The sequence below is a fragment of the Haloarcula sp. CBA1127 genome, from assembly GCF_001485575.1.
Classification (GTDB): domain Archaea; phylum Halobacteriota; class Halobacteria; order Halobacteriales; family Haloarculaceae; genus Haloarcula.
The window spans coordinates 1,449,137-1,896,503 of the sequence record NZ_BCNB01000006.1 but is presented as its reverse complement, the minus strand read 5'-3'; the positions used below and the strand labels follow the sequence as shown (position 1 = coordinate 1,896,503).

The window sequence follows — 447,367 nt, the reverse complement described above, 5'->3', positions numbered from 1 at the left end:
ATCGCCGCCCAGACGTTCGTCGCGTCGCCGTTCTTCGTCGTCACTGCCAAAGCTGCCTTCGATGGCATTGACGACCGACTCGAAGAAGCCTCACGGTCACTCGGACGCGACTGGGTCGGGACGATGCGCTCGGTGACGATTCCGCTCGCAAAGCCCGGGTTGCTCGCCGGACTTGTGTTGACGTTCGCACGCGCGATGGGCGAGTTCGGCGCGACGATGATGCTGGCGTACTACCCGCGGACGCTCCCCGTGCAGATCTGGGCCTCCTTTATCTCTGACGGGCTGGATGCGGCGCTACCCGTGGCAGTAGTGCTGCTGGGCGTCGCACTCGGGACGCTGCTGGTGGTCCATGCACTGCGGGCGACGCCGTGGCGGTAGCGGTCACCGCGGGAAAAGTCGCATCGCCGGCCTATCGCTCGTGTGCCCAGAACTCCTCGTCGACGGTGACCTCCTTCTTGAACAGCGGCACTTCCTCTTTCAGCCGGTTGATACCGTCTTCGACGGCGCGGAACGCCTCAGTTCGGTGGCCAGCCAGGATGACGACGAAAACGATGTCCTCGCCAGCATCAACCACGCCGGTTTTGTGGTGTAGTCGAACCGCGTAGATACCGTCCCGCGCTTCGAGGTCCCGGCGAAGCGTGGCCATCTTCTCGGCGGCGACCTCGTCGTAGCGCTCGAACTCCAGCAACTCCGTCGGCGGGTCCTCCGGCCCCTCTTGTGCGCGGACCCGCCCAGTAAACGTCGCTATTGCGCCCGAGTACACCTCGTCCGGGTCCCGCTTTACGTCCGCAACGAGTGTTTCCAGCGTGATGTAGGGGTCTCGCTCCTCCATCGCGGTGACGATGTCGTCAAGGTCAGCGTCCGCGCCATGGGGCGCGCGATGCACGACGGGATCAGCGACCGCACGGTCGCCGAGAACGACTTTCGGGATGCTCGCGTCCGAATATCCCTCTACGAGTGCATAGTCGTAGTCAGGCGCAAGGGCATCCAGCGCCTCATCAAGCGTCCGCGACTGCCCCGTTGCGTACCACTCGCCATCGTCGGTGAGCGCGACGGTCTCAGCCGCCCCAGCATCGCGATGGCGAGCCGTATCCTTCCCATCCGTGTCGACATCCGGCGCGTGCGTGCAGTGTTTCACCGTCGCGACACGGCCGGTCCCGGAGAGCCGCTGTGTCAACCGCTCGACCAGCGTGGTCTTCCCCGAGTCGGAGTGGCCGACGATACCGAGGACTTGCATACGCGCCAGTAGCAGGGCGACGTAGATAGACCTTTTTCATAGCGGCGTCGCGGCTGTCGTCAGTAGCCCTTCCTTAGCGGTCGACAGTTTTCTCGACCACGCGGACATCCTCGATAGCCGTCGTGGGATACTCGCCGTCATCGTCTTTCTCGTTTGCTTTCACCATATCCCAGACGACGTTGAGGCCGGTCGTCACGCCCTCTAGCGCCTCCATCTCGCAGCCGGTCTTGCCGACCGTCTCGACGGCGACGACGATTTCGACGGCCGCGTCGCCAACGGTGAACTCGATGTCGACGTTCGTGATGGGAATCTGATGGCACATCGGCACCGTCTCCCAGGTGTGTTTTACCGCCTGAATCGCACCGATACGGGCTGTCGCCAGCACATCGCCTTTCTCCACCTCGTCGGCGTCGATGGCCGCCAGCGTGGACTCGGTGAGCCGAATCTGTCCGCGCGCGACTGCGCGGCGCTGGCTCTCGGCTTTGTCGCCCACATCGACCATCTGTGCGTCGCCCTCCTCGTCGACGTGCGTGAATTCCTCGGACATAGCTATCCGTAGCCGATGCCGGCCCAAAACCGTGCGGGTCCAGGTTACCGTCGGACGAGCCCTAGCAGGTGGCCCACGGTTGGCGCGACGAGTTTCTCGGCGCCCGTCCGGGCGGCGTTCTCGCTGCCGGGAAGACAGAACACTAGGCGGTCGTCGACGACGCCGGCGGTGGCGCGCGAGGCCATCGCCATCGGCCCGACTTCCTCGTAAGAGAGCCAGCGGAACAGTTCGCCGAAGCCGGGAACCGGGCGGTCGAACAGCGGTTCGATAGCATCGACGGTCACGTCGTCGGGCGTGAGGCCGGTCCCGCCTGTCGTCAGAACCACGTCGACGCCGTCATCTAGCAGGGCAGCGACAGCGTCCTCGATAGCGTCCACCTCGTCCGCGACGAGGCGGCGCTCGGCGATTTCGTGGCCCGCGTCTTCGCAGGCCGCGGCGATGATGTCGCCCGCCGGGTCATCATCGAGTGTTCTGGAGGTAGAAACTGTGAGAACCCCTATGTCAACCCCTTCAGCGTCGTGGGCGTGATGGTCGTCATGGGTGTGTTCCTCGTGGCTATGGTCGTGGTCACTATCGTGGTCGTGCTCTCCGTGGTCGTGGCTATGCTCTCCGTGTTCATGCTCGCTGTGGCTGTGACCCGTCTCGTCGTGGCCAGTCGTTTCGTCGTGGTCGTGCCCCATACCGGAGATGATAGGCGGCGGCGAAATATACCCTCGGCTGCGTGGCCGGCCGGTGAGCCACTGCCCGTAGCGTCCGAAAGCAGGGCCAGTCGACAGCAGCGGTGGCTTACTCGTAGTAGGGGAGCCGTTCGACGATCTCCGCGAAGGCGACGTTCTCGCGGACCTGGTCCATCTCGACGCGGAGACGCTCGCCGACATCTGCGTCGGAGACGATGACGACGTACCCGCCGTCGATACGCGCGACGCCGTCGCCTTTGTCGCCGATGTTTTCGATCTCGACCACGCGCGTTTCACCCTCGGCAACTGGCGGGGACGACGGTCCAAACTCCGGTTCCCTGCTCCGCCCGTCGGACCGGGAATCGGACTGGGTCTCAGACTTGGATTGTGAATTGGACCGAGGCTCGGGCTCCGAGTGGGAATTGGACTGTGGCTCAGGCCTGGATTGGGAACTTGACTGTGGCTGGGACGTGGGTGCCGCAGCCGCCGACCGGAACAGTGCGATCCGGTACAGCGTCTCAGGAGCCAGCGTCCCCAGTTCGACCTCTTGTTTCGGAATTTCGATCACGTACGAGTCGTGCTGCTCCTCAACGGATGCGGTAAAGAGACAGTGAAGATCTGAATCGGTCGCCATTAGTATAATTGGTTCGGCTAGGAGCGGAACTGCATTGATTCTGGTGTTTTCGATCCGCCGGGTCGAGCGCTGCTGGAAGGGTGACAAACAGACTGTGCACGCCCGCTATCGAGTGATCCGTCGGACAGAACTCGGGGATTACTCGAACTCGAACAGCCGACGGAGTTCGCGCTCGATGGCGTCAGTGAACGCCGACAGCACTGTGTCGAACGTCGCTTCGTCGCCCGGCAGAGACTGTGCACGCGCCGCAGTGTCGTCGGGCAGCCGGATGCTAAACGTTCCGTCGCCCTCGTACACCGGCTCGCTCTCGCTGAGAATCTGCCGGTCGATCCCACGAAGGACCTCGGAGTCGTATTGCCCGTGTAACTCTTGATACGCGTTCGAGTATGCCGTTTCGAGCTCCTCGAAGTAGTGGACGTACTTCTCGTCGAACTTCTCGGCGTCGAACTCGGTCATGGATGCAGTGTCGCCGGGGCGAGGCTAAAGGGTTCTGTGACTCCGTGGACGCCACCTACCACTCCCCCGTAACCCCGATTTCACCGGCGAACTGAGTGAAAAACTCGTCCATGAATTCCCGACGCGTCCGACCGAGACGCCGGCCGGGTTGGGTGTACAGCGTATCTAAGCGTTCCTCCGCCCAGTCCCGAAGCAGTTCGATATCCGGAGACGCCGACGTTTCGAGATCTGCATCTGACGTGTCATCGATGACGGCATACTTTTCGCCGGTCCGTCCGGACCGTTCGCCGACGATACAGGCCAGTCGGACGAGGCCGCGCGCCCCGGCAGCGTCCAGTTTGTCCGCATCGAAGAGGAGTTTCGCCTCCAGCGTTCTCGGTTCCGGAGAACTTGCGCGGATGCTGTGTGCTCGGATACAGTGTTTGATACGGTCGATTCGGTCGGGCTCCACACCCTCGGCCGCGAGTAACTGCGCGGCTTCCGCCGTGGCCCATTCGTCGTGGTCATCGATCTCACCGGCCCGCTCCCGGGGCCGACCGATATCGTGGAGCCACGCCGACGCGACGAGGATATCTCGGTCGACCGAGCCGTCGCAGTCGTTCGCGAGCCGAAGCGCGACGTCTCGCACTCGCTTGGCGTGAAACTGGTCGTGTGCTGGGAGGGCGTCTTCGTAGTACGGCAGCGACAGTGTTCGAGCAAGAGGGCCTAGTTCCTGTGTCATTGACGGCAGTGGCACCTCACGTTCTGGCTGGAATAACTGCTATGAAATATATCAGATTCAATGACACATGAGTGCGTCGCGCAATAGTCCGTGTCAACGGAAGTCAAGCAGGTCGTCGAGGAGTTTTCGCTGAGCCGCAGCGAGATGTTCGGTAAACGTCGAGGTGGAGATATCTAGTGCGTCGGCCACGTCACCGGCGGTCGCATCGCGCGGATGTTCGAAATAGCCCATCTTGTGGGCACGAGTCAGTACCTCGCGCTGGCGGCCTGTCAGTTTCGCGCGGTCGAGCACGACCGGTCGGTCCGTCTCTGTAGACGTGTCTTCCAGTAGCCGCCGGAGTTTGACAGTATCACCTTCCGACTGGAGGTCGTCGACGATCTCTCGGAGGGTCGGAACATCGTCGACGAGGAATGTGACGACAAGAGAGTCGGTGTCCGCCGAGAACTCATGAACAACGCAACCGGCTGCTTCGATACGTTCACACACGCAGCCCTGACCGGCCGCTCTGGACAGTTGGAAAACGTGTCGCTGCTCGTAGGCGAACACGTGATCAACGTTCAAATCATCATTCTGTAGCACTGACGGCGGCTCGTCGCCGCCTTTGAGGGTGAACTCTTCGATGACGGGGTCAGCATCAACACTCGTTACGCTCCGGGAGACCGACGACACTGACCACTCCTCGTCAGCGTGTGGCTGTACGTGGCAGGACCGAGGACCGAACACTTCGACCTCGGCGAGCATTCGGCCCGACATGTCCTATAGATGACTTGGCTCACATAAGAAAGGTCAGGCGAACATGTTCGTATAAAAAGCCGCCATATAATGGGCCTAAGATGTCGGGCTGGCAGTTCATCCGGGTTCTGGGACAAACCCCGAACACAGCGACACAGCGTAGCCGTTCGAATCGCTGGCGAACCGAGATACCACAAGATTATGAGACGCAACACGATACTCATCGGTCTGTTGATAACGGCGGTGTTGCTGCCGATGTGGTACGTCGCCTTGCACGGCGAACCACCGTCGGAAGAAATCGCTATCGACGAGAGCGTCAGCGACATCCGGCCGCTCGAAAGCCCAGTAGAGACGCCGAACAAGCTGTCACCGAGCCAGGTCGGTGTCGTTGTCTGGGTCGCCCTGTTCGGCCTCGTGGGCGTGCTGACGGCCGCTCACCAGTTCATGAACAGGGCGGTCCGGCCGCCCGACGAGGCCGAGCCTGTCACTGACGGCGGGACCGTCTCGCTACCGTGGCTCAACACGGAGCACCGCTGGGTCGTCGAGTACCACGACGCCTCAGACGCCATAGAAGGGCTTGTCGCCATGAGCGGTCTGACGGTCCTCTCTATCGTCTTCGCGGCGTTGTTCACCGGCGAGTACCTCACGCTCGCTCGCACCCAGTACTTCGGGCTGTACGCGACCGGGATGTTCCTCTCGCTCGCGCTCTCGACGGTCGCGTACTACGCCTGGTTCATGCCACACGTCGAAGTCGCCGAACTCAGGGGGCACGAATGATAGAGTATCCGAAACCCGATGACGACGACGAGGAACAGGGCGACGACTGCTCGTGTGACGGGGCCACCGGGACGTCTCCAACGCTGTACGGGGACGCCCGTGCGGAACTCCGCCGGCGTGACTTCGCGAAGTTCCTCGCGACCGTCGGCGGCCTGACTGCCGTCGCCAGCCTCACCGCGCCCCTCGCCAGCACCACGCAGGTGTTCGAGCGAGGCTACAAGGGACCTGTGTACTCCGACGGCATCCACCTCGTCGACGGCGAGGGCGAGCGCATCACGGAAACCCGGCTCTCCGAGGGCGAACACATGACTGTGTTCCCGGAGCCCCGACCCGGTATCGAGGACGCGCCGACGCTGCTGGTGCGCTACGCCGAGTCCGACTACGGCAGCGACATCTCAGAGGGGTTCACCGTCAGCGGCTACGCCGCCTTCTCGAAGGTGTGTACCCACGCCGGCTGTATGGTGTCGGACCGGGAGGAGGATCTAGTCGTCTGTCCCTGCCACTTCGGGAAATTCAACGTCTTGGAAGGGGCGGCGGTCAGCGGCGGCCCACCAGGGCGACCGCTCCCACAGCTGCCGATTACGGTGACCAGCGACGGATTCCTCGTCGCCACCGGTGACTTCGAGGGGCCAGTCGGCCCCGGAGGTGGATAATGTCCCGCGCCAAAGCTGTCTATGACTGGTTCGACACGCGCCTCGATCTTGAGAACGGCCAGAAGTTCCTCGGCAAGGCGTTCCCGGCCGAGGACTCGTTCCTGCTGGGCGAGGTGGCCCTGTTCTGTTTCCTTCTCCTGATTCTGTCGGGGATCTTCCTCGGGTTCTTCTTTGAACCCTCCACCTCCGACGTGGAGTACGACGGCAGCGTCCAGAAGTTCCAGGGCGAGGAGATGCCCGAAGCGTTCGTCTCGGTGTTGCACATCACCTACGACGTGCCCTTCGGGATGTTCATCCGCCGGCTCCACCACTGGGCGGCCCACCTCTTTGTCGCCTCGATAGGGTTGCACATGTTACGGGTGTTCTTCACCGGCGCGTACCGCAATCCGCGGGAGCCGAACTGGGTCGTCGGCACGGGCCTCGCGGCCCTGTCGATGGGCGCGGCCTACACCGGCTATGCCTTACCATTTGACGAGTTTGCTGCCACAGCCACGAGCATCGGCTACAACCTCACGATATCCATCCCCCTGTTAGGTGATTTCCTCGGCCAAGTGGTGTTCGGGGGTGAGTTCCCCTCCAGTGCCACTATCCCCCGGCTGTACTTCTTGCACGTCCTCGTGATACCGGCGGCCATCGCTGTGGGCCTAGCCGTCCACATGGCCATCCTCATCAGACAGAAACACACCGAGGCCCCGCGGGACGGCGACGTGACGGCCGGTCGCCAGACTGTCGACGAGGAGAACGACGACATCATCATCGGCCTGCCGGCGTTCCCGAATCAGGCCGCCGTCTCCGCGGTGGTGTTTTTCGTCACGGCGGCGACGCTATCGGCGCTTGCTGGCCTGCTGCCGGTCCACAACGTCGCTGAATACGGCCCGAACAACCCCGCGTCAACGCCGGAACTCATCATGCCGGACTGGTTCCTGATGTGGGTGTACGGCTTCCTGAAGCTCTTGCCACAGATTAGCTTCAATATCGGGCCAGCCCACATCAATGGGGAGTTTGTCGGCGGCATCGTCCTTCCGGGGCTGGTGTTTGCCGCGGTCGCCGTCTGGCCGTTCATCGACCGGACCGGGCCGACCCACTTCACTGCGGACCCGCTGGACCGGGCCTGGCAGACCGGTGTGGGCGTGGCCGCCGTTGCGTTCATCATGATCGCCTCCATCGCGGGGATGAACAACATCCTCGCGGATCAGGTGCTCGGAACGACGACGAACGTGGTCAACCCCATTCTGACGGCCGCGCTGCTGGTCGTCCCACCCGTCTTCGGCGGCATCACGTACCTGCTGTTGCGCGACGGCGAGGCCACGCCGTCACAGGAGAGCGATGTCGCCGCGGACGGCGGGTCCGTCGGCGACGAATCTGACAGCACCGAACCGGAGGAGGACAGATGACCGCGAGCATCAGACTGACTGAGCGACAGTATCGCCTGCTGGATACGACGAGCAAGCTGGTCGGCCTCGTGCTGGTCGCCGCCGGCCTCGAAGTCGGCGGCAGCACGCTCGCCGGCATCGCGCTGGCCGTGGCCGGCACTGCCTGCGCGACTGCGACAGTGTTCATCACCAATGAGTAGAAACGACCTGACCGACGACAAAACGGACAGTGCGGGAATCAGTCGCCGCGACTTCGTGCGCGGTCTCGGTGCCGCGTCGCTACTGGGTGCGACGGGGCTGTCCTTCGCCGACGACGGCATGGACGGCCTCGAAGCGGTCGACGACCCCATCGGGTCGTATCCGTATCGGGACTGGGAGGACCTGTACCGCGACGAGTGGGACTGGGACTCCGTCGCCCGGTCGACCCACAGCGTCAACTGCACCGGCTCCTGTTCGTGGAACGTCTACGTCAAGGACGGACAGGTCTGGCGGGAGGAACAGGCCGGCGACTACCCGACGTTCGACGAGAGCCTCCCGGACCCGAACCCGCGGGGCTGCCAGAAAGGGGCCTGTTACACGGACTACGTCAACGCAGACCAGCGCGTGCTCCACCCGCTCCGTCGCACGGGCGAACGCGGCGAGGGCCAGTGGGAGCGGATTAGCTGGGACGAGGCGCTGACCGAGATTGCCGACCACGTCATCGACGAAGTGCAGGCGGGCCGGTACGACGCGATCTCGGGATTCACGCCGATTCCGGCGATGAGTCCGGTGTCGTTCGCCTCCGGCTCCCGGCTCGTCAATCTGCTCGGCGGCGTCTCACACAGTTTCTACGACTGGTACTCGGACCTGCCGCCGGGCCAGCCGATTACGTGGGGCACCCAGACGGACAACGCCGAGTCCGCCGACTGGCACAACGCCGATTACATCATCGCCTGGGGGTCGAACATCAACGTCACGCGCATCCCCGACGCGAAGTACTTCCTCGACGCCGGCTACGAGGGTGCAAAGCGCGTCGGTATCTTCACAGACTACTCCCAGACGGCCATCCACACCGACGAGTGGCTCTCACCCCACGGCGGCAGCGACACCGCACTCGCGCTGGGTATGGCCCAGACAATCGTCGACGAGGGACTGCACGACGAGGACCATCTCAAAGAGCAGACCGACATGCCGCTGCTTGTCCGGGAGGACACCGGCAAGTTCCTCCGAGCAAGCGAGGTCGGCCTTGCCGAGGACGCCGACGACCCCGAGAAGGTGTTCGTCATGGTCGACGACGACGGGAACCTCCGCCGTGCGCCCGGCTCGCTGGGTGAGCGGGACGGCCAGCACGACCACTCGAAGAGCATCGAACTCGACTTCGACCCGCAGTTATCGGTCGAGCGAAGCGTCGACACCGACGAGGGCAGCGTCGCAGTCCGGTCCGTCTGGGAGAACCTCACCGACGAACTCAGCCAGTACACGCCGGATGTCGTTCACGAGGAGACCGGCGTCGGCGAGAACACCTACCAGCGGATCGCCCGCGAGTTCGCCGAAGCCGACGCCGCCAAAATCATCCATGGCAAGGGCGTCAACGACTGGTATCACAACGACCTGGGCAACCGCGCCATCCAGTTGCTCGTGACGCTGACGGGCAATCTCGGCGACCCCGGCACCGGGCTGGACCACTACGTGGGACAGGAGAAGATCTGGTCGTTCCACGGCTGGAAGGTCCTCTCGTTCCCGACCGGAAACGTCCGCGGCGTCCCGACGACGCTGTGGACCTACTTCCACGCGGGCATCCTCGACAACACGGACCCGGACACCGCCGAGAAGATACGCGAGTCCATCGACAAGGGGTGGATGCCGGTCTACCCCGAGGAACGGAACGACGGGAGCCGACCGGACCCATCGACGATGTTCATTTGGCGCGGGAACTACTTCAACCAGGCCAAGGGAAACGTCGCCCTCGAGGAACAGCTCTGGCCTAAACTCGATCTCGTCGTCGACATCAACTTCCGAATGGACTCGACGGCGATGTACTCCGACATCGTCCTGCCGGCGGCCAGCCACTACGAGAAGTACGACCTCTCAGAGACGGACATGCACACGTACGTGCACCCGTTCACGCCGGCCGTCGAGCCGCTCGGTGAGGCCAAGACCGACTGGGAGATATTCCGATTGATCGCCGAGAAGATACAGGAACAGGCTCAGGAGCGCGGCGTCGAACCCATCGAGGACCGCAAGTTCGACCGGACTATCGACCTGACGACCATCTACGACGACTACGTCCGAGACTGGGAGACTGGCGAGGAAGAAGGGCTCGTCGAGGACAAAGCTGCGGCGGAGTTCATCTTAGAACACTCCGAAGAGACCAACCCCGAGGGCAGTGACGAGCAGATAACCTTCGACGACATCGACGAGCAGCCACAGCGGTTCCTCGAAGCTGGCGACCACTGGAGTTCGGACATCAAAGACGGCGAGGCGTACGTTCCGTGGCAAGACTACGTCCACGACAAGAACCCTTGGCCGACCTTCACCGGCCGCCAGCAGTACTACATCGACCACGACTGGTACCTCGAACTCGGCGAGGAGCTTCCGACCCACAAGGAAGGGCCGGAGAACACCGGCGGCGACTACCCGCTGTCGTACAACACGCCCCACGGTCGCTGGTCCATCCACTCGACGTGGCGCGACGACACCAAGATGCTCAGACTCCAGCGCGGCGAGCCCGTGGTGTATCTGAACCCCGAGGACGCCAAGGAGCGGGGCATCGAGGACGGCGACACCGTGGAGGTGTACAACGACCTCGGGAGCGTCGAGGTGCAGGCGAAAATCTACCCCTCCAGCGAACCGGGGACCGTTCGGCACTTCTTCTCATGGGAGAAGTTCCAGTACCCCGACCGGGACAACTTCAATACGCTCGTCCCGATGTACATGAAGCCGACCCAGCTGGTCCAGTACCCGGAAGACACCGGGGAACACCTGCACTTCTTCCCGAACTACTGGGGGCCGACCGGGGTCAACAGCGACGTGCGTGTCGATGTCCGACCGAGCGGAGGTGACACCGAATGAGTACCGACCAACAGGACGAACAGGGCGAGGAGGACACGCTGGTCAACGTCGCCGACGGCGTCGACCACCAGGTCGCGATGGTGATGGACCTGAACAAGTGCATCGGCTGCCAGACGTGTACAATCGCCTGCAAGAACCTCTGGACGGAGGACGGCGGCAGCGAGTACATGTACTGGAACAATGTCGAAACCAAGCCCGGCGAGGGCTACCCCCGCGGCTGGGAGGACTCCGGCGGTGGCTGGGAATCGGGCGAACACTCGGACCGCTCGCCCGGTGAGATTCCCGACGAGGAAGACTACGGCCGCGCCTGGGAGTTCAACCACGAGGAAATCATGTACGAGGGCAGCGACGAACCGCTGCGGCCCCGCGACGGCGCGGAGTGGGGGCCGAACTGGGACGAGGACCAAGGGGCCGGCGAGTACCCCAACAGCTACTACTTCTACCTCCCGCGCATCTGCAACCACTGCACCCACCCGTCCTGTGTCGAGGCCTGCCCACGCTCGGCGCTGTACAAGCGCCAGGAGGACGGCATCGTCCTCGTCGATCAGGACCGTTGCCGGGGCTACCGCTACTGCGTCGAGGGGTGTCCGTACAAGAAGGTGTACTACAACACCGTCTCGAAGAAATCCGAGAAGTGCATCTTCTGCTACCCCCGCATCGAGGGGGAAGGCCCCGAGGGAGAGACGTTCGCCCCGGCCTGTGCCGAGGAGTGCCCGCCCCAGCTCCGGCTGGTCGGCTTCCTCGACGACGAGGAAGGACCCATCCACAAGCTCGTCAATGAGTACGAGGTGGCCCTGCCGCTCCATCCGGAGTTCCGCACGCAGCCCAACGTCTACTACATCCCACCCTTCGCCCCCGGCCAGCACACGGAGGACGGCGAGACGGTCGATATCGACCGGATTCCCCGCCAGTACCTCCGGAACCTGTTCGGCGATAGCGTCGACGAAGCGCTCGACACTATCGACGCCCACCGGCAGCGCGTTCGACAGGGTGGAGAGAGCGAACTGATGGAACTGCTTCAGGACAAGAACCCGGCTAAACAGTACCGACTGGAGGTGTTCGACGATGAGTGAGCACCGCGAACGAACGTCGAGCTCGGAAGACCTGCGGTCTTCCGGTGTTCGAACGAGCGAGCGTAGTGAGCGAGTTCGAATGCGCTGGCGAATAGGCCAGCGGTGTTCGACGATGAGTAGCGAGCCGCTACGCGGCTCGGAAACGCGAGCGGGCGATGCCCGCGAGCGGCCCCAGTTGACTGTGCCGGAGCGTGCTCAGGGGGTGGTCAACGATGGCTGACCACCGACGCACACTCACACTCACAGCGGTGCTTTCGGCGCTCATTGTCGTTTCGACGGTGGCCGCGCCGATGGTGAGCGCCCGGCCAGCACACGAAATCCCGGTTTCGGAGGTATCGACGGCCGACCTCGCCGAACCAAATGCGGACGGCTGGGCAGAGGTTCCGGCCTCGGACGTGCCGCTTTCGAGCGCCCCGAGTAGCGTCCCGAACGCCGACGACACGTCCGTCGAGGCGGTCGACGTGCAGGCGGCTCGGACTGACGAGCGCTTGTACGTCCGTCTGGAGTGGCACGACGCGACACGGGACAGGAACGCCAGCGCCACACGGGAGTTCGCCGACGCGGTCGCGGTCCAGTTCCCGGCGAACACGAGTTCCCGGCCGCCGATAGCGATGGGCGGCCCGGATAACCGGGTCAACGTCTGGTATTGGAGCGGATCGACCGGAACCCAGGAACTGCTGGCCGGCGGCGCAGGCTCAACCACGCCGTTCGAAAACCCGACCGTCCGGACGAACGCGAGTTACACCGGCACTGGCGGAAACGCCACCTGGGCGGTGGTCTACTCGCGCCAGCTTGACGCACCAAGCGAGAACCGGACCGACCTGCGAACCGACGGCGACCTCGACGTGGCCTTCGCCGTCTGGAACGGCTCTAACGGCGAGCGGTCCGGGCAGAAAGCAGTCAGCGAGTGGCACTACTACCCGTTCAGCGGCGGCCCGCAAGGTCCGCCCTACGAGACGCTACTGTGGACCCTCGCCGGCATCGCCATCGTCGCTGTCGTCGGCGTCACCAGCTTCGGCATCTACCGCACGCGGGGGGCCGAGTAATGGCGACCACGCCAACCGACCCGATGGACGACCTCGACGAGAACGCGGCCGCCCGCGGTGCGGTGTACGCGACGCTCGCCAAAGCGTTCGAGTACCCCGAGGAGTCGTTCCACAGCGCGGCGGCCGACGGGACGCTGGAAGCCGATTTGCGAGCGTGTCTCGACCAGTCAGGCCTTGATGTGGCCGCCCCGGCACTGACCACTGACGACGACTACGAGACGCTCGCGGCCCGCTACAACGACATCTTCGAACTCGGCTACAGCGAGTACACGGACCGGACCGACGGCTCGCTCGAAGCGGAGGGACCGCCGGTCCCGCTGTACGAGTCCAAGTACCGGCCGGACCATTCCTGGAACGACGTGAACCTCGACCTGTCGCGTGCCTACAGTCACTACGGCCTGGAGATCGACCAGGACGATCGGGACAACCACGACGCGCTGACCTACGAGCTGGAGTTCGCGGGCTATCTGGCCCGCCGTGAAGCCGCCGTCGGCGAGGACGCCGCGATCGCTCGGCTGGACTTCCACGACCGGCACCTCGGCCACGCAGCGGCCGGCGTCGCGGACCGACTGGCCGACGAGCCAGGGACCGACATCTACGGCGGCTTCGGCGAACTGCTGGAGGCGTTCGTCCGGGCCGACCGCAACGACCTCGCGGAACGGTTGGAGGGTGAGCGATGACGGCGGCGCTACAGCGACGGGTCAGACCGCTGCTACACGGCGGAAGCCATTCGGCCGCGGATCTGGCGGTCGGCGCTGCGGCCGTCGCGGTCGCCGCCCGGTACTTCGCCGTCCTGTTCGTCAACGCACCGGGGTACGGCGGCGTCCCGATTTCGCCCGGCCTGGCGACAGGGGTGTCAACGGTCGTCGTCGCCGCCGCGGCGATCGCCGTTGCCGTCACCGACGCCGACCCGCTCACCGGCATCGGTCTGCTGTTTGTCGGCGTGTTCGGCCTGCTGTCGCTGCTCAGTAACGCCGCGGCGCTGCCGGCGGCTGTCGCAATCGTCCTCGGGACGGCGACCGTCGCCGCCGTCGCGGGCCGACGGCTAGACCTCATCTCGGCCGCCGCTGTCGCCCTGCTCGTCGCGGCGCTGAGCATTGGGCTTGCAAGTGGCGTCGGCGGCTGGACGGGTCTCCGTCCGGTTGCCTCCACCGTGGCACTGCTCGGCATCGCGTCGACACCAGCGTTCGCCGCGACGGATTGGCGCTCGCTGTCGACGGCGGACTGGGGCGCAGTAATCGGCGGCCTCGCCGCCTTCGCCGTCGTCCTTGCCATCGGTCGCGCCGTCCCGTTCGTTACGGGCGCGGTCACACTCACGGGAACCGGCGTCGTCGGGACGAGCCTACCCGTCGTTGCATTGGCCGCTGCCGGTGCGGTGACGACGGCCAGCGCGGCCAGCCGAACGCGGCGGTGGCCGCTGCTCGCCGGTGTCGCGCTGGTCGCGTTTGCGGGCATTCCGGCGTCGCTTCCGCGCGCGCTCCCGTTCGCGCTCGGCATCGCCGTACTCACCGCACAGGAGGGAACACAATGACCGGCTGTCACGACGACGACGAGTTCGAGAAGCACCTCGAAGAGGACCCGGACCCGCAACTGGACCCCGAGCGCAGCCCGGGCCTGCACACCGATATCGAAGCGCTGGAAGACATTGAGGTGAGCCGCGAGGACGTGACCATCGGCGAGGCGACACCGGAAGAACTGGCCGCCAGCGACACCGAACCCGTCGAGGACGACGCGGTGGCGTCGCTGCTGTCGGATATCGAACACGGCGGGAAGACGGACCGTCGCCGCGCCGCTCTCGAACTCAAAGACCGGGCGTCCACCGACGAGATCGTGGCGGCGCTCGCCCGTGCTGCGACGACCGACGACGACAGCGACGTGCGCCAGTTCGCCGTCGAGGCGCTGACCGCCCACGGCGGCGAGCGGGCCGCGGCGGTAGCGGTGGAACTACTGGACGACCCCGACCCGTGGGTTAGGGCGGAAGCCGTCGTCACACTGGACAACGTCGACCGCGAGGCCCACGAGGACGATATCGCGGCCGCTATCGACGACGACCACCACGCAGTCCGGCGGAACGCGGCCATCTCGTTGTTCAAGCTTCGCGGTGAGGAAATGGCCGACCTGTTGTTAGAACAGAGCCGCGACGACAGCGAGCGGGTCCGTGAGTGGGCCGCTCACATGCTCGGCGGCGTCGACGAGGACCGCGCTCGCGAGCGACTGCGCGAACTCACCGACGACCCGGCCACCGTGGTCCGCCAGACCGCCGAACGGTCGCTCGACGTGGACCCCGGACGGTTCCGACGGCAGTTCGGCGGTGCGCTGGAGAACGACGCGCGACTACTGCCCGGCGAAGACAGACTCAATCGGATGCCCGACCTCTGACGATGACTGACGGAACGCCCACTACACTGACCGACCGTATCGAAGCCGCACTGCGAGACGTGCGCGACCCGAACGCCGACCTCTCCGTGTTCGACGCGGGCTTCGTCGAGAACATCGACGCGACCGACGGCGACGTGACCATCGAGGCCGACCTGACCGCGCTGGACGGCGGGACAAGTACGCAGGTCGTTCAGGCGATGCTCCACGCGGTCGACGACGTGGACGGCGTCGAGAGCGTCCACGTCGAGCGGACGACACCGACGAGTGAGGGGCAAAGCGGCGTCGAGTCCTTCGACCACGTCGTGGCCGTCGCCAGCGCGAAAGGCGGCGTCGGCAAGTCGACGGTCGCCACACATCTGGCCTGTGCGCTGGCCGCTGACAACGACGTGGCCCTGTTCGACGCCGACATCCACGGGCCGAACGTGCCCGAACTGCTGGAGGTGAGCGGGCCGGTCCACTCCAGCGAGGAAGGCGACCCGCTCCCGGTCCGAGCGGGCGACATGGACGTGATGAGCGTCGGCCTGATGGAAAGCGGCGCGCCGCTGGCCTGGCGCGGCGCGATGGCCCACGACGCGCTCGATGACCTGTTCGAGAACACCGCCTGGCGTAACGACGAAGTACTGGTGCTCGACCTGCCGCCAGGGACGGGCGACGTGGTACTGACGACGCTGCAGGAGGTCCCCGTCGATGGCGTCGTCGTCGTCACGACGCCGTTTCATGCAAGCGTCAGCGACACCAGCCGAACCGTCGAGCTGTTCCGCGACAACGACGTGCCGGTGCTGGGAACCGTCGTCAACATGGCCGAGTACGTCTGTGATTGCTGTGGCGAACCGAACGACCTGTTCACCGGCGACGCGCTAGGAGACCTCGATGCGGAGGTACTGGCCGAACTCCCGTTCTCGCACGACCTGCAGGGGACGCCAGCACCCGGCGACGTGCCAGAGACTGTCAGCGACCTCGGGGACGCCGTCGAGTCCGCCCTCGACACCGCAGGCGAGGTGGGCGTCGACCCGACCGCCGATATTCGGGACCTGCCGCCACAGGAACGCAAGGATCTGGTTCGAGACCAGTTCACCGCGCTGGACAGCGGCGAGCCGTTCGTCCTCGTCAGCGACCGCGACCCGACGCCGGTCGGACAATTCCTAGGCCAGCTCGCGGAGGCCCCACGCGAGGCCTTCGACCCGTTCGAGGTCCGCCGGGAAACGCCCGAGGCCTGGGTGCTGGAGACAGTCAAGCCGTAGGTGTGATCGCTGGCAGTAGGGCGTGGTAATAATTAACACGCCGCCAGAGCAGGTCTAAAGGCATAATGGTCCGCACCCGTAGTAGTACGGTAATGACCGCTATACTCGTGGCGGCGGGCCGACTCGCGCACGGTCGGGAACGTGTCAGGTTCGGGCGGACCGGAGGGATAGCGTGACCGATCCGTTTGCGGTGATGAACGCTATCGGGCTGGTCGGGTTCGCGTTCGTCGGCGCAGCGAAAGCCATCGAAGAGCGCTACGACGTGTTCGGCGTCACGGTCGTCGGCGTAATGACGGCGCTGGGTGGCGGGACGACGCGGGACCTGCTGTTGAACAGAGTGCCGAACTCCCTGCAGTCTCCCGGTGAGGTCGCCCTGTCACTCCTTGGTGTCACCGCCGCTGTGCTGTTCGTGCATTTCCTCGACGACGGCCACCAGCACCCGGTGGTCCTGACGGCCGACGCCATCGGGTTGGCCGCGTTCTCGACCACCGGGGCGCTGCTGGGCCAGCAGGCCAGCCTCCCGGTGTTCGCCGTCGTCGCGCTGGCGACGGTCAACGCGGCCGGCGGCGGCGCGATATCGGACCTGCTGTTGGGCCGAACGCCCTTTATTCTCCGCCAGGACTTCTACGCGTCCTGTGCTGTTATCGGCGGCCTCACCTTCTGGGCGCTGGCACAGATTGGCGTCAGCGTCAGCGTAGCATCGGCCGGGTGCGCACTCGCGGTGCTGTTGGCCCGAGGGCTGGGCATCGGTCGCGGGTGGTCGCTCCCGACGGTGCAGGCGTGGGAGCGACGCGACGCACAGTAGAACGACCCTATTTTTCGCTTGGCCACCATCTGAGTGTGAGCGCGACCGATTGGTCCAGACCGAACACGTCCGACGAACGGTCGACGGTCGCGGTTTCCGGGCAGTCGATTTCGGTACGCTCGTCGGCGATTTCGACGGTGATTGGCCCCTGTGCCTGCTGGAAACGGTCGGCAAGTGCCTCAAGTTCGGCCAGCAGCGCCTCGCGGGACATCGTCGTCTCCCGAGCAGTATGCTGCTGGCGGTGGTCGCCAACGACAGGGTCGATATCCACGTCCGCAGAGCGGTTCGAGAGAACGGCGTTGATGGCCGCCCCGAGCAGTATCACCAGCCCAATGATGTACAGCCAGCTCAGTAGGACGAGGATGCTGGCGATGATGTTCCCGCCCGTCGAGCCAGACTTAAACGCGGTAAAGAGGACCTGCGCGACAGTAAGCCCGATTGCGGCGAACGCGACACCGGGAACGACTTCAAGCGGTGAGACGTCCGTGTCTGGGAAAATATAGTACATCGGATAGAAGACGACGAACAAGCCGGCGGCCCGGACCAGCCCGCTGGCGACCGCCCACAGCGGGCCACTCCCGGCCTCGGGTAAGACGCTGCCGAGCGCGCTGGCGCTGAGTATCGCCACCGCGACGGTCACGAGTAGTAGCAGCCCGTCGCCGAGCTGGTCGAAGAAGGTGTTCGACGCGCCCGTCTCGTAGATGTCCGAGAAGGCTGTGTCCAGCCCCCGGAAAATTCGCAGCGAGCCCCAGAGAAGAAAGCCCACGCCCAGCGCCGACACGGACGCGTCGGCCTCGGTCAGTCCCTGCTGGATGATGCCGCTTGCCTGTGTGGTCAAAACGGTCTCCATGATGCCGACGATGGAGGCCCGTAGCGTGACGTTCTCCGTCCGCTGGACAAAGGTCAACACCAGCAATAACAGCGGAAGAATCGACAGGAACGCATGATAGGCTATCGAGCCAGCCATGAACGTGAGCCGTTCCGCCCTGATTTCGTGAACGAGAGCCCGCAGAACCTCCTCCGTACGGGCGCGACTGAAACGCATACGCAGGATTCGACGCCGGGAAGCAAATAGACGCCGCCGTGGCGGACGCCCCCCGACGCCGCCGGCGAGGTGGGCGTCGGTCCAACCGCCGAGAGGTGCGGTTCGTCACCGCTACAAATCCGGGGAGTGCCCCGGAGCGTCGCTACTGACGGATGACCGCTCGGGTCGTCGTTGCCAGCGACGCGTAGAAGGTTTCGCGTGTCTCCGCCTCGACTTGCTCGAGGAACTCGTCAGCCCAAACAGCGAGATGCTCCTCGAAGAACTGGTCGAGGTGTTCGTCGAAGCCCGCTTCCGCGAGGTAGGCGGCGAACTCCAGTTCCGTGGCGATGTGGTCCGGGAGGTCCGAATGGGTAGCTGCGGGCTGGACGCCGAACTCTCTGTACCAGCGCACGACAGCCATCGTGGCTGGTCCCTTGACCGGGCCGAGTGCATCCGGGTCCTCACCGTCACGATAGACGCTCTCGTAGGGCGGACACGGCGGTCCCGCTGGACCGACGAACAGTCGGGTGTACTCGGTCCTGAGACGATGGCGGTCGGCCGAGCCGATGTCACCGACCACCGGAGCCAACTCACCGGCCTCAATGGCTTCGATCAGCTGTTCGGTCGGCTCCCGCCAGCATTCGGCAAGGACGGCGTAGGTCGCCGCGGCGTCCGACCGAAACCCATCGCTCCCGATGTCGCGTTCGGGCGATCGCTCACGTGTGGTGGAGGTGTCAGTCTGTCCAGTCATTGTCGTTCCTGTGTGCCGCCATCAGTCGCGTACTGTTCGTCGACTCGCTGGATTGGGACGTACTTGAGGCCGAGCGTGACGATGAGCGCGCCGAAGGCGACGATACCGAGGGTGACAACCACCTCGACTAGCGTCGGGGTGTAGGCCCCCGCAGTCGCCCAGATGTCGGTCGTGATGCCGGCGTACTCGCCACCGAGCGAGATGCCCGGTGGGAGGTCGATGTTGGCGACCTCGTATCCTGTAAACACCAGCCGGATCCCTTCGAACATCGTGCCGAAGACCGCGAGGAGGCTCGCGGTGAAGATGACCGACACGCGTTTCCGGAGCGATGGGATCATCAGCATGACAAGCGGGACTGCGCCGCCGACAACAGTCCAGAGCCAGAAGTAGACGGACTCGCCGATGAGGAAGCCACTGGTGATGGCCCAGAACTCGAAGTGGTCCGCCCAGGCGTGGGGCAGTCGTTCGGCCGCAAGCAGGTACACCACGTGCAGCGCGAGGAAGATACCGAGTAGCTTGCCGAGACTCGCGAGTTCCTCGCGGTCGACCTCGTAGTTCGTGAGCCGGTCTGCGAGGACTGACACGACCAGCAACAATCCGAGGCCGGAGACGAGCGCCTTGGCGATGAACACCGGTGCAACGAGGGGGCTGAACCAGTCGCCACGTCCGATCTGCGTCGCGAAAATCCACCCAGTCACGGAGTGGAGGGCGACCGCAGTCGGGAGTGCGAGTGCTGCAGTCCAGAACATGAGCGTGCGGTCGCGCTCACGTCCGTCGGCGGTGTCATCGACACCCAGTGCGAGCGGCGACCCCCGCGCAGCAAGGTCACGGCGCGTCAGGAGCCACAGATACCAGAGGTTTAGCACGCCGTAGAGAATGACAATCCCGAAGTCCCACACCATCGGCGAGCGGAAGTCCGGCGAGGTGAAGAACTGGTAGAGCCGCTCGGGCCGCCCGATGTCTGGGAGGATGAGCAGGCCGGCAACGATGATACAGGCGAGGCTGACCAGTACGCCAAGCCGCGCGAACCCCTCGTAGCGGTGTGAGTGGAAGAACTTCGGTGCGCTCGAAATGATGAGCCCGCCGGCGGACAGCCCGACGAACAGGACGAACATCATGATGTACAGCCCCCACGAGAAGACGTTGCGCATCCCCGTGGCCACAAGTCCCGTGGTGAGTTGGTAGCCCCAGGCTACCAGTCCAGCGACCATGAGGCTCGCGAGCAGGCCGAGCCACAGCTTTCCTTTCGTTCCGAAGGCCGGAATCGCGATTCGGGATGAGTCAGCGGCCATCAGTCATCACCTCCGGACCCCACTGCTGGGACGTGTGGAGCGGCATCACCCTCGATGGAGTGGTGGCTTCCACCCGAGCCACTGCTGTCGCTTTCACCGGCCTCAGCTGGCACGTCCTCGGCCCCGTCGGACCACGGAGAGACATCGTCGAGTTCGCTCTCCATTTTATCCGACGTCTGTGGCCGACCGGGACTCATCTCGCCGCTGATGTAGTGTGTCTTCGGGTTCGTCCCGCGGTCTTCGAGGAGCTGGTCCGTCTCGTACTCGTTGATGTATTTCGAGACGGTGCTCCCCTCGTCGTCGAGGTCGCCGAAGATGCGCGCGTCGGCGGGACAGTTGACGACACAGGCCGGGTCGAGTCCCTCGTCGACGCGATGGCTACAGAACGTACACTTCTCGACGACGCCCTGTGGCCGGGCGGCAACGTCGCCCGTTCCCTCTTCGGGCATATGCTCGGGTTCGTCCCAGTTGAACACCCGCGCGTTGTACGGGCAGGCGGCCATGCAGTAGCGACAGCCGATGCACTTGTCGTAGTCTATTTCGACGATCCCGTCGTCGCGGGTGTACGTCGCGTTGACCGGACAGACCTTTACACAGGGCGCGTTTTCGCAGTGCTGGCACGCCGTCGGCTGGTACTGCATATCCAGCGACCCGCTGCCGCCGTCTTCGGGGTAGCCACCTGACGGGGTGTCCATCTTGTCGCCGCCCTTCGTCAGGACGCGGTTCCAGAACTGCCCCATTGGGACGTTGTTCTCCTGTTTACACGACACTGCGCATGCCTGACAGCCGATACACCGCTCCTGGTCGATTACGAGGCCATAGTTCGTCATCGTTAGTCACCTCCTGCACGTGATGTTTCAGCGCCAGTCCCACGCGGGTTGTCCGATTCGTACTTCTCCGTGCCGAGGTCGTCGGGGGCCGGCTCGACGGCGACGCGGACATCGTAGAACGACATTGTCTGGCCGACTTCACTGACCTCGTTGTGTGTGAGGTCGTTGTGGTGGCCCTTGAGGTAGTCACGCGACCACCATCCCTGGTCAGTGTTTACCAGCCCGGGCTGGAACGCCTCGTTGTACTTCGCCTTCACAATCATCTCGCCGCGGTCGTTGTACACGCGGACGTACTCGCCGTCCTCGATACCGCGAGCCTTCGCATCCGACGGATGGATGTCCAGCTGCGGTTCGGGGTTTACCTCGCGCACCCAGTTCAGCATCTCGTACTGTGAGTGGATGCGGAACCGACTGTGCTTCTGCATGAACATCAGCGGGTACTCGTCGGCCTTCTCGTAGTCGTCGGCTGTCCGGTCTTCGAGTGGCCGTGGGACATCGAACGTTACGCCCTCCTCGCTCGGGGCGTCATCGTCGTACATTTTGATGCGCCCCGTGTCAGTGGGGAATGCATCGGTGTACTTGACGATGGGAACGGTCTGTTTCTTCTGGGTCCCCTGTTCGAACAGCGTCTCGAAGTCGATGGCGTCGTCCCGGCTGGCGAGTTCCCGGAGCAGTTCGCGTTTTGTCTCCGGGAAGTAATCACCGAATCCGAGTCGCTTCGCAAGCCCGCGGATCGCGTAGTAGTCGTCTCTGGCCTCCCACATCGGTTCCTGGACCTTGTGTCGATAGCTGATGTGTGGGTGGGACCCCCAGCTGGACGTGATGTCCTCCTGTTCGAACCAGTGTGGGGCCGGGAGGATGATGTCCGCGTGCTGGACCGTGTCCGTGTGGTGCATGTCCGCGACGACGTACATCTCAAGGCTCTTGATAGCCTTTCTGAACCGCTGGCGGTCCGGGAACTGGTTCCCCATCATGTTCGACTCGATAGAGTAGACGGCCCTGACCTTGTGCGGGTCACCGTCGAGTATCGCGTCCGGATATTCGGGGAAGTACAGCGACGGTCCGGGGTCGGCGTCCTCGGGAGCGCTCCAGCCACCGGTACTGAGCGACGCACCGCCGGAATGGTGCGCGTGGATGTTCCCGTGCCGGCCGTAGTCACCGGTCAGCCCCAGCAGCATCGCGTAGGTCTGGCCGAAGACGTGCCCGTGTTTGTACCGCCCGATCGCGTAACTCGGGGCGATGCCACCGGGGCCGCGAGTCGCCAGCCATCGGACTGCAGTGCGGATGTTCTCCGCGTCGACACCAGTCTTCTCCGCGACTTTCGATGGGGCGTAGTCGGCCACGTGGTCACGGAGTCGGGTCAGTGCTGTCTCACATTCGATGCCGTCGACGGTGTACTCACCGAAGAGGGCGTACGGGCCGTCGGTCTCGGGTTCGAGTTCGACCGGCGTGTTACTGCCCCGTTCGACCGCGACGACCTGGTCGTCGCTGCCATCGTCGAAGACGGTGCTCGACTTGAGCAGGTCACCGGTGTCTTTCCGCACTAGCGCCGGACCGGTCGTTCGCTTCCGGAGGAACTGTTCGTCGTACGTCCCGTCCTCGAAGACGGTGTGCATCATCGCAAGCGCGAGATGCACGTCTTTCCCGGGCCTGACCGGGAGCCACAGGTCGGCTTTCGACGCAGTCGTCGTATATACCGGATCCACCACGACGAGTTTCGCCCCGCTCTCGACAGCATCGAGGACCTTCGAGGCATCCATCTGGAACTGACTGGAGAAGATGTCCGACCCCCAGACGATGATGGTGTTCGCGTTCTCCCAGTCCTCGGCTTCGTTCGTCGGTGGCAGGAAGAAGCCGGTCCCGGTGACTCGGTTGAATCCGCGTCCGACGTTGGTGTCGATGCCCCAGGCTGACTGGCTCGTGCCGAACAGGGAGCCCAGGCGACTAAACGCCTGTCCGGACTGGCCGTAATTCCCCGACCCTGCGTGGAGGAGAATGCTCTCTGCGCCGTGATCTGCTTTCAGCGACTGCATTTTGTCGGCGACGAGGTCGAGCGCCTCGTCCCAGGAGACGCGCTCGAACTCGGCGTCCGGACCGCGTCCGTCGGGATTAGGGGAGTCGGGCGACCAGTCGGTGCGCTTCATCGGGTATTTGAGTCTTGTCGGGTCGTACACGCGCTGGGTGTGTGAGAGGCCGAGCACGCAGGCCCGCTTGTACTGCTCGTCTTCCGGCGGGTGTGGCTCGACCTTCCTCACCTGTCCGTCACGGACGTGGACGTCGATGGGACACTTCCCACGACAGTTCGGCGAACAGACGGTCTGGATGACCTCGTTTTGCCCGACATAGTTCTCGATACCCGTGTCGTGTTTTGACGCCGCCGTTTCGTCTCCGCGTTCGGCCAGTCCCTGAAGGAACTCACCGCCGCCGAGGCCAAGTGCAGCAGCCGCTCCCCCGGCTTTCAGTACGTCACGTCGGTACAGGCCATCGTTGTCAGTCATCGTCGAATCCCTCGGGTTTGGTCGGCCGCTCGTCTTCACCGAACTCCGCCAGTACCGCCTCGTGGTACTTTTCGTGGAATTCGGCGTCGCTCAGTTCCCCGTTCGAGACACGAATCGCGTCACGAGCCATCCGTAGTCCCAAGTCAGTGTCGTAGTCGACGCCGTCAAGCATCGCTGTTGCTTCATCTTCCCACTCATCAATCGGCGTCAATCTCGGCTGCTGTGGGTTGTCCATGGCTCTAGTTATCGATTTCTCTCGGAACTCGGTAGGAGACGCGCTGTATTATGAAGGGGTTTAAATACAGGTGAGAACCGCGCCACTCAGCTTGAACCCACGGTGTAGCGATAGGCCGATGGCGTGTCGAGGAGCTAGACTGCCGGCCGAAACGCGGTTTCACCCATGGAACGGCCTGGTCGCGTTTGTCTCGGTCGCTACAACACCGGCGTCGATGCTACCGCCAGTCTTGACCGAAGAAATGAGGCTACGGGTCGAAGGCGGCCGTCGCGAGTTTCGATTCGACGGCGTTCAGGCGCTGAGAGAGCGCCGATTTCGAGATGTCCAGTGTCGATGCGAGTTCGTCGAGGGTCGTCTGTCGGGGCTGCCGGTAGTAGCCTTCGTCGACCGCGAGTATTGCCGCTTCCCGTTGTTTTGTCGTGAGACAGGAGAGGTCGACAGTCGCAGGCTCCGACTCCGTCTCGTCGTCCTGCCGGGATGTTAGCCGTCGCAGACGGACTCGTTCAGCCGCCGATTGCAACTGCTCGACTAGCTCACTGATGACGCTCCGGTCTGAGACGTACGTTTCGATGAAGAGGGTGTCACCGTCTGCGCGTCGGGTTCGTGGTACACACCCGACCTCGCCAAACGCGAGACAGAGGCAGCCGTCCCCGACCTGATTTGTCGAATGCAGGACCCGCGGAGTACCGGTTTCATCGGAGACAGTCATCTCTGCGTGGCAGATTCCGTCGTCGATCTGGTTGTGAACGCTCTCGATGTCTGCGTCCGGATCCGAGAGTGGACACGAACAGTTATCGGACAGCTCAATTTCGAACAGGATCTTGAGGGGCCGTTCGGTTGCGGTACCCGTTGTCGTCCCTGTACGCCCGCTCTCGGCTTGGTCCATCCTGTTTGCACCTCTCCGTCGTTTACTTAAATACGTTTTGTCAATTCTCACCGTAATCGGCAGACTGCGAGATGTTCGTCCCGAACGTTCATGTATAAATATCCCCCAGCAATCACGACGGTCCCAGATATAAACTGTGCCCCACCGTGACGGCGTCGTGGGCATGTCCACAAGTTGGTGTCACCAGATTCACAAGATAAATGCCGCCTCCGCCTGATACATCGATAATGGTCCTCTCGGACGTTTTGCTTGCCCCCCTGGGACTGGCCGCCCTCCTCCTTGCGGTGCCGATTGTGGTGCTGTATCTCATTCGACCGGACCCACAGGAACTCACGCTGCCGACGTTCCAGTTTCTCGTCGCCGGAGAACGCCAGCAGTCAGCGACGCCGTTTCTCGAACGGATCTCACGGAGCCTCCTGCTGCTGTTGCAGGTGCTCGTTGTACTGGTGCTTGCGGTCGGACTGGCGACACCGTACGTCACCGTCTCCGAGCGGGCGACGGTTGAGGAAACGGTCATCGTCGTCGACACGAGCGCGTCCATGCAGACAGACGCCGACGGGCAGACACGCTTCCAGCGGGCCGTCGCGGCCGCCCAGGAGGAGGTGACGGGGACGACCTCTATCGTCACCACGACCAACGGTGGCGAGGTAGTGCTCCAGCGCGGCACGCCGACAGCGGCACAGGGAACGCTGGACGGACTCAGCCCGACGGATGCGCCGGGAGCGCTCAGCGGTGCTATCTCGCAGGCAGCCTCGCTCGCCGGCGAGAACGCCAGAGTCGTCGTCCTCAGCGACTTCGCAGGTGAGGAGTGGACCACCGCGGTCACGACGGCGCGCGGGCGCGGCCTCTCCGTCGACCTCCAGCAGTTCGGTGGCGGCGGCGACGGGAACGTCGGCTTCATCGACCGGCGGTTCTCCGGCTCGGCGGTGACGCTGTCGGTGAAAAACTACGGCGACTCGACCGTGACCCGGACTGTCCGGCTGGGGAACACCCAGCAAGAGATCCAGCTTGGGCCCGACGACGTGGGTTCGGTGACGCTCCCGGTCCCGGCCGGCGGGAGCGAAGCCCAGCTTAGCCCGGGCGACAGTTTCACGACGGATGACAGCGTCTACGTCGCCGCACCGGCGGACGCGGCCGTTGACGTGCTGGTGCTGACAAACGACCGGAACCGGTACCTGACCACCGCGCTGTCGGTCGTCGACCGGGTGAACGTGACGGTCAGGCAGCCGCCGACAACGATTCAGGGCGACTACGACATCATCCTGTACAGCAACGTCGACAGGAGTTCGTTGCTCCCGGGGAACGTCGAAACCGGGCGCGAACTGGTCGAAGACGGTGGCGGCGTGGCGGTGCTGGCACAGGACAACCTCCCGCAGCGGTACCGAGACCTCCTCCTCATCGAACCCGGCGAGACCAAGGCGGGCGCAACGGTGGGCCAGACAGCACAGACACAGCTCACCCGCGGCATCGACTTCCAGCCTCCCGACGAGTACGTTTCGGGCTCGCTGCGCTCCGGGTCGGCCCAGGTCCAACTGAGCGACGGGACGCCGCTCATCGCGACCGAAGACCGGAGCGGTGGCCGCGTCATGTACTACGGCTACATCGAGGACCGGTCCAGCTTCAAGTTCAACTACCAGTACCCCGTGTTCTGGAAGCGGGCGGTGTACTATCTCGCGGACAGGGAACAGCTCCCGGCGCTGAACCACGAGACCGGCGAGACCGTCCGGTTCGGCAACACCACTGTCGAGGGGCCGGCTGGCCCTTTCTCCGGGAATTCGGTCCGGCTCCAGCGAGCCGGCCTCTACCGGAGCGAGAGCCGGCAGGTGAGCGCGTCGCTGCTGGACGAGAGCGAGTCAAACACCAACGTCGAAGCGCTCGACCAGCGCTCCGGAACGGCCGGGAACCTCACCCGGACCGAACGCCGGTCGGTGCCACAGCCGCTGACCGAATACTTCGCGCTGGCCGGGCTGGTACTCGCACTGGCCGAGATTGGATATCTCCGCCGGCGAGGTGATCTCTGATGAGCGTTTCATACACCCTCGCGGAGGGACTCACCGTCGGTGTCGAGCACCTGTGGCCGCTGGTGGTTCTGCCGGTCGCCGTCGGTCTCCTCGCGTATCTCATCCGGCGTGGCGAGGGCGGGCCGCGGTCGGCCTCGAACCGGAGCCGCCGACTCCTGCTTGCCAGCCGCGTGCTCATCGTCTGCCTGCTCGTCCTCGGCGCGATGGGACCGTACACCGTCCAGACCAGAGAGACGCCTGGCGAGCCGGGCGTGACACTGCTGACAGACGAATCCGCGAGCATGGGGATCTATCCGAACACGACCGACGAGATGGTACAGGACATCGAGGACGAGGGGGTTCCGGTGACGCGAGCGACGATCGGCAGCGGGTCGAACTCGCGGATCGGCGACGGTGTGGCGGCAAATCTTCAAGAGAATGGAACGGTCGTCGTCGTCTCCGACGGGCGCGTCACGGAGGGGCGAAGCCTGGCGACGGCCGCCGAGGACGCCGCCGGGCTCAACGCGACTGTCCATAGCGTCACTCCCCAGTCGCCACGCACCGAGCGGGCCGTGGCGATAGCAGGGCCGTCGACGGTGAGCCGCGGCGTCCAGTCGCAGTACACCGTCTCGATGGAGGGCGTGAGTGTCATCGAAGCGGTGCCAGTCGAGGTGACCATCGACGGCGAGACGGTCACTGAAGGCGAACTCCGACCGGACGGGACGCTCACCGTCGACCATACGTTCGAGGAAATCGGGTCACACCGCGTGACTGCGACGCTGTCCGGCGACGACGAGTACGCGCGAAACGACGTGTTCTACAAGAGCGTCCGCGTCGTCGAGCAGCCCGACGTGCTGTACGTCTCACAGGGCGAGTACCCGCTGCGAAACTATCTCGACTCGCTGTACAACGTCTCGACGGCCTCGTCGGTTCCGGCGGACCTCGACGACTACGCCGCCGTCGTCATGCAAGACACGCCGTCGGGCAATATCGGGAACGCCACCGCGTTGCAGGACTTCGTCATCAATGGTGGCGGGCTGGTCGTCGCGGGCGGCGACAACGCCTACGAGAACGGCGGCTACGAAACGTCGTCGGTGGGCTCGATGCTTCCGGTCCGTGTCGGGAACGCGTCCGGCGGCGAGTCGAACATCGTCATCCTCGTCGACGTGTCCGGTAGCGCCGAGAGCGGACTCTCGATACAGAAAGCTGTCGCGCTTGACGTGCTCGACCAGCTCGGCGACGAGAACCAGGTCGGCGTGGTCGCGTTCAACCACAACGCGTACCGCGTCTCGGAGATGCAGGCGCTCGGACAGAACCGGGCGGAAACCGAAGACAAGATCCGACGGCTGGAAAGTGGTGGCGCGACGGACATCGCCGTCGGGCTTCAGGGTGCTGACGAACTGCTGGGCGACCGCGAAGGGACGATCATCCTCCTCAGTGACGGTCAGGACCAGCTCGGCCCGCCAGCAGCCGTCGCCAACCAACTGGGCCGCGAAGGGACCCGCGTCGTCTCGGTCGGCGTCGGCAAGCGCGTTGGCGTCACAACGATGCGCCAGATCGCCAGCGAGTCCGGCGGCTCGTACTTCGCGGCCGACGAGACCGAGCGGCTGCGGCTCCTCTTTGGCGGCTCCTCGCGGCGCTACCAGGGGGAGAACCTCACCATCGTCACAGAGGACACGTTCATCACCTCCGGCGTCGAGCTGACAGCCAATCCCGGTCAGGCGAACAACGTTCAGGTCAAGCCCGGTGCCGACTACCAAGTCGCCACCGCGGACGGGAAGCCGGCCATCGCCTCCTGGCGGTTCGGGTTGGGCCGCGTGGTCTCTATCACCGCCTACGATTCGGACAACACGATGGGCGGCCTGCTCGACCGGCCGGACTCGCTGGTCGTCACGAAATCGGTCAATTACGCGGTCGGCGATCCCATGCGTTCCCAGACCGGCGTCACGGCGGTCGGTGACGCCCGTGTGGGGCGTCCGACAACGCTGACCTACCGGGGCGATAGCCGCCCGGAGGCGGCAAACATCTCCTTCCGCCAGATCGGCGACGGCCGGTATCGCGGCGAGTTTACGCCTCAGGAAGCAGGATATCAGACCGCACTCGACACCGAGTACGCGGCGAACTACCCCGTCGAGTACGCGACCTTCGGCCCGAGTGACAGCCTCGATGCGCTCGTCGAAACGACGGGTGGGCAGACCTTCAGCCCGAGCCAGGGCGAACAGATAGCCAGTGAGGCACGCCAGAAGTCCACCCGGGTCCGCACCGTTCGGGACACCTGGGACTGGGTCGCCCTGCTCGGCGCACTCCTGCTGTTCACCGGCGAGGTGGTCGCCCGGCGTGTTCAAGTGTACCGCGGTCGCACCTCTCTGGAGAGTGGTCTCCCGTGAGCGCAATCGGTCGCCGAATCAACCTCGGACTCGTGGTGTTCGTCGTCCTCTCGATGGTCGGAACCGGCGGAACGACGGTGCTGTACCAGGATTCCGCGAGCGAACTGCGATCGCAGAACCAGGATCTCAGACAGGAAAACGCCGAACTTCGAGGGAATCTGGACGACACCAGAAGTGAACTGGAATCTACCCGGACTCGCGTCGACGAACTCCAAGAGCAGTTGGAGACGCGGTCGGAGGACGTCGATCAGGTCGCGACCAATCTGAACCAGACAGAGGAGCAGTTGAACGCCACGCAGAGCCAGTTAGCAGAGACCCGGCGGTCGCTCCGCGATAGCGAGGACCGCGTCGAAGAACTGGAGGGGACAGTCGATGACCTACAGGATGAGCGCGACACGCTCGAGAACGAGGTCGATGACCTCGAATCAACAATCGGCGATCTGGAGAGCGAAAACGAGGATCTAGAGGACGAGCGTGCCAAACTGGAGGACCAAGTGTCAGACCTGCAGGACGAAATCGACAGTCTGGAATCACGGATAAGTACGCTCGAAGACGATATCGAGGACCTCGAAAACCAGAACCAAGAGCTGCGAGACGATATCGAGACGCTCTGTAGCCAGCCAGAGAACCAGGACAAAGCTACCTGCGAGGGCTACTGATGGACGAACCAGACACAGATACCGGAGAGAACGGCAACAAGGAACCGCCCGAGAAGGGACGGGCGCAAGCACGCGAACGGATGGCCGCCGCCATCGCCGAGGTGAGACGCGAGGGTAAGAAGGCGGCGTTCGTCTACGCCGTCGTCGACGCGGTGTTGCTCTTTCTTCTGGTGAACATCCTCCTGACTGTCCTTTCGCCGGCCGAACTCCCGACACAGGTGTCGGTTCCCACGGCGGTGACGGACCCGGTTGGGGCGGCTGTCGGCCGCTCGGTACCTGCGCTGTCGTTCCCCACGGGCGCAGTTGTCGGCATCGCCGTCGGAGTGAGCTGGCTCGTCGGCGAGTATCTGTACCGAGTCCGCCAGCCGCTCGTCGAGCAGTTCGAGGCGGCGAACGCGAACGTCACCGACGCGCTCCGAACGGCGCGGGATGCGGTGGAAGACGGGGCCGAGACACGGATGGCGGCCCGGCTCTACGAGGATGTCCTCGATGGGCTGAAACAGAGTTCGAGCGTCGCCCTTGTCGATAGTCGGCGACTGCTCGGGACGCTTATCGTCGTTATCCTGCTGAGCCTGGCGACAGTGCAGGTAGCTGTCGTCGACATCGGCTTGCTCGACCGCGACCCGGTCGAGACGGAGTCACCGAACGACCGGCCAAGCCAGTACGAGGGGCTCGAAGACGGCGACGCGATACTCGGCGATAGCGAGGACGTGCAGGCGGGCGGCGAGAACCTCACCGCCGAGATTGATTCGACGGGCGGCGACGAAGAAATCGACCGGAGCCAGTCGTTTCCGTCGTCGGACACCGGAGGACCGGGGAGCGGAAGCGGCACAGTCGACAGCCAGCAGGCCGGGTTCGCCGGCCAGGAAGACGTCGCGGACGCGGACCTCATCCGCGAGTACAATCTCAGGATTCGAGAGCAAGACACGGACGACGAGGACACCGACCCATGAGCTCAGAGCAAGACATCGACGAACTACAGCGGAAGATCGCGAACGCACGCGAACAGATCGGCACGCGGATCGTCGGTCAGGAGGAGGTACTGGAGCAACTGCTCATCTGTATCCTGGCCGACGGCAACGCCCTGCTCGAATCGAACCCGGGACTGGGGAAGACGACGATGGTCCGGACCGTCGCGGAGGTGACCGACCTCCAGTTCTCCCGCATTCAGAACACGCCCGACCTGATGCCGTCCGACATCACGGGGACCGAAATCATCCGTGAAACCGACAGCGGCCGCGATTTCGTCTTCGAGAAGGGACCGGTGTTCGCCAACGTCGTACTGGCCGATGAGATCAACCGGGCGACGCCGAAGACACAGGCTGCCCTGCTGGAAGCGATGCAGGAGAAACAGGTGACTGCCGCGGGCGAGACCTACGAGCTGCCGCGCCCGTTCTTTATTCTGGCCACCCAGAACCCCATCGACCAGTCGGGGACCTACGCGCTCCCGGAGGCCCAGACCGACCGCTTCATGCTGAAGCTGCTGGTCGACTACCCCGACTACGAGGAAGAGCGGACCATCGTCGATATGTACACCGCCGGCGCAGAGCAAGTCCCCGTCGAGCGCTCGTTGACCCGTCCGGAGATTCAGGAAATCCAGCAACTGGTCCGCGAGATGCCCATTGCCGACGACCTGCGCGACCGGGCGGTCCAGCTCGTCCGCCGGACGCGCGAGGCTGACGACATCGAGTTCGGGGCCAGCCCGCGGGCGAGCATGGCGCTCGTCCAGACGGCGAAGGCGCGGGCGTTCCTCCGCGGCCGATCGCACGTCACGGGCGAGGACATCGAGGCGCTGGCAGCCCCCGTGCTCCGCCACCGGATTATCGTTGACTTCCGGGCCGAGCGGGAGGGTCGAACGGCAGACGACCTCATCGCAGCCCTGCTGGAATGAGCGACGCAGTGACCGCAGTTCAGCGGGCGGCCCAGCAAGAGTGGGAGGGACAGCCGTGACTATCGAACCGGACTTTCTCGACGAACTCGGCCGGTTCACCGCCGCACTGAACCGCCAAACGACCTCGATTCGGCAGGGCGACCAGCAGTCCCCCCGGGTCGGCGAGGGGCTCACATTTAGCGATTACCGTCGCTACTCGCCGGGGGACGACACGCGACGGATCGACTGGAAGCTGTTCGCCCGCACAGAGGAGTACTTCATCAAGCAGTACGAGGAAGAGCGGAGCCTGACCGTCAACCTGCTCGTCGACACGAGCGCGTCGATGGACTACGGCGACGCGTCGAGTCACAAATTCGAGTACGCCGCCAAGCTCGGGCTCGGCTTCGCATACCTCACCGCGGAGGAGAACAACGACTTCCAGTTCTGTACGTTCCGCGACCGGGTGAACCGGATCGATACGGGCCAGTCGAACCGCGGCGAACTCCTCTCGCTCATCGACCAGTTGAACGAGATGACGCCCGACGGGACAGCCGACTTCGAATCCGCGTTGGAGAGCTACGCCGAGCGCATTCGGTCGCGCTCGCTCGTCGTCGTGTTCAGCGACTGCCTGACCGAGCCGGAGGCACTCGAATCCGGTATCGCCGCGCTTGCACGCAACGACGCCGACGTGTTGCTGGTCCGCGTGGTCGCCCCGGCGGAACGGGACCCCGGCGTCGTCGGTGACGTGCTGTTCGCCAACCCCGAGAGCGACGAGACGCGACGGTCGTATTTCAGCGGCTCACTGGCCGAGACGTACCAGTCGCGACTCGACGCCCATGTCGACTCGGTTTCCAATCGCGTTACAGCACTAGGCGCGGACCACGTACTGGTCGATACTGGCGAAGACTACTTCGACTCGTTTGCGAGCATCTGGTTGCAGTAGCCAGACGGCGACAGGGTCGGTTTACTCTGCGAGGATGTGTGCCGGCAGGTCATCGCGGATGATCGTATCGCAGTACTCACAGCGGACACCGTCGTCGCTGACGGCAAAGCGCGAGTCGACGGGTTCGTTCTCGGTCGTGATGCAGTTGTGGTTCGGGCATTCGAGGACGCCCTCGACGACCGACGGGCGCTCGACGCGGCCTTTTTCCACGACCTCGTAGTCGCGAATGATGTTGATCGTCGCTGCGGGGGCGATGAGCGAGAGCACGTCGACCTCGTCCTGAGAGAGTTCGCGGCCCTCGACTTTGACGACATCTTTGTGCCCCAGACGGTCGGATGGCATATTCATCGCGACGGAGACGGAGTCGCCGCTGGTGCCGTCAATGCCGAGAATTGCCAGGACGTTCAACGCCTGGCCGCCCGCAATGTGGTCGATGACGGTGCCGTTCTGGATCTTCGAGACGCGGAGTTGCTGGTCGTTGTCGCTCATTGGTCGCCTCCGAGAATCAGGTCGAGCAGGGCCATCCGTACCGGGACGCCGTTGTGGGCCTGCTGGAAGTACTGTGCGTGGGTGGTTTCGTCGACATCGTGGGCGATCTCGTCGACGCGCGGGAGCGGGTGCATCACGGTCAGGTCGTCCTTGGCCGCGTCCAGCGTGTCGGCGTCGATCTGGTACTGGCCGGCGACTTCGCGGTACTCGCTCTCGTCGGGGAACCGCTCGGCCTGGATGCGTGTCACGTAGAGCACGTCCAGATCGGGGAGAATCTCGTCGAGGTCGGTGTGCTCGCGGATGCCCGCACCGGCCTCGTGGAGGTCGTACCGGACCGAGCGCGGGAGCTGGAGCGATTCGGGGCTGATGAAGTGCTGCCTGGCGTCGACGGTCGTGAGTGCGTGGGCCAGCGAGTGGACGGTTCGTCCGTACTTCAGGTCGCCCATGATGCCGATAGTCAAGTCGTCGAAGCCGGCGTTCTCACGGATCGTGTAGAGGTCGAGCAGCGTCTGTGTCGGGTGCTGACCGGCCCCGTCGCCGGCGTTGACGAGCGGCACGTCGACGAACTCGCTCGCCATCTTCGCAGAGCCCTCCATTGGGTGCCGGAGCACGAGCGCGTCGGTGTACCCCTCGACGACGCGGACAGTGTCGGCCAGTGACTCGCCTTTTTTCACGCTGGAGGACTCGACGGAGCCCATGTCGACGATGTCGCCGCCGAGGCGTTTCATCGCCGTTGTGAAGCTCATCTTCGTCCGGGTGCTCGGCTCGAAAAAGAGGAGGCCAAGCAGCGTGTCGCTGTGCCGGTCCGCGAACGCTCCCGGGTCAGCCGCGATGTCAGCCGCGTGGTCGAGCACCGTCTCGATGTCGCCCCGCGAGAGTTGTTTCGCGCTGATGATGTGGTCGTGCCGCATTTCACTCGATACCGCGCTCCGGACGCTCTTGAATCCCCCGACACGGGAATTGAACGGTCACGTACATCGTCAGGTTCGGCTTCGAGAGCATCGGTACTGGGTTCGAAAGCGAGGCCAGAGGGCGCGTAGCGGCCAAAATATCAGGACGAGGCGACTCGTCAGGGGTTGCTCTGCCAGACATCGACGCGGGGCTCGGTGTACGCCTTGCCGACGATGTCTGGGATGCCGTCACCGTCAAGGTCGACGACCTTCGCCTCGTGGGTGGGGATGCCGGTGTTCAGTTCTTTCTGCTCGAAATTCCCCGCGCCGTCGTTGTGGAACACGAGCTGTCGCGGTTCGTGTCCGTCCTCTAAACCCATTTCTGCGACGAAGATATCGGGATTACCGTCACCGTCGAAGTCCGCCACGTCGAGGCTGTGCGGGTTCGAAAGGTCGTCGTGCAGCAGGGTCAGGTCCCACTCGGGTGGGTCGAACACGCCCAGCCTGGCCGGGCGGTCGTCGAGATACGGTTCGTCACCCTCGACGAGGATTATCTCTAGGTCGCCGTCGCCGTCAACGTCCTTGATAGCGACGCGAGTACACTGCCAGTCCTCGGCGATTGGCTCCCGGTCCCACCCGTCGGCCGTCCGGTGGAAGACGTTGGGGCCGGCGACGATTTCGACCGCACCGTCCCCGTCAATGTCCTCGACAGCGACACCCTCAACATCGAGGTCCTCGGCGACGACGTGTCGGTTGGCCACCGGCCACGGTTCTCGCGTCGGGTCCGCAGGAATATCGTAGTAGAACACTGTCTTTGACTCCTGGGACAGCCCAACGACCTCGTTCTGTCCATCGCCGTCCACGTCCGCCACAGCGGTGTCGTGATATTTCTCGAAATCGTCGGTGATGAGCCGGCGCGTCCACTGCTTCCGCGGGTTGTCCGGTATCTCGAACCACCACAGTTTGTGCTGGTGGATGTTCTGGCCGGCCACCATGTCCGGTCGGCTGTTCCCCGTGATGTCGCCGAGCGAGCCACCGACAGAGAGTTCCGGTGCGCTGGCGACGTCGTGGCGCTCCCAGCCGGGGTTTTCGTACCAGAACACGTTCGTCTGAAGCCAGCGGGCCAGCGGCCCCATGCCGAACACGGACAGCAAGTCGACCGACTTATCGACCAGCGGGAACTGGACCTCGTGCTCGTCGCCGAGCGCCCCGACGATGACGTCCGGTCGACCATTTCCCGTGAGGTCGGTTGTGAGACAGAAGCTCATCGTGCTCGCCGGCGGCGAGGCTTCGATGCGCTCGTGATGTAGGTTCATGTCCCAGCCGTTCGGGTGTATCGCTATTGTTATGGCCGGGCTAACACCGACCGACAGCGGTCACAGTCTCGAACTTTGCCCGGCAACGGAACCCAGCGTGTAAGAGTAGGCAACAGCCAACCGACGTAAGTCAGACCTTCCGGCCCAGTTTTGCGGTCACTGTTTGTGATTCATAGTACGAGGATTCAAAACCGATAGGCAGTCCACCCTCACTATGCTCGCAATCGCTGGCGGCAAGGGTGGCTGTGGCAAAACGACCATCGCCCTCGGGCTCGGCCAGGCACTGGGAACGCCCACCCGGCGGTCGCTAGTCGTGGACACCGACCGCGACATGCCGAACCTCCACCGTCGCGCTGGCGTCGCTCCGACACCCGGAATCGCTGATATCACAGCCTCGGCTGAGCCGACCGCAGTTGCCCAGCCCGCCACGACCGTCGAGAACGTCGACGTACTTCCCTGTCAGACCGCACCCGGAGCCGCTATCGACAATGCTATCGGCAGTCTGTCCCGGTGTGATGGCCCTGTAGTACTCGACTGTCCAGCCGGCGCTGGCCCGGACGCCGCGCGGCCGCTACGGGCGGCTGACAGGACAGTGCTCGTGAGCGCACCAACCCGCCAGAGCCTCACCGACACAGCCAAAACCGCGGCGATTGCCCGTGCGCTTGACGCACCGCCTGCCCTCACAGTCCTCGTCGGCAGTGACGGGTCCGTAGACCCATCGCCACTGCTGTCCTGCCCAGAGACAGTACACGTTCCGTCGGTGTCGAAGCCGCTGGAATCGGACCGGGCGGCGGCAAAATACGTCGAGATAGCGAACGTTCTCGCCAAGCGGAATACTTAATCTCGTGGGAAAATAAGTCCTCAGTGGTATGGCCAACCGGTTGCGAACGGGGATCGACGTCCTCGACAGAAAGCTCGATGGTGGCATCCCTGCCGGGAGTATCGTCGTGCTCTCTGCCCAGCCGGCTAGCCAGGCGGAGCTGTTCCTCTACGAACTCACCGCCACACGCGGGACCCTGTGGCTGTCGCTTGACCGGACCGCCGAGTCGGTCATCGCGAGCATCGAGCAGACGCCGGCCAACACCGGCGACCCAACGGTGCGACACATCTCCGGCGAAGCGCCCCTCGACAACGCTGGTAAGCTCGTCTCGGCGCTGCCAGAGACCTCGAACCTCATCGTCGACCCGCTCGACGTGCTGGAAGCTCAGGAGCCACACTCGCGCTTTCGCGCGTTCATGAACGACTTGCAGAACCATATCGTCAACACCGGGAGCCTCGCTATCGTCCACTGTCTCGATGGCCGTGACGTGCCACCGCTCCGGGATACGACCGAGCACTTCGCTGACGTGGTGTTCCAGCTTAACACCACAACGAACGGTGACGAGGTCGAAAACCGCCTCGCGATTCCGAAGTTCCGCGGCGGGCGCGCTCCCACGGATATCATCAAGCTCAATCTCGTCGAAGAGGTCAGCATCGATACGAGCCGCGACATCGCCTGATTCTATTCGCCGCCGGGCTGTGGCTCTCTGTCCGTCGAGCCGAACTCAGTTCCGACGAGTATCAACAAGAATAGTCCGAGACCAACACTGATGCCCGCTGCAAGTCCGGTTCCGGTGCTTCCAGTCAACACGACCGTTCCGACGCCGAAGGCGATTCCCGGTGGGAGCGCGAGCAGTAACGGGTACACCAGCGACACTCGCATGGGTAGTGATGACGTGTTGTGCGTATAACCGTTCGCCCGTATGGGTCGTCAGAAAATGGCAGTCGCTATCGCTCGGAACTGGAAAACCGCTCGCCGGCACTCGTCAGTGCAGAGCCACTCGGCGTGCTCGCGGCGCAGTTACTCTTCGGCGCCTTCGATCTCTTCGACGATCTCTTCGGCGTCAACGTCGGCATCTTCCAGCGCATCTTCGATGTCAGCGCCGCCGGCACCGCCCATGCCGCCCATCATGCCGGGCATACCCATGCCGCCGCCACCGATCTCTTCCTGCACGATGATGCGGTCAATATCGAGTAGCTGCGTGAGCTGCTGGGCGATCTGCTGCTTGCCCATCATCCACTGCTGGTTCATCGTCAGCTGCGGCGTCGCCTCGATGTAGAGCGTCTCTTTCTCGACTTCGACGGTTTCGTACTCGGGCTCGGACTCTTCGTCTTCGTCCTCGTCGTCCTCGCTTTCGACGAGCTGTTCTTCCTCGACGGTGTCAGTCTCGAACCACACGTCGAGCTCCATGTCGAGCATCATCTGGATGATGCCCTGTGCCTTCTCCTCGCGGTCCGTGACCTCTTCGAGGACTTCATAGTCGTACTCGACGTCTTCACCGGCCAGCGGGTGGTTGAAGTCCACTCGCGCGCGGCCGCCGATGATGGTCTCGACGTGGCCGTGTTCACCCTCGAGGTCAACGTGGGCACCTGGGTAGCGGTCGTCTTCAGGGATCTTGTCCTTCGAAACCGTCCGGACCTCTTCCTCGTCGTACTCGCCGAAGGCGTCAGCGGCCGCGACGGTCACGTCACCCTCGTCGCCGACTTCCTTGCCGTAGATGTCCTGCTCGACATCCGGGAAAATGTGGTTCTCGCCCAGCACGATGGTTCGCGGGCCGAACTCCTGCTGTTCGGTATCGATACCGTCGTCTTCAGCGACTTCTTCGTCGGTCGTGTCGACAAGCTGGCCGCCGTCGACGGTGCGGGCGGTGTAGGCGAGCTTGACGACATCGCCTTTCTGGAGTCCCTCAGCCTGTTCTTCTTCGTCTGCGGTCTCCTCGTCTACGTCAGTCTCAGACTCGTTGCTCATACCCTGTTCGTCAGTCGTGGCACTCTTAAGGACAACGTTTCCCGGTCAGCAGCGGTCGAGGAACTTCGGAAGTGGTCGGCTAGTACTCGCTTTCGGCCAGCAGTCGGTCGAACTTCTCTCGGTCGATGTTCCGCCCCGAAATGGGGAGAACGACCGTCTCGCCCCGTAATTCGTCACCAGCCTGAATTGCTGCGGCGACAGCCGTCGCGCAGGCACCCTCCATGACGATGCGGTCCGTCTCGAACAGGCGCGCCACGGCATCGGTAATGGCGTCTTCGGACACGAGCCGGAAATCGGCGAGTCCCGCCTGCAGGATTTCGGTCGGGAGCGCGAACGGAACCCGGGTTGCGACACCCTCGGCGATAGTGTCGACGCTGTCGAGGGCGTCCAGCGTCTCGTCCTGCCAAGCGCGGTACACCGCGGGCGCGCCCGCAGCCTGCACGCCGACGACATCGGCGTCGGTCATCGCCCCGAGCGTGACGCAGTACCCGGCCGCGGCGGTGCCGCCGCCGACGGGACAGAACACGCGGTCAACGTCGGGTCGTTCGTCGAGGATTTCGAGGCCTGCTGTGCCGACGCCAGCGAGCAGCTTCGGTTCGTTGCCCGAGTGAACGTAGCGTGCCGCACGCTGGGTCGCCAAGTCCTCGATGTGTTCGCGGGCCTCGTCGTAGTCCTCGCCGTACTGGATGACCTCTGCCCCGAGTTGCTCCAGCGCGTCGACCTTTCCCGCGTTGGCTTCTTCGGGGACACCGATAGTGACTGGCACGTCGAACTCACGGCCGGCCCAGGCAATAGACTGGCCGTGGTTTCCCGTGCTCGCGGCGAGCAGTCCGGCATCGTGGAACTCCTCGTCGAGGGACGCGACGAGGTTCACGCCGCCGCGGACTTTGAACGCGCCGGTCGGGAGCGTGTCCTCGCGCTTGAGCAGAACATCCGCGTTGAGAGCTTCGGAGAGGGCTTCGCTGCGGACAAGGGGCGTCTCTGGGAGGTGCTGTCGGATGCGTTGCCGGGCGCGCGCGACCGTTGGAACTGTCGGCGGCGTCAGGTCGTGGTACGGAAAGAGGGTCGTCTCGTCCGGGGAGTCGATCGGTTCGTAGCGACCGGCCATACTACTACCCGGGAGAGCGGACACAGTAAAGGGCGCGGTCGACGGGAGTGTTTTTCAGCGGCCCGGCCCAGCCACACAGTATGTACGAAGTCGAGGTGAAAGTGCCAGCGGATATCGAGGCTGTCGCGGAGAGACTAGACGAACTCGGGGCCGAACAGGTCGACACGGTGATCCAGACAGACACGTACTACGACGCCCCCCATCGGGATTTCGCCGAGACAGACGAGGCGTTCCGGGTCCGCCGTGAAACCAGAAAGGGGGAAACGAACGCGAAAGTCACATACAAAGGGCCGCTGCTCGAAGCAGAATCGAAAAGCCGTGAGGAGTTCGAAACGGGCGTCGAGGACGGCGACGACATCGACGCTATCGTCCAGCACCTCGGCTTCGAGCCCGCGGCGACCGTCCGGAAGAACCGCCGGGTCTACGAGGTCCGGGAGTACGATGTCACCCTCGACGCTGTCGACGACGTCGGCGAGTTTGTCGAAGTCGAACGAGAGACCGACGGCGACATCGAACCCGTTCGAGAGGGGGCCTACGAGGTGCTTCAGGACCTCGGTCTGAACCCCAACGACCAGCAGCGGACCTCCTATCTCGGCATGCTACTTAGCGATGCGAACGAGTAATCATTCCGCTATTATCTGTTCCCGTAAGTTATAGAACCCGGCCAGACGAAGTCGAGGCAATGACCGAGCGGAACATCCACGTCCAACCTGCGAGCGGGCTCGCCGTCGAAGATCAGGATATCGAAGTCGTAGAGCGCAAGGGTATCGGCCATCCGGACTCTATCTGTGACGGCATCGCGGAGACAGTGTCGCGTGCGCTGGCACAGACGTACATCGACCGGTTCGGCACAGTCTTGCACTACAACACCGACGAGACACAGCTCGTCGCCGGCACTGCCGCCCCGGCGTACGGCGGCGGCGAAGTGCTTGAGCCGATCTACATTCTGGTCGTCGGTCGAGCGACGAAGAAGTTCGACGGCGAACGCATCCCAGCCGAAAGTATTGCCCTCCGGGCCGCACGCGACTACCTCGACGAGCAGTTCCCCCACCTCGACCTCGGCTCCGACGTCATCGTTGACGTTCAGTTCGGTGAAGGGTCAGGTGACCTCCAGACCGTGTTCGGCGAGGAAGCAGCAATTCCGATGGCGAACGATACCAGCTACGGCGTCGGCCACGCCCCGCTAACGGAAACCGAACAGATCGTCCGCAACACCGAGCAGAAATTGACCGGCGAGTACGCCGAGTCCAACCCAGTCGTCGGCCAAGACGTGAAGGTGATGGGCAAGCGCGAGGGAGACCACATCGACGTGACGGTGGCCGTTGCGATGGTTGACGAACACGTTCCGGACCTCGGCGCGTACAAAACCGCTGTTTCGGATGTCCAATCGTTCGTCACCGACCTCGCCGAGGAGTACACCGACCGGGACGTGACGGTCCACGTCAACACGGCCGACGACTACGACGCCGAATCCATCTATCTCACCACCACGGGAACCAGCGCCGAGCAGGGCGATGACGGCTCTGTCGGGCGCGGGAACCGCGCGAATGGCCTCATCACGCCGAACCGCCCGATGAGCATGGAAGCGACATCGGGGAAGAACCCCGTCAACCACATCGGGAAGATATACAATCTCCTCTCGACAGCTATCGCACAGTCCGTCGCAAATGAGGTCGATGGCATCCGGCAGGTCCAGATGCGCCTGCTCTCACAGATCGGGTCACCGATCGACGAGCCCCACGTCGCCGACGCGACGGTCGTCACCGAAGACGGCGTCGCGGTCGGCGACGTCGAAGCGGACATCCAGGCCACAATCGACGACGAACTGGCCGACGTGACCGACATCACGCGGCAGGTCATTGAGGGCGATCTCTCGACGTTCTAAGACACCGAGGCGACACCCCTTTACTCACCGATAGTCAACTCGCGGGTATGCATCCGCCAGACGCCGACAGCGTGCTCGTTCGCCACGGAGAACTCGGCGTCAAGAGCGACCAAGTCCGTCGAAAGATGGAGGGGCAACTGGCGGACAACCTCCGCGCAATGTTCGACGCGCGCGGCTTGTCAGGAGACATCGAACAGCGCCGGAACCGGCTGTTCGTCCACACTTCCCAGCCCGAGGGCGTGACCGCGGCCGCGGCCGACACGTTCGGCGTCACCTCCGCCTCGGCGGTCACGACCGTCGAACCGACGCTGTCTGCAATCGAAGCGGCACTGGCCGCAACCACGCGAGAACAGTACGATGGTGGCGCTTTCGCTGTCAACGCTCGCCGGGCGGGGCCGGCGGACGCACATCCCTTTTCGAGTACAGACATCGAATCCGACGGCGGGACCGCCGTCTGGGAGGCAATCGATGAACTGGGTGGCGATCCCGCTGTCGACCTCGACGACCCCGATTTCGAACTGTTCGTCGAGTGTCGCGCCGACGAGGCCTACGTCTTCTGTGAGAAACGTTCGGGACCCGGTGGCCTCCCGCTCGGGACCCAGCGACCCGTCGTCGCCCTCGTCAGCGGCGGCATCGACTCGCCTGTCGCTGCCTGGAAAGTGATGAAACGCGGCGCACCCGTGCTCCCCGTCTACGTTGACCTCGGTGACTACGGTGGCCCCGATCACCGGGCGCGAGCCGTTTCGACCGTCGAAACGCTCGCCACGTACGCACCCGGACACGACCTGTCGCTGTCCGTAATCGACGCCGGTGACATCGTCACCGACCTCTCTCAAAACCTCGGGTCCCTCCGAATGCTCGTTCTCCGCCGGTTCATGCTCGCAGCCGCCGAAGCTATCGCGAACGAGTGTGACGCCGTCGGCATCGTCACCGGCGAAGCAATCGGGCAGAAGTCCAGCCAGACGAGCGCGAACATTGCCGTCACCGATGCCGCAACTACGCTTCCAGTACACCGACCGAACCTCACCGTTGATAAGTCCAAGATTACCAATCACGCACGGTCTATCGGGACCTTCGAGGACTCGACAATCGACACCGGTTGCAACCGCGTCGCGCCATCACATCCGGAAACTAATGCCTCGCTCGAAGCAATTCGGGCGGCCGAGCCCGACGACCTGTTCGAGCGCGCCGAAGCCTGTGCCCGGGACCGCACTGTCGTCCCCATCGAAAGCTAAATTTCCGGGGCGGGCCAGGGTTGAGCCATGACGCAGGTCTGTCTCGTCGGGAGCGAGGACGTGAATCTCCGGTACGAACTCCTCTCTCGCGAGACCGCTCGGAACGCACTCGCCACCTACGACCTGCAGGAACCGTTCGAGAACACCGTCGCCGTCGACACCGTGAGCCTCGGCGCAGCTGTGGCGCTCCTGAACGATCTGAACTGGTATCTCGTCCGCTTTGCTGACGCCGCGTTCGTCCGTGACCCTTCGATCAGCGAGACGGAATGGCTCTCCCGGAACCTCGCCGCAGCGATCCGGGACGACGACGTTGCTCCCGAGGATACCGGTCGCTTTCTCAAGGTGTACGGTATCGTCGAGTCGGACGTACCCGACGAATCTACTGACGAAGCCTCGTCTGAAGGTGAACCGGAGCCAACGCCCGACACACAGGCGATGGAGACCGAGCGCCCACCCGAGCTTGTCGAGCCGATGCTCCTGACACGGACTGGAGACACGATTCCCGAGTACGACCTTCGAGACGTGGACGACACGCTCACCGTCAGGGTGACCGAATCGGAGTTCGGGGCCTGACTCAATCACGCCGCGCGCGCAGAACAGACTGTTCTCAGTCGAACATTCCGGTCGACATATACCGCTCGCCGCTGTCCCAGTAGACTGTGACCACGAGTGGGTCGTCGACGCCGTCCGCGACGAGTTGCTCGGCTACCTCGCGCGCGGCGAGGTTCGACGCACCCGAGGATTGGCCGACGAGGATACCCTCATCGTGGGCGAGTCGTCGGCACTCGTCTTCTGCATCCGGGAGTTCGACCGTCAGCACGTCGTCCAGCAGATCGGTGTCTAAGTTGTCGCTGACGAAGCCCGGTCCCATTCCCTGGAAGCTATCTTCACCAGTGCCCGGCTCCATCCCCGAGAGGACGGCGTTGTCCGCGGGTTCGACCGCGACGATATCCATCTCGGGGTACGCTTCCCGTAGCCGACGGCCGGTACCGGTGAGTGTGCCGCCGGTTCCGACGCCCGCAACCAGCGCATCGACAGTCCGGTCGCCCACCTGTTCGAGTATTTCCTCGCCCGTCGTCTCGTAGTGCGCCGTCGGATTCGCCGGGTTTTCGAACTGCCGTAACTGGACGTGGTCGTCGCGGTCGCACAGTTCGTCCGCACGCTCTTTCGCGTCGGAGATGTCGCCCTCGACCAGTTCGATCTCCGCGCCGTAGGCTTTCATTATCTGGCGGCGCTCCGGTGACTTCGAGGACGGCATCACCAGCACCACGTCGTAGCCTTTGGTCGCGCCAACCATCGCCATCCCGATGCCGGTGTTGCCACTCGTCGGTTCGACCAGCGTATCACCCGGTTCGAGTGTGCCGTTTCGCTCGGCGTCGCCGATCATGTACTTCGCCGGCCGGTCCTTCGCGGACCCGCCTGGGTTGAACGACTCGATCTTCGCTGCAACGGTTGCACCCTCCGGTGCGTGAACCGAGACCAGCGGGGACCCGATTGTATCGAGAATAGAGTCTTCCATCGCCGCCGGCTACGCGGCCCCGACTTAAACGCCTACTGAAGGTCTCAAACGGTTCGTGGACTTCCAAGACACGGCAGCGCTTTCCGGCGTCGACACCCCCTTCACCTGAACAGGTTTATGTCGTCGACCGGCAGCACCGAGTAATCGACTGACAGCGTGTCTTTCGTAGCTCGGACTTTGCCCACGAACGCGGAAATGTCATCTAGCTGTCCCTCCAGCACGAATAGTTCCATACAGTACCGGTCGCCGACGTGACTGTGGAAGTTCGACGCAACAATGGACTCGTGGTCGTGACGGAGATGCATCATTTTCTCCTCGACGGTTGTCGTCTCGTAGTCGAACAACACAGTGACGATCGCCATCAGTTCGCGGTCCTCCAGCCGCTTGTCCTCGAACTCCCCCATCAGATTCCTGACCGCTTCCCGAACAACCTCGCTGCGACCCGTGTACCCGTGTTCGTCGGCGAACGTGTCGATTCGCTCCTCCAGTTCGTCCGGCATCGAGATACTAACAACGCCCATGTATTAACTCGGCTCCGTTGGAGTATTAATAGTTCATATCCGCTCGCACAGACTGGAATCACTCCGGATAGCGCTGCCGCTAGCTCGTATCTTGTAAACGACTGGCTTGCTGTGCTGATAGCCCTCACTTTGTATAAATACGGAAAGCCCACTCGGGAGAGATGATTCTCCTGAGTGGGCTATGAAAGGTATGAATGGTGGCGGCGAACCGGATTTCCCAGAGGCTCGCGCACTCCAGTACTCCCCGGAACGCTGGTGGGCTTATCTTCCGTGTTCGGGATGGGTACGGGAGGCAACCCCACCGCTGTGGCCGCCTAACGTCGAGTCACGGAATCGAACCGCGAGGGTACCAGTCTCGATCGATCTCCACCGTGTGATTACGTGCGATCCAGTTTGCGCCTGGACTCGTTCAGCGACGAGTTAAATCGTCGGTGAATGAGTCACAGTGCGTATGAATGATGGCTTTGGTCTGTTAGTGCTCGTGGGCTTAACGTCTCGTTACCTCGACGCGCACACCCCGAGTCTATCGACCGCGTCTTATACGCGGGACCTCAGCGGTGTCTCTTTTCCAAGTGGGTTTCGAGCTTAGATGCGTTCAGCTCTTACCCCGTGTGGCGTGGCTACCCGGCACGTGCTCTCTCGAACAACCGGTACACCAGTGGCCACCAACCGTAGTTCCTCTCGTACTATACGGTCGTTCTTGTCAGACACCATAACACACCCAGTAGATAGCAGCCGACCTGTCTCACGACGGTCTAAACCCAGCTCACGACCTCCTTTAATAGGCGAACAACCTCACCCTTGCCCGCTTCTGCACGGGCAGGATGGAGGGAACCGACATCGAGGTAGCAAGCCACTCGGTCGATATGTGCTCTTGCGAGTGACGACTCTGTTATCCCTAGGGTAGCTTTTCTGTCATCAATTGCCCGCATCAAGCAGGCTAATTGGTTCGCTAGACCACGCTTTCGCGTCAGCGTTCCTCGTTGGGAAGAACACTGTCAAGCTATCTTTTGCTCTTGCACTCTTCGCCGGGTCTCTGTCCCGGCTGAGATAGCCATAGGGCGCGCTCGATATCTTTTCGAGCGCGTACCGCCCCAGTCAAACTGCCCGGCTATCGGTGTCCTCCTCCCGGAGTGAGAGTCGCAGTCACCGACGGGTAGTATTTCACTGTTGACTCGGTGGCCCGCTAGCGCGGGTACCTGTGTAATGTCTCCTACCTATGCTGCACATCGGCGACCACGTCTCAGCGACAGCCTGCAGTAAAGCTCCATAGGGTCTTCGCTTCCCCCTGGGTGTCTCCAGACTCCGCACTGGAATGTACAGTTCACCGGGCCCAACGTTGGGACAGTGAAGCTCTGGTTAATCCATTCATGCAAGCCGCTACTGATGCGGCAAGGTACTACGCTACCTTAAGAGGGTCATAGTTACCCCCGCCGTTGACAGGTCCTTCGTCCTCTTGTACGAGGTGTTCAGATACCTGCACTGGGCAGGATTCAGTGACCGTACGAGTCCTTGCGGATTTGCGGTCACCTATGTTGTTACTAGACAGTCCGAGCTTCCGAGTCACTGCGACCTGCTCCGTTCCGGAGCAGGCATCCCTTCTTCCGAAGGTACGGGACTAACTTGCCGAATTCCCTAACGTTGGTTGCTCCCGACAGGCCTTGGCTTTCGCCGCCATGGACACCTGTGTCGGTTCTCGGTACGGACACTATGCTCGTCTTTTCATGGGCCCCAGGTTGAATCACGTTTCCCTATACCGCCGTTCGTCCGCTTCTTGCCATTACGGCTTCCACGGAGTTGGACGGTTCGACCGGGCGAATGCCCGGTGTGATCGACCCCAGGGCGTCAACTTTCACTGCATAGTGGCACGGGAATATTAACCCGTTTCCCATTTCGTCATAGTCGAGTTGCGGTATGACTTAGGACCGGCTAACCCTCAGCTGATCAGCAGTGCTGAGGAACCCTTATCCATTAGGCCGTCGGGGTTCTCACCCGACTATCGCTGCTACTATGGCCAGGATTTTCGTCACTAATCGGTCCACAGGAGCTCTCGCCCCTGCTTCCATCCAATTAGAGCGCCAATCTACTCGATTACCAGTATGAGTGGTACGGACAGGTCTCGGTGGTGGATTTGAGTCCCGATCATTTTGGGCGCCTCAAACCTCGGCCGGTAAGCTGTTACGCTTTTCTTAGAGGGTAGCTGCTTCTAAGCTCACCTCCCGGCTGTCTAGGGCTCGAGACCACCTTCAGAGGATTACACTTAATCCACACTTGGGGACCTTAACCTATCTCTGGGTTGTTCCCCTCCTGGTACACAGGCTTACCCCGCGCACCGGAATCCCCGCGTCAAACAGCGTCTGTAGGTTTGGAGTTTGACAGGTGTGCCGACTCCTCTCGGAGGCGGACACACCAATCGGTCGCTCTACCCCACAGACTACCTCGGCGGAGGTCATGCTTCGACATGTTTCGATTGGAACCAGCTGTTGCCGGACTCGATGGGCCTTTCACCCCTACACATAGATCACGAGAGGGTATTGTAGGACACCAACTCTAACAGACTTCCACGTGCCTTTCGGCACGCTTCATCTTGTCCATGCGTAGATCGTCCGGATTCGGGTCGTGTCCGTGTGGCTCCCCGCCCTTGAAGACGGCGGCCCTCGGGCAAAGCCCTGCGGCCATGTCGGTTTCCCTGTGCCTCCCCGGATGCTCCGGTTAGACTTGCCATACAGACACACTCCCTGGCTCGTTTTTCAAAACGTACGACAGAACATCGGCTTCCCGTGAGTCTTACTGGAGACTCGCGTCTCGGTCATTCGTCATGGGACCTTGTATGCCCTGTCGCTCGATCGCCAACTGATTTCATGCTCTATTTCGCCTCCCTTCTGAGGGTACTTTGCAGCGTTCGTTCACACTACTTGTTCACTATCGGTCTCAGGTTGTGTTTAGCCTTCGCAGTCGATGCCTGCGTTATTCGCGAGGGATATCCAACCCCCGCTACTCTGGCACTACCGCACGTCGTACTGGTCTCGAGTACGGGGCTGTCACCCTGTATCACGCTCTATTCCAAGAGACTTCGTCGAGATGGTCGGACGATGAGAGGTAGCCCTGACACCACATTGCCCGTGAGGGCTTCGGTTTGGGCTGTATCGCGTTCACTCGCGGTTACTGACGACATCACATTGCGTTTTCTGTTCCTCCCGATACTGAGATGTTTCAGTTCTCGGGGTTCCTCATTGCGCGAAGCAATTGTTAGAGAGATTCTCATTCGGAAATCTGTGGTTCTTCGCCTCCGTGCGGCTCCCCACAGCTTATCGCAGCTTGGCACGTCCTTCATCAGCGCCTGAGCCGAGCAATCCACCAGCTGGCATAGTAGCCAACGTCGTTGTGACTCGTTCAACTGAACGAGTCCAGTGGACGCCTGGATCGCACGTACACACGGTTTCATATTCGCCCCCAAGGTGGAGATGGTGGGCGAATCGACCCTTCCCAGGCTCGGTTTCACCCGGCCTGGTGCATCTGTCGTCGTATCACATCCGAGCGCCGTCCCACACTTAAGGGGCACGGTTCGGAGCGATACGAAGTACGGACCCGTCGGGAGTTGCACCCGACATCCCCGTGAAGGGATATCCGCCTCGGATAGGTCTTTGTGAGCCCAGCGGGCCCATGCAGTAGTCGGCGCTTACCGACTCGTGGTGACTTGTGGTCACCAGTCAATGTAGGTGGGTCAGGGCAGAGCCCTGATCCCGGTCAGTAGGAGGTGATCCAGCCGCAGATTCCTCTACGGCTACCTTGTTACGACTTAAGCCCCCTTGCGGAGCCCAGATTCGACCGTCGCATGACGGCCTCATCCGGACCCCACTCGGGTGCTTTGACGGGCGGTGTGTGCAAGGAGCAGGGACGTATTCACCGCGCGCTTCTGACACGCGATTACTACCGAATCCAGCTTCATGCGGGCGGGTTTCAGCCCGCAATCCGAACTACGACTCCGTTTGGAGATTAGCTTCGCCTCTCGGCGTTGCATCCCACTGTCAGAGCCATTGTAGCCCGCGTGTTGCCCGGTCCATTCGGGGCATACTGACCTACCGTTGCCCATTCCTTCCTCCATTTTAGCAATGGCAGTCCTCCTAGTGTACCCAACCACCGCAGGGGTGTTGCTGGCAACTAGAAGTGTGGGTCTCGCTCGTTGCCTGACTTAACAGGACGCCTCACGGTACGAGCTGACGGCGGCCATGCACCTCCTCTCAGTAGCGTCGAGTAAAGTCGTCAACCTGACTGTCATTACTACTGTCGGGACCGGTGAGATGTCCGGCGTTGAGTCCAATTAAACCGCAGGCTCCTCCGGTTGTGGTGCTCCCCCGCCAATTCCTTTAAGTTTCATCCTTGCGGACGTACTTCCCAGGCGGCTCGCTTATCGTCTTCACTACGGCACATCACGTGCTCATGGCGCGTGACATACCTAGCGAGCATTGTTTACAGCCAGGACTACCCGGGTATCTAATCCGGTTCGAGACCCTGGCTTTCGTCCCTCACTGTCGGGTCCGGTCTCTCAACGTGGTTTCCCCATTGGTGGTCCGTCCAGGATTACAGGATTTCACTCCTACCCCGGACGTACCCGTTGAGTCTCTCGGCCCCAAGCTGTGTAGTTTCCACCGGACGCCGACCAGTTGAGCTGGTCGATTTCCCAATGGACTTACACAGCAAGCTACGGACGCTTTAGGCCCAATAATATCGGCCATCACTTGGACTGCCGGTATTACCGCGGCGGCTGGCACCGGTCTTGCCCAGTCCTTGTTCCTGTACCACCTTACGGTACAGAAAAGCGAGGGCTATATGCCCTCACACTCGGAGTCCCCCTATCGCACTGTCGTGCAGTGTAAAGGTTTCGCGCCTGCTGCGCCCCGTAGGGCCCGGTATCTTGTCTCAGATACCGTCTCCAGGCTCTTGCTCTCACAACCTGTACCGATTATCGGCATGGTGGGCCGTTACCCCACCATCTACCTAATCGGCCGCAGCCACATCCTACAGCGCCGGAACGTTTCCAACTCTCGGCACTCCAGCATGAGAGTTGTATCCGCTATTGGCCTCAGTTTCCCGAGGTTATTGCGGTCTGTAGGGTAGTTTGGCCACGTGTTACTGAGCTATATGCTACGAGTCTAAACTCGTGCAACTAGCATGGCTAAATCGGACTCCGATAGCAATGGCCTCCGGCAGGATCAACCGGAATGTGCTGATATACATCAGCGGCGGAAGTGGTTGCACTCCGTCGGAAGCTAACACATTGGTTCCTACGCCAATGTTGACTACTGCATGGGTCCGTGGGCTCACATCAGATTCCATCTTAACGGCGGACCGCAGGGGTGGAATCCTCATGGGATGAGACCTCGCCGACCCCAGAAGGGAAGGCGAGAGTCTCTCGTGGCTCGGGCCGACCCAGGTGGCCGGCCGAGCATGTCGACCCGGGCTCGCTGCCCGGTGCGACCTTCGCATTAGTTCAGAAGACGGGGGAACATATAAATGAATCGTCTCACGCCCGCCCTGTGTAGAACACACACGACGCATACGTAACGTGATGGCGTGACACGCATAACCGCAAGACTGCATCCGGGTGTCGGTGGTCCAACGTGTATTCGTTCTCTGATTCTGACATGGGATGCAGTGACCGAGTTCCAGCCAGCCATTATATATCAATTGGGAGTGGTAGGTACTCGACGGTAGACAACCGTAGTGCACCGGGAGCTAAGACGGAGCAAGGGTCAAGACACTCAATAAGCAAGCAGTCAGCCCAGGGACAATCGCTGGTTACAGCAGAGAAATATCTCACCGTCGTCGTGAACCAGGACGCGGTACAGTGGTAAAATTAGGCGGTCAGCGAGTCGATGTGGCCTTCGGCACGGAGCTGGTCAGCGTCTTGCCCCTTGTAGCGCCATTCGATGTTGGCCTTCTCGTCTTGCCAGTCCCACGGTTCGGCGAGAACGATGTCGTCCTCGTTAATCCAGGTTCGGAACTTCATCCGGCCCGGGATCCGGCCGAGTCGGGTTTCGCCGTCCTCACAGCGAATGCGGACGTGGTTCCCGCCAAGGTGCTCTGTTACCACTGCAAACATCTCGTCGTTTGTAGGCATGCGGAGATTCCGCCGCCCTGAATCGTCGCTCACAGTATAAATACGATGGCCTCCCGTATAAGTCGTTTGAGAGGCGAGATAGCGTGTACCATGCGGCCGACATAGTGGCCGTGCCACGGTAGGAACTGGCCGATAGCTACTGAGAATAGTGAAACGGTGAGAACGAACTGACGACAGTACGTCGATTCAGTCGGCAGTCAGCGCCTGTGGTTCGTCGGCTTCCTCGGCCATTGCATCCGTCAGTCCGGAAGCGAGCGCAAACACTGCTTCCTTGTGGTCTGTCTTCGATTTGTGGATCGATGTCGGTTTGACACCGAGGTCGGCGTACAGATCGTGCTCAACGCTCGTGTCCGCTTCGTGCTCGTAGTGGTGTTGTACCTGCGCGAGAAGACTGTGAAGGTGAATGAGTTCTTGCTTCTTCATTAGTATCCAATCTTATGGAGTGGAGGGTAATAGTACTACCTTGCCAACGACTCACATGTGGGTGTCGTTCGGATGCAGCTCTTAGCAATCTTAGATGTAAATAGAGAGCCGCTTACCGCCGTATAACCGATTGTACTACGATTATCGCCTGCGGATCATAATATTCTGTTTTCCACCCCGAATATCGAACGAAACGGAGAATTACCACTATGTGAAAGCTCTGTCATTAACGGCTAAAGAGAACTGGGTGGCTACTGACCTGCGAAGCGCTCTCAATCATGAAAAACCACAACAATATATTAGTTATCGAACACTTCATGACTGCTGAGCACGTACCGATGGTCGTAATGAACTGGAAGCACCCACGAGACAAGACTGCGGCTATGGCGAAACAAGAAGAAGCAAACAGCGGGACGGAGTGGTCATTCATCGCAGCGCTGATGACTGCTGCATAACGGTTTTCTCACCGTCCAGAACGGAGTCCTACAGCGACGGGTCTATGCACCGCAGACAGAGGCCGTTAGGTGACAGTACGGATATCGACCGTCGTATTGTGGACGACAGCGCGGCTGATACCAGTACACTGGTACGTGTGTGGTTCCGAGTGGCCGGACCAGTTCGACAGTTCCTGCTCGAACAGACGGTGCCATGCATCCGGGTACGCAGTCTCCGAGACGTTGATCGAGACGGTTGTAGCAGATGGCTGCTTACCGGCCTGTGGCGAAACAAGCGTTTTGTTCTGGACGGTCGTCTCGATTGTGACACGACTCGACGCGGAGAAATCGGTCTGTCCGTCAAGCGAAAGGACGGAGAGGTATGCACTGCCGCTATCAGGGGTACACCGGAAACTAGGTTTCCGTGAGACGACCAGGCCCTCCTGCTGGACCCGATACACTGCACCGCTGGTGTAGACGATATCAGTCCCCGAGTCAGTCTCTCGGATGAACGCTCCGGTCGAGATATCTGTTGACCGTCCATCGACAGTTACGTTCAGCGTTGACGACCGAATGGAGAGGCCGTGACCCTGGAGCTTCATACTCGTGGTCCGTCGTGGGGCGCCGCCCTCGATGTGGTCGTCCGTAGTCTCTGCGAACCCGATCATCGACGTTTCGGCGACATCAGTTGTCGCCCCCTGTTGAATAGCGTCGAACGCCCCTAGTCCACCGAGCGTCACCAGCGCGATGCCAGTGATGATGATGCTGAACGTGAGCGTAAACGCGAGCAGATCGGACACACCACGGTTGTGACCGCCTTGTCCTGACGGTGGCGAGATCATCCGCGTGTCACCTCCATACAGTCGGCCGTCGCATTGTACGAGACAGCTAGCGGTCCACTGGAGACGACAGATGGGCAGACATTCGTTTCATTTTCGAATCGGACGACAGCGTACCGGTTCAGTCCTGATGCATTCACGTACACGCTCGTGCGTGAGGTATCCGGAGAGACCTCGACATTGTACGACTGGTCAGCGATCCGCTCGGGATACGTCGCACGAAACGACACTGTCGAATTGAGTGACTCAGTGTCGAACGCATCCAAGCGAATCAGGTCGCGCGCGATACCATCGCCGACGTTCTCCAGCGCTTCCTCTGTCACGCGCTCACGCTGTGAATCGACCATCTGGCTCCCACCGATGAGAAGGCCGGTCACCAGCAGCGACGTGATGCCGATAGTGAGCGCCTGCGTGACCGCGGGCGAGACGCCGCGGCTGTCAGACAGGAGACGGTCGAGGCTCATCCGTCGTCCACCTCCACCAGAACTGTTCGGTTGTAGCTCGCAGATGGTGTGTCGTAGGTCACGTCTATGGCAGGGACGACGGGATACGGCGCGGTATCTCCGGAACCATAGTTCGTGCTCGGGAAGGTGCCGATGGCCGCGAATCGATACCTGACATCTGATTTGGCGCCGTGTTTGATTGTGACGTTGTAGGGTCCCTCAAGTTCGCTGGTGAAAGTTGGGTACGTTCCAGTTGTACCGTTAATCACACATGTTCCGGCCAGCAAATCGACGTAGGCGGTGCCCTTATTTGAGCACTGTGAGACACCGTTAACTAGTATCTCTTTCTGTTTTCCCGGCGGTGTTCCGTCAAGTGTCATTGTCCATCGATCCGTCGTATTTTCGACGACGATGGTAGTCGGATTCCCAACGCCATTGAGGTCAGCATAGGTAACATTGAACACCGCTACACGAGTACTATCGTTTACTAAGTCCCACTTGCTTCCACCACCACCACTCGGCTTCTTGAACTTCTCTGCGGGGGTAGCAGTCTGATTTACCTCGGTGCCGAGCGACGCAGTTTCGTTCAGCTTTGCGTTCAGATAGACCCCACCGCTGCCTCCAACGACACGGTTGTGTGTCCGCGTGTAGTTCTGAAGCGCGTCCTCGTATCGTGCCTCGAATCCGTCGAGGTCATCGCCCCGCGTTTGGGCCGCGAGTCGTCCAAAATCCCGCTCAACGGAGGCTTCTCGGTCAGCTGACCGCTCGATAGTGTTTGCACTTCCAGTGGTCGTGATACCGTCAGTGACAGCGAGACTGTGGGCAAACAGTATTGTACTGAACACGACGATAGCGATGGCAATGCCACCAACCAACAGCAGTTGTCCGCGCTCGTTGGCTACCATACGACCAGACGCACCTCCACGACGTTGTAGACGATAGAGTCGGGCTCTGCATCGGGAGCGAAATACCCGCTGACGGTCGAGAGAGACGGGCCGGTGCCGCTGCAGTCGCCGATTCGGGTGGGCATATCGTCAGTCAGCGTCACCGTTTCGGTTGCGACAGCTGCATCAGCCGGCCGCTTAGCGACGTTCTCGTCTGATTCCTGCGAGGCGAGGATTGTCTGGCGCGCGCCTGAGTCCGAGTAACTGAAGTAGAGATTGTACTGTTCTCCCTGCCGGTCGAAAGTCCGGTTCAACATCAGCTCGAACTCGGTTGAGCTGCCCGTCTGGTTGCCGTTGAGTGTCGGTGTTCCGACGCTGTAACACGCCGTTGCGTTGTGCAGCGCCCCGGTTTCTGCCGCCAGTGATAGCGTGTCGCTCGCGCGGGTTTCCAGTGCCGCGGTCCGCTGCTGGGCGCCGGTCTGGAACGGACCGGTGTCGACTGCCGACAGGCCGTAGACGGTCGCTGTCACAACGACGATAGCCGCGAGAACACCTTCTAGCGTGTAGGCTTGGCCACGCATCGTTACCACACCCTCACGATGAGCCAGCAGACTGGATCGCACTGGCCGGTTGCGTTGGTCAGTTTCACCACGCGGGAGGTCGTTGCGATGTTGTTTCTATCGGCGGCATCAGGCCCCCATGCGAGCCGCTGGCCGTGATCATCAACTGCTGGGTCCCGTGTGCCTGCTTCGAGCGATGACGCGTTGACGACGGTTACATTGAGTGATGCGTTTGTCCGGCGTTGGGTTGCGGTGTTGAGGCCGGCGTTCGATTTTAAGCCATCAAGCACAAGCGTGCCGGGGGGATTGGCTTCGTCCTTGTTGAGGGACTCGCTGATCCCACCGCTCGTGTTGTAGCGAATGAGGTTCCGCGTCCCCTCAACCGAGTGGTTTTCCACAAGGTACGTTGCTGCCCTGTCCGCAATTGGTTGGTTACGCTGTACATCTGGGGATTCGTACACGCCGATCGCACTACCTTGTACGAAGGCCAATACCCCGATTATCGTCACGAGCAGGACGCTCACCCCTACGGCGAAGTCCTGCGGTGTTTGTGCTCTTGTATCCATATCCCACACACCCTGTTTGTTATCTGATACGTCCGCCATCGAGCCGCCAAAGGGGCAGCTATCCCACGGCGATCCACACCACCAGTGCAATCGTCGACAGGACGACTGCGAATTTTACGCCTGCGACAAGTTTCACTTCCCGAATATAGCCGGCGATAAACGACGACAGCAGGGCCTGTAGCGTCACTGCATGGAAGAACAGCATCGACAGTAGTTCCGTGTCGACGCTGCCACCGAAGCCGCCGCCGGGCGCGCTCGAACTACTTGACCCGGAGGCCTGCGTCGCCAGTCCCGACATCACATCGAGGAACTGTGTCTTCAGCAACGCCATCACGCCGAGCAACGTCAGGTACGTCATCAGGATGATGACCGTCTGCATCCGCGTCCGGGATTTTCGTTCGCGTTCGATGTCGTCTTGATTCTCCGAGGCCTGGGCAGCCGTCGAGAGCACGTCCTGAATCTGGCTGGAGGCTTCCTGTGCCTCTGCGATGAGCTTGACTGTCCGTGCCAGTCGTGGGACGTTGTACTTGTTGTTGAATTCTCGGAGCGCGTCTTTCAGGCTCGTGCCGTAGTTGACCTTTGCGTGGATGGTCTCGAACTCCTCAGAGAGCTTTCCGGAGGACGTCTCGGAGACCACCTTGACCGACTCTAGCAACGTCATCCCGGTGTCGTTGGCTGATGCGAGCTTCCGGAGGTTTTCGGAAAGTTTACCGATGATTGCCTTCCGAGAGCGCTGGTTCCACTCGTAGAAGATCATCAGCGGGATGAAGTTGAGGTACATCGGGACGTACACCCAGAAGAACGTCGAGCGAACCGGGACAGCGATCATCCCGTCCAGCGATAACGGGGCCCAGCCGATGACGATAGCTGCGACGACGGCAAGGATTGACAGCGGCACCGTCAGCCACAGCACCAACAGCGGATGGTCACGGAAGAACAGGTCAGGCCGCGTGAGGATAGCGAGGAGTTCGTGGGTCCCCTCCCGACTCTTGATCCGGTCGAAGACGCTGTAGGTCCCTGTGTAGCTCTCGATGAGCCCGAGGTTGAACACGCCGACACCTTCGTCGACGACGAGTTCCTTCTCGCCAGGGCTCGAACGCAAATAGCCGTCCCCGATAGAGTCCTGCGTGACAGTCGAGACGAGGACCAGAAAGCCCAGACCTGTCAGGGGAATTAGCCCGTACACGGTCCCGTAAATGAGGGATTTCTGGGCGTTGCCCATCATCGACATGATGACCAGAATGATGATGAGAAGCAGTGGGAACAGCGAGAGCGTCATGTACATCTCGCCGAACAGTTCCAGCGTCTCCAGCATCTTCTCCTGTTCCTGCCGGGCGGTTCGCATGTGCTTTTCCTTCTGGTCTTCGAGGAAAGAGGTCATGTCCCCGCCGGAGTTAATGATAGAGAGCATATCCGTCAGGAACTGGGACAGTTCGTCCGACGGGGTTTGCAGCGCCTGGTTCCGGACAGCGGTCCGGTAATCAGTATCGAAATACTCCGTCTCCAGCACGATGGACTGGAACTCCTTTGCGACCTCACCGTACGTGTCTTCGGCCTTTCCCATCGACTGCAGGATTTCGAGTTGGTTGAGCCCGCCCACGGATAGCGCGTACATGAACGAGATTGAATCGGACAATAGGACGTTGATTTCGCGCTCGCGCGCGCTCGCGCGGAAGTACGGAATCGATACCAGCGACCCGAACCCGATACCGAACCCGATGGCGCCGAAGACGAAGCCGGTCACGATGACGAGGAAGGGGAGCTTCAGCACAGCTAGAATCTCTGAGACGCTCTCGGACACTGGAATCCCGATGAGTGTCGGCGCTTCCCCACCGGCAAACAGCAACTGGACCAGTAGATAGCCGAGGAACGTGCCGACGAGCCACAGCGCAAGTCCCGCGATGACACCGACTGCGAGTGCGCGTGCGAGGAACATCTCGACGTTGTCGGCCATCCGGGCCTCCGCGAGTTTGTTCTCGACGCTGTTGACGAAGTCTCCCTCGTCGTCGAACACCATCTGGTACGCCGGGTAGAACGTGTCACCGAGCGCACCGCCGCTGCCCACCTGTTGCTGACTCGGTGTGTCGAGGCTCATTCGCTATCTGCCTCCGCTCCGGCCTTCGGAACGAACTGGCCGAAGTCGATGCTGTCTTCGTCAGCGGTCTCCTCGGAATCGTCCATCAGCGCTGAGACGATATCCGGCGTTTCGCGGCTCTTGTAGGTGTTGAACAGCGGCTGTGCGTTGTCAAGCACCTGCTTGGTCTCCTCGACCATTTCCGGCGGCGCGTCCGGCCGGGGCACCATCTCCTCTTTCTCCGGGTCGATATCGATCTTGACAGATTCCATCTCCCGGAGGTCCTCAAGTGACAGTTCGAGTTGATCGTTGGCGATGAGCGTGAGAATGGTGTCGGGGTCGTTGATGAACGCCTGAATGGTCGCCGCGACCTGCGTGTAGGTGTTCAGCCCCTTCTCGATGAGGTACGCGAGGACGACCTTGCGCTTGAACAGTTCCTCGTCGAGTTTATCCTGGGTCCACCCACGGTCGAACTTGATCTCTTCGAGCGTGTTCGAGTTCCCCATCTGGATGTACTCGTCCGTCTCGGCGCGCCACTCGTACACGTCCCGGACGTTGATCTCGTCGTTCTCGGCGGAGTACTCGTTGATTTCGGTCAGGGACTTGTTCCGGCGGACCTTGTTGCCGTCGACCCGGGTCTGGGTCTGAATCGACACGAGGTCCAGCGCCGTAAACAGCGTCTTCGAGACGTTGATGGGTTCGGTCGTGAACCGCTTGATGACCTCGCCGACGGAGTCGGCGTGGAACGTGGTGTAGGTGGTGTGGCCGGTCGACATGACCTGGAACAGCGTCCGCCCTTCCTCACCACGGATCTCACCCATGACGATGTAGTCCGGGCGCTGACGGAGTGCGGCCTCCAGCAGGTCGAACTCGTCGACGTCGCCCTTGTCGTCCTCGCCGAAGGAGGGGCGCGTGACGCTTGCCACCCAGTTCCGCTGTGGCAGTTCGACCTCACGCGTGTCCTCGATAGAGACGATCTTGGAGTTCGACGGGATGAACAGCGAGACGGCGTTCAGGCTCGTCGTCTTCCCGGAGGCAGTACCGCCGGCGAAGATGAGGCTCTTGTTGTTCTCGATACAGAGCCAGAGGAACGCCATCTCGTCCAGCGAGAAGGTGTTCCAGTTGATGAGGTCGATCGGCGTAAAGGGGACATCCTTGAACTGCCGGATGGTGTAGTTTGTCCCGTGGTCAGACACCTCCCGGCCCAGGGTCAACTGGGCACGTGACCCGTCCGGCAGCGTCGCATCGACCTGTGGCTGGCGCTTCGAGATACCCTTTCCGGACCGCTGGGCAAGTTTCACGACGAAGTCGTCGAGTTCCCCCTCGCCGTGTTCGACGTTCGAGATAATCTGCTCGTAGTCGGTGTGATAGACGAACACCCGGGAGTTGTACCCATCACAGGAGATATCCTCTACGTTGATGTCGTGTTTGACGCCGTCGATGCGGGCGTAGCCAACGAAGTCCCGCTTGAGCATATACAGCAGCTTCTCGACCTGATACTCGTTTAGCTTCGGGTCGTCATCTTGGAGGATAGCCGGTTCGGGACGTGTTGAAATGCCTGAGAGTTGTCCCGCCGTTTCACTTTGTGTTTCCTCGTCCAGCCCGAACAGTTCCTTGACCTGTCCGAGAACGCTCTCTTCACCGCTACTGGAGACCGAGCCGTTGTAGAGGTCGTACCGCGAGAGGAGTTGTTCGGCCTCCCGCTGGATGACCTGTGCTCGGTCGGCGTCGGTCCCCTGAACGATCACATCGTCCTCTGAATACTTGATCGCGGTCTTGAGCTTGCCCGAGAGGAACTCCCGGAGGTCGATCTCGATATCGGTGAGATACGGCTCGATGACGTAGTACTTCTTCTCGTTCTCTTTCCGTGAGTGGAAGATGATGACGCAGGCGTAGGGTTTGTTGACCCAGTACCGTTCCAGTTCGTTGAAATGAGATTTCTTCGACTGGGGAACGGCTTTTTCGAGGTCGTAGCGGTTGACGACGGTCGTGTGGCCGTCCCGTGTCGAGAAGAACTCGTCTTCGTCCAGTTCCGGATTCACGTCGACGGTGTTTTCGTCGACGTACTCGTGCAGTTCACTGGCGATGTCTTCGGCGGCGGACAGCTTGTTTTCCGTGTGTTCGGGGTCGAAGTTCAGATACTCACTTTCGTCGAAAGGGATGACTTCGCCGTCACTGTCACGGGGGAGACTGCCGTCCTTGTAATAGTACTCTTGTTTGAAATGCTCCCACGTGTAGATGTCTTTCGCGACTGGTGTCGTGGTTGGGTCGAGGTACTCTTCGAACGGCGCTTGCAGTGTCTTACCGGCGCTTGCCGCGTCTTCGAGTCGCTGACTGAGTTCTCTCGGCTCGAAGCCGAGGTACACGCTCCGGTCGAACCGCCCCCCATCGTGTACCTCCCGCCGAAGATCGTCCCACGTGTATTCGCCGACTCGTACAGGCTCGTCAGTCAGGTTCCCCCCACCGTTGACCTGATCTGACTCACCTCCCCCAGTATCATCGATAGCCATTGTTATTCATCTCCAGTTAGGCAGGAAAAAACTTTATCCCCACCAAATGTCGATGAAAAAGAAGTTCCGGTTGTTCGTATCACGGTCTCCTTACCGTAGTAAGTCGACCATACTGAATGTTTCGCCGGGAGTAATTGTCAATTAAGGAACGACTCGATCCGGACCATCGCTTCTTTGAGATCGTCAAGACCGGTTGCGTACGACACTCGCAGGTGGCCCGACCCGCCCTCACCAAAGGCGGTTCCGGGTACGACTGCGACCTGCTTTTCTTGCAGCAGACTCTCGGCGAACTCGCCGGCATCGTCCCATGGACATTCCGGGAACGCGTAGAAGGCCCCAGCCGCCGGGAAGCAGTCCAGTCCCATCTCTTCGAAGCGTGTGAGGACGTACTTCCGTCGGCGGTCGTACTGGGCGGCCATGTCTGTGACCTCGTCGCGACAGTTGTCCAGCGCCTCGATAGCAGCGTGCTGGGCCGTCGTTGGGGCCGACAGCATCGAGTACTGATGGATGCGGTTCATGGCCTCGATGGCCTCCGGTGGGGCCATTGCGTACCCAAGTCTGAACCCCGTCATAGCGAACGCCTTCGAGAACCCGTTGAAAACGACGGTCCGCTCGCGCATCCCGGGGAGGGTAGCGATAGACGTGTGGTCGTGTTCGTACGTAAGGTCGGCGTAGATCTCGTCGGCGAACACGAGGAGATCGTTTTCGCGGCAAAAAGCCGCCACATCCGCCATCTCCTCGGCCGTCATCGTCGCTCCGGTCGGGTTGTTCGGGTAACAGTACACGAGCGCGTCAGCCTCGGCCGCACCGGACGATTCCAGCACCTCTCGGGTGAGCTTGAACTCGTCTGCCGCGCGTGTCGGAACGTCGACAACGTCGATACCGGCGAACGTCGCACCGGGGACGTACGAGACGTAGCAGGGCTGGGCGATAGCGATCGAATCGCCGGGGTTTAGCAGTGCCCGAAACGCGAGATCCAGCCCTTCGCTCGCCCCTGCTGTGACGAGGATTTCCTCATCGGGATCGTACTGCAGGTTGTGTGCCGCCGCTTCGTAGTCCGCGATGCGTTCCCGGAGCTCCCGTTTCCCTCGATTGGCGGTGTAGGACGTCTGGCCGCGTTCGAGTGACGCAATAGCGGCTTCACGGGCCGCCCACGGGGCCGAGAAATCCGGTTCACCGACCCCAAGCGAGATGATGTCGTCCATCTCCTCGGCCAGTTCGAAGAACCGACGGATGCCCGAGGGTGGCACGCTGTCGACCCTGTCCGCTGCTTCGAATGTCATGGTGAGACGGACAGGCGGTCGTCGTCATCGTGGTCGTCGAACTCCATCCCCTGCTCCTTGTACGACTCCATGATGTAGTGAGTCACCGTCTGCGTGATCTCGGGAATCGGCGCGATTTTGTCGCTGATGAAGTGCGACACTTCGCGCATCGAATCGCCCTCGACCTCCAGGTCGAAGTCGTAGTCACCGCTGACGAGGCGAAGCGAGGTCACTTCCGGAAACTTCGCGATCCGGTCGGAGATGTCGTCGTAGCTGGTCTCACGGTCCAGCGTGACGTTGAGTTCGACGGTGGCGCGAACGCGCTCCTCGTCAGTCTCGACGGCGTTCCAGTCGACGACTGCCCCGTAGCCGCGGATAACACCTGCCTCCTCGAACTCCTCGATAGCCTCGGCTACCTCGCTCTCGGAGTAATCAGTCAACCGAGCGATGTCCTCGGTCGTGTAACGAGCGTTCTCCCGCAGCAGGTCGAGTATCTCGCGGCGACTGCTCATACAGTGCCAGCGGAGTGACGCGGACAAAAGCCTTGCTCAATAGTGAGAGAGCGTCACATCATTCGGGTGGAAATGCACCAGACAGTTTTAGTATCTCTGCCGGTTAGGTGTCGACTAATGTTTGAAGAGGGTGGCCAACGGGCTGGTTCTGACACGGGATGGGCACACGTCGCAAACCACGACAAGGCGGCAACAGTTATCGACACGATACTCCGCCTCGACGCGGACGAAACGTATACGAAAACGGCCCTGAGTGAGGAAGCTGGCGTGCCGCTGAAGACGCTGTACCTCGACGGGACGCTCGAAGAGCTGGTGACGGTCGGATTGCTGGAAAAGCACGAAGCGGAGGGGAAAGAGACGCTGTTCTCAGTCGATGACGGGAGCGCCGCGTTCGAGGCAGCGAAAGCCTTCGATACTGCGGCAGCGACGTCGGAAGAAGCGGACAGTTGAACAAAAAGCGGTCGCCTCAGAAGTCAGTGTAGCGCGTCCGTGGACTTTTAGCGGCGACAGTCGTAGCGGAAGGCGATGGTTTCACTCGATTCGGAGTCCGACGTGCTCGGGCGTGGGGACGAAGCACTGCCGTTCGAACTCCCGGGGGCGGACGGGGCAACATACTCACTGTCGGATTTCGTGGACACGGACGCACTACTGGTCGTGTTTACGTGCAACCACTGTCCATACGCGAAAGCGAAGGTTGATGAACTGAACCGTCTCGCGACGGAATACGATGACCTCGCTGTCGTCGGGATCAATGCCAACGACCCCGAGGAGTACCCCGACGACTCCTTCGAGCGGATGCAGGAGCTCGTCGAGCGCGGCGAGATACAGTACGACGCGTATCTATTCGACGAGTCTCAGGACGTGGCAGCCGCGTACGGCGCCCGCTGTACCCCTGATCCGTTCCTGTTTCGCAACGACGGCGGGACGTTCAAGTTGGCGTACCACGGCCGCCTCGACGACGCACCGAACCCGGATGACGAACCCAGCGAGCGAGAGATGGCCATACACGTCGAAACGTTGCTCGATGGCGATCAGATTACGGCAGTCGAGAAACCATCCAGAGGGTGCTCGATAAAGTGGAAGCCCGGTAACGAACCGGCGTACTGGGATGTCTGATCGGGACGGCCCAGCGGGAGCAGGGTCTTCGGGACGAGTGTGTCGCCCGGAGTGAATCGGTGGCCCAGAAGACGTGTTTCGATCAGGACATTCCTAGCTACGGTCACTTTTATGCAGTGATGCGACAGCCGTCAGCATACACCGTGAAAAAGCTCACCGAGGACGCGGAAACGGTCGTCGACGAGATACTCGACGAGCAGTCGACCGAGGCTGACTTCTGGCAACCAAGCCGTAAAGCCCGTCGTTAGATTTCGTCCAGCGACTCGAACCCGCTCCAGCACTCACAGTCGAGGTCGTCGATGGACGTGACCTCGTCCGGAAGCGAACTTATCGGCATCCCGTCGTCAAACTCATCACACTCCTCGATGTGGATAGAAAAGTCGCTACTCGACATGATTGGCATAGTAAGTAATACGCCGTAGTACTGCAAAAATCCTCGGAATCGAGACGGTCCGGGACACGCACTGAGAACCGGTAACACAGAGGGGACCGATCCGGACAGTGTCTCATTTCGAGCGGTTCCTGATTGAATATTACCCTATATCAAGGGAACGCTTATTTGTTGATGGCTTTATGGTTCCTGATACGATACAGTACGCAATGAACTCCGGGAGTGGGACAGTGGACCAGCCTCTGAGCGAGGCCGCGTCCGTATTAGTGCTGGCACGCGGTTCGAGCGACGCCGAACGAGAGGGGTGTGCCGGGTTCCTGACTGAACAGGGAGTCAGTGACTCGAAGGCCATCTGTGTCACAGTGTCTGAGTCCCCCGATTCCCGCCTCTCGCTGTGGCAGCAGCACCTCGACGACGAGATGCCCGAAGAGGCGATTATCGTCGACGCCGGCAGCGAGTTACCGGCTAACTCGCAGGCAGCGGCGTCTGGCGCATTTCCTTCATTGACGCTTGATACCCTTCCCTCGACAGTTGAGCCGATAGATATCGGCGCGACCGTCTCTCGCCATCTCGGTCGACTTGAACAGGCAGATGCACCGCTGCTTCTGTGCCTGCATTCGCTTACTGGCCTGCTTGAGTCCTGGGAACGTGACCGCGTCATCGCGCTGGTGACCGCGTTGAACCGACAATGTGCCGAGATGGACGTCTCCGGCCACCACCACATGGACCCGGAGGCCCATACTGAAGAGACAGTCGAGATGTTTCGGCCCCTGTACGACGTCGTGTACGAGTATCTCCCGGACCACGGCTGGACCGTCACGGCGTCGCAAGACGCGGAGGAGACGCCGACGTTTCGGGACACCGTCACCCCACCCGGCGGCGTCAAGAAGGGGGACCCAGAGGAGCCGGAAACGATTCCGATACCGTACTCATTTGATCAAGTACTGGAACTGATCTCCGCTCCGCGGCGACGCAGTCTCCTGTATCACCTGAAAGACCGGTCAGACGCCGAGGTCCCGCTGGACGACCTCGTCGACCGCGTCTACGAGCGTGAGAAGGCTATCCCAGCCAGAACGACACCGAAGTCACGTGACGAAGTGGGGGTGTCGCTGGCACACAATCACCTTCCGCGGCTGGACGATCTGGGGATTCTATCATACGAGACAGCGGACAATACTGTGGAGTACTACGCTAACCCCGCGCTGGAGTCCGTGATTCAGTACGTCGAACGCCTCGAACTCGGCTAGTTCCGGTCCGGACCCACTCGTTTATGTCGCCGCTACCGGCATAACTCGGTATGGACGAAACCCCGCTCCCGAGGGTGACAGAGCAGTTCGCCCGGACACTGGCGACAGCCAGCGATGCAATCATCGAAGAGATGGACGCGAAAGCCGACCGGGAAGGGTTCCCGACGGTCGGCCCCGCAGTCGGTGGCTGGCTTCGCCTCGTCGCCCGGATGGTCGACGCCGACCGGGTCTTCGAGTTCGGCTCCGGCTTCGGCTACTCGGCGTACTGGATGGCACCCGCGGTATCCGCCGACGGGCAGATTATCCTGACGGAGATCGACGCCGACGAACTAGACGAGGCCCGCGAGTTCCTCGACCGCGGCGGGTTCGCCGCACGGGCCACATTCGAGCACGGTGACGCAATCGAAACCGTCGAGAACTACGACGGCCCGTTCGACGTGGTGCTCATCGACAACGAGAAACACCGTTACGTGGAGGCCTTCGAGGCTGTCCGGGGGAAAGTCCCGGTCGGTGGGGCCGTAGTCGCCGATAACATGATCGAAGCCGGGCCGCTGGAGTTCAAGGAGGTACGGGCGTTGCTGGACGGCGACGATATCGACGCCAACGAAACGAGTCGCGGTATCGCTGCGTATCTGGAACGCGTCGGCGACGACCCGGCGTTCGAAACCGGGCTGCTACCGCTCGGTGAGGCCGTCGCTGTGAGCGTCCGGGTGGAGTGAGCAAGCGGCAGCAACACGCTCCGATTCTCGCCGACGAAAATGCGGGTGCATAGCTTATGTATGAGGGCACACAACTCAGCGGCAACGCTGGTCCTAACGAATGAGTCTGATGATAGATATTCGGAAGCTCGGGTTGTTCAATCAGATGGCTAAAGAGGGCGGTAACACCGTTGCGAACCACCTTAGCCAGATGACTGGGATGGAGACAGAGATGGAGATCACGAAGATCAACTTCATCGATATCCCAGATATCAAAACACACGTCGGCGACGAGAAACAGATCGGTATCAGTATCGAAATGGTCGAAAAGCCCCACGGACACATCCTGTTCCTGTTCAACGCCGCCAGTGCAAAGGACCTCGCCACCGGGATGATCGGCGATATGGGCGAGACGGACCCCAACGCCGACGGCTTCACCGACATGGAGCGCTCGGCGATTCAGGAAATCGGGAACATCATGACCAGCGGCTTCATCGACGGCTGGGCGAACGTCCTCGATACGACCATCGACATCTCCACACCGAACTTCACGTTCGGCCCCGGGAGTGGGATGGTGGACCAGCTCGTTGGTGACCGGGACAACGAGATGGCGCTGATGTTCGATTCCCGCGTCCACGCGCTGGAGTCCAATATCAACGTAAAAGTGTACACGTTTCCGGAACTGGAAGAGCTGGTCGACCTGATGCAGGAAATCGAAGTGTAAGCAGACGCGTACGAACGGGGCGGCGAGCACTGCGGATGAACTCCTTTTCCCTCATGAAAGATTTAGCAGTGTTTCTTGTATCGTGAGTCCCTGCATCATGATATGCCAGGAGGTAGCCCGCAAACTCTACGACCGTTCCTGTGGCGTGCAGAAACACTGTATCCGGACACGGAAGTCGTTTCTCGTACCCACGAGGGCATCGTCCGTCACGACTACGCCGAATACGCCGAGCGGACGGCGCAGTTAGCGAACGCGATCGAGGAAGCCGGCTACGGTGACGGCGAACGCCTCGGGACGTTCTGCTGGAACCACAGCCGCCACTTCGAGACGTACTTCGGGGTACCGGGAACCGGTGCGCAGCTACACACTATCAACCCGCTCCTGCCCGACGAACACATCCAGTATATCGTCAGCGACGCGCAGGACGAACTCATTTTCGTCGACGAATCGCTCCTGCCGAAACTCGAGGGTGCGGCCGCCGAGGATCCCGAGTCCTTCGAAACGGTCGAGCAGTTCATCGTGATGAGCGACTCCGTCCCGGAGACGGAGCTTGATGCCGTTGCCTACGAATCGTTCATCGCCGACCAGCCGACGGAGTACGACTGGCCCGAACTGGAGGAGGACCGACCTGCCGGCCTCTGTTACACGTCCGGCACGACTGGACGACCGAAAGGCGTCGAGTACACCCAGCAGATGCTGTGGAGCCACACGATGGCGATTCAGTCGCCACAGGGGATTCCACTCGACGACGACGACGTCATGATGCCGGTCGTCCCGATGTTCCACGTCAACGCGTGGGGACTCCCGTTCTCAGCAACTTCGGGCGGGGCCAAACACGTTTACCCCGGCCCACAGCCGGAGCCGGCGGACCTCGCGAAGCTCATCGAAGAAGAGGGCGTCACCGTCACCGCCGGCGTCCCGACCGTCTGGCTGGGGCTGATGGAGTACATCAAGGAGAACGATGTCGACCTTTCATCGCTTGAGCGCCTCATCGTTGGCGGGAGCGCCGCGCCGGAAGCGATGATCCGGTTCTTCGACGACCGCGACGTGGAGCTCGTCCACGCATGGGGGATGACCGAGACGGCCCCGGTGGGTGCAGTGGCGTCCCTGCGGAGCGACCTGGAGGACGCCGACTACCAGACGCAACTGGACAAGCGGGCGAAGCAGGGACTCATCACGCCCGGGCTGGAGTTCCGTGTCATCGACGACAACGGCAACGAGGTCCCGCACAACGGCGAGGACTTCGGCGAGCTCCACATCCGCGGGCCGTGGGTGACGACGGAGTACTTCAAGCGGCCGGAAGCGAACGAACAGGAGTTCGAGGACGGCTATCTGAAGACTGGCGACGTGGTGTCCGTCGACGAGGACGGCTACATCAAGATCGTCGACCGGGCGAAAGACGTTATCAAGAGCGGCGGGGAGTGGATCTCCTCACTCGAACTGGAAAACGAACTGATTGCCCACGACGACGTGAACGAAGCGGCAGTCATCGGTGTCCCCCACGAGCGCTGGCAGGAGCGCCCGCTCGCGATGATCGTTCCGACGGCCGACGCCGACGAGGAGACGCTTGGCGATGAACTCCGTGAGTACATCCTCGAGTCCTACCCCAAGTGGTGGGTTCCGGACAACTTCGTCACCATCGATGAGGTTCCGAAGACGGCAACTGGGAAGTTCGACAAAAAGTCGCTCCGTGACGAGTACGCCAACGAATCGCTCGTCGAGGGTCGCGTCCCCGACGACGCCGCGCCGGAATAGGGGAGTGGGCGCGTTTTCAGCAGCTCAGTAGCGGTTACTGGACGCCAGTGACGAGATTCCGGACTTCGGTCCGATAGGTGTCGGGATTAAGTCCGAGATCAACATCGACAGTGACTGTGATTCCGTCACTCAGGTCGTTTTCGACGACCTGCTCGAAGTTCTGTGCCGGGTACGCGCCCCCAGATATGATGACGAAATCGCCGTGGTGCCAGACGGCGAACATCGCCGAGATGTCGATATCGCTGGCCGGTATCTCGACGGCCTCGTCCTCGGTCACGTCGAAGGAAATCCCCTCGAATGGGTACACGGCGGACAGTTCCACCGTCTCAGCTGTTTCCCCGGTGTCGATATCGATTGTCCCCTCACCGGATTTCTCGATGTCGGTCAGCCCCTGCGCTTCCATCTGCTGTTCGAAGCTATCACGGGCGTTCGTTCTGACTTCCGCCAGCAGTTCCTCGCGACCCACGCCAGCCGGGAGATTATCCAGATTGGGGCTGAAATCGACGCGGGTGGCGAAAAACACGGAGAGCGCAGTCTGGACCTGGTCGAGGGTTCGGCTGGCGACACGCTCCTGTAGCTGTTCGTCGGCGTACTGGACCGTACTGGAGACGGCCTCGACCGAAACCGGGCCGTAGCTCCGGTCGAACACTGTCTCCGAGGACTGGTCCGTTCGCGTCCAGCCGCCGTCTTCGAGACGCTGTTTCGGAACGTCCGGTGGTGGTGCCTCGGCTGCAGCCAGAAACGAACATCCCGCAAGCCCGGCGGTTCCGAGGGTGGCTCCGGCGAGCAGGTAGTCTCGACGATTCATGTTCGAGGAAGGCCACAGCCGTGGAAAAGCGTGCTGGCCGATTATCAGGATTTTCCGAAAAACAACTACGACGGTGTTTGGCAGAGTTCCACGGAGTATATGAGTACACAAACCATGATAATTCCCATGGATCTGCTATCCGAGAAACTCGTTCCGGAACACGCACACGAGGTCAAGGAGGAGGCTCGGGAGTTCGCTGCGGAGCATATCGAACCAGTCGCAGGTGAGTACTACGCGTCCGGGGAGTATCCCTGGGACGTGCTCGAAGCGGCCAGGGAGGCCGGCCTCGTCGCACAGGATATCAGCGAAGAGTGGGGCGGGAGCGGCTACGACCTCCAGCAGATGCTTGCGATGGCGGAGGAGCTGTACAAAGCCGACGCAGGGATCGCGCTGACAATCCAACTCGCCAGCTTCGGGGCGGAGATCGTCGAGGACCACGGCGCAGACTGGCAGAAAGAGGAGTTCCTTGAGCCCGTCGCCGCCGGCGATCAGCTTACCGGTCTCGCTGTCTCCGAACCGGAGACGGGGAGCGACCTCGCCGGGATGACGACGGCCGCCGAGAAGGACGGCGACGAGTGGGTGATTAACGGCGAAAAGTACTGGATCGGCAACGGCGTCGAGGCGGACTGGGTGACGCTGTACGCCAAGACCGGTGACGACCCGAACGACCGCTACGGGAACTACTCGATGTTTATCGTCCCGACGGACGCCGACGGCTACCACGCCGAGCACATCCCCGAAAAGATGGGCTTCCGAGCGTCCAAGCAGGCCCACATCGTGCTTGACGACTGCCGGATTCCGGAGGAGAATCTGGTCGGCGTCGAAGGGGCCGGCTTCTATATGCTCGCCGAGTTCTTCAATCACGGCCGCGTCGTCGTCGGCGGACACGGTCTCGGGCTGGCCGCCGCAGCCATCGAAGAAGCCTGGGAGTTCGTCCACGACCGCGAGGCCTTCGGCAAGACTGTCGATGAGTTCCAGGCTGTCCAGCACAAACTGGCCGATATGCAACTCGGTCTCCAGTCCGCCAGAGCGCTCACCTGGCACGCGGCGGAGCGCGTCGCAAACCAGGAGAACGCCGGCTACTGGGCCGCACTGGCAAAGACCAACGCGACCGAAGCCGCGATGGACTGTGCCGAGAAAGGGATGCAGCTCCACGGAGGACGGTCGGTGCTGACGGAGAACCGTATCTCCCGCGTGTACCGTGACGTCCGGATTCCGGTCATCTACGAGGGGGCCAACGATATCCAGCGGAACCTCATCTACAACCAGGCCCCGATGTAATGGGGAGGGCTCAGTCGATCACCGTCGCTTGATTGATTGCGTCGCAAACAACGTGTTTTTCGCGGGAACACCACCCTTCGAGTGTTCTCTGACGAAGCCTCGCTGCCTTTATCATTGTATGACAGGTCATTATCGAATGACCTGAACGGCACAGGTACGCCGAACGGGACGGTTGCTGTAGGGATCAGCCCGGTGATAATGGGCCAGCACACCACCCTACAAGTGTTCTGACAACCCTACACAAGCAATCCGACACCACCATACGAGTGTTCTATCACCACCCTGCAAGTGTTTCCAGTTCGACTACAGCCAGACCAGAATAGTGAACACGTGTTCACACACCACCCTGCAAGTGTTCGCACGGAGGGTATGCGAGCGTCTGAAATCTACGAAAACACCACGCTGCAAGTGTTTTTGTGGCGTTGTTCGGAGTTCCGATTTGCCCTTGCACACCACCGTGCAAGTGTTTCACGTACTGCTTGAGGTGGGTGAGAGTATGCTGGGACACCACCCTGCAAGTGTTCCAAAAGGCCGTTTTGGGCGTGATTTGCGCCGAATCCGGGTTGACACCACCCTGCAAGTGTTTTCGAAACGGAATACCGTGGTGCGGCGACAGGACGGGGTGACACACCGGTCTGCAAGTGTTCTACACACTGCAGCGGAGACAAATACCACATAATCACTCGTTAGCACTCCGGGGTCGCGGTCTATCGTGGGCATACACACACCACCCTGCAACTGTTCTGGACTGCACAGTAGAGAGACTGCCGCTGAACACACACACACCACCGTGCAAGTGTTCTGCCGTGTGAGCCGGAGGGGGGCGTGCAAAGACGCTGGCTACGTGAACTGCCAGAGGTTCTGTTGCTCGTCGTCAGTAGTGTCCGGTGCCTCAAACTCAGTCGCCTCGTCTTCCAGATAATGTTCGAGAATCCCGTTGACGTTACTCGGCACGGCATCGCTGTAGGAGGATTGGAGTGCAGCGTTGATGATATCGGTCGGATCGTCAGTGACCTCGTAAATGTATTTGCGCCCACCCTTGCGACCGAGATTGCGTTCGGCCGAGCGGACCAGCCCCTGCATCGAAAGCTGGTCGAGGAACTCGTAGATTTTCCGCTCGGATTTCACTCGGCGGCCGCTCGACTCCGCGATAGAGGAGTAGAGGTTGTAGATCCGTTTCGTCGACGCCTCGTGTTTCGGTTCGATGAGCGCAAGCGTCGTCGCGAGATACGTCAGTGCCTGCTGTGAACTCAGGTCATGCTCGAAGTAATCAAGGAGTTCGTCAGTCTCAATAGTATCTGTCGCGCGACGAGTGTGCGCTTCTGTCACACCATCCGCACCCTCCATCCGCGCGTACTCCCCGGCCTTTTCGAGGATTCGGAGTCCCTGCCGAACGTCGCCGCGTTCCTGTGCCGAGAAGGCGGCCGCCAGCGGGACGACATCTTCGCCGAGCACGTCCTCCCGAAACGCGATGTCGGCGTAGTAACCCAGAATGTCTCGGAGTTCGGTCGCGTCGTACGGGCCGAACTTGATCTCTCGCTCCCCCAGTGTCGATTTTACCTTGGGTTCCAACACGTCGACGAACTTGAGGTCGTTCGATATCCCGATGAGCCCGACCTTTGCATCGGTGATCGGCGTGTTCTCGTTCGCTTCAGCCCGCGGCAGTTCATACAGGAAGTCGTTCCGCGCGTCCGCTGGAATGTTGTCGATCTCGTCCAGAATGATGAGGACGTTCCCACCGACAGCCTCGATCTCCTCGTAGAGGAACTCAAAGACGCTGTCAGTGCTGTAGCCGCTCTCTGGCAGTTGGTTCTCGGGCTCCCGGAACTCGTTAACGAGTGTGTTGACTAGCGCGTACGCTGATCGGTAGTTCCGGCAGTTTATCGGACCGACAACAGTGAGCGGGATGTCCTCAGCCTCGGCTTTCTCTTCGAGTTTGTCCCGGACCCACTTCGTAACAGCAGTCTTTCCGACTCCCGTTGGGCCGTAAACGAAGACGTTGTTGGGGTCGTGGCCGACGATGACGTCCTGAAGCGCGTTAATGTAGAATTCGATCTCCTCATCGCGGTGAAAGATCGTATCCGGCGTGAACGTGTCTTTTTTCAGCGGTTGCTTTCGTTCGAAGATCGCGTCAGTCCCATCGAACGGGTTCTCGTTCACGTCGACCATCGTATGCCACCTTTTGAGTGACTCTATATAAAACCAGTGACCACCGTACAAGTGTTTCAAGTGTTTTCACGCCGAACAGTCACACACCACCCTGCAAGTGTTCCTTCGATCTCTCTCGAAAACAGCCACGAGCAGTCTGCTGCACCGATCCCTCGTCTAGTACACTTGAGTCCTGCGGTTCTCGACTATCTCGTTCTAGACTATACCTAGAACTAGTAATGTATTTATATATTTTACGGTATATGCAATTATCTCATATTTATGATCGAACGGCCTATTTCATAGAAACCCATCTATAGGGCCCTAGAACACTCATATCCGTATGTACGGATGGTATTCTGATCATGCACTCTCAGTAGAATCGAACAACCCGACTTTCTTTTAAGTATGTAGAAGAACCCTCCCCCTCCCCATCCCCATCCCTGCAAACACCGAGAACACTTGCAGGGTGGTGTGTGTGGGTCCCGCTTTTCCCGGATATTTCGCTATAAAAGTACCTCGGCGTCGATACAGCATGACACCCCTTCCACAGCGAACGGCTGGTTATATAGCGAGCTAGCCCATCACCCGCGGCGCACGGCACCGCTCTTTACTTTGTGACAGCCCGTATACACTGTATGGACGACCTCGCAGTGACATTCGTCGACCGGGGCCGCGTACAGGCTGACCGAAATTTCGTCGTCGACGGCCACAGCGTCGCAACGGCCTCGGACCGCGACCCGGAACACGAGTACGAAACGTACGTCGTGTGGAACCTCGTCATCGAGACGCCCGAGCTAACCGTCCTCTGGGACACCGGCTCTCATCCAGAGGCCGGCGACGGGTACTGGCCGACGCCGCTGTACGAGGCGTTCGCACACGTCGATGCTGCCGAGCACACCCTGCCAGCAGATCTCGAAGATGTGGGTTACAGCATCGGTGACATCGATGCCGTCGTGATGAGCCACCTGCATCTGGACCACGCCGGCGGCCTGCACAACTTCGCAGGAACGGACGTGCCGATCTACGTCCACCGCGAGGAACTCCCGTACGCGTACTACAGCGCCAATACGGACGACGGTTCTATCGCCTATCTCGCCAGCGACTTCGACCGCGACCTGAACTGGGAGATCGTCCACGGCGACAGCTATCATCTTACCGATGGTATCGAACTGCTCCACCTCCCCGGCCACACGCCCGGGCTCATGGGGGGCTTCATCGACCGCCCGGGCCAGTCGCTCCTCGTCGTCGGCGACGAAGCATACGTCGAGGCGAACTACGCAGGACAGTCCATGGCGACGAGCCTCCTGTGGAACAACGGCGCGTGGAAGGAGAGTCTGGAACGATGCCGCGACCGCCAGCGTGCCACGGGGGCCGAAGTGCTGCTCGGCCACGACCTCGCGGTGTTTGAGGACGTAGCCGGGACGACGGACTGAGACGCGGTCTGCGTCAGGTCAGTCCCAGACGGCGACGAGCGTCCGGCGCTCGCCGTCTTCAGTCGCCACGACCAACCGGTCTTCGTGGCGCTCGACGACGGCCCACACGCCGAAAAACAGGTGCAAATCCAGTTCGAGACCGTTGACGCGTTCGCCGGTCTCTTCGATACGGAACTCTCGGGACGCAGCAACGTCCGTCATGTCACAGATGAGGTGGCACCCAACGGCGAGCCGTGATAATAGCCGCGTTGGCCCGTTTGCGCGCGACTTTCACTGTTCGAGATAGCCGTACGTCTCCTCCAGGTAGTCGATAATCCAGTCGACCGTCGACTCGTCGTAGGTCCAGAAGCCGTAGAACTCGCGCGGTTCGCGCTCCTCGGCCAGTAAAGCGCATTTCTGGGTCGGGTCACCGCCGCCGTCGAACACAACGAACCACGAGTCGGCAATCTCGTTCGACCGTTCCAGATGCAGCGAGAACGTACTGTACTCGGGCGGTTCGACGTCAGGGACGGCATAGGCGTGAACGTCCACGTCGGTCTCCCCCAGTCGTTCGTAAAGGTCGAGTTCGCCCTGAAGAGTCGAGAGTGTCTGGAAGCCAGCGTGTAGAGTCCCCTGTCCCACTCGCCATGCGCGGTCCTCTATTTCACGCGACGCGGCGGTCATCCGCTGGATGGACCACGAGGTGAACATCGTCTCGTCGAGGTGGTCGAGAATCGATGCGTACGGGCTGTTGTCCCGCGTGATGTACTGACGGCCTTCGTCAAGCGAGTCGGTGAACGAAGTGAGGCTCGCGGCCGCGATGACCTCTTCGTCCTCGCTGAGCGTGATAAACTCGCCCGGGCGCCCGCTCTCAGTCTGCTCGGTCTGAACGTGGACATTACGGTCCGCGAAGCGCTCGCGCAGGTCTTCGGCCGCTGTCGGCCCAGCGTTAAAGATAGTCAGCGTCTTCTGATGGTCCTCGACGCCGGTGATGAGTTCCGTTAACGACATCCTCGACTGTACATCGGTATTCACCGTGTTAGTCGTTGCGGGAGGGAGTTACGCTACTTACTAGTAGTGGCTGACACGTGCGGCTCAGGCGGAGATATTGACCCTGTGAATATGTCCCAACAGTGACGAACCCCCATTTCGAAAACGGCAATCTGAGGTGCCTGAGACGAAAGATAACGATTAATGAGTGGTTACATAGTGGAAAATCTTTAGTCATGGCCCCCCAACGGAATGGTACGGCACCAGAGCTGGGGCCGAGGATTTCACAATGACAGACAACGAACTAATCTGGCGAATCGCCGGTGGTTCCGGTGACGGAATCGACTCGACAAGCCAGAACTTCGCGAAGGCCTTGATGTGGTCGGGGCTGAACGTGTTCACACATCGTCATTACCCGTCGCGTATCCGCGGCGGCCACACGTACGTAGAGGTACGTGCGAAGGACGAACCGGTACAGTCTCGCGGGGACGGCTACAACTTCCTGCTCGCACTGGGTGACTCGTTCGCCCGGAACCCGCAGGAAGAGGCCTACTACGGCAAAGAAGAGCTCAAACCGCTGTACGAGAACTTCGACGACCTCCGAGAAGGTGGCGTCTTGCTGTACGACGAGGGCCTGCTCGACGACGAGGACGTCGACGAGATCGGTCTCGAAGAGGCCGCCGAGGAGAACAACTGGCACGTCGTCCCGATGGACCTCCGCGGCATCGCCAAGGAGCACGGCCGCGAGATCATGCGGAACACGGCCGGTATCGGCGCGACCGCGGCCATTCTCGACATCAGCACCGACGAGTTCGAGAAGCTCATCAAACAGAACATGAGCGGCGATATGCAGGAGGCGAATCTTAACGTCCTGCACGACGCCTACGAAGCCGCCAGCGAACTCGATGTCGACCACGACATTGAGGTTCCTGAGGACTCCCACGACGAGGAGCAGGTCATTCTCTCGGGCTCGAACGCCATCTCCTACGGCGCAATCGACGAGGGCTGTCGCTTCATTTCGGGCTACCCCATGACCCCGTGGACCGACGTGTTCACGATCATGTCACAGCACCTGCCCTCGTTCGGCGGGATCTCCGAACAGGTCGAAGACGAGATCGCGGCCGCCGCGCTGGCGCTCGGTGCGTCCCACGCTGGCGTGAAAGCCATGTCCGGGTCCTCCGGCGGCGGCTTCGCGCTGATGTCCGAACCGCTCGGACTGGCAGAGATGACCGAGACGCCGATCGTGCTGGTCGAAGCGATGCGAGCCGGCCCCTCGACGGGAATGCCGACCAAGCCCGAGCAGGCTGACCTCGAACACGTCCTGTACACGTCACAGGGCGACTCCGCCCGCGTCGTGTTCGCACCGGCGAACATCCGCGAGTGTTACACGCAGACCCGCTCGGCGTTCCGCATCGCCTACGAGTACCAGATCCCGGTCATCGTCATCTACGACCAGAAGATCCAGGGCGAACTCCGAAACCTCCCGGCCAGCCACTTCGATGAGGAGCCAAACGCCGATCCCGGCTCGGTCCTCACCGAAGAGGAGATTCAGGACGCAGCACACCACTCCTCCGGGAAGTTCCAGCGGTTCCTCCACGAACCCGAGGACGGCTCGAACGTCAGCCCGCGCTCCGTGCCGGGCCAGAAGGACGGCCGCTTCCTCGCAACGGGCAACGAGCACAATCCGTCGGGCCACATCAGCGAGGACCCCGAGAACCGCATCGCCCAGATGAACCGTCGGCTCAACAAGCTCGACGACATCCGTGCTGATCTGGACGAGAACACGTCCCACCAGACCTACCACGGACCCGACGAAGCCGACTACGGCATCCTCGTGTGGGGCAGCCAGCAGGGGACCGTCTTCGAGGCCGTCGATCGACTCAACGAGAACGGCCATTCCGTGAAGGCGCTTGGCGTCTCCGACATGGCTCCGTACCCGAAGGAGGAAGTCTCCGAGTGGCTCGAATCAGTCGACGAGGCGCTCGTCGTCGAGATGAACGCCACGGCCCAGTTCCGCGGTCTGACCCAGAAGGAACTCGGCAAGTACGGCGACAAGATGTCGAGCCTCCTGAAGTACAACGGCAACCCGTTCGAGCCCGCCGAGATCGTCGACGGGTTCGAATCCAGCATCGACGGCGAGGAACTCGCCGCGAGCAACATGAAGTACGTACCCGCGGCAGGTGACTAACCTATGAGTGCATTCTCAGCAATCAACGAAGAACGCGAAATCGAGCGCGACGAGTTTACACCCGGCATCGAACCCCAGGCGACCTGGTGTCCGGGCTGTGGCGACTTCGGCGTCCTCAAGGCGCTCAAGCAGGCCATGCCGGAAGTCGGCAAGAACCCTGACGAAGTCGCGCTGTTCACCGGTATCGGCTGTTCGGGGAAGCTCAACAGCTACTTCAACAGCTACGGCTTCCACACCATCCACGGCCGCTCGCTGCCCGTCGCCCGGGCCGCGAAGCTCGCCAACCCTAACCTCGAAGTCATCGCAGCCGGTGGGGACGGCGACGGCTACGGTATCGGTGGGAACCACACCATCCACACGGCCCGTGAGAACCACGATATGACGTATATCGTGTTCAACAACGAGATCTTCGGGCTGACAAAGGGTCAGACATCCCCGACATCGCCGAAGGGCCACAAGTCCAAGACACAACCACACGGCTCGGCGAAGTCGCCGATTCGCCCCCTGTCCCAGCAGCTCAACGCCGGTGCGACCTACATCGCCCGGACCGCGGCTGTCAACCCGAACCAGGCGAAGGAAATCATCGCCGAAGCCATCGAGCACGACGGCTTCGCGCACATCGACTTCCTGACCCAGTGTCCGACCTGGAACAAGGACGCGAAACACTACGTCCCGTACACGGACGTTCAGCAGTCCGACGAGTTCGACTTCGACGTCTCGGACCGCGCGGAAGCAGCCGAGATGATGCGAAAGACCGAGGAACGACTGTACGAGGGCGAAGTGCTCACCGGTCGGATGTACATCGAAGACGAGCGCCCCTCCTACGGCGAGGAGAAGCGCCAGATCGGTGAGATGCCAGAGGAACCGCTCGCAGAGCGGTACTTCGACGAGGACGCGGAGTGGGAGCGGACCTACGACAACCTCCTCGAACATCACAAATAAGCCCCGTTACTGGACTGCAGACACCACCTCGAACGTGGGTTTCTGGTTCGGAAGATATTTTTTCATGCACCGAAAAGATTAGTCCATGAGTGCCGAGTCTACGGAGCGTCGAATCCTGTCGGTCCTTGAAGAGGACGCACAGGCCTCGTACGCAGAAATCGCGGAGCGAGCCGACGTATCGAAGCCGACAGTCCGGAAATACATCCAGAAACTCGAAGAGGAGGGCGTCATCGTCGGCTACTCCGCCGATGTCGACCCGAAGAAGCTGGCGGGCCAGTCGATTGCCCTGGTCGGCATCGACATCGCGAGCGACTGTTACGTCGAAGCCACGCGGAACCTCAAGGAGATCCCGGAAATGGAGGAACTGTACACGTCAAGTGGCGACCACATGCTGATGGCGGAGGTCCGAGCGATGGACGGTGACTCGCTGGCGGACGTCATCGAAGACAAGATTCTCGCGCTCGACGGTGTTACCGCCGCGCATCCGTCGTTTCTCCAGGAACGGCTGAAGTAACGGGTTTTTAGACGCTCCAGCGCTGACTGCACGGTATGCTTTCTCGGCTGGTGCTCGGACTCGGGCCGACGGCCGCGGACCTTCTCGACGCGATTAGCGACGACCGCGGCGAGCTGGCAGTCGTGACCCAGGACGAGCACCGTGCTGAAACGCTCCGGGCGGACGGGATCAACGTACTCGAAGCCGACCAGACTGACCCATCTGTTCTCGCCAATCTCGATTTTCACCCCGAGAGCGTCATCGTCGCCAGTGAAGACTCGGAACGGAACGCCGACGCGGCGACGGCCGCCCGTGACTGCTTTCCCGACGTGTTCCTTCTCGCCTACGCCGGCCGCGGCGCGACGGCAGACCAGCGTGACCGACTCGATACCGTGTCGGACCGGCTCGTCACGCCGGAGTCTGTCGTTACCGACTACGTCACCCAGTCGGTCGGCGACGAGGGAACACGGGCCAGACAGCTCCATCAGGTTCTCCGGGACATTGACGACCATCTCGCCGTCGTCACGCACGATAATCCCGACCCTGACGCGATTGCCAGCGCTGTCGCCCTCGGCGCGCTCGCTGAACGAGCTGACTGCGAGGTGACGATCTGTTACTACGGGGAGATTTCCCATCAGGAGAACCGGGCGTTTGTCAACCTCCTCGAATTCGACCTCCGGAACCTCGATGCCGATTCACCGGACGAACTAGAAGCGTTCGACGCGTTCGCGCTCGTCGACCACTCCAGAGCCGGTGTCAACGACCAGCTCCCGCCAGAGACCCCCATCGATATCGTCATCGACCATCATCCGCCACGCGTTCCGATAGAGGCCCGCTTCGTCGACCTCCGGAGCGGCGTCGGGGCGACGAGCACGCTGCTGGTCGACTACCTCCAGCGGTTCAACGTCGACATTCCGACCCCCATCGCAACGGGCCTGTTGTTCGGCATTCAGGTCGACACGAAGGACTTCCGCCGGGAGGTCGCTGCCGCGGACTTCGAGGCTGCCGCGCACCTCGTAACGAACGCCGACATGGCGACGCTCCAGCGCATCGAAGACCCGAGCGTGAGCCCGGAGACACTGTCGGTCATCGGCCGCGCGATTGCAAACCGCGATCAGGAGGGCTCAGTGCTCCTGACTGGTGTCGGTGAGATCAGTGACCGGGACGCGCTCGCACAGGCGGCTGACAGGCTACTCGACCTCGAAGGCGTCCAGACGACGATGGTGTACGGCGTCGTCGACGGGACGATATACGTCTCTGCTCGGGCACGTGGAGCAGATATCGACCTCGGCGAGGCGCTGCGGGACGCCTTCGGACAGATCGGGTCCGCGGGCGGTCACGCCGATATGGCGGGCGCACAGATCGACGTAGGGATGATTACCGTCGACGACCGCGAGGAATCGCTGGAGGAGATTGTCCGCGCTATCGTTTCGAATCGGTTTCTCGACGCTGTCCAGTCGCGGTCCCACCGGCTGCTCGGGCGCGTCTACGCCCGCGCTGACTACGATGTGGCCGCGTTCACGGAGTCGACGGCGCTTAGTCAGGACAGCGACGACACCCCAGCGACGGGCGAAGGCGCATCTGGAGAGTCTGGTGACGACGGCACAGCGGACTGGAACAGCGATGTGATGTTTCTGGAGAACGGCGACGAAGACGGTGGTGACGAGACAGACCAGGCAGCCGACGCGGCTGAACCGACAGACGACGAGGCAGAACAGGGAGAGGACAGCCCGGAAACGCTCGTCGAACCCGACGACGGCGAACCACTATAGGCGAGCCTTTTTTGCTGTCGGTCGAGAACCCAGTGCCGATGGAGGATTCGAATCGCCCGACGGTCGGGGACTATATGACACGCGAGGTTGCCACCGTCGAACTCGATGATACCGTCGGGGAAGTCGCCCGACGAATCGCCGACAATGACCACTTCAGCGGGTTTCCGGTGACTGACGGCCGCCGGGTCGAAGGATTCGTCAGTGCGCGCGACCTGCTGCTCGCGGAGGACCACGAGCCGATGTTCCGCGTGATGACCGACGATATCCTCGTGGCACATCCCGACATGGCCGTGCAGGACGCAGCGCGCGTTATCCTGCGGTCGGGCATCCAGAAACTCCCGGTTGTCGACGACGCCGGCCACCTCGTCGGTATCATCTCGAACGCCGACGTGATCCGCTCCCAGATCGAACGGGCGACACCGGGCAAGGTAGACAAACTCGGCCGGACACTCGAGAACATCCACGGGATCACGACACACGAAGGCCGCCGTGAGGTGGACCTCGACGACCTGACGCCAACACAGACAACGGTGTACGCCGACGAACTCGAAGGCCGGGTGTACGAACTCGAACGGGGACTGGCGGAACCACTCGTCGTCATCGACAACGGCGGGGACCTCCTGCTGGCGGATGGTCACCACCGGGTGAAAGCCGCCGCACGGCTCGATATCGACGAGATGGACGCCTACGTCATCGTCCTCGATGAGACGGTCGAACTGGGGATGGCCGAGACGGCCGCAGATTCCGATCTAGAGTCAATCGACGATATCGAGGTCGTCGACTACGCACACCACCCGCTCGTACAGACGACGGAACGACTCCAAGACTAGTCCCTAGCGGTGTGATCGACGGTCGCATCTCGTTTCCCCCGAACCTTCTTACTAAATCATGACATACACCGCAGTATGTTCGACGAGTCAGACCTCCAACGAATCCGCGAGCAGAAAGACGAGTGGGAAGCCGAGACACTGGACCCCGTACTGGACGCCTACGGTGAACGCAAAGAACAGTTTGCGACGGTCTCAAACCTGGATGTAGACCGGCTGTACACGCCACGCGACGTGGATGACATCGATTATGAGGAGGACATCGGCTTCCCGGGCGAGGAGCCGTTCACACGCGGCGTCTATCCGACGATGTATCGCGGCCGACAGTGGACCATGCGGCAGTTCGCGGGCTTCGGGACCGCTGACGAGACAAACGAGCGGTTCCACTACCTCATCGACGAGGGCCAGACCGGGCTCTCGACGGCCTTCGATATGCCGACGCTGATGGGGATCGACTCCGACGACGTGATGGCCGACGGCGAGGTGGGCAAGGAGGGTGTCGCCGTCGACACCCTGGCGGACATGGAGCGGCTGTTCGACGGCATCAACCTCGGCGAGGTGTCGACCTCCTTCACAATCAACCCCAGTGCTCCCGTCATCTACGCGATGTACATCGCGCTGGCCGACCAGCAAGGGGTCCCACGCGAGGAGATCCGCGGAACTCTCCAGAACGATATGTTCAAGGAGTTCATCGCACAGAAGGAGTGGGTCATCCCGCCGGAGCCGTCGCTGAAACTCGTCACCGACACCATCGAGTTCGCCAGTCAGGAGACGCCGAAGTTCAAGCCCATCTCGGTGTCGGGGTATCACATCCGGGAGGCTGGCTCGACAGCAGTACAGGAACTCGCGTTCACCCTCGCGGACGGCTTCGCCTACGTCGAGGACTGCCTGAATCGCGGGCTTGAGGTCGACGAGTTCGCCCCACAGCTCTCCTTTTTCTTCAATTCGCACAACTCCATGTTCGAGGAAATCGCGAAGTTCCGCGCGGCCCGGCGCATCTACGCCCGCGTGATGGACGACTGGTACGACGCGGAGGCCGACGCGAGCAAGCAACTGAAGTTCCACACCCAGACCGCTGGCCAGTCACTAACCGCCCAGCAACCGCTGAACAACATCGTCCGCGTGACGATTCAGGCCCTCGCGGGTGTGCTGGGCGGGACCCAGAGCTTGCACACCAACAGCTTCGACGAGGCGCTGGCGCTCCCGTCCGAACAGGCGGTTCGGGTCGCCCTTCGGACACAGCAGATCATCGCGGAGGAGTCAGGGGCCGCCGACATCGTCGACCCGATGGGCGGCAGTTTCGCAATCGAGTCGCTGACCGACGAGGTCGAAGAAAAGGCGATGGCCTACATCAACCACATCAGAGACGAACTCGGCGACGGATCGGTCCGCGACGGCGTCATTCAGGGGATTCAGGACGGCTACTTCCAGCGTGAGATTCAGGACGCCGCCTACGAGTACCAGCAGCGCGTCGAGAGCGAGGAAGAAGTCATGGTCGGCGTCAACAAGTACACCGTCGAGGAAGACACCGAACCCGAGATTCTCACCGTCGACGAGGACGTACAGGAACGCCAGCGGGACAAGCTTGCGACGGTCAAGGCAGAGCGCGACGACGCGGCCGTGGAAGCGACGCTCGACGAACTGCAGCAAGTGATTACCGACGGCGAGAACGTCATGCCCGTCATCATCGACGCGGTGAAAGCCTACGCGACGATGGGCGAGATCATGGCCGTCTTCGAGGCAGAGTACGGAAGCTATCAGGAGACGGCAAGCGTTGCGTGACCGGTTCAGGAACTTGCCGCGTCGTCGATTCGCTCGGAGACGTATATGACGAGGCCAAGCAACACGCCGAGGACGATACCGATAGTGACGAATCCGTAGATTGCGACGCCAAACGGCGTCGGCGGCAGCGCAATCACACCGAACAGTTCCGGTTCGAGGTCCTCTGGTCGGATACTGCCAAGGACGAACCCCATGACACCGGCAAGAACAACAATAGCAACGTACAGGCGAAGGACGATTTGCTGCCCGGATCTGGCCTCGGCTGGCTCGCTCATGTGAGAACAACGGCGTGGAGACGATTAGCCTTTTTCACTTCCACGCCGTAGCTATCCTATGTCACAGAAGGAGCTACTGTTTCTCGTCCTGACCGGAATCGCACTCATGATGTTCGTGACGGCTATGGTACTTGTCTCCGGCGCAAGCTAACAGGCACTGTCAGTTCGAACGGGGCTGCGAACGAAGCAAGGCAGACGAAAACAGAGTTCGGGACGCTTACGAGTCGTCTTGTTCTTCCTGGCCGCCGTCAGCGAGCAGCGACGGGTCCTTCTCCGGACTGTCGGCTTCGAGTTGCTCCTCGAACCACTGGAACTCACGGTCCAGCATACCGTTGCGTTCGAGGTTCCACGGGTCGCCGTCCTCGACCTTCGGGCCTTCGAGCCAGGACTGGACGATGTTCCAGACGAAGAACAGCTGGCCGATAAACAGGATGAGCGCACCGACGGTCGCCGCCTGGTGGAACGTCGACACCTGCGTCAGCGGCGCGATAGCACCATCGAACTGGTAGGTGGCGTAGCGCCGCGGCATCCCCAGGTAGCCGAGCGCAAGCATCGCGAAGAACGTGATGTTGGTTCCCACCATCGAGAACCAGAAGTGTGCCTTCCCGAGAGTGCGCTGATACATCCGCCCAGTGAAGATGGGGAACCAGTAGTAGATGCCCGCGAAGGCCGCGAAGCCGATGGCTCCCATCACGATGTAGTGGAAGTGTCCGACGACGTAGTAGGTGTCGTGCAGGATCAGGTCGACGGGGATGGAGGCGAGGAACACGCCCGTGACGCCGCCGATGATGAAGTTCGAGACGAAGCCGATACAGAACAGCATCGGCGTCGTCAGCCGCAGGCGACCGTTCCACATCGTCGTGATCCAGTTGAACGTCTTGACCGCGCTCGGTATTGCGATAGCCAACGAGACGGCCATGAACGACGCCCGGAGCCGCGGGTCCATGCCCGTCGAGAACATATGGTGGGCCCAGACGCCGAACGAGAGGACGCCGATGGCGAGCGTCGAGTAGACGACGAACTTGAAGCCGAACAGCTTCCGGCCCGAGAACTTCGGCAGGATGAGGCTGACCAGTCCCATCGGCGGCAGGACAAGGATATACACCTCAGGGTGGCCGAAGAACCAGAACAGGTGCTGCCACAGCAGCGGGCCACCACCCTCGACCGCGAAGAACGTCGTCTGGAGGTTCCGGTCCAGCAGCAGCATCACGATGGCGCTCCCCAGCAGCGGGAACGCGAACAGGATCAGCGCAGACTGGGTGAGCATCGTCCACGAGAAGATGTCGAGGTTTGCCCAGTTGACCTCCTCGTTGCGCTCCGTGAAGATGGTCGCGATGAAGTTGATCGCCCCCATCGTCGCTGCGACGCCGGAGAGATGCAGCCCGAGCAACATCAGATCGACGCCGGGGTTCGCCTGCTCAACCGACAGTGGCGTGTACATCGTCCAGGCCGTTCGGGCCGGTTCGATCATGTTGTCGGTCACCGGTGCGAGGAAGAACCCCGCCCAGATCAGCAGTGCTGCCGGCGGGAGCAGCCAGAACGCGATGGCGTTGATACGCGGAAACGCCATGTCGTCAGCCCCGATGAGGAGGGGGATGAAGTAGTTCGCGAACGCCGCGATGATCGGCGTCCCGAACAGGAACAGCATCGTAATCCCGTGACTCGTCAGGATGGAGTTGTAGGCGTTGTTGCTGAGGATGGCTCCAGCGGGCGTGACGAGCTGGAGGCGGATGAGCATCGCCATGATACCGCCCACGGCGAATGCGATGACAGCGTACACCCCGTACAACAGACCGATGTCCTTGTGGTCGACGGTTGTTAGCCAGCGAATGATACCTGCGGGTTTCTCACGGTTGATGACTGCCGCCTCGTCACCCGTGACGGCCCCGCCACCCGCGAGCGGCGTATACGAACGCCAGTTCTCGACACGGGTGAGAAGCGCGGCGACGCCGACGAGGAGGACGGCCATCAGCCCCGTCAGCACAATATCTCCTGCTACCATAGTCGTCCTTCAGGACTGGGACATTATCAAAGGGTCGATTCCTGCAGCAACGACCATAAAATACGGCTTCCATCCGGCATTGTAGCTTCAGAAATAAGGGACCACCTCACACAGTCGTCCGGTGCCAAGCGCCGTTGTCTTCAAAACGGTCTGTCTGCAACTGGCCGCTCAGCCTTCGTGGCCCAGTTCGTCGTTCTCTTTCTCAGCGTTCTCGACGGCCTTCCCCGCGTAGTAGGTCAGGACAGCGAGCAACAGAAACATCGAGATAATCAGTGCGAACTGTAGCCCGGAGAAAACGGGGTCCGTTCCGAACGCCGGGAACACGGCAAATGCGACTATGAAGAAAAAGAGGATCCCAAGCGGAATGATGTTCACGGTGAGGTCGAGCAGGGTGTCTTTTTCGAACCCGAACAGTGCCATGTCTGCCCGTTTGCACAGGCCAGTAAATAGATTGTTGGTTTCCGTATCGGACAGGTTCCCGTCTCAGACAGTGGTCTGTTCCATAACCGAGGCGACGCCGCCCATCGCGATCATCACTGCACCCGCCGAGGCGACAGCCACCAGCCGAGTGAACAGCGGCCCGGTCCCGACATTCGAGAGCGCGATGTCAGCGGCCGGAACCTGCCAGAGCGTGAACGCAACAGCAAGGGCAATGAGGATGACGCCCACACCCAGCATGGTCGGCCACGGCCGCCCCACGTACCCGGACTCCGTGAGGATGCCGGCGATGCTCCCGCCAAACAGTATCAGCCCGAAGACAGCCACTGGAAAGAGTCCGACGAACACGCCGATCTCTGACAGTGCTAATCCCAGTGCAACGAACAGCGGCCACGGACTCGCAGTCGGATACTGGTCGCTTAGTCCCGGCTCCTCTGCCATACCAACACTTCGGTTCGAATCATCATATGTCCATCGGACCGCGCCCGTGGGCACAAACTATTTGTTCGCCATCCGGCTTGGTGGGAGTAATGAGTACACGCACGGTCGAGCGGGTCGACGGGTGGGAGTCGGTTCCGTTCGACGGCGGGTTCGCGGGCCTGCAAGACCTCGCCGGGCAGGAGTTCTCCGGCGCGGTCATCACGGGTCCGACGCGCCTGTTCATGTTGAACGGGACCGTCGTCGGCGTCCTCGACGGCACTATCGAGGATTTCGAGGACGCGTCGGGAACAGCCAAGCGGTCACCGCACGAGGCGTTGCCACTGCTTGCAGTGATGCAGGAGCGCGCCGACGAGGTGAAAGCACAGTACTACACCGAAGACACGGCGCTTGCAGAAGTCGACCAGACCCTGTCGAGCGGTAACTTTACCGGCTTTATTGAACTCTCCGAGAACGTCCTCTCGGGCGACTACTACACCGTCTACCACCAGGGCCGCTCGATGAGCGTCGCGTGGGTCGGAAACTCCGACAACCTCATCACCGACGACGAGGCGTTCGAGACGGCCAACGACGAGGTCGGCATCTACGAGGTCATGCCGGTCGACATTGAGCCCATCGAGATTCCGGAACCGCCGGAAGACGAGACGGGCGAGCAGTCAGCGGACCCGGCGGCTGCCGGCGTCGACCCGCTCGAGGCTGGTGACGAGACAGCCGCTACCGACGAAGGTACGATAGACAGCACGCCGACAGATACGGCGGTACCAGACGAACCGACACCACAGGACGACGCCAGCGATGAACCGGTAGACCCGTCTCCGGACCCCGTCGGAGATACCGAAGCCGATGGAACCGACGACGCCGGACAGGCCCAGACCGCAGCAGAGTCGACGCGGGACCGCGGCCCTGCAAGCAGCGGCCCGCCGGGATCGAAAGCCGCCGGTGCGACTCCTGGCCGGTCCCGCCGCAGTTCCGAGTCTGACGAGCAATCGAGCGTGGACGAAAAGCCGAATGCGGACAGCCGGCCAGACAGCAAAGCGACAGAGCGGGCGACGACAGACACCGATACCGCGACACAGACGGAACCTGATTACGAGGCCACTGAACAGGAGGCCGGAGTGAGGGAGACTGCCGGGGAGACCGAGCCGAAACCATCGGCGACTGAGCCATCACAGACACAGGAACCCCAGCACGCCAGCGCTCGAAGCACCCCGGCACAGAGCGATCAGGCGGCTTCGGCAGACCGTCGCGCCGAACCGGAAGACCCGAAACCGACACAGAGCCCCGAGCCACAGCCGTCCCAGACACAGTCCGGGACTGGAGCGACAACGCCGACGCCGGAGGCCGGTTCTGGCGGGTCAAGTGCGGATCTGGAGACGCGCTCGGTCCCGTCGCTGGACCCGAACAAGTCCGGCGGTGCGCAGGAAAGTACAGCTACCAGCGTGTCTCCCACGCAGACGCCGCCAACAGGTGGGCAACAGGCATCGACACCGCGACGCGACCAGCCGGCCCAGAACGACCCGACGCCGTCGACCGAATCCAGTGTGCAGGGACCAGCACCGGCTCAGGAAAGCCGTGGCACAACTGCAAACGACCCGGAGCCGGCGCAGCCGGCCGATACGCCGCAATCCAAGCCGTCGACAGGGGACCAGAGACAGTCGCCTGCCGACGAAGAGCCGACACCGCGCGACCCGGAGCGTGTGGCAGAGCTCGAATCCGAGCTCGAACAGCGAGCCGAGACGGTGTCGGAACTCGAATCCGAACTCACGGATCTGGAGGCAACGAACCAAGAGCTTCGGGACGAGCGCGACCGCCTTGAGTCGGAGCTAGCCGACGCACGGGCCGAAATCGACCGGCTGGAGGAGCAACTCGACGAGCAGAACGACGCCGCCGCAGGGGGCACCCGGCTCAGTGCCGGCGAGGCGATAAACGGGACGAACCTCTTCGTCAGGTACGATTCGAAGGGTAAGGCGACGCTGGAGGAAGCCAAGGACGGCGAAGCGAGCCGCGAGGAGGTCGAGGCGAATCTCAGGCTGGAGTATCACACGCAGTTCGAGGCAGCGGGTGCCACGGTCAACGGGACGCCCTTCGAGGAGTACCTCGAAGACAGCATCCAGTACCGCTTCGTCAACTGGCTCATCCGGAACCTCCTCTACGAGATTCGGGACACCGGACACGCGGGAGCGATGAAAGACCTCTACGAAGGGCTTCCGGCCATCGACCGCGCCGAACTGAACGGCAACGTCACGGTGACATACACCGAGGATGGACAGGAGAACCGCTCGCAGGAACGGTTCGACGTGGTCGTTCGGGACCGGATGGGGAACCCGCTGGTCGTCGCAAACATCAACGACTCGCGCGAGCCGGCCTCCGAGGGCCAGATGTCGGACCTCATCCGGAATGCCGAGCGGGTCGGCAACGCCTCCGGGTCACTCGCGTCGGCGTTTCTCGTCACGAGCAGTTTCTTCGAGCCGGGCGCACTCGAAACCGCCGAAGAAGCCACCTCTAGTGGACTGTTCAACCGCGATAAGCGCAAGAGCTTCGTGAACATTTCGCGCAAAAAGGGCTTTCACCTCTGTCTGCTAGAAGCGAGAAACCAGGAGTTCCACCTGGCGGTCCCGGAACTCTGAGAAAGAAGCTTAGCCTTCGATTTCGGCCGCGTCTTCGATCTTCATACCTTCGAGCTTGTCGATGATTTCGTCGACCTTCTCGTCGAGGTCGTCGACGAACTCACCGGTCTGTTCGGTCGTGATCGCACCCTGGCTGGAGGGCTCGATGAGGTTCTCCTCTTCGAGAACGCGCAGGGAGTACCGGACCTTGTGGTGCGGGTAGCCGGTTTCGTTGGACATCTTCACGATACCGATAGGCTCGTTCTCGATAACCATGCGAAGCACCTGCAAGTGGCGCTCCAGCATGTCAACTTCCTTTTCAAGCCTGTCTATCATGGCAATTGTTAACTTGTGTTTGCGGTATTTAAAGGTTCTCCCTCGGATAATCGCTACAACGTTGATACGTTTGAACAGGGGTGTCTTAAAACCGTCGTAACGATTCACATGGGTACTGCTCACGAGCGTGAGTTCCGGACCGTAATCTGTTTATCACGGTGGATGGAAGGTGCGTGCGATGACCGTAACCATCGTCGGCTCACAGCTCGGCGACGAAGGGAAGGGCGGCATCGTCGACCTGTACGGCGACGACGTAGACGTCGTCGCGCGCTATCAGGGCGGCGACAACGCCGGCCACACCGTCGTCCACGAGGGCGAGGAGTACAAGCTCTCGCTGGTTCCGAGCGGAGCCATCCGCGGCAAGGTCGGCGTACTCGGCAACGGGTGTGTCGTCAATCCGCGAACGCTGTTCGACGAGATAGACACGCTCCAGGAGCGGGGCCTCGACCCGGACGTTCGCATCGCCGAACGAGCACACGTCATTCTCCCGTTCCACCGCGTGCTCGACGGTATCGAGGAGGAACTAAAAAGCGAAACGGATGACGAAGTCGGGACGACGGGCCGTGGTATCGGCCCGACCTACGAGGACAAGGCCGGTCGGCGTGGTGTCCGCGTCGGCGACCTGCTCGACCCGGACGTGCTCCGGGAGCGCCTCGAATACGTCGTCCCACAGAAGCAAGCCGTCGTCGAGGACGTGTACGACCTCGACGTCGACGAGCTTGACGACCCGGATGCCTTCGACGTGGACGCCATCTTCGAGGAGTTCCGCGAGTTCGGCCGCCGTTTCGAGGCCGAGGACATGACCGTCAACGCCGGGGCCTTCCTCAGCGCGACCATCGACGAGGGCCAGAACGTCATGCTGGAGGGCGCACAGGGGACCATCATCGACATCGACCACGGGAACTACCCCTACGTCACGTCATCGAACCCGACGGCCGGCGGCGCGGCGACCGGGACCGGACTCAGCCCCGGCGTCGTCGGCGACGGCGAAGTCATCGGGATCGTGAAGGCGTACCTCACTCGCGTCGGCAGTGGCCCGCTACCGACCGAACTCGGCGGCGTCGTCGGCGATACGCCCGGCTACGACGAGCAGGGCGAGGGCGAAAACGAGGAGCTGGCGAACTACATCCGCGAGGAAGGCGGCGAGTACGGCACTGTTACCGGCCGTCCGCGACGCGTCGGCTGGCTCGACCTGCCGATGTTGCGTCACTCTGCGCGCGTGTCCGGCTTTACCGGCATCGCCATCAACCACCTCGACGTCCTCGCCGGCCTTGACGAAGTGAAGGTCGGCCACACCTACACGCTCGACGGCGAGGAGCTGGCATCGATGCCTGCGACCACCGAGCAGTGGGCCAAGTGCGAGGCGAACTTCCGGTCGTTCGACGGCTGGCCCGAGGTTGACTGGGCGGACGCCGCCGAAGAGGGGTACGACGCACTCCCCGAGAATGCGAAGACCTACGTCGAATACATCGAATCCGAACTCGACACGCCGGCCTACGCCATCGGCGTCGGTCCCGGCCGCGGCGAAACTATTGTCCGCGAACAGCCGTTCTGAGCGGCCTTTCTCTCGGCTTCGGCGTTTGAGTGCCCACTTACCTTCGCCCAGCGGTGGGCCGATACCACTGAGAGAGCGGCAGACTTTTGCGACCGCCGGTCTTGGTCGAATGTATGAAAGAGGACCTGATGGAAATTATTTGCTGCCCTCTGGACAAGCACGACCTCGACCTCGAAGTGACGGAGCGCGACGACGGCGAGATTCTGTCGGGCGAACTCACCTGTACCGAGTGTAGCGAGACGTTCCCCATCGAGGACGGCATTCCGAACCTGCTCCCACCGGACATGCGCGACGAGGCACCGGCCTGAACCTTTTTTTTCCTCGCCACGCGGAGTTACATCCGTGCCTGACTCCCTGCCCGTGCACCTCAATCGGACGGACATCCACAGTCTGGAGGTTCCAAACGAGTTCGACGCGACAGGGAGTTTCGACGTGCGATTAGTCAATCACGGCGAGGCCCTGCACGTCCATCTCCACCTCGACGACTCGCTCTCTTCGGTCGCGTCGCTCGACGCCACAAATCACCACGTCCGGGCCGAGACTGACAGATTGGTCAGAGTGACCGTCGACGGTGATGGACCGGTCCGTGGCAAGCTAAAGGTCGTGACTGGATACGGCGCTGAAACCCGATATATCGACATTTACATCCCAGAGGGCGGGACCGAGAACGAACCGGTCATCGTCGACGAGGAACTGTCGAAGCCACAGCCGAAACCGACGGCGGACTCGGAACCCAGCCTCGAAGACCTGTCCGCGGGGCCGATACTGGCGGCTGGCGGTTTCACCGTCCTGATTGCGGGGCTCATTACGCTGGTACTCACAGAAAGCGTGCTGTTGACCGTTGCTGCCGTATTTGCGGTCGCAATCGTGCTGGGACTCCTGTCCGTGACTCTTCGCTCGTCCTGAAACCGGGTTACTGCTCCGTCTCGACGCCGCCGAGGTTCTCCTCGTCGTCGAACAGCTTCGCCCGCAGGAACCGTGCGCGGTACCGGTTGGCTCCCTCGTAGATGTCCGCCTCACGGATGTCGTCTGCCTCGCCGTCGGCAACGGCATCGATAATGGCTTCCAACTGTTCTTTCTCGTTAGGTGTGAGTTCGAACTCGTAGGTCTGGCTCGTCTCGCCCTCGAGTTTCGTCCACTGGCGTGCGCCGGCGATGACGAGCGAGCAGGGTTCGCGGCAGGGGAATTCTCCTGACCCACCGTCGACATCGAGGTCCGTCTCCTCGTCGTACTGCCACTCCCGACGCTTCAGACACTGGGAATCGTCACAGCAAGCCTCGGCGACCCAGTTGACGTGTTCGTAGCCGTCGCCGCGGTCCCAGGTCTTGACGACGCCGTAAATCCCGGTCTGTCGGTTGACGGTGTCGCGCCAGTGGCTCACGTCCAACTCGCCCTCGCGCTCACGATGCCAGTTCGAAATCGTGGCCGGATAGAAGAAGTCCACTGTCTGGACTAGTTCCGTCGGCCCGAGTTCGGGAAACACCCAGCCTGACTGGAGAGTGGGGGCTGTTTTCAGCGGGCGGTAGCGGTCACGGTCGTCGTGTTTGGCGAGGGAACGGGCGTCCAATGGGTCGTCGTGCGCGTCCAGCGAATCGGCGTCTGTCCCCATGTCGTCGACGTGACGGAGGTCGTACACCCGCTCGTCGTCCTCGTCCAGTGCCACGGTAATCGAGAGCTCACCCCACGTCGTCGTCAGCCCCTCTTGTAACTGGTCGTATCGGTCCGGAATCGGCGTCGACTCAGCGTTTTCGAGCCACCGGAGATACGCCCAGCGAGGCTCCGCCTGGGGCGCTTTTGCGTGCCAGAAGTACCAGTTCGAAATGTACTCGGGGTACGACGCGGCCAGGCCATCGAGGTCCGCGATACTCGTAGTCTCTGCTTCCGCTGTCGTCTCGACGGCGTAGCGTCCACCCTCGACCGCTGCCTCGATACCGTCGAACGCGATACCGTCCGACGCTGCCTCGGCGAACGCCTCGACATGGGTGTCGTCCATACCGCCGCCGTAGGTGTCGCACCGGGAAAAGTCGCCTGTTCCGGCAATCGGAGTGAAGATAGTTCCAGATTCGGTAGGATTATATTTTACCAGTATGGTACATGATTTATGATGTCTTGGTGGGGGCGGCCCGTGTCCGGAGGTGGACGCTATGGACTGGCCAACTGACCGAGGGTTACAGGTCCGAATGGCGACTGCTGTCGTCCTTGTGGCTCTCCTCCCAGTAGGGTTCGTCTACGCAGGCCTTGCAGTCGTGAACACGGCCGGAATATGGCTGGCGAAGCTAGCCACCGATTGGGTGCTGGCCGGCGAGTTCTACATCAAGCCGTGGCTGGTCGTTGGCGCTGTTGTGCTTGGGTTCGCCACGCAGTTGGCCGTTGGCGACACCATTGCCCTGCGGGCGCTGGACGCTCGCCCCGTGGGCCCCGACGACGAACCTAGTCTGATTGAAAACGTGACACGCTTGGCGCAGTCAGTGGACCTTCCGGCACCGGCAGTCGCCATTGCAGACAGCGACGCGCCGAACGCATTCACTGTCGGCCGGAGTCCCGACAGCGCCACGCTGGTGCTCACGACTGGACTGCTTGACGCACTCGACGCCGACGAGCGCGACGCCGTTATCGCTCACGAACTCGCTCACATCAAGAACCGCGACGCGACTGTGATGTCGCTTTCCTACGTGCTCCCGACGCTGACCTACAGCCTCGCAGCCAGCACTCTGGGGCTCCTCCAGGCCATCCCCGGTGCCTTCACTGGCTTCCGACATACCGACAGCGACAGCGCTCGGGGCCTCTTACTCGGTATCTTTATCCTGACAGTCAGTGCCGTACTGACACTCGCTGTCTCAGCCGTGTTCTGGCTCGCCAGTTTTACGCTGTTTCGCGTGCTCTCGCGGTACCGTGAGTACGCAGCAGACCGCGGGGCCGTCGCTATCACCGGCGACCCTGCGGCGCTCGCCAGTGCGTTGGCGACCATCGATGACGAGATGGCGGCGGCCCCGGACCACGACCTCAGGGCGCAAGACGGTGGTCTCGACGCGCTCTACATCGCGCCCATCGACGATACACAGTTCGCAGACGCGCCTGATTTCGTTGCCAACGACGTGTTCCCGGAGACCCATCCGCCGACCGAGGCGCGCATCGAACGACTGGAGGCGATGGCCACGGAGGGATCGACGTGACGGAGTACAGCCGCCGGACGGTTCTTACGGGCTTGACCGGTGTCGTCGGGTCGCTCGCCGGGTGTGGCTACCGCCCCGGCCCGGGCGACAAGAAGTGGGAGACGGCCGACGACGGCGGCCGGCTGGTCACGCTGGTGGATGAGACGCTGTTCGAAGTGACGTTCGATGCGACGCGCTTCCTTGACGACTACCCGGTAGGTGCTGTTGCTCGATACACTCTCGCTGATGGGGCCAGATTGGGTCGCTTCGAGTTCAAGGGCGTAGCTACGGACTGGGCCAGCGACGGAGCCCACCTATACGTGGGAACGGAAGCCAGCCGCGTCGTCGCGGTGGCCGGCGACGGACGAGTCTGGACGGAAACCGTCGACCACCCAGTAGCCAGTGTCGCCGCCACTGACGGCCGCGTATACGTCGGGACCGACGGCGGCGACCTCATTGCCTTCGACGGCGAGAGCGGGGACGAGCGGTGGTCGAAGTCGCTTCCTGTCCCCACCGACCCATCCAAGAGCGACCTGCCGACAGTCGGTGCGGGACTCGGCGGACTCGCCGTCGACTGGGGAACCGGCGAGGAGTACCGACTCGACGTGTACGCCCCGGACGGTTCGGTTCTGTGGGACCAGCCCCTACAGCGGAGCCTCAACGGCCGGCCGTACGTGCGCGGCGACACGGTGTACGTCCGCTCGGAATACCTACGCGCGTTCGACCGCGACTCGGGGACGCGCCGCTGGGTCACCGAAGACATTACGACCCCGGGTGGGCCGTTGCGGTTCAGCCGGGACGACGAGGTCGTCTACATTCCGGAGCGTCACGCCCTGATTGCGATTGCTACCGCCGATGGCGAAGAACTGTGGCGGTTCAATGATGAGCGGTTGGCGGCCATGGAACGAGGGCGAAGCGAATTCGAGATAGATCTCGGGGCAACGGGCGCGGTCCCGGCCCCGGACGGCGGGTCAATGTTTCTCAACACGAAGCGCCACGGGCTGTTTCAGTTTGGGGCCGATGGCACTCTCCGCTGGCACGAACCCCGTCTCGACTTCAGTTTTCTCTACGCAGTTACCGAGGACACCATAGTCCACTCTGGGACCGAAGCAATCGTCGCTCGCTATCGGTAGTGCCCCTTCGGCGACAGGTCCGCTAGTCCCCAGCGGCCGTGGTGCCCCCGCCGGTCTCCTCACGAACCTGCTCGATGGCGCTACTCACATCGGCGCCCGCGTCGGCGGCCCGTTCGAGCACCACGTCAGCCATTAGCGGCTCCGTCCCGACCGCGCCGGCGTACCAGATATCGTGGCCCTCGACAGTGGTCGGCACGTCGTAGCCCGTTCGGTAGTCGTCGGTCAGGCCCATGTCCTCGGGGATGTCCTCCTGCGTGTGGAAGCCGTCGGCGATGAACAGCGGGACGACGACGATGTCGTCGCTCTCGAAGTAATCCGCGACGTCGTCAACTTCGGGGTCCTCGTCCATGAACAGCGACTGCACCTCGTCGAAGCGGCCCCGCTCGCGGATGCGGTCAGCGTGGTACTGGATGGCCTTCGCAGAGTTCTCGTTTCGCTCGGTGCCGTGGCCGACGACCGCGAGGCCGAACCCGTCGCCGACATCGGGGTCACCGGTGACGGACTCGGCCCGCTGGACGATGACATCGCTCATCGAATCGTGCGTTCCGACCGGCCCGCAGTAGTGGACCGTCTGGTCCGTGTCCTCGGCGGCTAGCGTCGCGTTGGTCGCGCTCGTCCCGTCGGAGTCCCACAGCTCGGGGTCCCAGTCCTCCAGTCGGAACTCTCGAGGGATGACCTGCTCTGTGAAGTAACCCTCCGAGATGAACAGCGGGACCAGATACACCTCGTCGGCGTCGACAGTCCGCAGCGCCTCCCGGAACGACGGTTCCTCCTTCCAGAACGACTCACGGACCTCGGCGAACGCGCCGGTCGCCCGAATGGTGTCCGCGTGGTCGTAGGTGGGCGTACTCGACTCGGCGTTCAGATGGGAGCCGTGGGCCGCGATAACGAGTGCTTCGTCCATATTCATCGGTTGGGGCGAGCCGTCCTTAGGGCCTTCGTTGGCCTGTTCTGGTAGCCGGCGGGCTGTGCAACGTTGAGCGCCGAAAGTGTGTGGTTGCCGACCGACTCCGCCCGGTCACAGCCCGAACAGGAGGACGTAGAACAACAGTCCGGCTGCTGCCAGCAGCGCGGCGTGTCCCAGCGCGCCAGCAGCGATAACAATGCCACCGATGACTCGTTCCGCCGGTTCCAGGGGCTGTCCGAACACTTGCCGTTCGCGTTGTGCAATAGCCATTGTCCTTTCCTCATGTAGAGAGACGGCCTCCTGAGGCACAATCCCCTATGACTGTTCTCACTTGCTGGGAGGAGGCCGCAATTCTGCGGGTCCACCACGCCGTATAGCGATCACGACAGGTCGGCGCGCCCCCTCACTGGCTATTCAGTGAAACAGCGCTCGCTCGCGTCGATGGAACCGCTTTTGTCTGCGCCGTTCGTGCCCGACGCCAATGTCACTCGCAGCCGCGACCAGGGACGCCGTCCGCGAGCGCCCGTTCCTCTACGACGCACTTCGGGCGGGCGTGGTCAACTACACGGCCGCCGCACGCACGCTCGACATCGACGGCGAAGAGGAAGCTATCGCGACTGCGCTCCGTCGGTTCGCCGAGGAATTGCCTGCCGACTCGCCACACGACAGCGATGCCAGAGTCTCGATGCAGAGCGGGCTTGGCCGGGCCGAGTCGTCCGACGCGGAGTCGACTGTCGTCCTCGAAGTCGCGGACACCGCCTTCGCCGAGGACGCTGGCTCGCTGACGGGCATCATCGCCAGCGGTACTCTTTCTCCAGAAGCCCTCGGCGAGGTACTAGGACGCCTGCGAGCGGCGGACGTCTCCGTCGACGCTGCCGGTGTCACCGACGAGGCGCTCATCGTGATGGTGAGCCGCCGTGCGGGACCGGACGCACTCCGGGTGGTCGAAGCGACAGTACAGGGATGAGTCGCCTTCCGACGGCTTAAAGCGGGCGGACACAGTTCTCCCGGGTAATGACGCTTCGCGTGACGAACACGTTGACCGGTGAGAAAGAGCCCTTCGAGCCGCGCGACCCCGACTCCGTGCTGCTGTACTACTGTGGGCTGACGACCTCCGACCCGCCCCATCTCGGCCACGCGCGCGGCTGGGTCCACGTCGACGTGATGGCTCGCTGGCTCGACTATCTGGGCTATGACGTCCACCACGTCGAGAACCTCACCGATGTCAACGAGAAGATCGTCGCTCGGGTCGGCGAGGACGGCGACAGCGAGTCCGACGTGGCCCGCCACTACGTCCAGCAGGCCATCGACGATATGCGCTCGCTCAACCTCGGCCGCGCGGAGGTGTACCCCCGCGTCTCGGAGCACGTCCCGGAGATCATCGACCTCGTCAAGCGACTCGTCGAGCAGGGCCACGCCTACGAGCAGAACGGCTCCGTCTACTTCGACGTGACCAGTTTCGAGGACTACGGAAAGCTCTCGAACCAGTCCGTCGACGACATCGAATCACAGGGCGCGGACACCGAGGGGGAGAAGCGACACCCGGCCGACTTCGCGCTCTGGAAGGCCGGCGGCGTCGACCCGGCAGACATCGCCGAGCACCAGCACCCCGAGGCCGCACCCGCCGAAGAAGCCTGCCAGACCGCTCAGACGTGGGATTCCCCGTGGGGTGAAGGCCGACCCGGCTGGCACATCGAATGCTCGGCGATGTCGATGACCCACCTCGATGAGTCCATCGACATCCACGTCGGCGGGCAGGACCTCGTCTTTCCCCACCACGAAAACGAGGTGGCCCAGAGCGAGGCCGCGACCGGAAAGCAGTTCGCGAACTACTGGCTCCACGTCCGCCTGCTGGAGACCGAGGAAGAGAAGATGTCTTCCTCGCTTGGAAACTACTTCGCCGTCGCCGACGCCGTCGATGAGTTCGGTCCCGACGTGCTCCGGACCTTCCTGCTGTCGACGGCCTACACCTCACGGGCAACATACAGCGATGAGACCATCGCGGAGGCCGAGGAGCGCTGGGATCGCCTCTCCCGTGGCTATGAGCGCGCGGTCGAGGCCTGCGACGACGTGGATGCCTACGCAAAGGTGACCGACGAGGCGCTCCGCGACGCTGTTGAGGATGCCCGCTCGGCGTTCGAGGCGGCAATGAACGACGACTTCAACACGCGGGAAGCGATGACCGCGCTGCTTGACCTGACGGCCGCAGTGAACTCTCACCTCGACGCACACGAGCAACGAGACTATCAGGGACTCCACCGCGCCGTCGAGACGTTCGAGGAATTCGGCGGCGGCATCCTCGGACTGGCCTTCGGCGACGACGACAGCGGTGACGTGTCGCTGGCCGGTGAGGTCGTCGACTTAGTGCTGGACATCCGGGAGCAGGAACGGGACGCCGGTAACTACGAGCGCGCCGACGAACTCCGGGACGAACTCGAAGCGCTCGGTGTCGAGGTGCAGGACACCGACGACGGGCCGACCTATCGCCTCTGAAGGGACGATAGACCGGCTCTAAACGCGTATCGATGAGTTCTATAGTCCGATTAATATCTTGAACGGCCATGTATTTTATATACTGGACACAGTGTAAGGACAACAATGCGAAAGGGGATACTCACGCTTCTTGTCGGGGTACTCGTCGTCTCGTCGGGCTGTGCCGGCCTGATAACCGGGGAGACGGTAGCGTTCGACTCCGCACCGGCGACAGTCAGCGACAGTGCGCTCGATGAAACCGGCTACGAGCAGTCGATGGCGGACGAACAAACAATCGAGCGGACGGTCACCGTCGCTGGGCAGGAGCGGACCATCCGCGTCACGAACCACGTCCGACAGTACCAGCGTGGCATCGACCTCGGGCCGGTCGGTGAGGTCAACGCCGGCCGATTCATTGTCTTCTCGACGCCCAGCGCCAGTGTAGCGGGACAGACGTTGAACCCCGCTGCGAGTTGGTCCAACGAACGCCTCGTCGAGGAAGTCGCCAGCCGAAACGACCAGATCAACGACGTCCAGTTCGAACGCAACCGTACGGTAGACGCACTGGGCGAGTCCCGTGAGGTGGCTGTGTTCTCCGGGACGACGGCTATCGAGGGCCAGGAAATCGACGTCCTGATTCACCTCACGAGCTTCGAGCACGAGGGCGACGTGGTCGTCGCCGTCGCCGTCTACCCTGAGCGGCTTGACGACAGCGAAGGGCCGCGCGTCGATACGCTGCTTGGCGGCCTCTCGCACTCGGGCAACTGATCGCGGGGACACTGTTTTCTTTCGGGCCAGTGATAACGGAGGCATGAATCGGCTGTCTGTCGTCGGTGTGGTGCTCACGCTTGTCGGCATCGCCGGCTACGCCGTCGGGACGAGCGTCGCCTATCCCGGCCGGTCTGTGTCAGTAACGGCGGTGATGGTCGGGCTGACTGTGGCGGCCGTTGGTCACGCCACGCCGACGGAGGACACGCCGTGATTTCCGCAGTGGTGTACGCTGACGGGCAGGCGATAGAGTACGAGGATCTGACGACCGCCCGAACGGCTGCCGGAACGACGTGGGTTCACGTCACCGACGTGACAGCCGATGAGGTCGACGCCGTCAGTTCCGCCTTCGACCTCCATTCGCTGGCTATCGATGACATCAAGAACGACGTCCGGGCGAACGTCCAGGAGTTCAACGCCTACACGTTCGTGCTCGTCAAATCTGCGTCGCTTACGCCCGGCGATACGACATTCGACAAGGAGGTGAAAACGACGCCGCTCGGCCTGTTTATCGGCCCCGACTGGGTCGTCACGCTGTCGACGGGCGCCGTCCCGTCCGTCCAGCGCGTGATGGACGCTGTCGGCCGTGGGGACGAGCGACTCCTTCACCGCGGCCCGGATTTTACTGCCTACCGGGTCATCGACGTCATCGTCGACGCGTACTTCGACCTGCTGGACGAGATCGAGACCGATATCGAACAGATCGAAGAGGAGGTGACCACTTCCACCGATATCGAGACGCTCGAACGGATCAACGACGTTCGGCGGGACCTGTTGTCCTTCCGCAAACAGGTCTGGCCGGCGCGGGAGGCAATTGGCGTGCTTGCCCGTGGCGACCCCAAACAGATCCAGCCACAGACGGAGAAATACTTCCGGGACGTCTACGACCACCTCGTCCAGATCGTGGACCTGACCGAGACCTACCGCGACCTCGTCTCGGGTGCGCGGGACATCTACCTGAATACGGTGTCCCAGTCGACAAACGAGGTGATGAAGATGCTGACCGTCGTTGCGACTATCTTCATCCCGCTGACCTTCGTGGTCGGCGTCTACGGGATGAACTTCACCGACAGCCCGTACAACATGCCGGAACTGGGCTGGGCGTTCGGGTATCCCGCGGTGATGATCGGGATGGTGATCGTCGTCGGAGTCTTGCTCGCTCATTTCCGCCAGCGGGGCTACCTATAGCGCCAGCGGGACGAGTAACACCCCCATCAGGGTCGCCCGGCGGGACCCGAACCGCGGCGGGAGATGTCCGACCAGTGCGGCGGCTCCGAACGCTCCGATACCGACGAGACCGGCGAAGAGCGCGGAGAGACAGACGAGGACTGCAATCACAGACAACGAGAGGTATGTCGGGTCCAGTCGGCCAACAATTCGGAGGTACCGGTCGCCCAGTGTCGGGACGAGTATCGCGCCGGCGACGGCGGCGATAGCGACTGCCGCGAGCAGCGCTGGAAGCACCAGTGGGACCTTGGCCCGGGCGAGCGCGACAAGGACACCGGTTCGGGGCGTCCCGAGCGAGATGAGAGCGAACAGTGCAAAGACTGCCGTCGCCGTGTTGACGCCACTCGTCGTCACAATAAACGCCCGCGGTCCCTGGTCGGAGACCAGCCCCAGTGCCAGGGTCGCCGCGATGGCGCTGGAGATTCCCGGGATGTAGCCGACTGCACCCCCACAGAGCGTGCCGATGCCTGCTAAGACGCCGACCGTTCGCCGCGGCGTCGTCACCGTCGCGTCGGCCTGTGGCGGGACGCCATCCCCCTCGATAGCGGCCAAGAGCACCGGTGCGCCGAACAGCCCCGAAAACAGCGGGACCAGCACGTCCGACACGGGCAACGCGCCGGTCACTGGCGCATCGAGCAGCCCGATTCCGAGCAGCCCGCTGGCGGCGAGCGAACACGCAGCGCCGACCTGCTGGCGGCGGCCGTGCTCCGTGACCACGAGCAGGACGGCGACCCCGACGAGTAGCACCGACAGCCACGGCCGGACCAGCGGATACGCTCGCTCCATCAGCAGGGTAAGCGGAACCGCGAGCGGGACGGCAAACACCACGGCGAGCCCGCTCCCCAGCGCCGATAGGCGAAGCGCCTCCCGACCGCGGCCCTCTATCACCAGCTGGTGGCTCGGGAGCGCGCTGGCCGCCATCGCCGGGTCCGGCACGCCCAGTGCCAGCGCCGGAATCACATCGAGAAAGGTGTGTGTCACCCCGGCCGAAAGCATCGCGACGCCGACGTAGAGCCGCGGCCCGGGCAAACTGCTCGCCGCAGCAGCGAGCAAGAGCGCGAACGTATTGGCGTGAAGCCCCGGGACGAGCCCACTGAGCGTGCCCAGTCCGACCCCTGCCCCGATCGCTGTGAGGAGCGCGAGCGTCGCTGTCGGGTCGGCGGCAGGAAGCCCCGGAAGCACACTGAGGCGTGGCCCCGTTCCCGTACTTGAACCTCCGCGACGCGCAGCCCGGCTAGTCCTCCACAGCGTGATGCGGGCCGACCGGACCGTGTTCGGGACAGGTCCCGGCGATAGGGGTGGCGTTGAGACAGCAGTGCCGGCTGTCGGTTGCGACCAGTCCTTTCGAGAGCTCGTTCCCACAGAGCCGACAGCGAAGGTCCGACTCAGCCATACGTTCTTGTTTGCCCGAAGCCCCCTGAATCTGGCGAGCTTTTTGGTGTGCCGGCCATTCGTACACGTATGAGCAACGAGTCCCGGAAGTCAGCCGGGTTCAAGGACCGAACGCCGGTGACGACGGCTAGGGAGACGCTGCTGGACGCAGTGTCCCCACACGAGCGGACGGAGCGCGTCCCGCTGCGTGACGCCGACGAACGCGTCGTCGCGGGTGAAATCACCGCCGAGCGAGCGGTGCCCCACTACCGCCGCGCGGCGATGGATGGCTTCGCAGTCAGAGCCGAGGACACGTTTAGCGCGAGCCAGCGGTCGCCGGCATCGCTCCGGGTCGATGAGACGGTGACAACGGGAACAGCGGCTCGCGTGCACACGGGGAGCGAACTCCCCGAGGGCGCGGACGCCGTCGTGATGGTCGAGGAGACCGAGGTGACCGGCGACAGCGTCACCGTGTTCGATGCGGTCGCCGGCGGAGAGAACGTCGCCCCTGTCGGCGAGGACGTGGCGGAAGGGCAGACGCTATACGAGGACGGCCACAGGCTCCGCCCGTCGGACCTCGGGCTGTTGAAATCGGTCGGGAACGACGCGGTCGATGTGTACGAGCGACCCACCGTCAGCGTGATTCCGACCGGCGAGGAGCTGGTCCAAGATGACCCGGAACCGGGGCAGGTAATCGAGACGAATGGCCAGACTGTCACGCAGTACGTCGAGCGCTGGGGCGGCAACGCGACCTACCGCGACATCGTCACCGACGACGTGGACGCACTCCGGGCGGCCATCAGCGACGATCTTGACCACGACCTCGTCGTGACGACCGGTGGGTCCTCCGTCGGCGAGCGCGACCTACTCCCGGAGGTTGTCAACGAGATTGGCGAGGTGCTGGTCCACGGGGTCGCACTGAAGCCAGGCCACCCGGTCGCGCTGGGCGTGGCCGAGGGGACGCCGATTCTCATGCTTCCGGGGTATCCGGTCGCTTGCATCGTCAACGCCGTCCAGTTCCTCCGGCCAGCGATCCGGCAGGCCGGCCACCTCTCACCGACCGACCCGCCGACGACCGAGGCCGAACTCACGCGGAAGATCGCCAGCGAACCGGGGACCCGAACCTACGCGCGGGTGGAACTGCACGACGAGGACGCAGACGAGCAAACGACCGCGACGCCGACGCGGGCCAGCGGGTCGGGCGTCCTCTCAAGCGTCGCGCTCGCCGACGGCTGGGTCGTCGTGCCGGAGTCCGTGGAGGGGTACGACGCCGGTGACACTGTGACCGTCGAGGACTGGGAGTGGTCACAGTGAGCGACCGCCGCGAGTTCCGCGACCTAGCATCGCCCGAAGAAGCCCACGAAGTCGTCGCCGGCCTCGACATCGACCCCGACCCGGAGACCGTTCCGCTGGACGAGGCTCGCGACCGCGTTCTCACAGAGCGGGTCGACGCTGACATCGACGTGCCGGGGTTCGACCGCGCGAGCATGGACGGCTACGCCGTACATGCCAGAGACACATTCGGCGCTGACGAGGCCGACCCGGTGACGCTGTCGGTCGCCGGGGAAGTCCACGCGGGCGAGGAGCCCGACGTAACCGTCGAGCCGGGTTCACTCGCCGAAATCTCGACTGGCGCGGTGATGCCGGCCGGCGCGGACGCCGTTGTGATGGTCGAACGGACGACTGAGACTGACGACGGCGTCGAGATACGCACGTCCGTCGCACCCGGTGATAACGTGATGCTCGCCGGCGCGGACATCGCGGCCGGTGCACGCGCGCTCGGTCCTGGAACGCGCATTACGCCCCGGGAAATTGGCCTCCTGTCGGCGCTGGGCGTCGACGAGGTCCCGGTGCGTGGCCGGCCGCAGGTCGGTATTCTCTCGACCGGCGACGAACTCGTCCGACCCGGGAACCCCCTCGACAGCGCCGCCGGCCAGATCTACGACGTGAACAGCTACACGCTGGCCGGCGCAGTCGCGGAGGCCGGCGGCGACCCGGTGATGTATCCGCACGCTGGCGACGACTACGAGGAGATGGAGCGGTTGCTCCACGAGGCGGCCGACGAGTGCGACCTCGTCCTCTCGTCAGGGTCGACCAGCGCGAGCGCGGTGGACGTCATCTACCGCGTCATTGAGGAGCGCGGCGAACTCAGGCTCCACGGCGTCGCCGTCAAACCCGGTAAGCCGATGCTCGTCGGAACCATCGGCGACTCGGCGTACGTCGGTCTCCCGGGATATCCGGTGTCGGCGCTGACAATTTTCCAGACCTTCGTCGCGCCGGCGGTCCGGGACGCCGCCGGTCGGGACCCGCCACAGACAGCAACGGTCTCTGGCACGATGGCAGTCCAGGAACGCTACGGCGAGGGGCGCAGACGCCTCATGCCGGCGGGTCTGGTCAAGGACGAAACGGGGTCGCTGCTGGTCTACCCCGTCGACAAGGGCAGCGGCGCGACGACGAGCCTCGTCGACGCTGATGGGTTCGTCGATGTACCGCCGGGGACGGACTATCTGGCAGAGGGGGAGACAGTCGACGTGACGTTGTTCTCCCCGGCAGTCAGGCCGCCGACGCTACTGGGGATGGGTGAGGACGACCCGCTTCTCTCGCGCCTACTGGATACCGTCTCTCGCCCGCGGTATCTCCCGCTCGGGTCGACAGAGGGACTCCGCCGCCTCGGCAACGGCGTCCCGGACATCGCGGTCGCCGCGGGACCGGCCGCCGATGACCACGACGCGACCGACATTGGCGGCTGGCAGCGTGAGTGGGGGCTGGTCGCCGGCCCTGATACCGACGTATCCGGCTTGGGCGACCTCGTCGACGGCGATTACCGCTTTGTCAACCGCGACACCGCCTCCGGACTGCGACGGAGCTTCGATGACGCGCTCGACGCCCTCGGCGAGGACCGGGGCGTTGGCCGCGCGGAAGTCGTCGATGCCATCGAAGGCTACGAACTCACGACGAAGGCACACGAGAGTCCCGCCCGGAAAGTCATTGCAGGCGAGGCGCATGTGGGCCTCGGGCTTCGAGCCACAGCGGCGAAACTCAACCTCGGGTTCGTCTCACTGGGAACACAGCAGGTCCGGGTGCTCGCAAACCCCGAGCGACGGGAGAAACACAGCGTCGGTGCGCTCGCCGAGTCGCTCGACGACCTCGACTCGCTGGCCGATGAGATAGCTGGTATGGAACCGCAGTAGGTAGCGCCGGCATGAATGCGCGGACTTCCGCTGAAAAGGCACTCCAGTTTTAACAGGGACGTACGGCATCATCGCGCCTGCAGATGCCATCAGAATCTCAATTACCCTCGAACGACGGCTCTGGTGACCTGAAGGCCTAAACAGGAGCGGGGCCGAATGAGTCACAGCGATGGCCGACACACCGGTTGCCGGCGACCTTGAGGCCCCGTTTCGGTTCGAGTATGCCCCCGCGACGCTCCGATACGCCCCTGACGCCGTGCGGTCGCTGGGTACGGAGTTAGACGAGCAGGGCTACGACAGTGCACTGGTCGTCTGTGGCACCACCGTCGGTGAGACGCCGGCCGTGATGGACCCTGTTCGGGACGGACTCGGTGACCGACTTGCCGGCGTCTTCGCGGAAACGACACCAGCCAAGCGACTCGGCACTGCGTACGACGGGCTCGAACGCTTCCGCGAGGCTGATGCCGATTGTCTCGTGGCCGTTGGCGGCGGAAGCAGCCTCGACGTGGCAAAAATCATCAGTATCCTTGCGGCGACCGACCGCGACCCAGCCGCTGTCGGCACGGCATTCGTCGATTCCGGAACGATAGCTGTCCCCGAAGCAGGGCTGCCACCGATTATCGCCGCCCCAACGACGCTGGCCGGCGCTGACCTCTCTATCGTCGCTGGCGTCACAGCCACACCAGGCACCTGTCCTGTGGCTGAACCGGCCAGTGGCGGTGTCAGTGACCCGAAACTGATGCCCGCGGCCGCCTGTTACGACCCCGAGCTGATTGCGACGACGCCCCGGTCAGTCCTCGCGGCGTCGGCGATGAACGGCTTCGACAAAGGTATCGAGACGCTGTACGCGGCCAACGCGACCCCGATAACCGACGCCACAGCGTCGCGCGGCCTCGGCCTTCTCACAGAAGGCCTACTCGCGTTCGGTACCGGTGACGACAACCCGTGGGTGTACCAGTCGATTACGCAGGGACTCATGCTCGTCCAGTACGGCATCTCGCGGGCCGACGGGACGACGCTCTCGCTGGTCCACGCCCTCGGCCACGGACTAACCCGGACCGACGACGTCCAGCAGGGCGCAGCCCACGGAGCCATTGCTCCGCACGCGCTCTCGTACCTCTTCGAACAGGTCGACGGTCGGCGGTCACTTCTGGCCGACGCACTTGGGGTCGGCGACGCTGACAACCCCGGTACGGCGGTCGTTGACCGAGTCAATGAGGTAGTGACGACGCTGGGACTGCCAACACAACTCCGGGACGTAGCCGGCCCCGACCGGGCGGAGTTTCCCGAAGTCGCCGACGCCGTCCTTGAAGACGCCTTCATGACGAACGTCCCGTCGGGGCTGGAGCCAACCAGAGAGGATATTGTCCGTATGTTAGAGTCTGCTTGGTAGGACTTTCACCGAAAATGCCTCAACCATTAGTTGGCTGTAGGACAGCCGACCGACGTAGCATACCGCGCGAGCGGAGCAAGCGCGGTTTCCCCGGACTCGCCGCCTCACGGCGAGTCCGGCCTTTTTCGCCCACGTTTTTCAAGGAGCGGTTCGCGCGGTCAGCGCGAACCCGACGCAGAAAAAGGTGGTCTCACATGTCAGGCCAAGCCTTGGCGGCCCGACCGACACCGGTCATGTCGTTGATCCAGCGGGCGGCAATCGCTTTCTTCAGCAGTTTCGCTGGCATCCCGCCAAACGTCTCGATAGGCATATTCACCACGTCGTGGGCGACGGCTTTCTCGCCGACCGAAACAACCGTGCCCTTGTCCTTGTGGGTCCAGGTCTTCAGCGGCTGGCCGCGAACCGCGCGAGCGAGGTTCTCGCCCGCGACTTCGGCGGCTTGCCAGGCGGCCTGAGCGGTTGGCGGGGCGGGCTGGTCGCCCGGCTGGTCGATCAGCGCCGAGTCTCCGATCGCGAAGACGTGCTCGTCCTCGGTCTGGAAGTTCCCTTCGGCGTGGACGCGGTGGTTGCGCTCGTCTTTGTCCAGATCGACGTCTTGCATGCAATCGCGGCCGGTGATGCCGCCCGTCCAGACTAGCACGTCGTAGTCCAGCTCGTCCTCGTCACCGATGTAGACAGTCTCCTCGTCGACTTCGCCGATGAACTCGCCGCATTTGATGTTCACGTCGGCGGCTTCCAGACGCTTGCGCAGGGCACCCTGGAGTTCGGGGTCGCTGTTGGGCAGAACCTGGTCGAGACCTTCGACGAGATGGATGTCGATAGGTGCGTTGTGTTCGTCGCAGAACTCGGCGACCTCGCCGGCGGTCTGAATGCCGGAGAGGCCAGCGCCACCGATGACGACCTGTGCTGGGTCGTTTGTGGAGGCTTCGCGGGCCGCTTGCTGAATCTTGTCGTGGATTTCAAGCGCGTCGTCGAGGCTCTTGAGCGTCAGCGCGTGCTCTTTGAGGCCGTCGATGCCGAAGAAGGCCGTCTGGGAGCCCAGCCCCACGAGCAGGTAGTCGTACTCGACGGTGTCGGAGTCCGCGAGGTCCACCTCTTGGGCGTCGGTGTCGATACCAACAACCTCGTCCTGAATGAAGTTGGTCGAGGGCTGCTTGATTTCGTGAACAGGGATGGCGATGTTCTCCTGCACGCTCGGGTCCCGGATGCAACGGTGGGACTCGTGTAGGACCAGATGATAGTCCGTCTCAGAAATCCAGGTGACATCAACGTCCGTTTGACCGTCTAACTCGTCCTCGAAACTCTTTATTGCCCCCGCGCCAGCGTACCCCGAACCGAGCACCACTACGTTCTCTGTCATAGGCCACTCTCCGAAGTCATTAGATACAAACCCTTTGGAATCGGTCTACGGCTCCGATGTTGTCCTCGCATGCTGGCTCACGGTCGTGACCCGGCCCCCTAAGTTTGCAGTCGCCTTCGGTCACCCTCTCGCGGTAAAACAGCACCTACCGTTCCTAAAGACGCCTCCTAATCGCCTATTTACAGAGACAGTCTGTCCTTTCCGGCCGGTCAATCGAACGGAGGGAAGGTCAATCTGGAGCCAACAGACAGCACAACGGTTGTCCTGACCGTCAGGACTGTCCAGCACAGTGGTGGTTGGTCTCATTCGGCGCAGCCCACGTAACAGCGTTGTGCAGGAGCTTCTGGACGACCGGCCGGTGGTACACTGGAAACGTCTCGTGGCCGGGCTGGAAGTAGAATATCCGTCCCGCATCACGATAGTAACAACACCCGCTGGGAAACACTGTGCCGTCGCCACACCAACTTACGGTCACTAGAGTGTCCGGTATCGGCAGGTCGAACCCTTTTCCGTAGATCTCGGCACGTTCGAGTTCGAACTCCTCCGGAAGCCCGTCGGTAATTGGATGGCTCGCTTCGACGACCCAGACGTGCTCGCGTTCGCCTTCCTCGCGCCAGCGCAGGGTGCCAGTCGCTCCCATGAGTGCCTCGAACGGCTTCGATTCGTGACTGGAGTGGAGCGGGATGAACCCCATCCCGTCACGGACGGCCTGCTCGACGCGGCTCGCAGTCGCATCGCTGACAGCATCGTGTGCGACATCGCCCCACCACAGTAACACGTCAGTTTCGGCGAGTACCTCCGCGGTTAGTCCGTGGGCAGGGTCATCGAGTGTCGCTGTCTGAACAGTGTGGCCGTAGGAAGTAAGCATCTCAGCCAACGTCGTGTGGATCCCGTCGGGGTACATCGCATTGGCCGGGCCTGTCGCCCGTTCGTGCCGGTTTTCGTTCCACACGGTGACTGCAACCATACAAGAATACACTGAATAACCGGAGAAAAATATAATTACTCTCTCATGGCCGAGAAACTGACGCTCGCCATGGTTTTGGGCGGGCACACGCTGTGCGAGGATCTACTGTGTATCCCAAGTAAGTCCACGAACAGTAGAGTCCGGCTACCTGCACAGGGGTAGTTATTAGCCGGCCGCGGCCGAAATCCCGACAAGATATGAGCGATTCACCGGAGAAGCTCTCCGTCTGGTGTGCTGGCGAAGAGTGGTGTCCGATAACGACGACGGCGTCCCTTATCGGGAAGAAGTGGCACCCCGTTATCATCCATCGACTGCTTGATAACGGCCCCTCAGGATTCAACGAACTCAAAGAGAACGTCGATGGGATTTCGTCCAAAGTGCTCTCCGATAGCCTCGAAGACCTGCAGGAGAAAGGGCTCGTCGACCGGGAAGTAATCAACGAACAACCGTTCCGCGTCAATTACTCGCTCACCGAACACGGGGAGTCGCTTGAGTCAGTAATCACTGAAATGGCAGCCTGGGGCCAGACATACCTGCAGGAACCGACAGAGGCCGACGAGCCTATGGAGTAGGTCCCGCAGGCAATCGCTTTTGTTGCTGCCCGGCGAACATCCGTGTATGCCTGTTGATTCGGACGACGAACTCCGAGAGATTCTCGAACTGGACCGCGTCGCCGTCGTCGGGTGTTCGACCAGCCCCGGCAAGGACGCTCACGAGATTCCGAAGTACCTCAACGAACAGGGGTACGAAGTGATTCCGGTCAATCCGTTCGCTGACGAGATATTCGGGCAGAAGACCTACGACTCACTGGCAGAGATCCCCGGCGAAATAGACATCGTTGACGTGTTCAGGCCGAGTGACGAGGTCAGCGACATCGTCGACGCGGCGCTGGAACGCGACGACGACGCCGTTATCTGGCTTCAGCTCGGTATCCACGACGACGATGCCGTTGAACGCGCCGAGGCGGCCGGCCGCCGTGTCGTCCAAGACCGCTGTATGAAACCAACCCACCAGCAACTGATGGGGTGAGTGGACGGGCGACTGTCTCGGACTACCGCTGACCAGTGTGTGAACGGCGTCCGGCAGTTTTCGGAATGTGGCGTCAGTCCGAGCTATCCCTGCGCGCTGGCGGCGTCTTCGACATGACCTTCCCCCACTTCGAACGGTTGTCGGCGACCCGCCGATAGGCCCGCTCGCGGACCCGCTCGTAGTCCTCGAATTGTCTGAGGAACGAAACCAGCGGCTGTGCTGGCTTGCCGAGTTCCGTGTGTGTAAGTGCGGTTTCGATTGATTCCCCGCAGGAATACACGTCCTCCTCGGTCACCAGATGCGAACAGGACTCGTAGTCGTCCGGCAGGCGTGCAAGCAAGTCGGCATCGAGCTCGGAGAACCCGATGATTTCGATATCGGACCGCTCGTCGATGAAGTCCGCCCACCACGTACAGAAGCCGCAGTCGTCGTCGTAGACGAGCGTTGGGTCGCTCATAATCGAGTTAGGTACCCGGGGCACAAACACCTGTGGTTCAGCCGGCAGGGAGTGATAGCCGGTCTCCGCACGGACAGACACGGGACGGGCCGTGAACTGGTCGCAGCGATGGGTTTGTAGCTCGGGGCTGGCCGCTTTCGGTCGGTGGCTATCGCTCAGCCGGTGGCCGCGACGCCAACTGTTTTGCCTGCCGCTCTCTTCAGAGCGCGTATGGACGAGGATGCGGTCGCCGAACTCATCGAGGAAACGCTTCCGGAAGCACAGGCGACGGTCACCACACCGCGGGACCCCGACGACGACAAACACTACGCCGTACGCGTGGTCTCGCCGGCATTCGAGGGCGAGTCGCTGGTCGACCAGCATCAGCTTGTTCACGACGCGCTGGGGGACCATCTCACTCGCGACATTCACGCCATCGAACTGACGACGCTGACGCCCGAGGAAGCCGAGTAGCCGTGCGCCCCGGCGGTGCGGTTCCGCTTGACCCGTCGGTACGCCTTTATTGCCGACGCCGTTAGTGAGGGTATGGCATTCGAGCCCGAAGAACTCTCGCCGGAAGAGGTCACGGACCAGGTAGACAGCGTCATCGAGGACAACGAGGTCGTGCTGTTCATGAAAGGCAACGAGCTGATGCCACAGTGTGGCTACTCGAAGAAGGCCCTCGGACTGCTGCAACAGCACCGCGACGACATCGAAACGGTAGACGTGCTCAAGGCGACCGACGCCTATCGGGAGGCCCTGGAGCGCCACAGCGACCGCGAGACTATCCCCCAAACGTTCGTCGACGGGGAATTCATCGGCGGCAGCGACATCCTCGAACAACTGGACGAGCGCGGCGAGCTCGCGGAAAAAGTCGGTCAGTAAGCGCGGTCGGGAGTAGCGGCGTTACTCCTCGTCTTCGTCTTTCATATCGCCGAGCTTGTCGACGAGGTCGCTCGTGGTCGCCTCCGTCTCGAAGGAGACCGATCCGTCGTGGTCGTTCTCGTGGACCGCAACGCCCTCGCTGTCGTCTGCGTCTACGTCGTTGTCCTTCTGTTCGGATTCATCGTAGCTACCAAAGCCCATACAACTACAACTCGCAGTCCCACACTAAAATTCGCCGGTTCCTGCCGAGACACGACCATACGATGACATAACGAGACAAGCAAAGGTTCTTTACCGTGCTTGCACTCCCGCTAGATAACGGCAGTCGAGAGCCGTGGTTTTACCGACGGCTATCGGGCCTCCATCTCCAAACTTATGAGTTCCGCAGACGAGACACTTGATCGAATCAAAGCACAGGTTGAAGAAGAGACACCGGACGACATCGAAATCGAATCCGTCGCGTTCGAGGGACCGGAACTAGTTATTTACACGCCGGACGCGCAGACGGTCGCCAACCGCGACGGGATCGTCAGAAACCTCGCACAGACGCTGCGTAAACGAATCAACGTCCGCCCTACGCAGGAAGCCCTCGTCCCGCCAAACGAAGCCCGGGCACGAATCACGCAGACGATTCCCGAGGACGCCGGTGTCCAGAACCTTGATTTCGACCGCCAGACTGGTGAAGTATTCATCGAGGCCGAAAAGCCCGGGCGCGTCATCGGCCGCCACGGGGCGACGCTGGACGAGATTTCTGCGTCCGTCGGCTGGACCCCCGAAGTCGTCCGGACACCGCCGATGGAGTCTTCGACGGTCTCGAACGTTCGGAACTACCTCAAGCAGGAACGCGAAGAACGGCGGGACATCCTCCAGCGCGTCGGTCGACAGATCAACCGTCCCACCACGAGCGACGAGGACTGGGTTCGACTCACCACGCTCGGCTGCTGTCGTGAGGTCGGGCGCGCCGCCTTCATCCTCTCGACGCCGGAGTCCCGCATCCTCATCGACTGTGGCGACAAGCCTGGTGCCGAGGGCGAGGTTCCGTATCTCCAGGCGCCCGAAGCGCTTGCTGCGGGGCCGAACTCCCTCGATGCCGTCGTCCTGACACACGCCCACTTGGATCACTCCGCGCTCATCCCCATCCTATTCAAGTACGGCTACGACGGGCCGATTTACACGACCGCACCGACGCGGGATCTGATGGGCCTGCTCCAACTGGACTACCTCGACGTGGCCTCCAAGGAGGGCCGCACCCCACCCTACGAGAGCCAGCAGGTCCGTGACGCGCTGAAACACACGATTCCACTGGAGTTCGGCAACGTCACCGACATCGCACCCGATATCAAGCTCACGATGCACAACGCCGGCCACATCCTCGGGTCGGCTGTGTGCCACTTCCATATCGGCGAGGGCCGCTACAACGTCGCCTTCTCCGGGGATATCCACTACAAGGACACCCGCCTGCTTGACGGAGCTGTCAACGACTTCCCCCGTGTCGAGACGCTCGTGCTGGAGTCGACCTACGGCGGCAAGAACGACTACCAGACCGACCAGTCCGACTCCGAACGAGTTCTTAGAGACGTTATCAACGAGACCTACGAGAACGACGGCAAGGTACTCATTCCAGCCTTCGCCGTGGGCCGGTCCCAGGAACTCATGCTTGTCCTCGAAGAAGCGATGCGGAAGGGCGACATCCCGACAATGCCGGTGTACCTCGATGGGATGATTCGGGAGGCGACGGCTATCCACACCGCGTACCCGGAATACCTCCGGGACGACCTCCGCCAGCGCATCCTCTATGAGGACGAAAACCCGTTCCTCGCCGAGCAGTTCGAGCAGGTCGACGGCGGCGACGAGATGCGACAGGACATCGCCGACGACGAACCGGCCATCGTCCTGACCACCTCCGGGATGGTCACCGGCGGTCCCGTGATGTCCTGGCTCCGGCTGCTGGGCAGCGAGCCGGACAACACCATGGCGTTCGTCGGCTACCAGGCCGAAGGGACGCTCGGTCGCCAGATCCAGCGCGGGCAGGACGAAATCACCATGGGCGATACGAGCGGGCCACGCGCCGAGCGGGTGAGCCTCCGGCTCAATGTAGAGACGGTCGACGGCTTCTCCGGCCACGCCGACCGGCAGGGACTTGAGTCGTTCGTCGAGACGATGCACCCGCGACCGGAGAAGATCCTCTGTGTCCACGGCGACGCGTCCACGACGAACCAGCTCTCCTCGGCGCTGTACCAGAAGTTCAACATGCGGACCCACAACCCGAAGAACCTCGAAACGTTCCGGCTGTCCTGAACGGCGGACGGCAGTTTAGCTCTCTTCCGAGAGGTTCAATCCAGCAAACAGCCGTGCCGAGATCACTTGCTCAACGATGTCGACGAGGACAGCGTCGTCGCTCGTGTAGTCGGCGAAGATACCGAGCGGCACCTCGCCGCCAGCCATCTCGCGGTGGCCCCCTGCGCTCCCGACATCGCCCAGGGACTCGCTCAGAACATCACCGATGTTGACCCGAGAGTCCGTCGAGCGGGCGCTGAGCTGGATGGTGTCCTCGACGATACCGAAGACGATGGCCGTCTCGACGCCCTCAAGCGTCGCCAGGTAGTCGGCCGCTTGCGGGAGCGCGTCCCGCTCCCCCGTCCTGCCGACGTGCGATATCAATACTGAGCCCCTGACCGTCCGGTTCTCGATTGCGTCCGCGATGGCGTCGACGGTCGCGCCGCTGACAGACGGCGAGGAAAGCTGTCGCAACAGATCCGAATCGGCCGTTCCGGTCAGAAAACCGGCCGCGCCGTACTCGTCCGGCGTCACGCCGCGGAGGAACCCGAGCGTCTCCCGCCGGATGGCAAACAGCAACGCAGTTGCCAGCCGGTCGTCGAGTTCGATTTCGAGGTCCCGCAGGTATTCGGTCAGTATCGTCGCCGTCGCGCCGATCTCCACGCGGTGGTCGACGAACCGGGCGCTGATATCCTCGGCGGGATGGTGGTCGATGACGATGTCGACCGAGACGTCTTCGGGAACCCGGTTGTTTGACCCCGGAACCGAGTGGTCGACGAAGGCGAGCAGTTCCGAGGAGTCGCGGTCGGTCACGTCGGCCGCGTCGAACTCCCGGAGGTCCATCTCCAGCAGATTGACGAACGACCGGTTCTGCTGGTGTGATATCTCGCCGCTGTAGAGGATGCGCCGCTCGTCGATGCCGACAGCGGCCGCAATGCGACCGAGCGCGAGCGCGCTGGCCAGACAGTCTGGGTCAGGGTTGTTGTGACAGACAATGGTGAGTGACTCCGCCTCTCCGAGTAGATTTTCAAGTTCCGTTGCGGGGCGCATTTATCGGTCGACCCTTCGGGCTCCTGCTACAAGCGTGTGGGGGCCAGCCGCTGAGTCACAGTCGGGCACGCAGTTGCTGGGCGAGGACGCCGAGGACGAGCGCGAGGGCGAGGTTGATGAGCACGCCGACGACACCGATTGCCGCGACGACCGCCAGGTCGTCCGTTCTGGAAACGCCGGTCCAGCCCAACTGGAGCGCTATCAGTACCAGAATGACCCCGAGCAACGCCGTCGGATAGGCCGCGATGACGCCGATGGCGAGGAACGCGGTCAGCACGTAGCCCGCGCCGAGTATCAGATTCGCGCCGGGCGTTCTGGCCCCGAAGGCGTACTTCCCGGCGACGCCGCCGCTCCCGTGACACATCGGGAACGCACCGAAAGGGACCGCGGCGAGGTTCATCAGCCCCATACTGTTCGAGAGCTGGTCCGCCGACACGTCCCGGTCGAAGTAGTCCGCGAGCAGGACCGACGTGGCGAGGGCGGCGTTGCCGACCGTGACCGCGATCTGGGCGAGGACTGCCTCCGCCGTCTGTGCCGACAGCGTCATGCTTGGGAGCATGAACATGGCGTCAACCGCTGGAACGGCCGGCGTCGGGATCCCGGTTTCCGCGAGGGCAATGCCAGCACCCAGGACGAAGACGGCGAAGGCGCTCTGGCCGCTGTAGCCCAGGAGTACAAGGACGGCCACCACGCCGACGGCGACGGCCACGAGTCTCGGATCACTAACCCCGAGGTCGACACCCGTCTCCAGCAGGACCAGCGCGACGCCGAGTTGTACCCCACGAACGACGGTGTCATCGACGTACTGATTGACTGTTTCGAGCGACCGCGTGGTTCCGAGCGCGAGCAGTATGCCGGCCAGCAAAAGCCCCGCGACGACGAGTTCGCCGGTGGAGATGGTCCCGGCGATGACCAGCGCAGCGAAAGCCTTCATCGGCTCGACCGATATCGGAACACCGTAGTACAGCCCCCAGACGACCTGAAACACGCCGAACCAGACGAGCATGACCGGGAGCGACAGCTCCGTCAGCACGGCGACAGCCACGACGACCGGAAGCACCGTCGCCGAGTCCCCGATTGCGCCGGTCAGTTCATTCCACGACAGCGAAACCGTCGTCTGGTCGCGGAACGGGAAACTCATGACGGTCTAGATCGACGGCGAAACAGTGAGCGTGCCCGTCGGCGGCCGCTACTCCGAGTACTCGTAGGGCGCACGGTCCCCGTCGGTGTCGATGTACTCCTCGTTTATCTCCCACTCGCCGTCCTCGGTTTCGACCATGTACTCGCCGTAGTAGGGGACGCGGGTGTCGACCGTCTCGCGGAACGCGGCGCGCATCGACTCCTTGGTCGTGCCGATGTCACGCAGGTCATCGTTGCGGTTCAGACAGCCCTTGAGGTAGCCGTCGTGGGTGAGCCGCACGCGGTGGCAGTTCGCACAGAAGTTCTCGTTGCCGACGGGGTCGACGATTTCGACCATCCCGCTGTTGTGGTTGTTGACCGGCTCCGTTCGTATTCCGCCGTCGGACGCGGCCAACGAGGTGGAGGCACTATCACCTTCGACCGCCGCCTCGCCGCTGTGCATCCAGTAGCGCTTGCGGTCGTGCATCTCGCGGTGTTCGACCTTGTCGGCGCGGTCTTCGAGCCAGTCGTGGACGCGGTCGATGTCGATAGCCCACTCCGGATGGCCCGCCAGTTCCGGCATGTACTCGATAAGCTGGAGCTGGAGACCGGGGTTCTCGGCGACGTGGTCGACCATCTTCGGGACGTAGCCCGCGGTCGGCTCGAAGACGACCATGTTGAGCTTTACCGGCTCGAGGCCAGCGTCCAGCGCCGCTTCGACGCCCTCGAGGACGCGGTCGTAGGCCCCACTCTGCGTTAGTTCGGCGAAGGCCTCGCTGTCGAGAGCGTCCTGTGAGACGTTGACCCGCTCAAGACCCGCGTCGACGAGGTCCGGGGCGCGGCCGGGGAGGAAGGTGCCGTTGGTCGTCATCGACACCTCCATCTCGTCGGGGGCGCGCCGGACGATTTCCTCCAGGTCCTCCCGGAGCATCGGCTCCCCACCGGTGAACTTCACCGAGTCGACGCCGAACTCGGCGGCGACTTCGAGGAAGGCCACGATGGTGTCAGCAGTGAGTTCATCGTCCTGTGCCTCCATCGGGCCCCGTGTGTCGCCCAGCCCCTCGTTGTGGCAGTAGACGCAGTCGAAGTTACACCGGTCGGTGAGGGAGACGCGGACACCGGAGACCTCGCGACCGAAGTCGTCTTCGAGCATATCCTTGCTAACTGTTCACAGCACAGCCTATTAAATGGCGTGACTGGTCCGGTTCTGTCATCGCACACACGGGGTAACGATTAATCAGGCGACCGCCGTGCACTGCGTATGGATATCGTCGACGCGCTAGACGCACGACATGGGACCATCTGCTTTGTCGGCGCTGGGGGCAAAAAAACGACGATGGCGACGCTCGCAGCGCGACTAGAACACGCCGTCGTCACCGCGACGGTCAGGATTCCGATTTTCGACGGGTGGGTCGAGGACGTTGTCGTGACGGAAACCCCACGGATAGCCATTGACGAGGCGTCTGCGTGGCCGCTAGGCGTCGTCCCGTCACAGGAGCGACCGGACCGCTACCGCGGCTACGACCCGGCGACCGTCGCCGACCTGGCTGACATCGAGCACCCGATTCTGGTGAAAGCCGACGGCGCGCGGATGCGGGAGTTCAAAGCGCCGAGCGACCGCGAGCCACAGCTACCGTCGACGGCATCGACGGTCGTCCCCATTGCGAGCGCCCACGTCGTCGGCGAACCGCTGACGGACGACATCGTTCACCGAGTCGACGAGGTCGCCGCGATTACAGGGCTCGACCCCGGCGACGAGATTCGACCGCGGGACGTCGCCGCGGTACTCGCGAGCGACCAGGGTGGACTGAAAGACGTGCCAGCCAACGCGACCGCGGTTCCGCTGCTCAACATGGTCGACGACGAGGGACTCGAAGCGAGCGCGCGGGCCGTCGCCGAGACGATTCACGACCGAGTCGACGTCCCGCGCGTCGTCCTCGCTGAGATGCGGAGCGACGACCCGCTGGTGGCAGTCGTCTAAGTGCGAGCCGACGGCCCCCGCTCGTTCAGAACCGTTTGGCCGCGGCTTCGAACTCCTCGCGGGTGTTGAGGTTCTCGAACGTCTCTAGCGTGGTGTGTTCGAGCACGGCCTCGCGCTCGACGACGACGTAATCGAGGTCGAACAGCGGTTCGACGACCTTGTGCTCACCGCGTTCCAGCGCTTGCCGGCAGGCCACCCGCATCGCCTCGGCGTGGTACACCGCCTGTGTCGTCTGGAACCACTCGTCCGGGCGCGGAACTGCGGCCTCGTGGGACGCCGCTCGCTCGAACAGATAGTCGACGAATGTCGGGTCGGCAAAAGGCATATCGCAGGCCACCACGGCGGCGTACTCGCTGTCGACGGCCCCCAGCCCGGTTGCGATGCCAGCCATCGGTCCCTGGTCAGGGTCCTCATCGAGCGCGAACGTCGGGTCAAGCGCGTGGTCCGACAGCGCCGCGTCGATGGCCTCGACCTGGTCCTCCCGGCAGTTCACGACGAGTTCGTCGACGGCTTCGCCGAGGCGGTCGGCGACGCGTCGAATCATCGGCGTCCCAGCGAGGTCGGCGACGGCTTTGTCGCTGTCGCCGAACCGCGTCGACCGGCCGCCTGCGACAATGACTCCAGCGCGCATATCCCGACTTCTCGGGGCTGGCGGAAAGGCGCTTCGTGCATGATTGGTGGGGATAATCCTTTAGTCGACAGACGGAAGAGTGAGGTATGATGACAGTAGCCAATCGGGACCGGATGCTCCACGTCGACCTGTCGTCGGCATCGGTCGAGAGCTGTCCGGTTCCGGAGGTCTGGCGTCGCCAGTTTGTGGGCGGCAAGGGACTCGGGGCCCGATACCTGTACGACAAACTCGACGCCGGCATCGACCCGCTAGGCCCTGAGAACGTCCTGTTGTTCATGCTCGGGCCGGTCTCCGGGCTGCTCCCCGGCGAGACACGCTACGCGGCGGTCACGAAGTCGCCCCTGACTGGCGGCTTCCTCGACTCCTATGCGGGCGGGACATTCCCGGATACGCTGGCCGGCGCGCTGCAGGACCACATCGGGATTCTGGTTACCGGACGTGCCCAAGAGCCGGTCAAACTCGTCGTGGAGGACGACGGCGCGACGGTTGAACCTGCCGAGACGTGGGGGCAGGATACGGCCGAAACCGACGCAGCGTTCCCCGAGGCTGCGGTGGCGTGTATCGGCCCGGCGGGCGAGCAGGGCGTCGCGTTCGCGACTATCGCTTCTGACGGCGGCGAACACCACGCGGGGCGGGGCGGTGCCGGAACAGTGATGGGCGCAAAACGGCTGAAAGCCGTCGTCGTCCGCGGTGAGCCGCCGACGGACCTCGCGGAGCTACGGGAGCAGTACGCCAAGCGGTACCGCGAGGGCGACACCGGACAGTGGCTCAACGCCAGCGGGACCGTCGAGACGGTCGATTTCGCCAACGAGGTCGGCGCACTCTCGACGCACGGCTGGGAGGACGGCCAGTTCGAGGGGGCCGACAGCGTCGGTATCGAGGCCGTGCAGGAACTCGCCGCGGGACGGGAGTATGACGACGAGAGCAGCCCCGGCGGCTTCCGCGTCCAGACTGAAGACGGCGAGACCATTCCACGCGGGGCGACGGCCATGAGTCTTGGGGCTGGGCTCGGAATCGACGACTTCGACGCCGTGGCGGCGCTGGGCGAGACGTGCAACCGGCTGGGGCTTGACCTCATCAGCGCCGGAAGCGCCGTCGCGTGGGCTATCAAAGCCGGCGACGCCGGCCTGCTTGCGGAATCGATCGATTACGGGAGTCCCGATGACGCGCGAGCGCTCCTCGAAGAAATCGTCGCGCGGGAGTCGACGCTCGGCGACGCCCTGGCCGACGGCGTTGACGCGGCCTCGGCTCGTCTTGGCGGGGACGACCTCCTGCCGACGATCAAGTCCATGGAACTGCCCGCGTACGACCCCCGCGGCGCACGGAGCATGGCGCTGGCGTACGCGACCAGCGACCGCGGGGCCTGTCATCGGCGGGCGCTCCCCATCGAGCGGGAAGCCTTCGACGGTGACTGGAGTCCCGAGCGGGCGGCCGCAGCCGTCATCCGCGAACAGGACCAGCGCTCGGCGCTGTGGTGTCTCGTCGTCGACGACTTCGTCGGCGACGCCTTCGACGACCTCGGCGCGGAATGGCTCGACGCCGTCGGACTGGACACGGATGGCGACCTCGCGACGGTTGGCGAGCGGGTCTGGACGCTCACGCGCCTGTTCAACGTCCGTGAGGGCGTTTCCCGAGCCGACGACGAACTGCCGGCGAAACTGCAGGAACCGCTCGACTCAGGCCCGAACGCGGGCGCGGCAATCGACACCGAATCCTTCGATGCGATGCTCGACGAGTACTACAGGCAGCGCGGCTGGGACACCGACGGCTGCCCCACTTCCGAGACAATCGAGCGACTCGGCCTCACGGACGCCGTCGACCAGTCGACATTGCGAGCGGAGACGACACTGGGAGAATGACAGACGAAATCGACCTCGACGAACTCGACGTACAGGACGACGAAGAGACGCCGAACCGGGGCGACTGGTTCTGGAGCGGCGAGGGCGACCCCGAGGACGAACCCGACCCCGGAGCGACTGGGACTGAATCGGTGCGGCCCGACAGCGACGCTGAGGGAGAGGGTCCCGACGCGGCCACACGGACGAGTACCGACGCAGACACTGGTGACGGCGGGAACGGCGGCGATGCCGCCAGCGCGGACCTCGGAGGCCAGGCGGTCCCCCACGTCCCGCGGGAGAACAAGAACAAGCCGGTCGGCATCCCGACGGACAGCGGCGGCGCGGGCGGCGCGGCCGCGGCCGACACTGACCCGGCCTCGAACGTCGCCAAGGACCCCGCTGCTGACGAGTCGGCTGTCGAAGCGAGCGGTCCGCACGGCGGCGGTATCGACGACATGACGATGGCCGTGACCTACGACGCGGCCCGGCAGTTTGCGAACCCACAGCGGGTCTTTCAGGAAGCGCGGGCCTGGGCCGACTGGGTCGGCATTGTTGGCGACGTGGATGCGTTCGTCATCAACAAGTTCCAGCGCGACCACGGCATCGACGCCGACTTCTTCAGCGGCGCGGGGCAGGAACCGGCCGAGCGGCTCGCCGATATCGACGAGCACTCGATGTTCTACGCCGAACGGATGGTCCTCGTGGGCCGTCCGGACGACGAGCCGATTGCAGAGCGGACTGGCTGGGAGTTCGTCCCGCTCGCCGACGCCGCCGAGAAGGCGGAGTGGGACCTCGTCGACGGGTGACGCCGTATACTTATAACGCTTGCTGGTCATTGTCATACACGAACGACAATGACACTCCGAACCGCGATCCAACAGTCGAAGATACTCACATTCGTGGTACTGGGTGCGTTCGTCTGGCTGTTACTGACACTGTTCGAAGTCGCGTCGACCATCGACTTCGCGACCGGCACAGCGGCGTTTGTCGGCCAGAACGCGCTGGGAGGCATCGCTGGGGTGTTGGTGCTGACCATCGTGCTCGGAGCGCTCGTGGTCCTGTACTCCGAGATGACCGAGTCGGACCCGGCCCCACAGTCGTGGCCCCCATCCGAAGAATGACGTACTACAGCTGTGAGGAATGCGGGCAGATGATAGACCTCTCGGCGTTCGAGGGACAACCGCGCCGACAGAACTGTCCAGTGTGTGAGGAGACGACGCTGTGGACGCCCGAGTTCGAGGGCGAGGGGGTGTCGTTTTGACGCTCGCCTTTGAGGTGAGTGACCGCCTGTACGAGGCGGCCCAGGAGTGGGCCGACCGGCGATTAGAGGACATCGACGAGGCGATGGAGACCAAAGTCGAGCAGGCGTTACTGGAGATCGAACATCTCGTCTCCCAGTCCCACGACGTTGCGTTCGAGGTCGACGGCCGCGAGATACGGTACGAACCGACCGAGGAACTGGCCGCGTTGCTCCGTCGACAGGCCGAAGAGAGCGGCATCGACGAGAGCATGGTTCTGAAGATGCACGTCGACCTCTACGCCAACGCGTTCCTCGATGAGGTCACGGACGAGCAGAAACCGCCGGGAACGCCGTCTGAGTGACGGCACCAAAACTTAAGCCCGGACACTGTGACAGTTGATGTACAATGGCACACGAACAAACCGAGTGGAAACCCCAAGGTGCGACAGAGACGTTCAACGGTTTCGAGGTCTGGGACCACGGCGTCTGGCCGGGCGACGTGAACCAGAACGACACGACGACGGACGACGACGAAGAGTGAACCGCTATCGGCGTCAGGTCTTGTCCTATTTTCGTGGCCCACCCTGCGCGTGAGCGACAGCTACGGGGCCGGGAAGGCCCGTTTGTCACGCGGCGGGACGTAGAAGTTCGAGCGTGACGCGACTTCGATAAATTCCAGCAGGCCGTTGTTCTGTCGGTCCCGGAGTTCCTCGTGTTCTTCCCGGAGCCACCAGCCGTTCATCGCGTCCCGGACTTCCTCGAAATCACGCGGGCGTGCTTGGAGCGAGAGGAAGTGAATCCCGGCCTGACCGCCGTCGATTGTGTTGAAGTCGCGCCGGAGGAGCAGCGGCTCCCCGTCCTTGCGGGCGCGGGCCACTTTCTCGAAGTGGCCGACCGCTCCCTCGCTGCTCGCGTGTTCGCGAACCATGTCGGCGAAGGAGAGGTCACCTCTGTCGATGTCCTCCGGGGAGAACTCCGCCGAGAACAGTCGCTTGACGCGGTCGGACTGGGCGAGTTCCCACCAGTTGTCGAAGGCCTCGTTGATTCGCGAGAGGTGTATCGTCGTCCCGCCGGCGTAGGGGCCGTCGCCGATGGTGACGCGGTCCTCGCTGGCCTGCGTGCCGGACCGACCGGCGAAAAAGCCCGAGAACATATAGGACTCCTCGGGGATATCGGCGGGGACGCCTTCCGCGCCGGCGTGGGCCGCTGGAAGTCCCTCGCCGACGAACCCGCCGCGGCGGTCTACGACAGAGAACACGTCGCCGAGTCGACCCTGAATCTCCGCAGCCGCAAGCCTGGGCCGCGTGTTGAACATCGCCGACTCGGCGGCGGCGAGGTTTGAGGGAACGTCGCTCGCAAGGACGAGCATCGCGTCGAAAGACTGCAGGTCGGGGTCGTCGGTCCGGGAGAGGACCCGCGGGCTGCGTATCGGAGACGAATCGAGCGAGCCATAGGTGTCGAAATAGCTCGTCCCCCAGGCGAGCATATGCAGGAGCCCTGCACTGTTGAACTCGTAGGCGTCTTCCAGCGACCGCATCGCTAGCTCGACGGTCTCCGCGGCAGAATCCGACGGGGCGGCATCAAGGTCGAGCATGAACAGTCGGAAATGACGTGGCAACAGGTCGTTGCCAGCGCCGTCGCTCCGAAGGCGCTCGTTCCAGGCGTGTTGCCGTATCGGGAGTTCGTCGGCTCGCGGGTTCGGGTCGAGGTCACCCGTCGGCGACTCCGCTTGCCTGGCCAGCAGGGACGAACAGCCGTTGAGGCCGGCTGCTCCGGTGAGTGCGGAGAGTCGAAGCAGCAGCCCTCGGCGCGAATTCATGGTATGATATCACAAGGGTAGGGCTACGCGGAGAAAAACGTTGTCTCAAGGGAACAGGTCGCAATGGTTTTTGTTTGGCAGTCCGTATCACACTCCATGTTAATCACTTTCATGCATTCCAAATCGGGGCTGGATCTCCCGTTTCCACCCGACATGGGAGCGGCGGTCCTCGGTGTCGGGCTGGTCGTCCTCGCCGTCATCACGTACGATATCTATCAGCAGCACTGGACCGGAGAGGGTACCTGATGGCCACCGAGCAATCGAACTCCCGGCTGACCGCCGCCTCACTCCTCGGATATCTTCGGATTCTGGTCTACACCCTCGCTACGCTGCTGGCGCTGTCACTGCTTGTCGTCGGCACGATCGGTCTCATCGCCGAGCTCAAGGGGAGCTGGCACTGGCAGATTCACCTCGAATCGACTATCAGTTACATCGGGCTGTTCGTCAGCCGTTTGCTGGTCGTCCTCGTCCCGCTGTTCGTGGTCCTCGTCGTCGGTCGGCGGGTGGTCCCCGATGCGTGAGCGATTGCGTGCGAACCCATTCGGGGTCGTCGCGGCCGCCTCGGTCACGCTTCTCTGCGTGCTGGTCGCGGGCGCGGGAGCGGTCGCGGTCATCGCACGGTCGGTCAACTCCTGGCGGTCGCTCTTTTTTATGGAACAGACGATGGCGTTCCTGCTGCCCGCGGTGAAGGTGCTGATGATCGTTGGGCTCGTCGCCAGTATGGGGCTCGTGCTCCGAATCCGGTAGCCACCCTGCTACCCGATCTGAGCGACGATCTCGTCCTCGAAGCGGATGAGCCCCTCGCAAATGAGCGCCGCTGCGAGGAACAGCCCCTCGTCAGCCTCTTCGCGCATCTCATCAGTGAAGTCGACGACCCACTCGCTGAGGTGTTGCTCGATGAACACCCGCTCGTAGCCGACGGTCTCCTCGTCACCCTCGCGCTGGCGCTCGATGAGATACCGCAGGAACGCCATTTCGACGGCGATAAAGTCGTCTTCCTCGGGGTAGTCCTCGGGCGGTGACCACCCCGCCGCGGCGTAGCTGGCATCGACCTCGGCGAGTCCCTCGCCGATGAACTCCGTGTCCTCGCGGTAGTTCGTCTCGTGGGGCAACACCGGCGGTCGCGGGCCGACAAGCAGGTCCGTGTACTCCCGTTCGAGGTCGTCCTGCACCGCCGAAACCGACCGGTCGGCGTTCCCGTCGATCCACGCCTCGAGCATCTCGAAGCCCTCGTCGAGTTGGTCGTTGATGGAGTCCTCCGGCAGCTGCACCTCGCTGCTCAACAGCCGCTCGACGAACGCTTCCTCGGGCACGTCCCAGAACACGTCGATGACGAAATCGACCAGTTCGAGGCGGGCCTCGTAGACGGCAGCGTCGTTCATCGTTTCTCCCCCTGATCGAACAGCAGACGGCTCCGACAATCGCTGCAGTACTCGAAGACGGAGTGGTCGGCGTCGGGAGCCAGACCCTCGACCTGATCGCCGACTTCATCCTCGATTTTGTCGGCGGAGGCGACGCTGGTGAAGGGCTTGCCACAGCGGACACATTCCAGCATATCGCCCTCGTGGGTGGTCACCCAAGCCTCGCCGCCCCTGTTTTCGGGGAGCAGGGAGAGGTCCAGCCCGTCGTGCATCGTAATCGCCGTCTCCGGACAGCCCTCCTCACAGAGGCCGCAGTTGACGCAGTCCGCGTGGTTGAACGCCAGTTCGCCCTCACCCGTCCGCTGGATGGCGTCGGTCGGACAGAGGTTCGTACAGGTCGGCGTCAGGGTACACGCGTCGTTGACATCCATAACGCCGAAGTCCTTCAGGCCGCGAATCACCCCGCGTTCGGGCTCGACGTGTTCGAGAATAGCTCGAACGCTCTCCAGCGTCCAGCCGTGGCTGTCGAAGTCGGGGTTGGGACGGGGTTCCTCGCGATCGGTGTCGCTGCGGCCCGTTGCCTCGTAGTCGCCGGCCGGTATCGGCGTCTCGTCGAGTCCGAACTCGACGAACCCGGACAGCGACTCGACAAACGCCTCGGGGTTGCCGGCCTCGGGCGCAAAGAAGCCGACCCGGTCACCGAGCCCAAGGTCAGCCGTCGCCTGATTGAGCCGGTCGACGAGGTCCTGCTTGGGGTCCGGACCGGAGTGGAGACAGGAGCCGCCACAGCCGACGATGGCGACGCCGTCCGCACCGGCCGCGAACGCGTGCATGACGTGTGCTTCCCCGACCGTGTCCGTACAGTTGACCGAAACCGGGAGGATTGGCGGGTAGTCAAGGTCGCCCGAACGGACAGCCTTGCGACCGTGCGCCCGGAGGCGTTCCATCGCGTACTCCGAACAGACGAACGCGATGACTTGGGTGTCGATACCTGCGCTGTCGCCACGTGAAAGCAAGCCCTCGTCGGAATCGTCTTCCAGCAACGCCTCGACTTCACGCGCGAGCCGTCGGTTCGAGGGCTCGCGGAGCTGTGTCGCGCCCGTCGGACAGGCGCTCGTACAGGCCCCGCAGCTCTCGCAGGCCACCTCGTCGAACTCGACGGAGTCGATAGTCGGCCGGTCGACCGCGCCGTGGGGGCAGGCGTCCACACAGGCCGTACATCCCTCCTGGCTAGATGCCCCGGCGGCACAGACATCCATATCGAGGTCGAGGAACTGCGGCTTCTCGATGCCGCCCAGTTGCGATTCGACTGCGGCGATGGTTCCGGCGTCGACCGGCCCGGTGTAGAAGCCCAATCGACCGCCGCGGGCGTCGTCGTGGCCGCCGGGGTAGATGACCTGGTCGACTTCAACGGTGCGGGTAACGCCCGTCAGGTCGATAGCGTCGGTCGGACAGATGTTCGTCCACTCGCCGTCGGGCGCGTCCGGATGGATGTCGACAGGGAACTCCGTCACCATCCCGCCTGGCCCCTCGCGCACACAGTCCATGCAGTCGATGCAGTCATCGGTGACGCGGGCTTCCAGTGTGAGTTCGTACTCGCCGTAGGAGCCATCGATGTCGACGACGCGCCCACGCTCCATCGTCACATTGCTCAGGCCTTCCACGTCGGCGAAGTCCCGCCCGTCCGCGATGAACGTCACGTCGGCGTCGTCGGTCAGCGACCGCGCCGCGCCGGGGTCACCCACGACAGCGACGCGGTTCCCGGCGTCTTTCGACACCGTTCGCGACGGTGCTTCCTCACGGAGGCCGGTCTGCTTTGCGTTGATGAGGCGAGCCGTCTTGTCGGTGGCCGCTGTCTCATCGTGGACCCAGGCGTTGGTTTCCCGGTGGTCGACGAACACCGACGCCTCGGGATGGAGGTCGTGTTCATCGGCAAGCCCGCGGATGCGGTCCTGACACGACGGTTCTGGCGTCGTCGCGATGACCTGATCGAGATCGTACTCCTCGATGACCTGTGACATCCCCGCCAAGCCGTCCTGACAGAGCAGTTCGGAACTGGCTACGACGTCGACGTCATCGACACCGTCCCGTACCGCTTCGAGGTCGATGTCACACGATCCCCCACAGGAACACACGAAGGCGCCTGTATTCATTAATCATGCAAAATCCTGTTGCAGTAATAGACCTTGCGGAGTGTTCACACATCTGTTCATGAATTCAACCCCAAATATTTGGACGGCCGGAAAATTACAGGAATTATGACACCTAACTATGTCACATTTTATCATGGATGACATCGAATTTGTGCCACGTCTAGACAGACAATGACAAACCAGATTTCGTGGCAAACACGGACAGCATCGGTAATGGGTGGGCACCATTCACCATGAGCACTCAACAGGAACCAGTCTCACTGGATCTCGACCGGCGCTCGTTTATGAAGGCGAGCGCCCTCGCGGGTGGGGTCGCCCTCGGCGTCAGCGGCGCTGGTCGGGCACTTCAGGAGGACGGTGAGGAAACGGACGGGACAGACACGGACACCGAACTGACCAAGACGATCTGCAACTACTGCTCGGTGGGCTGTGGCTTCCGTGGTGAGCGGGAGGGGAATTCCTTCGTCGGCATGGAGCCGTGGCATGAACACCCAATAAACGCCGGGTCGCTCTGCTCGAAAGGGGCCGGCATCTACGAGACCGAACACTCCGAGAAGCGTCTCAAACACCCGATGATACAGGAGGACGGGGAGTGGCGCAAACTCGGCTGGAACGAAACGTACGACCGTCTGGCGACGGATATCCGGGCGCTGTGGCCCGACGACGACACCGCCCCAGCAGAGGCCGTCGACGTCGACGCGGAGCACAGCCGCGAGAGCGTGATGTTGCTCGGTAGCGCCCATCACTCCAACGAGGAGGCCTACGCCATCAGGAAGCTGGCGGCGTTTATGGGTACAAACAACATCGACCACCAGGCCCGAATCTGCCACTCCACGACGGTCACGGGGCTGGCAAACACCTGGGGCTACGGCGCGATGACAAACACCGTTCAGGACTACCGGAACTTCGACCTGAACATCATCATCGGCCAGAACCCGGCTGAAGCACACCCCATCGCGATGCAGCACATCCTCGAAGGGCAGAAACGGGGCGGGACCATCCTCAATCTGGACCCGCGGTTCACGAAGACATCGGCTCACGCCGACGAGTTCATGCGGTTCCGTCCGGGCACCGACGTGGCCCTGATGATGGGGATCATCAAAGAGCTCCGCGACAAGCACGGGCTCGCGATGGACCCCGACGCGGACGAAAGTGGGCAGAATATGCTCACTGACCGCGTGCAGGGCTGGGAAGACGTCGACGCGGAACTCGACGAGTACGACAAGGAGACGGTCGAGGAGATCACGTGGGTGTCCGCTGAGGACATCGAGCGCATCGCTGACATGATCGACGAGGCCCGACCACACGTCCAGATCGAGTGGGCGATGGGCGGGACCCAGCACAACAACGGGACCCAGAACATCCGCTCGTACGCGATGGCAAGTCTCGCCTCCGGAAGTGCGGCCAGGAGCGGCGGCGGCCTGCAGGTCATGCGTGGACACGCAAACGTCCAGGGGGCGACCGACCTCGCGGTCGCCAGCCATATCCTGCCGGGATATTACGGTCTGTCTGCGGGGGGGTGGTCATGGTGGGCTGAAATCTGGGACCGAACCCCCGAGACCAGCGGCGACACGTCGTTTGCGGACATGTACAACCGGTTCGAGCTGATGCCGCCGGACAAGTACGTCCGACAGAGTCCGACGTATGAAGGGAGTGCGGACGCGGACTCGCTGCCGCCGAACGCCGACCACGGGCCGAGCAACCCGGCGGAGAACTCGATGATGTTCCAGAACGGGCTGACAGTGGCCCGCTGGTTCGAGTCTGCCCTCGACAAGGAAGACCGGTATCAGGAAACGCCGATCTACCAGCCCGACCAGACGAAGATCGCGGTCTTCTGGGGGCACTCAGCGAACTCCATCAGCGAAATGGAGCAGATGAAAGAGGGCATGGAGAACCTCGATCTGCTGGTCGTCGTTGACGTGTTCCCTTCGGTCGCGAGCGTGCTGCCGGATTACGAGGACGGCCCGCCGGTGCTGCTGTTACCGGCGTCCAGTCAGTACGAGCATTACCGCTCGCTGACCAACACGAACCGGTCGGTCCAGTGGTCCGAACCGGTCCGCTCGCCGGCGCACAACTCCAAGCCCGACCTCCAGATCATGCAGGAACTGGCTGGCTATCTGGGCTTTGGCGAGCACTTCGACTGGGGCGCGGGCTCGGAGCTATACAACGGGAAGTCCTCATACGAGGGCGTCGTCCGCGAGTTCAACCTCGGGACGAACACTATCGGTTACCGGCAGACACCCGAACGGCTCCAGCAACATCTGGAGTACGATTACGCGTTCTCCAACGAGGATCTCAAAGGTGCCGAGGGGACGCCGGTTGCAGGCGAGTACTGGATGCTCCCCTGGCCCTGCTGGGGCGAGGACCATCCGGGGACGCCGATTATCTGGAACGACGACCTGGACCCCAACAACGGGGGCCAGGACTTCCGGACCCGCTGGGGCGTCTCGGCACCCACGCCCGAAGACTGGGCCGATATGCCGACAGACGACGACTACCCGATGCAGGAGACGCTCAATGCCGTCGGCGACCGATACGAGAGTCAGGAGGAAGCGCTCGATCTGACCCGGGCACCGTACAACCCCCAATGGGCCGACGACGCCGACACGGCCGCGGACGGCATGATCCACGGCATTCCGGAGTACCCGGGCTGGAAGGTGACGCCACCACAGAGCCTCGTCGACCCGACCCAGGAGGTACAGCCGGACGAACTCACCATCCCACAGCAATACGCGCTCGACAATCAGGAGTCGGTGTACACCGCCGCGCAGGCGCTGAACAACCCCGACACCGGGAGCGCAGTGTTCGACGAGTATCTTGAAACGATGATCGGGGAAGGCGTCGAGCCCGAATTCTATGAGCAGTATGACTTCAAACAGCCTGACGCGCCGACCGGGCGCGGCCGGGCGCGGGCCGTCGTCTGGAGCTTCCTCGACAAGGTGCCGGTGCACCGCGAACCCATCGAGGGGCCGGACACGGAACTGCTGAACGAGTGGCCGGCCAACGGCCAGCAGCGGAACTTCTACCGGCTCGACCAGAACAACCTCAAAGAGCAGGAACGGGCCACGGACATCATCCACAATCAGGACGATGGGCCAGATCTGGACACGATCATGACCAGCGGCCGGCAGGTCGAACATCAGGGCGGTGGTGCGGAGACGCGGAACAACATCCACACCGCCGACCTCCAGCCGCATATGTACGCTGAGATAACGCCGAACAAAGCGGAAGAACTCGGCATTGACGGCGGCGACCTCGTCGTCATCTCCTCGACGGACCGCGGTTCCGTGCTGGTGAAAGCCCGCGTGACGGACCGGCCGAACGACCGGGAAGTGTTCCTGCCGTACCACTGGGGCGGCGTGTTCAAAGGCGAGAGTCTGGAGGACAAGTACCCTGATGGGCACGTTCCCTACGCTATCGGGGACTCAGCGAACGCCATCACGTCTCGCGGCTATGACGTTGAAACCCAGATGCAGGAGACGAAAGTATCGATGGTCGCGGTCAACCCGGCGACGCCGGAGGTACTGGACCGGTATAACATTGACGTGGACCTTGAGTTCGACTTCCCGCAGGACGTGAACGACGTCGGGACACAGAAGGACTTCGATGTCCGTGACAACTCGACGGTGCAATGAGGTGAGCTAGTATGTCAACAGGCAATGAAGTGATGCACGACGGCGTGATGAGTACCGGCGAGGATGCGCGCATCTTCCCGGATGTTGAGGCGTGTATCGACTGTGGTGGCTGTGTTGTCTCCTGTAAGCGTACGTGGGACGTCCCACGGGACGAACAGCGAATCAGTATTGCGACGATGCTCGAAGGCCAAGAAGCCGCATCGGGGCTCAACGCCAGCAGCGGCCAGGCGATGGGGCAGGGCGAGTCGCCCGGTGAAACCGCGGTGCCGATGCAGTGCTATCACTGTTCGAACGCGCCGTGCGTCTCGGTGTGCCCGACCGACTCGCTCATCTCGAAGGAGAATGGGTTTGTGCGGGTTCGTGACGACCTCTGTATCGGCTGCCAGTACTGCCTCTCGGCGTGTCCGTTCGGCGCGCCGCAGTTCCCCAGCGAGGACGAGGGAGTTGCCAATCTCGTCGGCAGCGGTGGCAACATGGACAAGTGTACCATGTGTGAGGAGCGTCAGGATGTCGGCAAAGGGCCGGCCTGCGCCGAGGAGTGTGCCACCGACGCCATCCTGGTCGGGACGCCAGCCCAGATATCGGACGAACTGGACAACAGGGACAGCGGCACGTTCTTCAACGACGTGGCTATGGACATCATCTTTGGCGAGGACGCCAGTGAGTTCCAATGACGAACACAGAAGACCTCCCGGAGGTGAACGGCTACAGCCGCGTCTCGGTGCTCATCAGCGCGGTCGCCGGCCTCGCTGTCGCGGCGCTGGCGCTGTTCTGGGCACAGGGATTCAGACTCGGCTATGAATCGCTGTACCGGGTCAACCCGAGCGTCGAGGGCGGCGGTATCGGCGCGGACTGGGTGTTCGGCAACACCATCCCCGCGCTCGATTTCCTCATCGCGCTCATCCACGCGGCCGATGTCATCCTCGGCGCGTTCATCCTCGTGATGGTGTTCATCCACTGGGCGGCGTTCCAGCGTCTGGCAGGCAAGATGCGGGAGCCGGGTGAGGAAACCAGCGAGGCCGTCGCGGCCGACGGTGGTTCGCCGGCCCGCGGCGATGGACAGGGAGGTGACGGCGCATGAGCAATCTCGACCACGGGAAGTTCACGCGCGTGACGACCCTGTTTCACTCACTGCTAGGGCTGGACGTGTTCCTGCTGTTTTTCACCGGCTACGCCATCATGTTCAACGACGAACTGTGGTGGATGCTGACGCTGATGGGTGGGGCTTCAGGCGTGACGGCGATCCACCGCATCACCGGCATCGGGCTGGTTGCACTCGTCATCTTCTGGATTACGCTCCAGCTTATCTCCTCGACCGGCCGGAGCAACTTCTCGAAAATCCTCCCGGCGAAAGACGACGTCGACGCGTTCATTCAGGATATCCAGTTCGTGCTCGGTCGAGCCGACGAACGACACCCGAGCGCGCGGCAGTTCGCCGGCTACAAGGCCGACGAGGTCCCGCTACTGTCCTACATCGGCAAAGGTGTCGTGGCGATTTTCTCCATCGAGCTGACCCTGCTTGCGATTTCGGGGCTGCTCATCTGGAGCAAAACCGGCCTCGCCGCGATGTTCCAGACCAAGGCGGCCGCGATGGCCTTCGTCACGTTCCACGGCCTGCTGGGCGTCATCATGCTGATGGGAGTCATGTTCCACATCTTCGAGCACGGGATGCACCCCGCCTTCTATCCCGTCGAGACGAAAGCGTTCATTCCCCGAAGCATGGTGCCTGAGCACCACGGCGACGACGATGAGGAGCCGGACACCACGGGAATCGAACGCCTCTCGCTGTCCCCGTCCTGGCGAACTGTCTCGACGATATTCGGCGCGATGACCGTCATCGGCATCGTCTCCGTGCTCATTGGGAGCATCTTCGACGAGGGCTATCCGGTGCCCCGCGAACTCGCCATCGGCGGCGGTCCGTCGAGCATCCTGTTGACTATCGGTATCAACGTCGGAATGGTCGTCCTCGGTGTCGGGCTCGTGCTGTCGATGTACGGAAACGTCCTGCGCATCCGCTGGGAACAGCAGCTCGAAGCAGAGCGAGAACCGCCGGCCGCGGCCGACGGGGGCGAGCCCCAGACCGACGGCGGCCAGCCTGAATCAGACGATAGCGAAAACTGAACCCACTGAGGGCCGTTTTTTCGCAGCTACGCGATGAGTGCCTGTCCTTCCGGCGACAGCTCAACGTCGACGTCCTGCCGGGTCTGTTCCTGAATCTGGTTCAGGTTCCGGGTCAGGACTTGGAGGATGTCCTTTGGCTCCGGGTAGACGAGCATATTACCGTCGCCGTCCTCCATGACCAGTTGTGTATCGGAGAGCGCGACCTGGTCGCCCTCGATGCTGGCGACGATGACATCCAGTGCTTCCGCGCCGCCGGGGTCACCTTCTGTCACCTTCGTAATATAGAGTGCATCGAGCCCAATGAGGTCCTTGTACTCGCGGACTTGTTCGGCACAGGCGACCATGTCCTGTGTCACCGCCGTCTTTTGGTCGTTCCCATGCTCTCCCTCGTAGCAGTGTTTACAGATTCGTAGTTCGAGACGCATGCCCCTGACTATGTGATTGGGTCTCATTACCGTTGTGGGGACGGACATTTGACCACCAGTGTTTACTGTACTGCTGTGGAATGGTATCACATGGCATCAGCGCTCAACGCAGTATATCTGGCACTGGTCGTCGTCGTCGGCATCATCGGAACGCTGTTCGTTGCAAGCATCAGGTCCGCCGACGTGCGGTCCCGGTGGCTCGAACTGTCATCCATTGGGGTCGTGGTACTGTTCCTGCTGGCTCTGGGCGTCCAGTTCCTCGCGTAACCGTGCACCCCTGATTTGTCGGGAGATACCGCCGGAACGATAGCTGCTGTTGCGTGGCTACCTGAGCAAAATATATGGGCGGATAGTTCATGCTCCCCGTTACTATTGACAAAATATAATCCCATCTACCCAAACCTATAGACGGATTTTGCACTATCGATTTTTCAGGGCCTGAATTAGGGCTATATTAGGCAGGACTGCATATAAAATCGATATTTGGAGACATTAGCTGTATGGCCGGGAGGTTTTGCTACTATTTCGAGCACAGCCAGTGATAGGAAACGCATAATCGATGTGTCTCGTCTGGAGTAACAGTAGTACATCCATTATTGAGATTGGGGTCGTGTCAGAGTCGTGGCCGTATCTCGTACCGAACGGTGTCAGATGGCGTTGGAAAGGCGTTCCCTCATCATGAACTGGACGTATGGACACCGTTCAGCAGCCAGAGCTAGGAACTGGCGGTTATCGAATGCAAGCAGGGACTTGTGCGCGTCGTGGAGCGAATACGTGCTGCAAACGCTTTCGATACGTACTTCCAATACCCTCTTGCCTGGTCTGCCTGTCCTGCAATCGCTGCCCGAGTACAGCGCTACTGTCGAAAATAGGCCGTTCAGGTATCGCGGCCACAAGACTGTAATACCGTTCACCGCTTCTGAACACTGCTGCTATGAATAGGTAACGTTCAGTTCGATAACGTTGGCGACCTCCAGTACTTTCTGTGGGAATTCTTCGCGGAACCGGTCGCCACGGAATCGATTTGTCGGCCCCGAAACGCTGATCGCACCGATAATTTCGTTATCGTGGTTGAGCACCGGGGCGGCGACACAGCGGAGCCCTTCGAGACGCTCCTCGTCGTCAAAGGCGACGCCGCGCTCTCGGACATCCGCTAGCTCTTGCTCCAGTTCCGCTCTGCCACTGATCGACTTGCTGGCCTCCCCACCGAGTCCGTGGCGGTCGACGATCGCATCAACCCGTTCGGTCGGCATGTGTGCGAGAATCGCTTTTCCCAGCGCTGTCGTATGAAGCGGAACGCGTGTTCCGACGTGGGCCTTCACCTGCACGGCTTTGTCTCCCCGAGCACGGTACAGGTACGACCCGCGGCCGTGTTCTTCGACGAGAATATTCGCGAGCTCGCCGGTTTCTTCCGCCAGCCGGTCGACCTCTGGCTTCGCAATCTCGAACAGCTTCTCCCGGTGGCGGGCGTACGCCCCCAGTTCTAGGAACCGAAGCCCGACCTCGTACACGCCGTCTCTGTTGACAACGTACTCTTCCTGTTCCAGCGTGCTCAGATAGTTGTGAACGGTACTCTTTGGGATGTCAAGGTGCTGGGCCAGTTCGGTGACACCGGCTCCGTCAAGATCTTTCAGTGCGTCAAGCACCTCGAACGTCGTCTCGGCGGATTTGACTGGGTTTTGAGCGGTTTTTGCCATACTCGGCCATGTCTCCCCTCGTACAAAACAGTTGTTCAAACATCTGGGACAGAGCGGCAGCCTCGACGGCACACTGGTTTTCTCACGGCATACCGATAGCAAATCACCGCACACTGAGGCACGTACGTCACAGCCGATTGTCGCAGGTAGGTATATCCGTGGAGCGTGCAGTCAGACGGAGGGCTGTGATAACTCCATCGGCGCAAACCTCCACCAGACCGACACACAGGCACGCAATCGGAACCAGTCGAGGGCCGAGTGGGGTATCACGCTGTGAAACCCTGTGCGCAGCGGTTACCAGACCGCCCGGTCCGATAGCCACTCAGACGACCGTAACTGAATTGTGTAGTGTTCCGATGGACTCGATGTCGATGGTGACTTCGTCCCCTTCTTGCAGCGTAAAATCGTCGTCGGGAACGAGCGAGGTCCCGGTAAGTAGCACTGACAGCTCGGGGACTGCGTTGTGCGCGGTGTAGTACGAAACGAGTTCCTCACAGGTGCGTTTCATCTCGCTGGTGTTGGTCTCCCCGTGGTAGACACGGTCTCCGTCGCGGTGAATCGACATCGAAAGTGCCAGCGAGTGCGGGTCTTCGATATCCGTGACGACGGCCGGGCCGACCGAACAACAGCGGTCGTACACCTTGGCCTGGGGGAGGTACAGCGGGTTTTCTCCCTCGATAGACCGACTGCTCATATCGTTGCCAACTGTGTAGCCGACGATGTCGCCCTCGTAGAGAACAATTGCAAGCTCGGGCTCGGGCACGTCCCAGTCTGAGTCGGCGCGGATGCCAACCGCTTCATCGGGGCCGACAGTCCGATTGGGCGTCGACTTGAAGAAAATTTCCGGCCGCTCCGCATCGTACACGTCAAGGTACATCTCCGGCGTGCCGCTTTCTTCTGTCCGCGCTTCTTCGCTGATCTGGTACGTGACGCCAGCGGCCCAGACTTCGTCGGCGGTGACGGGATCGGTAGTAGTGGCTTCGAGTCGTTGTTCGGACACTGCCTCAGCGGCATCGAGATGGCGGGCGCTGAGTTCGTCCGGTGCGGTATCCGCAATCGAGGCCGATTTGAGGAGGTCGCGGAACGTTCGAAGCTGCGGTTTGACGCTGGTCAAATCATACACACCGTCCCCAGTTTCGACCGCTAACCGCTGTGAGTTCCCGTCACGTAGCTGGTAGTACCTCATACAGAGTTGCAAACTGCAACAATACATGAATCTTGTGCTGGCAACGGTATGCTTCTTGCCTGTCGGGAAAGCACTACCGTCGGCTGGCAACCCATTCCCAATCGGGCGAGCTGCCGTTCAGCAATACGGAACACTACGAATGACAGACGTACAGACGTTATTCTGGTATCCCAGTGAGCGTGTCGTGAGACACATACTCACCGCTCCCAAGCCCACTTCTGCAACGGAGAGTGATGATACTGGGACGGTTCCGTGTAAGGCCGCCGTTCAGTAGTTCAGTTCCTATCCAATACACAATTATCGGACTAATATCAATATGATATCAACGAGACTCCGCTCTGTCACCATCCGTTCAATATGTATTTCTAACGAGCCACAAACACCTCTAAATTTGCACGTGAGCTCTCCAAGCGTCACCTGTGCGTTTACCACCATATTCAGATTTTTGCTACCCAATTTCGCGCATATATGTACTTATATCACCTTCTCATCTCAATAGCGCCCTATACAAACCTACTTTCACTACAGCCTACTCAGGTACCTGAAAGATGCGGACAGTATCTCGCTTTCCGTCTATTGAATCTACCTCGGTAAGTCCACAGTCTGTGAACACCGCATTCCAGTCCCGGTAATACAGCGGGACGTTGTCATCGACGTAGTTTACTTCACCCGGGTCGCCACCTTCGTTCTCAACGGTAATCAACAGGTCATCTACGATCCGTGCCAGTTCCTCGAACGCCCAGTCGACGTCTGGATGGAGGTGCTGCAGTGTTTCGACAGAGAAAATGACATCGTACGTGTCGTCCGCGACATCTGTGACGAACTCCTCGATAGCCATCGCGTGGAACGAGCCGGTGGCTGCGAGGTCGGGATACGTCTCAGCAAGGACATCTAACGCATCGGCGTTGATATCGACGCCGGTCAAATCCGAGTAGCCAGCGTCAGCCAGCGCAGCGAGGTGCCGCCCAGAGCTGCAGCCAACCTCCAGCACAGCCGCGTCCTGCTCGACATGCTCTGCGAGTATCGACTGCACTAGCTCACTCGTCTCGTCCGCTCCATAGTAGGCATAATACGCGGGAGAGTATTCGCCGGACCGCTCGGCCCATTCCTCCCGAATGTCGGTAGAGTCCACGGTAAAGTCGGGAGGGGAAGACGGAAAGTTCTGCCGGATCGGGTGTGTCGACGGTGACCGAAAGACGCAACAGCCACCCAGGCGACCGATATGCCATGGTCTGGACAGTGATGCCGGACTTCGAGGGGTACGACGAGGCCCACGATCAGTTCACCTGGGACCTACCGACGTCGTATAATCCGGCGGTCGATTTTCTGCAAAAACACGACGATCTCGACAGGGTGGCGCTCGAACAGGCGTACCCCGACGGGCGGCGCGAGCAGTACACGTTCCGCGAACTGGACGAGCTATCGGACAGACTCGCCGCGGGGCTGGCCGGACTCGGTGTCGAGGCCGGCGACCGCGTCGGCGTCGTCGTGCCACAGAACCCACAGAACCCGATCACGCACCTGGCGAACTGGAAGCTTGGGGCCGTCTCGGTCCCGCTGACGGTCCTGTTCGGGACGGACGCGCTCCAGTACCGGCTGGACGACGCCGGTGTGTCTGTGGCCGTTATCGACCCGGCCGTGCGCGACGATATCGACGCAATCCGGGACGACTGTCCAGCGTTGGAACACGTCGTCGAAATCGAAACCGACGCGCCGGCTGGTGATGTCCACGCCTTCGAGGACGTGCTCGCCGCGCCGGAAAACACCGACATCGAACCGTATGACTCCACGCCGGACACCGACACGGCGATACTGTACACGAGCGGGTCGACGGGGCCGCCGAAAGGCGTCCGGCACTCACACGCGCTCTGGCTCGGACGTGCCGCAGCCGCGTACAACTTCTTCGATCAAGGGCTGGGACCGGACGCGACGGTCTGGACGCCCGCGGACTGGGCCTGGGGCGCGGCGCTCGGCGGGACCCTCTTCGCGACGTGGCACCACGGCGGGACCATCGTCGGCTATCCCGCATCGGGGTTCGAGGCCGACGACGCGTTCGGCCTTCTCTCAGAGTTCGATGTCACTCAGTTGTTCATGCCGGCCACCGCCCTCCGAATGCTGATGGACGTCGAGGACCCGACAGCGGCGTACGACCTCGCCATCGAGACGTTTGCCGTCGGCGGCGAGTCGTTGACCCCGGAAATCGTCGACTGGGTGGCGGAGACGTTTGACTCGGTCACCATCAACGAGTTCTACGGTCAGACAGAACTGAATCTCGTCGTCGCCAACAACTCGAACTGGTTCGACACACAGCCCAGCAGCATGGGCAAGCCGTTACCGGGGTATGACCTGGCGATTCTGGACCCCGACGCCGCCGACAGCGGCGTTGCTGAGCCACTCTCAGCCGGTGAACTCGGCGAGATAGCGGTGCGGCCACACGATCGCTCGGTGTTTTTCGACGAGTACTGGAATATGCCGGAGAAGACGGCGGCCAAGGAGGTCGACGGCTGGTTCGTCACCGGCGACTTGGCACGACAGGACGACGACGGCTACGTCTGGTTCAAATCGCGCAAGGACGACGTTATCATCACCAGTGGCTACCGCGTCGGGCCGATGGAGGTCGAGAGCGCGATTCTCGAACACCCCGACGCAGTTCAGGCGGGCGTCATCGGTGTGCCAGACGACACCCGGGGCGAAATCATCAAGGCGTACGTGGAAGCATCGGCCGATGCGCCGGCCCACGAGACGCTCCGGTCGGAAATCCAGTCCGTCGTCAGAGAGCACCTTGCCGAGTACGAATACCCCCGCGAGATCGAGTTCGCTGATGCGTTGCCACAGACGACAAGCGGGAAAATCCGCCGGAAAGAGTTGCAGGCGTGGAATGCCGACGACAGCGCTGGCGAGTCGCCGTAGTCTCAAGTGTCGCCGCCGATAGCCGATAGATGGACGAAATCAGTTAATCACCACTAATATTGACGACGACAGGCTGAAAAGCAGTCCGTTTATACAAATATACGAATAGAAAGGCGAATTACTTTCCTATATTCTCATATCTGTCACTATATACCGGATATAGGATAAGATATGTCTGCCATTGGGAATTTCGTATAGATAGGGCACCACCATTTACATTCAACTATCGGCTTTTCTCGTAATATGTACTGAGAGGTCTCCGCAAAAACGCCTGCAGTACGACTGTTCACGGGTAGTGACTGTAGGTATGAATGGAACGGACAGCCAGGATGGCCCGGCGTTCGGACGCGGGTAATCCCGTTTGCCTCCTCCACCCCGCGACCCCACGAGCGACGGGTGTTCGATGGTCCGCTGCTCACTTCCGTGCCTGGCGGAGTGCCATCGTTTAACCACGTGGGCGCACCCCTGCAGGTGCGACCACGCGGACCGCCGTCCCCGTGGGACGAGGCTTCCACGTTAGCTCACGGGGTCCACGTCCGTCAGACCGGACGCCCCCGGTGTTCGGTCCCCGCTCAAGACCACAGTGCGGGCAAGGAGGGGGGCCTAGCCCCCCGACCTAGTCCATCTGAAAGTCCGCCGCCGCCCCATAAGGGCCTTTCGGATGCGCCCACAGACCGCTGGACGACGCGCCGGTGGACAGACCGGCCTACAGCAGGTCCAGCGCCCGCGCGAACCATGTCCCACCGAGCGGGATGAGGAGGCCCGCGATGACGACACCCCAGCGGTGGTGCTCCATCAGCGTCGACTCAGTCAGTCCCAGCACGAGGCTCTCGGGGACGGTGACCGCCCAGAGGACACTGAGGGCGACGATGAATACGCCCATGCCGATGCTCGCGCCCGCCGCGACGCTCGGGTCCGACCGCCCCTCGCGGCCGGCCGCCAGCACGATGATGCAAACAAGCGCGAATACCCCGGGTAGTAGCGGGGATAGCGCCCCCGAACTGTAGTACGCCCCGACGGCACTCGCTGTTTCGACGAGGCTGTATGGGACCGCGAGTACAAGGAGATACAGAACGCACCCGACGATGCCGACAGTCGGAGCGAGCCGCAAGTCGTCCATATCGTCGCTCGGTCCGGCGGCGTCTTAACAGCGACGTTCGAGCGAAACGAGGAAATGTCGGCTCGCCGTAGCCGAGGCCATGGGACTGGGTTCCACCGCGAAAAAGATACAGAAGGTTGCCGACATCGCCGAGGACCTCTACAAGAAGGTCAACGAGCTGAAGACGCAGCTTGAGGACTTGCGAAGCACTGTCGACGAGACAAACACCCGCGTCGACGGGATGGAGCAGGAACTGGCCGAACAGCGCGCGCTCATCGAGGCACTCGCCGAAGAACGGGGCGTCGACACAGAGGCGGTCGTGGCCGAGGTCGCCGCTGACACTGATTCTGACACAGCTGAAGCGGTCTCGGAGTAATCACGTGACCGCGGTCCCATGGCGCGGCGGAACCGGTTGGTTTAAACCATAACACCATCATACCATTGTACGTAGGGCGCTTAGCTCAGCTTGGACAGAGTGCTTGGCTTCGGACCAAACCGTCGGGGGTTCAAATCCCTCAGCGCCCGTGACTTTTGTGCGAACGACAGTGAGCACCGAGAAGCGTCGGCTGAGGGATTTGTATCCGGGAGGAGCCTGTTCCGACCGTGGCTCAAATCCCTCAGCTACCGTAGCATCTTGCTGCGAGCGGTTCGTCAGCAGCAAAAAGCCATCTGAGGAAGTCATGTCTACGCGAATGACAGTGAGGTGTCCGTCCTACTTTTCGGGAAGCGAATACGGAAAGAGCCGGCACGGAGATTCCAAACCACACGTAGCGTCGCACAGATCGTAAAACGTCGGTGTGTCGTGGTCTCTTATGACGATATCGCGTCAGTGGTGATCAGTCGTCGGCCGGTTCCACGACGCCGTCGAGCCCGGACATCTCCAGCCCGCCGCCGATGGTCCGGTTCGGGTACGGCATATTGATGTCCTCGGCGTCGAAGCGTTGCTTGACTGACTTGACGTATTCAGCGCGTGTCTTGACGAAGTCGGACCGACTCGGGTTCTTGATCCAGATACGGGACTGCAGTCCGACAGAGGAATCACCGAGTTCAACGAGGCGAACCGAGGGCTCGGGGTCGTCCATAATCTCCGGGTGTGCCCTAGCCTCGTCGAGAATGATTTCGGTCGCTTCGTCGATGTCGTCGTCGTAGTCGATGCCGAACACGAACTTCAAGCGGAGTTGGTCCTTGGCGACAGGGTTCTTAATAACGCCATCGGTTAGATTCGAGTTCGGCACGGTCAGCAGTTCGTTGTCGAAGGTCCGGACGCGGGTAACACGAAGGCTAATGTCCTCAACGACGCCGGAGTTGCCATCCCACTCGATCCAGTCGCCGATCCGGAACGGCTTGTCGGTGTAGATGAACACGCCGGCGACGAAGTTCTGGAGGACATCCTGCATCGCGAAGCCGATGGCCAGCGTCGCCGCCGCGGCGATAGTCGCCAGCGACTGCAGGAAGTTCCCGTACTCGGCCATCCCGAAGGCGACAGAGATGGCGACGAACACGATACCGATGCTGACGACCTTCTTCAGCGGTCGCCGCGCGTGGGTATCGAGGTCGCGCGACTTGAGCGAGCGGTCGACGATGGGCAGGACAATCGCCTTCCCCAGGATGTAGACGAGGACGAAGACGACGACGAAAACCACCGCTGAGGCGATGGAGCCGGCGGCTGGGACGCCAAACCCGTTGAGCAGGTCGGCGAGCGGTTGGACCTGCATCATTTCTCGAACACCGCGGTGTGGCCCCGGACCTGAATCACGTCAGCATTGACCATCTCAGCCAGGTCGTCGGCGAGTTCCTCGGCTGTTGTGCCGCCCCTGGACGACCGAAGGAACTTCACCTTCACGAGGTCTGTGTTCTCCAGTTGGTCGTCGAGTTCGTCTGCGACGGATTCGATGCCGTGTTTGCCGACGCGAAGCGTCGCGTCGAGGTCGTGTATCCGCGATTGTCGAGAAGAATCACTCATGTACACCGTTTAGCGAGGACAGCCCCTTAAAACCAGTAGTCGTAAAGAATCCTCAGTCGTACGGGTAGCGGGACTGTGACCCACAGTCACACGTGATGACGACATGGCCGGACTGAGTTCGAGACCGGGCGTTGTGGCCGTGCAGGAGGTACGTATCGCAGGCGTCACACGTCGACCGCTCAAACGACCGCGGCAGGCGCAGGCGGTGGCGTTCAGCGACACGCCGAGCACGTCGGACGTACGACCGGGCGCGCTCCTCGTTGCCGGCCTGCACGGCCTCGCGAGCGAGCGACTGGAGGCGCTCGATACGCTCGCGGGCGATGGTCGCCTCGTCCGTCATTGGCGGTACTGTGTCGGCGGCGGGAAAATGCCTTCCGAACGAGCTAGCAGATGTGAGGTCATAGTTTGGAAACTTTGTGAACAGCCAGAAAGTCCTACCCTGTAGTTGTTTGACCAGCCGAAAAGGGTCGGGAACCTCTCTGCGTATCAGGTCCGTTTTTTGGGTGAAGTCGATAGGATTTTCGGCCCCGGCGGAGTTGCCCGAGACGTGCGCGTCCTGAATTATCTCGAACTAGCCGACCGCCTCGACCGGTCGGGCATCGGCACCGCCGTGGACCACCAGCGGGCGGCGCTGTCCGAAACCGACATCGAGGTCGAAACGACGCCCTGGCAGGAGGGCCATCCGGCGTGGGCGCTGGGTGGCAATATCGCGTTCAACGACCCGATGTTCCGCGAGTTCGACATCGCTCACTGCAACATGATCGGACCCGGCTCCGTCGCCGTGGCCCGATACGCGGCGCAGGCAGACATCCCGCTCGTTCTCCACGCCCACGTCACCCGCGAGGATTTCCGGGATAGCTTCCGCGGGTCGAACCTGATCGCGCCGGCGCTGGGGCGCTACCTCCGGTGGTTTTACTCGCAGGCCGACCTCGTGCTCTGTCCCTCTGAGTACACGAAGGGTATCCTCGAATCGTATCCGGTTGATGTGCCGATACGGCCGATGACAAACGGCGTCGACATCGACGCGCTGGCGGGCCACGAGGACCTGCGCGAGGACTACCGACGGCGCTACGACCTGGACGGGATGGTCGTCTTCGCCGTCGGCAACGTCTTCGAGCGCAAGGGGCTGACGACGTTCTGTGAACTCGCCCAGGCGACGGAGCACGACTTCGCGTGGTTTGGCCCATACGACGCCGGGCCACAGGCCTCCAAGACTGTCTCCCGGTGGGTGAACGACCCGCCCGAGAACGTGACCTTTACCGGGTGGATCGAAGACATCCGCGGCGCGTTCGGGGCCGGCGACGTGTACCTGTTCCCGACGAAGGCCGAGAATCAGGGCATCGCTGTGCTGGAGGCGATGGCCTGCGGGAAGGCGGTCGTCCTCTCGGACATTCCTGTGTTCCGGGAGTACTACGAGGACGGTCACGACTGTCTTATTTGCGCGGACGAGGCCGAGTTCCGCGAAGCGCTGGAGCGCCTCGCCGAGAACCCCGACCTGCGGGAACGGCTTGGTGAGAACGCCAAAGAGACAGCCAGAGAACACAGCTTAGACCGGGTCGGTCGGCGGCTGGTCGAGACATACGAAGAGCTGGCCTGAGTGTCGTTCGAAGCGGACAGTTGTTATGTTGAGAGCGGTTCGCTGGTAACAGATATCGTTGATGAGCGCCGCCAGACGACCGCGACCAGCGCCGCGCCGACCAGCACCAGCGCGCCGGCGACGGCGAACGCCAGCAGGAAGTCGCCGCCGCCGAGCCAGCCGCCGAGTATCGACCCGACACCGCTCGCGAGCCCGGAGATAGCGGTGTACAGCCCGAGCGCCTCGCCGCGAATTGCCGGCGGTGCGAGCTGGGTGACGACGCTGGCCGCAGTAACGGCGATGACAGCCCAAGCAACGCCGATGAGGGCGAACACGACACCGTTGACCGCTGTGCCGACAAGCGTGGCCGGGAGGAGCAGTCCCACAGCGGCAACAGCCGGATGGAGCGCCGCGCGGGCGAGCAAGCCCCCGACCTGAAGCCCGCGCGGGTCGTACCGCTCGGCGAGCGAGCCAGCGCGGTCATACCATAGTGCCGAGCCGACGCTGGAGACGAGATACAGCGCGAAGACGAGTCCCGATTCGTAGCCGAGCGTCCGCGAGAGATACAGCGGCAACGGTCCCCAGAACACGCCGAAGCCGACGAAGAAGACGATGACAGCGCCAAAATAGATTGTCAGCGACGGGGAGAACCGGGCCGCGACCTCTCGGGGGTGTAGCGACCGCGTGAGCCAGTACAGTCGGCCCGGACCGCCAGGGAACGTCGCGCTCCGGACCGGCAGCCGACGTGACCGGGCGATAGCCCGCGCCATCCGACTGCCCCGCGGCCGGTCGAGTTCGTCGGGATCGGACGGCAGCCACTTCGCCGCGAGAAACGCTGACAGGCCGACGGCGGCCGCACACACCCACAGTAGCGACTGTTGAGCGACAATCTCTCCGAGTGGTCTAGAGAGCAACGCTGTCCACACGAGGCCGAGGACTAACCCACCGGCCCACCCCCAGCCCTGGTAGCGGTTCAGGATGGCGAACCGCGCCGGCCAGTCCCGCTCGACGGTCCCTGCGGTGACAAGCAGGGTCAGTACCGGCGCGACAGCGCCCGCTGCGAACCACAGCAGGCCGTTGCCGGCGATGACAAGCCACGGCTCCTCGGTAAGTGAGACGAGCACCAGCGCGAGGGTCGCCAACCCCAGTGCGAGCAGGACGAGCGACCGGCGCTTCCCCGTTTTGTCGGCGATGCGTCCGAAGATGAGTGCGCCCGGCGCACCCGCGGCGGCAGCCACCCCGGCGAGAACGCCCAGCATGAACGTCTCGCCGCCGATGGCAACGAAATACAGCGGAACAAGCAGTGAGCCCGCGCCCAGTGCAACCGACGCGAGTGCCCAGGCGTACAGCCAGCCGTCCCGGTCCATTACCCACAATCCACCGCGGTCTCTGAAAAGCACTCTGGCGGCTGTCGGACGGTGACAGCCGTCTGACGTGTGGCTTGCCAATGGCAACGGTTTAAGCCCTGGTCCTGCTACGCCGCGGCGATGGCACTGCCGCACGTCGCGACGTTTACCGACACGTACCTCCCGACCGTCAATGGGGTGACCTACACGGTCGAGACGTGGCGGGACCGCTGGCGCGACCGCGGCGGTCGCATGGGCGTGGTTTACCCGGAAAGCAATCACGACCCGTCCGAGAACGAGTACCCCGTCCGGAGCCTTCCATTCCCGTTCTACGAGGGGTTTCGGCTCGGGATGCCACAGATACCGAAGGGCGTCCGGGACGCCGAACTGGTCCACGCCCACACGCCGTTCAGCCTCGGGATGGCGGGCCAGCGACTCGCAGGAAAGCTCGATATCCCGTTCGTCGCGTCGTATCACACGCCCACGAGCGAGTACGCCGAGTACGTCTCCTTCAACGGCGCTGTCGAGTCAGCGGTCCGCTCCAGCGCCGAGAGCTACGAACGCTGGTTCCTTGGCCGCGCTGACACCGTTATCGCACCAAGCGAGCGCGCAGCGACCCATCTCCGGGAGTCTATCGACCTCGACACGACAGTGACTGTCGTTCCGAACGGCGTCGACACGACCGTGTTCGAACCGGCCGACACAACTGCGTTCCGTGAGCGCTACGACCTCCCCGACGGCCCTATCGTCGGCTACACCGGCCGCCACGGCTACGAGAAGTGCCTCGAAGACATCATCACCGCCTGCGAGGGGCTGGACGTGACTGTCGTGTTCGCCGGTGACGGCCCGGCACGTAAATCGCTCGAAGCGACGGCCGAGCACAGCGACGTCGACGTGCGCTTTCTCGGATTTCTCGACCGTGAGGAACTGCCCGAACTGTACTCGGCGCTCGACGTGTTCGCGTTCCCCAGCCCCGTGGAGACGCAGGGTCTGGTCGCGCTGGAGGCAAACTGCTGTGGGACGCCTGTTGCCGGCGTCGACGCCGGTGCACTCAGCGACACTATCGAGGACGGCGAAACCGGCTACACCTACGACGAAGGCGACATCGATGGCTTCCGCCGGGCTATCGAGCGCGTCCTCAACGAGCGGGAGCATCTTCGAGAGCGCTGTCTCGCCCGACGGGATGTGATCAGCGTCGAGCACGCTATCGACAAACTGGCCGACGTGTACGACAACGTGCTGTAGCCGTCATCCGCGCGGCGTCTGATTCGCACGACTCAGGCCCGCGAGTGCGACCAACCGATACCGAACGCGAGCCCGTTGAGCGTGCCAAGCAACATTCCGAGATAGAAATCCCCCAGTGACACGGCCAGTATCAGGCCGGCCCCGATGCCCAGCGCCAGTCCCTTCAGGACCGTCGGCCAGTGGAGCCAGCTCAATCGGCCGTCAGCAGCGTCGCTCATACGCTCTCTCGGGCTGCCGCCGAGTAAACTGTACCCCTTCGTCACGCCTGTTCGTGCTGGTCGAGGGTGGACTGTCGCTCCGCCAGCGCAGCGATGCGGTCGTCGACGGCTGGATGCGACCCGGGTAGCACACGGTCGGTGACTGTTCGCCAGCGATGAGCGAGGCGTTCGGCCCGTCCCTCTGGCGGAGTTTGCTCGTCGGGTTCAATGGCGTGCGGGACCACACAGAGCTCCCGAACGCCGGTCTCGGCGGTTCGGATGTCTGTGTCCGGACGCTGACTGTCTGTCAGCGTCTCCAGCGCGCTGGCGAGTGCCGCCGGGGAGCCACAGATGGCGACACCGCCTGCGTCGGCGGCGTACTCCCGAATCCGCGAGAGGAACCGGTAACAGGCCGTGCTGGCGAGATACAGCGTTGCCGTGACGGGTATCGCGATGACAGCAAAGAGCAGCATCACGATTTGAATGTTCCCGCCAGCGAACCACGTCCCGTCTCGGTCGTCGCCGCCAAGGAACCAGTGACAAAGCCCCGAGTACTGCACTGTCTTCCCGAGCGTGCGAGTAAACAGCGCGCTGACGGTTGGAAGAAACGCGGCCGCAGTCATGACGAACGCGTCGCCGTTCTTGAGATGGGCCAGTTCGTGGGCGATGACGGCGTCGAGTTCCCGGTCGTCGAGTCGGTCCACGAGCGCCGTGGTCACGAACAGCGTCTGCTCGCCGGGCCGACTGGCGACGTAGCTGTTGGGCGTCTCTGAGCCGATAACTGTCACGGCCGGTGTCGCCATGTCCGCCGTCTGTGCCAGCCGAGCCACTCGCTCTCGGAGGCGGTCGGCGGTTTCGCTGTGCCGTATCTCCGCCCGCATTTCATCGACGGAATCGGGGTCGGATGCCTCCGATTCCGTTGCAGTTGTCCCGGAACTCCGGAGCGTCATCCGGTAGCCGTAGATGGACTGGACGGCGAGGACGAGCGGCGTCCCAACGAGAAGGACCGGCCACAGTGGGACGATATCGAATCCCATCGTCCAGAACAGCGTCCCGGTATCGTAGCCGACCAGCGGCAGGAGACCGAACGCGACGTGGCTGAGCACGTACGCGACGGCGACAGCGACGGCGTCGAAGGCAACGAGCACCACTACGAGCGCGATGAGACGCGCGCGGAGGGGCCACGTCGTGGATTGGAGGGCTGCCATGACCGATTATTCGGTGGAACGAACAAAAAGCGTACGGGGGCTCCGGCCCGACCTCAGGCCAGCGCGCTGCCGGCCCGGATAATTTCCCGCTCGCCGAACGCCGGTCCGACCAACTGGAGCCCGACGGGCAGGCCGTCGTCGGTTTCGCCGGCCGGGACGGAGATCGCCGGGAGATTCGCGAGGTTCACCGGGGTCGTGTTGGCGTCAGCCAGATACATCGTGAGCGGGTCGTCGAGGCTCTCGCCGCGCTCCATCGGCGGCACTGGCATCGTTGGGGAGGCGAGTACGTCGGCGTCGTCAAGTGCTTCGTCGAAGTCCTGCTTGACCCAGGCGCGGGCGTCCTGTGCCTTCTTGTAGTACTTGTCGTGGTAGCCCGCCGAGAGGGCGTACGTGCCGAGGAGCACTCGTCGCTTGACCTCCTCGCCGAAGCCCTCCTCGCGGGCGTTCGCGAAGGACTCGTTCCAGTTGCCGTCGTAGCCGCCCGATTGCCCATAGCGGACGCCGTCGAACCGCGCGAGGTTCGAGGACGCCTCGGACATGGCGATGACGTAGTACGCCTCAACAGCGTGTTCGACCGAGGGAAGGTCGACCTCGTGGTAGCTCGCACCCTGTGCTTCGAGGTCGTCCATGGCATCCCAGAACGTCTCGACGACTTCCTCGTCAGCCCCGTCAAGCAGTTCCGTCGGAACGCCGATAGAGAGCCCGTCGACGTCGCCGTCGGCGGCCGCTGCGTAGGAGCCGTCGCTCTCTGGCGCTTCCTGCGTCGTCGCGTCGTGTTCGTCGGGCCCGGCGATGACATCCAGCAGTTCCGCAGCGCCCTCAACAGACGGCGCGATGGGACCGATCTGTTCGAGGCTGTTAGCGTAGGCGATGAGGCCGTACCGGGAAACCAGCCCGTAGGTCGGCTTGATGCCGACGACGCCACAGAAGGCGGCCGGACAGCGGATGGAACCGCCAGTATCGCTTCCGAGTGCGAGGTCAGCGTCGCCAGCGGCGACGACAGCAGCCGACCCGCCGGAGGAGCCGCCCGGCACGCGGCCTTCAGCGGCGGGGTTCTCGACGGGGCCGAACGCCGACGTTTCGGTGGTCGTCCCCATCCCGAACTCGTCCATGTTCGTCTTGCCGGGGATGGTCGCGCCGGCGTCTTTCAGCCGTTCGACGACCGTCGCGTCGTACGGCGGGACGTAGTCGGAAAGCATCGCCGAGCCACAGGTCGTCCGGACACCTTTGGTGGAGATGTTGTCCTTGACCGCGACGGTCTTCTCCGCCAGCGGGCCGTCTTCCGCGCCCTCGATGGTCTCGTCGGTGACGTAGCCGTTGTACGCCGTCATCTACGACACCTTCGGCCCTTTGAACTGCCCTTCTTCGGTGTCGCTGGCGTTCTGGAGCGCCTCCTCTTGCGAGAGGCTCTCTCGTGTCTCGTCGGGGCGCATCACGTTCGAGAGTTCGGCCTCCCGTTCTGTTTCAGGGACGTCATCGAGCGCTTCGAACGCGTCGAGGATGTCGCCAAACTGCTCAGTGAACCGCTCGATCTCGTCGTCTGCGAGGTCGACACGGGCGAGGTCGGCGACGTGCCGGACCTCCTCGGGATCGACGGCGGGGTCGCTCATGTCGGGCCGGAGTGCTGGATGCGCGGTAAGCGTTTCGAAACACCGGGCAAATATGTATTACAGTTAACAATTATAGAAGCGAATACACAAGAATTGCCAACTCTTGTTTCACGTTCCGAAAATTGGACTTCTGAAACAGACAAAAGTTTTAAGTCGCCGTAGATACAATAATTGGTTACAACACGTTTTTCGGGTACGATACCCGGTTGTCCCACCCCCCAACAAATGACCGATACCAGCATCCGCCGATACTCGAACGAGCGCGAAACGGAGACAGAGCAGACGGACAAAGAGGAATCGGAGACGCTCGTCTGTCCGGAGTGTAACGGATCGTTGCTTTCCGACAGCGAGCGCGGTGAAACGGTGTGTGAAGACTGTGGGCTGGTCGTCGAGGAGGACGAGATCGACCCCGGTCCGGAGTGGCGCGCGTTCGATTCGAAGGAGAAAGACGAGAAATCTCGCGTCGGTGCGCCGACGACGAACATGATGCACGACAAGGGCCTGTCGACCAACATCGGCTGGCAGGACAAGGACGCCTACGGCAACTCCCTGTCCTCGCGCCAGCGCGAGAAGATGCAGCGACTGCGCACCTGGAACGAGCGGTTCCGCACCCGCGACTCCAAGGAGCGCAACCTCAAGCAGGCCCTCGGTGAGATCGACCGGATGGCCTCCGCGCTTGGACTGCCAGAGAACGTTCGCGAGACGGCTAGTGTCATCTATCGTCGCGCACTTGACGAGGACCTCCTGCCCGGCCGCTCTATCGAGGGTGTCTCGACGGCGTCGCTGTACGCCGCCGCACGGCAGGCCGGGACGCCGCGGTCGCTCGACGAGATTGCGGGCGTCTCCCGCGTCGAGAAAGACGAAATCGCCCGGACCTACCGCTACGTCGTCCGCGAACTCAGCCTCGAAATCCAGCCGGCCGACCCCGAGAGCTACGTCCCGCGGTTCGCGTCGGACCTCGACCTCTCCGAGGAGGTCGAGCGCCGCGCCCGCCAGCTCCTCCAGAACGCAAAGCAGGAGGGTGTCCACTCCGGAAAGTCGCCGGTCGGCCTCGCTGCGGCCGCGGTGTACGCCGCCTCGCTGCTCACCAACGAGAAGGTGACTCAGAGCGAGGTCAGCGAGGTCGCCAACATCTCCGAGGTCACCATCCGCAACCGCTACCACGAACTGCTGGAAGCGGAAGACAACATCCACCCCTGATCGGTATCGTAACCTAGACCACCGACAATACCGTTCCGTCGGTATGGAGACCACTCGGCATTTTGTCGCAACTGTCTACGTTGTTAGTGACGGCTCCGTCGCGCTCCACGAGCACAGTAAGCTCGACATGTGGCTGCCAGCGGGCGGCCACATCGACCGCGACGAACTGCCCCACGAGGCCGCGCTGCGCGAGACGCGCGAGGAACTGGGCCTCGATGTTGACCTCATCGCGCCACAGCAGGACATCGAGAGCGAGACCGTTCAGTCGATGCCCCAGCCACAGCATTTCCTGCTCGAGGACATCAACGTCAACGCAGAGGGCGACGTCGGCCACCAGCACATCGATTTCATCTTCTACGGCCGGGCAGAGAGCCGCGACATCACGCCGGGACCGGGCGAACAGCCGGCTGCTGACTGGGAATGGTTCTCCGTTGACGACTTACGGGACCGGAGCGAGGAACTCCCGGCAGATGTCGTCGAGGTTGGTCAGCAGGCAATCGAATCAGTTCGCGGGGCGTAGCCGCGACTCACTCGACGAGCGATTCGACGTACTGGGTGACGTGGTCGTCCATCCGCCGCTTGTAGCCGGCCTGCCGGGCCAGTCGGTCCAGTTCTCGGGCGGCCAGCGAGCCGTACTGTGCGGCCTTCTTGTCCCGGTCCGCGATCTCGTCCGGGAGCGACTCCCGGGCTGCCGCCCGGAGTGCGACCTTCCGCGTCTCGCCGTCGACGAGCAGGTCGCCGTCCAGTCGGAGCGCAGCGCTGACAACGCGGTCGTGTAACAGCGGCGTTACCGGCTCGACGCCGGCGGCCCGCAGGGCGAGCACGTCCCGCTCCAGTTGGTCGGGGAGCGAGGCGATGACCTCCCGCTGTGCCCCACGGACGGTGCCGGCCTCGACACGCGGGTCCTCGGGAGCCTTGGCGACTTTCGCGTAGCCGCCGAACAGCTCGTCGGCTCCCTGGCCGAGGGCAAGTCGGTCGAAACCGTCTGCGGCGACCCGCTCGGCGACGAGGTACAGCGGGAGCGCTATCTGTACGTCCATGGCGTTCGTGCGTGCGGTGGCGCGGGCGATTTCGGGGACGGCCCGCTCGATGGCTTCATGAGTCAGTTCGATAACGCGGACCTCGGTTCCCAGCAGGTCGGCAGCCGACCGCGCCGCCTCGACATCGTGGCTGTCCGGGAACCCGGCAACGTACAGCGGCGCGTCGAGCCGTGCCGCGAGCAGCGCAGAGTCCACGCCGCCGGAAAACGCGATTGCGAGAGAGTCAGTGTCGACGGCGTCGATGCTCGTCTCGACAGCGGTGCGGACCTGCTCGATTGCCGTTTCACGGGTATCGAACGGGTCCAACGACGGGAGCGACCACCGCTGTTGGGTCCCGCTCTCGTTTCGAATATGGCCGGCGGGGAACGACCGCGGGTCGGCCAGCGCCGTCGGGTCATGGCTCCACTGTTCGGGGTCGACTCGCTCCGCGTCAGAAACGGCACGCTCCACGAACAGCGGGTACCGCCCGAGAACGTCGCGGACGAGTGTTCCGTCCAGTTCGCCAGCGAACCCGCCAGTTCCAGAGAGCGCGTCACCGCTTTCGATGGCGTCGGCAACGGCATCTGTGTCGGCTCCCTGCATCACTGCAGTAACTCCGCGATACCGTTCTTGACGCGTCGCTTCGCCCCGCCGGCGGCCTGCCGGAAGCTAATCCGCCACGGCGTCCGCTTGCCCTCGACGGTCGTCTTACCCTCGTGGATGGCGTCGAGAATCGCGTCGGCCGTTCGTTCGTCCGTGCCGACGTTGGTGACCGCCTGCCCGACCATCTCCGCGATGTGGGCGTCGCTGCCGGCGGTCATCGGGAGCCCTTCTCGACGGGCGAACCGCTCGGCCTGCCGATTCGACCGTCCGGTCAACAGCCGCGAATTGTACACTTCGATAGCGTCGGCTGTCGCGAGTTCGACCTTCGAGATGTGTTCTAGCACGCCGTGGCGGGACTCCTGAAACGGATGCGGGACGACCGCGAGTCCGCCCTGGGCGCGGATGCGGTCGAGCGTCTCCTCGAACGGGAGATGAGGCGGGATGGCTTCCTGAATACCCAGGGCAAGGACGTGTCCGGCGGCACACGTGACCTCCATCCCGGGAATCCCGACGAGACCGTACTCCGGGGCGAGTTCGGCCGCCCGGAGGCTGGCGTCGATTTCGTCGTGGTCAGTCACGGCCAGCGCGTCCAGTCCGACGGCGCTGGCTTGCTCTAAGAGGAGCTCGACCGGGTCCCGGCCGTCGTACGACAGCGACGAATGCGCGTGTAGCTCAACCGACTGCACAGGTGTCGATAACGGGGGGCAGGGCAAAAACGCCCCGGTCCGCCCCAGTGCTCACAGAGAACAAACCGGCCGCCGTGTCCATGGCGGCCGAATGCCCGAAGGAACGCCCATCTGTCCCACGAGACTGAGCGTGTGTTTCCCGACGATACGACCGTCAATCGACGGTCGCATATGATAGTTACCAGCACGCAGAAATGAGTCATGCCCCTCAGCTTGGCGGGGTTTAAAATGGGGTGGGACGCTGGCGGCTCAGTCGGCCGAACTCCCGCCCGCCACCGAGTTCTCACCGGTGTCAAACGGCACCGGCCCGTGGACCTCAGTGTCTTCTAGATAACACTGCGGGTCCGGGGCGAACAGGTCGTCTTCGACGGTGAGCGCCCGGAGTCGGGACGCCCCGCGACAGACCCCGGCGTAGCGGCAGTCGGCACATTTCCCCGTGAGATGCTCTTCGCGGTTCCGAAGCGCCGAAAGCAGCGGGTTCGACTCGTCCTCCCAGATAGCGCCGAACGAGCGGTCCCGAACGTTCCCCAGCGAGTAGCCCTGCCAGAACTGCGTGAGGTGGACGTTACCCTGATAGTCCACGTCGGCGACCCGTTCGCCAGTCGGGTCCCCGCCGTTGACCTGCAGGTACTCGTACACCCGCTTTGCCTGCGCGTCGCTCATGTGCTCGCGAGCGTACTCGACGAGGTAGGCCGCGTCGGCGTAGTTCCCGACCAGTAGCGTCTCGATTTCCTCCCCGCGGTCGTGGTACTCGCGGGTCATATCACAGACTCGTTTCACCGCCTGCCGGCGGTCCTCGGGTGTGAGGTCGGCGTCGACAATCTCGGTCCCGCGGCCGCCGTAATCCAGATGGTAGAAGCAGAAGCGGTCCACGCCCACGTCGGTCAGCAGGTCGACGACGCCCTCAAGATCCGCGGCGTTTCGCTCGGTGATGGTGTACCGGAGGCCGGTCTTCAGTCCTGCGTCGAGGCAGTTCTCGATTCCCTGAACTGCGCCCTCGAACGCGCCGTCAACCCCGCGGAAGTCGTCGTTTCGCTCCGGCAGGCCGTCGACGGAGACGCCAGCGTATTTCAGCCCGGCATCCTTGAGCGACTTGGCGCGTTCCTCGGTGATGAGCGTCCCGTTGGTCGAAAGCACCGGTCGGACGCCGACCTCGTTCGCGTAGGCGACCAGTTCTTCGAGGTCCTGCCGGACGAGCGGCTCGCCGCCGGAGAACAGTACCACCGGCGCGCCGTAGTCAGCTAAGTCTTCGAGCAGTGCCTTCCCCTCGGCCGTCGAGAGTTCGCCGTCGGCAATTTCGGTGTCGGCGGCGGCGTAGCAGTGGTCGCAGTAGAGGTTGCACTGTTTGGTGACGTTCCAGACGACGACGGGCCGGCGCTGCTTTTCGTCCCTGATCTGGCGTTTGGTCGACTCGTTTGCCGCGTCGTACCGGAGACCGTCCCCCTCAGCGTCGAGGTCACAGAGCAGTTTCGAGACCGAGATCATCGGTTCTCACCCCGGAGCGTCTCCGATTCCATCTCGTCGACGCTCATAGTGGCGTCGTCCCCCGCTTTCCCCGTTCCGAGTGTCGCAGCATCCGTCTGGTAGCGGTGCGTCTCGTCGGCGGGACACAACCACAGTGTGACGGCCGTACGAGCGAACAGCGACGCGGCCTGCTCTCTGGCGATGTCGGCGGACGGCGCGCTGACACTGCCGACGTGAGTGAGCGGGTCGGCCGTGTCCTCGCGGACGAACACCTCCCACTCGCGACTTGTCGCGCCGCGCGGGGCGTCTACCTCGTGGTCGAACTCTTCCATATTCCCCTGTTAGACTCCCCAAGAAAAACGGGACTAGCGTGTTCTCAGCTACTGGGAACTACCCGAACGGTGGCGTTTCAGGACGATCGGAAACACTACTATCGCCATCCGACCGGGGTCTGCGAGCCGGCGTATGAGACTGGACTGTTACGATCAGGCCGCCACTCGCTCGGAGGGCTTGCGGCACGGAGTCTAGGTGTCGATATCCTGCCGGACGCGTGTCGCACTCTCATCCGCTCGCTCGACGGTCGGGTCGTCCAAGACCGGCCAGTACGACAGGTGGAAAGTCTCCCGTTTTGCGGACTCCGCCGCACTCCGATAGACGGCTTCGACGGCAGTGAGGTCCGCAAACGCGTTGGGGCAAACGAAAGCGTGACCTGCATCCGCGCGGTGTCGGTGGCTACAGGAGCTTGCACCTGCCGAACACGGACATCCCTGTCCGGAAGTAGACACACGTGGTTTCAGTAACCCAGCCCGTTATCAGCTCTTGGGAACACACGCGGTTATTATGGCCCCGAACATATTCACTCACTCGTGACCGAGATGGTCGTGTGACGTGTTGAGCGGAACGCAACTGAATACCTATGACTAACACAGACGATCTTGACAGACGTCGGTTTATCGCGAGTATCGGCACAGTGGTTGCAGGGGCATCTATCGCTGGGTGTGCCGCACTTGGGACAACCTCAAGTGGGGGTGAGCAGTCACCGAGCGCCGAAACCGAGGCGGATGCCAGTACGGAGACGGCCGCGCCAACGGAGACGGCGACCGCTGCGGAAACGGAGGCTGCGGCGTCTGGGAGCGGGGACGTCCCATCGTCAGTGTCATCGTATCTCAGCGACACGAGTAACTTCGACGGCAGCGTGACCGACGCAACCGATCAAGACTTCGTCACGGTGGATGTCGGCGCATCAGGGAACAACGGAAACTTCGCGTACGCTCCGGCCGCAATCGAAATATCGACCGGGACGACGGTGCAGTGGGAGTGGACCGGAAAGGGTGCCGCACACAACGTCGTGGCGGAAGACGAAACGTTCAATTCCGGGTCGTCAGCCAGCGGAACGGGCGTCAAGTTCGAGTACACCTTCGAGGAAACTGGCGTGTACAACTACTACTGCACGCCCCACAAGGCACTCGGGATGAAAGGCAGCGTCATCGTCCGATAACGCCATCTCAGCTGTCGGGCTGAACGACACGCCCGTTCGACGTTTTCTTGAACGCAGCATCCTACTGCCGGAGCGATGGTGCCCGTGCCTTGCGAACACTCGCTCCCAACTCAGGGCAGGAGCTAAATTCCGACGACTGCCGGCGCGGCCGGGACACGAACGCTCACTCAGCCGCTTTACAACGGACCAGTATGACCAAACACCGGGGCAACAGGGTCTCATGAAAAAGTGTCCTATGGACCGCTGGGAGGCCGGACGTTAGTATCAACGTCTGGGGCCATTGTGGCCCGGTCAGGCCGTTTAGTATCAATGTGACCGGTCAAACAGTCGCGCAAAGAGTGTCTGCTGGGCGTTTCGTAGATGATACGAGAACGTCGATTGGGTCAGCGACAGTGCGCCGGCGATCTCGGTTGCCGTACTTCGTCGCGGCGACTCGAAGTACCCACCATACATCGCGGCTCGCAGGACCTGTTGCTGGCGATCTGTGAGCTCGTCTTCGAAGATATCTCCCAGCACCCGACCAACTGCGTGTGCATTCGGCTCCGTTGCGGGAGTGTACTCACGCTTCGACTTGAGCGTCGTTTCGGGGAACGAGTCTTGCAAACGTGTTACCAGCGCTCCAATATCATTACCCAGTGGCACCTCACAGACAACTTCCGCGCGACCATCAGTTACCACATCCCTTGTGACGACTGCACCCGCTACAACGAGTGTCTGTGCTAGGGACTGCCGTTGCAGTCCGATTTCGATTTCTCCGCCGGGTGGATCCTCAGTGTGGCGGATCTTTCGTAACGGGGCATCCCAGTCCGCAGTCTCCGCGATATCACTGAGGGCATCCAACGACGCCCCCGCAACGGACGCATAGTGGACCAGCATTTCATCTGCCACCGGAACCGTATCGATGATCTCGATTGTACAGTTCAGTTGTTCAGAAGCGGCGATGAAGAACGATGCTGAGTCAGTACTCTCGAACGTGAGCACAGCCACTTTGTCGGCATGGAGAATGCGCTCCGTCGCTAGTGAGTACAGGACTTGCCCAACCCTGTCACCGAACGTCGTCAGGAGCGTCTGCTCGCGGCCACCGAACGACTCTCCACGATCCGTATATAACACGAGCAGCCCATAAACGCGGCTCCTGTGTTTGAGCGGAACGATAGCGCCGCCCTGAAACCCTTTGTCCAGTGTGTATGCCCGCCACTGCTCGAACTGTGTGTCAGTTTGGTTCCTCGTAACTACCTGTATGTCACCTGTTTCAACAGCGGCCTCTGCTGGAGTGAACTCTCTCTGGGATTGGATTGGTAGCGTTACTGAGTTGCTGGCAGCGACATCTTTCGACCGCTCCTGAAGATCCGATTTGGTTAGCGCTGTGCCCGGGATGTGCTCACTGATCCGTGCGTACTGGTATTCCCGCGTTTCCGTCAATAGCTCACAAAGAGCCTGTTTGATTTCTTCGGCTGTTGATGCATTGTTGAGAACCTCGTCTGCTGGCCGTAGCGTCTTGATAAGTTGCTCAAGGCGTTTGGGAACGGTGATGTCTTCCAGTGCAACGATGATTTGTTCAATCGATCCGTCCACGCGCTTGACTGGCGCAACGTTGCTCGATAGCCACCGTTCGGAGCCGTCCTGAAGTGTGATCCCGTGAGTGAACCCCTGGATCGTCTCGCCGGTGCGGCGGACACGGGTGACCGGATGGTCCTCGTCTGGGATTGGATTGCCCGCTTCGTCCCAGATGTCCCAGTCGGGGTCGTCGTACCCCTTTCTATCCACCTTGCGTCTGGACACGCCAAGCAACTCTTCAGCCCGAGAGTTTACACGAGTGATAGTACCCTCAGCGTCCAGAAGGACGATCCCAACAGGGGTCGTCTCCAGTACGCGGTCGATTTTGTGTTCGGCTATTTTCGCGTCAGTAATGTCCCTGAATACGATGATGGTGTGGCTTTCGCTCGGGTAAACCTGTGCCTCGACCCACTGATCTTGCTGGGAGTGGTACTGTTCGAAAAATTTCGGTGACTGTGTCTCAATTGCGGTCTGAATTATCTCCTCGGCGACAGTCTCTGCTGCCTCGGGGAAGCCATCCCAGATGTATTCACCGCGTAGTTCTTCCATGTCCTGGCCGAGAAGCTGTTCAGCCTGTTGGTCCAGATATGTGTACCGGTGACCGCTGTCGAGTACAACAACGCCATCCGACACACGCTTCAGGCTGTCTACCTCCCACCGTTCGATTTCAGACCTGATGAGAGATAAGACAGTCTTAATGAGCTCTCGCTCGCTCTCGCGCCACGCCTGCTGGCCCGTATCGGACCGCCGGTCTGTGCGGACGACCGTTATCGAGATATCCGTTCCAGTACGCGTACGCGCCGCTGTCGTCAGCGAGTCAGTAGTCGGCTGGAAGCCGTCGGTTTCAAACACGTCGTCTCCAACCCGGATTTTGACCGCTGTGTTCGACGGATACTGGAACCACTGTGGCAGTTCAGTAACGTACGTCCGGATACTGTCGTCAACGGCAGTGGAGAGGTTCGTAAAAAGATCAATGGCCCGCTTGAGTGCCTCGAACGCTTTTATCCGCTCCTGAAGCGTTCTCTGGTCCCAGTTATTATCTTTGTCGCCGCTGTGCTTGTCGGCCATCTCACATTTGAATTAGTCACCCAGGTATAAATAATACATCGGCTATCGGAGCCGTAGTAAAATTTCGAAATGCGCGCTGTGGCCTGTCTCAGGCCTTGTAGCGGATATTGCGTGTCATCGAACTTCGGCCACGTCGGAGCGGCGAACGCCTCCGTTCCCGCCTTCGCAGGTCAGACCCAGAGTCGGATGACACAGGCCTGTGTTATCAATATTGATACTCATACTACTATCTAGAGTTAAAGATTATTATGAATGTCAATCGACATCGGCGTATGTTAGAAAATATTACACTCGACCGGTTTGACCTGCGGCCGAAACTCATCTTGGCGTTCGTGACTGTGGCGCTGTTAGTCGGCGTTACCGGGGCAGTAGGGTATCAGGCGGTCGGTGTTGTCGATGCTGAGGCCCACGTCATCTCTGCGGATGCTGATGACATCGATGCGTCCATGGAGATGTTGGTGGCTGTTGAGGAACAACAAATCGCGGTCCAGGCGGCTATGCTCGGTGAGGACGGTGCAAGAGCTGATTTTGAGAAAGCCAACTCGAACTTCGAGAAGTGGGCACAACAGATGGATGACAGTGAGCTGAGCGAGCAAGAACAGCAGGCTCTGACTGACCTGCAATCCAGAAATCAGGAGTACACGGCCATCGCCCAGGAGGTGTTTGATGCCAGAGAAGCCGGCGAAACAGAACTTGCTATGCAAAAAATGGCAGAACTGGACCCGCTGTTAACAGCTATGCGGGACGACGCGCATACCCTTGAAGAACTCGCCTTCGAAAATAAAGAGGCGGCAGTCGCATCGGCAGATAGCACTGCGGCGACAGTCCAGTGGTTACTTATCGGACTGACTATCGGGGCGTTCGCCCTTGCAATCGCTATCGGGCTCTTCGTCGCCGGACGGATCATTCCGCCGATCACTCAGTTGGCGGAGACCGCACAGGCTGTCAGTAACGGCACCCTTGACAACGACCTTGACGATCACGTCGAAGACGACGAACTCAGTCGGATGATCGACGCGTTCACCGAGATGCAGGCAAATCTCCAGGGTGTTTTCTCGCAGATTGGAACCGCAAGTAGCGGCCTACGACAGGGCGACCTGGGGTGGGAGTTCGAATCTAGCTATCCCGGGCGGTACGGCGAGACTGTCGCTGATCTCGAAGCGGGCGCCGACGAGCTAGCAGAGAGCTTTAACGAGATCCTGAGTGTGAGCGACGCCCTCCAGCGGGGGGTGCTTGATGGCGATGTTGATACGGATCGACCCGGGCAGTACGGTGAAGTGCTCACTGACTTAGCGACCGGGACGACCCAGTTGTCAGAGAGTTTCACGCAGATATCGGCTGCGAGCGAGGGTCTGAAAAGGGGGCGACTCAACCAGACTATCGACACGGACTATCCGGGACTATTCGGGGCCGCATTGGGTGATCTTGCGGATGGAATCGGGCAGTTGAACACGAGCGTCGGACGTGTGCAATGCATCGCAGACGACGTTGCGACCTCCAGTGAGGAAGTGGCGAGCAGCTCCGAAGAAATCAAGCAGGCCAGCGAACAGGTCGCGACGTCTGTCGAAGAGATCTCTGGTGGTGCGGATACCCAGAGCGAGAATCTTCAGGAGGTGGCCGACGAGATGAACGATATGTCCGCGACGGTTGAGGAAATCGCGTCCTCGTCCGAAGAGGTGGCTGCGACTGCCAACACAGCCGTCGAACGCGGTGAAACTGGTCGGGAGCACGCGGCGGCGGCGACCGAAGAGATCCAGTCGATAGAGTCCCAGGCCGACGAGGCCGTTACACAGGTCGAAACGCTCGACAGGAAAATGGACCAGATCGGCGAAGTAGTCGAGCTGATAACCGATATCGCCGAACAGACGAACATGCTGGCGCTGAACGCATCGATCGAGTCCGCCCGTGCCGGCGAAGCGGGCGAAGGCTTTGGCGTTGTTGCAAGCGAAATCAAGTCTCTAGCAGGGGAAGCCGCTGAGGCGACTGCCGAGATCGAACGGCGTATTGAAGAAGTGCAAGCGACGACGACGGATACCGTCGATGGAATGCAACAGATGAGCGACCGCGTCGAACGCGGGTCTAACACGATCGGGGACGCCATCAAGATGTTCGACGAGATCGCCAACGCCGTTCAGGAGGCCGAAAGCGGCATCCAAGAGATCAGCGCTGCCACCGACGACCAAGCGGCCTCTTCCGAAGAGGTCGTCTCGATGGTCGATGAAGTTTCCAGTGTCAGTCAGCAGACCGCGGCCGAGGCGAGCAACGTATCGGCCGCGACCGAAGAACAGACAGCGTCTCTGTCAGAGACCGCTGATACCGTCCAGCAAATGTCCGCGCTCGCTGACGAACTGCACGACCAAGTGTCGAATTTCAACACCGGCACAGGGGCCGGAACGCCGCCCGAGGCGACAACTGAGTCAGTGGCCGCAACCGATGGTGGGCACCACCCGTCTGCTACTGAGGGTCGGTCGTCGGGTCACGATACATAAGCTGCGTACATGGTAGCACACCAAATCTTCGAACCCACACTCGGAGAAACGGGACCGTACCGATATTGAATGTCACCGAAACCCTCAGCTGTTTGAGACACTGGGTTTCTCGTCTTCTCTGGATACTGGTTTTGATATAGCGCTATCTTGTTTACTACCGGCACTGTCCTCTGCTCCTCGACAGGAACGTAGTTCCACTTGTGGACTGGATGCCGACTAAAAGCCGCTCCGACGCGAATCGACACGCGGGGTCGCCGTCTTACGCTTCGTAGCCGGCGTAGTCCATCAGCTGTTTGAAGATGTCAGTGTCCATCGCCTCTTTGTAGACGACACCGGTGATCATCCCACCGGGGTACGCGGTCCCGTTCATCGCGTGGCTGACCTTGTGACAGTGCGCGAGGTAGATGCCGGGGTCGGCGTCGGCTTCGAACTCGATCGTGTGCCGTCCGGCGGGCGGGATACTGGTGATGTCCTGGTCGTGGCGGGCAGCTTCCGGAATCTTCCCGCCGTCCTTGTGGGTCACCTGGAAGCGGTGGTTGTGGATGTGCATCGGGTGGTCCATGTACCCGTTGTTACACATGTGGATACGCACCGTGTCGCCCTGCTCGACGATGATCGGCGAGCCGTCCTCGGGGTGCAGCGTCCGGGGTGCCGACTTGCCGTTGACGGTGAACGTATCGGGGCGGCGGTTGCGAACGTCGTAGTTGGCGTCCATGCCAGCCATCTGCTGGTTCAGCCGGGAGTCCCACTCCTTCAGCGTCATGAAGTACTCCTTGTCGGCCGGTTCGTACCCCTTCGGGTCGACGCGGAAGATACCATACATCCCCATGTCGATGTGACGATGGGTCTGGTAGTGGCAGTGGTAGAGATGCGTGCCCGTCACATTCGCGGGGATCGTGTAGGTGTGCTTCTCGCCGGGGTCGATGCGGATGCCCGTCGTCGTCGGGACACCGTCGTCTTCCCACTGCTTCTGGACGGCGTGGAAGTGGACCGTGTGCGGGCGCATGCCGTCCGTGTTGTCGAAGGTGACCTCCATGTCCTCGCCCTCCGTCGTCCGGAGAATCGGACCGGGGACGCTCGGTTCGCCGTCGTCGGCTTTGAACGCCCACACCTTCGGGAGTTCGACGGGGCCGCCCATCGATTTGCCGGGATGGGCCTCGTGTTTGGCGGGAACGGAGGACAGCGTCACTTCGCCACCCTGCTCGTCGACGTTGACGATTTCCGGGGGAGACGTGGTCGGGAGGTCCCCGTCAGATTGTGCTGGGGTCGTACTGGCGTCGACTGACTCTTCGGTTGGAACCTCACCCGGGGCGGTACAGCCCGCAAGCGCGACCGTGCCACCGAGGCCGGAGGCTTTCACGAAGTCACGACGGGAGATGCCCGATCCGGGTGCGCCGATCTGGTCTTCCATAAGCAACTGGGGGTAAGACACCACAGTATAAACCCCCAAAGCCAGTTCTCAGGCCGGCAGAACCGTTCTCAGTTACTGGGAACCAGGGCACGGTTACAGATAAGTCCCCCATATATTGCGTGCTGTGTGGCGGAAACGTCGGCTGTGTCGGGCGGTAAGCGCTCCCAAGTCGGTTACATTAAACGTCTTGGGCGGGCAGTGTCGGGCAAGGATGGTCCGGGACCCGTTCGCTGACGAGGAGACGCCGGAGTTACAGACGGTCCTCGACGCACTCGACGACGAGGATTGTCGCGCCATCGTCAGCGTACTGGAGGAACCGTTGACGGCGAGCGAGATATCCGATCGGAGCGGCGTACCGCTATCGACGACCTACCGAAAACTCGAATTGCTGACGGAGTCCTCGTTGCTGTACGAGGGCGTCGAGGTCCGGTCCGACGGCCAACACGCCAGCCGATACGCGATCGACTTCGAGGAGGTCGTCATCAGTCTCGACGAGGAACTGTCGCTCACCGTCGACATCTCACACCGCGCTCGGACGCCGGACCAACGACTCGAAAACCTCTGGTCCGAGGTGCGAAAGGAGACATAACCATGGTACACATCCCAAGTTCACAGGTCGGCATCGTCGTCTCGAAGACACTGATCCTCATTCTCGGCGGACTGATAACGTACTACTCGTATCAGGCGTACAGCCGGACGAAAAGCCCCCAGCACAAGTGGCTCACGTACGGGTTTGGGGTAGTGACCCTCGGTGCGTTTGCCGGCGGCGTCCTCGATATCGCCGTCGGCAGGTATCTCGGTCAAGACCTGCTTCCGGTGGGCGTCTTCACGTCGAGTTCGCTGACGGCCATCGGCCTGGGTATCATCCTGTACTCGCTGTACGTTCGGTAGTGACCACGCGACGTACCCGCACAGCAATCTCGTCGCCTCTTGTGTCTCGATTTTAGTCGGAGCGGGCAATCGGTCCGTATCGCGTCGTGACAGTGGTATTCTCACCGACTGGAAACGCTACGGACGGTATATTTATGCGGACGTGTCAATCAGAGCCATGCTTGGAGCGAACGCCGTGTTGTTAATCGGGATGAAGACAGTCACGTTGTTTTGCGGTGTGATACTGACGACGTTGACCTACCGCGCATACCGCCGCACTCGGGCACCAGCGATGCGAGCGCTCTGTCTCGGTATCGGGTTCGTCACACTGGGCGCAATACTCGGCGGCAGCCTCCACCAGCTCGTCGGCATGCCGGTCGCACAGAGCGTCACTGTCGAGGAACTGTTCACCGCTGTTGGGTTCTTTATTCTGACATACTCGCTGTACACTGACCAGCCGACTACGACGAACTGAGTTACGAGTCCTCGGCGGGCGTGTGTTCACGACCGGTCAGCAGTGTTGGCAGCGATTGCGGGCTGTGTTCGACGAGGACGGCAACGAGGTTGCCCGCGAACAGGACAGTCCCGAGAAACGCGAGCCCCCCGGCGACCAACGCCGTGCCGTCCGGTGTCTCAAGCCACTGATTACTCACGAGGAGGCCGTACGCGATAGTTAGTGCAACGCCATCTATTGCTGCGATTCGGTGGTCGTACAGGTCATCGACCATCGGCACGTCCTCGAAGCCGAGGCGGTCGCTGTACCGGTGGACCCAGACGATGAACGGGACGACGTGATACAGCGTCCCGAGGACGACGAAGCCGATGCCGCCGACGAGCAGCACCGTCGACGGCTGACCGAGCAGCCCAGCGTACGCCAGCGGGTCGTTCCACCATGCGAACACCGTCAGCCCTGCCCAGAGAAACAGCGACAGCGCTGTGACGCTGTAGCGGGTCAGCATCGGGGACCACTCGACTCGCGCCCCGACGAGCTGTCGCGCCAGGAGCACCGCCACCACGCCAAGGCCAGCAGCGACGATAACCGCGCCGAACCGGGCCAGAACTGGTGATCCAATCAGGCGACCGCCGGCGAGCGCAAGAACGCCGAACGGATAGACGGCCGTTTCAGCCCGCTGAACCGCCGCGTCGATTCTGCCGGTGTCGGCCTGTGTAAACATCGGGGCGAGCTGGGCCAGCGCGCCCGCGACAGTCGTCAGCACCGCACCGAACACGGCGAGTGTTCCATGGGCAAGCAAGAGTCCCTGCCGGCTGACTCCCAGTAGTGGGAGGACGCTGGCGGCGTGATCCAGCGCCAGCACTATCCCGGCGGCCGTCACGAGGGCGAAAAACACCAGCGCCCAGCCGAAATGAATCGCCGTGACGTCGGGCTCCGCAGCGAGTAGCGTCCGACCGATGTTGTAACAGAGAGTCCAGACGCCGATCAGCGCGAACGCTCCGGCGACCGGCAACAATGCGGGAGTCGCTGTCAGGAAGCCGGCCGCCAGACCTGCGAACCCGACCGCAGCGAGTGGTAACTGCGCAGCAGCGAGGCGACGCGAGTGGAGTTCGATTCCACACCAGACCGGGACGAACTGCGTCAGTGCGCCCATGATGGTGAGACAGACCCACCCCGCGAGCAGGAGGTGGACCTGTGCGAGGTGGCCGGCCCGTCCCTCGACGACGCCGACGGTGACACCGGCGACCAGAAACGCCAGCGCGACGACGAAATGACGCAGTGGAACCGTCATCGGCGGTGCGGCGTCTGCGTCCACGTCGGCAGGTATTCCGCTCATTGTTGTCTAGTACGATCCTGTCCCTGCTGGCACTGTGGCCGAATATGTTCGGGGAAAGGGTCGGCCCGCTCACAACCGAACGGGAACACATGACGTCGAACCACCAGCCAACAGCGCAAACCGCGGCCCTTATTTCGGAAACTGGTGCGCCCGATGACGCACCGGTGAAACGCCTCGACGTGCAGTCGCTGGGGCCGCCAAAGCCGCTCAAACAGACGCTGGAGTTGCTCGCGGACTTGGACGACGACACCGTCCTCGTCCAGTTCAACGACCGTGCACCACAGCACCTCTACCCGAAGCTCGAAGACAGAGGCTACGACTTCGAAAGTGTTGAGACCGAGGACGCGACAGTGACGGTCATCTGGCACAGATGAATCAGGACACGGAGCCGCCTGTCGATGTCGAAGAAGCGATTGCTCGTATCGACAGCCGTGGTGCGAAGATTCAGCGGGAGCAACTCGAACGGACGCTGTCACAGCTACAGCAGGACGACGAACTGACGGCTGATCAGCGACTGGCAGTTGAAGAACTGAGCGAACGGCTCGTCGACCGATTGCTCGCTGTCCCCCGGGCAAGTCTGCAGGACGCGGCGAGGAGTGCGGACGACGAGCGGATCGAAACGGCGATCTCCCTGTTCGAGTGATACTGTCGGCTGTACTCCCGTGACGGATATTGCGATCGGGATAGCGAATATCGTCATGAAGTTACAGCCAACAGTATGAGCCTACTCCGACGACGACGCCAGAACGAGCAGTGCCTCGCTGTCCGCCGTTGCGGCGGGCGAGATGTCCTGATCACCGTCGAACCGGACGACGTCGCCGGGAGAGAGCGACACCGTCTCGTCGCCGAGCATCAGGTCCACAGCGCCCGAACGGAGGAGGAACACGATGTCTCGGCCGGGATGCTTGTGTGCCGGAATCGACTCACCCGCATCGAGCGTCAACCGGATGGTCTTTGGCTCCCCGTCGAACAACCTCGTCCGGCCGTCTCCGTCGCCGTCGAGCGTTGCTTGCTCCGTTTCTGTGACAGTAGATTCGCTCATTGTTTCGGAAGGTCGGCGACGAACTTCTGTGGCCCATCCTGCTCGCACTGGTAATTCGCCGCGTCGAACGCCTCGACCTCGGCTTGCATCTCGTAGAACAGCGGCTTTGGCTCGTGGTCGTTGATAATCCGAAGCGTCTCCCCTGAGGACAGCGCCTCGAAGGAGTCGTGTATCTTCGAGTGTCGCTCCGGCGGCGGCGTCTCGCGCAGGTCGAGTGTGGTTGCTGGCATCACCTGACCGTTCGCCGGGCGTCGTGGAGGGGGTTCCCCCGAACACGTTCGGGAGTAAGTCCTGATGTACGCCGCCCGTTCGTTCCAGTATGAGCCTTCTCTCCGGCCTCCGTGGCGGCTCAGACGTCGGGTTCGATAGCTACGGGACGTTCGTTCCCGAACACAACCCGGACCCCGGCCCGTTCCTGTCTGAGACAGCAGTACTGACCGGCACCGACCACGCCGCGTTCCACCGACTCACGATGGACCTGTTCGACGAGCGTGGCGTGTACGACATGACGTTCGGGTACAACCTTGCACGGCTGAACCTTGACCATCGACACCCGAACGCGGGCTTCCGCTACGGCCGTGAAACGGACGATAATCGTGTTCTCAGGGCGGAGTTCACGCCGACGACCGAGTTCTGCCCCCAGAGCGACACGCTGACCGTCGGCGCGTTCCGCGCCTGGAACGGGCTGGCGGACCGTCACGAGTACGACCTCGTCCGCGTCCGCGTGAGCCCGGGCCACCACCAGAGTACGAGTATCAACGACAAACTCCAGCAACTCGAAACGCGATACCGGAAAACCGGCGAACTCCGGATAGACGATAAAGACGAATCGTCCGACGAGAGCGCGCCGTTCTGACGGCTGAGTACATGGAAAGCGTTATACGGTTTGCTGGGCGACATATCGTAAACTGGGCCAACTGGGTGTGATATCGGTGGCTTGGTGGGATAGTGGAGGTCTCCTCCACGACAAAAGCAATAAAGTATCAAAAAACGATGGTATCGGGTTACTTCCAGCGTGGTGTCGTGGCGGGCCGGAGGCAGAGCGGAGATGAGTAGCGGTATCTTCCGAGATGCGGACGGGACCTACAACAAGCGGCTTCTTGGACTGGTCCTTCTCGTTTTACTCGCCGTCATCGGTGCTGGCGTTGGGACCCTCGGTCTCACCGATAACAGCGACTCGGCACCCGACCAGCCCGCCACCGAGATGACGCCCAGCTCGACAGAGTCGACACCAACAGAGACACCGGACGGAACTGACTCAACGCCAACGGAAAGCGGCGGCAGTGGCTCGCCGCCGCCGAGTTCGCTCCTGACCGAAACCCCGACATCGGCTCCTACCCAGTCGGACGGAAACACTACAAGCAACACGACGGCTGAATAGTCCGGCAGCGACTGAGACTGCTTGCTTGCGTCTCCGCTTCGAAAGACCGTGCTCGTGGGGGCTTTTCAGGAGAACAGGAGCGTGAGATTAAACCCGGTCACGACGAGCCCCAGCACTGTCAGGAGCGCCGGCGGGCCGTAGTAGAGCAGCGGGTCCTCCTCCAGCACGCCGCCCCAGATGCTCAGGCCGAGACAGCAGTAAATAACGAGGAGTTTGAGTCCGAGGAAGCCGCCGCCGCCGAACGACTGGATCGCCCACCGAATCGCTGGATTCGCCTCGGTGAACGTCGGGACGAAATAGACGATGGCGATAGTGGTAACCACGTCGCCGACACCGTACGTCGCCAGCGCTACCGCCCACACGCTGGAAAAAGACCGGCCGGAGAAGGAACTCCCCTCCAGTGTCAGCCAGTCACCATCGGCAGCACCCATACTGCATTCTGGTATGGCTAGCGGCCATATATACTGCGAGGGCCAGTTATCTGATTTGAAAAGGGGAGGGGGATATGGTATCTCCAGAGATTTTGAGGTGAAATACGCGGTATGACAGTTCCAAATCCCAATACCGTAGCTCCTGAAAACGCATAGCCGATGCCAGTGACCGCTCGCATTCAGATATGAGCCTCAGCTCTGGGCGGTATGTCGAGTCGTTGTACAGGCGCTCGCCTCGACAGGTGCGAGTTGCGTGCTGGTGGACGTTCGCGTCCTGCCAGCGCGGGTGCATGGAAAGGGACTTATCTTGTGGGCGGCCACGAGGAGGTAATGAGCCTGTCCGACGCGGACCACGAACTCGTGGTCGAGGAGATCGGTCGGGAGCCGACACGGGCGGAGGCCGCTCTCTTCGAGAACCTCTGGAGCGAACACTGCGCGTATCGCTCCTCTCGCCCCCTGCTGTCGGCGTTCGACTCCGAAGGCGATCAGGTCGTCATCGGCCCCGGCGACGACGCGGCTGTCGTCTCCCTGCCGTCCCACGGCGACGGCGAGGAGATGTACATCACGATGGGTGTCGAGTCCCACAACCACCCGTCCTACGTCGACCCGTTCGACGGGGCAGCGACCGGCGTGGGCGGTATCGTCCGCGATACACTGTCGATGGGGGCCTACCCCATCGCGCTGGCCGACTGTCTGTACTTCGGTGACTTCGACCGGGAGCACTCCCGCTATCTCTTCGAGGGGGTCGTCGAGGGTATCTCTCACTACGGGAACTGCATCGGCGTCCCGACTGTCACCGGGAGCGTCGCCTTCCACGACGACTACGAGGGGAACCCACTCGTGAACGTGTCCTGTATCGGCCTGCTGGAGCCCGAGCGGACCATTACTGCCGAAGCCCAGGAGCCGGGCAACAAGCTGGTCCTCGTCGGCAACGCGACGGGCCGGGACGGTCTCGGCGGCGCGTCTTTCGCCAGCGAGGACCTCGCGGAGGACGCTGAAACGGAGGACCGGCCGGCCGTGCAGGTCGGCGACCCGTACTCGGAGAAGCTCCTCGTCGAGTGCAACGAGGCGCTGCTGGACGCGGAACTCGTCGAGTCGGCCCGCGACCTTGGGGCCGCTGGCCTCGGCGGCGCGTCGTCCGAACTGGTCGCCAAGGGCGGCCTCGGTGCACGTATCGAACTCGACCGCGTCCACGAGCGCGAGCCCAACATGAACGCCATGGAGTACCTGCTCGCCGAGAGCCAGGAGCGGATGGTGTACGAGGTTGCGCCCGAAAACGTCGACCGCGTGGCCGAACTCGCCGAGCGGTTCGACCTCGGCTGTTCGGTCATCGGCGAACTCACCGAGCCGGGCACGAACTACGTCTGCACGTTTGAAGACGAGACGGTCGTCGACGTGGACGCGGCGTTCCTCGGTGACGGCGCGCCGATGAATGACCTGCCCAGCGACGCGCCGCCGAGACAGGAGCGTGACCTGCCAACGGTCGCGCTGGAGGAAGCCTTCGAGGAAATCGTCAGTAGCCCGAACTGCGCCTCGAAACGGTGGGTGTACCGCCAGTACGACCACGAGGTGCTGGTCCGCACGAGCGTCCTGCCCGGCGACGACGCCGCACTGCTCGCCATCCGTGAGGCCGGGACCGGACTGGCGTTCTCTGCCGGCGCGGACCCCAACTGGACCGACGCCGCGCCGTACGAAGGCGCACGCGCCGTCGCGCTGGAAAACGCCACGAACGTCGCCGCGAAGGGCGCGACGCCCCATGCGGCTGTGGACTGTCTGAACGGCGGCAACCCCGAGAAGCCCGACGTGTACGGCGGCTTCAAAGGCATTGTCGACGGCCTTGCAGACATGTGCAGCGACCTTGACGTGCCAGTCGTTGGCGGCAACGTCTCGCTGTACAACGACTCCCAGGAGGGACCGATTCCCCCCACACCGACGCTCGCGCTGGTCGGCGTCAAGGAAGGCTACGACGCCCCGCCGCTGTCGCTGTCCGGCGAGGGAACGCTCGTCGTCGTCGGCGACACCGCACTGGAGGGTGAGACCGACCCGCGGCTCGGCGGCTCCGAGTACACCGCGCAGTTCGGCGGCACCGACCGCTTCCCCGCTCTCCCCGCGGACTCGACGGAGGCAATCGAGACGATTTCCGAGGTCGCCGACGCCGACCACGTGCTGGCGAGCCACGACGTGAGCCATGGTGGCCTCGCGGTGGCGCTGGCCGAAATGGTCCACGAGGACGCCGGTGCGTCGGTCGAAATCGGGACCACCGAGCACGGCACCCCGGCTCGACTCCTGTTCAACGAGCGGCCCGGCCGGGTCGTGTTCGAGACGACCGACCCGGCGGCGGTCCGGGAGGCCTTCGACGGCGTCGCCCCGGTGACGGAACTGGGCGAAGCCAACGGCTCGAACCGGCTCGATATCACGGTCAACGACGAGACGCTGGAGTACGACGCTGCAGACATCGCCGACCTGCGGTCGGTCATCGACGACGAGCTGGCCTAATCACCAGCGGACGTCGAACCGCGCACCGCCCATCTCGCTCTCTGCGACTTCGACCGACCAGCCGTGCGCTTCAGCGATGCTCTGAACGATTGACAGGCCGAACCCTGTCCCATCCGAGTTCGTTGAGTAGCCGTGTTCGAACACTAGCGCACGGTCGTCTGGTGGAATGCCAGGGCCGTCGTCCGCGATAGAGAACCCGTTCTGCTCGTGTGCCTCGGGCGCGGAAACGACAACGGTGCATTCCGCGCCGGCGTTCTCGATGGCATTCCGGTAAAGATTCTCGAATAGCTGCTGGAGGCGCTCTGAGTCCGCCTCGATGACCGATTCGGTTTCGACCGTGAGCGTTGCGTCCTCAGTTTCGACCTGTTGCCATGCGTCGGCTGCGACGGTTTCGATGGGGACGCTTGCGGTTTCTCCGACGACGCGTCCCTGCCGAGCGAGCGTCAGCGTGTCATCGAGGATCCGTGTCATCCGCTCGTGTGCCGCAGCGACCTCCTGTAGCCCCTCCCGAACAGCTGCATCCTCGATGTCATCGAGCAAGAGGTGGGTGCGGCCGGATGCGACGTTCAACGGGTTCCGAAGATCGTGGCTGACGATACTGACAAACTCGTCGAGGCGCTCGTTCTGGTGTTTTAGCTGTTGTTCGCGGCGCTTTCGTTCAGTGATATCGGTGTATATCCCGTACCCTTCCAGCTGGCTGCTGTCATGCGTGACAATAGTGCTCCGGAACAGGTAGGTCCGGACCTCCCCTGATGCAGTCATCCGTCTGACTTCTTGCTCTGACTGGCCGGTCTGTTCCCACCAGTCTGCCCTGATAACCTCGGCGTCGGCTCCGGGCGGCGCGAGGAGTGCCCGAAGCTCCGTTCCGACTGCATCCGTCCGGTCGTAGCCGAACGAGTCCGCGAACGCTTCGTTGATCGACTTGACGTATGGTTCTCGTTGTTTAAACTCGACGACGACAGCCGGGTTAGGGATGTTCCCAAGAAGCGCGTCAAACCGTTCTTGTGCCGCCAGCTGTACACGGAGTTCACTCGCGACGAGCGCGATATATCCCTCGTTGTCGTGTTGAATTATATCACAGATGTCCTGTGCATCCGTGCCGTCTATCTCCGTTTCGCCACTAATACCGAGGTCAGCCATTGCGTCGTCAACGATAGCCGACGCCTTTTCCATACCAACCGTTTCTGCGAACTTTGAAACGAGCCCTGTTCGATTCATCTGTTACTCCGGCAGTGCAAAGAGCACTGTTGTCGTGTTGTGAAAGCCGCTGAGTTGTCCAGCCTGCATACACAGCTCCCCGTACGTCTCGAATCCAGCGACTGGGGCCGACAGGGTCGATGTGATCCCATCGACAGCTGATGAAAACGCGTCGTCGAAAAGAATCTGACGGCACGCACAGTCGTAGACGAACGCGCCAGCGATATCACCGTCACACAGCGAAACAGCGTCTGCAGCAGCCTGCTCGGCGGACGCGATCTGGTCCGCTCTGTTGCCATGCATTATACGGAGGACAGTCCCCTCCGGAATATCGACGGCGAACTGCAGTGCGCCAGTCTCTTCAATCGCAGTCCGGGGCCAGCGGATCTTGTAGGTCTCGCCCTGGTCGATACCGAACAGGTATGCGACCATGAGCTTCCTGAGCTCCGCTGAACCGACTGGGACATCATCGACCGCTATTCCTGTTCTCTCCGCAACGTGGTCTCGAACAGCGTCTTTCCACACTTCGAACGCTGGTTCACCGTTGAGTTCGTGAACCTCATTTCCGGAGACGTCGGTTACCTCCCACGGCTCTGAGATGGGGGTGTGACCGTGATTGACGGTAATGACCGGACGCTTTTCCCCGGAGATGAGCACGAGAACGACTGCGTCCTCGACAACCGACTCATCGCAAAACACTGGCGTCGACTCCATTCGGAGACCGTCAGACGCCGCCCCACCTGCAAATTCGACGTATGGGCCAAGCCGTCGCTGGACCGACAGCGACAACTGTTCACCGACGCCTGCGAGCCCGTCGTGGAGGACGAGCGCTGACTGATATGGCTCCTCGATGTTTTCCGGCAGCGACCGGACGGCGTCTCTGACAGCCCCGCGGGTGTTCTCGCTGAGACCGGTGGCGAGGTCCGTATCGAACCGGAACGAGTCACTGGTAACGAGTGTGACTGCCACGCCGGCGTCCATCGCTCGCTCTTCGGTGAACGTACCGCCGGCCGTACAGCCGACAACGGCTGTCTCCTCGTCGACAAGCGCAGTTACGCCCGCCAGAACGGCTTCAGCATCGAACCCAGTGCTGGCAAATACCTGACAAAAATCCACTCGCTCGGCATCCAGTCGGTCGCGCGCAGTGCTGGTCGCCTCTCGGCCAGCGCGCCGACCAGTGGTCGCCACTGACGTTCCTGTTGCGACCACCGTACTCGCGTCCGACTGGGACGGCATAGTACAACAGTTGTTGGCGTGGAAACCTATATACTCTCCCCAGAAGTATCAGATCTGATATTCATGCTGGCCGCCGTGGTCATACCAACCTGATCAGGCAAGCGCCAGCGCGATGCCGAAGGTAAGCACCAGTCCGACCAGCAGGACGCCAAGCCCCGTGCCGACCTGAGACATCGTGAACGAGCTCTGTGGGGCCGTCGAGCGAAGCGGCGGTTCTCGCGCGGGCAGTTCGACGTGTTCGGGGTCGTAATCCGGCCGGTCCTCCTCGTGGTGGTCGTCTGCCATAGGCGGTGCTTCTGGAGCGTCGTACGTGTAGCTGTCGGATTGTCACTGCGTACTCGGCCAGACACTTGCACCAGTCGAAACGGTCAAACGGCGTTGCGTCGAACCCACAGGTATCGAATGACGCTTACGAAACGGATCATCCCCTGTATCGACGTGGACGTGGACGAGAACGGGGACGCGGCGGTGTACACGGGAGTCAACTTCGAGGATCTGGAGTACACCGGCGACCCGGTAGAGATGGCCAAGGCCTACAACGAGTCCGGCGCCGACGAGTTCGTCTTTCTGGACATCACCGCCTCCGCCGAGGGCCGCGAGACGATGCTCGATACAGTGTCGGCCGTGGCCGACGAGGTGTTCATTCCGCTCACCGTCGGCGGCGGCATCCGCACCCGTGCCGATATCAAAGAAACGCTCCGGGCCGGTGCGGACAAGGTATCCATCAACTCCGGGGCTATCGCCGAACCTGACCTCATCAACGAGGGCGCGGCAGCCTTTGGGAGCCAGTGTATCGTCATCTCCGTCGATGCCCGCCGTCGCTTCGACGAGGAGGGCGAGTACTACACCGAGGTCGACGGCGAGTCCTGCTGGTTCGAATGCACTGTCAAGGGGGGCCGCGAAGGAACCGGACTGGATGTCATCGAGTGGGCGACCGAGGCCGAAGAGCGCGGCGCCGGCGAACTGTTCGTCAACTCCATCGACGCCGACGGGACGAAAGACGGCTACGACATCCCGCTGATGCAGGCCGTCTGTGACACCGTCTCGACGCCGGTTATCGCCTCTTCGGGCTGTGGCGGCCCGGAGGACATGGAGGAAGTGTTCGTCGATGCCGGCGCGGACGCCGGCCTCGCTGCCTCCATCTTCCACTTCGGCGAGTACTCCATCGCCGAGACCAAGGAATACCTCGACAGCAAGGGAATTCCGGTCCGACTGTAACGCTATCTCCGGCTTAGGGTAGCAATATTAAATACCCATACCTATCATTATCTCTGTATGACGCAGTTCTTCTGTCGGTTCGGCTGCCTCGGTTTTCCCCGCGTCTCGGCGTTCGGTATCGGTTCTCGCTGTCGGCGGTCACACCTATCCCAGCCACTAGCAGCAGTTGTCAACGGGGTCGAACGACCTCGATGAATCAGCCTGTGACTGAGCGACCGTGGGGGACCGTCCCTCCGGAACCACAGCACTGCGGCTCGGTACCGGGCAGGTTTTATTCGCCCAACACGGAGACTCAACAATGAAATGGCGGTGTGAATGGTGTGGCAAACCCCACGAGGAGGACGACCCGCCGTGTGACAACTGCGGCCACGGTTCCTTCGAGGAGGCCGTGACGCAGGTCAACGAAGAGGTCGTCGAGGGCGGGCCCAGATGGGTCTGTCTGGACTGTGGTCGCCAGCACCAGAAGAACTCCCCACCCTGCAAACGCTGTGGTGGGAGTAACTTCGAGCGGCGGATGGGGCCACCGGAAGACGATCCGCTCGATGACATACAGACCGGCTGGCTGGACGTGCTTGAGACGAAGTACGTCATCGGCTACGCCGCCGTGGCACTGCTACTCGGCCTCATCGTGCTCGCTGCTGTGGGCGGTATCACGCTGCCGGGCTTCGCCGCCGAAACCCCCACCGGCCCACCGTCGATCGCGTCCCCTGCCGGAAGCGGCGACACCGTCGACTCGCTCTCGCTCGCCGAGGTTGAGGACACCTACGTCGATGTGTACAACGTCCGGCGGTCAGGCGTCGGCGGCGGAACCGTCTCGCGGAACGCAACCATCGACGACGCTGCAGCCTACTACAACAAGGGTCGTGTCGATGCGAGATACGACAACGCAGAGCGGCCCACGCGGGAGGGCGTGTCCCGATTCGACCTCTCCTGTGAGCGCCCAGTCGTGGTCAGCTATCAAGTGGCCTACGACCGAACGCCCCAGTCACTCGACCAGTTCGAGAATGAGACGGCGCTGGCGACCGCACTCGTCGACAGCTACCTCGAGCGGGGCAACAGAATCCAGCGAGCAGACACCGGACTGGTTGGCCTCGATATCCACGTCGGTCCGGACGAACGCGTGTTCGTCACGTACGTACTCTGTTAGAATTACGCGGCGGCTTCGAACGCGTCAGTAAAGTTATCCGCCTTCTCGATAACAGCGTCAGTCCCGTCTTCGAGGGCTTCGAGCGCGTCGACGCCCTCCTCGGTTTTGATGGTCAGTACCGGGTCCGTCTGGCCACCGGACTGCTCCGGGTTCACGTCGTAGGTCGCCGCCGTGACGCCCTCTGTCTCCAGCAGTGCCCCCTTGATGACGTTCATGAACGTGTGGTCCTCACCGGCGATCTCGATAGAGAGTTCCGTGTCGGATTTGTCGATAACGCGAAGGTCCATACCAATCCTTTGGTCACCTGCGACCCATCAACGCTTCGCTTCCCGTCCGCTGTGTCGGTGACGCGGTGAAACCCGGGAACTACACGAGTGCATACACCATCAGGAAGCCGAAGTAGATGAGTACGAGCGCGCCCAGTGCTTGGAGTCGGAAGGTCGAAAGCGACTCTTCCTCCTCGTCGTGGGCCGCCCGGAAGGCCTCGATTTCCTCGTCGTCGAGTTCGTTGGGGTGGGCCAGGCCGCGGTGGAGCGCGAGCCATGATTCGCGGGCGAACGGCCGACCGCAATACGAACACCGGTAGGCCGTGGCGTCGGCCGGGACATCGTAGACTGCTTCGTCGTCGGTACCTGCCGCTGCCGTATCGACCGCTGGTTGGGTTGCTGTGTCAGTCATAGATGCGGGAGTGCCACCTCCGGTTGGGAGACGACCCAGAGGCTCGTCATCGTGTAAAACACCATGACCGCGATGAAGGGGTACTGCGACCGAATCGCCTGCAGTCGTGCGGGAAACAGGTCGTACGCGGCGGCGTGGGCCACCCAGATGGCGACCAGGTGGCCAATGATGACCGACGCGAGCGCGACCGCACCGAACCACGCCGGCAGGTCGATGGTCGGCACTACTGCCGGGTCCGCGAACGGCGATGTGAGCGCGACGGCCAGCGAGGGGGCGAGTACGAGGAAGTACCCAAGGTAGTGCGCGAAGTGATAGCCGACGGCGATAGCGACGAGGGGTGGCGCGAACCGCTGTGCAAGAACCGTCGGGGCCAGATACGTCTCCGACATATCCCGAGAAAGTCGGACCGCAAGTCGATACACGCCGAGGAAGCCGGCGAAGCCGACGGCGAGTGCGACCGGATACAGGAGATGCGGCGGAACGCCGGCGTCGACGAGCGGCGTCGTCAGGTCGCGCCAGGCCGGCGTCGTGACCAGCCCGTCGTAGGTCGTGACCCACAGCAGGGCGACCACAAAGGCGACTTCGTCCGGGCCGTCGACCAGCCGCGGCGTCGAGAGGTCCATGCCGGGGAGCCGAAGTCGAAGGCCGTCCTCGCCGCGGCCGATGGGCGCAAAGCGACCGTAGTAGCGGAACACCCGCTCCACCGGGTCAGCGTGGGCGAACCAGTCGTCGGGTCCGAACACGAGTGCGCCTACAAGTGTCACCACGGTGTATCCGGCGACAACCGACGCGAGCAGGCGCGGCTGGTCGGCGAGCGGGCTGACGACCTCTACCCACACCAACACGAGCAACCCACCGACGGCGGGCCACGACCCGACGCGGGCCGGGTAACTGCGGTCGAGCGTCGGGAGGAGCCTGGCGAGCGTCTTGAACGGATTGAGCGTTGCCCAGCTGTTACCCACGAGGTATGTCGTCATCGCCAGCCCGGCCCACCAGCCGACCCAGACGAGCAGTATCGCGAGGTTCGTTCGGGCGTTCGTCGGTCCGAGGAAGCCAACGACGAACACCGCGGCGAGTCCGCCGAGCCCGACGAGTTGTCCAGCGAGCCGCAGGACGCCTTCGAAACCACCCGACAGCGGACGGCCCCAGTTGTGGATGCGCTCCACGAACGTCCGGTCGGTGACGAACGACGCCAGCAGGAACGACGCGCCGACGGCCGCACCACCGGTACTCAGAAAGAGCCACGTCGGTATCGTCAGCGACTCGCGGCCGCCACCGGCGAGACTGCCGCCGTGTGCGCTCGCTGTCCCCATCGCGGCCAGCCAGCCCAGCCCACACACCACCAGCGCGACCGTACGACGCCTCCCAGATGTCATCGTCGGCAGTTGGGTCTTCGCCCCCGTGTAGCTTCCGGGACGCCGGCGGGCCATGCAGAGACGGAACCGGGCCAATCCGCAGTGAATTGGATGGGCTTTTAGTATTCCGTTCGCAAGGGCTCTAGTATGAGTGTCTCCGATGAACACGCGGACGACGGGCACGGGGAGCATCACCTCCCGGCGACGGAGGACTGGCCCCACGGGTTCGGTGAGGCCAGCTGGTGGCCCTTTGTGACGGCAATCGGTGGTTCGGGCATCTACGTCAGCGCGGCCCTCCTCGTGCTCTCGATTGGCGAGAACGCACTTGTCAGCCAGACGGTCGGGGCGGGAGCGATGGCCGGGAGCGTCGGCCTCTTCCTCGTCGGCATCTACGGCTGGCTGTATCACGCCTTCGTCTCCGACTTCTGGGAACGCGGGACGGACTACCACTCGGACAAGACGCTGAAGTTCGCCATGCTCCTGTTCCTCGGGAGCGAAATCGCCACCTTCGGCGCTGGCTTCGTGTACTACTTCATCGTGCGCGGCGGCGAAGTCTGGGCGCAGGCGGCAGTGCCCGAGGTATTCGGCTCACTGGTCATTGTCAACACGCTGATTCTGATCGCCAGTTCGGTGACGCTGCACTACAGTCACGTCGCACTTCGTAACGGGAACCGGAGCCGGTTCCTGAAGCTGCTGGGCACGACGCTGCTGCTGGGCGTCATCTTCATCGGCGGACAGGTGTACGAGTACTACGAGTTCATCGTTCACAAAGGCTTCACCGTCGGTGGCGGTATCTACAGCTCCGCGTTCTACGGTCTGACGGGGCTCCACGGCCTGCACGTCACGATGGGCGCTGTGCTCCTCGGTATCGTCTTCGCCCGCGGGTACTACGGTCAGTACTCGGCTGAACGACACACCTCTGTCTCGACGGCGTCGATGTACTGGCACTTCGTCGACATCGTCTGGATCTTCCTCGTCGTCGTGCTCTACATGGGCGCGAACCTGGTGTAGGTCGCCGACGAGTTTTAGACAGCCGCCGCTCGTTTCACACGCATGGACCAGCTAGACGTCAGCGGGAGCTTCGACGTACACGAGTACCGACACGGGCTCAAGCTGCTGAAAGACGACCGCGGGACGATGACGCTGTCGAACCGGAAGGGGTTCGCCTGTCCGGCCTGTGGCAACGAGTTCGAGACGCTCTTTATCAGCGAAAAGCCGACAAACACCTTCGGAGACCCCGGATCGCCCTTCTGTCTGGTTCGGACTGATGACCAGCTACTGGTCCTGACACATTGAGCCGTATCTGCTCCGGTAACAAGGCTTATCCCACCTGACCCGATTCGGTGAGGTATGAATCGGATTGTCCCTGCGATCGGTCTCGCTGCCCTCGTCGTCCTCTCTGGCTGTGTGACGGCGACGGTTGACTCAACAGTGACCGCCGACGGCACAGTTTCGGAGTACGACCTGACTCTCGAAATGTCCCCGTCGGTGTACGACGGCCTTCAGAGCCAGGCCCAGCAGGAGGGCTATGACTCGGTCGAAGGGTACCTCCTGGCCGACGTGAACACCAGTCGGATGTCGAACCACACGTACGAGCAAGAGCTGGAGGGTGAGAACGTCACGCTCTCGATGACGTTCACGGACTGGAACCCCGGCCCGGAAAGCGACGTGTCAGTCAACTCCAGCGAGGGTAACGTCACGTACGAAGACCGGACGTTCGTCACTGCAAACGAGGATACTGACGTGGCCTTCGGCGATGGCGTCGCAGTCGAGTACCAGCTGACGATGCCCGCCGACGTCTCGTCCTCGAACGCTGATATCGTTCAAAACGAGACCGCTGTCTGGGAGTACGCGGCTGACGAACCGGTCGAGGAACCGATCCGCGCGACCAGCCCTGCACCGTCGTCGGCCTTCGGCCCCGGAATGGGAATTCCCGTCGCCGTCGTGGCACTGCTCGGGGCCGCACTGCTGGCCAGTCGGGACTGAGTAGCTGCAAGCGTCACCGCACGCACTCTTTGTACCCGGATTCGAAGTCTACAGCCGCTGGCCGAGTGGCTGATACTCCTCTCAGACAGTGGAGCGGGCGATACCGCCAATATCTCTAATATTTTATAATGTGTGTTTATTGCCGTTTCGTCCGGACACAGAACGATGCGCGCAGCCAGACTCCACGAGTACACGCACGACATGTCGAACGGGCTCTCGATAGATGACGTAGATGCGCCACAGGTCGCATCCGGAGATGATGTCATCGTCGAAGTCGAGGGGGCCGGCTGGTGCCAGACTGACAACCACATCATCGAGGGGATGTGGGAGCAGTACGTCCCGCAGGACCTCCCGATGACACTGGGCCACGAGAACGCCGGCACAGTCGTCGAGACCGGCGATGATGTCGACATAGTCTCGGAAGGCGACCAGGTCATCTGTCACCCGGTCCAGACCTGTGGCACCTGCCGACCGTGCCGACAGGGCGAGACAATGTACTGCGAGAACGACGCGTTCAATGGTCTGACGACCGACGGCGGCTTCGCCGACCAGCTCCTGACCAGCGACCGGTCGGTCATTCCCCTGCCCGAGGGCGTCGACCCGGCCGACATCGCCCCGCACGCCGACGCCGGCATCACGGCCTACCACGCGGCGAAGAAGGCGGTCGATGGGCTCAACCCTGGCGACACCGCTGTCGTCATCGGCATTGGCGGCCTCGGCCACATCGGCCTCCAGTGCCTCGACGCGATGTGTGCCGCTGACCTCGTCGCCGTCGACATCAAGCAGTCCGCCCGCGACCTCGCCGACGACCTCGGCGCACACTACACCATCGACCCCGAAAGCGAGGACGTCGCTCGCGAGGTCGAAGCCATCAGCGACGGTGTCGGCGCCGCACAAGTGCTTGACTTCGTCGGCGCGGACGAGACGACAGCGCTCGCGCCTGACATCTGTGCCGCCGGCGGCGACCACCATATCATCGGCTACGGCGGCCACATCCACGAACCCGCACAGGCGCTCGTCAACGGCGAATTTGCCTATCAGGGCAACATCGTCGGCCAGTACACCGAACTGCAGGAACTGGTCGCACTCGTCGACCGCGGCGCGGTCGACCTGCACACGACCCAGTACGACCTTGGCGAGGTGAACACCGTCGCACAGATGCTGGAAGACCGGGAGATTGAGGGCCGAGCAGTCATCACACCCTGAACCGCCCGTTCGCTTCTTGAACTGCCTGTGTTGCGGTGCCGTATCGCTGAATAGGGCACTCGCCTTTCGGATTACCGCCCGTCGGCGTGGGTCTGTTCTGTTTCGTCAGCCAGAACGTGATAACGTCTGAGAAACACGTCTCGGCGCACGGTCCCAGCACCGGCCGCTTCGAGTCGGTCTTCCAGCCCGGTTCGGCCAAAGTGACAGTGCTCCCGGTAGCAGGGCTTACACAGGTACTCGAAGGACTTGCCGTCGCGGTTCCAGCGGTCGCCGTACTTGTCGTATTCGCGGGCATTCGACCGGGCAACCGTGTCGCCGCAGGCGATGCAACAGACCTCTTCGTCGGTGTCGCGGTGCCAGGCGTTTCTGAAACCCATTAGAACCACACTCCTTCTGACTGCCCACACGTATGTCCGTCGTGCCAGTCTCGTGAACACACCGCAGTACCCCTCGGTAGTCCGTACTGTGTGACCATCGTTTACAACTGGACGTTTTGTCCAGCAGTCCGTCGCCGTATTGCATCACTGACGAGGGTCGTTTTTATACAGCTCGTGGGACATCGCTATGCCAGCAACAGAGGACCGACGGTTGCTGGCAGAGTGTCATGGGTATGAGAGATACTTGTCAAAACGGCATTGGAAAGAGGACGCCGGTGGAGGACTGTGAACCACGGTCGGAGCAAAGCTCTTGCCCAGCTCAAATCCCTCGATAGCCTTCGCTCGTCGCGTTCGTTCCTTGCAGAAAGCCGGTGGAGGGATTTGAACCCTCGGCCTAATCCTTACGAAGGATTCGCTCTGCCAGTCTGAGCTACACCGGCGCGTCGCTCGCGTACATCAGTTGTTGGACGCATAACCGCAATAAGGATTGCGAATCGGGGCCACCGAGAGGAACGTTCTCACTCCTCTCGGGACCCGACGACGGTGACCGGGTCGTCTGCCTCAAGCAGGACCTGCTGGGAAACGCTCCCGAACACGGCCTTGCCGGTCGGCGACCGCTTTCGCGACCCCATGACGATCTGGTCGGCATCGAACTCGTCAGCCAGCTCGATGATGCCGTCGGCCGGCGGCTGCTGCCCCTCTGCCAGTTGGACGTCGACGTCCTGGTCTTCAAGGTAATCGCGCACGAGCCTGACCGTCGAGATCCGCTCGACGTTGCGTATCTCCTCGGGCGCTTCCGCCTCTTCTTTGGTCAGGGCGTGCGTGATCACGGCCTCGATCTCGGTCTCAGCAGACGGTAGCTCCGCGACGAATGCGGCCTGGCCACGGGCGCGGTCCTCATCGGCATCGACTGGAACAAGTATTGTGTACATGTTTTACCCTCCTAGATACAAGCGTCCGACTTCCTCGTCGTTAAGCAGTTCGGTCCCCGTGCCGGTGAACTTGATTTCGCCGCTTGCGAGCACGAAGCCGCGGTCGGCAATAGAGAGCCCTTTTTCAGCGTTCTGTTCGACAAGCAACATAGTGGTTCCGAGGTCGTTGAGTTGTTCGATGCGCTCGAACACGTCGTCGATAAACCTCGGTTCGAGTCCGATCGACGGCTCGTCAAGCATCATCACGTCCGGTTCGACCATCAGCGCGCGGGCCAGTTCCAGCAGGCGACGCTGGCCACCCGAGAGGGTGCCAGCCGACTGGCTCCGGAGGTCGGCCAGTACCGGGAACTCCTCGTACAGTTCCTCGGCGCGGGCGGCGGCGCGGTCGTCGTCGTTGAACACGTAGCCGCCCATCAGCATATTCTCGTGAACACTCATCCCAGGGAAGACGCTGGCGTCCTGCAGGACGTAACTCATCCCGTTAGCGAGGTTCTGCTGGGGCGACCGGCCAGTAATGTCATCACTTCGAAACGACACCGTCCCGGTCTGGACATCCGCGAAGCCGTAAATGCTCTTCATCAGTGTGGACTTCCCGGAGCCGTTCGGGCCGATAAGACAGGCGACCTGTTCGTCCTCGACAGCGATACTCACGTCGTGCAACACGGTGGTGTTGCCGTACCCTGCTGTGACGTTCTCCATTCGAAGCACCGGGTCCCCGGTCGGTTCGTTCGTGGCGTCTGGTGTGGATGCCATATTCACTCCCTCCCGAGGTACGCGTCGAGCACGCGCTGGTCATTCTGTATCTCTTCTGGCGTTCCCTCGGCGATGCGTTCGCCGTGGGCCAGAACGTAGATGCGGTCGGCGATATCCATGACGAAGTCCATGTTGTGTTCAATGAGGAAGATGGTCGACTCCTGCTCCTCGTTGGCGTTGCGGATGTAGTCGATGAGATTCCCCAGCATGGAGGGATTGATGCCGCCGGCGGGTTCGTCCATCAGCAGAATTTCGGGTTCCGACATCAGTTCCATCGCGAACTCAAGCAGCTTCTGCTGGCCGAAACTCATTCGGCCGGCGCGGGTCTCCGCAAGCCCGCCCAGGTCGACATAGTCCAACAGTTCGTCTGTGCGGGCGAGCAGCGAACTGTCGGGGCGACGCATGAGACTGGACACGTCAGCGCCGCCCTCTTGGGCCGCAAGCAGCAAGTTTTTCCGGACAGTCATGTCTCCGAAGATACGGGTCTCTTGGAACATCCGGCCCAAGCCCGCCCGTGCGATCTTGTGTTCGGGCCAGTCCGTCACATCCTCGCCCTGAAGGTAGACCCGGCCCTCGTCGGGCGTCAGCGCCCCGGTGATACAGTTGAACAGCGTGGACTTGCCGGCACCGTTCGGCCCGATGAGGCCGACGATTTCACCGCTGTGGATTTCGAGGTCCACGTCGTCAACGGCGGTCAAGCCGCCGAAGCGCTTTGTGACGCCGTCCGTCCGCAGCACCGCACGGTCGCTGTCCGTGTCGAGTGCCGGGCCGCTCGTTGCCTTACTCATCGGCACTCACCTCCGATCCGTCGTCAGTGTCTGTGGCGGCCATGCCGCCGTGTTTGTAGTAGTCCATCTGGCTCGCGTATTCGCTGAGCGTTCCGACGACACCATTGGGGAAGCCAATGACCGTGATGATGACAGCTCCACCGAGCAGGACGAGTTGCCACCCAACTGCGTACGTCTCCACGAGTTCGATGATGGTGTGGAGACCGAAGGCACCGAGAACGGGGCCGGCGACAGTGCCGGACCCGCCCAGCAGCGCCATCGCGATGAGTTCCACGTTCCACGCGCCGTTGTAGGCCGTCTGGGGGTCGATGAACGTGTTGAACAGGCTGTACGCGGCGCCGGCAAAGCCTGTGAACAGGCCGGCCAGCATCCACGCGGCCGTCTTGTAGTAGGTGGTATTGAACCCCATCGCCGTGGCCTTCTCCTCGTCGTCGCGGATTGCGTTCAGGACGAAGCCAAAGCGCGTCCCCGAGAGGTAGTACACGAGCGCCATCTCGACGACGAGAACCCCCAGGAAGAGGTAGTAGAAGGTCTCGCCCGACGGCGTCTGGAGCAGGATTTTTCCGCTGGCCCCGCCGGTGATATCGAGGTTCCGGGAGATCTGCTGCGCGGCCAGCAAGACGCCGAGCGTAGCGATAGCGAAGTAGTGGCCGCGGAGCCTGAGGACGATGACGCCGATGACGGCCGCGAAGGTCACCGCCAGCAGGCCGGCTAAGAGGAACGCGACCGGGAACGAGAGCGCGAAGTCTTTTGTTAGAATTGCCGTCGCGTACGCCCCGATACCGAAAAACGCCATGTTCCCAAAGCTCGGATAGCCGGTCTGTCCGCCGACGAGGTCCCAGGACAGCGCCAAGATGGCAAATAAGAACATCTCGGTGAAGACGGTCATCCGATAGCCAGCCTCCAGCCCCAGTAGCGGCAACGCGGCCGCGGCGAGCGTGCTGACGGCCAGCAGTTGCCAGCCGTAGGCGTCACACGTACTGAGGAACCGGTCGACCTGTTCGGGCGGAAGGACCGACCGGAGGACGCCCCGAGACTCCTCATCGCTCGTGCTCATTGTTCAGCCCCCTGTCCGAACAGACCATTGGGTTTGACGACGAGCAACACGATGAGCGCAGTGAACGTCACGGCGAGTGTCCACTGCGAGGAGATGAACCCTGCGACCAGTTCCTCAACGGAACCCAGCAAGAGCCCGCCGATGAGCGCGCCGGGGATACTTCCGACACCGCCGAAGACGACGATGACGAAGCTCTTGAGCGTGTAGATGAGTCCCATCTGTGGCTGGATGTTCAAGATGACGGCGATGAACGCGCCGATACCGCCGGCGATAGCCGAGGAGACGCCGAAAGTCACCGCACGGGTGTGTTCGACGTCGATGCCGACCAGGGCCGCGGCCTCGGGATTCTGTGAGACAGCCCGTATCGCTCGTCCGGTCCGTGTCTTCTGGAGGAACACGTACAGGAGTGCAGTGAGGACGAGTGCGCCGGCGAAGGCAACGAGTTTCATCTTCGGGACGACAATGCCAGCGAGGTTCATCGACGGGTCCGCAAAGCTCACCTGAATCGACCGTGGGTTCGCCGACCACGCCTGTATCGCCAGCTGCTGGATGGCGATGCTCGCGCCGAAGGTCACCAGCAGCGTGAGGAAGATGTCAGTCCCGATGACTCGTGAAACCAGTGTCCGCTGGAGCGCGTACCCGATGCCGAACAGCACGGCGATGGCAACCGGGATGGTCGCCAGGAACAGGAGCGGCGACCCCTCCGCGTTCCCGGTGACCAGCGTCAGCACCCAGTAAGAGGTGTAGCCACCGAGCATCACCATTTCGCCATGGGCGAGGTTGATGATGTCGACGACCCCCCAGATGAGCGCGAATCCGACCGCCACGCCTGCGAACAGCGCACCGACCAGCAGGCCGTTGACGACGAATTGGGTGGCAGCCATCGCTCTCAGCGCTCGCTCCAGTCAGGCATCGGGTACACCGGAGCAGACTGCGCCACGTTGTCCGGGTACACTATCTGAAGGTCGGACTCAGGCTGCCACTGGTAGACCAGCATGTTCTTGTCGATGACGCCGCTGTCATCGAAGGTGACGGTGCCGTACACTGTCGAGAACTCGGTCTGGTGGATGTGGTCCCGGACCGCCGTCGGGTTGAGTTCGTCGACGTTCTGGAAGGCGTTCATGAAGGTGAGGATGACCGCCTCGCCAGCCGCACTGTGGTAGTCCGGCGTGTAGTCGTAGTTCTCCTCGATGCCGGAGACGAAGTCGCCGGTTTTGCCGAACACCGGGTCGTCGAAGTCCGCGTTGACTGCCCACGAGGATGGCCCGTACATGTAGTCGCCGTTCGCGCCGGCCTCATCCTTGAACGAGTCGTTGAGGCTCCCGACGGTTCCCATCGCCGCATCGACGTTGACGTCCTGACTCTCCATCTGGTTAGCCAGGATGATGTTGTGCTTCTGGTGGGCACACAACAGGAGGATATCTGCGCCACTGTCCCGGACCCTGCCGAGGTTCGTCGAGAGATCAGACGTATCGGACGGGAACGTCTGGTCGACAACCAGTTCCAGATCTGTGTTGCTGATTTTGTTACGTGCACCCTCCGCAGTCGACTGGCTGAACGTGCCGTCCTCGGCAAGAATCGCGATAGACTCGGGTGCTGAGTCCTGCGCGAGGCACATATCGATGTAGCTCTTGGCGTACTTGTTCGCCGTCGGCAGGAGGCCGAAAATCCACTCGTTACCCTGTGCGAAAATCTCCGGGCTCGCACCACCGCCCTCGACCATCGGTTTCTGGTTCTGTGCGGCCACGGCGCTCGCGGGCAGGGTGACCGTACTAGAGTACGGCCCGAGCAGGTAGTCGATCCCCTCGCGGTCGATGAGTTCCTGATAGATAGACTTCGACTGGGAAGCGTCGGTCCCGTCGTCACGGAGCACCATATCCAGTTCGTACGTGTTGCCGTCGCCAGCCTCGATGCCACCGGACTCGTTGATGCGCTGGATGGTCAGTTCGTAGGCGTCCTTGTACAACTGCCCGAGGTCGGCGTTGTCTCCCGTGAGACTCATCGACCCGCCAAGGGTGATGACGCTCGTTCCACTACCGCTTTCCCCGGTAGAGCCGCCGTCATCGCCACTACCTCCATCGCCCCCGTCGCCACCGTCACCGGAACAGCCAGCGAGCCCCGTCAGTCCGAGAACACCTGTGCTTCCTGCCACCTTCAGAAACGCGCGTCGGTCTTGTTTTCCAGTCATAGGTCGTTTTACGCCCGTGTATCAATGATACACGGCCTGTACGTCCCGTTGTGACATACCCTATTAAATGTTAAGGATACTGTGGCGGAGAGACGTGTCCGTACAACTACTCCGTCGGAACGAGCCACACCGAAAAGCGGCCTACCAGAGTATGTGCGGCCAGAAGACTGCGAAGGAAACGAGAACGAGCCCTGTCAACACGAGCGTCATCAGGATGTTCAGCACGACACCGGCCCGTATCATATCTCGTTGCTCTAGGTGGCCGCTCCCGAAGACGATGGCGTTCGGCGGAGTCGCGACTGGGAGTGCGAACGCGAAACTCGCCGCGATAGCCCCGGTAACCGTCAGCGTGATAGCGGCCTGTATCGGTTCGACGCCGAGCGTTCCAGCAAGCACACTTCCGAGGCCGATGAGGATCGGTGCGAGTATCGTCGTCGTCGCCGTGTTCGAGGACAGTTCCGTCACCAGCACGGTGAAGATGACGACAGCGAGCACGACGAGGGCCAACGGTGCGCCGACCAGTGTGTCGAAGACGGTCCGTGCCAGCCACGTCGTCGCCTCAGTTTCAGCCAGCGCGTCCGCCAGAGAGATGCCGCCACCGAACAGGATAATGGTCCCCCAGTCGATGTCGACCAGATTCTCCCAGTCGTCAGCCCCCGATAGGACGAGTGCTGGGATCGCGAGCAGTCCGACCACCACGAGGTACAGAACGCCGTGATGGCCCATCAGCCCAAACACAGTTTCGCCTGTGCCGCCGAACAGCGTCACAAACACCGGTTCGGGAAGGATTCCTTCGAACAGGAATCCGAGTCCACCGAGAATCCACAGTCCCGCGGTGGCCGCAAAGATATACGCCGCGCGCCGACCGCTTTCGGATAGTGGCCCTTCTTCCTCAAGGTACGCTTTCGCCTGTGTTTTCGCCCCGCTTACGTCCTCGACCTCCGGGGGGTACAGCCAGAACGTCAGGACGTACCACGTCAGCGGCAAGGTCAGTACGACGATGGGTAGCCCGATTGCCAGCCACTGCACGAACGATATCTCGACGCCGATGAGCCTGTCGAGAAACGCCACGGCGACGACGTTTGGCGGCGTCCCGATGAGGGTTCCAACCCCGCCGACGCTTGCCGCGTAGGCCGTTCCGAGCAAGGTCGCGATTCGCATGTTCGATGCCTCGTCATCGGGAACATCTCGACCAACGACCTCGGCAAGCACACCCAGCGCGACGGGCGTCATCATCGCCGTCGTTGCCGTGTTCGACACCCACATCGAGAGAAACGCCGTCGCGACCATGATTGCCAGAATGAGCAGTCGCGGTGAACGCCCCATCCAACTAATGAGGCGCAGGGCGATGCGGCGGTCGATGTTGTGGGTCTGGAGCGCCTTCGCGAGCATGAACCCCGCTACGAACAGGTAGATGAGCGGGTCGGCAAAGCCCGAGAGCGCGGCTTCCATCTCGGTGTAGATACCGAACACCGTCAGCAACACCGGTATCAGCAACGCCGTCACCGGGAGCGGCAGGGCGTCCGTCACCCAGAGAATCGCCGCAAAGGCCATCGTCGCCAGTGCGTACTGTGCGGCGATGTCAAGGCCAGCCGGCGTCGGGGCTGCGGCTATCGCGGCCGTTGAGACGAGGGCGACGGTAATCGCCGCTGCCGTCCGCCGCGGTTGCGTTCGACCCGACCAGGTCATGGCCGGCACCGCCGGTTAGCCGCCGCGTCTTGGCATCCGTGGAATGTCCGTTCGGTCATGGTTAGAACTTCGAAACCAGCACGCGAACCTGTTCGGTGGTCAGTTCCGACTGGTACAGTTCGAACAACACTTCAAGCCGTTGCTCCGAGAGACTCCGGTTGTTGTTCTCTAGCATTGAGATGTGAGCCTGCATGATATCGTCGATTTCCACCTCGACCTCCCGCTGGCCGAACCCCGCCGCAACGCGGAGAAGACGCCACGCTGTCGGCGAGATATTGTGGATGTCGATGTCGTCATCCTCGCTCACCTCCATCTGCTACTATTCCCCACCATCAGACGAATGGACATAATTGTTCGTTTCAGCGCGTCAGTCGAACGTCGAGAACGACGTTGTGTTCCTTCGGGGCATAGGATCGAACGGTGTGGCGCGTTTCGACCGTCACGTCGTAGGCCTGCTCCGCAGCCGCCCGGATCGCTCGCTCGCCGGGCCCGAACAGGTCATTCTCGTGCTGAATGTCGTAGTAATGCAGCACGCACTCGTCGGCCGCCAGGCGGACGGCGGTCTCCAGAAACTCGTCGGCGCTGTGGGGCAGGTTCATGACGACGCGGTCAGCCCAGCCCTCGTACTCGCCGGCGACCTCGCGTACATCGCCGCAGATGCCGGTCACGCGGTTGGAGACGCCGTTTTGCTCCGCATTTGCTCGGAGGTACTCAATCGCCGTCTCGTTGATGTCCGTTCCGACGCAGGTCGCCCCGCGTTTGGCGAACGGAATCGCGAACGGGCCGACACCGGCAAACATATCGAAGGCCTGCTCGCCCTCGCTGACCTGCTCGGTGACGCGGTGGCGTTCCGTCGCCAGCCGCGGCGAGAAGTACACTTCGGCGAGGTCAAGGTCGAACGTACAGCCGTACTCCCGGTGGGTGACTTCTGTTCCGTCGCCAGCGAGTACGTCCCAGTCCCGGACCCGCTGTTCGCCTTTGATCTTCGATGCGCGGTTCAACACCGCCCGCACAGGCAGGTCCGAATCCATGATGGCATCGGCGATCATTCGGGCTCGTTCGTCATCGTCTTCATCGACAATCGCGACATCACCGATGCGCTCGTAGCTCGGGTCGAATTCGAGGGCGTCCGCCGGCATCGTCTGGCCCTCGCGGACCGGCGGGTCTGCCTCGACAACGGTGAGGTCCGACGGCACCGCTGTGGGGTCAGTGACAGGAACGTACAGCTGCCCGTCGACGACCGTGATGTCATAGCCGTCGTCAACGAGGTTTGCCTTGGCGAGGCGCTGGCGCGTCTCTTCGCCGGCCTCGCGGGGAACGCGAACGCAGGGAACGCCCATACTCCCCCTCCCCGACCACGGGCGGTAAGCCTGACGCTTCGCGCCCTTTATCCCCGGCGACGACCCACTTCGGATATGCTCACATTCGTCGGGCTGGGCCTCTATGATGAGCGCTCGGTCACGGTCGCGGGCCGCGACGCCATCCGGGACGCTGACCGGGTGTTCGCTGAATTTTACACAAGCCGGCTGATCGGTACTGATATCGAAACGCTGGCGGACACACTGGAGACGAGTATCGAAGTCAGGGACCGAGCCGGCATCGAACAGGACCCTGAGCCGATTCTCGAAGCCGCCGAGAGCGAAAACGTCGTCTTCTGTACCGCCGGGGATACAATGGTCTCGACGACACACACTGACCTCCGGCTTCGGGCCGCGGACCGTGGTATCGAAACCCGAATCGTTCACGGGACAACCGCCCAGACTGCTGCCGGCTCGCTGACCGGCCTGCAGAACTACCGCTTCGGGAAGGCTACGACCCTTCCGTTCGAGGACGCACACGGCGGTGACGGCGTACCGGACAGCGTCGTCGCTACCATCAAGGACAATCGGGACCGGGACCTGCACACGCTGGTCTACCTCGACATCAAGGTCGACGACCCCCACTGGGACGAGAGCGACGACACGTACATGACCGCCAGCCAGGCCGCCGCTATGCTGTCGGAGCCGTTTCCGGACACGCTCGGGGTTGTCGTGGCCAGAGCTGGCAGTCCAGACCCATTAGTGGTCGCTGACACGCTCGACGAACTCGCTACGCAGACGTTCGGCGACCCACTCCATTTGCTTGTCATTCCCGGTTCGCTCCACCCACTTGAGGCGGATACACTGGAGTCACTTGCTGGCGCAGCGTTAGAATAGCGAGCGTCGGTTCTGCAACGCAGTTCAGTCGTCACCGGGCGTCGCAGGACCCGACTCCGACTGGTCCTTTTCGAATGTCGTTCCAAGGTCGTACTCGGTTCCGGTCACCAGAAACAGGAGGTCCTCGATGATAACAGTGAGCTCCGGTAGCTCCCGCATCAGCACCCACGTCAGCCCAACGAGGACGATGACTGAGCCGAACTGCGCCAGCATCCGGTCGACGATGTAGTAGGACACCAGCTGTGCGTCGCTGAGGCCGAACAGCGCCATGACCGTTCCCGGGAAGAACTGCGCTTTCTGGAGGCCAAATGCCAGCGCGATGCCGAGGTTCCGAATGAGATTCAGTACGTAGATGATGCCGACGGCCACGACCAGCACGCGAAGCTTCCGCCGCCACGGTGCCTTGACTGCCAGTATTCCGCCGGCGAAGATGGAGATGCTGCCGATACCCGTACAGGCCAGAATGATAGTGTACGTTATCGGCCGCTCGTTCCCGTCGAACCAGAACGTGTTCTCGTAGGGGTACTGTTTCGACGCGATATCGATGCCGTTGTGCGAGAGCCCGTCAACCACCATTGGGTCGTACCCGATGAGCGTCATCAGGAAGACGACCTGATCGGTGACGATTTCGATGATTGTCTGGCGGAGTGGTCCAATAGTGAGGAAGGGCACGTAGATGACGCCCATGATGCCGATGGCACGGGTCAACACCAGCAGCGACTCCCGGCCGTTCCAGAGTAAGTAGCCGGTGTACAGCGACAGTGGAACGGCGATGACGCTTCCCAGCCCCTCGACGACGCTTTTCTGTATCAAGATGAAGTGTGGTGCCAGAACGAGCCAGTACGCTGCGAACAGAACCCAGCCGCCCGTTCCAACTGGGCGAGCAAGTCCCTCGTCGTACTGGGCAATGGCTACGCTTCCCAGAAACGCCACAAGAACAAGCCACATCAGCGGTTCCGAGACCGTGACCGGGTCGAACGACAGTCCAGCGATGTCGACGCCCGTCTGCAGGACTGTCTCACTCATTGCTCGTACGTTAGCCAAACCGGCGTATATGTTTTGTCGTTGCGCTACTGTGCGGTGTCGTCGTCAGAACGAGTCAACGGCAGCGCCGCCGCTACCGGCGTAGCGCGCAAAAGAAAGAACGGTGTTCAGGGACTGGAGCGATTCCAGTTAGTTGTCGCGTCGGACAGCGAGGAGTGCAGCAGCGACGAGCGCGATGAGCGCGATGGCTGCCGTGAAGCCGGGACCGGACGCTTCCGTGGTCTCAGCTTCGTCGGTTCCGGAGTCCATGGTGGTGGTCTCCTCAGTCTGCTCCTCGGTTGCCGGCGGTTCCGTTTCGGTTTCCGTCGGCTCTTCCGTGGCCGTCGGCTCTTCCTCGGTGCCAACAGTCACGTTCGCACTGTCCGTAACGGCGGAGCCGTTAGCGGTGTACGGACCGTCAGCGCCAGGGAAGTCGTACGCTTCGTTGCCGTTGGTGTCGAGGTGCGGCATTGCGACCGCAGTGAAGTCCTCGTCCATCGGCTCGTCGAGCGTGATCGTGATGTCCTCGTGGCTGCCTGCCTCGAGGTACTCGGAGTTCCCGACGACGTCGCCGGATGCGTTACCGGCGTGGACTGCGATGAAGCCACCGGCGGACAGCTGTGCGCTGTCGACGACGACTTCGCTACCGTCGGATTCCTGGTCACTGATACTCACAGTGGCCGTGTCCGAATCGGTGAGCTGTCCGTCTTCCTCGTCACCGAGGTTGTCACCGTCGACGTCGAGCGTCTGAGCGGTGAAGTTCGTTCCTGCCGAGTAGGCGCTGAAGTCAACCGTAGCGGTGTACGTACCGTTCTGGCCGACAGTCGCTTCAGGTCGGTCAAGGAACGGGTTGGAGTCACTCTCGGACTCGACTTCAACCTCAAGCTCGGAGCCAGGCGCGACCGTGGTCGTTCCGGTAACCTGCTGGTCAGCGGCAGCCTGAGCCTGCACGAGGCCGTTAGCCGTGTCGAGAGTTGCATCGCGGTCAACGATGCTGTAACTGTCTTCGATGCCGTCGTTGTCTTCGGCCAGACCAGTGTCCTGCGACACGGTGAAGTTGGCCGTAAGGACGTCATCTTCGTCGTCGTCGCGGATCGGAACGCCGCTGGAGAAGTTCGCTTGCTCCGTCTTCACAGCGACGAAGTACGTGTTGTTGTCAGGGTCGTCGACAACAACGACGTTGGTGCTGTTGAGGTCAAGCGGATCCTCATCTGCGTTTGCACCGACATCAGTGCGGTTGACGGTGAGGTTGAACGCGTCGTTGTTACCAGGGCCACCAGCAGTCGACCGGAGGAACGCCTGGGTCGTGCTGGAGGAGCTGTTGACTTCCTCTTCGTAGGCGAGCGGGCCTTCGACACCAGAAGCAACGATCTGGTGGACAACGAGGTCACCGTCAGCGATGTTGTTCGATTGAGTCAGGTTCTGGCCGATACGATCACGAATGTCGATATCGTCATCGTCGAGCTCAGCGTCCTGTGGGGCCACCCAGCTACGCATGCTCTCAGTGGAACGCTCGCTCAGTCGGAGCGTTCCGACGGAGTCAGCGCTACTGTCCTGAGACGTGCCTGCAGTGACGTTCAGGTTGTAGCTGGAGGCTTCAATTGTCTCTTCGCTAAGGTTGGTGCGTTCGAAGGTGCCGTGCTCTTCGACACCAGTGATCTCGTCGTCACCCTCAACGTAGAGGATATCGCTAGCGGAAACACTGGCACTACTGAAGCCAGCTCCGACATCGCTGCTACCACCGGCGAGGTAGCTGTTGAACGAGACAGTGACTTCGCCGTCACCGTCGTCGTCCTCGATAGTTCCGGAGATTGCGTAGTTGTCGTCCTCGTCGTCGCCGACGAAGACAACAGCTTCGTCTTCGTTATCGAGCTGGTAGGTGATGTTCGCCACGTCACCACGCTCGTCCGTCACAACGCTGCTCTCGAAGCTGGCGTCGCCGTCTTCAGCTTCGGAGACGTTGATCTGGCTGGTGCTGGCTGTGACGCCAGTCTGGTTGTCCGTCACGTTGATCGTGTACGGACCATCATCAGCGTCGAAGCCGTCGTAGCTGCTGATGTTGCCGAAGATGAAGTCCGTCTCATCGTTACCGGAGAGACGTTTCTTGACAATCGTGTCGACTTTGTCGCCGTCATCGGCGAACAGAGTCGCGTTGGCCGGCTGGCCACCGCGAGTGATGGTGACGTTGGCGATGACATCGTCCTCGTCGGTGATGTCATTGTCGTCAGCTTCGACGTTCAGGTCGAGATCGCTGACCTTGAAGCCGGCTTCACCGACAGAGTCGTTCTGCGGCGAGACCGAGACGTTGTAGCGCTGACCAGTGTCGAGGTTTTCCGTGTCGACAGTGTAGACCTGACTGTTGGCCTCGTACGTGTCGTCGGAGACAATGCTACCCTGGTCTTCTTCGACGAAGACATTGCCACCGTTGGTGTCGTTCACCACGGCAACTGTTTCGCCACGGTAGACGTTGATGTTGTACGATCGAGCCGAGTCACTGCCGAAGGACGTGATCGACGTCGACGTGACGTCGATGTCTTCGGCAACGACCGAGTCACCGCCGAGATTGCTGACCTTGATGGTCAGGTTGCGGTTCGGCTGAACGTCGTCGTCAAGATCGATCTGAAGACGTCCGTCGCCATCATTGTCCGAAAGGGACGGGTTGCCGCTGACGAAGTTGCTCGGGTTTGAGTTGCCGTCAACGAAGACTGTGACGTCGCCGGGAGCGACACTCCCAGTGCCGCCATCAAATGCCAATTCAACTGTACCGTCGTTATATTCGACTGCCTGCTGAACGCTGACGTTCGCGGCGGCGGCTGCGCCACCGGAGAACGCGATGGTCCCGGCAAATACCGAGAAGACCATCAGCGCCGTCAGAAACAGGCTGCGGATTTTTTCGCTTGTATCTGTCATGTTTGTGTTTGCTATCGGGCGACCCCAGCAGTTTTCCACGTGGTCGGAACGTGACCACCGAGGCCACGCATAGACCGGACCGGCGTACTCACTTCTGGCGTCATGGGTAGGGGTATCGGTACATTGCCCGAAGTGTGGTAAATGCTTTGTGGAATAATGTTGGTAAGTATACTACAAGTAATAGTTATTCAATAATGTTTTTGGACATACATTTAGGCCTGATATGGAAGTCTATCTGACTTGTTCAAAAATTGGATAGAAAAACACCCCGGTTGAGATACGCCTCTGTCTCCTGATTCGAGCGACGTTCGTTCCACTGCCTGGCGATGAACGCGAGGTCCGATGTTGCTGTGGCCTGCAAGCGATATCTCGGTATCATGAAAACCGGAATCGGCTATCAGTGATTGGTGGGGAGTAATACAGCTGAAATGAAAACAGATAGCCAAGAGCTGGCGCAACTATATGAGGAGCACAAGGAACGCCACAGACCGGCGTGTATTGTTCGGAGAAGATCGGACACCAACAGAGACGGTCGCGGATGTGAATTCTGAACGCCCGGATAGGTTGACTTTGATGCTCGAAGCGTCCTCCAAACGAGCCTCTCACAAGAGCCATACGACTTGGTTCTCAACGCTGCAAGCGGCCGGGGACATCACGAAGTTCCCGGCCAGTGTCGTAAAGACACGGAGACCGGGTGCAGCGATTATCAACTGCAACCGCAACAAAACGTAGGTCGACCGGCAGTACATGATGAGCGCCACGGGTAGCGCTGTCCCGCTGAGAACGCCGTCCTATGCGATCTACGAACACAAGGTCGATTGCCGAAGCTACCCTCACAGTGACCCAATCACGACTGCGGACCAGCAATTAGCCGTTCAGAAGCGACCCGGATAACACTCTGGCTACAACAAGTATGGGCCGTTTTGTAGTCTGTTGGCACTGCTTGCGCACGCGCGAAAGAAAAACCGATGTTCAGGGACCGGAGTAGTTCCGGTTAGTTGTCGCGTCGGACGGCGAGGAGTGCAGCAGCGACGAGCGCGATGAGCGCGATGGCTGCCGTGAAGCCGGGACCGGACGCTTCCGTGGTCTCGGTTTCCTCGGTTGCCGGCTCATCGGTTGCCGGTGCGTCAGTTTCCTCGTCGGTTGCCGGCGGTTCCGTTTCGGTTTCCGTCGGCTCTTCCGTGTCCGTAGGCGTGTCCTCGGTGGCGATGGTCACGTTCGCACTGTCCGTAACGGCGGAGCCGTTGGCGGTGTACGGACCGTCAGCGTCCGGGAAGTCGTACGCTTCGTTACCGTTGGTGTCGAGGTGCGGCATTGCGACCGCCGTGAAGTCCTCGTCCATCGGTTCGTCGAGCGTGATCGTGATGTCCTCGTGGCTGCCTGCCTCGAGGTATTCGGAGTTCCCGACGACGTCGCCGGATGCGTTACCGGCATGGACAGCGATGAAGCCACCGGCGGACAGCTGCGCGCTGTCGACGACGACTTCGCTACCGTCGGATTCCTGGTCACTGATGCTCACAGTGGCCGTGTCTGCATCGGTGATCTGTCCGTCTTCTTCGTCACCGAGCTCGTCACCGTCGACATCGAGCGTCTGAGTGGTGAAGTTCGTTCCTGCCGAGTAGTCACTGAAGTCGGCCGTGGCAGTGAACGTACCGTCCGCGTCGACAGTCGCTTCAGGTCGGTCGAGGAACGGGTTGGACTCACTCTCGGATTCGATCTGGACCTCAAATTCGGAGCCAGGCGCGACCGTGGTCGTTCCAGTAATCTGCTGGTCAGCGGCAGCCTGCACCAGCACGAGACCGTTGGTCGTGTCGATGGTTGCGTCGCGGTCAACGATGCTGTACTCCACATCAGCGCTGTCGTTGTCGTCGCTCAGGCCAGTGTCCTGCGACACGGTGAAGTTGGCCGTGAGCTCGTCATCTTCGTCATCCTCGCGGATCGCCGTGCCGCTCTCGAATTCTGCGTTCTGGGTCTCCACAGCGACGAAGTACGTGTTGTTGTCAGGGTCGTCGACAACAACAACGTTGGAGCTGTTGAGGACGAGCGGGTCCTGATCTGCGTTTGCACCGACATCGCTACGGTTGACGGTGAGGTTGAATACGTCGTTGTTATTAGCGCCGCCAGCAGTCGACCGGAGGAACGCTTGGGTCGTGCTGGAGGAGCTGTTGACTTCCTCTTCGTAGGCGAGCGGGCCTTCGACACCAGAAGCAACGATCTGGTGGACAACGAGGTCACCGTCAGCGATGTCGTTCGACTGGGTCAGGTTCTGGTCGATACGATCACGAATGTCGATATCGTCATCGTCGAGATCAGCATCCTGTGGGGCCACCCAGGTACGGATGTTTTCAGTGGAGCGCTCGCTCAGTCGGAGCGTTCCGACGGAGTCAGCGCTGTCTTCCTGAGACGTGCCTGCAGTGACGTTCAGGTTGTAGCTGGAGGCTTCAATCGTCTCGTCGTCTAGGTTGCTGCGACTGAAGGAGCCACCCTCTTCGACACCAGTGATCTCGTCGTCACCCTCAACGTAGAGGATATCGCTGGCGGAGATGCCACTGATACCGCTCGTGCCGGCGAGGTAGCTGTTGAACGAGACAGTGACTTCGCCGTCACCGTCGTCGTCCTCGATAGTTCCGGAGATTGCGTAGTTGTCGTCCTCGTCGTCGCCGACGAAGACAACAGCCTCATCTTCGTTATCGAGCTGGTAGGTGATGTTGACCACATCACCACGATCGTCGTTGACAACACTGCTCTCGAAGCTGGCATCACCGTCGCCAGCTTCGGAGACGTTGATCTGGTCGGTGCTGGCTGTGACGCCAGTCTGGTTGTCCGTCACGTTGATCGTGTACGGACCATCATCAGCGTCGAAGCCGTCGTAGCTGCTGATGTTGTCGAAGATGAAGTCCGTCTCATCGTTACCGGAGAGACGGTCCTTGACAATCGTGTCGACTTTGTCGCCGTCATCGGCGAACAGAGTCGCGTTGGCCGGCTGGCCACCACGGGTGATGGTGACGTTAGCGATGACCTCGTCCTCGTCAGTGATGTCATTGTCGTCAGCTTCGACGTTCAGATCGAGGTCGCTGAGCTTGAAGCCAGCTTCACCAGCAGAGTCGTCCTGTGGTTTGACCGAGACGTTGTAGCGCTCACCGCTGTCGAGGTTTTCGGTATCAATGGTGTAGACCTGACTGTTGGTCTCGTACGTGTCGTCGGAGACAATGCTACCTTGGTCTTCTTCGACGAAGACATTGCCACCGTTGGTGTCGTTCACCACGGCAACTGTTTCGCCACGGTAGACGTTGACGTTGTACGATCGAGCCGAGTCACTGCCGAAGGAATCAATCGTTGTCGACGTGACATCGATGTCCTCGGCAACGACCGTGCCATCGCCACCAGTCAGACCGGTGACCTTGATGGTCAGGTTGCGGTTCGGCTGAACGTCGTCGTCAAGATCGATTTGAAGGCGGCCGTCGCCATCATTGTCCGAAAGGGACGGGTTGCCGCTGACGAAGTTGCTCGGGTTTGAGTTGCCGTCAACGAAGACTGTGACGTCACCGGAAGCGACGCTTCCAACGCCGCCATCAAATGCCAATTCAACTGTTCCGCTGTTATATTCGACTGCCTGGTCGACGGAGACGTTCGCGGCGGCAGCTGCGCCACCGGAGAACGCGACGGTCCCGGCGAATACCGAGAAGACCATCAGCGCCGTCAGAAACAGGCTGCGAATCTTATCTGAATTTCCTGTCATAGTTTGTGTTTGCTATCGGGCGACCCCAGCAGTTTTCCACGTGGTCGGAACGCAATCAGCGCGATCGCGTGTAGACCGGACCGGTGTACTCACTTCTGGCGCCATGGGTAGGGGTACAGTCTATACGATAGGTGTCTGTTGTAAATGTTTTGTGGTAAGAATATCTGATTGTCATGAATGGTCAGGTTAGAGAAGCACTGTCTATGTCGATTAGATGTGACATAAGAAGCCTGTAGATCTAGAACAGGACCGTCATTCGGGTGTCTGACGCCCCAGATCTACATATCGGAGATGGTCTCCTGTCCTGAGACCCAGGGCTTCACAGACCCTGACTGCTGGCTCAAAAACGACTCTGCAGGAGGCTCGTCTCCTGACAGCTACCGCGTGAGAATAGCTTAGGACAGACGGTTACTGCCGACCAGTACCGTCAGTTCGTCACGATTTCGATTTCGCGGCCGTCGGGGTCTTTGGTGAACGCATAGCGGTCGTCACAGCTCTCGGGGTCGCGGTAGTCCTCAGCGTGGCGCCCCATCAGCGTCTCCCACGCGTCGTGGAGGTCATCAGTCTGGACCGCGAGATGCCCCCACGCATCGCCGAGTTCGTAGGACCGACCGTCGTAGTTGTAGGTAAGTTCGACCGACATCGCTTCGTCGGGGGCGTCCTCTGGTTTGAGGAAGTACAGCGCGAAGTCATCGAACTCTTCGCGGCGGAACAGTTCGTAGTCGAGCTTCCGGACGTACCAGCCGATAGCCTGTTCAGCGTCTTCGACACGGATCATTGTGTGGTCGAGCGACCACTTCGCGCCGTGGTCTCGCTCGACGATCTCGATTTCGTGGCCATCAGGGTCTGTGACGAAGGCATAGGAGCCACCACAGGAGTCCGGGTCGCGGTAGTCCGCAACGCCAGCGTTCATCAGCTCGTCGTAGGCGTCGTACACGTCGTCACAGCGGACGGCGATGTGTCCCCACGCGTCGCCCATCGTGTACGAGCGCCCGTCGTGGTTGTACGTCAGTTCGAGCAATGCGCCCTCCTCGTGGACATCCTCCGGACCGAGGAAGACGTTCGTGAACGTGTCCGCCTCCCAGCGGCCCTTCTCCTCGTAATCGAGATGTGTCGTGTACCAGTCCAGCGAGGCGTCCAGATCCTCGACGCGCATCATCGTATGATCGAGTGACCACATACGCGGCATGTGGTCCGAGCGAGCGAAAAGGCTACCGCCAGAGGCGGTTCCGTCCGGATTCGATACCGCGGTCACTACGTCGATGTGTCGCCCCGGATGGCCGGTAGATAGTACCACCAGACCACGATAAGAAGGACAAGGGAGCCGACCGGAACAGCCACGTAGTTGAGCCGCCTGTTGAATCCCAGAAACACGGGAAACTGCGTCAGGCCCGCACCTGCGAGTGCGAGGGCGGTCATCCGAACGTCTTCACGCCAGACGACACCGGCAACGGCGCTGGCTAGAGCAAAGGCATACAATAGGACGCCCGAACCCCACGATTCGATAAACTGGGGGAGTGCGCTGGTAAAGCGGATGAAGTAGCTGTAGACCGAGAGCAGCTCCGGTGGGTTCGTGTTGAACAGTCCAAACGAGAAGACAAGCGTCAGTTCCTCTCCAATTAGCACCACTGTCCAGGGGACGAGGCCAGCAACAACGACAGCGATAAGGCGGCGTCTGGGACCGCGGTCCATAGTTGGTTGCAGGGTTCCACACCCATGAACGCATCTACTCCAGCGGATTCTGCAAGTCACGTGCGCGCGTGAGCCAGCGCGCGACACCTAGCGATTGGCGACGATTCGCAGGATATCTTCGTCCGCGAGTTCGTGGTCGCGCCCGACCTGCTGTTCGTCGTGCTTGGCGCTTGGACCGGTCACACGAGCGAATCGGAAGCGCTCATCGAAGCTGCCGCCGAGTTTCTCGCAGGCGTCGTCGACGGTGTCGCCTTCACGGAGTATCAGCGGTTCCTCGCGGTCGACACCGCGGCCCGGCTTGTCCATGTAGATCCGGATCAGGCCGAGTTCCTCCCAGATGCGTTCGGTGAGGCTCTCCAGCCCTTTCTCTTCCTCGGCGCTGATGAAGATTGCCTCCTCGGGGTCAATGTCCCGCTCTTGGAGTTCGTCTTCGACCTTCGGAAGGTAATCGGGTTCGATGAGGTCCGCCTTGTTGACGGCGACGAGAGACGGCAGGTAGACGCGATTGTCCATCACGCCGTCGATGAGCTGGTCGATATCGAGCTGCTCGCCGATGGTCACGTCGGCGTTGACGTAGCCGTGTTCGCGCAGGACGGCTTTGACCGTCTCGTCGTCGAGTTCGACACCGGTGGCCGTGTTAACCGAAATCCCGTCTTTGCCCTTTTTGCGGACGTTGACCCACGGTCGGTCCTGATCGAGCCGGATTTTGTTCTTGTACAACTCTTCGCTGAGTCGGTCGTATTGGTCAATCTCGAAGACGGAGATGAGGAAGACGATGAGGTCCGCGGTCCGGACGACGGACAACACTTCTTTCCCACCACCGCGGCCGCCAGCAGCCCCCTCGATAAGTCCGGGAACGTCGAGAATCTGGATGTTCGCGCCCTTGTGCTTGAGCATTCCCGGATAGACATCGAGTGTGGTAAACTCGTAGGCACCGGTTTCAGACTCGGCGTTAGTGAGGGCGTTCAGCAGCGTCGACTTCCCGACGCTGGGGAACCCGACGAGCGCGACGGTCGCATCGCCGTGTTTCTCAACACCGTAGCCACCGCCGCCGCCCGAAGAGGCCTGTTGTTCGAGCTTCTCCTTTTTCTCCGCGAGCTTGGACTTCAGCCGACCGATATGGGCCTCTGTAGACTTGTTGTAGGGAGTGCTGGCGATTTCGTCTTCGAGTTCCTGAATCTCCTCTTCGAGCCCCATTAGATGTATGTCGGCCCCTCGCACCGAATAAGGCTTTCCTCCCTCGCCGACGCTACCATAGTGGCACGCGTCATGGAGCCTCCTTACCGTTCAGAATGGTCAAACTCCCCTCATGTAATTCGACACACCTATAGGCTGCCCTCCGTCATATGTCGATAATGGGAGCGGCGAGTCGGTTTCGCGACAGCACGCAGATACTGCTGCCAGTCGGTGCGCTCGACGGCATTCGCGAGGAGTTGGAACAGCGGTTCACTGTGAGCGTTCATCAGGAAGGCGAGCAGATCCGGATAATTGGCTCCCCGGTCGAAATCAAAGACGCGAGCGATTTCCTTGCTCGGAACGGTGTGACGTTCGCCTGAACTAACGAGGGTTCTATTCTTTGTCGTGCTGACCGTCCGATGATGAGTCAACGGTGAGTGTTCGTGCGTGTGGGAGCCTCACGCAGGTATCCGTGAAACGCAATCCTTTAAACTGCCGCGAGGATTCCACTATGTATGGCTGGAACTATCGAAGTCCTCGTTCCCGGTGGGGAGGCCAACCCTGGCCCGCCACTCGGTCCGGAACTCGGCCCGACACCGGTGGACGTGCAGGCAGTCGTACAGGAGATCAACGACCAGACCGCAGCGTTCGACGGTACCGAAGTCCCCGTCACCGTCGAGTACGACGACGACGGCTCCTTCGAGATCGAAGTCGGTGTCCCACCGACAGCTGAACTCATCAAGGACGAGGCCGGCTTCGAGACCGGCAGCGGCGAGCCCCAAGAGGACTTCGTCGCTGACCTTTCCGTTGATCAGGTCAAACAGATCGCCGAACAGAAGCACCCTGACCTGCTGTCCTACGACCTCACGAACGCCGCAAAGGAAGTCGTTGGGACGTGCACCTCCCTCGGTGTCACTATCGAAGGCGAGAACCCACGCGAATTCAAGGAGCGCATCGACGCAGGCGAGTACGACGACGTGTTCGCGGCCGAAGCACAAGCGTAAGTCGGACTGGCGTTGCTGTGCGACTGCGTGTGTTTTCCCTTGTTTTTGACGCTTCTGAGCCACTGCACAGTCGATGGGACCCCCATTATTGACTGGTCCCTGCGAACCGGAAACACGCCTGTCAGCGGTCCTTGGGCTGGTTCGACGGGTTTAAGTGTCGCATTGGCGTCTACCCGCACGAGACAGGCATCCGCCTGTTTCACTGACCCGTAGAAGCCGATTGGCGTACTACGGAGGTGAACAATGGCAGATCAGGAAATAGAGAACGCAGTCTCGCGCGCACTCGAGGACGCACCTGAGCGGAATTTCCGCGAAACGGTCGACCTCGCTGTGAACCTGCGCGACTTAGATCTTAACGACCCGTCGAACCGCGTCGACGAGTCCGTCGTGCTTCCTGCTGGCACCGGCCAGGAGACCACTATTGTGGTCTTCGCCGAGGGCGAAACCGCCCTTCGTGCCGAGGAAGTTGCAGACGACGTACTCGACGAGGACGAACTCGAGGAACTCGGTGGCGACGACGACGCCGCCAAGGACCTTGCCGATGACACTGACTTCTTCATTGCGGAGAAGGGACTGATGCAGGACATCGGTCGCTACCTCGGGACCGTCCTCGGCCCGCGTGGGAAGATGCCGGAACCGCTCGACCCCGACGACGACGTCGTCGAGGTCATCGAACGCATGAAAAACACCGTGCAGCTCCGCAGCGGGGAACGGCGAACGTTCCACACGCGGGTCGGCGCGGAGGACATGTCCGCCGAGGATATCTCGGACAACATTGACGTTATCCTCCGCCGTCTGCACGCGGACCTCGAGAAGGGCCCGCTCAACATCGACACTGTCTACGTGAAGACGACGATGGGGCCTGCGATGGAGGTTGCCTGATATGAGCGCCGAATCCGAACGCAAGACCGAAACCATCCCCGAGTGGAAGCAGGAAGAGGTCGACGCCATCGTGGAGATGATCGAGTCCTACGAGAGCGTCGGCGTCGTCAACATCGCCGGGATTCCGTCCCGGCAGCTGCAGGACATGCGACGTGACCTGCACGGGACCGCCGAACTCCGCGTCTCCCGGAACACGCTGCTCGAGCGTGCGCTCGACGATGTCGATGACGGACTCGAAGACCTCAACAGCTGCATCACCGGGCAGGTCGGACTCATCGGGACCGACGATAACCCGTTCTCGCTGTTTCAGGAACTCGAGGCCTCCAAGACGCCTGCACCCATCGGTGCCGGCGAGGTGGCCCCGAACGACATCGTGATTCCGGAAGGCGACACGGGCGTCGACCCCGGTCCGTTCGTCGGCGAACTCCAGAGCGTGGGTGCCGACGCACGCATTCAGGAAGGCTCCATTCAGGTCCTTTCTGACTCGACGGTGCTTGACACCGGCGAGGAAGTCTCTCAGGAACTCGCAAACGTTCTGAACGAACTCGGTATCGAACCGAAGGAGGTCGGTCTCGACCTTCGCGCCGTCTTCGCCGACGGCGTGCTGTTCGAACCCGAGGAACTGGAACTCGACGTCGACGAGTACCGGAGCGACATCCAGGCGGCTGCCGGCCGAGCGTTCAATCTCTCGGTCAACGCCGACTACCCGACCGCGACGACGGCCCCGACGATGCTCCAGTCCGCTCGTGGCAACGCCAAGAGCCTCGCGCTCCAGGCTGCCATCGAAGACCCCGAGGTCGTGCCTGACCTCGTGAGCAAGGCTGACGCACAGGTCCGTGCGCTCGCCTCGCAAATTGACGACGAAGAGGCACTCCCAGAGGAGCTTCAGGGCGTTGAGGCCGACGTGGCGACAGAGGAACCGACTGACGACCAAGACGAGGACACCGCATCCGAGGACGACGCGGACGCCGACGACGCGGCCGAAGAGGCCGACGAAGACGACGACGATGATGGCGACGCCGGCGACGCGCTCGGAGAGATGTTCTAACAACACAGACTACAACAATGGAATACGTATACGCTGCACTCATCCTGAACGAATCGGGCGAAGAAATCAACGAAGACAACCTCACCGACGTGCTCGACGCCGCGGGCGTCGACGTCGAGGAGTCCCGTGTCAAGGCCCTCGTCGCCGCCCTCGAAGATGTCGACATCGAGGAGGCCGTCGACCAGGCCGCTGCGGCACCGGTGCCGGCAAGCGGTGGCGCGGCCGCACCCGCAGAGGGTGACGCCGACGAGGCCGACGAGGCCGACGAGGAAGCCGAAGAAGAGGCTGCCGACGACGGCGGCGACGACGATGACGATGAAGACGACGAGGCAAGCGGTGAAGGCCTCGGCGAACTCTTCGGCTAATTCGGTTCAACACAGCTCAGCTTTTCTTTGCGTACGCTCGACCGGTGAGCGAAGTCGATACACTGGCACTGCCGATAGCCGTGTGTTTAGTATCCGATTGGACAAGCTACGCCCGAGTCAGTAATGCAGTGTGTACCGCCTGATACACGAGCATAGCGACATCGCAAAAAACAGATCTGCTGCGGGCTTAACTTCCGATTGTAATCGTATCTGAGTCAATCGAGATGGGTGAGTCGTTAGTGGTTGCGCCGCTCTCGTCAATTTCCTTAAGATATATTTCACCCGTCGCAGTATCGTCAGGTGACCCGCTGGCTGTGTCGTTGTGCACTGTGACCTCGTACGTGTAGTACCCGGGGTCAAGGTCAGTGTCGTAGCCAGCCCACGCCGGATACGTATCGACACCGCGCAGGTCACCGCTACCGACTGTGGCGTTCGTAGAGCCTGTGAACACGGTTGACCCGTCGCTCTTGTTTTTAATAGTGAGGGTCACCTCGCGCTCGTCACCGACTGTACCGTCATTAAGCACCTCGACGGTGAGCCGTTCTGCTCCTCCGTTCCGTTCGATGAGCGTCGAAGTATTGTATGTCTGTGAGCCAATATTGATTCCCTGTGTGTCGTTTACCACGACATTCGACCGGCCGACGAAGAACGACTGCTTTGCTGAGGTGCTGTTCCGTGTCTGCACGTAGTACGTGTGGTTGCCACGGTCAGATGGGAGACTGAGGTTTACCTGCTTCGTCTCCTTGCTCGTGAGAAGGGAAGTTGTCGTGGAGTCAGACACTGTAAATGTCGAACCCACGTTGTCAGTGTTCTTTGCATAGAGCTCAATCTCGGCGGTTCCGCCTTCTCCACCGACGTTCGTGATGTCGACCGTAGCGTTTGCAGACTCATCGTTGTCGATTGTGCTCGTAGCACGCACAGACTCGACTTGCATGAACTGGTCGTCGATGTCGCCGACGTAGATGTTTCCACCCCATTGCTTACCAGTAGCGGATTCGGAGCGGTTAGGGTTCGTAAGATTGAATCTGTACTGGTACGATTGACCCGGTGCCTTACTTGCAGTCGCGAGCTCAATGTCGAACTGCGCCGTTTCGTTCACCCCGATCTCCGTACCTTGCGTCTCGGCTGTGCTTCCATCGAAGGTAGGCGTAAGCTCTGCGGTACCGGCGGCAGTACCAACGTTTTTGACCGTCACCGTTGCCTCCGTGTCGTCTGTCTTCGGGGTACGAGCGGGGACATCAACATCAACGAATCTGAATCTCGGCTCCGCAACCTCATTCTCGATGGAATTGGTTCTGAAGATAACTACCGCGTCGTTGTAGTCAGGGTCGCCGTACCCGTATGCATTGTCAGGGTTAGCGTTATTTTCTGAGAGTTCATAGAGGTACACGAATTCACCGTCGGCAAGATTAAGCCTCGCTGAACCGTTTTCGAGTTCAGTGAGCCGTTGCTCGCCAAGCATATCCCGGAGGTTGCGCTGTGCCTTCCCGGCCTGACCGTAGCCAGGGATTACCTCCCCATCGGCCAATATGTCTGCGTTCGTGCTGTTTTCATCGGTCGAAATCCGGACCCCACCTGGGTAGCTGCATCTCTCAGTGTAGTAGTTCGTGCCGTCTATCTTGAATCGAATGTCCGTGTTCGTCGTCTCATAGCAACGGTACGACGTAGCGGTGACGGAGAAGTTCGAATTCTTCTCGAAAGTCTTGGTGAACTCATATGGGTCCGGATAGTCGTCGTTAATCAGCCGCCGTTCAGCATAGGGGCCGTTCACATCGCCGTCTTCGAAGTTGTAGCCTACATCACGCCACAGTGGAATCTCGTGGTTTCCGGACTGGTTTTCCACGACCAGAGACATATCTACTTTCGCGTGCGTAATCTGATAGCTGTTACTGCCCTCAAGTTCAGCCCCTTTGAGTTCGATTGTCGCGTTGACCCTTTCATTGGCGGTTATACCCTTTCCGTCACGCTCGACCGCAGTGTTCGACCGCACGTTCAAGATTCGCCAAGCAGTCTGGTTTCCAGTGGTGAAGTTCAGTCGATAGAGTCCGTCTTCGGACGGCGCTGTGACGGTCTGTGAGACCGTCGTACGCTCTCCCGGATCAAGCTGCTCGTCCCTTGACTTGTCGTCTCCCCAGTCTCTTCCGATGCGAAGCGTCTGGGAACCTGCCGTTCCACCGGTATTCGTGACATTGAAGCTGACTTCAGTCTTGTTCTCCGGCCTGACCGGATTATCCACGCTGAGGCCGGTAATATCAAACACTGGTGGGGCCGACGCGCCGACAGTGAAGGTCCCGTAGCTACGATCGTCTGGTGTCTCGACAATGTAGGTGTAGTTACTGTATGACGGAGCGGTGAGCGGACCGCCAGTGAGAGTTACTGCCTCTTTCTCTGAACCGCTGTTGGTTCCGTTGAGTGTGAGGGTTTTCGCCTTCGATGCAACCTTTGTATTTGACTCGTTCTTTATTCGTATTTTGACGGTATCGGATTTGCGAATGTTGCCAGTGTTTTCGACTGTCGCCTTGATTGTGACCGTATCACCGCTTTTTACCCCTCCCGGTGGCGAAACCGACGTCACCTCGAAGACACCGACATCACCGACAACGAAGTAGTGGCCGTCGTCACTGTACTGCGAATACGTGTCGTCGTTCGTCGCGACTTCGATATCGTAGGTCCCGTTCTCGTCGGTCGGCATCGCCGAACCAAAGTCAACTTTCCGAGTGTTACCCGGATGGACTGTCACGTGCTGCGTGGCGTTCACAGAACCATTAACCAGAAGCGTGACGTTCTGTTCGGCCGTCATACTGCCGTTGTTTTTGACTGTGACATTCGCTTCTGGGACCTGGTTCAGCCGTGCTGTCGAAGGGATTGAGGCACCAGTTATGTTTAGCGACGGTGACCCGGGCACAGCCGTGTAGTTGACTAGTTTGTAGGCCTTGTCCTGCTCAGATGCCACAGTGAAGTTGTGTACGCCACTGTCGGCATCTATCGACTTGCTGACCCGGGCTGAATCTCCACCAGTAAGCGTGACCTGGGTTGTCTTATTATTTGACGCCCCGGACCGATTCAGTTTGACCGTTTGGTTGTCTTGCAGGCCCCCAGTGTTCCGTATCGTGGCACTCACTCGTGCCTTTGTATTGTCTGTTGGATCTTCTTTCACCGACATATTCCGTATTTCGAACGCCGGGTCGCTCACGTTACCGAGCGCAAACCTGATGTCGATTGTCTCACCAGGCTCCACTGAACTCGGGGTCACCTTGACGTACTTGTCGTCGTGTGCGCTCTGTGCCCAGTCCGCCCACGCGCGAGCGTAACTGCTGTTCTCGATTGTCAACGTAGCGTTGGTGACCTGTGACGGAGCGCAGGTGGTGCTCGGCGAAGAAGAGTCCCACGAGCCGTTCCGTACGCCTTCGTATGTAGCCTCAGTGAACAGCGCCGTCTGAAGTGCTGCTTCGTGTGATCGGTTCGCCGTCGTGTTCGACTGAATCGCAACCGAACTTCCCCCGATCTGCTGCCCGGAGATATTCGCGAACGAGACTGACAGCGCCCCTTTATCATAGTTCACAGCCGGGGGCGACGACATCGTGGCACCCGAGTCGGTCATCCGCCATACACCGCCGCCCTCATAGCCGACTTCTTGGCCGTTTTTCTGATACTGAAGCGTCTGCAACGACCGGTTCCCCGTCGAACAGGTCGAGTTACTGTTCAACGTCAGATCGTATGTCGCATCGTCTGTAACAGCGACATCAGACCGAACCCGATCTGGGACTTCAACTGATTCACTGGTGTCTGACCGCTGGAAGCTCTGATCAACCGACAGCAGAACCTCCTCAGCGAGTTCGACGTTCGCGTCGTCGTTGACGTCTCCGATCGTCTGTTGCCCCACTTGAACGATCAGTACGGCACCAATGATGACTGCACTCGCCAACAACACCACACCCAGAACGTGCGATACACCCCGATCTCCAGCCCCCCGGCTGCCCCACTCGAACATACTCAATTACATACCAACTATTGCACATAAGTGTACTGTTTCACACTGTTTCGACAAAACAGCGACATAGGTTGGTGAACTTGGATTATAGGTGCTCAGCTATAAGCACCATTTCACTCAGTGACAGTGGCTGACATCCCGGACTATGTTTTGTATGTGGGACGGTGGTGACTCCCATGGTAAAAACTGAATCCCGAATTCGATGACCAAGCCAGAACCGACACAGCACGGAATTTCCGCTCCAGATGGGAAAATCAGCGCTGCTATTTGGATTCGCGTCTCCGATTTACGACGGTAAAATGAGGATGGACTCGCCGGGATTTGAACCCGGGGCCTCTCCCATGCCAAGGGAGTGATCTACCCCTGATCTACGAGCCCTTGCGTGCATTGTCTGCTTTCCGATGGGATTGCTTAAACCCATCGAAGCACCGGGACATAGAGAACCGGCCCCACGATTTCGGTTAGACCAGTGTTGCATCGACCCCGCAGGGTACGCAGAGATCTGGTAATTGGAGTTACAGTACGGCCATAATGGCTATAACGACCGAGGCCATCCCTACAGTAATCTCAGTTCAGTGGATCAGGCTCATGAACCGTAGGAGAAACGAGACGCAGTCTAACGACCGGCATGTCGGCCGGTCACGCTGGATCGAAGAGCGCCGGCGCGGGCAGACGACGCTGGATTTCGCGATCGGTATGAGCCTGTTTCTGAGCGTCCTGATATTCATTTTCCTGTTCATTCCGGGGCTGTTGTCGCCGTTTTCTGCAGGGGTTCAGGAGGAGACGGTCACGACCGACAGAGTCGCCGATGGGCTCACAATGGGGATGCTCGGTTCGCCACAGCAGCCGTACGTTCTGGACGAACACTGTACACGGGAGTTTTTCGCTGGGAACGCACCGCCGTCAGGATGTGGCTACGATTCCGGTGGGAGGACGGAGGAACGGGTCGGGCTCGACCCGGCCCGGGAGAACGTGAACGTCACAATCCGGGGGAACGCGACGGGGACACCAGCCGCCGACGAAATTCTGTGTTGGGATGGAGCAAGCGAGGAACTCGTCGAAGCCGGGACCGGCTGTGGAACGATACTCACGACCGGCGGGAACCCGCCGGCAAACAACGACGCGTCGGTCACTGCGTTGCGGGTGGTCTCGCTGCACGGACAGGATGTCACAGTTCGCGTGGTGATGTGGTAGTATGCGTGCGCAGGCGCACACGCTCGAAGCTATCGTCAGCGGAATGCTGTTACTGGCAAGTCTGGTGTTCGCGCTACAGATGACAGCAGTGACGCCGCTGTCCGCGAGCACATCAAGTCAGCACATCGAGAACCAGCAGCAGGCAATCGGGCACGGGGTCCTCGCCTCCGCGGCGGCAGAAGGCGCACTGAAACCGGCTGTGCTCTACTGGGACAACAGCACGGCGCAGTTCCACAACACGGCCGGTGGTCGGGAGTACTACACGAACGGGCCGCCGGACAATCGGTTCGGGGAGTTACTAGAGCGTGCGTTTGACCAACGGGGAATCGCCTACAACGTCTATTTCAGATTCCAGAACACGCAGGAGCGAACCGTCACGACCCGCTACGTCTACAGCGGTGAACCGAGTGACAACGCGGTGCGTGCGGGCCACACCATCACGCTCATGGACGACGACCACCTCCGTGACGCGGACGGGACGCGCAACAGCACACGGATCGGTGACCCGACGACCGATTATACGGTTTCAGATACCGGAAAGAACGTCTACAACACGGTCAGCGTGGAGGTGGTCGCGTGGCGCATCTGAACGACGACGAAGGCGGACAGATAATCCTCATCGCCGCGCTAGCGCTTGCGGTGACGTTCATTGGCCTTGCGCTGGTCGTCAACTCCGCGATTTACACGCAGAACCTCGCGAGCCGGGGCGAGGTTGCCGGGAGCAACGACGCGCTGGAGATGCGGGCGATGGTGGAGACGAACGTTGGGCACGGCATCACCGCGGCTAATAGGTACAACTACTCGACCCAGACGGCGCTCGAAACCGGTGTGCGTGAGAGTATCCGGACCGTCAGTACACAGACGGAACGCCAGCGGGTCACGAGTGGGACGCTGGTGAACGTCACACTCGCCGGCTCGCCGACCTACGGCACGCGGATCGTCCAGACCAACACGTCACTGTTCGAATCCGGCGAGGCGACACCGAGCGCCGATTGGATGGTCAGAGAGCGGGTCACGCGCCCGGGTGACGGAACAAACGCGACCAGACGGTTCGTCATCAACGCGACAGCGCTCCCCAGTTCGGGAAGCGAGTTCGTCGTCGTGGCGAACGGTACCAGCGGCAACCCGAAATGGACGATGCGAGTCTGGGGCGCCGTCGGCCCCAGCGGCACGGTCAACGTGGAAGTCGACACGCCGAGCGGCACGCAGACCTGTGCTGTCCCTATCGAGGAGCCGCACGCCAACATCGACGTGACCGGCGGAACAGTCCAGAGCGAGCCGTGTCTTGCGCTCCAGGGGGGAAGCTTCGACGGGCGGTTCGCCCACGGCGTCGGCGACGAGTACAACATCACCTACAAGCGGGGCGACCAGATCAAGGGGAACTACTCGATGGTCATCCGCGATAGTACGCCAGCCAACACGCTCGATACAGCGCCGGCGTCACCGTTCAGCACAACCGCCATCTACAACACGACCGTCCGCTATCGCTACGACACGTCGAACTTACGGTACGATGCAAAGATACGGGTGGCCCCGGGTGAGCCAGATGCGTCGTAACCGCGCCGTCTCGACGACGCTGAGCTACACGCTGAGTCTGGCTATCGCCTCGATTCTGGTGTCCGGCCTCCTCATTGCTGGGGGCAACTTCGTCGAAAGCCGGCAGGAGCAGGTCATCAGGGACGAACTCGAAGTCGTCGGACAGCAGGTCGCCGCCGACATCACGCGTATCGACCGGCTGGTGGTCGCTGCCGACAACGACCCGACTGCGCGGCTGAATCACACGTTCCCGGCGCGGGTGAGTGGAACCGGCTACCGGGTCTCGATTGACTCCACCGCCGATGAACTCACACTCAAATCGACCGCCCCGGAGGTGTCGGTTACTGTGTCACTCACAACCCGGACAGCTTTGGGAGACTCCAGCGCTGGCGGCGGTGTGATAACTGTGTTCTACGACGAATCGAACGACCAACTGGAGGTCCAAGATGGCTGACCGCGCCGTAAGTGAAGTACTGAGCTTTGCCCTGGTGTTCAGTCTCATCGTGGCGTCGATAATACTCGTCTCAGTAAGCGGCCTGGGGGCGTTACAGAACGCTCGGGACGCAGAGCAGATGGAGAACGCTGAGCGGGCATTCGATGTGCTCTCGGACAACATCGCGGACCTCCACAAACAGGGGGCACCCAGTCGCGCGACCGAAGTCAGCCTCGGCGAGGCATCGCTCAGGACGGGCGAAAACACGACGATATCGGTACAGGTCCACGATGGGACTGCCCCCAAAGACGTCGGGACCTGGGAGATACGACCGATTATCTACGCCGGCAATCAGGAGCGCGAGCTCGTATACGAGGCCGGGGGAGTGTATCGGACGAACCGGGACGGTGGCGTGCAGAAACGGACGCCGCCGATACTCGTCTCAGATGACCGCGTACTCATCACCGTGGTCGGCACAACCGCCAGTGACCAGCAGAGCCTGGGCGGGTCGACGGTACTTGTCCGGACAAACCACCGAAGCAGCAACGTCTCGTTCGCCGATACCGGTGGGAACATCGAACACGTCAACGTCAGTGTCGACTCGGCCCCACAGCGTGAGGCGCTCTGGCAGTCCTACTTCGAGAGCGAAGGGTTCACGTGCGCGGCCAACGGCTGGTGTAATTTCACGTCGTCCTCCGGCGATATCCAGCGGACGTACGTGGTCTATCACGACATCGCAGTCGACATCGACCAGTAGCCGGTCGACTACCCGCTGGTCACGTTGATTCGGTTCTTCGAGACGTGGAGGTACGTCAGCCGGATGATGTTCGTGTTCTTCGGAACGGCCCGTTCGTTTCTGAGCGCCCGGTCGTAATGGACCAGCCCGCCGTTGTCCACCGTAACTGACCCGGCGACGAGGCCGCCGTACAGCTCCGCCTTCTTGAGTGAGACGCTGCTGGCACCGACGCCGCCGGCGGGTGCGTAAATCACGCCCTCGAACTGCGGAGTATCGGTATCCCCCTCGATGACGGCGTCGAAGTCCGACTGGCCGTACACCCAGAACTGCCTGGAGTTGTTGGCGTTGTCGATGTTGACGTCCCCGGTACGATAGATGTGGAAGTGGTGGCCGCTGGCAGACGTGGCCTCGCCTTTGACGTAGAGACGGACTTTCCCGTCACCGTTGACTTTGATCCGTCCGCTGTTCTCGATGTAGACGTAGTCCCGGACAGCGATAGTCACGTCGTCACCACCTGTGTTAATCGTCAATGTCTCGCCGTTCAGCGTCAGGTCTTCGAAGTAGTACGTGCCTGCGTCGAGCGTCTGGTCGCCGCTGTCGAGCTGATTCCCCGAAATACTCCCGGTCGCGCCGTTGTCATTGGTGTCGCTTGCGTTGGCGACTCGCCGGTTCACCAGGCCGTCGATGGCGCCGGCTCCTTCGACACCTGAAATCTGTCTGACATCGCCGTTGACAGTACCTTTGATGTGCTTCGTGGTCGAGTATTCCACGTCACGGGTGACGACACCGCTCCCCTTCACCTCGACCCGGTTACCGGACCGAACAGCGCCGTCCACCTCACTGTTCCCTTTGACGTACACGTCACCGGCTGTGGTGATCGTGCCGAACGCCCCTCGTGAGGCTGAGTAGTCGCCGAGAGACGAATTGTAGCTATCCGTTCGAGCGGGGTCGGTACCACTGCCGGAGAGTGTAATCTGTCCACCGGCGGACGTGGCCGCGACGGCACTTGTCACTTCTCGCGGCCCCGTCGGCACGACCAGCGTGGTGGTCACGCTGTCGTTTTCGTGGTCGTAGTACGCGTCGCCGTCAGTCCGCTCTTCGAAGTAGCGCCCCCATGACCGGTAGTACTCGCTCTGGACGGTGATGTTGACCGTTCCCGTATCCAGCGGATTGATGTTCCCAGCCGCCTGGTCGGGATACACCTGCGTCGTGTTGCCCTTCGAAATACTTGCCCGTGGTCCAAGCGAGCGGTCACCGCGGACGGTGATGAGTGGGAGCGTTAGCGTTGCGTCGCGGTAGTAGAACTCCGGCGGTGAAACCATGACACTGCCGCTGCCGGAGCGCCGCCACACCCCGCCGCCCTGATAGGCGACTTCCTGGTTCCCGTTTTCGTAGACAACCGCGCCGAGGCGCTCATCCATCAATGTGGTTGTCGTCGAGGGCGAGGCCGAGTGGTTGGTGATGTTGACGGTCATCCGACCCGCGGTGTCGTCGATTCGGTACGTCGATTTGTCCGTCCCGACGAGTGATACCCGCTGGCTGTCGGCGTTCCCAAGCGCCACCAGCGCCGCCTGAGAATCCAGCTGGGTCATCCCAGTCTCCGCCCGGGAGACATCGAGCCCGGCCTCAGTATCGACCAGCGCCGTCGCTCCCAGGCTGACAACGACACCGGATCCAACGATGACGAGACTCAGAACTAGTAACAGCCCGAGCGGGGCTGATTGTGCCCGCTGCTGACCCCGACCCTGACCCCAGGGGAATCGCATTATCCGACAGTAGCTATCACACCTGATAAGGCTGCTGGCCGCCCCGTCGATAGTCGTCACCAGCGGCGGTCTATGGCGGACACAGCGAAAACAGACTGGCGGCAAGCGCTACTACTTCTGATAGTGCTGGAGTGAGTGTGTTGGCTGTCAGTTGGACGTGATATTGACGTCGTTCGTCGAGATGTGGAGGTAGGTGATCGCAACCACGCTCGTGTCTTTGGGAATTGTGCGCTCTTGTTTGAGTGCCCGGTCAAAGTGGACTCTGCCACCCTTTTCCAGTTCGACTTGGCTGGTGACCGCACCGCCGTAGAGTTCGCTCTTCCATATCTCGAACCTGCTCGTTCCACTCTCTCCACCCGGCGCGTAGATGACACCAGTGACTCTGGACTTATCTGATCCTTTCTTCTCCATCCGAGCCTGAAGGTTATCTTTCCCGTAGATCCACACCTGTGTTGACCGCTCACTGACGGCACCGGTTGTCCTGATCTCGCTCGCCCGTGTGAAGAAGTGATAGCCGTCAGCACTCCCGCCCGACGCAGGCGATTCGCCTTTTATGTATATCTTCACCTGATTCGGGCCGGACACCGTGATATCGTTCCCGGTATTGAGGCTCACGTAATTCTTGACGCCAATGATTACGTCTCCGCCAGTTGTGTCGAACTCGACATCGTCGCTCAGGTCGATTCTGTCGACGTGATAGCTGCCCGCAGACAGCGTCGTCGTCCCCTCCGTCCCGTCGATAACTCCGTCGTCGGCTATCGTTCCCGCGTTATCGTTCGCCGACGATAGGTCGTCGACCTGTGTGTCGACGTGAGAGTTGATGTTGGTAGTCTCGCCGAACGAACTGATCTGTTCGTCGGAACAGGACCCTGTACACGCGCCGTGTTTGTCGTCGAACGCGTCTGCCCATTCTACTCGGTCGCCGTTGAACGTCATCGAGTTACTACTGAATTCGACGCGACCGCCCGAGGTGATGTTCCCGTTCAGTTCCGCACTCCCGGTGACAGTGACATCACCTGCCGTTGTGAGATTGCCGCCATCACCGGCCTCAGAGGCGTCGTACCCGTCCCCGTCTGCCGAGGTGTAGCTGTCGGTAAATGCGTCGTTCCCGCTCAGTTTGATCGAACCGGAATCACTCGTCGCGGCGACGGCATTCCGGACCTTTCGCGGCCCTGCAGGGACCTTGAGAATAATCGAAACACGATTCCTATCGGGGTGGTACGTCACGTCACCGTCCGTTCGCTCCTCGAAGTACCCTCCCCATGCGCGGTAGTACTCGCTCTGGACGGTAACATTGACTTTCCCGTCTTCAAGCGGGTTCGTGAAATTCGCGTTGCGCGTGCTGTTCGGAAAGTGCGACGTTGTTCGGTTGTGGGAGATCGACGCGCTGTCTCTGATTGCTCCGGACCCACTCACCGTTACGAGCGGCAGCGTTAGCGTCGCATCCCGGTAGTGGAACTCGGGTGGGGACACCATCACCGATGTTCCGTCACCGTTGGACCGCCAGACGCCGCCTCCCTGATACGCGAGTCGCGTCTCGCCGCTGCCGTGATACGCCACTTCTCCCATCGATTCGTTGAAGACGGTCGTCCGACTCCCGGACGTCGTATTCTGATAGGAGACGTTCATCCACCCGGCGTCCTCGTCGATACGATAGGTGCTCGAACTGCTCGCGGGAAGTGAGACCTGTTGCACGTCCGTCTGTCCCAGCGCAACGAGCGCGGTTTTGGAATTGAGTTCCGTCAACGACTTCTCAGTTCGTTCCACGTCGAGTTGCGTTTGCGTGCTCGTAATCGCGTCGGCCCCCAGTGCGACGACCGCCGTCGTCGATATAATCATCACCGCGAAAACCAGCGCTAGCCCGAGCGGAGCACTTTGCCCACGGTTTCCGAGGCTCCAGCCAGCGCTACCCATACTAGGCATATGTACCCCAGCAACTGATTTAAACAAGACGGGCAAGTTATCAATTGTAATACCGTGAAGGAGTCTCCTTGCGGTGCGAATTCGTTGACGGTATCACTGGTCAGAGACTGGGCGTGAAGCGGAACGGTTTAGTCGCGCCCTCTCAGACAGGGAGATGGGAACAGCACGACCGCAAATCTGACTCGCTGTGAATTTTCACAGCTCGGGATTGCGGCCGTGTTCGGCACTATCCAGTGCCAATACGCCTCGTAACGAGAGCGGTTCGTGCGGTTCCAACCAGATTACAATGGCACGAATGCATACACGCCGTCGCGGTTCGTCCGACTCGGACAAACCGGCGGCAGACGAACCCCCGGAGTGGAGTGACGTCGACGAGGACGCCATCGAAGAGCGCGTCGTCGAACTGGCCGAACAGGGCCACTCGCCCAGCGAGATCGGCCTGAAGATGCGCGACGAGGGCGTTCAGGGGACGCCGATCCCTGACGTCTCGCTCGCGACCGGCAAGAAAGTCACCGAGATTCTCGAGGAGAACGAAGCCGAGCCGGACCTGCCGGAAGACCTTCGAAACCTGCTCGAGCGGGCCGTCCGCCTTCGCGACCACATGGACGAGAACCCCGGTGACTACCAGAACAAGCGTGCGCTCCAGAACACGCAGTCGAAGATCCGGCGCCTCATCGACTACTACCGCGGTGACGAGGTCGACGAGGACTTCACCTACAGCTACGACAACGCCGTCGAAGCGCTGGGTCTCGAATAAATGTCGGCGACCGGTCGGGAATCGACGCCAGCCACGTCCCCTGATGACCTTGCCGGGTCGCTACGGGAGGCCACCTTTGTGCGCCTCGTCAGCGACGCGACCGGCGAGGCACTGGCTGCGACTGGCCTGCTGGCGCGGGCACTAGACGACACGCCGTTCCAGGCGAGCGTCGTCCGCCCGTTCGAGGACCCTGACCGGACCACGGAGACCGACATCACCATCGCAATCGGTCGCACGCAGCCGACCGCCGACGTAACGTTGACCGACCGCGCCGCCGCGACTGCCTTCGAGACCGCACGCGAACTCGGTACGGCCGACCCCGCGCTCGCCCTGGCCGGCACGATTGCTGCCGGGGACGTTGACGGGACTGTCGCCGAAGCCGCCGAGCAGGCGGGGCTTGACCAGCGGCCCGGTGTCGCTGTACCGACAGCAGACCTCGCGGACGGGCTGGCCCACTCGACGCTGTTCGTCGCGCCCTTCTCGGGCAACGCCGATGCAGCGCGGGCCACGCTAGCGGAGCTCGACATCTCGCTCGACGGACCTCCGTCGGCCGACGACCACCGACGCCTCGCGTCGCTGGTCGCGCTGACTGTCACTGCGGACGCGCCGCCACGGGCCGCTGACGCGGTCCAGTGCGCGCTTCGTCCGACAACAGGCGGCCCCTTCGAGACAGTCGGCGGCTACGCCGACGTACTCGACGCCGTCGCTCGCGAACAGCCGGGCACCGCCGTCGCACTCGCGCTCGGCCACGAGGCCGTCCGCGATGACGCCCTGGCCGCCTGGCAAACTCACGCCACGCGCGCCCACGAAGCAGTGTCCAAGGCGACCACCGGCCGGTACGACGGCCTGTTCGTCGCTCGCGGCGACGCGATGCCGACCGGCACCGTCGCCCGCCTCTTCGCGGACTACCGCGCGCCGGAACCGGTGACGCTCGTCGTCACCGACGATCAGGCCGCGGCCCGCGCTACGGACGGCCGGGACGTGGCCGAAACGATGCACGCAGCCGCCAAGACGGTTGGCGGCGACGCCGTTGGAACGGGCGACCGGGCACGCGTCCGGTTCGACGTGTCGACGGCCGACTTCATCGAAGCGTTCCGGGAGGCAGTATGAGACGGGCCGAGATTCGCACGACACACGACTCGCCCGAACGCGTCGCACGCGCGGTGCGGCCGGACAACACCGACGAGATGACCACGCGTGTCGAGGGTGATGCCGTGGTCACGACTGTCGAGCGCGATTCGACCGGCGGCCTGCAGGCGACCGTCGACGACTACGTCGTCAACATCCGGGTTGCAGCACAGCTCGCAGACCAACACACACAATCCAACCATGAGTGAACGAAGCGTTTCAAAGCGCACAGAACAGAAACGGTGGTACACCGTGCAGGCTCCCGAGCAGTTCGACCGGGAGGTTCTCGGTAAGACACCGGCAGAGGAACCGGACAAGGTGCTCGGACGCACCATCGAAACAACGCTCGGCGAACTGACCAACGACGCCAGCGAGAACAACACGAAGCTGACCTTCAAGATCAACGAGGTCGCCTCGGACTCAGCGTACACGGAGTTCATCCGCCACGAACTCACGCGGGACTACCTCCGCTCGCTCGTCCGCCGGGGCTCCTCGAAGGTCGAGGCCTACATCACCGTGCTGACCACGGACGATTACCGCGTTCAGATTCAGCCGGTCGCCGTGACGACCAAGAAGGCCGATGCCTCTCAGGAGAAGGCCATCCGCCGAACGATGATCGACCTCGTTCGCGAGACGGCCGAAGACCACACCTTCGAACAGCTCATCGACAGCGTCGTCGAAGGGCGCCTCTCCTCGGCCATCTACGGCGAGGCCAAGGACATCTACCCGCTCCGACGCGTCGAGATCAAGAAGACCACGCTCGAAGCGCGGCCCGAAGAAGTCGCCGCCGAAGAGGAGACGGCAGTCGACGTGGACGAAGAAGACGTCGACGTCGAAGCCTAACACGTTCCAGCACCGACGTTCGATTTTTCCGCCGCAGTGAGAGACCACCATCTAACAGCGACGCGGCAGACGTGAGTCTCTGCTATGACGGATACTGTCACACGACGGCCTAAGCTAGCGACCGAGAACGCACAGCGGCGTGTGAACGGCTCGCTCAGCGCGGACGAGGATGCTGCGAAAAAAGTGATGACGTGGCTACTCGCCGCTTGTCGCCGTTTCGGGGTTTTCGGTTACGACGACAGTCCCGACCATCCCGGCTCGTTCGTGTGGGATGCAGAAGTAGGCATACTCGCCGAGTGTCTCGAAAGTGTGGGTGAAATCGTCACCCTCGAACATCGTCCCGCCAGAGGAGTTCCCCCAGTTGTCGCGGGCTGCCTGCTCGGTGTCGAAGCCACCGGAGGCGAAGTAGTCGGCGTCGTCGGGGATATCGTCCTCGTAGGCTGTGACCGAGTGGCCCTGCTTGCTCGTGTTGAGCCACCGCACGGTTGTCCCCGGTTCGACAGTAATCTGTACCGGGCGAAACGCCGCCGCCGACATCCCCACGTCGTAGTCGGTGTCAGCGCTCCCACCGCCGAGACAACCGGCGAGGCCTGCGACTGCCGCCGGGCCGGCCGCACGGAGAAACTGCCGTCGGTCCATAGGCTGACTCGGGACTGCAGAGCAAAAGACCGCTCGGTTCCGGACCGTGGTCAGTCTCTAGATCCCACTCACGACGCAGTCCGTGTCGCTCACTCGAAGGTCAGCCCGTCACGGAGTTCGCGGGCGTCGGCGAGTAGGCCGTCGCGGTCGTCGTCGGTCAGCGTCACGTGCCCCATCTTCCGGAGGCCGTACACTTCGCGCTTACCGTACCAGTGCAGGTGTGCCCGCGGCGTCCCAAGCACACTGTCCTCGCCCCGTAGCTCCGCCGGCTGGCGCTCGGTCACGTCTCCAAGGATGTTGGTCGACACGGTGGGGAACCGCTGGTCGGTCGACCCCAGCGGCTTGCCAGTGACAGCGCGGAGGTGTTGCTCGAACTGCGAGGTATGGCACCCTTCAATAGTCCAGTGGCCGGAGTTGTGCGGGCGCGGCGCAATCTCGTTGAGCAGGATCTCCCCGTCGGTCGTCTCGAAGAGTTCGATACCGAACATGCCGCGGCCGTCCATCACGTCAAGCACGTCGTGAGCGACATCTCGGGCGCGTTCGCGGACGGCTCGTGACGCTCTGGCCGGCGCGACGGATTCCCGCAGAATCTCCTCGCGGTGAATCGTCTCGGTGACCGGGAACGTGTCCCGCTCGTCCGCGCCGCGACAACCCATAACGGCCAGTTCCCGCTCGAAGTCGACCATTTCCTCAACCATCGCTGGGCCGGCAATCTCGTCGACAGCGTCCTCGACATCGTCCGACCCCTCGACGCGGATGTTCCCGCGGCCGTCGTAGCCGCCGGTCCGGGCCTTGAGCATCGCGGGGTAGCCCAGTTCCTCGCAGGCTTCCCGGAGGTCGTCAGCGGTGTCGACGGCGCGGAACTCGGGGACGGGAACCCCAGCATCCGAGAGCCGGCGCTTCTGGACGAGCTTGTCCTGAATAGTTCGGAGCGTTTCGGGAGCGGGATGTACCGGTGTCCCCGTCTCCTCGGCGACCCGTTCGAGAACATCCGGATCGGCCAGTTCGATCTCGAAGGTGAGGTAGTCGGCGCGTTCGGCGAGTTCCCGCAGGGTCGCTTCTTCGTCGAAGTCCCCGACGATCTGGTCGCGGACGACCGGCGTTGCCGGGCAGTCCGGCGTCGGGTCTGTCACGAGCAGTTCGAGGCCGAGCGGCGCAGCCGCCTCGCCAAGCATCCGGCCGAGTTGGCCACCGCCGACCACGCCGACGGTCGGCCCTGGTGACGTGAGCGTCATACCGCGCGCTTTCACAGCAGCAGGGTTAACGGTTCGGTTCTCGGCCGTGGGACTCGTGGACCCACACTGTCATGTCGTTCGAGCTGTACTTCGTTCGCATTCGGTGGGTTCTGGGCTCGTACCCGGCGGCTTCGAGCTGTTCGGTGGGGACGGTGCTGTCGATCTGCTGTGTAATGACTATCGGTGGCTGGTCCGCCTGCGCCTGCTCGGCGAGCCTGTCGGACCGGTTCTCACAGGAGACGTTCACGTCCTCGGCCGCGTAGTACCACGGCAGCGGCAGCGAATTGTGCCACTGTAGGCAGGTCGGTCTGGTGTTCCACCACGAGTCGTTCCACTGACCGCGGTCTTCTTTGACGTACGCGTCGTCAGCGTCGTAGGCGTCGCCGCGCTCTCCGTGATACATGACGACATCGGTGCCGTTGCCGTTGGCCGTCGCGATTCGGTCCATCTCCGCCAGATCTGCACGGAGCGACTCCTGTGGCTGGGCGTACTGGACCAGCGGGTTCCCCTCCAGATGCTCGTTGGTGTACACCCGCGTTGCGGTCGTGTTGACGACGAGTGCAGTAACGAGCAGAACGATGGCGGCGGCGATGGCAGCGCCGGTCACGTCGTCAGTCGACAGCGATTCGTTCCCCCACCGGATCACAGCAGCGAGCCCCACGGCGGCCGGAATCGACAGCGGGACGACGACGTGGACGGCGAGCCACGGCGCACCGATATCGGTCCCGATGGGGTAACCCAGAATCGAGACGTAGCCGCCGTAGGCCGCAAACGGGATGAGGTGGCGCGGCTCGACAGTGCCGAGTCGGTCCAGCGCGTACCCAAACACCGAGAACAGAAGCAGCGGGGCCGCGGTGTAGCCCAGCGCTTTCAGCAGCACCTCGTAGTGGCCGTCGACGCTCTCGTAGAACGTCTCGATAGAGTCGACGAGACCGGTTTCTGTCGTCGTGGCTTTCTCCGAGGCCGGCGAGAACCACTCGCTGTACTGGTCGACGACGCGTTCCCAGGTGGTCTGGACGAGCTCCGGGAACAGCGATGGGTTCGTCACGCCGGACCAGAAGTTCACGTCGCCACTCGCAGCTGGCGCGGGCGGGTGTTCGATGCCCGCGACGCCGGCCCCCCGCGGGGCATAAAAGAACAGTGAGACGAAACCAAACACCAGCGCGGCGAGCACAATGTGGCTCGCGTACGCTGCGAGGACGGAGGCAGCGCTGTCATGGCGGTCGCGGAACGAGCGAACGATGTTGACAACGAGCCCTACGTCCGCCCGGACGCGACCAGCGATTCGGCCCCAGATTGCACCGATGCCCGGGATGGTTCGGAGGAAGCCAAACGCGTCGCGGTAGCCGTTCGGAAGGACGAGCACCTTTGCCAGCAGAAGGCCGGTCGCTCCGAGCCACGTCAGTACGTAGACGATGGCGTTCTCCTTTGAGGCGAACCCGAGCGCCATGAACGCGGCGACGCCGTAGAGATAGCGTGCCTTCCGGGTGTCGACAAACCGGACGAGCAGGCCGAAGGCGGTGAACATGAACGCTGCGACCAATACGTCGCTGCGCATAAACCGCGAGAAGTACAGCAGGACCGGATTGAGTGCGAGAAAGGCGGCCATGAGGACTGTCTCGTCGGACCGGAGGTGTTCGCGAAAGAGCAACGCCGTTAGCGGGAGCAGGCCGCCGACAATCGCGACCGGGAGCCGCATCGTGAAATCGGTCGGCGCGGCGACGGTGAACAGCCAGGCGTCGATGTGCTGGATGAACGGGCCGTGAATGATGTAGCGGTACGCGAACGACCCAGAATCGCGGAGGTGCAGCGCCCAGTAGGCCACGCGGCCCTCGTCGAAGTGGGCGACGCGGCTTCCAAGCGCTACGACTCTGAGGATGAGTCCGAGAAGCGTCACGGCAACGACGAGCTTCACGGTGGCGCGGGGGTCGTCCGCGAACCAGGACCGGCTCCGGTCCCGAAGATCGTGGAGGGTAGACAGCAGAGACGACTCAGCCATACCTGGCTCAAGCACATGGGGCATTAGAATCCTTCTGGTTTCCAACAGATGTTGTCGGACTGACAGACTGTGGAGGACGCTGCGGAGAGCGAGACGGAACGGTAGTTCTTTAGTCGCCCCTGCCCGGGTGTCAGGTATGGTGCAGCTTGGGCTGGTTGTCGCCCAGTATGACAAACACGGGGCCGTTATCGAGGAGATGGAGCACGGGGCTTACGAGGCCGCTGCCGACAATGACGTTGAGATTGCTGCGTCAGTCGATGTCCCGGGAGCCTACGACACGCCGCTGGCCGCCGACCGGCTGGCGCGCCGGTCGGATATCGACGCCGTGGCCGTCCTCGGTGCGATCATCAGCGGCGACACCGACCATGATCAGATCATCGGCAACGCCGCTGCGCAGGGGCTGACCGACGTGTCCCTCGACCGCGATACCCCCGTCACACTGGGCATTATCGGCCCGGGCATGAGCCAAGACGAGGCCGAGGCCCGAACCGACAAGGGGGCCTCAGCCGTCCGGAGCGCAATCGAACTCGCCACTGAACTCGAACAATGACTATGGACTTCGCATCCCGCGTCGAACGTGTAGAACCGAGCGCGACCCTCGCGATCAGCAACAAGGCCGCAGAACTCGAAGCCGAGGGGAAGGACGTTGTCGACCTCAGCGTCGGCGAACCAGACTTCGACACGCCGGAAAACATCAAAGACGCCGCCAAGGACGCACTCGACGCCGGCCACACTGGCTACACGTCCTCCAACGGCATTCCCGAACTGAAGGAGGCAATCGCCGACAAGCTCCACGACGACGGGCTCACCCAGTACGGTCCGGACAACCTCATCGTCACGCCGGGCGGTAAGCAGGCGCTGTACGAGATCTTCCAGACCATCATCGACGACGGCGACGAGGTTGCCCTGCTCGACCCGGCATGGGTGTCCTACGAGGCGATGGCGAAACTCGCCGGCGGGACGCTGACCCGTGTCGACACCGCCGCCCACGACTTCCAGCTTGAAGGCGCGCTCGACGACCTCGCCGATGCTGTCTCAGACGAGACGGAACTGCTGGTCGTCAACTCGCCGGGCAACCCTCACGGCGCGGTGTACTCCCGCGAGGCGATGGAAGGCGTCCGTGACCTCGCTGTCGAGCACGACATCACGGTTATCTCCGACGAGATTTACAAGGAGATTACCTACGACGGCGTCGAAGCCGTTTCGCTTGGCACACTCGAAGGCATGGAAGACCGAACCATCACGCTGAACGGCTTCTCGAAGGCCTACTCGATGACCGGCTGGCGGCTGGGGTACTTCGCGGCTCCGGAAGAACTCGTCTCACAGGCCGGCAAGGTCCACTCCCACTCGGTCTCGTGTGCCGTGAACTTCGTCCAGCACGCCGGTGTCGAGGCCATCACGAACACCGACGACGCCGTCGAGGAGATGCGCCAGGCCTTCGCCGAGCGCCGCGAATTCCTCATGGGCCTGTTTGAGGACCACGGCGTCCACGTCCCCGAGCCACAGGGCGCGTTCTACATGATGCCCGAAATCGCGCCGGACGGTGATGATACCGAATGGTGTGACCAGGCTATCTCCGAGGCACAGGTCGCCACCGTCCCCGGAACCGCGTTCGGGACGCCCGGCTATGCCCGCATCTCCTACGCCAACAGCAAGGAGCGCCTGCAGGAAGCCGTCGACCGCCTCGCCGAGGCCGACCTGATCTAACGCGCGAACTGTCCTTTTGCGAACTGTTTTGCCCGACCACCGTTCGAGAGTCCTACCCGCCCGAGCCAGTCTGGAACCCTGTCGCTGATTCGGTTACCGGCAATCTGACTGCGGCCGTTCCGGACGGCGCATCGCCCGACGAGTCCGCGCTGGCGGTTGCAGCTGGAATCGACAGTTCCGGTGAGCGTGTCGTCACGGAAGCGGCTGTTACTGTTGTGCGACGAAGATTACGGATCGACTGAAACCAAGCTCAATTCACAGCACGTACCCGATCCGTGTGCGCACCACGTTCGTACCTCGGACCGGAACAGGGACGGCTACGGCACCGATTACAGTGTCCCGATAGCCCGGTGGCGACGAAACAGGTAGTAGCAGCCGATCATGGGGTACACTATCGGCCCGGGAATCAGGAAAAAGACACCGAGATTGACGTAGTTCCCCGGATTGGGCTGCCACGTCCCGGACTGAAGGCGAACGTAAGTCGCATCGCGGTAGATGGCGACTGAGAACGGTACCGTGGTGAGGATACCGACGCCAATCGAAACAAGTCCGATACCGACGCTTCCGCTCGAAACAAGTGCGCCCCCAAGAGCGAGGCAAACGGGCGGCAGCACGGTGCCGATAGCGACAACCGTCCACCACCAGTCCCGGTCTACCCAGTCGACGACATACTGATGGCGTTTATACAGGTGGTGAAGTTTCATCAGGTAGCCAAGGAAGAAGCCTGCGACCACATACAGGACTGGATTCGGGTCCCAGTCCACGTCTGCATCCTGTACCTTCTTTGTATCAAAGTAGAGGAAGACCGGCGTTACGAGCCACGATATCAGCGCCACGGCAATGCCGCCGAGATACCAGACGCCGAACGTCCCGAAGATGCCGGCCATCCCGAGCGGCCCGTTACCCACACTCTCTCCCCCTATCCCGACAACGATCAACCCGAGTCCGAGAAACCCAAACAGAAGGGTCGGCAAGAGCAGCAATATCTCTACAGCGCGGTACGACCGTGAATCGACGTCGTTGACTGTGACCATCCCCATTGTATCGTCCCAACTGGTGATTACATTAGCCACTCATGGGTGTAAAATAATTTTGCTAATGTATTGATAAGAGTAGGGACTTCGGAACCGAGTTAGCTACGCTCGTCGACAATCCGGTCGATAATACGACCAGTCGATAGGAGTCGGTCAGCCGCTTCGGCTTCTAGCGGGCTGGCCCGGCGGATGTCACAGTCGAGGCCGCGGGCGGACAGCGCCGCTTCGAGTTGCTCGTCGTCGTGATGCTGGTCGTAGCCAAGCGCGATGATGTCCGGTTCGATGCGCTCGATGGGGACGAAAATGTCCTCCGGATGGCCCAGGTGCGCCTCGTCGACCGGTTTGAGTGCGCTGACCATCTCCCGGCGTTGCTCGTCCGGGACGACCGGCGGCTCCTTGTGGGTGACGTTGACCGAGCGGGCGACGATGACGTGCAGTTCGTCGCCCATGTCGGCGGCGTCCTGCAGGTAGTGGACGTGGCCCGGATGCAGGATGTCGAACGTGCCCTGTGCGACGACGCGGGTCACTGATCGAACTCCTCCTCGCGGAGCTCCGCGTCGATATCGGCCTGGTCGAAATCGAAGAAGGACTCCTCCGGCGGCTCCACATCGAGGACAGGGAGGTCGACCTCGGAGCCGTCGCTGTCGAAGGCTTGCCAGTCGTCGCGGCCGTACGGGTAGCCGACGATAATGTGGACGTCGCCGCGACCGAACGTGGCGAGGTCGGCGTCGCTGGGTTTGAGGACGCCGTTCGGGTGCGAGTGAATCGACCCCGCCGCTCGCATGTCATTTGGCACCATGCTCGTCTTGACGGTCGCACTGACCGGGTTCGACTCCGTCCCCGGAATGACCAGAACGTCGGTCAGAACAGTACCGTCATCGTCGAGCCCAAGCTTGCTGGCGTCATCGCCCCGGAGAAAGCCCATGTACTCGTTCGGGTGGGCCTCCTCGGAGGCTGCGAGCGCGAACTCGAGTGCGGACTCCGCGATCCCGAGTATCCCGCTCGTTCGGAACAACCCCATACCACTGGGTCGGGTCGGACGCTTTTTACGCGTTGTGTTCGTCCCTCCGCGGATTCCGAAGAGTACAAACGGGGGAGCACCGAAGGATTGACAAATGTCTTCGCCAACTGGCACCGGTGACGGTGCGACGGTCCCCGACGGCGGGACCATCGTCTACGATCTCGCGGACCAATGTACGTCCGATGATCTCGAAGAAGGCGCACTGTACCACGCAACTGTCAACGGCACCGTCGAATACGGCGTATTCGTCGACCTTTCCGACGCTGTTTCCGGGCTCGTCCACGACTCTAATCTCTTGGGCCAGTACGACGTGGGCGACGACCTTATCGTCGAACTCGGCGAGATCCGCCCCGACGGCGACCTGAGCTTCGAGGAAGTGCAGGTCGCCGACTACGAGGAACAGCACGTTGCCCACGGTAACGCGACCACCGTCGACGACCTCGCCGACGCGACCGGTGAGACGGTCATCATCGAGGGCCAGGTCGTCCAGATCAAACAGACCGGCGGCCCCACTGTTTTCCAGGTCCGCGACGAGACCGGTATCGTCCCGTGTGCCGCCTTCGAAGAGGCCGGTGTCCGGGCGCACCCCGACGTCGAAATTGACGACATCGTTCGCGTCTCCGGGCGCGCAGAGGAGCGCGATGACGGCCTGCAGGTCGAGGCCGAATCGCTGACCGTCCTTGACGGCGAGGAAGCCGCCGACATCGAGAGCGACCTCGACGCGTCCCTGGCCGAGGCCGCCGAACCGGCCGACGTCGAGCCGCTGATCGAGTGGCCCGCGTTCGAGAAACTGTGGGACGACCTCCGCGAAGTCGCGACGGAACTCCGCAAGACGGTGCTTTCGGGCCGCCCGATCCGGATGCGCCACCACGCCGACGGCGACGGGCTCTGTGCGAGCGTCCCGCTCCAGGTCGCACTGGAATCGTTCATCGCCTCCCAGTATGAGGACGCCAGCGCGCCCCAGCACCTCCTCAAGCGCCTGCCGAGTAAGGCCCCCTACTACGAGATGGAGGACGTAACGCGGGACCTCAACTTCGCGCTGGAGGACCGCACCCGTCACGGGCAGAAGCTCCCGATGCTGCTGATGCTCGACAACGGCTCCACCGAAGAGGACACGCCGGCCTACCGAAACCTCCGACACTACGACATCCCGGTGGTCGTCGTCGACCACCACCACCCGGACCCCGAGGCCGTTGAGCCGCTCATCGAGCAGCACGTCAACCCCTACCTCCACGACGAGGACTACCGCATCACCACGGGGATGCTGTGTGTCGAACTCGCCCGGATGATCGACCCCGACCTCACCGAGGACCTCCAGCACGTTCCCGCGGTCGCGGGCCTGTCTGACCGCTCCGAGGCCGAGGCGATGCGGGACTACATCGGCCTCGCAAGCGAGAAGGGCTACGATGAGAACGATCTGCGCGACATCGGCGAAGCCCTCGACTACGCGACCCACTGGCTGCGCTACAACTCCGGCGAAGAGCTGATCACTGACGTGCTGAACGTCGACTGTGACGACCAAGACCGCCACGGCGAAGTCGTCGAATTCCTCTCCGAACGCGCCGAACGCGATGTTGAGGACCAGCTCGATGCCGCCATGAGCCACGTCGACCACGACCGGCTCGACAACGGCGCACATCTCTACACCATCGACGTGGAGAACCACGCCCACCGCTTTACCTACCCTGCGCCGGGCAAAACGACCGGCGAAATCCACGACCGGAAGGTCGCCGAGACTGGTGACCCCGTCATCACCATCGGCTACGGCCCGGACTTCGCCGTCCTGCGCTCGGATGGTGTCCGTCTGGACATCCCGCGAATGGTCACCGAACTCAGCGAGGAGGTCGACGGCGGCGGCGTCTCCGGCGGCGGCCACCTCGTCGTCGGCTCCATCAAGTTCGTCAAGGGCCGCCGCGAGTCGGTCATTGACGCGCTGGTCGAGAAGATGGCCGAAGCCGAAATCGACGAGGAGCTCGGAAGCTCAACGGCGCTGCCGGAAGAAGTGTAGGCCGTCGCCCCCGTTGCGCAGGCTGACCGCGGCACAGTTTTCTACGTTTCAAACGAGACCCGACGAGCGGCGAGCCCGGCGACCACGAGGAGTCCGAGCAGCGCCCCGATGACACCGACCGGCGTGTCGAACCCGCCGGCCCCCCAGTCAGCGTCAAAGACCGCGCCGAAATAGTCGGCCGCGTCGCTGCCGTGCAACACCAGTACGACCTCTCGGTTCGCAGTCGCCGCCTGTTCGTTCCAGTTGAGGCTGCCGACGACGGCCCGTTTGTCGTCGATAACTGCGCCCTTGGCGTGTATCTTCTCGTAGCGACCGTCGGGGGCCGCCACTTTCGCCGTCAGCGGCGCGTCGTTGCGGTCGGCCCACTCTCGAAAGCGCTGTGCTGTCTGCTCGTTCTCCTCGCGGACGTACCAGGCGTCACTCAGCAGTAGGCGGACCTCAACGCCGCGCGACGCGGCCCGGCGAAGCGCCCGCAGAAGTGGACTCTCCCAGTCCCCGACCGTCGGCTGGATGACGTCGATGGAGTCGTCCGCGTCGTCTATCGTCGCGACGAGTTCACCTTGGGCGTTATCCGGGGTAACCAGGAGGTCTGTCCGCTGGACGACCACCGATTCAGCCTGGAATTCGGTCGGATACGTCCCGGTCGCTGGCTCGGCGCGCTCGAACTGTCGGCCCTGACGGTACTCCTCCCACCGCTTGCTGTCCTGCCAGCCGGTATCAGACTGGAACGTCTGGTTTAGCCCGTCGACGACCCGCGGCTGTGCCGTGACCACTCCCCAGCCGCGGCTGCTGTTGCCACCGGTTCCCGCGGGCTTCCAGTTCTCCGTCAGAACGACGGCCCGCCTGTCGGCGACAGCGTACTTCGCGTGGTGATAGCGGTATCTGGCACGTGGGCCTGTCATCATTCGGACGGAGACGCCGGCCTCGGCCAGTCGGTCAAGAGTGCGGGCCTCCGCGGCGGTACGACTGCCGACCGGTTCGCCCTCAAGCAGGACGCGGACCGTTGCGCCGCGGCGCTGAGCGGCGATGAGGGCGTCGGCAACTCTGGACGAGGAGAGCGTGTAGCCCGCCAGGTACACCCGTTCGGTAGCGTTGCGAATCGGTTGAACCGGGGCGGCGGGCGAGTCCGGAAGCGTGAACGCTTGCACCTCACCACCGGCGGCCCTCACGACTGGGCGGTCGCTCGCTCCCAGCGGTCGCCAACGGACGATTGACCCGTTAACGACGCCGATTTCCCCCTCGGTGGAATCCGTGTATCGGACAGCGTCAACAGTCCGGTTGCCTCGCTGCAGTCGGATTCGTTCGCCGCCGTTTGCCAGTGCGAGATGACCGTCGAAACCGACGACCGGCCAGTCAGTAAGTTCCCGTGTCCGGTTCGGTGCCGTCGAGAGAACGACGCGCCCGCGTGCGCTGGTGTTCGGAATCCCCGCGGTTCCATCGCCGTCGGTGACAGCATACTGTCCGATGTCAGTCCCGTCAGAAACGTTGAGGACGACGAACTCACCTTCGTCGCCGCCAGCGATGGGGTCCGGGTACACCGCGTGAATCGATGGCTCAACAGGACGGTTGGCTGTTGTGCCGGCTTGAGACGCCTGTCCGACTGCCATATGGGGACCTATCGCGGCGAGGACGAGCACGCAACAGACGAGTGGAGCGAGCGACCGCATCGGGGCGTCTGGCCACCCGTTCGTATAAAAAGGTTTCCTGACTCAGGCGCTTGAGGCCTTTTCGGCTTCAGCCTGGACGATGTACGCGCGGTCGTCCGTGTAGCGGGCGGCTTCCTCGAGCGCCGTTTCGGTCCCGATCTGTCGGAGCGCCCACGCGGCGGAGGCGCGCACGGAGTCGCTGTCGTCGGACTCGAGTATGTCGCCGAGCGGCTCGATAGCTCGGGTGTCACCGAGCAGGCCCAGAGTGCGGGCGGCGACCGAGCGGATTTCCTCGCTGTCGGCGTCGAGTCGGTTCGCGACCGGCTGGACCGACTCCGCACTGCCGATAGCGCCCAGGGCGCGCAGCGTGACTTTCTGGAGTGCGGGGTCGCCGTCGCCATCGATGTAGTCGTGTAGCGTTTCGGTCGCGCGCTCGTCGCCGATTTTTCCCAGCACTTCGATCGGTCCCTTGTCGCGTTTCTGCGCGCGCTGGTGCATCGCGTCGAAGGCCGGCTCGGCGTCGCTCCCGAGGTTGTACAGGAGGTCAACGATGTAGCCGTCGAAGAACTCCGACCCTAGTTTTTCGTAGGCGAACAGAACCTGCTCGAAGTCCCCCTCCTCGGCGTGGAGCTTCGCGGCGTTCCACTCCGGCGGGAAGTCCTTCCGGTTCTCGTTGGTCAGGATATCGTAAAACCCGCGGGCATCGAGTTGCTCCTGTACCGTGAGATCGTCCCAGACTTCGGCGTCCTCAAGGCCCGTTTCCAGTGTCTCGGCCGCTTCGAGGAGGCCTTCGATAGTCTCCGTGTCCTCGTCGGGGTCGAGGTTTGCCGCTTCGATGGTGTCGGCGACTGTACTCAGCGCATCCCCGGCAGCGACGAAATCGCCACCCGTGTCGGCGTCGTGGTCGACGAACTCGGCGCTTTCGTCGAGGAGCGTCTCGACGGCCTCCTGCGCCTCGCCCTCTCCATCGTCGGTCCACTCGCTGTCAGTGACGGTGTCGGCGGCGTCGGAAACGATGTCGACGACATCCTCAGCGTAGGGGCCGCGCTGTTCCTCGAGATCGTCGCGAAGGTCCGAAAGCTGGGACTCTAGCTCCTCGCGGGGGTCCTCGGCTTCGTCATCGTCCTCGTCGGGTTCGGGCAGGTCGGCGGCTTCGAGATCGCTCTCGATGTCGTCGAGGGACGACTCAACGTCGTCGAGGTCGGCCTCCGTCTCCGCGGCCTCTAACGCGTCGCCGGCCTCTGTGAGACGCGATTCCAGTTCTTCGGCGGTCACGTCGATCTCGTCTGCTGCCTCGGCGTCGTCCGACGCGTCAGCATCGTCGTCCCCGTTGCTCATGTCGAAGACTGTGTCGGAGCGGGCCAAGAGCGTTTTCCTTTCGAGGCGGCTGTGCCCCGTCGGCGCTGGGCCAACGAGCAAAGAATATGTATCGGGAGTTGCAGTGCCATGGGTAGCGAGCATGACTGACGCGACACCGCCTGATGACGGCCAGAGTGCAACCACACCGGAGGAACCGGAAACCGCCGGCTTCGTCGAGTACGGCATTGACGACAAGCCGCCGCGAAAGCAAGCGATACTGCTCGGCGTCCAGCACTACCTGACGATGATCGGCGCGTCCGTCGCGATCCCGCTTGGGCTCGCAGGCGCGATGGGGATGTTCGAGGCCGCGCCGGACCAGGTCGGCCGTCTCATCGGGACGTTCTTCGTCGTCTCCGGCATCGCGACGCTCGCCCAGACGACGCTCGGGAACAGGTATCCCATCGTCCAAGGCGGGACGTTCTCCATGCTCGCGCCCGGGCTGGCCATCATCGGCGTGCTGGCCCAGCAGGGTGCGGACTGGCAGACCATGCTCGTCGAACTACAGGGGGCTGTCATCGTCGCCGGCATCGTCGAGATGGTAATCGGCTACAGTGGCCTCATGGGGAAGCTGAAGCGGTACGTCGGTCCGGTCGTCATCGCGCCGGTCATCGCGCTCATCGGACTGTCGCTGTTCAACGTCCCACAGATAGCGAACCCGAACTTCGGCGACCCCGGGACCGGCCAGAACTGGTGGCTGCTCGGGCTGACAATGCTCTCGATTATCGCGTGTTCGCAGTATCTCGACCGACGCCACCGCGCGTTCAAGCTCTTTCCCGTACTCTTGGGTATTCTGTTTGCGTGGACCGTCGCGGCTATCCTCTCGGTCACCGGCGTCTTCACCGCCGGCTCGATCAGCTACGTCTCGCTCGGATCTGTCACGAGCGCACCGCTGGTCCAGCCAATCTACCCGTTCCAGTGGGGGCTCCCGCAATTCACGCCGGGCTTCGTCGTCGGGATGTTCGCCGGGATGCTCGCCTCCGTCGTCGAGAGCTTCGGCGACTACCACTCCGTTGCCCGCATCGCCGGCCGCGGCGCGCCGAACAGCAGCCGAATCAACGATGGTATCGGCATGGAGGGGGTCGGCAACGTGTTTGCCGGCATTATGGGCACCGGCAATGGCTGTACCTCCTACACCGAGAACGTCGGTGCAATCGCTATCACCGGTGTCGCCTCCCGCTATGTCGTGCAAATCGGTGCCGCGGTGATGATTCTGGTCGGGTACTTCGGGCCGGCGGGCCAGTTGTTCGCGACCATCCCGTCGCCGATCATCGGCGGCCTCTACATAGTCATGTTCGGACAGATCGCCGCCGTGGGCCTCTCACAGCTGAAGTACGTCGACCTTGATGCCAACCGGAACGTGTTCATCGTCGGCTTCGCGATGTTTGCCGGGCTCGCAGTGCCCGAGTACATGAGCCAGATCGGACAGGGGATGGGTGTCGGCGGGGCGACAGCCCTCCAGCAGGGCCTCGCGGCTGTGCCGGTGCTGGGGAACGTCCTCGGGACCGATGTCGTCGCAACCACGCTGTTCGTCATGGGCGGGACCGGGATGGTCGTCGGCGGCATTGCCGCTTTCATCCTCGACAACACGGTGCCCGGAACCCGTGAGGAGCGCGGTCTCGCGGCCTGGGCCGCGCTCACCGAAGACGACAGTGAGTACGTCTCGTCGATGGACCGTATCCGCGGCCGCGGCGGCGACCGCCCGCCCGCGGTGAGCGACGACTGACCGTGGACAGCGATAGCGACGGTGCGACCGGGGACACCGTACCGCCCATCGACACCGAACGGTACACCGGCACGCTCCGAACCGGCGGGACTGTCGTCCTCGGCGCTGACCGACTGGTGGTCGACCGCGGTGACGGTCCGGTGGTAATCGACCTCGACGACGTGGTCGAGGTGAGCCTACAGGACATCGACTGGTTTCTCGCGGTGATGAGCGCCGCGCTGATCGGGTTCGGCCTGCTGTCACTCGACCGGTCCGTTCTCCTCGGCGGGGCCTTCGCTGTCGCTGGTGCTATCAGCCTCGCGCTCACGTATCGCAAGCGGTACGCACTCAGGATACAGGTCGCCGGCCGTACCGACCCGCTCAGGTGCTTCCCCACGGACCCACAGGCACTGCTTGCCGAACTGGAGCAGGCGCTGGCCGACTGAGCAGAAACCGCCTACACTTACGCCGGTCCCGGTTCCAGTCGGCTGTATGCCCGCAGACAGCGTCCAGTCGCTCATCGACCAGTTACACGAAGAAGCTGAGATGGACCGTCCGAACGACCTGACGCCCGATGTCGGCATCATCATGGGCTCCGACTCGGACCTGCCGACGATGGCCGGCGGGCAAGGCAAACGGCCCGGGGCCTACGCGGCGCTCGCCGACGAACTCGGGTTCGAGGAACAGACGGATTACACCGACGCGCCTGAGAGTCGATTCACGTTCGAAACGTTCGTTTGCTCGGCCCATCGGACGCCGGACCTGATGTACGCCTACGCGGAGACGGCCGCCGACCGCGGTATCGACGTGATAATCGCCGGCGCTGGCGGTAAATCCGCTGACCTACCGAACATGACCGCCAGCATCGCCTATCCGCTGCCGGTCATTGGCGTCCCAGTGCAGGAGAAATCCGTCGACTCGGTCATCGGGATGCCACAGGGCGCGCCGATGACGGCTGTCGACGCCGGCAAGTCGTTCAACGCCGCGCTCTCCGCGGTACAGATTCTGGCACGGCAACACGACGAGCTTCGGGACCGACTCGTCTCGTATCACGAGGGGCTCCAAACCGAGGTCGGCGAGGCGTCGCGTGACCTCCACGAACTCGGGACGCCCGGATTCAAACGCGAGTACTGGGACGAGTGAGAAGCGAGGGACACCACACCCAGGGAGGTGGATGCAGGTCACTTTCCATCCAAAAGCGCGTCGGCTCTTAAAGACCCGCAAGGCCGAAAAACCGAACAATGAACCCTTATATGCGAGTACTTCTAACCGGGAGACGATAGGAGATACCGGAATGAGTAATCCATGGATCGCCATCGGCGCGCTCGCGGTCGTGGCGCTAGCCATCCCACTGACGATGATGGCAGTTTCGAGCCTCTTGCGGCCCAGCGTGCCGGAACAAGGCAAACGCACTACCTACGAGTCCGGTGAAGTGCCGACTGGCAGCAGTCGACAGATCAAGTTTAATATCCAGTACTACATGGTCGCGCTGCTGTTCGTCGTCTTCGACATCGAGACCGTCTTCATCTTCCCGTGGACGGTCATCTACAGCGACGCCGCCGCTGAGTTCGGGATGACCACGGCACTGCTACCGATGGTCGTATTCATCGGGATTCTCGCCATCGGACTCGGTTGGGCCTGGCGTAACGGCGCAGTTCAGTGGGTGCGCAGTCCGCGCGCCACGAAGGGGGCAGACACATATGAGTAGTGACCAGACACCACCGGCCGTCGAAGACGTATCGACACAGGAGGCCCGCATGGGTGACGGGGCCGACGACCGCTTCAACTCGACGCTACGCGAGGCGTTCGGATCGACGCCGTTCATCCTGACCAAGTTCGACAAGTTCATGAACTGGGTCCGGGGCTCCTCGATGTTCATGCTGCAGTTCGGGATTGCCTGCTGTAGCATCGAGATGATCCACACCTACGCGATCAAACACGACCTCGACCGCTTCGGTTCAGGGGTGCCACGCGCGTCCCCACGCCAGGCGGACGTCATCATCGTCCCGGGGACCATCGTCTCGAAGTTCGCGCCGCGGATGAAGCGCGTGTACGACCAGATGCCCGAGCCGAAGTTCGTCGTCTCGATGGGATCCTGTACCATTTCCGGTGGGCCGTTCCAGGAAGGGTACAACGTCATCAAGGGCGCCGAAGAGGTCATCCCGGTTGACATCCACGTCCCGGGCTGTCCGCCACGCCCCGAGGCACTCATCTACGGCGTCGCCAAGCTGCAAGAGCGCATCGCCGAGGGCGAGTCCTCGCCGGTGACGGTCAAACCCTACGAACTGGAGCAGTTCGGCGACCTCGAACAGGACGAGCTCGTGGACAAGCTCGCCAGCGAAATCGACGAGGAAGACCTCGTTATGCGGTACAACTGGAACGACTCTCCCTAACTTGCCATGAGTTTAGAAAAACCATCACGCGATACGGCGCTCGATGTCGGCGTTACGGAGGACGGCCTCGATTACGACGCGCTTGCGGACCTGCTCGGTGGCCACGTCCTCGACCGTGAGGAACACGTCAACGCCGAGGGGTTCGTCATCCGTCCCGACGAGGTTCAGGAAGTCCTCTCGACGCTGAAAGAGGAGGCTGGGTTCGACCACTGCGCCTGTGTCACGGCACAGGAGTACGACGACCGGTACGAATCCATCTACCACCTGCGGAAGTACAACGACCCGACACAGGAGCTGTCGATTATCGTCCCGTCGCCAAAAGACGACCCGCACAACGAGTCGGCCGCTCGCGTGTACGACACCGCAGACTGGCACGAGCGAGAGGCCTACGACCTGGTCGGCATCGACTACGACGACCACCCAGACCTCCGGCGCATCCTGCTGCCCGACACCTGGCAGGGCCACCCCCTGAGCCAGGACTACAATCAGGACCAGCCACAGATCGTCTCACTGCGCGAGCACGCGAACCCACTGAAAGACGACAAGCGCAGCGAGGACGACCCGGACACGATGTTCGTCAACATCGGTCCGCACCACCCGGCGACCCACGGCGTGCTCCACGTCGAGACGGTGCTTGACGGCGAGCAGATCGCCGACCTCGAACCCGATATCGGCTACCTGCACCGCTGTGAGGAGCAGATGTGCCAGCAGGGCACCTACCGCCACCAGATTATGCCGTACCCGGACCGGTGGGACTACATTTCTGCTGGAATCCTCAACGAGTGGGCGTACGCCCGCGCGGCCGAGGACCTCGCGGACATCGAGGTCCCGGAGTACGCGCAGGTCATCCGGACGATGTCGGCGGAGATGTGCCGGATCGCCTCGCACGAACTCGCGCTGGCGACGTTCGCGCTGGACGTGTTCGGCGACTTCACCGCTGTCTTCCAGTACGGCATCCGCGACCGCGAAATCGTCCAGAACCTGCTAGAAGACCTGACCGGCCAGCGGCTGATGTTCAACTACCTCCGGCTGGGTGGCGTTGCCTGGGATCTGCCCGAGCCCCGCGAGGAGTACTTCGAGAAGATCCGTGACTTCCTCGACGACCTCCCGCACAAGCTCGAAGAGATCCACGACCTCGTCACCGGTAACGAGATCTTCCAGATGCGGTGTGTCGACACCGGCGTCCTCTCCCCGGAGCAGGTCAAGCAGTACGGCGCGACCGGTCCCGTGGCACGCGGCTCGGGCGTCGACTACGATATCCGGCGGGACGACCCATACGGCTACTACGACGAACTCGACTGGAACGTCGTCACCGAGCAGGGCGGCGACAACTTCAGTCGCGTTCTCGTCCGCCTTCGCGAGGTCGAGGAGTCGGCCCGCATCATCGAACAGTGTGTCGACCTGCTGGAGCAGTGGCCGGAGGACGACCGCGAGATTCAGGCCAACGTCCCGCGGACGCTCCGCCCGGACCCTGACAAGGAGATCTACCGCTCTGTCGAGGGCGCAAAGGGCGAACTCGGCATCTACATCCGCTCGGATGGGACGGACAAGCCGGCCCGGTTCAAGATCCGCAGCCCGTGCTTCTCGAACCTGCAGACGCTGCCGGAGATGTCCCAGGGCGAGTACATCCCTGACATGATCGCCTCGCTCGGGAGCCTCGACATCGTACTCGGGGAGGTGGACCGGTAATGCAGTCGGCGCCGTTACCGGAAACGCTCGCGAACCTGCTTGGGCTTGATCCCAACAGCACGGCCGTGATGATCGTGCTGAGTCTCGTTGGGGCTGGTCTCATCGGCACGCTCATGATGACGAACACGGCGCTTGCCGGCCCGTGGGCGAAGCGAAAGATTACGGCCGCGTTCACCGACCGTATTGCCGTCGACCGTATCGGCCCGTACGGGCTGTTCATTATCGTGGCTGACGCCGTTCGCCTGCTGTCGAAAGAACTCATCGTTCCCGAAGGCGTCGACCGACCGGCGTGGGACCTCGCGCCGCTGATTATCGCCAGCACCGCGCTGCTTGGCTTCGCGGTGATTCCGATGGGGAACGGCATCCACCTCGCCGACCCCGAGGTCGGACTGGCGTACGTGTTCGCCGTGGCCTCGACCACGTCTATCGGCCTCGTGATGGCCGGCTACGCATCGAATAACAAGTACTCGTTCCTGGGCGGGCTGCGTGCTGTCGCACAGAACCTCGCCTACGAGATCCCGCTCATCCTGACGGGCGCGTCGGTGGTCATCTTCGCCGGCTCGCTCCAGATGAGCGAGATCGTCGCCGCACAGCAGCAGTCGCTGATCGGCCCGCTGCCGTCGTGGTATGCGTTCGTGAACCCCTTCGCGTTCGTGCTGTTCATGATCGCAAACCTCGCGGAGGTCGGCCGGAATCCGTTCGACATCCCGGAGGCACCGACCGAGATTGTCGCTGGCTACCAGACCGAGTACTCCTCGGTGTACTTCGTCCTGATCTACCTCGGGGAGTTCATCCACATCTTCCTCGGCGGGGCGATCATCGCCACGATTTTCCTCGGTGGACCGGCCGGTCCGGTCCTGCCGGGCATCGTCTGGTTCCTCATCAAGATCTGGGGCGTCTTCCTGTTCACGCAGTGGGCCCGCTCGGCGGTGCCCCGCGTCCGGATCGACCAACTCATCGAAATCGGCTGGAAGGGAATGCTGGTGCTCTCGCTGGCGAACCTGCTGCTGACCGCGGTTATCGTCGGGGTGACCGTCCAATGACGGCCACGCGAACCGACCCACGAGCGACCGTAGGAGACCTGTCATGATTGGAATCCTGAAATCAATGGCGACGACGATGAAACACGCCCTCGACGGGGAGACGTTCACGGTGGAATACCCGGACGTCGCCCCCGAGGTGAGTCCCCGCTTCCGCGGCGTCCACAAGTGGAGCCAGGAGCGGTGTATCTGGTGTCGGCAGTGTGAGAACGTCTGCCCGAACAACACTATCCAGATCGTGATGGACGAGCAGCGCAACGGCGAGCAGTACAACCTCCACATCGGCCAGTGTATCTACTGCCGGCTGTGCGAGGAAGTCTGCCCGACCGACGCGATCCTGCTGACCCAGAACTTCGAGTTCACCGCGGACACGAAAGACGAGTTCGCCTACGACAAGGAACAACTCAAGAACGTGCCGTGGTACAAGGACATCGACCCACTAGAGTCCCGCGAACCCGACCGGGGCGCGTGGATCGGTGAGGGCGACGGCGAAGTGGATTACCAGTAACTCCTTCAACGGACTTTCAGCGGGTTTCGCTTACTACCCTCGGAGCGACTGCCCTGTTCTGATTAGCGCGGGCTTTCCAGAACGGCCGCAACCGCTCAGGCGAGCTTTCCGGTATCGATCCGAGGTGGAACAACGGTATGTGGCGTCAAAAACGGTGATGGAGTGGCACATTTTCGCCAGCAGGACGGAAGTGCCCCGAAATCTGGGGGCCATACCGGCAAACAGTGGCTCTACTGGCGAGACGAAAGAGGAATCTTCAAAGGGACGCCGCAAAGAGTCTCCAAGTAAGATGGCACTGGCAGAGTCAATTGCGTTCGCGCTGTTCGCTATGGTAACGGTGGGCAGCGCTGCGGGCGTCGTGTTAGTCCGGGACGTCTGGCACTCGGCGCTGTTACTGGGCGTGTCACTCGTCAGCGTCGCAGTGTTCTACGTAATGAACCAGGCGGCGTTCGTCGCAACGATGCAGATCCTGGTGTACGTCGGCGGCGTCCTCGTTCTCATCACCTTCGCGGTGATGCTGACCCGCGAGGACGAGTCGGTGATTGAGGTGACACCATGACCACAAAACCCGAACTACAGACGGAGGGGAGTTTCGTCGCTGGACTGGCCGCAATCGCCCTGTTCGTCGTTCTCGGTGCAGTGTTCATGGGCGTCTCGTTTCCCGCACCAGCGGGCTTCGGTGAGGGAGCGGCAATAACCAAGAGCCTCGGCGCGGCGATGTTCGACATCGCCCCGGGCGCGATCATGGGTGAGGGTGAGACGGCCGTCCCCGGTGAAGGGTTCCTCGTCGCCTTCGAGGTCATCGACATCGTGCTGGTGGCCGCACTCGTCGGGGCCGTCATGCTCGCCCGACGCGAAATCGCTGGCGAATCAGTAACGCTCGGTGTCGAAACTACGGACGACGACGACATGGCCGTTGCCGCTGACGGTGGCCCGGGAGGTGACGACTCGTGATTCCGGCTGAGACGTATCTCCTCCTGTCGGCGGCCATATTCTGTATCGGCCTGTTCGGCATCCTCACACGACGGAACGCGCTCATCTTCCTGATGTCCGTCGAGTTGATGTTGAACGCTGCGAACATCAACCTCGTCGCGTTCTCGCTGCAACACGGGAACCTTACCGGCCAGGTGTTCACCCTGTTCACGATGGCACTCGCTGCCGCGGAGGTCGCCATCGGTATCGGTATCGTCCTGGTCCTGTACCGCAACTTCTCAGACGTGGACGTGACGAAGGCGACGACGATGAGGTGGTAACAGATGGCTGCATTCACATACGCTCCGGCGATTGTCCTGCTGCCGTTCGTATCGTTCCTCGTCGCGCTGTTTGCCGGCGACCGCATGCCGAAAGGCGGTGCGCTCGCAGGCATCACCGCGACGGGTGGGTCGCTCCTGCTGTCGATCTGGGTCGCGCTAACGGTGGCCGGTGGTGAGGTCCACAACGAGATACTGTACACGTGGACCGCAAGCGTCGAATCACTCCGGCTGAACTTCGGCCTGCTACTTGACCCGCTGTCGGCGCTCATGCTGCTTATCGTCTGTCTCATCTCGTTCCTCGTCCACATCTTCTCGCTTGGCTACATGAACGACGAGGGCGAGAGTGGCCTCCCGCGCTATTACGCCGGGCTCGGCCTGTTCACGGCGAGCATGCTCGGGTTCGTCGTCGCCAACAACCTCCTGATGGCGTTCATGTTCTTCGAGCTGGTGGGCCTGTGTTCGTACCTGCTCATCGGCTTCTGGTTCCGCGACGATGGCCCGCCGAGCGCCGCGAAGAAGGCGTTCCTGGTCACCCGCTTCGGTGACTACTTCTTCCTCATCGGCGTCGTCGGCATCTTCGCTACCTTCGGGACCGGCCTGTTCGCCCCAATTACGCAGGGCGGCGAAGTGGTCGCTGAGAGCTTCCCGATGCTTGCCGAACACGCTCTTGTAGACGGCGAGCTTGAGGGTATCGCGATGCTTGAGACGGTCGGCATGGGCCCACAGGCCTGGTTCACCGTGCTCGGCCTCCTCGTGCTGGGCGGCGTCGTCGGCAAGTCCGCGCAGTTCCCGCTGCACACGTGGCTGCCCGACGCGATGGAAGGTCCGACGCCGGTCTCAGCGCTAATCCACGCAGCGACGATGGTCGCAGCCGGTGTGTACCTCGTCGCACGTATGTACGGCTTCTATGCGCTCTCGCCGACGGCACTGGCCGTCATCGCCCTTATCGGCGGCTTCACGGCATTGTTTGCGGCAACGATGGGCCTGGTCAAACAGGAAATCAAGCAAGTGCTCGCGTACTCCACCATCTCCCAGTACGGGTACATGATGCTCGCGCTGGGCTCGGGTGGCTACATCGCCGCCGTCTTCCACCTGACCACCCACGCCGTGTTCAAGGCGCTGCTCTTCCTCGGCGCAGGGTCGGTCATCATCGCCATGCACCACAACGAGAATATGTGGGACATGGGTGGTCTGAAAGACCGGATGCCGGTGACCTACTGGACGTTCCTCGCCGGCTCGCTCGCACTGGCTGGCATCGTTCCCTTCGCCGGCTTCTGGTCCAAGGACGAAGTGCTGTACGAGGCGCTCATCCACGGCTTCGGTACTGAGGGTGGCCTCGGCACGGCCTATCTGGCCGCGTACGCGATGGGGCTGCTGGCCGTGTTCTTCACCGGCTTCTACACCTTCCGGATGGTGTACCTGACATTCCACGGCGACGCGCGCTCGGACACCGCACGTGACCCAGAGCCAGTCCGCTGGAACGTCAAGGGCCCGCTGACGGTGCTTGGCATCCTTGCAACGACTATCGGGTTCATCAACATGAAGCCCGTCGCGGAACTGACCGGTGCGCACATCGACTTCCTGCACGTGTGGCTCAACGGCCCTGAAGAGGGTGGTTGGCCCGCAACGCTCAACACTGGACTGCACCACTACGAGGCGCTCCTGGAGGACGTGGCTCACGTCGCGAAGGGCTACCCGCTCGGTGAGACGACGACGCTGCTCGCCTCTGCCGGAGTTTCGCTGGGTCTCGCACTTGCCGGCGTGCTCGTCGCGCGGAGCCTCTATGCCGGTGCCGACCCGGTCGAGCATACCGACAAGCTTGGCGGTCTGAAGACGCTACTCATGCACAACTATTATCAGGACGAATATCAGGTGTGGCTCGCGACGGGTGTCACCTACCCGCTCGCCCGTGTGATGAACAAGTTCGACCAGGGTGTCGTCGACGGCGTCGTCAACGGCATCTCCAGCGTGAGCCTGTTCGGCGGCAGCCGCATCCGACGCATCCAGTCCGGCGTCGTCAGCAACTACGCGACGCTGCTGACGCTTGGACTCGTGCTCTTGCTTGCTGCCTTCGGCATCATGGGAGGGTGGTTCTAGATGTGGGTCGCCGCGCTCCTGCTCGTGACGCTGCTGGGAACCGGGCTCGTGTTCCTCTCGCCCGACCGGTACGCCGGAAAGCTCGCCGCGGCCGTCAGTGCGGTTCCGGCGCTCGGTAGCATCTACATGTACTGGGTGTACCTCACGCAGTACGGCGGCACGGGCAACGCGCTGCTGTCGCCCGCCGATATCGCGTTCGGCCAGCAGATCCCGTGGATCACGCTGGGTGAACTGGAAGTGTCGTACTACGTCGGCCTCGACGGCATCAGTATGCCGCTGCTCGCGCTGACGACAGTGCTGACGACACTCGCCATCGTCTCGGCGTGGACGCCTATTGACGAGCGTCAGTCCCAGTTCTACGGACTGATGCTGTTCATGGAAGTGAGCCTTATCGGCGTGTTCTCCGCGCTCGATTTCTTCCTCTGGTTCGTCTTCTGGGAGGGCGTCCTCATCCCGATGTACCTGCTCATCGGTGTCTGGGGCGGCCCGCGCCGGAAGTACGCCGCGATCAAGTTCTTCGTCTACACGAACGTGGCGTCGCTGGTCATGTTCGCAGGCCTGTTCGCGCTCGTGTTCAGCACTGACCTCACGTCACTGTCCCTGCCTGCGATGGCCGAGGCGTTCCGCACCGCAAGCGGGCTGCCGACCATCGCCGGCGTGAACCTGATGACCATCTCCTTTATCCTGATGTTCTTCGGGTTCGCGGTGAAGGTGCCCGTCTTCCCGCTGCACACGTGGCTGCCCGACGCTCACGTGGAGGCCCCGACGCCGGTGTCGGTCATGCTGGCCGGCGTCCTCCTGAAGATGGGGACCTACGCACTGCTGCGGTTCAACTTCACGATGCTCGCAGACACGGCACGTCAGCTCGCGGTTCCGCTTGCCATCATCGGCGTCGTCAGCGTCATCTACGGCGCGATGCTCGCACTGGCACAGCGCGACCTCAAGCGCATCGTCGCCTACTCCTCGATTTCATCGATGGGCTATGTCATCCTGGGTCTGGTCGCGTTCACGCCCTACGGCATGGGTGGGGCGACCTTCCAGATGATCGCTCACGGCCTCATTTCGGGGCTGATGTTCATGTGTGTCGGTGTCATTTACAACACGACGCACACGCGCATGGTCGGCGATATGTCCGGCCTTGCGGACCGGATGCCTTGGACGGTCGGCATCTTCGTCGCCGCCGCCTTCGGCTACATGGGCCTGCCGCTGATGGCCGGCTTCGCCGGGGAGTACTTCATTTTCCAGGGCTCGTTCAACGCGCCGACGCTCGGTGGGGCTGCACCGGTGTTGACCTCGCTGGCGATGTTCGGCATCGTCATCGTGGCCGGCTACCTGCTGTGGGCCATGCAGCGCACGCTGTTCGGTGGCTTCAATCTGGAGACGGACTACGAGGTCAGCCCGGCTGCGTTCCATGACGTCGCGCCGCTGGCCGTGTTGCTCCTGCTGGTCATCGCACTCGGTGTCGCGCCAGACCTCTCCTTTGGTATGATACAAGACTCGATTTCACCGGTTCTCGAGATCGGAGGTGGTGCATAGATGGTCGCACTCCCTGACTGGATGGCACTCGCCCCAGCACTCTCGCTGGCCCTCGCCTCCCTGGTGTTGCTGCTAGCGGACTCGATTGATCCTGACACGACGAACACGGGACTACTGGCCGGTATCTCGGTGCTCGGCTCCCTGCTTTCCTTCGGGTTCGCTGGCTGGTTTATCACCGCCGGAACCGGAATGGCCGATAGCACTGGCGTCGCGCTGTTCAACAGCCAACTCGTCGTCGACCAGATGGCCCTGTTCTTCATGGCCATCGTCGGCAGCGTCACGACGTTGGTCGTGCTCGCGAGCTACGACTACGTCGCCGAACACAGCTACCAGGCCGAGTTCTTCGCACTTGTTCTGCTATCCGCGACTGGGATGAGCATCCTCAGTGCGGCCAACAGCCTAGCAACGGCCTTCGTCGCACTCGAATTGGTGTCGCTACCGTCCTACGCACTCGTCGCCTTCCTCAAGGAGAACAAGGGCAGCGTCGAAGCAGGACTGAAGTACTTCCTCATCGGCGCGGTGTCTTCGGCGGTGCTGGCCTACGGCATCTCGCTGGTGTACGCTGCAACGGGCGTGCTTCGGTTTGACGGCGTCGCAACCGCTATCTCCAGTGGTACGATCCAGACCATCTCCGAGGGGTCGATACAGGCCCAGTCCGGTGACCCTGCCGTCCCGATGGCTATCCTCGGCGTCGGTATCCTGATGATTATCGGCGGCGTCGCGTTCAAGACCGCCTCCGTGCCGTTCCACTTCTGGGCCCCCGAGGCATACGAGGGCGCACCAGCGCCAATCTCGGCGTTCCTCTCCTCGGCGTCGAAGGCCGCCGGCTTCGTGCTGGCGTTCCGCGCGTTCGCTGTCGCATTCCCAATCGGTGACCTGCTCGCCGCCGGCGGGGCGATCAACTGGGTGATGGCGTTCCAGATCCTCGCCATCGCGACGATGTTCATCGGGAACTTCGCCGCCGCAACGCAGGAAACGGTCAAGCGGATGCTGGCCTACTCCAGCGTCGGCCATGCCGGCTACGTCCTCATCGGACTCGCCGCCGTGTCTGGCTCCGGTGAGGGCCTGAGCCTCAGCATGAGTGCGGGGATGTCCCACCTGCTCGTCTACGGCTTCATGAACACGGGCGCGTTCCTGTTCATCGCGCTGGCCGAGTACTGGGGCGTCGGCCGCCGCTTCGAGGACTACAACGGTCTCGGCAGAGAAGCGCCGGTCGCCTGCGCGGCGATGACGGTGTTCCTGTTCAGCCTCGCCGGCCTGCCGATCGGCGGCGGGTTCTTCTCGAAGTTCTACCTGTTCCAGGCGACGCTCAACGTCAGCGCGTGGTCGCTGGCCGCCGCGCTCATCATCAACAGCGCGCTCAGCCTGTTCTACTACTCCCGCGTTGTCAAGGCGATGTGGATCGAGGAACCGACTGGCAGCCGGACCATCGAGTCGTACCCGATGGGGCTGTACACCGCTGTGGTGGGCGCCGCTATCGTGACGGTACTCCTGCTACCCGGCTTCAACCGCGTCTCCGAAATCGCGTTCCAGGCCGCGCAGTTGCTGTAGTCTGACGCCTAGCTATTTTCTGTCTCACACGCTCTTCAAGTAGCGAGGCTTACGCCGACTCGTAGACGAACACGCCGCCGCTCTCGCGCTTCTCGACGCGGTCGGTGACTTCGAGTACGTCCAGATGGCCGACAGCCTCGCTCATCCCAGCAAAGTACTCCGTGGCGGGCAGGTCGCCGAACAACGCCGTCATCACGTCACTGGGTGTCGTCGCTCCGCCGGAGACGATGTCGGCGACCTCCGCGGTGCGCTGGTCGTGTTCCGCGAGGATGTCGTCGATACGCTCCTGCGGTGCTTCGACGGGCTCGCGGTGGCCGGTGAGAAAGCGGTCGTGACCTTGCTCACGGAGCCACCGGAGCGAGTCGTTAAATGCCGGTAACACCTTCGGCCGCGCCCCGCTTTCGTCGGGCACCTGCAGGAACGGATTGGGTGTGATGTCGCCCAACACGTTGTCGCCGACGACCGCTTCACGTCGGCCCTGAAAGTCATATGAGAAGATTATTTCGCCCGCGGAGTGGCCCTGCACAGTGTCAATCGTCAGTTCCGTATCGTCGACGGTGACGGTATCACCAGCCGCGAGCGCGCGGTCGGTGTCGACGCTCTGGGCATAGGGTAGGAAGGCTTCCGGTAGCTGTGTGACCGTTTCGGCGGTCTCGCGTGAGACACCACACCGCTCGAAGAAATCCGCGAAATAGGACTGTTCGGTGTGTAGCTGCGCCGCGAAATCGCGCATGATATCGGCTGCCGGTTCGCTGGCGAGGACACGCGCTCCTCGCTCGGCGAACCGGTTCGCCATGCCGAAATGGTCCGGGTGCGGATGGGTGACCAGCACCTGCTCGATATCAGCCGGGGACAGCTCGCGTGCTTCGAGCGCCTCGACCAGACGCGACCACGCTTCCTCGCTGTCGGGTCCCGGATCGACGATCGTTCGCCGCGCGATGTATGCATTGACTGGCCCGACCTGAAACGGCGTCGGGATCGACACCCGTGTGAACATATCTCCCCGTTGCAGGTGGTGGCGCAAAACAGTTCGTACCCGCACGGCACGTTTACCATCGTGGCCGCTCGCTGTCCCTCGGTTAGCTGTGGTTCCTCATGGTTTTCCGGGCACAAGAGCTATATTCGTCCTTCGCGTAGGGACAGATATGAACAAGCACTTCGAAGACGCACGGTACTACCTGAAGCGTGCCGGGGAAACCGCCACCAAGGGCGTCAAAGAGGAACTCGACCCGGTCGAGGAACGCTTCCGAGAACTCACCGGGAAGGAAAAAGAGCCCGAACCCAGCCGCCTGGAGGGCGTCAAGGCCGACCTGAAGGACCTGCAGGGAAGAGCAGAGGGCGAAGCCGAGGAAGCGATCGCTGACGCCCGCAAGAAGATCGGTGCGTATCGCGGTACGGAAGAGCCGGAAGCGTAGTCGGAAAGCAATTCTTAAGGGATGCGCTCGAATAGAGTTGAGTGCACTGGGTTGGTGATCTAGTTCGGTTATGATACCTCCTTCACACGGAGGAAGTCGGCGGTTCGAATCCGCCCCAACCCATCCATTCTCTTCCCGAATCGAAAGGATAGTACGGAGTAGGGATGCTTATAAAACGTCGTCCAAACCGTGGGTCCATTCGATTCATTGAATACCTCGATTCACTCGGCAAGTTCCGTCTCAAAATCTTGTCTAAGGCTAGAAAAGTCTTTCCCGTGGGGTGACTCGCGCCTTGTGCGAGGTGCGCGTGACTTCATGGATTCACTGAGAGCCGGGAAGTCACCGGAGTAGATTTTTTAAAAGCCAGACTTTCGACTCCTTGCAATCGATGCGCACCCCCACTGCAAAAATCGCTCAGAAATGCAACCAGAATATGCCCTTCACTTACCGCATGGTAGTGATTTACAAGAAACATTTTTAAATCTAAGAGCTGATTTATAAGGCGTACCAATGTTCAACAACGATGGGCCTTGGGAAAACGACACCATCGAGGAAGACAATCTGTTCGGCGGCGAGCCGTCAGAGTATGAGGAAGTGGAAGGCGAAAACGACCTTTGCGACTGTGACCCACAATACAAAGAGTCGCAGACTGTTCAGCAATCGGCAGGGGCGAACTTTGGCGGGTTCGGTGGCCAAGTGAGCGACGGGACAACAGTAATCGTCTGTACGAAGTGCGGTGGCAGATTCTACGAAGATAAGGAAGAGACGCGAGGCAGAAACGGGTTTGACCCGATGATGTGATAACATGAAAGCAATTGGTCGGCTTATCGGTGGGTTGGCGTCCATCTACTTCCTATTCGACTTCTTTTTCTGGAACGGTGGTCTTGTCAACCCGAGCATTTTACAGAGAATGTCTAATGTGATGACAATATTGGTCTAATTTCCTCTCACCTTGTTGAAGCCGACTTCGCTTCCGCTAAGGTAGGGTGTGAGCCGACGAGAGTTACCGAAGAGCCATGTTGATGGAATACGGGAAGTCGGTTCATCGTTGTTGATTCACTTCGGGCAGACTTCCGCACAGAGTGGTTCAATGCTACTCAGTCCTTGTCTTGCTTCGCTTCGCTCCGCGAGACTCTTATCACACTGTCCGCTCCTTTTTGCCCACCGCTTCGGGAAGTGGTGTCGTCTATGAGACTATGATGCTATGATGCTATGATGCTATGATGCTATGGCCATGTGCCGCCAAATTAAAGTAATCGGCTAAACAACACCCAAGTATGAGTGATGAGTTAGACCACCTGTCTTTCGAGGCTACGGGTAGCAGGGCTGTAGAGACTGTGATGAGTGTCCTTGAACAATTTGCTGATGGTTCGCAATTCGATAGAGTGTACGTCGAAATCGGCAATCCCTCAAAGAGTGATAGGCCAAAAGTCCAGCAAACCAGTCTCCCATTTGACGGGGAAAATCAAGAGAGTGGACAGGAGCCGAAATCAATCCAGAGCGGTACGTCACACCACAAGATGTTATCGGCACTTAAGCAGTTAGAGAATCAAGCGCCAGTTGCGACAAGGAGGACGCTTGAGATTGTTGACCTTCCCAAAGGAACAGCATATGCGGCCATGTCGGCTCTCTATGATCGAGGGTTGGTCAATCGCACAGACAAGAAAAACGACGACAACAGCTATGAATACGAGATTAGCGAGGCTGGAGACGCTGAACTTGAACGGCTTGGTACAATCGAATAAATATGGCGAGTAAACCATCAACTGACGGCGATGCTCCCGTGATAGCCATCAACTGGGAGAAGTTAGAAACAATTCTTAAAGTCATTTTCTACGCCGCTATGCTGTTCTGCACCCTGTATGCAGTATTTGTCTATGGTCAAGTTCCAATGCCATAGCACATACTATTGTAGCTCAATTTGCTCATCAGAATTCACTCCCACAATTTCCACAGGAAGGTCTTATCGCGTTTAACAGCTTTCAGTTGGTTTCTGGCAGGTGAGTAATGCACCTCGAAGCCGTCACCTTCCCATCGGAGAATTGGCTTTCTGCCAAGACCTTGTGCGAAGTACGCCACGGCGTAGGTTGCTACCTTACCAAAAAACCAGTTGCTCACTGCCATCAAGCGGTAGCACCTCATTCCGAATTTCTAGCTCAGATTGAGATTCCTCGAAGCTCATTCGTCGTCACCTCCGACAAGTGAACCGTCCGGTGCGACCTGAATGGTGTCGCCGTCGCACAAGTCGGCCCCATTCGTCGCATTGCGGCAGAGGCTACGAACCTCTTGAACCTCTTGTTTCCCAATGCGTCCGGTTCGGTGTTGTTCTTGTGCTTGGCCCGCCACTCTCGTAGAGCTTCGGCAGGCAGATTCACCTCTACCGAAGTGGCGGCTACGCTTCTCTCTTTCATCGTTCACTGTCCCATTTTTTCACGCAATTCAGCCTGTTTTTAACTCTGCACGCGAAATTTCTGGCTGAAAGCCATACTTTGACCCACACAATTCACTACGAAACGTCTCACTTAGGCTTTCGAAGCCCACGCCGGGGGGTGGACGGTCGTCTGTCCCCGTTCAGTGAATTGGAGGCTAACGGTCACGGTCACCGGCCCCCCATCACGACTTGTCGCGTAGGAGACGTGGTACTCATGGACGAACCCCTCAGGGCTAATGAGCGCCGAGAACTCATAGTTCGAGGCGTTCGCATATGCTGAGGAGGTGTCCGGCTCACCGACTGACTCCACCCGGTAGAGCGTCGTACCGTTGCGCTCAACCGTCTCCGCAACCGTCGTGTTACTTGCAACCAATTTTGAGTAGACGCCCCCATACCGTTCCTTTCCGGGTGTCGCTGCCTTCTCCGCGCCAACGTGTGCGACCGTTCCGTTCTCGTAGACCGTCCGTTGGACGAGCAGTGAGTCGTTCCGGAACACGGTTATCGTACGAGTCGAATTCCGTTCGGTACCCCCAATGTGCAACTCATAGAGGTACTGCCCACCGTGGCCGCGTTTCATGGTCGCCGAGAGGTTTTGGAGAAGGGTTCCATCAGCGTGAATCGACCGATAGGAGCGCTTCGTGTACGTGGTGTTCGTAAGGTGGTCGCGGTGGGCCTTCGTCAGCGCCCATGCGTCAGTTACACCCGATTCGGTAAGCCCGGGTGCGAGTGCTGTCGTGTTCTCGCCGCTCGTCGGTGACGGTGTTACGGTCGGCGACCACGGTACCCCACTACACCCCGCAAGAACGACGAAAACGGCGACGACTACTGTAAGTCGAATACGTCCGGGAAATTTCACTCTTAATTGACATTATTACGTTCATCACGGATATGATTTAGGGACGTAGAGACGACCTTGGAGTTCTCACATTCGCGATAGGAGTACGTACGACCGTTTGGACCACTCTCATAATGAGGAGTTATCGCACCGTAGGCCGTGAACCTCTCCAGAATTAGCCTCGGTTAGCACGCTACGAATTTGGTACCTCCGTCGTAACGCCACGGGAGTACAGATAGCAGTCGGTTGCGCTGCAGTCCTGCCGTTTTTACCGCTCGGTAAACAAAGGAGCGTATGACTGAAAGCGAGTCGCAGGCGTCGGCTGACGGGCCGCTATCCGGAGAGATGGTCCGGCATGGGACGGGCGTGAATTCGAACCGCGCGTTTCAGACGGACAGCTATCCGTACAATCTGGACCCGTTTGTCCTATTCGAGCAGTTCTACATCGACCCTGACAAGGGGTTCCCGATGCACCCTCACCGGGGATTCGAAATCGTCTCGTACATGATTGAGGGTGGCATGGAACACGAGGATTCGCTGGGCGTCGCAAACACTGCATACGAGAACGACGCGATACGTATCACGACCGGCAGTGGGATACGTCACTCCGAATTCCCCGCCGACGGGCAGGCCTGCACCGGACTCCAGCTCTGGGTGAACCTGCCGCAGGCGGAGAAGGATGCTGACCCGGACTACGTTGACGCCACGGCCGACACGCTGCCGACGGCGGAGCAGGGCGGCGCGACGGTCACGACAGTTATCGGCGAGGGCTCACCGATCAGCCTCCATACGCCAATGGAGTATCTTGATGTCGCCGTGGCCGACGCGTGGACGTGGTCGGTCCCAAAAGGGTGGTCTGGATTCCTCTATGGTGTCACCGGTAGCGGGACGGTTGAGGGGTATTCGTTCACTGCGGGTGATGTCCTGCCGGTCACTGACGCGCGGTCAGTGGCACTCCGAAGTGATGACTCACTCCGTGTCGTCGCCGTCTCGGGCCGCCCGCACGGCGAGCCGATCCGACAGCGCGGCCCGTACGTTCTGTAAGTGGGGGCGTCGCGTGGCTCAGGGCCGGACGTGAGGGGTCGACCATATTTTACCAGATGGTAAAACTCTTCTGTGGGCGGTCCGTGTCCTGTAACATGGCAGACGTAGCAGTTGTCGGCGGCGGCCCCGCCGGCCTGAGTGCGGCACAGTACGCTGCGAAGAACGACCTCGAAACGATCACCTTCGATACAGACGAGTCGTGGATGCACAAGGCGCACCTCTTCAACTACCCCGCCGTGCGCTCCATTAGCGGCGAGGAGTATCTCACGATCGCTCGCGGGCAGGCCCGGGACCGTGGCGCAACGCTGTACGAGACGGCAGTCACGGCTATCGAACAGACCGATGACGGGTTCGTCCTCACGACAGCAGACGACGAGTACACCGCGGAGTACGTCGTTCTCGCGACTGGTGGTGACCGAAGCCTCGCCGAGGAGTTCGGCTGTGCGTTTACCGATGAGGATGTCGTCGACGTGACTGTCGATATGGAAACGTCAGTCGAGAACGTGTACGCGACCGGTGCGATGGGTCGAGCGGAGAAGTGGCAGGCGGTCATCGCGGCCGGTGACGGTGCTGCAGCCGTCCTCGACATTCTCTCGAAGGAGAAAGGCGAGTACTACCACGACTTCGATATGCCATCAGACGTGCCGGAGCTCTAACGATGCAGTCAGAATCGACTCCCACAATCAATCTTGCTACGCTCTCGAATCGTGCTGTTGGAAACGCTCGTGTGGTCCCGGTGGTGAGCGCCTAATGGCACCCGAACTCAACGTCGTGTTGCTCGTCGTCGGCCGCGTCCTCTTCGGCGGCGTGCTCGCGTTCACCGGCCTGAGCCACTTTACACAGACAGAACAGATGGCAGGCTACGCCGAGTACAAGGGCCTCCCGGCGCCGAGATTCTCAGTCCTCGCGTCCGGTGGGCTCCTCATCCTCGGCGGGCTCGGTGTGACCGTGGGCGTCTTCCCAGTCGTCGCAGCGGTCGCCCTCGCCGTGTTCCTCATCGTCTCGGCGGTTGCGATGCACGACTTCTGGGCCGTGCCGGACGAGGACCGGCAGGACGAACTGAACAGTTTCCTGAAGAACGTCACGCTCGCTGGCGGTGCACTCGTTGTCGCGGCATCAGCAACCGGGACGTGGGCGCTCAGCGTCGGCATCAGCCCCCTCTGACGCTGTCTTTTCAGGCCGATCTACTGCGGCGGGTACAGTGAGTCGAGAATGAAGTCGTTGACGGCCCGCTTGGCCTCGTCGGGTGCGTCCTCGTGGCCGAGCGCGATCCGCCGGCCGCGGGCCGCGTGAATTACGTCCGTGATGAGCTGGCCCATCAGTTCAGCGTCAACATCGCGAAACGTGCCCTGCTCGATTCCGTCTTCGATGACTGTGGAGATGCTTTTGCGAAGGCGGTCGTAGTGCTCGTTGAACAACGCCCGGTGCTCGTCGTCGTTTTGCGCGTAGGCGTACAGCTCGTGGTACACCTTCATCCGATCCCAGTGTGAGAAGTCGTCGAACTCCGGGCCGAACAGGCATCGGTCGATGCGGACGTCGAGTTCTGTACGGGGGTCGGTTTCGTCGTCAACCTCGACACTGCCCTCGTACTGATCGATAATGTACTCCAAAAACGAAGATATCAGGTCGTACTTGCCGTCGAAATGATAGTGGATCACCTGCCGAGACATCTCCATCTCCTCGCCGATGTCTCGGACCCGCAAGTCCTTGTAGCCGTGCTTGCTCAGCGCCCGAAAGGTGGCCTCCATAATGACCTCCCGGGTGTCCTGTGGCGTGCTCTGCCCGTCCGATTCGCTCATGCCCTGTTTTATCGTGGTAGGCACATATCGGTTTCTCCATCCACATCGGGACTGGCGAGTCGGCGTCGGCCAGGCTGTGTTCGCTTCCGCTACTGTCGCCGCTCAATTCGCTCAGGTGCGTTCGACGAACCGAGCGTCGGCGGAGGTGTGGCCCCGGTTGAACGACAGCACCTTCGCTCGGATCACGTCGCCGGCTGACACCGACGACGGCACGTCTTCGGTGAACAGGACGAAGCCCTCGACTTTCCCAACGGCGACGCGGTCGCCGGAGTGGTGGTCGCTAAATTCGGTGATGCCGAACTCGTAGGTCTCCCCGAGTTCGACCGGCGGTTCGCGCTCTTGTGCAGCCTCGTGGGCACGTTTCGACGCACTGCTGGATGAGCGGCGGGTAATCGCAAACGCCAGCGCGAGGCCCACGGCGAGAGCGGCCCCGCCAGCGGCGAGCCAGATCGGTTCCATGCCAGGGGTTGCAGGACGAACGGATTAATACCTTTCAGAGTCCGGCGACAGCGCTTACAGCCCGAGGCGGTCCAGAATTCCGCCGCCCGAGTCCGAGTCCCCGCCCGTGGCGTCCCACTCTGTCGGGAGCTCGGCCGCAAGCGACGTGACCTCGTCGTCGCTGTAGCGGGGGTCCTCCGTCGCGTCGTCGAGCCAGTTCGCCCACTCTTCGGCCGTCATCTGCCCGTGGGAATCGACCTCCCACTGGTCGACGAGCGCCTCCCGGTCGTGGAACGGGATGTCCATGCCGCTGTCGCCCCAGTACAGCGGGGAGAGCGCGAACTCGTGGGTATCGTCGTCCAGCCAGACGAGCCGGTAGGGGTAGTCGTTGTAGCAGAACACGTCGTCGGGCGAAACGACATCGCCGTTGGGAAGCTCCAGGGTCTGAGACATTGTATCACAGTAGGGGCTACCCACGCTTCAGGGTTATGTGTCAGTAGAACTACCTGATCGGCTGGACGCCCGCCGCTACGCGAGCGGGTCACACAGCGCCCACTCGTCCGTCTCGGGGTCGAGGTTCGAGGGCTCCGCGCCGCGGTCGGTCACGATGCCGGCGTGGTAGTAGATTGCTTTCAGTTGGAACACAGTGGGGGAGTGATAGACGCTGCCGTCGGTGAGTTCCGAGCGACGGAGCGCCCCCTCACCGGTCAGTACCCGCTGGCGGACCGCTTCGTCGCCGCGGAGGAACAGTTCGACGGCGAACTCGGGATGCAGCGCGTGGAGGTACTCCACGAACTCGACGAGCGACGGGGACTCGTAGCCGTCCCGGTGGCAGGCGTAGAGCCCGTCGACGAGCAACTCCGTGGCCGGGTAGTCGGAGACGACGCGGCGGACGAGCTGGCCCCACTGTGGTGCGATGTCGATGAACCGCTTGCGGGAGCGCTGCCAGTCTGCGAACCGGCGGAGTGCGGCGTCAACGCCGCCGACCGTCCGGAGCGCGAACCGGACGACTTCTCGACCCAGCGGTGTCAGCGTGAGCGCTCCCTGTCCGGTGTCGATCAGGTTCAGAAACGCCGCCCCGGCGATAGCGCCGTCGACAGCACCGACGACGTGGGAGGCAAGCAGGTCCCGCGCGTCACCGTCGTGGTAGACGGCCAGCGGGACCGCAATGTAGTTTTTCGGATGATTGAGTCCGAAGTTCTGGTCGGCGACACCCTGAGCGCTGGCCTGAAACCGGATCGCCGAAGCGGCGTCCATCGACCCGTGGCCGACCACGCGGGGCCGTTCCAGAACCGCGACTGCGCCGTCGGATTCGACGCCCAGCACGCCGACGTTTAGCTCGCGGGCCATCGTCCGCGCGGCGGTGGAGATACCGCTCCGGGGCGCGGTCAGGAAGGCCACGTTGGCCTCGTTGAGCCGGTCGTGGGCCTGAACGACGCCGCGTTCAGCGTCGACGCCACCGCTGTCCGTGTAGCCCTTCGCCTCGACGACGATCAGCGGCGGGCGGTCGCCGAGTCGGTCGACGGACAGCAGGTCCGTCGAGAGCGTCTGTACGCCGACGAGGTCGGGATAGCCCGTTCCGACCCGGACGTGGTTGAACGGCGCGAGCGTCGCCTGTACGGCCGCCTCGATAGGCGTGTCGTCCAGCCAGCGTTGCTGTGCGAACTGCGTGTCCGCGACGACGTAGGCGTCCTCGCGGTCCGCAAATAGCCGGTCTTTCGTCCGGGCGAGTACCTGTGGCTCGGAGAGTCCCGACGCCGCTGTGGCCATAGACGGCGTTCACACAGGGCGGACATGAGTGTTCTGTCCCCGGAGAAGCAGATCGGGCCGCTGCTCTGGGCCACCCCACCTAGCGGCAGTGTTATCTTCTGGCACGGTCGATAGGGAGACATGACAGCACCGCTACCGGACGGCGTGCAAGACTGGTTCTGGAGTCGCCACGCGAACCCAAAGAGCGGCTGGCCGCGAGTACCGACCGGCGCTGTCATCGTGTACGCGGTGTATCAGCGGGACTGGCGGCTCCTGGCCGCGGCGCTGCTGTGGACAGCTATCAATCCAATCCTGTTCGCACCGCCGGACACCGAGGACGCCTGGATGACCCGTGCTGTGCTGGCAGAGCGGTGGTGGCTCACCGAACAGGACAACGGAACGATGGGCCTCGATTATCCGAACGTGTGTAACACCGGCGGCGCGCTGGCGTCGGCCCTCGCGCTGTACGCCGCCTGGCATCGCCGACCAGTCAGCGCCGCGGTCGCCACGCTGGCGATGAGCGGGCTGAAGCTCTGGTGGCTCCGCGAGCTCGTCCGGCGGTACGACAAGCGCGGTTCGGAGCGATCGGCGCTCGCGTGAACGTCAAAACGAGCCTCGAAAAGAGGAATGTCTCTGTTGGTCGTCAGTACTGGTGGAGCGGTTGTTGGCGGATTTTGGCCCGTAACTCCCCAATCGAGGGGTCGCCGTCGCCGCCGAACTGCTGTGTCACGGAGTGAACTTCCTCGCGAGAGATTTTGACGTTGCCCTGCTCGATAACGTCGGCAGGTCGTTCGCGGAGTTCACGGATCGTCCCGACCGCGAGTAGGAACGGAATCGCCCACGCAGAGAGGGTGTTGCCACGGGTTTCGGGCATGGCTTCGAGCCACGCCTGCGCGTCGTCGAGGTAGCCCTCCGCTCGCTCGGTCACCTGCTCGATGACGGGGACCAGCGAGTCGACGTTGTCGGTGTCGCTCACGTCGCTGTGGTCGAGGCCCTGCTCGTGGAGCAGTTCAAGCGGAAGATAGACGTTGTTTTCCTCTTCCATGTCCGTCGCGGCGTCCTTGGCGACGTTGACGAGCTGGAGCAGCAGGGCAAAGGAGCGGGCGTTTTCCTCCATCTGGGCGATCTGCTCGTCTGTGGCTTCGTGGGAGACCAGCCCGGTCACCAGCGTCCCGACGGTCCCGGCGGCGTACCAGCAGTACTCTTCGAGTTCGTCGAGCGTCTTGATTCGCAGTCCGCCGGCGTCGGCGTAGCGGTCGACGAACATCGCCATCCCGTCAACGAGTTCCCGGACCGGCCCGCGAATCGTCTGTGTGGAGTGGTCATCGAGCGTGTGAAACACGTCGACGATGCGGCCTGCGTTCTCGACGACTTCCCAGTCAGCGTTCGTCGTCGTAGGGATCCACTCTTCGACGGCATCGTGGAACGACGACACGGTCGTCCCGCTCGACGGTTCGAGCGAGCGGCTGTACGTCTGCAGGAGTTCGGTCTGCACCGCTGGAGGGAGATGACCGGCGTCCTCGATCGTGTCAGCCACACGACAAAGAAGGTAGCCCAGACAGATGTCCCGGGCCATCGGTTCATTGAGTTCCGAAATTGTGAGACTAAACGTCCGCGACACACGATGGACAGCATCGTAGCACCACTCGATGTCTTCCGAAGACGACCGGTCTGTGTGGTTCTGAGACATTCCCGACATCCGGGGTAGGGCATACGATGATAAAAATGGGACGGCTACGGCGTCAGTTCTATCCCGGCCACGGTTCGGTGTTCCGACAGACTCAGGAGTGTCCGAGCCTATCTTGAGGTATGAACGGCACAGCGATTGGGAGGACGCAACTGTGAACACCCGGGACACAGTGATATTAGTGCTGACGGTTCTCGCTGCTATCATCCTCCCGGGCCTCGCAAACTGGGGCTTCAGCACGCTTGGCTTCCCTTGGGTCGGGAGCGCTGTCTGGGCGCTGGGGTACGGCCTCGGCGTCGTCTTCATCTGGTATGAGTGGGTCCGGCCGCTCGATATCACCGGCCCAGAGGGTGTCGGCGGAAGTGAGGATTCAAGCGAGTAACGCACTGCTCGGCTTTTCTGAACTACTAACTGTCTGTTTTCTCAGCCAGCCCTCTCCCGAGAATACACGTGTTGAAAAACCATCATACTACACCTGTAGTACCTTCCTGACAACATTTATAGCCGTGGTCGGTCCAACGTGAGGTATGACAGACGAGGCGCTCGGCGAGGGTCGTTCCGGAACGAAGGGACGCGCCGGGTGGACACGCGAGCAGGCGAGTCGGATCGAGCGGACCGACGACACCGTCGCTCCCATCGTTTATCCGCCCGAAACCGAACAGATTCCCGAGGTCCACATCTGGGATACGTGGTACCTCCGGAACCGCGACGGCACGCTGGCGACAGTCGACGGTTACCGGGTCTGTTTCTCGCTGACGGCTCCGTCGGACCTGCTGCCCGGCAAGCGCCACGACGTGGCGACCATCCGCTGTTTCTACTCCGACGACGGTCGCAACTGGCACAACGCCGGCCCGGTGTTCGAGGACCCGCTGGGCCAGCGCCAGTGGGCCGGGTCTGCGCTGTACGACGACGACGGCAGCGTCTATCTGTTCTACACTGCGGCCGGCGAGGAGGGGGCCGAAGCCCTGACCTACACACAGCGCATCGTTGGCGCGGGCGGCGGTCGCATCGACACAGCCGACGGGTTCGAGCTCTTGGGTCCGTGGACCCACCACGAACTGCTCCAGCCCGACGGCGACCGCTACGAGCGCGAAGACCAGTCTCGCAGGATGATATACACCTTCCGCGACCCGTGGTTCTTCGAGGACCCCGAGACGGGCGAAGCGTGGCTCCTGTTCGAGGCGAACACGCCAGTACCGGAGGGCAGCGATGTCTGTGATGGCGACGACGCATTGCAGGAGTTCAACGGGAGCGTGGGCATCGCTCGCTCACCGACGGGCGACCCGCTGTCGTGGGAGCTCGAAGACCCACTGCTGGACGCTGTGGGCGTCAATCAGGAACTCGAACGGCCGCACATCGTGTATCGGGACGGCCTGTACTACCTCTTTATTTCCAGCCACCTCCATACGTTCGCACCGGGCTTGGACGGCTTCGACGCGCTGTATGGCTTCGTCGCAGAGAGTCTCCGCGGTGACTACGTCCCGCTAAACGAATCGGGCCTCGTCGCGACGAACCCCGAGAACGCACCGTTCCAGTCCTACTCGTGGATGGCCTTCCCTCATGGCGACGAGGTGCTAGTCCAGAGCTTCTTCAACTACTACGACTTCGACGGCGAGACGCTGGACGAAATCGCCCATCTGTCCGAGTCCGAGCAGATGCGCCGGTTTGGCGGCTCACTCGGCCCGACGCTCCGGCTTGAGGTGGAGGGGAGCCGGACACACATTATCGGGTCGCTTGGGCACTGGCACATCCCACTGGCGGGCGAGACGCTCCCACTGACGGACCGAGAGCTGATTCGGCGCGGGAAACGCAACGATACCAGTGCCGGTGGCTACGGCGCGCGAACCAAGGCTGAGCGGAAATAAGGCGTCCCAAAGCGGTCTTTTGGCAGGAATTCAACCGGGGCGGTCTACCAGACCGAGTCCAGTTCCCAGACGTCCAGCGACGCGATAGTGGCGCGCCCGCCGTCGGCCGACAGCGAGATGCCGGTGGCGTCCTCGCGGGTCGGATACACGCGGCTGGTCAGGCAGTGCCGTTCGTTGGCGAACACCTCGACGACACTCCCATCGACGAAGACACGCAGCGACAGTGGTGCGTCGTACGGTCGGACCCGCATCGTTTGGGTGTCGCCGGTCGCCTGCGGGTCGGTGCTCGAGGCCGACCGGTCGACGGCGATTTCGCTCTCGTAGGAGTACCGAATCGGTGTCCGTTCCTCGCCGTCCGGCGATTCGAGGACGGACAGTTCGACGGCTTCAGCGTCCTCCAGCCGGACGGTTGCGCGGAGTTCGAACGACCGGCTCTCGACCGGCAACTGCTCGGTATCGCCCGCATCAAGGCGCACCACGTCGTGACTGGTGTTTTCGCCACGTAGCTCTGTGAGTTCGGGGGCCGGCCGCTGGCACAGGCCACCGTCGTCGGCCAGCGACAGCTCCCGGGGCAGCGACATCGCACCGGACCAGCCGGCATCCCACTGCCCGCTCACGTCGCGGGCCTCAGGGAGCCACCCCCAGGTCAGGATGCGGCCGTCGTCGGTCCACATCGACTGTGGGGCGTAGAAGTCGCCGTGGTCGAGCTTGTCGCGGCGGTCGGCGTCGAACTCGCCGTCTTCGTACGTCCCGAGGAAGTACACCACGTCTTCGTAGTTCGAGATGTGGAGAAGCTGTCTGTCGCCGAAATCAAGCAGTTCCGGGCACTCCCAGACGGTTCCAGCGGTGTCGCGGTCGCCAGCGAGTATCGGGCCCTGGTACTCCCAGTTCCGGAGGTCGGCTGACTCGTACAGTAGCGCCGCCCCGCCGCCGCCCTCGATTCCGGCTCCGATGAGCTGGTACCAAGTGTCGTTCTCGCGCCAGACGCAGTGGTCCCGGAACTCTCCTTCCCAGTCCTCGGTGCGGAGCACTTCCGGCTCGGACGGCAACTCCTCGATAATGGGGTTATCCGGGTCCTTGTCCCAGGCCGTAAGGTCGTCATCTGTGGCGGTGGCGATACAGGGGAGCTGGCGCTTGTCGCGACCACCCGTGTACAGCACGGTCGGGACGCCAGCGTTGTCGACCGCACAGCCGGACCAGCAGCCGTCCCGGTCCGGGCCGTTGGGCGAGGGTGTGAGCGCGACCGGGCGGTCCTCCCAGTGGACAAGGTCGTCGCTGACAGCGTGGCCCCAGTGGATCGTGTTGTGAAACGGTCCGGCGGGGTTGTACTGGTAGAACAGGTGATAGCGGCCGTTCCAGTGGATGAGCCCGTTCGGGTCGTTGAGCCAGTTCGCCGGCGGCGTCACGTGATAGGACGGACGACTCGGGTCGTCGTCGAGCCGCTCGCGTAACCGCCCGAACGTGTCGACATCCTTCGGGCGGCCGGTCAGCGGGTGCCGTTTGTCCGACGCCAGGAACGCCAGCGCGTTCTCGATGAGCGTCTCGCGGTTGCCCCGACACACGTCGTGGGTCGGCTGGGCGAACGCAACGGACGACCCGATGCCCAGTACCTGCCCGTTGCCAGGCTCCCAGGAGAGTATCGTCATCTGTTTGACTACGTCAGTGTCGCCTCGGATTGTACTCGCGAGCACGTCCCCTGACTGGGGCGCGATTGACTCGTATCTCGCGTAGGGAATCGTGACACCGGCACCGCGGGTGTGAACGCGAAGGGTGTCGTAGTCTGCGTGAATAGGGTGGTCGTCGTACAGGGTCTGCCAGAGGTGGCCGGTCGGCTCCGGGACCTCTTCCCAACCGGTGGCGTCTGGCGCGACCTCCTCAAACCCGAGCGGTTCGACAGCCGAGAGCGCGCTCAGCGTCAGCAGGAGGGTCCCGCCGTCACGGACGTATGCGGCCAGGGCCGGCGCGTCGGCCAGCGCTCGCTCGTCGAACAGTTCGTCCCGATGCCACCAGAGCACATCGTACTCGGACGGGTCGACAGATGAGAGTGCGCATCGCTCGGCATCGTCGACTGTCTCCTGACACCAGTCGTAGGCCGCTGCCTGCTCGTCGGTGCAGGCACCGGCGTAGAGACAGCCGATGCGTAGCGAATTTGCCATTGCCCCGTTATCCCCTCCTGAAATATAAAAACATTCGGCAATCGTTTCTGATCGAATATGCACACTCTTGTGGGCACCGTCGTTGATATGGGCAGCAAAGCGTTCGACGGCCCATCACCGGCCTACACAGGAGTGTCAGCACAGGTCGCTGTCGAAGTCGGGAACAGTTCCGAAAAGGGGTCAATAGGCACAGCGGTGGCTGAAAGGTGGAGTCTCGGTGAAAAAGCGGGCGGGACCTGTCAGTGAACTCGGGCGTTGCGGGCCTCAGCCTTCCAGTCGATGACGGTTTCGTGACAACTGGGACAGACGAACTCGGTGAGTTTTGTCGTCTGATCGTTGTATGACATCCGTGTGCCACAGTTGGTGCAATCCATTATAATTGTATATATTCTACTGAAGGATATAAATTTTCTCCTGACCATAGTCGGCTTGGGCAGGAGACAGGCTGTAACATCCGCTTAGTGGCAGTACGTCACATGAGGGATGGTAAACAATCACAATTAATAACAAAGGTAGGCGGTTCTCCGCAGGGGCTAGCGAGAACAGGGATGGGGAAAGACACAGTCGTAGAGCCCGTTACGCGTCCGTCAGCCGGCAGACGGCTGTCTGACTTGGCTTTAGGTATCAGGCCTCCGTAGCCGGGCATATGCCACGTACCCGTCTCGGTAGGGGTTCGTCCCAGGACCGACAGGGTGATGAACGCTCAACCGACGCGATCCTCCTCGGAATCGATACCGAGGTGTTCGAACTGCTTTCGACCGATCACGTCCGCAAAACGACACAGTCCGAGCCCAGAATCGAACAGTGGCTGGACTGCTGGCGGAATCCCTAGTTGGTCTCGACGAGACGGGCCGCGATCCGCTGTGCGCCGATGGTCGGCGCGACGTCCGGTTCGTCGGCGGCGATGACTTCGATGTCGCGGTTCAGCTCCGCACTGAGTCGTTCTTCGAACTCGTCAACGATGCCGGGGATGCAGGCCATACCACCGGTGATGGCGATCGGCCGGTCCAGTGCTAGCTGGTACACTTTCATGTAGTCGTTGGCCAGTTCCGGCAGGAAGGTGTTCGCCAGTTCGTCGACGGCGTCATCGAGGTACTCGTTGACTGCGTCCATCACAGAGCGCTCGATGGTGAATTCGTGTGAGCCACCGCCGGGCTGCTGGATAATGTCCGTGAACGGCTCGAAATCGACGAAGTCGGCGTGCTCTTCTTTGTATTCACGGGCAGTCTGATTGTCGATGTTGACACGGCCTTGCGTTTCTTCCTCGACGTAGTTGGCGATCATCCGGTCGACTTCGTTCCCGGTCACCGCGCCCGTCGTGAAGGGGGAGAGCTGCTCGCCGCGGCGGTACGCGGAGGCTTCGAGGTTCGTCGACCCCATGTTGACAGCGACGAAGATCTCGTCGATGGCTTCGAGGTCGTCACCAAATGCCGGGATGGAGCCACACAGCGACTCCGGATAGCTCTCGACGAGGTCTAGCCCGATAGAGGAGTTCTCGATGACGTTCTGGAGGTTCTCCAGCCCGGTCGGATTGTCAATGGTCGGGATGGCGTACACGACGCCGCTGTGTTCCGGGATGTCATGTTCGTCGATAATAGCCTCGAAGAACGTCTTGGTCATCTCGGCCCGGTCGGCGTCTTCGGGGAGCCCCGACCGAAGCATGTACTCAACGCGGTCCGGATACTCGCGGGCCGCTTCTTCGCCGTAGAGGATCTTCTCTTCGCCGGTCAGGGCGTCCTCGTACGTCGCCATGCACGTCAGTGTCTTGATGATCCGGTTCTCCGTGCCGTGTTCGCCCGGCAGGGCAATGACGGTCCGGGTGCTCCCGAGCTTGACCCCGACCGGAACAGCGGCAGCGCCGTCCGACGACACACCGGCGTCCGATTCGGACCCGGTGTCGTCGTCCGCATCCTCGTCACTCATATACGGTCGTCCTTGTCGACCGCCCGATATATATCCTCTCCCTAGTATTCAGGACTGATAGCTGTCCCTCGGAGAGCTGATACTGAATTCCCCTCAATAGCAGGGATTCAAAGGAAAGAATTGGTGCTGAAAACGAACCTTATGTCATCGCAGTGAGCTTCGCAACGTAGACGAGACTTAGCATATGGTCGTCGACGCTCAGTTCGTTGTCGTCGTTGGTCGCGGACTCGTCGATACCAAGCAGATAATCCGAGAGGTCGTCCTGCACGTCCTCTGTTATCCAGTCGATCGACCGATAGTAATCGAGCGCTTCGTCAGCCCCCTTATACCCGGAGTGCATCAGCAGGAACTCAAGCCACTCGAAGACCACGAACTCCGCAGCGTAGGTCTCGGGCAGTGCTTCGAGATAGGGCTTCTCGTGGGCGTCACCACCGAGGAACGGCAGCAGTTCACGGTACAGCCCGGAGCGGAACGAACTCCCCGCAAGCACCTCTTCATCGGCGTCGTCAAGCCCCATGTCAAGGTCCGTTGGGTCCGGGACGTCCTCGTCGCCCATCCCGTTGCCCCGCTGACGAGCCATCTTCCGTAACTCGTCGAGGTCGTAATCGCGCGGGTTGATGGTCATGATACTGACCCTTCAATCTACACAATCATAAATCTTGCACACCGTCAGACGGCCGTCATGCACACGCTCGCGGGCGTTTCCGTCTCGTCCGCGTTCCGTCCCCCAGTTGCGACGTTGATAATCGGGACCACATTTTTATAGTGGCTCGGAGTCGACCTGTGGATACTTGGATGATGAACCGGCAATCAGAAACCGGTCCAGCCCGCTTCTGTGTGACCAACGCGAAAGGCGGGACCGGAAAGACGACAGTTGCTATCAACGTAGCCGGTGCACTGAACGACCGCGGCCGGGACGTCCTCTTTATCGACCTCGACCCGCAGGGCAACGCCACGGAAGGCGTCGGCCTCGTCGAGGCGTACGACGCCGACCCGCCGACGCTGTTCGACGCACTGACCGGCGACCCATCGGCGCTGGGCGATCTTATCTGCGAGGGCGAGGAGATGGACGTGATCCCCTCCAGCATCGATATGCTCCAGGCCGAACACGAACTGACCATCGCCGACCTCATCGCCCGGGTCAACACCCAGGGCGGGGATATCGACCAGGCCGCGCTGGCTTCGTTCGCTATCAACATCACGCCGGAGATGGTCACAGGGTCACACGCGCTCGACACGCTCGACCGGGCGCTGTCGACGCTCGACGCCGACTACGACTACGTTATCATCGACTGCCCGCCGTTCTACGGGAAGCTGACCGACACCGGCATGTACGCCGCACAGAACGTCCTCATTCCCGCACTGACTGAGGCCACCTCCGAGCGAGCCATCGAACTGCTGATGGACCAGATGGCCGCGATGGAGCGCCAGACCGACGCGTCGATCAACACGCTCGGCGTCGTCGCCAACCGGGTCGAAACGACATCCGAAGACGAGACGATGCTCGAATGGTTTAACATGGCGTTCCCGGACAGCCCCGTCTGGGAGGTCCGCAAACGGGTAGCGCTGCAGCGCGCGTTCAGCGCTGGCCAGTCTATCTTCGCGACCGAGGAATCGTGTGACATGGCGGCTGTCTTCGAGGACATCGCCGCAGAACTCGACGAGCAGTTCGGCTTTACCGACACAGAGGTACCAGCATGAGTGACGACGAACGCATGGACAGGGCGGAGCGCATCCGACAGATGCGCGAGGGGAACAAGGCAGAAACTACCGACGACACCGCGGAGACGGACGAAGCCTCCGTGGATGGGTCCGGCGAACAGCCCGACGACGAGGGCGAAACCGAGGAGACGGCAGGCGAGGCCGCCGACACGGAACCGGCGACCGCCGCCAGCGATGACGCGCCTGACGAAGCGTCTGCAGCCGATGGACAGGCCGACAATGACACCGGCAGCGCCACCGACTCCAGCGGCACAGCCACTGACCAGAGCGACACCGACGCGATTGCTGCCGCACAGCGGGCGGCAGAGGCCTCAGCACAGATGACCCCTGAGAACGTCGACGCCGGTGTTGCCGACCAGCCGACGGAGGACCTGTCGGCGTCGGCCAGCCCGATGCAGGGGCCGACCGGCGTCGAGTTGCCGGACCAGGAACTCATTGAGGAGGCGATGGCGTCGGACAACACCGCCACGACCGAAGGTGGCGCTCGCGCCGCGGCTATCGACGACGACGCGACCCAGACAGAAGAACTGGTCCGGGTACTCGAATTCGCGCTCGGTGACGAGTACTACTGTCTCGACATCGACTACGTTGAGGAGATTGTCAAACGCGAGTCGGTCACCCGCGTTCCCAACACCGATGACTACGTCGAGGGCGTCGTTGACCTCCGGGGGCAGATTACGACGATCCTCAATCCCAAGGAGATGATGGATATCGACAGCGACGGGTCGGAGAACCTCATCGTCGTCTTTGATGCAGGTGTGTTCGAGGAACAGGGCGCGATGGGCTGGATCGTCGACGAGGTCCGGCAGGTCGTGCCTGTCGCTGAATCCGAAGTGAACACCGCCCCAGTCGACGGCGATTACATCAACGGTGTCGTTGACCGCGACGGCGAAGACGAGTTCGTCATCTGGATCGAACCCGATGACGTGCTCGGGAACGCAACCGCGGACGGCGAAGACTGACGCGCCGGTCTACAGTTGTCGCAGTATTTCTACTCGTTTTCTCCCTCGTCGTGGAGGTCCAGTTCCTCGCCGACGAGATCGACCGCGTTCTGGACGGCACCTACCGTTCCCAGATAGCCTGCGCCGACAGTCGTCTTGAGCGCCAGCGCGGCCGCCCCGGTGAGGATAGAGGGGCCGACCTTCGCCACGGCGTCGTCGCCGACCGAGACGAGCCAGCCTGGCACGTTGAACTGATACTGGGTGAGTCGGGGCTGGAACTCGCCGGAGCTACCCTGTGTCCGGTCGACGAGTGTCCCAATGTTGTCCGCGGCCACGCGGGCCTCGCGGATGGCCGCCGCTGCGCTCGCCGGCACAGCCTCGCCGTCGCTGTCGACGACCCGAGCGGCGTCGCCGACGGCGAACGTCGACTCGCCGAGTCGGAGGTCCGCCCGGACGACGGGTCGGTCGGCGTCGAGCGCCGTCGACCCCTCGATACCGCCGGTCCAGACGAACTGGTCCATCGCCAGGTCCGAGCCGTCCTCGAGCGTAATGGCGTCGGCATCGGCCTCGGCCACCCCGGTTCCGGTCCTGACTGTCACGCCGGCGTCGACCAGCGCGTCGTGGACGGCCGACTGGAACGACGCCGGGAATGCCGGCGCGACGGCGTCTTCCTGTTCGAGCAGGAGGACCTCTATATCGCTGTCCTCGCGCATCTCGGCCAGTTCGCCGGCCACCTGCACACCGGACAGGCCAGCGCCGCCGACAACCACACGGTCGCCGTCACTGAGTTCGAGAAAGCGCTCGCGGATCTCGCGGGCGTCGTCGAGGCGCTTCAGTGGCGTCGCATGCTCGCGTACGCCCGGGAGGTCGTAGAACGCCGTCTGCGCGCCGAGACACACCGCACCCACGTCGTAGGACAGCGTCTCCGACCCGTCAAGCGTCGCCACGCCGGCATCCGGGTCGACATCGGTGACCGTCGCCTGTCGAATTTCACAGTCGAGGACGTCATCGAGGTCGACGGTAATTTCCTCGGCCAGCGACGGTCGCCGGACGACCCGGTGGAGTTCGTGCTGGACGAGGTGTTCTGTCTGTTCGTCGACGACGACCAGCGAGACGCTGTCGGGGAGGGTCTGTTCGAGTTTCCTGGCGAGCGTGAGTCCGGCATATCCGGCTCCGAGGACGGCGACGCGCATTGTAACTGACTCTTGGTGCGAGGCCGGATTAACTCTGTGTGACCCGTCATAGAAACTACCACAAGCTCCGTCTATCCGAGTCTTGTCAAGACTCGCGTACAAGATACAGGGCGCAAGTGCCTTGAGCGTTCAAAGACCGGCTTTTTAATTTCGCCCGCTCTCGCTCTCTCCATGCAGACGTTCCTCCACCTCCTCCACGAGTACGAATTTGACCTCCCTGACAGGTTCGACGGCGACCCACGTACGCCCGCCGCCTATGTCGAGCACTTTCTGTCAGAGTACACCGACGCTGGCGACACTGTCCTCGACCCGTTCGCCGGATTCGGGACGACCCTTCGGGTCGCAGAACGTATGGGACGGGAGGCATACGGCATCGAGTACGACGCCGAGGTCGCGTCGTTCGCTCGTGAGCAAGTCGACCATCACGAGCGGGTCATCCACGGCGACGCGCTGGACGCCACGAGCTATGACGACGTGCCGCCCGTCGACTGCTGTTTCACCTCGCCACCGTACATGGTCAAGGAGATGGATGCAGACCCGTTGACGAACTATACCGAGACGGGTCGGGACTACGAGCGGTATCTTGCAGACCTTAGGTGCGTGTTCGACCACGTCGACGGTCTGCTGAAAAAGGGCGGCCACGTTCTCGTCGACATCTCGAACATGAAGTTCGAAGGAGCGGTGACAACGCTCGCGTGGGATGTCGCGAGCGAGATGGCCGACCGGTTCCGGTTCGAAGGTGAGGTTGTTGTAACGTGGCAGGCCGACAACTCCTCACGCGACCACGGTGAAGGCACATACGGCTACGGGTACGATCATAGCTATTGCCTCGTGTTCGAACAAGAAGGGGACGCTGCTGAGTCCTCCGATAATCCGCGATAGGCCCACGCTGTCTCTGTTTCCCAACTCGCTCTGTCAAGCGTGAAATCACGGGTGGCAGACTGTTAGATATACCGCTGTATCTTACACTACTTTCTGTAGCTATCCCCTCCCCAAAGTTTCCACCCCGAGTTGCACGGTAGTGTTTAGTTTGTAGCATTATGCCAGCAATCGAAACTCTGCAACCAGTTTTCGGCGGTTTCGGGGTCGACGTGACTGAAGGAGTTTGAAAACGACGAGGTTCGACGCTTCAGTTCTCGAAAAATCCGTTCGACAGCGTTCCGATTTCCGTGGCGACACATCTGAAATCGGAGTCCAGTTCGTTGCAGTGCAGTTTGGAGGTGTTGAGCGCCATCAACAAGAAAAACGGCAGTTTCGACATCGTGTTTTTGCCGAAGTTCGCGCAGGAAAATTTCCGTGAGGGTGGTCGTAGTCGTCGCAAACAGCCGGACGTGAAGCAGTTCGTTCGACTGCGGATCGGCGGCAGCGTACAGCCAGAATTGCTGATTATTGATGCGAATCACTGTTTCGTCGAGCGCAACCTGATTCGGAGATTTCCCAGATTCGGGCTGTAGATCGGCTTTCTGAACCCAATCGTGGATCGCTTTCCGACTGCGTTGGACACCCAGCGAATCGAGTAATTCGACGGTATTCGACAACGACAGTCCCGCAACGTGGGATTGAATACCCAACGCCATCGCCGACTCGGGTGTCCGCTCACGCTCCACAAAATCCAAATCAATCCAGTCTCTATGTCCGCTGAGGCGGCTGATTTCTGGCATAGGCACCAAGAAATCTGTCCGCCTCACTTTTCACGCTTAACTAAACACGACCAGTTGCACCGCAGTAAACCGGTTTGAATGGTTCTGTGAAACACCATCTGTGTTTGTGACTGGGCCCTATATGCGACCAAGTGCCGCTTCAGGGACCGGGAACACGAGCCCGTACACGATGCGATAGCCGATGAGACCGACGCATGCCCCGACGACTACGTCGTCGAGCCACTGAATACCCGAATCGTACAACAGACTCAACCCTGCAACTCCCAGCAAGACAATAGCAAAAAGCGTCAACAGTGTTAATTCCTTCCGTGGCAGCGCATTCCACGCACTGTACACCGACTCTGGGAATTCCTGGCGTTCGGAGAGATACCCGAATCCCGCAATTGCCAGCCCTGCAACAGCGATGACCGCCCAGTCCAGTGGAGACGCCGTCCCAAGCGTCACTGCTGTATCAAGAACCAAGAGAAGATTGCCGAACCCGATAGCGAAGTGGAAGGCGATGAGCCGATGTGCAGGCGTCACAGCTGACTGTTGTTTGTGACAGTACAAAATAACCTCTACCTGGAGCGGGGGCGACAGCCCGAATGTGTCCGGAGCGTTTTGACAGTGGGTTCAGAACAGCGCCTTGTCCTCGTCGAGAATCTGTGCGGGGCCACCGACATCCCAGACGCGGGTGTCGACGCCGCAGTCGGCAACCGTCTCTTCGACGCGGCCGACGTACTCCTCGGTCGTATTGATGTAGACGCTCGCGCCGGTGTCGACGGAGAAGTACACCGGCACGTCCTCGGCGTTCCGGAGCTCCCGGATGGCGTTGAATATCTCGATGGTTCGCGGTTGCCAGTACACCCAGCCGGCCGGCCCGGTCATCGTCGCGGCGGCCAGCGACAGGGAGTCCTTCTCGGCGAGGTCGAAGACGGCGTCGAAATCGCCGTCGTACAGCGCGTCGCGCATATCCGAGATCTGGCCGTGGATGTGGGCCATCCGGGACTCGAACATGTGGCTCTCGGCGGCCTCCTTGTGTGCCTCCTCGGTTTCCTTGTAGGATGGGACCATGCCGGCGACGATTCGCAGGTCGTCTTCGAGGTCCGTCTCGATGCGCTCGCTCCGGCAGTCCCTGTCGTTCATGCCGGTCCGGAGGTGGGAGAACGCACCCGTCACCGCACGCGCGGCCGAGGAGGAGCCGCGGCGTGCGACCGTCGAGATCTCGGGTCGCGTCATGTCGAGACCGGCCGCCTCGACGAGGGCCATCGCCGCGGCGGCAAAGCCGGACGAGGACGAGCCAAAGCCGATGTTCGTCGGGAAGTTGTTCGCCGATTCGAAGCGGACCCCGTGGTCGATGCCGGCGAGGTCGCGGACGTGGTCCACGACGGCGTCGATACGCTCGGCCCCGCGGCCGGTGACCTCTTCACCGTCGATGACGTACACGTCCTCTTCGCGGTCCGGGTCGAAGGCGGCCGTCGTCTTCGAGTGGCTCGGTGCGGTACAGACGGAGATGCTGTCGTGGTACGGCAGTCGCAGTTCCTCGTCGCGCATCCCGTGGTACTTGACCAGCCCCTGAATCGGATGTGCCTTCGCGGTCGCTTTCATACCTCACCCTTCCGGGCCGGTCACTTTGCTATTGCGAACCGCCGCCGCTAGCGTGGCGTCGAGTTTCAGATGTCTCCTGCCGAAAAAAGCCCCGAAGCGTCAGTAATCGGGGTTTTCCTCGCGGATGCCCTCGCGCTTGTTGACGAGGCGGGCGAGCGTGAACAGGGCGTCCGAGAGCCGGTTCAGGTAGATGATAGCCGTCTCGTTGACACCGGCCTCCTCGGCGGCGAAGGAGACACAGCGGCGCTCGGCGCGCCGACAGACCGCACGGGCGTGGTGGAGCTTCGCCCCAGGTTCGGACCCGGACGGAAGGATGAACGATTCGAGTGGGTCCAGTTCCGAATCGGCCTCGTCGATGAGGTCTTCGAGCGTCTCGACGTGGGACTCCTGTATCCGCGGGTCGTCCTCCTCTGGGCTGGGATTGGCGAAGTCGGCCTGCACGATGTGAAGGTGGTTCTGGATGACCCGGAGCTTCTCGTCGATGTCGTCGTGACCGGTCGGCCTGACGACGCCGACCAGCGCGTTCACTTCGTCGACGGTGCCGTACGCCTCGATACGGCGGCTATCCTTCGAGACCCGCTCCATGTTCCGGAGGTCTGTCTGGCCTTGGTCACCGCGACCGGTATAGATTGTCATAGATAAATCTGGCATTGCCAGCGTCTTATAGCCGTGGGCGAATCCTTTGGGAGCGCGGGCGGCTGAAACCCGGAGCGAGCGCGGGCGACCGAGCCCCGTGGCGGCTGTCGACCGCCGGCACCGCGTTCAGAGTCGACGGCGGACCTCCGAGAGCGCAGCCGGTGAGATATCCAGTTCGGCAAACAGCGTCTCGCGTTCGTCGTCCTCGCCGTAGCCGGCGACGAAGCCGTTGAGCCGGGCGGCAACCGTCGAATCGACGAATGCGTCGCCGTAGCGGTCTTCGAGTTCGTCGGCGATCACCGGTGTCGAACGGAGCTCGTACTTCTGGTGGTAGTCTTCCGCCAGATAGAACCGGTCGAGGGTTTCGATGGCTGTCTCGACGGTCTTCCCTGTCCGGGATTCAAGATCATCTCGTGTCCGCCGGGCGGTCTCGCGTTGCTGGTCGTCGTGTGCCAGCACCACACCGCGGTACTGGCGCTTCAGGGGCGCGGAGAACGGTGCATGGTTTGCCCAGAACACGTCTAGCAGGTCCTTGTAGCTCACCGCGTCGGGGTCGTACTCAATCTGGACGACCTCGGTGTGGTCGCCCAGCGAGTAGTAGCTGGGGTTCGGTTCGGCCCCACCAGCGTAGCCCACCCGCGTCCTGACCACGCCCGGCATTGCGCCGAACCGCGCGTCCGGGCCCCAGAAACAGCCCATGCCGAACGTCGCCGTCTCGGTCGCCGATGGCGGCAGCGCTTCAGCGTCGACGGCCAGCTCGGTCGGATGGGTCGGCTCGTACGCACTCTGAGTCATACTGGAAGACAGGAGTTCGAGCGGTTTGCCTGCTTCGACGCCCCGCGTGGAACCGGGAAATTCAACTGTTCCCCTGTGGAAACTACTCGGTATGAGCCTCGAACTCGAACACTACTGTCCTGAATGCGAAGAGTACCGCGACTTCTGGAAGGTCGCAAGCACGACGATGCACCTGGGGACCAAGATCAAGTGGCACTGCCCGGAGTGTGACTACGGGTTCGTCCGCATCGACGGCGAAGTCGACACCGGCCAGGCGGCATAGCTCTCCGGAGCGGTATAGAGACCTCTTAGCAGCTGTTTTACACCGTCCCAGAGAGATATCTGCTACCGATGAGTCTCGACCCGCACGGTGCAGGGAACGCGACCACCGAGCGAACGCAGGCCCCGCACAAGCTGTCGATGACCGTGGTTGAGTACACCGGTGAACCGGATCGCTGTACCGTGTCGCCGCGCGGGCTCTCCGGCATTGCCAAACTGTCGACGTGGATTACCGTTGACAAGGAGGTCGTCGTCGATCTGGATGCGATGCGGTGACCGAGAGTTTTTACCGGGGAACCACGGATATAGAGCCGATGAGTATCGAGGTCCTACTGGTAGACGAGGACGTAGACGTTCTGGAAATCGTCGGGACGTTTCTGGGACAGGAAGACGAGTTCGAGATAACGACCGAGGCTGACCCAGAAGCGGCACTGGACCTGGCAACTAACGGCGATTTCGACGCCGTCGTCAGTGACTACAAGATGCCCCGGCTTGACGGGATGGAGCTGTGTGCCGCGCTCCGAGATAACGACGTCGACATCCCGTTTCTGCTGTTTACGGCCCGCGAACACGACGACGTCGCAGACGCTGCCGCAGAACACGGCGTCACTGCCGTGGTCCAGAAAGGAACGGGCACGGAGCAGTACAGCGTGCTCGCCGACCGGATTCGCGACACCATCTAGGCGTCTATCCGAGGCAGTTCCAGTGTGACGACTGTTCCGCCGTCCGGACTGCTACCGAAGTCAACTGTGCCGCCGTAGGTTTCGGTCACCCAGACGACCAGCCACAGACCGAGTCCGGTCCCATGACGCAGTTGCGTAATCGGTTCGTCGCCGGTCACGACATCGAGTTCGTGTTGTGGAATCCCCGGCCCGTCGTCGGCGACAGTGATTGAGACGGTTCGTGGGCCCGTCTGGACACCGATGTGGATGGACGGGTCGTCGCCGGCGTGTTCGAGGCTGTTTTCGAGGAGTTCACCGAGGATTCGATGTAATCGCCCATCACCCGCCGTAACCGACACATCCGGGAGATCTGTTTTGATTTCACCGGCGTATTCGTCGCGATACGAGGCTACGGTATCGGTAACGGTTGCGGGCACGTCGACCGGGTCCGTACCGTACTGGTCGCGGCGAACGGAGCGCTCCATGTCGCGTGCGCGCTCACTCAGCGACGCCATCTCCTCCGCCTTTCGCTGAAGCCGATGGAGAATGGCACGCTGGTCCTCGTCGTCAATTCGCTCATCCAGCGCGTCAGCCATGCCAAGGACGACAGTCAGGTCGTTCCGGAGATTGTGCCGAAGAACGCGGTTGAGCAGTTTCAGCCGGCGTTCGCGCTCGCGCTGCTCAGTGATGTCGGTGTAGATACCGAATCCGCGGATGCTGTCACCGTCCCGGCTGTACGGCACGCCCCGGAAGAGGAAGTCGCGGAACCCCGTCTCGGTCATCAACCGAAGTTCCGTCTGGAAGGGGTCGCCGTTTGCCTGCCCGTTGTCGAACCGGGGCAGTTCATCGTGCGCAGTGTCCGGTGGGCGGAGGAGGTCGGACAGGGGACTGTTGACGGCCGTGTCCTCGCCGTACCCGAACACGTCGGAGAATGCGGGGTTGACCGACCTGACGACCGACTCGTCCGCGACCGTCTCCGTTTCGATGACGGCGTCTGGGAGTGTGTTGAACAGGTACGAGAACCGGTCGCGCTCATCCTCCAGCTCTGCTCGTGCCTGCTTGAGTTCGGTCAGGTCCCGGACGACGCCGACGGTACCGCGGAACTGGTCCGCATCAAGCAGCGAGACCTCTATTTCGGCCGGACGCGTCTCTCCGCTGGCCGTTTCAAGCGCCGTTTCGAGCTGGACCGCCCCGGTTCCGCCCGCCCGGCAGAGGTCGTCGATACGACAGGCAAACTCGTCGATTGCGTCCTGATCGAGGACAATTCGTGGGTGCTGGCCCAGAAGCGTCGCCCGCTCGTAGCCGAGCCACTCCGCGAGCGGTTCGGTGACCAGCTGGAACCGACCGTCGTCGTCGAGGACGTACATCATATCACGAACGTTCTCGACCACTGATTCGTACCGGAGCAGGCTCCGTTCACGCTCGACACGGTCGAATGCGGCGGCTGCATTGGACGCGAGAATCTTGCCGACGGAGACGTCCGACTCGGTGAACTCGTGACCCTGTCGCGCACCGATGCTCACGACTCCGTGGTCTCCCATCGGGAGGTACATCACCGCTGTCAGAACGTCTGAGTCGTAGTTGTCGATCCGCTCGAACTCGTCAACGACTAGCGGGTCGCCGCGCTGGAACGCATCGCCGGGGAACCCCCGTCGGCGTCGTACACCGGTCGTTCCGGGACGTTGTCGCTTGCGGCAGCCGGTCGGAGTGTGTCCGTTTCCTCGTCGTACAGCCGCACGAGCGCGTGGTCGAACCCAAGGTCCGACCGGGTCGCCTCGATGACCGTTTCGGCGACCTCCTGGGGCGTCTGTGCCTGCATGAGCGACCGGGTTGTGTCCAGCAGTCCGGACAGCGCCTCGTCGCGCCGTTTCTGCTCCGTGATATCCCGGATGACGCCTGCGGTCCCGGCGAACCGCCCGTCGTCGTCGTACAGCAGCGTCATGTGATCCTGTGCCGGGAACGAGCCCTCCGACGCCTGCTGGATCTCCAGTTCGAACGTCTCCTCGTCGTCGCGGTCCTCGAATATCATCTCCTGAACGATGGATTCGGCGCGCTCGACGACATCGTCGGCCTTGATAAAGCCGGTGTACGAGCCCAGCAGCTCAGCCTCAGAGTGGCCCGTCAGGTCGGTCATCGCCTGATTGACGAACTGGAAGTTCCCTTCGGAATCGAGGGCGTACACGCCGTCGTCGACCGCCTCGATGATGTTTTCGTACCGTTCGAGTTCGTCCTCACGGTGGCGGCGTTCGAGTTCGTGGTTGACCCACTCCACGAGCAGTTTCATGAACGCCTCCTCGCTCTCGGAAAAGGACTCCACCCGGGCCTGTTCGTCCCCGAAACAGAGCGTTCCGTAGGGTTCACCGTCGACCGTGATGAGGCCACCGGCGTAGCACGCGACGCCGCTTTGCTGGTACACGTCCGCCGCGTGCTCGTCCTCGGTGGTGGCATCGGCAATCGCATAGAGGTCACCGGATTCGAGTACTCGCTGGCAGTAGGTATCCTCAAGCGGCGTCTGCGTCCCGGATTCGAGGGGGCTATTACCGGTGACCGTCTGGATTTCGTGGACTCCGTCCTCGATACGGCTCAGGTAGCCAAACGACATGTCGAGTCGGTCCAGCCCGATTTCGATGACCCGACCGACGGTTTCGGCCTCGCTGAGTCCGTTCCCGGTTGCAAGCTGTGTCAGTTCCTGTAGCGAGTCGTTGTTGGCACGCAGCGTCCGTTCGCGCTCTTTGCGTGCCGTGATATCCGTGGCGATGGCGACGAGACGCGGAGCCTGTGCGTCGCGTTCCTCGATGACTCCGCGCGTCCGGAGCCACCGCGTCTCCCCGTCGACGTCGGTACGGAACTCGGCGTCGACCCGTTTGCCGCTCTCCGACACCCGCTCGACCGCCGCTTCGAGTGACTGGCGGTCGTCGGGATGGACGTACTCGTAAAATGCCGAGGCAGTGCCTTCGAAGGCCGCTGGCGTCGTCCCGAAGAGTTCCGCGGTCGCCTCGTCCCAGACCATCTCGTCGGTGTCCAGATTCCACTCATAGACGCCGGTGTTTGTCCCGTCCAGCGCCAGATCGAGCCGCCGGTTGGTCTCTTCGAGCGCCCGCTCGCGCTCCTTCCGATCGGAGATATCCCTGAGAACACCCGTACAGAACCACTGTCCGTTTCGCTCGAAATCACCGAACGACACCGCGACGGTCAGCTGGTTCCCGTCAACGGTCACGAGCGGCAGTTCGAGGTAGTCCCAGTCGACGTTCCGGTCGCCGGTCCGGCGGTAGCGGTCCACTCCCTCGAAGTGAGAGCTTCGTAGGTGTTCGGGGATCACTTTCGCGAAATCGTCACCGACCAGCTCCTCACGGTCATAGCCCGTCAGCTCGGCGGCCTCATCGTTGGCGTACACGACTTCGCTGTCGGCGTTGATCGTGACGACGGCGTCGGAGATACTGCCCGCGATAGCGTCGAAAGAGTCCGCGAGTTCCGGCGGAAGCCGCGTCGGCCGGTCATCGGAAGTAGCCCACTGGTTACTTCCGTTGCCGCGGCCCGCCGGTTCGCTCCCCTGCGTCACGATGTCGGACACTCGGTCCATCAGCGACACGTCGCTGCGGGGGACGTACTCGGTTACATCGAGCCGTGTCGCGCGGGCGGCGACCATCCCGTCTGGCTCGGCCGTACAGAGAACGACTGGGAGCGTGTCGTACTGCTCACGTACTGCCGCTACCACCTCCAGACCGGTTTCTGTTCCCGGTAGGTGTTGCTCACAGATGACGGCATCGTAGGCGTGCTCGGCCAGTTCCGATAGCGCCTCCGTCACGGTGGCGACTGCCGTGACTGAGACCGGTGCGTCAGATATAGCTGTGTCCGCGTCTTCGTCGGCGGGGCCTACGTACAACAAATGCGGCATCTCGGACATAGCGTTCTGTTGTAACTGCTATACCACGGGGTGGCATATACGCTCGGGCGAGAGTATCAAATGTCGAAACGAGCGGCTATGTGTCGTCGAGCGCCTGCCAGGAGAGCCGCGGGTTCCGGGCCGCAGTCGTCTGGTCGATGCGTTTCGCCGCCGGACGTGACGGCGCGTCGGCCAGTTCGGCGTCGGAATCACCGGCCACGGCGTTGAATGCGGCCGCGAGCTGGTCCAGCGAGCGCTTGGTTTCTCCTTCCGTGGGCTCGGTCATCAGCGCCTCGTCGACGATTTCGGGCCACTTCGTCGTCGGCGGATGGACGCCGTAATCGAGCATCCGCTTGGCCGCATCGGCGGCGTCCTGCTCGCCCGCACTGGCGACGAACTCGTGGTGGAACGGGCCAAAGGGAATCTCGTATTCGATCTGTTCTGCGAGGTAGTTCGCGTTTAGCACAGCCTTCGCGCTGGCATCTCGGAGGCCTTCGTCGCCCAATCTGGCGATGTACGCAAAGGTCTTGAGCAATACCGGCCAGTTGCCATAGAAGCCATGCACCTTCCCGATGGAGTGGTCCGGCTCGTAGTGTTCGTAGTTGCCGCCGCGCTCCCTGACGTGTGGGTTCGGGAGGAACTGGGCCAGTTCTTCACGGACGCCGACCGGGCCGGCACCGGGGCCACCGCCGCCGTGAGGGTTTGCGAATGTCTTGTGGACGTTGTAGTGCATCACGTCGAAGCCCATGTCGCCGGGGCGAGCGCGCCCGAGCAAGGCGTTGAGGTTCGCGCCGTCGTAGTACAGCAGGCGCCGGCGTCGTGGACGATATCGGCGACGTGCTCGATATCGCGCTCGAACAGCCCCAGCGTGTTGGGGTTCGTGAGCATCAGCGCGGCGGTGTCGTCGCCGACAGCCGCCTCCAGTGCCTCGATATCGACGCGGCCGTCGTCACCGCTCGGTAGCTCCACGACTTCGTAGCCGGCCATCGCCGCCGTCGCGAAGTTCGTGCCGTGGGCCGAGTCCGGGATGACGACCTCCGAACGCTCGTCGTCGTTGTGTTCGTGGTAGGCCTTCGCGATCTGGATGCCGGTGAACTCACCGGCCGCGCCCGCGGGCGGCTGCAGCGTTACGGCGTCCATACCGCCGATGCGGCCCAGATAATCCTGAAGCCGGTGACACAGCGCCAGCGTCCCCTGGACGGTCGAATCGGGCCGGTCCGGGTGGATTGCGGCATCCGCTCGTGCCGCCACGTCCTCGGTGAAGGAGGGGTTGTACTTCATCGTACACGAGCCAAGCGGGAACGGCCCGCTCTCGACGCCGTAGTTCATCTGCGAGAGGCGCGTGTAGTGGCGGGCCAGTTCGGGCTCGGCCGGGTCCGGTAGTGAGAGGCTGTCCCGCGTCAGGTCATCTGGCAGCGGCGAGTCCTCGATGTCGACCGTGCTATTCGCTTTTTCGGAGAGCAGCGGCTCATACCGGTCGTCGCTGTCGTCGGTCCAGCGGGCTTGGTCGTATTTCACGCGAGACACCCCCATGTCGAGCGTGACGCTCGTGGGACGTGTTTTGTCCCACGGTGTTTCGCCGAGTAGCGCGAGGCGAGTGTCATTTCGCCACCTCCCGGAACGCCGCCACGAACTCGTCTGTGGCATCAGTAGTGGTCTCGGTCACACACACCTGCACCAGGTGGTCGTCAACCGCGTGGACCGCGAAACCATCGGCTGCGAGGTCAGCAACGATGGCGCTTGCGGGCTGGTCCGTGTGTGCGAGGAACTCACGGAAGTGGTGGCGGCCGTGAATCGGGGCTGTCACCCCAACAATATCGTCAAGGCGGTCGGCCAGGTCACGAGCGCGGGTGACGCAGTCCTCAGCAAGATCGACCAGGCCGTCCGGACCAAGCCACGCGGCGTGCATCGCGGTCCGGAGCGCGACCCACGCCTGGTTCGTACAGATGTTCGAAGTGGCCCGTTCCTTGCGGATGTGCTGCTCTCGCGTCTGGAGTGTCAGCGTGTACGCGCGACGGTCGGCGGCGTCTTCGCTGGCCCCGACAAGCCGACCGGGGACCTGCCGCAGATACTCCTCGCGGGTGACGAACATCCCCAGTCCGAAGCCGTAGGCGGTGCCAGTCCCAAGCGACGCGGCGTCGCCGACGACCACGTCGGCTCCGACATCGGCCGGGCGCTCCAGCAGGGACAGCGCAATTGGGTCCGAGCCGAGACAGAACAGCGCGTCGTGGTCGTGGGCAAGGTCGCCGATTGCGCCGAGCCGTTCTTCGATAACGCCCCGGACTGTCGGCGACTCGGCGTACACCATCGCGGTGTCGTCGCCTATTTGATCGGACAGCGCCGCCACGTCGGCAACGCCGTCGGTCATCGGATAGGATTCGACCGTGAGGTCCGGTCCGTCGGCGTAGTTCGACAGCACGGCGCGTTTGCCCTCCCGGAGGTGTTCGGGAACTAGAATCCGGTCGCCGGACACCGAGCGGACGCGCTGGGAGAGTGTCGCCGCCTCGCCCAGCGCCGTCGCGTCGTCGTACATCGAGCAGTTGGCGACGCCCAGTCCCGTGAGCTCCACCAGCATCGACTGGAACTCAAAGAGGGCCTGCAGGAACCCCTGTGCGACCTCGGGCTGGTACTGCGTGTAGGAGGTCAGGAACTCCGACCGGCTTGCGAGGTCGTCGACAACGCTCGGGACGTAATGGTCGTAGTGGCCACGACCGAGGAACTCGGTGAGGTCGGCGTTGCGGCCCAGAAGGCCGGCGACTTCCCGGCGCGCTGCCCGCTCGCTCCGGGCGTCGATACCGAACTCGCCGTCGAAGGCGACGGACTCGGGCACGTCGAACAGCGACTCGAGGTCGTCGGCTCCGACCGCGTCAAGCATCGCCGCGGTTTCTGCGGCCGTCTGCGGTGCGTACGGACTGCCTGTCGCGTGTGAGTTACTGTTACTCATTTGAGAAACACCCAGTAGCGCCGGGGTGACATGATATCGACAGCTAGCGACCGTGTCCACATTAGGTTACTCCTTTCACCCCCGCAGGGACCGCGGCCACCGGGGGTTACTCGATCTGGTCGCGGTACGCGTCGGGGGAGAGCAGATCGTCGGTTTCGCTCTCGTCGGCGACCTCAACCTCGAGCATCCAGCCGTCGCCAAACGGGTCTTCGTTCAGCAGTTCCGGCTCGTCGCGGAGCCGGTCGTTGACTGCTGTGACGGTGCCAGAGACGGGAGCGTACACGTCGGACACAGCCTTGATAGACTCCACCACGCCGAAGTCCTCGCCCGCGGTCAGCTCCGTGCCTTCGTCGGGCAGTTCGACGAACACCACATCGCCGAGTTCGTCCTGTGCGAACGCCGTGATGCCGACCTCAGCAGTGTCACCGGCGACGCGTACCCATTCGTGTGACTCCAGATATCGCAGGTCGTCGGGAACGTCGAAGCTCATCTATCGAGGAATGGTGTGCTCCTGGTACGTGCCTTCTTCGGTTCACCGCGGACGACGACGCGGACGGACTTGTCCGGTTCGGCGTACGCCGCCGGGACGTAGGCGAGGGCAATCGGCGATCCCAGTGTCGGACTCATCGTTCCGCTGGTGATATGGCCTATCGGCTCCCCGTCCGGCGTTGTCACGTCGTACCCGTGGCGCGGGACCCCGCGATCGACGAGTTCGATGCCGATGAGCTTCTCTTCGGGACCGTCCGCGGCGACGCCCTCCAGTGCGTCCCGACCGACGAACTCCGTATCGAGCGCGACCGTCCAGCCGATGCCGGCCTCGTGGGGCGTTCTGGGTTCGTCAACCGGATGGAACTCCTGGCCGGAGAGCAGAAAGCCCATTTCCAAGCGGAGCGTGTCGCGCGCGCCGAGACCGCAGGGCTGGCACTCAAGCGCGCTCCAGATCGCCTCGGCACCGTTGGGCGGGCAGAGGATTTCAAAGCCGGGTTCACCCGTGTAGCCCGTCCGAGCGATTAGCGAGTCAACGCCGGCGACAGCCCCGTCAGCCACCTCAAACCGAGACAGGGAAGCGAGCGAGACATCTGTCTCGGCCGCCAGCAGGTCCGGGGCCTCTGGCCCTTGGACAGCGATCATCGCGTACTCTTCTGTCCGGTTCGTCACCGTCGCGTCAAGCCCACGCTCATCTCGCTCAGAGAACCACCGTTCGGTCATCTCCCCGTCGTGACCGGCGTTCGGGATAAACAGGAACTCATCGGCCGCGTCTTCCGGCAGTCGGTAGACGACGGTGTCGTCCAGCATAATCCCGTCCTCATCTGTGATGGCCCCGTACTGGGCCTCGCCCGGGTCCAGCACGGTCACGTCGTTGGTGGTCAACCGCTGTGTCAGCGTTTCCGCGTCCGGTCCACCCACGGTTATCTGTCCCATGTGCGAAACGTCGAACTTCCCGGCTTCGCTCCGGACTGCCTCGTGTTCTGTACGGATCGACTCGAACTCGACCGGCATCTCCCACCCGCCGAAATCGGTGAACGACGCGTCGGCTCGCTGGTGAACCGCAGAGAGCGGTGGTGCCCGCAGTGTCATACGCGGACCTCTCGTACCGCGTGGTCTTACCGTTTGGCCCTTCACCGCCTGTGGGGTCGCTGATAAATCATATACCACGATATCAAATCGGCTTTTGTGGCATATGGACGGCAAGAGCAGGACCGAAAATTAGCGGTCAGCCCGTTACTCGCTTCGCGCCAGCGGGAACACGAGTTCGACTCCCATCCCGTCGTCAAGACTCTCGTCAATAGTCACGGACCCGCCGAGGCGTCGGACAAGCCACGTAACCGCCCACAATCCGAGCCCACGGCTGTGTGCCACTGGTCCCTCAATCTCCGAAGCCAAGACATCGCGTTCCATATCCGGGATAGCGGACCCATCGGTATCGACCCTGACTGTCACGTGGCCTGTCGGCGTCTCTTCGGCGGTAAGCTTGACTGTCGGGCTGGTTAGATCGCTGTATTCCAGCGCGTTTTCGACAAGGATCTCCAGTATCAGGTCGATAGCCATCCTGTCACCCGACACCACCGCATCAGTGGGCGCTGCCTCAATGGTCGCCCTGGAATATTGCTCTGTGAGGGCATCCCGGATATCACCGAGCAGTTGCTGGAGATGGACTGTCCCGCTTCGAAGGTCTCGTTCGATGACCCGGTCGAACGTCCGTGCTCGCTCGGCTAACGAGTCGAGTTCTTTCGAGGCGTTTTCGATTCTGTCGATGTGTCCGCTGGCAGCGTCCACGGAGAAATCGGACGAGTCGAGTTCTTTTTTGAGGAGTCTCGAATTACCGCGTATCACGGTCAGCTTGTTCCGGATGTTGTGCCGGAGAATTCGACTCATGACCATGAGCCGCTGCTCTCGCTCTTTGTCCTGAGTGATATCGCGAACGATGCCTCGTAGTTTCGGTGTCCCGTCCCGGACAGTTTTTTCAGCCCGGAGTCGGAACCAGCGCTCGGTTTCGTCAGCGGTCTGTCGGCGTGCCTCTAGTTCCATCGGTTCGCCGGTTTCACGACAGGTCTCAATAGCATCGCGAAGTGCCGCCCTATCGTTGGGGTGGTACTGCTCGATGGCCTCCTCAAGCGTCGGATTGTACTCTGGCATTCCGTAGAGGCGCTTCATCCCAGCAGTGCCCTCTATCAGACCCGTTTCCAGATCGAGTTCCCACCCACCAACGTCGGCCAGGGTTTCGGTCCCGACGAGCCACTCCAGTTGTTCCTCCCGCTGTTTCAATCTCGTTGCGTCGTCCAGCCCAACGACGACGCGCTCAACGGTCCCGTCATCACCCAGGATGGGTGCGGCATTGCTCGAAAGCCACCGCTCATTCCCGTCAGCGAGTTCTATCCAGTGCTCGAACCCAAACACCGGCTCACCCGATTCGAGCACCCGCGTAACCGGGTGTTCCGAGTCGGGAACCGGCGTCCCGTCTTCGTAGTATATGTCCCACACCGGCTGGTTGTATCGTCTTTGGGTGATTTTATCGCGTTCAAGACCGAGTAGCTCCTCGGCGCGGTCGTTAGCCAGCGAAATCCTGCCGGACCGCTCTACGACGACGATGCCGACCGGACTGACCTCGAACACCCGCTCGATGAGGGCTTGCTTCTCTCGCCGCTGCTTCCGTTGCGTGATATCTTCCGCCAGCCATAGCACCCGCCCAGCGCTATCACCGCCGACTGGCGTGACACGAGCCTCGAAGTATCGCTCCCCATGATCGAGCGATAGCTGATACTCGATGTGCTGCTGTTCACCTGTTTCTAAGACCTCTTCGATAATCGCGTAGAACTGGTCAGCCTGTGCTGTAGAGAAAATATCCCAGAGGTCCGTTCCCAGCAGTGCTTCCGGGTCTTTGAAAAATAATGCCCCGTTGTGGGCGTTGTGGATGATGTCGACAAAGACGCCGTTGGCGTCTAGGACGATAGCCGGATCGGAGATTATCTCACAAAGCCCGTTTAGCACGTCTTGATCGTGAAGAGATTCTTTGCTCATATATCAAATCCTATGCTTGTTGCTGGCCGACTCCGCATGGAAATGCGTCCGTAGTGTGTGGGAGGTATCATCCTAAGTTTTGTGCCATGCTATTCTATATAGCGGTGAAAGGTTTACGGACCGAAGCGGCACGCATAAGCGGCCCGGGCGGGGAAAGGGGCGCATGAAGCTGCTTCGTCGGATATTCGAGGAGAAAGACTCGCAGCAGCGCGTCGGACTGTTCGTCGATGGCCCAAACGTCCTCAGGTCTGAGTTCGATGTCGATTTAGACGAGGTCCGAGATATTGCGGCTGAGTACGGTCCGCTGGCAGTCACTCGTCTCTACGTCGACCAGAACGCCTCGCCCGGACTCATTCAGGCCGCCGAGGCTCGCGGGTTCGAGGTTCGAACCACCAGCGGTGACGTTGATGTCCGACTCGCTGTTGACGCGACAGACGCCGCCGTCGCTGGCCAGATAGACGTGCTGGCCGTCGCATCGCGAGATACGGATTTCAAGCCGGCGCTGGAAGTGGCCGCCCGGGAAGGGGTCAAAACGGTCGCTATCGCACCGGGTGAGTACGGCCGCTCTGACGCGTTACGCAACGCGGCTGAAGATGCAGTAACGCTCTAGGGATCAGCCCATGACGGCAACTGTTTTTTCCGCCAGTACCATTGAGCACGTATGGATATCGACGACACGCCGGTACTGGACAACCACCTCCATCTCGACCCGGTCAACGGCCGGAACGTCGCGGCAGCCGAGGAGTTCGCGTCTCAGGGCGGAACACACCTGCTGGTGCTCAACAAGCCGTCGTGGCATCTCGTCGAGAAGGGAACCGACGAGGCAATCTTCCGGGAGGCGTTCGACCTGACCGTCGAGGCCGCAACCGCAGCGACTGAGGTACTGGACGGCCGCGCCTGGCCAGTCCTCGGTGTCCACCCGGCGCTAATTTCGAAGCTAGTCGACGGCGGCTACACACCGCCGGAGGCGCGGGACATCATGCAGGCCGGCCTTGACGTGGCGGCGGAGTACGTCGATAACAGTGACGCGCTCGCGATAAAGTCCGGGCGACCGCACTACGACGTGGACGACGCCGTCTGGGAGGCCTCGAACGAAGTGATGTGCCACGGGTTCGAACGCGCCGCCGACGTGGGCTGTGCGATACAACTCCACACCGAGGGCGGCGAAGACTTCGAAGCAGTCGCTCGCTGGGCCGAAGACCGCGGCCTCGACCGCACGCAGGTCGTCAAACACTACTCCGGGGGCCGACTCCGTGGCCCGGTCAAATCAGTACTTGCAGACAAAGACGAACTGGAAATCGCGGTCGAGACTGACGACCCGTTCCTGATGGAGACCGATTATATCGACGACCCGGACCGCCCCGGCGCGGTGCTTGGCCCGAAGACCGTGCCGCGGCGCGTCCGCTGGCTCCTTGAAAACGGGCACGAAGATGCGGTCAGAACGGCACACGTCGAGACACCGAAGGCGGTGTACGGCATCGACACGGAAGCGACGCTGGAGCGGTAAGCGGTGACAAAAACGGCTGCGAGAGACAGCTATCCGAACTTGCCGGTGATGTAGTCCTCGACGCGCTGGCTGTCGGGGTTCTCGAAGATCTTGTCCGTATCGTCGAACTCGACGAGCTCGCCGCCAGTGAGGAAGACAGCCGTCTTATCGGAGATACGAGCCGCCTGCTGCATGTTGTGAGTAACGATAACGACAGTGAACTCCTCGGCCAGTTCCTCGATGAGGTCCTCGATCTTCGATGTGGCGATCGGGTCAAGCGCCGACGCCGGCTCGTCCATCAGGATGACATCCGGGTCGACGGCGATGGCGCGGGCGATGCAGAGCCGCTGTTGCTGGCCGCCTGAGAGGTCGAGTGCGCTCTTGTCAAGTTGGTCTTTGACTTCGTCCCACAGCGCGGCACGCTTGAGCGCCGTCTCGACTTTCTCATCGATGTTCTCCGTCTGGTCCTGAATCTGGAGGCCGTAGGCGACGTTGTCGTAGATGCTCTTTGGGAAGGGGTTCGGATGCTGGAACACCATTCCGATGCGTCGCCGCAGCGCCACCGGGTCTACGTCGGCGTCGTAGACGTTTTTCCCCTCGAAGTGGAGGTCTCCCTCGACCCGTGCCGCGTCGATGAGGTCGTTCATGCGGTTGATACACCGCAGGAACGTGGACTTGCCACAGCCGGAGGGGCCGATCATGGCGGTCACCTGTTTTTCAGGGATGGCCAGATCGATGCCCTGGAGCGCTTGCGTCTCGCCGTAGAACACGTTCAGGTCACTGGACTCGATGACTGGCTTCCCCGTCTCGGCCGCGGTCGCGCCGGTTCCCTCCACGTCGATCGACTGTTCGATGAGAGGATCGCCGGACGGGTCGGGTGACGACGCGGCCGTTTCAGTGGTCGGTGTGGGTTCGGTACTGTCGTTGCTCGTCATCTCGTTCTCTGTCATGAATTATCCTGTTCGCTGATACCGGTTCCGGATGACAATCGCTGTCGCATTCATCACCAGCAACACCGCAAGCAGTGTAATCACGCCGGCCGCCAGCACGCCGTGGCGGAACGCCGGGTCCAGCTCCGACGACCACGAGAAGATCTGGCGGGGCATCATACTCGCTACGTCGAAGAAGCTGTTCGGCGCGAGCCGGACCGACGCCGCCGCCCCAATCATCAGCAGTGGGGCCGTCTCGCCGATAGCCCGACCCAGCGCCAGTATCGTTCCGGTCAGAATGCCGGGCAGCGCCTCAGGGAGGACGACCTGACGGATCGTCTGCCAGCGGGTCGCTCCCATTCCGTAGGACGCCTGCCGGAACGAGTCGGGAACGGATCGGATCGCCTCCTGGGCGGAGATGATTACGATCGGGAGTATCAGCAGGCCGACGGCGAGGCCGGCGACGATAATGGACCCCTGGGGCCACTGGAGCACCCGGATGAAAAGCGCCAGTCCGAGCAGGCCGTACACGACCGATGGGACACCGGCGAGGTTCCCGATGTTGATCTCGATGAGCGTGACGAACTTGCCCATCCATCCCTGCGAGGGGGCGTACTCCTCAAGATAGATCGCCGCTCCGACGCCGACCGGGAAGGTAGTGAGCACGATCACGATAATCATCATCACTGAGCCGACCATCGCAGGGTAGATACCGGCATCAGCGGCGGTCCGGGAGGTCGCGCTCGTCAGGAACCCCCAGTCGAGCCAGGGGTCCGGTCCGGCGAACCCAAGTGCGCCGGTGACGACGCCGCCGACGACCACGCCCAGCACGGCGACGACCGGGAAGGCGAGGCCGCGGACGCCCTCGCCACGACGGACCACGCCTTCGACGTAGACACCCAGCGGGAGTACGGCGAACGTGACTATGAGCAGCCACACGTCAGTCCCGATCCCAAGTAGCGGGCCGGCGACGACGCCCAGTACCGCAACTATCGTCGTCATCCCGACGACGGCCAGGCCGTCACGCCGCGACTCGCGTCGCTGTTCGACGAACCAGCCTGCGGCACCGGCGATCGGGAGCACGAGCGTCAGGAGTAGCATGACCCAGTCTGTGGGCACGAACGGGAGCATCAGGATCGCTTCTCGGAGGCTTATTACCCGATAGTACAGCCCGAAATCGAGGCCGAGCGCCGCGGCGGCGTCGGTGACGAACCAATTAAATCTGGTGGGTGGCAGCCCGAACACCGTGATAATCGGGGCGAGGAGCACCACGGCGAGGCGTTCGAGCGCAGCCTTCGGTCGCAGTCGGCCGTGTGCGACGATCAGGCCGCCGGCCACGACCAGCGAGATGAGCAGTGCGAACCACTCAAGCACGGAGAGTAGTTCGATGAACAGCACCGCAAACCCGCCTGTGAGCAGCAGTCCGACGACCGGGAGCCCGCTGGTGACGTAGGCGACCTCGCCGGCCGGTTCGTCGAGACGATAGTAATAAACAGCCAGTGCGGCCAGCGGCACCAGCACCGTAGCGGCGTAGGTCGCCAGCCACCCTGCGTCGGCCGAGAAGGGCCGGAACGCGTCGTTGGCGACGAACAGCAGGAGGAGCAGGACTGAGACGAGTCCGAACGCGGTCGCCGCGAGACAGGTCGCCTCGAAGGCACGCCCCCGCAGATGGTTGACGTCGCTGTTCTCCCCGTGCCAGCCCGTTTCAGGTTCTCGTGTTGCCATCAGTTCAGTCCCCCAGTGTTCATTCGTACTCCTCCCGGTAGCGCGCCGCGATTCGGTTGCTCAGCAGGTTCAACAGGAACGTGATGACGAACAGCGTCAGGCCGATAGCGAAGAGACTGGTAAAGCCCAGTTGACTGACGCTGTCGGCGCTGTTGATCTGAACCATCGCCGCCGTCATCGGCTGGTACCCCTGGAAGAGGTTCGCGAGCGGGTCCGAGAAGTTCAGCATCCGTGGTCGACTGCCGGCCGCGACGACGACAATCATCGTCTCGCCGATAGCCCGCGACAGGGCGAGAATGAACGAGGAGAAGATGCCCGAGGCCGCCGCGGGGACGACGACGCCGGTAGTCACCTCGAACTTCGTCGCACCCATCCCGTAGCCGGCCTGTCGTAGCGAGTCCGGGACAGAACTCATCGCGTCCTCGCTCAGACTGGAGACCATCGGGATAATCATGATACCGACCATGATGGAAGCGCTGAGGATATTGAACGTGTTGACCGGGAGCCCGATGGTCTGGAGGAACGGTGTCACATACACGAGCGCGAAGATACCGTAGACGACTGTCGGGATACCGGCCAGAATTTCCAGACCCGGTTTCAGCACTGAGCGCATCTGGTCGCTAGCGTACTCGCTGAGGTAGATCGCGGCCGCGACGCCCGTCGGGAGTGCGATGACGGCGGAGATCACCGTGACCAACAGCGTGCCGCTCAACAACGGGAGCAACCCGTAGACGTTCCGACTGATGAGGAACTCTGTTCCGGTGAAGAAGTCGACTGGGTTCACCAGCGTAAAGAACGTAATCGCGTCGCGTGCGAGCAACACGACGATGCTGACGGTGACGAGAATCGACGCGGCAGCACACAGGAGCAAGACATATCGGTACATACGCTCGCGTGCTGCGCGTCCGCTCGGTCTGGAGGTAATATCCGGCCCGGGCGTCTCGGTGCTCATTGTGTTGTCTCCAATAATGTATCCATGTGAGTAAGCCGATTCTATACTGTGTTAGCCAGCGACCTCGTCCAGCTTTTCGAGGTTCTCGTCGCGCTGCTCGGCGCTCGACGGCACGTACCCGATATCTTGGACGATATCGGTTTCGGCCTGCTCGAGGTAGAACTCGATGAACTCGTACACTTCCTCTCGCTGAAGCGCTGACTCGGCCGCGTAGATGAACAGCGGTCGGGCCAGCGGATAGGAACCGTCCTTGGCGTTTGCCAGGCTCGGAGGTGTACATTCGCCGTCTTCCTCGGCCTTGACTTCGACGGCTTTCACCGCCTCGGAGTTGGAGTTGTAGTAGGCGAAGCCGAAATATCCCATCCCACCCTCGTTGTCACGGATCCCTTTGACGATAGTTTCGTCCTCCTCGGTCGGCTGGTACTCGGTCGTGTGTTCAGTGTCTTCACCGACGACGTTCTCGTTGAAGTAGTCGAACGTCCCGGACGTCGACGCCGGGCCGTAGCGTTCGATTTCCATATCGGGCCACTCGTCGCGCACGTCCGACCAGTTCGTGACTCCTGCTTCGTCGCTCCAGATCTGGCGCAGCTCGTCGAAGGTTATGCAGTCGACCCAGTCGGCGTCGTTGTTGACCGCGACGGTCAGGGCATCGCCTGCGATCTCGAACTCGACAGGCTCGACGTCGTTGCCCGAGCACTGCTCGATCTCGGCGTCGCTGATGGGACGGGAAGCCCCGTTGATATCGGAGTCGCCGGGACAGAACCAGTTTTCGAAGCCGCCCCCGCTCCCTGTGGAGTCGACGGTCACGTTGACGTTTCCGTGTTCTTCCATGAACTCCTCAGCCATCGCATCGGAGATGGGGAACACGGTACTGCTGCCCTTGATAATGACCTGCCCCGAAAGCCCGTCGGAGTTCCCGTCAGACCCACTGCCATCGGAGCCACTGCCGTCGCCACGGCTCGTATTCTGGACACAACCAGCCAGCGCCAGTGTCCCGATTGCACCAGAACTTGTTAAAAAACGACGGCGAGAGAGACCACCGCTCGGTGAATCTGTCATCACCTGATGGAAGTTACAGAGCGGATAAGTACCCTACTATTAGCCCTATATCCAGATATAAACGCTATATACTGCTATATATTATTATGTGTCGCTACCGTGTTACACGCCAAAGACGGCGTAACAGGTGTCTGAAGCCGATTTCGACCCGATAATGGTAACAATTCATTGGGTGTACTGTTGCTAGCGGACCACTTGGCTGAGTGCCCACATCATGTGTCGTGATTCCATGACAGCGCAAGTCAGAGTTTCGACCGTTGATATATAGTCACAGTATATTTTATAAATCCGCAGCGCGTATTCAGAGTACTATGGAGACACGCAAAGTACAGTTGACGGGCGGATCCACGTACACTGTCTCGTTACCGAAGGAGTGGGCGACAGAGAATGGCGTCGAGAGCGGAAGTATCGTCGAGTTTTACGCCGAAGACGACCTGCTACTGGTCTCGCCACAGCACGGCGACGACCACGTCGAGGGAACGCTCGACGTGACTGGCCTCGAGAACAGGCACGAACTCACGCGGGCGGTGATGACGATGTACGTCAGCGGCTTCGACATCATCCGACTGGAAGCCGCTCGGATAACGGCCGAACAGCGGCGTATCATCCGCGATGCAACACAGGGACTGGTCGGCCTAGAGATGATCGAGGAGACGGCCGACCGGGTCGTTCTGCAGGACTTGCTCGACTCCTCGGAACTCTCTGTTCTCAACGCCATTACACGTATGCGGCTGGTCTCGCTGACGATGCTCTCCGACGCTGTTGAGGCGCTCATCGAGGACGACAACGACCTCGCAGAAGACGTGATACAGCGCGACGACGACGTGGACCGCCTCTGGTACATGGTCTCCCGAGTGTTCCGAACCGTCCTTCGCAATCCGACGGCTGCCAACGAGATCGGCTTCCCACGCGAGACGGTGTTCGATTACCAGTCCAGTGCCCGCCAGCTAGAACGTATCGCCGACCACGCAACCAAGATCGCCGGCCTCTCACAGGAGATCGACGAAATCACCGGTGAAACTGCTGACCTTCTCGACCAGCTAGAAACCGAGGCCATTGCCGTCCCCGAAAACGCAATGGATGCGCTGTTAGCTGACGACAACGACGAGGCCGTCGAACTGGCAAACGAGGCCCGTTCCCGCATCCCCGAAGTCGACGAAACTGCCCGTGAGGTCGACGGCAAAGTCAGAGAGCTAGACCCACAGAGCGCACAGTTGCTTGGCCGCGTGGTCGACTCGCTGTCCCGGACCGCCGACTACGGCGGCAACATCGCCGAGAGCGCGCTCCAGAAGGCAGCCCCGCGGCCATAGCTGACGCTGTCGCTCCGAATTCGTGAACAGCTGAAAAAGCTGATTGTGTACCGGATTACTCGACCAGCACGGCGTTGACCTGACCGTGCTGCCCGGGGCGGGAGGTCACGCGGGCCTGTCCCTCGGAGGTTTCGAGGATTGCGCCTTTCGTGATGATGTTTCGCCGGGCGTAGTTCGGGTTCGACGGGTTCTCGACGACGTTCTCGATGGTCGCTTCAATGGTCTCCGCACCGTCGGCGATGCTTGCAACGTCGGTCTTGACCGCACGGACCTTCTGGGTGTTGCCGCGGGAGTCGACAGTTTTCAGTCGCTGCTCGCCGACCTGCGTCTCGACGGTATCCTTGCCGAGTTCGTGTTTCTTCTTCTTGTGGTTCGGTCGTCGGCGGCCGCCTGTCCGCTTGCGAGGGGAGCGTCCCTGGTCTTTCATACGGGAAGGAAGACCCAGCGGCTACTTGAACCGTTCGATGCCGACTCGCCATCGTAATCGTTACCCCCGCGCCGACCGGTTGCTCTGACGATGAGTCTGAAGACGGCCGTCGCCGCACCGTTCCGCCAGCGTGGAACCGACCGGATGGCCGAAAGTGAGTTCGTCGTTGCACTCTCGCTGGACCGGAACTGGTTCTCGCCCGACCAGGCCAAGACGCTGGTCGACGTGGCCGCAAGCGAGGGACTGGTCGAACGGGACGACGACGACCTCGTCGTGGCCTTCGACGGCACCCACACCGATATTCCGGATGGGTTCACGCCGGGTGAGGAAATCCTGCAGTCGCGGTCGACGTTCGAGCGGGTACTCGACGCCGTCGTCGAGGCCGGCATCGAGAAACAGACCGCTGTCGCCGGTATCAACGCGCTCCAGTCCGATATCGGCGTGACACTGGAGGCCGCGGCCGTGGTGTACGCGCGCAGCGAGGGCGTCGATGTCGAAGCCATTGCCGCGGATGTCCGGGAGGAGCTCTAATGGTCAAAGACAGCATTTCTGACGGTCGACGGATCGGGCAGTTGCTCGCCTCGGAACTGACCGGCCTCCAGCGCGGGCCGCTCTCAGATGTTTCTGTCGTCGATGCTGACAGGGATGTGGAACCGACACCAGCGGGTGCCTTCGCCTACCGCGTGACGGCTGACGACACTGAAGTGGCAGTCGTCGAGGTGACACCGGAAACGGCCCGCCTGCTCCTGAACGAGGAGCCCGCAACCGTACCGGAGCGTGACGATATCACGACCAACGGGGCAACTGTTGTCGTTCACAGCGGCGCGGCGGTGAAAGCCGCGGTTGACGTGCTGGAGGAGACTCTCTCGGGGTAGCACGGCTTTTTCCAGGTGAGGAAACGATCGCACTCTGGCTGAACTACATAGAATCAGTGACGGCTCGGTTCGGCGATAGCCGCGGACGTCCACGCCACGAAGCCGGTGAGGACGAGCACGGAACCGAGTACCGCTGTCGCGGCAGCGATAGCAAGCACCAGCGTCGGGAGGCCGAGCGGCGTTCCGACGGCGATGACGATCGGCGTCGCAGTGATACAGAGCGAGCCCAGCGCGACGGCCCGGCGCTGTGTCGTCGTCAGTTCGATGCCGAGATGGAACGGCGACCCGGGCTCCGGGTCGGGAGCGGCGAGGCCGAGACACAGCAGCGGGACGCCAATGAACACCAGCGTTGCCGCGACAGCGTACGACCAGAACAGCCACGGTCCGGACGCGGGCGCGAGCGACAAAAACGCGCCGACGGCCACGAGCAGGACACCGCCGACGAGTCCGAACTGCCGCAGCCGCGGGTCGTCCAGGGCTTCGCTCAGGTCTGGGAGGGTCTCGGCCACGTGGCCGACATCCATGAAACGGTCCATGAGCGGGCTTCTACCTACGGTGTGAAATAGACAGGGGGAGAAAATATCAAATCTGATTCCACCGAAGCAGGCACGACGTGAGAAGGAAACGCTTGTATCGCTGCCAGCCGCCGCGGTATCTATGCACTTCTTCGACCGTCTCGCGGACCGCATCGCGACCGCCGACAGCGTGGTGTCGGTCGGCCTCGACCCGGACCCTGCCCGCCTCCCCGACAGCGTGCTGGACGCCGACCTCCCGCGCTGGCAGTTCAATCGCCGTATCATCGATGCGACCCACGAACACGCCGCCTGCTACAAGCCGAACGCGGCCTTCTACGAGGATTCCGACGGCTGGCGTGCCCTCGAGGAGACAATCGCCTACGCACACGGGAAGGACGTGCCCGTCCTGCTGGACGCCAAGCGGGGCGACATCGGCAACACGGCGCGGCAGTACGCCCAGATTCTCGACGACGAGGACGGGCCTGCGGCCGACGCTATCACGGTCAACCCGTTCCTCGGCCGGGACTCGCTGGAGCCGTTCCTCCAGCGCGCGGACAGGGGTGTGTTCGTCCTCGGGCGCACGTCAAACCCCGGCGGTGAGGATCTCCAGGACCTCGAACTAGCCTCCGGCGAGAAACTATACGAGCGCGTGGTTCACCTCGCGGACCTCTGGAATCAGAACGGCAATGTCGGCCTCGTCGTCGGTGCGACAAACCCCGACGAACTCGAAGAGATCCGCGAACTGGTTCCGGACATCCCGTTTCTCGTCCCCGGCGTCGGCGCACAGGGCGGCGACGCCGAGGCCGCCGTCGAGCACGGTCTCGCCGACGGCGTCGGCCTCGTCAACTCCTCTCGGGGTATCATCTTCGCCGGCGAGGACGCCGATACGCGGCGGGACGACTCCGGCGACGCGTTTTTCAAGGCCGCCGGACAGTCGGCCAAACAGCTCAAGCAGCGATTGAACCAGTTCCGCTGACTCAGAATCGGTACGTGTCCACGCCATCGGGCATATTCTCTGGCGACGTCCGGTCGCCCGGCTGGCCGACCTCCCCACCGCACTCGACGCACATCCCAATGTCCTCGTCCCAGTGGCGGTCACAGACAAGTCGACCGCACCTGTCGCAGGTGTGATCGACGTCGGGGCGCTCACAGATTTCACACAGTCCGGCTACGCTCATGGTATCAGGTAGCATACCTGACTGTTTGAATCTTTGGCGGCGTGAGCCGGGAGCGGTTCGGCAACCCCACGCCAGGACAGTCTCGCCTGGCTGGCCACGAAGTATTTCCCCGTGGCCATTCCTCTCTATACTATGTTGCCACTCCTCCAGCTCGGATCGCTTCCATCACTGCCAGCAATACTCGTCGGCTTGCTGGCTATCGCCGTTGTACTACTGGTCGGTCGGCTCGTCATGAAGGTGGCGTGGCGGCTCGTCATTATCGCTATCATCGCCGTCGCCGTCCTCTGGATACTCGGAATACTGGGCTTTCAAGTCATCTAGAGTCCGGCGAGGAAGTTTCGGATCACGTCGTGGCCAACCGCGGTCAGGACTGACTCGGGATGGAACTGGACGGCTTCGATGGGGTGCTCGCGGTGGCGGACACCCATCACCAGTTCCGTGCCGTCCTCGGTCTCCGTCGTCGCGCTGACGACGAACTCCTCGGGAACGTCGTCGGCGATGAGCGAGTGGTAGCGTCCGCCCTGAAACCCCTGTTCCAGCCCCACAAAAACGCCCTTCTCGTCGTGGTTGATGGGGAACGCCTTCCCGTGAACCGGCTCCGGGGCACGACCGATGGTACCGCCGTAGGCGTACACCGCCGATTCGAGGCCGAGACAGACGCCCAGCGTCGGCACGTCGGGGCTGACCTCCCGGAGGACGTCGAGCGTGACGCCGACGTCCCGTTCGTTCTTCGGGTGGCCCGGACCCGGCGAGAGGATGATTGCGTCGGGGTCGAACGCTTCGACGTCTTCGAGCGTCGCGGTGTTCCGGACCACTTCAGTCTCGGCGTGTTCGGAGACGTACTCGACGAGGTTGTACGTAAACGAGTCGAAGTTATCCACGAACAGCACGCGGAGGTCGTCCCTGACGGCGTTCTCGCCGGCGGGCTGTGACGCGCTCATCGGGTCACCCCCTCGGGGTCGTTGGCTCCGGTCGCAGCCTCAGCGTCGTCAGCACTCCCAGCCGCGTCGACCGGTTCCCCTTCGATTTCCTCAAGCGCGGTCAACACGCCGTCCATCTTCTGCTCGGTCTCGACGTACTCGCTTTCGGGGTCCGAATCCGCGACGATGCCGGCCCCGGCCTGGACGGTGATGCGGTCCCGGTCGCCCTCGTCCTCGACCGTCGCCGAGCGGATGACGATGGCGAAGTCGGTGTCGCCGTCCCAGTCGAAGTAGCCGACGCCGCCGCCGTAGGGGCCACGCGGCGACCGTTCGAGTTCGTCGATGATCTCCATGGCGCGGATCTTCGGTGCACCGGAGAGGGTCCCTGCCGGGAACGTCGCGCGGGCGGCGTCGAAGGCGTCCTTGTCTTCGGCGAGCCGCCCCGTCACGGTGGATTCGATGTGCTGGACGTGGCTGTACTTGAGGACGTTCATGAACTCGGGGACCCGGACGCTACCGGCCTCGGCGACGCGGCGCACGTCGTTGCGCGCCAGATCGACCAGCATGGTGTGTTCGGCTCGCTCCTTCCCGTCGGCGAGCATCTCGCCGGCGAGGCGTCGGTCCTCGACAGGAGAGTTCCCGCGCGGGCACGTCCCTGCGATGGGGTTCGAGACGACGTGGTCGCCAGCGACGGAGACGAGTGTCTCCGGGCTCGCGCCGACGATAGTCAGGTCGTCGTAGCCCAGCAGGTACATGTACGGCGAGGGGTTCACCGCCCGGAGCGCTTCGTAGAAGCCCAGCGGGTCGACGTCACCGTACAGCTCTCGCGTTCGGGAGATGACGCCCTGATAGATGTCGCCCGAGAGGACGTACTCCTTTGCGCGTTCGACGGCGTCCTCGTACTCATCTCTGGGGCCGGCGACTTCGTCCTCACGCCGGAAGCCACCGGTCTCAAGCGGTGACAGGTCCGTAAGCACGGCCTCGACCCGTTCAGCTTCGGCGACCAGTTCGTCGTATCGCTCGCCGGCGTCCTCGCCTTGCCTGACAACTGGCGTGAACACGAGCGAGACAGTGTCCTCGACGTGGTCGAAGCGGACGGTCGACGTGGTGAGGACGAACTGCGCGTCGGGGAACCGCGAATCCGGGCGGTCTAAGCCAACCTCGTCGAGCCAGAGGTCGTAGACGGCGTCATACGAGAGGAAGCCAACGAGGCCGCCTTCGAGGTGCTGGCGGTCCATCGCCGGGAAGTTCCGCAGCGCCACATCGGGCATCGCCGCCCGGAGGTCATCAACCACGTCGCCGCCGTCGGTCGTCACGAGGTCGGCGTAGCGGTCATCGAACGCCTCGACCTCGCTCTCGTCACCGGTCACGGTGACGACGGCGCGCGGGTCGTAGCCGACGAAAGAGAAGCGGGCGTGGCGGTCGTCGGTCTCCGGCGCGAACGCGCCGTCAGGGTCGCTGGAGGCGACCTTTTCGGCACTTTCGAGCAGGAACGTGTAGTCGTTGGCGGCCACGTCGCTCGTGCGACCGGTCAGAGCCGCGTACGCGGTCAGTGGCTCCACGTCTACGTCAAGTTCCGCAGCGGTGCGGACGACGACCGGGCGGTCGGCCTTGGCGTGTTCGACGAACTCCTCGCGGGAGATATCGAGGGTCATACTGTGCCCTCCGACGCGCGCTTTGCGTTCCGGACGAACCGTCTAACTCCGTCGTGGTCTTTCGTGCCGCCGGCAGACTCCACGCCGCTCGCCACGTCGACGGCAAACGGCTCGACTGTCTCGACGGCCTCGGCCACGTTCTCGGGAGTCAGTCCGCCGGCCAGCACGACGGGCACGTCAAGCGAGTCGACGAGGTCACGCGTGCGCTCCCAGTCGTGTGTCTCGCCCGTGCCGCCACCGCCGTCGGCGTCGACCGAATCGATAAGCAGGGCGTCGGCGTGGGTTGCGTAGTCCTCGATGGCTGACGCGCTTGCCTCGACTACAGCGACGATGTCCCGTGAGATACGGCTATCGAGAGCCCCGAGTTCCGCCGGCGAGAGCCCGTCGTGGACCTGCACCGCGTCGGGCTCGATCCTGTCGATACGTCTGACGGCCTCTTGCACCGTCGTCGGCATCATCACCAGCACGCTCGTCACGAACGGCGGGACGCCATCGGCGATCGTTTCAGCCGTTCCCTCGTCGACCTCCCGCGGTGTGTCGACCGGAACACCGTGGATGATACCGACCGCGTCAGCACCAGCTGTAACGACGGCATCGCGGTCCTCGGTGTCCGTCACGCCGCAGATCTTCACGCGCGTCATGCCCCGATCAGGTCGTCGAGTTTGTCGGCTGCCGCGCCCGACTCGATGGCCTGTCGGGCCTGTTCGACTCCCGCTTCGTGCGTGTCGGCGACGCCGGCGACGTAGATGGCCGCGCCGGCGTTCGCGAGAATGATGTCCCGCTTTGCACCGGTGATTTCGCCCGTGACGATGCCGCGAAGGTCGGCGGCATTCTCTTCGGGCGACCCCCCGGATATGGCCTCGATATCACGTGTTTCCAGACCCATATCCTCCGGGGTGATGGTGTACTCCTCGATCCGGTCGCCGGTGACTTCTGCGACAACCGTCTCGCCGTGGATGGCGATCTCGTCGAGGCCGTCGCCGTGGACGACCAGCGCGCGCTCGACATCCAGTCGAGCCAGCGCCTCTGCCATCACGGGCACGAGGTCCGGATCGTAGACGCCCAGCACCTGTGCATCCGCGTCGGCAGGGTTCGTCAACGGGCCAAGAATATTGAAGACAGTCCGCATCCCGAGTTCCTGTCGCGGGCCGATGACGGCCTTCATCGCCGGGTGGAACACGGGTGCGAGCATGAAGCCGATACCGTCTCGTTCGATAGTCTCCTCGACGTCCGGCGGTTCGGCCTCGATGTCGACGCCGACTTCTTCGAGCACGTCGGCGCTCCCCGAAGATGAAGAGACAGAGTAGTTGCCGTGTTTGGCGATGGGGACGCCGGCTCCAGCCGCGACGATGGCGCTCGTCGTCGAGACGTTGATCGTGTCGTAGTCGTCCCCGCCGGTTCCACAGGTGTCGACAAGCCCCTCGCGGTCGGGCCGGATGGTCCGTGCGGCGTCGCGCATCCCCTCGGCAAAGCCGGCGATCTCAGCCTCTGTCTCCCCCTTCGCCCGCAGTGCCGTCAGGAGCGCACCGATCTGTGCCTCGGTTGCATCCTCGAAAACAGTCGTCGCAACGGCTCGAGCTTCCTCCTGTGTCAGGTCGTCACCGTCAGTGACGCGCTCAATATACTCTTTCATTGTATTCACCAATGGACTTTTTCGTGTTATGATGTACAAATCCGTACATTGACTTAAGCCTATCGGGACCCCTGCTCGCTGACGTATATGTGTGGGCAATCAACAGACAACGTGGCGATACGGAATTCGAAACCTTCAATTATACCCACCGGAAACAATGTGGTGTACCTCGCAGTGAGGGTTCGTGGTCTAGGTCGGTTATGACACCTCCTTGACATGGAGGAGGCCGGCGGTTCAAATCCGCCCGAACCCATTTCTACTGTCCCTCCCTCCCGAGCGAAGCGAGTCGGCAGCGACCTGTGGATTAAGCCAGAGTCGTGTGCAAGGGCGCAGATCTCGACGCTCCGACAGGGCCATCCCATAGTTTCTTGCCCCAACCGCGTTAGAGTCATCTATATGAGAGATCAGGTCCAGTCGGCGGACGCGTTCGAACAGTTCGTGCTCCTTGCGGTTGCAGAACTCGAAACGGCCGGTGAAACGCCAGTCCACTCCTATCATGTGACCCAGACGGCGAAAGCACATCTCGCGGATGTCGACCGACAGCCGTTCGGCGGCGTCGAGCGCCAGAAGGTCATCTCGGCGCTGGGCCGACTCGCCGACAAGGGGCTGTTGCGCACCGAACAGACGGAGTCATCGACGGGGAAAGGACGGCCGGGATACAAGCTGGCCGGAGATCCAGAAGAAGTGCTTGAAGTGCTGTCAGCGACAGACGAGTTCAAACCGTACGTCGACGCGGTCTGGTCCTCGTAACGGGTCCCACTCGTTAGACAACGCTCACGCCGCCGCGCTCCTGATCGAGAGCGGGTGGCTGGCCCGCTTCGAGACGTTCGAGACGGTCCATGATCGTATGGACGACGTCGTCTTTCGTACACGGTGCGACATGGACGAGTTCGCTGCCGTCGTACTCAGCCAGCCCCATGATGGGCAGCGACATGGCGTCGTACGCCGACGCCGCCACTTCTGAATCCACGGTCGTGTCCTGATAGAACGATTCGAGCGAGACGTTGTTGCTCAGTGCCCACTGCTTGAACTCGGCGACACGGTTCAGAATGTACTTGCCTTCTTCCGTCCGTGCGGCGGCCGACTGCGGCGCGATCTGTTTGCCCCAGACGATAACGTTGAACTCGTCGATGTGGTCGTTCTCGTCGAGTGTCTGGAGACGGTCGATGACAGCTTCCTGCCGTTCGTGTGCGCCATCGGGCAGCATCGACCGGACATACAGCTCGATGTGAGGTGTCGGCGTAGTATCACTCATAGCTATCGGACGACACTCCCGGCTGACACATATAGATACTGTGAGAGATGCCTGCATAGTACAGATAGAGTCAGCAGGGCCTGCAGAGCGTGAAATCAGCAATTCCAGTGAATAGGTTTCCTTCCAGTTGTAACGCTGGCTCGGGAGCGGTTAACAGCTGAAACCAATGTCTGATTTCTAACTATTCGCTGTTCGACCCGGACGAAAGACCGTGGAGGTTCTCGTGGATACCGAGGATGAGCGCGGGAACGACAATCATGAAGATATGCTCTTCGATGGGAATCCCGAGCAAGTCGACACCGGTTCGGAGTTTGATTGCGAAGACACCGACGGTCAGCGTGTACCAATCCCAGACGTAGGCGATCGGATAGAGCACGACGATGGTCTTGGCCGCCATCCGGAGGGCGTTGGCACGCCAGAGCAACGCGAGCGCAACAGTCCCCAGACAACCTCTGTGACCAGATACGTGTAGGGGCCGAAGACACCGATGTCAGGTAGCATACAGCCACCTTAGATCCAACGGCCTAAAGCTTAGTTCGTCTCTCGGTTTCCGGGGACTAAACCAACCTTGATAACCCCACACGTCGAATCTACGAATTGTGAAGAACTATGGATATTGCTGATATCGCCACCAGAGAATTTGTCGAGGTTGACGCCAACAAGCGCTTGGGGAAAGTCCGGTCTATCTTCGAACGCGAGAATCCCAAGGGTATCATCGTCACGGAAGACGATGACTACACTGGCGTGATCACGCAGAAACAGCTGGTCCAGTCCCATGTCGAGGACAACGCGAAAGCGGGGGCGATGACGCGCTCGGCACCGAAGGTCGAGCGCACCGATGACGTACGCGAAGTCGCGCGCGTCCTGGTCGAGGGTGGAGTCAAGCTCGCGCCGGTGTTCGAGGCGGGCGAGCTCTGGGGTATCGTCACCGAGGACGATATCCTCGACGCGGTTCTCGACAACCTCGACGCGCTGAGCGTCGAGGATATCTACACGCGAGACGTCATCACGGTGTCCGAGGACACCAACGTCGGGCAAGTCGTGAACCTCCTCCGGAAGCACGGTATCTCCCGGCTTCCGGTGCTCGGTGACGACGATGGCCTGACCGGGATGGTCACGCGCCACGATATTGTCGATGTCGTCGTCCGAGACATGAACAAGACGACGCGGGGCGACCGCTCCGGCGAGATTGAGCGCGTGCTCGATATGCCCGTCTACGACGTGATGAGCAGTCCGGTAGAGACGGCGAAACTCGGCGACTCCGTCGAGGACGCCGTCGCGCGGATGCTCGAAAACGACTTCGCCGGGCTCGTCGTCACGCCGGAAGACGACGACACCCATGTCGCCGGCATCCTCACGAAGACCGACGTGCTCCGTGCGCTGACCTACACCGAAGAAGAACACATGGACGTCCAGATTACGAACATCAAGCTGCTGGACACTATCTCCCGTGCGGATATCCGTGCCGACATCGAGGCGGTCGCGGACAAGTACGGGGCGATGCAGGTCCAGCACGCCCACGTCCGGTTCCACGAGCACAAGGAGAAGCTCCGTGGCACGCCGCTCATCCAGTGTCAGATCCGACTGCGGACCAACAAGGGCCAGGCGGCCGGCTCAGGCGAAGGCTACGGCGCTGAAACCGCGTTCAACGTCGCGCTCGACAAGCTAGAGCGTAACGTCCTCGAACTGAAAGGCGTCCAGGCCGACGAGGAGTACCGCGGCCAGCTCCTCCGCAAACTCGGCGAACTATAACCGGATAGTCGCTTTTTCTATCGCTCGGCGACCTGCACGAGCTGCTTGCCGATGTTCTCACCTTCGAACAGCCCGAGGAACGCGTCGGGCGCGTTCTCGATGCCTTCGGTGACGGTCTCTCGATAGGAGATGTCGCCAGAAGCGACCCACTGACCGAGCTGCTTCGTCCCTTCCTCGAACCGCGGCTCGAAGTCGGAGACGAGGAGGCCTTCGATGGTCGCACGGGACTGGATGACCTGTGTCAGCTTGCGCGGCCCCATCGGTATCTCCTCGCTGTTGTACAGCGAGATCTGCCCGCAGACGGCGACGCGGGCGTCGGTGTTGAGTCGCGTGAACACCGCGTCGGTAATCGGTCCGCCGACGTTGTCGAAGTAGGCGTCGACGCCGTCCGGTGCGGCCTCGTCCAGTGCGGCCCGGTAGTCGTCGGTCGTCTTGTAGTTGATGCCCACGTCGAAGCCCAGATCATCTTCGAGGAACGAGACTTTCTCGTCGGAGCCGGCAAAGCCGACGACGCGTGCGCCCTGCAGCTTGGCGAGCTGGCCCGCAACGGAGCCGACGGCCCCGGCGGCTCCGGTGACAACGAACGTATCCCCGGCGGACGGCTGTGCGACTTCACGCGTGCCGAAGTACGCTGTCAGGCCCGGCATCCCCAGAACGCCGAGCGCCGTCGAAATCGGTGCGAGTTCGGGGTTGACTTCTGTGAGTACCGGTCCGGGTGCCGTGGCGTACTCCGCCCACTCTAGCTCACCAGTGACGACGTCACCTTCATCGAAGCGTGCGCCGTTGGATTCGACGACCTCACCGACGACGGCACCCTTGAGCGGGTCGCCTACGTCCCACGGCTCTTCATACGATTCGCTGTCGCGCATTCGGTCGCGCATATACGGGTCGACAGAGAGGTACAGCGTCTTGATGAGCACCTCGCCGGGCCCCGGTTCAGGGATTTCTTCCTCGGAAAGCTCGAACGTGTCGTGGTCGGGGGTCCCTTCGGGGCGCTTCGCTAGCCGGTAAACGCGGTTAGTGTTCGACATCACCCCCTATACACCTGGGACCCGAAAGGGGGCTTCGAAAGGAGAAACAAGCACCGGTTTTATAGTTTATCTAATAATTATCCACAGGTATTGTGCAGCTGGCGGAAGGGCATTGCTGATCGGGACAGCAAAACCGAAAAACCGTGCTCGAATCGCAGCGAGGAGCAGGACCGAGAGAGTCAGAGTTACTGGAAGCCGATCCGGCCGCCGCTCCCGGCCTGCCGCTGCGGGCTGGAGCCGCCCCTGAACTCCTCTTCCATCTGCTCGTAGTACTCGCGGATGTCGTCGGTGATCGTCGGGCGCACGCTATCCATCGCCTGCCGGAAGTGGCGCATCTCGACTTCCGCCGCGTCGTCGTCCTCACGGAGTGCCTCAATGGCAGCTTCCCGGGCGATGGATTCGAGGTCCGAGCCGACGAACCCATCGCTGACTTCGGCCAGTTCGCGCAGGCTCACGTCGGGCGACAGCGGCGTGTCGTCCGTGTGGATCTTCAGGATCTGCTCGCGGCCCTCGACGTCGGGCTCGCCGATCATCACCAGCCGGTCGAATCGACCCGAACGGATCAGCGCCGGGTCGATCATATCCGGCCGGTTGGTCGCGCCGATGACCATCACGTCTTCCATCTCTTCCAGCCCGTCAAGTTCGGTCAGGAGCTGATTGACGACGCGCTCGGAGACGTTCGACCCCATCTCGCCGCCCCGACCCGGTGCCAGCGAGTCGAGTTCGTCGAAGAAGATGATGGTCGGAGCCACCTGGCGGGCCTTCCGGAACGTCTGTCGGATGGCCTTCTCGCTCTCGCCGACCCACTTCGAGAGCAGCTGTGGGCCACGGACCGAGATGAAGTTCGCGTCGGTCTCGTTGGCGACGGCTTTCGCCATGAGCGTCTTGCCGGTGCCGGGTGGGCCGTACAGCAGCACTCCGGACGGCGGCGTCACGCCCATGCGTTCGAACTTCTCCGGGGAGTTCATCGGCCACTCGACGGCCTCCTGAACCTGCTCTTTGGGCCCGCTGAGCCCGCCAACGTTGTCCCAGGACATCTTCGGGAGTTCGACCAGCACCTCCCGCATCGCCGATGGACTCACCTCGTTGAGTGCGCCCTTGAAGTCGTCCCGCTTGATAATCATCCGGTCGATGAGGCTCGGCGGAATGTCCTCCTCGTCCAGATCGATCTCGGGGAGGTAGCGGCGGAGCGCCTTCATCGCGGCCTCCTTCGTAAGACTCTCGATGTCGGCCCCGACGAAGCCATGCGTGTCCGTCGCCAGCTTCGCGAGGTTCACGTCGTCGGACAGCGGCATACCGCGGGTGTGGATCTGGAGGATTTCCTCGCGACCGACCTCGTCCGGCACGCCGATCTCGATCTCGCGGTCGAAGCGGCCGGGACGGCGCAGCGCTGGGTCGACACTGTCGACGCGATTCGTCGCGGCGATGACGATGACCTGCCCTCGTGATTCGAGGCCGTCCATCATTGTCAGTAGCTGGGCGACGACACGGCGCTCGACCTCACCGGTTACGTCCTCGCGCTTGGGCGCGATGGAATCCAGCTCGTCGATGAAGATGATCGAGGGCGATTCCTCGCTCGCGTCCTCGAAGATCTCGCGTAACTGCTGTTCGGACTCACCGTAGTACTTCGAGATGATCTCGGGGCCGGCAATAGAGAAGAAACTAGCAGAGGTCTCGTTGGCGACAGCCTTCGCAAGCAGCGTCTTCCCGGTGCCGGGCGGGCCGTGGAGCAGGACCCCCTGTGGCGGCTCGATGCCGAGCTTCTTGAAGATCTGAGGGTGTTTCATCGGCAACTCGACCATCTCTCGCACCCGCTGGATCTCGTTTTGCAGCCCGCCGATGTCCTCGTAGGTGATGCCGCCGCCGGTCTTCTCGAAGCCGGAGATCGGTTCCTCGCGGAGTTCCACCTCGGTGTCCTCGGTGATGAGACAGACGCCCTCGGGCTCTGTCTCGACGGCGATGAGCGGGATGGCCTGCCCGGGCGAACGCATGAACGGATGATTCGTCGATGACATCACCGGGACGATGTCGCGCTCGACGACCGGCCGTTTCAATATCTGCCGCTTAACCATGCCGGCGGCGTCGGAACCAAACTGGACCGACGCTTCTTCGGGCGGCGCGAGGACGAGCTTGTCGGCCTTCTCGGCCTCGGCCTTCCGGATGGTGACGCGCTCGCCGATGCCCACGTCGGCGTTCTGGCGCGTGAAGCCGTCGATGCGGACGGTGTCAGTGTTCCAGTCCTGCCGGTCAGCCCGCCACACCTTGGCCGCGGTCGTATCGCTCCCTTCGATCTCGATGATGTCGCCGGGAGAGAGCTTGAGGTGCAGCAACGTATCGGGGTCGAGTCTGGCGATACCGCGCCCCGAATCGTTCGGGTACGCTTTCGCCACTTCCAATTGGACTTCGTTCATAGTAGAGCCTGCTTACAACGAACTCGGGTAGCCCCGGAGATATGCTTTATGCTACCGGCGGCCAAGACGCAGGGCGACGGGTTTATATGATACCTAATAGCATACCGCACAGAAGTGGCAAATACCCTCCGGCTTGAGTGGCGGTAACACAGGCTGCCGCCATCGCCGCGTTTCATAAGGCTGGACGCGATAGCGCCGATATGGTATTTCTCGTTCCCTTCGACGGGTCACCGCTCGCAGACGCCGCGCTCGACCGTGCCGTTTCCTACGCCGCGGCCCTCGACGAGGACGTCGTCGCCGTCGCGTTCATCCCGACCGGGGCCGACTACGCCGAGCGCCGCCGTCGCGTCGACCCGACCGAGGACTTCGCCGCCGAAACCGCCGCTGACGACCTCCGGCGCAAGATCGAGGAGGCGACCGACGACTCTGAACTCCGCTACGACGACGTAAGCGCTCACTCCACCAGCGAACTGTCGACGACGATCAGACAGACCGCCCGCGATGTCGACGCCAGCGTCGTGTTCCTCGGCAGCGACGACACTGAGGACATCGTCGTCCCTATCGGCGAAGTCACAGACGGCGAAGACTACGATATCCACATCGTCCGCCGGACTTGAGGACGTAGCAAGAGGGCTTTTACTGGCGCGGCCTGACCCTCCGGGTATGCGAACACTCGCTTTCGACGGCCGGATGGGCGCGGCCGGTGATATGCTTCTGGGGGCGCTGCTGGCTGCCGGAGCCGACCGCGACGCCCTGTCGGTGGTTGAGGACACACTGGATATCGAGTACGCTGTCTCCGAGGGTGACCGCTGCGGGATTGCTGCAACGCGCGTCGAAGTGCTGTTATCCGACACCGCCTGTGATGGCGACGATTCCCACGACCACACTCACAACGACCACTCGCATTCCCATTCTCACGACGATGAACACGGCCACACTGGGGACGACGCACACTCTCATACCCACGGCGACCACGACCACACCCACGCAGAGGGTCACGGCCCAAGCAGAACGTACGCCGAGGTCGTCGAACTCGTTGAGGGGATGGACTTGCCGGGGGCTGTCAGGGCGGATGCGCTGGCAATCTTCGAGATACTCGGCGAGGCCGAGGCCTCAGTTCACGGGACGGACCTCGACGACACACACTTCCACGAGGTCGGGGCGGACGACGCCATCGCCGACATCGTCGGGGCCTGCCTCCTGCTGGATGATCTCGACGTCGAGCAGGTCGTAACAACGCCGCTGGCGACGGGGGCGGCACCGTGGAGATGAGCCACGGCACCTACCCGGTTCCGACTCCCGCGGTGGTCGAAATTGCGGAGCAAGCCGACTGGTCGCTGCAGGGTGGCCCCATCGACAGGGAGCTCCTGACGCCGACCGGCGCGGCGATTCTCGCCCATATCGCTGACGGGACCGAGTCGCTCCCGCCGCTCGACATCGACGCGTCGGGGTACGGCGCTGGCGGATGGGACCTCGACGACCGCCCCAACGTCTTGCGGGCGATGGTCGGCGACAGCGCGGGACGACTCCGCCGCGACGAAATCACGGTGCTCGAAACGAACGTCGACGACGCTCCGCCAGAGGTGCTTGGCGACCTCCAGCGCTCGCTCCCGGATGTCGGCGCACGTGATGTGTCGATAGTGCCGACGACGATGAAGAAATCACGGCCCGGCCACATCATCAAGGTCATCTGCAGACCGGAAGACGCCGAGCGGGTCGCGCGCCGTCTCGCCGAAGCGACCGGGACGCTCGGCGTGCGCGAATCCGGGGCCGGCCACCGCTGGGTCGCCGACCGGGAGTACGAGACGGTTGTACTCTCTGTCGACGGCGAACAGTTCGAGGTCACGGTCAAAGTCGCAAGCGACACCGACGGCACGGTGTTCGACGTGAGCGCGGAGTACGACAACGCCGCGGCCGTCGCGGACGCGACCGGACTCCCCGTCCGCGAGGTGATGCAGCGGGCCGAGCGGATGGTCCGAGAGTAGCGCTATCCGTTGTCGGGTTCGCTCTCGTCGGCGGTCGGACTGTCGCTGTCATGTTCAGCTAGCGCCTCCTCGACGGTGAGCGCGCCGGTCGCGACCCGCCGGGCGAGGTCCTCGCTGATCGCCCGATTTGTATCGCTTGCCTCCCGCGAGCGGTCCTTGATTTTCTGGAGTTCGCCGGGCGTGGGCTCAATGGTCCGGCTTTCGATTTCCTCGCCGTCGAGGCGGGCAATGTTGACCGCGGCCAGCACGTCGCCCATCCCGCGTGCCCCGGAGCCGAGGTACGGCGTCGTTCCTGTTTCGTCGACCAGCTCGACCGGCACGGACTGGATCTCGTCGATGATGCGCGCGCCGACGAGCCGCGCGCCGTCGCCGATGCGAACGACCGGGTCGACCGCGTCTTCGACTTCCTCGCGGACGATTTCGGTGATGTCCGCCGCGGGCACCTGAAACGCTGCAACGACCATGTCGCCGTGGAGAATCGCGACACCCGGCCGTTCGCCGGGGTCGATACCGATGACGGTGCGACCGTCGCCACCCCGGAGCGTCGAGATAACAGCTTCGACGGCGCGACGCGGTGTGTCCGGGTCCGCCTGCACGAGGTCGATACCGTCGGGGATTTCGACCGACTCCCCCGCCGCGATGACCGCGACAGCCGCCTCCTCGGGCCATTCGTCGCCCGGTTCGATAGTCGTGAACGCCACGCCACGGTCGCGTAGCTCGTTGACGACTCCATGGTACACTTCGAAGTCTTCGGTGGCGACGACAATCACGACCGTAATTACTCCGCAACTCACTTACGCGTGCTGGCGTGTCAGGATGACCGTCCCGACTCCGCTATCTATGGTCGGTCTGCCGACGCCGTCACGGCGGTACTCGTTGGATATGCCGGCCCGCCACAGGCAGACAGGTCGACCATTTTTTATTTTACCGTAGTCATTTCTGAGATATGTCAACAATCGCCGCCAAGCGGGCTGACCGAAGCACTGACGGTATGTTTGCGTTTGTGCTTGGCCTGTTCGTTGCGCTGCTGGCCGTCGCGCCGACGGTCACGGCGACTGCGGTCTGGGGTGGCGTCGATGCCGACGCTGCCCTCTACATCGTCGCGCTCCTGACTGTTGCAGTCGTCACCGGCCTCGGGTGGCTCGCGACGTGGCGACGGCCCGGTCTCGCGGTTGCGCTGGGGGATCACAGGCCCGCTGGCTCCCGCTACTTTTTGCGGCTAGCTACGCGATTGCCACACTCTTTTTTGCGCCGGAATACGGTGCTCTGGCGCTCGTTGGATTTTTCTTCGGAATGCTCGCTGCGGTCGTCCCTGGTCTGGCGATGAGCTTCATTGCACGCTCGCGCTACACCGATGTAGTTCTAGCCGACGTAACCGAGTACGAATCGTTTACCGCCGGCTGGCCCGACCGCGCTCGGAACCGGCTGGTCCTGACGATGCTTCCGGTATTCCTCGTTGGCTGTGCGAGTTTTGGTGTCGTATTCCTGACCGAACACAGCACGTGGCTCTGGTCGGTCGGTCAGTTCCTGCTCCCGGTTGCGACGATGCCGTTTAATAGAACCCAGGCACGTACCTACACCCTCAGTGGGGCCGGCATCGAACGATCGATCCCATTCGGTAAGACAGTCGCCACATGGGACTCATTCAATGGCTACAGCACTACCGACGAGGGGATTGTGCTTCACCGGCACTGGGACCTCGATATGCGGTTCGCGCGTGAGCAACTGGATGACCCCGACGCTGTGAGCGAAACTATTGACCGCTTTCTCCCCCGCCGGGACTGAGAGTTGCGAGCGTTTTTATCCGAACCTGCCCAACCACTGCCCGTGAGCGAGTACGTCCCGACCGGGTGTGACGCGATTGACGAACTCTTGGGTGGTGGGCTGGAGCGCGGTGCGGTCACGCAGGTGTACGGCCCGCCAGCGGCCGGCAAGACAAATTTCGCCCTCTCGGCGGTGATGGAAGTCGCCGCCGCTGGCGACGCGGCACTGTACATCGACACCGAAGGGCTCTCGGCTGACCGGATGGAGCAGGTCGCCAGCGGCCGCGCACGCGGGACGGCTCAGACTGTGGATGACCTCGCCGGCCGGCTCATCATCACGGAGGCGCTGGACTACGACGAGCAGGCCGAGGCCGTGCAGGACGCCGCCGAGTTCGCCGCCGAGGTCGAACTTATCGTGCTGGACAGCGCGACCGGGTTCTACCGGCTCCGCCGGGATGACGAGGACGGTGGCGAGACGCTACGGGACGTGGCCCGCCAGATTACCCACCTGCTCTCGCTGGCCCGCAAACACGACATCGCCGTCCTGTACACGAATCAGGTGTTCACCGACCCGGACAGCGACCGCTCGACGGCGCTTGGTGGCCACACCCTGAACCACTGGTCGGGCGCTATCGTCCGTCTGGACCGGTTCCGTGGCGGCAACCGACGCGCCACGCTGGAGAAACACCGCGCCAAACCGGCCGGCGATACGGCTCAGTTCCGCATCACTGACTCGGGACTGGTGGGCGACGACACGCCCGAAACGCCGCAGTAGGTCGCTCTGATCTCGACAGCAGTCTCGGGCGCGCGCCGTCGCGGCGACGGCCGCGTCGCAAGCGCGAGGGACGAGTCGCACAGGCGAGCAAAGCGAGCCGAGCAACGCAGTCGGTTGGGGAGGCGTGTGGCTGTCGCGGTTTCGTGCTGCTGTAGTTCCAGTGATGCATACCGCGCGAGCGGAGCGAGCGCGGTTTCACCGAGCACGGCGTGCCGTGCTCGGCCTTTTTCATGAACGTTTTTCGAGTCGAGCGGGACCTTCGGTCCCGCTGACCATGCGAACGGGCGCTTCGCGCCCGTGTGCAGAGAGCGGTCGCCTTCGGCGACCCGACGATGAAAAAGGTTCAGTAGATGAGGTCGTCGTCGTTCTCGACCATGTACAGCGTCCGCGCGGCGATGTTGACCGCGTGGTCCCCGACGCGCTCGATGTCACGAATCGTCAGCAGGAGCCGGGACACGTCAGCCATCAGTTGCTCGATTTCGGCTTCGCTGGAGTCGGCGTCGATTTCGCGCTCGATGAGGTCACGAACGACCATCTCGGAGGCCGCCTCACACCGTTCGTCGACCTCGTCGTCGATGTCGGCGATGGTATAGCACTGGTCGGCGTCCTGGTCGCGGTAGGCTTCCATGGCGTTTTCGACCATCTCGATGGTCACGTCGGCGACATCCTGAATGTCGACTTCGGGGTACACATCGCGTTCAGCAGTGAGCGAGTACTCGCCGAGGTTCGTGGCGAGGTCACCGATGCGTTCGAGGTCGGTGATGATCTTGAACGACGCAGCGATAAAGCGGAGGTCGGACGCGACCGGCTGTTGCAGCGCCAGCAGGTCGATACAGTCCTGTTCGAGGTCGAGATACAGCTGATTGATTTCGTGGTCGCCCTCGATGACCTCTCGGGCCATCTCTTCGTCTTTCTGTTCGAGCGCGTCCAGACCAAGCCGGAGCCGTTCGAGGACGATCTCTGACATATAGAGGACGTCCTCGCGGAGCGAGTTCAGTCCCTCCTGATAGGAATCGCGTGGCATAGTCCGGAATGTGCTAGTGGTATGCATCAGCCTTTCCCTTCTCCCAATATCTCCCGATACCGGCCGGCGTCGCGGTGCGGCGGACGTGCTATGCAGGGACAGGCATACCCGACAGCGAAAACCGACTACTGTGACACTGCCTCGGCGTCGTCACGGGGATGAACGTCCAGCGTTGTCGTGTCGCCGAGTGCTGTTCCGCCCTCAATGCGTTCGACACGCAACACCACGTCCTGTGGCGTTGCACAGCCACAGCTCACGAACTCGTCCCACTCCTCGCCGACGGCCACCGGGCCGCCGTGGGCGCGTCGGAGGTACTGTTGATAGATGTCCCCGCGCAGTTCGTCGACTATCCACTCGGTATCGACGCCAGACCACGGGTCCCCATCGGCGGCGCTGGGGGCAAACGAGAGCACGATACGGTCCGCAACGGGAGCCATACACTGGCTGAGGCGGGAGACAGGCTTAATCCCTTGGGAGCGCCCCCCTCGGCACGGCTACAATTTGTCGTTGACCGCTTCCAGGCAGTCAGCGTCGACGAACACCACGACGTGATCGCCGGGTTCGATGACGGTATCACCACGGGGGATGACCAGTTCGCCGTCGCGGCTGATGGCCCCGATGACCACGCCGGTCGGCAGTTCCTGTACCGACTCCTGGATCGGTCGCCCAGCGAGGACGCTGTCGGCGGCTATCTCGATTTCCAGTACCTCGGCGCGGTCGGATTCGATGATAGCCACCTTTGTCGCGTCGTACTCTCGGGTGAACCGCGTGATCTCTTCGGCGGTCGTCTCGCGGGGATTGACCGCCACGTCGACGCCGACGGCCTCAAACAGGTCGACGTACTCGCCGGAGTTGACGACGGCGACGGTTCGCTCCGCACCGAGCCGCTTGGCCAGCAGTGTCACCAAGAGGTTCTTTTCGTCGCTATCGAGTGTCGCAACCACGGCGTCGGCGTCTGAGACGTGTTCCCGTTCGAGGAATTCGCTATCCGTTGCATCACTTTCCAGTACGGTTGTTCCCTGCAGGTCCTCCGCGAGTTCGCGCGCCCTGTCGTGGTCTTGCTCGATGAGCCGTGGCTTGATACCGCGATCCTGAAGCAGTCGTGCGGTGTGATAGCCGACGTCGCTTCCGCCGACGATGAGGACATTCTGCGTCGTCTTTGACTCCGGTGCGATTTCAGTTGCAAACAGACGAACGCTTTCGCAACTACCGATGACGATGATGTCGTCACCTTCCCTGATAACGGTCTCGCCGCGTGGGATAATGACTTCGTCACCGCGCAACACGGCAGCGAAGGTTAGTGACTCGTAGCGGTCGGCCTCCGCAACGGTCTGGTCCGCAATCGGACTGGATTCACGCACCTCGAACTCACCCATCTGGACCTGTCCGTCGACGAATGTTTCCACGTCCCGCGAGCCTGGAAGCCCGATTACTCGGGCGATATTCTCCGCAGTAAGCAGGTTTGTCGCAACCATGTGGTCGACGCCGAAAGCGCCCCCGGATTTCTCCCAGGTCCGGAGGAACTTCGCGCTCTTGACGCGGGAAATAGTGAACGGGTCAGCGGCCGTTATCGCCGTCCCACAGGTGACGATATTCGTCTCGTCATCGTCGGTGCTGGCGATGAGTACGTCGGCTTTCTCGATACCGGCCTCCGAGAGCGTGTCGAGTTCCGCACCATCCCCTTCGACACCGAGCACATCGGCCTCGTACATCAGGCTCTCCACACGGTCAGGATCGATATCTACGACGGCGACTTCGTGGCTTTCCGCGAGGCTTTCGGCGATGTTCGAACCGACCTCGCCCGCGCCGACGATTACGATATACACGGCTGCGCCTCCGCCTGATACATGTGCATCAGCTTTCCACCGGTGGGTGAAGTGTATTTTCATCCGGCCGGCGGGCCAACCCCATGGGGGCGGCCGGGCTATCGAACCCGGCGATGAACGAGTGCTGATTCATCGGTGACGATGTAGTCTTCAAGCCGCTTACGGCTCATCTCGGAGCGGCACGTCTAACCAGGGGCAGAGGGCTGACCGACGTTGGAACCGTTCGACTGAATCGAACGACTCTTTCGTCTCTTCGATCGCCTTTCGCATACTGGCGTAGTCGGTCATACACACTTCATCTGTCTCCCCATCGTTTGATTATATGCTTCTTTACGCCTGCTATCTACCCGGTAGACGCGCATTTCTGTCGCTCGCGCCCGTCTGTTCGTCGAACCGACCGCAGCGACTGTGACGCGATAGCTACACAATCTTGTCTAAGGTTCTGACCAACGCGTCGCGGACGCTTAGCGGGCAGCTCGCTTAGTAGCAGGTGACTACTCTCCCGTCGCCAGTCGGCGTGACTGCCGCTCACCGTCACGCTGGCAACTTAGTGACTATTTGTAGACGTGGCTGTGGACGCGAGTACAAGACGATGGACTGCACTAGATACGACTGTCGGCAGCAAGCACTATCTCCCGCCGGATGTACCGCTGTGTGCACGCATCTGTCCAGTCCGTAGCTTACTTGTCCGTATCGAGAGCGGCCCGTAGGCGGTCAGTAAGTGGCTGGGGTGCCGACAGTGAGAGCCGATGACTCACCGCCAGTGCTACAAACACCACGCTCACGACGAGCGCGACGGCGACGCCCGGCACTGTGACCCCGCTAAGTGTGAGTCCACCGACCGTAATCAGTGTGGCACACGCGGTCCCGAGATACCGACCTGACCACCGCTCATCGGCCGACGTGTGGGTGTCTGTCCGGTCATGATCGGTGAGAGACTCTGTCGGCGGCGTCGATTCAGCAGCCGGCGTCGACAGGAGCGATGGTTCCTCGTCGAGATACCCGTCGAAGGAGTCCGCGAGTGCGGTCGCTTCGACGAGTCCGCGGTCCTGATTGTAGTTGATGACGCCTGCGTCGTCCATCTTCGGGAGGTGAGACTGGTACAGCGCGATGTAGACGCGCTGGCGCTGTTTCGAGCGGAGCGAATCGACCGTCGTGTCGTGTTCCAGCGCCGCGATGTGTTCTGCGATGTCGCTCATATCGGCCGGCTCGTCGCCGGGGTGTTCGTGGAGGTACTTGAGGACCAGACGGCGGCGACGACACTGTAGGACGTGGAAGAGGTCGTCGCGGGTGAGTTCGTCGTCCGATGTGGACTCCGCAGACGCCGACTCCTCTGTCGCGGACTCCTCGGCCTCAGTTGTCGTGGGTTCGGAAGTCGTTTCAGCTATAGACATGTTCGCTCGTTCCTTTTCCAGCAACCGATATATACCGGGTCGACTGTTCCGCCGATTGCGACTGTTTCGCCGATTTAACGGGTCGATAATGGCCGATTTATCCGGGGACAGTACGCGATAAAACAGCGTTCTGAAGGTCCTACACCTATTTTCTGGGATTTTGGGTCAAGAACTCTGTTCCACGGCTGTTTCACACAGCATACTAAATTGTTTCACCACTACGACGGTAAATACTGTCTACAAATACACATATTCACAGTTGCGGAAGGCGTTGTATCTCGGACTAATTCTGCTGCTTGTTGGTCATAGAGGAGCCAGAGGGCCGAAATTATCGTTTACTGTGTCTGCCGACTATAGCTGTGGCTTCAGTTACGACTGTTGTGACCGTGGCGAACAGTTGCACTTGGCGGAGACACACCCGAAAAACGTCGGTAGTGAACAGTGATGCCACTATCGACTCGGCTATCCGGGCCGTAAGCCGGTTTATCCGCCGGGCGTCGGTGGCTTGATATCACCTGCGTGTGGCGAGTTCGCGGCTGCGGGTTTTGCCCGCTCCAGACAGATGAGGTTCTCCCGGCCGAGACGGATTTTCACGACTTCGTCGTCGTCGACCATCCGCGAAAGAAGGCGGCTGACCTTCGCTTTCGACCAGTCCGTCGCCTCAACGATGTCGGTCTGGTGCATACGGCCGTTCTCGACCTGCAGCATCAGTTTCACGAGCCGTGCGTCAGGCGTGAGTTTCCGGTCGGCTTGCTCGAAGGCTTCAGCCGCGGTGTCCGCGTCGATATCTGTACGGTCAGCTTCGGCCACCCTGTCCGTCGCCTCGATTTCACGGTTGACCTCGATTATCTCTCGGTCCAGTTCGAGGCGGCGATAGATGTACAGTCTGGCCGCCACGGTAAGCTCCGTGACCCAGCCACGCCTGATCGCTACGACTGTCAGCCCGATTCCGATGAGGAACCCAAGAAGCGAACTCGTCACCCAGGCCGGCGTCAGCACGCTGTTCGGGTTCGTTCCCCAGGCGACTTCCTGGCGGTCGGTCAAGAAGTCACCGTCCGAATCGGTCGCAAGCGGGTCCGTTCCGAGGTCCGAAACCTCGCGCCCGTCGCTGAGACCATCGCTGTCCGTATCAGCGGTGGTCGGGGACGTGCCAGCCGCCAGTTCCTTTCCGTCGTCGAGGCCGTCACTGTCCGTATCGCTCTTGGTGGGCGCGGTGCCCGCTTCGAGTTCTGTCCCGTCTGTTACCCCATCTCCGTCAGTGTCGGCAACTGTCGGGTCCGTGCCTATTGCCAGCTCCCGCCCATCGGCGACCTCGTCGGAGTCAGTGTCAGCCTGTACCGGGTCCGTGCCGACCTCCAGTTCCCGACCGTCGAGGATGCCGTCGTCGTCCGTGTCTGCGTCGGTCGGATCGGTCTCGCCAGACGCCTCTCGCTGGTCGGACAGCCCATCGCCGTCAGTATCGGCGACGGTCGGATTTGTCCCAAGTGACAGTTCGCGTTCGTCCGACAGCCCGTCGCCATCCGTGTCACCCTGTCGCGGGTCGGTACCCTGTTGAATCTCAGTCCTGTCGGCGACACCGTCTTCATCGGTGTCTGCGGCCGTTGGGTCCGTCCCGTGCTGGTGGACCTCCGCACCGTCTGTCAGCCCGTCGCCGTCAGTGTCAGCATCAGTGAGATTTGTCCCCTGAGAGACCTCGTTGCTGTTGTTGAGTCCGTCGTCGTCAATATCACCGGCACGCTGAATCGGCTGTAGAGACACCGACTGCCGATCTAGCGTGGTGTTAGAGCTCGTGTTGTAGAGCGAGATAGAGAGATCATCGAGTCCCGCCGTTCCGGGAGTTGTGAAGGCTGCGGTTCCGTTCGGGCCGACCGACGTACAGGCCGACGATCCGTTCGCACGCGCACAGACTGAGAGGTTTTCCTGCGGCGAACTAACGGTCACTGCGATCCGATACCCGCTGAGCCGCTCGCCGTCTATCCGTTCCCAGACGAACGCGGTTCCGTTCGGCCCGTCCGCAGCAGCGTGTGTGGGCTCGGTCGACTGTATGGCCGGCGCTGTTTCGTTGCCCGTCGCTGTGTATTCAGTATCCTGCCCGGCGTCCGCTGCGGTAGCGACACCTACGGAGACAGACGCGACTGTCAAGAGGAGGAGTAAAGCGCAGATCCCGCTCACGATCTGGTGTCTCATACAGTACGAGTGTCACAGCGGGACAATATCCTTTTTGGCACATAGTCCCCTTGTCACTTCTAGGCACACTTGATAATTCAACGACAATTGTCGGCACGTCCCAACTACTTACTCATCGGATAATCCGAGCTCCGACCCAACGACCTGATCCATCCCCCGCCGAATCCGCTGTGACATCGCCGATGGCGAAATGTCGAGTTTGTCCGCCAGCTCAGCCTGTGAGATGCCACGGGGCACGTCGAAGTACCCCTCTCTGTGTGCCGTCTCAAGCGCGACTTGCTGGTCTGCGGTCAGTCCGCATACGCCGGCGTTTACCTCCCCAGAGGTCCAGTACAGTCGATCAAGTCTAAACGTGATATTCCGTTCAGAACACTCAGATCGGAACTGCGACAGTGCTGCTCGCGACCGAAACTGCGCCTGTACCTGCCACTGTCCACCCGCCCCTTCGATGTCGAGCACCCGTCCACCGGCGCGGACGAGCGAGGGCGTGAGTCGGACGGCGCTGTCGGCCACCTCGACCCGATAGACGCGGTTCGTCTCCGTCCAGTCTAACACGACGGGCTCGCATACCGTGCTATCCCCCTTCAGTTCTGTTTCGAACTGGTCAAGACTCTCACCGACGGCCTCTATCACCAGAAAACTCGACGTCCCGTCGTCAACCATCTGTTCCGGACGGACTGTTATGTCCGGACTGCTCTCGACTGCCTCCGTCAGAACCAGCTCCGGATGACTCAAACACAGATCGACACCGAGGCTTTTCTCCCGTGGTGTCCCATCCGTCTCTGATGGGCTTGCCGGCCCGTATCCAGCACCATCGACTGGCTGGTTTGCCTCAGTTGCCGACCCCTGGTCGCCGGTGTTGCGCATGTTGACACCAATCGAATCGGGCACAAGGACATTATCACTATACAGATAGTGTCTGAAAATCGAGAGGCTATACTAATAGCCACTCTGTGGGATCCGGTGTTTGCCCACCTGTCGAGACAGAACAGTATCTTCCAATAGCAGGTTTCGCTGGGACCACTCGGGTGGTCCCTCCGGTAGAAGACGATCAAGCGTCGCCAAGTTTCCCTAGATGCCCACCGACAAGTACGGCGAACGGGCAGGCGGACGGAGCCAACGCAGAATGTGAGCAAGCGTGGCGCTCCATGGGAAACAGGGATTGCTTTGACGAAATATCATATAACCACAACTCTTTCGAAGGTTAGATCCAATCGCAAGACAGCAACTAAGGTTGGAACATTGTACTTGCCAGACCTATCAAACTAGGTAAAGCAATTCCCATTTCACAGTGGTTCCGGATTGGCTTCGAGTAAGTCTCTGTCCCACGAAATAAGCCATATTGGTCGGTCAGATACGGCATACGCCGGCTGGGTCGTCAACCATCTAGTCAGGTACGACAGCGGTCATTCACCTTATTCCAGTGGTGTTGGCGTGGGTTGGACACCCGCAGATTGACAAAGGACTGTGTTCGGTCGGTTTGTCGGTCTCAACTGGTCTATTCCAACCTTGCAAGTCACACGAAACGGAGAGGTCGGTGCAGGCGAGCAGTTGGTTGCCGGTTGCTATACTTGCAACTTCGCCGCGCTGACTGGCCCAACCTGGGTAACCTTCTCAATCCATTGGAGTGTATAGACAATTATGGGCGACCCAGCGTGTTACCGCGACTACTGCCCTGCATGTGACGCGCAGGTAACGATCACTGACGGTGAGTGTCCGGACTGTGGGACGAGCTTAGAGTCGTACGAGTCATAGAACCGATTGAGATTTTACTCGTTGTGGGGTATCCATAGTTCGGTTGGAGCGAGACCTGAATGATTGTGACGGCTAACTACACTCGGCCCGGGAGATGGGGGATCAGTCAGAGCAGTATCTTTACTGACGGACTGTAATTACTTAGAGAAGTGGAAATTGAGAGGAGCACAGTCATAGTAGTACAACGAAACAGCCAAACCACTCCGAAAAAATGCCTACAGTATGGCAGATAGTCGTTCGTCGGCCCTCCTCGACGAGGATGGAAACCTCTTCGGCCTCGTCAACGTCGTTGATGCACTGGCCGCCCTGCTCGTCATTGCGGTCGTTGTGGCAGGCGCCGCACTTGTCCTCCAACCGGAGCCAGAGCCACCTGCTCCGAACACTACCAACGTCACCCTCGATCTCGGGACACAACCTGAATACATCGTCACAGAAATCACCGAAGGAGATACGTACAGTCCAAACGGTAATTCAGAGATCACGATTACGGACGTCCACCTGACACCGCAGGGCAACCAGACACGTGTCATCTTACGCGCTACGCTTCAGGGACCGCCTAACGGGAACAGTCTCACATATGCAAATGCGCCCCCGCGCCTCGGGCGACCGCTAACCATCGCGACGAGTCGATACGAAGTAGACGGTCAGATTCGTGCAGTGGGTGGTGACAACAGTTTCACTCAGGAAGACACGACGGTAGTTCTCAGAGACACCATGGCCACCGCCGAAGCGCGAGACGTCACCCCCGGTGATGAGATCCGACTCGCTGGCCGCACTGTTGCGACCATCGAAGACGTGGCTGCATACTCAGGTGAAAACACGACTGAACAGACCGTCTTTGTCGAAGCTGAACTCGACACCCACACTCAGCAATCTGACCATCGGTTCGGCGGGACACAGGTCCGGCGCGGGCAGACAGTCACGCTCCCGGCCGAGGACTACACGCTCAATGGCCGTATTGAACAAGTCGGCAGCGGTCTCCGATCGGCGACTGCCGACGTGCTGCTCAAGACGACTGTTGACGCCGAAACGGCTAATCGTCTCGCTGCCGGCGACATCGCCACCGTTGCCGGGTACGAGGCAGCCGAAGTACGAACGGTCACGACGTACGCGACACAGAACCCCGACCGCAAACGCATATTCGTCGGTCTCTCGCTGGCGACCCTCGAAAACGGCGGTCAGCAACAGTTCGGCAGCACCACCGTCCAGCGTGGAAACAACATCACCGTCTCGACCGAGAGCTACGAACTCTCCGGCACCATCGACCGCGTCGGCGCACTCGAACCACGTGGGACACTCACTAATCGGACAGTAACGCTGCGGATGACAGATATTCGCGCGGACATGGCCGACGAAATTAGGCCCGGCATGACCGAAACCAGTGGTGGGACGACGGTCGCCCGCGTGAGTCGCGTCAGCACTGAACCATCTATCATCATTACGACGGGCGACAACGGCACGGTAAACGTCGTCGATCACCCGTATCTGCGCGATGTCACCATCACGACTGAACTCCGGGTCCGTGAAACGACAAGCGGTGTGCAGTTCAAAAGCGAGCCCGTGCAGCAGGGCTCGACAGTCGTCATCAACCTCGGGACGATCACTATCGAAGCGACGGTCGTGAGTATCGGTCTCTGACCCACATCACAAACGATATCTTGGATCGCTCGAACCAGTATATAATCGGATGTCCGAGGAATCCGGGTCGCTGAACCCTATTGGAGCTGTCGGGGAAAAAGTTAGCGCGATCACCGACGGGTCAAAGGTCGTCGATGTCGGGCGAGTGATCGGTGCTCGTGCAAGCGAGTTCGTTCAGAAGTCGTATTGCTACCGCTGGCTCACGACGGAACCTGAGCCCGAGATTATCGTCATCGACCTTCGTGAGACGTACGCTGTTGGGCCCTTTATTACACTGTTGGACAGGCTCATCCCACATATCGAAGACGCATGGCGACACTCGACCGTGGGGTCGGCCGCGAAAACCGCGTTCGAACGGCTTGCAGCGGATGTGTTCGACCCGCTCTCGGAGACGCGTGGCTACGAACTCGCAGCCGCTCTCTTGACACCACCAGAGCCGACGGAACAAAGGCGTACTGACAATGGCGAGTCAGAATCTGCCGAGGATGGCTCGGCCTGACGTTCCAGAATATTCTCTTTAGAAACTCCTGTGACTTGCCAATACTCTCTTCGTGGTGGGAAGCTCGCAGTTTCAAACAATCTTGAATGAGTCTATGCTGAGTTTTGTCGCGGGTGCAGCCAGAAATAACGATCAATGTGCGCTTTCCACCGTTCACAGTTCTTCTCTCACCGAATCCGTGATAGTATGAACGATTTCATCTATCTATTCGCTTTTCTCACTTCGAAAAACGACCGCTAATACACGTGTACTTGGATATATGGATACTTCATCAAATGATAGTCTGGTAACTCTGGAGTGCAATTTATTGATAATACTGCTGATTGTCCCCTAACTAGCAAGCACAGCTATGTGCGCGCTTGGCCCATTCGTGCGACTGGCACGTCCGACTACCCACTCTTGCGATGGAATGTCTCTCAATTAGCGAAGCCGGAGCACTTCACTCACACTTTCGAGATCACTCTCTTTGTTCCAGAGGAGCCGTGGAGTGTGAAATAAATAAATGGCCGAGAATTGCAGCTTTACGGTTATGATGACGGTGATTCGGAGTGTGACCGCTCGAGCAGTCGATCCCGAAGTGTGCTGAATATCATTGTCTGTGAGAGCCCGGTCCGTCAATGCTTGGGGTGTTCTGGGATTACGTCCTCTTGACCCGAAGGGTGCCTTCAGGAGGATCGGTCAGTGCCTCGACAACACGAGTCGCAGCAGAATGTGACGGGACAACCCAGATTGCCTCCGCGGGGTCACAGGCAGCCATCTTATCGAAATCTGCGACGACTGCCTCGGCGACATCGCTGTTCAGATGCTCGGCTTCCACGACGATGACGATCTCACCCTCGGCGTCGATCCGATGTCATTGGATCGACGCTGGTCGGTCCGGTTACAGCCTGCTCCGGATCGTCCGTTCCGCCCATGGTCGTCTCGGCCGGGGGATGTGGTGATTCCCTTGGCCGGGTTCGTAGTAGCGGGACACCTCGACGACCGGTGACTCGGCGTCGTCAACGTAAGCGTGTTCTAAATACCGGGCCAACGTCTCGACCCGCATGTGGTGCTCGCTGGTCTCTTCTAGGTTACCCACGCCGTGTCCGTAATCGACGCCGACGCAGTACGACTCATTCAACAGCGACTGACCGACACTGGTGACAGTATAGAGCAAGTGGGCTTTATCCGTCACGTTTGGTCAAGCCGCGGTCAAGCAACTCGTTGACGCCTGTATCGCTAATACCGAAATACTCCCGGAGCCGGATCACCGAGTCATACACAATATCGTACATCGTGGACTCATACTTCATTGACCACGCGTCGTATACGGCCTGCAGGGACAGCAATTGCTGGTGGGAATACTCGGTCTGCTCACGCTCAGCCGTGGACCGTGCGACATCCACGTCACAGACCGGAATGTTAGCGCGGTCGATCGCTGCCAGCGTGTCGTGACACTCAACCACATCCAACATGTCCGCCCGCGCCGAATCGTAGAGTGCGTCACACTTGGTGCAGGTGAGCGCATGTCAGTCGGTGTCGTAGGCAAAGGTGGGGGTAACCGCTCGGTGTATGGCAATGGACTCTCGACGACTACATCGGTGGGCCCGCGGCGTGTGTGGACTCTGCGGTTGTCGTGGATGGCTGTCACTGGCCGCCAGTCGGCCGTGAGCAGGTGACTGCGTTGGCGTGGCAGAACGGTGTCGGTGAGCACTGAGAAAGTTTATACAGACCGTGTCGGTTTGCACTTAGCAGGTGTGGAGCTGTCTGTGAGACTGTCGCGTCGTTGCTCACTGGGAATATGAGTGGTCGGTCAGGAACGATTGCCCGGTCTCACTGAGTCCGTACTGGCCATCCTCGAGTTTACTCACGTACCCCTGTCACTCAGTTCCGACAATCTGCGTGAGGCGTGTTCTCGCAACATTCCAAGATTGTCGGCGACTATCCACGAGCAACTGTTCGAGATAGACCTCAACCCTCTGGAACCCGACAAATCAGGATCCGAGACTTAGTCAGTGAGACGGTAAAACGGGGGTCAACTACAAACTCGTGGTTATGATCCTGCTGTGGCGAGTGGTTTACATCTACACTTCCTGAAAACGCACAGTGGTCCGCGTCCGCCGGAAGTGCGCACAGCCGGCCGGTTTGGGCACGCGTCCCCACCGTTTGTTGCTCGTCTCTCGTCCCGATATAGCACACAGTCGTCACCACAGAACAGGTCTCAGTTGGTGCTGGTATACTTTCACCGAATACCGACTCAACAATCGGAACGAGTCAAACGGGTTAGTTTTCGGGCCAGAGCTGATCTTTCAGGGACCGCTCCCACACCCATTCACCGTTTTCCCGGTACCAATCGATGGTTCGCCGTATCCCCTCACGAATGTCAACCTGTGGTTCGTAATCGATCAGGTTCGATGCCTTAGAATAATCACAGTGAAGCTGCTGGACATCCAGCGGTCGGAACCGCGACTGTTCGACCTCGATGCTCACTTCGGCGTGCCCCATTTCTTCTGCGATTATGTGCGCAAGCTCCTCGACAGTGTAGTCCTCACCGAAGCCGAGATTCACGACTTCTCCTTCCGCGTCGGGACAGTTGATGAGCTTCGAGGCGCCGCGGACTGCGTCTTCGACGTACGTGAGGTCACGACTCGCCTCGATGTTCCCCAGCGACAGCTGATTATCCGTCGATAGCTGTGCGATCAATTCGGGAACTATGTAGGGATGAGTTTCGCGCGGTCCGTAGCAATTAAACTGACGGAGGATGACGACCGGGACGTCCTGTTCATGGAAGAGCGTAAAGCAGAGGCGGTCGGCCGCGAGTTTACTGACTGCATAGGTTGACTGCGGATACGTACGGTGGGACTCGCTCATCGGGACTTCCTGTGCAGTCCCGTACACTTCCGACGACGAGTAGGTAAGGATGCGCTCAACGCCAGCGTCCCGGCACGCGAGCAGCAGTTTGAGCGTCCCGTTCGCGTTGACCGAAAAGAAGTCTGTGGGTCGGTCATAGCAACTCGGGATGTATGGTTCTGCAGCGAGGTGGAACACGTAGTCGATCTCGTTCGACTCCAGCAAATCGGCCAGATCCGACCGCAGGATGTCGCCACTGACGAGGTCGATGTGGTCCGCCAAGTCGGCTCGTTCTCCTTCGATTCGGTTGACGATATTTTGTAAGTTATCTAGAGCGCCCGTCACGAAGTTGTCCAAGACGGTGACGTGGTTGTCGTTCTCGAGCAGTCGCTTGACGAGAGCGGAACCAATGAAGCCGGCGCCCCCAGTAACCAGCACCCGCTCGTTCTGGAGTTCGGTAACCATACAGGGTAGTTTTTTTCGGGGATTATAACCTTCTCGCCTCGATGCCGAGATCAGAGGGCATCGCGGATAACGTCACATATCTCGATTATAATCTGATCATTAAGATTCGGAGCGGACGGCAGATTCATCCCACGCTCGTGGAGTCGTTCCGTCACGGGGCAATCGCTTCCACTCCCGGCGTAGGGCGGTTGCTCGTGAAGTGGGTAGAAAAATGGCCGCGTCTCTACGTCGGCAGCAGCGAGTGCGTTCCGCACCCGCTCGAACTGTCCGGTCGTTCGAAACACCGGGGAGACCATCCAGTGGGCTGACTCTCCCCAGTCGGGTGTCGCCTGGAAGCGAACGTCCTGCGTCGTCAACTCGCGGCGATATGTCTCGGCAACGCGGCGTTTGTTCTCAAGGATCGCGTCGGCACGCTCAACCTGCCCAACGCCGATCGCGGCCTGTATGTTCGTCAGTCGATAGTTGTACCCGATCTCCAAGTGGTAGTATTTCTTGTCTCTCGACATACCGTCCCGCCGGAGCAGGCGTATTCGCTCTGCAAGTTCGTCGTCGTCCGTCGTTATCATCCCACCCTGACCGGTGGTGAGGATCTTATTCCCGTAAAAGCTGAAACAGCCGACGTCGCCGACGCTCCCCACACGTCGACCACGATACGTCGCGCCGTGTGCCTCGGCAGCGTCCTCGAGGACCAAGAGGTCATGCTCGTCTGCGAGCCGTTGAATCGGCGTCATCTCGCAGGGCTGTCCGTAGAGATGGACCGGCATCACCGCCTTGGTGTCTTCGGTGAGACGCTCACGGACGCTAGCGGGGTCAAGTGTGTATGTGTCCGGGTCGACATCCGCGAACACCGGCGTTGCACCGACGTAGGACACCACGTTCGCACAGGCGATCCACGTCAGGTCCGGGACGATTACCTCGTCTCCCTCGCCGATCCCGGCAGCCAGGAGTGAAAGGTGGAGTGCAGCGGTTCCGGTCGAGGTAGCGAAAGCGTGTTCGGTCCCGACCCAATCCCCGAATACATCTTCGAACTCCGTGACGTACTCGCCCTTCGGGGAAATCCACCCGCGTTCGAGTGCGTCAACCACTCGGGAACGCTCCGCGTCCCCAAATGTCGGTTCTGCAAGCGGAATCATGTATAAGTAGTAGCGTGCCAGTGATCGTACATTCTTAAACTATACGCGTTGCATTTCATTTCTCTGCAAGAGTCCTGACTATCTCTAGGTCTATCGGTTCGTCAATATCAATTGATCGGTCTCTTGGCATTTCGAATGGGACCGTGGCATCGGTATAGAATGATTCGTGTTCAATAAAAGCGTTCCTCCGCGCGGCAAAGATGGCCCCGTTCGGGCAGCGCAAAGCTGGAAGGTCCTGGCTACGTGGAATGTCGTCAGTCCAAAGGACGTCCCTATCGAAGTACGTATGCAGGTACCCGTCATCGTCAGGTTCCACTGCCCAGAATGGTGGTTGCTCAAACTCAGTCACGGAGATGACCGACTTCGCAGCCTCGTCGTTTTGCAGCTTCCGTACTGCCTGGTCGATGTCATCTACTCGACGGAGTGGAGAAGTAGCTTGCAACTTTACAACCACGGTCGGCGGTTCCTGTTGTTTTTCGATCCAGTCGAGCGCGTGTTGGATGACCGGTGGCCCCGGTGTCTCATCCGTTGCTAGTCTGGCCGGCCTTATAAAAGGGATTTCCCCGCCGTACTCGCGTGCTACTGAGGCTATCTCCTCGTCGTCAGTCGAGACAATCACTCTGTCTATCGTTGTCGCTTCGTTCGCCTGCTCCACCGTGTGGGCGATGAGGGGTTTTCCAGCCACTTCCTTGATGTTCTTTTTCGGTATCCGCTTTGACCCCCCACGCGCCGGAATTACGGCGAATACGTCACACGTCATTGCTTGATACCGTGTCGACGTCGGAGACGACGGTACTCCGCCATCGACGTTATTTCGAATTCCTGACCGCCGAATTCGGCTACTGCGGGTCGAAACGGTGGGTAGTACATCGCCCGGATGAATCGATCGATTTCATCGTCAGACCACTGATGGTTAATAACTCCGTCGTTTGGAAGGTCGCCTCGCCCGTGATACGTGCCGACCCCCGTCTGTGGTCGGCCGCTGTACTCTTCTTCCACGATTAATTCGAGTACTGGCAGGAAGTTGCTCATTCCGGCGTGGATGAGTCGGTGGTAGAGCGAATAAGCGGTATCGGTAGGCCCGATGGAGACCTCTTCCTGCTTGAGTATCGGCCCAGTGTCAATTTCGTCTGTCATGTAGTGGTACGTGTAGCCGGTACGCGATTCACCTTCGACCATCGCCCACGGCACCGACAGCACACCGGCGTACTGCGGGAGCAACGATGGGTGGAGATTCACACCACCGTACTGTGGAATATCGAGAATACGGCTCGGAATCTTATCTCGATAGTAGAGGGAAAAGATGAGGTCTGGGTTGAAGGCCTCGATCCACGACTCTGTATCGGGGTCGGAAATGTCGTCGGTCTTATACGATATATCCTTCTTTTCGAGAAACTCCAGTAGTTCTTCGTTCCGCTCAATATCGTAGGTCAGGACGCGAAGTTGCTCTTTTTCGAAGCCACTATTCAACAACTGCCTGATCGCTAGAATCCCAGACCGATAGAACGTCGCCAACAGAATTTTCGTGTCAATCATCACCGTTCACTCTTAGCGCCTAAGCGTACCAACAGTTGTTTTAAGTCTCTTGCGTTCCCGTGATGTGATTCGACTACCCGAGTCAGCCCTGACATCGACGACACGGGTATGTCGTCGTCGGTTGGATTGACCGCGTCGTGTTGGTCAACGCGTCCGTTATTTGTATGCAGATGGAGACAATCGAGATAGTCTGCTACTTCTTGTACGACTCTTGACTTATGGTAATCAAAGGTCTGTGAGGACACGTTCAGATGGCCAGTGTCGAGTAAAACGCCGCAGTCAGATGGGTCTACCTCCTCGAATAAACGACTGAACTCGTCAGGTCGACAAAACATGAGGAGGGGGTCTCCTCCGACCACGTTCTCCGTGGTGACGACGTTGTTCTCGATCGAGATCGACACGTCGGTCGACGTCGCATGGTCAATTACAGACCGCAGTGACGAAAGAAACCGTTCGAAGCACGTTTCGTAGTCGGGTGGCGACTGCTTAGGGAATGTCAGGGACAGATCCGGGTCGACTCTGAACCCGCCGTGGAACGTGTACCGCGGTATATCGTGCTTCTCGCAGAAGGTGATCGCGTCCTTGACGTAGTCGACGCTTTGTCGTCGCAGGGACTCGTCCGGCGATGCGAGGTTCAGGATGAACTCGTCCTGAACGGGGAGAAAGTAATTGTGGGCAACGAAATTGAACGAATACTCCTCAACTAGCGCCGAGACATCTACATCCTTTTCGCTGCAGTAGCCGAGTTCGACGTTTTCGATGTCGGCCCGAGAGTACGCCATTAGTGTCTCCTCCATCCCGGTGTCTGGAAGACATTGCGTTGATGCACATATCATGCGATGTGGTCCCACGTAACCGGTGCATGCTTGGGGATCTCCTGCGTGGTAGACTTACCGACGACATCGTCGTAATTCCACGGATCTATTCCTTCGTCTGGGCGGACGATCAACAAGTCGTCGGGAGAGATAGCCGCACCAGATTCGATATCGCGACTGGCGTGTAAGCTCCGGCGCATGGAGTGTTTGTTGTTCCGTTCCACTGTGGAGATCAACCGACGAGTACTTCCGATCGCCTTCTCTGCGAATCGCACGTTGTCCACCATCTGCGAGAGTTCATCGGGTTCTAACGACGCGTAGTGGTCCGGCCCCTCCATCCCCCGGTCTAGAGTGAAGTGCTTTTCAATCACAGAGGCTCCGTATCCCATCGCCAAGACTGGAGCCACGACCCCCCTCGTATGGTCCGAAAACCCGACCTGCCCGGGGAACGCCGTTGCGAGAGTCTCGATAAATCGCATATTGAGCTGGGTGGCCTTAGCTGGATACGATGAAACGCAGTGCAAGAGAGTGACGTCCTCGCAATTTCGAGACCGGAGGAACTCGACTGCGCGTTCAATTTCACCAAGGTTTGCCATCCCCGTGGAGAGGATGACGGGCTTTCCTGTTTCTGCGATCGCGCTCAAGAGGGGTTTATTCACGATGTCGGCCGAGGCGACTTTATACCGATCAACGCCGGTGGATTCAAGAATTTCTACGCTCTCCGGGTCGTACGGCGTAGACATGAATTCGATCCCAACTTCCTGGCAATATTCCATCAGGACGTCGTGATCTTCTTCTCGCAGTTTTACGTTGTCCAGCATTTCGTACTGGTTTGTGCTGGCATCCCGTTCCTTCTGATAGTCGGCCTGCTCCGTCTGAGCTGTCGCGACTTCTTTCGGCTGGAAGGTCTGAAATTTGACCGCGTCAGCACCGGCGGAAGCGGCTGCGTCCACAAGGTCTTTCGCTATCTCGATATCGCCGTTGTGGTTCACACCCGCCTCCGCGATAACTTTGCAGTGGGGTTCCAAACCAGTGTCTGCAGTCATGAATGAGTACAACTCACCATCGGATAAGAATATATCGACGTATGGCGACCACTGTCTCCCCCATGCTTCCCCGGTCGTGGGTGAGCGTTGGTAGATCTGTGATCGAACGAGGCGGCGCCAGCGCTGGTAGAATGGGACAATCGCGGCCAAACACATTCGATTCCGATCGAATCACGTACCACACCTGGCTATGATCGTGTCTGCCGACGTGCTTGCGGACTATACCCACGGCAAGATGCCATATCCCGGGGGCGACGGCTAGCGGATCGGATCGTTTTTATTGGTAGAGGGTCCACCGCCGATTGAACTCTGCTTTCCTAAACAAATGAACAACGAAGCCTCGCAGCGGGAGAAGCTAGCTGCGCTCGAACACGTCGCTCGTCATCGGCCGCTGACGACACTCGCCATTCTTGGGATGAGTCTGGTAGCCGCCGTGCTGGAGGGTATCGGTCTCAGTTTCATTCTTCCCATCATTGAGGTCACCCGAGGGCAAACGTCTTCGTCCGACCAGAGCCAATTCGTTGAGGCGTTCGTTACGCTCTACGACGTTCTAGGAATTCCGTTCTCACTCGAGTACATCATCGTCGGTGTTATCACCGTCATGGGTGTTCGGTACGGGTCCAGTTTTGTCGTCGACTGGTTGAAGGCCTATCTCCGAACAGATTACGTCCGTCACCTGCAGACAACGGCCTTCAACCGGGCACTCGATACCGAGATTGCGTACTTCGATGAAAAGGGTTCCGACGACATCCTCAATACGATAGTGACGCAAGCCGAGTATGCTGGTCAAATGATCCAGTGGCTCGTCGAGATCCTCAAACAAGCGTTTATGAGTTTGATTTACGTGGCGATAGTGGTCTATTTGGCACCGAAGTTCCTGATCGTGGCAGCCGTTTTCCTCGGTGGCCTCTTCTATTTCGCGCGGAAAATGGTCGAGTCCGGCTACTCCGTCGGTGATCGGGTCGCCGACGCGAATCACGAGATACAGACGGTCGTTCAGGCCGGGACGCAGGGCATCCGCGACGTGAAACTCTTTGCGCTCTCGGACGAACTAATGGACGACTTCCTTGAATCGGTTCAGAAGTATACCGATTCGACGATCCAACTATATCGGAACCGGTCTGCGATCGATCACTTCTATCAGTTCACCATAGCCGTCACAATCTTCGCTTCGCTGTACGCGTTCCTCGAGTATTCTACTCTTTCGTTCGGTGGACTGGGACTGCTCTTGTTCGCAGTCTTCCGACTCGCACCCCGAGTTAGTACAATCAACAACCAGTTCTACCAGATCGAAGGACACCTGCCACACCTCATTCGGACCCAGACGTTCGTCGACGAACTAGCGGACCGGAAGGAACCGGGTTCCGACGGGGACCCATGCCCCGATCAGCTCGAAAGCGTTTCCTTCCGCGATGTCACCTTTGCATATCAAGATGAAACCGTACTGGACGATATTTCCTTCGCGATCGAGCAAGGCGAATTCGTCGCGTTCGCCGGTGGCTCCGGGGCCGGGAAGTCGACCATCGTCTCGCTTCTCGCTCGTTTCTACGACCCCGACACAGGGACCATCACGGCCAACGACGTACCAATCGAGACCTACAAACTTGACGAGTGGCGCCAGCGGCTCTCGGTTGTCCGCCAGCAACCGTACATTTTCAACGATACGCTCTGGAAAAATGTGACCGTCGCTGACAGGGATGCGACCAAGGAGGAGGTCGAAGCGGCCTGTCGAGCGGCGCAGGTGACGGAGTTCCTCGACGAACTACCGAACGGATTCGACACCGTGCTCGGTGACGACGGGGTCCGACTCTCGGGTGGCCAGCGACAGCGAATTTCCATCGCGAGAGCCGTGCTCAAGGACGCGGAAATTCTGGTTCTCGACGAGGCGACGAGTGATCTGGACTCGCACCTCGAAGAGGAAATACACGAACGCATCGAGCGTCGCGATGACGTCATGCTCGTCGTCATCGCGCACCGTCTCTCGACGATCACGGATGCGGACCGGATTTACGTTGTAGACGATGGCGGGGTCCGGGAAGTGGGCCCCCACGACGAGTTACTTGAGCAGGATGGAATGTACGCCTCGATGTATCGAACGCAAATCCGGTCGCCCTGATTCACCTCGTCAAGAAACCGCACTGGCGTTATTCCAAGCGTTTTTAAATTCCACCGACTTGAGCATCCCTATGCTCTCGAAGTGGCAGATCTATCAGACTCTCTCTAGGGCCGGTCTCGGATCGGCCGCAATCCGGCTAGAGAATCACTTTACTCAGAAGTACGACTTTGCGGATCTGACGGACGAAAGTATAAAGTCGTATTCGGAGCCTACAGATGAGGGGTACGTCCTCATTCCCCTCACGCGCGGGCAAGATGGGCTGAATTCCTTCCGATACTGTATTCTCGCACACGCCTTTCGGACGCGGGGCTACACTCCGATTATTCCTCTTTGCCACGCCGATCTCGATCTTTGTCAACGGAAGACATGCGAGAAGGATGGGAAGGCGGTCTGTGACGTGTGTAACTACGCCGGTCAGTCACTCCTTTCAGCGTTCGGACTCGAGGGCATCCCCATCGAGTCGCTGCTCAGTGAAACGTACAGTCCACCGGAGGTAGATACAACGCTCCAAACTTATCGCGGAATTTCCGTCGCTGATTACGCGATGTCATCCACTCGCCGTTTCCTCTTGCGACACTCGGTCGACTTCGAGGACAGCTACCATCGTGAAACGTACCTCAGGTTCCTCCGAAGTGCGGTTATCCTTGTTGACATGTGCGAGGCGCTGTTCGAGCAATACCCGTTCGACGCTGTTCTCGCACACGACGACCGCTACGTTCACGGCGGGATCCATCTCGCAGTCGCCCAGAAACACGGCGTAACGTCGTACAGTCACGATGTCGGTCGCCGCGAGGGGACTATCCTGTTCGGTGACGCAGGAAACCGCTCCTCATTACCATTTTTTACTGATCATGATACGCTCCAGACGGAGTTAGCGGAACCCCTCTCTGCTAGCGAGGAGCGCCGCGTCGAAGAAATCATGGCTGCCAGAACCGAAGGCTCTGACGTCAGGATCAACTACTCCGCTCGAACCAACAACTCGTTCGACTCGTCTGCTGACTGTACGGTCGGCATATTCACGAACCTGATCTGGGACGCCTCTCTCGAAGTCGAGGAACTCGTTTTCCCCGACGTACTCGATTGGATAGATGACACAGTCGAACACGTGTCGAGTGTCGATGACGTGCAGTTCGTCTTGAAGACCCACCCCGCCGAGGCGAAGTTCGGTACAGACGAGTCAGTTGAAGGACGGATCCGTGACGGCCACGACCCACTCCCCGACAATCTCGAAATCTTATCACCGGATACCGACATCGATACGTACGCACTCATTCGTGATCTGGACGCAGGGGTCGTATACAACTCTACCGTTGGCCTTGAGATGGCGTACGAAGGTGTCCCAACTATCGTCGCCGGGGACACCCATTACCGCGATCTCGGTTTCACGTTCGATCCGGAAACGGAGGCCGAGTACTTCGGATTGCTACGCGACATTCGCAATCTGGAGATGGGTGAAGAAATGGTTGCACGCGCGAAGCGGTACGTACACGTCTACTTCGAACGGAAGCACATCGACTTTCCGTTCTTCAGGACGCGGTCCGCAGGCGACAACGAGTATTTCAAAGTGGAACATGATGAGGTCAAGCCAGGGAACGAGAACTTCGATTTCATTGTTCGGAAAATCCTCGCCGACGAACCGGTGCTACGGTAGGCACCGCCTCTCACATCTGGTATCCAAGCGCCTCTAGCTGTTCCGTTTCTACTCCGTTCTGGAACTCGTTCGACTGGTCGGACCGCAACTGGCGGCACTCCTCGTACGATAAGTCGAGTTCTCCCCGCAATTCGCTGGCAATTTCGGTGTCCTCATTGATCCTGTTCTCCGTCTCGCGTGGGTCTTTGTCGACGTGATAGAGCATCTCATCGTCAACAAGGAGTCTATATCCGACCATCTCTCGCAGATGGTTTTTGAGGTTCTCGAAGGACCAGTCTGGGGGATCGACAGAAATGAGCTTCCTGTCCGTAGAACGGACGCTGGTGAAAGCTGGCCCGCGCCGTCGACTCTGGGTTCTACTGAACACGAACTCGTGTCCAGACACGACTCCCGGCTCCCAAACAACCGATCCTTGTCCGCTGAGGAATTCGGGATCGGCGTCTGCTGCTCGAAGAAGCGTATATGGAACGTCGATCAGCGACACGATCTCGTCGTGAACACCACCATCCGTTGACGGGGTTTTGAGAACGAACGGAACGTGGGTCTGTTCGTCATGCGGGATAGTGTTGTGTCCTCGCGCCGGATTCCGGAACAGTACGCGTTCACCGAACGCCTCGCCGTGGTCACCGACGACCGCGACGATAGAATCGTCGGCCCGTCGGTTCGATTGCAGGTAGGAGCGTAACTCCCCCAGCATGTCGTCCCAATAGTTGATGCAATCGTCGTAGAGATTTTCCAGCCGTCGAAACTCACGGGGCGTAGTCGCCTGGTTCACGGTGTCCTGATCCCTGCCGAACGAATCGTCGCCGTCGAACTCCCCGGAGAACTGCGAGAACCCGTCCGGTGGGTCGTAGGGGAGTGAGGGTCGATCGACCATATGAGGACGAACGTATCCTCGTGCTCGTGTTCTCCGAACCATTCGAAGAGATAACTGTTCAGGTCCTCGGATACGCGAATATATCCTGGTCGGTGTCGAGAAGTTCACGGTCAGCCGTCGTCGTGGTCCGTCGCTCGAGTACTTCGGGGTGTTTGTACACCTCGATTACGTCGTCGAACCCGCGGTCGAAGCCTGTCGCGGACGAGACGTTGCCCATCGAGGTGACGCAGAGCGTCTTGAAGCCAGCTGAGGCGAACGCTTCCGAAAGCACACCCCTCCGGTATGCTGTCAGAACGTGTTTCGACACCGTGTGCCGGCGGATAACGGCCCGTCAAAAGAGACGAAGCGACCGGACGAGTCCACGTGGACGGGCTGAAACACTGAGTAAACAGCCGCCCTTCTTCGGCGAGATTATCAAGGTTCGGAGTCGTGGCGCGATCGTATCCGTAGGCGGAGACGTGATCCGCCCGCAACGAATCGACGACGGACAGAATGACGTCCATTGCTTGCTCTGATAACTTTCACAAACTCACTTAACCGAATCGTTTGGGCGAGTCACGCTCCAGCGCCGGCCTGTGTCCGTCACTGTTCACCGATGCTACGCCGACTCTACGTCCGTCGGACCAGTAGATTCACAATAGCCGCTAGCCTACGAATCGCTCACGTATGGCTTCTATCGGCGTTATCTATCCTCGTCTCACTGCCTTCGGTGGTGCGGAAGCAGTCTGTCTTACCATCGTTGATGCCCTCCGTACCGAACACGACGTGGAGCTGATCACTGCAACTCCTCCTCGAACACGGGAGCTGAGTACGGAACTGGTCGGGACCGAGTTTACCCTCAACTACCGGGAAATAGACGTCGACGCGACCGTTCCAGGTCGCGTCACAAATCTACTCGGGACCGTGAGCGGAAATAACTTCGACCTAGTGACGAAGTCCCTGTTCATCCGTCGCGTCCGTGCCATTGCACCGGAGTACGACCTCCTTGTGAGCGTCCGCGACGACGTTTCGCTCCCGCAGCCGACGCTCCAGTACGTTCACACGCCACGGTTAGCGTTGCTCGCCGCGGGTCGTCAGGTATCGCATCCGAACCAGAGTGAGCCGAGTAGCGTCAGGCGCATCTACAATCAGATCTGTACCACTCTTGCCGGACACGACCCGCTTTCCGTTCGTAACGACGTGTTGCTGACGAACTCTGACTGGACCCGATCGCTTACCAGAGAGTTCTACGGTCCCGACGTCGATATTCGGACGGTGTACCCACCCGTCACTCTCTCCGAGTTCGATCCCGTTCAGTGGGACCGCCGAGAGAGAACGGTTTCGTAACAATCGGCCGCGTCTGCCCATCGAAACGGACGCTTCGGACCATCAAAATCGTGTCTGAACTCCGCGACCGCGGATTCGACACCCACTTACACGTCATCGGGACAGTCGGCGATTCCTCGTACGCCGACAGTGTCTGTGACGCGGCGGCTGAACGGGACTTCGTCAGCCTCGAGGGCGAGGTAAAGCGAGCGACGCTTGTCGAACTTCTGACGACCCATCGGTACGGTATTCACGGGAAGGAGCGAGAACCGTTCGGCATGAGCGTCGTCGAAATGGTCGGCGCAGGCATGATTCCGTTTGTTCCGTCGGGGGCGGGACCTGCCGAGATTCTGGGTGGCGAAGACGCACTGGTTTACGACTCCCTCGAGGATGCCGTAACGCTTGCCGAAGCCATCCTTGAAAACCCCGACGTTCAGGCATCCCTCCGCTCGTCGTTGCCCGACCCGAACGAGAACTACGGGCCAGACCGATTCAAAACGAGCGTCGTCGAAGCTGTGGAGGAACTGGTTTGAATGTCGGGTTCACTGGTCATCTCACTGGACACTGAACTCCAGTGGGGGTTCCACGGCATCGATGCTGAGAAGGAGTTTTCCACCGCCGGACGGGAGGAACGATCGAACATCGATACACTACTTGACCTGTTCGACGCCTTCGATGCACCGGTGACGTGGGCAGTCGTCGGGCACCTGTTCCTAGACGCCTGCGACGGACGGCACGCGGATATCGAGCCGCCTCGAAGAGACTGGTTCGACACCGATCCGGGAACGTCACAGTCCGCCGATCCCCTGCGGTACGGACGCGACATTGTCGAGAATATCGTTTCCGCCCCAGTCGATCACGAGATCGGGTCCCACACGTTTTCACACGTCCTCTGTCACCAGCGTGGGTGCACCGAGGCGGTGCTCGAAACAGAACTAGAGCGATGCCGCGAACTTGCATCGTCGTTCGGCGTTGACCTCCGCTCGCTCGTGTTCCCGCAGAACCAGATCGATATGCTCGGGACCGTGGCCGACGCCGGTTTCACTGCCTTCCGCGGACTGTCCCCGGAACGTCGGCTGCGAGACGAAGCGATTGCAGGGCGCTACCGGCGTTTCGCTCGCTACCTCACCAGACGACCGGCACCGACCGTCCAGCCCGTCCGGGATCCGTCCGGGTTATGGGAACTTCCCGCTTCCCAGTATTTCCCGTATGTCTCGCCGGGACCTCTCGAGGATTCTCCCATCCGGCTCGCCCGGACACTCCGCGGGCTCGAACGCGCCCACGACCGGGACGAGGTGATCCACCTCTGGGCACATCCGCATAACTTCACGCCCACACTACTCGAAGACCTGCGCCGTGTTCTGGAGTACGCGGAGCGTATCGATGTCCCCGTCCGTCCGATGGCTGACGCCGTCGCCGTGCACGCAGATCGGTCGTAGGGTTGATAATCCCCTCTCAAGAATTCACGGTAATGAGCCAGCGACAGACAGTCGTCATCGGTCTCGACGGTGCGCACTTCGAGCTGCTCCGTCCGTGGATCGAAGATGGTAAACTTCCCAACATCGCTTCCATTATCGACGACGGTACCGCTGCAGACCTGTGCTCCGTTCTCCCGCCGGTCACATCCCCGAATTGGAAGGCGTATCTCACCGGGAAGAACCCAGGTAAGTTCGGGATCTTCTGGTGGGAGAACATCGACACCGACAACCGACGCGTCTACTACCCGTCCCATCGCAAGAACGAGCAGACCGAGTACTGGGAACGCATCGCGGAGGACGCGTCGGTTGGCGTCGTCAACGTCCCAACAACGTACCCACCGAAGTCCGTCGACAATGCGTGCGTGGTGGCAGGTGCGCCGGACGGCGAGAACACCGGCTTCTCGACACCGGAGCCCCTAGAAGCGGAGCTTGTGGACAAATTCGACTACACCGTCACCACCAAGAATCGAATGGAGACGAAGCCGGATGCTACCGTTGACGAGATTCTCGATCGCATCGACAGCCGGTTCAAGGTTGCAAAACACCTTCTCGAAACACGCGATCTCGATTTCCTGCAGGTGACGACGTTCTACATCAACACGCTCCACCACTTTCTGTGGGACGACGAGACGACTCTGGAGGCCTGGCGGGCAATCGACGCGCACATCGGCGACCTCCGCTCAGGAGACCGGAACGTGGTTCTGATGAGCGACCACGGATCGACGGAGATCGAGACAGTATTCAACATTAACGCCTGGCTTGAACAGGAGGGGTTCCTCACGCTTAAGCGAGATGTCTCCGATTTCATGTATCGGCTTGGGTTGACGACAAACCGGGTCGAGCAGTTCGTCGACGCGCTCGGGCTTCGGAATCTCGCGTTCAAACTCGCTCCGGAGCGGCTCAAACGAAAAGTTCCGGACGAGCAGGGCGAAGTCCACAAGGGTGCAAAGACCGACCGGGTGGACTGGGACGAAAGCGTCGCCTTAGCGAGTGGACAAGGGCCCGTCTATCTCTTGCTGGACCCGTCGACATCGGAGTACGATCGTGTTCGGTCGCATATCGTCGAACAACTCACTGCCGTGCGTGGCCCGAACGGCGAAAAGGTGTGTAACGATGTTCTGGTCAAAGAGGAGTACTACTCAGGGCTGTATGAGAACGAAGCGCCAGATATCATCATCGACCAGCGTGAAGGCGTTCATATCCGCGGTGGGATCGGTAACGACAATATATTTACCGATCCGGAAAATGAGGGATGGCGCGCAGAGAACAAACGCCGCGGCCTGTTCGCAGCGTGTGGTCCCGATTTCACCTCGGAAGCTGTGGACCCGATGTCGATTCTCGACCTTGCACCGACGCTGTTACATCTATATGGAAAGGATATCCCGACGGCGATGGACGGAACGGTTAGGTCTGATGTGTTCGCTGCAGACAGCCCCATCGCAGACACCCCTATCGAGTATCGTGACTCAAATGAACGTGATGCAGAAATCCGGCGAATTCGACGAATCGCTCGCTCGCTTGACGACTACTAGAGGTATCCAAGATCTTCCAGCCTGTCCTCGAGATCGTCATCCTCGGCTTCAGTACCCTCCAACTCGCTGATGACGATATGGAGAATTGTGGAAGCGTATTCTTCGCCGGAGTCGAACCCGTATCTTTCGGCACGCGCGGAAAGTTTCTCCCTAAGATCCGAATCGAGATCAATCTCCATACTCGTGCAATATCTCCGCTGCTAATAAATATTGTTTTGATCGTCCCCTTCGCTCCGTCTACCGTGTCTTTGGTCGTCAGATTGATACTGCGGAGCGGTTACACTGGCCCGCTGCTGCAAGTCAATAAATGCCAAAGCGATCCCAACCCACATCCATCCAGCCTTCCCAAACCCAACGAGGAAGTTCGCTTCGACGACGACGGCTGTCATCGAAGTTAGAAGCGCGAGCGCGAGCAGCCTGTGTTCGATTAACTTCGAGCCCGATATCAATCTTACAAGGAATCCGCAGGTGGTAGTAATAACACCGATAACAAATGCAATCGCCGGGATCCCCGCACCAACCCCAATTATAAGGAATGCATTATGTGGGAGACGATTCCGGAAGAAGTGTTGCCGAATATTTCCCCATCCGACCCCAGTTAAGATGTTTTCTGATATCAGCCTATACGAGACTTTGAGCTGGCTGAGGCGGTGAGCGAGCGATCCACCCCCACTCTCAAGGCCGGTAAATAGGTGAAAGACGAAGACAATGGCCAGCGGAAGCAAGACGATTCCAGCAAGTCGAAGCAGCGCTACCGGTGTTCGAACTGACCGGTTTCTCACTGGATACAGGTAGAATACCACATACACCATCGCTAACAGGGCTCCCCACGTACTACGGGACTGCAAAATAAACACGATGTAAAAGAGAATCACTGCTACACCCACGAAAGGGAGATACTGCCCGCTTCGCTTCGATCTGAACACAACGTACGGTAACGAACCGAGGGTGAACATTCCAATCTCACCGTGTGACAACTCTATCCCCGAAGTACGAGTAAACGGGATAATGTAGGAAGCAATCGACCGCGACGGCAGGAACTCGCCACCGAAGAAAACCCCCGTAAGCGAACTCACGATGCCAATAACACTAATGGCCAGACTAGAGAGAAAAACTGCCGATAGAACAGTATGCAACCGCTTCCAGGAGTCGACGTACAGGAGCAGCGAGACAACCAGCATGAGGTACCCCACCTGTGTTATGATCCGGCGATATGAGCCACCGCTGATGGCTTGCGCGAGAAGATTATACAGTAGAAATGTAACAAATAGGATGATCACCAAGTAAAGCAACGAGAACCACGAAATTTCCGCCCGCAGTAGTTGTCGAATCGTGAGGACTGTGGTCGCCGTCAGGATAAGAAGGTTTGTGGGGCTGACAAATACTATACCAGTCGGAATTGCGTACCCGGCGAATGGGAGAAAGAAAACCATACACAGCACCAGAATATCTACTGTGTCGAAATCTTCAGTAAATAAGTCAGTCTTCTTCGACGCTTCCATCGTGATGGTCTTATTTTTCTTGAGTCAGAGGGTCACATGAACGTTTTGATATCACTGACAAATCGGACTGTTTGATAGCTGTATCATTTGTTGGGTTCTGTAGAAATGTCAAATAAGACTATATATAATTCATATGAAATCGAGGGTAAAGTGCCTCAAAAGTGGTCTTTGCGCGCAATCGAAGAATAGTTTTGATGCGAAACCGACCAACGTCTTGATGAGGTGAGACCAACTGGATAGATGAGTCTCCTGTTTCGGCATAGATATATAGAACTCGGAATTACATTAAATGTGTTTATCGGTAAGTAAAACGACAACCACTTTTCCTCTCAAATGATTTCACTCAAGCTGAGAGCGGAATAGTCGAAATCTGCCTGCACGGATCTGGAAAATGGCTTAATGTGCTTAACTAAACGCGGTCGTCCAGCGGCAGATCTTTTGATTGGAGTACTATGAACCAACGGGTATGCATACGCAAACCAACCAATTTTTTAATTTCCTGCGACTGTTTCCCTAAATACTCAACGAGTGGACGGCGAAAAGATCTGAGGGATGCTGAATCATGGAGTTGAGGATATATCTCTAATTCGAGACCCGCCATATGCGCAAATAATTCGTATTCTTTCACAGAATAGATCAATTCGTTTTGTTCCGGCGTCTCTGCCTGCCGTTCCTCGCGAGGAATGTTGTTATCCAGCGTGATTGACCACGGCCCTAGTAATCGGTTCGGACTCAGGAGGGGGTAAAGCGTCGGTTCGCGTTGAAGCAAGACATAACCATCATCTTTCACAACACGCGATACCTCGTGGAGCAACTCAATTGGATGGTAAGTGTGATGAAATGCTGAATCAAACACCACTATATCAAATTCGTTGGCTCCAAATCCCTCTAAATTCAAAAAATCGCCGACATAAAAATCGATCACATCAATATCTGCGTTGACGTACTCAAGTACTGGTGGTGCCACAGAACGTAACCAATTTTCAGATAGTTCGACGGCACAGACACGGTCTACTTTATCCATTTGAGATAGGTGACCAGATAGCCAACAATGTCCAGCGCCAAGTTCGAGAATATCGCCTTCAATTGGGCCAACCCAGTGTTCAAAATATTCCAGGGTGCGGTAAGATTTGTTCTTGTCAACCCACTGTTTGATTGTTTCTAGGTCTTCTTTATCAGCAGATTCCCACGTCGCCTCTTCGTTTTTAGACAGTTCTGTCTTAGAGAGATGAGATATATTCAAATCTTCGTCACTTAAGCTACCATTCATTATCGTAACTGATTGATGCCGTCGAAGAAATATGTTACGTTATTGATAAACAACGGTCGATTCAGGTGCTCAACGGTAAAACTCCAGCAGAGGTGCTGAACTGAACAGAACCATTGACTCCAACTTCCCGATCTGACGACGGTTTGGATTGTTCGCTCTCCGCTTGTTGCACTATTCAGCTAATTCTCGAAACAGCTGAAACGGTTAGAAATTCAATCCCACGCCCGCCAGCTCTGCCTGCTGTCATCATTGTGTGTTCACTGTTGACTGATTAGTGAGGGCCCCGCGTTCTCATACGCCAGCAGTGAGATCAACCATTATTTAATTCCTAGACCGACGATACTGCATCATGTCAACGACCGCCTGTTTCTACATCGGATCTGCAACCGCATTTAATGTCGGCTTGACGACAAAGAATATCGGTCTGATGATGCACGACGATCTAGACCTCCACCTCGTCGGCACCGCGGTCGACGATCTCGATGCTGATGTCCGCGAACTGTTCTCGGTCTACGGGACAGCGTACGATTCGACCCGAATCGGCGGGGTTCGAGCCCTTCACTCCTATCTCCGTACGCACGACCCGAATGTACTGACACACGTCGTACAGCCGCCCGTTCACGGGACTATCGGGGCGACACTCGCCAACATGTACGACGTTCCCTTCGCGTACCGCTACAGCGGCGACAGGTTCTTTGAATACCGAGTCGCATCCGGCGTACAGTCGACCAAGTTCTTCATCGTTAACAACGTGCTCGGACGTCTCCCCATCGCCCTCTCTACGAAGTACGTTACCCTGGGCCCGACTGGGACTAATCGTCTGACGTCCCTTTTTCTCGGACCGAACGAACGCGAGATCGTCGAACTCCCGACGCCGGTAAATCTGGACAGGTTTTCCAACGTCGGGACGGAGTCGCCGTACGGTGTCGAGGGACCTATCGCCGTATCAATCGGCAGAATAACCGATTTGAAAGGGGCCAAGTTTATCGAAGCGACCCTCCCGCGCCTGCTTACTCGCCGACCGGACCTGCACGTAGTGTTTATCGGTAGCAAGCGAGATTCAATTGATGTCCCGCCAACGCTGGAGCATCGGGTTTCTTTCACAGGCCCAATTGCTCCAGCAGCGGTCCCGAAATATTTGGCATTCGCTAATGTACTGATCCACCCATCTCTTACCGAGGGCCTCCCCAGAGTCCTCCTTGAGTCGCTCGCTTCGGGCACACCGGTCGTTGCTCGAGACGTCGGTGATGTGGCATCAGTTACCGAGAACACGTTCACGACGGCGAACGAGTTTCTCGATTTAGTTTCGCAATTCGAGTCACTCCCCGTTGATGATGTCGAAAAGTTCTCAACTGATGTGTTGTGTCAGAGATACGTTGACTTCTTCAGTTCGTTTGCCTGATCGCTCGACCGAAGTCGGCCATGGTCAGCACATCGATTTCACCCTGCTCCTGCCGTGCACCAACATAGGCGATAAATTGCTCAACGATGTCCCGCTGGTGTACGTTAGAGAGGTCCCAGAGGTGAGACCAGACGTGCAGCGTGGCGTCCGACCGGATTGCCCTGTCGACGCCGCGGCAGAGCCGTCTGAGGTGCCACCGTTTTCGCAGTGAGACCGGGATCGGCCTGAACACGGGGTGCGGATCGAGCTGCCCCATTGGCAGGTTTGGACACCCGAGCGAAATGTACGGCGTGCTCGGTGTGACGGCAGTCCCATCACAGACGCGTCCGTCGCTCGGCTGGTAAGGGGATAAAGCGTTGTGATACAGCCGCTGTCCTGTATTCATCTGGATTAGCCGACACGGTTCGGGAGCACGAACCGTGTCAATACCGTTCCGTTTGAGCACACCCACCGGTGCTGAACTGTGACGCGGCGGGACGAACGCCCGCGACCACGGGATACCGAACTCGTCGTGGGCGTCTTGGGCCCGTTGCAGTTCCCAGTCGACCGTTTCCGATGTCACCTCTCCACACGGCGTGTGCGAAAATGTGTGCGTGCACACGTCGTGAGGAACCGGGCTCGAACAGATTGCATCGATCATGTCCGGTGCATAGAAGAGAGGGTTGGATTCCACGTCCGTCCCCGGATCAGCTTCGAACCACTCGTCACCAGGACGCCCCTCATGGTTGCCATCGCACGCATCAAGCAAAAGATGTCCGACGATATCAAACGTAATGGGGACCTCGGCAGATTCACACCAGTCCAAGAGATCACTCAGGGTCCTTGTTTCGGTGCGTCGGTCTTCACTGAGGTGGTCATACTCGTTGAGGTCATGTTTTGCCCATCCGAGTTCCACTTCGAGGCTGATAACGACGCTTCCCGTCAATCTCACGCCACCTCGCTACTCCGTTGCGTCGTCCGCAGCGATTCCATGGTCTCCAGTATCGCTCTCGTCGATGACTCGATAGAATACTTTGTGAGGGCCTCCTCATCGTACGTTTCGAGTGGCTTCCACTCCGTTTCTCGAATCATTTCAGGGAGTTCGTCGACCGTTCCTGCGTGAAGGCGTGGGTAGTCAGTTTCTGGAACCGTCCCGACCGGCGTCGCGAACACATGCTTTCCCAGCGTGAGGCCTTCGTACACAACTGTCGGGTGTGATTCGAAATCAGACGTGAGCAGTACGGCATCCGTCGCTGCGACAGTTTCGAGTGCCAGACCGTGCTCCAACACCCCGGTAAAGCGAACGCGGTCGGAAAGCCCACGCTGTTTGACCGTATTCTCGAGCTGATCGAACATCGGTCCGTCGCCGACGACCACAAGTTTGTATCGATCGGGGAGAGCGGCGACGATATCAAGGGCCGTGTCGGGATTCTTTAGAGGGACGAGCCTGCCTACGAAACTGAGAACGATGTCGTCGCTGTCGAATCCCCATTCGCGTCGGAATGCTGCTCTGTCACTCGACTCGTCAGCCACGCGGATTGCTTCCGCATTCACGATACCGGGTGTCGTTTCGACGTTGTTTCCCGCTGTTCGGATGACGTTCGCAACGCGGGAGGCCTGACAGTAGACGAAGTCCCCCAGCCAGAACCGGAAGTTGAGACGCTCAAGAAAAAATTTCGGCGTCCACTGGAACTCGGACCTCGCGGACGGCGTTCCACCGACGAAATTCACGACCGGAACGTCTTGGAACCGCGAGAGTACCTTCGCGACCCAATGTAAGGAGAGGGAACTCGCGTATATCCCGTCGACGTCATTTCGACTGAACCAGCGGTACGCATAAAAGAACGTGTACAGCGAAAACGCGATCCGGTACAACACCGCGTGCGGTTCATACCCTTCCGCTGATGCTGGCTTCGCACGCATCGGTCGATGGATCTTCACTCCATCAACCTGACTTAAACATTGCGTTTCGCTCGTCTTCGCCGTGAACACTGTGACGTCGTGCCCGTCTTGGGCGGCGATCTGGCAGATTCGCCACTGTAATAACGCACCCCCGTTGATCGCGGGATAGAAGTCCTCAGCAAATACAGCGAGTTGCATATCGGTGATTCGATGTTTTGGAAATATATGTCTGTCCATGCGATACTGGTTCCTTTCACTGGAGTTTACAGTAAAGGGTGTTATCCCCGGATTTCGAACCGGAGCCCGACAATCAGCCGTTTAGGGGTCGCGAGGGAGGTCCAGTACAGAAATCGCTATCACAAATCTCATAATCCGCTCCAGCAAAGCCTCTCCCACCTTGACTCGTATTCTGGTACTTTGTTCTCGGCTTCCGTATCCGCTCACTGGGGGTGCGAAGCTCCGGATGTTTTACACGGCCCGCGAACTCGCCCGGGAGCACGATGTCGAATTACTCGTCATCGATCAAGAGCCGATCGACAAATCGGCTGTCGAGGCGCTCAGAGCGGAGTTTGATGCCATCCACGTCTTTGCTTATCCCAACTACAAATTCTACCTCAACACGCTACCGGGGCTCGCCTCTTCGAAGCCGCTTCAAACGCATTATTATCGATTTGACGAGGTCGATGCCTGGCTCGACGATCACGCGCACAGGTTTGATTTGCTCCACTGTAACCACGTTCGGACGACCGAGTACGCGCGGGGCCGGTCGCCTCCAGTGACTGCGGACCTCGTAGACGCGATATCTCGGACCTATCGCGAAGCCTCGAAGGACGCGACTGGACTTTGGCGCGCGATCTATCCGGTCGAATGGCGGCGACTCAGGAAGTACGAGCGGTCCGTCGCAGATTGCTTTGACCACTCGTTCATTATCACGGAGGCCGACCGCAACTTTGTCACCGGTCGGCAGTCTTTTCCGTCGCTCTCTGTCCTCCCGAACGGCGTGAAGCCAGATCTCGTCGGACGAGGGTCCAACGAATTCAGGACTGCACCCAACGATCCAAGGATCGTCTTTCTCGGGAAGATGGATTACTTCCCGAACGAAGACGCCGCGTTGTACTTTATAGAAGAAGTTTTTCCGATTATTCGGTCCAGGTACCCAACTGCCGAGTTCCAAGTCGTTGGAACGGATCCAAGCGACCGGGTCGCCTCAACAGACGCACGGCCGGGCGTGACGGTAACAGGGTTCGTGGACGACCCTGCAGAGTATCTTGATCGCGCTGACATCGTCGTCGCGCCGATGCGACACGGGTCCGGGCTCCAGAACAAAGTCCTTGAGGCGATGGCGCTGGGACGACCTGTCGTCGCTACCCCACTCGCAAGGGAAGGAATCAACGCGTTGGACGGGAAGCATATCGTCATTTCAGACACCGCGACGGAATTCGCCAACGCTATCGATCAGCTACTTTCCGACGCGGATAAACGCCGTGCTATCGGTACCGCCGCCAGAACGCTGGTTGAGCAGCGGTACACATGGGCCCAAATCGGCTCTGAGTTGCGAGATCGCGTCTCGACCCTCCTCGATAGGCACGCCGATGCGGAGTGACTGAGCTAAGTGAACGCTCTTTGTCATAGCGTGTTGCAATCATTAATTACACCCCTCGCTTGTGGTATTCAAGTATTCAAACCAGGCTGAAGACAGCGGTCATGAACTAATGGTTCTGGAAGAATCAGTCAAGCCGTTTTCAGACGCAGTGGACGCTGAGTACTTCAACCCCGGCCAACTTGTCCCGAGTGGCACTCGCTGCTCAAATCCGTCAACAGCGAGTCCTTTGCCGGCGAATATGAGATCGGGAGACACAAAAGCATGCACCACTTCAAGAGCTACATCAGAATCGCCATTGTTGAAGCACCTAGTCCATAGAGGTCGATAAGTCAACTGATAACTTGGAGTATTAACTAACATTTTAATTCATTATGTGGCCGTCACGCATTCGGTTAATTACGGAAGTGTTGATTTAAGAAACGACGAGCTGAATATCTGCATCACGCTCTTGTAAGCGAACTCGATTATGCGTAATAAACTCACTGTGAGCTCGAAGGATCGTGGAGGTCGTCCGACATACTCCTTTTCGTTGTCATCGGTTATCAGCACCCCTGCCTCTCCTCAATTCAATCGCCTCCTGCCGAGCGGGTACCGCTACCTGTAGCGCGAAATTCCTGAACATATGAACCAACCACTTTATTAATGGCTGGGGATGAGAGCCCGCGGACTGATTGAGGGCCGACAGTGAGTTACAGTCGATGAGCACAGCGTCTATATGCGCCAAACCACCATTTCGGCGACGAGCGACATCAATGGCATCACGTGTGCTACTCATCTAAGATTACTTCTCTGAACGGGAAGAATGAAGCCAAAACAGCCGCTCAAGAGACGCAGCGAACTTAAAGAAGTATAGATATTTGGGGATCCTATCCGAACATCTGGCGCATCATCGGATGCATCTCCATGAGCTGCTCTTCGGCGATCTCCTCGTACAGCTTGTACGTGATGGAGACCGTCAGTAGCAGCCCGGTACCGGAGACGCCGCCGATGGTACCCAGCATGTTGGCCATCACGGCTAGCAGCCCAACCAAGGCGCCGCCGATGACAGTCACTTGCGGGATATACCGCTCAAGGACCTTCTCGATGACGCCGACGTTCTGTCGGAAGCCGGGGATCTGCATCCCGGAGTTGTGGATCTGCTTGGCCGTCGCTTCCGGGCCCATGTCGGTGGTTTCGACCCAGAAGACGGCGAAGACTGCGCCGCCGACTAGCATGACGAACAGGTCGATTCCGACGCGGGTCAGGATCTGCCAGACCGGCTGGGCGGTCCCTTCGAGCCACCACATCCAGTCGCCACGGCTCTGGATGGGGGCGAGGAAGTAGAACAGGCCGCCGGTCGGCTGGCCGTTGGCGTACGTGCCGAGGAACGACGGCATCGAGCCCAGTTGGGCGTTCAGGATACGGCCCAGGAACTGGATGTTCGCCTGCAGCGCCCGGACGAGGATCATCGGCAGGACGCTCGCGTAGATAAGCTTGACCGGGAAGCGGCCACGGGCTCCTTTCACGCGGGCGTTCGACAGCGGGATCTCCACGCGGACCGATTCGGCGTAGACGACCACTGCGAAGATGAGGACCGTCGTGAACAGTCCCAGCAGTTCGCCCTGCAGCAACACGGTCTGGAGGCCATCAGCAGCCAGCACTGGCCCGGTGCCGCGCTCACCGGTGATGAACAGGTACCAGGTGTAGATGATCCCTTCGTTGTTGCCGATAAACGGCGTCGTCAGGATGCCACCGATGAGCCGCTGGCTCACGCCGGCGACAATGAACAGGCCGATACCGGAGCCGACGCCCCATTTGGAGATGACCTCGTCCATGAACAGGATGAGGACACCGCCCACGAACATCTGGCCGAAGATGAGCCACTGGACACCGGTCGTGCCGATACCCAGTGAGTTCGCGACCGCCGTGTCAGCCGGGAGGAAGCCGCCGGCAAACACCATCGGAAGCCCGGTGAGACAGATCATCACGAGTACCAGCAGCTTCTGGAGCCCCTGATACAGGATCTGGTCACGCGGGTCGTCTTGGGTGTTCAGCCCGAGCAGGTCCGCCCCACCGAGGAGCTGTAACACGATGGACGCCGTGACGATCGGACCGATACCCAGCTGCATGATGCTCCCCTGGCCGGAGGCCAGAATCGACGAGAAGCGCCCGAATACCTGCTGGCTGGCGTCGATGTCCAGCCCGAACAGCTTCACGTTCGTCAGGAAGAAATACAGCAGGAGTACGCCCCCTGTCCAAGTGAGCTTGCGCTTGAACGGGACGTGTCCTTCCGGCCGCTGGACTGCGGGCATCCGGACAAGCAGTGGTTCGGCGGTGTCCTTCCAGCTCATCGTTCGTTATTCCTCGTCCGCGTCCGCGTCTTCGGTTTCTTCGGCCTCGGCCTGGCGCTCCTCGCCGAGGTCGGTCAGTTCGACGCTCCCGCCTGCGGCTTCAACCTTCTCGCGAGCGCCCTCGGAGAAGTCGTCAGCGACGAGCGTGAGTTCGTGGCGAACCTGGCCGGCACCGAGTACCTTCACGTAATCGGCGTCGTCGGCCTCTTCGACCACATCACGGACATCGACGCGGAAGCCACCGTCTTCGACTTCGGCGACATCATCGGCGGCCAACAGCGTGACGTTCTCGTCGATCTCGCGAACGTCGATGGTTGCGGCCTCTTCCTGAACCTTCTGCGGGCGCTTGAAACCGCTCTTGCCGAGCGGCTCGTGATTGTGGAACTCGTGCTTGTCACGGCCTGCGTCACCGCGACCACCGCGGTGGCCAGCACCACGTCGGTTCTTGTGTGAGCCGCCGCCGTGCGTGCGTGAGCCGCGCTGTCGTTTCTTTTTACTCGTCATTATCGCATCGCCTCCAGGAGTTCGTCGATTCCCTCGGTGTCGTGTTTCCCGAGCTGCCCGCCCTCCTTGACGGGGTGTTTGACGCCGTCGTGGCCGCCCCGGGGCGGGTGCAGACGGAGTGTCGGGGAGAGGCCCTGTTCGCGCAGCGTCGTCTCCTCGGAGAGGAGTGCGAACGCGAGCCCGGAGATGTCGTCGTAATCCGTGTTCTCGGCGACCCACTCGTCGTCCACGTCGGCGTCGCCCTCAACTGGCTCGGCGCGCGTCGCCAGGACCGTCTCCAGCGTCTCCTGGCTCGGCTCGCCGAAGGCGACGAAGTCGTTGACCTTCGCCACCATGCCGCGGTAGGCGTCCGTCTCAGGGACGAGCGTGCAGTGGTTCACGTGGTGGATGTTGAGCATCTCCAGCGTGTCCTGGATGTCGGTGTGCATGTTGACTTCGCCACGGAGCTGGACGAGCGCGTGCATCACTCGATCACCTCTCGCTTCTCGAAGGTTCGTTCGGGGACGCGCGCCTCGGCCGTGTTCTGCAGGGCGTTGAACGTCGCCTTTGCGAAGTTGACCGTGGTGCGCGTGTTCCCGCTGCTGCGTGTCCAGATATCCTCGATACCGGCGAGTTCGAGCACCTTGCGGACGGTCTCTCCGCCCGCGAGGCCCAGCCCTCGCGGGGCCGGCTGCAGCTCGACCTCGACACTCCCGGCCTTGCCCTCGGTGCGCAGCGCGACCGTGTGCGGACGGCCACAGCCACACTCCCAGGACCCGCAGCCGCGGGAGACATCGATGATGTTCAGCTTCGCGATGTCGATGGCTTTCTGGATAGCACCGCCGACCTGGTCGTCACGCCCTTCGGCGTAGCCGATGAGGCCGTCGCGGTTGCCAACGGCGACCACGCAGCGGAACTTCACGCGGCGGCCGGAGTCTGTCATCCGCTGGACCATGTTGATGTCCAGCACTTCGTCTTCCAGATCGGGAACGAGCTGGTCGACGACTTCCGATTCTTTCAGCGGGAGTCCGGAGTTCAGCGCCTCCTGCATGGAGTCGATTTCGCCCTCGACAACCTGCTTGCCGAGGCGTGTCCGTGGCTCCCATCCGTTGTTAGCACTCATAGTTCGATGTCACCGTCCAGTAGGGTCTCTCGGAGCTCGTCGAAGTGCTCCGGGAGGTCTGCAGCGTCGAAGTCGCCGCTGTACAGCGGCTCCTCGAGCTGCTCGTCGTACTCGGCGATGTGGGCACCGCGCGTGCGCTGCCAGTCGGCGAGTACGTCGTCGTTGTGCGGAATGTCCAGGCCGGCGTCGATTGCGCCTTCCTGTATTGCGAATACTTTGCTTCCGGGGGTCGGGCTGTTGAGTCCGATGTCAAGCACTGCCTCCTCGATGCCCGCTTCCTGCGCGCGAAGCCCGGCGAGCAGACCGGTGAGGTACGCCGAGGGCATGTTGCCCGTCGGGGCCTCCCAGCCGTACTCGGCGAGGTCGCTCGAGTGAGCGGACGCGAGAGTGTCATCGCCGTTGGGGCCAAGCGTCACCAGCTGCGCCCTGACGTGTTTATTGCTCTTTCGAGCAACGAGACGTGGCTTACCGGATTTCAACAGGCGCAACCGCTGATGGTAATCGGTTCTGGCCTCGCGGCGTCGCCGCATCGGTACTTTATATCGTGGTCCTGTCGCCATTATGCGTCACCGTGGTTTGCGTCGATGTAACGTTCGAGATCGGCAACGCTATCGAACTCGCCACCGCCGGCCTTGTCGTACAGGTCGCGGTACTGCGAACTCGAAAGCGTTCCCTCGTCACGCAGTTCGCGCAGCTTCGTCCGCTGTGCGCGGATGCGTGACTCCCAGTCCTCCTTGGAGTTCTGCCGTGCGCCTGCCTTCCCTTTCCGGGAACCGGCTCCCTTCTGGTGGCCGTATGCACGCTTCTTCTGGCGCTCCCGGGCGCGTCCACGGGAGTTGCCTTTCTTGTCTTTCGCCTGAATGGCGCCCTCATCGACCAGTTCGCGAACGTCCTCGCGGGTGATCGCGTCGGCGATGTCGCCCTGTCGCTCGGGGTTGAACCAGACGCGGTTCTTCCCGACGTCGAGGACGTCAGCCGCGAGTCGCTTCTGTGCAGAGAGATCAGTCATCACTCACTCACCTCGACTTCGACGTAGGTGGGGTTGAGCACGCGGATACCCGCGTCCTCGGCTTCCCCTTCGATTCGCTCGCGCTTGCGAGCACCGACCTTCGAGGCGATCCGGACAGCCTCTGTGTCGCCGTCAACGCCTTCGAGGTCATCCACGTTGTGCACGCGAACCTCCTCGAAGCCGGACGGATGCTTGCCGCGAACCGCGGTCGGCGAGCGGAAGCCTGCCTCGACCGTGTCGCCCTTGCCCTTGATACCGCGGCGCTGCTTCGAGAGCTGGCCGCGGGGCTTGCGCCACGAGGTCGAGACGCGCTTTTTCTTGTGGTGGTCCTGACGGTTGAACTGCGGCTTGCCGACCCGGTGTCGCTGGGTCAGTAGCCGCGCGTCCTCGTCGGAGAGGTCCGGCGTCTTCTCGGTGAGCCCGCGGGCCTGGAGTTCCGTCTCCACGTCCTCGTCGGGCGCTTCCTCGCCGCCTTCCTCTTCGACTTCGGCTTCGGTCTCGGACTCGACTTCGAGTCCACCGACGTCGGCCTTGATTCGGGCCGCCAGCGCGTTCCCGATACCGCTGACATCGGCGAGCGCGTCTTGATCGGCACCGCGAACGTCTTCGACCGACTCGAAGCCGGCCTCACGAAGTGACTCCGCTTTGGATGGGCCGACACCGCTGATGTCGGTCAGTTCGGTGTACTCTTCCTCTGCTTCGACGTCTTCCTCATTGTCCGCCATCAGGCGTCACCTCGGTTTGGTTTGCGGGTGATGTACACCCCGTCCTGGAACACACGCACGTCCTTGTCGTTGATGCGCGTGAGCTGTTCGATGTCCGCGGCGGTCTGGCCGACGGCCTCGATGTCGGGACCGCTGATGGTCAGCTCCTCGCCGTCGATTTCGACGTCCGTGTCGCCGTGGATCGTCGTGCGGCGGGGGGCCTTCTCGCCCAGGAAGTTCTCGATGACGACTTCGTCACCCTCGACGTCGACCTGCATCGGGAAGTGAGAGTAAAAGACCTCCATACCGTACTCCCAGCCCTCGGTCACGCCGTGGAACATGTTCTCGATGTGGCTCTGGAAGGTACCGATCGTCGACATCGTCTTGGCGTTGTCCTCATCGGATTCGATGACGACCGTGTCGCCGTCGACAGACACGTCGATGTCAGGGTACCAGAGCCGACGCGTGACGCTGCCGTTGTCCCCCTCGACAGTGATGTCAAGGTGGTCCTGCTCGGCGTCCACGTCCTCCGGAATCTCCAGTTCTACTCGTGGCATTGTTAGTATACGTACGCGATGACTTGGCCACCAACGCCCTGCTCACGAGCCTCGTAGTGGCTCATGATGCCGTGGCTGGTCGTCACGACGAGGGTCCCGTAGTCACGGGCGGGGAGGAACCGCTTCTCCCACTTCTCGAACTCGTCTGCGCCCGCAGAGTAGCGGGGCTTGACCGGGCCACACTCGTTGATGGCTCCTTTCAGTTCAACTTCGAACTCGCCGGCTTTGCCGTCGTCGACGAAACTGAATCCGTCGATGTACCCGCGGTCGTAGAAGACCTCGAGGACGCTGCCGATCTCGTTCGAAGCGGGCGATACTGTCTGCTCTAGGTGCCCGACGCTTTCGGCGTTGTTAAGCGCCGACAGTGCGTTGGCAAATGGGTCGTTCCCTGTCATTGTTAGCTGTACTTCCTGAAGCCCATGCCACGCGAAATCTCGCGGAAGCACTGGCGGCACAGCCAGATGTCGTACTTGCCGACGAGTCCCTGTTCGCGACCGCAGCGCTGACAGGACTCGAGCTGGCCAGTTCGCTCACTGGATGCCGTCTCGGAATCGGGCTCGTCTGTGGTTTCACTTTCGCTCATTCGCTCACCTCCACGTCGTAGGTCGACTCGATGAAGGCGACGGCGTCCGCCGGGTTGAGTCGATGCTTCGTCGGAATCGAGCGCGACGCCTTGTCGCGCTTGGCGACGCGGTAACCGGGACGGACGAGGTTGACCGTCACGTCCAGCCCGTAGATTCCGATGCTCGGGTCGTACTCCTGGCTCGGGAACTCGGTGTGTTCCTCAACGCCGAAGCTGAAGTTGCCGGTGTCGTCGAACTGACTCGTCGCCAGTTCAGCGAGCGGCAGCGCCGTCTGGAGGAACTCCTCGGCCATCTCGTCGCGGAGGGTGACCTTCGCACCGATGGGGTCGCCCTCGCGGATGTCGAACTCGCCGACAGTCCGCTTGGCCTTCGTTCGAACCGGCGTCTGCCCGGTGATTTCCCCGAGGATGTCCTCTGCGTTGGCGAGGTCGCGGCCACCGTGGCCGATTCCCATGTGAACGACGACCTTCTCGATGCGCGGTTCGCGCATCTCGTGGAAGTCGCCGCCGGACTCACTCTCGGAGCTCATTCATCATCACCCGTGAAGTTCTCGTCGATGACGACGACGTACTCTTCGACTGTCTCGAAGCCTTCGCCCTCGTCCTGCGAGACGATCACGTTGTTCTGTGCCGAACCCGGCGTCACCTGAATCTCCTCGATTTCGCCGACTTCGCCCGCGTGGGCGCCGTCGACGGCGGTGACGAGCGCGCCCTCTTCGTACTCGAAGTGGGCGACGATTTCGCCGTCCTCGTTGCCGACGACGATGGAGTCGCCAGCATCGTAGGTCTGGTCGTCCTCGACGATGAGCGTCTCACCGTCGTGGAGACCCAGCTGAACGTCGCCACCGGAGACGTGTGTCTTGGTGGCGATCTTACCGAGCTTGGATTCGGCCGCGTCCGGGTCGATTGCGGTCAGCGCCAGCCGACCACCCTCGCCGGGGAACACGCGGTAGTACTCCTCGCGCTCGGTGAAGGCCAGGATGTCGAACATCCCGACGGGGCGTTCCTCGTCGGAGATGGCCTTCCCGTTGATGAGGACGTTGTCCTCGTTGAGGGCGTAGCGGGCTTCTTTGCGGTTGTCGGCGTAGCCGAGTACGTCCCGAAGGACGATGAGCAGGGGAACCCCCGACTCACCGTGCGGGCCGGCACCGGCTTTCACCGTAAACGTCGCGGTCTTGCGCTCTACGGGCCAACTGTTCGGCACCGAGAGTCGCTTCTGGTGGTTACTCATGCGGAATCATCCTCCGATTCGAGACGCGCCTCGCGCTTCTCGTCTTCGAGGTCTAGGTCCGTCACGCGGACGTTCGAGGTGTCCAGCGGTCGCGGGACTTCCTCGCCGTCTGTCTTTTCGAGCGTGACGTCTTCGACGTGGATGACGGCCTTGTCGAGGTCCACGTTGATGACTTCGCCGTCTTCGCCGGCGAAGTCACCACGGAGCACCTCAACGGTGTCACCAGCGTTGACGCGGACGTTCCGCTGGCCGTACTCCTCGCGGAGGTCGGCGCTCAGCGTCGCCCGGACCTGCTTGTGCCGCTCGTGGAGCGGGGCACGTCGTTGACTCTTGCGTTGTTTGTCTGGTTGCTTGCTCATGGTTCTATACAATCATCGTCGCTGCTGATGCCACACTGCCGAATCGCTGTGCGACTTCCCGTGCGATGGGACCTTTCAGCTCGGTCCCGCGCGGGTCCTCGTTCTCGTCGACGATGACGGCCGCGTTGTCTTCGAACTTGACGCGGGTGCCGTCGGGTCGACGGATCGGCTTTCGCTGGCGGACGACGACGGCTTCGAGCACCTGACGACGCATTTCGGGCGTCCCCTTAGTGACCGAGACCGTGATCTTGTCGCCCAGCCCAGCTTTGGGGTGGCGGTTCTTCGTTCCCGAGTAGCCGTGGACGGAAATGACCTTAAGTTCGCGCGCTCCCGTGTTGTCCGCACACGTGATGAGCGAGCCCTTCTCCAGGCCTTGCGTGACGTCAGCACCGAGTGCTTCCATCAGGCATCACCGTCCTGTTCGTCGGCGACCACGCCGACGACGACGTGGCTTTTCGTTTTCGAGAGCGGTCGACACTCTGCTATCGTGACCGTGTCACCGACCGCGAGGTCGAGACAATCGGGTGCATGAGCCGGAACGCGGCTCCGCCGCTTCATGAAGCGGTCGTATTTCGGCACCTTCACGTCGTACTCGCGCTCGACGACAACGGTCTTCTCCATGTCAGTGGAGGCTACCTCGCCGTTCAGTGTCTGTCCGCGCACGGAGAGCTCTCCGTGGAACGGGCAGTTCTGATCGGCACAGGTTTCCTCCGGTTCCTGTACGTTCAGTCCTAGCGCCATAGTGAATCTCCTGTGTTCTCTGTGCGACGAGCGGGACGGGCAACGAGTCGGTCGCCGTCGACGAGAACCGTCTCGGTCGACAGGGCAAACGCGAACGTCGCGCTGTCCTTCGGCACGTGCCACACCCGGTCGGCACCCTCGAGTGTCAGCATCTGTGTCGTCTCCATGACGACAGTTCCGCTGATACCGATGACGTCCGGATTGGACGCCGCGACGACCTCGCAGTCGAGGCCGACGAGTTCGTGTCGTGGGAGCGTCTCGGGTGTCAGTGGCATTATTCGTTCTCCTGCAGGTCGCCTTCTTCGCCCTGGATCGTCTTGATGCGGGCGATAGCCTTCCGCAGTTCCTTGATGCGACCGGGATTTTCCGGCGCACCACCCGCGGCCTGCACGGCCCGGGCGTTCAGCAGTTCGGTCTTCAGGTCGTCGAGTTCCGCCTCGCGTTCGGCGGGCGTCATGTCCCGAATCTCCTGGACGTGGAGGACGGTCATTCGTCGTCACCCTCCTCATCGTCCGCGGACTCGTCGTCCATCTCGTCCATCAGCTCTTCGGCTTCCGCCTCGACGTCCTCGTCGAGTTCCTCGTCGACAGCGTCTTCGAGTTCGTCGACGTCGACATCCTCGACATCGTCGTCAGTCGGGACTTCGACGTCTTCTTCGACGATTTCCTCGTCGACGAACTCCTCGTCAGCCTCGGAGTCGTCGGCGGCCCCGGCGGCCACGTCCTCGTCGAGTTCCTCGGCCGTCTCGCTGTCTTCGGGCTCGCCTTCGAGGAGTTCCTCGACGGACTCGCCGTCGGTGTCAGCCACGTAGTCCTCGACGTCGACATCCTCGTAGATCTCGAAGTCGTCGGGGAGCTCCGCGTTCGGCGGGATGATCTTGACTCGGACCCCGATGGTCCCGAGCTTCATCACGGCGACGCCGACGCCGCTGTCGACGATCTCCTCTGCGGGTTCGCCGTTGTGCTTGACGTAGCCGCGGTTGAACTTCTCAACGCGCGAGCGTGCACCAGTGACCTTCCCGGAGAGGACGATCTCTGCGCCGAGTGCGCCCGACTCCATGATGCGGTCGATGGTGGTGTGGCCCGCTTTGCGGAAGTACCAGCCACGTTCGAGTGCGTTGGCCAGTCGATCCGCGACGATGCGGGCGTTGAGGTCCGGCTCGTCGACTTCCTGCACGTCGACCTGCGGGTCGTCGAGGTTGAATCGGTCCTCGAGTTCCGTCGTGATCTTCCGGATGTTCTTCCCGCCCTTGCCGATGACCATCCCTGGCTTCTCGGCTTTGAGCACGATCTGGGTTCCCATCGGCGTCTTGGCGACGTCCATGCCGCCGTAGCCGGCTCGACCGAGTTCCTCTGCGAAGAACTCGTCGATCTGGGTCCGCTGGAGTCCGTCCTCGATGAACTGTTGTTCGTCGGCCATTAGTCTTCGACCTCCGGCTCTTCGAGGATGAGTTCGACGTCGACCTGCGGGCTGTTCCACGCCGAGGCACGCCCCATCGCGCGGGGCTTGCGACCCTGCTGCTCGCCGACCTTGTGGGCGGCGACGTGCTTGATCGTCATGGCCTCACCGTCGAAGCCCTGATGGTCGGCGTTGCCGACCGCGTTCTCGAGCAGGTCGAGGAAGGCCTTGCTGGCCTTCTCCGGGTAGCGCCCGGCGTCCCAGCCGTCGACCTTGCTTTTGTGGCCGACGCCCGAGTTGTGCTGTTTGAACGGAACGGGCTGGTCGCCCTCGATAACCGCCTCGAGGTAGTCGACAGCCTCGCCGGCCGTTTTGCCCTTGACCTCGCGGGCGATGGCCTTGCTGTGCTTGAAGCTCATCTGCCGCTCCCGGAGCATCGCTTTGGCCGTCGTGTCCGGGTCGGCTTCGACTGAGTAACTGATTCCCATGATTATTTGAGCGGTACGAACTTCGAGGAGCGTGTCGCTCCGATACCGGCCTGACCGTGTTCGACACTACTCCGGGTGAGCTGGAACTCACCGAGGTAGTGGCCGAGCATCTCGGGCTCGACTTTGACACGCTCGAAGTTCTGGCCGTCGTGGACGGCGAAGGTCAGCCCGACCATCTCCGGGACCACCGGCATGTCGCGCAGGTGTGTCCGGATCGGGTCGTTGGCTGTCTCCTCTTCGCCGGCCTCGCGGGCCTTTTCGAGGAGCTTGTGTTTCTCCTCGGTCAGGCCGCGTACGATACTTCGCCGCTGTCGAGCGGGGAGCAGTTCCGCGACTTCCTCGAGCTCCATCTCCTGCAGCTCGTCGAGCGTGTGGCCGCGGAAGGAGAACTCTCCTTCGTGGCCGATTTGGTATTCTGAGCTCATTCGTTGCCACCTCGACCTGTTCGCTTCGAGGCGATGTCCCCGACCTTACGGCCAGGCGGGGCGTTCCGCGAGATGGACTTGGGCTTGCCGGGGTGCTGGCGTCCGCCACCACCGAACGGGTGGTCGACGGCGTTCATTGCCACACCGCGGACGTTGGGCCACTTCGTCCCTCGCGCTTTCATCTTGTGATGCTTGTTGCCAGCCTTCACGAACGGCTTGTCAGTTCGGCCGCCACCGGCGACGACGCCGATGGTGGCGCGACACTGCGGATCAAGCCGCTTCATCTCCCCGGAAGGGAGCTTGACGACCGCGACGTTGCGGTCGTGGGTGAGCAGCTGGGCGTTGACACCCGACGCGCGGGCGAACTTCCCACCGTCACCGGGGCTGGATTCGACGTTGCACACCGGGACCCCCTCTGGGATCTCGGCCAGCGGGAGCGTGTTCCCGGGTGCGATCTCGGCGCTGACGCCGACCTGTAGCTCGTCGCCCACCCCAACGCCTTCCGGCGCGAGGATGAGTCGTCGGTCGCCGTCTTCGAATTCGACGGCGGCGACCGGGGCCGAGCGGGCCGGGTCGTGCTCGATGTCGACGACCGTGCCGGCGATGACGTCGCCGTCCTCGACCTTGCGGTGCTCCAGATCAGCCTTGTAACGGTGCGACGGAGCACGGAACGTGGAGGTCCCGCGGCCGCGCCGTTGTCCTTGGATTCGTCGTCCCATCGTTAGAACACCCCAATTCTGGAGGCGACTTCCTGAGCGTCGTCGTCCTCAGAGAGGCGAACGACGGCCTTCTTCTCGCCGTCCATCGTGTTCTGCGTGTTGACCTGTTCGACTGTCACGTCGTACTGCTCCTCAACGGCGTCGGCGACCTCGCCCTTGGAGGCGCGGTCATCGACGGCGAACTGGAGCTTGTTCTGGAAGTCCATGTCGTTCATGGCCTTCTCCGTGACGTGTGGGTGTTTGATGACATCCCAGCTCATCGCTCGGCCACCTCCGCGAGTGCGGATTCCGTGAAGACGGTGAGTCGACCGGGCGCGCCGCCAGGCGCGAGGTCTTCAGTGTTGACCTCGCTGGCGGTTGCCACGTCGGCACCCGCGAGGTTGCGGGCAGCCTTCGACGGCTCGTCGCTGGTCACGAAGAGGATCGAGGCGGGACGACGGTACTTCCGTCCACGGGCCGAACCCTGTCCAGCCTTGATCTTCGTCTCGTCGGCGCGGTCGATGTCCGCGTGGACGTCGAGCGCCTCCAGCAGCGAGACGACTTCCTGCGTCTTGACGAGGTCCTCGAAGTCGTCGGAGACGACGACGGGCACTTCGTCACGGTCGAACTCGTGGCCGCGGTCGGCGACGAGGTCGGCGTCGGCCGTCGCGGCCAGCGCCGAGCGAACGGCCAGCTGCCGTTCCTTGTCGTTGAGGTCGAGCGAGCGGTCCTTCTCGGTTTTCGGCGGGTGGGCGCTTCGCCCTTTGACCGCCTGCGGGACGCGGCGGGCACGGCCGTCCTGCTTCGGGACGTGTGCCTGGCCGCGGCCGCTACCGAAGGACTCGGCCGGCGTTCGGAGGCCGGCGTACTCGTCGGACCCGTAGTCCTGCTTTCGGTTGGCCTGTGCGGCACGTACAGCTTTGCCGATGAGGTCTGTCCGAACCGGCGTCTCGAAGACGTCCGGCAGGTCGACCTCGCCGTCTGTGTTGCCGTCCAGGTCGTAGATTGTTGCCTGCATAGGTTATCCCTGGTTCGATTCGTTGGAGACGTAGCGCACCTCGGGGTCGAGGCGCGGTTGGTCGTTCGGACGCACCGCGGGCCGGAAGCGCACCAGGCGCTTGTCCGGACCGGGCACAGAGCCCTTCACGAGCGTGTACGGCCCATCGACCTCGCCGTAGTTGACGAAGCCGCCATCGACGGTCGGCTCGTCGCCGTCGCCGATATCGATGAGGCGCTTGTTGAGCTCGGTGCGCTGGTGGTAGCCGGTCTGCCCCTGCTGGGGGACCGTCGAGCGCACTCGGGACGGGTTCCACGGACCGAGGTTGCCGATCCGTCGGCGCCAGCCCTGACGGGCGTGCTTGCCTTTCCGTTTCTGGACGCCCCACCGCTTGACGGGACCCTGCGTCCCTTTGCCTTTCGTGACACCGGCCACGTCGGCGTACTCGCCGGCGCGGAAGATGTCGTTCATGGCGTGTTCGCCACCGTCCTCGACGATGTCGAGGGCGTGGTCGAGGCGGTCCGAAACGGACCCACCGCCGACGCGAGTCTCCATCACGTCGGGCTTTTTCTTCGGGACGCTCGGGACGGCGTCGGGGACGGTGTGCGTAATGAGTCGCAGGTCCCCGAGGTCACCGGCCTCGTGTGCGTCGCGTATCTGTTCCTCAGCAGCGTCCGGGTCGTGGTCCTCCGGAACGTCTAGGGTCCGGTCAAGTTCCGAGTGGAACTCGTCGGTCCAGACTTCCGTCAGCGGACGCTGACCGTACGGCGTGTCTTCGTACGCTCGCAGGGCGACGGCGCGCATCGGCGGCGTCTCGATGACTGTCACCGGGACAGTCTCCTCCATCCCCTCGCGGGGGGAGTTAGGTTCGTCGTTGACAAGCACGACGTGTGTCATGCCTGCCTTGTAGCCGGCGAACCCTTGGACGCCCGGCTGCCCGTCGTCAGACGGCCAGCTGTTGAAGCGAGGCGTCTCGCTCGTCGAGCGCTTGCGCGGGCCGAAGCCCAGCGAGCCTTTGCGTGGTCTGCTTGGTTGTGGCATTCGTTTACTCCGTGAGGGTTAGACAGGTGAGGGAGGCGAACAGAGCTTCTTCCGTTCGCACAACCTCACTGCCCTGGTTCGGAACCGTATTCAGCCAGAGGTCGAACCCTTCTGGTTCGTCGCTCGTCTGGTCTCCCCCGACGGCGTCCGGGGCAACGTCGAGTATCGACGGTAACCCGCGCTCGGGTGCCCCGAAGGCGACGGTCATGCCGCCCTCGGCGTCGCGCCGCTCGGCCAACTGGCCGAGACGGATCGACGTTACCGGCTCGCCGTATCGCGAGGACGCGATAGTGAGCCCGGCATCGTCGCGCGAGAGTGCCGCATCGAGGTCCGCGGCGACAACGTCGAATCCCGTTGTGGGGGCGTCGACGAGTTTCGCCCGGACCGGCCGTCGCGAAGAGACCCTGACGGTCACGCGCTCCCCCTGTTCCACGTCCATATCCGCTGGGACGGGAAGGGAGATCGGGTGTTGCATGCCGCAATTGACCCGGACGCGCCCATCAGCTCCGACCTCGGTCACGATTCCCTGTCTTAACGACCCCGAACCCTCAGATCCGGAGCCGGTCTGTGAACGCACGCGGAGCGGCGGCAGGACGCCGACGTACTCCAGTTCGTCCCGCTTACCCCACATCTCCTTTCGGAGGTGCGGGGGCGTCGCGGCGTACCGCAGCACGGTTTCGACGAACCCGTCTTCCCATTTGCCCGCCCCGTCAGGGTCGGGGTACACTGTCAGCCGATCAACCCGGTAAACCGCGGCCGCGCGGGCCACGTAACCGAGCTTGCGAGTTGCCTCGCGTCTGTCTTCGGCTTCCCGTGCGAGGGAAGACGGCACGAGTACGCTGGTCGTCATGCCGTGACGCTTCCACGTCGCGCCACTAGACTGTGCCGATATCTCCCTTTCCAGGGCTTAAAAAGCCCCCGTTTCGCGTTCGCGATGCGTCGCGTTCACATGGTCCGTCATGCCGGTTCGGGACCGATGCACCCATTCACTAGATTGCCGCTTCCGAAAGGCCATGTCTCGTGACGCCATCACACGATCCGGCGCTCAAGCGGGGCGGTGATTGCCCTCACTTCCCATGGTTTTCCCCGGAAAACGGAAGGCTTTTTACTCTCACCCCCGCCAGATTTGATTGCAACGAGGCGTTGCACGCTGGTACTGAGCGACCCACGGTCGCGAAGGTCAGTGCAAATGAAGCAAGCGCTGGTAGTGTAGTTGGTATCACGTGACCTTGCCATGGTCACAACCTGGGTTCAAATCCCAGCCAGCGCATTTCTACGACGAACTATTCCACTGAGCACCGCGTCACGTGTGCTCGGTATCCGTGAGTCGTGCAATCGCACTGAATTTGAATCACGGAAATCCGAGCGTCAGTGAGGATTTGCATCGGGTTCAAACACCGACGGACTTCGTCCGTCGTGGCTCGCAATCGCGTCGCGATTGCTCACTCCCAGCCAGCGCATTTCTCTGATTTCAAGTCGACAAGCAACGCTTCTAATCCCATCTACAGGCATTTGCTGGCAGCTAGGCTGCTCAGCGACGCCGGTGTCACTTGGCAACTGAGGCGTACCATTATTTGTTGCCCCATCGACAATGAGAGTGTATGACGGACAAGACGGTTCACGAGTCACAGGAAACACGGAGTCGAAGAGGAATCGCGTCGTACTTCCGGCGATTGGCAAACAGGCTCAGCCGCGGTGAGCCCGCGCCGGCTGACGAGGAACAGACTGTGACAGTCACACCACCGGCCGAATCCGAGTTCGAGGTCGAGGTCGAGCGGGAAGACGGTACTGTCACACTCGAAATCGATATGGAGTGGGACGAGAACGAGGGAGTGGTGGAGACCGATGTGGCTGCGAGCAAGGCGACGTTCGAGGTGTACGAGGACAGCGCCGAGCAGTACCGCTGGCGGCTCCGCCACGACAACGGGAACATCATCGCCGACAGCGGGGAGGGCTACGCCTCCAAGCAGAAGGCCGAGCAGGGTCTTGAGAGCGTCAAATCCAACGCGCCCGGGGCGTACGTCGTCGATGAGTCGAAAGATGACAGTGTTGTCGAAGAAGGGGGCAGCAAGGCGACATTCGAACTGTTCAAAGACAGCGAGGGCAAGGCGCGCTGGCGGCTCCGCCACGACAACGGGGAGATCATCGCCGACTGCGGGCAGGGCTACGCCTCCAAGCAGAAAGCGAAGCAGGGGCTCCAGAGCGTGAAAACGAACGCTCGCGGGGCACCGGTCGAGGAAGGCGAGTAAGCGTTCCGAACAGCGGCAGTTCTTTACTCAAGTCTGACACCGATAGCGAGCGTGAGTACCATAGCGGTTAGGTCGCGGGCGCACGTGGGAATCAGTATGACCTGCATAGGGTTTCTCTCGGTCGCACCGGTCATCGAAGGTAGTATGTCGTCGTACGTCGCTGACGCCGTCGCGGCGCTGGAGGCGTTCGACGTCGAGTACAAGACGACGCCGATGGGGACCATCATCGAAGCGGAGGACAGCGAGGAACTGTTCGCGGCCACCCACGCGGCTCACGAGGCTGTCGGCGAGCAGACCGACCGCGTGAGTACGTTCTTGAAGATCGACGACAAGCGAACCGTTGACCAGCAGGCGCGAGATAAGGTCGACGCCGTCGAGGAGCATCTGGGTCGGGCGGCCAGAAGCGACGCGGCCGAAGGCGGAGATTAAAGGGAAGGGTGCCAAAGACGGCGTATGGATAGTCTCAATCGGATGGCCACGGAACTCGTAGACGAGGCCATCGACTTCGCCGACGAGCTCACGATAGACGTACACGCGCTGGAGGGCGATGCCGCGGTGCTGGACTTCGGTGTCGAGGTCCCCGGAGCTGTCGAGGCCGGCATGCTACTCGCGGAAATCCAGACGGCCGGGCTGGCGACGGTCCAGTCAACGATGGACACCATCAGCGGCGCGCCGCTGAATCACGTCGAACTGTCGACTGACCACCCGGCACTGGCCCTGCTGTGCTCGCAGAAGGGCGGCTGGGAGCTGGCCACCGATGACTTCGAGGCGCTCGGGAGCGGCCCCGCACGCGCACTCGTTGCCGAAGAGGAAGCCTTCCAGCGCATCGGCTACCGCGAGGACGCTGACTTCGCCGTGCTGGCTCTAGAGACCGACGAACTGCCGGACGAGGCCGTCGCGAGCCAGGTCGCCGAGCGCACCGGCGTCCCCGAGACCGGCGTGTTCCTGCCGTCGTTCGCGACGGCGAGTGTCACCGGGAGCGTCGTCGCCGCGGCCCGAGCCGCCGAACTGGCCGTCTTCCGACTGGCCGAACTCGGCTTCGACCCAGTGTCGGTGCTGTCAGCCAGCGGCCGCGCGCCGGTCGCGCCGGTCGCCGATGACGAAGCGACTGCGATGGCTCGGACCACAGATGCACTCGCCTACGGCAGCGAGGTCCACCTCACCGTCGACGAGTCCTTCGACCGCTTCGACGAGGTGCCGTCCGTCGCGGCCGAAGAATACGGCGAGCCGATGGAAGGCGTCTTCGAGGACGTCGACTGGGACTTCGCGGAGCTCCCCGTCGAACTGTTCGGCCCCGCCGCGGTCACTATCGACGTGGTCGGTGGCGACACGCACGTCGTCGGCGAGACGAGCGAGGGCGTGTTAGCCGAGAGCTTCGGCCTGTAATCGGGTATGCGTTACAAGGTCGCGCCGCCGGCCCGCTCGCGCTCGTTTCTGGAAACCGCAAGAGAGGCGCTTCCGCTTGTCCCTGACAGCGAGGACGATTGCTGTCGATCTATCCAGACAGCGACCGACGTGTCCGACCGCGAAACGGCCCGGAAATATCTGGTTTTCCTGCAGGCGCTGGGACTGGTCGGTGAGAGCGACCGGGGCTACTACCGGACGAGGACCGACCCCGACCGGGCGGACCTCGCGGCAGCCTTCGAGGAATCGGTCTTCGGCGTCGACGTGCTCCTCGCCGCGCTCGGTTTGGAGCCGGTGGACACTGACGATGCATTCGATGCTCTCAGAGAGGAGATTCCCCGCTGGGAGCGTGAACGTCACACCGACTGGGAAGCCATCTGGCGGGGTCGAGTGGTGAACCTACTGGAGTGGGCCGTGCTGTTCGGACTTGCCGAGAAAACGGATGACGGGTACAGACGGCCGACCGGAAACAACGAAGAGTAGTGAAACGACGGGCCGCTACTCAACCGGGTCGATGTCGGTGACGGTTCCGACGCCCTTCGAACTCCCCTCGCGGAAGACGAACTTCTGGCCTTCCTCGACGAGATAGGAGCGGAACTTGAACCGCACGCGTGCCTTGCCGGCGTCACCCGGAAGCAACTGCCCGCCTTCCGGATAGAAGGCCGCGGCCTCGCTGACCGTTTCGAGGTGGACCACAGGTTCGTAGCCGTCGCCGATTCGAGTCGGGTGGTTCAACACCATCACCTCGGCCTCGAATTCACGGACCGGTGACGGGTCCGCGTCGCTCGGCAGCAGGACCATCCCGCGCTCGATGTCCGCCTCGCGGACACCCTTCAGCGCGATGCCGACGATACGGCCGGCCTTGGCCTCGTCAACCCGGTGGTAGTGCATCTCGATGGACCGCACTTCGACCTCGCGAAAGCTCCCGTCCTGCATCGGTCCGAGTAACAGCTCGTCGCCGGCCTCGACCTCGCCGGATTTGATGGTGCCGGAGGCGACCGCGCCGACTCCCTGGACGTTGTACGTCCGGTCGACGTACATCCGGAAGTCACCCACTTCGCCGGCGGTCTTTGGCAACGCCTCGAACATCTCGTCGAGGGCGTCCAGCCCCTCCTTCGTGACGGCGCTGGTGGTAACAACGGGAACGACGGTCTCAGAAATTTCATCGATAGCCGTGTCGACGCCGTGGCGCTCGACCCGAAGCGGGGTCTTGTCGACCTCCCGCAGTGCCTGTTCGACATCGCGTTCGACTTCGGCGACCCGTTCACCGTCGACGAGGTCGGTCTTGGTGATGGCGACAATCGTCGGGAGGTCCGTCGCCAGCAGGATACCGAGGTGTTCTCGCGTCGTCTCGGTCACCCCGTCGTCGGCCGCGACGGTCAGGAGGCCGTAATCGAGCTTCTGTCCCACGAGGCCGCGGATCGTCGTCCGGAGCCACGGCTCGTGGCCCACAGTGTCGACGAAGGAAACGAGCCGGTCGGATGCTTCGACGACTCGCGCTCGGTCATCCTTCCGATGGGGATTGTCCATGCGGATCGGCTCGCCGTCGTCGTCGAAGCCGTAGACGCCGTAGGAGAGGTCCGCGGACAGTCCCCGCTCGACTTCGTGAGGCTGGACATCGAGAAAGCCGCGTGTCCCACCTTCGCCGTCGTCGGCGTCACCGGTGACCAGCGACCCCACGAGCGTGGATTTGCCGTGGTCGACGTGGCCAGCGGTGCCCACGACGATGTGGTCGTCGTCCGCGAGGACCGACCCCTCAGAGACCGTCGCGACACCCACGATACCGTCTGTGTCGGTCGCCCCGTCGTCTGAGACGCCGTCGACGCCCCACGTTTTCACCTCCTCGATGTGTGCGCCGGCCTCCTCTGCCAGCAGGCTGAGTACGTCCATCGACTCTGAGAACTCCGCCGGCGAGATGCCGGCCAGACCGCCGTCGTCGGTGACGCCGACGACGTACGTTGCCTCCCCATCTCCGGAGAGAACGCGGTGGCGGAGTTGTGCCGCGAGGGATTCGAGTCGCCCCTCGGACAGATGGAGGTTCTCGGTGAGCCGTTCTTTGAACTCGACGCTGCCGCCCTCCCGTTCACCGCGGTCAAGCGCGCGCCGGAGGACAGCCCGGTCGGGGCTCATATCCTCCCGTTACTGTGGGGCAGATATAAGCCTTCCCCGGATTTACGGCTCCAGAGACCTTCTGAATCCGGTGGCTGAGTGTGTCTCTCACAGTAGCGACCGGACGGATATGTATACCTAAAGGCGAAGCCAGACCGCTCGTGGACTGAGCCGCTAAACGGGGTTTGCGGTCGTGTGACGCCGCCCCGTGGATAGTCGGGGCTGTCGATGGCGTCACCTGTTCGCCAGTCCAGGTAGCGACAGTTCCAACAGCAACTGGAAACACCAAATGGGTGGAGTCAGTCCCGATACGGCGCAACCGCTTCGAGAAAGCCGTCACCGTAGCTCGCATCGGTCACCTGGTCGGCCCGTTCGAGCGCCGACTCGTCGGCGTTGGCCACGGCCACGGCCTCTCCGGCCAGGTCGAACATCTGGGCGTCGTTCACCGAGTCGCCGACCGCCAGAAACTCTGCCGGCTCCAGATCCAGTTCCGCGCACACCGCTTCGAGTCCTGTCCCTTTGTCGACGACCGGGTCCGTCACGTGGTAGGCGAAGCCGGTGTCGAGGACGACGAGCCCGCGTGCCGCGGCCAGTTCCTCCAGCGGTTCGAGCGGCTGGTCGAGCGACACGACGAGTTCCGTCTCGCGCCATCGGTTCGCCAGGTCGACCTGCCCGAAGCCGAGGTCGTGGCCCAGATCACGGTAGGCTTCGCCGACCGCCAGCGCCGCCTCGTGATCGCCTTCCAGCCTGAGTTCGTCGGTCGCTTCGACGAACACGACGCCGCCGTTCTCGGCGACGACTGTCCGTTCGATACCGAGAAACTCACAGAGCGCAATCGGGAACGGCATCGCTTTCCCAGTCGCGATGACGACACGTGCAGGCCACTCGCGGAGGACCGGTACGACGTGGGGGTCAAGCGCTCGGCTCTCGTCGGTCAGTGTCCCGTCGATATCCACAATAAGGGGAGGTGCGTCGCTGTCCATACGTTCGGGTTCGGAGCGGCGTATATGGGAATTGCGGTCAGTCGTCGGTCAGCGTCTCGTAGGCCGCTTGCACCTGCTTGAACTCCGTCTCGCTCCCGCTGTCGGTGTCGGGATGGACCTCCTTGACCTTCTCCCGGTAGGCTCGTTTGATAGTACTCTGGTCGGCGTCCGGATCGAGGCCCAGCCGCCGGTAGGCCTCCGCCGGACTCGGTCCCGACGACTGGACGCGCTGTCGGCGCTGCCGGTCGCCGGCTGTCTGGCGTCGCTGTCGCTGTCGGCGACGTTGGCCACCCTGCGACGCTCGCGAGCGGCGCGCTCGGCGGCCGTCCCGCGGTGGTTCCCATTCCTCCCGCGGGCCAGCCCCAAACCCCCCACGGCGGGCGTTCCCCGTGTTCTGTGCCGCCTGTCGTTCGACCCGCTCGTAGAGGCTTGCAGCCATCTTCCCGCTGAGGTGGTAGTACATGAAATACGTCGACACCCCGAACATGAGTGCCAGAAAAAGCACCGCAGGATTGATCACGAGGCCCACCGCCGTCAGGACGACTGTCAGGCCTCCGAACACCACCGCGATTCCCTTGGTGAGCCCATCGTACTGCACGCACGTTCCTTCGGTCCACAGACCTGTAAGCGTCCCGCCTCCCGCCTTCCACCCAGTCCACTCTCGAACTAGATAGCGGGCACTTTCCCGGATGAAATAGAGCACAGGCCACACGATATCGACACCGCACGGACTGACAGACCAGTTTTGTCAAAACCGCACTACGGCGGCGCGTCTGACACAGCCTTATTACATCCCTACGCACTGTTAGCGAGCGTATATCATCACCCGCAAACCCCCGCCAGTTTCTACTGGATATCTCACTCACGTCTGGTGGTTCACAGGGTCGGGGTTTCACTTTCACCTCGGTCTGGACAGTATTAAGGAGAAACGACGGCATCTATTCCGTTGTACGCGGCTATCGTTTCACGCGTCACCAGCACAGTTCGTCGAGTACCGTAGCCATGACTCCGGAGATTGCTACGGCCGCCGCCGAATCGCAGACAAGAAGGATTAAACGCTATCGATGACTACGTATTCGCCGCCAGAAATGACAGGATCACGGGTAGCTACGACGAGGGGTATCGACCGACAGACGGCCGCTGTCGGGAGGAGGAGCGGGCGATGAGTAACAGCGACCTTTCCGCTGACGAGATTACGCTCCCGATCAAACGTACTGACGGTGACACTATCGAAGAGCGACTCACAGGCAACGCCTACCACAACATCCTCCCGGCTCGCTACCTCCGGAAGGATGCTAATGGGGACCTCATCGAGGGACCCGAAGACCTCTTCGACCGTGTCGCAAAGAACATCGCGCTCGCTGAGGCTGTGTTCGAGGCCAACAAGCAGGACGTCGACGTACACGTCTCGCCAGACCAGCTGAAGCCCGACCACCCGCGCCGCGACGAACTCGCCGACGAGGTGTTCGGCAAAGGAACGTCCGTGGACGACGACGTCGAGACCGAACTCTCTGTCTACAACGTCAACAAGTTCGCCTACGAGACGGTCGTGCCGGAACTGCCCGAAGGTGTCCGCGACCACGTCGAATCGACCGCCGACGCCTTCCAAGAGCAGATGGAGCAGCTCTCCTTTATGCCGAACTCGCCGACGCTGATGAACGCCGGCGACGAACTCCAGCAGCTTTCCGCCTGTTTCGTCGACTCTCCCGGCGACGACATCGACGACATCCACCAGACTGCCAAGGAGGCCGCGCAGGTCTTCCAGTCCGGCGGTGGCATGGGCTATGCGTTCTGGAAGCTCCGCCCGTACGGCGACCCCGTCGGCTCGACCGGCGGCATCGCCTCCGGTCCCATCACGTTCATGCGGACCTACGACCAGATGTGCGAGACCATCGCGCAGGGCGGCGCCCGCCGTGGCGCACAGATGGGTGTCATGCGAGTCTCCCACCCGGACGTCATCCAGTTCATCCACGCCAAGAACAAGGACGTCTCGCTCGCCGAGACGCTGCGCCTGAACGACCCGGACGACTTCACGCACAACTCCTTCGCCGAGGCGCTGGAGGAAGCACGGGAACTCATTGACGACGACGGTCAGGTGCCAAAGCACCTCCGAAACGCCGTCGAGGGTCACCTTTCGAACTTCAACATCTCCGTCGGCGTCACCGACGACTTCATGGAGGCGCTGAAGGCCGGTGAGGAGTTCACCTTCACGAACCCACGGACAGGCGAAGCACATATCGCCACCGAAGAGACGAAAGAACTGTACGACATGTTCGGCCTCGGCGAGCACGTCGAGGTTGGCGAAGAGCTCTCGATTCCGGCCGAGGAACTCTGGGACGACATCGTCGAGGGCGCGCACGAGAACGGCGAACCCGGCGTTATCTACCTCGAACGGGTGAACAAGCAGCACTCCTTCGACGTTGAGGAGCATCCCGACCACGAGATCCTCGCCACAAACCCGTGTGGCGAACAGCCCCTCGAGGAGTACGAGGCCTGTAACCTCGGGCACATCAACCTCTCGACGCTGGCCGCCACGGACGCGCCGGACTGGCGCGTCTGGTCGGAGGCCCACGCCGACGAGTACGACTCGACGGAAGCTGCTATCGACGCGTTCCTCGAGGACGCCATCGACTGGGAGGAGTTCGACCGACGCATCGAACTCGGCACCCGCTTCCTCGAAAACGTCGTTACGATGTCCGACTTCCCGGTCGAGAAGATCGAGCAGAAGGTCCGGGAGATGCGAAAAATCGGCCTCGGTATCATGGGCCTTGCCCAGCTGTACATCCAGCTCGGCGTCGCCTACGGGACCGAGGAGGCCAACGAAATCGCCCGCCAGACGATGCGCCACATCAACCACGGGTCGAAGGCCGCGAGCCACGAACTCGCCGAGGAACGGGGCGTCTTCACTGAATGGGAGAACTCCAAGTACGCGAACCCGACAGACTACTCCGACTGGTTCGAGAAGCAGACCGGCGAGGACGCGGCGGACTGGGAAGACGGGTACCCCATCCGCAACCACAACACCACGACCATCGCCCCGACCGGAACGACCTCGATGATCGGCAACACCACCGGCGGGTGTGAACCGATCTACAACGTCGCCTACTACAAGAACGTCTCCGACGACGTACAGGGCGACGAGATGCTTGTGGAGTTCGACGACTACTTCCTCCGTGCGCTGGAGGACAACGACATCGACGTCGAAGCCGTCAAACAGGAGGCCCAGGAGCAGATGGCCAACAACGAGTTCGACGGCGTCGACGGGCTGACGACCGTGCCCGATGCCATCGGCGAGCTGTTCGTCACGACGGGCGACCTCTCGGCGAAGCAGCACGCAGGTATTCAGGTGGCCTGTCAGGAGGGCGTCGACTCCGCCATCTCGAAGACGGTCAACGCCCCGAACGACTCCACGACCGAGGACGCCGCCGAAGTGTTCGAGTACATCTACGACCACGGCGGCAAGGGCGTTACCTACTACCGCGATGGCACCCGCAGCAAGCAGGTGCTGACCACGCGCGCCCAGAACACGGAGTTCTCGGACATGGACGCTGACGAGATCGTCGCACAGATCGAGGAGGTCTTCGGCGGCATCGAAGGCTTCCTCGAGGACGAGGCCGTCCAGGCCGCCATCGACGACTCCATCCAGCAAGTGCTGGGTGTCGCCGACGGAGACGCCGAGTACGCCGAGAAGCAGACCCGACCCGACGTGCTCCACGGCGTGACACAGCGCATCGACACCGGCTACGGGAAGCTCTACGTCAACATCAACGAGGACCCCGAGGCCGACCGGCCGTTCGAGCTGTTCGCCAACATCGGCAACTCCGGCGGCTTCACCGCCTCTTTCACCGAGGCGCTGGCCAAGACCATCTCGACGGCACTTCGCTCGGGCGTCGACCCAGAGGAAATCGCCGACGAACTGCAAGGTATCCGGTCGCCGAAGGTCGCCTGGGACAAGGGCGAGCAGATCCAGTCCATCCCGGACGCCATCGGCACGGCTCTCCGTCGCTACCTCGACGGCGATGTCGACAAGGCCTACCCCGACCAGACCACGCTAGAGGAAACCGCCGAAAAAGCTGAAGGCGAGACCGCCACGCAGACGCAGACCGACGGCGGCGCAGCCGCCGCATCCGACACGAGTGGCGACCAACAGGACATCATCGACGCCGGCGAGAGCCCAGAGTGTCCTGACTGTGGCTCGCTGTCGCTGTACTACTCAGAGGGTTGCAAGACCTGCGAGTCCTGTGGCTGGTCCGAGTGCTGACGTAGTCGTCTGACCACGCGGATTCGGATTTCACCGCGCCTGAAGGTCGTTCTTTTCGCTGTGCGCTAACTCGCTGAGGGCTGGCTACCGGAATTCCGTCACGTCGTACACGCCGGTAATCGTCGTTTCCTCGACAGTCGCGGTGACTTCTGTTCCTTCCTCGGCCGCCGAATCTGCGACGAGCGTGACCGGCTCGATGGGCTGGCGGCGGAGAAATGCCACGATCCGTTCGAGCCACGACGGCTTCCCGCCCTTGCGGCAGACGATGACGTAGCGTGACTCAGCGAGCGACGCCATCTTGGGCTCGAAGTCGTAGTCCTCGTGGTCGGCCGGCGGGACGACGTGGATTACCTCGCCCGCAATCGTCTCGTCCATACGCACGGTAGCGACTACAGCGGTATGTGCCGCTCGCTTTGCCCTACGAGTACTGTTTGGAGACCCAGCCCGAGGCACCGCTGGGATACGAGTCAGTCTCCGTTTCCGGCTGGACCTCGCCACGCTGATCGACCATCCGGACGGTGACGGTGTGGCCGCCGGACGGTGGGTCGTAGATGTACTCCCACTGTCGCCACGCGTCCTCGGCGGGGCCGTCACCGTCAGCCGCCGGCAGTTGGTCCGAGAGCGTTGCGTCCGCCCACGTCTCGCCGCCGTCAGTGGAGACTTCGACGCGCTGGACGCCGCGCAGGCCAGCGTAGGCGTGGCCGCCGATGCGTCGGCGGCCGTCCGAAAGCATCGATTCGTGGTGGAGCTTGGCGACCGGATTCACCGGCCCGGTTCCCTGCCAGCCGCGTTTCTCCCAGTAGCCTTCGGCCTCCTCGTCGAGGACCTCGATCTCTGAGAGCCACTTGACGTTGACCTCACCCCAGTGGCCGGGGACCAGCGCTCGGACGGGGTAGCCGTGGCCACGCGGGAGGACCTTGCCGTTCATGCCGTAGGCGAGCATCCCGCCCCGGAGCGCGTCGATGGGGAACTCCTCGTAGTAGTCGTCCTCGGCGCGGAGCATGACGCACTCACAGCCGCTCTGGATGCCGGCTGCCTCGAGGAGGCTGTCGACCGTAACGCCGGTCCACAGCGCGGTATCCGTCTTGTAGCCATTAAGACTCTCGCCAACGCAACGGAGTGTGACGAATCGGTTTTCCGCGTCCATCTCCAGCAGGTCCGCGTAGGTGAGCGTGATCTCCTCCTCAACAGCGCCGGTGATGGAGAGCGACCAGTCCGCGGCCGACAGCTCCGGGTCGATAGAGTTGATGTCGACCTCGTAGAAGTTCTCGCTGACCAGCGGGTCGATATCGTCAAAGCCCAGGGAATAGTCCGCTGCGACGGCGAGCTTCTCGTCTACATCGTCGAGATCGGCCCCCGGCGCGTTGAGTGCGGGCGCATCGTCACCTGTCGCGCCGGCAGACCGCTGGTTGCCGGTTGTGTAACCGACTGTCGCCGCGCCGACGGCCGCGCCGACCGTCGAGAGCGCCCGCCGCCGTTTCGAGGAGATCGGTGACGTGGGGCCACCGAAGCCGTCGAGGACCTGTGCGAGTCCGACGACAGCAGCGGCGGGAATTGCTGGGCCAGCGGCGAGGACGACATTACCGGTAAGAACCACGCTGACGGCCCAGGTCACGACAGCCGTTCCGACGAGCGGGAGAGCGCGATTGTTCGCCAACTGGCCGGTGAGGATTGCTGCCCTGGCTGCCAGCGCGATGAACAGCCCCGCAAGTCCGATGGCGAGCAGGAGATTGAGCTGTTGGCCGAGGCTACCGAGCGTCGAGATGGCAGTCGAGACGACGATACCCGGCATCGACCGCGCGAGTGCCCGCTCAATCGGCGAGGCGACGAACGCGGGCGCGTAGCCGGTCACTGCGTAGGACCCGGCTAGGCCCGCGACGGCTGCGGCGACGCTGACCAGCAGCCGACCGCCGGGCGAGTCGAGGAGATCGTCAGTCATGGCTCAATCGAGGGCCTACCCCGCAAAAGGGATTGTTCCAATTTCGGCTAGAATCCGTTCCGAAACTCCGGAAGACACAAGCGAGCGGGGCTGCTCTACGGAATCATGGACGAGCAGCCCGGCGGTCGGCCCTGCCCGCTCTGTGAGCGGGCGATGTACCACCGACACTGCAAGTACGTCTGTCCGGAACACGGCGTCGTGTACGACTGCGCTGATACGTTCTACTGACGAGACGCTCACGGGTTTATTATCTTGGAACGATGAAAAGAGTGGTATGAGTGGTCACGGGGAAGAAATTTCGGTGCTGCACGTCGACGATGACCCCGACCTCGGCGATCTCGTTGCGGTCCATCTGGAGCAAACACAGGGCGATATCTCCGTCTGTACCGAGCGAAGTGCGGCAGATGGGTTAGAGCGATTGTCCGAGCGCACGTTCGACTGTGTCGTCAGCGATCACGATATGCCGGGCATGGACGGGCTCGAATTCCTGAAGGTCGTCCGCGAGGAGTACGAGGAGCTACCCTTTATTCTCTTTACTGGCAAAGGAAACGAGGAAATCGCGAGTGATGCCATCTCCGCCGGCGTCACCGAATATCTCCAGAAAGGAGTCGGGACGGACCAGTACACCGTCCTTGCCAACCGTATCGAACGGGCTGTCGGGGAACGGCGGGCCAAGGCCGCGCTCGAAGAGTCCGAGCGGATGCTGTCGACGCTCATTTCGAATCTGCCGGGGATGGTGTATCGCGCCCGGAACGAGCCTGATTGGCCGATGGAGTTCGTCAGCGACGGTGCAACGGAGTTAGTCGGCTACAGTTCGGGGGCGCTTGAGAGCGGCGATGTCTCCTGGGGCACGCTGATCAAGGATTCCGAGACGGAGCGTCTCTGGGAGACGGTCCAGACCTGTATCGCCGCCGACGAGCCGTTCGAAGTCTCCTACCAGATCGAGACGGCCGATGGTGAAACTCGCTGGATGTGGGAGCGCGGGCGCGTCGTCGGCACTGACGACGACGGCGTCGAAATCCTCGAAGGGTTCATCACCGACGTAACCGCGCGCGAGGAGCGCGAACGGGAGCTCGCGAATCAGCGAGCATTTACCGAGAAGCTCATCGACTCCGTCGACGATATGTTCTACGTTGTCGGTCCCGATGGCAGTCTGGTCCGATGGAACGACACCGTCTCGTCGGTGACCGGCTACACAAACGAGAAGTTAGCGTCGATGGCCATTGGGGAACTCATCGTGGATTCCGACCACGAGAAATTATGGCGTACCTTCGAGGAGACGCTGGAGACGGGGTACGGAACTATCGAGGCAGGAGTCGAGACGGCTGACGGCAGGACGCTCCAGTACGAATTCAAGGGCTCACTCATCGAAGACGAGCGCGGAGACCTGTTCGGGATTGCCGGTATCGGCCGGGATATCACTGAACGGAAACGCCGGGAACGGGAGCTCAGGGAGTACCGGACGCTGGTCGAAAACGTCGGGGACCCGATGTACGTCCTCGATACTGACGGGACAGTAGAGATGGTAAACGAGGCGATGGCCGCCCATCTGGGGTACGACCGCTCGGAAATCATCGGCTCGGAGCCGTCCCGGTTCATGCCTGAGACGGATGTCGAAAGAGCGACAGCACTCATCTGTGACCTGCTCGACGACGACGAGCGGATGTGGGCTGCCTACGAGATGCGGACGATATCCGCTGACGGGACAGTCCGGATCAACGAGGACAGGATCGCACCGCTGTTCGACGAGGACGGGAACTTCGACGGGTCAGTCGGCGTGATGCGCGAGACGACAGAGCGAAAGCAACGCGAGCGGGAACTCGAACGCTACGAGACGATCATCGAGGCCGTCGGCGACCCGGTGTACACCCTCGACGACGAGGGCGTCTTCACCTACGTGAACGAGGCGGTAGAGCGACTAACAGGGTTCGAACCGGATGCACTCATCGGTGAGCACATCTCCACGATCATGGCCGGCGAGGACATCAACCGCGGCAGCGACCTCATCCGGACCATGCTGTCTGACCCGACCCGGCAGAACGTGACCTTCGAAACGGATATCGTCGACCAGAACGGGGAGCACACCCCTATCGAGATCCATATCGCGTTGCTTCCGGCCGCGGACGGGGAGTTCAACGGTACAGCGGGCGTCATCCGCGATATCAGCGACCGGAAAGAGAGAGAGCGACAGCTCGCGGAGTTCGCATCTGTCGTCAGCCACGACCTGCGAAACCCGCTGAACGTGGTCAAAGGGCGGATATCGGTCGCTCGGTCGTCGGGAGACGTATCGCACCTCGAAGCGGCGGAGTCCGCGGCTGAGCGGATGGACGAACTCATTAACGATCTGTTGACCCTCGCCAGACAGGGCGATACGGTCGGCGAGACGACGATGGTTGACCTCGCCGCCCTTGCAGGGCAGGCCTGGGCCGATGTCGAAACCGGTGAAGCCGCGCTCGAAAAACACGGGACAGCGACGGTCGAAGCTGACGCGGCACGGCTCCGTGCGGTGTTCGAGAACCTGTTCCGGAACAGTGTGGAACATGGGTCCGCAAGCGACCAGGAGCAGCCCGACGACGCGGAGGAGCACGGGCGTTGCGCGGACAACGCGGCCCCGATCACAGTCTCCGTCGGGACAATGGATACCGGATTTTATGTCGCCGACGACGGCGCTGGTATTCCGCCGGAAGAGCGAGATGACGTGTTCGAACGGGGCTACACCACAAGCGATACCGGAACCGGGTTCGGGCTGGCAATCGTCGGGGAGGTCGCACAGGCTCACGGCTGGTCAGTGTCGGTGACAGAGAGCGACGGCGGCGGCGCGCGGTTCGAGTTTACGACGAGTTCGGAGCGTTGACGTGGCGGTAGGCCGGCCCCGCAAGCACCAGCACGGCCAGTGCCGCGGAGAACAGCAGAACGTGCGGGAGTGCGTCGACGGTGAGGCCAGTGAGCGTTAGCGACCGCAGTGACGCGCCGGCGGTGACCTCGACCGCGACCCACGGAATCTCACCGAGGAACGTCCCGACAGCGAACGAACGCGGCGAGACGCGAGCGAACCCGGCCCCATAGGAGACGGGGTCCGCGGGCACCGGTGAGAGTCGCGCCGCGAGGACGCCCCGTGTCTCGCCGGTCACCTCGATAATCCGCCGGCCTGAGTCCCCCAGCCAGCCGAACATCCCCCCCTGTTCGCCGGCCCGGAGTGCGAACCGGTAGGGGATGAGGCAGGTGACGAGTGCGCCCATCAGTGCGACCGGGAAGCCGTATTTGATGCCGAGGACGAACCCGACGAACGCGGACAGCGGCATCGTCGGCCACGCGAAGAACGGGCGGACCAGATACAGTCCGACGATGACACCCGCGAGGTAGACAGGGTGGTCAGCAAGGTGCATCAGCTGGGCCACCACCCGCTCGGGTGTAAGCAGCGTCGTCACGATAGCGACGACTGCCACCAGTCCGGCGGTCCCGATCAGCTGTCGCTTCGCGAGGCGGTCCATCTACCCAATTGAGCGGTAGCAATCGACAAACGCTTTGTGGTATCTTTTACGTTGCTCGGGGTTGAATCGGCGATTGTGTCCGAGACGCGAGACCCGGTCGAACTCGGCGTCGAACTGCTCGCCCATCTGGAACACGGGGAGCTGTCCGTCGCCGACGCGCTCGACCGTATCGAGACGGTGACGACCAACCCACAGGTCCAGCGCGAAATCCTCGACACCGCAGTGATGCGCGGCCTCATCGAGCGCGAGAACGGCGTCGTTCGCCCGCGGTCACAGGGGTCGTACGTGAACTTCGACAGCGACGTCGTCGTCCGTGAGGGGGAGTTCTCGTGTCAGCGCTGTGGTGCAGCTATCAGTACGGGCCACTTCGTCCAGTTCGACGACGGCGAACTGGGGCCGTTCGGGTCGACGTGTATTCGGAAAGTGTTAGGGAGAGAGTAGCGAGAGCGCAGGGAGCGGTCTCGACTACGCAAACGGCGACAGGAGGAGCCGTGAGCGGCGAGGTTGCGGCCGTAGAGAGCGGCCCTGATTCTGCGACCGGGAAGGTAAGACCTGCAAGTAGCAAGGTGGTGGCTGCGTTCACGACTTGTTAGATAAGCGGACCCGGAAGTACAGATTCAATCGAAAAACAGACGGCTCAACGACCTTGCCGGAGTTCCTTGATGAGCTGTTTGATCGTTCGCTCCTGCTTCTGGAGCTGTTCGTTCTGAGCCTCGACAGCGGCGGTCAGCTCGGCGACCTGTGCTTCGAGTTCAGCGATATCGGGGTCTGTGGTGGTGTCCGACTCAACCGATCCGGTGTCTATGCCAGCTGTGTCACTGGATCGTGTCTCCGTCGGGGCTTCAGCGGTGGGTCCCTGCTCATCGGTCGACGCGGTCGCGGCCTGTGTACTGGCGCTTGTGGATTCACCCTCGGAATCCTCGCCGCTCTCCTCGTCGTTGCTCACAAGCGGGTCGATGCCGGATTCAAGGCCGAGACCGTTGCCGGCTTCGTCAGCACCCTTGTCGGGGTCGGCCCCAACCTTGGCGTTGAGGTCGGCAAGTGAATCGACTTCGTGGTACGCGAAGAGGGCCTCTTCGAGCGTTTTCCGGACCATCGGTGCTTCCTCGGACGGCGCTTTGATGCGCTCTGGCCGCTCGTTGAACGAGAGGACGACGGCCGTAGCGACGCTGCCTTCCTCGAACTCTAGGCCGGTCACGTCGTCGAAGGAGAACGCCTCGTAGTCGGCGTCCCAGGTGACGTTGCCGATGTGCTTGAGCAGCTGGCGGTCGGTAACCACCAGCGTGAGTTCGCTGAACCGGAACACGCCGGCGAGACTCTCGTCGGGGGCGATGCCGCCCGAGACAGTGAGCTTCCCTTCGAGCAGCCGTTCGAGGACGGCATCAGCGCGGCTCCCGGGGACAGACAGTTCGAGCTTCTCGCTGGTGTAGATGAGCGAGAACTTGGTCTTGCGTCGGCCTTCCGAAACCGTGAGCCGTTCGAAGTCGTGTGGATAGCTGGCGACCTTTTCGTCGCTGAGAAGACCCTCACCGCGGTAGACGAGCGTCCGGGTCGGTGTGAAACAGGCCGCGTCTTCGTCGCCGAGGTTGACACCGCCCCGGATCTCCTCGTCCCCGAGTTCCTGCTGGACGAGGTCTGGTATCTCCATACTGCCTGCATACCTGCGTGGTGGCTTAAATCCGCGGGTCGAGTAGCAGCGCCGATGAAGCGCTCGCGGCGTGGGACTGTACCACAGTCCCGACAGAGATGAGAACCTTCAAGACGGCTAACGGCCAACGGCTGAATGCACCCGCGCCCGGGTGGCTTAGCTGGACATAGCGCCGCACTCATAGGGTCTTTCGACTCATGCGGCAGTGCACCCGTCATGACCCCGGGGCGCTCGTCACGCCCCAGACCTGGGCCATGCGGAGATCGAGGGTTCGGAGCCCTCCCCGGGCACTTTCCAGATCACATCGACTAGCAGCCAGTAGCGTCTCTATCTCGGATTCGGGAAACAGCGCTACATCAGCCCGAGCAGTGGTGCCGAGCAAGCAGACTGCGTCGTCAACGAGTTGTTCTCAAACGCCAGCACGTTTGCTCCGACTGCTCGACGCATTACTGTCGCTTCGTGAGAGAAGTATCGCCAGCGATTAGCCAGACGAGAGGCCGCTACCGGGGAACTGCTGAAACACGGACTCGAAGTCGTCAATCTCTGCGGCCGTGGCATCGGCCCTTTGACGGAGTTCTTCGAACCGCTCGTTGACGGTCTGGTATTCATCGCTTGCTTCGAGTTGTGGCGTGTTCTTCTGGGTTTCTAGTGTCGCCTTCTTCGAAGCTACGGCAAAGTACTCCTGAACCCGGTCGTCGTACGTGGTTCGGATAAGCATCTCCGAGACGGTGTCGAGGAGGTCCTCGCGGCTGACCGGCTTGGTCAGATACTCGTCAAAGGGCATCTCGACAATGTCGAAGTCAGGGTCGACGGCCGTCACCATCACCACTGCGGGGTCGATACCCCGTTCTGCGATGGTATCGAGGACCTCGTCACCGCTCATATCGGGCATCTGCCGGTCCAGAAAGACGACGTCGACGGACGCATCGACTAACTGGAGCGCTTCCGTACCGCTGTGTGCGGTCCGAACGTCGTGTGCGGTCAGCAGCCACGTCGAATACAGATCCGCGATATCTTGCTCGTCGTCGACGACGAGCACCGTTGCCTCCTCGGTCTCACCACGCTTTTGCACTTGTTGTCCCTCCTGTCGGCTCACGCACTGCTCTCACGGTGACTTTCCTGAACAGCAAGATAAAGCTACCCAGCAGATTATCGATTCTGAGAATATTATGGTTGCTCTATTGACTCCTTTCGTGAAGATGCGCTGTCACAATGCAGTAACTCATCCCAGAGATGTTAACATAGCGGCGACCATACGGTGTGTGTATGGTGACCGTCTCCGGACCGTGGACAAGCGAGGAGATGGAACAGTTTCTCAGCACCGAAACGGTGCCACTCCGTCTCGGATGCCGAACTCCAGCAGACAAACCCTGGATGCTCTCGCTCTGGTATCGGTTCGTTGACGGTGTCTTCGAGTGTGCAACCGGGGCGGACGCAGCGGTTGTCGACTACCTCGACCATGACGCCAATGTCTCGTTCGAAATCTCGACGAACGAGCAGCCGTACTGCGGCGTCAGAGGCAATGGAACAGCGACGATGACAGCGGACGAGGAGAAGACGGTTCTCACCGACTTATTGCACCGGTATCTCGGCGGGACCGACTCACCACTGGCCGACCAACTGCTTGCACCCGACCGCCGTGAGATACGGATCACGATTACGCCCGACCGACTCCACACCTGGGATTACAGCAATCGGATGTAACAGCCTGAACCAATGGAACATACAGACTCAGCCATGGACACCGACCCGACAGATATCAAATCACTCGCGATAAGTGCCACCGATCTCATTGCAGCTATCGAAGCGGCTGCGGACGGATCAGAGACGGTGTTGCGCGTCACACCGCCGTTCAGCGGCCGGATGCGGGCGCGTCTCCACGTCGTCCAGCCCGACGACGACGATGAACCGATTCACATCGAGCCCGATTCGCTGCTGGCTACGGATGCACCGTCGTATCCGACGCCTGACGACACCGCCGACGAACTCCGGGATGCGGACGACGAGACGTACTCGGTGGAGCGCCATCGGGCCTACCACGAACAGCGACTCGCCGAGTGGCGGGAGTCGCTTCCGGACCACGTCGTCGATAGCACGACACTAAGCGACACAGCGCACGACGTAACTGTGTCACTACTCGGACCATAATCGGTCGTACACGTCCAGTGGAGGTGCCATTGTAACCGAGGGTGTTATACGTATTATACCACAGCTGCACCGCTGATAAAATGTCTAAGCGTTGCTCAGCCGATAATAAAATGAACGGCTAGGGGCCGCTATGCGTGAAACGAAGCGAAACGGGCGGAAACCTCTAGCGGTTATAAGCTATCTCCAGTAGAAGCCGTGGGCAGGTCCCTCCATATGTCAAGTTCGTCCGCATACGAATTACTCGCCCAGTTTGATGAGTCCATACCGGAGTTCGACGAGCCGCTCGTCTCCGCCGTTCGAGGCATCGCGTTCTGGACAGCGATTGCGCTCCCATTTCTGTATCTTCCGCTACTGGTTACCGGCCTGAACTCCGGGGCGACGCGGATCGCGTTCGTCGCGCTCGTCGTCTGCAACGCCGTGACGCTGCGTATCGGCCACGCACATGGAGGAGACGACTGACACGGAACCCTGTAATTCCAAGCATCACCGTGGATATTGCGGCCCTCCATTCCGAACCGCCGCTATGACCATAGATTCGCCCACCAGACGCCACGGGCACAGCCGACCGCGACGCCCAGACGTACCTTGATCCCGACGAGGTCGCCCAGTCGTACTGGCACCTCGTCGAACAGGACCGCTCGGCGTGGACGCTGGAACCCGACTCCGCCCCCACGTTGAGGCGTTCTGAGCGCTTCGGCTCCGACGCCGGCTATTCTTCGAGGAGGTCGACCCACTCTCTGAGCGGCCCCCGAACACCGTCGACTGAGATCGTCACGTCGCCGTTGAACCGCCACGTTGCCTGCGGGGAGTCTGAACCGAACCGCATTGGAACGGAGACCGATAGGTCATCGGCCGTGACGTGGAGCGCCTCGTCGCGGTCAACCGTCTCGTCGAGCAGCCGTTCGACGGCCAGGCGGAGCTGTTCCGGGTCCGGGTCCGGGAGGTCCGTGGATTGACTCATACCTGTGGCTTAGAGCCGAGGCTACCTCGGTGTTGCGTCGGACTGGTCGATTTGTCCCCGTCATTTAGGGGTGTGTAGTCCCCAGACTGTGCCGATGGAGCTGGAAGCGCCGTACGCCCTTGGAGGGACATACTACGTCGAGACGGTGTCTGTCGGGAAGCGGACAGACGACGAGACGGTGCGCGATTGCGTGGTCTGTGGCGGCCACGTATACGCCGACGACTGGCATCTCGTCGTCGGAGTACTAGACACGAGCGGCGACCGACAGCATCACCACCACTGTAGCGACGACTGCCTGACCGAGTGGCTCAAGCTCATGACGGCTGCCTGAGCGCCGGTGAGTCCGCGGAGTCTTGACGATGGAGCGCGTCGGGAAAGTATGGACGAGCGCACGGGCGTGTTCAGGGTCTACCGGGTCGTCGATGCGGTCCCGCACATCAATCTGTTCGACACCGATGCAACGCGGCTCTACACCGTGTACCAGTCCGGCTACGGCGAACGACAGCCGGCAGTTGACGACCTCCGGACGGGCGATCTCGTTGAAGCGACGCTGGGCGGCGACCCCGACGACTCGGATGAGGCCTGGTCGCTGCTTTCGTTCGAGCGGCTTGACCGCGTGACGATGGACTTTGCTGTGGATGCCGAAGTCCCGGAAGTGGCGGCTGACCTCTGGGAGCCGGGGCTGGAACGCCCGGCAAGCGCCGTACTCGAAGAAGACGGCGAGCCGGTCGCGGAGTGTTTTGTTCAGCCGCGCGCGCCGCTGCCCGGCGGTACCTTTGTCCCGAGCGTGCTCACCGGCCTCGTGCCGATGGAATCACTGCTGACTGAACTCCCCGGTATCGGCGAACCGCCGACGGACGCTATCTTCATCGACCCCGACGCGCCCGATTCCGACTCGTACTCCCGCCCGTATGGCGTCGCCGTGCTATTCACTGCTGGCGCTGACGACCTACTTACTGAGTTCCGGGAGCGATATGACCTCTCTGCCGACGCGGACAACAGGCCCGAATACGACCCGTACGGGCTGTGAGTCGTCTGCGGGGAGAACGAGCGGCGGGCGCTACATCGTGATAACGAGCGGCACCGGAACGAAACAGAGCATCCCCAGAACGAACGTAAGCAGGCCGACAGCCCAGCGGCCCGGTCCCAGCGGCGTCTCGTCCAGCGGCGTCGCGGACCCGAGCCGGCCGAACACCAGCGCCAGAACCCCCCAGAACGCCCACAGCCCGGCCGCTCGGCCCCCCTCGAAGGCGACGAGATAGCCAGCGAGTCCAAACAGGGCGACAGGGACGGCAAGCTGGACCAGAGACAGTCGGTCACCGAACAGCGACCGGGCGACGTGTGAACCATCGAGTTGGCCGACTGGCAGGAGGTTCAGGAAAGTCACGAACGCCCCCACCCAGCCGCCGATGACGACCGGGTTCGGGAGGAGTTGCGGGTTCGCGTACTCAAGTTGTTCGCCCATGACTGCGGCGATGCCCTGCAACAACAGCGGGTAGCCGAGTTCGATGTTCGTGACGATGCCGCGAGTTACCTCTACCGGTGGGAGCGTCACGCCGATGGCGGTCACGACGACTGTCGCAACGAGACCCGCCAGCGGGCCAGCGACACCGATGTCGAACAGCGCCTTCCGGTCGGGAATGTGGTCGTTCATGCTGATGACCGCACCCAGCGTCCCGAGCACGTTCGGAAACGGCAGGAAGTACGGCAGGCTCGCCTCAACCTCGTGGTACCGGCTCATGACGTAGTGGCCGAACTCGTGAATTGCGAGGATACCCAGTGCGGCCGCGGCGAAAGGCCACGCCTTGAGCATGGCTGTCGGGTCTTCGAGCACGGACAGCCCGTACCAGCGGGTCCCGGCGTACAGCGTCGACAACAGCGTCAGGACGGCGAGCCCGACGTTCAACCACGGGATGCCGTCGACGCCGAGCGACCGCTCGTGGGCAATCAGCACCCATTCGCCCATCTCCCGCTTGAGCGCGACGCGGTACCCGCGCTGACGGAACGCCGGCGCGATGCGATGGATGACCTGTTCGGACTCGGTCAGTGGCTCGCCGTAATACCGGACGCCGTCCTCGGCGGTCCTGTCGATCTCGTACACGTGGAACGTGTCTGCGAGCGTTTCCGGGTCCGGCAACTCCGGCGGCGAGGACTGGGTCGCCATTACCTCTGTTTAGGGTTCGACCCGTTTGAACCTGTTTGCCGTGTCACTCTCGACGTTCAGTGTCGGCCACCCACGGCGGATAATTGTGGACGAGGGAGTCAGTCCGCCACAGCTTCGTCCGACCCGGTCGCCACGCTGGGGTCCTGAATCCAGAGGTCCCCGAAGAGGTCATCCTGCTGGAGTCGGACCTGACCACGGTGAGCTAAAAAGAGCAATCCGAGGAACGTCTCGACGCGAGTCCCACCGGCCGTGTCGACCTCGCGGTACAGCACCTCCTCTCGACCCTGGTCGTACTGCTCGCGGACGGCGTCGTGCACGTCAGCGATGATGTCGTCGATGTTCTCAGCGTGGGCCGTCCCGGTCACGTCAGCGGCCGACGGTTCCTCGTCCAGTCGCATGTCGTCGGCCCCGCGGTAGTCCAGTTCCTGCGTCCCACGGTCGTACCCGCTCGGAGAGTCGCTGGTGTCGTACTCACGTGACTCTTTCCACCACGATTCCCGTTCGGCATCGCGGAGGTCCCGAACGAGTTCATCGAGCGTCTGTGGCATCCCGCGGGCGCGGCGGCGTTCGAGCCGTCGGTCCATCTCCGACTCCAGCGCGGCGAAGGGGTCCGGGTCCTCAATGGGCGCGTCCTCGTGCATCGCCTGCTCCCACGGCTCGGCCGGCTCCTCCTCAGTCTCTCCCTCGCCGAGCATCGCGTCGCTTTTCATCCGAATCAAGACGCTCGCATAGAACAGCGCCCGCCCTGACGTGCGAAGGTCCGCATCGTCGATGCGCTGGAGGAACTTGTCCGTGACCCGCACCACGTCGATGTCCCACGGATCGATTTCGCCGTCGTCGGCGAGCTGGACCAGCACTTCGACCGGTTCGACGTCTTCGTCTCCGTCCTCGTCGCTGCCGGTCGGCTGGTCGTTTCCGGGGTGGTCTTGTGCCGCCGTATCGTCGTCCGCATCGGCGGACTCGCCCAGCAGGGCCGCGGCGTCGCCGGATTCGCCGGGCGGGTCGCGGTCCTCGTGCCCGGTGATGTTGAGCGGGATGTCATCCGCCTGCTCTCCCGGCGCTTCATCGTCTCGCGGCTCCCCGTGGTCGCCGCTTGACTGTTCCGAGCCGCGTGGCGGCTCGCTAGTCATCAGCCGGCACCTCCTCGTCACCATCGCCCTCTCCGCTGAGGTCGATGCCAGTTACGGCGCTCACGTTGTCGCCCTGCATCATTACGCCGATGGCGCGCTCGGACCGCTCCAGCATGGCCGAGCGGTGCGAGACGACGACGAACTGGGCGTCGCCAGCGAGTTCGTCCACCAGTTCACCGACGAGGTCGGCGTTGGCCGCGTCAAGGAAGGCGTCAACCTCGTCAAGCGCGTAGAACGGCGCGGGGTTGTGTCGCTGGATGGCGAAGATGAACGCCAGCGCCGTTAGCGACTTCTCGCCGCCTGACATCGCGTTCAGCCGCTGAATTGGCTTGTCGCCCGGCTGGGCCTTCATCGTCAGTCCGCCCTCGAAGGGGTCGTCCTCGTCTTCGAGGTGCAGGTGACCAGTACCGTTCGAGAGCCGTTCGAAGATGTTCTGGAACTGGTCGTTGATCTCCGTGAACGACTCCATGAACGTCTCCTTCTTGCGCGCCTCGTAGGTGTCGATGCGGTCGCGGATGCCGTCAGCTTCCTCGACCAGTGTCGCCTTCTTGTCTTCGAGTTCCTGCAGGTCGTCGTTGACGCGGTCGTACTCCTCGATAGCCCGCATGTTGACCGGCTCCAGTTTCTCCATCTCCGTTTCCAGCCGGTCAATCTCCTGCTCGACCGTCTCGTGGTCGGGCACGTCCTCGGGGTCGTAGTCGCCGACCTGCGCTTCGAGTTCGTCGATTTCCCACTCCAGACGCTCCTGCGTTTCCTGCTCGGATTCGAGGTCCCGCTCGATTTCGGAGACGGCGGCCTGTTGCTCGTCACGGGCCTCCTTGGCCTCCTGCAGGTCAGCTTTCAGGTCCTCGCGCTCGGACTTGAGTTCGGCCAGCTCCTCTTCGAGGTCAGCAACAGCCTGTTCCTTCTCGCCTTTCAGCTCCTGCTTCTCCGCGACCTTCGTTTCGAGGTCGTCGATTCGCTCCTCGTGGTCGGCCTTGCGGTTCTGTGCCGCCTCAATGTCGTCGTGGAGGTCTTCGATAGCCTCCTCGGCGTACTGCTTCTCTAACTGGTACTCGTTGAGTTCGGCGTCGAGTTCGCCCTGGCGGTCTTCGAGCGTGTCGATGTCGTCCTTAATCGACTCGCGCTGGTCGGTCAGGTCCGGTAGTTCCGAATCCTCGACCTCGGCTTCGAGTTCGTCGATGTCGCGTTGGAGCGCGTCGATCTCTTCGGTCTTCGATTCGATATCGGCCTCCAGTTCGTCCATCTGGTCGGCCACGTCCTCGCGCTCGGCGGCGATCTCTTCGAGGTCGGCTTCCAGTTGCTCGATGCGCTCGCGGGTGTCTTCGAGCGCGGTCTGCTTGCGCTCGATGCTCGTCTCGATATCCCGGACCTGTTCGGTCGCATCGGACTCGCGGTCGCGGGCGTCGTCAAGGCGTTCCTCGACATCACGGAGGTCATCGCGCACGTCAGCGCGCTCGTCTTCGAGTTCGTTGATGCGCGTGGCGACCCGTTCGAGCTTGCCCGCCCCGCCCGAGAAGGAGTAGCGCGTACCCGAGGAGGAGCCACCGGTCATTGCGCCGGACTTCTCGACGAGGTCGCCCTCGAGCGTGACCATCCGGTAGTCGCCCATCAGCTCGCGGGCAGTGTCCATGCTGTCGACGACGACGGTGTCGCCGAGCACGTAGGAAAAGATACCCGCGTACTCGCGGTCGAAGTCCACGAGGTTGTACGCGAAGTCGATGACGCCGTCGGCGCTGGGCAGCGACCCAAGCGAGCGGTTCTGCATCTGCGTGATTGGCAGGAACGTCGCCCGGCCGGCGCTACGGGATTTGAGGTACTCGATACAGCGCTGACCCACGCTGTCGTCGTCGACGACGACGTGGGCGAGCCGCCCGCCAGCCGCCGTCTCACAGGCCATGGCGTACTCGGGGTCGACGCCGCCGAGTTGGCCGACAGTGCCGTGGACGCCGTCCTGACCGGCGTTGAGAATCGCCGTCACCGCGCGGCCGTACGAGGAATCGCCGTCTTCGCCGGCCTTCGCCTCTAGCTGGGCGTACTCCTGCTGTTTCGCGCTGATCTCGTCCTCCAGCTCATCGAGGTCCGACTGGAGTTCGCGCTTCTCGGATCGCAGGTCGTCGACGACCTCGCCGATGGTCGCCTTGTTCTGCTTTGCCTTCTCCAGCTCCGTCTGCAGGTCCTCGATGTCGGCTTCGAGGTCGGGAATCTCGGCTTCGGCTTCCTCGATAGCGGCTCGCTTCTCGTCCTCGGCGTTCGAGCGCCGCCGAGCCTCGTCGAGCAGGCGGTCCTGCTCGCGCTGGAGGTCGTTCTTCTCGCTTTTGAGCGTCTCCAGTCGCGAGCGCTTCTCCTCCAGTTCGTCCTTGACCTCCTGGAACTCCTCGCCGACCTCGTCGATGCGTTGCTGGACCTCCGCGAGTTCGGATTCTTTTTCGGCGATGTCGGCCTTGACATTTGATTTGGCGACTTTCGTCTCACGGATGTCGCTTTCGAGGTCGTCGATGGTTTCTTGCTTGCGGTCGATCTGGACGAACGCCTGCCGGCGCTCGTTTTCAGCGGCCTCGACAGTCTCCTCAGCTGACTCGATCTTGTCCTCCAGCCGGGAAATGTCGCCTTTGATCTCCTCGATCTCGCGCTTGATGGCGAGCTGTTCATCCTCGCCTTTGCGCTCGATTTCCTGGTTGAGTTCATGGAGTTCGTCTTCCAGTCGGATGACCGCTCCCTGGCGCTCGTCGAGTTCCGTCTGGAGTTCGGTGAGTTCGCTTTCGAGTTCGTCGATGGCTTCCGCAACGGCCGCAAGTTCCTCGCGCTTGTCTTCGAGTTCGGCAGCCTTGCGGTACCCCTCGTACTCCTCTTTCTCGTCACGGAGGTCTTGATATTTGAGCGCCGTCTCCCGCTCGTCTTCGAGCTGATCGAGGCGGTCCTGTTTTTCCTCGATGCGGAGTTCAGCCTCGTCGATGCGCTCTTGCACGACCTCCAGCTCGTCGAAGGCGTCGGCCTTCTTCGCGTCGAACTGGGCGACCCCGGCGATCTCGTCGATGATCTCCCGACGGGAGCCGGCGGTCATATTGATGATCTCGGTCACGTCGCCCTGCATGACGACGTTGTATCCTTCTGGCGTCACGCCAGCCTGCGCGAGCAGATCCTGAATGTCCGAAAGGTTGACCGAGCGACCGTTGATGTAGTAGTAGGAGTAGTAGTTGTCCTCGGTCTCTTTGACGCGGCGCTTGATCGCGATCTCGTCCACGTCACCCACATCTTCGGTGCCGGCGGCGTTGACGACCTGTGAACGTGACAGCGTCCGGTCGTCGTTTGCCAGAATCACCTCGACGCTGGCCTGGCGTTCGCCGTCGTACTCGGCGTCTTCGTCGGCGTGGCCGGGGTTGTAGATGAGGTCGGTGAGTTTCTCGGCGCGGATACCCGAGGTGCGAGCAAGTCCAAGTGCAAACAGAATCGCGTCGATGATGTTGGACTTACCCGAGCCGTTCGGGCCGCTGATAGTAGTGAAATCTTCGTAGAACGGGATTCGGGTCTTGCGTCCGAAGCTCTTGAAATTGTCGAGGACGAGCTCTTTGATATGCATGCGGTGGTGTGGCCGACAGCCCTACGCGACGATGATGTCGGACTCCGAGTCCTCTTCGGTCTCGGTCTCCGACGCGGCCTCGGCTTCCTCCCTGTTATCAATCTCGTTGGTATCCTCAGTGTTAGGTGTGTCGGCCTCCGTCGAAGTGGCGGCCGATTCCTCCGAGTCGGGCTCGTCAGCGCTGAATCCGTTGTCCTCATCGACGCTGGCTTCGAGTTCCCGGATGCGGACCTTGCATTCGACGAGTTCGTCGGTCAGTCCTTCGACCGACGCTTCCAGTTCTCTGACGCGCGTTTCGAGTTCCTCGACTCGGTTGCCGCACATATCCGTAACCCAGCCATTGTGGACACTTATACCTACGTCAGACATTGGCAGTCCGAGTGATACGTCCGCTCCGGTGGGCCGAGTCCGCCCCGACACTGTACAGGGTCGTTAGCCTTTAGCCACGCGCCACCGAATCCCGGACAATGACTGCGCAAGCGTCCGAAGCCCGCGAACTCGCGGCCGTCATCGGGCTGGAAGTCCACGTCCAGCTTGAGACGGAGACGAAGATCTTCTGTGGCTGTTCGACCGACGTGGCAGATGCCGAACCCAACACCCACACCTGTCCGGTGTGTCTGGGCCTTCCCGGCGCGCTCCCGGTGGTCAACGAGGGAGCAGTCGAGGCCGCCGTGAAAGTCGGCAAGGCTATCGATGCCGACATCCCGGAGGAAACCACCTTCCACCGGAAGAACTACTACTACCCCGACCTCCCGAAGAACTTCCAGATAACGCAGTACGACTCGCCTATCTGTCAGGACGGGGAACTCGAATTCTCCGTCGAGAGCGAGCGCCGCAGCGTCGACATCCGCCGGGCACACCTCGAAGAGGACCCCGGCTCGATCAAACACGTCCGTGAGGGGTCAGGTCCACTCGAATCCCGGACCTGTTCCATCGAGCGCGCGGACTACACGCTCATCGACTACAACCGCGCCGGGACGCCGCTGATGGAGATTGTCACGGAACCGGACTTCCGCGCGCCGGGCGAGGTCCGGTCGTTCCTCGAAAAACTCGAAGAGGTGCTTGAGTATCTGGGCGTGTTCGACGCGACCCGAGACGGCAGTCTCCGCATCGACGCGAACCTCTCAATGGTCGACGCCAGCGAAGTTGGCGAGGACGGTGACATCGACAAGTCTGTCCTCGAAGACGCCAACCGTACCGAGGTCAAGAACATCTCAAGCCACAAGGGCGCGGAGCAGGCGCTCTCCTTCGAAGCGTCGCGCCAGCGAAAACTCATCCAGTCAGGGCGCGCCGTCGAACAGGAGACCCGTCACTTCAACGAAACGCACGGCAACACGGTGTCGATGCGCTCGAAGGAGGAGGAGAAGGACTACCGCTACTTCCGGGAGGCCGACCTGCCGCCGCTTCGGGTCAGCCACTGGAAGGACGAGGTGCCGATTCCGGAACTCCCCGACGCCCGCCGCGAGCGGTTTGTCGAGGAGTACGGGCTCAGCGAAGAAGCCGCCTCGAAGCTCACGAGCACGAAACAGGTCGCGGACTTCTTCGAGGACGTGACCGAGCGCTTCGACGCCGACCTGGCCGCGACGTGGGTCGCCGACAACCTGCTTGGCGAACTGAACTACCGCGACATGGCCATCACCGACATTGACGACCGCTTCGATGAGGTGACCCAGCTCGTGGCACTCGTCGCCGAGGACGAAATTACGGCCAAAAACGCCCATGAGACTGTGCTCCGAGAGATGCTCGATACGGGCGACGACCCCGACACCGTCGTTGATCGCGAGGGACTGGGCAAGACCTCCGGCGACGAGGTCCAACAGGCTGTCGTGGAAGCTATCGACGAGAATCCCGACGCCGTTGAAGACTACCACAGCGGCGAGGGCGGCGCAATCAACTTCCTCGTCGGACAGGTCATGCAAAAGACCGGCGGGAGCGCCGACCCCGGCGACGTGAACGGGCTGCTTCGCGAGGAGTTGGAGAGCTAAGACAGCGTCCTACTCGGTCTGCGCGGCGCAGTGGTGAGTCTGCATTGTCGCAGTCACTGCTGTGGCCAGTCGGCTGGCAGTTCATCAGCGTGGTTCTCGAGCAGGTCGAGCATCGGTTCGATTTCGTCGAATCGCTGGCCTCGCGATACTTCATCGGCCGCTCGGTCCCAGTCGATATATGCCAGACTGGCCAGACGCGGCAGGTCGTCGTGGCGGAGTTCGGTTTCGGTGTTTCTGGCCCCGGCACTTCTGGGCAGAAAGTCCACAATCGGCCGTGGACTACTCTGTTTCAACATGAACAGAATCATTCGTCGACGGCGGGTAAACAACGCCTCGAACACCCGGTCCATCCCTGGGTCCCATATCACGTCCGGGATAGAAGTTTCCATCCTGTAACAAGAGACATACTATTGATGATAAATGTCACGATACCGCCGTTTCCTTGCCGAATCGATCCTGAATCGTACAGGTGCAGTTGATCTGAGAGGCCGGTCCGATAGCCGCTACGCTGCACTGCGTCCTACGATTCGCTCGACGCGTTCGACTCGACGCTCTCACGCCGCTCGCTCGGGATTATCGCAGGGTCCTTCCACAGCAGCGTGACGAAGATCGCAGCGGCGAGCGCTTCGAGAGTCTTGATAGCTGATTCGGTCGGTTCAGTGTTGAAATGGTCTAGTATCAACAACGTGGTACTCCCGCCGTGGTGTCCGCCGCTACCGGACGACGGTGCGGAGAACCCCTCGACGAGGAAGGCACCGTGCCCAGTGGCGTGCCAGAACACCCAGCCGGCGATGGACGCGACCATGAGGATCGTTCCGGCGATATAGGCGTTCCGCAGGCCGATGACGCCACGGGTGATGAGATACGGGCCGGCGAGCAACACCGCGGCGAAGGCGACAAACAGGAACGGGCGGGGGTCTGGCGGGAGCCCCCGGCCGAACAGTCCCTCTATCGCTTGCGCGTAGATAATGCTTCGCGGGAGTCCCCACCAGAGGTGAAACGCCGCCGTCGCAAAGACGAGTGCGGCGGCGGTTCCGCGGAGGAGTTTGGTCGTCCGGCGATCCATACCGACAGTCGGGGTGGCAGTGGCAAGAGTGCATCGAAGTGATGAGTGAGGCCAAGGCTGCCTAACTGCGTTGGACCGCTGCCGAAGTGGTAATGGGGCTACCTCCGCGCGAGCGCGAGCGGCCCCGCAAGCGCCCGCACACCCGCGCTGTCGCCTGATTTTCCCGAAAGCCTTTAGAATAACTGACTCCGTAGCGACGAGTAATGATAGAGACAGGTGGTGTCTGATGCGGCTGATTATCACCGAGAAAGACAACGCTGCCCGCCGCATCGCGGAGATCCTCTCCGAGGGGAGCGCGTCCGCGAGCAGGCAAAACGGCGTCAACGTCTATCGGTGGGGGAACACCCGCGTCGTCGGCCTCTCCGGGCACGTCGTCGGCGTCGACTTCCCCGAGGAGTACAACGACTGGCGCGACGTGGAGCCGGTCGAACTCATCGACGCCGACGTGACGAAGGAACCGACGCAGGAGAACATCGTCACCACGCTCAAGCAACTGGCACGCGAGGCTGACGAGGCGACCATCGCGACTGACTACGACCGCGAGGGGGAACTCATCGGGAAGGAGGCCTACGAGCTCATCCGCGAGGAGACCGGCGTGCCCGTCGACCGCGTGCGCTTTTCCTCGATCACCGAACGGGAGGTCCGGGACGCCTTCGCCAACCCCGACGACATCGACTTCGACCTGGCGGCCGCCGGCGAGGCCCGCCAGATTATCGACCTGGTGTGGGGCGCAGCACTCACTCGCTTCCTCTCGCTGTCGGCCCGGCAACTCGGCGACGACTTCATCTCCGTGGGCCGGGTCCAATCGCCGACGCTGAAACTCATTGTCGACCGCGAGCGTGAGATTCAGGCCTTCGACCCCGAGGACTACTGGGAAATCTTCGCCGACCTCCAGAAGAACGGGTCGGGCTTCGAGGCCCAGTACTTCTACGACGACGACGGGAAGGAGGCCGAGCGGGTCTGGGTCGAGGACGACGCCGACGACGCCTATGCTGACTTGACGAGCGTCGACGCGGCGACCGTGACAAGCGTCCGCCGCCGGACCCGCACCGACAGCCCGCCGACGCCATTCAACACCACCGCCTTCATCTCCGCCGCGAGTTCGCTGGGCTATTCCGCACAGCAGGCGATGTCCATCGCCGAAGAACTGTACACCACCGGTTACATCACCTACCCGCGAACGGACAACACGGTTTACCCGGACGACCTCGAAGAGGACGCCCTGCTCGATGAGTTCGTCGGAGCCGGACACTTCGGCGAGGACGCCGAGGCCCTGCTGGAGCAGGACGACATCACCGCCACCGAGGGCGACGAGGAGACTACCGACCACCCGCCCATTCACCCGACGGGCGAGATTCCGCCGAAGGCCGACCTGTCGGACGACGAGTGGGAGATCTACGAACTGGTCGTCCGGCGCTTCTTCGCGACAGTCGCCGAGGCCGCCACGTGGGAACACCTCCGCGTCGTGGCCGACGCCGGCGGCCGCTCGCTGAAAGCCAACGGCAAGCGCCTGGTCGAACCGGGCTACCACGAGGTGTACCCCTACTCCAGCGCCAGCGAGAACCACGTCCCTGACGTGGAGGAAGGCGAAAAACTGGCCATCTCCGAGGTGCGGATGGAGGCCAAGCAGACCCAGCCGCCGCGTCGCTACGGCCAGTCCCGGCTCATCCAGACGATGGAGGACAAAGGGCTTGGGACGAAATCGACCCGCCACAACTCCATCGAGAAACTGTACGACCGCGGCTACATCGAGGGCGACCCACCCCGCCCGACGACGCTGGCGATGGCCGTCGTCGAAGCCGCCGAAGAGTTCGCTGACCACGTCGTCAGCGACGAGATGACCGCCCAGCTAGAGGCTGACATGACCGCCATCGCCAACGGCGAGGCAACGCTCGACGACGTGGCCGACGAGTCCCGCGAGATGCTCAAGCGGGTGTTCGATGAACTGCGCGACTCCCGCGAGGAGATCGGCGAGCATCTTCAAGAGTCGTTGAAAGCCGACAAGACGCTCGGCCCCTGTCCGAAATGCGGCGAGGACATGCTGGTCCGGCGCTCGCGCCAGGGGTCGTACTTCGTCGGGTGTGACGGCTTCCCCGAGTGTCGAAACACGCTCCCGCTCCCGTCGACGGGCGAGCCGCAAGTGCTCGAAGAGCACTGCGAAGAACACGATATGCACCACGTCAAGATGCTCGCCGGCCGGGACACGTTTGTCCACGGCTGTCCCCGCTGTGAGGCCGAGAAGGCCGACGAGAGCGAGGACGAGGTTATCGGGCCATGCCCGGAGTGTGGCTCGGAACACGACGGCGACCTCGCAATCAAACACCTCCGCTCGGGCTCCCGGCTGGTCGGCTGCACGCGCTACCCCGACTGTGACTACTCGCTGCCGCTGCCACGCAACGGCGAAATCTCGGTGACCGAGGCGTTTTGCGAGGAACACGACCTGCCGGAACTGGTCATCGACGCCGACAGCGACGACCCCTGGGAACTTGGCTGTCCCATATGTAACTACGAGGAGTATCAGGCCCGCACCGCCGTTGAGGACTTAGAAGATCTGAACGGTATCGGCTCGGCGACCGCCGAAAAGCTCGGCGACGCCGGCGTCGACTCGCTGGCGGCGCTCCGGGAAGCCGACCCCGACATCGTCGCGACCGAGGTGCAGGGCGTCAGCGCCACACAGGTCCGGGACTGGCAGGACGAACTGGAAGCCTGAGGGGGCCGCCCGGTCAGTCGGTGACGAACGTCACGCCGTCACAGACCGGACACTCGACGGCGTCCGCGGTGTCGGCTGTGACTGTGTCGACAGCACCGTAGACGACCGCGTGCGTTAGCGGCTCGGGTATCTGGCGCTCACAGAGCGGACACTCAACGACGCCCGCTCGCAGTCGGTCTCGCTCGATGCTGTGGCCAGTAGTCACAACTGGAGGTGAGACGTGGAACTCGGGCCGTCGTCGTCATCAATACCACCCTCGTGGGCGAACGTATAGTCGTCGTCCGTGAGGAACACGTCGCCATGGGTTTCCGAAATTTCGATGCCGGGGAGCGTCGTCCCCGCGGCGTCGCCGTTGTCGCAGCCGCCGTCACAGGCGTCGAACAGCGACCCATGTCGGGGGCAGATGAGCTGGTCACCGCGCATCGGGACGCCCCGCCCGGTGTCGAACCGCTGTGCCTCGTGCGTACATCGGTTCACCCACGCCTCAACGCCGTCCTCGCAGGGAACGAGAACGACTTCTTCGAGGTCGCCGTAGGGGTCTTCGGCGGTGAACAGCCACGACCCGTCCTCGTGGACCGTCTCGACTGTCGTTAATCGCTGCACGACTGGCGCGTTAGGTTGCCGCCAGTATCAGCGTTACCGTGGGAAGGTATCGCTGTGAGTTTACTCGCCGGTCTCCGCGGCGATGAGACGCACCAGCGCAGTGACGAACACCTCGAACAGTCGCCAGACCAGCACGCAACTGACGACGAGCACGGCAAGGACGATGGCGACCAGCCAGAGGAGAAGGCCGTACTGCAACGCAGTGAGCAGTCCTGCCACCAGTCCGACGACGAACCCGCCGATGAAGAGGCCGCCGGAAGCCTGGAGACAGCGGCGTTGCCAGCGGTCAAACGCCAGCGCGTCCTCAGCACCCAACAGCGATGGCAAGGCGATGCCGAGTCCGGCACCGCCCAGCGCGAGGATGAAGAAGACGCTGCCGAACAGATACGAAAGTCCGCGGACGAAGCCGTCATCGGATGCCGACGCTGTCGGCATCGTCGAAAACGAGTACAGCACTGCCACCGTCACGACAGCACCCGTAAAAACGAGCACGCCCCGGATGGCAGTGACGACGTACCGGCGTTTGTCCGCTGTCATTGTCTGACTATTGTAACATAGTCGTCATAAATCTTCGGAGACGTATATATCCGGAGCCAACATCAGTCAGGCTGTCCGGGCAAGGCTGTCAGCGTGACCCACTGTGGTCGGTGTATCCGAAGCGGTTATACGGCCACGCGCAAGTCTGGCAGGTATGAGCGACTGGGCGGACTGGGACCACATCGTGAAGATAGACCCCGACAAGACGCTGGTCGATGGAGAGACGTTCGAAGACGTCGCGGCGACGGGGACTGACGCCATCGAAGTCGGCGGGACCACCGGGATGACAGAGGAGAAGATGAAGCGGGTTGTCGACGCCTGCGGGAAACACGACATCCCCGTGTATATCGAGCCGTCCAACCCCGCGTCTGTCGTCCACAGCGACCGTCACGACGGCTATCTTGTGCCGGTCGTGATGAACGCCGGCGACGTGACCTGGATCACCGGCGCGCACAAGGAGTGGATACGTATCGACGACGATATCGACTGGTCGCGGACCTTCACCGAGGCCTACATCGTCATGAACCCGGAGGCGTCGGTGGCATCTTACACGCAGGCCAACTGCGACCTCGACGCGGACGACGTGGCCGCCTACGCCGAAGCCGCAGAACACTTGCTGGGACAGGAAATCGTCTACGTGGAGTACTCGGGGATGCTCGGCGACCCCGATATCGTCGCCGCCGCTGCGGACATCCTTGACGACGCGACGCTGTTCTATGGCGGTGGCATCCACGACTACGAGTCCGCCCGCACGATGGCACAGCACGCCGATACCATCGTCGTCGGGGACCTCGTCCACGACGAAGGCGTCGATGCAGTGCGGGAGACGGTGAAAGGCGCGAAAGACGCGACGGCGACAGTCCGGTAGCTAGAACGCCAGCCGTTCGAGCAGCCGACCGACGACGCCGCCTGGGTGGCGTTTCGTGTCTACTTCCATCGACGCGTGGTCACTGTCCTGAATTGCTGACTGCGTGGTCCCGATACCGTTTGACGTACGGGCCGAAAGCCCACCGTTGCTTGCGTGGATCAGGAGCGTTCTATCATTGTCAGCCGCGTCTATCGCCGCTGGAAGGTCGCCTCGGTCGACGAAGCTTCGATCTGTCGGGATGTCACAGAGGTCCAGCAGGTCGTCGTGGTACGCTTCGAGTTGCTGGCGTTCCTCGGCCGACTGGCGCTCGTCGAGCGGGTAGAGGAACTGGAGGTCGGCCCCGGTCGCTGTCGCGACAGCGTTCCCGACGCGGACTTTCAGTGGGTCGTACGGGCCATGGGTCGTGACCAGCGTGATCGTTTCCAGCGCGTCGAGCGGCTGTGCGTCGACGGCGATGGTATCGCAGTCGGTCTGTTTCCGAATGCGGTCGATACTGTCGCCCAGCAGCGAGTCCTCGAACGACGCGCCACGTTCCACTAAGAGCACATCGACGCCGCGCTCTTCGACAGCGTTGGCGACGGCCCGCTCAGGATGGTGGCTGACGAGTTCGCCGTACTCGACAGGGGTATCGAGGGCAGCCGCCAGCGCGTCGGTCCGACACTCGAATTCGAGGTCGTCTGGGGACTGCACGCCGGAGGCGTAATCGAGGGGCTGCTGGTCGGGCACTTCGTCGAACTGGACGACAGAGAGGCTGCTGCCGGTGGGCGAAAGCGCGGCCCCGACTTCAAGCAGTGTCGCTTCGCTCTGCCGCGAAGCGCCTTCAGGGAGCGCGACAAGGACGGAGGTTTCCGCCGTCTCGTCGAGCGTTTCCTCGGTCCGGTTGAGCGCGCGGTCGCCGATACTCCGGCGGACGGATTCCTTGATCGCGCCCTCTCTGGTGACTCGCGGTCGGACGTAGCCCAGATACCAGATGACGCTGCCGACGACGATGCCGATGGCCCCGACGATCGCAATAAGGCCCATCTGCGTCAGCAGGGCGAAACCAGTTAGGGTGCCGAATATCGGCGTCCACGGGTACAGCGGAACCTCGAAGGAGGGGTCGTAGTCGGGAGCGTCGCTCTCACGGAAGCCAATGAGCGCGACGTTGATGAGCGCGAACACAAGGATCTTGAACGCGCTCGCGAGCTTTGCGATTTCCAGAATCGGAACGAAGAGGATGAGGAGCAACATGACGCCGCCGGTCAGCGTGATGGCAGTCACCGGCGTGCCGAAGCGGTCGCTGACCGTACTGAACAGGTCGGGCGCGAGCCCGTCACGGCTCATGGCGAACGGGTAGCGCGACGAGGAGAGGATACCGGCGTTGGCCGTGCTGACCAGCGCCAGAATCGCCGCCAGAACGACGGCCGCGACGCCAGCGGTACCGAGCGTTGCCTCGGCTGCATCAGCGATGGGCGTCGTGCTGCCGGCGAGCTGGTCGAGCGGAATGACGCCGACGACGACGGCGACGACGAGTACGTACAGCAGCGTGGTGAAGGCGAGCGAGCCCAGCATCCCGAGCGGGATGACGCGGTCCGGGTCCTCGACCTCCTCAGCGATAGAGGCGATTTTCGTCACGCCAGCGAAGGAGACAAACACGAGGCCGGTCGCGGCGAAGATGCCTTCGACGCCGTACTCCCACATCCCGCCGTACGTCGCGGTGTTGACTGCCGGCCCGCCGCCGGCGACGAACCAGCCGATCGCCACGAGCATGACTGCGACGATGCCGATCTGGAGTCGGCCGGTCTGTTCCGCGCCGAGGATGTTGACGAAGACGAGAACGACGGCGAGCGTGATCGCAACCGGACGGATCGGCAGGTCGAAGAGAAGGACGAGGTACGGCACACCGCCGACGAGCGCGAGCGCACCCTTGAACGAGAGGGAAAACCACGTTCCAAGTCCCGAAACTGTGCCCAGCAGCGGCCCCATCGACCGCTCGATGTAGACGTATGTGCCGCCGGCCTCCGGCATGGCTGTCGCCATTTCGGCCTTGCTGAGTGCGGCGGGAAGCACAAGCACGCCTGCGAGCAGGTAGGCGGCGATGATGCCGGCTCCGGCGTCTTTCACCGCCAGCGCCGGCAGGATAAAGATGCCACTGCCGACCATCGCGCCGATAGATATCGCTACCACTGACAGCAGTCCGAGGTCGCGTTCCAGATCCTTGGCCATTGTTACGCGGTTTCGGGCGTCTGAAGTGTCGTTGCAACAGCGCGTTCCAGTTCGGTCGCCAAGACCTGCGAGCCACAGATCACCGTCGAGCCAGCCGACTCGAACGCCGATCGATGCTGTGGATCATTGAGCACGACGACCACAGTTTCGACATCGAACTGCGTCCGAAGCAGTTGTGTCACGAGGAACGCCCCGTGGTCCGTCTGCATCGAGATCAGGGCGGCATCGGCCGTTTCGGCCCCGGCGTCCTGAAGAACAGCACGCTCCCGCCCGTCACCGACTACCACGCGGGTGTCGTCGGGCGTTTGCCCGGCAACGCCGTCGTGGTCGGTGACGAGACAGGCATCGGTGCTTTGGTCTAACGTCGTTACTACCTCAGACCCGACGTGCCGGTCGCTGATGACCAGTACCGACGGGGGGTCGATGTCGTCATCCACTCGCTCGCGGAGTGCGGTAAGAGATATCATTGGGTTCGTAGCGGCCGGAGCGACCCGGCCGGTACGCACTCCTTAGTTCCGGAAGCCGATAAATATCTAGCAAATAGTTCTGATTCCGGACTATTATGATTATATAATCAATATTCGGAAGATTATATTAGTTAGTGTCTGCATCAGCATCGTCGTGCCCGAACTGGTGGAACGGCCGGGTGTACTCGTTCCGAATGAGGTCTTCGTCGACGACCTCCAGTCCGATATCGTTGAGGTCCCTGCCAATGCGGCTCAGGTCGTTTCCATCAGTTCCAACGACCTCGACGTGGACGTTGTCGGCCCCGGTCATGACCTCCCGGATGGCGACGACGCCGGACACGTCGAGTGCCCGCTGTGCGACCTCCTCGCGCTCGTGGATCGGTGCCGTACAGACGATGAGCGTATGGAGCTGATACCCCGCGGCCTCGTAATCGACATCGACATTGTAGCCGGCGATAACACCGGCCTCTTCGAGCTTTGTGATGCGATTCCGAACAGTTCGTGCGGAGACGTCGAGCGACTCGGCGATCTCACTCGCTGACGTGTGTCTCGCATCCTGCTGGAGCGCGTATATGATGTTCCGGTCCAGGTCGTCGATAGGGTACTCCGCGTCGGCCATGTCGGCTGTTTTGACGGCTACCAGTACAAAGGTTCAGGATATTGTACCGGAGGCTGTGGTATCGCCCGACTGTTCTCGACACGCAGCTGTGGCTCGCCAGCAACACAGGGACCCGCTGTGCGAATTCGAGGCACAGACGCTGCTGTGTCTCAGGGAAGCGCCGACTGTTCGGTGAGTGTCACGGTTACCGACGGGTGATATGCGACCCAGTCTGCGTTCTCGCCGGTGCGGTAGGAGAGCGGAACTTCGTCAAAGTAGCCCTGTAGCGTGTACGCGCCAGCAGATGATACCCGCCGCCCGTCGAGTTCATACTGCCGCTGAATAGATTCAGCAGCTGCCAGTGTTCCGGTGAGTGGGGCATTATCTTTACTCGCCCCGTTTGGCCGTACCTCGACGGTATCTGCCTCCGCATACTCGTCAGCCAGCAGTAGAATGTCAGCAGACACCGACTCTCCCCCAGAATCCAGTCCTAACACCCCGAGTGGCCAGACGCCGGTGTTCTTGATGATAACGTCCTGTGTCCCAGTATTCCGAAGCGTTATGTCCAGTCGGCCGGGGCTTTCGATCGCTATGTTTCGGTCGACTGCTGTCACGTCGAGCGCGAGCGGGTGCGAATCATCTCCGGTTTCCACGCTGGAGATCGTGTACTCGGGCTCACCCAAACAGCCGGCGAGCCCGGACAGTGCTGCCGTCGACACGGCCAGATATTGGCGGCGATTCACGCGTCCACCTCCCCAGCGTGTGCGGAGCCGTCAGTCAGTCTCATGAAGATATCCTCGACTGTCGCGTCAGACGAAAGGTCACAGGTGTCTCGGAGCGCCGGCAGGGTCCCTTCGGCAATGAGATCCCCCTCATAGAGAATCCCGACGCGGTCACAGACTAGATCGACTTGCCCAAGAACGTGACTGGAGAAGAACACCGTCGCACCGCGTTCGGACTCCGCTTCCACAACATCTCGTACCAGCGCGACACCGTGGGGGTCAAGCCCGGTGAACGGCTCGTCGAGAATCAGGAGGTCCGGCTCCCCGACGAGACTCATCGCGAGTGCCAACCGCTGTTCCATCCCCTGTGAGAACTCGCCGGCGGGCCTTTCGATGGCGTCGGCCAGTCCGACGCGCTCAAGCAGCGCCCGCGGGGCGTCGTCCGCACGCTTCGTATCGATCACCAGTTCGAGATGCCGCCGCGCGGACAGCGACTCGTAGGTCTCGAAACGGTCGGGGCAGATACCAACGCGCTGATGACAGGCAACGACATCGTTCCACGGGTCGTGGCCGAGAACGCGCGCTGTCCCCGACGTTGGTTTGATGTAGTCCATCAGCAGGTTGATCGTGGTCGACTTGCCGGCGCCGTTCGGGCCGAGGAAGCCGTACACCTCGCCCTGTGCAACAGTCATGTTCAGTTCATCGAGCGCAACAACGTCGCCGTACTGTTTCGAAAGGCCATCAGTCTCGATTGCCGGTGGCGTCATGCGAGGTCACCTCGGTTGAATCGATAGCTGGCCAGTGCTAGCGGGACGACTCCCCAGAGAAGTAATACGACGAGAGCGAGTGGTTCGTGAAGGTAGACCGGGACTGGCTGTCCACTGAAGGCTGCGTCAACGACGTACGCGTTGACCGAGTGCCCGGGATACAGTACCGTGGCGACTGACGTGTACTGGTCACCGGAGTTCGCCAGTCCGAGTATCCAGTTCGTCACAGTTCGGTACGCTCGACCCGGCGAAATCCGAAGGATAGCGAACAAGAGACTGTCAGCTGGCGGGTTGAGCGGATTCACTGCGTTCCCGGTCACAGCTGAGTAGAGACGGACACCAACGATTTTCCACCCAAGTGTCAAAAACAGAAAGAAACCGCCGAAGAGTACGGCGGTCACACGGACTGTGCTAGTCGTCACTGCCGATGCTGCTGTTGCGATCGACACGAGCACAGCGATGTACAGTACCGTCACCAGAAACACGCCGATGAAACGCAGCGGGGAGAACAGCCCGAACTTGAAACCGCCAATCACGCCGAGAACAACTGTTGAAACGGCAAATGGTACCACAGCGCCGACGCTCCGACCGAAGACTTTGCCGATGAGAATGTCAGTCCGCGTGAGTGGCAGCCCCAGCAGGAATTTCAGACTGCCCGACGTGCGCTCCTGGATAATCGACCGATAGGTCAGTAACAGCACACAGAGTGGGAGGAGGAACGACCCGGCTACCTGCACGAACCCGACCGTAACGTCCGGGCCAAGGGTATCCCAACTGATGTAGGTTGGTCCATACCCCCAGACGACGAGCAGGGGTGCAAGTATCCAGGTGCCTTTCGATTTGAGTAACGTGGTTGCCTCTTTCCGTGCAACGGGGAACCATCGGGGGAGGGCCATACGGTCGGGTTTGAAAGTGTATTATATAAAACACACTGTAAACTGTTGCTATGTTTAAGCGAAAACGGGCTATCGCTTCGGTCGGACCTGAGCGGTACTATGTCCTTTTTAAAACCAACCGTGGTCTGCGAGCGACCTTCCCTCGCCTCGAAAGACTGTTCTTAAGTTACGGCCACAAGAACGAACAGCCATGGAAAACCGAACCTACACGGCGGACGCAGCGCCGGGTGACACGGTCACCGTCGCCGGCTGGGTCCACGAGATCCGAGACCTCGGTGGTATTGCCTTCCTTATCCTTCGAGACACCACCGGAAAGATACAGGTCAAGTTCGAGAAAGACGAGATGGACGACGACCTCGTGGAAACGGGGCTGAACGTCCAGCGCGAGTCGGTCATCTCGGTGACCGGCGACGTCGAAGAGGAGCCGCGCGCGCCGACCGGTGTCGAAGTCACGCCGGAGTCTGTCGACGTGATTTCGGAGGCCGATCCCGAACTGCCGCTTGACCCGTCGGGCAAGGTCGACGCCGAACTGCCGACCCGTCTCGACAACCGGACGCTCGACCTCCGCAAGGACGAGGTGAAGGCCATCTTCGAGATCCGCGCGGAGGTCCTCCGGTCGGTCCGCGAGGCGTTCCGCGATATCAACTGCACGGAGATCAACACGCCGAAGATCGTCGCCACGGGGACCGAAGGCGGCACCGAGCTGTTCCCGATCACGTACTTCGGCCAAGAAGCGTTCATGAACCAGAGCCCGCAGCTGTTCAAGCAGCTGATGGTCGGCTCCGGCCTCGAACGCGTCTTCGAAATCGGCCCGATCTTCCGCGCCGAAGAGCACAACACGCCGCGGCACCTCAACGAGGCGACCTCCATTGACTTCGAGTCGGCGTTCTACGACCACACCGAGGCGATGGACGCCTGCGAACACGTCGTCCAGTCCGCCTACGAGGGCGTCGCCGAGAACTGTCAGGACCAGCTCGAAGCGCTCGGTCTTGAAGACGAGTTCGCGGCTCCTGAGGGCGACTTCCCGCGACTCACCTACGAGGAAGCGCTCGACAAAATCAACGCCACCGGCGAACTCGACGAGCCGCTGGTGTGGGGCGACGACCTCTCGACGGAGGCCGAGCACGTCCTCGGGCAGGAAGTCGGCGAGCACTACTTCATCACGGACTGGCCCAGCGAGATCAAGCCGTTCTACATCAAGGACCACGACGACGACGAAGAGGTCTCGACCGGCTTCGACATGATGCACCCGTCGATGGAACTGGTCTCTGGTGGCCAGCGTGAGCACCGCTTTGACCACCTCGTCGAAGGGTTCGAACAGCAGGGCCTGGACCCGGAAGCCTTCGAGTACTACACCAAGATGTTCAAGTACGGTATGCCGCCACACGCCGGCTGGGGCCTCGGCGGCGAGCGCCTCATCATGACGATGCTCGGGCTGGAGAACATCCGGGAAGCGGTGCTGTTCCCGCGAGACAGACAGCGACTCTCTCCGTAGAGTCGCACTGTCTCGCAGCGGTTCGAGACCGGCAGCGTCTGTCGCCATAGGCGACGACGCGACTGCCGAGCGGGAGCTTGTCACGAGCGAAGCGAAGTGACAGTGTTCCCGCGAGATCGTCAGCGACTCTCTCCGTAGAAAGCGAGGGTCTGACCCCGGGGAAGAACCTCGCCCTGTCTCGCAGTGATTCAATTTTGCCAAGCGTAGAGTGTCAGAGGTGGACAGCCACAGGGCTGCACACCGGACTGACACGACGACGGAGGGCCGACCTGTCCCAGACTAGGCGTTTGCCGCTGCCTGCTTCAGAATCTGTGGGGCGACCACAACTTCGAGGACAGCGATACCGAGTGCAACATACCGTATCGTTCCCTCAAGAAAGAGGAACGCGACAGCCGCGACAACCGTAGCGCTGAGCAGTGGGATACCGTAGCGAATGGCCGGGTTTTCGAATGGGGAGGGCATACAGACTAGTCACTTGGGCAACATAACTTATTTTTTCTGCATCTGCTGCTGTGCGGGCAGGGATAGAGAGCGGCCAGAATACACGGCCAAGGATACGCGAGCAGGAGGATACTTCCCACGTCTCGATGCGCTACTCAGTCATCTGCGGGCGCAGCGCCGCCGGAGCCGATGCCCATCCCAGACCCTGAGACGGTGCCCTCGTTGGCGGCGACCCAGCGCAGGAGCAGGAACGCGAATACGTACTTTGCGAGGATGTCCAGACCGGAGTAACCCCACGAGGTGACGCCGACGCTCAGGAGGGCAACGCCCTCGGAGCCCAGCGCCCACAGAATCGGGTAGCCCAGCCACAGCACCACGGTGAGAATCTTGAGCGTCCCGAATATCTCGCTCGTTCCGGCGGCCTCTGCGTCGGCCGGCCACTGGACGAGCAGGACGTACAGGACCGCGACGAAGAACGCACAGCTGATGCCGTAAAACACCCAGCGGAGGAGGTGCGAGGAGGTGATGAGCGCGGCGGCGAGGCCGGTCACACACATCCCGATGTCCATCGTGATTGCGGTGAACAGCGACGCAATGTCGGTGTCAGCCAGCAGGCCCAGCGCCAGGAGAATCATCGGTGTCGAGAACGTCCACGTCAGGTAGCGGCCCCACGGTGACAGGACCTCCTGCCCGGCGAGGGCGTGGCCCGGTGGCATCTGCAGAAAGCCGACTGTCAGCCCGGAAGCGAGGCCAGCGTAGCTGGAAATCGAGACCAGCGGCACCAGCATCGTCGCGACCCAGATGAGTTTCGCGCGGGGCGATTCGATGTCACGACCCATCGCGACGAACAGGAGGATGACGACGCCCGCCAGCGCGATGTTCACCCAGATCGATGAGTTCAGGAGGAAATTCGACTGTAGCTCCTGTAACACGTCTGACTGTGTCGCCTGAAGCACTGTCGTTGCAGTGGTACTGGCAGCTGTCATGTATACTAACTACGAAGAGAACACTTAAAGACGCGTACCCAAACGGTATCGGTATCCGCTGTTAGATTCGGGTTTCGGAAGGACAAGACCAGTCCCGGACACGAGGTGGAATTACTGTGTTAAACCGTCCCATGCTATGCCTATCCATTCGCGTCAGCGGCGGGCGACTCACTCCGGGAACAGCTCTTCTTCACGCTCGATGGCTTCGATGCGCGCAATTTCGGCGTCGGTCAGTTCCAGGTCGGCAGCGGCGAGGTTGGCTTCGAGGTGGGACCGTGAGGACGCCTTTGGAATCGTGACGACGTTCTCGTAGCTGGTCACCCAGGCGATGCTGACGGCGGCCGGGGTCGTCTCGTGCTGGGCAGCGATGTCGACAATGGTCGGTTCCTCGAACACGCGACCGCCGGCCAGCGGTGCGTACGCGACCAGCGGGTAGCCGTGTTTCTGGGCGTCAGTGAGCAATGCTTCGCGCCAGAACAGCGGATGGAACTCGACCTGATGTGCAGCAATCGTGTCAAGGTGGTCGCGCGCGACAGCCAACTGGTCGGGGTCGAAGTTCGAGAGCCCAACGTGCTCTGTCAGTCCTGCCTCGCGCACGGCCTCGACGGCGGGCAGCGTCGTTTCGGGGTCGTAGTCGCCACGTGGGCGGTGGACGTATAGGAGGTCGACGGTGTCGAGACCGAGTCGGTCGAGGCTGGCTTCCGTGCTTGGACGGACAGCGGTCGCCCCGAGGGCGTCGATCCAGAGTTTTGTCGCGACAGTCAGGTCAGCCCGGTCGGTTTCGGCAGTGGCGATACCCGCGCCCACAGTACTCTCGTTGTCGTAGATTTGCGCGGTGTCGAGGTGGCGGTAGCCACAGTCGACAGCCGTCCGAACGACGGACTCGTCCTCGATACCCATCGTGCCGAGTCCGACCGGTGGGAGATTCATGCTCCGGCGTTCGGCCCACCATCAAAAAGGAGTAGCGGCTTCGTCGGCCCGCATCCCCCCAGATGCGGCCCGCCGGCCGATTAGAAGTCGGTCCGCTGCGTGACAGCTTCCGCGTGGTCAGCCCACTTTTCGACGGTGGGGGACCCCCAGTACTTCACTGCGCTGCTTCGCTCGTCGTAGTCGATGAGCCCGATCCGATGGAGCACTGGCAGGTGCTCCTCTTCGAGCTGTGTTCGGATCGTCGAGGGTGACGTATCTGTTGTATCGACCGTGCCCGTCTCCCCGTGCTCCGATATTGCCGAGGCTAGCGCCGCAACGTCAGCGGCCGCCTGGTCACCGCTCGCGAAGTAGTGACAGACGGCACGGCGCCGCCAATCAGCCAAAACCTCGAACACGTCGTCTACGTCCGCCGTAGACAGCGTTCTGTCCGACGGCGTCATCCCACACCACTGGTCACTCTGAGACCCTCCATTCCTTTGGTTACTCATTTATGCGCATTAAATTAACAACCTCCAATATTATTAACTCTGTACCTAGACAGCTAGGTACCCGTCGGACGCGCCGGCTATAATTGCCAACAGCGTCACATCGCTTATCGCTGCATATCGAACACAGCATCGATGAGATTCCGATGCGCTCGCCGGAGATGCTGATGGAGCGTCGGTGACGCGATACCGAGCCTCTCTGCCAGTTGCTCGGCGTTCGTATCCCGGGGCCAGGCGTAGTAGCCCGTCAGGAAGGCCCTGCGGAGAACTTCCTCCTGACGGTCAGTCAGGTGGTTGCGTGGGTCCGTTTCGGCGTCAAGTATGTTGTCTGCCTGGTCGCACTCCTGCTTTGCCGTCAGCGTGCTGTCAGGCACCCGGTCGGAGACTGCGTCCCGTATCGCCCGGGAGTCGGCATCCGGCGGGGCCTCGACAGTAATAGAGAGCGCCCCGTCGTCGGCAACCACCGTCCGGCAGCGAGCACCGACATCGAGAAGCAGCGATTGGACGGTTTCTGTAACCTGTAACTCGATAACGCCGCTGGAACCGTCTGCACGGACGACCCGCGAACCGAGAATCTCCGTCTGAGAACAGAGATGCGCAGAGACTGCATCGGGCGGCCCTTCGTCAACGGAGACATAGAGGAGATGCGTCGGCTCGGTATCGACAAATTCGACGACCTCGATTCGGCAGCCGTACGCATTCGCCGCCGAGACAAGGGGTATGTCAGAGCATTCCGATTCGAATGTCAGTTCGAGCGCGGTATCGTCAGACAGCAGTTGCCTGTTCTGGACCGCGGCGAGCGTGTACCCGACCATCTTACCGAGGACTGCGAAACTGTCAGCTATTCGGCCGCCGAACGCCGCTGGCTGGTCGGCGTACACGCAGAGAACACCGTGGACAGTGTTCCCCTGAACCAGTGGAATCGCTGCGGCGGACTTGAACCCCTGCTCGCGAGCAGCGGCCCCACACTGCTTGAATTCGGTCGGGTCGCCGCAGTCCTGTATCGTCTGGACCGCACCTGTCACGAGGGCTGTTTCACACAGCACTTGGTCGTTCCCGTCACTAACGATGAGTTCGTCGAGAACGTCACCATTGTCGCCGGCTACCGTTTTCGGCACGAGTCTATCGTCTGCGCCGGCTCGCTCACCGATCCACGCTAGGTCACAGAGGTCTGATTCGACAATGCGCTCACACACTGTCTCTGCAGTCTCGTGGCGAGTCGCGGCACCACCCAGAGCGTGAATGAGGTCCTGTATGAGCATGTTGACCCCGTTGAGTGTCGCCAGTTCGTCGCGCTGTCGTTCGATCGCATCCTGACGTGTCCGCTCCTCGGTGATGTCCTGATGGATCCCGACGGCCCTGACCGCCTCGTCGTCGTTCCACTCGAACACCTTGCCGATGTCCCGGATCCATCGCCACTCCCCGTCTTTCGTCCGCATCCGGAACTCGCTCTGATACAGATCGGTCTCTCCGGACTTCAGTTCCGCGAGCGCTTGTTCCACTCGGTCGAGGTCGTCAGGATGGACGAGGTCGGCCCACGTCTCGTAGTGTGGCTCCAGTTCGTCTCTGGTGTAGCCGAGCATCCCGGTCCAGCGCTCGTCGAAGGTGACGTCGTTGGTTTTGGGGTTCCAGTCCCAGACGCCGAGTTCCGCGCCTTCGAGCGCGAAATTCAATCGCTCAGTCATCTCCTGATACTCCCGCTCGCGGTTACAGTGCTCCGTGATGTCCCGAGCGACGCCGATCAGCCCGCTGTAGTTGCCGTCTTCGTCGTGAATCAGCGTGTAGTTGATCGACACCTCCCGTTCGGTACCGTCTTTCCGACAGAACGTCAGATCGGCAGTCGTACTCTCCTTCTCAGGCGTTTCGAGCAGCGTTTCAACAGTCGCCTGCCCCTTCGAGAGTTCACCGGAGGCCAGCACTGTCGAGGCGTGTTCACCGCACAGTTCGTCCGGCTCGTACCCGAGGGTCGCCGCAAACGACTCGTTACAGAAGTCGATGACACCACGTTCGTCGAGCGTGTAAAGGCCGTCCTGTGCCTGCTCGACGAGGAGATCCAGCAGCGCCGTGCGGGCATCACGGCGGGCGGTTTCGGTGATGTCTCGCAGCAGGACGAGCGTGAGTCCCCCCGCGGCGTCCGGTAGCTCGTGCCCGTGTCGAAGGAGGTACTGGTCGCGGTCGCTACCCGGAACCCGGACCGTAACCGGTTCGGTCGGGGCGTCCCGGAGCCGCTGTAACTGTCGATGGCCGCTGGGCGTGTCGGGAAGTGCCGTCCGCATGGTGTCGTAAAAGCCCTCGACCCGGCGGGTATCGTCGAGGCGGTCAACGAACGTCGATACCGAATCACTCGACCAGTGTACCGTCCCGTCGTCCGCCAGCAGGACAGCGATTTCGTTCGCTTCAGCACGCGATTCGATTCCGGACAGCGCATCTCGGAGTGCGGACTCGGTCCGATCAGCCGACACCGACGCGACGCTGACGATCTTCTCTGCCAGAAACATCGGCTGTCTGTCTCCCTGTTTCCTGACGACCGTCTCCGCATCCTCGAAGACAGTTGCAGCGCTGTCCGTCGCAGTGGCGTCGGTGTAGAGGACGACCGGGTAGCGGTCGTTCGACACCAGTGCGGCCGGGATATCTCCCAGTCCAGCCGGGTCGAGGACGAGACAGGAGACCGCCGTCGACGCGGCGGCTTCCAGTGCGGCATCTATCGTTGCCACGCTCGTCACTGTTATGTCGGCGTGGTGGTCCGCCAGCCCCTCGTGTATCTGCTCCCGTGCCGTCGCGTCGGAATCGAGATACACGACTTCGATGTCTCGACTGGCAGCGCCGGTCTGTCTCGCTCCCGCAAACGCGACGTCGTCGAGGTCGTTTCCAATCATCACCCTGGTATGCTGTTCAACCACTTTACTGAGGCATAATAACTGTTCGGCGCTACAGCGGATCAGGACAACGAACCTATACGTTTAGCGACACAGTGGCTACCCCATTGGGGATAGCACACGGTTCCTGTCGTTCCCCATCGAACAGAATCACTCGGACCGATGATGCACTGTGTTCAGCCACCACAGTCTCGCTAGCTATCATCCGGGCAACGGGTCCGGTGGCACATCCGAGTTAGTCGACAACGAACAGCCGTTCCCGGAGGGTTTCGGCGACATCGGTGAGGTGGGCCTGTCCGAACGCCGCGACCAGCAGCGCCCCGAGCGAATTGAACATGGTGTCCCGGACCGTGTCGTCGAGGCCGTGTTGCGCCAGCGGCATCGTGACACCCGTTTCGGTGGCGACGATGTCGAGCGCGAACTCGAACAGTTCCCAGATCACACCGAAGGACAGCACGACGACGAAGATGTACACGAAGAAGACGCGCTTGGGGATGTGAATCGAATCGTTGTGGAGGTCGATGGTCCGGGCCGTCGTGTACCCGAACGCGGCGATGAGCGAGGCTGACATCGCGTGGGTGAGGTGGTCCCACCAGCCGATCTGTCCGTAGAGTCCGGCCGACCCGAGCGTGTGCAGGAACACCGCGGTTGTGATCCAGAGGGCGAGCCACGGGTCCAGTGCCAGATTGTAGTTCCGCCGCATCACCGCGGGGAGAAACGTGACGAGCAGGCCGATACCGCCGTTCGTGATCGGCTTCGGCTGGCCGGCGACGATGCCGTAGCCGATCAGCCCGAGCAAGACGAGTTGCATCGCGTGGGTGATCCGCCGCTGGTTCCGCATCGACGGCCGGGGCAGCCTCATCGTCGCACTATCCGTCGGATACCACGCCAGAGGCGGTGGTCCCGCCGTCTGAAGTAACCATCGAACAATACGCCCGCGACGAGTCCGGCGAGGGTGACGTACAGCCACTCGGTCATCAGCGCCTCGTTGGTCGTGAGATACGACGTCCCGAGAAACCGGTCGGCGTTCCACCGGAACACCGTCCAGGCCGCCACGGCGGCGAGTGTCGTCAAGACGACGAGACAGATGGCAAACCAGTGTGTGACTTCCAGTTCGGTGAACATATCCAGTTCCACGATGACGAGTAGTGACAGCGCTGCCAGCGAGAGATACGTGGCAAAGGTCCCGACCGTCCCCCCGACGAGGCCGCGGACCAAGATCGGCAGGCAGGCGAGAAAGAGCAGTTCCCAGGGCAGCATGACGCACCACTCGCGGTAGGCGACCGGGGGGACAAGCACGACAGCGGCCACGACACCGACGAGCAGTATCCACTGGTAGTCGATGTCGAGGACGCTCTCGACGAACACAGCCGTGAGAATCGCGACGAGCACCCACGCGATGATCGCGTTGGTTCGCCCGTCACGAAAGAGCTTCTCGAACGTGTCATCGAGGTCGATAGTCCCGAGGCTGCTGTCGGGACGGCCGGCACCATCGCTCATTGCAGTGGACTGGGGTACGACGGAGAATAAACCCAGCGACGTGTTTATACCGGCTACGGCCCCTTGTACAGGTATATGATGCTGCCGACGCACGCGATAGCGGGGCTCGCCATCGCGACACCGCTGCTCGTCCTTGCGCCAGACCACGCCGCGGTAGCGCTCGCTGGCGGCCTCGTCGGTGGCGTTCTGCCCGACCTCGACCTGTACTCGGGCCACCGGCGCACGCTGCACTATCCCAGCGGGTACACACTCGCGGCTGTCCCGACTGCCGGGTTCACCGCCGTCCTCCAGACACCGCTGCTCGTCGCGCTCACGTTCGTACTGATGGGCGCTGCTCTCCACTGCCGGATGGACCGGTACGGCGGCGGCCTGGAACTCCGCCCGTGGGAAGGCACGTCCGAACGCGCCGTGTACGACCACGTTCGCGGGCAGTGGCGGCCGCCGAAGCGATGGATACAGTACGACGGTGCGCCGTCGGATGTGGGACTGATGGTACTTGCGGGTGCCCCGTTGTTCGTCGTTCTGGACGGGCCGTTCCGGTGGGTCGTCGCCGCGGCCCTCGTCACCGGCGCGACGTACAGCCTCCTCCGGCGTCGACTGGCAACCCTGGCCCCCGTCGTGTTCGGCAACGTCCCCGAGTCGATTGCGGCCCACGTCCCGGACCGATACCGGCAGTAGCGCTTGGCGACCGACTTGTTTCCGGTATCTCTGTGACGCCTCCGTTATTTTCGCGTCGCTTTCGTCACTTCCGTCCCGCCAGAGCGTCCTCGGCAACGCCACGCAGCGTCAGCCACGTGTTGATGCCGGCCCGCAGTGCGACGAGGTCGGCCGCCTCGACAGTGAGTTCGACTTGCCGTCCATTCCGGCTGAGCCGCGCCGTCGTCCGGTTGCCCTCGATATCGTCGATTTCGGGACGAATGCTCCGCTCGATGGCGCGAGCCCGGTCGGCGCTGCCGTACTCGGCGGTGAGGTGGGTCTGATGTGTCGCAGTCATACTATTCAGGATGGGACGTCCTCGTATCGATCACAGGGCTGCCCCAGAAAAGCCGTTCGCAACGTGGCGCAGCCGGCCGTCGACTATCAGCCGCGTCACCGACCGTCTCAGTTGACGTTGATCTCTTTGACGTCGGGCGACCGCTCCTTCAGCAGGACGCGGTGTCCGCAGTACGGACAGCGAACGCCGCCGTACTCGTCCAGCGTCACGTCGCGCTTACAGCGTGAACACTTGTAGCTCATAGCTGAGAGATAGGGATGGAGGTCCTTTACTCCTCGTCTTCGGACAGTGCGGCCCGAATGGAGCGTCGAACAGTCTTGCCACCAGGCGTCTCCGGCTTGTAACTGCCGCCGGTGAACTTGTAGTCACAGTAGCTGCACTGCCAGATGCCCGTGCCCTGACGGTCAACGCGGTCTTCGCCGCAGTTCGGACAGGCGTGGTCCTCGTTCATCTCCGATTCGATCTCTGCAACGCGGCGTCGGGACACGCGACCGTAGCGAGCGCCGAAACGGCCCGAGCTGCCGGTCTTTCCGCTCTTGCTAGCCATAGTGGTCTGTTGTCCGCCGAGCGGCCACATAAGGCCTTCGAGATTCGGTCCGGTCTGCGACGGGCACAGGGGTTAACACGCTCCACCGGCAACCCCCCACCGACATGGACGAGATACTCGACGTCATCGACCTCGTCGCGGACTCCGGTTTCGAGGGAATCATCACGTGGCTCGTGCGAATCGTCGGTCTCGTCGCGCTACTGGGTGGCCTCGGTCTGTGGCTGTTCACCGACATGGGGCTGCTCGTCGTGCCGGCGGTGCTGTTACTCGTCGGCGTAGTCCTGCTTGTCGCCCCCAGCATCCTCCTGTTGGCCGCCGAGCTAGCCTAGAGAACTCAAGAGGGAGGCGGGCGAACCGCCGTTCGATGGCAGCGTTCGACGAACTCCGAGGTCGCCTCAAGCGGGTCGCACCAGCCACGAGCGGGCGGCTTACCGCCTCGGAGTTCTTGCTCTCGGGCGCGGCGGCCGGACTGGTCGGCTGGGGCGGTACACAGGCCCTCGCCTGGTCGAGCCGCGCTAACGGCGCGCTGCTCGCCATAGCGATGTGGGTTGTCATCATTGGCGGCTTCGTCGGCCTGACGGTCCTCCACGCGCCGGACTCGGTCCGCTTCTCGGACGCGATGCTCGCCTGGGGAACGGTCAATACTACTGCGACAGCGGTGACCGTCGGTGGCCTCCTCAATATCGTCCCCGAACAAGCGGCGTTCTGGCACGCGTGGGTCGGTGCGACGGCTATCGGCTACTGCTGGACCGGCGGCGTCCTCGAAGGGGCCGGGCAGCCCGTGCGCGGGCGTGGCTATCTGGGTGCGGGCGTCGTCGGCCTCTGTCTGCTGGCTGCCGGAGCCATCGCGTTCCCGCTGGTCGCCCCAGTTGGCTATCTGGCACTCGCCGCGCTCCATGCGCTCCCGATGGTCCTCGACGTTCGAACGGCGTTACCGGCTATTCACCGGACTGGCGTCGTCGGTGTCGCGGTGGCCGCGGTGCTTGTTGGCGGCGTTATAACTGCCTGACGCTGGGACCGACCGACTCTTAGTTCAACGCCATCAGGTCATTGTATGGATATTTCGCACCAAGACGTGTTCTGGGGGCTTGCAGCGGTGTTTCTGTTGTTCGGTGGCGGCTGGTTCCTCTTCGCTAATCGGTTGCTGCTCGCCGCTTCGATGGTGTTGAACGGTTTCATCGCGGTCGTCGCTTGGTGGTATACACGGGGCCAGCCAGTACAAGTCTGAGCCGCCAGGACCGAGACGTAGCGGCCGAGCCACTGGTCGGCTACTCCTGCAGTTCGGCTTCCTTGAGCGCCTCGTTCAGGTCGGCCCGGACGTGTTCACCCAGCTCGCGGTCGCCGGCCGTCGTGACGACGCGGTTCTCCTGAACGCTGGAGCCGTCGCGGATGAGCACCCGGACGTTGCCGTTGGCGTCGGCGCGGGTCGCCTTCGCCCGGACGCCCGTCGGCGAACTCGCGCCGCCAGCATCGATGGGGCCGGGGATGACTTTCTTGACGTGGGGGTGGCCGGCAACGGTCTGGATGACACGCTGGCCCGACCGGCCGCCGATGAGCGTCGAGTGACTCCCGCCCAGTTTCTCCGCTGGCGCGGCATCGACCACTTCGAGCGCTGGCTCGCCCTGGCGGTCGATGACCCGCTGAACTGGGTCGTCACCCTCGACGCGGAAGAACTCGTAGTGCAGTTGGGGGCGGACGGCGGCAATAACGTCGCGGTCGCCCGTGACGTACACCTCCTCGGGCCGTTTACGCCGAACCTCGTCCGCGACGAGGCCGGCGAAGTTGCGGAGTTCGACGACGACCGTTTCGTCGCTCCCATCGCCTTCCGGCGTCGTCGTCACCGTCCGCTGGCCGACGACCGACCCGTCCAGCAGCGAAGTCACCGTCGCCCGCTCACGGTCGAGTTCGAGGACAACGGCGTCCGTATTGGCAGTGTGACAGACCAGGCAGTAGTCGCCCGGTCGGTCAAGCGGCGTGGCACACTGCCGACAGTCCATAGCTGTGGCTACGGGTCCGCGCGGATAAGGGAGACGGTTCACATCTTACGCAATCATAAACTCAGCCCTCGTCTTCGATGGTCGCGCCGGGCGGGTAGATGGCACAGACAGCAGCGTCGTAGCCGGCATCGGAGAGGCCAGTCCCAAGCGCGAACACCGTCTCGCCGAGCATCGCCATCGCGGCGTCGCCGCCGGCTTCGGCCACGTCGTCGATGACCGCCTTGACCTCCGGCGTCAGCAGGTCCGCCTCGCGGGAGAACTGTCGGGAGGCCTGCACAAACGTCGATAATTTCGGCTCTTTGACGACAGTCGAGAGTGCACATTCGCCGGCAGCCGTCAGCGTTTCCGTATCGCCGCCGACTACGTCCGCTGTCGATAGCTCGCCGAGCGTGACGTACTCGATGCGACTGCGGGCCGGGATGGCGTCGAGGTAGTTGAACTGCGGCCCGCCGGGTTCGAGGCGGAGCGGCACGCCGCCGCGGGCCTGCGCGACGACATCGCCGAGACCCGAACCAGACTGGACTTCCGCGCCGTGGGCAATGGTCACCAGTTCGTTATACGAGAGCCCGTGGCCGAAGACGGCGTTGGCCGCCAGCGCAGTACCAAGCGCCAGTCCGCCGGAGACGCCGAAGCCAGACCCGAGCGGGAGCGGCGTTTCGGCAGTGACAGTCGCTGTGGTTCGAAGGGCGTCCAGCACTCGCTCAACGGCCTCCACCTCAATCGGCTCGCCGTTCAGCGTTACCTTGGTCTCAGCCCCGCGGCTGACGGTAACAGAAACGCCGTCAGACAGGGCCAGTCCGCCCCCGCGAGAACCAGTCTCGATCGGGTCATCGCCCCGGTCGACGGTAAAAAAGCCCGTGATGTGGCCGGGAACGAACGCGTGTGCTTCGTCGCTCATTGCCTCCCCGTGGGACCCGGTGGCGTTAAGGATTGGTGGTCGCCCGCTCCGGCCACGCTGGCTGGCAGACGTTCGCTCCACGCAGGGTTTCAGAAAACCGACAGGCGGTTCTCCGACCCGTAGTTTGATGTGTGTTTACGGCGGATGACTGTGCAAACATGCCGACGATAAGCGCGCGGCTCCCGAGCGAAGAGAAAGCCGAACTGGACGACGTCGCCGAGTTGCTCTCCGAGGACCGGTCGACCACGATTCGAAAGGCGCTCCGGGAGGGACTGGAGACGCTCCGACTTCGCGTCGCCGTCGAGCAGTACCAGTCTGGCGACGTGTCGGCGGCCGAAGCCGCACAGCTCGCGGACCTCTCCATCGCCGAGTGGCTCGACGTGGCCCGCGAGCGAAACCTGACGACACAGCTCGAACTCTCTGATCTGGAGCTCGATGCTGACACAGCCGCGGAGCTATGACTCGCATCTACGTCGGGCCGACGGCGCTGTACTCGCTGGGGCAGGTGGGAGAGCTGTCGCTGCTGGACGCGTTCGACGGCGATATCGTCATCCCGGAGCCAGTCCTCGACGAGGTGCAGGTCGAACCGACCGCGACGAATCTGACGGAGTACCGCGAGAACGGCATCGACACCGGCGTCGACGAGGACCACATTGACCAGGCCAAGTCCCTGCTGGGCGATGCCGACCTTGGCGCTGCTGTGACGGTACTCGCTGGCGTGTTAGCCCACCGCGACAGCGGCGACCGCTCCGCCGTGGCTGTCGTCTCCGAGGACCGCACCGTCCGTCGAATGGCGCAAGGGCTGGGGGCGGAAGTGACGAGCAGTTTCGGTGTCGTGGTCCGGGCTGCTATCGAGGACAAGTATCTCAAGCCGACCCAGGCAAAGCGGATTGTCAGGCGGATCGATCAACACGGGATGCATCTGACCGGGGAACTGCGGGAGCGGGCAGTCGGTGAGGTCGCGTAGGCATTGGCTAATTGACGCGGTAATGGTTTTTAGCGCCGTGTTTTGGACATAACGACCTTGGATAATCTCCCGACTGTCCCGCTGCTGGACTTGAAAGCGTGGGTTTAACAGTGCGGCCCCCAACTCTGGAGGTATGCAGGGTAATCTTCCGCCTGAAGCACAGGAGAAGCTCGAGGAACTGCAGGACCTTCAGCAGACAGCACAGCAGGTCGCCGCACAGAAACAGCAGGCCGAGACGGAGCTCCAGGAGTCCCAGACGGCTCTCGACGAGCTTGACGACATCGACGAGGACTCGACCATGTACCGCGAGGTTGGCGAACTTCTCGTGAAGACCGAGTTCGACGAGGCACAGGACGACCTCGAAGAGAAGGTCAACAGCCTCGAAGTCCGCGTCGAGACGCTCGAAAAGCAGGAAGAGCGCGTGCAGGAGCAGTTCGAAGAGCTCCAGAGCGAGCTCCAGCAGATGCTCGGCGGCGCAGGCGGCGCGGGTCCGGCCGGCGGCCCCGGCGCTGGCGGCGCATAAGGCGATGCCGACAGACGATGAGGTCGTCGAGACAGCCTCAGCCGCTGCCGAAGACGTTGTCTTCTCTCGGTACGACGTCGGCGCGGTCGAGGACCTCGACGTGACTGTCACCTTCGAAGATGGCGTACTGGACGTTGACGTGTACGTCAACGCGCCCGACAGTCGTCAGGACGAGGCACAGGTCGCGGACGACGCTGCCCTTGCCGCACGGGCCGCCGTCGACGACCTGTTCGAAGAATAGGCACCCGCAACCAAGCGGGCAGTCACTCGGTGTTATACCGACGCCACGAACCGTCAGTCGTGGCTATCGGCGGCTGGGTCTCCGGTCCGGTCGCTTGCGAACCCGGTTCGAAACGCGATCCAGCCAAGCACTGAGACGAACAGTATCGGCGGGAGAATCATGAACCCCCACAGCGGGTCCAGTCCCCAGCCAAGTAGCAGAGCCAGATCAAACAGCCCGATAGCGAGAAACGGCGAGACGAACAGGAGAGCCCGCTTCCGGTTCATCTCGCCAGACGATTCCGACGCCGACGAGTCCTCGTCACCCGCAAGTAGGTCTGCCGTCGTGCGGTCACGGGTTCCGTCGCCAGCGCGGACGCTGGACTCGGCGGTGTCATCCATACCCATTACTCAGAGTTCAGCAAGCAAAAAAACCGCGCTTGGTTGCTCGGCAGGTGAAGAGCCGTCAGGTCAGGGGGATTACGCGTCGCTGTCGTCGTCAGTGGACTGTTCCTCATCCGAATCCGTCTCGTCAGTGGACTGTTCCTCATCCGAATCCGTCTCGTCAGTGGACTGGTCCTCGTCTGACTCCGCGTCCTCGGTGGACCGCTCGTCGTCGGCATCCGCGTCCTCAGTCGACTCCGCAGCAGCGTCGTCCGCGTCACCGCTCTCAGACGGCGATTCGGTTTCGTTCTCGGCCGCGTCGCTCTCGTCACCGGGGGTCAGGTCGCTGATCTGTGCGCCCAGATCACCCGTGAGTTCGCCGGCCTGCTTCTGCCCGATGAGCGTGTGGATTTCGCTAACGAAGTCAGGGACCTGTTCGGGGAGGTCCGACGGCGGGCCACGCTGGTCGCCTGCCTGACCGGCGTCAGCGGGCGGGCCACGGCGGTCAGCCGCCTCGGCGGCGCCGCTAGATTCGTTTTCGTCAGCGCCCGCTGTTTCGTTCGCCGCCTGTTCAGTGTCGTTCGCTGCTTGCTCAGCAGCGTTGTCTGCCTGTGCGTTGTCCGCGTGGTCATCAGCCTGTGCGCCTGCTGCGCCGGGGAGTGCCGCCGCCGAGCCCGTGATGACGAGCACGGCAAGCAGGCCGCCGGCAATCGTAGTGAGTTTCATTGTGGTCGTTGCCTCCGCTTGGCTCTCTGGTCGGATGGCATATGAAGGGGGCAAGCCGAAAAGGCGAATCAAGTCGAATTTGCCCGAATTGAGTGTTATATCGTCCGTTTTAATTCGATTTAATCCCGCTTCAAAGCCCACTCGCCACGTCATCGCGCCGAGATCGGACCGCTAGGTGAGATAGTTGGCGTGCGCGTCGCGCGGTCGGTCTGGTCGCGAGAACGTAGCCGGGGCCGGGCACGCGATAGTGGACAGGACAGCACCCTGAAACCGCCGCCGGGGTAGCTTTTCATACCCACGAGCCCAACACTGGACCATGGAACACGATGCCACGGTCGAAGGGGTTGGCGTCGGCGTCAGCGAAGAAGGGAGCGGCACGCCGGTCGTTCTACTCCGTGCACGTGAGGAGATCGTCCCAATCTTCGTCAGCACGGACCAGGCCCAGTCGATGCAACTGGCTATCGACGGCGAACCCTTCGAGCGCCCGCTCACTCACGACCTGTTGGTCGAGATGGTGACGGAGTTCGGGGGAGCTATCGACCGAGTCCGTATCGACGACCTCGCCGACGGGACCTTCTACGGGAAGATCGACGCGGAGCAGTACACCGACGACCGGCGCAAGGACATGGTGTTTGACGCTCGCCCCTCGGATGCCATCGCGATTGCCCTCCGGGTAGACTGTCCGGTCGTCGTAACAGACGATGTTATCGACGAGGCCGGGCGATCGCCGGAGCAGTTCGACCAGAGCGGGAGTGGCAGCGAGGATCTCGGGCTGTGAGGACGCGAAACCTTTCTGCGTCTGTCCACCCTGAAAGTACGTGATGGGGTACGAATCGGTCATCTTCGACAACGACGGCGTGTTGCTGACGCTGACGGACATGGATGCACACTACGTCGGCGCGCGCCAGGCGTTCGAGGAACTGGGCGTAGTCTCGCCCTCGACAGCCCACGTCGAGGCGATGAGCATCGGCGTGACAGTGCCCGAACTCACCGACATCTGTACGCAGTACGATATCGACCCCGAGCGGCTCTTCCGGGCTCGTGACGAGGCCCTGACCGCGGTGCAGCGGGCGCTTATTCGAGCCGGAGAGAAACAGCCCTACGCCGATGTATCTGTGCTCGACCGGCTGGACTGTCCACTAGGTGTGGTGTCCTCGAATCAGCGCGATACCGTCGCCTTCGCGTTTGAGCACTTCGATATCGGCCACTACTTTGACACCGTCTGGGCGCGCGAGCCGACAGTCGAGAGTCTCCGCCGGAAGAAGCCGCGGCCGTACTACATCGAGCGGGCAATGGACGACCTCAACGTCAGTAATGCCCTGTTCGTTGGCGACAACGAATCCGACATCGAGGCGGCACATCGGGCCGGGATCGACTCGGCGTTTATTCGTCGACCACACCGTGTTGACACGCAACTCGACGTGACACCGGACCACGACGTGTCTGGCCTCGAAGACGTGGTTCAGCTCGCCAGTGGACGCAGCGGGAGCGACTGAGCCGTATCCGGACCTAACAGACACGCACTCTTTGTGTTCTGGTACGTATACTGAAAGCAACCTTTCCCATGGCAAGTGCCGTGAAACGGTATGGAGAAGCCGGTCGGTGGAACGGATGAGAACGAACAAGCGGCACGTGACACACCGGCACAGCAGTCCCCCCCTGTGCTGTTGGAGACCCTCGCCGCGCGAATGCCCGAGCCAGTGGTCGTTTCTGCCGCTGACGGGGAGATACGGACCGGGAACGACCACCTCTGTGACCTCCTCGATTCGGACCCGTCGGACGTGTTTGGAAGCCAGATAGGTACGTTCTTCCCAGGTCTGGATGACGTTGACCTCAGAGCCCACTGTAGTCAATCACCGGGAACACCGCTAACGTCATCGTGTTCCGCCGGCGACACGGAACGGTGGGTCGAAATCGCCTTCGAGCCCCAGCAATGGGACGGTGAGGAACTGTACCTGGGTATCGTCCACGACATCACCGAGCGCCATGAGCGGACGGAGATGCTCGAACAGTACGAACGGATCGTCGAGACCATCGAGGACGGCATCTACACACTTGACGAGGCGTTCACGATGCAGACGGTCAACAGCGCCGTCGAGTCGATGACCGGTTACGACAAGGACACGCTGGTCGGGTCGAACGCGACGCTGCTGGCGGACGAATCCGTCATCGAGGAGGCCGCAGAGATGTCGCGGCAGTTCATCGAGGGTGAGCGCGATGTCGGCACGCTGACGACGGACCTCAGAACCGCTGACGGGGACACGCTGCCGATCGAAACCAAATTCACGACGTACGACCGTGAGGACGGGAGCTACCGGCAGGTCGGCGTCGTTCGGGACATCTCGGACCGGAAGCGGTTCGAGGAGACGCTCGCGGCGCTGCACGAGTCGACCAGAAAGCTGCTGCACACGGAGACCAAGACAGCCGTGGCCGAACAGATACTCGATACGGCCGTCGACGTGCTGGAACTCCCCGACGTGGAGATCTACCTGTTCGACCGCAGCGACAACACTCTTCGTAGCGTCGGCGACACCGAGGCGGACCGAAGCGCGTCAGTTGGGCCGGGCGAGAGCACAGTGTGGGACGTGTTCGTGCAGGACAGCGCCGTCGAGGTCGCTCCCGGCGAGCGCATCGACCTCGGGGCGGGGCCGGTTACAGCGGACGCGAAGCGGCTCTGCATTCCGCTCGAAGATCATGGCGTGTTCTACATCGAACTGGGCGAGCAACACAGCGACGCCAGAACCCGGGAGATGGTGGACTTGCTCGCCGCCAGCGCCGAAGCCGCGCTCGCTCGTGTCGACCGCGAGACGACGCTCCGCGAACGCGAGGCCGAGCGCCGCGAACAGAACCGTGAACTGCGACGGCTCAAGCAGGTCAACGCGATCATCCGACGAATCGATCAGGTGCTCGTCGAAGCGGAGACCACCGAGGAGATCGAGCAGGCGGTGTGTGATCAGTTGGCCGAATCCCAGTGGTTCTCCTTTGCCTGGATCGGCCGACAGGACGCGACGGAACTCGTCCCCAGAGCGTGGGCGGGCGACACCGCCAGCTATCTGGACGCCATCTCGCTGTCGCTTGAGCGCGAGGGCGGACCACCGGCCGTCCAGACTGCACAGTCCGAAGCGATGACTATCGTCCCGTCGGTGGCTGACAACCTCCGGGGCGACCACTGGCGGACGGAGGCACTCTCCCGCGAGTTCCAGTCGGCGCTCAGCATCCCGCTCGAATACGACGACTTCGTCTACGGCGTCCTGACGGTGTACGCCCAGCAAGAAGACGGGTTCGACGAGATGCTTCAGGAGGTATTCACCGAACTCGGTGAAACCATCGCGAACGCGATACGGGAGGTCGAGTCCCGACAGCGGCGGGCCGGCGACGGCACCGTCGAACTCGAACTATCGCTGTCGGCCCCGCAGTCGTTCCTGACCCACCTCTCAGACCGGGTCGGCGTCCCGGTCGTCTGTGAGGGGGCCGTACAGCGGAGCGACGGGGCGATTCGTCTCTTCCTCACTATCTCGGACTGTGACCCGGCTGTCGTGAAGGAGCAGTTACTGTCGATGGCTCGTGTCGACACCACGCGAGCGATCTCGACCGACCAGTTGGACGGCCTTTACGAGGTCATCGTGACGGGCCAGACCGTCGCGGAGACGCTACTGGAACAGGGCGGGCGGTTGAAAACGATCCGAACGTCGACGGGCGGACTCACGGTGACAGTTGTCGTCTCGGGCGAAACCGATGTCCGCCAGTTCGTCGAACAACTCGGCGAGCGCTACGCGGACGTCACGCTGATCGCGCGCCGTGACGGCACACAATCCGATGGCCAGCGGGACAGTACAGTCCGGTCGGCACTGGAGAAGCAACTCACCGACAGACAACTCGAAGTACTCCAGACGGCGTATCTGAGTGGCTTCTTCGACTGGCCCCGGGAGACGACCGGTCAGGAAATCGCGTCCAGCCTGGATGTGTCACAGCCGACGGTCAACCGGCACCTCCGCGTCAGCGAGCGAAAACTGCTCGAACTCGTGTTCGGCGATATCTGAGACCGTCGCTATAGTGTTAGTGACCAGTCCGGGGGATTGTATCTGTATAGCCACAATCGCCTTTTCAATCACTCATTAAGGGATAAACAGCGACGAACCATGTCCCAGGCAAAACTGGTCTACAGACCGACACCCAACGAACCGCTGAGCGAAACCATCGTCCACGCCGTAGCTGACACACTGGGTGTCGACCCCGTCGACCTCGATGACCGAATCAGTGACTGTATCGACCCTGATGCGCTGGACCGGCTGTTTCGTCCCGATACGGATGGCACTCCGAGTCCTGACGGGCTAGTCGTGTTCAGTATGGCTGGCTGTCGTATCGAGGTCGAGGGGAATCGTTCGGTGCTGGTGACACCGTCCCGTGATGTCTCGGCGACAACTGGACTCGAAGCGTAACTGCGCTCCGCGTGGCTGTTCTGCTGGCACTCTATGTTGTGAGTCGTCTTGTCGATGACAGAATTAATATCACCTTATTTGCCTCTTCACCCCAGATCCTGCCGGTATTTTTCAGTAAGTAGATATTTCTTTTGCGGTAGCAATTGAAAAACTGGTACGTAAATTGGAGTAAAGTCGAGCAAATACTCTGTTAATAGTATACTACTAGCATCCCATACGTCAGTACCACTATAAGCGCAACTTCGCCTCTCGAATGTATGGACCGTGGACACCAACTGATCGGAACCGACTCGCAGTCGGGCAAGAGCGCCAAGGCAGTGACCGTTCAATCTGAAGAAGTAGAAGCATCCAAACACCAGTTAATTGAACATTATTCTACCGCCTGTGTCGATATTCAGGGTGCAACTATCGGGAGGCAGTCACAATGAGTGTTGAGTCACCGGCGGTTGATGCACAGGACCTCCTTGAAGAGGTTCGGACAACCAGCCTCCCGGATCAGGTTGCAGAACTGGCAGACGAGTACGAACGGGTCTGTGGCGAGCGTGATCGGTTCCTCTGGCAGTGGATCTACTCGCTGTTCCCCGAATTCACGCTCTCCTCTGTCCACCCGGACCACGCCGACCACGTCCGGACGCAGAAGACGATACTCACGATGTACGTCACGATTCTGGACGACATCGTCGAGAACGACGGGGACCGAGACACCTTCGAAGAGGCCAGACGCCTCGTCCAGGACCCGTCAGCCGTTGACCCGAGTCGTGCGGCGGTAAGCGAGGAATATTTCTCGTTCATCGAGCGTGTGTGGCGGGAGTTCGAGGGGGGCCTGACTGACGCACCGCGTGTTGAGGAGTTCTACGACGTTTTCACCTACGATATGCGACAGACGCTGAACGCGATGGACTACAGCGCTGTCGTTAACGAGAACCCACGGATTGCGAACCTCAGCGGGGCGGAAACATATGGGGCACATAACATGGTAATGTTCCCCTACGCGGCCGTTGACCTCATGTATTCGCCGGAGTTCGAACTCGCCGATTACGGCACGGTCCGGGACCTCATCTGGGACCTGCAGGAGATGGCCCGCATCGGCAACTGGCTCACGACCTGGGAACGAGAAGTCAGGGAGGGAGACTACACCGCGGGAATCGTTGTGCTGGCCCTTCAAGAAGGGTTCGTCACACCTGAAGAGCTGGAAAACCCCGACGGGAAAGCCGAACTCATCGACAAAATCAAAGCCGAACAGTTCGAGGCCCGGTTCCGAGACCGGTGGGCCGATATCTATCAATCCGTTCGTGATCGTGAGTTCGACACGGACAGTGTCGACCTCAACGCGCTGGTGGAGGGCATGGAAACCGTGTTCCAGTACCACGAAGCCAGCCGCGGACACAAGTAACAAAACGACATTTCGTGGTCCGCGGTGAGGGCCGGATTGATTCTACGTGCTTGAACCAGAGAGCTGTCGTGCCGTCAGTCGTCGGCGACAAGCGTGTCCTCGTCGTCGGCGACGAGGCGGTCCATCGCATCGACCATCGCGCGCACGGACGCCCGCGTGATGTCCGAGTCACTGGCAGAGACGACGACGTGGTCGTCGCCGCGCGACATCTCGATTTCGACCGTAACGAGTGCGTCCGTCCCGCCGGTGATGGCGTCAACGTGGTAGTCTTCGAGCGTCGCATCGGCGGTGTGGGACAGTGCCACCTCGGCGGCGTTCATCGCGGCGTCGACCGGCCCGGAACCGACCGCTGCCTCCTTACGTTCCTCGCCGTCGACCGCGAGCCGGACGCTCGCAGTCGGCGTATCGGAGCCAGAAACGGCGGTCAGACCGAGCAGTTCGACTCGGCGGTCGCGGGCCTCACCGGTCACCTCGTCAGCGATGGTCAGTAGGTCGGCGTCGGTGACGCGCTTGCCGCGGTCGCCGATCTCCTTGACGCGACTGACGACCTCCGAGAGCTGATCATCGGTGACCTCGACGTCGTGCTCGTCGAGTGCCGCCTCGACACCGGCTCGGCCCGCGTGTTTACCGAGCGCGAGTCGGCGTTCCCGGCCCACCTTCTCCGGCGGGTACGGCTCGTACATCGAATCGTCCTTGAGCGTGCCGTCGGTGTGGATACCGGACTCGTGGGTGAAGGCGTTCTCGCCGACGACCGCCTTGTTGGGAGCCAGCGGAATGCCGGTCCGGTTGGCGATGAGCTGGGCGAGATCGTACACCTCGGTGAGGGCCATCGACTCGACGCCGTAGCCGTGGTCGAGCGCGATGGCGACCTCTTCGAGGGCGACGTTGCCGGCGCGCTCGCCAATGCCGTTTATCGTCCCATGAACGAGGTCCGCGCCCGCCGCGATGGAGACCAGCGCGTTGGTCACCGCCAGCCCCAGATCATCGTGGGTGTGCGTGCTCACCGGACCCAGGTCCGAGAGCCGGGAGACGCATTCGAGCGCGCGGTCCGGCGTTGCGTGGCCGACAGTGTCAGCCCAGCAGATGCGGTCTGCGCCGGCCTCGACGGCAGCGCCGAGCAGTTCTTCGAGGTAGTCCAGATCGGCTCGCGAGCCGTCCTCGCCGATGACCTCGACCCAGAGCCCGTGGTCGACGGCGTACTCCACCAGTTCAACGGTGTTGTCGACGTTTTCGCTCTTGGAGGTCCCGACCTTCTGTTCCACGTGCTTGTCACTGGCCGGGACGACGAGGTTGATGCCGTCGACACCACAGTCAAGCGCGAGGTCGATATCGTTCTGGATACCACGACAGAAGCTGGTGACAGTGCTGTCGAGGTCGAGCCCCGCGACGCGGGAAATCGTCTCGCGCTCGCCGGGCCCGGTACAGGCGCTTCCGGCCTCGATGACATCGATACGCGCCGCATCGAGCGAGCGGGCGATATCGGCCTTGTCGTCCGGCGTCAGCGAGACGCCGGGGGCTTGCTCACCGTCGCGCAGTGTCGTGTCGAGAAACTGTACCTCACCGACATCTGAGAGCGCACGCATCGCTGGGTGCCCCTCGAACAATGTGTTCTGACTCACAGAAGATGCTCCATCACGCGCCACGAATTTCGCGGCCAGCCGCCTCGCGGCGACTTCCTCTATCCTCCGTCGGGTGTTCCGACATAGTGGTGTCTACTCCAATCTTCACGGTCTAAAAGGTGACGGAACTGACTACCACACCCCATGCCTGTCGCGTTCAGGCTTCCAGACGGACCGTATCGCCCTCGGAAACGTCCGACGCCGCGCCACCGGGCAGTTCGATGACAGTGTCCGCGTTCGCGTAGCCGACCGAGCGCCAGGGCTGTAGGGTTTCGACGGCCTGAACCTCCTCGTCAACGAGCCAGAGTACGTCGAGCGGGAACCGGACGAACAGCATATGGATGAACTGTCGGCTCGCGTGGTCGAAGGGAAAGACGAGCGCGTAGTCGTCGGGAATCGATGCCCGGAACATCAATCCCCGGCCCTGTTCGAGCATCGACTCGGCGTACTCTACCTCCGTCGCGAGGGGGCGAGCCGCGCCATCGGGGTCGTGAACGAGCCGCATACCACCGCGGAAGTCGTAGGTGGGCAAAAAGGCTTCTGTCGGAACGGAGGGTTTGAGGGGGCACGGCACGGGCTACATGATATGGAGAAGGCTCCTGGGGGGACGTCCGTCGGCGTCGACGACCCGTACGACCACGTCCAGCGGTGTGACTTCGTCACCAGCGAGGGAAAGTGTCGTTGGGCGCGCGAACACGGCCACCACGACCCCGAATTTGCCAATGCCCGGAGTGCCGATGACTTTCGCTGTCCGGCAGCAATTGCGCCCGATAACGCGGACGCAGACGCGGAGCCGGAATGGGACTGGGCTGACTGCCCACATTTCCGCTCCCGGAACCACGACCGGGAGTGTGTTCGGTGCGGACTCAAAGAGCGGCGGATGGCCCACTCAGACGAGCGACCCTTGCTGGAAGAACACCACCTCTCGTACCGCGAGGGAGGGTCCGAGTTGTCACACGAAATAACGGTATTTCTCTGTCGGTGGTGTCACGCGAAGATTCACCAGTCGTGGGCGCGACTCGACGACGACGCGAATCCGGACCCCGAAGCCATCGCTCAGCGGGAGCAGCGCCGCTCGAAGGAGCAGTCAGAACTGGGCTTCGAATCGGCGGCCGACCGCTACGACGACTCATAGGCGCGCAGAATATCTTATTTGATAATTACTGCCGCACAGATAAGTAGGCACGCCGTAACCAGTTACTAAAGTGACCTCTCCGGCGCTCACGAAACAGTCGCTGGGGACGGGATATGTCGTCGCGACGGGCGTCGTGATTTCCGGCGCATTACTCGCCCACGGCATGTCTATCGTCCAGCCCTCCCCGGTAGACGTGGTCATCCTCAGCGTGGGGTTGACACCGGCGCTAGCCCTGGTAGCAGCGAACTACTGGCTCCCGGTGAGCGGACTGTCCGGCGACCAGATATGGACCGCGGCGGAGTGGTGCGGGCTTGGCATCGCGCTGTTTACCGTCATCCAAATCGTCGTGTTGCTCGCGCCAGTGCCGCAGTCCTCGATGGTTCCATTGATCCTTGCAAGTGGCGTCGCAGTCGGCGGGTTCGGCGGCATTTTGTTCGGGTGGCTGCTCGAACTCCGGCGGTCCCGACGCCGGCTCGCCCAGAGCAACGAAGTGCTGTTTCGAGTGCTTCGACACGACCTCCGGAACGATCTCAACGTCGCGCTCGGCCACCTCGGCGAACTGCAGCGGGAAACGGCAGAGCGTGGTGATCCCAAGTCGCGTGCACACGTCGAGCAGTTGAACGACACCATCGACGAGATCATCGACACTACGGAGAAGGCGAGACAGATAGAGTTCGCGTTCGACGCGGACCGTCGCGCACAGCAGCCGATCGACCTCGTGCCATGCGTCAGGGAACAGGCGAAAAGGATCACACAATCGTATCCGGAGACGACTGTTGATCTCGACCTCCCGGACCAGTCGAAGGTGTATGCCGACTGGATGCTTGACGTGGTGTTACAGAACGTCATCGAGAACGCGGTCGTCCACTGTGAGGCAACCCCGACGCTGTATATCTCCGTCGAGGAGCACGGCCGAACCGTGTTCGTGCATATCGGTGATAACTGTCCGTCGATTCCACAGCACGAACGAGATGTCCTCGACAGCGGCGCGGAGACGCAACTGCGCCACTCAAAGGGTGTCGGGCTGTGGCTGACGACGTGGATCGTCGAGAGTTACGGCGGGGCAGTACACCTCACGACCTCGGACGACGGCAATGTCGTGACGTTAGAACTGTGTGGGCCGACCGTTCTCGACGAGGTTCGCCAGACCCTCCGAGAGTGGCCCTGAAGCCGGACACGGGGGAACTGTCGACCGCATCAGGAGATATATACGCCTTCGTAGCCTTCGCGTCAGTAATGACCCGAATCGACGTTATCGACAATCACGGACAGTTCACACATCTGGAGCAACGCGCGCTCCGTGACATGGGCGTCGACGTCTCGCTCAGGGACAACACGACACCCCCGGAGGAAATCGACGCCGACGGCATCGTCCTCTCCGGCGGTCCGGACATGGACGATATCGGGAACTGTCCCGAGTATCTTGACCTCGACGTGCCCGTGCTCGGTATCTGTCTAGGGATGCAACTCATCGCCGACGAGCTCGGCGGCCGGGTCGGCGGCGGCGAGTACGGCGGCTACGCGGACGTAACGGTCGACATCCTTGATGAGGACGATCCGCTTCTCGGCTCGCTCCATCCCGAAACGCGTGTGTGGGCCAGTCACGCCGACGAAGTGAAGGAAGTCCCGCCCGGATTCGAGCGGACCGCGACCTCCGATGTCTGTGGCGTCGAGGCGATGAGCAACACTGACGAAGCGATATACGGCGTCCAGTGGCATCCAGAGGTCGCTCACACCGAAGAGGGCGAGGAAGTGTTCGAGAACTTCCTGTCGGTCTGTGACCAGCAGTCTGTCGCCCGCCAGTAATCGCTGAAGCGTGATGTAACTGGTTTTATATTCGCTCGTAGGGTGTGATACAAAAATGACGGCGACACAGGGAAATCTCGCTAACCTTTCGCGGTTTATTTTCAGGGCTCCGACCTGGTATACGAGCCTAGCCTTTGCGCTGGTCATCGCGGCGATGACCGGCATTGTTGCGTTCGACTCACGGTTCATCCTCGACGATGCCTGGCAGGGCGTGTTTCTCATCGGCTTGCCGACCTCAATCGCCAGTGCCGTGACGCCGTGGGTCGACCGGCAGCTGGGCGGACAACTAACCCCGAACCGGGCCACCCTGCTTGCGGTGATCTGTGAACTCATCACTATTGCGATGCTGACCATCGCCGGCGTTATCGCCGTCTTTACTGTCCGCCTCGGCCAGAACTTCGTCTTCGACGTATTGCTGGTCGCGCTGGCATCGATATTCGCCTTCCGACTGCTGATACTGATGGCCGTCTCGCGGCATTCGCTGCTGAAAGCGACGATTCCGGCGAGCGTCCAGACAGTCACTGCCGCCGTGTTGCTGGCGATATACAGCGGGGCAACCGCGTTCATCCTCGATAACCCGATGCTCCGGGAGTATCTTTCACGCCCGGAGGAGGTTCCACCACAGGTACAGGGGTTTATTCCACAGGATTTCATCATTCTCGCGGTTATCTGTGTCATCTACGCGCTGGCGGTCTGGCTGTTCCTCGTCGTCATCGACCAACCGTGGCGCTCCTCGCTCGGCGTTTCCGCGCTGGATTTCCTCCGTGGTTTCATTGGGCACATCGCCGAAGGCACACGAGAACTGGAGGAGTTCTTCGAGGATATCGGCGAAGAAGCCGTCGTCCCGGTCACCGTATTGTCGGTCCGCCGGCCGGGCGGCGAGGAGAAAGCCCGATTCGTCCTGCCGATGATTCACCCCGGCCCGATGGGCGAAATCGGCGGTGGGAACCTCCCCAGACGCGTCGCCGAGTCGGCTGAGGGTCTGGCCTTCCCGCCACACGCGACCGCCGGCCACGACTTCAACCTCGTCACGGAACGGGAGGTCGACACCATCCTGTCGACGGCTGAGACTGCGTACCAGAACCTCGAATACGACGACCAGGCGACGGCAGGGACTCGCGTCACCGAAGGGGAAGCCACGCTGACGGGACAGGCCTTCGGCTCCGATGCGCTCGTCGTGAACACGTACGCGCCGGGCTGTGCCGACGACGTGGAGTACGCCGTTGGACTCTCGGCGATGTCGGAAGCGCGGGCCGACGGACTCGACGACGTGCTTCTGGTTGACGCGCACAACTGCAACGACGGGCTCGAAGGCGACGACCTCGGCCACGTCGTTCCCGGCAGTCAGCGGTCCTTCGATATGCTTCACGGCGCTGGACAGCTTGGAAGCCTGCTCACGGACGCTGGAACTGGCCGACTCCGCTGTGGCGTCGCCTGGGACGAGACCCCCTGGGAACCCAAAGAGGGCATCGGCCCGCTCGGGATCCGCGTCTGTGTCTTCGAGGTCAACGACCAGCGAACGGCGTACGTACTCATCGACGGCAATAACATGGAGCCGGGCCTCCGCCAGCGCATCATCGACGCCATCGAAGGCGTGGATATGGTGGAGGTAATGACCAGTGACACCCATATCGTCAATACTGTCGAGGCCGAGAACCAGGTCGGACAGGCGATCCCCGAGAAGGAGATCGTTGCGCTCATCGGCGACCTCGTCGACAGAGCTGTCGCCGACGTCGAACCTGTCGAGGCCGGCATGGCGAGCGAACAGGCGACCGTGACGGTGTTCGGCAACGACCGGACCGAGACGCTGGCCTCGACTGCCAACGCGATGGTCTCGATGGGTGGTGCGCTGGCTGGCGCGTTTATTCTCGTCGTAATGACGATCAGCGTATTGATTTTCCTGCTGACCTGAGCCGTCGATCAGATACGCTCCGTCTGAGACCCAGCGCTGTCACTCGGCGAGTTGTTCCGTCAGAGAACGCCGATGGAGAGATAATAATCCACTTACCACATCTTGATAAGTTATTGAGATAATCAAATCGAGGACAACCGACCCAATGGTTCACTCGAATGCCTGCGTTGAATGGCTTCAACGTCTGTTACCTATGAAAAGACCCAAAAATAGTTAGATTTCATACTAAGGTAGTACAGATAAATATCCACAGTCATGAACCGATACAATTCATTCGCGCCTGCGTGAGGCCAGCCAGCTGTGTGGCTCTCTTTCAGGTGACAGTAAGTATCTGTAGTAAATAATACAGTACTGACCAGTGTATATAAGCTCGGGCTTGTTATATAAGGCTGCATATAATGACAAATGCGAAACTAGAAGCGACGGTTGACACAAGTACAAACTCGAATAGCGCTGTCACTGATTAGAATAGTTCTGTTTTCTCTTTTTGCTTTGAAACTGTATTTTCGGACGTTACTGCCTCTAATGGCTACAGTATCGCTAACGGGGACAACCGACCGCCGATCGTTTTTTCCAGTTAGTGAGACGGTCCAGACGTCTTTATACTGAGTATATTCCATTGGCTCTGAACAGAAACAGTCGACATTTCTCATATTTGATTGTTCTGGGCAAACGTTTATTCATACCGACATCTCAGCCATATCTATACCGATGAAATACTATCCAGCGGTTGCCGCCCAGTCAATTAGCTATGACAGCGAACGCATAATTGAAAATCCGTCTATCACTGGTGACAGTCGCTGTAATCTAAAAATACGATAATTAATATAGATACGATACTTTCAGCATATGCTTCCCAATACAGAGTACCCTCCAGCAATGGTCTCTTTGGCCCTGCTCGTCGGTGCATTTGTGATACTGAGTCCGCTGGCAACAGCGGGTGTGGCCGCAACCGATGATAGTGACGATTTGCGGTCCACGATTGGACCCACAGTATCGGCCGAACAAGTGAGACTCCCACCAACACAATCGGTTGGAACGTCACAGAATACGACGCCAGCACGGACCGAAACGCCAAATGCGACGTCTACACCAACACCTACGGCGACCCCAACACCGACACCCACACATACCGCGACGCCAACACCTACGGCGACCCCAACACCGACACCCGCACATACCGCGACGCCAACACCCACACACACGGCGTCGCCGACACGAAGTACGCCATCTGCTCCCACACAGACAGCAACACCTACGTCCACGCGTACGGTGCAGGAGACCGAGGGTAGCACCAGAACACACATCGACGCACCGCCAGGAATCGCAATCGCGAACCTCTCAGCGCCGGACCGGATACGCCCAGGAGAAACGTACACGGTGACAGCGATGGTGCGAAACCCCTCCGAGGAGGTCCGCTCAGAGCGGATCGAGTACCGGTTCAACGAAGCGACAGTGAACAACCGAACAGTCGTATTAGATGCCGGCGAGTCGCAGGAACTCCGTTTCAAGCAGACCGCTGACGGACGAATGACTGGTACAGAATCGATCGATACGGGGACGTACGTGCACGGCGTCCGCAATGAGTCCGGAGAAGGTGTGCCACGGTATGTGCGCATAACGCCGGATATCGATCTGACAATTAACGGGTTCCAAGATCCCGTAACGGCACCGAACGACCGGCAGTTCATCGTACTGGCGACCGTCTCGAACCCCGGTGAAACAACGGTCACACGGGATGTAACCTACCGCTTCGCAGGGAAACCTGTCGCCGAAAAGACTGTCACAGTGGGTGGCGGCGAGCGACAGCAGGTTGCGTTTGCTGTCACCGCGGACCGGATCGAGGCAGCGACTCCAGCCGTCCAGCGAGGCCGGACCTACGACCATAGTATTAGTACCGCCGGTGGAGCCAGCATCGGTGACGCTGTCCAGCTGCAAAGTGGATCTGGCGCGAGTGCGGACTCGCTCGCGGCTCAGGAGCCGACGTTTCCAACAGACGTCCGCGAAGGCGAACATCACATAGTCGCAGTAACTGTCAGAAACGTTGACACAGCCGCGTTCGATGGCCAGTTCGTCTACCGAATCAATGGGACCACTGTCGCGACGCGGAGTATCGAGATCCCCGCGGGGGAACGACAGACCGTCGAGTTTGCTGTCGCGTACTCAAAGATCAAGCGAGCAGTATTCCCACTCACTTCACATCCCGTCACACAGTCTATCACTGTCGGCAACACGTCCCTCGCCAGCCACGATGTCACAGTCCATGGAAGTACCACGGAGACAGCGGCGACTCAAACACCACGAGAGACACCTACCTTTGCGAGCCAACCGGACAACGACAACGGAACAAGCGGCGAGACATGTGAACGGGGCTTCTTCAATGAATGCGGCGGAACGACCCTTGATCAAATGACGTTGACACTCGTCGGGACAGTCAGTTCCGTCTTTGCGATGCTCTACGAAATGGTTAGGGGAGCCTGACAGATGGCGCGAGGACTTCCCGCCGTCTGGGGCTCAATCTTTGGCGGTCCGATGATTGCGTCCGGTATCTACTTCTACTGGTTTGCCGCTACGTACCCACTGGTCCCATCGCAACCCGAGACGCCGCCCTCGGTTGGACTCATCACGATGGGGTTCGGTCTGTTCATCACCGGAATGGGGGTGTATGTTCACTCTGTTGCCGCGCCTGAAGCGTTGCAGTTGCGCGACGGCGAGCACATCGTCGAAGACCGAAAGCCTGCACAGCGAAACGCGCTCGCAGAGGCCGGGATTGCTGTACCCATTCTCGGACTCGGTGGCTACCTGCTGTACGTCACTCAACGCCCGCTGTACCAGCCAACACTCGTGCTCGCTGGCGGACTATTCCTGTTCTCCAGAGGACTGTATCGGTACTGGCAGAACACGCTCACCACCTACTTCCTGACGAATCAGCGAGTCGTTGAAGAGTACCGGTTCGTCTCGCTCCTCCGCAACGAGGTCCCACTGCAGAAGGTCCGCGGCGTTGAGGAATACCGCTCTGTCTGGGACTCACTGTTCGGGCTGGGGAACGTCGCCGTACGATCCGGTGCTAGCGGTGGGCTGACAATCTCCATCAACCAAGTGTACGAACCCGCTGAATTCGGTGATCTGGTTCGTTCGGAACTCACACCGGAACGAGATGAGGATGTACCGTTCCAAGAGGGACAGACCGCGACGACTGGGGCGACCAGCGGCAAGTCGGACTCGCCCACGGTTGCTGACGCCGACGATACCACGGACGATGGGTCGGACGCAGCCAGTCAGTCTGACAGCGGAGCGAGCCCGCAATAGCTACTCGTCGCTGGACTGACCTGACAAGACGTGTCCGCCCTCAACGCGATTCCTGCGATAACCGATGCGTCCTTCCACTGCGTGCGGATCAGACGCAATCCTATGCGCTGTTCAGATGTAGACAAATTGTGTAGCGCCGAGGAGGAGATTTGAACTCCTGAGTCCGTGAGGACAGTTGCTCTCGAAGCAACCGCCTTGGCCAGGCTAGGCTACCTCGGCTCACCCATCAGTACCGCCGTTTACTCTTTAGGGGTTTCGATTTCGGACTCGACACCCCTTTATCGAACCCGTAACATGACAGGCTATGGACGCTACCGAGGCAAGCGAAGTGTCGAGTCAGATCCTCGATGAGATCGGGAGTGCCGTCATCGCTGACCGTGGCTTCTTCGAGACGGTGCTGCTGGGGGTCGTCGCGAAGGGCCACGTCCTGCTTGAGGACGTTCCTGGCACGGGAAAAACGCTGACCGCCCGCAGCGTCGCGACCGCGCTGGGATTGTCCTTCTCCCGCATCCAGTTCACGCCGGACCTCCTACCGGCCGATATCACGGGGACACACATCTTCAACGAGGAGTCCCGGAGCTTCGAATTCACCGAGGGACCGGTGTTCGCCAACGTCCTGTTGGCCGACGAGATCAACCGCGCACCGCCAAAGACCCAGTCCGCGCTGCTCGAAGCGATGGAAGAAGGACAGGTCACCGTCGACGGGGACACGTACGAGCTGCCGGAACCGTTCTTTGTCATCGCCACCCAGAACCCAGTCGACATGGAGGGGACCTTCGAACTCCCCGAAGCACAGGTCGACCGGTTTCTGGCAAAGACATCACTCGGTTATCCTGACGGCGAGGGCGAGGTCGAACTCCTCCGGCGGCGTGCCGGTCGAACGACACAGAGTCCGACCGTGGAACCGGTGCTTGACGCGGAGTCAGTCAAAGAACTCCGGAGCGTTCCGGAGACAGTTACCGTCGACGACGACCTGCTGCAGTACATGGCTGACCTCGTCCGGGCGACCAGAGACGACTACCGCGTCGACGTCGGGGTCTCACCGCGCGGGACCCAGCGACTGTTCGAGGCGACGCGAGCGATGGCGACGATCGCCGGTCGGGAGTACGTTGCACCGGACGATATCAAGCGGGTCGCACAGCCAGTGCTGGCCCACAGGCTGGTGTTGACACCTGATGCCCGCGTCGAGCAAGTCGACAAGGGCACCGTCATCCAGAGCGTGCTCGATGAGGTCCCCGTCCCAACCGTCTAACCCCACGTCCAGTGGGCGTCCAGCGCGTACCGGTACACACCCGTAATGACGATAGCCCCACCATTGCCGACCAGCGGCACGACGCCACCCCAGGTGACAAAAGCGTAGAGGAGGCCTAACTGGAGCGGGATCGCCGTCCCACGAACGAGATTTGTCTTCCCTAACCCGACGACGTACTCCCGCAGATCCGAATGCTGTGACCGGTGGAACGTCCAGGCGTTGTTGAGGACGTACTGGAGCAAAATCGTACATTCGATGGCGATAGCGGCTGCGAAAATGTAATTCAGGCCACCGATATCGTTAAACAACCATAGCAGCGCTTGCTGAACCGACGCGGCAAACACACCGACGAGGAAAAACCGGATGAGTTGCTGTCGCCGGGCCGGTGTGACGACAGCGGACGCCATACAGCCTTACTGATAACCGAGTGCCTTTAATCGTGCTGTTATCTCGTCGGATGCCTCGGTGTTTCCAGCCCCCGTCCCGTCGCTGTCGAGTTCGGCGAGGTGGTCGGCAACGGCATCCGACAGCCGGTCGAGGACGGTCGCGGGCGGGTCGGCGTCCGTCGAGTCCGAGCACAGGTCGACCTGTTCCTCAGGGTCGTTTGTCCGGTCGTACAGTTCCTGCTGGCCCGATTCGGTGAATTCGATGTACGTGTAGCGCTCGTCGCGTGCGCTGAGGAGGAGTTCCCCATCCGCACGGCTTCGCGGAATCGGCTGGCTAGTCACGCTCTCGCCTCGGACCGCTGCGGAGACGATGGGACCGCGGTCCTCGATGGCCGCGCCGTGGACTGCTGGAGCGACAGAGGCGCCATCCCACTCCGCCGCTGGCGTGAGCGACAGCAGGTCGCACACTGTCGGCGCGATTGTGTCGAGGCCGACCGGCGTGTCGACCGACTGGTGCTCGCTCTCCGGTGTCGAGACGATGTAGGGAACATCGATGAGCTCCCGGTAGAGCTTGGGATAGTGAGCAAGGTGGCCATGTTCGAGGAACTCCTCGCCGTGGTCGCCGGCGACGACGACGGCCGTATCGTCACGGTGCCCCTCGGTTTCGAGAGTGTCGAGGAGCCGACCGACGCTGGCGTCGACCTGCCGGACCGTCGCCTCGTACAGCGTCCGGAGCGTCTCCAGCGTCCGGTCGTCGACTTCCCAGCCCAGTCCGGTTCGGAGGTGTGAGGTGAGCATCCGGAGGACGCCGAAGTGATTGTCCGATACCTCGCGGATGTGCCGCGGAGCCGGCACGTACGGCGTGTGCGTGTCCATGTAGTGGACCCAGAGGAAGAACGGTCCGTCGGTCGTCTCTAGAAACGCAGTGGCGTGGTCTTCGAGGTCGCCCATCCGGGACACGTCGGCGAAGGGGCGTTCGTCGGACCCGCCGCTGAGAACGGTCGCGGCGCGCCGGAACGGTGAAGTGCCGAGCTGGACCCATGCCTGAATCGTCGGGTGAGCTGCCAGGTACTTGCTGTAGCCGCCGCTGTCGACGAACGGCTCGAACTCGTCGAACCCGCGGTCGTACCCCCAGTGGTCGGTGAGAAAGCCGTTTGCGGCGTTGAACCCTGCCGTCTCGACACCGGCATCAGACACCTGCTCGGCCAGCGTCGGTGTTGAGGCCAGACCGATATCCTCGCTTTCGGTGAACACCGGTCGCGACCCGTGAATGCTGGGGAACGAAAACGGCGTCCAGTTCCCCTGTGCCACGGCGTTTTCGAAGACGACGCCCGAGTCGGCCAGCGAGTCCATCACGGGTGAGACACTGTCAGCGCCACCCAGCGCGTCGGCCCGCAGCGAATCAATCGTGACTAGCACCACGTTGTTCGTTTCTGGGGCCGTCATAACCGACCCACCGTCCCCCTCATTCGCAATGTTACCGACGTATCGCGTCCGCAGACCGGGGGTTGCACCCAGCGCGTGCCACCGTAGTTTCTCATACCCCCTATACCAGACACTGAATACTGAACGTTCCGGATAAATTCAGAGGCGTATAATAGAACCATACACTGATAAGGTAGAATTAAGTAGCCTTGTGAAACCCTCAAACGCCGATAGGTCTCAGCAGGCGGCTGAATACAGGGAGGTATATCTCGTGCAGTGTTCTATGAGAGAATGACTGAAAAGTGAAATTAACGAAACAATTGATACAAGGCGACTAGAATGACCCAGACACAGGGCTGATGACCGAACACAAACACGAAAACCAGCAACTCTGGAACGAATGGAGCGATGATTTCCAAGCGTTATGGAACGCAAATACCGTGGATGGGGAGCTTCCGCCGGCGCCATCGCCATTCGGTTCGGATGGTCCGGGCGAGCCTCAACCCGACATTCTTGATTCAGTTGCAGAGAAGGACTACGTCGAACTAGGATGTGGAGGCGGCCAAGCCAGTGTCGGGACCGCTGAGCTTGGTGCGGAAACTGTCGTCGGAGTGGATATCTCAGGCGAACAACTGCAGCACGCACGGCAGTTGCGAGATTTCTACGACGTTGATGCACAGTTTCTCAAAGGAGATATCACGAACCTCCCACTCCCCGACGATAGCTTCGATGTAGCGTCTTCCGAGACAGTCTACCAGATGATCAAGCATCTCGGTGAGGCGTTTCGAGAAGTTCACCGCGTTCTCCGAGATGGCGGCATCTTCGTCCTCAGCGTGCCACATCCCATACACGAGAGTCTGGATGTCGAAAAAGAGATTTTCGAACGCAGCTACTACGACACCGGTCGGCGGGAAATCACGATTAACGACGACTACGAAGCGAACTTGATCGCCTTTGATCACACGGTTGCCGATCTTCACAATTCCCTCGTTGATGCCGGATTCACCGTCAAGCGTCTTCTCGAACCACGGCACCACCAGACCACACTCGATGATCGAAACGATAGCGATCTCCCCGAACTACTGTGGAAGGTGCCGGGGAGCGTTCGCTTCTGGGCCGTTGCAGAGTAACGTATGAACGGACTTCTGTAGGGGGTGTACAATGTTTACGTGTGATCGTCTGGATGATTGTTGACTACAAGCACTCTATTCACCGCACCGTTTGTATCACCGCCTGAGAGTTTCAACAGAGCCAATTAAACCCCCTCTCCGACAATGACAATCTTGGACGTATTCGATGACCGACCAGATTCAGTTTCGAGCCTACGACGACCGAGACGCCGACGCGGTCTGGCGACTCCACGAGTGGGCGATGCGAGCGACCGGAAACGACCCCAGCGACATCCCCGGAACGTCGGACCTGAAAAACATCGAGACGCGGTATTTCGACAGCGGCGGCGCGTTTCTCGTTGGCGTCGTTCCCGACGACAACGGCGAACTCCCGGAGACGTTCGACGGTGGCCTGGCCGCGATGGGCGGGTTCCTCCCGAATGAGGTTGGTCACGCCGACGAGCGAACCGTCCCCGGCGCGGCCGAACTCCACCGGATGCGGGTCGCCCCGTCCCGGCAGCGGCGCGGCTACGGTCGCCGCCTCCTCCACAGACTCGAACAGCAAGTGGCCGAGCAGGGATACGAGGTCCTGCTTGCGACGACATCACAGAGCCAGCCCGCCGCAGTCACCTTCTACCGCGACGAAGGGTACCAAGAGGTAGACCAGTCAACACAGGGCGAGTACGAACTCGTCCACTTCGAGAAACGGCCCTGATCCAACAGTCGGACGCGGCGTTCAGTCGCCGCTGTAGGCGTCGTCGGTGTCCTCACCGAAGGAGGTGTTGAGTCCACCCGGGCTCTCCCGGTCTTGCTGGCGCATACTCTGTCGCGTGAACTGCGGCTTGGCGCGGACGGCCTTCTTCGAGCGGAACGACCACCACAGCGCCAGGGAGAGGCCGACAGTTCCGGTGATGCCGACACCAGTGGCCGGCAGCGACGCCTGCGTGTACAGGAACGCTGTCGAGAACAGCGTGCTTGCGAGCAACATCCCGAGGATGAGTCGCTTAGTCATCGTTGCGAGCAAGCCATCGGAGTCCTCGATGTCGGCCTGCACGCGGAAGTCCTCCCGCTCGACTCTGTCGAGGGCGGACTCCAGCTTCGGCGGGATACGGACGGCCGACCGAGCGGCGTCGGACACTTCGGTTGCCCGGTCCTCGACGAAGTTCCGCACGCCCTCTGCGAGATATCCTTCCTCGCGGAGATAGTCGGTGGCAACGCCGATGAAGTCGAAGTCCTCGTCAAGAGTGACACAGACGCCTTCAACGACCGTGGCGACGCGCAACACGAGCGCCAGGTTCGCCGGCAGCCGAAGCGGGAACTCGTAGATGGTGTCCTCGACCTGCTGAATGATCTGCTGGACGCGGTACTGCTCGATGTCCTCGCCACGAGCGTCGGCGATGGCCAGTTCCATCACGTCACCCATCACCTGCCGGTCGGCCTCAGGCGAGAGCGTCCCCATCTCGATAAGAGCATCGAGGATAGCGCTGATATCCTGATCGGCGACAGCGGCGTAGAAGTCGATTATCTTGTCCTGGACGAACGGATCGACCCGGCCGGACATCCCGAAGTCGTAGAAGACGAGCGTCCCGTCGTCCTGCACGGCAAGGTTTCCGGGATGTGGGTCGGCGTGGAACACGCCATCGTCGATAATCATCTGGAGGTACGCCCGCTGGAGCGTCTCGGCCAGCTCCGTCCGGTTGATACCGCCCTCGTCGAGGCTGTCGATGTCGTTGATCTTCGTGCCGGGAACGTACTCCATCGTCAGGACGCGCCGCGTGGAGTGGGACTCCTTGACCTTGGGGATGCAGATGCGGTCGTTGTCCCGGAAGTTCTCCCGGATCTCGGTGAGCATCCGGCCCTCTCGCTGGTAGTCCATCTCCTCGCGGATGGTCTTCGAGAACTCGTCGGCCAGTGTCTCAAGCGAGAACGACCGGGAATCGTCGATGAAGTACATCAGCAGCGGGAGCGACCAGCGGACGACCCGCAGGTCGGCCTCGACGAGCGCTTCGATGCCGGGGCGACGAATCTTGACGGCGACCTTCTCGCCGTCGACCTCCGCCAGATACACCTGACCGAGCGATGCGCCGCTTATCGCCTCTCTCTCGAATTCATCGAAGCGGTCATCGACAGACCCCAGTTCGTCCTCGATGACGACCCGTGCATCGTCCCAGTCCGCCGGTGGCACGCGGTCCTGTAACTTCGAGAACTCCTCGATGTACTCCGGGGGCAGGACGTCCGGCCGCGTCGAGAGGATCTGCCCGAGTTTGATGAACGTCGGGCCGAGCGTTAGTAACGAATCGAGCAGCTGTTGTGCACGTTTGCGACGCTGTTCAGCCGTGACGCGGCGCGATGAGCCGATCACGAAGAAGCGCTTTCGGTCTCGTGCGTACGCGACCAGCAGGGGCAGGAAGTGGCGTGCAACGACAAGGAACCGCCAGTACGCGCGAAGATTCACCGGTTTGCCACCTCTGAGTCAGTCCCCGTCGATCGGGATCGTGGTGCTCGGTGCGGCTGTCGCCTTCGGCAGGCGGAGCTCGAGGACGCCGTTTTCCACGGTCCCTTCCCCGCCCTGCCCGGTCGTGTCCGGCGGGAGCGGGAGCTCGGCGTCGAGGAACACGGAGCGGTCCTCGCGGACGAACGTGAACTCGCCGGGCACGTCCTTGGTCCGTTGCCCGTCGATCCGAAGGCGGCCCCCTTCAACGGTCACGTCGATTGTCTCCGCGGTCACGCCCGGCAGGTCGAGCACGAGCAGGTATTCGTCCTCGGATTCGAGCACGTCCGCGAACACGGCGTCGGGAAGGTCCCGAAGCGCTTCACGCAGGGCAGACATACGCCCATCTAAGTGGTACGCAGTGGTAAACCCGACGGTCTCGGCCACTACAGAAGCCCGGACAAGAGGGCAACGCTGCCGATGATAACCGCGACAAGACCGAACACAGTCTCGGCGATAGCACCCCGAACAATCCGCCGCGCAGTGCCACGCTCGCTGGTATCGGAGATGACGAACACCGGCGTTCCGTCGCCGTCCCCGACGATAGCGTCGACCAGATTGCTTCCCCACGCCGTTGCGGGGCCACGCATCGCCTGGCCGTAGACGTACACGTCCTCGCCAACGTCCAGCCGACGCTCGGTAAAGCGCTGTTTGTTCCCCAGGCTGATTTCCGTCACGAGCAGGTTCACGGACCCATCCTGGGCCTCGACGCCCTCCGTTCGCTCGACGTAGTCGGCCAGGCGATCGGGAAGCTCAGTCCCCGGGGACACTGTCACCGACTGTGACTCGAACCGCACGTCCGCTCCGTCTGGGTTCACGCGAACGCGAGCGTTCCCGTCGTCGACGATGAAGTCGACGCCGTCCTGCCCCTCGTCCAGCGTCTCCCAGTTCGAGTGTTTGCCCGACGACCGGTACTCCTCGACCTCGTAGGTGTAGGCCAGACACTCGCTGCCGGTGAAGGGAGCTGTGACCGTCCCGGCATCCTCGCTGGCGACGGCTGTGCCAGTGATTTCGACGGGACCAGTATGCCCGTCGAGCGAACGCACCGGGACCGGGTCGTTACGGAGGATGTGGAACACCGTTTTGAGTTCCCGGCCGCCGCGGAAAAGGACGAAACCGCCGATGGTCAGGAACACGATGCCGACCAGTTGCGGGAGGACCATACGTCGATGCCGGACCCGACCGAGGAAAAACGTTCCCAGTCCGTGTGGACAAGCGACGGCTGGGGCGTGGCCACTCGGGGTGTTTTTGCCACAGTACCCACTAGCAGGGGTATGGCTGGCTCCCCGCCGTCGGAGGCCGAGTCGCTCGCACTGGAGACCGCTCGCAGACAGCTCGGCAGCTTCGCCGTCCCCGTCGACCGAACGGACAGAATTCCGCTCTCCGTCGCTGTTGGACGAGTTCTGGCAACAGATGCGACGGCGAACGAACCCGTGGAGGAGGCGGATATCTCGGTCGACGATACTGTCTTCGACCGGGGCCATCAGGTACGGCCCGGCGATGTGGGACTGCTGCGGGCGACCGGCGTCTCCGAACTGCTCGTCCGCCAGCGACCACAGATCGGAATCGTCCCGACCGGCGACGAACTCCGAGCGGATACCAGCGCAGGCCGCGAGGTCGAGACAACGGGGTTTACCCTGGCACAGTACGTCGACCGGTGGGGTGGGAAGGTGACCTACCGGGACCCTGTCGCCGACGACGCTCCGGCGCTTCGGATGGCCGTGCAGCGCGACCTCACCCGTGATGCGCTCGTCATCACCGGGACCAAGCCGGGGGATACGCTTCGAGAGGTCGTTGTGGATCTCGGTGCGGTGTTCACCGACTACGTCGATATCGACCCAGGCCAGCGGACGGGCATCGCTGTCGTCGAGGATCGCCCGGTCCTGCTGTTGCCGGAGTCGCCGAGTGCAGCCCGCGTCGGCGCGGTACAGCTCCTTCGTCCGCTACTGAAGGCGTTTGCCGATGCACCGCTGTCTGCACACCCGGAGTCACGAGCGACACTGGCGGCGGCCGTCGACAGTCAGCACGGTGTCAAGACGTTTACGCCAGTCGCTGTGAGCGACGGGACAGCAACGCCGCTGCCCGGCGTTGACCTCGCGACGGCGACCCGTGCCGACGGCTGGGTGTCCGTGCCCGATGACGAGGCCGCTATCGATGCCGGAACGACCGTCACTGTGGAAAACTGGGACTACCTGCCCTGAGACGACGCCAGGTCGAGTAGCGAGGCGACGCGTCTGTCGCCGCGCACGCACCGACCCATCTCTGCCGGGGACCGCCGGCCGACGTGGACGCCATCGAGGCCCGCGTTCCACGCCGCGCCGATGTCTGACGGATTATCTCCCGCCAGCACGCCGCTGTGGCCGTTGTACCAGACATCCATCTCCCGCATCGCCAGTTCGACCGGCTTCGGGTCGGGCTTCCAGCCGATGTCATCGTCACAGCAGACGACCGTTTCGAACCAGTCGGTGATATCCAGATGGTCAAGGACTGGTTCGGTGAGGTACTGCTGGCAGTGCGTGACCAGTCCGACCGGTGTATCGAGGGTCGCAAGGAACGTCTCGGCGTCGTCGTAGAGGTACGTCGCCTCGGCCCGAGCAACGGGGTCTTCCTCCTCGTGGAACAGCCGCCAGAACTCCTGCTGGTCGACGCCGCGCTCCGCAAGCGTCCGTGACCGTGTCCCACCGAATCCGTACCAGAGTGCATCCCGTTCCCGGTCGGTGAACTCGACGCCGAGGCGGTCGCCGACGGCGCCCATTACCTTCCGGGGGTACGCTGGCTCGATATCGACGAGCGTCCCGTCGAGATCAAACAGCCAGAAGTCGTAGTCGGTGGTCATGAGGATAGATTATTTAGCGATTCTCTGATAAAGTCTTTCGGGCCCTACGACCGGTTTTGCTGCGTATAACCGGCCTGTAGCCACTGACTACGCAGTGACGGTTCCTGTTACGCCACACGAACTGAACTGCCGAGATACTTGGTGAGCACCTCGCTGACCGAGTCAGCGTTAAACAGGGTCAGGTCGTCGGCGATTTCGGCTTTCAGTGAATCCAGATACGCCTCGTCAGTCCGGAGTTCACTGAACGACACCGAAACGACCTGATAGCCGAGTTCGTCCTCGACGAGCCGACGGAAGTGCGGTTCGTCGGCCAGCTCGCCCCGCCAAAGCGTGTCCCGGAAGAACAGCCAGCCGCTGGTCCCCGGGTCGTCGGCCGCCCGATACAGCGTCGTCTCGAACCGGTCGGGATCGGTCCACAGCCCATCAGCGTCTGGCTCCAGCCGGAGTTCCACCCGAAATACGTACCGGGCGGTCGCGCCGTCGGGGTCGGTCGGCTGGAGCGCCGCAAGTCCGTCGGTCGTGTCCACGGTCACACCCTCAGTCGTGGATGCCGTTCAGCCGCTCGGCCAGGCCGATGTCGTTTTCAGTGATGCCGCCTGCGTCGTGGGTCGTGAGTCGGACTTCGACTTCGCCCCATCGGATGGTCATCTCCGGATGATGCCACGCGTCCTCTGCGAGGCCCGCCGCGGCGCTCAGAAAGCCCGACGCGTCCAGATAGCCGTCGAACTCGAAGACGCGGACGATTTCGTCGCCTTCGCGGGTCCATTGCTCGGGTAGCCGGTCGCTAATCTCGTCGTCAGAGAGCAAGTCTGCCATATCGGCTACGTCGGGCGGCGTGGGCAAAAAGGTGGGCGTGGTCAGTCGTCAGAGAGCCGGTCGAGCATCGCGTTCGGGATCTCGTCGCGCATACCGTCAGGGATGTCCTCGACCGACATGCCTTGGGTGAACTCGGGCGGGGTAGCCTGGTCGGGGCCGCCGAAGTCCGGGTCGAACAGCTGGAGCGCCGTATGAATCGTCGACCAGTCATCCTCCTCCGCGGCGTCGCGCAGGCTCTTGGTCGGTGCGGCGAGGATCTGCGAGACGATAGCGTCGGCCATTGCTTCAACGACTTCGGCCTGTTCATCATCGAAGTCAGCTGCCGAGAGCGCACTGTTTATTTCTGCTGCCTTGACCTGTTCGGCGCTTTCGTACATCGTCGAGATGACCCTGTCGGCGCGTTTGCGCTTGTACTGCGTGAGCAGGCGGTCGAACTCCTCGTCGACGATACGCTCGACCGCTTCGGCGGCTCGCTGTCGCTTGTTCCGCGTTTCGGCGGTCACCGACTCCAGTGCATCGAGATCGTACACCGTCACCGACGGGAGTCGGTCCGCGCCGGCCGGGACGTCACGCGGCTGGGCGATGTCGACAATCGACACCTCGCCGGCATCGCTGAAGGTTCCGATATCGAACACCTGATCACCGCTCCCTGTCGCCGAAATGACGGCACTGGCCTCAGAGACAGCCGCTTCGATGCCGTCGAGCGCAACCGCACTGGCGTCGATGTCGACTGAGTCGGCGATATGCTCCGCGTGTGGGACCGTCCGGTTGGCCACGAGTAGCCGGTCTACCTCCTCACTGAGCGCATCCACAGCGAGCTGGCCCATCTCGCCAGCCCCGACAACGAGCGCTGTCCCGTCTGCTAGCGAACTCTCCTGTTTGAGAAGGCGAACCGCGGCGGAGGCAATCGAGACGACACCCTCGTTGATTTTCGTCTCCGTGCGGGCGCGTTCGCCGACGTGAATCGCCTTCGTGACACCGTCTTCCAGCATCGGTCCGATGCCGCCAACGCCGCGGGCGGTCTCATAGGCGGTTCGAAGCTGGCCAAGGATCTGGTCTTCGCCAAGCACAATCGATTCAAGCCCGGCGGCTACTCGGAGCAAGTGACGGAGACTCTCCTCGTGACCCATCTCAACAACGACGTCGTCGGGCACGGCGCGGGTGAACAGTTCGAGCGCGTCAAGCCCGTCCTCGTGATCAGAGACAACGACGTACCCTTCGGTACGGTTACACGTCTGTAGCGCAATCGCTTCTTCGACCGCGGGGTTCGCGAGCAAGGATTCGACCGCATGGCGCTCGCTATCCGCCGCAGCGGTCTCTAATTGGTCGACGCTTGCGCGCTCATGGGAGATACAGACCCCAACAATTGCACCAGTGTCCCCTCTCACATTTGATCACCAGGTAACTCTCCGATCACGTCTCTAGCTACTTGCTCTCCCTTGTACCTGCCACTATCTAAAGCCTTCCAAACTTCCCGTGACCTGACAACGAACCTGACGGCGTCACGCCGTTCGGCCGCCGGGACCCCCCGGTCGCGCAGGTCCTCACGGAGGTCGCCGACGACCTCGGCCATCAGACCAGCGTTTCCGAACTCGTCTTCGAACCGCTCGCGAAGGTGTTTCGACAGCGCCGGCGCGCGCCCGCCGGTCGCAATCGCGAGCGTCACGGGGTCGTCCCGCACCGTCGCCGGCACGACGACGTTGCCGAACGACTGGTCGCCGTGGTCGTCGGCGCGGTTGACGAGCGCGCCGTGCTCCTCGGCAGCCGTGCTAAAGGCGTCGTTCAGGTCGGAGTCGTCCGTCGCGGCGACGACCAGCGCCGGGTCGGTCCGCTTGACCCACTCCGTGGCGTCCTCCGGGGTCGGTGCAGCCCGGACCTTTTCCGCGTCCGCGAACGTCCGGTCGCCGAATTCGGGGCTAAGGACGACGACGCTCGCCTCCGTAGCGAACGTGCGGGCCTTGCGTGCGCCGACCGGACCGCCGCCGACGACGAGAACCGTCTCGCCCTCGAAGTCGTGCATGAGCGGAATCATCGGTTGGCACTCCCTGATTCGGCACTGCGGTCCTGCATACGCACGGTCACGCCGTTTCTGTGTTCTGTCGCGCTCGTTCGTCCAGCCTGATACCCGTCTTTTTCAGAATCCGCGTCGAGAACAGCGTGTCCCAGTCGTCCTCGGAGACGTCCCAGTGTTCGGCCATCCGGTCGCGGACCTGCTGGATACGCTCCTGACTCTCCGCTTCGCTTCGCCCATGGGTCATCGCGAAGAAGTTGTACGGCCAGACGTCGTCGTGGCGGGGCCGCTCGTAGCAGTGTGTCACGAAGTCGAACTCGGCGATAGCGGGGCCGACCTCGTCGATGACCTCGTCGGGCACATCCCAGACGGTCATCCCGTTCTCGCTGTAGCCGAGCGCGTAGTGGTTCGGGATAACGCCGACGCGGCGGACCTTTCCCTCCATGTTGAACCGCTGTATTGTCTCCAGTACCCAATCAACGTCGGCATCGATTTCGTCGGCCACGTCAGCGTACGGCGTGGCGGTGACCGGGAGCCCGTCCTGGATTTCCAACACGAGGTCCAGTTCGTCGGCGGTCAGGGACTGGCTGTCCGTCGGTGTTACGTCCGGCCCCAGATCCGAGCAGTCGAGGTCCTGGGTCTGTGGCCCCTCGACGGGGAACTTCGCGCCGACGTGAAACTCCTGCTGTTTCGGGAGGTTGTACGTCTTCTCACCGGTTTCTGCCTCGATTTCGGCCAGAACCTCCTCGACTCGACTTTCCTCGGCCACCGAGACCACGAACCACATATTTAGATGCGGATGTTCGCGCTCGTAATTGTGCGCAACCTCTGGGTACGCGTTTACCATCTCGGCGTGTTCGTCGTAGCTGTCCTCTGGGGCGTGGGTTGCGACAAGCGTGGCGGTGCCGCCGATCGCTTCGGCGTTGATGAGTGCCCCGAACCGCGTGAGTACGCCCGCGTCGTCGAGGTCCTGTACGCGCGCTAACAGCTCATCCGCGTCGATGTCGACGCCGTGGTCGGCGAGGGCCGCCGCGGCCGGTTCGAACGGCCGTTCGACGACCGGGAAGCCGCCCTGGAAGGCGTTCAACACCGCCCGGTCTACCGTCCCGAGGTCTTCGCTCATACCGAAAGCTGGGAGTTCTGCGAATAAAAACAGCCCGGGACAGGCGAGCGAACGCGGCCCGCATATCCGGGTCGCCGGAGCGTTTTACGCCTTTGCGCCCCTAGTTCACGTGTGGCAATCTCGACAGCCGAACTGACAGTCCGGCTGCTGGTCTACCTGTTCGTCCTGATAGGGGTGCCGCTGTGGTTTGTCCTCATGTTCCGGCTCATGGATTACGCCGCACATGATACGCTGGTCGAGCAGTTCAGCGGCCAACGCAACGGTCGCGACACCGGCCAGCTCAACGCCTACTTCGAACAGGCTGCAGTCGACGCAAGGAGCTGTCGTATCTGTGGCGCAGCGAACGGTCCCAACTACACGTACTGTCACAATTGCCAAGAGCGGCTGTCGACCGGCGATTGACAGGCTTACTCGCCTTCGACGCCGGTGACTGCGTAGCCAGCGTCCTCGACAGCTTCGAGAATCCCGTCGTGGTCGGCGCTCGCCTCGTAGTAGAACACTAGATCGAAGGAACCGTTGCGAAGGAGCTGCTGACACTCCCAGACGAACTCCTCGTCGTCCAGCGTGAGGCCCTGATGCTGGTTCGACGCGAACTCGGGGTCGTCGCTGCCGGAGTAGACGAACGTGTCTGTCGGGTCCAGACCAGCGCCCTCGGCGATGAACTCACCGACCTCGATGGTGGCCTGCATCATCTCTATCTCGTCGCTACCGTCGTACTCCGTGTGGACGACAGCGCCGTTGAGCTGAATCTCGCCCGGCTCAAGTAGCTGTTTGGTCCGGCGGTAAAGGTCATCGTCGAGTGCGTCGGCCTCGCTCATACCATGCGGTCGGTGTTGCTGTCCCTAAGGCACTTCGGATTCAGAGTGCTGATAGGTCTACCCGAAGATATTCGGTTCGAGAGGCGGTGCAGCGACAGCGGTGGGAACCCACACGCTACCGAGTCGCACCGCTCAGTCGGTCCCGAACCCGTTGAAAAGCGAGCCGCCCTCGCTTACAGTCGCTCGAGGTTCTTCGCCCGCGGGCCTTTATCTGCCTGTTCGATGTCGAATTCGACTTCTTGCCCTTCTTCTAAGTCCGGGCCGCCGACGTCTTCCATGTGGAAGAACACGTCTTCGTCGGCATCGTCGGTTTCGATGAAACCGTAGCCACCCGTATCGTTGAAGAAGTCTACAGTGCCTGTCGCCATGGTTACAGCCGCGTGAGGTTTTTCGCGCGCGGGCCTTTGTCGGCCTGCTCAATCTCGAATTCCACTTCTTGCCCCTCCTCGAGGTCAGGACCGTCGATGTCCTCCATGTGGAAGAAGACGTCCTCGTCGGAGTCTTCGGTATCGATGAAACCGTAACCGCCTGTGTCGTTGAAGAAGTCTACCGTACCGGTCGCCATTGCAATTTGAACGTTAAGCCGGGGTATATTAAAACTATGCGCATATATTTCGATAGATTAGGGAGGAAATAACTGTACCCGATCCCTTCCACAAAGCCCTTATTGAGTGGTTGAAATGTACACAACGATGCTATCGAGGGGGAAGCGACTGGGATATGCAGCCTACGAGCGATTGCTCCAGTGGGAACTGTCTGGAACGCCGGACCACGTCGCAGTCATTATGGACGGGAACCGAAGATACGCTGAAAAGCAGGGCGCGAAAAAGCAGGAGGGCCACAGGGAAGGGGCCCAAACGACGGAGGCACTGTTGAACTGGTGCGACGAACTCGGCATTCGTGAGGTGACGCTGTACACGTTCTCGACGGAGAATTTCGATCGCGACCCCGAGGAGCGCGAGCACATCTTCGACCTCGTCGAACAGAAGCTCCGAACGTTTGCCGACGCCGACCGAGTCCACGAGGCCGGCGTGTGTATCCGCGCCATCGGCGAGACGGAGATGCTACCCGAGCGGGTACGTGACGCTATCGACTACGCTGAAGGGCGAACCGCCCAGTACGATCAGCTCAACCTCAACATCGCGCTGGCCTATGGCGGCCGGGCCGAGTTGCTCGGTGCGGCCCGCGACGTTGCCGCCGCTGTCGAAAACGAGACTCTCGACCCGACGGACGTCTCTGCGGAAACCATCGAAGAGCGGCTTTACGAGGGGCCGACCCGCGACGTTGATCTCATCGTTCGAACCGGCGGTGACGAACGCACCTCGAACTTCCTGCCGTGGCACGCCAACGGCAACGAGGCCGCCACGTTCTTCTGTACGCCCTACTGGCCCGAATTCCGGAAGGTCGACTTCCTGCGGGCGATCCGAACGTACCAGAATCGCGAGGATTCCTGGCGGACGACCCGTGCCGAGCGGTCACTGGCACTGGTTCGTGCCATCGAGCAGTCGGAACTGCCGACGGCCAAGCGGATGCTCGGGCGGTTCCGTGACGCGCTCCCGAGTACCGAACGCGAGCAACTCGACGAAGAGTACGACCTCGCGGACTGATATCCTAGCGGCCAAAGCGCCGCTGTCGCTCCTGATAATCTCGCAGCGCCCGCAAGTAATCTCGCAGCCGGAAGTTCTGCCAGTTCACGTCGGTGAAATACAGCTCCGAATACACGGACTGCCAGATCATGAAATCCGAAAGCCGCTCGGCCCCGGTCTTGATGACCAGATCCGGGTCGGTCGGAAAGACGAGATGCTCCTCAACTGCGGCCTCGTCGATGTCGCCCGGGTCGAGTGAGCCTGCGTCAACATCTTCTGCCAGTTTTTGGACGGCCGTCGCGAACTCTGACTGCCCGCCGAGTCCGATTGAAATCTGAATCGGAGCGTCGGCTGTCGTCTCGTCGTCCGGTACTCTGACCGCGATCTCCCGTGGCGCGGTGACGCTTTCGAGTTCGCGCTGCAGCGTCGGGATCGCCTCCTCATCAAGAACGCTCACGTAGACGACGACGGTGTCGGTGCCGTACTGAACAGCCCAGTCGAAAAACCGCTCTAAGGTCCTGTATGCACCGTCTCCAAGCAGGTCTCGCTCCGTAATCACCAGCGCGACCGTCTCGGGCAGGTCGGCGTCGCTGCGCCGAACGCGCATCGCGAGATATCGGTCGTATAGTCCCACGTCCGCCGGTATGCTGACGGCCCCAGTAAATCTCACGGTACTGTCGCCTCCACAGTTCGGAAAGGGTAAGTGCCTCTCGGGGATACCGGTGGGACGTGACTGGCACAGTCCGTCGGGCAGGTGCGTTCGCCGCCGTGGGGACCCTCGCGGTCGCCGTTCCGGCCGCAACGGGCTTTCGCTCGCTCGAACTCGCGACTGTCGCCGCTATCGCACCCTTCGTCCTCGTCGCCGCGCTCGGCGTCACGGTCATCGGACAGGACTCGCGGTTGTTCGACCTGTTCGCGCGCCCCGGTGACTACGAGGACGGGAAACTGTACGGCCTGGCGGCCTTCTCGCTTGCCGCCGCCGGGCTCGCGCTGCTTGCCGTTCGGTTCAGTTTACCGGTGCCGGTGTTCGTCGGCGTCGTCGTCATCGTCGCCTACGGGAACCTCGGCCAGCGACTCGCGTACACCGTCCGCTCCGACGAGGTGGTCGCAACTGCGGGCTTCGTCCTCGTCGGCTTCATTGCCGGCGTCGCGGGGCAGGTGCTCGGGACGCGGATTCAGGCCGCCGTCGGTGAGGGGGCGGCCGCTGTCGACATTCCACTCGTGCTGTTTCTCGCCGCCAGCGGCGCGTTCGTCGCTGCCCTGCTTCGCTCGGTCCTGTTCGAACGGGACGACCCGCTGGTGATGCTCACCGTTGGACTGCTGCTGTGGCTGTTTTTCGAACTCGATCCGTCGGTGACGGCACAGCGCGTCGTCATCGCGCTCGCCGTGACAGTCCTGCTCGGCTATCTGTCCTACGCGCTCGACACGGCGTCCCTCCCGGGGATGCTCACCGGCGTTCTCCTCTCCTTTTTGACCATCGTTCTCGGCGGTTTCGGCTGGTTCGCCATGCTGATTTCCTTTTTCGCGCTCGGTGGCCTCTCGACGAAGTTCCGCTACGAGGAGAAACTGGACCGCGGCATCGCCGAGGAGAACGAAGGCGCACGCGGAAGCGGGAACGTACTCGCAAACTCCATCGTCGCGTTGTTCGCCGTCGTCGCGGCGGCGGCGAGTCCGAGCCACATCGCTGTCAACCCGCTCTTGTTCTTCTATGCCTTCGCCGGGGCTGTCGCCGCCGCGATGACCGACACGTTCTCCAGTGAGTTCGGCGGGCTCTACGACAACCCACGGCTCATTACGACGCTCAAACCCGTTGAGCCGGGCACTGACGGCGGCGTCACCTGGCAGGGTGTGGCCGCCGGGGCCGTCGGCGCGGGCATCATCGCCGGTATCGCCGCGCTCACGCAAGACATCACCACAGTGGGCAGTGGCGTCATACTCCTGTGTGGGCTGGTCGGGATGATCGTCGACAGCCTGCTTGGCGCGACCGTTGAAGGCTCGGTCGTCGGCAATCAGGGCGTCAATATGCTCGCAACCCTGGCGGCCGCACTGGCCGGGGTCGGCGTCGTGCTGGTCGTTGGTCTCCCATGATTCGCGAGGCCCGTCCTGGGGATGAATCCCGGCTCCGGGCTATTCAGACGAACACGCTTGACGAGCCGTGGCCAGAACTACTCGGTGTCGGAATCGACGGCCCGCCGCTCGTGCTGGTGCTCGATATTGGCGAGCCGCTCGGCTACGCGCTCGTCGTGCCGGACCACCCGGTCGCGTATCTGGCGGAGTTCGCCATCGCACCCGGGAAGCAAGGGCAGGGTCTCGGGACAACACTGATGAACGGACTGCTGGACAGGCTCCGGGCTGGCGAGTTCGAGACGATTCGGCTCACCGCGCGCGCGGACGACAATCGGGCACGCTCGTTCTACGACGGCTTCGGGTTCTCTGTCGCTGACGAACTACCCGACCACTACGACGACGGTGACGGCGTGTTGCTCGTTCGAGACCTCTAACCCTCGATGCGGACCTGCACGGCCGTCGGCTGTTTGACGTACTCGCCGTGGCCAGCGGCGACGACAACATCGACGCCGCGCTGGGCGGCGACATCAAGAAGCTTCTGTGAGCAGTCGGCATCGATGACGACGGTCTTGGGAACGGCCTCAGCGGATGCAAGCAGCGAGACGACGGCATTGGCGTCGTCCTCCGCGAGCAGCGTCGCGTCCTCGTCGACGAGCCTGGCCGTCCCGCTGTGGCTCTGAATGACGGCTTCGATGTGGTCTGAAAGCGAGGGGATGGTCGGTTCTTCGCCGCCCCCAGTCGCGTCTTCGTCCGTTGCGGCGTCCGCCACAGCGGTTGCGTTCGAGTTGTCCGCTACACTCGTCGCCCCCTCGGTTGCTGCGGCCTGGGCCGACCCGGCCTGCGTGCCGGGCGTGGGCTGGCCGTCAGCGGAGTCTTCAGACATCGCGGCCGCCACGGCACCGCCGTCAGCGGTCGTCGACTCCCCAGCCTGGGACATCTCTTCGCGGATGCTGTCGAGGCTCTTGGCGCTTGCGACCGTCTCGTACGGCACCTTGTCCCGGAGCGCCGACATCACCTCGCTGCGGGAGAGGTCCTCGACGGACTTGTCGCTGGGAGTGACGGCGACGTAGTCCACGTCGCCGACCTGCGCGAGTTCCTTCAGAATGAGGTCCCCACCGCGGTCGCCGTCGAGGAACGAGGTCACCGTTCGACCGGCCGTCAGGTCCGCAATAGCGTCGGGAACGTCAGTTCCCTCGACTGCGACGGCGTTCTTGATGCCGTATTTCAGCAGTTGCATCACGTCTGAGCGCCCCTCGACGACGACAATCGCGTCGGAGTCGGCCACGCGCGGCCCAGCCGGGAGCCCCTCGTAGTCGGTCACGTCGGCGACCCGGACCTGCTGTCTGACCGTCTCGACGATGTCCGCGGTCTGGATAGACTTCTCCTCGAAGTCGTTCAGCAGTTCCGTTGCCCGCTCGACGACCTCGCGCCGCTTGGCGCTGCGTACGTCCTCGATCTCGGAGACCTCGATTTCGGCGCGGCACGGCCCCACCTGTTCGATGGTCTCCAGTGCCGCAGCGAGAATCGCCGTCTCGACCCTGTCGAGGCCGCTCGCGACGGTAATTTCGCCGAAGGACTGTCCACCCTCCGAGCGTATCTCCACGTCGATGCGGCCGACCTTCTTCGAGTCCTGCAGGTCCCGCAGGTCCAATTCGTCGCCGAGTAATCCTTCCGTCTGGCCGAACACCGCGCCGACGACGTCGCTCCGCTCGACGACTCCCGCCGCCGTGATGT

At 61.8% G+C, this 447,367-nt stretch carries 472 protein-coding genes, 8 tRNA genes, 3 rRNA genes, 1 other RNA gene and 6 pseudogenes (2 of these 490 cut by a window edge); 221 read left to right on the top strand and 269 right to left on the bottom strand.

The features are described 5' to 3' along the window. Window positions 1-378 carry the 3' portion of an ABC transporter permease gene (locus AV059_RS14230; RefSeq protein WP_058995418.1) on the top strand. 423 nt of this gene lie to the left of the window's left edge, so 378 of the gene's 801 nt are visible here — the last part of the coding sequence; its start codon lies off the left edge, out of view; its stop codon occupies window positions 376-378. A gap of 31 nt (window positions 379-409) precedes the next feature. Here AV059_RS14230 and AV059_RS14225 read toward each other — a convergent pair whose 3' ends face one another. From AV059_RS14225 to AV059_RS14195, 7 genes are all read right to left on the bottom strand, one after another. After that, window positions 410-1,237 (bottom strand): molybdopterin synthase, encoded by an 828-nt coding sequence (locus AV059_RS14225; protein ID WP_058995416.1) that lies wholly within the window; start codon window positions 1,235-1,237, stop codon window positions 410-412. A gap of 73 nt (window positions 1,238-1,310) precedes the next feature. Then, the gene (gene moaC / locus AV059_RS14220; protein ID WP_058995414.1) at window positions 1,311-1,784 is read right to left on the bottom strand and encodes a cyclic pyranopterin monophosphate synthase MoaC; all 474 of its coding nucleotides are present in this window, start codon (window positions 1,782-1,784) and stop codon (window positions 1,311-1,313) included. 44 nt (window positions 1,785-1,828) lie between these two features. After that, window positions 1,829-2,464, bottom strand: a complete 636-nt coding sequence (locus AV059_RS14215; protein WP_058995411.1) for a molybdenum cofactor biosynthesis protein B — start codon at window positions 2,462-2,464, stop codon at window positions 1,829-1,831. 106 nt (window positions 2,465-2,570) lie between these two features. Then, window positions 2,571-3,095, bottom strand: coding sequence for a TRAM domain-containing protein (locus AV059_RS14210; protein ID WP_058995409.1), 525 nt, complete (start codon window positions 3,093-3,095; stop codon window positions 2,571-2,573). 138 nt (window positions 3,096-3,233) lie between these two features. Continuing rightward, window positions 3,234-3,551 carry a DUF5783 family protein gene (locus tag AV059_RS14205; protein WP_058995407.1) on the bottom strand — a complete coding sequence of 106 codons (318 nt, stop codon included), beginning with the start codon at window positions 3,549-3,551 and terminating at the stop codon, window positions 3,234-3,236. A 55-nt stretch (window positions 3,552-3,606) separates the two neighbouring features. After that, a complete protein-coding gene (locus AV059_RS14200; RefSeq protein WP_058995406.1) occupies window positions 3,607-4,272 on the bottom strand; it encodes an HD domain-containing protein in 666 nt (221 codons plus the stop codon). Window positions 4,273-4,365: 93 nt separating this feature from the next. Next, window positions 4,366-5,025: a helix-turn-helix domain-containing protein gene (locus tag AV059_RS14195; RefSeq protein ID WP_058995404.1), complete on the bottom strand. Its 660-nt coding sequence runs from the start codon at window positions 5,023-5,025 to the stop codon at window positions 4,366-4,368. Window positions 5,026-5,205: 180 nt separating this feature from the next. On the opposite strand from AV059_RS14195, the gene AV059_RS14190 reads away from it, so the two are divergent. From AV059_RS14190 to AV059_RS14135, 13 genes are all read left to right on the top strand, one after another. Further along, window positions 5,206-5,781: a hypothetical protein gene (locus tag AV059_RS14190; RefSeq protein WP_058995402.1), complete on the top strand. Its 576-nt coding sequence runs from the start codon at window positions 5,206-5,208 to the stop codon at window positions 5,779-5,781. Next, window positions 5,778-6,434, top strand: coding sequence for a ubiquinol-cytochrome c reductase iron-sulfur subunit (locus AV059_RS14185; RefSeq protein ID WP_058995400.1), 657 nt, complete (start codon window positions 5,778-5,780; stop codon window positions 6,432-6,434). Before AV059_RS14190 ends, AV059_RS14185 begins: the two co-directional genes overlap by 4 nt. Beyond that, window positions 6,434-7,828, top strand: coding sequence for a cytochrome bc complex cytochrome b subunit (locus tag AV059_RS14180; protein ID WP_058995398.1), 1,395 nt, complete (start codon window positions 6,434-6,436; stop codon window positions 7,826-7,828). Before AV059_RS14185 ends, AV059_RS14180 begins: the two co-directional genes overlap by 1 nt. Next, on the top strand, window positions 7,825-8,007 hold the full coding sequence (locus tag AV059_RS14175) for a hypothetical protein (protein ID WP_058995396.1): 183 nt from the start codon (window positions 7,825-7,827) through the stop codon (window positions 8,005-8,007). The genes AV059_RS14180 and AV059_RS14175 overlap by 4 nt, the downstream gene beginning before the upstream one ends. Further along, a complete protein-coding gene (locus AV059_RS14170; protein WP_058995394.1) occupies window positions 8,000-10,858 on the top strand; it encodes a molybdopterin-dependent oxidoreductase in 2,859 nt (952 codons plus the stop codon). Before AV059_RS14175 ends, AV059_RS14170 begins: the two co-directional genes overlap by 8 nt. Continuing rightward, entirely contained in the window at window positions 10,855-11,931 is a 1,077-nt protein-coding gene (locus AV059_RS14165) for a 4Fe-4S dicluster domain-containing protein (RefSeq protein ID WP_058995393.1), read from the top strand. The genes AV059_RS14170 and AV059_RS14165 overlap by 4 nt, the downstream gene beginning before the upstream one ends. After that, the gene (locus AV059_RS22085) at window positions 11,924-12,151 is read left to right on the top strand and encodes a hypothetical protein (RefSeq protein ID WP_154021033.1); all 228 of its coding nucleotides are present in this window, start codon (window positions 11,924-11,926) and stop codon (window positions 12,149-12,151) included. The genes AV059_RS14165 and AV059_RS22085 overlap by 8 nt, the downstream gene beginning before the upstream one ends. Further along, window positions 12,144-12,977, top strand: coding sequence for an ethylbenzene dehydrogenase-related protein (locus tag AV059_RS14160; protein ID WP_058995391.1), 834 nt, complete (start codon window positions 12,144-12,146; stop codon window positions 12,975-12,977). The genes AV059_RS22085 and AV059_RS14160 overlap by 8 nt, the downstream gene beginning before the upstream one ends. After that, the gene (locus tag AV059_RS14155; protein WP_058995389.1) at window positions 12,977-13,657 is read left to right on the top strand and encodes a molecular chaperone TorD family protein; all 681 of its coding nucleotides are present in this window, start codon (window positions 12,977-12,979) and stop codon (window positions 13,655-13,657) included. The genes AV059_RS14160 and AV059_RS14155 overlap by 1 nt, the downstream gene beginning before the upstream one ends. Continuing rightward, window positions 13,654-14,508, top strand: coding sequence for a hypothetical protein (locus tag AV059_RS14150; RefSeq protein WP_058995387.1), 855 nt, complete (start codon window positions 13,654-13,656; stop codon window positions 14,506-14,508). The genes AV059_RS14155 and AV059_RS14150 overlap by 4 nt, the downstream gene beginning before the upstream one ends. Beyond that, complete coding sequence (locus AV059_RS14145; RefSeq protein ID WP_058995384.1) at window positions 14,505-15,356, top strand: HEAT repeat domain-containing protein; 852 nt, start codon at window positions 14,505-14,507, stop codon at window positions 15,354-15,356. Before AV059_RS14150 ends, AV059_RS14145 begins: the two co-directional genes overlap by 4 nt. A 2-nt stretch (window positions 15,357-15,358) precedes the next feature. After that, window positions 15,359-16,597, top strand: coding sequence for a P-loop NTPase (locus AV059_RS14140; RefSeq protein ID WP_058995383.1), 1,239 nt, complete (start codon window positions 15,359-15,361; stop codon window positions 16,595-16,597). Window positions 16,598-16,769: 172 nt separating this feature from the next. Next, window positions 16,770-17,402: a trimeric intracellular cation channel family protein gene (locus AV059_RS14135; RefSeq protein WP_304438465.1), complete on the top strand. Its 633-nt coding sequence runs from the start codon at window positions 16,770-16,772 to the stop codon at window positions 17,400-17,402. A 7-nt stretch (window positions 17,403-17,409) separates the two neighbouring features. Here AV059_RS14135 and AV059_RS14130 read toward each other — a convergent pair whose 3' ends face one another. The 7 genes from AV059_RS14130 to AV059_RS14100 all read right to left on the bottom strand — a co-directional run bounded on the left by AV059_RS14130 (window position 17,410) and on the right by AV059_RS14100 (window position 24,918). Beyond that, window positions 17,410-18,447: a YihY/virulence factor BrkB family protein gene (locus tag AV059_RS14130; protein ID WP_058995380.1), complete on the bottom strand. Its 1,038-nt coding sequence runs from the start codon at window positions 18,445-18,447 to the stop codon at window positions 17,410-17,412. Between the two features lie 142 nt (window positions 18,448-18,589). Then, window positions 18,590-19,177: a molecular chaperone gene (locus AV059_RS14125; protein ID WP_058995378.1), complete on the bottom strand. Its 588-nt coding sequence runs from the start codon at window positions 19,175-19,177 to the stop codon at window positions 18,590-18,592. Further along, complete coding sequence (gene nrfD / locus AV059_RS14120) at window positions 19,174-20,469, bottom strand: NrfD/PsrC family molybdoenzyme membrane anchor subunit (RefSeq protein ID WP_058995376.1); 1,296 nt, start codon at window positions 20,467-20,469, stop codon at window positions 19,174-19,176. The genes AV059_RS14125 and nrfD overlap by 4 nt, the downstream gene beginning before the upstream one ends. Continuing rightward, the gene (gene dsrO, locus AV059_RS14115) at window positions 20,469-21,299 is read right to left on the bottom strand and encodes a sulfate reduction electron transfer complex DsrMKJOP subunit DsrO (RefSeq protein WP_058995373.1); all 831 of its coding nucleotides are present in this window, start codon (window positions 21,297-21,299) and stop codon (window positions 20,469-20,471) included. Before dsrO ends, nrfD begins: the two co-directional genes overlap by 1 nt. A 2-nt stretch (window positions 21,300-21,301) precedes the next feature. After that, window positions 21,302-23,797: a molybdopterin-dependent oxidoreductase gene (locus AV059_RS14110; RefSeq protein WP_058995372.1), complete on the bottom strand. Its 2,496-nt coding sequence runs from the start codon at window positions 23,795-23,797 to the stop codon at window positions 21,302-21,304. Continuing rightward, window positions 23,790-24,032, bottom strand: a complete 243-nt coding sequence (locus tag AV059_RS14105) for a 4Fe-4S ferredoxin N-terminal domain-containing protein (protein WP_058995370.1) — start codon at window positions 24,030-24,032, stop codon at window positions 23,790-23,792. Before AV059_RS14105 ends, AV059_RS14110 begins: the two co-directional genes overlap by 8 nt. A gap of 247 nt (window positions 24,033-24,279) precedes the next feature. Beyond that, on the bottom strand, window positions 24,280-24,918 hold the full coding sequence (locus AV059_RS14100) for a helix-turn-helix domain-containing protein (RefSeq protein ID WP_058995368.1): 639 nt from the start codon (window positions 24,916-24,918) through the stop codon (window positions 24,280-24,282). Window positions 24,919-25,145: 227 nt separating this feature from the next. Between AV059_RS14100 and AV059_RS14095 the strand changes: the two genes are divergently transcribed. The 6 genes from AV059_RS14095 to AV059_RS14070 are packed head-to-tail and all read left to right on the top strand — an operon-like array spanning window position 25,146 to window position 32,777. Beyond that, window positions 25,146-26,939, top strand: a complete 1,794-nt coding sequence (locus AV059_RS14095) for a VWA domain-containing protein (protein WP_058995365.1) — start codon at window positions 25,146-25,148, stop codon at window positions 26,937-26,939. After that, a complete protein-coding gene (locus tag AV059_RS14090) occupies window positions 26,939-29,305 on the top strand; it encodes a VWA domain-containing protein (protein ID WP_058995363.1) in 2,367 nt (788 codons plus the stop codon). The genes AV059_RS14095 and AV059_RS14090 overlap by 1 nt, the downstream gene beginning before the upstream one ends. After that, a complete protein-coding gene (locus AV059_RS14085) occupies window positions 29,302-29,964 on the top strand; it encodes a DUF5082 family protein (RefSeq protein WP_058995360.1) in 663 nt (220 codons plus the stop codon). The genes AV059_RS14090 and AV059_RS14085 overlap by 4 nt, the downstream gene beginning before the upstream one ends. Then, entirely contained in the window at window positions 29,964-30,917 is a 954-nt protein-coding gene (locus tag AV059_RS14080; protein ID WP_058995358.1) for a hypothetical protein, read from the top strand. Before AV059_RS14085 ends, AV059_RS14080 begins: the two co-directional genes overlap by 1 nt. Then, the gene (locus tag AV059_RS14075; protein ID WP_058995356.1) at window positions 30,914-31,855 is read left to right on the top strand and encodes a MoxR family ATPase; all 942 of its coding nucleotides are present in this window, start codon (window positions 30,914-30,916) and stop codon (window positions 31,853-31,855) included. Before AV059_RS14080 ends, AV059_RS14075 begins: the two co-directional genes overlap by 4 nt. Before the next feature lie 55 nt (window positions 31,856-31,910). After that, a complete protein-coding gene (locus AV059_RS14070) occupies window positions 31,911-32,777 on the top strand; it encodes a DUF58 domain-containing protein (RefSeq protein ID WP_058995355.1) in 867 nt (288 codons plus the stop codon). Between the two features lie 21 nt (window positions 32,778-32,798). Here the strand turns inward: AV059_RS14070 and pyrI are convergent, their stop codons facing one another. From pyrI to AV059_RS14055, 3 genes are all read right to left on the bottom strand, one after another. Beyond that, on the bottom strand, window positions 32,799-33,266 hold the full coding sequence (pyrI, locus tag AV059_RS14065) for an aspartate carbamoyltransferase regulatory subunit (RefSeq protein WP_058995353.1): 468 nt from the start codon (window positions 33,264-33,266) through the stop codon (window positions 32,799-32,801). After that, window positions 33,263-34,177 (bottom strand): aspartate carbamoyltransferase, encoded by a 915-nt coding sequence (gene pyrB, locus AV059_RS14060; RefSeq protein ID WP_058995351.1) that lies wholly within the window; start codon window positions 34,175-34,177, stop codon window positions 33,263-33,265. The genes pyrI and pyrB overlap by 4 nt, the downstream gene beginning before the upstream one ends. Window positions 34,178-34,335: 158 nt before the next feature. Then, a complete protein-coding gene (locus tag AV059_RS14055; RefSeq protein ID WP_228841814.1) occupies window positions 34,336-35,472 on the bottom strand; it encodes a VCBS repeat-containing protein in 1,137 nt (378 codons plus the stop codon). Between the two features lie 214 nt (window positions 35,473-35,686). On the opposite strand from AV059_RS14055, the gene AV059_RS14050 reads away from it, so the two are divergent. Together AV059_RS14050 and AV059_RS14045 are read left to right on the top strand one after the other, a co-directional pair. After that, entirely contained in the window at window positions 35,687-36,313 is a 627-nt protein-coding gene (locus AV059_RS14050) for a CDP-4-dehydro-6-deoxy-D-gulose 4-reductase (RefSeq protein WP_058995346.1), read from the top strand. A 28-nt stretch (window positions 36,314-36,341) separates the two neighbouring features. Next, complete coding sequence (locus AV059_RS14045) at window positions 36,342-36,971, top strand: hypothetical protein (protein WP_004960685.1); 630 nt, start codon at window positions 36,342-36,344, stop codon at window positions 36,969-36,971. 2 nt (window positions 36,972-36,973) lie between these two features. Here AV059_RS14045 and AV059_RS14040 read toward each other — a convergent pair whose 3' ends face one another. The 3 genes from AV059_RS14040 to AV059_RS14030 all read right to left on the bottom strand — a co-directional run bounded on the left by AV059_RS14040 (window position 36,974) and on the right by AV059_RS14030 (window position 39,368). After that, on the bottom strand, window positions 36,974-37,174 hold the full coding sequence (locus AV059_RS14040) for a hypothetical protein (protein ID WP_058995345.1): 201 nt from the start codon (window positions 37,172-37,174) through the stop codon (window positions 36,974-36,976). A 138-nt stretch (window positions 37,175-37,312) separates the two neighbouring features. Then, window positions 37,313-38,260, bottom strand: a complete 948-nt coding sequence (locus tag AV059_RS14035) for a peptidylprolyl isomerase (protein WP_058995343.1) — start codon at window positions 38,258-38,260, stop codon at window positions 37,313-37,315. Between the two features lie 79 nt (window positions 38,261-38,339). Then, window positions 38,340-39,368, bottom strand: coding sequence for a threonine/serine dehydratase (locus AV059_RS14030; protein ID WP_058995341.1), 1,029 nt, complete (start codon window positions 39,366-39,368; stop codon window positions 38,340-38,342). A gap of 80 nt (window positions 39,369-39,448) precedes the next feature. Between AV059_RS14030 and cyaB the strand changes: the two genes are divergently transcribed. The 4 genes from cyaB to AV059_RS14010 are packed head-to-tail and all read left to right on the top strand — an operon-like array spanning window position 39,449 to window position 43,061. Beyond that, complete coding sequence (gene cyaB, locus AV059_RS14025; RefSeq protein WP_058995339.1) at window positions 39,449-39,991, top strand: class IV adenylate cyclase; 543 nt, start codon at window positions 39,449-39,451, stop codon at window positions 39,989-39,991. Window positions 39,992-40,050: 59 nt separating this feature from the next. Continuing rightward, on the top strand, window positions 40,051-41,253 hold the full coding sequence (locus AV059_RS14020; protein ID WP_058995336.1) for a methionine adenosyltransferase: 1,203 nt from the start codon (window positions 40,051-40,053) through the stop codon (window positions 41,251-41,253). A 47-nt stretch (window positions 41,254-41,300) separates the two neighbouring features. Further along, entirely contained in the window at window positions 41,301-42,488 is a 1,188-nt protein-coding gene (locus AV059_RS14015) for a tRNA sulfurtransferase (protein WP_058995334.1), read from the top strand. Window positions 42,489-42,515: 27 nt separating this feature from the next. Continuing rightward, a complete protein-coding gene (locus AV059_RS14010) occupies window positions 42,516-43,061 on the top strand; it encodes a DUF5804 family protein (RefSeq protein WP_058995333.1) in 546 nt (181 codons plus the stop codon). Window positions 43,062-43,095: 34 nt separating this feature from the next. On the opposite strand, the gene AV059_RS14005 is transcribed toward AV059_RS14010, so the two are convergent. From AV059_RS14005 to AV059_RS13975, 7 genes are all read right to left on the bottom strand, one after another. After that, window positions 43,096-44,007 carry a PLP-dependent cysteine synthase family protein gene (locus tag AV059_RS14005; protein ID WP_058995329.1) on the bottom strand — a complete coding sequence of 304 codons (912 nt, stop codon included), beginning with the start codon at window positions 44,005-44,007 and terminating at the stop codon, window positions 43,096-43,098. 101 nt (window positions 44,008-44,108) lie between these two features. Beyond that, window positions 44,109-44,528: a CopG family ribbon-helix-helix protein gene (locus AV059_RS14000; protein ID WP_058995327.1), complete on the bottom strand. Its 420-nt coding sequence runs from the start codon at window positions 44,526-44,528 to the stop codon at window positions 44,109-44,111. Window positions 44,529-44,723: 195 nt separating this feature from the next. Next, window positions 44,724-44,846: ribosomal RNA gene (rrf, locus tag AV059_RS13995) — 5S ribosomal RNA — on the bottom strand. A gap of 134 nt (window positions 44,847-44,980) precedes the next feature. Continuing rightward, window positions 44,981-47,911, bottom strand: a 23S ribosomal RNA gene (locus tag AV059_RS13990). A 369-nt stretch (window positions 47,912-48,280) separates the two neighbouring features. Continuing rightward, window positions 48,281-49,752 (bottom strand): 16S ribosomal RNA (locus AV059_RS13985). Together the 16S, 23S and 5S rRNA genes form the textbook arrangement of a ribosomal RNA operon. 633 nt (window positions 49,753-50,385) lie before the next feature. Continuing rightward, a complete protein-coding gene (locus tag AV059_RS13980) occupies window positions 50,386-50,682 on the bottom strand; it encodes a translation initiation factor eIF-1A (RefSeq protein ID WP_044951882.1) in 297 nt (98 codons plus the stop codon). 153 nt (window positions 50,683-50,835) lie between these two features. Further along, window positions 50,836-51,072 carry a UPF0058 family protein gene (locus AV059_RS13975; RefSeq protein ID WP_004516302.1) on the bottom strand — a complete coding sequence of 79 codons (237 nt, stop codon included), beginning with the start codon at window positions 51,070-51,072 and terminating at the stop codon, window positions 50,836-50,838. A gap of 317 nt (window positions 51,073-51,389) precedes the next feature. Between AV059_RS13975 and AV059_RS22465 the strand changes: the two genes are divergently transcribed. Further along, on the top strand, window positions 51,390-51,527 hold the full coding sequence (locus AV059_RS22465) for a hypothetical protein (RefSeq protein ID WP_195156696.1): 138 nt from the start codon (window positions 51,390-51,392) through the stop codon (window positions 51,525-51,527). A 65-nt stretch (window positions 51,528-51,592) separates the two neighbouring features. On the opposite strand, the gene AV059_RS13970 is transcribed toward AV059_RS22465, so the two are convergent. The 9 genes from AV059_RS13970 to AV059_RS13930 form a co-directional block, all read right to left on the bottom strand. Further along, window positions 51,593-52,348 (bottom strand): hypothetical protein, encoded by a 756-nt coding sequence (locus tag AV059_RS13970; protein WP_058995325.1) that lies wholly within the window; start codon window positions 52,346-52,348, stop codon window positions 51,593-51,595. Further along, window positions 52,345-52,809: a hypothetical protein gene (locus AV059_RS13965; RefSeq protein ID WP_058995322.1), complete on the bottom strand. Its 465-nt coding sequence runs from the start codon at window positions 52,807-52,809 to the stop codon at window positions 52,345-52,347. The genes AV059_RS13970 and AV059_RS13965 overlap by 4 nt, the downstream gene beginning before the upstream one ends. Beyond that, window positions 52,806-53,693 carry a hypothetical protein gene (locus AV059_RS13960; protein WP_058995320.1) on the bottom strand — a complete coding sequence of 296 codons (888 nt, stop codon included), beginning with the start codon at window positions 53,691-53,693 and terminating at the stop codon, window positions 52,806-52,808. The genes AV059_RS13965 and AV059_RS13960 overlap by 4 nt, the downstream gene beginning before the upstream one ends. Continuing rightward, a complete protein-coding gene (locus tag AV059_RS13955; protein WP_058995318.1) occupies window positions 53,687-54,253 on the bottom strand; it encodes a hypothetical protein in 567 nt (188 codons plus the stop codon). The genes AV059_RS13960 and AV059_RS13955 overlap by 7 nt, the downstream gene beginning before the upstream one ends. A gap of 2 nt (window positions 54,254-54,255) precedes the next feature. Further along, window positions 54,256-54,798, bottom strand: a complete 543-nt coding sequence (locus AV059_RS13950; RefSeq protein WP_058997609.1) for a hypothetical protein — start codon at window positions 54,796-54,798, stop codon at window positions 54,256-54,258. A 58-nt stretch (window positions 54,799-54,856) separates the two neighbouring features. Then, on the bottom strand, window positions 54,857-56,893 hold the full coding sequence (locus AV059_RS13945) for a type II secretion system F family protein (RefSeq protein ID WP_058995316.1): 2,037 nt from the start codon (window positions 56,891-56,893) through the stop codon (window positions 54,857-54,859). Continuing rightward, window positions 56,890-59,382, bottom strand: coding sequence for a type II/IV secretion system ATPase subunit (locus tag AV059_RS13940; protein WP_058995314.1), 2,493 nt, complete (start codon window positions 59,380-59,382; stop codon window positions 56,890-56,892). The genes AV059_RS13945 and AV059_RS13940 overlap by 4 nt, the downstream gene beginning before the upstream one ends. 137 nt (window positions 59,383-59,519) lie before the next feature. Further along, window positions 59,520-60,665, bottom strand: coding sequence for a pyridoxal phosphate-dependent aminotransferase (locus tag AV059_RS13935; RefSeq protein ID WP_058995313.1), 1,146 nt, complete (start codon window positions 60,663-60,665; stop codon window positions 59,520-59,522). Continuing rightward, window positions 60,662-61,156 carry an Lrp/AsnC family transcriptional regulator gene (locus tag AV059_RS13930; RefSeq protein WP_008313373.1) on the bottom strand — a complete coding sequence of 165 codons (495 nt, stop codon included), beginning with the start codon at window positions 61,154-61,156 and terminating at the stop codon, window positions 60,662-60,664. The genes AV059_RS13935 and AV059_RS13930 overlap by 4 nt, the downstream gene beginning before the upstream one ends. 117 nt (window positions 61,157-61,273) lie before the next feature. On the opposite strand from AV059_RS13930, the gene AV059_RS13925 reads away from it, so the two are divergent. The 3 genes from AV059_RS13925 (at window position 61,274) to AV059_RS23005 (ending at window position 62,520) form a co-directional block, all read left to right on the top strand. Beyond that, window positions 61,274-61,606: a hypothetical protein gene (locus AV059_RS13925; RefSeq protein ID WP_058995311.1), complete on the top strand. Its 333-nt coding sequence runs from the start codon at window positions 61,274-61,276 to the stop codon at window positions 61,604-61,606. A 75-nt stretch (window positions 61,607-61,681) separates the two neighbouring features. Beyond that, entirely contained in the window at window positions 61,682-62,272 is a 591-nt protein-coding gene (locus AV059_RS13920) for a thioredoxin family protein (RefSeq protein WP_058995310.1), read from the top strand. A gap of 119 nt (window positions 62,273-62,391) precedes the next feature. Beyond that, the gene (locus AV059_RS23005) at window positions 62,392-62,520 is read left to right on the top strand and encodes a hypothetical protein (protein ID WP_255356153.1); all 129 of its coding nucleotides are present in this window, start codon (window positions 62,392-62,394) and stop codon (window positions 62,518-62,520) included. Here AV059_RS23005 and AV059_RS22460 read toward each other — a convergent pair. Further along, entirely contained in the window at window positions 62,517-62,675 is a 159-nt protein-coding gene (locus AV059_RS22460; RefSeq protein ID WP_014040640.1) for a hypothetical protein, read from the bottom strand. The two genes, AV059_RS23005 and AV059_RS22460, sit on opposite strands and share 4 nt — an antisense overlap. Before the next feature lie 197 nt (window positions 62,676-62,872). Between AV059_RS22460 and AV059_RS13915 the strand changes: the two genes are divergently transcribed. From AV059_RS13915 to AV059_RS13900, 4 genes are all read left to right on the top strand, one after another. Then, on the top strand, window positions 62,873-63,910 hold the full coding sequence (locus tag AV059_RS13915; RefSeq protein WP_058995308.1) for a hypothetical protein: 1,038 nt from the start codon (window positions 62,873-62,875) through the stop codon (window positions 63,908-63,910). A gap of 50 nt (window positions 63,911-63,960) precedes the next feature. Further along, on the top strand, window positions 63,961-64,629 hold the full coding sequence (locus tag AV059_RS13910) for an O-methyltransferase (protein WP_058995305.1): 669 nt from the start codon (window positions 63,961-63,963) through the stop codon (window positions 64,627-64,629). 100 nt (window positions 64,630-64,729) lie between these two features. Further along, window positions 64,730-65,332, top strand: a complete 603-nt coding sequence (locus AV059_RS13905; protein WP_023843310.1) for a chemotaxis protein CheC — start codon at window positions 64,730-64,732, stop codon at window positions 65,330-65,332. Between the two features lie 102 nt (window positions 65,333-65,434). Beyond that, complete coding sequence (locus tag AV059_RS13900) at window positions 65,435-67,087, top strand: long-chain fatty acid--CoA ligase (RefSeq protein WP_058995303.1); 1,653 nt, start codon at window positions 65,435-65,437, stop codon at window positions 67,085-67,087. 34 nt (window positions 67,088-67,121) lie between these two features. On the opposite strand, the gene AV059_RS13895 is transcribed toward AV059_RS13900, so the two are convergent. Beyond that, window positions 67,122-67,895 (bottom strand): DUF6517 family protein, encoded by a 774-nt coding sequence (locus AV059_RS13895; RefSeq protein ID WP_058995301.1) that lies wholly within the window; start codon window positions 67,893-67,895, stop codon window positions 67,122-67,124. Window positions 67,896-68,021: 126 nt separating this feature from the next. On the opposite strand from AV059_RS13895, the gene AV059_RS13890 reads away from it, so the two are divergent. Further along, window positions 68,022-69,176, top strand: coding sequence for an acyl-CoA dehydrogenase family protein (locus tag AV059_RS13890; RefSeq protein WP_058995299.1), 1,155 nt, complete (start codon window positions 68,022-68,024; stop codon window positions 69,174-69,176). 840 nt (window positions 69,177-70,016) lie between these two features. Here the strand turns inward: AV059_RS13890 and AV059_RS13885 are convergent. Further along, window positions 70,017-71,345: a Cdc6/Cdc18 family protein gene (locus AV059_RS13885; RefSeq protein WP_058995297.1), complete on the bottom strand. Its 1,329-nt coding sequence runs from the start codon at window positions 71,343-71,345 to the stop codon at window positions 70,017-70,019. A 617-nt stretch (window positions 71,346-71,962) separates the two neighbouring features. Here AV059_RS13885 and AV059_RS13880 point away from each other — a divergent pair. Next, entirely contained in the window at window positions 71,963-72,760 is a 798-nt protein-coding gene (locus AV059_RS13880; RefSeq protein ID WP_058995295.1) for an N-acyl homoserine lactonase family protein, read from the top strand. Between the two features lie 18 nt (window positions 72,761-72,778). Here the strand turns inward: AV059_RS13880 and AV059_RS13875 are convergent, their stop codons facing one another. Both AV059_RS13875 and AV059_RS13870 read right to left on the bottom strand, forming a co-directional pair. Next, window positions 72,779-72,961 carry a hypothetical protein gene (locus tag AV059_RS13875; RefSeq protein WP_058995293.1) on the bottom strand — a complete coding sequence of 61 codons (183 nt, stop codon included), beginning with the start codon at window positions 72,959-72,961 and terminating at the stop codon, window positions 72,779-72,781. A 69-nt stretch (window positions 72,962-73,030) separates the two neighbouring features. Beyond that, window positions 73,031-73,750: a DICT sensory domain-containing protein gene (locus AV059_RS13870; RefSeq protein ID WP_058995291.1), complete on the bottom strand. Its 720-nt coding sequence runs from the start codon at window positions 73,748-73,750 to the stop codon at window positions 73,031-73,033. 268 nt (window positions 73,751-74,018) lie between these two features. Between AV059_RS13870 and AV059_RS13865 the strand changes: the two genes are divergently transcribed. The 6 genes from AV059_RS13865 (at window position 74,019) to AV059_RS13840 (ending at window position 81,733) form a co-directional block, all read left to right on the top strand. Next, a complete protein-coding gene (locus tag AV059_RS13865; RefSeq protein WP_058995289.1) occupies window positions 74,019-75,917 on the top strand; it encodes a 2-oxoacid:acceptor oxidoreductase subunit alpha in 1,899 nt (632 codons plus the stop codon). A gap of 3 nt (window positions 75,918-75,920) precedes the next feature. Next, on the top strand, window positions 75,921-76,859 hold the full coding sequence (locus AV059_RS13860; RefSeq protein WP_004516277.1) for a thiamine pyrophosphate-dependent enzyme: 939 nt from the start codon (window positions 75,921-75,923) through the stop codon (window positions 76,857-76,859). A gap of 85 nt (window positions 76,860-76,944) precedes the next feature. Beyond that, window positions 76,945-77,373 carry an HTH-type transcriptional regulator LrpA1 gene (gene lrpA1, locus AV059_RS13855; RefSeq protein ID WP_004591923.1) on the top strand — a complete coding sequence of 143 codons (429 nt, stop codon included), beginning with the start codon at window positions 76,945-76,947 and terminating at the stop codon, window positions 77,371-77,373. A gap of 35 nt (window positions 77,374-77,408) precedes the next feature. Then, entirely contained in the window at window positions 77,409-79,124 is a 1,716-nt protein-coding gene (locus AV059_RS13850; RefSeq protein WP_058995287.1) for a DHH family phosphoesterase, read from the top strand. Window positions 79,125-79,162: 38 nt separating this feature from the next. Next, window positions 79,163-79,954, top strand: coding sequence for a CBS domain-containing protein (locus AV059_RS13845; protein ID WP_004956686.1), 792 nt, complete (start codon window positions 79,163-79,165; stop codon window positions 79,952-79,954). A gap of 75 nt (window positions 79,955-80,029) precedes the next feature. Next, window positions 80,030-81,733 (top strand): methylmalonyl-CoA mutase family protein, encoded by a 1,704-nt coding sequence (locus AV059_RS13840; RefSeq protein WP_058995285.1) that lies wholly within the window; start codon window positions 80,030-80,032, stop codon window positions 81,731-81,733. A gap of 5 nt (window positions 81,734-81,738) precedes the next feature. Here AV059_RS13840 and AV059_RS13835 read toward each other — a convergent pair whose 3' ends face one another. The 4 genes from AV059_RS13835 to AV059_RS13820 form a co-directional block, all read right to left on the bottom strand. Further along, entirely contained in the window at window positions 81,739-82,008 is a 270-nt protein-coding gene (locus AV059_RS13835) for a hypothetical protein (protein WP_058995283.1), read from the bottom strand. Window positions 82,009-82,225: 217 nt separating this feature from the next. Then, complete coding sequence (ctaD, locus tag AV059_RS13830) at window positions 82,226-84,010, bottom strand: cytochrome c oxidase subunit I (protein WP_058995280.1); 1,785 nt, start codon at window positions 84,008-84,010, stop codon at window positions 82,226-82,228. Between the two features lie 168 nt (window positions 84,011-84,178). Then, on the bottom strand, window positions 84,179-84,430 hold the full coding sequence (locus AV059_RS13825; protein WP_004956700.1) for a DUF6684 family protein: 252 nt from the start codon (window positions 84,428-84,430) through the stop codon (window positions 84,179-84,181). A gap of 63 nt (window positions 84,431-84,493) precedes the next feature. Then, window positions 84,494-84,889: a hypothetical protein gene (locus AV059_RS13820; RefSeq protein ID WP_058995277.1), complete on the bottom strand. Its 396-nt coding sequence runs from the start codon at window positions 84,887-84,889 to the stop codon at window positions 84,494-84,496. Between the two features lie 89 nt (window positions 84,890-84,978). Between AV059_RS13820 and AV059_RS13815 the strand changes: the two genes are divergently transcribed. Then, entirely contained in the window at window positions 84,979-87,513 is a 2,535-nt protein-coding gene (locus tag AV059_RS13815; protein WP_058995274.1) for a hypothetical protein, read from the top strand. A 9-nt stretch (window positions 87,514-87,522) separates the two neighbouring features. Here AV059_RS13815 and AV059_RS13810 read toward each other — a convergent pair whose 3' ends face one another. After that, window positions 87,523-87,828 (bottom strand): hypothetical protein, encoded by a 306-nt coding sequence (locus AV059_RS13810; RefSeq protein ID WP_004516266.1) that lies wholly within the window; start codon window positions 87,826-87,828, stop codon window positions 87,523-87,525. A gap of 178 nt (window positions 87,829-88,006) precedes the next feature. On the opposite strand from AV059_RS13810, the gene AV059_RS13805 reads away from it, so the two are divergent. From AV059_RS13805 to AV059_RS13795, 3 genes are all read left to right on the top strand, one after another. Next, on the top strand, window positions 88,007-89,383 hold the full coding sequence (locus AV059_RS13805; RefSeq protein ID WP_058995272.1) for an adenylosuccinate synthase: 1,377 nt from the start codon (window positions 88,007-88,009) through the stop codon (window positions 89,381-89,383). Window positions 89,384-89,496: 113 nt separating this feature from the next. Beyond that, window positions 89,497-89,691, top strand: a complete 195-nt coding sequence (locus AV059_RS13800; RefSeq protein WP_004956717.1) for a methytransferase partner Trm112 — start codon at window positions 89,497-89,499, stop codon at window positions 89,689-89,691. A 52-nt stretch (window positions 89,692-89,743) separates the two neighbouring features. Continuing rightward, window positions 89,744-90,289 (top strand): hypothetical protein, encoded by a 546-nt coding sequence (locus tag AV059_RS13795; protein WP_058997607.1) that lies wholly within the window; start codon window positions 89,744-89,746, stop codon window positions 90,287-90,289. Window positions 90,290-90,296: 7 nt separating this feature from the next. Here AV059_RS13795 and AV059_RS13790 read toward each other — a convergent pair whose 3' ends face one another. After that, on the bottom strand, window positions 90,297-91,376 hold the full coding sequence (locus AV059_RS13790) for a DR2241 family protein (protein ID WP_058995269.1): 1,080 nt from the start codon (window positions 91,374-91,376) through the stop codon (window positions 90,297-90,299). A gap of 187 nt (window positions 91,377-91,563) precedes the next feature. Here AV059_RS13790 and AV059_RS13785 point away from each other — a divergent pair, with 187 nt between their 5' ends. Together AV059_RS13785 and AV059_RS13780 are read left to right on the top strand one after the other, a co-directional pair. Beyond that, complete coding sequence (locus AV059_RS13785; RefSeq protein ID WP_058997605.1) at window positions 91,564-92,556, top strand: M48 family metalloprotease; 993 nt, start codon at window positions 91,564-91,566, stop codon at window positions 92,554-92,556. After that, window positions 92,553-93,668, top strand: a complete 1,116-nt coding sequence (locus AV059_RS13780; protein WP_058995268.1) for a PQQ-binding-like beta-propeller repeat protein — start codon at window positions 92,553-92,555, stop codon at window positions 93,666-93,668. Before AV059_RS13785 ends, AV059_RS13780 begins: the two co-directional genes overlap by 4 nt. A gap of 22 nt (window positions 93,669-93,690) precedes the next feature. On the opposite strand, the gene AV059_RS13775 is transcribed toward AV059_RS13780, so the two are convergent. Together AV059_RS13775 and AV059_RS22455 are read right to left on the bottom strand one after the other, a co-directional pair. Next, complete coding sequence (locus AV059_RS13775) at window positions 93,691-94,572, bottom strand: CbiX/SirB N-terminal domain-containing protein (RefSeq protein ID WP_058995266.1); 882 nt, start codon at window positions 94,570-94,572, stop codon at window positions 93,691-93,693. A 114-nt stretch (window positions 94,573-94,686) separates the two neighbouring features. Then, the gene (locus AV059_RS22455; RefSeq protein ID WP_195156661.1) at window positions 94,687-94,845 is read right to left on the bottom strand and encodes a hypothetical protein; all 159 of its coding nucleotides are present in this window, start codon (window positions 94,843-94,845) and stop codon (window positions 94,687-94,689) included. A gap of 211 nt (window positions 94,846-95,056) precedes the next feature. On the opposite strand from AV059_RS22455, the gene AV059_RS13770 reads away from it, so the two are divergent. The 5 genes from AV059_RS13770 to corA all read left to right on the top strand — a co-directional run bounded on the left by AV059_RS13770 (window position 95,057) and on the right by corA (window position 99,003). Beyond that, window positions 95,057-95,542: a hypothetical protein gene (locus tag AV059_RS13770; RefSeq protein WP_058995264.1), complete on the top strand. Its 486-nt coding sequence runs from the start codon at window positions 95,057-95,059 to the stop codon at window positions 95,540-95,542. A 47-nt stretch (window positions 95,543-95,589) separates the two neighbouring features. Further along, a complete protein-coding gene (gene cysS / locus AV059_RS13765) occupies window positions 95,590-97,068 on the top strand; it encodes a cysteine--tRNA ligase (protein WP_058995262.1) in 1,479 nt (492 codons plus the stop codon). Between the two features lie 105 nt (window positions 97,069-97,173). After that, a complete protein-coding gene (locus tag AV059_RS13760) occupies window positions 97,174-97,815 on the top strand; it encodes a DUF6517 family protein (RefSeq protein WP_058995260.1) in 642 nt (213 codons plus the stop codon). 43 nt (window positions 97,816-97,858) lie between these two features. Further along, the gene (locus tag AV059_RS22450; RefSeq protein ID WP_195156660.1) at window positions 97,859-98,029 is read left to right on the top strand and encodes a hypothetical protein; all 171 of its coding nucleotides are present in this window, start codon (window positions 97,859-97,861) and stop codon (window positions 98,027-98,029) included. Beyond that, window positions 98,026-99,003 carry a magnesium/cobalt transporter CorA gene (gene corA, locus AV059_RS13755; protein ID WP_058995258.1) on the top strand — a complete coding sequence of 326 codons (978 nt, stop codon included), beginning with the start codon at window positions 98,026-98,028 and terminating at the stop codon, window positions 99,001-99,003. The genes AV059_RS22450 and corA overlap by 4 nt, the downstream gene beginning before the upstream one ends. Here corA and AV059_RS13750 read toward each other — a convergent pair. Together AV059_RS13750 and AV059_RS22445 are read right to left on the bottom strand one after the other, a co-directional pair. Then, entirely contained in the window at window positions 98,998-100,224 is a 1,227-nt protein-coding gene (locus AV059_RS13750; protein ID WP_058995255.1) for a tripartite tricarboxylate transporter permease, read from the bottom strand. The two genes, corA and AV059_RS13750, sit on opposite strands and share 6 nt — an antisense overlap. Window positions 100,225-100,276: 52 nt before the next feature. Next, entirely contained in the window at window positions 100,277-100,435 is a 159-nt protein-coding gene (locus tag AV059_RS22445; RefSeq protein ID WP_164734771.1) for a hypothetical protein, read from the bottom strand. Between the two features lie 68 nt (window positions 100,436-100,503). Between AV059_RS22445 and glp the strand changes: the two genes are divergently transcribed. The 3 genes from glp to AV059_RS13735 all read left to right on the top strand — a co-directional run bounded on the left by glp (window position 100,504) and on the right by AV059_RS13735 (window position 104,997). Next, complete coding sequence (gene glp / locus AV059_RS13745) at window positions 100,504-101,727, top strand: gephyrin-like molybdotransferase Glp (protein WP_058995253.1); 1,224 nt, start codon at window positions 100,504-100,506, stop codon at window positions 101,725-101,727. After that, window positions 101,724-103,604 carry a molybdopterin biosynthesis protein gene (locus AV059_RS13740; RefSeq protein ID WP_079990771.1) on the top strand — a complete coding sequence of 627 codons (1,881 nt, stop codon included), beginning with the start codon at window positions 101,724-101,726 and terminating at the stop codon, window positions 103,602-103,604. Before glp ends, AV059_RS13740 begins: the two co-directional genes overlap by 4 nt. 169 nt (window positions 103,605-103,773) lie before the next feature. Further along, on the top strand, window positions 103,774-104,997 hold the full coding sequence (locus AV059_RS13735; RefSeq protein ID WP_058995249.1) for an iron-containing alcohol dehydrogenase family protein: 1,224 nt from the start codon (window positions 103,774-103,776) through the stop codon (window positions 104,995-104,997). Window positions 104,998-105,187: 190 nt separating this feature from the next. Here the strand turns inward: AV059_RS13735 and AV059_RS13730 are convergent, their stop codons facing one another. Together AV059_RS13730 and AV059_RS13725 are read right to left on the bottom strand one after the other, a co-directional pair. Further along, the gene (locus AV059_RS13730) at window positions 105,188-106,357 is read right to left on the bottom strand and encodes an NAD(P)/FAD-dependent oxidoreductase (protein WP_058995247.1); all 1,170 of its coding nucleotides are present in this window, start codon (window positions 106,355-106,357) and stop codon (window positions 105,188-105,190) included. Between the two features lie 271 nt (window positions 106,358-106,628). Continuing rightward, window positions 106,629-107,324 carry a ThuA domain-containing protein gene (locus tag AV059_RS13725; protein ID WP_058995245.1) on the bottom strand — a complete coding sequence of 232 codons (696 nt, stop codon included), beginning with the start codon at window positions 107,322-107,324 and terminating at the stop codon, window positions 106,629-106,631. 197 nt (window positions 107,325-107,521) lie between these two features. Here AV059_RS13725 and AV059_RS13720 point away from each other — a divergent pair, with 197 nt between their 5' ends. Then, on the top strand, window positions 107,522-107,896 hold the full coding sequence (locus AV059_RS13720; protein WP_058995243.1) for a helix-turn-helix domain-containing protein: 375 nt from the start codon (window positions 107,522-107,524) through the stop codon (window positions 107,894-107,896). Window positions 107,897-107,942: 46 nt separating this feature from the next. Next, window positions 107,943-108,353, top strand: a complete 411-nt coding sequence (locus tag AV059_RS13715; protein ID WP_058995241.1) for a CoA-binding protein — start codon at window positions 107,943-107,945, stop codon at window positions 108,351-108,353. Window positions 108,354-108,426: 73 nt separating this feature from the next. Here the strand turns inward: AV059_RS13715 and AV059_RS13710 are convergent, their stop codons facing one another. Continuing rightward, a complete protein-coding gene (locus AV059_RS13710; protein WP_058995239.1) occupies window positions 108,427-108,810 on the bottom strand; it encodes a DUF393 domain-containing protein in 384 nt (127 codons plus the stop codon). Window positions 108,811-109,020: 210 nt separating this feature from the next. Between AV059_RS13710 and AV059_RS13705 the strand changes: the two genes are divergently transcribed. Continuing rightward, window positions 109,021-109,263, top strand: coding sequence for a BolA/IbaG family iron-sulfur metabolism protein (locus AV059_RS13705; protein ID WP_058995238.1), 243 nt, complete (start codon window positions 109,021-109,023; stop codon window positions 109,261-109,263). A gap of 72 nt (window positions 109,264-109,335) precedes the next feature. Continuing rightward, window positions 109,336-109,674 carry a glutaredoxin gene (locus AV059_RS13700; protein WP_058995236.1) on the top strand — a complete coding sequence of 113 codons (339 nt, stop codon included), beginning with the start codon at window positions 109,336-109,338 and terminating at the stop codon, window positions 109,672-109,674. Between the two features lie 21 nt (window positions 109,675-109,695). Here AV059_RS13700 and AV059_RS13695 read toward each other — a convergent pair whose 3' ends face one another. Continuing rightward, window positions 109,696-109,875, bottom strand: coding sequence for a DUF5786 family protein (locus AV059_RS13695; RefSeq protein WP_004516241.1), 180 nt, complete (start codon window positions 109,873-109,875; stop codon window positions 109,696-109,698). A 174-nt stretch (window positions 109,876-110,049) separates the two neighbouring features. On the opposite strand from AV059_RS13695, the gene AV059_RS13690 reads away from it, so the two are divergent. Continuing rightward, the gene (locus AV059_RS13690; RefSeq protein ID WP_058995234.1) at window positions 110,050-111,972 is read left to right on the top strand and encodes a beta-CASP ribonuclease aCPSF1; all 1,923 of its coding nucleotides are present in this window, start codon (window positions 110,050-110,052) and stop codon (window positions 111,970-111,972) included. Between the two features lie 15 nt (window positions 111,973-111,987). Here the strand turns inward: AV059_RS13690 and AV059_RS13685 are convergent, their stop codons facing one another. From AV059_RS13685 to moaA, 3 genes are read right to left on the bottom strand one after another with little or no spacing between them, the layout of a single operon-like run. After that, window positions 111,988-113,001 (bottom strand): bifunctional oligoribonuclease/PAP phosphatase NrnA, encoded by a 1,014-nt coding sequence (locus tag AV059_RS13685; protein WP_058995232.1) that lies wholly within the window; start codon window positions 112,999-113,001, stop codon window positions 111,988-111,990. A gap of 55 nt (window positions 113,002-113,056) precedes the next feature. Then, window positions 113,057-114,142, bottom strand: a complete 1,086-nt coding sequence (locus AV059_RS13680) for a putative sulfate/molybdate transporter (RefSeq protein ID WP_058995230.1) — start codon at window positions 114,140-114,142, stop codon at window positions 113,057-113,059. Between the two features lie 48 nt (window positions 114,143-114,190). Next, window positions 114,191-115,273, bottom strand: coding sequence for a GTP 3',8-cyclase MoaA (gene moaA / locus AV059_RS13675; RefSeq protein ID WP_058995227.1), 1,083 nt, complete (start codon window positions 115,271-115,273; stop codon window positions 114,191-114,193). Between the two features lie 108 nt (window positions 115,274-115,381). Between moaA and yqeC the strand changes: the two genes are divergently transcribed. After that, window positions 115,382-116,101 carry a selenium cofactor biosynthesis protein YqeC gene (gene yqeC / locus AV059_RS13670; RefSeq protein WP_058995225.1) on the top strand — a complete coding sequence of 240 codons (720 nt, stop codon included), beginning with the start codon at window positions 115,382-115,384 and terminating at the stop codon, window positions 116,099-116,101. Window positions 116,102-116,126: 25 nt separating this feature from the next. Here yqeC and AV059_RS13665 read toward each other — a convergent pair whose 3' ends face one another. Beyond that, window positions 116,127-116,732, bottom strand: a complete 606-nt coding sequence (locus tag AV059_RS13665; protein ID WP_058995223.1) for a molybdenum cofactor guanylyltransferase — start codon at window positions 116,730-116,732, stop codon at window positions 116,127-116,129. Window positions 116,733-116,818: 86 nt separating this feature from the next. On the opposite strand from AV059_RS13665, the gene AV059_RS13660 reads away from it, so the two are divergent. The 6 genes from AV059_RS13660 to AV059_RS23000 are packed head-to-tail and all read left to right on the top strand — an operon-like array spanning window position 116,819 to window position 120,351. Continuing rightward, window positions 116,819-118,591, top strand: coding sequence for an aldehyde ferredoxin oxidoreductase family protein (locus AV059_RS13660; protein WP_058995221.1), 1,773 nt, complete (start codon window positions 116,819-116,821; stop codon window positions 118,589-118,591). Further along, entirely contained in the window at window positions 118,588-119,376 is a 789-nt protein-coding gene (locus AV059_RS13655) for a hypothetical protein (protein ID WP_058995219.1), read from the top strand. The genes AV059_RS13660 and AV059_RS13655 overlap by 4 nt, the downstream gene beginning before the upstream one ends. 48 nt (window positions 119,377-119,424) lie before the next feature. After that, on the top strand, window positions 119,425-119,691 hold the full coding sequence (locus tag AV059_RS13650; protein ID WP_058995218.1) for a hypothetical protein: 267 nt from the start codon (window positions 119,425-119,427) through the stop codon (window positions 119,689-119,691). Continuing rightward, window positions 119,688-119,831: a hypothetical protein gene (locus AV059_RS22440; protein WP_004591875.1), complete on the top strand. Its 144-nt coding sequence runs from the start codon at window positions 119,688-119,690 to the stop codon at window positions 119,829-119,831. The genes AV059_RS13650 and AV059_RS22440 overlap by 4 nt, the downstream gene beginning before the upstream one ends. Then, window positions 119,828-120,172 carry a hypothetical protein gene (locus tag AV059_RS13645; RefSeq protein WP_195156659.1) on the top strand — a complete coding sequence of 115 codons (345 nt, stop codon included), beginning with the start codon at window positions 119,828-119,830 and terminating at the stop codon, window positions 120,170-120,172. Before AV059_RS22440 ends, AV059_RS13645 begins: the two co-directional genes overlap by 4 nt. 44 nt (window positions 120,173-120,216) lie before the next feature. After that, window positions 120,217-120,351 (top strand): hypothetical protein, encoded by a 135-nt coding sequence (locus AV059_RS23000; RefSeq protein ID WP_255356149.1) that lies wholly within the window; start codon window positions 120,217-120,219, stop codon window positions 120,349-120,351. A gap of 60 nt (window positions 120,352-120,411) precedes the next feature. On the opposite strand, the gene AV059_RS13640 is transcribed toward AV059_RS23000, so the two are convergent. Beyond that, window positions 120,412-121,629: a hypothetical protein gene (locus tag AV059_RS13640; protein ID WP_058995213.1), complete on the bottom strand. Its 1,218-nt coding sequence runs from the start codon at window positions 121,627-121,629 to the stop codon at window positions 120,412-120,414. A 111-nt stretch (window positions 121,630-121,740) separates the two neighbouring features. Between AV059_RS13640 and AV059_RS22995 the strand changes: the two genes are divergently transcribed. The 3 genes from AV059_RS22995 to AV059_RS13630 are packed head-to-tail and all read left to right on the top strand — an operon-like array spanning window position 121,741 to window position 122,376. Next, the gene (locus AV059_RS22995; RefSeq protein ID WP_255356148.1) at window positions 121,741-121,875 is read left to right on the top strand and encodes a hypothetical protein; all 135 of its coding nucleotides are present in this window, start codon (window positions 121,741-121,743) and stop codon (window positions 121,873-121,875) included. Beyond that, entirely contained in the window at window positions 121,875-122,150 is a 276-nt protein-coding gene (locus AV059_RS13635; RefSeq protein WP_011223557.1) for a hypothetical protein, read from the top strand. Before AV059_RS22995 ends, AV059_RS13635 begins: the two co-directional genes overlap by 1 nt. Then, a complete protein-coding gene (locus tag AV059_RS13630; protein WP_058995211.1) occupies window positions 122,143-122,376 on the top strand; it encodes a hypothetical protein in 234 nt (77 codons plus the stop codon). Before AV059_RS13635 ends, AV059_RS13630 begins: the two co-directional genes overlap by 8 nt. Before the next feature lie 8 nt (window positions 122,377-122,384). Here AV059_RS13630 and AV059_RS13625 read toward each other — a convergent pair whose 3' ends face one another. After that, window positions 122,385-123,011 (bottom strand): molecular chaperone, encoded by a 627-nt coding sequence (locus AV059_RS13625; protein WP_058995209.1) that lies wholly within the window; start codon window positions 123,009-123,011, stop codon window positions 122,385-122,387. Next, window positions 123,008-125,143 (bottom strand): hydrogenase iron-sulfur subunit, encoded by a 2,136-nt coding sequence (locus AV059_RS13620; RefSeq protein ID WP_058995206.1) that lies wholly within the window; start codon window positions 125,141-125,143, stop codon window positions 123,008-123,010. The genes AV059_RS13625 and AV059_RS13620 overlap by 4 nt, the downstream gene beginning before the upstream one ends. Window positions 125,144-125,376: 233 nt before the next feature. Between AV059_RS13620 and AV059_RS13615 the strand changes: the two genes are divergently transcribed. From AV059_RS13615 to AV059_RS13600, 4 genes are read left to right on the top strand one after another with little or no spacing between them, the layout of a single operon-like run. Continuing rightward, entirely contained in the window at window positions 125,377-128,778 is a 3,402-nt protein-coding gene (locus AV059_RS13615; protein ID WP_058995205.1) for a formate dehydrogenase subunit alpha, read from the top strand. An 11-nt stretch (window positions 128,779-128,789) separates the two neighbouring features. Beyond that, window positions 128,790-129,452: a 4Fe-4S dicluster domain-containing protein gene (locus tag AV059_RS13610; RefSeq protein WP_058995203.1), complete on the top strand. Its 663-nt coding sequence runs from the start codon at window positions 128,790-128,792 to the stop codon at window positions 129,450-129,452. Next, entirely contained in the window at window positions 129,449-129,859 is a 411-nt protein-coding gene (locus AV059_RS13605; protein ID WP_058995201.1) for a hypothetical protein, read from the top strand. Before AV059_RS13610 ends, AV059_RS13605 begins: the two co-directional genes overlap by 4 nt. Next, the gene (locus AV059_RS13600) at window positions 129,856-130,899 is read left to right on the top strand and encodes a cytochrome b/b6 domain-containing protein (protein WP_058995199.1); all 1,044 of its coding nucleotides are present in this window, start codon (window positions 129,856-129,858) and stop codon (window positions 130,897-130,899) included. Before AV059_RS13605 ends, AV059_RS13600 begins: the two co-directional genes overlap by 4 nt. Window positions 130,900-130,925: 26 nt before the next feature. Here AV059_RS13600 and AV059_RS13595 read toward each other — a convergent pair whose 3' ends face one another. Further along, a complete protein-coding gene (locus AV059_RS13595; protein ID WP_004956867.1) occupies window positions 130,926-131,324 on the bottom strand; it encodes a hypothetical protein in 399 nt (132 codons plus the stop codon). A 90-nt stretch (window positions 131,325-131,414) separates the two neighbouring features. Here AV059_RS13595 and AV059_RS22435 point away from each other — a divergent pair, with 90 nt between their 5' ends. Next, window positions 131,415-131,591 carry a hypothetical protein gene (locus tag AV059_RS22435; protein WP_195156658.1) on the top strand — a complete coding sequence of 59 codons (177 nt, stop codon included), beginning with the start codon at window positions 131,415-131,417 and terminating at the stop codon, window positions 131,589-131,591. Window positions 131,592-132,256: 665 nt separating this feature from the next. Here the strand turns inward: AV059_RS22435 and AV059_RS13590 are convergent. The 3 genes from AV059_RS13590 to AV059_RS13580 form a co-directional block, all read right to left on the bottom strand. Beyond that, window positions 132,257-133,021: an IclR family transcriptional regulator gene (locus AV059_RS13590; RefSeq protein ID WP_058995197.1), complete on the bottom strand. Its 765-nt coding sequence runs from the start codon at window positions 133,019-133,021 to the stop codon at window positions 132,257-132,259. A 322-nt stretch (window positions 133,022-133,343) separates the two neighbouring features. Continuing rightward, window positions 133,344-134,207, bottom strand: a complete 864-nt coding sequence (locus AV059_RS13585; protein WP_058995195.1) for a fumarylacetoacetate hydrolase family protein — start codon at window positions 134,205-134,207, stop codon at window positions 133,344-133,346. A gap of 529 nt (window positions 134,208-134,736) precedes the next feature. Next, complete coding sequence (locus tag AV059_RS13580; protein WP_058995192.1) at window positions 134,737-135,339, bottom strand: bifunctional 2-polyprenyl-6-hydroxyphenol methylase/3-demethylubiquinol 3-O-methyltransferase UbiG; 603 nt, start codon at window positions 135,337-135,339, stop codon at window positions 134,737-134,739. A 95-nt stretch (window positions 135,340-135,434) separates the two neighbouring features. Between AV059_RS13580 and AV059_RS13575 the strand changes: the two genes are divergently transcribed. Then, window positions 135,435-137,117 carry an acyl-CoA synthetase gene (locus AV059_RS13575; RefSeq protein ID WP_058995190.1) on the top strand — a complete coding sequence of 561 codons (1,683 nt, stop codon included), beginning with the start codon at window positions 135,435-135,437 and terminating at the stop codon, window positions 137,115-137,117. A 314-nt stretch (window positions 137,118-137,431) separates the two neighbouring features. Here AV059_RS13575 and ffs read toward each other — a convergent pair. Next, an RNA gene (gene ffs / locus AV059_RS21635) (signal recognition particle sRNA) lies at window positions 137,432-137,744 on the bottom strand. A gap of 79 nt (window positions 137,745-137,823) precedes the next feature. Continuing rightward, a complete protein-coding gene (locus AV059_RS13570; protein ID WP_058995189.1) occupies window positions 137,824-138,237 on the bottom strand; it encodes a hypothetical protein in 414 nt (137 codons plus the stop codon). A gap of 79 nt (window positions 138,238-138,316) precedes the next feature. On the opposite strand from AV059_RS13570, the gene AV059_RS13565 reads away from it, so the two are divergent. Continuing rightward, window positions 138,317-138,592, top strand: coding sequence for a DUF5798 family protein (locus AV059_RS13565; protein ID WP_005538442.1), 276 nt, complete (start codon window positions 138,317-138,319; stop codon window positions 138,590-138,592). 74 nt (window positions 138,593-138,666) lie between these two features. Then, a tRNA-Arg gene (locus AV059_RS13560) sits at window positions 138,667-138,741 on the top strand. A 311-nt stretch (window positions 138,742-139,052) separates the two neighbouring features. Here the strand turns inward: AV059_RS13560 and AV059_RS13555 are convergent. From AV059_RS13555 to AV059_RS13545, 3 genes are read right to left on the bottom strand one after another with little or no spacing between them, the layout of a single operon-like run. Next, entirely contained in the window at window positions 139,053-139,931 is an 879-nt protein-coding gene (locus AV059_RS13555) for a mechanosensitive ion channel family protein (protein WP_058995187.1), read from the bottom strand. After that, window positions 139,931-140,179, bottom strand: a complete 249-nt coding sequence (locus AV059_RS13550) for a YhbY family RNA-binding protein (protein WP_004591849.1) — start codon at window positions 140,177-140,179, stop codon at window positions 139,931-139,933. Before AV059_RS13550 ends, AV059_RS13555 begins: the two co-directional genes overlap by 1 nt. Before the next feature lie 52 nt (window positions 140,180-140,231). After that, complete coding sequence (locus AV059_RS13545; RefSeq protein WP_005538431.1) at window positions 140,232-140,519, bottom strand: ribonuclease P protein component 4; 288 nt, start codon at window positions 140,517-140,519, stop codon at window positions 140,232-140,234. A 207-nt stretch (window positions 140,520-140,726) separates the two neighbouring features. Between AV059_RS13545 and AV059_RS13540 the strand changes: the two genes are divergently transcribed. Continuing rightward, window positions 140,727-141,776, top strand: coding sequence for a glycosyltransferase family 4 protein (locus AV059_RS13540; protein ID WP_058995185.1), 1,050 nt, complete (start codon window positions 140,727-140,729; stop codon window positions 141,774-141,776). 23 nt (window positions 141,777-141,799) lie between these two features. Here AV059_RS13540 and AV059_RS13535 read toward each other — a convergent pair whose 3' ends face one another. Continuing rightward, on the bottom strand, window positions 141,800-143,383 hold the full coding sequence (locus tag AV059_RS13535) for an MFS transporter (RefSeq protein WP_369815293.1): 1,584 nt from the start codon (window positions 143,381-143,383) through the stop codon (window positions 141,800-141,802). Between AV059_RS13535 and AV059_RS13530 the strand changes: the two genes are divergently transcribed. Continuing rightward, on the top strand, window positions 143,300-144,346 hold the full coding sequence (locus AV059_RS13530) for a glycosyltransferase (protein ID WP_369815301.1): 1,047 nt from the start codon (window positions 143,300-143,302) through the stop codon (window positions 144,344-144,346). The two genes, AV059_RS13535 and AV059_RS13530, sit on opposite strands and share 84 nt — an antisense overlap. A 32-nt stretch (window positions 144,347-144,378) precedes the next feature. Here the strand turns inward: AV059_RS13530 and AV059_RS13525 are convergent, their stop codons facing one another. From AV059_RS13525 to gatC, 4 genes are read right to left on the bottom strand one after another with little or no spacing between them, the layout of a single operon-like run. Then, on the bottom strand, window positions 144,379-144,564 hold the full coding sequence (locus AV059_RS13525; protein ID WP_058995180.1) for a hypothetical protein: 186 nt from the start codon (window positions 144,562-144,564) through the stop codon (window positions 144,379-144,381). Window positions 144,565-144,605: 41 nt separating this feature from the next. Further along, complete coding sequence (locus tag AV059_RS13520) at window positions 144,606-145,751, bottom strand: M48 family metallopeptidase (RefSeq protein WP_058995177.1); 1,146 nt, start codon at window positions 145,749-145,751, stop codon at window positions 144,606-144,608. 53 nt (window positions 145,752-145,804) lie between these two features. Beyond that, window positions 145,805-147,082: an Asp-tRNA(Asn)/Glu-tRNA(Gln) amidotransferase subunit GatA gene (gene gatA / locus AV059_RS13515; protein WP_058995174.1), complete on the bottom strand. Its 1,278-nt coding sequence runs from the start codon at window positions 147,080-147,082 to the stop codon at window positions 145,805-145,807. Beyond that, entirely contained in the window at window positions 147,083-147,361 is a 279-nt protein-coding gene (gene gatC, locus AV059_RS13510) for an Asp-tRNA(Asn)/Glu-tRNA(Gln) amidotransferase subunit GatC (protein WP_058995173.1), read from the bottom strand. It abuts the gene before it with no gap. 225 nt (window positions 147,362-147,586) lie between these two features. Between gatC and AV059_RS13505 the strand changes: the two genes are divergently transcribed. Both AV059_RS13505 and AV059_RS13500 read left to right on the top strand, forming a co-directional pair. Beyond that, a complete protein-coding gene (locus AV059_RS13505; RefSeq protein WP_058995170.1) occupies window positions 147,587-148,561 on the top strand; it encodes a transcription initiation factor IIB family protein in 975 nt (324 codons plus the stop codon). Window positions 148,562-148,604: 43 nt separating this feature from the next. Then, window positions 148,605-149,081: an NUDIX hydrolase gene (locus tag AV059_RS13500; protein WP_058995168.1), complete on the top strand. Its 477-nt coding sequence runs from the start codon at window positions 148,605-148,607 to the stop codon at window positions 149,079-149,081. Between the two features lie 7 nt (window positions 149,082-149,088). Here AV059_RS13500 and AV059_RS13495 read toward each other — a convergent pair whose 3' ends face one another. The 5 genes from AV059_RS13495 to AV059_RS21630 all read right to left on the bottom strand — a co-directional run bounded on the left by AV059_RS13495 (window position 149,089) and on the right by AV059_RS21630 (window position 153,118). After that, window positions 149,089-150,183 (bottom strand): asparagine synthase C-terminal domain-containing protein, encoded by a 1,095-nt coding sequence (locus AV059_RS13495; RefSeq protein WP_058995165.1) that lies wholly within the window; start codon window positions 150,181-150,183, stop codon window positions 149,089-149,091. Continuing rightward, window positions 150,183-150,869 carry a PHP domain-containing protein gene (locus AV059_RS13490; protein WP_058995163.1) on the bottom strand — a complete coding sequence of 229 codons (687 nt, stop codon included), beginning with the start codon at window positions 150,867-150,869 and terminating at the stop codon, window positions 150,183-150,185. The genes AV059_RS13495 and AV059_RS13490 overlap by 1 nt, the downstream gene beginning before the upstream one ends. Before the next feature lie 249 nt (window positions 150,870-151,118). Then, window positions 151,119-152,354 carry a TIGR04347 family pseudo-SAM/SPASM protein gene (locus tag AV059_RS13485; protein ID WP_058995161.1) on the bottom strand — a complete coding sequence of 412 codons (1,236 nt, stop codon included), beginning with the start codon at window positions 152,352-152,354 and terminating at the stop codon, window positions 151,119-151,121. Beyond that, window positions 152,351-152,665 carry an Htur_1727 family rSAM-partnered candidate RiPP gene (locus AV059_RS13480; RefSeq protein ID WP_058995159.1) on the bottom strand — a complete coding sequence of 105 codons (315 nt, stop codon included), beginning with the start codon at window positions 152,663-152,665 and terminating at the stop codon, window positions 152,351-152,353. The genes AV059_RS13485 and AV059_RS13480 overlap by 4 nt, the downstream gene beginning before the upstream one ends. Window positions 152,666-152,857: 192 nt before the next feature. Beyond that, window positions 152,858-153,118, bottom strand: coding sequence for a hypothetical protein (locus tag AV059_RS21630; protein WP_228841809.1), 261 nt, complete (start codon window positions 153,116-153,118; stop codon window positions 152,858-152,860). A gap of 131 nt (window positions 153,119-153,249) precedes the next feature. Between AV059_RS21630 and AV059_RS13475 the strand changes: the two genes are divergently transcribed. Then, the gene (locus AV059_RS13475; RefSeq protein WP_058995157.1) at window positions 153,250-153,831 is read left to right on the top strand and encodes a halocyanin domain-containing protein; all 582 of its coding nucleotides are present in this window, start codon (window positions 153,250-153,252) and stop codon (window positions 153,829-153,831) included. 306 nt (window positions 153,832-154,137) lie between these two features. Here AV059_RS13475 and AV059_RS13470 read toward each other — a convergent pair whose 3' ends face one another. After that, complete coding sequence (locus tag AV059_RS13470) at window positions 154,138-156,456, bottom strand: bacterio-opsin activator domain-containing protein (RefSeq protein ID WP_058995155.1); 2,319 nt, start codon at window positions 156,454-156,456, stop codon at window positions 154,138-154,140. Window positions 156,457-156,728: 272 nt separating this feature from the next. Here AV059_RS13470 and AV059_RS13465 point away from each other — a divergent pair, with 272 nt between their 5' ends. Continuing rightward, complete coding sequence (locus AV059_RS13465; RefSeq protein ID WP_058995153.1) at window positions 156,729-158,945, top strand: methyl-accepting chemotaxis protein; 2,217 nt, start codon at window positions 156,729-156,731, stop codon at window positions 158,943-158,945. Between the two features lie 259 nt (window positions 158,946-159,204). Here AV059_RS13465 and AV059_RS13460 read toward each other — a convergent pair whose 3' ends face one another. Next, the gene (locus AV059_RS13460) at window positions 159,205-160,356 is read right to left on the bottom strand and encodes a multicopper oxidase domain-containing protein (RefSeq protein ID WP_058995150.1); all 1,152 of its coding nucleotides are present in this window, start codon (window positions 160,354-160,356) and stop codon (window positions 159,205-159,207) included. A 211-nt stretch (window positions 160,357-160,567) separates the two neighbouring features. Between AV059_RS13460 and AV059_RS13455 the strand changes: the two genes are divergently transcribed. From AV059_RS13455 to AV059_RS13445, 3 genes are all read left to right on the top strand, one after another. Beyond that, window positions 160,568-160,945, top strand: a complete 378-nt coding sequence (locus AV059_RS13455) for a helix-turn-helix domain-containing protein (RefSeq protein ID WP_004591803.1) — start codon at window positions 160,568-160,570, stop codon at window positions 160,943-160,945. A 2-nt stretch (window positions 160,946-160,947) separates the two neighbouring features. Beyond that, window positions 160,948-161,247 (top strand): hypothetical protein, encoded by a 300-nt coding sequence (locus AV059_RS13450; RefSeq protein ID WP_005538399.1) that lies wholly within the window; start codon window positions 160,948-160,950, stop codon window positions 161,245-161,247. A gap of 157 nt (window positions 161,248-161,404) precedes the next feature. After that, the gene (locus AV059_RS13445; RefSeq protein WP_005538397.1) at window positions 161,405-161,701 is read left to right on the top strand and encodes a hypothetical protein; all 297 of its coding nucleotides are present in this window, start codon (window positions 161,405-161,407) and stop codon (window positions 161,699-161,701) included. 1 nt (window position 161,702) lies between these two features. Here AV059_RS13445 and AV059_RS13440 read toward each other — a convergent pair whose 3' ends face one another. After that, a complete protein-coding gene (locus AV059_RS13440) occupies window positions 161,703-163,016 on the bottom strand; it encodes a hypothetical protein (protein ID WP_058995149.1) in 1,314 nt (437 codons plus the stop codon). 89 nt (window positions 163,017-163,105) lie between these two features. On the opposite strand from AV059_RS13440, the gene AV059_RS13435 reads away from it, so the two are divergent. Further along, window positions 163,106-163,390, top strand: coding sequence for a DUF2249 domain-containing protein (locus tag AV059_RS13435; RefSeq protein WP_058997604.1), 285 nt, complete (start codon window positions 163,106-163,108; stop codon window positions 163,388-163,390). After that, window positions 163,387-163,659 carry a glutamyl-tRNA reductase gene (locus AV059_RS13430; protein ID WP_058995147.1) on the top strand — a complete coding sequence of 91 codons (273 nt, stop codon included), beginning with the start codon at window positions 163,387-163,389 and terminating at the stop codon, window positions 163,657-163,659. Before AV059_RS13435 ends, AV059_RS13430 begins: the two co-directional genes overlap by 4 nt. A gap of 81 nt (window positions 163,660-163,740) precedes the next feature. Here the strand turns inward: AV059_RS13430 and AV059_RS13425 are convergent, their stop codons facing one another. Both AV059_RS13425 and AV059_RS13420 read right to left on the bottom strand, forming a co-directional pair. Continuing rightward, entirely contained in the window at window positions 163,741-164,058 is a 318-nt protein-coding gene (locus tag AV059_RS13425) for a cupin domain-containing protein (protein WP_058995145.1), read from the bottom strand. Next, window positions 164,055-164,288, bottom strand: coding sequence for a DUF2249 domain-containing protein (locus AV059_RS13420; RefSeq protein ID WP_005538388.1), 234 nt, complete (start codon window positions 164,286-164,288; stop codon window positions 164,055-164,057). The genes AV059_RS13425 and AV059_RS13420 overlap by 4 nt, the downstream gene beginning before the upstream one ends. Before the next feature lie 89 nt (window positions 164,289-164,377). On the opposite strand from AV059_RS13420, the gene AV059_RS13415 reads away from it, so the two are divergent. Further along, entirely contained in the window at window positions 164,378-164,914 is a 537-nt protein-coding gene (locus AV059_RS13415) for a hypothetical protein (protein WP_058995143.1), read from the top strand. 192 nt (window positions 164,915-165,106) lie between these two features. Further along, on the top strand, window positions 165,107-165,439 hold the full coding sequence (locus tag AV059_RS13410) for a hypothetical protein (protein WP_058995141.1): 333 nt from the start codon (window positions 165,107-165,109) through the stop codon (window positions 165,437-165,439). Window positions 165,440-165,504: 65 nt separating this feature from the next. Here the strand turns inward: AV059_RS13410 and AV059_RS13405 are convergent, their stop codons facing one another. Continuing rightward, window positions 165,505-165,870 carry a hypothetical protein gene (locus AV059_RS13405; RefSeq protein ID WP_058995139.1) on the bottom strand — a complete coding sequence of 122 codons (366 nt, stop codon included), beginning with the start codon at window positions 165,868-165,870 and terminating at the stop codon, window positions 165,505-165,507. A 330-nt stretch (window positions 165,871-166,200) separates the two neighbouring features. On the opposite strand from AV059_RS13405, the gene purL reads away from it, so the two are divergent. Next, window positions 166,201-168,366 (top strand): phosphoribosylformylglycinamidine synthase subunit PurL, encoded by a 2,166-nt coding sequence (gene purL / locus AV059_RS13400; protein WP_058995137.1) that lies wholly within the window; start codon window positions 166,201-166,203, stop codon window positions 168,364-168,366. Here purL and AV059_RS13395 read toward each other — a convergent pair whose 3' ends face one another. From AV059_RS13395 to AV059_RS13385, 3 genes are all read right to left on the bottom strand, one after another. Further along, window positions 168,367-169,584, bottom strand: a complete 1,218-nt coding sequence (locus tag AV059_RS13395; RefSeq protein ID WP_058995135.1) for a PAS domain-containing sensor histidine kinase — start codon at window positions 169,582-169,584, stop codon at window positions 168,367-168,369. It abuts the gene before it with no gap. 3 nt (window positions 169,585-169,587) lie between these two features. Next, complete coding sequence (locus AV059_RS13390) at window positions 169,588-170,799, bottom strand: FIST signal transduction protein (protein WP_058995133.1); 1,212 nt, start codon at window positions 170,797-170,799, stop codon at window positions 169,588-169,590. Between the two features lie 93 nt (window positions 170,800-170,892). Continuing rightward, a complete protein-coding gene (locus AV059_RS13385) occupies window positions 170,893-171,084 on the bottom strand; it encodes a hypothetical protein (protein ID WP_049919044.1) in 192 nt (63 codons plus the stop codon). Between the two features lie 117 nt (window positions 171,085-171,201). Here AV059_RS13385 and hisF point away from each other — a divergent pair, with 117 nt between their 5' ends. Then, on the top strand, window positions 171,202-172,017 hold the full coding sequence (hisF, locus tag AV059_RS13380; protein WP_058995131.1) for an imidazole glycerol phosphate synthase subunit HisF: 816 nt from the start codon (window positions 171,202-171,204) through the stop codon (window positions 172,015-172,017). Window positions 172,018-172,315: 298 nt separating this feature from the next. Further along, window positions 172,316-173,164 (top strand): hypothetical protein, encoded by an 849-nt coding sequence (locus AV059_RS13375; RefSeq protein ID WP_058995129.1) that lies wholly within the window; start codon window positions 172,316-172,318, stop codon window positions 173,162-173,164. A gap of 2 nt (window positions 173,165-173,166) precedes the next feature. Here AV059_RS13375 and AV059_RS13370 read toward each other — a convergent pair whose 3' ends face one another. The 3 genes from AV059_RS13370 to AV059_RS13360 all read right to left on the bottom strand — a co-directional run bounded on the left by AV059_RS13370 (window position 173,167) and on the right by AV059_RS13360 (window position 175,185). Beyond that, complete coding sequence (locus tag AV059_RS13370) at window positions 173,167-173,451, bottom strand: DNA-directed RNA polymerase subunit L (RefSeq protein ID WP_004957000.1); 285 nt, start codon at window positions 173,449-173,451, stop codon at window positions 173,167-173,169. 79 nt (window positions 173,452-173,530) lie between these two features. After that, window positions 173,531-173,842 (bottom strand): C2H2-type zinc finger protein, encoded by a 312-nt coding sequence (locus AV059_RS13365; RefSeq protein ID WP_058995128.1) that lies wholly within the window; start codon window positions 173,840-173,842, stop codon window positions 173,531-173,533. Beyond that, window positions 173,839-175,185: a hypothetical protein gene (locus AV059_RS13360; protein ID WP_079990769.1), complete on the bottom strand. Its 1,347-nt coding sequence runs from the start codon at window positions 175,183-175,185 to the stop codon at window positions 173,839-173,841. Before AV059_RS13360 ends, AV059_RS13365 begins: the two co-directional genes overlap by 4 nt. Before the next feature lie 159 nt (window positions 175,186-175,344). Here AV059_RS13360 and AV059_RS13355 point away from each other — a divergent pair, with 159 nt between their 5' ends. The 4 genes from AV059_RS13355 (at window position 175,345) to AV059_RS13340 (ending at window position 178,389) form a co-directional block, all read left to right on the top strand. Next, window positions 175,345-176,208: a heme-copper oxidase subunit III gene (locus AV059_RS13355; RefSeq protein WP_058995126.1), complete on the top strand. Its 864-nt coding sequence runs from the start codon at window positions 175,345-175,347 to the stop codon at window positions 176,206-176,208. A gap of 42 nt (window positions 176,209-176,250) precedes the next feature. After that, window positions 176,251-176,493 carry a hypothetical protein gene (locus AV059_RS13350; RefSeq protein ID WP_058995123.1) on the top strand — a complete coding sequence of 81 codons (243 nt, stop codon included), beginning with the start codon at window positions 176,251-176,253 and terminating at the stop codon, window positions 176,491-176,493. Between the two features lie 54 nt (window positions 176,494-176,547). Further along, entirely contained in the window at window positions 176,548-177,183 is a 636-nt protein-coding gene (locus tag AV059_RS13345) for a PGF-CTERM sorting domain-containing protein (protein ID WP_058995121.1), read from the top strand. A 165-nt stretch (window positions 177,184-177,348) separates the two neighbouring features. Further along, the gene (locus AV059_RS13340; protein ID WP_058995119.1) at window positions 177,349-178,389 is read left to right on the top strand and encodes an NAD(P)-dependent alcohol dehydrogenase; all 1,041 of its coding nucleotides are present in this window, start codon (window positions 177,349-177,351) and stop codon (window positions 178,387-178,389) included. Window positions 178,390-178,460: 71 nt separating this feature from the next. Here the strand turns inward: AV059_RS13340 and AV059_RS13335 are convergent, their stop codons facing one another. From AV059_RS13335 to AV059_RS13285, 11 genes are all read right to left on the bottom strand, one after another. After that, window positions 178,461-178,766 carry a hypothetical protein gene (locus tag AV059_RS13335; protein ID WP_058995117.1) on the bottom strand — a complete coding sequence of 102 codons (306 nt, stop codon included), beginning with the start codon at window positions 178,764-178,766 and terminating at the stop codon, window positions 178,461-178,463. Window positions 178,767-179,132: 366 nt separating this feature from the next. Next, a tRNA-Thr gene (locus tag AV059_RS13330) sits at window positions 179,133-179,206 on the bottom strand. Between the two features lie 78 nt (window positions 179,207-179,284). Further along, window positions 179,285-179,698, bottom strand: a complete 414-nt coding sequence (locus tag AV059_RS13325) for a universal stress protein (RefSeq protein ID WP_058995115.1) — start codon at window positions 179,696-179,698, stop codon at window positions 179,285-179,287. A 3-nt stretch (window positions 179,699-179,701) separates the two neighbouring features. Further along, window positions 179,702-180,451, bottom strand: coding sequence for an ABC transporter ATP-binding protein (locus AV059_RS13320; protein ID WP_058995107.1), 750 nt, complete (start codon window positions 180,449-180,451; stop codon window positions 179,702-179,704). Between the two features lie 2 nt (window positions 180,452-180,453). Further along, entirely contained in the window at window positions 180,454-181,239 is a 786-nt protein-coding gene (locus tag AV059_RS13315; protein ID WP_058995105.1) for an ABC transporter ATP-binding protein, read from the bottom strand. Beyond that, window positions 181,232-182,296, bottom strand: a complete 1,065-nt coding sequence (locus tag AV059_RS13310) for a branched-chain amino acid ABC transporter permease (RefSeq protein ID WP_058995103.1) — start codon at window positions 182,294-182,296, stop codon at window positions 181,232-181,234. The genes AV059_RS13315 and AV059_RS13310 overlap by 8 nt, the downstream gene beginning before the upstream one ends. After that, window positions 182,293-183,180 carry a branched-chain amino acid ABC transporter permease gene (locus AV059_RS13305; RefSeq protein ID WP_058995101.1) on the bottom strand — a complete coding sequence of 296 codons (888 nt, stop codon included), beginning with the start codon at window positions 183,178-183,180 and terminating at the stop codon, window positions 182,293-182,295. The genes AV059_RS13310 and AV059_RS13305 overlap by 4 nt, the downstream gene beginning before the upstream one ends. Window positions 183,181-183,185: 5 nt before the next feature. Then, on the bottom strand, window positions 183,186-184,484 hold the full coding sequence (locus AV059_RS13300; protein ID WP_058995099.1) for an amino acid ABC transporter substrate-binding protein: 1,299 nt from the start codon (window positions 184,482-184,484) through the stop codon (window positions 183,186-183,188). Window positions 184,485-184,625: 141 nt separating this feature from the next. Then, on the bottom strand, window positions 184,626-186,173 hold the full coding sequence (locus AV059_RS13295) for a DASS family sodium-coupled anion symporter (protein WP_058995097.1): 1,548 nt from the start codon (window positions 186,171-186,173) through the stop codon (window positions 184,626-184,628). Window positions 186,174-186,234: 61 nt separating this feature from the next. After that, complete coding sequence (locus AV059_RS13290) at window positions 186,235-186,486, bottom strand: hypothetical protein (RefSeq protein WP_058995094.1); 252 nt, start codon at window positions 186,484-186,486, stop codon at window positions 186,235-186,237. 46 nt (window positions 186,487-186,532) lie between these two features. Beyond that, window positions 186,533-187,513 (bottom strand): class I SAM-dependent methyltransferase family protein, encoded by a 981-nt coding sequence (locus AV059_RS13285; protein ID WP_058995093.1) that lies wholly within the window; start codon window positions 187,511-187,513, stop codon window positions 186,533-186,535. Window positions 187,514-187,588: 75 nt separating this feature from the next. Between AV059_RS13285 and dph5 the strand changes: the two genes are divergently transcribed. Further along, on the top strand, window positions 187,589-188,368 hold the full coding sequence (dph5, locus tag AV059_RS13280; RefSeq protein ID WP_058995091.1) for a diphthine synthase: 780 nt from the start codon (window positions 187,589-187,591) through the stop codon (window positions 188,366-188,368). A gap of 24 nt (window positions 188,369-188,392) precedes the next feature. Here the strand turns inward: dph5 and artA are convergent, their stop codons facing one another. From artA to AV059_RS13250, 6 genes are all read right to left on the bottom strand, one after another. Beyond that, the gene (gene artA, locus AV059_RS13275) at window positions 188,393-189,394 is read right to left on the bottom strand and encodes an archaeosortase A (protein ID WP_058995089.1); all 1,002 of its coding nucleotides are present in this window, start codon (window positions 189,392-189,394) and stop codon (window positions 188,393-188,395) included. 147 nt (window positions 189,395-189,541) lie between these two features. Then, entirely contained in the window at window positions 189,542-192,301 is a 2,760-nt protein-coding gene (locus tag AV059_RS13270) for a BGTF surface domain-containing protein (protein WP_058995087.1), read from the bottom strand. Window positions 192,302-193,295: 994 nt separating this feature from the next. Beyond that, window positions 193,296-196,040 carry a BGTF surface domain-containing protein gene (locus tag AV059_RS13265; RefSeq protein WP_058995085.1) on the bottom strand — a complete coding sequence of 915 codons (2,745 nt, stop codon included), beginning with the start codon at window positions 196,038-196,040 and terminating at the stop codon, window positions 193,296-193,298. Window positions 196,041-196,467: 427 nt separating this feature from the next. Then, window positions 196,468-197,220 carry a VOC family protein gene (locus AV059_RS13260; RefSeq protein WP_058995084.1) on the bottom strand — a complete coding sequence of 251 codons (753 nt, stop codon included), beginning with the start codon at window positions 197,218-197,220 and terminating at the stop codon, window positions 196,468-196,470. A 74-nt stretch (window positions 197,221-197,294) separates the two neighbouring features. Then, entirely contained in the window at window positions 197,295-197,732 is a 438-nt protein-coding gene (locus AV059_RS13255; protein ID WP_058995082.1) for a TIGR04206 family protein, read from the bottom strand. A gap of 87 nt (window positions 197,733-197,819) precedes the next feature. Beyond that, the gene (locus AV059_RS13250; RefSeq protein WP_058995080.1) at window positions 197,820-198,929 is read right to left on the bottom strand and encodes a GTP-binding protein; all 1,110 of its coding nucleotides are present in this window, start codon (window positions 198,927-198,929) and stop codon (window positions 197,820-197,822) included. A 158-nt stretch (window positions 198,930-199,087) separates the two neighbouring features. Here AV059_RS13250 and AV059_RS13245 point away from each other — a divergent pair, with 158 nt between their 5' ends. The 5 genes from AV059_RS13245 (at window position 199,088) to rpl12p (ending at window position 202,207) form a co-directional block, all read left to right on the top strand. After that, a complete protein-coding gene (locus AV059_RS13245; RefSeq protein ID WP_004957035.1) occupies window positions 199,088-199,288 on the top strand; it encodes a hypothetical protein in 201 nt (66 codons plus the stop codon). 135 nt (window positions 199,289-199,423) lie between these two features. Further along, entirely contained in the window at window positions 199,424-199,912 is a 489-nt protein-coding gene (locus AV059_RS13240; RefSeq protein ID WP_004957037.1) for a 50S ribosomal protein L11, read from the top strand. A 243-nt stretch (window positions 199,913-200,155) separates the two neighbouring features. Beyond that, window positions 200,156-200,794, top strand: a complete 639-nt coding sequence (locus AV059_RS13235) for a 50S ribosomal protein L1 (RefSeq protein WP_058995078.1) — start codon at window positions 200,156-200,158, stop codon at window positions 200,792-200,794. A gap of 1 nt (window position 200,795) precedes the next feature. Beyond that, window positions 200,796-201,842, top strand: a complete 1,047-nt coding sequence (locus tag AV059_RS13230; protein ID WP_058995076.1) for a 50S ribosomal protein L10 — start codon at window positions 200,796-200,798, stop codon at window positions 201,840-201,842. Between the two features lie 17 nt (window positions 201,843-201,859). Beyond that, on the top strand, window positions 201,860-202,207 hold the full coding sequence (rpl12p, locus tag AV059_RS13225) for a 50S ribosomal protein P1 (RefSeq protein WP_004591725.1): 348 nt from the start codon (window positions 201,860-201,862) through the stop codon (window positions 202,205-202,207). Between the two features lie 187 nt (window positions 202,208-202,394). On the opposite strand, the gene AV059_RS13220 is transcribed toward rpl12p, so the two are convergent. Both AV059_RS13220 and AV059_RS13215 read right to left on the bottom strand, forming a co-directional pair. After that, complete coding sequence (locus AV059_RS13220; RefSeq protein WP_058995074.1) at window positions 202,395-206,198, bottom strand: hypothetical protein; 3,804 nt, start codon at window positions 206,196-206,198, stop codon at window positions 202,395-202,397. A gap of 306 nt (window positions 206,199-206,504) precedes the next feature. After that, a tRNA-Ala gene (locus AV059_RS13215) sits at window positions 206,505-206,576 on the bottom strand. A gap of 210 nt (window positions 206,577-206,786) precedes the next feature. Here AV059_RS13215 and AV059_RS13210 point away from each other — a divergent pair. The 5 genes from AV059_RS13210 to AV059_RS13190 are packed head-to-tail and all read left to right on the top strand — an operon-like array spanning window position 206,787 to window position 210,118. Beyond that, window positions 206,787-207,392, top strand: coding sequence for a hypothetical protein (locus AV059_RS13210; RefSeq protein WP_058995072.1), 606 nt, complete (start codon window positions 206,787-206,789; stop codon window positions 207,390-207,392). Window position 207,393: 1 nt separating this feature from the next. Next, window positions 207,394-207,981, top strand: a complete 588-nt coding sequence (locus AV059_RS13205) for a hypothetical protein (RefSeq protein WP_058995070.1) — start codon at window positions 207,394-207,396, stop codon at window positions 207,979-207,981. Continuing rightward, window positions 207,969-208,949, top strand: coding sequence for a hypothetical protein (locus AV059_RS13200; protein ID WP_058995069.1), 981 nt, complete (start codon window positions 207,969-207,971; stop codon window positions 208,947-208,949). Before AV059_RS13205 ends, AV059_RS13200 begins: the two co-directional genes overlap by 13 nt. After that, the gene (locus AV059_RS13195) at window positions 208,939-209,382 is read left to right on the top strand and encodes a hypothetical protein (protein ID WP_058995067.1); all 444 of its coding nucleotides are present in this window, start codon (window positions 208,939-208,941) and stop codon (window positions 209,380-209,382) included. The genes AV059_RS13200 and AV059_RS13195 overlap by 11 nt, the downstream gene beginning before the upstream one ends. Further along, window positions 209,375-210,118, top strand: a complete 744-nt coding sequence (locus AV059_RS13190; protein WP_058995065.1) for a hypothetical protein — start codon at window positions 209,375-209,377, stop codon at window positions 210,116-210,118. Before AV059_RS13195 ends, AV059_RS13190 begins: the two co-directional genes overlap by 8 nt. Window positions 210,119-210,126: 8 nt before the next feature. Here AV059_RS13190 and AV059_RS13185 read toward each other — a convergent pair whose 3' ends face one another. Further along, window positions 210,127-211,863 carry a polymer-forming cytoskeletal protein gene (locus tag AV059_RS13185; protein WP_058995063.1) on the bottom strand — a complete coding sequence of 579 codons (1,737 nt, stop codon included), beginning with the start codon at window positions 211,861-211,863 and terminating at the stop codon, window positions 210,127-210,129. A 147-nt stretch (window positions 211,864-212,010) separates the two neighbouring features. Further along, window positions 212,011-213,702 (bottom strand): hypothetical protein, encoded by a 1,692-nt coding sequence (locus tag AV059_RS13180; protein ID WP_058995061.1) that lies wholly within the window; start codon window positions 213,700-213,702, stop codon window positions 212,011-212,013. Window positions 213,703-214,072: 370 nt separating this feature from the next. On the opposite strand from AV059_RS13180, the gene AV059_RS13175 reads away from it, so the two are divergent. The 4 genes from AV059_RS13175 to AV059_RS13160 are packed head-to-tail and all read left to right on the top strand — an operon-like array spanning window position 214,073 to window position 216,514. Beyond that, a complete protein-coding gene (locus AV059_RS13175; protein WP_058995060.1) occupies window positions 214,073-214,543 on the top strand; it encodes a 30S ribosomal protein S15 in 471 nt (156 codons plus the stop codon). Further along, entirely contained in the window at window positions 214,544-215,653 is a 1,110-nt protein-coding gene (locus AV059_RS13170; protein ID WP_058995058.1) for a hypothetical protein, read from the top strand. Then, on the top strand, window positions 215,650-215,880 hold the full coding sequence (locus tag AV059_RS13165; protein ID WP_004518217.1) for a KEOPS complex subunit Pcc1: 231 nt from the start codon (window positions 215,650-215,652) through the stop codon (window positions 215,878-215,880). The genes AV059_RS13170 and AV059_RS13165 overlap by 4 nt, the downstream gene beginning before the upstream one ends. Beyond that, window positions 215,873-216,514: a 30S ribosomal protein S3ae gene (locus AV059_RS13160; RefSeq protein ID WP_004957064.1), complete on the top strand. Its 642-nt coding sequence runs from the start codon at window positions 215,873-215,875 to the stop codon at window positions 216,512-216,514. The genes AV059_RS13165 and AV059_RS13160 overlap by 8 nt, the downstream gene beginning before the upstream one ends. Before the next feature lie 195 nt (window positions 216,515-216,709). Here the strand turns inward: AV059_RS13160 and AV059_RS13155 are convergent, their stop codons facing one another. The 3 genes from AV059_RS13155 to AV059_RS13145 form a co-directional block, all read right to left on the bottom strand. Then, a complete protein-coding gene (locus tag AV059_RS13155; protein WP_058995056.1) occupies window positions 216,710-217,153 on the bottom strand; it encodes a plastocyanin/azurin family copper-binding protein in 444 nt (147 codons plus the stop codon). Window positions 217,154-217,242: 89 nt separating this feature from the next. Further along, window positions 217,243-218,388 carry a 5-(carboxyamino)imidazole ribonucleotide synthase gene (locus AV059_RS13150; RefSeq protein WP_058995054.1) on the bottom strand — a complete coding sequence of 382 codons (1,146 nt, stop codon included), beginning with the start codon at window positions 218,386-218,388 and terminating at the stop codon, window positions 217,243-217,245. A 25-nt stretch (window positions 218,389-218,413) separates the two neighbouring features. Continuing rightward, window positions 218,414-220,387 (bottom strand): flippase activity-associated protein Agl23, encoded by a 1,974-nt coding sequence (locus AV059_RS13145; protein WP_058995052.1) that lies wholly within the window; start codon window positions 220,385-220,387, stop codon window positions 218,414-218,416. 136 nt (window positions 220,388-220,523) lie between these two features. Here AV059_RS13145 and ribH point away from each other — a divergent pair, with 136 nt between their 5' ends. Together ribH and AV059_RS13135 are read left to right on the top strand one after the other, a co-directional pair. Beyond that, window positions 220,524-220,937 carry a 6,7-dimethyl-8-ribityllumazine synthase gene (gene ribH, locus AV059_RS13140; protein ID WP_058995050.1) on the top strand — a complete coding sequence of 138 codons (414 nt, stop codon included), beginning with the start codon at window positions 220,524-220,526 and terminating at the stop codon, window positions 220,935-220,937. Beyond that, window positions 220,934-222,094 (top strand): pyridoxal phosphate-dependent aminotransferase, encoded by a 1,161-nt coding sequence (locus tag AV059_RS13135; RefSeq protein WP_005538284.1) that lies wholly within the window; start codon window positions 220,934-220,936, stop codon window positions 222,092-222,094. Before ribH ends, AV059_RS13135 begins: the two co-directional genes overlap by 4 nt. Window positions 222,095-222,146: 52 nt before the next feature. On the opposite strand, the gene AV059_RS22430 is transcribed toward AV059_RS13135, so the two are convergent. The 4 genes from AV059_RS22430 to AV059_RS13120 all read right to left on the bottom strand — a co-directional run bounded on the left by AV059_RS22430 (window position 222,147) and on the right by AV059_RS13120 (window position 224,149). After that, window positions 222,147-222,290, bottom strand: a complete 144-nt coding sequence (locus tag AV059_RS22430; protein ID WP_195156657.1) for a hypothetical protein — start codon at window positions 222,288-222,290, stop codon at window positions 222,147-222,149. 133 nt (window positions 222,291-222,423) lie between these two features. Beyond that, complete coding sequence (locus AV059_RS13130) at window positions 222,424-223,134, bottom strand: hypothetical protein (protein WP_228841806.1); 711 nt, start codon at window positions 223,132-223,134, stop codon at window positions 222,424-222,426. A 92-nt stretch (window positions 223,135-223,226) separates the two neighbouring features. Further along, window positions 223,227-223,655 carry an adenylyltransferase/cytidyltransferase family protein gene (locus AV059_RS13125; RefSeq protein ID WP_058995046.1) on the bottom strand — a complete coding sequence of 143 codons (429 nt, stop codon included), beginning with the start codon at window positions 223,653-223,655 and terminating at the stop codon, window positions 223,227-223,229. Next, window positions 223,652-224,149, bottom strand: a complete 498-nt coding sequence (locus AV059_RS13120; protein WP_058995044.1) for a Mov34/MPN/PAD-1 family protein — start codon at window positions 224,147-224,149, stop codon at window positions 223,652-223,654. The genes AV059_RS13125 and AV059_RS13120 overlap by 4 nt, the downstream gene beginning before the upstream one ends. 94 nt (window positions 224,150-224,243) lie before the next feature. On the opposite strand from AV059_RS13120, the gene AV059_RS13115 reads away from it, so the two are divergent. Further along, on the top strand, window positions 224,244-226,157 hold the full coding sequence (locus AV059_RS13115; RefSeq protein ID WP_058995042.1) for a DHH family phosphoesterase: 1,914 nt from the start codon (window positions 224,244-224,246) through the stop codon (window positions 226,155-226,157). A gap of 41 nt (window positions 226,158-226,198) precedes the next feature. Here AV059_RS13115 and AV059_RS13110 read toward each other — a convergent pair whose 3' ends face one another. Together AV059_RS13110 and AV059_RS13105 are read right to left on the bottom strand one after the other, a co-directional pair. Then, a complete protein-coding gene (locus AV059_RS13110; RefSeq protein WP_058995040.1) occupies window positions 226,199-227,824 on the bottom strand; it encodes a phospholipase D-like domain-containing protein in 1,626 nt (541 codons plus the stop codon). Between the two features lie 42 nt (window positions 227,825-227,866). Then, on the bottom strand, window positions 227,867-229,141 hold the full coding sequence (locus AV059_RS13105) for a HEAT repeat domain-containing protein (RefSeq protein ID WP_058995038.1): 1,275 nt from the start codon (window positions 229,139-229,141) through the stop codon (window positions 227,867-227,869). Between the two features lie 121 nt (window positions 229,142-229,262). On the opposite strand from AV059_RS13105, the gene AV059_RS13100 reads away from it, so the two are divergent. The 14 genes from AV059_RS13100 (at window position 229,263) to AV059_RS13035 (ending at window position 242,931) form a co-directional block, all read left to right on the top strand. Further along, entirely contained in the window at window positions 229,263-230,885 is a 1,623-nt protein-coding gene (locus AV059_RS13100; RefSeq protein ID WP_058995036.1) for a uracil-xanthine permease family protein, read from the top strand. A 2-nt stretch (window positions 230,886-230,887) separates the two neighbouring features. Continuing rightward, window positions 230,888-231,310, top strand: a complete 423-nt coding sequence (locus AV059_RS13095; RefSeq protein WP_058995034.1) for a hypothetical protein — start codon at window positions 230,888-230,890, stop codon at window positions 231,308-231,310. 46 nt (window positions 231,311-231,356) lie between these two features. Continuing rightward, window positions 231,357-232,007 carry an AIR carboxylase family protein gene (locus AV059_RS13090; RefSeq protein WP_058995032.1) on the top strand — a complete coding sequence of 217 codons (651 nt, stop codon included), beginning with the start codon at window positions 231,357-231,359 and terminating at the stop codon, window positions 232,005-232,007. A gap of 151 nt (window positions 232,008-232,158) precedes the next feature. Then, entirely contained in the window at window positions 232,159-232,572 is a 414-nt protein-coding gene (locus AV059_RS13085) for an NADH-quinone oxidoreductase subunit A (RefSeq protein ID WP_058995030.1), read from the top strand. Next, window positions 232,565-233,257 (top strand): NADH-quinone oxidoreductase subunit B, encoded by a 693-nt coding sequence (locus AV059_RS13080; RefSeq protein ID WP_004957101.1) that lies wholly within the window; start codon window positions 232,565-232,567, stop codon window positions 233,255-233,257. Before AV059_RS13085 ends, AV059_RS13080 begins: the two co-directional genes overlap by 8 nt. Window positions 233,258-233,263: 6 nt before the next feature. Continuing rightward, window positions 233,264-234,946, top strand: a complete 1,683-nt coding sequence (locus AV059_RS13075) for an NADH-quinone oxidoreductase subunit D (protein WP_058995028.1) — start codon at window positions 233,264-233,266, stop codon at window positions 234,944-234,946. Continuing rightward, complete coding sequence (locus AV059_RS13070) at window positions 234,946-235,989, top strand: complex I subunit 1 family protein (RefSeq protein ID WP_058995026.1); 1,044 nt, start codon at window positions 234,946-234,948, stop codon at window positions 235,987-235,989. Before AV059_RS13075 ends, AV059_RS13070 begins: the two co-directional genes overlap by 1 nt. Window positions 235,990-236,032: 43 nt before the next feature. Continuing rightward, window positions 236,033-236,494 carry an NADH-quinone oxidoreductase subunit I gene (locus AV059_RS13065; RefSeq protein WP_004518194.1) on the top strand — a complete coding sequence of 154 codons (462 nt, stop codon included), beginning with the start codon at window positions 236,033-236,035 and terminating at the stop codon, window positions 236,492-236,494. Between the two features lie 289 nt (window positions 236,495-236,783). Next, a complete protein-coding gene (locus AV059_RS13060) occupies window positions 236,784-237,053 on the top strand; it encodes an NADH-quinone oxidoreductase subunit J (RefSeq protein ID WP_004591678.1) in 270 nt (89 codons plus the stop codon). Then, on the top strand, window positions 237,050-237,448 hold the full coding sequence (locus AV059_RS13055) for a hypothetical protein (protein WP_058995024.1): 399 nt from the start codon (window positions 237,050-237,052) through the stop codon (window positions 237,446-237,448). Before AV059_RS13060 ends, AV059_RS13055 begins: the two co-directional genes overlap by 4 nt. Then, window positions 237,445-237,747: an NADH-quinone oxidoreductase subunit NuoK gene (gene nuoK, locus AV059_RS13050; protein WP_058995022.1), complete on the top strand. Its 303-nt coding sequence runs from the start codon at window positions 237,445-237,447 to the stop codon at window positions 237,745-237,747. Before AV059_RS13055 ends, nuoK begins: the two co-directional genes overlap by 4 nt. Window positions 237,748-237,750: 3 nt before the next feature. Further along, window positions 237,751-239,844 (top strand): NADH-quinone oxidoreductase subunit L, encoded by a 2,094-nt coding sequence (gene nuoL, locus AV059_RS13045; protein ID WP_058995019.1) that lies wholly within the window; start codon window positions 237,751-237,753, stop codon window positions 239,842-239,844. After that, window positions 239,845-241,380, top strand: coding sequence for a NuoM family protein (locus tag AV059_RS13040; RefSeq protein ID WP_058995017.1), 1,536 nt, complete (start codon window positions 239,845-239,847; stop codon window positions 241,378-241,380). Next, entirely contained in the window at window positions 241,381-242,931 is a 1,551-nt protein-coding gene (locus AV059_RS13035) for an NADH-quinone oxidoreductase subunit N (RefSeq protein WP_058995015.1), read from the top strand. Window positions 242,932-242,980: 49 nt separating this feature from the next. Here the strand turns inward: AV059_RS13035 and AV059_RS13030 are convergent, their stop codons facing one another. After that, entirely contained in the window at window positions 242,981-243,928 is a 948-nt protein-coding gene (locus tag AV059_RS13030) for an MBL fold metallo-hydrolase (protein ID WP_058995014.1), read from the bottom strand. A 148-nt stretch (window positions 243,929-244,076) separates the two neighbouring features. Between AV059_RS13030 and AV059_RS13025 the strand changes: the two genes are divergently transcribed. From AV059_RS13025 to AV059_RS13010, 4 genes are all read left to right on the top strand, one after another. Further along, window positions 244,077-244,346 carry a hypothetical protein gene (locus tag AV059_RS13025; RefSeq protein ID WP_058995012.1) on the top strand — a complete coding sequence of 90 codons (270 nt, stop codon included), beginning with the start codon at window positions 244,077-244,079 and terminating at the stop codon, window positions 244,344-244,346. Window positions 244,347-244,394: 48 nt separating this feature from the next. Then, window positions 244,395-244,469: transfer RNA gene (locus tag AV059_RS13020), tRNA-Val, on the top strand. A 387-nt stretch (window positions 244,470-244,856) separates the two neighbouring features. Beyond that, complete coding sequence (locus AV059_RS13015; RefSeq protein WP_058995011.1) at window positions 244,857-245,147, top strand: hypothetical protein; 291 nt, start codon at window positions 244,857-244,859, stop codon at window positions 245,145-245,147. Between the two features lie 476 nt (window positions 245,148-245,623). Further along, window positions 245,624-246,091 (top strand): winged helix-turn-helix transcriptional regulator, encoded by a 468-nt coding sequence (locus AV059_RS13010; RefSeq protein ID WP_058995009.1) that lies wholly within the window; start codon window positions 245,624-245,626, stop codon window positions 246,089-246,091. 190 nt (window positions 246,092-246,281) lie between these two features. Here the strand turns inward: AV059_RS13010 and AV059_RS22080 are convergent, their stop codons facing one another. After that, complete coding sequence (locus tag AV059_RS22080; protein WP_154021032.1) at window positions 246,282-246,470, bottom strand: hypothetical protein; 189 nt, start codon at window positions 246,468-246,470, stop codon at window positions 246,282-246,284. A 398-nt stretch (window positions 246,471-246,868) separates the two neighbouring features. Continuing rightward, window positions 246,869-247,633: a hypothetical protein gene (locus AV059_RS13005; RefSeq protein ID WP_058995007.1), complete on the bottom strand. Its 765-nt coding sequence runs from the start codon at window positions 247,631-247,633 to the stop codon at window positions 246,869-246,871. 273 nt (window positions 247,634-247,906) lie between these two features. On the opposite strand from AV059_RS13005, the gene AV059_RS13000 reads away from it, so the two are divergent. The 3 genes from AV059_RS13000 to AV059_RS12990 all read left to right on the top strand — a co-directional run bounded on the left by AV059_RS13000 (window position 247,907) and on the right by AV059_RS12990 (window position 249,820). Next, a complete protein-coding gene (locus AV059_RS13000) occupies window positions 247,907-248,656 on the top strand; it encodes a pirin family protein (protein ID WP_058995005.1) in 750 nt (249 codons plus the stop codon). A gap of 95 nt (window positions 248,657-248,751) precedes the next feature. Continuing rightward, complete coding sequence (locus AV059_RS12995) at window positions 248,752-249,312, top strand: NAD(P)/FAD-dependent oxidoreductase (protein WP_058995003.1); 561 nt, start codon at window positions 248,752-248,754, stop codon at window positions 249,310-249,312. Between the two features lie 94 nt (window positions 249,313-249,406). Next, window positions 249,407-249,820 carry a DoxX family membrane protein gene (locus AV059_RS12990; RefSeq protein ID WP_058995001.1) on the top strand — a complete coding sequence of 138 codons (414 nt, stop codon included), beginning with the start codon at window positions 249,407-249,409 and terminating at the stop codon, window positions 249,818-249,820. A 20-nt stretch (window positions 249,821-249,840) separates the two neighbouring features. Here the strand turns inward: AV059_RS12990 and AV059_RS12985 are convergent, their stop codons facing one another. From AV059_RS12985 to AV059_RS12970, 4 genes are all read right to left on the bottom strand, one after another. After that, window positions 249,841-250,455: a TetR/AcrR family transcriptional regulator gene (locus AV059_RS12985; protein ID WP_058995000.1), complete on the bottom strand. Its 615-nt coding sequence runs from the start codon at window positions 250,453-250,455 to the stop codon at window positions 249,841-249,843. 111 nt (window positions 250,456-250,566) lie between these two features. Further along, window positions 250,567-250,914 (bottom strand): TRAM domain-containing protein, encoded by a 348-nt coding sequence (locus AV059_RS12980; RefSeq protein WP_058994998.1) that lies wholly within the window; start codon window positions 250,912-250,914, stop codon window positions 250,567-250,569. A gap of 54 nt (window positions 250,915-250,968) precedes the next feature. Next, window positions 250,969-251,346 carry a hypothetical protein gene (locus AV059_RS12975; RefSeq protein ID WP_058994995.1) on the bottom strand — a complete coding sequence of 126 codons (378 nt, stop codon included), beginning with the start codon at window positions 251,344-251,346 and terminating at the stop codon, window positions 250,969-250,971. Between the two features lie 75 nt (window positions 251,347-251,421). Then, window positions 251,422-252,663, bottom strand: coding sequence for a hypothetical protein (locus AV059_RS12970; protein WP_058994994.1), 1,242 nt, complete (start codon window positions 252,661-252,663; stop codon window positions 251,422-251,424). A 120-nt stretch (window positions 252,664-252,783) separates the two neighbouring features. Between AV059_RS12970 and AV059_RS12965 the strand changes: the two genes are divergently transcribed. After that, a complete protein-coding gene (locus AV059_RS12965; protein ID WP_058994992.1) occupies window positions 252,784-253,242 on the top strand; it encodes a DUF6653 family protein in 459 nt (152 codons plus the stop codon). Window positions 253,243-253,285: 43 nt separating this feature from the next. Here AV059_RS12965 and AV059_RS12960 read toward each other — a convergent pair whose 3' ends face one another. Continuing rightward, window positions 253,286-254,332, bottom strand: a complete 1,047-nt coding sequence (locus AV059_RS12960; RefSeq protein WP_050038237.1) for a phytoene/squalene synthase family protein — start codon at window positions 254,330-254,332, stop codon at window positions 253,286-253,288. A gap of 151 nt (window positions 254,333-254,483) precedes the next feature. Between AV059_RS12960 and AV059_RS12955 the strand changes: the two genes are divergently transcribed. Together AV059_RS12955 and AV059_RS12950 are read left to right on the top strand one after the other, a co-directional pair. Continuing rightward, window positions 254,484-254,711 (top strand): hypothetical protein, encoded by a 228-nt coding sequence (locus AV059_RS12955; RefSeq protein ID WP_228841805.1) that lies wholly within the window; start codon window positions 254,484-254,486, stop codon window positions 254,709-254,711. A 145-nt stretch (window positions 254,712-254,856) separates the two neighbouring features. Next, the gene (locus AV059_RS12950) at window positions 254,857-256,194 is read left to right on the top strand and encodes a glycoside hydrolase family 68 protein (RefSeq protein WP_058994987.1); all 1,338 of its coding nucleotides are present in this window, start codon (window positions 254,857-254,859) and stop codon (window positions 256,192-256,194) included. Window positions 256,195-256,238: 44 nt separating this feature from the next. Here the strand turns inward: AV059_RS12950 and AV059_RS12945 are convergent, their stop codons facing one another. Together AV059_RS12945 and AV059_RS22990 are read right to left on the bottom strand one after the other, a co-directional pair. Next, the gene (locus tag AV059_RS12945; protein ID WP_058994986.1) at window positions 256,239-258,350 is read right to left on the bottom strand and encodes a GH32 C-terminal domain-containing protein; all 2,112 of its coding nucleotides are present in this window, start codon (window positions 258,348-258,350) and stop codon (window positions 256,239-256,241) included. A gap of 239 nt (window positions 258,351-258,589) precedes the next feature. After that, window positions 258,590-258,724 carry a hypothetical protein gene (locus AV059_RS22990; RefSeq protein WP_023843340.1) on the bottom strand — a complete coding sequence of 45 codons (135 nt, stop codon included), beginning with the start codon at window positions 258,722-258,724 and terminating at the stop codon, window positions 258,590-258,592. A gap of 272 nt (window positions 258,725-258,996) precedes the next feature. On the opposite strand from AV059_RS22990, the gene AV059_RS12940 reads away from it, so the two are divergent. Beyond that, window positions 258,997-259,182, top strand: a complete 186-nt coding sequence (locus tag AV059_RS12940) for a hypothetical protein (protein WP_058994984.1) — start codon at window positions 258,997-258,999, stop codon at window positions 259,180-259,182. Here the strand turns inward: AV059_RS12940 and AV059_RS12935 are convergent. Then, window positions 259,179-260,273 (bottom strand): rod shape-determining protein, encoded by a 1,095-nt coding sequence (locus AV059_RS12935; RefSeq protein ID WP_058994982.1) that lies wholly within the window; start codon window positions 260,271-260,273, stop codon window positions 259,179-259,181. The two genes, AV059_RS12940 and AV059_RS12935, sit on opposite strands and share 4 nt — an antisense overlap. A 139-nt stretch (window positions 260,274-260,412) precedes the next feature. Continuing rightward, entirely contained in the window at window positions 260,413-260,898 is a 486-nt protein-coding gene (locus AV059_RS12930) for a FlaD/FlaE family flagellar protein (protein WP_058994980.1), read from the bottom strand. A gap of 170 nt (window positions 260,899-261,068) precedes the next feature. Here AV059_RS12930 and AV059_RS12925 point away from each other — a divergent pair, with 170 nt between their 5' ends. Further along, the gene (locus tag AV059_RS12925) at window positions 261,069-261,974 is read left to right on the top strand and encodes a ParA family protein (protein ID WP_079990768.1); all 906 of its coding nucleotides are present in this window, start codon (window positions 261,069-261,071) and stop codon (window positions 261,972-261,974) included. Beyond that, the gene (locus AV059_RS12920) at window positions 261,971-262,957 is read left to right on the top strand and encodes a chemotaxis protein CheW (protein ID WP_058994978.1); all 987 of its coding nucleotides are present in this window, start codon (window positions 261,971-261,973) and stop codon (window positions 262,955-262,957) included. The genes AV059_RS12925 and AV059_RS12920 overlap by 4 nt, the downstream gene beginning before the upstream one ends. Window positions 262,958-262,986: 29 nt before the next feature. Here AV059_RS12920 and AV059_RS12915 read toward each other — a convergent pair whose 3' ends face one another. After that, on the bottom strand, window positions 262,987-264,129 hold the full coding sequence (locus tag AV059_RS12915; RefSeq protein ID WP_058994976.1) for an NAD(P)/FAD-dependent oxidoreductase: 1,143 nt from the start codon (window positions 264,127-264,129) through the stop codon (window positions 262,987-262,989). Window positions 264,130-264,300: 171 nt separating this feature from the next. On the opposite strand from AV059_RS12915, the gene AV059_RS12910 reads away from it, so the two are divergent. After that, a complete protein-coding gene (locus AV059_RS12910; protein WP_058994974.1) occupies window positions 264,301-265,011 on the top strand; it encodes a DNA methyltransferase in 711 nt (236 codons plus the stop codon). Between the two features lie 143 nt (window positions 265,012-265,154). On the opposite strand, the gene AV059_RS12905 is transcribed toward AV059_RS12910, so the two are convergent. The 5 genes from AV059_RS12905 to msrA form a co-directional block, all read right to left on the bottom strand. Further along, the gene (locus tag AV059_RS12905) at window positions 265,155-265,790 is read right to left on the bottom strand and encodes an IS6 family transposase (protein WP_058994972.1); all 636 of its coding nucleotides are present in this window, start codon (window positions 265,788-265,790) and stop codon (window positions 265,155-265,157) included. A 117-nt stretch (window positions 265,791-265,907) separates the two neighbouring features. Then, on the bottom strand, window positions 265,908-266,312 hold the full coding sequence (locus AV059_RS12900; protein WP_058994970.1) for a hypothetical protein: 405 nt from the start codon (window positions 266,310-266,312) through the stop codon (window positions 265,908-265,910). Window positions 266,313-266,402: 90 nt separating this feature from the next. Further along, window positions 266,403-267,377 carry a phosphomevalonate decarboxylase MvaD gene (gene mvaD, locus AV059_RS12895; RefSeq protein WP_058994968.1) on the bottom strand — a complete coding sequence of 325 codons (975 nt, stop codon included), beginning with the start codon at window positions 267,375-267,377 and terminating at the stop codon, window positions 266,403-266,405. A 99-nt stretch (window positions 267,378-267,476) separates the two neighbouring features. Then, window positions 267,477-268,013: a cob(I)yrinic acid a,c-diamide adenosyltransferase gene (locus AV059_RS12890; RefSeq protein ID WP_005538217.1), complete on the bottom strand. Its 537-nt coding sequence runs from the start codon at window positions 268,011-268,013 to the stop codon at window positions 267,477-267,479. Between the two features lie 126 nt (window positions 268,014-268,139). Then, complete coding sequence (gene msrA, locus AV059_RS12885) at window positions 268,140-268,808, bottom strand: peptide-methionine (S)-S-oxide reductase MsrA (protein ID WP_058994966.1); 669 nt, start codon at window positions 268,806-268,808, stop codon at window positions 268,140-268,142. A 91-nt stretch (window positions 268,809-268,899) separates the two neighbouring features. On the opposite strand from msrA, the gene AV059_RS22425 reads away from it, so the two are divergent. The 3 genes from AV059_RS22425 to AV059_RS12875 all read left to right on the top strand — a co-directional run bounded on the left by AV059_RS22425 (window position 268,900) and on the right by AV059_RS12875 (window position 269,749). Then, the gene (locus tag AV059_RS22425) at window positions 268,900-269,070 is read left to right on the top strand and encodes a hypothetical protein (RefSeq protein WP_005538215.1); all 171 of its coding nucleotides are present in this window, start codon (window positions 268,900-268,902) and stop codon (window positions 269,068-269,070) included. Between the two features lie 68 nt (window positions 269,071-269,138). After that, a complete protein-coding gene (locus AV059_RS12880; protein ID WP_058994965.1) occupies window positions 269,139-269,342 on the top strand; it encodes a hypothetical protein in 204 nt (67 codons plus the stop codon). A 38-nt stretch (window positions 269,343-269,380) separates the two neighbouring features. Then, the gene (locus tag AV059_RS12875; protein ID WP_058994963.1) at window positions 269,381-269,749 is read left to right on the top strand and encodes a response regulator; all 369 of its coding nucleotides are present in this window, start codon (window positions 269,381-269,383) and stop codon (window positions 269,747-269,749) included. Here AV059_RS12875 and AV059_RS23170 read toward each other — a convergent pair. The 6 genes and pseudogenes from AV059_RS23170 to AV059_RS12845 form a co-directional block, all read right to left on the bottom strand. After that, window positions 269,746-273,632 (bottom strand): annotated as a pseudogene (locus AV059_RS23170) (PAS domain S-box protein). The gene AV059_RS12875 and the pseudogene AV059_RS23170 overlap by 4 nt on opposite strands. A gap of 76 nt (window positions 273,633-273,708) precedes the next feature. Beyond that, window positions 273,709-275,144: pseudogene (gene gcvPB, locus AV059_RS12865) on the bottom strand (aminomethyl-transferring glycine dehydrogenase subunit GcvPB). A gap of 67 nt (window positions 275,145-275,211) precedes the next feature. Then, window positions 275,212-276,555, bottom strand: a complete 1,344-nt coding sequence (gene gcvPA, locus AV059_RS12860; RefSeq protein ID WP_058994961.1) for an aminomethyl-transferring glycine dehydrogenase subunit GcvPA — start codon at window positions 276,553-276,555, stop codon at window positions 275,212-275,214. 106 nt (window positions 276,556-276,661) lie between these two features. Continuing rightward, window positions 276,662-277,045: a glycine cleavage system protein GcvH gene (gene gcvH / locus AV059_RS12855; RefSeq protein WP_058994959.1), complete on the bottom strand. Its 384-nt coding sequence runs from the start codon at window positions 277,043-277,045 to the stop codon at window positions 276,662-276,664. Then, a complete protein-coding gene (gcvT, locus tag AV059_RS12850) occupies window positions 277,042-278,133 on the bottom strand; it encodes a glycine cleavage system aminomethyltransferase GcvT (RefSeq protein ID WP_058994957.1) in 1,092 nt (363 codons plus the stop codon). Before gcvT ends, gcvH begins: the two co-directional genes overlap by 4 nt. Before the next feature lie 144 nt (window positions 278,134-278,277). Beyond that, window positions 278,278-280,074, bottom strand: a complete 1,797-nt coding sequence (locus AV059_RS12845) for a PAS domain-containing sensor histidine kinase (RefSeq protein ID WP_058994956.1) — start codon at window positions 280,072-280,074, stop codon at window positions 278,278-278,280. A gap of 163 nt (window positions 280,075-280,237) precedes the next feature. On the opposite strand from AV059_RS12845, the gene AV059_RS12840 reads away from it, so the two are divergent. Beyond that, window positions 280,238-280,684: an NYN domain-containing protein gene (locus AV059_RS12840; protein ID WP_058994953.1), complete on the top strand. Its 447-nt coding sequence runs from the start codon at window positions 280,238-280,240 to the stop codon at window positions 280,682-280,684. 51 nt (window positions 280,685-280,735) lie between these two features. Beyond that, complete coding sequence (locus AV059_RS12835; RefSeq protein ID WP_058994951.1) at window positions 280,736-281,581, top strand: TatD family hydrolase; 846 nt, start codon at window positions 280,736-280,738, stop codon at window positions 281,579-281,581. 29 nt (window positions 281,582-281,610) lie between these two features. On the opposite strand, the gene pstB is transcribed toward AV059_RS12835, so the two are convergent. The 4 genes from pstB to AV059_RS12815 are packed head-to-tail and all read right to left on the bottom strand — an operon-like array spanning window position 281,611 to window position 286,225. Further along, on the bottom strand, window positions 281,611-282,510 hold the full coding sequence (gene pstB, locus AV059_RS12830) for a phosphate ABC transporter ATP-binding protein PstB (RefSeq protein WP_058994949.1): 900 nt from the start codon (window positions 282,508-282,510) through the stop codon (window positions 281,611-281,613). A gap of 3 nt (window positions 282,511-282,513) precedes the next feature. Further along, a complete protein-coding gene (pstA, locus tag AV059_RS12825) occupies window positions 282,514-284,214 on the bottom strand; it encodes a phosphate ABC transporter permease PstA (protein WP_058994947.1) in 1,701 nt (566 codons plus the stop codon). A 19-nt stretch (window positions 284,215-284,233) separates the two neighbouring features. Beyond that, window positions 284,234-285,166, bottom strand: coding sequence for a phosphate ABC transporter permease subunit PstC (gene pstC, locus AV059_RS12820; protein WP_058994945.1), 933 nt, complete (start codon window positions 285,164-285,166; stop codon window positions 284,234-284,236). 51 nt (window positions 285,167-285,217) lie between these two features. Further along, a complete protein-coding gene (locus AV059_RS12815; RefSeq protein ID WP_058994944.1) occupies window positions 285,218-286,225 on the bottom strand; it encodes a PstS family phosphate ABC transporter substrate-binding protein in 1,008 nt (335 codons plus the stop codon). A 311-nt stretch (window positions 286,226-286,536) separates the two neighbouring features. Here AV059_RS12815 and AV059_RS12810 point away from each other — a divergent pair, with 311 nt between their 5' ends. Beyond that, window positions 286,537-287,535 (top strand): phosphate uptake regulator PhoU, encoded by a 999-nt coding sequence (locus AV059_RS12810; protein ID WP_058994942.1) that lies wholly within the window; start codon window positions 286,537-286,539, stop codon window positions 287,533-287,535. Between the two features lie 55 nt (window positions 287,536-287,590). On the opposite strand, the gene AV059_RS12805 is transcribed toward AV059_RS12810, so the two are convergent. Beyond that, window positions 287,591-287,962 carry a 30S ribosomal protein S8e gene (locus tag AV059_RS12805; protein WP_004957203.1) on the bottom strand — a complete coding sequence of 124 codons (372 nt, stop codon included), beginning with the start codon at window positions 287,960-287,962 and terminating at the stop codon, window positions 287,591-287,593. Window positions 287,963-288,052: 90 nt separating this feature from the next. On the opposite strand from AV059_RS12805, the gene AV059_RS12800 reads away from it, so the two are divergent. Together AV059_RS12800 and AV059_RS12795 are read left to right on the top strand one after the other, a co-directional pair. Then, a complete protein-coding gene (locus tag AV059_RS12800) occupies window positions 288,053-288,493 on the top strand; it encodes a DUF2240 family protein (RefSeq protein ID WP_058994940.1) in 441 nt (146 codons plus the stop codon). Beyond that, window positions 288,493-288,837 (top strand): hypothetical protein, encoded by a 345-nt coding sequence (locus tag AV059_RS12795; RefSeq protein ID WP_058994938.1) that lies wholly within the window; start codon window positions 288,493-288,495, stop codon window positions 288,835-288,837. The genes AV059_RS12800 and AV059_RS12795 overlap by 1 nt, the downstream gene beginning before the upstream one ends. Window positions 288,838-288,890: 53 nt before the next feature. Here AV059_RS12795 and AV059_RS12790 read toward each other — a convergent pair whose 3' ends face one another. Continuing rightward, window positions 288,891-289,373 carry a hypothetical protein gene (locus tag AV059_RS12790; protein WP_058994936.1) on the bottom strand — a complete coding sequence of 161 codons (483 nt, stop codon included), beginning with the start codon at window positions 289,371-289,373 and terminating at the stop codon, window positions 288,891-288,893. Window positions 289,374-289,494: 121 nt separating this feature from the next. Between AV059_RS12790 and pyrF the strand changes: the two genes are divergently transcribed. Then, window positions 289,495-290,328, top strand: a complete 834-nt coding sequence (pyrF, locus tag AV059_RS12785) for an orotidine-5'-phosphate decarboxylase (protein WP_058994934.1) — start codon at window positions 289,495-289,497, stop codon at window positions 290,326-290,328. Window position 290,329: 1 nt separating this feature from the next. Here pyrF and AV059_RS12780 read toward each other — a convergent pair whose 3' ends face one another. After that, entirely contained in the window at window positions 290,330-290,530 is a 201-nt protein-coding gene (locus AV059_RS12780) for a hypothetical protein (RefSeq protein WP_058994932.1), read from the bottom strand. 132 nt (window positions 290,531-290,662) lie between these two features. Between AV059_RS12780 and AV059_RS12775 the strand changes: the two genes are divergently transcribed. Further along, window positions 290,663-290,851: a hypothetical protein gene (locus AV059_RS12775; protein WP_058994930.1), complete on the top strand. Its 189-nt coding sequence runs from the start codon at window positions 290,663-290,665 to the stop codon at window positions 290,849-290,851. On the opposite strand, the gene trpG is transcribed toward AV059_RS12775, so the two are convergent. The 4 genes from trpG to trpD are packed head-to-tail and all read right to left on the bottom strand — an operon-like array spanning window position 290,848 to window position 294,738. Beyond that, on the bottom strand, window positions 290,848-291,471 hold the full coding sequence (gene trpG / locus AV059_RS12770; protein ID WP_058994927.1) for an anthranilate synthase component II: 624 nt from the start codon (window positions 291,469-291,471) through the stop codon (window positions 290,848-290,850). The genes AV059_RS12775 and trpG overlap by 4 nt on opposite strands. Beyond that, a complete protein-coding gene (gene trpE / locus AV059_RS12765; RefSeq protein ID WP_058994925.1) occupies window positions 291,468-293,105 on the bottom strand; it encodes an anthranilate synthase component I in 1,638 nt (545 codons plus the stop codon). Before trpE ends, trpG begins: the two co-directional genes overlap by 4 nt. Next, window positions 293,102-293,746, bottom strand: a complete 645-nt coding sequence (locus AV059_RS12760) for a phosphoribosylanthranilate isomerase (protein ID WP_058994923.1) — start codon at window positions 293,744-293,746, stop codon at window positions 293,102-293,104. Before AV059_RS12760 ends, trpE begins: the two co-directional genes overlap by 4 nt. Continuing rightward, a complete protein-coding gene (trpD, locus tag AV059_RS12755) occupies window positions 293,743-294,738 on the bottom strand; it encodes an anthranilate phosphoribosyltransferase (protein WP_058994922.1) in 996 nt (331 codons plus the stop codon). The genes AV059_RS12760 and trpD overlap by 4 nt, the downstream gene beginning before the upstream one ends. 178 nt (window positions 294,739-294,916) lie before the next feature. On the opposite strand from trpD, the gene AV059_RS12750 reads away from it, so the two are divergent. After that, window positions 294,917-294,991: transfer RNA gene (locus tag AV059_RS12750), tRNA-Val, on the top strand. 143 nt (window positions 294,992-295,134) lie between these two features. Then, window positions 295,135-295,488, top strand: a complete 354-nt coding sequence (locus tag AV059_RS12745; protein ID WP_058994919.1) for a hypothetical protein — start codon at window positions 295,135-295,137, stop codon at window positions 295,486-295,488. A gap of 13 nt (window positions 295,489-295,501) precedes the next feature. Here AV059_RS12745 and AV059_RS12740 read toward each other — a convergent pair whose 3' ends face one another. Both AV059_RS12740 and AV059_RS12735 read right to left on the bottom strand, forming a co-directional pair. Next, on the bottom strand, window positions 295,502-295,993 hold the full coding sequence (locus tag AV059_RS12740; RefSeq protein ID WP_058994917.1) for an HTH domain-containing protein: 492 nt from the start codon (window positions 295,991-295,993) through the stop codon (window positions 295,502-295,504). 181 nt (window positions 295,994-296,174) lie between these two features. Next, a pseudogene (locus AV059_RS12735) lies at window positions 296,175-296,494 on the bottom strand (lycopene cyclase domain-containing protein). A 108-nt stretch (window positions 296,495-296,602) separates the two neighbouring features. Between AV059_RS12735 and AV059_RS12730 the strand changes: the two are divergent. Beyond that, window positions 296,603-297,745, top strand: a complete 1,143-nt coding sequence (locus tag AV059_RS12730) for a CBS domain-containing protein (protein ID WP_058994915.1) — start codon at window positions 296,603-296,605, stop codon at window positions 297,743-297,745. A 17-nt stretch (window positions 297,746-297,762) separates the two neighbouring features. Here AV059_RS12730 and AV059_RS12725 read toward each other — a convergent pair whose 3' ends face one another. Both AV059_RS12725 and AV059_RS12720 read right to left on the bottom strand, forming a co-directional pair. Next, the gene (locus AV059_RS12725; protein ID WP_058994913.1) at window positions 297,763-298,776 is read right to left on the bottom strand and encodes an NADP-dependent oxidoreductase; all 1,014 of its coding nucleotides are present in this window, start codon (window positions 298,774-298,776) and stop codon (window positions 297,763-297,765) included. Window positions 298,777-298,961: 185 nt separating this feature from the next. Then, the gene (locus AV059_RS12720) at window positions 298,962-301,187 is read right to left on the bottom strand and encodes a CDC48 family AAA ATPase (RefSeq protein ID WP_058994911.1); all 2,226 of its coding nucleotides are present in this window, start codon (window positions 301,185-301,187) and stop codon (window positions 298,962-298,964) included. 200 nt (window positions 301,188-301,387) lie between these two features. On the opposite strand from AV059_RS12720, the gene AV059_RS12715 reads away from it, so the two are divergent. Next, window positions 301,388-301,804, top strand: coding sequence for a universal stress protein (locus AV059_RS12715; protein WP_058994909.1), 417 nt, complete (start codon window positions 301,388-301,390; stop codon window positions 301,802-301,804). Between the two features lie 46 nt (window positions 301,805-301,850). After that, window positions 301,851-303,172: pseudogene (gene larC / locus AV059_RS23075) on the top strand (nickel pincer cofactor biosynthesis protein LarC). A 2-nt stretch (window positions 303,173-303,174) separates the two neighbouring features. On the opposite strand, the gene AV059_RS12705 reads toward larC, so the two are convergent. Continuing rightward, a complete protein-coding gene (locus AV059_RS12705) occupies window positions 303,175-303,942 on the bottom strand; it encodes a hypothetical protein (RefSeq protein WP_058994907.1) in 768 nt (255 codons plus the stop codon). A gap of 176 nt (window positions 303,943-304,118) precedes the next feature. Here AV059_RS12705 and AV059_RS12700 point away from each other — a divergent pair, with 176 nt between their 5' ends. The 3 genes from AV059_RS12700 to radB are packed head-to-tail and all read left to right on the top strand — an operon-like array spanning window position 304,119 to window position 305,710. Next, window positions 304,119-304,499, top strand: coding sequence for a hypothetical protein (locus AV059_RS12700; protein WP_058994905.1), 381 nt, complete (start codon window positions 304,119-304,121; stop codon window positions 304,497-304,499). Next, window positions 304,496-304,957: a hypothetical protein gene (locus tag AV059_RS12695; protein ID WP_154021031.1), complete on the top strand. Its 462-nt coding sequence runs from the start codon at window positions 304,496-304,498 to the stop codon at window positions 304,955-304,957. Before AV059_RS12700 ends, AV059_RS12695 begins: the two co-directional genes overlap by 4 nt. A 42-nt stretch (window positions 304,958-304,999) precedes the next feature. Continuing rightward, the gene (radB, locus tag AV059_RS12690; protein WP_058994900.1) at window positions 305,000-305,710 is read left to right on the top strand and encodes a DNA repair and recombination protein RadB; all 711 of its coding nucleotides are present in this window, start codon (window positions 305,000-305,002) and stop codon (window positions 305,708-305,710) included. A 343-nt stretch (window positions 305,711-306,053) separates the two neighbouring features. On the opposite strand, the gene phoU is transcribed toward radB, so the two are convergent. The 7 genes from phoU to AV059_RS12660 form a co-directional block, all read right to left on the bottom strand. Further along, window positions 306,054-306,734: a phosphate signaling complex protein PhoU gene (gene phoU, locus AV059_RS12685; protein WP_058994896.1), complete on the bottom strand. Its 681-nt coding sequence runs from the start codon at window positions 306,732-306,734 to the stop codon at window positions 306,054-306,056. Window positions 306,735-306,859: 125 nt separating this feature from the next. Beyond that, complete coding sequence (locus tag AV059_RS12680; protein ID WP_058994894.1) at window positions 306,860-307,171, bottom strand: hypothetical protein; 312 nt, start codon at window positions 307,169-307,171, stop codon at window positions 306,860-306,862. Window positions 307,172-307,228: 57 nt separating this feature from the next. Then, window positions 307,229-308,560 (bottom strand): Trk system potassium transporter TrkA, encoded by a 1,332-nt coding sequence (trkA, locus tag AV059_RS12675; RefSeq protein WP_058994892.1) that lies wholly within the window; start codon window positions 308,558-308,560, stop codon window positions 307,229-307,231. A gap of 159 nt (window positions 308,561-308,719) precedes the next feature. After that, window positions 308,720-308,848 carry a hypothetical protein gene (locus AV059_RS22985; RefSeq protein WP_004957274.1) on the bottom strand — a complete coding sequence of 43 codons (129 nt, stop codon included), beginning with the start codon at window positions 308,846-308,848 and terminating at the stop codon, window positions 308,720-308,722. Between the two features lie 392 nt (window positions 308,849-309,240). Continuing rightward, entirely contained in the window at window positions 309,241-309,954 is a 714-nt protein-coding gene (locus tag AV059_RS12670) for a hypothetical protein (protein WP_058994889.1), read from the bottom strand. 483 nt (window positions 309,955-310,437) lie between these two features. Beyond that, a complete protein-coding gene (locus tag AV059_RS12665; protein WP_058994886.1) occupies window positions 310,438-312,141 on the bottom strand; it encodes a hypothetical protein in 1,704 nt (567 codons plus the stop codon). A gap of 108 nt (window positions 312,142-312,249) precedes the next feature. Beyond that, window positions 312,250-313,008: a helix-turn-helix domain-containing protein gene (locus tag AV059_RS12660; protein WP_058997599.1), complete on the bottom strand. Its 759-nt coding sequence runs from the start codon at window positions 313,006-313,008 to the stop codon at window positions 312,250-312,252. Window positions 313,009-313,782: 774 nt separating this feature from the next. On the opposite strand from AV059_RS12660, the gene AV059_RS22800 reads away from it, so the two are divergent. The 3 genes from AV059_RS22800 (at window position 313,783) to AV059_RS12650 (ending at window position 316,033) form a co-directional block, all read left to right on the top strand. After that, window positions 313,783-313,896 carry a DUF2089 domain-containing protein gene (locus AV059_RS22800; RefSeq protein ID WP_228841798.1) on the top strand — a complete coding sequence of 38 codons (114 nt, stop codon included), beginning with the start codon at window positions 313,783-313,785 and terminating at the stop codon, window positions 313,894-313,896. Between the two features lie 222 nt (window positions 313,897-314,118). Beyond that, window positions 314,119-315,534 carry a DUF4330 family protein gene (locus tag AV059_RS12655; RefSeq protein WP_058994884.1) on the top strand — a complete coding sequence of 472 codons (1,416 nt, stop codon included), beginning with the start codon at window positions 314,119-314,121 and terminating at the stop codon, window positions 315,532-315,534. Between the two features lie 49 nt (window positions 315,535-315,583). After that, window positions 315,584-316,033, top strand: coding sequence for a hypothetical protein (locus AV059_RS12650; RefSeq protein WP_058994883.1), 450 nt, complete (start codon window positions 315,584-315,586; stop codon window positions 316,031-316,033). A gap of 637 nt (window positions 316,034-316,670) precedes the next feature. Here the strand turns inward: AV059_RS12650 and AV059_RS12645 are convergent. The 9 genes from AV059_RS12645 to neuB form a co-directional block, all read right to left on the bottom strand. After that, window positions 316,671-316,850, bottom strand: coding sequence for a hypothetical protein (locus AV059_RS12645; protein WP_058994882.1), 180 nt, complete (start codon window positions 316,848-316,850; stop codon window positions 316,671-316,673). Between the two features lie 63 nt (window positions 316,851-316,913). Continuing rightward, entirely contained in the window at window positions 316,914-317,207 is a 294-nt protein-coding gene (locus AV059_RS12640) for a hypothetical protein (RefSeq protein WP_058994879.1), read from the bottom strand. Next, on the bottom strand, window positions 317,197-317,478 hold the full coding sequence (locus AV059_RS12635; RefSeq protein ID WP_154021030.1) for a hypothetical protein: 282 nt from the start codon (window positions 317,476-317,478) through the stop codon (window positions 317,197-317,199). The genes AV059_RS12640 and AV059_RS12635 overlap by 11 nt, the downstream gene beginning before the upstream one ends. Before the next feature lie 817 nt (window positions 317,479-318,295). Further along, complete coding sequence (locus AV059_RS12630) at window positions 318,296-319,327, bottom strand: NAD(P)-dependent oxidoreductase (RefSeq protein ID WP_058994876.1); 1,032 nt, start codon at window positions 319,325-319,327, stop codon at window positions 318,296-318,298. A gap of 50 nt (window positions 319,328-319,377) precedes the next feature. Continuing rightward, complete coding sequence (locus tag AV059_RS12625) at window positions 319,378-320,460, bottom strand: DegT/DnrJ/EryC1/StrS aminotransferase family protein (protein ID WP_058994874.1); 1,083 nt, start codon at window positions 320,458-320,460, stop codon at window positions 319,378-319,380. 55 nt (window positions 320,461-320,515) lie between these two features. Beyond that, a complete protein-coding gene (locus AV059_RS12620) occupies window positions 320,516-321,220 on the bottom strand; it encodes a cytidylyltransferase domain-containing protein (protein WP_058994871.1) in 705 nt (234 codons plus the stop codon). Continuing rightward, entirely contained in the window at window positions 321,217-321,996 is a 780-nt protein-coding gene (locus AV059_RS12615; RefSeq protein WP_058994870.1) for a methionyl-tRNA formyltransferase, read from the bottom strand. Before AV059_RS12615 ends, AV059_RS12620 begins: the two co-directional genes overlap by 4 nt. After that, the gene (locus AV059_RS12610) at window positions 321,996-322,778 is read right to left on the bottom strand and encodes a sugar phosphate isomerase/epimerase family protein (protein WP_195156655.1); all 783 of its coding nucleotides are present in this window, start codon (window positions 322,776-322,778) and stop codon (window positions 321,996-321,998) included. The genes AV059_RS12615 and AV059_RS12610 overlap by 1 nt, the downstream gene beginning before the upstream one ends. A gap of 50 nt (window positions 322,779-322,828) precedes the next feature. Continuing rightward, window positions 322,829-323,857, bottom strand: a complete 1,029-nt coding sequence (gene neuB, locus AV059_RS12605) for an N-acetylneuraminate synthase (RefSeq protein WP_058994866.1) — start codon at window positions 323,855-323,857, stop codon at window positions 322,829-322,831. Between the two features lie 325 nt (window positions 323,858-324,182). On the opposite strand from neuB, the gene AV059_RS12600 reads away from it, so the two are divergent. Together AV059_RS12600 and AV059_RS12595 are read left to right on the top strand one after the other, a co-directional pair. Then, window positions 324,183-325,973 (top strand): ABC transporter ATP-binding protein, encoded by a 1,791-nt coding sequence (locus tag AV059_RS12600; protein ID WP_058994863.1) that lies wholly within the window; start codon window positions 324,183-324,185, stop codon window positions 325,971-325,973. Between the two features lie 544 nt (window positions 325,974-326,517). After that, window positions 326,518-327,624 (top strand): hypothetical protein, encoded by a 1,107-nt coding sequence (locus tag AV059_RS12595; RefSeq protein WP_154021029.1) that lies wholly within the window; start codon window positions 326,518-326,520, stop codon window positions 327,622-327,624. Between the two features lie 10 nt (window positions 327,625-327,634). Here the strand turns inward: AV059_RS12595 and AV059_RS12590 are convergent, their stop codons facing one another. The 3 genes and pseudogenes from AV059_RS12590 to AV059_RS23165 form a co-directional block, all read right to left on the bottom strand. Continuing rightward, entirely contained in the window at window positions 327,635-328,501 is an 867-nt protein-coding gene (locus tag AV059_RS12590) for a sulfatase-like hydrolase/transferase (protein ID WP_058994860.1), read from the bottom strand. A 58-nt stretch (window positions 328,502-328,559) separates the two neighbouring features. Then, window positions 328,560-328,772, bottom strand: coding sequence for a hypothetical protein (locus AV059_RS22795; protein WP_228841796.1), 213 nt, complete (start codon window positions 328,770-328,772; stop codon window positions 328,560-328,562). Between the two features lie 40 nt (window positions 328,773-328,812). Further along, window positions 328,813-329,004, bottom strand: a pseudogene (locus AV059_RS23165) (sulfatase-like hydrolase/transferase); the annotation flags it as partial. 163 nt (window positions 329,005-329,167) lie between these two features. Here AV059_RS23165 and AV059_RS22420 point away from each other — a divergent pair. From AV059_RS22420 to AV059_RS12565, 4 genes are read left to right on the top strand one after another with little or no spacing between them, the layout of a single operon-like run. Continuing rightward, the gene (locus AV059_RS22420; protein WP_058994856.1) at window positions 329,168-329,827 is read left to right on the top strand and encodes a hypothetical protein; all 660 of its coding nucleotides are present in this window, start codon (window positions 329,168-329,170) and stop codon (window positions 329,825-329,827) included. Continuing rightward, window positions 329,797-330,339 (top strand): glycosyltransferase, encoded by a 543-nt coding sequence (locus AV059_RS12575; protein WP_058994854.1) that lies wholly within the window; start codon window positions 329,797-329,799, stop codon window positions 330,337-330,339. The genes AV059_RS22420 and AV059_RS12575 overlap by 31 nt, the downstream gene beginning before the upstream one ends. Next, window positions 330,340-331,245, top strand: a complete 906-nt coding sequence (locus tag AV059_RS12570) for a polysaccharide deacetylase family protein (RefSeq protein WP_058994853.1) — start codon at window positions 330,340-330,342, stop codon at window positions 331,243-331,245. Window positions 331,246-331,277: 32 nt separating this feature from the next. Next, window positions 331,278-332,816 (top strand): alkaline phosphatase family protein, encoded by a 1,539-nt coding sequence (locus AV059_RS12565; RefSeq protein WP_058994852.1) that lies wholly within the window; start codon window positions 331,278-331,280, stop codon window positions 332,814-332,816. Here AV059_RS12565 and AV059_RS12560 read toward each other — a convergent pair. The 3 genes from AV059_RS12560 to AV059_RS12550 form a co-directional block, all read right to left on the bottom strand. Further along, window positions 332,813-332,995, bottom strand: coding sequence for a hypothetical protein (locus AV059_RS12560; RefSeq protein ID WP_058994850.1), 183 nt, complete (start codon window positions 332,993-332,995; stop codon window positions 332,813-332,815). The genes AV059_RS12565 and AV059_RS12560 overlap by 4 nt on opposite strands. 21 nt (window positions 332,996-333,016) lie before the next feature. Beyond that, entirely contained in the window at window positions 333,017-334,318 is a 1,302-nt protein-coding gene (locus AV059_RS12555; RefSeq protein ID WP_058994844.1) for an O-antigen ligase, read from the bottom strand. 409 nt (window positions 334,319-334,727) lie between these two features. Continuing rightward, window positions 334,728-335,588, bottom strand: coding sequence for a class I SAM-dependent methyltransferase (locus tag AV059_RS12550; RefSeq protein WP_058994842.1), 861 nt, complete (start codon window positions 335,586-335,588; stop codon window positions 334,728-334,730). Window positions 335,589-335,937: 349 nt separating this feature from the next. Here AV059_RS12550 and AV059_RS12545 point away from each other — a divergent pair, with 349 nt between their 5' ends. After that, on the top strand, window positions 335,938-336,990 hold the full coding sequence (locus AV059_RS12545) for a glycosyltransferase family 4 protein (protein WP_058994840.1): 1,053 nt from the start codon (window positions 335,938-335,940) through the stop codon (window positions 336,988-336,990). On the opposite strand, the gene AV059_RS12540 is transcribed toward AV059_RS12545, so the two are convergent. Together AV059_RS12540 and AV059_RS12535 are read right to left on the bottom strand one after the other, a co-directional pair. Further along, window positions 336,974-337,921 (bottom strand): polysaccharide deacetylase family protein, encoded by a 948-nt coding sequence (locus AV059_RS12540; protein ID WP_154021028.1) that lies wholly within the window; start codon window positions 337,919-337,921, stop codon window positions 336,974-336,976. The genes AV059_RS12545 and AV059_RS12540 overlap by 17 nt on opposite strands. Then, complete coding sequence (locus AV059_RS12535; RefSeq protein ID WP_058994836.1) at window positions 337,918-339,069, bottom strand: glycosyltransferase family 4 protein; 1,152 nt, start codon at window positions 339,067-339,069, stop codon at window positions 337,918-337,920. The genes AV059_RS12540 and AV059_RS12535 overlap by 4 nt, the downstream gene beginning before the upstream one ends. 265 nt (window positions 339,070-339,334) lie before the next feature. Between AV059_RS12535 and AV059_RS12530 the strand changes: the two genes are divergently transcribed. Next, a complete protein-coding gene (locus AV059_RS12530) occupies window positions 339,335-340,474 on the top strand; it encodes a glycosyltransferase (RefSeq protein ID WP_058994834.1) in 1,140 nt (379 codons plus the stop codon). An 866-nt stretch (window positions 340,475-341,340) separates the two neighbouring features. Here AV059_RS12530 and secY read toward each other — a convergent pair. Genes secY through AV059_RS12405 form a run of 25 tightly spaced genes read right to left on the bottom strand, consistent with a single transcriptional unit; the run spans window position 341,341 to window position 355,491 of the window. After that, window positions 341,341-342,804, bottom strand: a complete 1,464-nt coding sequence (gene secY / locus AV059_RS12525; protein WP_058994832.1) for a preprotein translocase subunit SecY — start codon at window positions 342,802-342,804, stop codon at window positions 341,341-341,343. Between the two features lie 6 nt (window positions 342,805-342,810). Continuing rightward, entirely contained in the window at window positions 342,811-343,308 is a 498-nt protein-coding gene (locus tag AV059_RS12520) for an uL15m family ribosomal protein (protein ID WP_058994830.1), read from the bottom strand. Then, window positions 343,308-343,772: a 50S ribosomal protein L30 gene (rpmD, locus tag AV059_RS12515; RefSeq protein ID WP_058994829.1), complete on the bottom strand. Its 465-nt coding sequence runs from the start codon at window positions 343,770-343,772 to the stop codon at window positions 343,308-343,310. Before rpmD ends, AV059_RS12520 begins: the two co-directional genes overlap by 1 nt. Further along, window positions 343,772-344,410: a 30S ribosomal protein S5 gene (locus AV059_RS12510; RefSeq protein WP_004957374.1), complete on the bottom strand. Its 639-nt coding sequence runs from the start codon at window positions 344,408-344,410 to the stop codon at window positions 343,772-343,774. Before AV059_RS12510 ends, rpmD begins: the two co-directional genes overlap by 1 nt. Continuing rightward, window positions 344,407-344,970 carry a 50S ribosomal protein L18 gene (locus tag AV059_RS12505; protein WP_023843357.1) on the bottom strand — a complete coding sequence of 188 codons (564 nt, stop codon included), beginning with the start codon at window positions 344,968-344,970 and terminating at the stop codon, window positions 344,407-344,409. Before AV059_RS12505 ends, AV059_RS12510 begins: the two co-directional genes overlap by 4 nt. Then, on the bottom strand, window positions 344,970-345,419 hold the full coding sequence (locus tag AV059_RS12500; RefSeq protein ID WP_004516953.1) for a 50S ribosomal protein L19e: 450 nt from the start codon (window positions 345,417-345,419) through the stop codon (window positions 344,970-344,972). The genes AV059_RS12505 and AV059_RS12500 overlap by 1 nt, the downstream gene beginning before the upstream one ends. Then, window positions 345,419-346,144 (bottom strand): 50S ribosomal protein L32e, encoded by a 726-nt coding sequence (locus AV059_RS12495; RefSeq protein ID WP_058994828.1) that lies wholly within the window; start codon window positions 346,142-346,144, stop codon window positions 345,419-345,421. The genes AV059_RS12500 and AV059_RS12495 overlap by 1 nt, the downstream gene beginning before the upstream one ends. After that, window positions 346,144-346,680 carry a 50S ribosomal protein L6 gene (locus tag AV059_RS12490; protein ID WP_004591564.1) on the bottom strand — a complete coding sequence of 179 codons (537 nt, stop codon included), beginning with the start codon at window positions 346,678-346,680 and terminating at the stop codon, window positions 346,144-346,146. Before AV059_RS12490 ends, AV059_RS12495 begins: the two co-directional genes overlap by 1 nt. Window positions 346,681-346,682: 2 nt before the next feature. Continuing rightward, window positions 346,683-347,075, bottom strand: coding sequence for a 30S ribosomal protein S8 (locus AV059_RS12485; protein ID WP_004516956.1), 393 nt, complete (start codon window positions 347,073-347,075; stop codon window positions 346,683-346,685). Between the two features lie 2 nt (window positions 347,076-347,077). Beyond that, window positions 347,078-347,263, bottom strand: coding sequence for a 30S ribosomal protein S14 (locus AV059_RS12480; RefSeq protein ID WP_004591563.1), 186 nt, complete (start codon window positions 347,261-347,263; stop codon window positions 347,078-347,080). After that, window positions 347,260-347,793 (bottom strand): 50S ribosomal protein L5, encoded by a 534-nt coding sequence (locus AV059_RS12475; RefSeq protein WP_004591562.1) that lies wholly within the window; start codon window positions 347,791-347,793, stop codon window positions 347,260-347,262. Before AV059_RS12475 ends, AV059_RS12480 begins: the two co-directional genes overlap by 4 nt. Then, window positions 347,790-348,494 (bottom strand): 30S ribosomal protein S4e, encoded by a 705-nt coding sequence (locus AV059_RS12470; RefSeq protein WP_058994827.1) that lies wholly within the window; start codon window positions 348,492-348,494, stop codon window positions 347,790-347,792. Before AV059_RS12470 ends, AV059_RS12475 begins: the two co-directional genes overlap by 4 nt. Then, window positions 348,491-348,853 carry a 50S ribosomal protein L24 gene (gene rplX / locus AV059_RS12465; RefSeq protein ID WP_058994826.1) on the bottom strand — a complete coding sequence of 121 codons (363 nt, stop codon included), beginning with the start codon at window positions 348,851-348,853 and terminating at the stop codon, window positions 348,491-348,493. Before rplX ends, AV059_RS12470 begins: the two co-directional genes overlap by 4 nt. Before the next feature lie 4 nt (window positions 348,854-348,857). Beyond that, window positions 348,858-349,256, bottom strand: a complete 399-nt coding sequence (locus AV059_RS12460) for a 50S ribosomal protein L14 (protein ID WP_004516961.1) — start codon at window positions 349,254-349,256, stop codon at window positions 348,858-348,860. After that, window positions 349,256-349,594, bottom strand: coding sequence for a 30S ribosomal protein S17 (locus AV059_RS12455; protein WP_004591559.1), 339 nt, complete (start codon window positions 349,592-349,594; stop codon window positions 349,256-349,258). Before AV059_RS12455 ends, AV059_RS12460 begins: the two co-directional genes overlap by 1 nt. Beyond that, on the bottom strand, window positions 349,585-349,869 hold the full coding sequence (locus tag AV059_RS12450; RefSeq protein ID WP_058994825.1) for a ribonuclease P protein component 1: 285 nt from the start codon (window positions 349,867-349,869) through the stop codon (window positions 349,585-349,587). Before AV059_RS12450 ends, AV059_RS12455 begins: the two co-directional genes overlap by 10 nt. After that, window positions 349,869-350,084: a 50S ribosomal protein L29 gene (gene rpmC, locus AV059_RS12445; protein ID WP_004516964.1), complete on the bottom strand. Its 216-nt coding sequence runs from the start codon at window positions 350,082-350,084 to the stop codon at window positions 349,869-349,871. Before rpmC ends, AV059_RS12450 begins: the two co-directional genes overlap by 1 nt. Next, window positions 350,081-351,013, bottom strand: coding sequence for a 30S ribosomal protein S3 (locus AV059_RS12440; RefSeq protein WP_058994824.1), 933 nt, complete (start codon window positions 351,011-351,013; stop codon window positions 350,081-350,083). The genes rpmC and AV059_RS12440 overlap by 4 nt, the downstream gene beginning before the upstream one ends. Further along, complete coding sequence (locus tag AV059_RS12435; protein WP_004957408.1) at window positions 351,013-351,480, bottom strand: 50S ribosomal protein L22; 468 nt, start codon at window positions 351,478-351,480, stop codon at window positions 351,013-351,015. The genes AV059_RS12440 and AV059_RS12435 overlap by 1 nt, the downstream gene beginning before the upstream one ends. A 2-nt stretch (window positions 351,481-351,482) precedes the next feature. Next, window positions 351,483-351,905 carry a 30S ribosomal protein S19 gene (locus AV059_RS12430; RefSeq protein ID WP_004516967.1) on the bottom strand — a complete coding sequence of 141 codons (423 nt, stop codon included), beginning with the start codon at window positions 351,903-351,905 and terminating at the stop codon, window positions 351,483-351,485. Then, complete coding sequence (locus tag AV059_RS12425; protein WP_004957415.1) at window positions 351,902-352,624, bottom strand: 50S ribosomal protein L2; 723 nt, start codon at window positions 352,622-352,624, stop codon at window positions 351,902-351,904. The genes AV059_RS12430 and AV059_RS12425 overlap by 4 nt, the downstream gene beginning before the upstream one ends. Before the next feature lie 2 nt (window positions 352,625-352,626). Then, a complete protein-coding gene (locus tag AV059_RS12420) occupies window positions 352,627-352,884 on the bottom strand; it encodes a 50S ribosomal protein L23 (RefSeq protein WP_004591553.1) in 258 nt (85 codons plus the stop codon). Further along, window positions 352,881-353,621, bottom strand: coding sequence for a 50S ribosomal protein L4 (gene rpl4p / locus AV059_RS12415; protein ID WP_058994823.1), 741 nt, complete (start codon window positions 353,619-353,621; stop codon window positions 352,881-352,883). The genes AV059_RS12420 and rpl4p overlap by 4 nt, the downstream gene beginning before the upstream one ends. A 3-nt stretch (window positions 353,622-353,624) precedes the next feature. Beyond that, on the bottom strand, window positions 353,625-354,641 hold the full coding sequence (rpl3p, locus tag AV059_RS12410; protein ID WP_058994822.1) for a 50S ribosomal protein L3: 1,017 nt from the start codon (window positions 354,639-354,641) through the stop codon (window positions 353,625-353,627). Window positions 354,642-354,645: 4 nt separating this feature from the next. Next, window positions 354,646-355,491, bottom strand: coding sequence for a putative RNA uridine N3 methyltransferase (locus AV059_RS12405; RefSeq protein ID WP_058994821.1), 846 nt, complete (start codon window positions 355,489-355,491; stop codon window positions 354,646-354,648). Window positions 355,492-355,839: 348 nt separating this feature from the next. Here AV059_RS12405 and AV059_RS12400 point away from each other — a divergent pair. The 5 genes from AV059_RS12400 to AV059_RS12380 all read left to right on the top strand — a co-directional run bounded on the left by AV059_RS12400 (window position 355,840) and on the right by AV059_RS12380 (window position 358,777). Then, window positions 355,840-355,911 (top strand) — tRNA-Gly (locus tag AV059_RS12400). 331 nt (window positions 355,912-356,242) lie between these two features. Next, the gene (locus AV059_RS12395; RefSeq protein WP_058994818.1) at window positions 356,243-356,890 is read left to right on the top strand and encodes an HVO_2922 family protein; all 648 of its coding nucleotides are present in this window, start codon (window positions 356,243-356,245) and stop codon (window positions 356,888-356,890) included. 96 nt (window positions 356,891-356,986) lie between these two features. Beyond that, complete coding sequence (locus AV059_RS12390) at window positions 356,987-357,319, top strand: MTH1187 family thiamine-binding protein (RefSeq protein WP_058994816.1); 333 nt, start codon at window positions 356,987-356,989, stop codon at window positions 357,317-357,319. A gap of 24 nt (window positions 357,320-357,343) precedes the next feature. After that, entirely contained in the window at window positions 357,344-358,276 is a 933-nt protein-coding gene (gene mch, locus AV059_RS12385) for a methenyltetrahydromethanopterin cyclohydrolase (protein WP_058994814.1), read from the top strand. A 6-nt stretch (window positions 358,277-358,282) separates the two neighbouring features. Continuing rightward, window positions 358,283-358,777, top strand: a complete 495-nt coding sequence (locus AV059_RS12380; RefSeq protein ID WP_058994812.1) for a hypothetical protein — start codon at window positions 358,283-358,285, stop codon at window positions 358,775-358,777. Between the two features lie 15 nt (window positions 358,778-358,792). Here the strand turns inward: AV059_RS12380 and AV059_RS12375 are convergent, their stop codons facing one another. The 3 genes from AV059_RS12375 to AV059_RS12365 form a co-directional block, all read right to left on the bottom strand. Next, the gene (locus AV059_RS12375) at window positions 358,793-360,424 is read right to left on the bottom strand and encodes a GTPBP1 family GTP-binding protein (RefSeq protein WP_058994810.1); all 1,632 of its coding nucleotides are present in this window, start codon (window positions 360,422-360,424) and stop codon (window positions 358,793-358,795) included. A gap of 278 nt (window positions 360,425-360,702) precedes the next feature. Further along, entirely contained in the window at window positions 360,703-361,386 is a 684-nt protein-coding gene (locus AV059_RS12370) for a phosphoglycolate phosphatase (protein ID WP_058994808.1), read from the bottom strand. A gap of 37 nt (window positions 361,387-361,423) precedes the next feature. Next, entirely contained in the window at window positions 361,424-361,984 is a 561-nt protein-coding gene (locus tag AV059_RS12365) for a J domain-containing protein (RefSeq protein WP_058994803.1), read from the bottom strand. 564 nt (window positions 361,985-362,548) lie between these two features. Between AV059_RS12365 and AV059_RS12360 the strand changes: the two genes are divergently transcribed. Continuing rightward, window positions 362,549-365,647, top strand: coding sequence for an adenosylcobalamin-dependent ribonucleoside-diphosphate reductase (locus AV059_RS12360; protein ID WP_058994801.1), 3,099 nt, complete (start codon window positions 362,549-362,551; stop codon window positions 365,645-365,647). An 84-nt stretch (window positions 365,648-365,731) separates the two neighbouring features. Here AV059_RS12360 and AV059_RS12355 read toward each other — a convergent pair whose 3' ends face one another. Both AV059_RS12355 and AV059_RS12350 read right to left on the bottom strand, forming a co-directional pair. Further along, window positions 365,732-366,022 (bottom strand): hypothetical protein, encoded by a 291-nt coding sequence (locus tag AV059_RS12355; RefSeq protein WP_005538095.1) that lies wholly within the window; start codon window positions 366,020-366,022, stop codon window positions 365,732-365,734. A 43-nt stretch (window positions 366,023-366,065) separates the two neighbouring features. Then, complete coding sequence (locus AV059_RS12350; RefSeq protein ID WP_058994799.1) at window positions 366,066-367,586, bottom strand: sulfite oxidase; 1,521 nt, start codon at window positions 367,584-367,586, stop codon at window positions 366,066-366,068. 105 nt (window positions 367,587-367,691) lie between these two features. Here AV059_RS12350 and AV059_RS22980 point away from each other — a divergent pair, with 105 nt between their 5' ends. Both AV059_RS22980 and AV059_RS12345 read left to right on the top strand, forming a co-directional pair. Then, window positions 367,692-367,814 (top strand): HVO_2523 family zinc finger protein, encoded by a 123-nt coding sequence (locus AV059_RS22980; protein ID WP_004591539.1) that lies wholly within the window; start codon window positions 367,692-367,694, stop codon window positions 367,812-367,814. 46 nt (window positions 367,815-367,860) lie between these two features. Next, on the top strand, window positions 367,861-370,440 hold the full coding sequence (locus tag AV059_RS12345) for a PAS domain S-box protein (protein WP_058994796.1): 2,580 nt from the start codon (window positions 367,861-367,863) through the stop codon (window positions 370,438-370,440). Here AV059_RS12345 and AV059_RS12340 read toward each other — a convergent pair. Continuing rightward, window positions 370,418-371,077 (bottom strand): TVP38/TMEM64 family protein, encoded by a 660-nt coding sequence (locus tag AV059_RS12340; RefSeq protein WP_058994794.1) that lies wholly within the window; start codon window positions 371,075-371,077, stop codon window positions 370,418-370,420. The two genes, AV059_RS12345 and AV059_RS12340, sit on opposite strands and share 23 nt — an antisense overlap. A gap of 51 nt (window positions 371,078-371,128) precedes the next feature. Between AV059_RS12340 and AV059_RS12335 the strand changes: the two genes are divergently transcribed. Next, window positions 371,129-371,518 (top strand): DUF5830 family protein, encoded by a 390-nt coding sequence (locus AV059_RS12335; protein ID WP_058994792.1) that lies wholly within the window; start codon window positions 371,129-371,131, stop codon window positions 371,516-371,518. Window positions 371,519-371,714: 196 nt separating this feature from the next. On the opposite strand, the gene AV059_RS12330 is transcribed toward AV059_RS12335, so the two are convergent. Further along, complete coding sequence (locus tag AV059_RS12330) at window positions 371,715-372,725, bottom strand: hypothetical protein (protein WP_058994790.1); 1,011 nt, start codon at window positions 372,723-372,725, stop codon at window positions 371,715-371,717. 145 nt (window positions 372,726-372,870) lie between these two features. On the opposite strand from AV059_RS12330, the gene AV059_RS22075 reads away from it, so the two are divergent. Then, window positions 372,871-373,015: transfer RNA gene (locus AV059_RS22075), tRNA-Met, on the top strand. A 191-nt stretch (window positions 373,016-373,206) separates the two neighbouring features. Here AV059_RS22075 and AV059_RS12325 read toward each other — a convergent pair. Then, the gene (locus tag AV059_RS12325) at window positions 373,207-373,797 is read right to left on the bottom strand and encodes a HalX domain-containing protein (RefSeq protein ID WP_058997598.1); all 591 of its coding nucleotides are present in this window, start codon (window positions 373,795-373,797) and stop codon (window positions 373,207-373,209) included. Window positions 373,798-373,991: 194 nt separating this feature from the next. On the opposite strand from AV059_RS12325, the gene AV059_RS12320 reads away from it, so the two are divergent. The 4 genes and pseudogenes from AV059_RS12320 to AV059_RS22790 form a co-directional block, all read left to right on the top strand. Next, window positions 373,992-374,429, top strand: a complete 438-nt coding sequence (locus AV059_RS12320) for a hypothetical protein (RefSeq protein ID WP_058994788.1) — start codon at window positions 373,992-373,994, stop codon at window positions 374,427-374,429. Between the two features lie 12 nt (window positions 374,430-374,441). Next, window positions 374,442-374,873: a hypothetical protein gene (locus AV059_RS12315; RefSeq protein ID WP_195156654.1), complete on the top strand. Its 432-nt coding sequence runs from the start codon at window positions 374,442-374,444 to the stop codon at window positions 374,871-374,873. 213 nt (window positions 374,874-375,086) lie between these two features. Further along, complete coding sequence (locus AV059_RS12310) at window positions 375,087-375,332, top strand: hypothetical protein (RefSeq protein WP_058994785.1); 246 nt, start codon at window positions 375,087-375,089, stop codon at window positions 375,330-375,332. A gap of 74 nt (window positions 375,333-375,406) precedes the next feature. Beyond that, a pseudogene (locus AV059_RS22790) lies at window positions 375,407-375,561 on the top strand (short-chain dehydrogenase); the annotation flags it as partial. A gap of 21 nt (window positions 375,562-375,582) precedes the next feature. Here the strand turns inward: AV059_RS22790 and AV059_RS12305 are convergent. After that, window positions 375,583-375,834, bottom strand: coding sequence for a hypothetical protein (locus tag AV059_RS12305; RefSeq protein ID WP_058994783.1), 252 nt, complete (start codon window positions 375,832-375,834; stop codon window positions 375,583-375,585). A gap of 94 nt (window positions 375,835-375,928) precedes the next feature. Between AV059_RS12305 and AV059_RS12300 the strand changes: the two genes are divergently transcribed. Then, window positions 375,929-376,165, top strand: coding sequence for a hypothetical protein (locus tag AV059_RS12300; RefSeq protein ID WP_058994781.1), 237 nt, complete (start codon window positions 375,929-375,931; stop codon window positions 376,163-376,165). A 48-nt stretch (window positions 376,166-376,213) separates the two neighbouring features. Next, a complete protein-coding gene (locus tag AV059_RS12295; RefSeq protein WP_058994780.1) occupies window positions 376,214-376,864 on the top strand; it encodes a hypothetical protein in 651 nt (216 codons plus the stop codon). Between the two features lie 30 nt (window positions 376,865-376,894). Here the strand turns inward: AV059_RS12295 and AV059_RS12290 are convergent, their stop codons facing one another. The 4 genes from AV059_RS12290 to AV059_RS12275 form a co-directional block, all read right to left on the bottom strand. Continuing rightward, window positions 376,895-377,998: a site-2 protease family protein gene (locus tag AV059_RS12290; RefSeq protein WP_058994778.1), complete on the bottom strand. Its 1,104-nt coding sequence runs from the start codon at window positions 377,996-377,998 to the stop codon at window positions 376,895-376,897. A 98-nt stretch (window positions 377,999-378,096) separates the two neighbouring features. Next, window positions 378,097-379,128, bottom strand: coding sequence for a ScpA family protein (locus AV059_RS12285; RefSeq protein WP_058994776.1), 1,032 nt, complete (start codon window positions 379,126-379,128; stop codon window positions 378,097-378,099). Beyond that, complete coding sequence (gene smc, locus AV059_RS12280) at window positions 379,121-382,708, bottom strand: chromosome segregation protein SMC (protein WP_058994775.1); 3,588 nt, start codon at window positions 382,706-382,708, stop codon at window positions 379,121-379,123. The genes AV059_RS12285 and smc overlap by 8 nt, the downstream gene beginning before the upstream one ends. A gap of 21 nt (window positions 382,709-382,729) precedes the next feature. Continuing rightward, window positions 382,730-383,032, bottom strand: a complete 303-nt coding sequence (locus AV059_RS12275; protein WP_004957526.1) for a hypothetical protein — start codon at window positions 383,030-383,032, stop codon at window positions 382,730-382,732. Between the two features lie 143 nt (window positions 383,033-383,175). Here AV059_RS12275 and gatB point away from each other — a divergent pair, with 143 nt between their 5' ends. Next, on the top strand, window positions 383,176-384,693 hold the full coding sequence (gatB, locus tag AV059_RS12270) for an Asp-tRNA(Asn)/Glu-tRNA(Gln) amidotransferase subunit GatB (RefSeq protein ID WP_058994773.1): 1,518 nt from the start codon (window positions 383,176-383,178) through the stop codon (window positions 384,691-384,693). A gap of 53 nt (window positions 384,694-384,746) precedes the next feature. Here the strand turns inward: gatB and AV059_RS12265 are convergent, their stop codons facing one another. Both AV059_RS12265 and AV059_RS12260 read right to left on the bottom strand, forming a co-directional pair. Next, window positions 384,747-385,043: a hypothetical protein gene (locus AV059_RS12265; protein WP_058997593.1), complete on the bottom strand. Its 297-nt coding sequence runs from the start codon at window positions 385,041-385,043 to the stop codon at window positions 384,747-384,749. A 170-nt stretch (window positions 385,044-385,213) separates the two neighbouring features. Further along, a complete protein-coding gene (locus AV059_RS12260) occupies window positions 385,214-385,759 on the bottom strand; it encodes a hypothetical protein (protein ID WP_058994771.1) in 546 nt (181 codons plus the stop codon). 226 nt (window positions 385,760-385,985) lie between these two features. Here AV059_RS12260 and AV059_RS12255 point away from each other — a divergent pair, with 226 nt between their 5' ends. Further along, a complete protein-coding gene (locus AV059_RS12255) occupies window positions 385,986-388,469 on the top strand; it encodes a DNA topoisomerase I (protein WP_058994769.1) in 2,484 nt (827 codons plus the stop codon). Between the two features lie 13 nt (window positions 388,470-388,482). Here the strand turns inward: AV059_RS12255 and AV059_RS12250 are convergent, their stop codons facing one another. The 3 genes from AV059_RS12250 to AV059_RS12240 are packed head-to-tail and all read right to left on the bottom strand — an operon-like array spanning window position 388,483 to window position 389,609. Beyond that, the gene (locus AV059_RS12250; RefSeq protein WP_058994768.1) at window positions 388,483-388,674 is read right to left on the bottom strand and encodes a hypothetical protein; all 192 of its coding nucleotides are present in this window, start codon (window positions 388,672-388,674) and stop codon (window positions 388,483-388,485) included. Continuing rightward, complete coding sequence (locus AV059_RS12245; RefSeq protein ID WP_058994765.1) at window positions 388,671-389,072, bottom strand: Rieske 2Fe-2S domain-containing protein; 402 nt, start codon at window positions 389,070-389,072, stop codon at window positions 388,671-388,673. Before AV059_RS12245 ends, AV059_RS12250 begins: the two co-directional genes overlap by 4 nt. A 60-nt stretch (window positions 389,073-389,132) precedes the next feature. Continuing rightward, complete coding sequence (locus tag AV059_RS12240) at window positions 389,133-389,609, bottom strand: hypothetical protein (protein ID WP_058994763.1); 477 nt, start codon at window positions 389,607-389,609, stop codon at window positions 389,133-389,135. Between the two features lie 154 nt (window positions 389,610-389,763). On the opposite strand from AV059_RS12240, the gene AV059_RS12235 reads away from it, so the two are divergent. Continuing rightward, window positions 389,764-390,477 carry a phosphoglycerol geranylgeranyltransferase gene (locus tag AV059_RS12235; RefSeq protein WP_058994760.1) on the top strand — a complete coding sequence of 238 codons (714 nt, stop codon included), beginning with the start codon at window positions 389,764-389,766 and terminating at the stop codon, window positions 390,475-390,477. Here the strand turns inward: AV059_RS12235 and AV059_RS12230 are convergent, their stop codons facing one another. From AV059_RS12230 to AV059_RS12205, 6 genes are all read right to left on the bottom strand, one after another. Beyond that, a complete protein-coding gene (locus AV059_RS12230) occupies window positions 390,478-392,682 on the bottom strand; it encodes an APC family permease (RefSeq protein ID WP_058994758.1) in 2,205 nt (734 codons plus the stop codon). 2 nt (window positions 392,683-392,684) lie between these two features. Then, window positions 392,685-393,149, bottom strand: coding sequence for an NAD-binding protein (locus AV059_RS12225; protein WP_058997592.1), 465 nt, complete (start codon window positions 393,147-393,149; stop codon window positions 392,685-392,687). 127 nt (window positions 393,150-393,276) lie between these two features. Then, a complete protein-coding gene (locus tag AV059_RS12220) occupies window positions 393,277-393,768 on the bottom strand; it encodes an Lrp/AsnC family transcriptional regulator (RefSeq protein ID WP_058994756.1) in 492 nt (163 codons plus the stop codon). A 149-nt stretch (window positions 393,769-393,917) separates the two neighbouring features. Then, window positions 393,918-394,490 carry a hypothetical protein gene (locus tag AV059_RS12215; protein ID WP_058994754.1) on the bottom strand — a complete coding sequence of 191 codons (573 nt, stop codon included), beginning with the start codon at window positions 394,488-394,490 and terminating at the stop codon, window positions 393,918-393,920. Next, window positions 394,487-395,236: an ABC transporter ATP-binding protein gene (locus AV059_RS12210; RefSeq protein ID WP_058994752.1), complete on the bottom strand. Its 750-nt coding sequence runs from the start codon at window positions 395,234-395,236 to the stop codon at window positions 394,487-394,489. Before AV059_RS12210 ends, AV059_RS12215 begins: the two co-directional genes overlap by 4 nt. Beyond that, window positions 395,233-396,132: an ABC transporter permease gene (locus AV059_RS12205; protein ID WP_058994750.1), complete on the bottom strand. Its 900-nt coding sequence runs from the start codon at window positions 396,130-396,132 to the stop codon at window positions 395,233-395,235. The genes AV059_RS12210 and AV059_RS12205 overlap by 4 nt, the downstream gene beginning before the upstream one ends. A gap of 190 nt (window positions 396,133-396,322) precedes the next feature. Between AV059_RS12205 and aspS the strand changes: the two genes are divergently transcribed. After that, complete coding sequence (gene aspS / locus AV059_RS12200; RefSeq protein WP_058994747.1) at window positions 396,323-397,627, top strand: aspartate--tRNA(Asn) ligase; 1,305 nt, start codon at window positions 396,323-396,325, stop codon at window positions 397,625-397,627. Window positions 397,628-397,906: 279 nt separating this feature from the next. Here aspS and AV059_RS12195 read toward each other — a convergent pair whose 3' ends face one another. The 7 genes from AV059_RS12195 to AV059_RS12165 all read right to left on the bottom strand — a co-directional run bounded on the left by AV059_RS12195 (window position 397,907) and on the right by AV059_RS12165 (window position 404,845). After that, entirely contained in the window at window positions 397,907-398,089 is a 183-nt protein-coding gene (locus AV059_RS12195; protein ID WP_058994745.1) for a hypothetical protein, read from the bottom strand. A gap of 134 nt (window positions 398,090-398,223) precedes the next feature. After that, window positions 398,224-399,054: a halorhodopsin gene (gene hop / locus AV059_RS12190; RefSeq protein ID WP_058994743.1), complete on the bottom strand. Its 831-nt coding sequence runs from the start codon at window positions 399,052-399,054 to the stop codon at window positions 398,224-398,226. A 168-nt stretch (window positions 399,055-399,222) separates the two neighbouring features. Continuing rightward, window positions 399,223-399,984 (bottom strand): aldo/keto reductase, encoded by a 762-nt coding sequence (locus AV059_RS12185; protein WP_058994741.1) that lies wholly within the window; start codon window positions 399,982-399,984, stop codon window positions 399,223-399,225. 80 nt (window positions 399,985-400,064) lie between these two features. Further along, entirely contained in the window at window positions 400,065-400,424 is a 360-nt protein-coding gene (locus AV059_RS12180; protein WP_058994739.1) for a hypothetical protein, read from the bottom strand. A gap of 152 nt (window positions 400,425-400,576) precedes the next feature. Next, complete coding sequence (locus AV059_RS12175; protein ID WP_058994737.1) at window positions 400,577-403,345, bottom strand: PAS domain S-box protein; 2,769 nt, start codon at window positions 403,343-403,345, stop codon at window positions 400,577-400,579. Between the two features lie 235 nt (window positions 403,346-403,580). Then, window positions 403,581-404,186 (bottom strand): hypothetical protein, encoded by a 606-nt coding sequence (locus tag AV059_RS12170; RefSeq protein ID WP_058994736.1) that lies wholly within the window; start codon window positions 404,184-404,186, stop codon window positions 403,581-403,583. 17 nt (window positions 404,187-404,203) lie between these two features. Then, a complete protein-coding gene (locus AV059_RS12165; protein ID WP_058994734.1) occupies window positions 404,204-404,845 on the bottom strand; it encodes a hypothetical protein in 642 nt (213 codons plus the stop codon). Between the two features lie 75 nt (window positions 404,846-404,920). Between AV059_RS12165 and AV059_RS12160 the strand changes: the two genes are divergently transcribed. Continuing rightward, entirely contained in the window at window positions 404,921-405,523 is a 603-nt protein-coding gene (locus AV059_RS12160) for a metal-dependent hydrolase (protein ID WP_058994732.1), read from the top strand. Window positions 405,524-405,587: 64 nt separating this feature from the next. Here the strand turns inward: AV059_RS12160 and AV059_RS12155 are convergent, their stop codons facing one another. The 3 genes from AV059_RS12155 to AV059_RS12145 all read right to left on the bottom strand — a co-directional run bounded on the left by AV059_RS12155 (window position 405,588) and on the right by AV059_RS12145 (window position 406,416). Then, the gene (locus AV059_RS12155) at window positions 405,588-405,839 is read right to left on the bottom strand and encodes a KEOPS complex subunit Pcc1 (protein WP_058994730.1); all 252 of its coding nucleotides are present in this window, start codon (window positions 405,837-405,839) and stop codon (window positions 405,588-405,590) included. Between the two features lie 107 nt (window positions 405,840-405,946). After that, a complete protein-coding gene (locus AV059_RS12150) occupies window positions 405,947-406,081 on the bottom strand; it encodes a DNA-directed RNA polymerase subunit P (RefSeq protein ID WP_004517024.1) in 135 nt (44 codons plus the stop codon). Between the two features lie 26 nt (window positions 406,082-406,107). Then, window positions 406,108-406,416 (bottom strand): 50S ribosomal protein L37ae, encoded by a 309-nt coding sequence (locus AV059_RS12145; RefSeq protein ID WP_004591489.1) that lies wholly within the window; start codon window positions 406,414-406,416, stop codon window positions 406,108-406,110. 74 nt (window positions 406,417-406,490) lie between these two features. Here AV059_RS12145 and AV059_RS12140 point away from each other — a divergent pair, with 74 nt between their 5' ends. From AV059_RS12140 to AV059_RS22070, 3 genes are read left to right on the top strand one after another with little or no spacing between them, the layout of a single operon-like run. Beyond that, entirely contained in the window at window positions 406,491-406,715 is a 225-nt protein-coding gene (locus AV059_RS12140; RefSeq protein WP_058994728.1) for a hypothetical protein, read from the top strand. Window positions 406,716-406,750: 35 nt separating this feature from the next. Next, a complete protein-coding gene (locus AV059_RS12135) occupies window positions 406,751-407,395 on the top strand; it encodes a hypothetical protein (protein ID WP_058994726.1) in 645 nt (214 codons plus the stop codon). Between the two features lie 45 nt (window positions 407,396-407,440). Beyond that, window positions 407,441-407,614: a hypothetical protein gene (locus AV059_RS22070; RefSeq protein WP_154021027.1), complete on the top strand. Its 174-nt coding sequence runs from the start codon at window positions 407,441-407,443 to the stop codon at window positions 407,612-407,614. Between the two features lie 40 nt (window positions 407,615-407,654). On the opposite strand, the gene AV059_RS12130 is transcribed toward AV059_RS22070, so the two are convergent. Both AV059_RS12130 and AV059_RS12125 read right to left on the bottom strand, forming a co-directional pair. Further along, window positions 407,655-408,383: a DUF2103 domain-containing protein gene (locus AV059_RS12130; RefSeq protein WP_058994724.1), complete on the bottom strand. Its 729-nt coding sequence runs from the start codon at window positions 408,381-408,383 to the stop codon at window positions 407,655-407,657. 61 nt (window positions 408,384-408,444) lie between these two features. Beyond that, the gene (locus AV059_RS12125; RefSeq protein WP_058994723.1) at window positions 408,445-409,281 is read right to left on the bottom strand and encodes a pantoate kinase; all 837 of its coding nucleotides are present in this window, start codon (window positions 409,279-409,281) and stop codon (window positions 408,445-408,447) included. 158 nt (window positions 409,282-409,439) lie between these two features. On the opposite strand from AV059_RS12125, the gene AV059_RS12120 reads away from it, so the two are divergent. From AV059_RS12120 to AV059_RS12105, 4 genes are all read left to right on the top strand, one after another. Next, a complete protein-coding gene (locus AV059_RS12120) occupies window positions 409,440-409,742 on the top strand; it encodes a UPF0175 family protein (RefSeq protein WP_004957605.1) in 303 nt (100 codons plus the stop codon). Next, window positions 409,739-410,248: a hypothetical protein gene (locus AV059_RS12115; RefSeq protein ID WP_058994721.1), complete on the top strand. Its 510-nt coding sequence runs from the start codon at window positions 409,739-409,741 to the stop codon at window positions 410,246-410,248. Before AV059_RS12120 ends, AV059_RS12115 begins: the two co-directional genes overlap by 4 nt. Before the next feature lie 133 nt (window positions 410,249-410,381). After that, window positions 410,382-410,771 carry a prefoldin subunit beta gene (locus tag AV059_RS12110; protein ID WP_004591484.1) on the top strand — a complete coding sequence of 130 codons (390 nt, stop codon included), beginning with the start codon at window positions 410,382-410,384 and terminating at the stop codon, window positions 410,769-410,771. 4 nt (window positions 410,772-410,775) lie between these two features. Then, a complete protein-coding gene (locus tag AV059_RS12105; protein ID WP_004957622.1) occupies window positions 410,776-411,012 on the top strand; it encodes a hypothetical protein in 237 nt (78 codons plus the stop codon). Between the two features lie 53 nt (window positions 411,013-411,065). On the opposite strand, the gene AV059_RS12100 is transcribed toward AV059_RS12105, so the two are convergent. Both AV059_RS12100 and AV059_RS12095 read right to left on the bottom strand, forming a co-directional pair. Then, the gene (locus tag AV059_RS12100) at window positions 411,066-411,392 is read right to left on the bottom strand and encodes a hypothetical protein (RefSeq protein WP_004957624.1); all 327 of its coding nucleotides are present in this window, start codon (window positions 411,390-411,392) and stop codon (window positions 411,066-411,068) included. Between the two features lie 78 nt (window positions 411,393-411,470). Then, a complete protein-coding gene (locus tag AV059_RS12095; protein WP_058994719.1) occupies window positions 411,471-412,100 on the bottom strand; it encodes a hypothetical protein in 630 nt (209 codons plus the stop codon). 316 nt (window positions 412,101-412,416) lie between these two features. Here AV059_RS12095 and AV059_RS12090 point away from each other — a divergent pair, with 316 nt between their 5' ends. The 5 genes from AV059_RS12090 (at window position 412,417) to AV059_RS12070 (ending at window position 417,932) form a co-directional block, all read left to right on the top strand. Further along, a complete protein-coding gene (locus AV059_RS12090) occupies window positions 412,417-412,878 on the top strand; it encodes a bifunctional nuclease family protein (RefSeq protein ID WP_007187694.1) in 462 nt (153 codons plus the stop codon). A 43-nt stretch (window positions 412,879-412,921) separates the two neighbouring features. Next, window positions 412,922-413,596 (top strand): HAD family hydrolase, encoded by a 675-nt coding sequence (locus AV059_RS12085; protein WP_058994717.1) that lies wholly within the window; start codon window positions 412,922-412,924, stop codon window positions 413,594-413,596. Between the two features lie 90 nt (window positions 413,597-413,686). Continuing rightward, window positions 413,687-416,140 carry a bacterio-opsin activator domain-containing protein gene (locus tag AV059_RS12080; RefSeq protein WP_058994714.1) on the top strand — a complete coding sequence of 818 codons (2,454 nt, stop codon included), beginning with the start codon at window positions 413,687-413,689 and terminating at the stop codon, window positions 416,138-416,140. A gap of 99 nt (window positions 416,141-416,239) precedes the next feature. Beyond that, window positions 416,240-416,539, top strand: coding sequence for a HalOD1 output domain-containing protein (locus tag AV059_RS12075; RefSeq protein WP_058994712.1), 300 nt, complete (start codon window positions 416,240-416,242; stop codon window positions 416,537-416,539). 424 nt (window positions 416,540-416,963) lie between these two features. Next, entirely contained in the window at window positions 416,964-417,932 is a 969-nt protein-coding gene (locus tag AV059_RS12070) for a terpene synthase family protein (protein ID WP_058994710.1), read from the top strand. A gap of 74 nt (window positions 417,933-418,006) precedes the next feature. Here the strand turns inward: AV059_RS12070 and AV059_RS12065 are convergent, their stop codons facing one another. Both AV059_RS12065 and AV059_RS12060 read right to left on the bottom strand, forming a co-directional pair. Continuing rightward, entirely contained in the window at window positions 418,007-419,515 is a 1,509-nt protein-coding gene (locus AV059_RS12065; RefSeq protein ID WP_058994708.1) for a (R)-citramalate synthase, read from the bottom strand. 193 nt (window positions 419,516-419,708) lie between these two features. After that, on the bottom strand, window positions 419,709-420,056 hold the full coding sequence (locus tag AV059_RS12060; protein ID WP_058994706.1) for a DUF192 domain-containing protein: 348 nt from the start codon (window positions 420,054-420,056) through the stop codon (window positions 419,709-419,711). Window positions 420,057-420,137: 81 nt separating this feature from the next. Between AV059_RS12060 and AV059_RS12055 the strand changes: the two genes are divergently transcribed. The 6 genes from AV059_RS12055 to AV059_RS12030 all read left to right on the top strand — a co-directional run bounded on the left by AV059_RS12055 (window position 420,138) and on the right by AV059_RS12030 (window position 427,713). Then, window positions 420,138-420,686, top strand: coding sequence for a hypothetical protein (locus AV059_RS12055; RefSeq protein ID WP_058994703.1), 549 nt, complete (start codon window positions 420,138-420,140; stop codon window positions 420,684-420,686). A 70-nt stretch (window positions 420,687-420,756) separates the two neighbouring features. Then, complete coding sequence (locus tag AV059_RS12050; protein WP_058994701.1) at window positions 420,757-421,854, top strand: ATP-binding protein; 1,098 nt, start codon at window positions 420,757-420,759, stop codon at window positions 421,852-421,854. Between the two features lie 68 nt (window positions 421,855-421,922). Further along, window positions 421,923-422,492, top strand: a complete 570-nt coding sequence (locus AV059_RS12045) for a GMP synthase subunit A (RefSeq protein ID WP_058994699.1) — start codon at window positions 421,923-421,925, stop codon at window positions 422,490-422,492. Window positions 422,493-422,547: 55 nt separating this feature from the next. After that, window positions 422,548-424,404: a DUF2070 family protein gene (locus tag AV059_RS12040; protein ID WP_058994697.1), complete on the top strand. Its 1,857-nt coding sequence runs from the start codon at window positions 422,548-422,550 to the stop codon at window positions 424,402-424,404. Between the two features lie 1,272 nt (window positions 424,405-425,676). Further along, window positions 425,677-426,885 carry a hypothetical protein gene (locus AV059_RS12035; protein ID WP_228841791.1) on the top strand — a complete coding sequence of 403 codons (1,209 nt, stop codon included), beginning with the start codon at window positions 425,677-425,679 and terminating at the stop codon, window positions 426,883-426,885. Between the two features lie 3 nt (window positions 426,886-426,888). After that, window positions 426,889-427,713, top strand: coding sequence for a PH domain-containing protein (locus AV059_RS12030; RefSeq protein ID WP_079990761.1), 825 nt, complete (start codon window positions 426,889-426,891; stop codon window positions 427,711-427,713). Window positions 427,714-427,847: 134 nt separating this feature from the next. Here AV059_RS12030 and AV059_RS12025 read toward each other — a convergent pair. Continuing rightward, window positions 427,848-427,932, bottom strand: a tRNA-Ser gene (locus AV059_RS12025). An 85-nt stretch (window positions 427,933-428,017) separates the two neighbouring features. Here AV059_RS12025 and AV059_RS12020 point away from each other — a divergent pair. Further along, complete coding sequence (locus AV059_RS12020; RefSeq protein WP_004957659.1) at window positions 428,018-428,965, top strand: MoxR family ATPase; 948 nt, start codon at window positions 428,018-428,020, stop codon at window positions 428,963-428,965. Here the strand turns inward: AV059_RS12020 and AV059_RS12015 are convergent. Then, window positions 428,962-429,372, bottom strand: coding sequence for a GtrA family protein (locus tag AV059_RS12015; protein WP_058994693.1), 411 nt, complete (start codon window positions 429,370-429,372; stop codon window positions 428,962-428,964). The genes AV059_RS12020 and AV059_RS12015 overlap by 4 nt on opposite strands. Window positions 429,373-429,378: 6 nt before the next feature. Continuing rightward, the gene (locus AV059_RS12010) at window positions 429,379-430,797 is read right to left on the bottom strand and encodes a sulfatase-like hydrolase/transferase (protein WP_058994691.1); all 1,419 of its coding nucleotides are present in this window, start codon (window positions 430,795-430,797) and stop codon (window positions 429,379-429,381) included. Window positions 430,798-431,135: 338 nt separating this feature from the next. Here AV059_RS12010 and AV059_RS12005 point away from each other — a divergent pair, with 338 nt between their 5' ends. Both AV059_RS12005 and AV059_RS12000 read left to right on the top strand, forming a co-directional pair. Next, the gene (locus AV059_RS12005; RefSeq protein ID WP_058994689.1) at window positions 431,136-431,906 is read left to right on the top strand and encodes a class I SAM-dependent methyltransferase; all 771 of its coding nucleotides are present in this window, start codon (window positions 431,136-431,138) and stop codon (window positions 431,904-431,906) included. A gap of 166 nt (window positions 431,907-432,072) precedes the next feature. After that, on the top strand, window positions 432,073-432,600 hold the full coding sequence (locus AV059_RS12000) for a GNAT family N-acetyltransferase (protein WP_058994687.1): 528 nt from the start codon (window positions 432,073-432,075) through the stop codon (window positions 432,598-432,600). Between the two features lie 21 nt (window positions 432,601-432,621). Here the strand turns inward: AV059_RS12000 and AV059_RS11995 are convergent, their stop codons facing one another. From AV059_RS11995 to AV059_RS11985, 3 genes are read right to left on the bottom strand one after another with little or no spacing between them, the layout of a single operon-like run. Further along, a complete protein-coding gene (locus AV059_RS11995) occupies window positions 432,622-434,340 on the bottom strand; it encodes an AarF/ABC1/UbiB kinase family protein (RefSeq protein WP_058994685.1) in 1,719 nt (572 codons plus the stop codon). A gap of 18 nt (window positions 434,341-434,358) precedes the next feature. Then, window positions 434,359-434,715 (bottom strand): Hsp20/alpha crystallin family protein, encoded by a 357-nt coding sequence (locus tag AV059_RS11990; protein ID WP_004957670.1) that lies wholly within the window; start codon window positions 434,713-434,715, stop codon window positions 434,359-434,361. A 47-nt stretch (window positions 434,716-434,762) separates the two neighbouring features. After that, complete coding sequence (locus tag AV059_RS11985) at window positions 434,763-435,539, bottom strand: GIDE domain-containing protein (protein WP_058994683.1); 777 nt, start codon at window positions 435,537-435,539, stop codon at window positions 434,763-434,765. A 111-nt stretch (window positions 435,540-435,650) separates the two neighbouring features. On the opposite strand from AV059_RS11985, the gene AV059_RS11980 reads away from it, so the two are divergent. Then, window positions 435,651-436,577 (top strand): molybdopterin-binding protein, encoded by a 927-nt coding sequence (locus tag AV059_RS11980; protein WP_058994681.1) that lies wholly within the window; start codon window positions 435,651-435,653, stop codon window positions 436,575-436,577. Here AV059_RS11980 and AV059_RS11975 read toward each other — a convergent pair. From AV059_RS11975 to AV059_RS11950, 6 genes are all read right to left on the bottom strand, one after another. Next, a complete protein-coding gene (locus AV059_RS11975; protein ID WP_058994679.1) occupies window positions 436,565-437,212 on the bottom strand; it encodes an HAD family hydrolase in 648 nt (215 codons plus the stop codon). The two genes, AV059_RS11980 and AV059_RS11975, sit on opposite strands and share 13 nt — an antisense overlap. Window positions 437,213-437,319: 107 nt before the next feature. Beyond that, window positions 437,320-437,739 (bottom strand): LWR-salt protein, encoded by a 420-nt coding sequence (gene lwrS, locus AV059_RS11970; RefSeq protein ID WP_058997588.1) that lies wholly within the window; start codon window positions 437,737-437,739, stop codon window positions 437,320-437,322. 10 nt (window positions 437,740-437,749) lie between these two features. Further along, a complete protein-coding gene (locus AV059_RS11965) occupies window positions 437,750-438,028 on the bottom strand; it encodes a 4a-hydroxytetrahydrobiopterin dehydratase (RefSeq protein WP_058994677.1) in 279 nt (92 codons plus the stop codon). Between the two features lie 41 nt (window positions 438,029-438,069). Continuing rightward, the gene (gene hemA, locus AV059_RS11960) at window positions 438,070-439,416 is read right to left on the bottom strand and encodes a glutamyl-tRNA reductase (protein WP_058994674.1); all 1,347 of its coding nucleotides are present in this window, start codon (window positions 439,414-439,416) and stop codon (window positions 438,070-438,072) included. Next, window positions 439,413-440,060 carry a bifunctional precorrin-2 dehydrogenase/sirohydrochlorin ferrochelatase gene (locus tag AV059_RS11955; RefSeq protein WP_058994673.1) on the bottom strand — a complete coding sequence of 216 codons (648 nt, stop codon included), beginning with the start codon at window positions 440,058-440,060 and terminating at the stop codon, window positions 439,413-439,415. The genes hemA and AV059_RS11955 overlap by 4 nt, the downstream gene beginning before the upstream one ends. Before the next feature lie 46 nt (window positions 440,061-440,106). Continuing rightward, window positions 440,107-441,162: an Lrp/AsnC family transcriptional regulator gene (locus tag AV059_RS11950; protein WP_058994671.1), complete on the bottom strand. Its 1,056-nt coding sequence runs from the start codon at window positions 441,160-441,162 to the stop codon at window positions 440,107-440,109. Between the two features lie 111 nt (window positions 441,163-441,273). Here AV059_RS11950 and AV059_RS11945 point away from each other — a divergent pair, with 111 nt between their 5' ends. Next, window positions 441,274-441,564, top strand: a complete 291-nt coding sequence (locus tag AV059_RS11945) for a hypothetical protein (protein ID WP_049938914.1) — start codon at window positions 441,274-441,276, stop codon at window positions 441,562-441,564. Window positions 441,565-441,569: 5 nt separating this feature from the next. Here AV059_RS11945 and AV059_RS11940 read toward each other — a convergent pair whose 3' ends face one another. The 3 genes from AV059_RS11940 to AV059_RS11930 all read right to left on the bottom strand — a co-directional run bounded on the left by AV059_RS11940 (window position 441,570) and on the right by AV059_RS11930 (window position 442,545). Continuing rightward, a complete protein-coding gene (locus AV059_RS11940) occupies window positions 441,570-441,980 on the bottom strand; it encodes a DUF5778 family protein (RefSeq protein WP_058994669.1) in 411 nt (136 codons plus the stop codon). Window positions 441,981-442,153: 173 nt separating this feature from the next. Next, the gene (locus AV059_RS11935; RefSeq protein WP_004957702.1) at window positions 442,154-442,348 is read right to left on the bottom strand and encodes a cold-shock protein; all 195 of its coding nucleotides are present in this window, start codon (window positions 442,346-442,348) and stop codon (window positions 442,154-442,156) included. Between the two features lie 2 nt (window positions 442,349-442,350). After that, window positions 442,351-442,545 (bottom strand): cold-shock protein, encoded by a 195-nt coding sequence (locus AV059_RS11930; protein WP_004517065.1) that lies wholly within the window; start codon window positions 442,543-442,545, stop codon window positions 442,351-442,353. Between the two features lie 115 nt (window positions 442,546-442,660). Here AV059_RS11930 and uppS point away from each other — a divergent pair, with 115 nt between their 5' ends. Continuing rightward, window positions 442,661-443,587, top strand: coding sequence for a polyprenyl diphosphate synthase (gene uppS, locus AV059_RS11925; RefSeq protein ID WP_058994667.1), 927 nt, complete (start codon window positions 442,661-442,663; stop codon window positions 443,585-443,587). A gap of 4 nt (window positions 443,588-443,591) precedes the next feature. Here uppS and AV059_RS11920 read toward each other — a convergent pair whose 3' ends face one another. After that, window positions 443,592-444,200, bottom strand: a complete 609-nt coding sequence (locus tag AV059_RS11920) for an undecaprenyl diphosphate synthase family protein (protein WP_058994665.1) — start codon at window positions 444,198-444,200, stop codon at window positions 443,592-443,594. Between the two features lie 95 nt (window positions 444,201-444,295). Between AV059_RS11920 and AV059_RS11915 the strand changes: the two genes are divergently transcribed. Together AV059_RS11915 and AV059_RS11910 are read left to right on the top strand one after the other, a co-directional pair. Then, window positions 444,296-445,654, top strand: coding sequence for a DUF92 domain-containing protein (locus tag AV059_RS11915; protein ID WP_058994663.1), 1,359 nt, complete (start codon window positions 444,296-444,298; stop codon window positions 445,652-445,654). Beyond that, window positions 445,651-446,067, top strand: coding sequence for an N-acetyltransferase (locus tag AV059_RS11910; protein ID WP_058994662.1), 417 nt, complete (start codon window positions 445,651-445,653; stop codon window positions 446,065-446,067). The genes AV059_RS11915 and AV059_RS11910 overlap by 4 nt, the downstream gene beginning before the upstream one ends. Here AV059_RS11910 and dnaG read toward each other — a convergent pair. Next, window positions 446,064-447,367, bottom strand: the 3' portion of a protein-coding gene (gene dnaG / locus AV059_RS11905; RefSeq protein ID WP_058994660.1) for a DNA primase DnaG. The gene runs 34 nt beyond the window's last position; the window shows 1,304 of its 1,338 coding nt (coding positions 35-1,338); the start codon falls outside the window, past its right edge; the stop codon is at window positions 446,064-446,066. The genes AV059_RS11910 and dnaG overlap by 4 nt on opposite strands.

Coding starts and splice junctions, on each gene's coding strand:
- AV059_RS14225 (WP_058995416.1), bottom strand. CDS start 1,237: ATGCAAGTCCTCGGTATCGTCGGCCACTCCGACTCGGGGAAGACCACG.
- moaC (WP_058995414.1), bottom strand. CDS start 1,784: ATGTCCGAGGAATTCACGCACGTCGACGAGGAGGGCGACGCACAGATG.
- AV059_RS14215 (WP_058995411.1), bottom strand. CDS start 2,464: ATGGGGCACGACCACGACGAAACGACTGGCCACGACGAGACGGGTCAC.
- AV059_RS14210 (WP_058995409.1), bottom strand. CDS start 3,095: ATGGCGACCGATTCAGATCTTCACTGTCTCTTTACCGCATCCGTTGAG.
- AV059_RS14205 (WP_058995407.1), bottom strand. CDS start 3,551: ATGACCGAGTTCGACGCCGAGAAGTTCGACGAGAAGTACGTCCACTAC.
- AV059_RS14200 (WP_058995406.1), bottom strand. CDS start 4,272: ATGACACAGGAACTAGGCCCTCTTGCTCGAACACTGTCGCTGCCGTAC.
- AV059_RS14195 (WP_058995404.1), bottom strand. CDS start 5,025: ATGTCGGGCCGAATGCTCGCCGAGGTCGAAGTGTTCGGTCCTCGGTCC.
- AV059_RS14190 (WP_058995402.1), top strand. CDS start 5,206: ATGAGACGCAACACGATACTCATCGGTCTGTTGATAACGGCGGTGTTG.
- AV059_RS14185 (WP_058995400.1), top strand. CDS start 5,778: ATGATAGAGTATCCGAAACCCGATGACGACGACGAGGAACAGGGCGAC.
- AV059_RS14180 (WP_058995398.1), top strand. CDS start 6,434: ATGTCCCGCGCCAAAGCTGTCTATGACTGGTTCGACACGCGCCTCGAT.
- AV059_RS14175 (WP_058995396.1), top strand. CDS start 7,825: ATGACCGCGAGCATCAGACTGACTGAGCGACAGTATCGCCTGCTGGAT.
- AV059_RS14170 (WP_058995394.1), top strand. CDS start 8,000: ATGAGTAGAAACGACCTGACCGACGACAAAACGGACAGTGCGGGAATC.
- AV059_RS14165 (WP_058995393.1), top strand. CDS start 10,855: ATGAGTACCGACCAACAGGACGAACAGGGCGAGGAGGACACGCTGGTC.
- AV059_RS22085 (WP_154021033.1), top strand. CDS start 11,924: ATGAGTGAGCACCGCGAACGAACGTCGAGCTCGGAAGACCTGCGGTCT.
- AV059_RS14160 (WP_058995391.1), top strand. CDS start 12,144: ATGGCTGACCACCGACGCACACTCACACTCACAGCGGTGCTTTCGGCG.
- AV059_RS14155 (WP_058995389.1), top strand. CDS start 12,977: ATGGCGACCACGCCAACCGACCCGATGGACGACCTCGACGAGAACGCG.
- AV059_RS14150 (WP_058995387.1), top strand. CDS start 13,654: ATGACGGCGGCGCTACAGCGACGGGTCAGACCGCTGCTACACGGCGGA.
- AV059_RS14145 (WP_058995384.1), top strand. CDS start 14,505: ATGACCGGCTGTCACGACGACGACGAGTTCGAGAAGCACCTCGAAGAG.
- AV059_RS14140 (WP_058995383.1), top strand. CDS start 15,359: ATGACTGACGGAACGCCCACTACACTGACCGACCGTATCGAAGCCGCA.
- AV059_RS14130 (WP_058995380.1), bottom strand. CDS start 18,447: ATGCGTTTCAGTCGCGCCCGTACGGAGGAGGTTCTGCGGGCTCTCGTT.
- AV059_RS14125 (WP_058995378.1), bottom strand. CDS start 19,177: ATGACTGGACAGACTGACACCTCCACCACACGTGAGCGATCGCCCGAA.
- nrfD (WP_058995376.1), bottom strand. CDS start 20,469: ATGGCCGCTGACTCATCCCGAATCGCGATTCCGGCCTTCGGAACGAAA.
- dsrO (WP_058995373.1), bottom strand. CDS start 21,299: ATGACGAACTATGGCCTCGTAATCGACCAGGAGCGGTGTATCGGCTGT.
- AV059_RS14110 (WP_058995372.1), bottom strand. CDS start 23,797: ATGACTGACAACGATGGCCTGTACCGACGTGACGTACTGAAAGCCGGG.
- AV059_RS14105 (WP_058995370.1), bottom strand. CDS start 24,032: ATGGACAACCCACAGCAGCCGAGATTGACGCCGATTGATGAGTGGGAA.
- AV059_RS14100 (WP_058995368.1), bottom strand. CDS start 24,918: ATGGACCAAGCCGAGAGCGGGCGTACAGGGACGACAACGGGTACCGCA.
- AV059_RS14095 (WP_058995365.1), top strand. CDS start 25,146: ATGGTCCTCTCGGACGTTTTGCTTGCCCCCCTGGGACTGGCCGCCCTC.
- AV059_RS14090 (WP_058995363.1), top strand. CDS start 26,939: ATGAGCGTTTCATACACCCTCGCGGAGGGACTCACCGTCGGTGTCGAG.
- AV059_RS14080 (WP_058995358.1), top strand. CDS start 29,964: ATGGACGAACCAGACACAGATACCGGAGAGAACGGCAACAAGGAACCG.
- AV059_RS14075 (WP_058995356.1), top strand. CDS start 30,914: ATGAGCTCAGAGCAAGACATCGACGAACTACAGCGGAAGATCGCGAAC.
- pyrI (WP_058995353.1), bottom strand. CDS start 33,266: ATGAGCGACAACGACCAGCAACTCCGCGTCTCGAAGATCCAGAACGGC.
- pyrB (WP_058995351.1), bottom strand. CDS start 34,177: ATGCGGCACGACCACATCATCAGCGCGAAACAACTCTCGCGGGGCGAC.
- AV059_RS14055 (WP_228841814.1), bottom strand. CDS start 35,472: ATGAACCTACATCACGAGCGCATCGAAGCCTCGCCGCCGGCGAGCACG.
- AV059_RS14050 (WP_058995346.1), top strand. CDS start 35,687: ATGCTCGCAATCGCTGGCGGCAAGGGTGGCTGTGGCAAAACGACCATC.
- AV059_RS14045 (WP_004960685.1), top strand. CDS start 36,342: ATGGCCAACCGGTTGCGAACGGGGATCGACGTCCTCGACAGAAAGCTC.
- AV059_RS14040 (WP_058995345.1), bottom strand. CDS start 37,174: ATGCGAGTGTCGCTGGTGTACCCGTTACTGCTCGCGCTCCCACCGGGA.
- AV059_RS14035 (WP_058995343.1), bottom strand. CDS start 38,260: ATGAGCAACGAGTCTGAGACTGACGTAGACGAGGAGACCGCAGACGAA.
- AV059_RS14030 (WP_058995341.1), bottom strand. CDS start 39,368: ATGGCCGGTCGCTACGAACCGATCGACTCCCCGGACGAGACGACCCTC.
- cyaB (WP_058995339.1), top strand. CDS start 39,449: ATGTACGAAGTCGAGGTGAAAGTGCCAGCGGATATCGAGGCTGTCGCG.
- AV059_RS14020 (WP_058995336.1), top strand. CDS start 40,051: ATGACCGAGCGGAACATCCACGTCCAACCTGCGAGCGGGCTCGCCGTC.
- AV059_RS14015 (WP_058995334.1), top strand. CDS start 41,301: ATGCATCCGCCAGACGCCGACAGCGTGCTCGTTCGCCACGGAGAACTC.
- AV059_RS14010 (WP_058995333.1), top strand. CDS start 42,516: ATGACGCAGGTCTGTCTCGTCGGGAGCGAGGACGTGAATCTCCGGTAC.
- AV059_RS14005 (WP_058995329.1), bottom strand. CDS start 44,007: ATGGAAGACTCTATTCTCGATACAATCGGGTCCCCGCTGGTCTCGGTT.
- AV059_RS14000 (WP_058995327.1), bottom strand. CDS start 44,528: ATGGGCGTTGTTAGTATCTCGATGCCGGACGAACTGGAGGAGCGAATC.
- AV059_RS13975 (WP_004516302.1), bottom strand. CDS start 51,072: ATGAAGAAGCAAGAACTCATTCACCTTCACAGTCTTCTCGCGCAGGTA.
- AV059_RS22465 (WP_195156696.1), top strand. CDS start 51,390: ATGACTGCTGAGCACGTACCGATGGTCGTAATGAACTGGAAGCACCCA.
- AV059_RS13970 (WP_058995325.1), bottom strand. CDS start 52,348: ATGATCTCGCCACCGTCAGGACAAGGCGGTCACAACCGTGGTGTGTCC.
- AV059_RS13965 (WP_058995322.1), bottom strand. CDS start 52,809: ATGAGCCTCGACCGTCTCCTGTCTGACAGCCGCGGCGTCTCGCCCGCG.
- AV059_RS13960 (WP_058995320.1), bottom strand. CDS start 53,693: ATGGTAGCCAACGAGCGCGGACAACTGCTGTTGGTTGGTGGCATTGCC.
- AV059_RS13955 (WP_058995318.1), bottom strand. CDS start 54,253: ATGCGTGGCCAAGCCTACACGCTAGAAGGTGTTCTCGCGGCTATCGTC.
- AV059_RS13950 (WP_058997609.1), bottom strand. CDS start 54,798: ATGGATACAAGAGCACAAACACCGCAGGACTTCGCCGTAGGGGTGAGC.
- AV059_RS13945 (WP_058995316.1), bottom strand. CDS start 56,893: ATGAGCCTCGACACACCGAGTCAGCAACAGGTGGGCAGCGGCGGTGCG.
- AV059_RS13940 (WP_058995314.1), bottom strand. CDS start 59,382: ATGGCTATCGATGATACTGGGGGAGGTGAGTCAGATCAGGTCAACGGT.
- AV059_RS13935 (WP_058995313.1), bottom strand. CDS start 60,665: ATGACATTCGAAGCAGCGGACAGGGTCGACAGCGTGCCACCCTCGGGC.
- AV059_RS13930 (WP_008313373.1), bottom strand. CDS start 61,156: ATGAGCAGTCGCCGCGAGATACTCGACCTGCTGCGGGAGAACGCTCGT.
- AV059_RS13925 (WP_058995311.1), top strand. CDS start 61,274: ATGTTTGAAGAGGGTGGCCAACGGGCTGGTTCTGACACGGGATGGGCA.
- AV059_RS13920 (WP_058995310.1), top strand. CDS start 61,682: ATGGTTTCACTCGATTCGGAGTCCGACGTGCTCGGGCGTGGGGACGAA.
- AV059_RS23005 (WP_255356153.1), top strand. CDS start 62,392: ATGCGACAGCCGTCAGCATACACCGTGAAAAAGCTCACCGAGGACGCG.
- AV059_RS22460 (WP_014040640.1), bottom strand. CDS start 62,675: ATGCCAATCATGTCGAGTAGCGACTTTTCTATCCACATCGAGGAGTGT.
- AV059_RS13915 (WP_058995308.1), top strand. CDS start 62,873: ATGAACTCCGGGAGTGGGACAGTGGACCAGCCTCTGAGCGAGGCCGCG.
- AV059_RS13910 (WP_058995305.1), top strand. CDS start 63,961: ATGGACGAAACCCCGCTCCCGAGGGTGACAGAGCAGTTCGCCCGGACA.
- AV059_RS13905 (WP_023843310.1), top strand. CDS start 64,730: ATGAGTCTGATGATAGATATTCGGAAGCTCGGGTTGTTCAATCAGATG.
- AV059_RS13900 (WP_058995303.1), top strand. CDS start 65,435: ATGCCAGGAGGTAGCCCGCAAACTCTACGACCGTTCCTGTGGCGTGCA.
- AV059_RS13895 (WP_058995301.1), bottom strand. CDS start 67,895: ATGAATCGTCGAGACTACCTGCTCGCCGGAGCCACCCTCGGAACCGCC.
- AV059_RS13890 (WP_058995299.1), top strand. CDS start 68,022: ATGGATCTGCTATCCGAGAAACTCGTTCCGGAACACGCACACGAGGTC.
- AV059_RS13885 (WP_058995297.1), bottom strand. CDS start 71,345: ATGGTCGACGTGAACGAGAACCCGTTCGATGGGACTGACGCGATCTTC.
- AV059_RS13880 (WP_058995295.1), top strand. CDS start 71,963: ATGGACGACCTCGCAGTGACATTCGTCGACCGGGGCCGCGTACAGGCT.
- AV059_RS13875 (WP_058995293.1), bottom strand. CDS start 72,961: ATGACGGACGTTGCTGCGTCCCGAGAGTTCCGTATCGAAGAGACCGGC.
- AV059_RS13870 (WP_058995291.1), bottom strand. CDS start 73,750: ATGTCGTTAACGGAACTCATCACCGGCGTCGAGGACCATCAGAAGACG.
- AV059_RS13865 (WP_058995289.1), top strand. CDS start 74,019: ATGACAGACAACGAACTAATCTGGCGAATCGCCGGTGGTTCCGGTGAC.
- AV059_RS13860 (WP_004516277.1), top strand. CDS start 75,921: ATGAGTGCATTCTCAGCAATCAACGAAGAACGCGAAATCGAGCGCGAC.
- lrpA1 (WP_004591923.1), top strand. CDS start 76,945: ATGAGTGCCGAGTCTACGGAGCGTCGAATCCTGTCGGTCCTTGAAGAG.
- AV059_RS13850 (WP_058995287.1), top strand. CDS start 77,409: ATGCTTTCTCGGCTGGTGCTCGGACTCGGGCCGACGGCCGCGGACCTT.
- AV059_RS13845 (WP_004956686.1), top strand. CDS start 79,163: ATGGAGGATTCGAATCGCCCGACGGTCGGGGACTATATGACACGCGAG.
- AV059_RS13840 (WP_058995285.1), top strand. CDS start 80,030: ATGTTCGACGAGTCAGACCTCCAACGAATCCGCGAGCAGAAAGACGAG.
- AV059_RS13835 (WP_058995283.1), bottom strand. CDS start 82,008: ATGAGCGAGCCAGCCGAGGCCAGATCCGGGCAGCAAATCGTCCTTCGC.
- ctaD (WP_058995280.1), bottom strand. CDS start 84,010: ATGGTAGCAGGAGATATTGTGCTGACGGGGCTGATGGCCGTCCTCCTC.
- AV059_RS13825 (WP_004956700.1), bottom strand. CDS start 84,430: ATGGCACTGTTCGGGTTCGAAAAAGACACCCTGCTCGACCTCACCGTG.
- AV059_RS13820 (WP_058995277.1), bottom strand. CDS start 84,889: ATGGCAGAGGAGCCGGGACTAAGCGACCAGTATCCGACTGCGAGTCCG.
- AV059_RS13815 (WP_058995274.1), top strand. CDS start 84,979: ATGAGTACACGCACGGTCGAGCGGGTCGACGGGTGGGAGTCGGTTCCG.
- AV059_RS13810 (WP_004516266.1), bottom strand. CDS start 87,828: ATGATAGACAGGCTTGAAAAGGAAGTTGACATGCTGGAGCGCCACTTG.
- AV059_RS13805 (WP_058995272.1), top strand. CDS start 88,007: ATGACCGTAACCATCGTCGGCTCACAGCTCGGCGACGAAGGGAAGGGC.
- AV059_RS13800 (WP_004956717.1), top strand. CDS start 89,497: ATGAAAGAGGACCTGATGGAAATTATTTGCTGCCCTCTGGACAAGCAC.
- AV059_RS13790 (WP_058995269.1), bottom strand. CDS start 91,376: ATGGACGACACCCATGTCGAGGCGTTCGCCGAGGCAGCGTCGGACGGT.
- AV059_RS13785 (WP_058997605.1), top strand. CDS start 91,564: ATGGCGACTGCTGTCGTCCTTGTGGCTCTCCTCCCAGTAGGGTTCGTC.
- AV059_RS13775 (WP_058995266.1), bottom strand. CDS start 94,572: ATGGACGAAGCACTCGTTATCGCGGCCCACGGCTCCCATCTGAACGCC.
- AV059_RS22455 (WP_195156661.1), bottom strand. CDS start 94,845: ATGGCTATTGCACAACGCGAACGGCAAGTGTTCGGACAGCCCCTGGAA.
- AV059_RS13770 (WP_058995264.1), top strand. CDS start 95,057: ATGTCACTCGCAGCCGCGACCAGGGACGCCGTCCGCGAGCGCCCGTTC.
- cysS (WP_058995262.1), top strand. CDS start 95,590: ATGACGCTTCGCGTGACGAACACGTTGACCGGTGAGAAAGAGCCCTTC.
- AV059_RS13760 (WP_058995260.1), top strand. CDS start 97,174: ATGCGAAAGGGGATACTCACGCTTCTTGTCGGGGTACTCGTCGTCTCG.
- AV059_RS22450 (WP_195156660.1), top strand. CDS start 97,859: ATGAATCGGCTGTCTGTCGTCGGTGTGGTGCTCACGCTTGTCGGCATC.
- AV059_RS22445 (WP_164734771.1), bottom strand. CDS start 100,435: ATGGCTGAGTCGGACCTTCGCTGTCGGCTCTGTGGGAACGAGCTCTCG.
- glp (WP_058995253.1), top strand. CDS start 100,504: ATGAGCAACGAGTCCCGGAAGTCAGCCGGGTTCAAGGACCGAACGCCG.
- AV059_RS13735 (WP_058995249.1), top strand. CDS start 103,774: ATGGCCGACACACCGGTTGCCGGCGACCTTGAGGCCCCGTTTCGGTTC.
- AV059_RS13730 (WP_058995247.1), bottom strand. CDS start 106,357: ATGACAGAGAACGTAGTGGTGCTCGGTTCGGGGTACGCTGGCGCGGGG.
- AV059_RS13725 (WP_058995245.1), bottom strand. CDS start 107,324: ATGGTTGCAGTCACCGTGTGGAACGAAAACCGGCACGAACGGGCGACA.
- AV059_RS13720 (WP_058995243.1), top strand. CDS start 107,522: ATGAGCGATTCACCGGAGAAGCTCTCCGTCTGGTGTGCTGGCGAAGAG.
- AV059_RS13715 (WP_058995241.1), top strand. CDS start 107,943: ATGCCTGTTGATTCGGACGACGAACTCCGAGAGATTCTCGAACTGGAC.
- AV059_RS13710 (WP_058995239.1), bottom strand. CDS start 108,810: ATGAGCGACCCAACGCTCGTCTACGACGACGACTGCGGCTTCTGTACG.
- AV059_RS13705 (WP_058995238.1), top strand. CDS start 109,021: ATGGACGAGGATGCGGTCGCCGAACTCATCGAGGAAACGCTTCCGGAA.
- AV059_RS13700 (WP_058995236.1), top strand. CDS start 109,336: ATGGCATTCGAGCCCGAAGAACTCTCGCCGGAAGAGGTCACGGACCAG.
- AV059_RS13695 (WP_004516241.1), bottom strand. CDS start 109,875: ATGGGCTTTGGTAGCTACGATGAATCCGAACAGAAGGACAACGACGTA.
- AV059_RS13690 (WP_058995234.1), top strand. CDS start 110,050: ATGAGTTCCGCAGACGAGACACTTGATCGAATCAAAGCACAGGTTGAA.
- AV059_RS13685 (WP_058995232.1), bottom strand. CDS start 113,001: ATGCGCCCCGCAACGGAACTTGAAAATCTACTCGGAGAGGCGGAGTCA.
- AV059_RS13680 (WP_058995230.1), bottom strand. CDS start 114,142: ATGAGTTTCCCGTTCCGCGACCAGACGACGGTTTCGCTGTCGTGGAAT.
- moaA (WP_058995227.1), bottom strand. CDS start 115,273: ATGCTCGAAGACGACTTCGGTCGCGAGGTCTCCGGTGTCCGCGTCTCC.
- yqeC (WP_058995225.1), top strand. CDS start 115,382: ATGGATATCGTCGACGCGCTAGACGCACGACATGGGACCATCTGCTTT.
- AV059_RS13665 (WP_058995223.1), bottom strand. CDS start 116,732: ATGCGCGCTGGAGTCATTGTCGCAGGCGGCCGGTCGACGCGGTTCGGC.
- AV059_RS13660 (WP_058995221.1), top strand. CDS start 116,819: ATGATGACAGTAGCCAATCGGGACCGGATGCTCCACGTCGACCTGTCG.
- AV059_RS13655 (WP_058995219.1), top strand. CDS start 118,588: ATGACAGACGAAATCGACCTCGACGAACTCGACGTACAGGACGACGAA.
- AV059_RS13650 (WP_058995218.1), top strand. CDS start 119,425: ATGACACTCCGAACCGCGATCCAACAGTCGAAGATACTCACATTCGTG.
- AV059_RS22440 (WP_004591875.1), top strand. CDS start 119,688: ATGACGTACTACAGCTGTGAGGAATGCGGGCAGATGATAGACCTCTCG.
- AV059_RS23000 (WP_255356149.1), top strand. CDS start 120,217: ATGGCACACGAACAAACCGAGTGGAAACCCCAAGGTGCGACAGAGACG.
- AV059_RS13640 (WP_058995213.1), bottom strand. CDS start 121,629: ATGAATTCGCGCCGAGGGCTGCTGCTTCGACTCTCCGCACTCACCGGA.
- AV059_RS22995 (WP_255356148.1), top strand. CDS start 121,741: ATGCATTCCAAATCGGGGCTGGATCTCCCGTTTCCACCCGACATGGGA.
- AV059_RS13635 (WP_011223557.1), top strand. CDS start 121,875: ATGGCCACCGAGCAATCGAACTCCCGGCTGACCGCCGCCTCACTCCTC.
- AV059_RS13630 (WP_058995211.1), top strand. CDS start 122,143: ATGCGTGAGCGATTGCGTGCGAACCCATTCGGGGTCGTCGCGGCCGCC.
- AV059_RS13625 (WP_058995209.1), bottom strand. CDS start 123,011: ATGAACGACGCTGCCGTCTACGAGGCCCGCCTCGAACTGGTCGATTTC.
- AV059_RS13620 (WP_058995206.1), bottom strand. CDS start 125,143: ATGAATACAGGCGCCTTCGTGTGTTCCTGTGGGGGATCGTGTGACATC.
- AV059_RS13615 (WP_058995205.1), top strand. CDS start 125,377: ATGAGCACTCAACAGGAACCAGTCTCACTGGATCTCGACCGGCGCTCG.
- AV059_RS13610 (WP_058995203.1), top strand. CDS start 128,790: ATGTCAACAGGCAATGAAGTGATGCACGACGGCGTGATGAGTACCGGC.
- AV059_RS13605 (WP_058995201.1), top strand. CDS start 129,449: ATGACGAACACAGAAGACCTCCCGGAGGTGAACGGCTACAGCCGCGTC.
- AV059_RS13600 (WP_058995199.1), top strand. CDS start 129,856: ATGAGCAATCTCGACCACGGGAAGTTCACGCGCGTGACGACCCTGTTT.
- AV059_RS13595 (WP_004956867.1), bottom strand. CDS start 131,324: ATGCGTCTCGAACTACGAATCTGTAAACACTGCTACGAGGGAGAGCAT.
- AV059_RS22435 (WP_195156658.1), top strand. CDS start 131,415: ATGGCATCAGCGCTCAACGCAGTATATCTGGCACTGGTCGTCGTCGTC.
- AV059_RS13590 (WP_058995197.1), bottom strand. CDS start 133,021: ATGGCAAAAACCGCTCAAAACCCAGTCAAATCCGCCGAGACGACGTTC.
- AV059_RS13585 (WP_058995195.1), bottom strand. CDS start 134,207: ATGAGGTACTACCAGCTACGTGACGGGAACTCACAGCGGTTAGCGGTC.
- AV059_RS13575 (WP_058995190.1), top strand. CDS start 135,435: ATGGTCTGGACAGTGATGCCGGACTTCGAGGGGTACGACGAGGCCCAC.
- AV059_RS13570 (WP_058995189.1), bottom strand. CDS start 138,237: ATGGACGACTTGCGGCTCGCTCCGACTGTCGGCATCGTCGGGTGCGTT.
- AV059_RS13565 (WP_005538442.1), top strand. CDS start 138,317: ATGGGACTGGGTTCCACCGCGAAAAAGATACAGAAGGTTGCCGACATC.
- AV059_RS13555 (WP_058995187.1), bottom strand. CDS start 139,931: ATGCAGGTCCAACCGCTCGCCGACCTGCTCAACGGGTTTGGCGTCCCA.
- AV059_RS13550 (WP_004591849.1), bottom strand. CDS start 140,179: ATGAGTGATTCTTCTCGACAATCGCGGATACACGACCTCGACGCGACG.
- AV059_RS13545 (WP_005538431.1), bottom strand. CDS start 140,519: ATGACGGACGAGGCGACCATCGCCCGCGAGCGTATCGAGCGCCTCCAG.
- AV059_RS13525 (WP_058995180.1), bottom strand. CDS start 144,564: ATGAGCGACGCTGCTGACGGCCGATTGAGCTGGCTCCACTGGCCGACG.
- AV059_RS13520 (WP_058995177.1), bottom strand. CDS start 145,751: ATGGCAGCCCTCCAATCCACGACGTGGCCCCTCCGCGCGCGTCTCATC.
- gatA (WP_058995174.1), bottom strand. CDS start 147,082: ATGACGGCGTACAACGGCTACGTCACCGACGAGACCATCGAGGGCGCG.
- gatC (WP_058995173.1), bottom strand. CDS start 147,361: ATGAGCGACCCCGCCGTCGATCCCGAGGAGGTCCGGCACGTCGCCGAC.
- AV059_RS13505 (WP_058995170.1), top strand. CDS start 147,587: ATGACCGATACCAGCATCCGCCGATACTCGAACGAGCGCGAAACGGAG.
- AV059_RS13500 (WP_058995168.1), top strand. CDS start 148,605: ATGGAGACCACTCGGCATTTTGTCGCAACTGTCTACGTTGTTAGTGAC.
- AV059_RS13495 (WP_058995165.1), bottom strand. CDS start 150,183: ATGCAGGGAGCCGACACAGATGCCGTTGCCGACGCCATCGAAAGCGGT.
- AV059_RS13485 (WP_058995161.1), bottom strand. CDS start 152,354: ATGATCTCGGTCTCGAAACTGCTCTGTGACCTCGACGCTGAGGGGGAC.
- AV059_RS13480 (WP_058995159.1), bottom strand. CDS start 152,665: ATGGAAGAGTTCGACCACGAGGTAGACGCCCCGCGCGGCGCGACAAGT.
- AV059_RS13475 (WP_058995157.1), top strand. CDS start 153,250: ATGACTAACACAGACGATCTTGACAGACGTCGGTTTATCGCGAGTATC.
- AV059_RS13470 (WP_058995155.1), bottom strand. CDS start 156,456: ATGGCCGACAAGCACAGCGGCGACAAAGATAATAACTGGGACCAGAGA.
- AV059_RS13465 (WP_058995153.1), top strand. CDS start 156,729: ATGTTAGAAAATATTACACTCGACCGGTTTGACCTGCGGCCGAAACTC.
- AV059_RS13460 (WP_058995150.1), bottom strand. CDS start 160,356: ATGGAAGACCAGATCGGCGCACCCGGATCGGGCATCTCCCGTCGTGAC.
- AV059_RS13455 (WP_004591803.1), top strand. CDS start 160,568: ATGGTCCGGGACCCGTTCGCTGACGAGGAGACGCCGGAGTTACAGACG.
- AV059_RS13450 (WP_005538399.1), top strand. CDS start 160,948: ATGGTACACATCCCAAGTTCACAGGTCGGCATCGTCGTCTCGAAGACA.
- AV059_RS13445 (WP_005538397.1), top strand. CDS start 161,405: ATGCTTGGAGCGAACGCCGTGTTGTTAATCGGGATGAAGACAGTCACG.
- AV059_RS13440 (WP_058995149.1), bottom strand. CDS start 163,016: ATGAGCGGAATACCTGCCGACGTGGACGCAGACGCCGCACCGCCGATG.
- AV059_RS13435 (WP_058997604.1), top strand. CDS start 163,106: ATGACGTCGAACCACCAGCCAACAGCGCAAACCGCGGCCCTTATTTCG.
- AV059_RS13430 (WP_058995147.1), top strand. CDS start 163,387: ATGAATCAGGACACGGAGCCGCCTGTCGATGTCGAAGAAGCGATTGCT.
- AV059_RS13425 (WP_058995145.1), bottom strand. CDS start 164,058: ATGAGCGAATCTACTGTCACAGAAACGGAGCAAGCAACGCTCGACGGC.
- AV059_RS13420 (WP_005538388.1), bottom strand. CDS start 164,288: ATGCCAGCAACCACACTCGACCTGCGCGAGACGCCGCCGCCGGAGCGA.
- AV059_RS13415 (WP_058995143.1), top strand. CDS start 164,378: ATGAGCCTTCTCTCCGGCCTCCGTGGCGGCTCAGACGTCGGGTTCGAT.
- AV059_RS13410 (WP_058995141.1), top strand. CDS start 165,107: ATGAGTAGCGGTATCTTCCGAGATGCGGACGGGACCTACAACAAGCGG.
- AV059_RS13405 (WP_058995139.1), bottom strand. CDS start 165,870: ATGGGTGCTGCCGATGGTGACTGGCTGACACTGGAGGGGAGTTCCTTC.
- purL (WP_058995137.1), top strand. CDS start 166,201: ATGAGCCTGTCCGACGCGGACCACGAACTCGTGGTCGAGGAGATCGGT.
- AV059_RS13395 (WP_058995135.1), bottom strand. CDS start 169,584: ATGAATCGAACAGGGCTCGTTTCAAAGTTCGCAGAAACGGTTGGTATG.
- AV059_RS13390 (WP_058995133.1), bottom strand. CDS start 170,799: ATGCCGTCCCAGTCGGACGCGAGTACGGTGGTCGCAACAGGAACGTCA.
- AV059_RS13385 (WP_049919044.1), bottom strand. CDS start 171,084: ATGGCAGACGACCACCACGAGGAGGACCGGCCGGATTACGACCCCGAA.
- hisF (WP_058995131.1), top strand. CDS start 171,202: ATGACGCTTACGAAACGGATCATCCCCTGTATCGACGTGGACGTGGAC.
- AV059_RS13375 (WP_058995129.1), top strand. CDS start 172,316: ATGAAATGGCGGTGTGAATGGTGTGGCAAACCCCACGAGGAGGACGAC.
- AV059_RS13370 (WP_004957000.1), bottom strand. CDS start 173,451: ATGGACCTTCGCGTTATCGACAAATCCGACACGGAACTCTCTATCGAG.
- AV059_RS13365 (WP_058995128.1), bottom strand. CDS start 173,842: ATGACTGACACAGCAACCCAACCAGCGGTCGATACGGCAGCGGCAGGT.
- AV059_RS13355 (WP_058995126.1), top strand. CDS start 175,345: ATGAGTGTCTCCGATGAACACGCGGACGACGGGCACGGGGAGCATCAC.
- AV059_RS13350 (WP_058995123.1), top strand. CDS start 176,251: ATGGACCAGCTAGACGTCAGCGGGAGCTTCGACGTACACGAGTACCGA.
- AV059_RS13345 (WP_058995121.1), top strand. CDS start 176,548: ATGAATCGGATTGTCCCTGCGATCGGTCTCGCTGCCCTCGTCGTCCTC.
- AV059_RS13340 (WP_058995119.1), top strand. CDS start 177,349: ATGCGCGCAGCCAGACTCCACGAGTACACGCACGACATGTCGAACGGG.
- AV059_RS13335 (WP_058995117.1), bottom strand. CDS start 178,766: ATGGGTTTCAGAAACGCCTGGCACCGCGACACCGACGAAGAGGTCTGT.
- AV059_RS13325 (WP_058995115.1), bottom strand. CDS start 179,698: ATGTACACAATACTTGTTCCAGTCGATGCCGATGAGGACCGCGCCCGT.
- AV059_RS13320 (WP_058995107.1), bottom strand. CDS start 180,451: ATGGCATCCACACCAGACGCCACGAACGAACCGACCGGGGACCCGGTG.
- AV059_RS13315 (WP_058995105.1), bottom strand. CDS start 181,239: ATGAGTAAGGCAACGAGCGGCCCGGCACTCGACACGGACAGCGACCGT.
- AV059_RS13310 (WP_058995103.1), bottom strand. CDS start 182,296: ATGAGCACGAGCGATGAGGAGTCTCGGGGCGTCCTCCGGTCGGTCCTT.
- AV059_RS13305 (WP_058995101.1), bottom strand. CDS start 183,180: ATGGCTGCCACCCAATTCGTCGTCAACGGCCTGCTGGTCGGTGCGCTG.
- AV059_RS13300 (WP_058995099.1), bottom strand. CDS start 184,484: ATGACTGGAAAACAAGACCGACGCGCGTTTCTGAAGGTGGCAGGAAGC.
- AV059_RS13295 (WP_058995097.1), bottom strand. CDS start 186,173: ATGACCTGGTCGGGTCGAACGCAACCGCGGCGGACGGCAGCGGCGATT.
- AV059_RS13290 (WP_058995094.1), bottom strand. CDS start 186,486: ATGGAGGTGAGCGAGGATGACGACATCGACATCCACAATATCTCGCCG.
- AV059_RS13285 (WP_058995093.1), bottom strand. CDS start 187,513: ATGGGCGTTCCCTGCGTTCGCGTTCCCCGCGAGGCCGGCGAAGAGACG.
- dph5 (WP_058995091.1), top strand. CDS start 187,589: ATGCTCACATTCGTCGGGCTGGGCCTCTATGATGAGCGCTCGGTCACG.
- artA (WP_058995089.1), bottom strand. CDS start 189,394: ATGAGTGAGACAGTCCTGCAGACGGGCGTCGACATCGCTGGACTGTCG.
- AV059_RS13270 (WP_058995087.1), bottom strand. CDS start 192,301: ATGACAGATACAAGCGAAAAAATCCGCAGCCTGTTTCTGACGGCGCTG.
- AV059_RS13265 (WP_058995085.1), bottom strand. CDS start 196,040: ATGACAGGAAATTCAGATAAGATTCGCAGCCTGTTTCTGACGGCGCTG.
- AV059_RS13260 (WP_058995084.1), bottom strand. CDS start 197,220: ATGTGGTCACTCGATCATACGATGATGCGCGTCGAGGATCTGGACGCC.
- AV059_RS13255 (WP_058995082.1), bottom strand. CDS start 197,732: ATGGACCGCGGTCCCAGACGCCGCCTTATCGCTGTCGTTGTTGCTGGC.
- AV059_RS13250 (WP_058995080.1), bottom strand. CDS start 198,929: ATGGGGCTCGAAGAGGAGATTCAGGAACTCGAAGACGAAATCGCCAGC.
- AV059_RS13245 (WP_004957035.1), top strand. CDS start 199,088: ATGGGAGCGGCGAGTCGGTTTCGCGACAGCACGCAGATACTGCTGCCA.
- AV059_RS13240 (WP_004957037.1), top strand. CDS start 199,424: ATGGCTGGAACTATCGAAGTCCTCGTTCCCGGTGGGGAGGCCAACCCT.
- AV059_RS13235 (WP_058995078.1), top strand. CDS start 200,156: ATGGCAGATCAGGAAATAGAGAACGCAGTCTCGCGCGCACTCGAGGAC.
- AV059_RS13230 (WP_058995076.1), top strand. CDS start 200,796: ATGAGCGCCGAATCCGAACGCAAGACCGAAACCATCCCCGAGTGGAAG.
- rpl12p (WP_004591725.1), top strand. CDS start 201,860: ATGGAATACGTATACGCTGCACTCATCCTGAACGAATCGGGCGAAGAA.
- AV059_RS13220 (WP_058995074.1), bottom strand. CDS start 206,198: ATGTTCGAGTGGGGCAGCCGGGGGGCTGGAGATCGGGGTGTATCGCAC.
- AV059_RS13210 (WP_058995072.1), top strand. CDS start 206,787: ATGAACCGTAGGAGAAACGAGACGCAGTCTAACGACCGGCATGTCGGC.
- AV059_RS13205 (WP_058995070.1), top strand. CDS start 207,394: ATGCGTGCGCAGGCGCACACGCTCGAAGCTATCGTCAGCGGAATGCTG.
- AV059_RS13195 (WP_058995067.1), top strand. CDS start 208,939: ATGCGTCGTAACCGCGCCGTCTCGACGACGCTGAGCTACACGCTGAGT.
- AV059_RS13190 (WP_058995065.1), top strand. CDS start 209,375: ATGGCTGACCGCGCCGTAAGTGAAGTACTGAGCTTTGCCCTGGTGTTC.
- AV059_RS13185 (WP_058995063.1), bottom strand. CDS start 211,863: ATGCGATTCCCCTGGGGTCAGGGTCGGGGTCAGCAGCGGGCACAATCA.
- AV059_RS13180 (WP_058995061.1), bottom strand. CDS start 213,702: ATGATTATATCGACGACGGCGGTCGTCGCACTGGGGGCCGACGCGATT.
- AV059_RS13175 (WP_058995060.1), top strand. CDS start 214,073: ATGGCACGAATGCATACACGCCGTCGCGGTTCGTCCGACTCGGACAAA.
- AV059_RS13170 (WP_058995058.1), top strand. CDS start 214,544: ATGTCGGCGACCGGTCGGGAATCGACGCCAGCCACGTCCCCTGATGAC.
- AV059_RS13165 (WP_004518217.1), top strand. CDS start 215,650: ATGAGACGGGCCGAGATTCGCACGACACACGACTCGCCCGAACGCGTC.
- AV059_RS13160 (WP_004957064.1), top strand. CDS start 215,873: ATGAGTGAACGAAGCGTTTCAAAGCGCACAGAACAGAAACGGTGGTAC.
- AV059_RS13155 (WP_058995056.1), bottom strand. CDS start 217,153: ATGGACCGACGGCAGTTTCTCCGTGCGGCCGGCCCGGCGGCAGTCGCA.
- AV059_RS13150 (WP_058995054.1), bottom strand. CDS start 218,388: ATGACGCTCACGTCACCAGGGCCGACCGTCGGCGTGGTCGGCGGTGGC.
- AV059_RS13145 (WP_058995052.1), bottom strand. CDS start 220,387: ATGGCTGAGTCGTCTCTGCTGTCTACCCTCCACGATCTTCGGGACCGG.
- ribH (WP_058995050.1), top strand. CDS start 220,524: ATGGTGCAGCTTGGGCTGGTTGTCGCCCAGTATGACAAACACGGGGCC.
- AV059_RS13135 (WP_005538284.1), top strand. CDS start 220,934: ATGACTATGGACTTCGCATCCCGCGTCGAACGTGTAGAACCGAGCGCG.
- AV059_RS13130 (WP_228841806.1), bottom strand. CDS start 223,134: ATGGGGATGGTCACAGTCAACGACGTCGATTCACGGTCGTACCGCGCT.
- AV059_RS13120 (WP_058995044.1), bottom strand. CDS start 224,149: ATGGGGTTGTTCCGAACGAGCGGGATACTCGGGATCGCGGAGTCCGCA.
- AV059_RS13115 (WP_058995042.1), top strand. CDS start 224,244: ATGTCTTCGCCAACTGGCACCGGTGACGGTGCGACGGTCCCCGACGGC.
- AV059_RS13110 (WP_058995040.1), bottom strand. CDS start 227,824: ATGCGGTCGCTCGCTCCACTCGTCTGTTGCGTGCTCGTCCTCGCCGCG.
- AV059_RS13105 (WP_058995038.1), bottom strand. CDS start 229,141: ATGAGCAACGGGGACGACGATGCTGACGCGTCGGACGACGCCGAGGCA.
- AV059_RS13100 (WP_058995036.1), top strand. CDS start 229,263: ATGACTGACGCGACACCGCCTGATGACGGCCAGAGTGCAACCACACCG.
- AV059_RS13090 (WP_058995032.1), top strand. CDS start 231,357: ATGCCCGCAGACAGCGTCCAGTCGCTCATCGACCAGTTACACGAAGAA.
- AV059_RS13085 (WP_058995030.1), top strand. CDS start 232,159: ATGAGTAATCCATGGATCGCCATCGGCGCGCTCGCGGTCGTGGCGCTA.
- AV059_RS13080 (WP_004957101.1), top strand. CDS start 232,565: ATGAGTAGTGACCAGACACCACCGGCCGTCGAAGACGTATCGACACAG.
- AV059_RS13075 (WP_058995028.1), top strand. CDS start 233,264: ATGAGTTTAGAAAAACCATCACGCGATACGGCGCTCGATGTCGGCGTT.
- AV059_RS13070 (WP_058995026.1), top strand. CDS start 234,946: ATGCAGTCGGCGCCGTTACCGGAAACGCTCGCGAACCTGCTTGGGCTT.
- AV059_RS13065 (WP_004518194.1), top strand. CDS start 236,033: ATGATTGGAATCCTGAAATCAATGGCGACGACGATGAAACACGCCCTC.
- AV059_RS13060 (WP_004591678.1), top strand. CDS start 236,784: ATGGCACTGGCAGAGTCAATTGCGTTCGCGCTGTTCGCTATGGTAACG.
- AV059_RS13055 (WP_058995024.1), top strand. CDS start 237,050: ATGACCACAAAACCCGAACTACAGACGGAGGGGAGTTTCGTCGCTGGA.
- nuoL (WP_058995019.1), top strand. CDS start 237,751: ATGGCTGCATTCACATACGCTCCGGCGATTGTCCTGCTGCCGTTCGTA.
- AV059_RS13040 (WP_058995017.1), top strand. CDS start 239,845: ATGTGGGTCGCCGCGCTCCTGCTCGTGACGCTGCTGGGAACCGGGCTC.
- AV059_RS13035 (WP_058995015.1), top strand. CDS start 241,381: ATGGTCGCACTCCCTGACTGGATGGCACTCGCCCCAGCACTCTCGCTG.
- AV059_RS13030 (WP_058995014.1), bottom strand. CDS start 243,928: ATGTTCACACGGGTGTCGATCCCGACGCCGTTTCAGGTCGGGCCAGTC.
- AV059_RS13025 (WP_058995012.1), top strand. CDS start 244,077: ATGAACAAGCACTTCGAAGACGCACGGTACTACCTGAAGCGTGCCGGG.
- AV059_RS13015 (WP_058995011.1), top strand. CDS start 244,857: ATGTTCAACAACGATGGGCCTTGGGAAAACGACACCATCGAGGAAGAC.
- AV059_RS13010 (WP_058995009.1), top strand. CDS start 245,624: ATGAGTGATGAGTTAGACCACCTGTCTTTCGAGGCTACGGGTAGCAGG.
- AV059_RS22080 (WP_154021032.1), bottom strand. CDS start 246,470: ATGGCAGTGAGCAACTGGTTTTTTGGTAAGGTAGCAACCTACGCCGTG.
- AV059_RS13000 (WP_058995005.1), top strand. CDS start 247,907: ATGACTGAAAGCGAGTCGCAGGCGTCGGCTGACGGGCCGCTATCCGGA.
- AV059_RS12995 (WP_058995003.1), top strand. CDS start 248,752: ATGGCAGACGTAGCAGTTGTCGGCGGCGGCCCCGCCGGCCTGAGTGCG.
- AV059_RS12990 (WP_058995001.1), top strand. CDS start 249,407: ATGGCACCCGAACTCAACGTCGTGTTGCTCGTCGTCGGCCGCGTCCTC.
- AV059_RS12985 (WP_058995000.1), bottom strand. CDS start 250,455: ATGAGCGAATCGGACGGGCAGAGCACGCCACAGGACACCCGGGAGGTC.
- AV059_RS12980 (WP_058994998.1), bottom strand. CDS start 250,914: ATGGAACCGATCTGGCTCGCCGCTGGCGGGGCCGCTCTCGCCGTGGGC.
- AV059_RS12975 (WP_058994995.1), bottom strand. CDS start 251,346: ATGTCTCAGACCCTGGAGCTTCCCAACGGCGATGTCGTTTCGCCCGAC.
- AV059_RS12970 (WP_058994994.1), bottom strand. CDS start 252,663: ATGGCCACAGCGGCGTCGGGACTCTCCGAGCCACAGGTACTCGCCCGG.
- AV059_RS12965 (WP_058994992.1), top strand. CDS start 252,784: ATGACAGCACCGCTACCGGACGGCGTGCAAGACTGGTTCTGGAGTCGC.
- AV059_RS12960 (WP_050038237.1), bottom strand. CDS start 254,332: ATGTCTCAGAACCACACAGACCGGTCGTCTTCGGAAGACATCGAGTGG.
- AV059_RS12950 (WP_058994987.1), top strand. CDS start 254,857: ATGACAGACGAGGCGCTCGGCGAGGGTCGTTCCGGAACGAAGGGACGC.
- AV059_RS12945 (WP_058994986.1), bottom strand. CDS start 258,350: ATGGCAAATTCGCTACGCATCGGCTGTCTCTACGCCGGTGCCTGCACC.
- AV059_RS22990 (WP_023843340.1), bottom strand. CDS start 258,724: ATGGATTGCACCAACTGTGGCACACGGATGTCATACAACGATCAGACG.
- AV059_RS12940 (WP_058994984.1), top strand. CDS start 258,997: ATGCCACGTACCCGTCTCGGTAGGGGTTCGTCCCAGGACCGACAGGGT.
- AV059_RS12935 (WP_058994982.1), bottom strand. CDS start 260,273: ATGAGTGACGAGGATGCGGACGACGACACCGGGTCCGAATCGGACGCC.
- AV059_RS12930 (WP_058994980.1), bottom strand. CDS start 260,898: ATGACCATCAACCCGCGCGATTACGACCTCGACGAGTTACGGAAGATG.
- AV059_RS12925 (WP_079990768.1), top strand. CDS start 261,069: ATGATGAACCGGCAATCAGAAACCGGTCCAGCCCGCTTCTGTGTGACC.
- AV059_RS12920 (WP_058994978.1), top strand. CDS start 261,971: ATGAGTGACGACGAACGCATGGACAGGGCGGAGCGCATCCGACAGATG.
- AV059_RS12915 (WP_058994976.1), bottom strand. CDS start 264,129: ATGCGCGTCGCCGTCCTCGGAGCCGGATATGCCGGACTCACGCTCGCC.
- AV059_RS12910 (WP_058994974.1), top strand. CDS start 264,301: ATGCAGACGTTCCTCCACCTCCTCCACGAGTACGAATTTGACCTCCCT.
- AV059_RS12905 (WP_058994972.1), bottom strand. CDS start 265,790: ATGCCAGAAATCAGCCGCCTCAGCGGACATAGAGACTGGATTGATTTG.
- mvaD (WP_058994968.1), bottom strand. CDS start 267,377: ATGAAAGCGACCGCGAAGGCACATCCGATTCAGGGGCTGGTCAAGTAC.
- AV059_RS12890 (WP_005538217.1), bottom strand. CDS start 268,013: ATGACAATCTATACCGGTCGCGGTGACCAAGGCCAGACAGACCTCCGG.
- msrA (WP_058994966.1), bottom strand. CDS start 268,808: ATGACTCAGAGTGCGTACGAGCCGACCCATCCGACCGAGCTGGCCGTC.
- AV059_RS22425 (WP_005538215.1), top strand. CDS start 268,900: ATGAGCCTCGAACTCGAACACTACTGTCCTGAATGCGAAGAGTACCGC.
- AV059_RS12880 (WP_058994965.1), top strand. CDS start 269,139: ATGAGTCTCGACCCGCACGGTGCAGGGAACGCGACCACCGAGCGAACG.
- AV059_RS12875 (WP_058994963.1), top strand. CDS start 269,381: ATGAGTATCGAGGTCCTACTGGTAGACGAGGACGTAGACGTTCTGGAA.
- gcvPA (WP_058994961.1), bottom strand. CDS start 276,555: ATGAGTAACAGTAACTCACACGCGACAGGCAGTCCGTACGCACCGCAG.
- gcvH (WP_058994959.1), bottom strand. CDS start 277,045: ATGAGCTTCGACGTTCCCGACGACCTGCGATATCTGGAGTCACACGAA.
- gcvT (WP_058994957.1), bottom strand. CDS start 278,133: ATGACACTGCGGGCACCACCGCTCTCTGCGGTTCACCAGCGAGCCGAC.
- AV059_RS12845 (WP_058994956.1), bottom strand. CDS start 280,074: ATGAGCAAAGAATCTCTTCACGATCAAGACGTGCTAAACGGGCTTTGT.
- AV059_RS12840 (WP_058994953.1), top strand. CDS start 280,238: ATGAAGCTGCTTCGTCGGATATTCGAGGAGAAAGACTCGCAGCAGCGC.
- AV059_RS12835 (WP_058994951.1), top strand. CDS start 280,736: ATGGATATCGACGACACGCCGGTACTGGACAACCACCTCCATCTCGAC.
- pstB (WP_058994949.1), bottom strand. CDS start 282,510: ATGACAGAGAACGAGATGACGAGCAACGACAGTACCGAACCCACACCG.
- pstA (WP_058994947.1), bottom strand. CDS start 284,214: ATGGCAACACGAGAACCTGAAACGGGCTGGCACGGGGAGAACAGCGAC.
- pstC (WP_058994945.1), bottom strand. CDS start 285,166: ATGAGCACCGAGACGCCCGGGCCGGATATTACCTCCAGACCGAGCGGA.
- AV059_RS12815 (WP_058994944.1), bottom strand. CDS start 286,225: ATGACAGATTCACCGAGCGGTGGTCTCTCTCGCCGTCGTTTTTTAACA.
- AV059_RS12810 (WP_058994942.1), top strand. CDS start 286,537: ATGGAGACACGCAAAGTACAGTTGACGGGCGGATCCACGTACACTGTC.
- AV059_RS12805 (WP_004957203.1), bottom strand. CDS start 287,962: ATGAAAGACCAGGGACGCTCCCCTCGCAAGCGGACAGGCGGCCGCCGA.
- AV059_RS12800 (WP_058994940.1), top strand. CDS start 288,053: ATGAGTCTGAAGACGGCCGTCGCCGCACCGTTCCGCCAGCGTGGAACC.
- AV059_RS12795 (WP_058994938.1), top strand. CDS start 288,493: ATGGTCAAAGACAGCATTTCTGACGGTCGACGGATCGGGCAGTTGCTC.
- AV059_RS12790 (WP_058994936.1), bottom strand. CDS start 289,373: ATGGACCGTTTCATGGATGTCGGCCACGTGGCCGAGACCCTCCCAGAC.
- pyrF (WP_058994934.1), top strand. CDS start 289,495: ATGCACTTCTTCGACCGTCTCGCGGACCGCATCGCGACCGCCGACAGC.
- AV059_RS12780 (WP_058994932.1), bottom strand. CDS start 290,530: ATGAGCGTAGCCGGACTGTGTGAAATCTGTGAGCGCCCCGACGTCGAT.
- AV059_RS12775 (WP_058994930.1), top strand. CDS start 290,663: ATGTTGCCACTCCTCCAGCTCGGATCGCTTCCATCACTGCCAGCAATA.
- trpG (WP_058994927.1), bottom strand. CDS start 291,471: ATGAGCGCGTCACAGCCCGCCGGCGAGAACGCCGTCAGGGACGACCTC.
- trpE (WP_058994925.1), bottom strand. CDS start 293,105: ATGACCCTCGATATCTCCCGCGAGGAGTTCGTCGAACACGCCAAGGCC.
- AV059_RS12760 (WP_058994923.1), bottom strand. CDS start 293,746: ATGACGCGCGTGAAGATCTGCGGCGTGACGGACACCGAGGACCGCGAT.
- trpD (WP_058994922.1), bottom strand. CDS start 294,738: ATGAAAGAGTATATTGAGCGCGTCACTGACGGTGACGACCTGACACAG.
- AV059_RS12745 (WP_058994919.1), top strand. CDS start 295,135: ATGAGAGATCAGGTCCAGTCGGCGGACGCGTTCGAACAGTTCGTGCTC.
- AV059_RS12740 (WP_058994917.1), bottom strand. CDS start 295,993: ATGAGTGATACTACGCCGACACCTCACATCGAGCTGTATGTCCGGTCG.
- AV059_RS12730 (WP_058994915.1), top strand. CDS start 296,603: ATGGATATTGCTGATATCGCCACCAGAGAATTTGTCGAGGTTGACGCC.
- AV059_RS12725 (WP_058994913.1), bottom strand. CDS start 298,776: ATGTCGAACACTAACCGCGTTTACCGGCTAGCGAAGCGCCCCGAAGGG.
- AV059_RS12720 (WP_058994911.1), bottom strand. CDS start 301,187: ATGAACGAAGTCCAATTGGAAGTGGCGAAAGCGTACCCGAACGATTCG.
- AV059_RS12715 (WP_058994909.1), top strand. CDS start 301,388: ATGGTATTTCTCGTTCCCTTCGACGGGTCACCGCTCGCAGACGCCGCG.
- AV059_RS12700 (WP_058994905.1), top strand. CDS start 304,119: ATGTCAACAATCGCCGCCAAGCGGGCTGACCGAAGCACTGACGGTATG.
- AV059_RS12695 (WP_154021031.1), top strand. CDS start 304,496: ATGAGCTTCATTGCACGCTCGCGCTACACCGATGTAGTTCTAGCCGAC.
- phoU (WP_058994896.1), bottom strand. CDS start 306,734: ATGCCACGCGATTCCTATCAGGAGGGACTGAACTCGCTCCGCGAGGAC.
- AV059_RS12680 (WP_058994894.1), bottom strand. CDS start 307,171: ATGGCTCCCGTTGCGGACCGTATCGTGCTCTCGTTTGCCCCCAGCGCC.
- AV059_RS22985 (WP_004957274.1), bottom strand. CDS start 308,848: ATGACCGACTACGCCAGTATGCGAAAGGCGATCGAAGAGACGAAAGAG.
- AV059_RS12670 (WP_058994889.1), bottom strand. CDS start 309,954: ATGTCTATAGCTGAAACGACTTCCGAACCCACGACAACTGAGGCCGAG.
- AV059_RS12665 (WP_058994886.1), bottom strand. CDS start 312,141: ATGAGACACCAGATCGTGAGCGGGATCTGCGCTTTACTCCTCCTCTTG.
- AV059_RS12660 (WP_058997599.1), bottom strand. CDS start 313,008: ATGCGCAACACCGGCGACCAGGGGTCGGCAACTGAGGCAAACCAGCCA.
- AV059_RS22800 (WP_228841798.1), top strand. CDS start 313,783: ATGGGCGACCCAGCGTGTTACCGCGACTACTGCCCTGCATGTGACGCG.
- AV059_RS12655 (WP_058994884.1), top strand. CDS start 314,119: ATGGCAGATAGTCGTTCGTCGGCCCTCCTCGACGAGGATGGAAACCTC.
- AV059_RS12650 (WP_058994883.1), top strand. CDS start 315,584: ATGTCCGAGGAATCCGGGTCGCTGAACCCTATTGGAGCTGTCGGGGAA.
- AV059_RS12630 (WP_058994876.1), bottom strand. CDS start 319,327: ATGGTTACCGAACTCCAGAACGAGCGGGTGCTGGTTACTGGGGGCGCC.
- AV059_RS12625 (WP_058994874.1), bottom strand. CDS start 320,460: ATGATTCCGCTTGCAGAACCGACATTTGGGGACGCGGAGCGTTCCCGA.
- AV059_RS12620 (WP_058994871.1), bottom strand. CDS start 321,220: ATGACGTGTGACGTATTCGCCGTAATTCCGGCGCGTGGGGGGTCAAAG.
- AV059_RS12615 (WP_058994870.1), bottom strand. CDS start 321,996: ATGATTGACACGAAAATTCTGTTGGCGACGTTCTATCGGTCTGGGATT.
- AV059_RS12610 (WP_195156655.1), bottom strand. CDS start 322,778: ATGGCGTACTCTCGGGCCGACATCGAAAACGTCGAACTCGGCTACTGC.
- neuB (WP_058994866.1), bottom strand. CDS start 323,857: ATGACTGCAGACACTGGTTTGGAACCCCACTGCAAAGTTATCGCGGAG.
- AV059_RS12600 (WP_058994863.1), top strand. CDS start 324,183: ATGAACAACGAAGCCTCGCAGCGGGAGAAGCTAGCTGCGCTCGAACAC.
- AV059_RS12595 (WP_154021029.1), top strand. CDS start 326,518: ATGTCATCCACTCGCCGTTTCCTCTTGCGACACTCGGTCGACTTCGAG.
- AV059_RS12590 (WP_058994860.1), bottom strand. CDS start 328,501: ATGGTCGATCGACCCTCACTCCCCTACGACCCACCGGACGGGTTCTCG.
- AV059_RS22420 (WP_058994856.1), top strand. CDS start 329,168: ATGGCTTCTATCGGCGTTATCTATCCTCGTCTCACTGCCTTCGGTGGT.
- AV059_RS12570 (WP_058994853.1), top strand. CDS start 330,340: ATGTCGGGTTCACTGGTCATCTCACTGGACACTGAACTCCAGTGGGGG.
- AV059_RS12565 (WP_058994852.1), top strand. CDS start 331,278: ATGAGCCAGCGACAGACAGTCGTCATCGGTCTCGACGGTGCGCACTTC.
- AV059_RS12560 (WP_058994850.1), bottom strand. CDS start 332,995: ATGGAGATTGATCTCGATTCGGATCTTAGGGAGAAACTTTCCGCGCGT.
- AV059_RS12555 (WP_058994844.1), bottom strand. CDS start 334,318: ATGGAAGCGTCGAAGAAGACTGACTTATTTACTGAAGATTTCGACACA.
- AV059_RS12550 (WP_058994842.1), bottom strand. CDS start 335,588: ATGAATGGTAGCTTAAGTGACGAAGATTTGAATATATCTCATCTCTCT.
- AV059_RS12545 (WP_058994840.1), top strand. CDS start 335,938: ATGTCAACGACCGCCTGTTTCTACATCGGATCTGCAACCGCATTTAAT.
- AV059_RS12535 (WP_058994836.1), bottom strand. CDS start 339,069: ATGCAACTCGCTGTATTTGCTGAGGACTTCTATCCCGCGATCAACGGG.
- AV059_RS12530 (WP_058994834.1), top strand. CDS start 339,335: ATGTTTTACACGGCCCGCGAACTCGCCCGGGAGCACGATGTCGAATTA.
- secY (WP_058994832.1), bottom strand. CDS start 342,804: ATGAGCTGGAAGGACACCGCCGAACCACTGCTTGTCCGGATGCCCGCA.
- AV059_RS12520 (WP_058994830.1), bottom strand. CDS start 343,308: ATGACGAGTAAAAAGAAACGACAGCGCGGCTCACGCACGCACGGCGGC.
- rpmD (WP_058994829.1), bottom strand. CDS start 343,772: ATGCACGCGCTCGTCCAGCTCCGTGGCGAAGTCAACATGCACACCGAC.
- AV059_RS12510 (WP_004957374.1), bottom strand. CDS start 344,410: ATGAGTGCTAACAACGGATGGGAGCCACGGACACGCCTCGGCAAGCAG.
- AV059_RS12505 (WP_023843357.1), bottom strand. CDS start 344,970: ATGGCGACAGGACCACGATATAAAGTACCGATGCGGCGACGCCGCGAG.
- AV059_RS12500 (WP_004516953.1), bottom strand. CDS start 345,419: ATGACTGATCTCTCTGCACAGAAGCGACTCGCGGCTGACGTCCTCGAC.
- AV059_RS12495 (WP_058994828.1), bottom strand. CDS start 346,144: ATGGCGGACAATGAGGAAGACGTCGAAGCAGAGGAAGAGTACACCGAA.
- AV059_RS12490 (WP_004591564.1), bottom strand. CDS start 346,680: ATGCCACGAGTAGAACTGGAGATTCCGGAGGACGTGGACGCCGAGCAG.
- AV059_RS12485 (WP_004516956.1), bottom strand. CDS start 347,075: ATGACAGGGAACGACCCATTTGCCAACGCACTGTCGGCGCTTAACAAC.
- AV059_RS12480 (WP_004591563.1), bottom strand. CDS start 347,263: ATGAGCGAAAGTGAAACCACAGACGAGCCCGATTCCGAGACGGCATCC.
- AV059_RS12475 (WP_004591562.1), bottom strand. CDS start 347,793: ATGAGCTCCGAGAGTGAGTCCGGCGGCGACTTCCACGAGATGCGCGAA.
- AV059_RS12470 (WP_058994827.1), bottom strand. CDS start 348,494: ATGAGTAACCACCAGAAGCGACTCTCGGTGCCGAACAGTTGGCCCGTA.
- rplX (WP_058994826.1), bottom strand. CDS start 348,853: ATGAGCAAGCAACCAGACAAACAACGCAAGAGTCAACGACGTGCCCCG.
- AV059_RS12460 (WP_004516961.1), bottom strand. CDS start 349,256: ATGGAAGCACTCGGTGCTGACGTCACGCAAGGCCTGGAGAAGGGCTCG.
- AV059_RS12455 (WP_004591559.1), bottom strand. CDS start 349,594: ATGGCGCTAGGACTGAACGTACAGGAACCGGAGGAAACCTGTGCCGAT.
- AV059_RS12450 (WP_058994825.1), bottom strand. CDS start 349,869: ATGCCACTGACACCCGAGACGCTCCCACGACACGAACTCGTCGGCCTC.
- rpmC (WP_004516964.1), bottom strand. CDS start 350,084: ATGACCGTCCTCCACGTCCAGGAGATTCGGGACATGACGCCCGCCGAA.
- AV059_RS12440 (WP_058994824.1), bottom strand. CDS start 351,013: ATGGCCGACGAACAACAGTTCATCGAGGACGGACTCCAGCGGACCCAG.
- AV059_RS12435 (WP_004957408.1), bottom strand. CDS start 351,480: ATGGGAATCAGTTACTCAGTCGAAGCCGACCCGGACACGACGGCCAAA.
- AV059_RS12430 (WP_004516967.1), bottom strand. CDS start 351,905: ATGAGCTCAGAATACCAAATCGGCCACGAAGGAGAGTTCTCCTTCCGC.
- AV059_RS12425 (WP_004957415.1), bottom strand. CDS start 352,624: ATGGGACGACGAATCCAAGGACAACGGCGCGGCCGCGGGACCTCCACG.
- AV059_RS12420 (WP_004591553.1), bottom strand. CDS start 352,884: ATGAGCTGGGATGTCATCAAACACCCACACGTCACGGAGAAGGCCATG.
- rpl4p (WP_058994823.1), bottom strand. CDS start 353,621: ATGCAGGCAACAATCTACGACCTGGACGGCAACACAGACGGCGAGGTC.
- rpl3p (WP_058994822.1), bottom strand. CDS start 354,641: ATGCCACAACCAAGCAGACCACGCAAAGGCTCGCTGGGCTTCGGCCCG.
- AV059_RS12405 (WP_058994821.1), bottom strand. CDS start 355,491: ATGACGACCAGCGTACTCGTGCCGTCTTCCCTCGCACGGGAAGCCGAA.
- AV059_RS12395 (WP_058994818.1), top strand. CDS start 356,243: ATGACGGACAAGACGGTTCACGAGTCACAGGAAACACGGAGTCGAAGA.
- AV059_RS12390 (WP_058994816.1), top strand. CDS start 356,987: ATGACCTGCATAGGGTTTCTCTCGGTCGCACCGGTCATCGAAGGTAGT.
- mch (WP_058994814.1), top strand. CDS start 357,344: ATGGATAGTCTCAATCGGATGGCCACGGAACTCGTAGACGAGGCCATC.
- AV059_RS12380 (WP_058994812.1), top strand. CDS start 358,283: ATGCGTTACAAGGTCGCGCCGCCGGCCCGCTCGCGCTCGTTTCTGGAA.
- AV059_RS12375 (WP_058994810.1), bottom strand. CDS start 360,424: ATGAGCCCCGACCGGGCTGTCCTCCGGCGCGCGCTTGACCGCGGTGAA.
- AV059_RS12370 (WP_058994808.1), bottom strand. CDS start 361,386: ATGGACAGCGACGCACCTCCCCTTATTGTGGATATCGACGGGACACTG.
- AV059_RS12360 (WP_058994801.1), top strand. CDS start 362,549: ATGAGTAACAGCGACCTTTCCGCTGACGAGATTACGCTCCCGATCAAA.
- AV059_RS12355 (WP_005538095.1), bottom strand. CDS start 366,022: ATGGACGAGACGATTGCGGGCGAGGTAATCCACGTCGTCCCGCCGGCC.
- AV059_RS12350 (WP_058994799.1), bottom strand. CDS start 367,586: ATGACTGACGATCTCCTCGACTCGCCCGGCGGTCGGCTGCTGGTCAGC.
- AV059_RS22980 (WP_004591539.1), top strand. CDS start 367,692: ATGGACGAGCAGCCCGGCGGTCGGCCCTGCCCGCTCTGTGAGCGGGCG.
- AV059_RS12345 (WP_058994796.1), top strand. CDS start 367,861: ATGAGTGGTCACGGGGAAGAAATTTCGGTGCTGCACGTCGACGATGAC.
- AV059_RS12340 (WP_058994794.1), bottom strand. CDS start 371,077: ATGGACCGCCTCGCGAAGCGACAGCTGATCGGGACCGCCGGACTGGTG.
- AV059_RS12330 (WP_058994790.1), bottom strand. CDS start 372,725: ATGGAGATACCAGACCTCGTCCAGCAGGAACTCGGGGACGAGGAGATC.
- AV059_RS12320 (WP_058994788.1), top strand. CDS start 373,992: ATGGTGACCGTCTCCGGACCGTGGACAAGCGAGGAGATGGAACAGTTT.
- AV059_RS12315 (WP_195156654.1), top strand. CDS start 374,442: ATGGAACATACAGACTCAGCCATGGACACCGACCCGACAGATATCAAA.
- AV059_RS12310 (WP_058994785.1), top strand. CDS start 375,087: ATGTCAAGTTCGTCCGCATACGAATTACTCGCCCAGTTTGATGAGTCC.
- AV059_RS12305 (WP_058994783.1), bottom strand. CDS start 375,834: ATGAGTCAATCCACGGACCTCCCGGACCCGGACCCGGAACAGCTCCGC.
- AV059_RS12300 (WP_058994781.1), top strand. CDS start 375,929: ATGGAGCTGGAAGCGCCGTACGCCCTTGGAGGGACATACTACGTCGAG.
- AV059_RS12295 (WP_058994780.1), top strand. CDS start 376,214: ATGGACGAGCGCACGGGCGTGTTCAGGGTCTACCGGGTCGTCGATGCG.
- AV059_RS12290 (WP_058994778.1), bottom strand. CDS start 377,998: ATGGCGACCCAGTCCTCGCCGCCGGAGTTGCCGGACCCGGAAACGCTC.
- AV059_RS12285 (WP_058994776.1), bottom strand. CDS start 379,128: ATGACTAGCGAGCCGCCACGCGGCTCGGAACAGTCAAGCGGCGACCAC.
- smc (WP_058994775.1), bottom strand. CDS start 382,708: ATGCATATCAAAGAGCTCGTCCTCGACAATTTCAAGAGCTTCGGACGC.
- AV059_RS12275 (WP_004957526.1), bottom strand. CDS start 383,032: ATGTGCGGCAACCGAGTCGAGGAACTCGAAACGCGCGTCAGAGAACTG.
- gatB (WP_058994773.1), top strand. CDS start 383,176: ATGACTGCGCAAGCGTCCGAAGCCCGCGAACTCGCGGCCGTCATCGGG.
- AV059_RS12265 (WP_058997593.1), bottom strand. CDS start 385,043: ATGGACCGGGTGTTCGAGGCGTTGTTTACCCGCCGTCGACGAATGATT.
- AV059_RS12260 (WP_058994771.1), bottom strand. CDS start 385,759: ATGGATCGCCGGACGACCAAACTCCTCCGCGGAACCGCCGCCGCACTC.
- AV059_RS12255 (WP_058994769.1), top strand. CDS start 385,986: ATGCGGCTGATTATCACCGAGAAAGACAACGCTGCCCGCCGCATCGCG.
- AV059_RS12240 (WP_058994763.1), bottom strand. CDS start 389,609: ATGACAGCGGACAAACGCCGGTACGTCGTCACTGCCATCCGGGGCGTG.
- AV059_RS12235 (WP_058994760.1), top strand. CDS start 389,764: ATGAGCGACTGGGCGGACTGGGACCACATCGTGAAGATAGACCCCGAC.
- AV059_RS12230 (WP_058994758.1), bottom strand. CDS start 392,682: ATGGCCAAGGATCTGGAACGCGACCTCGGACTGCTGTCAGTGGTAGCG.
- AV059_RS12225 (WP_058997592.1), bottom strand. CDS start 393,149: ATGATATCTCTTACCGCACTCCGCGAGCGAGTGGATGACGACATCGAC.
- AV059_RS12220 (WP_058994756.1), bottom strand. CDS start 393,768: ATGGCCGACGCGGAGTACCCTATCGACGACCTGGACCGGAACATCATA.
- AV059_RS12210 (WP_058994752.1), bottom strand. CDS start 395,236: ATGACGCCACCGGCAATCGAGACTGATGGCCTTTCGAAACAGTACGGC.
- AV059_RS12205 (WP_058994750.1), bottom strand. CDS start 396,132: ATGGCCCTCCCCCGATGGTTCCCCGTTGCACGGAAAGAGGCAACCACG.
- aspS (WP_058994747.1), top strand. CDS start 396,323: ATGGAAAACCGAACCTACACGGCGGACGCAGCGCCGGGTGACACGGTC.
- AV059_RS12195 (WP_058994745.1), bottom strand. CDS start 398,089: ATGCCCTCCCCATTCGAAAACCCGGCCATTCGCTACGGTATCCCACTG.
- hop (WP_058994743.1), bottom strand. CDS start 399,054: ATGACAGCTGCCAGTACCACTGCAACGACAGTGCTTCAGGCGACACAG.
- AV059_RS12185 (WP_058994741.1), bottom strand. CDS start 399,984: ATGAATCTCCCACCGGTCGGACTCGGCACGATGGGTATCGAGGACGAG.
- AV059_RS12180 (WP_058994739.1), bottom strand. CDS start 400,424: ATGACGCCGTCGGACAGAACGCTGTCTACGGCGGACGTAGACGACGTG.
- AV059_RS12175 (WP_058994737.1), bottom strand. CDS start 403,345: ATGATTGGAAACGACCTCGACGACGTCGCGTTTGCGGGAGCGAGACAG.
- AV059_RS12170 (WP_058994736.1), bottom strand. CDS start 404,186: ATGCGGAACCAGCGGCGGATCACCCACGCGATGCAACTCGTCTTGCTC.
- AV059_RS12165 (WP_058994734.1), bottom strand. CDS start 404,845: ATGAGCGATGGTGCCGGCCGTCCCGACAGCAGCCTCGGGACTATCGAC.
- AV059_RS12160 (WP_058994732.1), top strand. CDS start 404,921: ATGATGCTGCCGACGCACGCGATAGCGGGGCTCGCCATCGCGACACCG.
- AV059_RS12155 (WP_058994730.1), bottom strand. CDS start 405,839: ATGACTGCGACACATCAGACCCACCTCACCGCCGAGTACGGCAGCGCC.
- AV059_RS12150 (WP_004517024.1), bottom strand. CDS start 406,081: ATGAGCTACAAGTGTTCACGCTGTAAGCGCGACGTGACGCTGGACGAG.
- AV059_RS12145 (WP_004591489.1), bottom strand. CDS start 406,416: ATGTGGCCGCTCGGCGGACAACAGACCACTATGGCTAGCAAGAGCGGA.
- AV059_RS12140 (WP_058994728.1), top strand. CDS start 406,491: ATGGACGAGATACTCGACGTCATCGACCTCGTCGCGGACTCCGGTTTC.
- AV059_RS12135 (WP_058994726.1), top strand. CDS start 406,751: ATGGCAGCGTTCGACGAACTCCGAGGTCGCCTCAAGCGGGTCGCACCA.
- AV059_RS22070 (WP_154021027.1), top strand. CDS start 407,441: ATGGATATTTCGCACCAAGACGTGTTCTGGGGGCTTGCAGCGGTGTTT.
- AV059_RS12130 (WP_058994724.1), bottom strand. CDS start 408,383: ATGGACTGTCGGCAGTGTGCCACGCCGCTTGACCGACCGGGCGACTAC.
- AV059_RS12125 (WP_058994723.1), bottom strand. CDS start 409,281: ATGAGCGACGAAGCACACGCGTTCGTTCCCGGCCACATCACGGGCTTT.
- AV059_RS12120 (WP_004957605.1), top strand. CDS start 409,440: ATGCCGACGATAAGCGCGCGGCTCCCGAGCGAAGAGAAAGCCGAACTG.
- AV059_RS12115 (WP_058994721.1), top strand. CDS start 409,739: ATGACTCGCATCTACGTCGGGCCGACGGCGCTGTACTCGCTGGGGCAG.
- AV059_RS12110 (WP_004591484.1), top strand. CDS start 410,382: ATGCAGGGTAATCTTCCGCCTGAAGCACAGGAGAAGCTCGAGGAACTG.
- AV059_RS12105 (WP_004957622.1), top strand. CDS start 410,776: ATGCCGACAGACGATGAGGTCGTCGAGACAGCCTCAGCCGCTGCCGAA.
- AV059_RS12100 (WP_004957624.1), bottom strand. CDS start 411,392: ATGGATGACACCGCCGAGTCCAGCGTCCGCGCTGGCGACGGAACCCGT.
- AV059_RS12095 (WP_058994719.1), bottom strand. CDS start 412,100: ATGAAACTCACTACGATTGCCGGCGGCCTGCTTGCCGTGCTCGTCATC.
- AV059_RS12090 (WP_007187694.1), top strand. CDS start 412,417: ATGGAACACGATGCCACGGTCGAAGGGGTTGGCGTCGGCGTCAGCGAA.
- AV059_RS12085 (WP_058994717.1), top strand. CDS start 412,922: ATGGGGTACGAATCGGTCATCTTCGACAACGACGGCGTGTTGCTGACG.
- AV059_RS12080 (WP_058994714.1), top strand. CDS start 413,687: ATGGAGAAGCCGGTCGGTGGAACGGATGAGAACGAACAAGCGGCACGT.
- AV059_RS12075 (WP_058994712.1), top strand. CDS start 416,240: ATGTCCCAGGCAAAACTGGTCTACAGACCGACACCCAACGAACCGCTG.
- AV059_RS12070 (WP_058994710.1), top strand. CDS start 416,964: ATGAGTGTTGAGTCACCGGCGGTTGATGCACAGGACCTCCTTGAAGAG.
- AV059_RS12065 (WP_058994708.1), bottom strand. CDS start 419,515: ATGCGTGCGCTCTCAGATGTCGGTGAGGTACAGTTTCTCGACACGACA.
- AV059_RS12060 (WP_058994706.1), bottom strand. CDS start 420,056: ATGCGGCTCGTTCACGACCCCGATGGCGCGGCTCGCCCCCTCGCGACG.
- AV059_RS12055 (WP_058994703.1), top strand. CDS start 420,138: ATGGAGAAGGCTCCTGGGGGGACGTCCGTCGGCGTCGACGACCCGTAC.
- AV059_RS12045 (WP_058994699.1), top strand. CDS start 421,923: ATGACCCGAATCGACGTTATCGACAATCACGGACAGTTCACACATCTG.
- AV059_RS12040 (WP_058994697.1), top strand. CDS start 422,548: ATGACGGCGACACAGGGAAATCTCGCTAACCTTTCGCGGTTTATTTTC.
- AV059_RS12030 (WP_079990761.1), top strand. CDS start 426,889: ATGGCGCGAGGACTTCCCGCCGTCTGGGGCTCAATCTTTGGCGGTCCG.
- AV059_RS12020 (WP_004957659.1), top strand. CDS start 428,018: ATGGACGCTACCGAGGCAAGCGAAGTGTCGAGTCAGATCCTCGATGAG.
- AV059_RS12015 (WP_058994693.1), bottom strand. CDS start 429,372: ATGGCGTCCGCTGTCGTCACACCGGCCCGGCGACAGCAACTCATCCGG.
- AV059_RS12010 (WP_058994691.1), bottom strand. CDS start 430,797: ATGACGGCCCCAGAAACGAACAACGTGGTGCTAGTCACGATTGATTCG.
- AV059_RS12005 (WP_058994689.1), top strand. CDS start 431,136: ATGACCGAACACAAACACGAAAACCAGCAACTCTGGAACGAATGGAGC.
- AV059_RS12000 (WP_058994687.1), top strand. CDS start 432,073: ATGACCGACCAGATTCAGTTTCGAGCCTACGACGACCGAGACGCCGAC.
- AV059_RS11990 (WP_004957670.1), bottom strand. CDS start 434,715: ATGTCTGCCCTGCGTGAAGCGCTTCGGGACCTTCCCGACGCCGTGTTC.
- AV059_RS11985 (WP_058994683.1), bottom strand. CDS start 435,539: ATGGTCCTCCCGCAACTGGTCGGCATCGTGTTCCTGACCATCGGCGGT.
- AV059_RS11980 (WP_058994681.1), top strand. CDS start 435,651: ATGGCTGGCTCCCCGCCGTCGGAGGCCGAGTCGCTCGCACTGGAGACC.
- AV059_RS11975 (WP_058994679.1), bottom strand. CDS start 437,212: ATGACCACCGACTACGACTTCTGGCTGTTTGATCTCGACGGGACGCTC.
- AV059_RS11965 (WP_058994677.1), bottom strand. CDS start 438,028: ATGGCAGACTTGCTCTCTGACGACGAGATTAGCGACCGGCTACCCGAG.
- AV059_RS11955 (WP_058994673.1), bottom strand. CDS start 440,060: ATGATTCCGCTCATGCACGACTTCGAGGGCGAGACGGTTCTCGTCGTC.
- AV059_RS11950 (WP_058994671.1), bottom strand. CDS start 441,162: ATGAGCGAAGACCTCGGGACGGTAGACCGGGCGGTGTTGAACGCCTTC.
- AV059_RS11940 (WP_058994669.1), bottom strand. CDS start 441,980: ATGAGCGAGGCCGACGCACTCGACGATGACCTTTACCGCCGGACCAAA.
- AV059_RS11935 (WP_004957702.1), bottom strand. CDS start 442,348: ATGGCGACAGGCACTGTAGACTTCTTCAACGATACGGGTGGCTACGGT.
- AV059_RS11930 (WP_004517065.1), bottom strand. CDS start 442,545: ATGGCGACCGGTACGGTAGACTTCTTCAACGACACAGGCGGTTACGGT.
- uppS (WP_058994667.1), top strand. CDS start 442,661: ATGTACACAACGATGCTATCGAGGGGGAAGCGACTGGGATATGCAGCC.
- AV059_RS11910 (WP_058994662.1), top strand. CDS start 445,651: ATGATTCGCGAGGCCCGTCCTGGGGATGAATCCCGGCTCCGGGCTATT.